This window comes from Bacillus sp. FSL E2-8887, from assembly GCF_038007205.1.
Taxonomy (GTDB): Bacteria; Bacillota; Bacilli; order Bacillales; family Bacillaceae_G; genus Bacillus_A; species Bacillus_A mycoides.
The window spans coordinates 1845486-2306858 of record NZ_JBBOWS010000001.1 but is presented as its reverse complement, the minus strand read 5'-3'; the positions used below and the strand labels follow the sequence as shown (position 1 = coordinate 2306858).

Annotated in this window: 405 protein-coding genes, 32 pseudogenes, 1 riboswitch and 6 other annotated features (1 of these 444 cut by a window edge); of the genes and pseudogenes, 112 read left to right on the top strand and 325 right to left on the bottom strand. The window is 33.5% G+C overall.

The genetic code is table 11. From position 1 onward, the window contains the following. Positions 1-185: 185 nt before the first annotated feature. Positions 186-320 (bottom strand): hypothetical protein, encoded by a 135-nt coding sequence (locus tag NSQ08_RS29910; protein ID WP_002141907.1) that lies wholly within the window; start codon positions 318-320, stop codon positions 186-188. A gap of 216 nt (positions 321-536) precedes the next feature. Between NSQ08_RS29910 and NSQ08_RS11445 the strand changes: the two genes are divergently transcribed. Next, positions 537-1202: a response regulator transcription factor gene (locus tag NSQ08_RS11445; RefSeq protein WP_000800741.1), complete on the top strand. Its 666-nt coding sequence runs from the start codon at positions 537-539 to the stop codon at positions 1200-1202. Continuing rightward, complete coding sequence (locus NSQ08_RS11440) at positions 1195-2667, top strand: sensor histidine kinase (protein WP_002189716.1); 1473 nt, start codon at positions 1195-1197, stop codon at positions 2665-2667. The genes NSQ08_RS11445 and NSQ08_RS11440 overlap by 8 nt, the downstream gene beginning before the upstream one ends. A 57-nt stretch (positions 2668-2724) precedes the next feature. Here the strand turns inward: NSQ08_RS11440 and NSQ08_RS11435 are convergent, their stop codons facing one another. Continuing rightward, complete coding sequence (locus NSQ08_RS11435; RefSeq protein ID WP_340780131.1) at positions 2725-4017, bottom strand: hypothetical protein; 1293 nt, start codon at positions 4015-4017, stop codon at positions 2725-2727. A gap of 469 nt (positions 4018-4486) precedes the next feature. Here NSQ08_RS11435 and bla (NSQ08_RS11430) point away from each other — a divergent pair, with 469 nt between their 5' ends. Next, a complete protein-coding gene (bla, locus tag NSQ08_RS11430; protein ID WP_340774793.1) occupies positions 4487-5419 on the top strand; it encodes a class A beta-lactamase in 933 nt (310 codons plus the stop codon). Between the two features lie 257 nt (positions 5420-5676). Here the strand turns inward: bla (NSQ08_RS11430) and NSQ08_RS11425 are convergent, their stop codons facing one another. Both NSQ08_RS11425 and NSQ08_RS11420 read right to left on the bottom strand, forming a co-directional pair. Then, the gene (locus tag NSQ08_RS11425; protein WP_002189713.1) at positions 5677-6354 is read right to left on the bottom strand and encodes an ABC transporter ATP-binding protein; all 678 of its coding nucleotides are present in this window, start codon (positions 6352-6354) and stop codon (positions 5677-5679) included. A gap of 11 nt (positions 6355-6365) precedes the next feature. Continuing rightward, entirely contained in the window at positions 6366-7796 is a 1431-nt protein-coding gene (locus NSQ08_RS11420; protein ID WP_340774789.1) for an ABC transporter permease, read from the bottom strand. A gap of 512 nt (positions 7797-8308) precedes the next feature. Here NSQ08_RS11420 and NSQ08_RS11415 point away from each other — a divergent pair. The 3 genes from NSQ08_RS11415 (at position 8309) to NSQ08_RS11405 (ending at position 11972) form a co-directional block, all read left to right on the top strand. Continuing rightward, positions 8309-8770 (top strand): GNAT family N-acetyltransferase, encoded by a 462-nt coding sequence (locus NSQ08_RS11415; RefSeq protein ID WP_078422562.1) that lies wholly within the window; start codon positions 8309-8311, stop codon positions 8768-8770. 394 nt (positions 8771-9164) lie between these two features. Next, complete coding sequence (locus NSQ08_RS11410) at positions 9165-10166, top strand: alpha/beta hydrolase (protein ID WP_326997813.1); 1002 nt, start codon at positions 9165-9167, stop codon at positions 10164-10166. An 849-nt stretch (positions 10167-11015) separates the two neighbouring features. Next, the gene (locus NSQ08_RS11405) at positions 11016-11972 is read left to right on the top strand and encodes an alpha/beta hydrolase (RefSeq protein ID WP_326997814.1); all 957 of its coding nucleotides are present in this window, start codon (positions 11016-11018) and stop codon (positions 11970-11972) included. Positions 11973-12060: 88 nt separating this feature from the next. Here the strand turns inward: NSQ08_RS11405 and NSQ08_RS11400 are convergent, their stop codons facing one another. The 7 genes from NSQ08_RS11400 to NSQ08_RS11370 all read right to left on the bottom strand — a co-directional run bounded on the left by NSQ08_RS11400 (position 12061) and on the right by NSQ08_RS11370 (position 30924). Next, complete coding sequence (locus NSQ08_RS11400; RefSeq protein WP_002127563.1) at positions 12061-13515, bottom strand: pyridoxal phosphate-dependent decarboxylase family protein; 1455 nt, start codon at positions 13513-13515, stop codon at positions 12061-12063. A 55-nt stretch (positions 13516-13570) separates the two neighbouring features. Next, complete coding sequence (locus NSQ08_RS11395) at positions 13571-20581, bottom strand: amino acid adenylation domain-containing protein (protein WP_340774778.1); 7011 nt, start codon at positions 20579-20581, stop codon at positions 13571-13573. Positions 20582-20613: 32 nt separating this feature from the next. Next, entirely contained in the window at positions 20614-21591 is a 978-nt protein-coding gene (locus NSQ08_RS11390; RefSeq protein ID WP_060751149.1) for a SagB/ThcOx family dehydrogenase, read from the bottom strand. 871 nt (positions 21592-22462) lie between these two features. After that, positions 22463-25033 (bottom strand): type I pullulanase, encoded by a 2571-nt coding sequence (pulA, locus tag NSQ08_RS11385; RefSeq protein ID WP_340774773.1) that lies wholly within the window; start codon positions 25031-25033, stop codon positions 22463-22465. 483 nt (positions 25034-25516) lie between these two features. Beyond that, positions 25517-27220 (bottom strand): M4 family metallopeptidase, encoded by a 1704-nt coding sequence (locus tag NSQ08_RS11380; RefSeq protein WP_033709145.1) that lies wholly within the window; start codon positions 27218-27220, stop codon positions 25517-25519. Between the two features lie 685 nt (positions 27221-27905). Next, positions 27906-29852 (bottom strand): bifunctional metallophosphatase/5'-nucleotidase, encoded by a 1947-nt coding sequence (locus NSQ08_RS11375; RefSeq protein WP_340774769.1) that lies wholly within the window; start codon positions 29850-29852, stop codon positions 27906-27908. A gap of 556 nt (positions 29853-30408) precedes the next feature. Continuing rightward, entirely contained in the window at positions 30409-30924 is a 516-nt protein-coding gene (locus NSQ08_RS11370) for a DinB family protein (RefSeq protein ID WP_001091627.1), read from the bottom strand. A gap of 535 nt (positions 30925-31459) precedes the next feature. On the opposite strand from NSQ08_RS11370, the gene secY reads away from it, so the two are divergent. Both secY and NSQ08_RS11360 read left to right on the top strand, forming a co-directional pair. Continuing rightward, a complete protein-coding gene (secY, locus tag NSQ08_RS11365; RefSeq protein WP_340774766.1) occupies positions 31460-32764 on the top strand; it encodes a preprotein translocase subunit SecY in 1305 nt (434 codons plus the stop codon). 81 nt (positions 32765-32845) lie between these two features. Then, positions 32846-33289, top strand: a complete 444-nt coding sequence (locus NSQ08_RS11360; RefSeq protein WP_000083090.1) for a carboxymuconolactone decarboxylase family protein — start codon at positions 32846-32848, stop codon at positions 33287-33289. Positions 33290-33504: 215 nt separating this feature from the next. Here NSQ08_RS11360 and NSQ08_RS11355 read toward each other — a convergent pair whose 3' ends face one another. Further along, the gene (locus NSQ08_RS11355; RefSeq protein ID WP_340774762.1) at positions 33505-34422 is read right to left on the bottom strand and encodes a DMT family transporter; all 918 of its coding nucleotides are present in this window, start codon (positions 34420-34422) and stop codon (positions 33505-33507) included. Between the two features lie 148 nt (positions 34423-34570). Between NSQ08_RS11355 and pdxR the strand changes: the two genes are divergently transcribed. Continuing rightward, entirely contained in the window at positions 34571-36010 is a 1440-nt protein-coding gene (gene pdxR / locus NSQ08_RS11350) for a MocR-like pyridoxine biosynthesis transcription factor PdxR (protein WP_340774759.1), read from the top strand. Positions 36011-36350: 340 nt separating this feature from the next. Here pdxR and NSQ08_RS11345 read toward each other — a convergent pair whose 3' ends face one another. Both NSQ08_RS11345 and NSQ08_RS11340 read right to left on the bottom strand, forming a co-directional pair. After that, positions 36351-36773, bottom strand: a complete 423-nt coding sequence (locus NSQ08_RS11345; RefSeq protein ID WP_002141886.1) for a DUF3995 domain-containing protein — start codon at positions 36771-36773, stop codon at positions 36351-36353. 167 nt (positions 36774-36940) lie between these two features. Next, positions 36941-37474: a TetR/AcrR family transcriptional regulator gene (locus NSQ08_RS11340; protein WP_242245569.1), complete on the bottom strand. Its 534-nt coding sequence runs from the start codon at positions 37472-37474 to the stop codon at positions 36941-36943. A gap of 413 nt (positions 37475-37887) precedes the next feature. On the opposite strand from NSQ08_RS11340, the gene NSQ08_RS11335 reads away from it, so the two are divergent. Further along, positions 37888-39384, top strand: a complete 1497-nt coding sequence (locus NSQ08_RS11335) for a multicopper oxidase family protein (RefSeq protein WP_340774750.1) — start codon at positions 37888-37890, stop codon at positions 39382-39384. Positions 39385-39488: 104 nt separating this feature from the next. On the opposite strand, the gene NSQ08_RS11330 is transcribed toward NSQ08_RS11335, so the two are convergent. From NSQ08_RS11330 to NSQ08_RS11320, 3 genes are all read right to left on the bottom strand, one after another. Next, a complete protein-coding gene (locus NSQ08_RS11330; protein ID WP_002085380.1) occupies positions 39489-39986 on the bottom strand; it encodes a DUF421 domain-containing protein in 498 nt (165 codons plus the stop codon). Further along, positions 39970-40236, bottom strand: a complete 267-nt coding sequence (locus tag NSQ08_RS11325; RefSeq protein WP_340774745.1) for a hypothetical protein — start codon at positions 40234-40236, stop codon at positions 39970-39972. Before NSQ08_RS11325 ends, NSQ08_RS11330 begins: the two co-directional genes overlap by 17 nt. A gap of 75 nt (positions 40237-40311) precedes the next feature. Next, the gene (locus NSQ08_RS11320) at positions 40312-40515 is read right to left on the bottom strand and encodes a hypothetical protein (protein WP_000290880.1); all 204 of its coding nucleotides are present in this window, start codon (positions 40513-40515) and stop codon (positions 40312-40314) included. A 425-nt stretch (positions 40516-40940) separates the two neighbouring features. Between NSQ08_RS11320 and NSQ08_RS11315 the strand changes: the two genes are divergently transcribed. Continuing rightward, positions 40941-41594, top strand: coding sequence for a CPBP family intramembrane glutamic endopeptidase (locus tag NSQ08_RS11315; RefSeq protein ID WP_340774741.1), 654 nt, complete (start codon positions 40941-40943; stop codon positions 41592-41594). Positions 41595-41676: 82 nt separating this feature from the next. On the opposite strand, the gene NSQ08_RS11310 is transcribed toward NSQ08_RS11315, so the two are convergent. From NSQ08_RS11310 to NSQ08_RS11300, 3 genes are all read right to left on the bottom strand, one after another. Beyond that, entirely contained in the window at positions 41677-42555 is an 879-nt protein-coding gene (locus tag NSQ08_RS11310; RefSeq protein ID WP_215589054.1) for an SDR family oxidoreductase, read from the bottom strand. 107 nt (positions 42556-42662) lie between these two features. Beyond that, positions 42663-43106, bottom strand: a complete 444-nt coding sequence (locus NSQ08_RS11305) for a VOC family protein (RefSeq protein ID WP_340774736.1) — start codon at positions 43104-43106, stop codon at positions 42663-42665. Between the two features lie 243 nt (positions 43107-43349). Further along, positions 43350-44720 carry an aminotransferase-like domain-containing protein gene (locus NSQ08_RS11300; protein ID WP_340774733.1) on the bottom strand — a complete coding sequence of 457 codons (1371 nt, stop codon included), beginning with the start codon at positions 44718-44720 and terminating at the stop codon, positions 43350-43352. A gap of 124 nt (positions 44721-44844) precedes the next feature. Between NSQ08_RS11300 and NSQ08_RS11295 the strand changes: the two genes are divergently transcribed. Together NSQ08_RS11295 and NSQ08_RS11290 are read left to right on the top strand one after the other, a co-directional pair. Beyond that, the gene (locus NSQ08_RS11295; RefSeq protein WP_340774731.1) at positions 44845-45783 is read left to right on the top strand and encodes a DMT family transporter; all 939 of its coding nucleotides are present in this window, start codon (positions 44845-44847) and stop codon (positions 45781-45783) included. Between the two features lie 17 nt (positions 45784-45800). Beyond that, entirely contained in the window at positions 45801-47492 is a 1692-nt protein-coding gene (locus NSQ08_RS11290; RefSeq protein ID WP_340774728.1) for a M3 family oligoendopeptidase, read from the top strand. Positions 47493-47562: 70 nt separating this feature from the next. Here the strand turns inward: NSQ08_RS11290 and NSQ08_RS11285 are convergent, their stop codons facing one another. Further along, positions 47563-48639, bottom strand: coding sequence for a helix-turn-helix domain-containing protein (locus NSQ08_RS11285; RefSeq protein WP_340774724.1), 1077 nt, complete (start codon positions 48637-48639; stop codon positions 47563-47565). A gap of 330 nt (positions 48640-48969) precedes the next feature. Between NSQ08_RS11285 and NSQ08_RS11280 the strand changes: the two genes are divergently transcribed. Further along, a complete protein-coding gene (locus tag NSQ08_RS11280) occupies positions 48970-49938 on the top strand; it encodes a phosphotransferase enzyme family protein (RefSeq protein WP_340774721.1) in 969 nt (322 codons plus the stop codon). Positions 49939-50022: 84 nt separating this feature from the next. Here the strand turns inward: NSQ08_RS11280 and NSQ08_RS11275 are convergent, their stop codons facing one another. The 5 genes and pseudogenes from NSQ08_RS11275 to NSQ08_RS11255 form a co-directional block, all read right to left on the bottom strand. After that, entirely contained in the window at positions 50023-50772 is a 750-nt protein-coding gene (locus NSQ08_RS11275) for an aminoglycoside phosphotransferase family protein (RefSeq protein WP_340774718.1), read from the bottom strand. 116 nt (positions 50773-50888) lie between these two features. Next, complete coding sequence (locus NSQ08_RS11270) at positions 50889-51683, bottom strand: VOC family protein (RefSeq protein ID WP_340774716.1); 795 nt, start codon at positions 51681-51683, stop codon at positions 50889-50891. A gap of 117 nt (positions 51684-51800) precedes the next feature. Next, a pseudogene (locus NSQ08_RS11265) lies at positions 51801-52634 on the bottom strand (alpha/beta hydrolase). Positions 52635-52770: 136 nt separating this feature from the next. Further along, positions 52771-53523: a class I SAM-dependent methyltransferase gene (locus NSQ08_RS11260; protein ID WP_340774713.1), complete on the bottom strand. Its 753-nt coding sequence runs from the start codon at positions 53521-53523 to the stop codon at positions 52771-52773. Positions 53524-53810: 287 nt separating this feature from the next. Beyond that, on the bottom strand, positions 53811-54158 hold the full coding sequence (locus NSQ08_RS11255; protein WP_340774709.1) for a winged helix-turn-helix transcriptional regulator: 348 nt from the start codon (positions 54156-54158) through the stop codon (positions 53811-53813). 186 nt (positions 54159-54344) lie between these two features. Here NSQ08_RS11255 and NSQ08_RS11250 point away from each other — a divergent pair, with 186 nt between their 5' ends. Next, on the top strand, positions 54345-55061 hold the full coding sequence (locus tag NSQ08_RS11250) for an SDR family oxidoreductase (protein ID WP_061690195.1): 717 nt from the start codon (positions 54345-54347) through the stop codon (positions 55059-55061). Positions 55062-55103: 42 nt separating this feature from the next. On the opposite strand, the gene NSQ08_RS11245 is transcribed toward NSQ08_RS11250, so the two are convergent. The 12 genes and pseudogenes from NSQ08_RS11245 to yqeK all read right to left on the bottom strand — a co-directional run bounded on the left by NSQ08_RS11245 (position 55104) and on the right by yqeK (position 67289). Beyond that, the gene (locus NSQ08_RS11245; RefSeq protein ID WP_340774703.1) at positions 55104-55679 is read right to left on the bottom strand and encodes an NUDIX hydrolase; all 576 of its coding nucleotides are present in this window, start codon (positions 55677-55679) and stop codon (positions 55104-55106) included. Between the two features lie 222 nt (positions 55680-55901). Next, positions 55902-57353: a serine hydrolase domain-containing protein gene (locus NSQ08_RS11240; RefSeq protein ID WP_340774700.1), complete on the bottom strand. Its 1452-nt coding sequence runs from the start codon at positions 57351-57353 to the stop codon at positions 55902-55904. A 1-nt stretch (position 57354) separates the two neighbouring features. Next, on the bottom strand, positions 57355-57870 hold the full coding sequence (locus NSQ08_RS11235) for a hypothetical protein (protein ID WP_002189686.1): 516 nt from the start codon (positions 57868-57870) through the stop codon (positions 57355-57357). Further along, positions 57867-58208 carry a PadR family transcriptional regulator gene (locus NSQ08_RS11230; RefSeq protein ID WP_002032268.1) on the bottom strand — a complete coding sequence of 114 codons (342 nt, stop codon included), beginning with the start codon at positions 58206-58208 and terminating at the stop codon, positions 57867-57869. Before NSQ08_RS11230 ends, NSQ08_RS11235 begins: the two co-directional genes overlap by 4 nt. A gap of 454 nt (positions 58209-58662) precedes the next feature. Next, a complete protein-coding gene (locus tag NSQ08_RS11225; RefSeq protein ID WP_002192888.1) occupies positions 58663-61833 on the bottom strand; it encodes an ATP-binding cassette domain-containing protein in 3171 nt (1056 codons plus the stop codon). A gap of 79 nt (positions 61834-61912) precedes the next feature. Then, complete coding sequence (locus NSQ08_RS11220; protein ID WP_078177077.1) at positions 61913-62392, bottom strand: SRPBCC family protein; 480 nt, start codon at positions 62390-62392, stop codon at positions 61913-61915. A gap of 445 nt (positions 62393-62837) precedes the next feature. After that, positions 62838-63397, bottom strand: a pseudogene (locus tag NSQ08_RS11215) (class I SAM-dependent methyltransferase). Positions 63398-63592: 195 nt separating this feature from the next. Then, a complete protein-coding gene (locus tag NSQ08_RS11210; RefSeq protein WP_078177076.1) occupies positions 63593-64441 on the bottom strand; it encodes a GNAT family N-acetyltransferase in 849 nt (282 codons plus the stop codon). Positions 64442-64468: 27 nt separating this feature from the next. Then, positions 64469-65209: a class I SAM-dependent methyltransferase gene (locus NSQ08_RS11205; protein ID WP_002192889.1), complete on the bottom strand. Its 741-nt coding sequence runs from the start codon at positions 65207-65209 to the stop codon at positions 64469-64471. Positions 65210-65257: 48 nt separating this feature from the next. Then, a complete protein-coding gene (gene mtnN, locus NSQ08_RS11200) occupies positions 65258-65968 on the bottom strand; it encodes a 5'-methylthioadenosine/S-adenosylhomocysteine nucleosidase (RefSeq protein WP_070170172.1) in 711 nt (236 codons plus the stop codon). A gap of 24 nt (positions 65969-65992) precedes the next feature. Beyond that, positions 65993-66667 carry a DUF3885 domain-containing protein gene (locus tag NSQ08_RS11195; protein WP_199662836.1) on the bottom strand — a complete coding sequence of 225 codons (675 nt, stop codon included), beginning with the start codon at positions 66665-66667 and terminating at the stop codon, positions 65993-65995. Between the two features lie 13 nt (positions 66668-66680). Continuing rightward, complete coding sequence (gene yqeK, locus NSQ08_RS11190; protein WP_002016573.1) at positions 66681-67289, bottom strand: bis(5'-nucleosyl)-tetraphosphatase (symmetrical) YqeK; 609 nt, start codon at positions 67287-67289, stop codon at positions 66681-66683. Positions 67290-67486: 197 nt separating this feature from the next. Here yqeK and NSQ08_RS11185 point away from each other — a divergent pair, with 197 nt between their 5' ends. The 3 genes from NSQ08_RS11185 to NSQ08_RS11175 all read left to right on the top strand — a co-directional run bounded on the left by NSQ08_RS11185 (position 67487) and on the right by NSQ08_RS11175 (position 70527). Continuing rightward, entirely contained in the window at positions 67487-68182 is a 696-nt protein-coding gene (locus tag NSQ08_RS11185; RefSeq protein ID WP_002016575.1) for a response regulator transcription factor, read from the top strand. Beyond that, on the top strand, positions 68172-69329 hold the full coding sequence (locus NSQ08_RS11180; protein ID WP_002085430.1) for a sensor histidine kinase: 1158 nt from the start codon (positions 68172-68174) through the stop codon (positions 69327-69329). Before NSQ08_RS11185 ends, NSQ08_RS11180 begins: the two co-directional genes overlap by 11 nt. A gap of 181 nt (positions 69330-69510) precedes the next feature. Beyond that, a complete protein-coding gene (locus tag NSQ08_RS11175) occupies positions 69511-70527 on the top strand; it encodes a D-alanyl-D-alanine carboxypeptidase family protein (RefSeq protein ID WP_340774670.1) in 1017 nt (338 codons plus the stop codon). A gap of 58 nt (positions 70528-70585) precedes the next feature. On the opposite strand, the gene NSQ08_RS11170 is transcribed toward NSQ08_RS11175, so the two are convergent. The 5 genes and pseudogenes from NSQ08_RS11170 to NSQ08_RS11150 all read right to left on the bottom strand — a co-directional run bounded on the left by NSQ08_RS11170 (position 70586) and on the right by NSQ08_RS11150 (position 73383). Further along, positions 70586-71044, bottom strand: a complete 459-nt coding sequence (locus NSQ08_RS11170; RefSeq protein ID WP_340774667.1) for a DinB family protein — start codon at positions 71042-71044, stop codon at positions 70586-70588. A gap of 2 nt (positions 71045-71046) precedes the next feature. Beyond that, a pseudogene (locus tag NSQ08_RS11165) lies at positions 71047-71787 on the bottom strand (alpha/beta fold hydrolase). Then, positions 71780-72340 (bottom strand): hypothetical protein, encoded by a 561-nt coding sequence (locus NSQ08_RS11160; RefSeq protein WP_340780129.1) that lies wholly within the window; start codon positions 72338-72340, stop codon positions 71780-71782. Before NSQ08_RS11160 ends, NSQ08_RS11165 begins: the two are co-directional and overlap by 8 nt. A 46-nt stretch (positions 72341-72386) precedes the next feature. Continuing rightward, the gene (locus NSQ08_RS11155) at positions 72387-72902 is read right to left on the bottom strand and encodes a GNAT family N-acetyltransferase (protein ID WP_002168335.1); all 516 of its coding nucleotides are present in this window, start codon (positions 72900-72902) and stop codon (positions 72387-72389) included. A 124-nt stretch (positions 72903-73026) separates the two neighbouring features. Beyond that, on the bottom strand, positions 73027-73383 hold the full coding sequence (locus NSQ08_RS11150) for a hypothetical protein (protein ID WP_002032241.1): 357 nt from the start codon (positions 73381-73383) through the stop codon (positions 73027-73029). 461 nt (positions 73384-73844) lie between these two features. Between NSQ08_RS11150 and NSQ08_RS11145 the strand changes: the two genes are divergently transcribed. Beyond that, positions 73845-74147: a hypothetical protein gene (locus NSQ08_RS11145; protein WP_340774662.1), complete on the top strand. Its 303-nt coding sequence runs from the start codon at positions 73845-73847 to the stop codon at positions 74145-74147. 107 nt (positions 74148-74254) lie between these two features. Here the strand turns inward: NSQ08_RS11145 and NSQ08_RS11140 are convergent, their stop codons facing one another. Then, the gene (locus NSQ08_RS11140) at positions 74255-74635 is read right to left on the bottom strand and encodes a hypothetical protein (RefSeq protein ID WP_340774659.1); all 381 of its coding nucleotides are present in this window, start codon (positions 74633-74635) and stop codon (positions 74255-74257) included. A 166-nt stretch (positions 74636-74801) separates the two neighbouring features. Beyond that, the gene (locus NSQ08_RS11135) at positions 74802-74966 is read right to left on the bottom strand and encodes a hypothetical protein (RefSeq protein WP_340774656.1); all 165 of its coding nucleotides are present in this window, start codon (positions 74964-74966) and stop codon (positions 74802-74804) included. A 331-nt stretch (positions 74967-75297) separates the two neighbouring features. Here NSQ08_RS11135 and NSQ08_RS11130 point away from each other — a divergent pair, with 331 nt between their 5' ends. Both NSQ08_RS11130 and NSQ08_RS11125 read left to right on the top strand, forming a co-directional pair. Beyond that, on the top strand, positions 75298-75666 hold the full coding sequence (locus NSQ08_RS11130; protein ID WP_340774653.1) for an FtsB family cell division protein: 369 nt from the start codon (positions 75298-75300) through the stop codon (positions 75664-75666). A gap of 197 nt (positions 75667-75863) precedes the next feature. Beyond that, positions 75864-75920 (top strand): annotated as a pseudogene (locus NSQ08_RS11125) (exosporium leader peptide-containing protein); the annotation flags it as partial. 17 nt (positions 75921-75937) lie between these two features. On the opposite strand, the gene NSQ08_RS11120 reads toward NSQ08_RS11125, so the two are convergent. Together NSQ08_RS11120 and NSQ08_RS11115 are read right to left on the bottom strand one after the other, a co-directional pair. Then, the gene (locus tag NSQ08_RS11120; RefSeq protein WP_340774651.1) at positions 75938-76240 is read right to left on the bottom strand and encodes a hypothetical protein; all 303 of its coding nucleotides are present in this window, start codon (positions 76238-76240) and stop codon (positions 75938-75940) included. A gap of 45 nt (positions 76241-76285) precedes the next feature. Beyond that, complete coding sequence (locus NSQ08_RS11115; protein ID WP_002085442.1) at positions 76286-76501, bottom strand: hypothetical protein; 216 nt, start codon at positions 76499-76501, stop codon at positions 76286-76288. 317 nt (positions 76502-76818) lie between these two features. On the opposite strand from NSQ08_RS11115, the gene NSQ08_RS11110 reads away from it, so the two are divergent. After that, complete coding sequence (locus NSQ08_RS11110) at positions 76819-77016, top strand: hypothetical protein (protein ID WP_002189672.1); 198 nt, start codon at positions 76819-76821, stop codon at positions 77014-77016. 443 nt (positions 77017-77459) lie between these two features. Here the strand turns inward: NSQ08_RS11110 and NSQ08_RS11105 are convergent, their stop codons facing one another. The 13 genes from NSQ08_RS11105 to NSQ08_RS11045 all read right to left on the bottom strand — a co-directional run bounded on the left by NSQ08_RS11105 (position 77460) and on the right by NSQ08_RS11045 (position 90564). Continuing rightward, on the bottom strand, positions 77460-79400 hold the full coding sequence (locus tag NSQ08_RS11105) for an AMP-binding protein (protein WP_340774641.1): 1941 nt from the start codon (positions 79398-79400) through the stop codon (positions 77460-77462). 49 nt (positions 79401-79449) lie between these two features. Beyond that, positions 79450-80991 carry an acyl-CoA carboxylase subunit beta gene (locus NSQ08_RS11100; protein ID WP_002017014.1) on the bottom strand — a complete coding sequence of 514 codons (1542 nt, stop codon included), beginning with the start codon at positions 80989-80991 and terminating at the stop codon, positions 79450-79452. A gap of 2 nt (positions 80992-80993) precedes the next feature. Beyond that, complete coding sequence (locus NSQ08_RS11095) at positions 80994-81782, bottom strand: enoyl-CoA hydratase (protein ID WP_002065524.1); 789 nt, start codon at positions 81780-81782, stop codon at positions 80994-80996. A 4-nt stretch (positions 81783-81786) separates the two neighbouring features. After that, on the bottom strand, positions 81787-82698 hold the full coding sequence (gene mvaB / locus NSQ08_RS11090; RefSeq protein ID WP_002017011.1) for a hydroxymethylglutaryl-CoA lyase: 912 nt from the start codon (positions 82696-82698) through the stop codon (positions 81787-81789). Between the two features lie 21 nt (positions 82699-82719). Then, positions 82720-82935, bottom strand: a complete 216-nt coding sequence (locus NSQ08_RS11085; RefSeq protein ID WP_001985297.1) for an acetyl-CoA carboxylase biotin carboxyl carrier protein subunit — start codon at positions 82933-82935, stop codon at positions 82720-82722. 26 nt (positions 82936-82961) lie between these two features. Then, positions 82962-84299 (bottom strand): acetyl-CoA carboxylase biotin carboxylase subunit, encoded by a 1338-nt coding sequence (locus tag NSQ08_RS11080; protein ID WP_002141843.1) that lies wholly within the window; start codon positions 84297-84299, stop codon positions 82962-82964. A 15-nt stretch (positions 84300-84314) separates the two neighbouring features. Further along, on the bottom strand, positions 84315-85460 hold the full coding sequence (locus NSQ08_RS11075) for an acyl-CoA dehydrogenase (protein WP_002032227.1): 1146 nt from the start codon (positions 85458-85460) through the stop codon (positions 84315-84317). Positions 85461-85676: 216 nt separating this feature from the next. After that, positions 85677-86645, bottom strand: coding sequence for a YbgA family protein (locus NSQ08_RS11070; RefSeq protein WP_242245539.1), 969 nt, complete (start codon positions 86643-86645; stop codon positions 85677-85679). A gap of 4 nt (positions 86646-86649) precedes the next feature. Next, positions 86650-87303: a TetR/AcrR family transcriptional regulator gene (locus NSQ08_RS11065; RefSeq protein ID WP_002065518.1), complete on the bottom strand. Its 654-nt coding sequence runs from the start codon at positions 87301-87303 to the stop codon at positions 86650-86652. Between the two features lie 24 nt (positions 87304-87327). Continuing rightward, positions 87328-88347 (bottom strand): ABC transporter permease, encoded by a 1020-nt coding sequence (locus tag NSQ08_RS11060; protein WP_002085449.1) that lies wholly within the window; start codon positions 88345-88347, stop codon positions 87328-87330. Beyond that, positions 88344-89069: an ABC transporter ATP-binding protein gene (locus NSQ08_RS11055; RefSeq protein ID WP_002032219.1), complete on the bottom strand. Its 726-nt coding sequence runs from the start codon at positions 89067-89069 to the stop codon at positions 88344-88346. Before NSQ08_RS11055 ends, NSQ08_RS11060 begins: the two co-directional genes overlap by 4 nt. 184 nt (positions 89070-89253) lie before the next feature. Next, positions 89254-89505 carry a hypothetical protein gene (locus tag NSQ08_RS11050; RefSeq protein ID WP_002017002.1) on the bottom strand — a complete coding sequence of 84 codons (252 nt, stop codon included), beginning with the start codon at positions 89503-89505 and terminating at the stop codon, positions 89254-89256. 216 nt (positions 89506-89721) lie between these two features. Then, on the bottom strand, positions 89722-90564 hold the full coding sequence (locus tag NSQ08_RS11045) for a metallophosphoesterase (RefSeq protein ID WP_340774593.1): 843 nt from the start codon (positions 90562-90564) through the stop codon (positions 89722-89724). A gap of 600 nt (positions 90565-91164) precedes the next feature. Between NSQ08_RS11045 and NSQ08_RS11040 the strand changes: the two genes are divergently transcribed. Further along, positions 91165-91734, top strand: coding sequence for a methyltransferase (locus NSQ08_RS11040; RefSeq protein ID WP_242245537.1), 570 nt, complete (start codon positions 91165-91167; stop codon positions 91732-91734). 422 nt (positions 91735-92156) lie between these two features. Beyond that, positions 92157-93572 carry a phosphatidylinositol-specific phospholipase C gene (locus NSQ08_RS11035; RefSeq protein WP_149190525.1) on the top strand — a complete coding sequence of 472 codons (1416 nt, stop codon included), beginning with the start codon at positions 92157-92159 and terminating at the stop codon, positions 93570-93572. 153 nt (positions 93573-93725) lie between these two features. On the opposite strand, the gene NSQ08_RS11030 is transcribed toward NSQ08_RS11035, so the two are convergent. After that, positions 93726-95102 (bottom strand): lytic polysaccharide monooxygenase, encoded by a 1377-nt coding sequence (locus NSQ08_RS11030; protein WP_215589039.1) that lies wholly within the window; start codon positions 95100-95102, stop codon positions 93726-93728. Between the two features lie 288 nt (positions 95103-95390). Continuing rightward, positions 95391-95966 carry a TetR/AcrR family transcriptional regulator gene (locus tag NSQ08_RS11025; RefSeq protein WP_340774581.1) on the bottom strand — a complete coding sequence of 192 codons (576 nt, stop codon included), beginning with the start codon at positions 95964-95966 and terminating at the stop codon, positions 95391-95393. 147 nt (positions 95967-96113) lie between these two features. On the opposite strand from NSQ08_RS11025, the gene NSQ08_RS11020 reads away from it, so the two are divergent. Beyond that, positions 96114-97238: an alpha/beta fold hydrolase gene (locus tag NSQ08_RS11020; protein ID WP_002016994.1), complete on the top strand. Its 1125-nt coding sequence runs from the start codon at positions 96114-96116 to the stop codon at positions 97236-97238. 182 nt (positions 97239-97420) lie between these two features. Here NSQ08_RS11020 and NSQ08_RS11015 read toward each other — a convergent pair whose 3' ends face one another. After that, positions 97421-97714: an ArsR/SmtB family transcription factor gene (locus NSQ08_RS11015; RefSeq protein WP_002141834.1), complete on the bottom strand. Its 294-nt coding sequence runs from the start codon at positions 97712-97714 to the stop codon at positions 97421-97423. A 445-nt stretch (positions 97715-98159) separates the two neighbouring features. Here NSQ08_RS11015 and NSQ08_RS11010 point away from each other — a divergent pair, with 445 nt between their 5' ends. The 5 genes from NSQ08_RS11010 to NSQ08_RS10990 all read left to right on the top strand — a co-directional run bounded on the left by NSQ08_RS11010 (position 98160) and on the right by NSQ08_RS10990 (position 105783). After that, positions 98160-98483, top strand: a complete 324-nt coding sequence (locus NSQ08_RS11010; protein ID WP_002127477.1) for a hypothetical protein — start codon at positions 98160-98162, stop codon at positions 98481-98483. A 1690-nt stretch (positions 98484-100173) separates the two neighbouring features. Then, positions 100174-101217: a Fic family protein gene (locus tag NSQ08_RS11005; protein ID WP_340774571.1), complete on the top strand. Its 1044-nt coding sequence runs from the start codon at positions 100174-100176 to the stop codon at positions 101215-101217. 843 nt (positions 101218-102060) lie between these two features. Further along, positions 102061-103569: a spore germination protein gene (locus NSQ08_RS11000; RefSeq protein ID WP_340774567.1), complete on the top strand. Its 1509-nt coding sequence runs from the start codon at positions 102061-102063 to the stop codon at positions 103567-103569. Next, on the top strand, positions 103556-104659 hold the full coding sequence (locus NSQ08_RS10995; protein ID WP_340774564.1) for a GerAB/ArcD/ProY family transporter: 1104 nt from the start codon (positions 103556-103558) through the stop codon (positions 104657-104659). The genes NSQ08_RS11000 and NSQ08_RS10995 overlap by 14 nt, the downstream gene beginning before the upstream one ends. Beyond that, on the top strand, positions 104656-105783 hold the full coding sequence (locus NSQ08_RS10990; RefSeq protein WP_033716135.1) for a Ger(x)C family spore germination protein: 1128 nt from the start codon (positions 104656-104658) through the stop codon (positions 105781-105783). Before NSQ08_RS10995 ends, NSQ08_RS10990 begins: the two co-directional genes overlap by 4 nt. Before the next feature lie 427 nt (positions 105784-106210). Here NSQ08_RS10990 and NSQ08_RS10985 read toward each other — a convergent pair whose 3' ends face one another. Next, positions 106211-107647 (bottom strand): MBL fold metallo-hydrolase, encoded by a 1437-nt coding sequence (locus tag NSQ08_RS10985; RefSeq protein WP_016101976.1) that lies wholly within the window; start codon positions 107645-107647, stop codon positions 106211-106213. A 66-nt stretch (positions 107648-107713) separates the two neighbouring features. Further along, positions 107714-108913: an NAD(P)/FAD-dependent oxidoreductase gene (locus NSQ08_RS10980; protein ID WP_016120229.1), complete on the bottom strand. Its 1200-nt coding sequence runs from the start codon at positions 108911-108913 to the stop codon at positions 107714-107716. 511 nt (positions 108914-109424) lie between these two features. Here NSQ08_RS10980 and NSQ08_RS10975 point away from each other — a divergent pair. Further along, entirely contained in the window at positions 109425-109691 is a 267-nt protein-coding gene (locus NSQ08_RS10975; protein ID WP_340780126.1) for a DUF5065 family protein, read from the top strand. A 681-nt stretch (positions 109692-110372) separates the two neighbouring features. Here NSQ08_RS10975 and NSQ08_RS10970 read toward each other — a convergent pair. The 4 genes from NSQ08_RS10970 to hblC all read right to left on the bottom strand — a co-directional run bounded on the left by NSQ08_RS10970 (position 110373) and on the right by hblC (position 116868). After that, entirely contained in the window at positions 110373-112580 is a 2208-nt protein-coding gene (locus NSQ08_RS10970) for a M60 family metallopeptidase (protein WP_340774553.1), read from the bottom strand. Between the two features lie 511 nt (positions 112581-113091). Beyond that, positions 113092-114225 carry a hemolysin BL binding component B gene (gene hblA, locus NSQ08_RS10965; protein WP_016101979.1) on the bottom strand — a complete coding sequence of 378 codons (1134 nt, stop codon included), beginning with the start codon at positions 114223-114225 and terminating at the stop codon, positions 113092-113094. Positions 114226-114256: 31 nt separating this feature from the next. Then, positions 114257-115486, bottom strand: a complete 1230-nt coding sequence (gene hblD, locus NSQ08_RS10960; protein ID WP_340780121.1) for a hemolysin BL lytic component L1 — start codon at positions 115484-115486, stop codon at positions 114257-114259. Between the two features lie 62 nt (positions 115487-115548). Further along, entirely contained in the window at positions 115549-116868 is a 1320-nt protein-coding gene (gene hblC / locus NSQ08_RS10955; protein ID WP_340774549.1) for a hemolysin BL lytic component L2, read from the bottom strand. Positions 116869-117475: 607 nt separating this feature from the next. Here hblC and NSQ08_RS29905 point away from each other — a divergent pair. Next, positions 117476-117562: pseudogene (locus tag NSQ08_RS29905) on the top strand (undecaprenyl-diphosphatase); the annotation flags it as partial. A gap of 7 nt (positions 117563-117569) precedes the next feature. Here NSQ08_RS29905 and bla (NSQ08_RS10950) read toward each other — a convergent pair. Further along, positions 117570-118496, bottom strand: a complete 927-nt coding sequence (gene bla / locus NSQ08_RS10950) for a class A beta-lactamase Bla1 (RefSeq protein WP_431179596.1) — start codon at positions 118494-118496, stop codon at positions 117570-117572. Positions 118497-118778: 282 nt separating this feature from the next. Then, entirely contained in the window at positions 118779-120914 is a 2136-nt protein-coding gene (locus NSQ08_RS10945) for a peptidoglycan D,D-transpeptidase FtsI family protein (protein WP_060751857.1), read from the bottom strand. 411 nt (positions 120915-121325) lie between these two features. Between NSQ08_RS10945 and NSQ08_RS10940 the strand changes: the two genes are divergently transcribed. Further along, positions 121326-123086 (top strand): peptidoglycan D,D-transpeptidase FtsI family protein, encoded by a 1761-nt coding sequence (locus NSQ08_RS10940; protein WP_340774546.1) that lies wholly within the window; start codon positions 121326-121328, stop codon positions 123084-123086. A gap of 11 nt (positions 123087-123097) precedes the next feature. Here the strand turns inward: NSQ08_RS10940 and NSQ08_RS10935 are convergent, their stop codons facing one another. The 20 genes and pseudogenes from NSQ08_RS10935 to NSQ08_RS10835 form a co-directional block, all read right to left on the bottom strand. Next, the gene (locus NSQ08_RS10935; protein WP_340774544.1) at positions 123098-123925 is read right to left on the bottom strand and encodes an SH3 domain-containing protein; all 828 of its coding nucleotides are present in this window, start codon (positions 123923-123925) and stop codon (positions 123098-123100) included. Next, positions 123915-124448, bottom strand: a complete 534-nt coding sequence (locus tag NSQ08_RS10930) for an RNA polymerase sigma factor (RefSeq protein ID WP_002127457.1) — start codon at positions 124446-124448, stop codon at positions 123915-123917. Before NSQ08_RS10930 ends, NSQ08_RS10935 begins: the two co-directional genes overlap by 11 nt. 204 nt (positions 124449-124652) lie before the next feature. After that, entirely contained in the window at positions 124653-125333 is a 681-nt protein-coding gene (locus NSQ08_RS10925) for a lipoprotein BA_5634 family protein (RefSeq protein WP_340774537.1), read from the bottom strand. Positions 125334-125368: 35 nt separating this feature from the next. Further along, complete coding sequence (locus NSQ08_RS10920) at positions 125369-127306, bottom strand: ABC transporter permease (protein WP_340774534.1); 1938 nt, start codon at positions 127304-127306, stop codon at positions 125369-125371. Continuing rightward, positions 127281-128051 (bottom strand): ABC transporter ATP-binding protein, encoded by a 771-nt coding sequence (locus NSQ08_RS10915; RefSeq protein ID WP_002017024.1) that lies wholly within the window; start codon positions 128049-128051, stop codon positions 127281-127283. The genes NSQ08_RS10920 and NSQ08_RS10915 overlap by 26 nt, the downstream gene beginning before the upstream one ends. Positions 128052-128179: 128 nt before the next feature. Beyond that, on the bottom strand, positions 128180-129166 hold the full coding sequence (locus tag NSQ08_RS10910) for a sensor histidine kinase (protein ID WP_340774529.1): 987 nt from the start codon (positions 129164-129166) through the stop codon (positions 128180-128182). Between the two features lie 2 nt (positions 129167-129168). After that, positions 129169-129873 (bottom strand): response regulator transcription factor, encoded by a 705-nt coding sequence (locus NSQ08_RS10905; protein ID WP_002085493.1) that lies wholly within the window; start codon positions 129871-129873, stop codon positions 129169-129171. Positions 129874-130268: 395 nt separating this feature from the next. Continuing rightward, positions 130269-132242, bottom strand: a complete 1974-nt coding sequence (locus NSQ08_RS10900) for a penicillin-binding transpeptidase domain-containing protein (RefSeq protein WP_340774525.1) — start codon at positions 132240-132242, stop codon at positions 130269-130271. A 451-nt stretch (positions 132243-132693) separates the two neighbouring features. After that, positions 132694-133287, bottom strand: a complete 594-nt coding sequence (locus tag NSQ08_RS10895) for an SGNH/GDSL hydrolase family protein (protein WP_002141809.1) — start codon at positions 133285-133287, stop codon at positions 132694-132696. A 169-nt stretch (positions 133288-133456) separates the two neighbouring features. Next, positions 133457-134488, bottom strand: a complete 1032-nt coding sequence (locus NSQ08_RS10890; RefSeq protein WP_340774520.1) for a VanZ family protein — start codon at positions 134486-134488, stop codon at positions 133457-133459. A 162-nt stretch (positions 134489-134650) separates the two neighbouring features. After that, positions 134651-134782 (bottom strand): annotated as a pseudogene (locus NSQ08_RS10885) (Fic family protein); the annotation flags it as partial. A gap of 89 nt (positions 134783-134871) precedes the next feature. Continuing rightward, entirely contained in the window at positions 134872-136029 is a 1158-nt protein-coding gene (locus NSQ08_RS10880; protein ID WP_080019327.1) for an acyltransferase family protein, read from the bottom strand. Between the two features lie 142 nt (positions 136030-136171). Further along, on the bottom strand, positions 136172-136687 hold the full coding sequence (locus NSQ08_RS10875; protein ID WP_002141806.1) for a transglycosylase SLT domain-containing protein: 516 nt from the start codon (positions 136685-136687) through the stop codon (positions 136172-136174). Between the two features lie 754 nt (positions 136688-137441). Then, positions 137442-138755 carry a D-alanyl-D-alanine carboxypeptidase family protein gene (locus NSQ08_RS10870; protein WP_340774510.1) on the bottom strand — a complete coding sequence of 438 codons (1314 nt, stop codon included), beginning with the start codon at positions 138753-138755 and terminating at the stop codon, positions 137442-137444. 524 nt (positions 138756-139279) lie between these two features. After that, the gene (locus NSQ08_RS10865) at positions 139280-140362 is read right to left on the bottom strand and encodes a sensor histidine kinase (RefSeq protein ID WP_016101995.1); all 1083 of its coding nucleotides are present in this window, start codon (positions 140360-140362) and stop codon (positions 139280-139282) included. Continuing rightward, positions 140359-141045 (bottom strand): response regulator transcription factor, encoded by a 687-nt coding sequence (locus NSQ08_RS10860; protein ID WP_002085507.1) that lies wholly within the window; start codon positions 141043-141045, stop codon positions 140359-140361. Before NSQ08_RS10860 ends, NSQ08_RS10865 begins: the two co-directional genes overlap by 4 nt. Before the next feature lie 348 nt (positions 141046-141393). After that, positions 141394-142560: a hypothetical protein gene (locus tag NSQ08_RS10855; protein ID WP_012260947.1), complete on the bottom strand. Its 1167-nt coding sequence runs from the start codon at positions 142558-142560 to the stop codon at positions 141394-141396. 350 nt (positions 142561-142910) lie between these two features. Then, positions 142911-144758: an ABC transporter permease gene (locus NSQ08_RS10850; protein ID WP_340774499.1), complete on the bottom strand. Its 1848-nt coding sequence runs from the start codon at positions 144756-144758 to the stop codon at positions 142911-142913. 16 nt (positions 144759-144774) lie between these two features. Further along, positions 144775-145536 (bottom strand): ABC transporter ATP-binding protein, encoded by a 762-nt coding sequence (locus NSQ08_RS10845; RefSeq protein WP_016101998.1) that lies wholly within the window; start codon positions 145534-145536, stop codon positions 144775-144777. Positions 145537-146254: 718 nt separating this feature from the next. After that, positions 146255-146914 (bottom strand): CatB-related O-acetyltransferase, encoded by a 660-nt coding sequence (locus NSQ08_RS10835; protein ID WP_340774495.1) that lies wholly within the window; start codon positions 146912-146914, stop codon positions 146255-146257. Between the two features lie 454 nt (positions 146915-147368). Between NSQ08_RS10835 and NSQ08_RS10830 the strand changes: the two genes are divergently transcribed. Both NSQ08_RS10830 and NSQ08_RS10825 read left to right on the top strand, forming a co-directional pair. Next, entirely contained in the window at positions 147369-147839 is a 471-nt protein-coding gene (locus NSQ08_RS10830) for a DUF5065 family protein (protein ID WP_002189624.1), read from the top strand. Positions 147840-148754: 915 nt separating this feature from the next. Continuing rightward, positions 148755-150106, top strand: a pseudogene (locus tag NSQ08_RS10825) (collagen-like triple helix repeat-containing protein). A gap of 655 nt (positions 150107-150761) precedes the next feature. Here NSQ08_RS10825 and pepD read toward each other — a convergent pair. After that, positions 150762-152231, bottom strand: coding sequence for a beta-Ala-His dipeptidase (gene pepD, locus NSQ08_RS10820; protein WP_340774490.1), 1470 nt, complete (start codon positions 152229-152231; stop codon positions 150762-150764). Positions 152232-152448: 217 nt separating this feature from the next. On the opposite strand from pepD, the gene NSQ08_RS10815 reads away from it, so the two are divergent. Continuing rightward, positions 152449-152838 carry a YxeA family protein gene (locus NSQ08_RS10815; protein ID WP_340774486.1) on the top strand — a complete coding sequence of 130 codons (390 nt, stop codon included), beginning with the start codon at positions 152449-152451 and terminating at the stop codon, positions 152836-152838. Between the two features lie 18 nt (positions 152839-152856). On the opposite strand, the gene spoIISB is transcribed toward NSQ08_RS10815, so the two are convergent. Continuing rightward, a complete protein-coding gene (gene spoIISB / locus NSQ08_RS10810) occupies positions 152857-153033 on the bottom strand; it encodes a stage II sporulation protein SB (protein ID WP_002189619.1) in 177 nt (58 codons plus the stop codon). Between the two features lie 321 nt (positions 153034-153354). On the opposite strand from spoIISB, the gene NSQ08_RS10805 reads away from it, so the two are divergent. Continuing rightward, complete coding sequence (locus NSQ08_RS10805) at positions 153355-153885, top strand: hypothetical protein (protein ID WP_002189617.1); 531 nt, start codon at positions 153355-153357, stop codon at positions 153883-153885. A 26-nt stretch (positions 153886-153911) separates the two neighbouring features. Next, positions 153912-154187: a hypothetical protein gene (locus NSQ08_RS10800; RefSeq protein ID WP_002141783.1), complete on the top strand. Its 276-nt coding sequence runs from the start codon at positions 153912-153914 to the stop codon at positions 154185-154187. Here NSQ08_RS10800 and NSQ08_RS10795 read toward each other — a convergent pair. From NSQ08_RS10795 to NSQ08_RS10775, 5 genes are all read right to left on the bottom strand, one after another. Then, positions 154148-154378, bottom strand: a complete 231-nt coding sequence (locus NSQ08_RS10795) for a stage II sporulation protein SB (protein ID WP_340774479.1) — start codon at positions 154376-154378, stop codon at positions 154148-154150. The genes NSQ08_RS10800 and NSQ08_RS10795 overlap by 40 nt on opposite strands. 75 nt (positions 154379-154453) lie before the next feature. Continuing rightward, complete coding sequence (locus NSQ08_RS10790; RefSeq protein WP_002069312.1) at positions 154454-154579, bottom strand: hypothetical protein; 126 nt, start codon at positions 154577-154579, stop codon at positions 154454-154456. Between the two features lie 112 nt (positions 154580-154691). After that, positions 154692-155432, bottom strand: coding sequence for a type II toxin-antitoxin system SpoIISA family toxin (locus NSQ08_RS10785; protein ID WP_002189615.1), 741 nt, complete (start codon positions 155430-155432; stop codon positions 154692-154694). A gap of 339 nt (positions 155433-155771) precedes the next feature. Beyond that, positions 155772-156509 carry a 2,3-diphosphoglycerate-dependent phosphoglycerate mutase gene (gpmA, locus tag NSQ08_RS10780; protein ID WP_326997715.1) on the bottom strand — a complete coding sequence of 246 codons (738 nt, stop codon included), beginning with the start codon at positions 156507-156509 and terminating at the stop codon, positions 155772-155774. Positions 156510-156662: 153 nt separating this feature from the next. Next, complete coding sequence (locus NSQ08_RS10775) at positions 156663-157139, bottom strand: MarR family winged helix-turn-helix transcriptional regulator (RefSeq protein WP_002017049.1); 477 nt, start codon at positions 157137-157139, stop codon at positions 156663-156665. Positions 157140-157411: 272 nt separating this feature from the next. Between NSQ08_RS10775 and NSQ08_RS10770 the strand changes: the two genes are divergently transcribed. After that, positions 157412-158044 carry a type 1 glutamine amidotransferase family protein gene (locus tag NSQ08_RS10770; protein WP_002017047.1) on the top strand — a complete coding sequence of 211 codons (633 nt, stop codon included), beginning with the start codon at positions 157412-157414 and terminating at the stop codon, positions 158042-158044. A 176-nt stretch (positions 158045-158220) separates the two neighbouring features. On the opposite strand, the gene NSQ08_RS10765 is transcribed toward NSQ08_RS10770, so the two are convergent. From NSQ08_RS10765 to NSQ08_RS10705, 12 genes and pseudogenes are all read right to left on the bottom strand, one after another. Next, positions 158221-158634, bottom strand: coding sequence for a VOC family protein (locus NSQ08_RS10765; protein WP_002012925.1), 414 nt, complete (start codon positions 158632-158634; stop codon positions 158221-158223). Positions 158635-158752: 118 nt separating this feature from the next. Continuing rightward, positions 158753-159463 (bottom strand): class I SAM-dependent methyltransferase, encoded by a 711-nt coding sequence (locus NSQ08_RS10760; protein ID WP_340774451.1) that lies wholly within the window; start codon positions 159461-159463, stop codon positions 158753-158755. A gap of 106 nt (positions 159464-159569) precedes the next feature. Then, complete coding sequence (locus tag NSQ08_RS10755; protein ID WP_033728066.1) at positions 159570-160331, bottom strand: ABC transporter ATP-binding protein; 762 nt, start codon at positions 160329-160331, stop codon at positions 159570-159572. Between the two features lie 12 nt (positions 160332-160343). Continuing rightward, positions 160344-162683: pseudogene (locus tag NSQ08_RS10750) on the bottom strand (ABC transporter permease). A 6-nt stretch (positions 162684-162689) separates the two neighbouring features. Next, entirely contained in the window at positions 162690-163952 is a 1263-nt protein-coding gene (locus NSQ08_RS10745; protein WP_254904890.1) for an MFS transporter, read from the bottom strand. Between the two features lie 46 nt (positions 163953-163998). Continuing rightward, positions 163999-164634, bottom strand: a complete 636-nt coding sequence (locus tag NSQ08_RS10740; protein WP_002069302.1) for a TetR/AcrR family transcriptional regulator — start codon at positions 164632-164634, stop codon at positions 163999-164001. 256 nt (positions 164635-164890) lie between these two features. Continuing rightward, positions 164891-166243, bottom strand: coding sequence for a DEAD/DEAH box helicase (locus NSQ08_RS10735; protein WP_193653830.1), 1353 nt, complete (start codon positions 166241-166243; stop codon positions 164891-164893). A 73-nt stretch (positions 166244-166316) separates the two neighbouring features. Beyond that, positions 166317-166586 (bottom strand): hypothetical protein, encoded by a 270-nt coding sequence (locus NSQ08_RS10730; protein ID WP_240379987.1) that lies wholly within the window; start codon positions 166584-166586, stop codon positions 166317-166319. Positions 166587-167009: 423 nt separating this feature from the next. Next, positions 167010-167211, bottom strand: a pseudogene (locus NSQ08_RS10720) (N-acetylmuramoyl-L-alanine amidase); the annotation flags it as partial. A 66-nt stretch (positions 167212-167277) separates the two neighbouring features. Next, positions 167278-168141, bottom strand: a complete 864-nt coding sequence (locus tag NSQ08_RS10715) for an exosporium leader peptide-containing protein (RefSeq protein WP_340780117.1) — start codon at positions 168139-168141, stop codon at positions 167278-167280. A gap of 42 nt (positions 168142-168183) precedes the next feature. Continuing rightward, a pseudogene (locus tag NSQ08_RS10710) lies at positions 168184-169192 on the bottom strand (N-acetylmuramoyl-L-alanine amidase); the annotation flags it as partial. Next, a complete protein-coding gene (locus tag NSQ08_RS10705; protein WP_080683282.1) occupies positions 169146-169400 on the bottom strand; it encodes a hypothetical protein in 255 nt (84 codons plus the stop codon). The gene NSQ08_RS10705 and the pseudogene NSQ08_RS10710, both read right to left, overlap by 47 nt. A gap of 217 nt (positions 169401-169617) precedes the next feature. Between NSQ08_RS10705 and NSQ08_RS10700 the strand changes: the two genes are divergently transcribed. Beyond that, positions 169618-169947 (top strand): YkvA family protein, encoded by a 330-nt coding sequence (locus NSQ08_RS10700; RefSeq protein ID WP_002035120.1) that lies wholly within the window; start codon positions 169618-169620, stop codon positions 169945-169947. A 247-nt stretch (positions 169948-170194) separates the two neighbouring features. Here the strand turns inward: NSQ08_RS10700 and NSQ08_RS10695 are convergent, their stop codons facing one another. Beyond that, positions 170195-170407: a hypothetical protein gene (locus tag NSQ08_RS10695; RefSeq protein ID WP_000416118.1), complete on the bottom strand. Its 213-nt coding sequence runs from the start codon at positions 170405-170407 to the stop codon at positions 170195-170197. Between the two features lie 343 nt (positions 170408-170750). Here NSQ08_RS10695 and NSQ08_RS10690 point away from each other — a divergent pair, with 343 nt between their 5' ends. After that, a complete protein-coding gene (locus NSQ08_RS10690) occupies positions 170751-170888 on the top strand; it encodes a DUF3956 domain-containing protein (protein WP_002127410.1) in 138 nt (45 codons plus the stop codon). A 127-nt stretch (positions 170889-171015) separates the two neighbouring features. Here the strand turns inward: NSQ08_RS10690 and NSQ08_RS10685 are convergent, their stop codons facing one another. The 7 genes from NSQ08_RS10685 to NSQ08_RS10655 all read right to left on the bottom strand — a co-directional run bounded on the left by NSQ08_RS10685 (position 171016) and on the right by NSQ08_RS10655 (position 177382). Continuing rightward, positions 171016-172599 carry an aminotransferase class V-fold PLP-dependent enzyme gene (locus tag NSQ08_RS10685; protein WP_340774420.1) on the bottom strand — a complete coding sequence of 528 codons (1584 nt, stop codon included), beginning with the start codon at positions 172597-172599 and terminating at the stop codon, positions 171016-171018. A 69-nt stretch (positions 172600-172668) separates the two neighbouring features. After that, positions 172669-173217: a glycerol-3-phosphate 1-O-acyltransferase PlsY gene (gene plsY, locus NSQ08_RS10680; RefSeq protein WP_002085555.1), complete on the bottom strand. Its 549-nt coding sequence runs from the start codon at positions 173215-173217 to the stop codon at positions 172669-172671. A gap of 135 nt (positions 173218-173352) precedes the next feature. Next, positions 173353-174252 carry a BadF/BadG/BcrA/BcrD ATPase family protein gene (locus NSQ08_RS10675; RefSeq protein WP_340774415.1) on the bottom strand — a complete coding sequence of 300 codons (900 nt, stop codon included), beginning with the start codon at positions 174250-174252 and terminating at the stop codon, positions 173353-173355. A gap of 18 nt (positions 174253-174270) precedes the next feature. Beyond that, positions 174271-175422 (bottom strand): anhydro-N-acetylmuramic acid kinase AnmK, encoded by a 1152-nt coding sequence (gene anmK / locus NSQ08_RS10670; RefSeq protein WP_002141765.1) that lies wholly within the window; start codon positions 175420-175422, stop codon positions 174271-174273. 32 nt (positions 175423-175454) lie between these two features. Continuing rightward, positions 175455-175703, bottom strand: coding sequence for a hypothetical protein (locus NSQ08_RS10665; RefSeq protein ID WP_445685783.1), 249 nt, complete (start codon positions 175701-175703; stop codon positions 175455-175457). A gap of 78 nt (positions 175704-175781) precedes the next feature. Next, a complete protein-coding gene (locus NSQ08_RS10660; RefSeq protein ID WP_002136305.1) occupies positions 175782-177065 on the bottom strand; it encodes a PTS sugar transporter subunit IIC in 1284 nt (427 codons plus the stop codon). Positions 177066-177076: 11 nt separating this feature from the next. Continuing rightward, positions 177077-177382, bottom strand: coding sequence for a PTS sugar transporter subunit IIB (locus NSQ08_RS10655; RefSeq protein ID WP_002189604.1), 306 nt, complete (start codon positions 177380-177382; stop codon positions 177077-177079). Positions 177383-177608: 226 nt separating this feature from the next. Between NSQ08_RS10655 and NSQ08_RS10650 the strand changes: the two genes are divergently transcribed. Then, positions 177609-179168 (top strand): glycoside hydrolase family 10 protein, encoded by a 1560-nt coding sequence (locus NSQ08_RS10650; protein WP_340774410.1) that lies wholly within the window; start codon positions 177609-177611, stop codon positions 179166-179168. A 56-nt stretch (positions 179169-179224) separates the two neighbouring features. Here NSQ08_RS10650 and NSQ08_RS10645 read toward each other — a convergent pair whose 3' ends face one another. The 3 genes from NSQ08_RS10645 to NSQ08_RS10635 all read right to left on the bottom strand — a co-directional run bounded on the left by NSQ08_RS10645 (position 179225) and on the right by NSQ08_RS10635 (position 182137). Beyond that, positions 179225-180058: a DUF3974 domain-containing protein gene (locus tag NSQ08_RS10645; protein WP_002035109.1), complete on the bottom strand. Its 834-nt coding sequence runs from the start codon at positions 180056-180058 to the stop codon at positions 179225-179227. 24 nt (positions 180059-180082) lie between these two features. Beyond that, on the bottom strand, positions 180083-181195 hold the full coding sequence (locus NSQ08_RS10640; RefSeq protein WP_002085564.1) for a toxic anion resistance protein: 1113 nt from the start codon (positions 181193-181195) through the stop codon (positions 180083-180085). Between the two features lie 348 nt (positions 181196-181543). Beyond that, positions 181544-182137 carry an O-methyltransferase gene (locus NSQ08_RS10635; protein WP_002085565.1) on the bottom strand — a complete coding sequence of 198 codons (594 nt, stop codon included), beginning with the start codon at positions 182135-182137 and terminating at the stop codon, positions 181544-181546. 305 nt (positions 182138-182442) lie between these two features. Here NSQ08_RS10635 and NSQ08_RS10630 point away from each other — a divergent pair, with 305 nt between their 5' ends. Further along, entirely contained in the window at positions 182443-182601 is a 159-nt protein-coding gene (locus NSQ08_RS10630) for a hypothetical protein (RefSeq protein ID WP_002085567.1), read from the top strand. Positions 182602-182636: 35 nt separating this feature from the next. Here NSQ08_RS10630 and NSQ08_RS10625 read toward each other — a convergent pair whose 3' ends face one another. From NSQ08_RS10625 to NSQ08_RS10615, 3 genes are all read right to left on the bottom strand, one after another. After that, positions 182637-183506, bottom strand: a complete 870-nt coding sequence (locus tag NSQ08_RS10625; RefSeq protein WP_002141760.1) for a sigma-70 family RNA polymerase sigma factor — start codon at positions 183504-183506, stop codon at positions 182637-182639. Next, positions 183484-184794, bottom strand: a complete 1311-nt coding sequence (locus NSQ08_RS10620) for a phytoene desaturase family protein (protein WP_002141759.1) — start codon at positions 184792-184794, stop codon at positions 183484-183486. Before NSQ08_RS10620 ends, NSQ08_RS10625 begins: the two co-directional genes overlap by 23 nt. A 94-nt stretch (positions 184795-184888) precedes the next feature. Then, positions 184889-185194 carry a luciferase domain-containing protein gene (locus NSQ08_RS10615; protein WP_002035104.1) on the bottom strand — a complete coding sequence of 102 codons (306 nt, stop codon included), beginning with the start codon at positions 185192-185194 and terminating at the stop codon, positions 184889-184891. A 205-nt stretch (positions 185195-185399) separates the two neighbouring features. Here NSQ08_RS10615 and NSQ08_RS10610 point away from each other — a divergent pair, with 205 nt between their 5' ends. Next, entirely contained in the window at positions 185400-186788 is a 1389-nt protein-coding gene (locus NSQ08_RS10610; RefSeq protein ID WP_002035103.1) for an HD domain-containing protein, read from the top strand. Between the two features lie 293 nt (positions 186789-187081). After that, the gene (locus NSQ08_RS10605; RefSeq protein ID WP_340774398.1) at positions 187082-187714 is read left to right on the top strand and encodes a cupin domain-containing protein; all 633 of its coding nucleotides are present in this window, start codon (positions 187082-187084) and stop codon (positions 187712-187714) included. Between the two features lie 619 nt (positions 187715-188333). Here NSQ08_RS10605 and NSQ08_RS10600 read toward each other — a convergent pair. Then, the gene (locus NSQ08_RS10600) at positions 188334-189629 is read right to left on the bottom strand and encodes an exosporium glycoprotein BclB-related protein (RefSeq protein WP_340774397.1); all 1296 of its coding nucleotides are present in this window, start codon (positions 189627-189629) and stop codon (positions 188334-188336) included. 477 nt (positions 189630-190106) lie between these two features. Here NSQ08_RS10600 and NSQ08_RS10595 point away from each other — a divergent pair, with 477 nt between their 5' ends. After that, positions 190107-190397 (top strand): DUF4183 domain-containing protein, encoded by a 291-nt coding sequence (locus tag NSQ08_RS10595; protein ID WP_002189596.1) that lies wholly within the window; start codon positions 190107-190109, stop codon positions 190395-190397. Between the two features lie 65 nt (positions 190398-190462). Here NSQ08_RS10595 and NSQ08_RS10590 read toward each other — a convergent pair whose 3' ends face one another. Further along, positions 190463-191503 (bottom strand): DUF4183 domain-containing protein, encoded by a 1041-nt coding sequence (locus tag NSQ08_RS10590; protein WP_445686599.1) that lies wholly within the window; start codon positions 191501-191503, stop codon positions 190463-190465. A 347-nt stretch (positions 191504-191850) separates the two neighbouring features. On the opposite strand from NSQ08_RS10590, the pseudogene NSQ08_RS10585 reads away from it, so the two are divergent. Next, positions 191851-192301, top strand: a pseudogene (locus tag NSQ08_RS10585) (BclA C-terminal domain-containing protein). Between the two features lie 322 nt (positions 192302-192623). Here the strand turns inward: NSQ08_RS10585 and NSQ08_RS10580 are convergent. Further along, positions 192624-193181 carry a helix-turn-helix domain-containing protein gene (locus tag NSQ08_RS10580; RefSeq protein ID WP_002031987.1) on the bottom strand — a complete coding sequence of 186 codons (558 nt, stop codon included), beginning with the start codon at positions 193179-193181 and terminating at the stop codon, positions 192624-192626. A gap of 117 nt (positions 193182-193298) precedes the next feature. Here NSQ08_RS10580 and NSQ08_RS10575 point away from each other — a divergent pair, with 117 nt between their 5' ends. Further along, positions 193299-193883, top strand: a complete 585-nt coding sequence (locus NSQ08_RS10575) for a LysE family translocator (RefSeq protein ID WP_340774389.1) — start codon at positions 193299-193301, stop codon at positions 193881-193883. Positions 193884-194057: 174 nt separating this feature from the next. Next, on the top strand, positions 194058-194918 hold the full coding sequence (locus NSQ08_RS10570; protein ID WP_340774386.1) for an exosporium protein D: 861 nt from the start codon (positions 194058-194060) through the stop codon (positions 194916-194918). Positions 194919-195627: 709 nt separating this feature from the next. Here NSQ08_RS10570 and NSQ08_RS10565 read toward each other — a convergent pair. Together NSQ08_RS10565 and NSQ08_RS10560 are read right to left on the bottom strand one after the other, a co-directional pair. Then, entirely contained in the window at positions 195628-196158 is a 531-nt protein-coding gene (locus tag NSQ08_RS10565; protein ID WP_002031980.1) for a hypothetical protein, read from the bottom strand. 272 nt (positions 196159-196430) lie between these two features. After that, positions 196431-197456, bottom strand: a complete 1026-nt coding sequence (locus NSQ08_RS10560; RefSeq protein WP_002012876.1) for a YheC/YheD family endospore coat-associated protein — start codon at positions 197454-197456, stop codon at positions 196431-196433. A 194-nt stretch (positions 197457-197650) separates the two neighbouring features. Here NSQ08_RS10560 and NSQ08_RS10555 point away from each other — a divergent pair, with 194 nt between their 5' ends. Further along, positions 197651-198871 (top strand): ATP-grasp domain-containing protein, encoded by a 1221-nt coding sequence (locus NSQ08_RS10555; protein WP_002031975.1) that lies wholly within the window; start codon positions 197651-197653, stop codon positions 198869-198871. A 262-nt stretch (positions 198872-199133) separates the two neighbouring features. Then, the gene (locus NSQ08_RS10550; RefSeq protein ID WP_206703300.1) at positions 199134-199421 is read left to right on the top strand and encodes a tyrosine-type recombinase/integrase; all 288 of its coding nucleotides are present in this window, start codon (positions 199134-199136) and stop codon (positions 199419-199421) included. A gap of 65 nt (positions 199422-199486) precedes the next feature. Here NSQ08_RS10550 and NSQ08_RS10545 read toward each other — a convergent pair whose 3' ends face one another. The 6 genes from NSQ08_RS10545 to gabT all read right to left on the bottom strand — a co-directional run bounded on the left by NSQ08_RS10545 (position 199487) and on the right by gabT (position 207099). Next, on the bottom strand, positions 199487-201283 hold the full coding sequence (locus tag NSQ08_RS10545; protein ID WP_340774374.1) for an ABC transporter ATP-binding protein: 1797 nt from the start codon (positions 201281-201283) through the stop codon (positions 199487-199489). Next, on the bottom strand, positions 201276-203030 hold the full coding sequence (locus NSQ08_RS10540) for an ABC transporter ATP-binding protein (RefSeq protein WP_016092610.1): 1755 nt from the start codon (positions 203028-203030) through the stop codon (positions 201276-201278). The genes NSQ08_RS10545 and NSQ08_RS10540 overlap by 8 nt, the downstream gene beginning before the upstream one ends. A gap of 262 nt (positions 203031-203292) precedes the next feature. Next, positions 203293-203889: a DUF1349 domain-containing protein gene (locus NSQ08_RS10535; RefSeq protein WP_340774367.1), complete on the bottom strand. Its 597-nt coding sequence runs from the start codon at positions 203887-203889 to the stop codon at positions 203293-203295. Positions 203890-203922: 33 nt separating this feature from the next. Further along, on the bottom strand, positions 203923-204807 hold the full coding sequence (locus NSQ08_RS10530) for a GNAT family N-acetyltransferase (RefSeq protein WP_340774364.1): 885 nt from the start codon (positions 204805-204807) through the stop codon (positions 203923-203925). Positions 204808-205069: 262 nt separating this feature from the next. Beyond that, positions 205070-205759, bottom strand: coding sequence for an MOSC domain-containing protein (locus NSQ08_RS10525; protein WP_002168398.1), 690 nt, complete (start codon positions 205757-205759; stop codon positions 205070-205072). Between the two features lie 14 nt (positions 205760-205773). Then, entirely contained in the window at positions 205774-207099 is a 1326-nt protein-coding gene (gene gabT / locus NSQ08_RS10520; protein ID WP_002031963.1) for a 4-aminobutyrate--2-oxoglutarate transaminase, read from the bottom strand. Positions 207100-207228: 129 nt separating this feature from the next. Here gabT and NSQ08_RS10515 point away from each other — a divergent pair, with 129 nt between their 5' ends. Further along, the gene (locus tag NSQ08_RS10515; RefSeq protein WP_085963395.1) at positions 207229-208131 is read left to right on the top strand and encodes a LysR family transcriptional regulator; all 903 of its coding nucleotides are present in this window, start codon (positions 207229-207231) and stop codon (positions 208129-208131) included. A gap of 308 nt (positions 208132-208439) precedes the next feature. On the opposite strand, the gene NSQ08_RS10510 is transcribed toward NSQ08_RS10515, so the two are convergent. Both NSQ08_RS10510 and NSQ08_RS10505 read right to left on the bottom strand, forming a co-directional pair. Further along, positions 208440-208754, bottom strand: coding sequence for a heterocycloanthracin/sonorensin family bacteriocin (locus NSQ08_RS10510; protein WP_328068366.1), 315 nt, complete (start codon positions 208752-208754; stop codon positions 208440-208442). Between the two features lie 1146 nt (positions 208755-209900). After that, the gene (locus NSQ08_RS10505) at positions 209901-210053 is read right to left on the bottom strand and encodes a hypothetical protein (RefSeq protein WP_002012858.1); all 153 of its coding nucleotides are present in this window, start codon (positions 210051-210053) and stop codon (positions 209901-209903) included. A 432-nt stretch (positions 210054-210485) separates the two neighbouring features. Between NSQ08_RS10505 and NSQ08_RS10500 the strand changes: the two are divergent. After that, positions 210486-212077 (top strand): annotated as a pseudogene (locus NSQ08_RS10500) (YVTN family beta-propeller repeat protein). Positions 212078-212439: 362 nt separating this feature from the next. Here NSQ08_RS10500 and NSQ08_RS10495 read toward each other — a convergent pair. Together NSQ08_RS10495 and NSQ08_RS10490 are read right to left on the bottom strand one after the other, a co-directional pair. Continuing rightward, entirely contained in the window at positions 212440-212700 is a 261-nt protein-coding gene (locus NSQ08_RS10495; protein WP_326996779.1) for a DUF3947 family protein, read from the bottom strand. 1152 nt (positions 212701-213852) lie between these two features. Then, the gene (locus NSQ08_RS10490) at positions 213853-214161 is read right to left on the bottom strand and encodes a hypothetical protein (RefSeq protein WP_340774342.1); all 309 of its coding nucleotides are present in this window, start codon (positions 214159-214161) and stop codon (positions 213853-213855) included. A gap of 3 nt (positions 214162-214164) precedes the next feature. On the opposite strand from NSQ08_RS10490, the pseudogene NSQ08_RS29900 reads away from it, so the two are divergent. Further along, positions 214165-214259 (top strand): annotated as a pseudogene (locus tag NSQ08_RS29900) (tyrosine-type recombinase/integrase); the annotation flags it as partial. Positions 214260-214358: 99 nt separating this feature from the next. Here NSQ08_RS29900 and NSQ08_RS10480 read toward each other — a convergent pair. Together NSQ08_RS10480 and NSQ08_RS10475 are read right to left on the bottom strand one after the other, a co-directional pair. Next, a complete protein-coding gene (locus tag NSQ08_RS10480; RefSeq protein WP_113768944.1) occupies positions 214359-214622 on the bottom strand; it encodes a hypothetical protein in 264 nt (87 codons plus the stop codon). Positions 214623-214666: 44 nt separating this feature from the next. Further along, positions 214667-215797 (bottom strand): C45 family peptidase, encoded by a 1131-nt coding sequence (locus tag NSQ08_RS10475; RefSeq protein WP_326996781.1) that lies wholly within the window; start codon positions 215795-215797, stop codon positions 214667-214669. 376 nt (positions 215798-216173) lie between these two features. Here NSQ08_RS10475 and NSQ08_RS10470 point away from each other — a divergent pair, with 376 nt between their 5' ends. Further along, a complete protein-coding gene (locus NSQ08_RS10470; RefSeq protein ID WP_002168401.1) occupies positions 216174-216467 on the top strand; it encodes a hypothetical protein in 294 nt (97 codons plus the stop codon). A gap of 246 nt (positions 216468-216713) precedes the next feature. Here NSQ08_RS10470 and NSQ08_RS10465 read toward each other — a convergent pair whose 3' ends face one another. Beyond that, positions 216714-217757, bottom strand: a complete 1044-nt coding sequence (locus tag NSQ08_RS10465) for an aspartate-semialdehyde dehydrogenase (protein WP_002168402.1) — start codon at positions 217755-217757, stop codon at positions 216714-216716. 129 nt (positions 217758-217886) lie between these two features. Here NSQ08_RS10465 and NSQ08_RS10460 point away from each other — a divergent pair. After that, positions 217887-218686 (top strand): annotated as a pseudogene (locus NSQ08_RS10460) (LysR family transcriptional regulator). A 113-nt stretch (positions 218687-218799) separates the two neighbouring features. Here the strand turns inward: NSQ08_RS10460 and NSQ08_RS10455 are convergent. The 3 genes and pseudogenes from NSQ08_RS10455 to NSQ08_RS10445 form a co-directional block, all read right to left on the bottom strand. After that, positions 218800-219405, bottom strand: coding sequence for a PRK06770 family protein (locus NSQ08_RS10455; protein ID WP_002085644.1), 606 nt, complete (start codon positions 219403-219405; stop codon positions 218800-218802). A 256-nt stretch (positions 219406-219661) separates the two neighbouring features. Then, positions 219662-220292, bottom strand: a pseudogene (locus NSQ08_RS10450) (chloramphenicol acetyltransferase). A gap of 17 nt (positions 220293-220309) precedes the next feature. Beyond that, a complete protein-coding gene (locus NSQ08_RS10445; RefSeq protein WP_340774326.1) occupies positions 220310-221206 on the bottom strand; it encodes a CPBP family intramembrane glutamic endopeptidase in 897 nt (298 codons plus the stop codon). A 382-nt stretch (positions 221207-221588) separates the two neighbouring features. On the opposite strand from NSQ08_RS10445, the gene cspD reads away from it, so the two are divergent. After that, positions 221589-221792, top strand: coding sequence for a cold-shock protein CspD (cspD, locus tag NSQ08_RS10440; RefSeq protein WP_002012849.1), 204 nt, complete (start codon positions 221589-221591; stop codon positions 221790-221792). 86 nt (positions 221793-221878) lie between these two features. After that, on the top strand, positions 221879-222064 hold the full coding sequence (locus NSQ08_RS10435; RefSeq protein WP_000286202.1) for a cold-shock protein: 186 nt from the start codon (positions 221879-221881) through the stop codon (positions 222062-222064). A gap of 43 nt (positions 222065-222107) precedes the next feature. Here the strand turns inward: NSQ08_RS10435 and NSQ08_RS10430 are convergent, their stop codons facing one another. Then, positions 222108-222659 (bottom strand): GNAT family N-acetyltransferase, encoded by a 552-nt coding sequence (locus NSQ08_RS10430; protein ID WP_002031946.1) that lies wholly within the window; start codon positions 222657-222659, stop codon positions 222108-222110. A 230-nt stretch (positions 222660-222889) separates the two neighbouring features. Between NSQ08_RS10430 and NSQ08_RS10425 the strand changes: the two genes are divergently transcribed. Next, positions 222890-223438 carry a hypothetical protein gene (locus tag NSQ08_RS10425; protein WP_340774318.1) on the top strand — a complete coding sequence of 183 codons (549 nt, stop codon included), beginning with the start codon at positions 222890-222892 and terminating at the stop codon, positions 223436-223438. Between the two features lie 65 nt (positions 223439-223503). Here the strand turns inward: NSQ08_RS10425 and NSQ08_RS10420 are convergent, their stop codons facing one another. From NSQ08_RS10420 to NSQ08_RS10400, 5 genes are all read right to left on the bottom strand, one after another. Beyond that, positions 223504-224904, bottom strand: a complete 1401-nt coding sequence (locus tag NSQ08_RS10420; RefSeq protein ID WP_002031950.1) for a protoporphyrinogen oxidase — start codon at positions 224902-224904, stop codon at positions 223504-223506. Positions 224905-224964: 60 nt separating this feature from the next. Next, positions 224965-225693, bottom strand: a complete 729-nt coding sequence (locus NSQ08_RS10415) for an alpha/beta fold hydrolase (protein ID WP_328068370.1) — start codon at positions 225691-225693, stop codon at positions 224965-224967. A 114-nt stretch (positions 225694-225807) separates the two neighbouring features. Further along, positions 225808-225957 (bottom strand): aspartyl-phosphate phosphatase Spo0E family protein, encoded by a 150-nt coding sequence (locus NSQ08_RS10410; protein ID WP_002012842.1) that lies wholly within the window; start codon positions 225955-225957, stop codon positions 225808-225810. A gap of 241 nt (positions 225958-226198) precedes the next feature. Continuing rightward, the gene (locus NSQ08_RS10405) at positions 226199-227149 is read right to left on the bottom strand and encodes a hypothetical protein (RefSeq protein WP_002031955.1); all 951 of its coding nucleotides are present in this window, start codon (positions 227147-227149) and stop codon (positions 226199-226201) included. A 486-nt stretch (positions 227150-227635) separates the two neighbouring features. After that, complete coding sequence (locus NSQ08_RS10400; protein ID WP_340780101.1) at positions 227636-228253, bottom strand: helix-turn-helix domain-containing protein; 618 nt, start codon at positions 228251-228253, stop codon at positions 227636-227638. Positions 228254-228367: 114 nt separating this feature from the next. Here NSQ08_RS10400 and NSQ08_RS10395 point away from each other — a divergent pair, with 114 nt between their 5' ends. After that, positions 228368-229258, top strand: coding sequence for a DMT family transporter (locus NSQ08_RS10395; RefSeq protein WP_002141731.1), 891 nt, complete (start codon positions 228368-228370; stop codon positions 229256-229258). 228 nt (positions 229259-229486) lie between these two features. Here the strand turns inward: NSQ08_RS10395 and NSQ08_RS10390 are convergent, their stop codons facing one another. The 7 genes and pseudogenes from NSQ08_RS10390 to NSQ08_RS10360 form a co-directional block, all read right to left on the bottom strand. Then, entirely contained in the window at positions 229487-229999 is a 513-nt protein-coding gene (locus NSQ08_RS10390) for a GNAT family N-acetyltransferase (protein ID WP_002141729.1), read from the bottom strand. 186 nt (positions 230000-230185) lie between these two features. Next, positions 230186-231082: a GNAT family N-acetyltransferase gene (locus NSQ08_RS10385; protein WP_340774304.1), complete on the bottom strand. Its 897-nt coding sequence runs from the start codon at positions 231080-231082 to the stop codon at positions 230186-230188. A 54-nt stretch (positions 231083-231136) separates the two neighbouring features. Next, positions 231137-231235 (bottom strand): annotated as a pseudogene (locus tag NSQ08_RS10380) (GNAT family N-acetyltransferase); the annotation flags it as partial. Between the two features lie 198 nt (positions 231236-231433). Then, the gene (locus tag NSQ08_RS10375; RefSeq protein ID WP_340774301.1) at positions 231434-232639 is read right to left on the bottom strand and encodes a Ger(x)C family spore germination protein; all 1206 of its coding nucleotides are present in this window, start codon (positions 232637-232639) and stop codon (positions 231434-231436) included. Then, complete coding sequence (locus tag NSQ08_RS10370) at positions 232623-233726, bottom strand: spore germination protein (protein ID WP_340774297.1); 1104 nt, start codon at positions 233724-233726, stop codon at positions 232623-232625. Before NSQ08_RS10370 ends, NSQ08_RS10375 begins: the two co-directional genes overlap by 17 nt. After that, the gene (locus NSQ08_RS10365) at positions 233723-235303 is read right to left on the bottom strand and encodes a spore germination protein (protein ID WP_340774294.1); all 1581 of its coding nucleotides are present in this window, start codon (positions 235301-235303) and stop codon (positions 233723-233725) included. The genes NSQ08_RS10370 and NSQ08_RS10365 overlap by 4 nt, the downstream gene beginning before the upstream one ends. A 431-nt stretch (positions 235304-235734) precedes the next feature. After that, entirely contained in the window at positions 235735-237969 is a 2235-nt protein-coding gene (locus NSQ08_RS10360) for an MMPL family transporter (RefSeq protein ID WP_340774290.1), read from the bottom strand. Positions 237970-238091: 122 nt separating this feature from the next. Between NSQ08_RS10360 and NSQ08_RS10355 the strand changes: the two genes are divergently transcribed. After that, a complete protein-coding gene (locus NSQ08_RS10355; protein WP_002085667.1) occupies positions 238092-238715 on the top strand; it encodes a TetR/AcrR family transcriptional regulator in 624 nt (207 codons plus the stop codon). A 126-nt stretch (positions 238716-238841) separates the two neighbouring features. On the opposite strand, the gene NSQ08_RS10350 is transcribed toward NSQ08_RS10355, so the two are convergent. Together NSQ08_RS10350 and NSQ08_RS10345 are read right to left on the bottom strand one after the other, a co-directional pair. Beyond that, positions 238842-239495: an MBL fold metallo-hydrolase gene (locus tag NSQ08_RS10350; RefSeq protein WP_002031870.1), complete on the bottom strand. Its 654-nt coding sequence runs from the start codon at positions 239493-239495 to the stop codon at positions 238842-238844. 82 nt (positions 239496-239577) lie between these two features. Beyond that, on the bottom strand, positions 239578-239985 hold the full coding sequence (locus NSQ08_RS10345; protein WP_002127326.1) for a GNAT family N-acetyltransferase: 408 nt from the start codon (positions 239983-239985) through the stop codon (positions 239578-239580). Positions 239986-240658: 673 nt separating this feature from the next. Here NSQ08_RS10345 and NSQ08_RS10340 point away from each other — a divergent pair. Both NSQ08_RS10340 and NSQ08_RS10335 read left to right on the top strand, forming a co-directional pair. Next, complete coding sequence (locus tag NSQ08_RS10340; protein WP_002127325.1) at positions 240659-241099, top strand: MarR family winged helix-turn-helix transcriptional regulator; 441 nt, start codon at positions 240659-240661, stop codon at positions 241097-241099. A 45-nt stretch (positions 241100-241144) separates the two neighbouring features. After that, positions 241145-241966, top strand: a complete 822-nt coding sequence (locus NSQ08_RS10335) for a class I SAM-dependent methyltransferase (RefSeq protein ID WP_340774274.1) — start codon at positions 241145-241147, stop codon at positions 241964-241966. 376 nt (positions 241967-242342) lie between these two features. On the opposite strand, the gene NSQ08_RS10330 is transcribed toward NSQ08_RS10335, so the two are convergent. The 6 genes from NSQ08_RS10330 to NSQ08_RS10305 all read right to left on the bottom strand — a co-directional run bounded on the left by NSQ08_RS10330 (position 242343) and on the right by NSQ08_RS10305 (position 245412). Beyond that, positions 242343-242846: a GNAT family N-acetyltransferase gene (locus tag NSQ08_RS10330; RefSeq protein ID WP_044439691.1), complete on the bottom strand. Its 504-nt coding sequence runs from the start codon at positions 242844-242846 to the stop codon at positions 242343-242345. A gap of 154 nt (positions 242847-243000) precedes the next feature. Then, entirely contained in the window at positions 243001-243471 is a 471-nt protein-coding gene (locus NSQ08_RS10325; RefSeq protein WP_012260918.1) for a DMT family transporter, read from the bottom strand. Positions 243472-243490: 19 nt separating this feature from the next. Next, complete coding sequence (locus NSQ08_RS10320; RefSeq protein ID WP_340774262.1) at positions 243491-244183, bottom strand: Crp/Fnr family transcriptional regulator; 693 nt, start codon at positions 244181-244183, stop codon at positions 243491-243493. 18 nt (positions 244184-244201) lie between these two features. Beyond that, positions 244202-244627, bottom strand: coding sequence for a DMT family transporter (locus NSQ08_RS10315; protein WP_002127319.1), 426 nt, complete (start codon positions 244625-244627; stop codon positions 244202-244204). Positions 244628-244808: 181 nt separating this feature from the next. Next, positions 244809-245258 (bottom strand): DUF2798 domain-containing protein, encoded by a 450-nt coding sequence (locus NSQ08_RS10310; RefSeq protein ID WP_229180808.1) that lies wholly within the window; start codon positions 245256-245258, stop codon positions 244809-244811. Then, positions 245176-245412 carry a hypothetical protein gene (locus tag NSQ08_RS10305; protein ID WP_229193939.1) on the bottom strand — a complete coding sequence of 79 codons (237 nt, stop codon included), beginning with the start codon at positions 245410-245412 and terminating at the stop codon, positions 245176-245178. Before NSQ08_RS10305 ends, NSQ08_RS10310 begins: the two co-directional genes overlap by 83 nt. Positions 245413-245523: 111 nt before the next feature. Between NSQ08_RS10305 and NSQ08_RS10300 the strand changes: the two genes are divergently transcribed. Both NSQ08_RS10300 and NSQ08_RS10295 read left to right on the top strand, forming a co-directional pair. After that, positions 245524-246126 carry a DUF2441 domain-containing protein gene (locus NSQ08_RS10300; protein WP_016102044.1) on the top strand — a complete coding sequence of 201 codons (603 nt, stop codon included), beginning with the start codon at positions 245524-245526 and terminating at the stop codon, positions 246124-246126. Between the two features lie 33 nt (positions 246127-246159). Then, positions 246160-247113, top strand: a complete 954-nt coding sequence (locus NSQ08_RS10295; RefSeq protein WP_340774257.1) for a nucleoside hydrolase — start codon at positions 246160-246162, stop codon at positions 247111-247113. Positions 247114-247276: 163 nt separating this feature from the next. Here NSQ08_RS10295 and NSQ08_RS10290 read toward each other — a convergent pair whose 3' ends face one another. Together NSQ08_RS10290 and NSQ08_RS10285 are read right to left on the bottom strand one after the other, a co-directional pair. Then, positions 247277-248143, bottom strand: a complete 867-nt coding sequence (locus NSQ08_RS10290) for an MBL fold metallo-hydrolase (protein WP_340774255.1) — start codon at positions 248141-248143, stop codon at positions 247277-247279. Positions 248144-248534: 391 nt separating this feature from the next. Next, positions 248535-249848, bottom strand: coding sequence for a hemolysin family protein (locus NSQ08_RS10285; RefSeq protein ID WP_033709060.1), 1314 nt, complete (start codon positions 249846-249848; stop codon positions 248535-248537). 473 nt (positions 249849-250321) lie between these two features. Between NSQ08_RS10285 and NSQ08_RS10280 the strand changes: the two are divergent. Beyond that, positions 250322-250423: pseudogene (locus NSQ08_RS10280) on the top strand (ArsR/SmtB family transcription factor); the annotation flags it as partial. A gap of 11 nt (positions 250424-250434) precedes the next feature. On the opposite strand, the gene NSQ08_RS10275 reads toward NSQ08_RS10280, so the two are convergent. Beyond that, positions 250435-251133 (bottom strand): DUF7003 family protein, encoded by a 699-nt coding sequence (locus NSQ08_RS10275; protein WP_340774250.1) that lies wholly within the window; start codon positions 251131-251133, stop codon positions 250435-250437. Positions 251134-251451: 318 nt separating this feature from the next. After that, positions 251452-252099 (bottom strand): class I SAM-dependent methyltransferase, encoded by a 648-nt coding sequence (locus NSQ08_RS10270; protein ID WP_340780098.1) that lies wholly within the window; start codon positions 252097-252099, stop codon positions 251452-251454. 246 nt (positions 252100-252345) lie between these two features. Here NSQ08_RS10270 and NSQ08_RS10265 point away from each other — a divergent pair, with 246 nt between their 5' ends. Together NSQ08_RS10265 and NSQ08_RS10260 are read left to right on the top strand one after the other, a co-directional pair. Then, complete coding sequence (locus NSQ08_RS10265) at positions 252346-253083, top strand: ZIP family metal transporter (protein ID WP_193653609.1); 738 nt, start codon at positions 252346-252348, stop codon at positions 253081-253083. A gap of 82 nt (positions 253084-253165) precedes the next feature. After that, the gene (locus tag NSQ08_RS10260) at positions 253166-254866 is read left to right on the top strand and encodes a pyruvate oxidase (RefSeq protein ID WP_002136230.1); all 1701 of its coding nucleotides are present in this window, start codon (positions 253166-253168) and stop codon (positions 254864-254866) included. Between the two features lie 44 nt (positions 254867-254910). On the opposite strand, the gene NSQ08_RS10255 is transcribed toward NSQ08_RS10260, so the two are convergent. The 5 genes from NSQ08_RS10255 to NSQ08_RS10235 all read right to left on the bottom strand — a co-directional run bounded on the left by NSQ08_RS10255 (position 254911) and on the right by NSQ08_RS10235 (position 260937). Continuing rightward, on the bottom strand, positions 254911-255915 hold the full coding sequence (locus NSQ08_RS10255) for an ABC transporter permease (protein WP_061688774.1): 1005 nt from the start codon (positions 255913-255915) through the stop codon (positions 254911-254913). 1 nt (position 255916) lies between these two features. Further along, the gene (locus tag NSQ08_RS10250) at positions 255917-256783 is read right to left on the bottom strand and encodes an ABC transporter permease subunit (RefSeq protein WP_002031892.1); all 867 of its coding nucleotides are present in this window, start codon (positions 256781-256783) and stop codon (positions 255917-255919) included. A 224-nt stretch (positions 256784-257007) separates the two neighbouring features. Continuing rightward, positions 257008-258039 (bottom strand): alpha/beta fold hydrolase, encoded by a 1032-nt coding sequence (locus tag NSQ08_RS10245; protein WP_256485154.1) that lies wholly within the window; start codon positions 258037-258039, stop codon positions 257008-257010. Positions 258040-258272: 233 nt separating this feature from the next. Beyond that, positions 258273-260156: an ABC transporter permease gene (locus NSQ08_RS10240; RefSeq protein WP_340774236.1), complete on the bottom strand. Its 1884-nt coding sequence runs from the start codon at positions 260154-260156 to the stop codon at positions 258273-258275. A gap of 13 nt (positions 260157-260169) precedes the next feature. Further along, entirely contained in the window at positions 260170-260937 is a 768-nt protein-coding gene (locus tag NSQ08_RS10235) for an ABC transporter ATP-binding protein (RefSeq protein WP_340774233.1), read from the bottom strand. Between the two features lie 388 nt (positions 260938-261325). Between NSQ08_RS10235 and NSQ08_RS10230 the strand changes: the two genes are divergently transcribed. Both NSQ08_RS10230 and NSQ08_RS10225 read left to right on the top strand, forming a co-directional pair. Then, positions 261326-261808 (top strand): DUF2975 domain-containing protein, encoded by a 483-nt coding sequence (locus NSQ08_RS10230; RefSeq protein WP_016102056.1) that lies wholly within the window; start codon positions 261326-261328, stop codon positions 261806-261808. A gap of 10 nt (positions 261809-261818) precedes the next feature. Continuing rightward, positions 261819-262037 (top strand): helix-turn-helix domain-containing protein, encoded by a 219-nt coding sequence (locus NSQ08_RS10225; protein ID WP_002141696.1) that lies wholly within the window; start codon positions 261819-261821, stop codon positions 262035-262037. A 165-nt stretch (positions 262038-262202) separates the two neighbouring features. Here NSQ08_RS10225 and thrS read toward each other — a convergent pair whose 3' ends face one another. The 6 genes from thrS to NSQ08_RS10190 all read right to left on the bottom strand — a co-directional run bounded on the left by thrS (position 262203) and on the right by NSQ08_RS10190 (position 268274). Then, on the bottom strand, positions 262203-264122 hold the full coding sequence (thrS, locus tag NSQ08_RS10220; RefSeq protein WP_340774225.1) for a threonine--tRNA ligase: 1920 nt from the start codon (positions 264120-264122) through the stop codon (positions 262203-262205). 44 nt (positions 264123-264166) lie between these two features. Next, positions 264167-264389: a binding site (T-box leader), on the bottom strand. Between the two features lie 37 nt (positions 264390-264426). Next, positions 264427-264650: a binding site (T-box leader), on the bottom strand. 120 nt (positions 264651-264770) lie between these two features. After that, complete coding sequence (locus NSQ08_RS10215; protein WP_002085707.1) at positions 264771-265478, bottom strand: pseudouridine synthase; 708 nt, start codon at positions 265476-265478, stop codon at positions 264771-264773. A 444-nt stretch (positions 265479-265922) separates the two neighbouring features. Continuing rightward, positions 265923-266288: a VOC family protein gene (locus tag NSQ08_RS10205; protein ID WP_002031902.1), complete on the bottom strand. Its 366-nt coding sequence runs from the start codon at positions 266286-266288 to the stop codon at positions 265923-265925. 99 nt (positions 266289-266387) lie between these two features. Beyond that, on the bottom strand, positions 266388-267017 hold the full coding sequence (locus NSQ08_RS10200; RefSeq protein ID WP_061674684.1) for a YdbC family protein: 630 nt from the start codon (positions 267015-267017) through the stop codon (positions 266388-266390). Between the two features lie 24 nt (positions 267018-267041). Beyond that, positions 267042-267299, bottom strand: a complete 258-nt coding sequence (locus NSQ08_RS10195) for a PhzF family phenazine biosynthesis protein (RefSeq protein ID WP_080448095.1) — start codon at positions 267297-267299, stop codon at positions 267042-267044. Positions 267300-267455: 156 nt separating this feature from the next. Then, positions 267456-268274, bottom strand: a complete 819-nt coding sequence (locus NSQ08_RS10190; RefSeq protein ID WP_002085716.1) for a hypothetical protein — start codon at positions 268272-268274, stop codon at positions 267456-267458. Between the two features lie 435 nt (positions 268275-268709). Beyond that, positions 268710-268829, top strand: a riboswitch (glycine riboswitch). Between the two features lie 107 nt (positions 268830-268936). On the opposite strand from NSQ08_RS10190, the gene NSQ08_RS10185 reads away from it, so the two are divergent. After that, positions 268937-270304, top strand: a complete 1368-nt coding sequence (locus tag NSQ08_RS10185; RefSeq protein ID WP_002012784.1) for an alanine/glycine:cation symporter family protein — start codon at positions 268937-268939, stop codon at positions 270302-270304. Between the two features lie 49 nt (positions 270305-270353). On the opposite strand, the gene NSQ08_RS10180 is transcribed toward NSQ08_RS10185, so the two are convergent. Both NSQ08_RS10180 and NSQ08_RS10175 read right to left on the bottom strand, forming a co-directional pair. After that, on the bottom strand, positions 270354-270884 hold the full coding sequence (locus NSQ08_RS10180) for a DinB family protein (RefSeq protein ID WP_340774211.1): 531 nt from the start codon (positions 270882-270884) through the stop codon (positions 270354-270356). Positions 270885-270898: 14 nt separating this feature from the next. Next, positions 270899-271666 carry a DUF3891 family protein gene (locus NSQ08_RS10175; protein ID WP_088045577.1) on the bottom strand — a complete coding sequence of 256 codons (768 nt, stop codon included), beginning with the start codon at positions 271664-271666 and terminating at the stop codon, positions 270899-270901. Positions 271667-271870: 204 nt separating this feature from the next. On the opposite strand from NSQ08_RS10175, the gene NSQ08_RS10170 reads away from it, so the two are divergent. Beyond that, positions 271871-272143 (top strand): HU family DNA-binding protein, encoded by a 273-nt coding sequence (locus NSQ08_RS10170; protein WP_002012780.1) that lies wholly within the window; start codon positions 271871-271873, stop codon positions 272141-272143. Positions 272144-272193: 50 nt separating this feature from the next. Here the strand turns inward: NSQ08_RS10170 and NSQ08_RS10165 are convergent, their stop codons facing one another. The 10 genes from NSQ08_RS10165 to NSQ08_RS10120 form a co-directional block, all read right to left on the bottom strand. Next, complete coding sequence (locus NSQ08_RS10165) at positions 272194-272736, bottom strand: cold-shock protein (RefSeq protein WP_340774201.1); 543 nt, start codon at positions 272734-272736, stop codon at positions 272194-272196. Between the two features lie 36 nt (positions 272737-272772). Then, positions 272773-273522, bottom strand: coding sequence for a 4'-phosphopantetheinyl transferase Sfp (sfp, locus tag NSQ08_RS10160; RefSeq protein WP_256485172.1), 750 nt, complete (start codon positions 273520-273522; stop codon positions 272773-272775). 64 nt (positions 273523-273586) lie between these two features. Then, positions 273587-275029: an MDR family MFS transporter gene (locus NSQ08_RS10155; protein ID WP_215560389.1), complete on the bottom strand. Its 1443-nt coding sequence runs from the start codon at positions 275027-275029 to the stop codon at positions 273587-273589. Then, positions 275029-275253: an MbtH family protein gene (locus NSQ08_RS10150; RefSeq protein ID WP_000184075.1), complete on the bottom strand. Its 225-nt coding sequence runs from the start codon at positions 275251-275253 to the stop codon at positions 275029-275031. Before NSQ08_RS10150 ends, NSQ08_RS10155 begins: the two co-directional genes overlap by 1 nt. Further along, entirely contained in the window at positions 275250-282410 is a 7161-nt protein-coding gene (locus NSQ08_RS10145) for an amino acid adenylation domain-containing protein (RefSeq protein ID WP_340774187.1), read from the bottom strand. Before NSQ08_RS10145 ends, NSQ08_RS10150 begins: the two co-directional genes overlap by 4 nt. 33 nt (positions 282411-282443) lie before the next feature. Next, positions 282444-283337 (bottom strand): isochorismatase family protein, encoded by an 894-nt coding sequence (locus NSQ08_RS10140; protein ID WP_002012770.1) that lies wholly within the window; start codon positions 283335-283337, stop codon positions 282444-282446. Between the two features lie 24 nt (positions 283338-283361). Next, on the bottom strand, positions 283362-284978 hold the full coding sequence (locus tag NSQ08_RS10135; protein WP_002192926.1) for a (2,3-dihydroxybenzoyl)adenylate synthase: 1617 nt from the start codon (positions 284976-284978) through the stop codon (positions 283362-283364). A gap of 12 nt (positions 284979-284990) precedes the next feature. Continuing rightward, positions 284991-286190: an isochorismate synthase DhbC gene (gene dhbC / locus NSQ08_RS10130; protein ID WP_088039335.1), complete on the bottom strand. Its 1200-nt coding sequence runs from the start codon at positions 286188-286190 to the stop codon at positions 284991-284993. A gap of 26 nt (positions 286191-286216) precedes the next feature. Continuing rightward, positions 286217-287002: a 2,3-dihydro-2,3-dihydroxybenzoate dehydrogenase gene (dhbA, locus tag NSQ08_RS10125; RefSeq protein WP_098168156.1), complete on the bottom strand. Its 786-nt coding sequence runs from the start codon at positions 287000-287002 to the stop codon at positions 286217-286219. Between the two features lie 629 nt (positions 287003-287631). Beyond that, complete coding sequence (locus NSQ08_RS10120; protein WP_002085734.1) at positions 287632-288834, bottom strand: L-lactate MFS transporter; 1203 nt, start codon at positions 288832-288834, stop codon at positions 287632-287634. Between the two features lie 693 nt (positions 288835-289527). Here NSQ08_RS10120 and NSQ08_RS10115 point away from each other — a divergent pair. Continuing rightward, entirely contained in the window at positions 289528-289713 is a 186-nt protein-coding gene (locus NSQ08_RS10115; protein ID WP_002012762.1) for a YkvS family protein, read from the top strand. A 63-nt stretch (positions 289714-289776) separates the two neighbouring features. On the opposite strand, the gene NSQ08_RS10110 is transcribed toward NSQ08_RS10115, so the two are convergent. Next, on the bottom strand, positions 289777-290076 hold the full coding sequence (locus tag NSQ08_RS10110) for an ArsR/SmtB family transcription factor (protein ID WP_002012759.1): 300 nt from the start codon (positions 290074-290076) through the stop codon (positions 289777-289779). Between the two features lie 336 nt (positions 290077-290412). Between NSQ08_RS10110 and NSQ08_RS10105 the strand changes: the two genes are divergently transcribed. Next, complete coding sequence (locus NSQ08_RS10105) at positions 290413-290586, top strand: hypothetical protein (protein ID WP_002157923.1); 174 nt, start codon at positions 290413-290415, stop codon at positions 290584-290586. 160 nt (positions 290587-290746) lie between these two features. On the opposite strand, the gene NSQ08_RS10100 is transcribed toward NSQ08_RS10105, so the two are convergent. The 4 genes from NSQ08_RS10100 to NSQ08_RS10085 form a co-directional block, all read right to left on the bottom strand. After that, a complete protein-coding gene (locus NSQ08_RS10100; RefSeq protein WP_340774163.1) occupies positions 290747-293836 on the bottom strand; it encodes an SMC family ATPase in 3090 nt (1029 codons plus the stop codon). After that, positions 293833-294990, bottom strand: coding sequence for an exonuclease SbcCD subunit D (locus NSQ08_RS10095; RefSeq protein WP_340774157.1), 1158 nt, complete (start codon positions 294988-294990; stop codon positions 293833-293835). The genes NSQ08_RS10100 and NSQ08_RS10095 overlap by 4 nt, the downstream gene beginning before the upstream one ends. Before the next feature lie 15 nt (positions 294991-295005). Continuing rightward, positions 295006-295245 carry a DUF2584 family protein gene (locus NSQ08_RS10090; RefSeq protein ID WP_002085739.1) on the bottom strand — a complete coding sequence of 80 codons (240 nt, stop codon included), beginning with the start codon at positions 295243-295245 and terminating at the stop codon, positions 295006-295008. A gap of 184 nt (positions 295246-295429) precedes the next feature. Further along, entirely contained in the window at positions 295430-295687 is a 258-nt protein-coding gene (locus tag NSQ08_RS10085) for a hypothetical protein (RefSeq protein ID WP_002012747.1), read from the bottom strand. A gap of 350 nt (positions 295688-296037) precedes the next feature. Here NSQ08_RS10085 and NSQ08_RS10080 point away from each other — a divergent pair, with 350 nt between their 5' ends. Beyond that, complete coding sequence (locus NSQ08_RS10080) at positions 296038-297090, top strand: enoyl-CoA hydratase/isomerase family protein (protein ID WP_002065275.1); 1053 nt, start codon at positions 296038-296040, stop codon at positions 297088-297090. Between the two features lie 160 nt (positions 297091-297250). Beyond that, on the top strand, positions 297251-297883 hold the full coding sequence (locus NSQ08_RS10075; RefSeq protein WP_340780095.1) for a LysE family translocator: 633 nt from the start codon (positions 297251-297253) through the stop codon (positions 297881-297883). A 106-nt stretch (positions 297884-297989) separates the two neighbouring features. Here the strand turns inward: NSQ08_RS10075 and NSQ08_RS10070 are convergent, their stop codons facing one another. From NSQ08_RS10070 to NSQ08_RS10035, 8 genes and pseudogenes are all read right to left on the bottom strand, one after another. Continuing rightward, entirely contained in the window at positions 297990-299450 is a 1461-nt protein-coding gene (locus tag NSQ08_RS10070) for a CoA-acylating methylmalonate-semialdehyde dehydrogenase (protein ID WP_340774147.1), read from the bottom strand. Positions 299451-299489: 39 nt separating this feature from the next. After that, positions 299490-300380 (bottom strand): NAD(P)-dependent oxidoreductase, encoded by an 891-nt coding sequence (locus NSQ08_RS10065; RefSeq protein WP_002031851.1) that lies wholly within the window; start codon positions 300378-300380, stop codon positions 299490-299492. Between the two features lie 16 nt (positions 300381-300396). Then, entirely contained in the window at positions 300397-302106 is a 1710-nt protein-coding gene (locus NSQ08_RS10060; protein WP_340774142.1) for an acyl-CoA dehydrogenase family protein, read from the bottom strand. Between the two features lie 155 nt (positions 302107-302261). Next, complete coding sequence (prpB, locus tag NSQ08_RS10055; RefSeq protein WP_002031847.1) at positions 302262-303170, bottom strand: methylisocitrate lyase; 909 nt, start codon at positions 303168-303170, stop codon at positions 302262-302264. An 18-nt stretch (positions 303171-303188) separates the two neighbouring features. Beyond that, a complete protein-coding gene (gene prpD, locus NSQ08_RS10050) occupies positions 303189-304625 on the bottom strand; it encodes a 2-methylcitrate dehydratase (protein WP_002085755.1) in 1437 nt (478 codons plus the stop codon). A gap of 98 nt (positions 304626-304723) precedes the next feature. Then, positions 304724-305845 (bottom strand): citrate synthase, encoded by a 1122-nt coding sequence (gene mmgD / locus NSQ08_RS10045; RefSeq protein WP_002127276.1) that lies wholly within the window; start codon positions 305843-305845, stop codon positions 304724-304726. 415 nt (positions 305846-306260) lie between these two features. Further along, positions 306261-306487 (bottom strand): annotated as a pseudogene (locus NSQ08_RS10040) (HesB/YadR/YfhF family protein). After that, positions 306468-307622 carry an MFS transporter gene (locus NSQ08_RS10035; protein ID WP_340774131.1) on the bottom strand — a complete coding sequence of 385 codons (1155 nt, stop codon included), beginning with the start codon at positions 307620-307622 and terminating at the stop codon, positions 306468-306470. Before NSQ08_RS10035 ends, NSQ08_RS10040 begins: the two are co-directional and overlap by 20 nt. Positions 307623-307856: 234 nt before the next feature. Here NSQ08_RS10035 and NSQ08_RS10030 point away from each other — a divergent pair, with 234 nt between their 5' ends. Continuing rightward, positions 307857-308135, top strand: coding sequence for a hypothetical protein (locus NSQ08_RS10030; protein ID WP_002085760.1), 279 nt, complete (start codon positions 307857-307859; stop codon positions 308133-308135). Between the two features lie 82 nt (positions 308136-308217). Here NSQ08_RS10030 and NSQ08_RS10025 read toward each other — a convergent pair whose 3' ends face one another. After that, positions 308218-310701, bottom strand: coding sequence for a PBP1A family penicillin-binding protein (locus tag NSQ08_RS10025; RefSeq protein WP_340774127.1), 2484 nt, complete (start codon positions 310699-310701; stop codon positions 308218-308220). A gap of 466 nt (positions 310702-311167) precedes the next feature. Here NSQ08_RS10025 and NSQ08_RS10020 point away from each other — a divergent pair, with 466 nt between their 5' ends. Beyond that, on the top strand, positions 311168-311377 hold the full coding sequence (locus tag NSQ08_RS10020) for a KTSC domain-containing protein (RefSeq protein ID WP_002085762.1): 210 nt from the start codon (positions 311168-311170) through the stop codon (positions 311375-311377). Between the two features lie 67 nt (positions 311378-311444). On the opposite strand, the gene NSQ08_RS10015 is transcribed toward NSQ08_RS10020, so the two are convergent. The 4 genes from NSQ08_RS10015 to NSQ08_RS10000 form a co-directional block, all read right to left on the bottom strand. Next, positions 311445-311657, bottom strand: a complete 213-nt coding sequence (locus NSQ08_RS10015) for a YqaE/Pmp3 family membrane protein (protein WP_002085763.1) — start codon at positions 311655-311657, stop codon at positions 311445-311447. Between the two features lie 300 nt (positions 311658-311957). After that, entirely contained in the window at positions 311958-312617 is a 660-nt protein-coding gene (locus NSQ08_RS10010) for a DUF6944 family repetitive protein (protein WP_002035373.1), read from the bottom strand. Positions 312618-312775: 158 nt separating this feature from the next. Then, positions 312776-313486, bottom strand: coding sequence for an SDR family oxidoreductase (locus NSQ08_RS10005; protein ID WP_002085764.1), 711 nt, complete (start codon positions 313484-313486; stop codon positions 312776-312778). Between the two features lie 325 nt (positions 313487-313811). Next, the gene (locus NSQ08_RS10000; protein ID WP_340774118.1) at positions 313812-314150 is read right to left on the bottom strand and encodes a hypothetical protein; all 339 of its coding nucleotides are present in this window, start codon (positions 314148-314150) and stop codon (positions 313812-313814) included. 212 nt (positions 314151-314362) lie between these two features. On the opposite strand from NSQ08_RS10000, the gene gerPF reads away from it, so the two are divergent. Further along, positions 314363-314578: a spore germination protein GerPF gene (gene gerPF, locus NSQ08_RS09995; protein WP_001141569.1), complete on the top strand. Its 216-nt coding sequence runs from the start codon at positions 314363-314365 to the stop codon at positions 314576-314578. Positions 314579-314863: 285 nt separating this feature from the next. On the opposite strand, the gene NSQ08_RS09990 is transcribed toward gerPF, so the two are convergent. The 4 genes from NSQ08_RS09990 to NSQ08_RS09975 form a co-directional block, all read right to left on the bottom strand. Beyond that, positions 314864-315199 (bottom strand): YolD-like family protein, encoded by a 336-nt coding sequence (locus NSQ08_RS09990; RefSeq protein ID WP_002085766.1) that lies wholly within the window; start codon positions 315197-315199, stop codon positions 314864-314866. Positions 315200-315906: 707 nt separating this feature from the next. Further along, positions 315907-316128: a hypothetical protein gene (locus tag NSQ08_RS09985; RefSeq protein ID WP_002012623.1), complete on the bottom strand. Its 222-nt coding sequence runs from the start codon at positions 316126-316128 to the stop codon at positions 315907-315909. A gap of 528 nt (positions 316129-316656) precedes the next feature. After that, positions 316657-317508, bottom strand: coding sequence for a peptidylprolyl isomerase PrsA (locus NSQ08_RS09980; protein WP_002031835.1), 852 nt, complete (start codon positions 317506-317508; stop codon positions 316657-316659). A 143-nt stretch (positions 317509-317651) separates the two neighbouring features. Further along, on the bottom strand, positions 317652-318647 hold the full coding sequence (locus NSQ08_RS09975) for a glycoside hydrolase family 25 protein (protein WP_340774111.1): 996 nt from the start codon (positions 318645-318647) through the stop codon (positions 317652-317654). 567 nt (positions 318648-319214) lie between these two features. Here NSQ08_RS09975 and NSQ08_RS09970 point away from each other — a divergent pair. Next, positions 319215-319409, top strand: coding sequence for a hypothetical protein (locus NSQ08_RS09970; RefSeq protein ID WP_002085768.1), 195 nt, complete (start codon positions 319215-319217; stop codon positions 319407-319409). Positions 319410-319761: 352 nt separating this feature from the next. Here NSQ08_RS09970 and NSQ08_RS09965 read toward each other — a convergent pair whose 3' ends face one another. Beyond that, positions 319762-320265, bottom strand: a complete 504-nt coding sequence (locus NSQ08_RS09965) for a MepB family protein (RefSeq protein ID WP_340774105.1) — start codon at positions 320263-320265, stop codon at positions 319762-319764. Between the two features lie 220 nt (positions 320266-320485). On the opposite strand from NSQ08_RS09965, the gene NSQ08_RS09960 reads away from it, so the two are divergent. Then, positions 320486-320698, top strand: coding sequence for a hypothetical protein (locus NSQ08_RS09960; protein ID WP_002031831.1), 213 nt, complete (start codon positions 320486-320488; stop codon positions 320696-320698). A 92-nt stretch (positions 320699-320790) separates the two neighbouring features. On the opposite strand, the gene NSQ08_RS09955 is transcribed toward NSQ08_RS09960, so the two are convergent. The 3 genes and pseudogenes from NSQ08_RS09955 to NSQ08_RS09945 form a co-directional block, all read right to left on the bottom strand. Then, positions 320791-321366: a C1q-like domain-containing protein gene (locus tag NSQ08_RS09955; protein ID WP_340774101.1), complete on the bottom strand. Its 576-nt coding sequence runs from the start codon at positions 321364-321366 to the stop codon at positions 320791-320793. Positions 321367-322186: 820 nt separating this feature from the next. Next, a pseudogene (locus NSQ08_RS09950) lies at positions 322187-322372 on the bottom strand (hypothetical protein); the annotation flags it as partial. 516 nt (positions 322373-322888) lie between these two features. Then, positions 322889-323110, bottom strand: a complete 222-nt coding sequence (locus NSQ08_RS09945; protein ID WP_040963065.1) for a hypothetical protein — start codon at positions 323108-323110, stop codon at positions 322889-322891. 76 nt (positions 323111-323186) lie between these two features. Here NSQ08_RS09945 and NSQ08_RS09940 point away from each other — a divergent pair, with 76 nt between their 5' ends. The 3 genes and pseudogenes from NSQ08_RS09940 to NSQ08_RS09930 form a co-directional block, all read left to right on the top strand. Then, entirely contained in the window at positions 323187-323795 is a 609-nt protein-coding gene (locus NSQ08_RS09940) for a hypothetical protein (RefSeq protein ID WP_002012636.1), read from the top strand. A 281-nt stretch (positions 323796-324076) separates the two neighbouring features. After that, positions 324077-324634, top strand: coding sequence for a site-specific integrase (locus NSQ08_RS09935; protein ID WP_340780094.1), 558 nt, complete (start codon positions 324077-324079; stop codon positions 324632-324634). Positions 324635-324708: 74 nt separating this feature from the next. Continuing rightward, positions 324709-324813, top strand: a pseudogene (locus NSQ08_RS09930) (thioredoxin domain-containing protein); the annotation flags it as partial. Positions 324814-325115: 302 nt separating this feature from the next. On the opposite strand, the gene NSQ08_RS09925 reads toward NSQ08_RS09930, so the two are convergent. Together NSQ08_RS09925 and NSQ08_RS09920 are read right to left on the bottom strand one after the other, a co-directional pair. Then, positions 325116-326678, bottom strand: coding sequence for a P-loop NTPase fold protein (locus NSQ08_RS09925; protein ID WP_340780092.1), 1563 nt, complete (start codon positions 326676-326678; stop codon positions 325116-325118). 84 nt (positions 326679-326762) lie between these two features. Next, a pseudogene (locus NSQ08_RS09920) lies at positions 326763-327044 on the bottom strand (MrcB family domain-containing protein); the annotation flags it as partial. Position 327045: 1 nt separating this feature from the next. Here NSQ08_RS09920 and NSQ08_RS09915 point away from each other — a divergent pair. The 4 genes and pseudogenes from NSQ08_RS09915 to NSQ08_RS09900 all read left to right on the top strand — a co-directional run. Continuing rightward, positions 327046-327795, top strand: a pseudogene (locus NSQ08_RS09915) (pre-toxin TG domain-containing protein); the annotation flags it as partial. Then, positions 327795-328226 carry an SMI1/KNR4 family protein gene (locus NSQ08_RS09910; RefSeq protein WP_340774092.1) on the top strand — a complete coding sequence of 144 codons (432 nt, stop codon included), beginning with the start codon at positions 327795-327797 and terminating at the stop codon, positions 328224-328226. The pseudogene NSQ08_RS09915 and the gene NSQ08_RS09910, both read left to right, overlap by 1 nt. A 204-nt stretch (positions 328227-328430) precedes the next feature. Then, positions 328431-328625 (top strand): hypothetical protein, encoded by a 195-nt coding sequence (locus tag NSQ08_RS09905; RefSeq protein ID WP_012260894.1) that lies wholly within the window; start codon positions 328431-328433, stop codon positions 328623-328625. 18 nt (positions 328626-328643) lie between these two features. Next, positions 328644-328901 carry a hypothetical protein gene (locus tag NSQ08_RS09900; protein ID WP_016086718.1) on the top strand — a complete coding sequence of 86 codons (258 nt, stop codon included), beginning with the start codon at positions 328644-328646 and terminating at the stop codon, positions 328899-328901. Between the two features lie 14 nt (positions 328902-328915). Here NSQ08_RS09900 and NSQ08_RS09895 read toward each other — a convergent pair. Continuing rightward, positions 328916-329335 (bottom strand): annotated as a pseudogene (locus NSQ08_RS09895) (N-acetylmuramoyl-L-alanine amidase C-terminal domain-containing protein); the annotation flags it as partial. Continuing rightward, positions 329335-329430, bottom strand: a pseudogene (locus NSQ08_RS09890) (DNA (cytosine-5-)-methyltransferase); the annotation flags it as partial. The pseudogenes NSQ08_RS09890 and NSQ08_RS09895, both read right to left, overlap by 1 nt. Positions 329431-329561: 131 nt before the next feature. Here NSQ08_RS09890 and NSQ08_RS09885 point away from each other — a divergent pair. Next, positions 329562-329765: pseudogene (locus NSQ08_RS09885) on the top strand (exosporium leader peptide-containing protein); the annotation flags it as partial. On the opposite strand, the gene NSQ08_RS09880 reads toward NSQ08_RS09885, so the two are convergent. After that, on the bottom strand, positions 329752-330147 hold the full coding sequence (locus tag NSQ08_RS09880; RefSeq protein ID WP_445686594.1) for a hypothetical protein: 396 nt from the start codon (positions 330145-330147) through the stop codon (positions 329752-329754). The pseudogene NSQ08_RS09885 and the gene NSQ08_RS09880 overlap by 14 nt on opposite strands. Positions 330148-330169: 22 nt before the next feature. Next, the gene (locus NSQ08_RS09875) at positions 330170-330304 is read right to left on the bottom strand and encodes a hypothetical protein (RefSeq protein WP_256491187.1); all 135 of its coding nucleotides are present in this window, start codon (positions 330302-330304) and stop codon (positions 330170-330172) included. A gap of 611 nt (positions 330305-330915) precedes the next feature. Between NSQ08_RS09875 and NSQ08_RS09870 the strand changes: the two are divergent. The 3 genes and pseudogenes from NSQ08_RS09870 (at position 330916) to NSQ08_RS09860 (ending at position 332901) form a co-directional block, all read left to right on the top strand. Beyond that, a pseudogene (locus NSQ08_RS09870) lies at positions 330916-331239 on the top strand (site-specific integrase). A 43-nt stretch (positions 331240-331282) separates the two neighbouring features. Then, positions 331283-331597, top strand: a complete 315-nt coding sequence (locus tag NSQ08_RS09865) for a thioredoxin family protein (protein ID WP_000658777.1) — start codon at positions 331283-331285, stop codon at positions 331595-331597. Positions 331598-332019: 422 nt separating this feature from the next. Then, positions 332020-332901 (top strand): cation diffusion facilitator family transporter, encoded by an 882-nt coding sequence (locus NSQ08_RS09860; RefSeq protein ID WP_340780091.1) that lies wholly within the window; start codon positions 332020-332022, stop codon positions 332899-332901. On the opposite strand, the gene NSQ08_RS09855 is transcribed toward NSQ08_RS09860, so the two are convergent. From NSQ08_RS09855 to NSQ08_RS09835, 5 genes are all read right to left on the bottom strand, one after another. Next, positions 332891-333526 (bottom strand): phosphatase PAP2 family protein, encoded by a 636-nt coding sequence (locus NSQ08_RS09855; RefSeq protein WP_002127255.1) that lies wholly within the window; start codon positions 333524-333526, stop codon positions 332891-332893. The two genes, NSQ08_RS09860 and NSQ08_RS09855, sit on opposite strands and share 11 nt — an antisense overlap. Positions 333527-333603: 77 nt before the next feature. Next, the gene (locus NSQ08_RS09850) at positions 333604-334359 is read right to left on the bottom strand and encodes a sporulation protein (protein ID WP_340774070.1); all 756 of its coding nucleotides are present in this window, start codon (positions 334357-334359) and stop codon (positions 333604-333606) included. Continuing rightward, positions 334341-335162: a serine/threonine protein kinase gene (locus NSQ08_RS09845; RefSeq protein ID WP_340774067.1), complete on the bottom strand. Its 822-nt coding sequence runs from the start codon at positions 335160-335162 to the stop codon at positions 334341-334343. The genes NSQ08_RS09850 and NSQ08_RS09845 overlap by 19 nt, the downstream gene beginning before the upstream one ends. Then, positions 335162-335344: a hypothetical protein gene (locus tag NSQ08_RS09840; RefSeq protein ID WP_063219597.1), complete on the bottom strand. Its 183-nt coding sequence runs from the start codon at positions 335342-335344 to the stop codon at positions 335162-335164. Before NSQ08_RS09840 ends, NSQ08_RS09845 begins: the two co-directional genes overlap by 1 nt. Positions 335345-335454: 110 nt before the next feature. Next, positions 335455-335634, bottom strand: a complete 180-nt coding sequence (locus NSQ08_RS09835) for a YozD family protein (RefSeq protein ID WP_002012644.1) — start codon at positions 335632-335634, stop codon at positions 335455-335457. 149 nt (positions 335635-335783) lie between these two features. Here NSQ08_RS09835 and NSQ08_RS09830 point away from each other — a divergent pair, with 149 nt between their 5' ends. Continuing rightward, the gene (locus NSQ08_RS09830; protein ID WP_000456534.1) at positions 335784-335951 is read left to right on the top strand and encodes a DUF3930 family protein; all 168 of its coding nucleotides are present in this window, start codon (positions 335784-335786) and stop codon (positions 335949-335951) included. Positions 335952-335955: 4 nt separating this feature from the next. On the opposite strand, the gene NSQ08_RS09825 is transcribed toward NSQ08_RS09830, so the two are convergent. The 10 genes from NSQ08_RS09825 to NSQ08_RS09780 form a co-directional block, all read right to left on the bottom strand. Next, on the bottom strand, positions 335956-336618 hold the full coding sequence (locus NSQ08_RS09825) for a hypothetical protein (RefSeq protein ID WP_002012647.1): 663 nt from the start codon (positions 336616-336618) through the stop codon (positions 335956-335958). 273 nt (positions 336619-336891) lie between these two features. Continuing rightward, positions 336892-337107, bottom strand: a complete 216-nt coding sequence (locus tag NSQ08_RS09820; RefSeq protein WP_002085796.1) for a YozE family protein — start codon at positions 337105-337107, stop codon at positions 336892-336894. A 72-nt stretch (positions 337108-337179) separates the two neighbouring features. Next, positions 337180-337452: a YokU family protein gene (locus NSQ08_RS09815; RefSeq protein ID WP_002085797.1), complete on the bottom strand. Its 273-nt coding sequence runs from the start codon at positions 337450-337452 to the stop codon at positions 337180-337182. Beyond that, positions 337449-338867 (bottom strand): lysine 2,3-aminomutase, encoded by a 1419-nt coding sequence (ablA, locus tag NSQ08_RS09810; RefSeq protein WP_002012651.1) that lies wholly within the window; start codon positions 338865-338867, stop codon positions 337449-337451. Before ablA ends, NSQ08_RS09815 begins: the two co-directional genes overlap by 4 nt. Before the next feature lie 210 nt (positions 338868-339077). Beyond that, a complete protein-coding gene (rocR, locus tag NSQ08_RS09805) occupies positions 339078-340463 on the bottom strand; it encodes an arginine utilization transcriptional regulator RocR (RefSeq protein WP_002012652.1) in 1386 nt (461 codons plus the stop codon). A 178-nt stretch (positions 340464-340641) separates the two neighbouring features. After that, positions 340642-341541, bottom strand: coding sequence for a putative beta-lysine N-acetyltransferase (gene ablB / locus NSQ08_RS09800; RefSeq protein ID WP_340774051.1), 900 nt, complete (start codon positions 341539-341541; stop codon positions 340642-340644). Next, positions 341538-342806 carry a peptidase gene (locus NSQ08_RS09795; RefSeq protein WP_002012655.1) on the bottom strand — a complete coding sequence of 423 codons (1269 nt, stop codon included), beginning with the start codon at positions 342804-342806 and terminating at the stop codon, positions 341538-341540. Before NSQ08_RS09795 ends, ablB begins: the two co-directional genes overlap by 4 nt. A 15-nt stretch (positions 342807-342821) precedes the next feature. Next, complete coding sequence (locus tag NSQ08_RS09790; RefSeq protein WP_002127246.1) at positions 342822-343484, bottom strand: CoA transferase subunit B; 663 nt, start codon at positions 343482-343484, stop codon at positions 342822-342824. Next, complete coding sequence (atoD, locus tag NSQ08_RS09785) at positions 343469-344167, bottom strand: acetate CoA-transferase subunit alpha (protein ID WP_002085805.1); 699 nt, start codon at positions 344165-344167, stop codon at positions 343469-343471. Before atoD ends, NSQ08_RS09790 begins: the two co-directional genes overlap by 16 nt. Then, positions 344164-345474 (bottom strand): aspartate aminotransferase family protein, encoded by a 1311-nt coding sequence (locus NSQ08_RS09780; protein WP_033708325.1) that lies wholly within the window; start codon positions 345472-345474, stop codon positions 344164-344166. Before NSQ08_RS09780 ends, atoD begins: the two co-directional genes overlap by 4 nt. Before the next feature lie 801 nt (positions 345475-346275). Here NSQ08_RS09780 and NSQ08_RS09775 point away from each other — a divergent pair. Continuing rightward, a complete protein-coding gene (locus tag NSQ08_RS09775; RefSeq protein WP_340774040.1) occupies positions 346276-347025 on the top strand; it encodes a DUF4397 domain-containing protein in 750 nt (249 codons plus the stop codon). Between the two features lie 33 nt (positions 347026-347058). Here the strand turns inward: NSQ08_RS09775 and NSQ08_RS09770 are convergent, their stop codons facing one another. After that, positions 347059-348192: a BA2291 family sporulation histidine kinase gene (locus tag NSQ08_RS09770; RefSeq protein ID WP_002031784.1), complete on the bottom strand. Its 1134-nt coding sequence runs from the start codon at positions 348190-348192 to the stop codon at positions 347059-347061. 240 nt (positions 348193-348432) lie between these two features. Between NSQ08_RS09770 and NSQ08_RS09765 the strand changes: the two genes are divergently transcribed. Beyond that, a complete protein-coding gene (locus tag NSQ08_RS09765) occupies positions 348433-348825 on the top strand; it encodes a YueI family protein (RefSeq protein WP_002141658.1) in 393 nt (130 codons plus the stop codon). Between the two features lie 120 nt (positions 348826-348945). Here the strand turns inward: NSQ08_RS09765 and NSQ08_RS09760 are convergent, their stop codons facing one another. Together NSQ08_RS09760 and NSQ08_RS09755 are read right to left on the bottom strand one after the other, a co-directional pair. Then, positions 348946-350370, bottom strand: a complete 1425-nt coding sequence (locus tag NSQ08_RS09760) for an aldehyde dehydrogenase family protein (RefSeq protein ID WP_002012663.1) — start codon at positions 350368-350370, stop codon at positions 348946-348948. A gap of 144 nt (positions 350371-350514) precedes the next feature. Continuing rightward, positions 350515-351870 (bottom strand): hemolysin family protein, encoded by a 1356-nt coding sequence (locus NSQ08_RS09755; RefSeq protein ID WP_002127238.1) that lies wholly within the window; start codon positions 351868-351870, stop codon positions 350515-350517. Between the two features lie 363 nt (positions 351871-352233). Between NSQ08_RS09755 and racA the strand changes: the two genes are divergently transcribed. Beyond that, positions 352234-352776: a chromosome-anchoring protein RacA gene (gene racA / locus NSQ08_RS09750; protein ID WP_002012665.1), complete on the top strand. Its 543-nt coding sequence runs from the start codon at positions 352234-352236 to the stop codon at positions 352774-352776. A gap of 101 nt (positions 352777-352877) precedes the next feature. On the opposite strand, the gene NSQ08_RS09745 is transcribed toward racA, so the two are convergent. The 14 genes from NSQ08_RS09745 to NSQ08_RS09680 all read right to left on the bottom strand — a co-directional run bounded on the left by NSQ08_RS09745 (position 352878) and on the right by NSQ08_RS09680 (position 369355). Next, on the bottom strand, positions 352878-353474 hold the full coding sequence (locus NSQ08_RS09745) for a hypothetical protein (protein ID WP_002085820.1): 597 nt from the start codon (positions 353472-353474) through the stop codon (positions 352878-352880). A 316-nt stretch (positions 353475-353790) separates the two neighbouring features. Beyond that, positions 353791-355641 (bottom strand): hypothetical protein, encoded by a 1851-nt coding sequence (locus tag NSQ08_RS09740; RefSeq protein WP_002136129.1) that lies wholly within the window; start codon positions 355639-355641, stop codon positions 353791-353793. Beyond that, positions 355631-357448, bottom strand: a complete 1818-nt coding sequence (locus NSQ08_RS09735; RefSeq protein ID WP_340774020.1) for an AAA family ATPase — start codon at positions 357446-357448, stop codon at positions 355631-355633. Before NSQ08_RS09735 ends, NSQ08_RS09740 begins: the two co-directional genes overlap by 11 nt. 107 nt (positions 357449-357555) lie before the next feature. Next, complete coding sequence (locus NSQ08_RS09730) at positions 357556-357816, bottom strand: hypothetical protein (RefSeq protein WP_002085825.1); 261 nt, start codon at positions 357814-357816, stop codon at positions 357556-357558. A gap of 76 nt (positions 357817-357892) precedes the next feature. Continuing rightward, positions 357893-359320 (bottom strand): basic amino acid/polyamine antiporter, encoded by a 1428-nt coding sequence (locus tag NSQ08_RS09725; protein ID WP_002085826.1) that lies wholly within the window; start codon positions 359318-359320, stop codon positions 357893-357895. 214 nt (positions 359321-359534) lie between these two features. After that, a complete protein-coding gene (locus NSQ08_RS09720; RefSeq protein ID WP_002085827.1) occupies positions 359535-361046 on the bottom strand; it encodes an ABC transporter permease/substrate-binding protein in 1512 nt (503 codons plus the stop codon). 3 nt (positions 361047-361049) lie between these two features. Beyond that, positions 361050-361997, bottom strand: a complete 948-nt coding sequence (locus NSQ08_RS09715) for an ABC transporter ATP-binding protein (RefSeq protein ID WP_033709046.1) — start codon at positions 361995-361997, stop codon at positions 361050-361052. 102 nt (positions 361998-362099) lie between these two features. Next, a complete protein-coding gene (locus NSQ08_RS09710; protein WP_002165881.1) occupies positions 362100-362657 on the bottom strand; it encodes a YdcF family protein in 558 nt (185 codons plus the stop codon). Positions 362658-362720: 63 nt separating this feature from the next. Beyond that, entirely contained in the window at positions 362721-363950 is a 1230-nt protein-coding gene (locus tag NSQ08_RS09705) for an MFS transporter (protein ID WP_340774001.1), read from the bottom strand. A gap of 1 nt (position 363951) precedes the next feature. Beyond that, complete coding sequence (locus tag NSQ08_RS09700; RefSeq protein WP_002031805.1) at positions 363952-364488, bottom strand: NADPH-dependent FMN reductase; 537 nt, start codon at positions 364486-364488, stop codon at positions 363952-363954. Positions 364489-364633: 145 nt separating this feature from the next. Continuing rightward, positions 364634-365530, bottom strand: a complete 897-nt coding sequence (gene gnd, locus NSQ08_RS09695; RefSeq protein WP_002085837.1) for a phosphogluconate dehydrogenase (NAD(+)-dependent, decarboxylating) — start codon at positions 365528-365530, stop codon at positions 364634-364636. Between the two features lie 18 nt (positions 365531-365548). Continuing rightward, entirely contained in the window at positions 365549-366898 is a 1350-nt protein-coding gene (locus tag NSQ08_RS09690) for a GntP family permease (protein WP_340773995.1), read from the bottom strand. A 14-nt stretch (positions 366899-366912) separates the two neighbouring features. Next, a complete protein-coding gene (gntK, locus tag NSQ08_RS09685) occupies positions 366913-368451 on the bottom strand; it encodes a gluconokinase (protein ID WP_340773992.1) in 1539 nt (512 codons plus the stop codon). Positions 368452-368893: 442 nt separating this feature from the next. Continuing rightward, positions 368894-369355 (bottom strand): hypothetical protein, encoded by a 462-nt coding sequence (locus tag NSQ08_RS09680; RefSeq protein WP_002189504.1) that lies wholly within the window; start codon positions 369353-369355, stop codon positions 368894-368896. 209 nt (positions 369356-369564) lie between these two features. Here NSQ08_RS09680 and NSQ08_RS09675 point away from each other — a divergent pair, with 209 nt between their 5' ends. Together NSQ08_RS09675 and NSQ08_RS09670 are read left to right on the top strand one after the other, a co-directional pair. Then, entirely contained in the window at positions 369565-370467 is a 903-nt protein-coding gene (locus tag NSQ08_RS09675) for an ABC transporter permease subunit (RefSeq protein ID WP_002031814.1), read from the top strand. Next, positions 370464-371483 carry an ABC transporter permease gene (locus NSQ08_RS09670; RefSeq protein WP_340773985.1) on the top strand — a complete coding sequence of 340 codons (1020 nt, stop codon included), beginning with the start codon at positions 370464-370466 and terminating at the stop codon, positions 371481-371483. Before NSQ08_RS09675 ends, NSQ08_RS09670 begins: the two co-directional genes overlap by 4 nt. Positions 371484-371635: 152 nt before the next feature. Here NSQ08_RS09670 and adhP read toward each other — a convergent pair whose 3' ends face one another. The 5 genes from adhP to NSQ08_RS09645 form a co-directional block, all read right to left on the bottom strand. Further along, entirely contained in the window at positions 371636-372673 is a 1038-nt protein-coding gene (gene adhP / locus NSQ08_RS09665) for an alcohol dehydrogenase AdhP (protein WP_002031819.1), read from the bottom strand. Positions 372674-373056: 383 nt separating this feature from the next. Beyond that, the gene (locus tag NSQ08_RS09660; protein ID WP_002031820.1) at positions 373057-373911 is read right to left on the bottom strand and encodes a MurR/RpiR family transcriptional regulator; all 855 of its coding nucleotides are present in this window, start codon (positions 373909-373911) and stop codon (positions 373057-373059) included. A gap of 286 nt (positions 373912-374197) precedes the next feature. Next, positions 374198-374833 carry a response regulator gene (locus NSQ08_RS09655; RefSeq protein ID WP_002031722.1) on the bottom strand — a complete coding sequence of 212 codons (636 nt, stop codon included), beginning with the start codon at positions 374831-374833 and terminating at the stop codon, positions 374198-374200. 14 nt (positions 374834-374847) lie between these two features. Continuing rightward, entirely contained in the window at positions 374848-375945 is a 1098-nt protein-coding gene (locus tag NSQ08_RS09650) for a GAF domain-containing sensor histidine kinase (RefSeq protein ID WP_220089392.1), read from the bottom strand. Positions 375946-376133: 188 nt separating this feature from the next. Further along, positions 376134-377027 (bottom strand): mechanosensitive ion channel family protein, encoded by an 894-nt coding sequence (locus tag NSQ08_RS09645; protein ID WP_137075882.1) that lies wholly within the window; start codon positions 377025-377027, stop codon positions 376134-376136. Between the two features lie 287 nt (positions 377028-377314). Here NSQ08_RS09645 and NSQ08_RS09640 point away from each other — a divergent pair. Then, positions 377315-377435 (top strand): annotated as a pseudogene (locus NSQ08_RS09640) (NUDIX hydrolase); the annotation flags it as partial. A gap of 35 nt (positions 377436-377470) precedes the next feature. On the opposite strand, the gene NSQ08_RS09635 reads toward NSQ08_RS09640, so the two are convergent. Together NSQ08_RS09635 and NSQ08_RS09625 are read right to left on the bottom strand one after the other, a co-directional pair. Beyond that, entirely contained in the window at positions 377471-378019 is a 549-nt protein-coding gene (locus tag NSQ08_RS09635) for a cysteine hydrolase family protein (RefSeq protein ID WP_107887470.1), read from the bottom strand. A gap of 565 nt (positions 378020-378584) precedes the next feature. Continuing rightward, positions 378585-379073 carry a hypothetical protein gene (locus tag NSQ08_RS09625; RefSeq protein WP_002031720.1) on the bottom strand — a complete coding sequence of 163 codons (489 nt, stop codon included), beginning with the start codon at positions 379071-379073 and terminating at the stop codon, positions 378585-378587. A 473-nt stretch (positions 379074-379546) separates the two neighbouring features. Here NSQ08_RS09625 and NSQ08_RS09620 point away from each other — a divergent pair. Both NSQ08_RS09620 and NSQ08_RS09615 read left to right on the top strand, forming a co-directional pair. After that, positions 379547-379684, top strand: a pseudogene (locus NSQ08_RS09620) (GNAT family N-acetyltransferase); the annotation flags it as partial. Positions 379685-379823: 139 nt separating this feature from the next. Then, the gene (locus NSQ08_RS09615; protein WP_061688421.1) at positions 379824-380165 is read left to right on the top strand and encodes a hypothetical protein; all 342 of its coding nucleotides are present in this window, start codon (positions 379824-379826) and stop codon (positions 380163-380165) included. Positions 380166-380223: 58 nt separating this feature from the next. Here NSQ08_RS09615 and NSQ08_RS09610 read toward each other — a convergent pair. From NSQ08_RS09610 to asnB, 8 genes and pseudogenes are all read right to left on the bottom strand, one after another. Then, positions 380224-381288: pseudogene (locus tag NSQ08_RS09610) on the bottom strand (N-acetylmuramoyl-L-alanine amidase). A 639-nt stretch (positions 381289-381927) separates the two neighbouring features. Next, entirely contained in the window at positions 381928-382575 is a 648-nt protein-coding gene (locus tag NSQ08_RS09605) for a nitroreductase family protein (protein WP_002141636.1), read from the bottom strand. Between the two features lie 98 nt (positions 382576-382673). Continuing rightward, complete coding sequence (dat, locus tag NSQ08_RS09600; RefSeq protein ID WP_002141635.1) at positions 382674-383549, bottom strand: D-amino-acid transaminase; 876 nt, start codon at positions 383547-383549, stop codon at positions 382674-382676. 132 nt (positions 383550-383681) lie between these two features. Continuing rightward, on the bottom strand, positions 383682-384644 hold the full coding sequence (locus NSQ08_RS09595) for an ABC transporter substrate-binding protein (RefSeq protein WP_002127211.1): 963 nt from the start codon (positions 384642-384644) through the stop codon (positions 383682-383684). A gap of 234 nt (positions 384645-384878) precedes the next feature. Then, a complete protein-coding gene (locus NSQ08_RS09590) occupies positions 384879-385880 on the bottom strand; it encodes an N-acetylmuramoyl-L-alanine amidase (RefSeq protein ID WP_340773949.1) in 1002 nt (333 codons plus the stop codon). Between the two features lie 106 nt (positions 385881-385986). Beyond that, positions 385987-386322 carry a hypothetical protein gene (locus tag NSQ08_RS09585; protein ID WP_078176649.1) on the bottom strand — a complete coding sequence of 112 codons (336 nt, stop codon included), beginning with the start codon at positions 386320-386322 and terminating at the stop codon, positions 385987-385989. A 45-nt stretch (positions 386323-386367) separates the two neighbouring features. Continuing rightward, positions 386368-386727 (bottom strand): GNAT family N-acetyltransferase, encoded by a 360-nt coding sequence (locus NSQ08_RS09580; protein WP_002031711.1) that lies wholly within the window; start codon positions 386725-386727, stop codon positions 386368-386370. 91 nt (positions 386728-386818) lie between these two features. Then, the gene (gene asnB / locus NSQ08_RS09575; RefSeq protein ID WP_002012706.1) at positions 386819-388720 is read right to left on the bottom strand and encodes an asparagine synthase (glutamine-hydrolyzing); all 1902 of its coding nucleotides are present in this window, start codon (positions 388718-388720) and stop codon (positions 386819-386821) included. Between the two features lie 217 nt (positions 388721-388937). Between asnB and NSQ08_RS09570 the strand changes: the two genes are divergently transcribed. Further along, on the top strand, positions 388938-389405 hold the full coding sequence (locus NSQ08_RS09570) for an Hsp20/alpha crystallin family protein (protein WP_002012708.1): 468 nt from the start codon (positions 388938-388940) through the stop codon (positions 389403-389405). Between the two features lie 36 nt (positions 389406-389441). Here NSQ08_RS09570 and NSQ08_RS09565 read toward each other — a convergent pair whose 3' ends face one another. Beyond that, positions 389442-390029: an SCO family protein gene (locus tag NSQ08_RS09565; RefSeq protein ID WP_002141632.1), complete on the bottom strand. Its 588-nt coding sequence runs from the start codon at positions 390027-390029 to the stop codon at positions 389442-389444. 335 nt (positions 390030-390364) lie between these two features. Between NSQ08_RS09565 and NSQ08_RS09560 the strand changes: the two genes are divergently transcribed. Next, a complete protein-coding gene (locus NSQ08_RS09560) occupies positions 390365-391339 on the top strand; it encodes an MBL fold metallo-hydrolase (RefSeq protein ID WP_340773937.1) in 975 nt (324 codons plus the stop codon). A 188-nt stretch (positions 391340-391527) separates the two neighbouring features. On the opposite strand, the gene NSQ08_RS09555 is transcribed toward NSQ08_RS09560, so the two are convergent. The 4 genes from NSQ08_RS09555 to NSQ08_RS09540 form a co-directional block, all read right to left on the bottom strand. After that, on the bottom strand, positions 391528-392370 hold the full coding sequence (locus tag NSQ08_RS09555) for a DegV family protein (protein ID WP_012260869.1): 843 nt from the start codon (positions 392368-392370) through the stop codon (positions 391528-391530). Positions 392371-392523: 153 nt separating this feature from the next. Beyond that, on the bottom strand, positions 392524-392775 hold the full coding sequence (locus NSQ08_RS09550; RefSeq protein ID WP_002012715.1) for a DUF2535 family protein: 252 nt from the start codon (positions 392773-392775) through the stop codon (positions 392524-392526). A 328-nt stretch (positions 392776-393103) separates the two neighbouring features. Then, on the bottom strand, positions 393104-393847 hold the full coding sequence (gene tatC, locus NSQ08_RS09545) for a twin-arginine translocase subunit TatC (RefSeq protein WP_012260868.1): 744 nt from the start codon (positions 393845-393847) through the stop codon (positions 393104-393106). Between the two features lie 53 nt (positions 393848-393900). After that, on the bottom strand, positions 393901-394080 hold the full coding sequence (locus tag NSQ08_RS09540; RefSeq protein ID WP_002012719.1) for a twin-arginine translocase TatA/TatE family subunit: 180 nt from the start codon (positions 394078-394080) through the stop codon (positions 393901-393903). 209 nt (positions 394081-394289) lie between these two features. Here NSQ08_RS09540 and trhA point away from each other — a divergent pair, with 209 nt between their 5' ends. Further along, positions 394290-394946: a PAQR family membrane homeostasis protein TrhA gene (trhA, locus tag NSQ08_RS09535; protein ID WP_002085872.1), complete on the top strand. Its 657-nt coding sequence runs from the start codon at positions 394290-394292 to the stop codon at positions 394944-394946. 37 nt (positions 394947-394983) lie between these two features. On the opposite strand, the gene NSQ08_RS09530 is transcribed toward trhA, so the two are convergent. The 5 genes from NSQ08_RS09530 to NSQ08_RS09510 all read right to left on the bottom strand — a co-directional run bounded on the left by NSQ08_RS09530 (position 394984) and on the right by NSQ08_RS09510 (position 400293). Beyond that, positions 394984-395703: a lysophospholipid acyltransferase family protein gene (locus tag NSQ08_RS09530; protein WP_012260866.1), complete on the bottom strand. Its 720-nt coding sequence runs from the start codon at positions 395701-395703 to the stop codon at positions 394984-394986. Between the two features lie 111 nt (positions 395704-395814). After that, the gene (locus tag NSQ08_RS09525) at positions 395815-396450 is read right to left on the bottom strand and encodes an FMN-dependent NADH-azoreductase (RefSeq protein WP_012260865.1); all 636 of its coding nucleotides are present in this window, start codon (positions 396448-396450) and stop codon (positions 395815-395817) included. Positions 396451-396688: 238 nt separating this feature from the next. Beyond that, complete coding sequence (gene pbpC, locus NSQ08_RS09520) at positions 396689-398674, bottom strand: penicillin-binding protein 3 (RefSeq protein ID WP_061673896.1); 1986 nt, start codon at positions 398672-398674, stop codon at positions 396689-396691. 154 nt (positions 398675-398828) lie between these two features. Then, on the bottom strand, positions 398829-399317 hold the full coding sequence (locus NSQ08_RS09515; protein WP_000637198.1) for a dihydrofolate reductase: 489 nt from the start codon (positions 399315-399317) through the stop codon (positions 398829-398831). 19 nt (positions 399318-399336) lie between these two features. After that, entirely contained in the window at positions 399337-400293 is a 957-nt protein-coding gene (locus tag NSQ08_RS09510) for a thymidylate synthase (RefSeq protein ID WP_012260863.1), read from the bottom strand. A 198-nt stretch (positions 400294-400491) separates the two neighbouring features. Here NSQ08_RS09510 and NSQ08_RS09505 point away from each other — a divergent pair, with 198 nt between their 5' ends. Both NSQ08_RS09505 and tnpB read left to right on the top strand, forming a co-directional pair. Further along, a complete protein-coding gene (locus NSQ08_RS09505) occupies positions 400492-401949 on the top strand; it encodes a serine hydrolase (RefSeq protein ID WP_340773919.1) in 1458 nt (485 codons plus the stop codon). Positions 401950-402215: 266 nt separating this feature from the next. Further along, positions 402216-403343, top strand: a complete 1128-nt coding sequence (gene tnpB, locus NSQ08_RS09500; protein ID WP_002085885.1) for an IS200/IS605 family element RNA-guided endonuclease TnpB — start codon at positions 402216-402218, stop codon at positions 403341-403343. 150 nt (positions 403344-403493) lie between these two features. On the opposite strand, the gene NSQ08_RS09495 is transcribed toward tnpB, so the two are convergent. From NSQ08_RS09495 to NSQ08_RS09460, 9 genes and pseudogenes are all read right to left on the bottom strand, one after another. Continuing rightward, positions 403494-403775, bottom strand: coding sequence for a phosphatase PAP2 family protein (locus NSQ08_RS09495; RefSeq protein ID WP_002085886.1), 282 nt, complete (start codon positions 403773-403775; stop codon positions 403494-403496). An 8-nt stretch (positions 403776-403783) separates the two neighbouring features. Then, complete coding sequence (locus tag NSQ08_RS09490) at positions 403784-404893, bottom strand: alpha/beta hydrolase (protein WP_340773910.1); 1110 nt, start codon at positions 404891-404893, stop codon at positions 403784-403786. 112 nt (positions 404894-405005) lie between these two features. Continuing rightward, the gene (locus NSQ08_RS09485) at positions 405006-405887 is read right to left on the bottom strand and encodes an AraC family transcriptional regulator (RefSeq protein ID WP_340773907.1); all 882 of its coding nucleotides are present in this window, start codon (positions 405885-405887) and stop codon (positions 405006-405008) included. 140 nt (positions 405888-406027) lie between these two features. Further along, a complete protein-coding gene (locus NSQ08_RS09480) occupies positions 406028-406960 on the bottom strand; it encodes an aminoglycoside phosphotransferase family protein (protein ID WP_340773904.1) in 933 nt (310 codons plus the stop codon). Between the two features lie 11 nt (positions 406961-406971). Further along, positions 406972-407120: pseudogene (locus NSQ08_RS29895) on the bottom strand (VOC family protein); the annotation flags it as partial. Positions 407121-407154: 34 nt separating this feature from the next. Continuing rightward, a complete protein-coding gene (locus tag NSQ08_RS09475; RefSeq protein ID WP_002141618.1) occupies positions 407155-407799 on the bottom strand; it encodes an HAD family hydrolase in 645 nt (214 codons plus the stop codon). Between the two features lie 105 nt (positions 407800-407904). After that, positions 407905-408492: a YpjP family protein gene (locus NSQ08_RS09470; protein WP_002031682.1), complete on the bottom strand. Its 588-nt coding sequence runs from the start codon at positions 408490-408492 to the stop codon at positions 407905-407907. Between the two features lie 282 nt (positions 408493-408774). Further along, complete coding sequence (locus NSQ08_RS09465; RefSeq protein WP_061688413.1) at positions 408775-409974, bottom strand: ABC transporter permease; 1200 nt, start codon at positions 409972-409974, stop codon at positions 408775-408777. After that, positions 409967-410677: an ABC transporter ATP-binding protein gene (locus NSQ08_RS09460; RefSeq protein WP_002141616.1), complete on the bottom strand. Its 711-nt coding sequence runs from the start codon at positions 410675-410677 to the stop codon at positions 409967-409969. The genes NSQ08_RS09465 and NSQ08_RS09460 overlap by 8 nt, the downstream gene beginning before the upstream one ends. 171 nt (positions 410678-410848) lie before the next feature. Here NSQ08_RS09460 and NSQ08_RS09455 point away from each other — a divergent pair, with 171 nt between their 5' ends. Next, entirely contained in the window at positions 410849-411376 is a 528-nt protein-coding gene (locus NSQ08_RS09455) for an HAD-IIIA family hydrolase (protein WP_016102095.1), read from the top strand. Between the two features lie 55 nt (positions 411377-411431). Here NSQ08_RS09455 and NSQ08_RS09450 read toward each other — a convergent pair whose 3' ends face one another. The 6 genes from NSQ08_RS09450 to NSQ08_RS09425 form a co-directional block, all read right to left on the bottom strand. Continuing rightward, on the bottom strand, positions 411432-411872 hold the full coding sequence (locus NSQ08_RS09450; protein ID WP_002085894.1) for a GNAT family N-acetyltransferase: 441 nt from the start codon (positions 411870-411872) through the stop codon (positions 411432-411434). Continuing rightward, the gene (locus NSQ08_RS09445; RefSeq protein ID WP_340773884.1) at positions 411869-412345 is read right to left on the bottom strand and encodes an SAM-dependent methyltransferase; all 477 of its coding nucleotides are present in this window, start codon (positions 412343-412345) and stop codon (positions 411869-411871) included. The genes NSQ08_RS09450 and NSQ08_RS09445 overlap by 4 nt, the downstream gene beginning before the upstream one ends. Before the next feature lie 88 nt (positions 412346-412433). Then, positions 412434-413132, bottom strand: coding sequence for an aspartate/glutamate racemase family protein (locus NSQ08_RS09440; RefSeq protein WP_002012596.1), 699 nt, complete (start codon positions 413130-413132; stop codon positions 412434-412436). A gap of 147 nt (positions 413133-413279) precedes the next feature. After that, entirely contained in the window at positions 413280-414482 is a 1203-nt protein-coding gene (locus tag NSQ08_RS09435) for an iron-containing alcohol dehydrogenase (protein WP_340773880.1), read from the bottom strand. 304 nt (positions 414483-414786) lie between these two features. After that, positions 414787-416226, bottom strand: coding sequence for a GntP family permease (locus tag NSQ08_RS09430; RefSeq protein WP_016102097.1), 1440 nt, complete (start codon positions 416224-416226; stop codon positions 414787-414789). A 356-nt stretch (positions 416227-416582) separates the two neighbouring features. Continuing rightward, positions 416583-417260: an HAD family hydrolase gene (locus NSQ08_RS09425; RefSeq protein WP_215588994.1), complete on the bottom strand. Its 678-nt coding sequence runs from the start codon at positions 417258-417260 to the stop codon at positions 416583-416585. Positions 417261-417451: 191 nt separating this feature from the next. Between NSQ08_RS09425 and NSQ08_RS09420 the strand changes: the two genes are divergently transcribed. Together NSQ08_RS09420 and NSQ08_RS09415 are read left to right on the top strand one after the other, a co-directional pair. Next, a complete protein-coding gene (locus NSQ08_RS09420) occupies positions 417452-418249 on the top strand; it encodes a lipid II flippase family protein (RefSeq protein ID WP_002141610.1) in 798 nt (265 codons plus the stop codon). A gap of 24 nt (positions 418250-418273) precedes the next feature. Continuing rightward, positions 418274-418849: a nucleotidyltransferase family protein gene (locus NSQ08_RS09415; RefSeq protein ID WP_002141609.1), complete on the top strand. Its 576-nt coding sequence runs from the start codon at positions 418274-418276 to the stop codon at positions 418847-418849. A gap of 39 nt (positions 418850-418888) precedes the next feature. Here the strand turns inward: NSQ08_RS09415 and NSQ08_RS09410 are convergent, their stop codons facing one another. The 17 genes and pseudogenes from NSQ08_RS09410 to NSQ08_RS09330 form a co-directional block, all read right to left on the bottom strand. After that, positions 418889-419764: an alpha/beta fold hydrolase gene (locus NSQ08_RS09410; protein ID WP_340773868.1), complete on the bottom strand. Its 876-nt coding sequence runs from the start codon at positions 419762-419764 to the stop codon at positions 418889-418891. A 76-nt stretch (positions 419765-419840) separates the two neighbouring features. Next, entirely contained in the window at positions 419841-421181 is a 1341-nt protein-coding gene (locus tag NSQ08_RS09405; RefSeq protein WP_201067134.1) for a sodium-dependent transporter, read from the bottom strand. A 117-nt stretch (positions 421182-421298) separates the two neighbouring features. After that, positions 421299-421547, bottom strand: a binding site (T-box leader). A gap of 160 nt (positions 421548-421707) precedes the next feature. Continuing rightward, positions 421708-421926: pseudogene (locus NSQ08_RS09400) on the bottom strand (DNA/RNA non-specific endonuclease); the annotation flags it as partial. Between the two features lie 74 nt (positions 421927-422000). Next, positions 422001-423236, bottom strand: coding sequence for an IS110 family transposase (locus NSQ08_RS09395; protein ID WP_340773856.1), 1236 nt, complete (start codon positions 423234-423236; stop codon positions 422001-422003). 156 nt (positions 423237-423392) lie between these two features. Further along, positions 423393-424177 (bottom strand): annotated as a pseudogene (locus NSQ08_RS09390) (recombinase family protein). A gap of 706 nt (positions 424178-424883) precedes the next feature. Then, positions 424884-425393 carry an ankyrin repeat domain-containing protein gene (locus tag NSQ08_RS09385; protein ID WP_340773854.1) on the bottom strand — a complete coding sequence of 170 codons (510 nt, stop codon included), beginning with the start codon at positions 425391-425393 and terminating at the stop codon, positions 424884-424886. A gap of 20 nt (positions 425394-425413) precedes the next feature. Next, positions 425414-426868, bottom strand: a complete 1455-nt coding sequence (locus tag NSQ08_RS09380) for a WXG100 family type VII secretion target (protein ID WP_340773852.1) — start codon at positions 426866-426868, stop codon at positions 425414-425416. Positions 426869-426924: 56 nt separating this feature from the next. After that, a complete protein-coding gene (locus NSQ08_RS09375; RefSeq protein WP_340773849.1) occupies positions 426925-427362 on the bottom strand; it encodes an SseB family protein in 438 nt (145 codons plus the stop codon). 69 nt (positions 427363-427431) lie between these two features. Then, positions 427432-430230 (bottom strand): hypothetical protein, encoded by a 2799-nt coding sequence (locus tag NSQ08_RS09370; protein WP_340773845.1) that lies wholly within the window; start codon positions 430228-430230, stop codon positions 427432-427434. 23 nt (positions 430231-430253) lie between these two features. Beyond that, on the bottom strand, positions 430254-432929 hold the full coding sequence (locus NSQ08_RS09365) for a tetratricopeptide repeat protein (RefSeq protein WP_340773842.1): 2676 nt from the start codon (positions 432927-432929) through the stop codon (positions 430254-430256). A gap of 82 nt (positions 432930-433011) precedes the next feature. Next, on the bottom strand, positions 433012-433284 hold the full coding sequence (locus NSQ08_RS09360) for a WXG100 family type VII secretion target (RefSeq protein WP_002158043.1): 273 nt from the start codon (positions 433282-433284) through the stop codon (positions 433012-433014). Positions 433285-433402: 118 nt separating this feature from the next. Continuing rightward, positions 433403-437413 carry a type VII secretion protein EssC gene (gene essC / locus NSQ08_RS09355; protein ID WP_340773833.1) on the bottom strand — a complete coding sequence of 1337 codons (4011 nt, stop codon included), beginning with the start codon at positions 437411-437413 and terminating at the stop codon, positions 433403-433405. Positions 437414-437444: 31 nt separating this feature from the next. Next, positions 437445-437807, bottom strand: coding sequence for a hypothetical protein (locus NSQ08_RS09350; protein WP_340773829.1), 363 nt, complete (start codon positions 437805-437807; stop codon positions 437445-437447). 28 nt (positions 437808-437835) lie between these two features. Further along, a complete protein-coding gene (locus tag NSQ08_RS09345; protein WP_340773826.1) occupies positions 437836-438615 on the bottom strand; it encodes a hypothetical protein in 780 nt (259 codons plus the stop codon). A 5-nt stretch (positions 438616-438620) separates the two neighbouring features. Continuing rightward, entirely contained in the window at positions 438621-439385 is a 765-nt protein-coding gene (locus NSQ08_RS09340; protein ID WP_113770808.1) for a vWA domain-containing protein, read from the bottom strand. A gap of 202 nt (positions 439386-439587) precedes the next feature. Beyond that, positions 439588-440886, bottom strand: coding sequence for an aspartate--tRNA(Asn) ligase (gene aspS / locus NSQ08_RS09335; RefSeq protein WP_340773820.1), 1299 nt, complete (start codon positions 440884-440886; stop codon positions 439588-439590). A gap of 114 nt (positions 440887-441000) precedes the next feature. Further along, positions 441001-441211 (bottom strand) — a binding site (T-box leader). Between the two features lie 67 nt (positions 441212-441278). Further along, positions 441279-442661: a UDP-N-acetylmuramoyl-tripeptide--D-alanyl-D-alanine ligase gene (locus tag NSQ08_RS09330; RefSeq protein ID WP_328034149.1), complete on the bottom strand. Its 1383-nt coding sequence runs from the start codon at positions 442659-442661 to the stop codon at positions 441279-441281. A 63-nt stretch (positions 442662-442724) separates the two neighbouring features. Between NSQ08_RS09330 and NSQ08_RS09325 the strand changes: the two genes are divergently transcribed. After that, the gene (locus NSQ08_RS09325; protein ID WP_002141587.1) at positions 442725-443204 is read left to right on the top strand and encodes a hypothetical protein; all 480 of its coding nucleotides are present in this window, start codon (positions 442725-442727) and stop codon (positions 443202-443204) included. A 107-nt stretch (positions 443205-443311) separates the two neighbouring features. On the opposite strand, the gene NSQ08_RS09320 is transcribed toward NSQ08_RS09325, so the two are convergent. Beyond that, positions 443312-444823, bottom strand: coding sequence for a M36 family metallopeptidase (locus tag NSQ08_RS09320; protein ID WP_340773816.1), 1512 nt, complete (start codon positions 444821-444823; stop codon positions 443312-443314). A 328-nt stretch (positions 444824-445151) separates the two neighbouring features. Here NSQ08_RS09320 and NSQ08_RS09315 point away from each other — a divergent pair, with 328 nt between their 5' ends. Both NSQ08_RS09315 and NSQ08_RS09310 read left to right on the top strand, forming a co-directional pair. Continuing rightward, on the top strand, positions 445152-445736 hold the full coding sequence (locus tag NSQ08_RS09315; protein ID WP_002136053.1) for a TetR/AcrR family transcriptional regulator: 585 nt from the start codon (positions 445152-445154) through the stop codon (positions 445734-445736). Between the two features lies 1 nt (position 445737). Then, the gene (locus NSQ08_RS09310; protein WP_340773811.1) at positions 445738-446823 is read left to right on the top strand and encodes a DUF418 domain-containing protein; all 1086 of its coding nucleotides are present in this window, start codon (positions 445738-445740) and stop codon (positions 446821-446823) included. Between the two features lie 52 nt (positions 446824-446875). Here the strand turns inward: NSQ08_RS09310 and ileS are convergent, their stop codons facing one another. From ileS to NSQ08_RS09260, 10 genes are all read right to left on the bottom strand, one after another. Beyond that, on the bottom strand, positions 446876-449977 hold the full coding sequence (ileS, locus tag NSQ08_RS09305) for an isoleucine--tRNA ligase (RefSeq protein ID WP_340773808.1): 3102 nt from the start codon (positions 449975-449977) through the stop codon (positions 446876-446878). A gap of 54 nt (positions 449978-450031) precedes the next feature. After that, positions 450032-450270: a binding site (T-box leader), on the bottom strand. A 98-nt stretch (positions 450271-450368) separates the two neighbouring features. Further along, positions 450369-454571 carry a tetratricopeptide repeat protein gene (locus tag NSQ08_RS09300; protein WP_340773805.1) on the bottom strand — a complete coding sequence of 1401 codons (4203 nt, stop codon included), beginning with the start codon at positions 454569-454571 and terminating at the stop codon, positions 450369-450371. A 374-nt stretch (positions 454572-454945) separates the two neighbouring features. Continuing rightward, positions 454946-455824 carry a class I SAM-dependent methyltransferase gene (locus NSQ08_RS09295; RefSeq protein WP_340780079.1) on the bottom strand — a complete coding sequence of 293 codons (879 nt, stop codon included), beginning with the start codon at positions 455822-455824 and terminating at the stop codon, positions 454946-454948. A gap of 121 nt (positions 455825-455945) precedes the next feature. Beyond that, complete coding sequence (locus NSQ08_RS09290) at positions 455946-456158, bottom strand: hypothetical protein (RefSeq protein WP_033709025.1); 213 nt, start codon at positions 456156-456158, stop codon at positions 455946-455948. A 17-nt stretch (positions 456159-456175) separates the two neighbouring features. Beyond that, the gene (locus NSQ08_RS09285; protein WP_002141578.1) at positions 456176-456517 is read right to left on the bottom strand and encodes a DUF2085 domain-containing protein; all 342 of its coding nucleotides are present in this window, start codon (positions 456515-456517) and stop codon (positions 456176-456178) included. A 245-nt stretch (positions 456518-456762) separates the two neighbouring features. Next, a complete protein-coding gene (gene argS, locus NSQ08_RS09280; RefSeq protein ID WP_340773798.1) occupies positions 456763-458451 on the bottom strand; it encodes an arginine--tRNA ligase in 1689 nt (562 codons plus the stop codon). 44 nt (positions 458452-458495) lie between these two features. After that, positions 458496-458710 (bottom strand) — a binding site (T-box leader). 40 nt (positions 458711-458750) lie between these two features. Beyond that, entirely contained in the window at positions 458751-459527 is a 777-nt protein-coding gene (locus tag NSQ08_RS09275; protein ID WP_002141576.1) for a class I SAM-dependent methyltransferase, read from the bottom strand. Positions 459528-459576: 49 nt separating this feature from the next. Then, positions 459577-460011: a BrxA/BrxB family bacilliredoxin gene (locus NSQ08_RS09270; protein ID WP_002012568.1), complete on the bottom strand. Its 435-nt coding sequence runs from the start codon at positions 460009-460011 to the stop codon at positions 459577-459579. 82 nt (positions 460012-460093) lie between these two features. Beyond that, positions 460094-460477, bottom strand: coding sequence for a thiol-disulfide oxidoreductase DCC family protein (locus tag NSQ08_RS09265; protein ID WP_305927430.1), 384 nt, complete (start codon positions 460475-460477; stop codon positions 460094-460096). A 3-nt stretch (positions 460478-460480) separates the two neighbouring features. Continuing rightward, positions 460481-461373: the 3' portion of a conserved virulence factor C family protein gene (locus NSQ08_RS09260; RefSeq protein ID WP_340773783.1), read on the bottom strand. The gene runs 235 nt beyond the window's last position; only the last 893 of its 1128 coding nucleotides appear in the window; the start codon falls outside the window, past its right edge; the stop codon is at positions 460481-460483.

Genomic DNA, 461373 nt, shown 5'->3' with positions numbered 1-461373 from the left:
CAACCTTTCTCGCAATATATAAATAATCCCTAGTTCGTACCTTGAAACTTTTGGTTTACCAAGAGAGTTGTTATTTATGTGAGAATAACGATCAAACAGAGTAAAGGATTTATTTTTACCTTCCAGGAGAATTAATTCTAGCCTTAGAATCCAGTTGTTTCTCTCCAGATCAATTAAATGCTCAACTACTTCGAATGTATTTCAAGTTCCTTCCTCTTCATTACAATGTAGCCATTCGCCTGATAAACTAGATAAAAAAACTCCAAAGTTTGTGGCACACGCTCTAGAATTACAGTAGCTTCTTTTATATTGAAATTCATTTCCTTTTCTCCTCTTGGTAAAGAAGTAAAAATATATTTTCATACAATTCAAGAAATTACACCCGATTTACATTATTATACATTAGTTTTACTTAAATATTAATGTTCATTTTATTGAACGTAGAGCTAACACAATAATCGTCTTGTGGAATCTCCTAATTTATCTCCACATAAACTACAGATAGTACGGCTATAATGACTACCAGAGGTGATATTATGAAAAACTATCATATCCTCGTGGTTGAGGACGATCAAGAAATTCAGGAATTAATTAAACAATTTTTAATGACACAACAGTATACAGTGGTAGTCGCATCAGATGGATTAGAGGGTATGACACAATTTAATAAGCAATCCTTTGATTTAATTCTTCTAGATGTAATGATGCCCAATCTTAATGGATTTGAAGTATCCAAGATGATTCGAAGTCAGTCAAACGTACCAATTATTATGCTAACTGCATTGGAAGAAGAGGAAGATCAAATGAAAGGGTTCGATCTTGGAATCGATGATTATATAACAAAACCCTTTTCGTTTCATGTTTTGATTAGACGAGTCGAAGCTGTACTTAGAAGAAGTTATGATAAAAATGTAAATAATCATTTGGTATTTAAAGAAGTGCGTATCGATGTTGATGCATATAGAGTATATGTAAATGACGTTGAAATTTTATTAACGACAAAAGAGTTTGAAATTCTACAACTACTATTTCAAAATGAGAGAAAAGTACTCACAAGAGAAAATATCGTAGAAAAAGTTTGGGGGTACGATTATTTTGGAGAAACACGAATAATTGATACACATATTAAAAACCTACGTAAAAAGTTAGCTATCCCTTATATTAAAACAATAAAGGGTATTGGTTATAAAATTGATGAATAGTATTGTGAAAATCATGAAGATGAAGCAAATTACTTATAAACTCTTTATGACTACCTCTCTCATTTTGTTATCCTTTGCAGTATTGATTTATTTAACTTTATACTTCTTTCTCCCTACGTTTTATGAGCAATACAAAACAGATCAACTTCAAACAGGGATAAAAGAAATCATTGATAAATCTAAAGATCTTACGTTTCAAGATGCGATACCACTTTTTGATGAATATGCAAAAAAAAATAATGCGATGCTTTATCTTCAAAATAATGAGGGAATAATTAAATACTCTCCTTCATTTTCTTTTACTCAAAATGGTTCGCAAACAACAGTAGTTACTAGAGCCACACGGTTCGAGAATGCAGGTACCCTTAGCAATTCATATAACGTTACGAAACCAATTCAATTCCAAGATGGTAGTTTAACGCTTATAGTCTTTGCTACATTTCAACCAATTGATGAAGCTTCACAGGTTTTAGTACGCTTTCTCCCCTATATTAGTATCATTGTACTCATAATTGGTGTAGGGAGTGCTTATTTCTATTCCAGGTTTATTACAAAACCACTTATTTATATTAATGAGGGTGCACAAAAGATGGCAAATTTAGATTTCTCCGAAAAAATTGAGGTTCGCTCTACAGATGAGTTAGGAGAACTATCTAATAGTTTGAATGACATGTCTATTAACTTACAACAAGCTATGTTTGATTTAAAAAAAGCAAATCAACAATTAAAAAATGATATTGAAAAAGAACGAGAAATAGAAACAAAACGCAGAGAGTTTTTTGCGATTGTAGCACATGAATTAAAGACCCCTCTTACTGTAATGAAAGGATACTTAGAAGGGATGATATACAATATTGGCCCTTATCAAAATCGTGATCAATATTTAAAGAAAAATCATCAAATTATTGAAAGTATGGAACAATTAGTTCGTGAAATTTTAAGCATGTCGAAATTAGAACAACACACCTTTAAACTAAAAGTAGAAGAAGTTAATCTTTCGAAGTTAATAGATACAATCACAAAAGATCTCGAATTTTTTGCTTCTCAAAAAAGCATCCAAATAATAAAAGAAATTGATTCTGATCTTTCTGTTTATACAGATCGTGTTCTTTTTGAAAAAGCATGTAAAAATATTATCCATAATGCGGTTATGTATTCACCACATAATGAAAAAGTCTATATAAAGTTAAGTGAGGATTCTAAACAAGGTCAAATCAAAATGCAAATTATGAATACAGGTGTCAATATTAAAGAAGAGGATATACAACAAATTTTCAAACCATTTTATCGAATTGAAAAATCAAGGAATCGAAATACTGGAGGAAGTGGTTTGGGGCTATATATTGTTAAACAAATTCTTGAAACGCTAGATATAAAATATTCTATAAAAAATATGGAACATAGTGTACAATTTTGCATGAACATTCCATTATCTAAACAAAAAACAAACAAACTCCCCTCTTAGTAGGACGAGTTTGTTTGTTTTTTGTAGTTTTAGTATTGATATTTTTCGAGTTACTTTTTAAGCAATATTGGGATTAGCTTTTTTACCAATCCACATACCTAAGCCCACCATGCCAAGCCAACAGCAAATTGCTAACATAAACATCAATCGTTGTACGGATAACCCTTCAATCTGCATTTGACCCTTCCCAACAATTGTTTGGAAAAGTTGCGACCATTCGACATCGTAAAACACCCCTACTCCCACAATCACAATCAATATAAAAAATTGTAAAAATATATTCCCCATATTTCTCCATGTTGTGTAAATGAGTAAAGAAAGCTCTCTATGTGTAGCATTCACCATATATACTTTCATATTATTTTGAGAAGAAATACTATTAATGGCATAGCTCCCAAATGTAACGCTAAGGACTATAAATATTGGAGAATAAAACCCGAATATCATGATTAAAGTACTTACTAAAAACAAATGGATTGGATTAACTTTCTTAGCAGCTTTGATATCTAAAAATATGGACATCAAAATCCCTAACAGGTATGGTCCAACTACAATGAAAATACAGGTTAACATGTTATAGAAAGTAAAACTATAAAAAATACCCATCAAAAATAAATATCCATTTCCTAATCCAAGTAAAAATGATTCTGCCTTTAAGCGGATTGGTAAAGAAGATGAAAGTTTATGAAAGAACTTTCCTTTCAACAAACTCCAAAACATGAAACAAATAAGCGCTATAGAAAGTAGAAAAAAATAAAAAATATATTGTTCATTATTTATGTTACGACTTGTTCGAATCAAAAGAATAAGCATTGAGACAAAAAGAAACTTTCCTACAACCGATACAATGGAGATAGGTAAAAGCCCTTTGGCTAACTCTGTTCTCGGCATTTTTTTTATAGCAAAAAGGATACTGATTAAACAAATCCCATATATGCATGTTATCAGCGGCGGCGATAAAAAACTAATCGCTAACAAAACGATTATTAGTAAAAGAAAAACGATACCAATAATAATCGCTTGTTGATTTTTATTATAAACCTTTCCCCCGCCTTCCACATGTAGAAACAATAAAGTACTCGTCATGGTAGAAATTGTACTAACTGCAAAACCAGAAAATAACGCACTTATTTCTAGCCATCTTGAACTCCATCCAAAGAAAGTAACACTAAGTAATGATACTATCAGAATAGAAACAGTCCAATATAAGGAGCGGTGAATCCCAGCCTTATTCACAATAGGTATCCAGATAAACACACCCGTCATATAAGTTGTATAAAACAGGATTGATGGCCAGTATCCCTCAAAGCCTTTCGAAATCTGTAATCCATAAACAATGTAAATAAGCATGGGTGTAAAGATAGTCGTTATTAGTAGACTAAATGTAGTTATACTTTGCACCACAAGTCTTTTTTGCTTTGTCGTATGTATCGTATAACACCTCACTTAAAATGAAATCAGTAGTTGTTATTACTTATTCTGTCCGGAACGAGGTTGTTATATATGCGCAATCCAATTGAAATTCCCATTACGAGGTAAACTCAATCTAAATCCACATTAAATTAAGTGGCGTGCAAAAAAGGTGGATTTTGTGATTCTTATAAATAAAATTAATGGATATATTCAAAACCTTAATCATAAATGGAACAAATGTGTTACTTAGATTGTCTATTACGTATAAAAAAGGTGCTTTTGGTAGTTCTCTCATTTTGTAATGCAAGAAACACAAGATGAGTGCTATCTGGTACATTTATTAATTGTATCGGTATGTAAAATACCTATACAAAATCTATAAATTCTTGAAAGAGGTTGAAAATGTATGATAGTTTCAAAGAAGTTTTTTCACATTTCGCATTATAAAAAGATGTTACCTGTAGTATTACTTTCATGTGTAACGCTTATAGGCTGTTCCAATAGTAATATTCAATCCGCACCACCGAAACAAACCAAACAAGAAAATACAGGTAATCATTCTTTTGTAAAGCTTGAAAAAGAATATGATGCTAAACTTGGTATTTATGCATTGGACACAGGTACGAATCAAACTGTTACTTATCGTTCAGATGAAAGGTTTGCATACGCATCTACCCACAAAGCCCTTGCTGTTGGAGCACTGTTACAAAAGAAATCAATAGAAGATTTAGATCAAAGAATTAAGTATACTAGCAAAGATCTTGTGAATTACAATCCAATTACTGAAAAATATGTAGATACAGGTATGACTCTGAAAGAGCTTGCGGATGCTTCCATTCGATATAGTGATAATACTGCACAAAATCTTATTCTTAAACAACTAGGTGGGCCAAGTGAATTCAAAAAATCACTGAGAGAAATAGGAGATACTGTCACAAATCCTGAACGTTTTGAACCAGAATTAAACGAAGTGCAGCCAGGAGACACTCGTGATACTAGTACCCCAAAGGCATTAGCTACTAGTCTTCAAGCATACGCGCTAGGAGATATACTTTCCATTGAGAAACGGAACTTTTTAATAGATTTGATGAAAAGAAATACTACGGGGGACAACTTAATTCGTGCTGGAGTTCCAGGAGAATGGGAAGTAGCCGATAAGACCGGCTCTGGGTCTTATGGAACAAGGAATGATATCGCAATCATTTGGCCACCAAATAAAAAGCCAATTATGCTTGCGATACTTTCTAATCATGCTAAAGAGGATGCGAAATACGATGATAAACTTATTGCAGATGCAACTAAAATAGTGTTAGACAATTTAAAAGTAACGAATAAATAATTACTCCAAAGAATGACTTAGTTAAAATTCATATTTCATTTGAAGACCGTTGATATTGAAAGAGCACAAAAAAGAACCTGTAGAATATACTACAAGTTCTTTTTCAAAAATTGTTAAAAAGGGAATAACAAACTATCTTAACATTCAATACAGGGAGACCATTTTGATTATGGCTTGGTTATATTGTATATCAAATATAAATATTTGAAGAAACTGATTTCGAAAATTATGTGAATTAAAAAACTAGGGTGTTTATATTAAATTTCGTTTACTACCAACTTCTTCTTACTTAAATAGACTGCACGGTCTGATTTTTTAGCAACTTCCTGTGAGTGCGTCACAACAATAATACATTTATTTTCTTTATGTGCAAGTTCTTGAAACAGTTCTATTATATCCATTGCCGTTTCTTCGTCGAGGTTTCCTGTCGGCTCATCCGCAATCAGTAAATCAACATTACAAGATAACGCTCGAGCGATTGCAACACGCTGCTGTTGCCCGCCACTTAGTTGCAGAACATTTCGTTTCGCTTCTACTTCTGTAAGTCCTACTTTCTCTAATAATTCTAACGCCCTTGCCGTTTTATTTTGCACTTTAACACCTGTAATTTCCATTGCTGTTAAGACATTTTGAAGAGCAGTCATATAGGTAATCAAATTATAAGATTGGAAAATTACCGATACATTTTGATTACGGTACCGATCCAAACCAATTTTCCGAATATCCTTTCCATTAAATAGTACATAACCATTTTTAGGTATATCTAGCCCACAACCTAAGCTAAGAGTAGTGGTTTTACCAGATCCGGATGGTCCTAGAATCGTGTAGAAATGTCCTTTTTGAAAAGAAAAGTTAACATTTTCTAGTATCACTACTTTTTTTCCGTTACTTTCATAATAATAATCTAAGTTTTTAAATTGTAAAATCGTCTCCATATCGAGCCTCCTTATTCATCTTTTAAAAGAATTTGTTTTGGATTCAAGCGTAGAATAGATAATGCTGGCAGAAGCGTTGCTAATATAGCAATAGCTAGTCCAATCCCCCCCATTTTCCCTACATCTTCTCCAGTTACACTTACATTAATTTTATCAATTGGATCCTCTTTTTGTTTTTGTACAGTTCCACCAGGTCCAGCTACCATTACAGTTCCATTTTGTGGGGTGTTTGTTTCTTCTCCTGCTGTAGCAATTTCACTCGAAAGTAAATTATTCCCTATGAATTGAGAAATTTTTGCTCCTGTTGTTATGGATAATCCAAATGCTAAAATAGCGATACATACTACTTCTACTACGAACTGCGCCATCAGTTTCCACTTTTTCTCTCCAATGGACAATAGAATCCCCATTTCCTTACGACGTGCTTTAATCGATAACATAATGATTAACCCTAAAATAATCGCACCTGCAATTGATACAATATAAATAATCATTTGAGAAGTAGATGAGATATTTTCGATAGGCCCAATCATTTGTTTGTACAACGAATCATGTGCATCTAATTTATAATAATTAAAATCAATATCAGATTTTTTTGCTTCTTCTTTAAATGCTTCAATGTTTTGTGGATCTTTCAAGAAATACACGACTTGAATGCTACTTATACCTTGATCTATTTCTAATTTTTTCATAGTTGAATGCGGCATATAAAGTTTATTAGCTGGATCCATTATAGGAGGGGCCTGTTGACCCATTGCTTGCTCATTCGTTTCGTAAATGCCGATAATTTCAACCTCGAGGGTTTCCTTCTTATCCCCTGATTGCACTTTAACTTTGTCTCCTACTTTCAAATTGTTTAATTCCGCTAATCGTTTTTCCATTAAAGCTACATTCTGATCTTTCATCTGTTCTGTAATTGGTTTCCCATCAATGATTTTACTTTTTCCATTCTTAAAGCTTTCTTGTAATGCAGTTTTGCGAACTCCCTCAATCATAAAAGAAGAATTCATATCTATTTCTGTACCGGAGCCTGAACCGCCTCGTACAGCCGCCATTCCCACCTTACCTTTTCCTTCTTCTTCTCCTTCTGAAGCTCCTACTAGTTTAAGTCCGTCAGAAATTCCGAGAGTGCTAGTTATGTAATTATAGTCTTTTACATACTTTGACTTCGCTAATTGATCTGCTTCTTTTGTATTAAGCTTCGGTGGATTAGGCATCTCTCCAGTTTCCCTAGCTTGTTGACCTAATTTGTCAAAATCAAGACTTAAAGTAACATCTGCACCGAGTTTTTTTCTTGCTGCATCAGCAGCTTTTTTTGATGCATTTTGGATTGTGAATCCTGCCAACACTAAATTTGTAACAATTAGGAAAACTGCCATCAAAATTAATGATGTTCCTACTCTTTTTTTCATACTGAGAATTGCTCGTTTCATAAAGTTCATTTTTTCTTACCTCCTTGATAACTTGTATTCTATATAGGTTATCTAGAGTCTATATGGAGCTAATCGGTAGTTTATCTAGAGATATAAGGAGTTTATGTGTAGTTATTCATTGACCTGGTCAAGAAAGACCAGAACACATATTCAAAAACGTAATCGTTTTGAATATTGGCAAGGAAGTTATGGCTTTAGATAGCATTGAATGAGAGCATACAAATCCATGCTTATTTCGTAATTTCTATACAACAAATAAAAACCACCCTATTTGGATGGTTATATGTGTGCTTGTTAAATATGAAACTTCATTAAAGAATATGGAGGTTTATTGAAGTTGGTCGGATTCTCTAATAATAATATTGTGTTAAAAAGCCTAACTTATAATTTTATAAGTTAGGCTTTTATGCTATCTATAAGAAAAAGTTATAGAGACTCATAATATTTTATAATTTAACCTTTTGTATTTAAACAAGTAAAATAAAAGCAACAAGTGCATACATTAAGGAGGTTTTTTGATAGTGACAGAAACTATAACATTTAGGATTGCAACGGCAGATGATTTAGATGAAATTGTAAAAATACTTGCTGATGATGTTTTAGGAAATAAAAGAGAGCGCTATGAAACACCACTCCCTGATAGTTATATAAGAGCATTTCATGCTATTGATTGTGATCCAAATAACGAGTTGATTGTAGCGTGTGATGGGACGGAGATTGTCGGTATTCAACAAATTACATTTACGCCTTACATTGTACGTCAAGGGGGTTGGAGAGCTACAATTGAGGGTGTACGGACAGCCTCATCAAAACGTGGTAAAGGTATAGGAAGTAAACTTATTAAATGGGCTATTCAACGTGCTAAATTACGGGGATGTCATTTAGTACAGTTAACAACAGATAAAGAACGACAAGAAGCTTTACACTTTTATAAGAAATTAGGTTTTAAAGATTCTCATGAAGGATTAAAACTCTTTCTCTAATGAATATAGCTATTTATATACCAAAAAGACGTATATTGTAAGGTTAATTAACTATAGGCTTCGAAAATTATGGTAACTATCACTGTATTAAATATACAAATTGACACCTTGTCTTTCATATAAATTACGTCACTTCAAAAGGTGTACTTTTTGATACGAAAATAAGCAAGTTAATGTTCTCTTTTATGAATGAGAATATTAACTTGCTTTTTAGGTTTTTGTAAAAGATATTTATAGTTTTATTTTATTGATAGCTTTATAATATAATATACAAATTCCCCACCTGTTTTATAATTCAAGCATCTACTATTAGGAAAAGAGAATATTTTACAATTAATTTACAGCATAAATTTTGTCCATCTTTTAGACGATATGTATTTTGGAGGAGGTTAATTTGATTTTTTCAAAACTCATTGATCGATACGCCTTGTATGATTTGCACAAAAAAAGAAGTGTAAAGTTTCAGTATACTTCTCTTTCTAACACCTCACTATATATAAAGGACATAGAATTTTTTTATAAAGTAAAACCATCTCATATTCATTTTAACATTAAGCATTTAAAACAAGAAAAGGAATACATGGTTGGACAATTCAAATATAAAAGCTCGGTTCAATCTGGTGATTCACGCAACGATTCTGCCACTGGAGAATTATTTTTACATAAAAATGAAGATGCACCTCATGTTATCTTTGTTCACGGTTGGAGAATGGATTCTAACGAACGTGTAAAAAAAATATTCCACGACCATATGACCAACTTGAAGTGGAATATGTATTATTTCACTTTACCATATCATTTTGACAGAAAACCGAACCAATCCCTATACAGTGGAGAGTACATGGTAAGTGCCAATGTTGAACGAACTGTAGAAGCGACTAGACAAGCGGTAGCTGATTTACGAACTTTGATCAAATGGATTAAAGAAAATAAAAATGGTCCCTTGATTTTAATAGGAATCAGTTTAGGTGGAGTTATTACTAACTTAACATCTCTTGTTGAACCAGAAATTGATATGTTAGCATCCATTTTCTACGCGAATCGACTCTCTTATTCAATTTGGAAGACAAATCCAGGTAAATTTATTAGAGAAGACTTGGAACATCATGGTGTTACGTATGATGATTTAATAGCTTATTGGAAAATCACTGAACCGAGTCAAGCATTACCAAAAGTAAAAAAAGAAAATATTTTATTAATTTCAGGCAAGCATGATCTTTATGTGCATTCTGAGGATACGGACTATTTGTGGGAATCCTGGGAAAGACCTACGCGATATATTTATACATGTGGGCATGCCGGGATTGTTCTTAAACGTAAAAAAATTGCAACTGATACTATCAATTTTATTCAGAATCGATTGAACTCCTCACACTTCCCCAAAGACATGCCTTAAAGTGAGGGATTACTAAGTATAGAATCTTATACTTGTAATCTTTCATTTTATACCAAGTTCATTTCATATGGAAAAGGGTTACTCATCATTTTCATCAGGGGCTTATTTTTATAAAAAGAAATTATTGTTGTTTACCCTTTATATGCAATATTACATATAAAAATCTTTAATTGTTCTGTTATAATTTTAAGAGTAAATTATTCATCCATTAATTTACACCATCCATATCTACAGTTATGGAAACCCTAATTACATATAAAAAAGAGAAGAACCTTGGTGAGTTCTTCTCTTTTTTATATTTTTTTAAGATTACTATCCAAAGTAATTATTGCAATTACTTTAAGCTGGCTTTTGAATTATAAATTCTCATTTTCATACTTCTTCATGAGTCTAGATAAGAAAAAAGAATCTACTCCTTTTCTAGCCAAATAAAAGGAATTTTTTTAAACAGTTATTTTAATTTGTACTGTTCTCCTATATTAATGCCTGCCCATGAGTATTTCCCTGAATTATATATTAAGGAATGAAAATGTATTAATTCTTTCCGAGTATGAATTCGAATAGGTATCACTTGCAATATGTCATTAAAATAAAAAGGATTATCACTTGGTTTAATTAGAAGACTAAGTATACATACATACAACGACATGAAAACACTTTGCTCCTAAATCCACTACTTGTATTATTGGTTGCGTGAAACTCCTTGTTGAGAAAGGCTTTAATTTCCGAATATTCTGTTGACTGTTATCGCATATCTAATTTACAATTCAATTGTGATATTTTTTCACAATTAAACTACTTAGAATACACTTCATTTATTCGAAAACAATTACAAATAGAGGTGCTAAAATGAAAACAAGAGTAAATCCAGAGTTATTACAAGGGTTAGAGATGTTTCCAAATCTCGATTTACACCCGGAAAGCTTGCAATCAATCAGAGAAGGAATAGCTCAAATGAGACCACCTACCGTTGTTGATGAATCCCTTTCGTTAACAGATGAAGTCATTGTTGGACCTGATGATAATCCGTTACCATTAAGAATTTATCGTCCAAAATCAAATAATGAACCTTTACCTGTCTTATTATGGATACATGGTGGTGGTTATATCTTAGGGTCTATAGATGATAACGATGATACTTGTATGAGGTTTGCAAAAGAAGCTGGCTGTGTGGTCGTGTCTGTAGACTACCGCTTAGCACCTGAACACCCTTACCCAGCACCAATTGAGGATTGTTATTCAGCTTTAAAATGGATTGCTGATAATGCGAAGTCATTAAACATTGATTCGAATCGAATTGGGGTTGCAGGAGTAAGCGCTGGAGGTGGACTAACAGCAGCATTATCATTATTAGCCCGAGATCGAAAATATCCTTCAATTTGTTTACAGATGCCACTCTATCCAATGATTGATGACCGAAATAATACACCTTCAGCGAATGAAATTAAAGAAGGATTTGTTTGGAATCAAAAGGCAAATGAAGCTGGTTGGAAAATGTATTTAGGAGAAATGTATGGAACAGATCAAATCCCTGTCTATGCAGCGCCTTCTCGAGCAGAGGATTATAGTGATTTACCATATACTTACACATTTGTTGGTCAATTAGATCCATTCCGCAGTGAAACATTAACCTATGTAAGCAAACTAGCGCAAGCTGGTGTTGATGTCGAGTTTCATTTATATCCAAATGCCTATCACTGGTTTGAAGGGTTAAATCCAAATGCCGATGTATCTATTTACGCTGTAAACGAAATGGTACAAGCAGTAAAGACTGGTTTCAAAAGAGTCTCTAAGGTTGAGGCTTAATCCCTTTACAAGAAAAACACTCGTAAATAGTATAATAGCCGATTCTCATTTAGAATCGGCTATTAATATGTAAAATTCACCTAATATATCAAGGTTGAGAAACAGATATAAGATGTTTAGGCGATGTGTTTATTTCCTCTGCCAACGCCTTAATGCTCATCATGATTTGAAGTATTTCTTCTAATGTTGTCCTCGGGTTGATAGAGCAAAGTCGAATTACTACTTTTTCTTTTAATTTAGTCGTACTTAGCATAGCAAATCCTCTTTGATTAATTTCTTCCACCAGTTTTTTGTTTATTTCATGAATTGTTTCTGTAGACGTTCGCTTACAAGGAATATAACGAAAAGTAACAATTCCTAATTGGGCAGGTGTTACTACTTCCCAATCTTTTTCTTTCCTTAAAAACTCTTCAACTTGTTCAGCCAACATAATGCCATGATCTATTGCCTCACGAAAAGCTGTGACTCCAAATGCTTTAAAAGAAAGCCATACCTTTAATGCCCTAAATCTACGAGAAAGTTCAATTCCACGCTCCCCAAAATTCACTTTTTCTTCTATATTAGTTTCCGTATCCTTAATATACTCTGGGATCATACGGAACGTTTTACTTAAATATTGGCTATTGCGAATGAGTACACAACCAACATCATAAGGCTGAAAAAGCCATTTATGCGGGTCTAACGTCAAAGAATCAGCACGATGAATTCCTCTTAACACCTCCCTTCCTTTTTCACTGAGAATTGCTGCAGCCCCATAAGCACCATCCGCGTGTAGCCATACATCTTCATCACCACATAGATCAGCCAATTCATCGAGGGAGTCCACCGCTCCGCAATTCGTTGTCCCTGCATTAGCAATAACACAAAATGGTTTTTTCCCTTTTAATCGATCTTCTTTTATTTGCTTTCTTAAAGTACTAACTGAAATTCTTAAATCTTCATCTGTTTCAATTCGGCAAATTTGATGATGTTTAAAACCTAATACTTTAAGTGCTCGATCTACAGAAAAATGAGTTTGGTTAGAAAAATACACAACCGCATTTTCTATGTCATTATTCAGCTTGACCTGTCTCGCTACAGTAAGTGCAGTCAAATTAGCCATGGAACCGCCACTGACAAATAGCCCTTCAGCTGAATCAGGGAATCCTAGCATTGATTTTAACCAGTTGATTGTCGTTAATTCAATTTGTTCAGCACCTGCACCTACTATCCAAGCCGTAGGAAATACATTAAACCCACTTGCTAAAAAATCTGCTATTACACCAACATAATTATTAGGACCTGGCACAAAAGCCATAAAATGAGGATGATCCACATGAGTAATTTGATTAAACACATTGTTATTAAGAAAATGAAGTAACTCTTTTGGATTGGATCCGTTTTCTGGAATCGTTTCAATTAGCTTGTCTCTAAAAATATTACTATCAATCGTTTCCGAAACTGGTTTACTTTTCAAATGATTCATATGATCAACAATCAAGTCCACCGCTTGATATCCTAACTGACGCATCTCTTCGGCTGATAACTGCAAGTTTTTTGTCATTTGGTTTACTCCTACTCTATTTAAAAAGGCGAGTTCTTGCTCGCCTTTTCATTTTTTATAATTTGTAATCACCGATTGCCTGTATTGGATTTTGAAGAATCATGTTGATTAACTGATGGATGTGATTCAATATTTCCTGTATTTTCTCCGCTTCATATACGGTTTGATCATATCCAAACTTTATTGTAAGTTTCTCTTCAGGGAAGCACATAATTCCATACTTTACATGAGGCTCATCAACAACTTCGTAATCTGTGATGGCAAAATTTCTGTTTTCATTTGAAGAAAAGATAGCTGAGTTAGTCGGATAGTTTTCAAAAACCCAAAGATGGTCAGTCAACTCAGTTTTTAATTCACTTTGTTTTTGTATATCAACAAATGAATAGTATGCATACTCATTACATTTCAATGTTTCTAGTTGTACTTTTTGCAGGAAGTCCACAAAAGATTGCGTTTCTGTCCATGCTAGTCGGATAGGCAAAACATTTGTGAACAGACCGAACATATTTTCAATCCCTTCTACTTCGGGGGGTCTGACTGATACTAGATTAGGTAATACTACTTCTCTCCTTCCGTTGTATTTGCCAAGCAATATTCCCCATACAGCTAGTAATGCCGAATTCATAGTTATATTGTTTTTAGTTACAAATGTCTGTAACTGATTAGTCAAATCCTTATCTAATGTTAAATCCATAAATGTAAAATTTAACCCTTCACTTTGAGTTGGTACTTTCTTTTTAGGAATACTAATTTTCCGATTGTATCCTGATAAATAATCCCGCCAAAAATGACGTGCTTTCTCATGATCTCGTGCTACAGTCCAATCTATGAATGTCTCAAAAGGTTTCACCATAGGTAACTCTGCCGTAGTTCCCGCATTTATTGTTTCATAGAGCTGGAATAATTCGTCTATCAAAATGCTGACGCTCCAACCATCACATAATAGATGATGGGAACTCCAAACCACCTTATGCTCGTTATTTTCTAGTTGGAATATACAGAGACGGGTCATGAGTTCATCATTTTTGAATCCTTGACTTAAATTTTCATTCATCCACTGGTCTAGGAATTCTTGCTGTTCTTGTTTCGTCATCTCAATCAAGTTTTTTATCTCTGAAATCATTTGAACATCATGTAGAACAGCTTGCCAAGGTTGTGCTTGTTCATCTTGCACAATTATCGTTCTTAAAGAATCATGACGATCAACTAATTGTTGGAAACACTGAATAAAGAGATTAATATCCAGCTCCCCCTCAAGTGCCCAAATTGTTTGTTCGAAATATGCATTTGTATCAGGTTCAGTCGCAGCATGTTCATAAATAACTTCCTGGAAAGGTGCCAATGGGTAAATACGTTCTATTTTTATTTTTGGCATTTTTTCTTGTATTTTGATAAGTGTATGTTGATTAAGTTGTTTATCTTTAACATTTAGTAATGTAACTTTATTATCGTTCATTTTGTTTACATCACTTGTTTGCGAATTTGGAAGATGATCAAGCTTTTTAACAAATTGAACCATGTCTCCTAATATAGGAAATGAAAATAAATTTTTTGGCTCCAGCTCAAATCCTTGTCTATACAGTCTGACGGAAACTTGAATCGCTTTTATCGAATCTCCACCTAAGGCAAAGAAATGATCATTTACTCCAATCCGATTTACTTTGAGTACTTCTTGCCAAACACTAGTTAATATTTTTTCCATTTCCGTTTTTGGAGCAATAAATACTTCATTTGTTTGTTTCTCCGGAGTAGGGAGCGCTTTTCTATCTAATTTCCCGTTTGGAGTCAAGGGCAATTGTTCCAAATAAACAAAATAAGAAGGAATCATGTAATCTGGCAAGTGATCTCGCAAATGCTTTCGAAGTTCTGTTGTGCTAATATTTTTCTCAGTTACCACATATGCGACTAAAAATTTTATACCATACTCATCTGTCTGATCAATCACTACTGCATGTTCGACTTGTTTGTAAGTGAGAAGACAATGGGCGATTTCTTCTAACTCTACTCGATATCCTTGAATTTTGACTTGATAATCTTGGCGGCCTAAAAATTCAATATATCCCTCAGGATGCATTTTTCCACAGTCTCCTGTCTTGTAAATAAGACCAAAATCAGGATGTGATACAAATGCTTCATTTGTTTTCTGTTCATCATTTAAATATCCTTTAGCAAGGCCCACTCCCCCGATATATAAATCTCCAATTACACCAACAGGGCACATTTTCTTTTCATAGTTCAACACATAATACGTTTGGTTTGCCAAAGGTATCCCGTATGGAATACTCTTCCAATGCGATTCCACCTGTTTGACCGGATAATAAATTGACCAAATCGATGCTTCTGTTGCTCCTCCGAGTGAAACTACTTCCGCAATCGGAAAATGTCGTTTTATTTTTTCTGGTAAAGAAAGTGGAATCCAATCTCCACTATGTAAAACTAAACGCAAGGAAGAATGTTCAAAATGAGAACCTACTTGATCTAATACCAAATCCATAATTGCAGGTACTGTATTCCAAATTGTAATTCCTCTACGTTCGACAGTACGGATTAATTCTTGCATGTCTCTTGGGTCACGAATCATTACCAACATTGCACCTGTGCTTAACGTTCCGAAAATATCGTATACAGATAAGTCAAAACACATAGAAGAAATACCAATAATACGATCATCTTCATTTACCTGATATTTTTGATTAATATCTTGAATGGTATTTGCAACCGCTTGGTGAGTAATAATTACTCCTTTCGGTTTCCCTGTACTTCCTGAAGTGTAGATAATATAGGCAAGATCTTCCGGACCAGCAATAGCAGGCATATCTTCTGTTGTGTATAATGACAAGTGGTTTTCTGCATAAAGACTAGGTTCTAATAAAAGTTTGCATGAGCTATTTTCTAAAATATATGTTTGGCGATCTGAAGGATGGTCGGGATCAATCGGAACATAAGCGGCACCTGCTTTTAAAATACCTATCATATTAGCAATTGTGTCAACTCGTCTTTGTGCTAAAAGACCAACCTTGTCACCTAGACCAATTCCTTGTTCTTTTAAAAAGTGCGCAACTTGATTGGAGCGCTTATGAAGCTCCGAGTATGTTAAGTAGTCTTGTTCAAAAACTACTGCTACTTCATCCGGTGTACGTTTTACTTGGTCTGTAAATAATTGATATAAAGTAGTCGACGGTATTTTTTCTGTTGTCTCATTGTATTGCTCAATTAAAGCGTGGTCTAACTCTTTCATCTGCAAAGATGTTACGTCACTTTGTTTCACTAATTGTTCCAATAAGTCAACAAATTGGTGAAACATCGCTTCTATCACATCAACATCAAACAATTCTTCAACATAGTTCCAGCTAATTAATAACTCTCCATTTTTTTCAATTACCACATTATCCAAATACACTTGTGGAGTCCGAGCATGAATATGGCGAAGTGAACCAAGTTGTTCCCAAGCAAAAGCCCCCGCACCTGCTAGCATCGAGGTGAAAACAATTGGCATAACTGCTTTTGGCGTCATTTGATGATATCGAGTAAAATCTCGAATGAAATTAACTCCATCGTAATGGCGATGTTCGAGACCATCTAATAAAGTAGATTGCGTTTCTTTTACTCTAGTAAAGAAAGATTGATCTGGATTCACATCAACATCCAACAAGATGAGTGAAGTGAAATCTCCCACAATTTGCTCTACTTCTTCATGAACAGGATAACGGTTAAATACAGTCAAATTAATTGCCAATCGACGTTGATTACTCCAATATGCCAATACATCACCATATATTGTACAAAGCAGAGCCGAAGGAGTTACTTCTTTCTCTTGTGTTAACTTTCGTAGCTTTGTCCATATTTCATTGTCCAGGATCTTATTAAGTGATTGAAACTTAGGAGTAGCAATCTCTGCTGGATCCTTTTTTAACAGCAAAGAAGGCGCAAACGGAAAGTCAGGAAGCTTACTTGTCCAATAATCTTTTGCTGTTTTATATTCTGTACTTTGTTCCAGTTCATCATAGATAAACATGTAATCTTGAAAATCAAAAGATAGAGGTTCTAACCTTTGCTCTGGTTTATAATAATAATGAAACAAATCCTGTCCAACGATGTTCATGCTTGCTCCGTCCATTAATAAAGCATCGTATCGAAAACATAATAAATACGTGTCTTCTTTTAAAAGAAAGGCTTTTAATTCAAACAAAGGCCATTGCCCTAAAGGAAATACATGATTAGTCATTCGAGAACGTTCTTCTTGTAAGCGAGCATTTTGATTCCTATCATCTAAATCTATGAGACTTACTATTTCAATCTCGTAATCAGGAACGCTTTGTAATATTTGCTGTTCTCCCTCTGGTAAAATTACAGCTCGTAACATCGGATGACGTTGAATTACCTTTTGAAAACTTTTTGAAAGACGATTGATATTCAATTCTGTTTCATATTCAAAATAAGTTTGAGGTGAAATACCACTTAATTCAAACTGTGAATTCCGTCCTAACATGTACGCTGTCTGAACCTCTGTTAAGGGAAATGGCTTAGACAAATCTTTAACATGGGTTGGTCTATTTTCAAAGTTTTCCGTTTTATGCTCTAACTTTACACAAGTACTAAGTTGAGCAATCGTGGGATGCTTAAAAAAATCTGTTGTACTTATTTTTAAGCAGTCTTTTCTTAATAAATTAATTACCTGAAGTGCTTTAATCGATTCTCCTTTTAAAGCAAAAAAATTATCATGAATACCGATTCCCTCAAGCTCCATAACTTTTTCCCATGCATGCACCAATTTTTGTTCAATTTCATTGCGCGGGGCAACGTATGGAATTGATACATAATCTGTTTGTGTTATATCTAATAACCTTTTCCTATCTACTTTCCCATTTGGATTCAACGGAATCTCTTCCACCTGAATCATTTTTTCAGGAATCATAAACTCAGGTAATTTATCACTTAAATATTTTCTGATTTCATCAAAAGAGACCTTATTATCCGATACATAGTACGCAGCTAATAATTTCCTATTTCCATATACTTGATCAACAACGATAGCTTGGTTTATTTCTGTATATTCCCTTAACTGGCTTTCGATCTCTCTTAATTCAATCCGATATCCCCGAATTTTTACTTGATGATCCATTCGACCTAGATATTCAAGTTCTCCATTAGGCAACCAACGAACGAGATCACCCGTATGATACATCATTTCTCCTGCCGTAAAGGGACTCGGTACAAACTTTTCATCTGTCAGTTTAGATTTCCCAAGATACCCTCGTGCTACCGCCACGCCACCAATGCAGAGTTCACCCGGAATTCCAAATGGTTTTAATTGACCATACTTATTCAATATATAGGAATGATAATTCGGGTTGGGACTTCCAATCGTAACTTCTTTGGCAGAGCTCAAATCCTTTACTGTTGCACAAATGGTTGTTTCTGTAGGACCATAAATATTTAAAATTGTCGCTTCACTGATGCATCGAATTTTTTCAACCAAATCAATGGAAAATGCTTCTCCCGCTAACAAAATAGATTTTAAATCTTTTAGAAAATTTGCCCCTTCTGGATCACTCAAAATCACTTCCATTCGCGATGGCGTTGATTCCCATAAATCCACCTTATGTTCTTTGACCAAATAAGCTAATTCTTTTGTTGCGAACTGATCCTCTGTAGCAATAACTACTTTCGAACCTTGTGTTAAAGGCAGACATATTTCTAACAAGGAGATATCAAAAGATACACTAGCAAGAAACAAGAATGACTGATTATCTTTCACTTTTTCTCTCATTACACTTAAAAAATGGACAAGAGATTTCTGTTCTACCATTACCCCTTTTGGATTCCCTGTCGATCCCGATGTGTAAATAACATAAGCTAAATCATTAGGATAACTTTCTCGAACTAAATTACTTTCCTCACCTTGGAAGAGATATTCCTCATCAAGATACAGCACTTCACCCGCAAATTGCGGCAATTCTACTTCTGTTCGCTTGCTCAGTAAACATTTCGCTTGACTATCTTGTAACATATATTCAATTCGTTCATTTGGATAGTTAGGATCGATTGGTAAATACGCTGCTCCTGCTTTTAAAATCCCCACCATGCCAATGATCATTTCCAATGACCGATCTACCATAACCCCAATAATACTTTCTTTGGAAACACCTTTACTTTGAAGAATAGAGGCCAATTGATTTGCTTTCTTATTCAATTCTCTATATGTCAAAGATTGATCATTACAAACAACAGCAATTTGATCTGGGGTTTTTAACACTTGTTCCTCAAACAAATTTTGAAATGATTGAGACAATTCTATGTCCACCTGACCTTGATTCAATTCTTCTAGCAACTCTTTCTCTTCTTCTGAAATGATACAAATATCTTTCACAGCCAAATTCGAATTTGTTGACACTTGCTTTAAAACATAAAGATATGAATTTGCAAACTGTTGCAAAGAAGAGAATGAATGAGACTTGAAAGAAATTTGAACTTCAAATTCATTATGTATTTCATTCCATTTTCTTTGTATCCAGATGGCTAAATTATTCTCTGCATATTCTTCTATCGAATTTTTATTATGTAATCCTTCCATCCCAATAACAATTTGAAAAGGAGTTAAATGGTGTTTCGCTAATAATTCAGAGAGTGGATAACTCTGATTGTCATACCCGAATAAAGTCGTTTGTTCAATCTGATTTACTACTTGTTTAAAGCTGTGATGCGGATGGATTTCACTTCCTAAAGGAATCAACTTATTAAGATTCTCGCTTTGTTCAATATTCTTTTCAATTACAGGAATACCAATAGTAATCTTTTCTTGATCTGTATAGTGTGCCAAACAAATCCTTAACGCGGCCTGTAACCAGCTAAATAATAATAAATCTTGAGACTTAATTACTTTTTGTATACTTTTACTAAACTCTACATTCATTATGACTTGAACGTGCTCGCAAGGATTTTCTTTATTTAGTTGGTAATCGCTATTAAATACAGAAAAATCGAGAACCTCGGAAGATAACTGCTCCTTCCAAAAAGCCTCTACCCCTTTATTTTCATGAATCGAACTTCGATCTTTAATGTGCATTTTTATCTTTATCCCCCTAATATTCATTTCATCTATTCGTTAATTTTCAAGCCAACTTCAAGCCCATGGAGAAATACTTGATGGTTATCCAAACATAAAAATTGCTGAATCTCTTCAAATTTCATATGACCAACTGAACAAACGCCTAAATTCAATGTCTCAGCCACCATATTTAAGGTAGCAGTGATAATACCAGACTCAATACAAGCAAATAAATATCCATCTGAACCGTATTTCGGGATGGAAGCGTTCGCATTATAAACCAAATAAACTGAAAAGGCAGACTGAGTAAATAAATCTTGGTTAATTGACTCATGATCACTTTTGATTACTTGATCAATATTATTTACAATAACAAGACAGTTTTTTGATGGGTTATAATAATAAAACCCAGCTTTCATACCTTCTATACGTTTTGGTTTTATATAAATAAAGATATCAATAGGGTAGAGTCCGCCTGCACTTGCGTAATGATAGTATATATTTTCTTTCCTAACCTGTTTTAGAGTTGATATGAATTGGGAAAATTCTAAAAAACTAATATGTTTTTTCATATCAAATTGGCGACAAGACCTACGTTCCTTGATTATAGTGGGTAACTCATTTGTTGTTTCAAGTTGAATTTCGGTTGACCGCACAGCATGGTGTGTTCGATTCAATTGTTCACTCATATACTTATCTAAATCTTCTTTAGAAAAGCGAATCTGGTTGCTATATGGATTCGGAAAAATCTTTTCTTGTGTGGAAAATACTTCTCTTGGGGGTAATATGTTACTTACTAACACACGATTTTTTATCATAAGCTCTATTGTTTTTTGTGTCTCTTCTACATTTCCTAACGAAAAGTGCTCTACTAGTTCACTAATTTTCACACCTTTTTGAGTCAAAAAATAAAACTCAGGAAACCATTCAGACAGAACGCCTGCAAATCTTGTTTCTCCTATCAAAATTTCATTATGCAACTTCTCCCAATGCTTAATAGGAGACCAGTAATAAATTTGCTCGCTCATATAACCCTCCATAAATGTTTTACTTATTTTCAAAATACAATTTTCTAATCTACAAAAATAATCTTTAGATTCTGCCCCTTGTCTCATAGTGATTATAAATACATGTACTTCAACGAAGCTTGAGAATAATAAAATAACTTTTTCTTCATTAAATTTTTTTATTTCATCATAAAAAATGATTTTTTATTAGACATTTCACATCCTTTCCCATAGTAATCCTATAAGGTATAAACCATTTAGAACATTAAGAATTTTCATGCATTTCCAATGTGAAATTATTGTAATGGATTGGAAAGCAGATGGAAATAGTTATTAAACAAAATAATATTGAGAAAGTTTTATTTGTTATAGCGATAAAATTTTCTAATGAGATTTATTACAAATAGATTAAGAAAAGAATTTGAAATTTTTCTTTAGAAGTTAGTGTAAAAATGCACATACTATTACATACAAGTGAGTTACTAACATATCGTATTTAAAATAGAGAAAAGACACCATTTAAGGTGTCTTTTCTCTATTTTAATTCCATATACTTTTGCATCTTTGCTATTTTTTAAACGATTTGTAGAAATTAATACAACTCGAACATCTAGCCCGTTAGATGTTCGAATATATAATAAAAATTATATAAATTAAGAATGTGCTTCAGATAATTTTATAAATAAATACAAAGATATCTTCTCCTCCTACTGTAACAATAGCAATAATCTCTTGTCTATTTTCGTTATTAAATTGTAATATAATTACAGTATGTGAAATTATATTACTTTAACTTTAAAAGCGAAGTGAAAACAACCTTCACTTCGCTTTTTTCATTTGCAATCCCTATTCAATTTGCTTAATTCAGTATATACTTTCACATTATTTGCTTTTATTTAATCGGTTTCTCTGTTTTTAAAACTAGTGAACTTAATGCAGGAACTTTAATTTTATTGTCATGGACAACGTAAAGTGTTTTACTTCCTGCCTGATTCTCGTTTACTAGCACTTTCCATGGACCTTTCGATGGAAGTGTTATGTCAACGGCTTCCCTATTTGCATTGTGAGCCACCATAAAGTATTCGCTTTTATTCCCACTTCCCTTTCCATCTATTGTATAAGCTACAACATTTTTGGGAACATCGATAAAAGCTACATACTTTTTAATTTGCTCTGCAGAAGTCATACGAAAAGCTGGGTATTTTTTGCGTAAATCTATTAAGCCCTTCATATACTCTAATTCATTATTAAATGCTGCACGGCGTAACCAATCCATCTGGTTAATAGAATCAGGAGATTTGTAACTATTATGATCACCATATTTTGTGCGCATAAACTCTTGTCCTGCATGTAAGAATGGAATACCTTGTGATGTTAATAAAATCGAAGAAGACAATTTGTGCATTTGTTTTCGCACTTCTTCGCTTTCACCTGGATTAGTCAACTCAAGTTTATCCCATAATGTATGATTGTCATGTGCTTCCACATAAGTTAGCACCTGCTCTGGATCTTGATAAGTAGACGAATTTGTATCATAGTCAATACCGGCTGTAATGCCTTTTTTAATACGGTCTTCCATGTTTTGCTTTCCATTTACAAAACCATTTTCTTTCTCCTCAAATACACTACCTTTCAATCCATCACGAATATTATCGTTAAAATGAGCAATCCCTTTCATTTTCTCCGCATTTTTTTGATTTGCTTTCAATTCAGCTGCAAGAGGTGTATTTAAATCCCAGCCTTCTCCATGCAGAATAATAGAAGGATCAATTTGATTAACAGCTTTACGTATCTCATTCATCGTTTCATAATCATGAATACCCATTAAATCAAAACGGAACCCATCTAAATTGTATTCTTTTGCCCAGTATGTGACGGAATCTACCATAAATTTTCTCATCATCTTTCGTTCTGAAGCGGTATCATTCCCTACTCCAGTTCCATTTGCTAATGTTCCGTCTTCATTGTAACGATAATAGTAACCTGGAACTAACTTATGAAAATTTGATTCAGCGGCATTATACATATGGTTATATACTACGTCCATCACAACACGAAGATTATTATCATGCAATGTTTGAATCATTTGCTTTAATTCAGTTATTCGAACAGTTGGCTCATAAGGATTTGTAGAATAGGAGCCCTCTGGGACGTTGAAATTTTTCGGGTCATATCCCCAGTTATATTGTGGTTCATTTAAATTCTCTTCATTTACTGAAGCATAATCAAATATCGGTAAAAACTGAACGTGAGTAACACCAAGATCTTTCATATGATCAAGTCCTGTTTTTAAACCTTCAGGCCCTTTTGTTCCTTTTTCTGTTACACCTAAATATTTTCCTTTTTGCTTAATACCACTTTCAGGTTGAATGGAAAGATCGCGTACATGCAATTCATAAATAATAGCATCTTCCGGATTTTTAAATTTCGGTTTTTTGTTTACTTTCCATTTTTTCGGATTTGTTTCTTCTAAATCAACAACTGCACCTTTATCTCCATTTACAGAAGCAGCACGCACATACGGATCAACCGCTTCAGTCCACTTATCCCCAATTTTCACCTTATACGTATAAAAGAGACCTTTTTGGTTCCCTTTAAGTTCTGCTTTCCAAGTTCCCTTTTCACCTTGTTGCATGTTTATTTCAGTACCTATTTTATCGCTCCATTTTTTATATGTAACTAACTTCGCTTCACTCGCAGTAGGAGCCCATAAACGGAACTTTGTATGTTGCGGAGTATATATATTCCCTAAATCATTACCACCATAATAAAATAAATTATCAAATTCCTCGCTACGAATAACTTTACCGATTTCAGTATTCGCATCAGCTAAGTTTGCTATTTTAACTTTGTATGTTTGTTTTAAATCAATTTTCTGTTCCGTAATTATTTTAACCTTATTAGTAATATCTCCACTATTTTTATCATAAGGACTAATTCCCTTAATTTTAACGCCTTCAATTTCAATTTTCTGTTCCTTAATATTAAACGGAATATTAGTATTTATAGTGATTTCATTAAAACTATCCATAGTAGCTTTTTGAATAGAGAGATCAGAAGAAGGCTTAGAATCATATACTTTTTCATCACCCGAAAGGATCCATACTTCAGCACGACCATCCCTTATATTTTCAACCCAGTGATCACCTCCATCTTTTTCCCATTCATTGGTACGAACTATAAATCCTACACGATTATAGTCACCATCTATTTTTATCTTAGCGTATTTTCCAAATTCATCTTCACCAGTAAATTCATAAGATTTACCATTTGCATTTTCTCCCCATACCCAAAGATTCCAGTCTTTTGTATTTCCAGATTTCTCTTTGTAATGAATGATAACTTCAGTTGTTTTCGAATTTGAAACTGCCTTCACACTCTGAAAAGAGAAAACAGATGATAACATAACGATTATGGTAAGTAATAAAAACGATTTGTTAATTAATTTTTTTGTAATTTGCACCCCATACACCCTTTCTTTATATAGTACGAGCTATTTATTATGCTCATACTAAATTACACTGCTTAAATTAATGTAGAAATCCCTTTTACTTCACCCCCATATTGACTATTTTCACGTATGTATTTCAATGATCTTTTAATACGAAAACGTTTGCATTAATGCTTAAAAAAATAGATTTTTTTCGCCTTCATATAGTTGTAAATACTAAAAGATCAAGGAAATCATTTTAAAGCAATCGTTTGTTATCGCTTTCATTTTATAGCACTTACTATTAAGAGGTCAATATATTATTAATTTTCTGTTTTTATATCCTTGAAATCTTATATATTTGTCGTAACTTATTGAAGATAGATGCCTGATTATTGCTTAGTAATTTTATTTTCACTAATACATTGCTACGTAAAAAATCAGCTAATATCCTTAAAATGACATTAGCTGATTTTCATAATGTATTAATATATGAATGGAAACTATATTTCTAACTTACTTAATTTTTGCTGCATCAAATGCTTTTTGCACTGCTTGAACTTCAGCTGTATTCGCCCCATATTTATTAGTTGCCACTCGAATACATGCTGATTTTAATTCTTTGAAATTAGATGTCATGTTTAACTCATCTGTATTTGCATAATAGAAAATATCAAACATTTTATCTTCACCAATTCCTTTAACAGTTACTCCGTTATGAGTTCCGCCTTTTGCAATGAGATACGCAACTTTATTAATAATACTTGAATTAAAATGAACGCCACCTTGATCCCATCCATTAAAATCGTTAAATTCACTGTAATCATCTGGATAAGGTACTCCAAGTGAAGATGGAACAGAAGCTGGGTTTTCCATATCACGGAAAACAGATCCAGTTTGTTCTCCCATTGTCCAGTTAAAGCTTCCATTATTTACGTATTTCTCAATAGAGGTTCCCATAATATCAGATAGCGCTTCATTAATCGCACCAGATTCACCGTAATATTCAAGATTAGATTCGCTAGAAGTAACAGCATGTGTAAATTCATGTCCAGCTACGTCATATGCCTTGACAATAGGATCACCATATACAAGCATACTTCCATTATTAGCACTTAATGCATTTTGCCAATTTTTCGGATCGTTCGTATCTTCAGAATCCCAAGCATGTACAACTGAAACTACCTTTTGTCCCTTATTATCAAAACTATTACGCTTGTATTTATCTTTATAAAAATCAAATACCTTTGTTGCTAAGTAATGAGCACTTACTGCTTTTGGATCGTTAAATGTTGTTGAAGTGCTAGTTGCTAGTGTACCAGGATAATAGCTTTCTTCTTTAGTAATATCTCTGTAATTCACATCATATGTTTCAATTCCTTGCCCTCTTGTATAATCAGCAAGTGCATATTTGCCATTACTTTGTTTAGAAATACCAAATGAACGAGATATACCTAAATCATCTTTTCCTGTTCCAGTTAATGATGTAAGACTACTTTTTTTACTTTCCTTTAAAGCTCCAACTAGTTTTTCACTTGCTTTTAAGTTAGATTCTTGTACCATATTTTTTAACATATCACCATTTTGTGCATTTACTAAATAAGTTCCGGAAACATAGTTTGGTGTTGCCGCTTCAAAGGTAACTTGGTATGCATTGCTAGCTTGTCCATTATTTTCATCAACAAAAATAACTTCCTTAACTTCTGGCTCAGAAATAAACTTGATATCGTTCCCGTACTTCGTATAAATATATTGTTTCGCTCCATCTTTTGATAGATTAATAGGCTTTTTCAATTCTTCTTGTTTTAAATTTTGCGCGCTATCGCCTGAAACACTTTTAATAACACCCTTATTATCTACGTGTGCAGTTAATTGATGGCCATATACTTCTTTTCCTTCGTATGTTTGCTGCATACGCACAAGTGTTGTTCCATCATACGAACCACGTTTTTGAAGAACTTTATAATCTACTCCTGTTTCTCCATTGACTTGATTTGGAGAAAGAGCTTGTTCAGCTTTCTCCTTAAGAGCATCTTTTACTACATTTTCTGGTGCTTTTTGTGACGGTTGTGTAAGTTCACCTGAACGGAATGAGTCCTCCTGAATTTGAACTTGAAGTTGATCTGTTTCCTCTGCATGACCTATTCCGTATGGTGCCACAGCTGTTAAAGCTAATCCTGTTGTTAATGCTACTTTAGTTAATGTCTTTGTGTTTTTCATTTTTTCACCTCGTATAATTTTTGAAATAGAAAGCTTGTACAAAGTATACTGTCTATTTATGTCGAAAAAAAGAGAAAATACAAAATTTATGTAATATTATGCAAAATTACATATATGTGGTCGATAAAATAAAAAATGAGCCCTTTTAGGTGCTCATCCAATTGGTTAGTCGCTAATTATCTATATTCATTCTAATCAAAGTACACTTATATCTTATTAACAACATAAAAAACCACTCTTTACTATTTTAAGAATTGTAGTCAAATACTTTAGTGAGGCAACGCATATACAAGTTAGATTTTTCAATGTAATTTTGTTATTTAGTCTATAGCTGCATGGATTGTAACGTTTTGAGACTGCTGAAGTCTTATATGAGTTTCAGGCTTTTTTATCTTGTCAAAAATATCTTTCAAAGATAAATTTGTCTCCCCATTTAAATATAGAAAAGGACATATCTATTGCATGTTATTAACTTAAGGTATGTTCTTTTAAAGCATATTATAAATATACATAGTGAGAAACGAAACAATAATTATTCAAATGAAAAATCCCCTAAATTTTTAAATCGATTCAGGGGATTTTTTACCGATGATTCTCTATATTTCCATACCGATCACAAACTTTTTTAGGATAATGGTATGTCCAAATTTAATAGTTTTTTGCATTAGAGCCATCTTTTTTATATTTATTTAATTATCCTACTAAGTTTTTTGTAAAATTCACCTTTTCTTTTTACATGATTAAACTGATTTGGATTAATATTAGCTTTTTGTGAGAGTGCTACAATCTCTTCTTTTGTAATTGAATCTTTAGTATTTATAGATGCTATATTTGTATATTTTCCATCTTCTGTTTTTGGGATTTCTAAAATCCCTTTATTTACAAGATCAACTACAGCCTTATGCTCTGAAGAATGTGTATCTACACCAGTAATTTTCCAATTATGCATAACTTTTGGCGTGTATACACCGTTCTTTACCTCTTTTAAATATGTAATAGCAAGGTTACGAATGGTTCCACCTGTTTCTCCGAATGCATTCTCTTGTTTAGATGACCAAGTTTGTTCAAATTTTCGTCCCTCTAAAGCTCCCCCTTTTGCCTGAAGAGCCTCCATTCTATACGCATTCATTCCTAGCGTCATAACATCGCTCATTTTGATTGGTTTATTTGTACGAATAGAGCGTAAATTTGTAATTCTACTACCATATGGTTTTGTTAAGTCAATTTCGTATTTTACGCCTCCAAAGAAATCGTTCGTACTGTATTTAGACGCACGACGATTTTTATCAAAGCTAACTGTTACATCTCCGGCACGAGATGAGTTAAAATATCCTGCTGCCCATTCCATATAGTCTTTTAAATCTTTTCCAGTTATCTTATATACTGTAATTTCTCCCAAAGCATATTGATAATTATAAGCAATATCTTTCTTCTTTATAGGACCTATATCCAAACGGGCATAATCATTATCAATTTGATGGGCTACTACATCCGCCTTACTGTAATGGAGCATGACTCCATGAAAGAAATCTGATAAAGGTGTCTCTTGAATCTGCACACTTGGAATATCCTTTATTTCATTTTGAGGAACAAGGTTTCTACCCTTTAATCGGGCGACTACAACATTTGCATCTCCTCTCGCATACTCATGAAAAGGTGTTAATGTTTCTTCAAGTGTAGAATCAGATAATACTGTAGTTCCATCAGCATTTTTTACAGGTATAGCGGTAGCTGTTTTATCTTTTAAAACAAGCTTCCCATCTTGCTTTGTAAAAGTAAGGTCAATACGTGAAATATGCGTTCCGTATTTATCTGGTTCTGTAATAATTACGCCATTTACAACTTCTTTTTTTACAAGTTTATGCATATGAGCCGCAAAAATAGCGCTTAGTTCCGGACAAGCATTCGCAATATCTTGAACACCAGTACCTGGGATTCCATTCTCATTTTCTAGTCCCATATGCATAACCCCTACCATTACATCTACTTTATCTTCTAATTCTTTAATAGCCTTTTTTGTCTCTTCTACTGGATTTTTCACTACTAAACCATCCAAATGATCTGTCCCTTTTTCAAAATCACTAATCATTGGTGTATTCATACCAATAATCCCGACTTTAATTCCACCTTTTTCAACAATCGTATATGCAGGAAGAAAACGCTCTCCATTTTCCTTATAAATATTTCCTGCTAACGTCTTTCCCTTGTATTGCTCACTAACTTTTTTCAATGTATCTAATCCAAAGTTGAATTCATGATTTCCAAATGCCCAGGCGTCATATCCCATTGTATTCATTGCTACCATCATTGGCGATTGTGGCTTATCGTTGAATAATTCTACTGAGTTTCCTTGAATTGTATCCCCGGCATCTACTAATATGGTATTTGGATTTTCTTGACGTACCTTCTTTATAACCGTATAAAGCTGCGTCAAACTTCCACTCATATTTGCTCCATCAAGCGCATAATCCCAAGGCATAAATCTACCATGAATATCTGCAGTACCTAACAATGTAATATTAACATTAGATTCCTCAGCCTTAGAAATAGCTGGTTTGACTGTTACTGCTGTTACAAGAAGCATAAGAATAATAAAATTGCATACATAGTTCTTCCATTTCATTTTTTGCATAATAACAATATTTCTCCCCTTTTTGTACTGTCATAAAGTTGCTTGAACTTTAAAAATGTAACTTATTATTCAGAGAAATTCAACTACAAAAGATAATTTTGGAGGTGGTTTTGCTGTGAAAATATAGAGAATAAAATGCATATATCCCCTAACAGAATAGTATTTTATCGTTTTCTAATAAAATACTTCTTCCTCCAACGTGTGAAGAGCGCTAAACCCACGGTAGATGTATACGTACTTTCAAAATTTTGGACATACAACTCATTTCCGGATTTTATTTCTAATTTTTTCCTTCTATATGAAAATACTGAGATCAATTCCAAAAATAATAACCCCGCTCTTCATTTAAGACGGGGTTACACTTATACAGCAAATCGGATTCAGATTTTTTTCAAATGTTCGTTTCCTCTTCAGGAGTAAAATCTGCTAGTTTCGTATTTTTTTCTGCTTATTGGTTGCTTTCAACTAAATTCATCATAATTTTAATCAGGACTTGTATTTTATCACTCGAATCCTTGATGCTATCCCAAATCGCTCAATAAATAGATAATGATTTTTACTTTTCAACTCCACAAAGCAATTTTATCTCTTTAATTTGTTCTATATGACGCTGTTCATGCAAATAGATCAGTTCTATCCACTGATCAAGAAGTAATTCTCCAAGAGCTGGATGCGTCACTGATTTTTTCGCTAATATAGATTCATCTTCTATTGTACTCAGGAAACGCATCAATTCTTTTCTAGAGTCGTTTAACAAATCAACCATTTGCTGCACTTCAAATGGTTCTATACTTGGTTCAATCATTTCTGGGGCTATAAATTTTATCGATCTATCTAATAAAATAGTGTGAATTTCTTTACGCTCATTTAAGATACTATCCATCTTTTTTAATCCCGATGAAATAACTGTTATAACTCTCTCATCTAATAAAACTAAGTGATGACAAACTTGTGCTATACTCCATTTATCCTTATCTGGTTTCCTATTAAATTGAGCATCACTTAACAAAGTAATTTCCTCAAATAATTGATTTCTAGTTTCATAAAACTTGTCATTTACAAATGTATTCATGTGAATTCTCCTTTCGCTAGAACCTACATACTTAAATTCCTACGCTAGAAATATTCTCTGTGGAAAAAGATTTTCCTTCACTATTATTCCAATCCAATCTTTTCTTTCTTTAGTAGGTTCTCTAATTCATGCTGAAATGTATGAGTTCTCTCAACATCCTTGAAGATTTCCTTGAGGTTATTATGCGCTACAGCTACATCATAATACTTTCCACGGAATCCTTTCAATATAACTACATAAAACGTTCCTAATTATCAATCTAGCATTAAATATATGTAAAAAATCACTCTATTCATTCATTTTTAATGCTTATGTATGTACATTTGTTAATTTATTAGTTATATTATGGGTATTGAATGATTACGAAAAGTTAATAAATCGCTTGTATAACACCTTATATTTTTATATCCGTGAAAACTACAAAATGTATAAAATTCCATTTGTCAAATGAATTTAATGCGGAAGGAGGTTTGTGGTTACTTCATCGGGATATAATAATCAGTTTTGAACTGATAAAAATATAGGAGGCGACATAATGTTTCGTACGATTTCAAATTTCATGAGAGTAGCTGAGATAAGAAACAAAATTCTTTTTACACTAACGATGCTAATTGTTTTTCGAATTGGCACGTTTATTCCAGTTCCTCATACTAACGCAGAGGTATTAAAAGTACAAGATCAAGCCAACGTTTTAGGTATGCTAAACGTATTTGGCGGAGGAGCACTGCAACACTTCTCAATCTTTGCTGTAGGTATCACACCATATATTACAGCTTCTATCATTGTACAATTACTACAAATGGACGTTGTACCTAAATTTACAGAATGGGCAAAGCAAGGAGAAATGGGCCGTAAGAAATCAGCTCAATTTACTCGATACTTTACAATCATTCTCGCATTCATACAATCCATTGGGATGTCTTATGGTTTTAATAATATAGCAGGTGGACAATTAATTACAGATCAAAGCTGGACTACATACTTATTTATTGCGACAGTTTTAACTGCTGGTACTGCATTTTTACTTTGGTTAGGTGAACAAATTACCGCTAATGGCGTTGGTAATGGAATCTCAATGATTATCTTCGCAGGACTTGTTGCGGCGATTCCAAATGTCGCTAATCAAATTTATTTGCAACAATTCCAAAACGCAGGCGATCAGTTATTTATGCACATAATAAAAATGGTTTTAATTGGACTCGTAATTTTAGCGATAGTTGTTGGTGTTATTTACATTCAACAAGCTGTTCGAAAAATACCGATTCAATATGCAAAAGCTGTTTCAGGAAACAATCAATATCAAGGAGCAAAAAATACTCATTTACCTCTTAAAGTAAATAGTGCAGGTGTAATTCCTGTTATCTTTGCTTCAGCCTTTTTAATGACGCCGCGTACAATTGCGCAGCTCTTCCCTGACTCGAGCGTATCTAAATGGCTAATTGCGAATCTTGATTTTGCACATCCGTTTGGAATGGCGCTTTATGTTGGTCTTATCGTTGCTTTCACATACTTCTATGCATTTATTCAAGTAAATCCTGAACAAATGGCTGAGAATTTGAAAAAGCAAAACGGATATGTCCCGGGTATTCGCCCAGGTAAATCTACAGAACAGTATGTAACAAAAATTTTATACCGTTTAACATTTATCGGTGCGATTTTCTTAGGAGCAATTTCAATATTACCACTTGTATTTACAAAAATCGCTACATTACCACCATCTGCTCAAATCGGTGGTACAAGTTTACTAATCATCGTAGGTGTTGCATTAGAAACGATGAAGACGTTAGAAAGTCAACTTGTGAAGCGTCATTATAAAGGTTTTATAAAAAAAGTGAATTAATTACAAAAACACACTAGAAGTCACAATAGCGACCTAGTGTGTTTTTATTATAAAAACTTATAATAACGGAGGTTGTGTCTTATGAGTCAAAGAATGTCTTATTATGATATTTCGCCTGATGGTATGAAAATTATGATGGATATGGAGAAATACACGAAGAAATCTTCAATTAATCGAGCTGTTAGAGAGCTTATAAAAATTAGAGTCTCTCAAATTAACGGCTGTGCTTATTGTATCGATATGCATACTTCTGACGCCCGAAAATTGGGTGAAACCGAGCAAAGAATTTATTGCTTAAATGCTTGGGATGATTGCGATTTTTATACTCCTGAAGAAAAAGTTGCTTTGGAACTATCGGAGCATATTACTCTCATTCCTACTAAAAGAGTTCCTGAAAATCTATACAACCGTGTACGTGAATACTTTGACGAAAAACAATATGTTGATCTTGTGTTAATCATTAATCAAATAAATAGTTGGAATCGAATTTCTATTGCGATGGGTAATACCGTAATAAAAAAATAACACTTATCCACCAAACAATATGCGACCGATTTAGTTAAGTGTAAAATTAAATACACCCTATATAAAAACACAGTTGGTTATTTCTCCAACTGTGTTTTTGATTCTACTCTCCCTAATCTATATTCTAATGTGTTAATCACTTTCTCTAAATTAACTATTTTTCCTTCTAAAGTTTGAATACGTTTTTCGCTGTTTTCTACATCATTAAACTTTAACTACATCTCTTTTTTTAACAACCTTCCTTGCTTAAAATAAACTCCAAGTGTAGAACGATTCGCTAAAAATACACCAATCAAGATTAAACAAGCTCCAATTCCCATTGCAGGATTTAATGGTTCTCCTAATACAAAATAACCTACAATAACAGCGATTAATGGGGATACATACAACCATGTTGATGGAAATATTGGATTTGTTTTTGATAAGAGCCAATAATATAAACCGTGCCCACCGATTGATCCTACAAATATGAGATATAAAATTGGCCATTGTACATTCCAAGATGTTAAGACTGTTAGATTAGGCTGTTCCATTACAATAGATACAATTAATAACAAGATTCCTCCATAAAACATTTGAATACCGTTAATTAGAAAAGGTGATACGTCAGGCGAATTTGAAAGTATTTCTTTTGAATAAATAGAACCTATTCCGTAAAATAGTTGCCCAACTATTATGACAAGGCATGCAATACTCCATATGAAAGTAAGTTCTTGATGCATGCCAGGTAAAGATATAAATAAAACTCCTGTAAGTGCTATGAATAAAGCCAAAAACTGTTCTCGTTGTAATTTTGTTTTATTTCTCTTTGATTGTAGCAATACAATCATCATTGGGGCTGTTGCAGAAAGCACGGCTGCTAATCCAGAAGAAATATGCTGTTCTGCCCAATATAACGTTGCGAATGTCATAAATGTTAAACAAAAGCCAGCGCCCATAATACGCTTTGATAATAAATAAGGCATAACACGCTTTTTCTTTAACTTAAAAATAGTAATGAGAATAAGACCGGCCAAAAAGAAGCGAATTCCAGCTGAAAATAACGGCGGTGCACCTGCCTCAATTCCGATTTTTATCGTTAAAAATGTTGTTCCAAAGATGATACATACTAAAATATAATTTAAAATGACCATTTTCCTTCCTCCTTTTTACTCTTGAAATGAGTATAGAGGATATGGTGTATAACAGTGTATCCGAGCATATAACAGTTGAATGAAAATATAGTTGATTGTCAGACTATTTTTCGCTTTAATTAAATTAAAAAGAAAAACAGGTGATTCTATGAAGATAATACTACGTAAAGAATCCAACATACCATATTACCAACAAATATATATGCAAATTGTTGAGAGAATTCAAAGCGGGATGCTTTCGCATGGCGATTACCTCCCTTCTTTACGTGCTATGGCCGATGATTTGCAAATTAGTTTATTAACTGTTCGTAAAGCTTATAAACAGTTAGAAACGAAAGGTTATATACGAATTGAACAAGGAAAAGGTGCCTATATACATAAACGTGTGAACAAAGATTTCAAACCAATTCCATATCAATGGCAACAAACGAAATCCATTAATGTTATGCGTTCTCAATATGTAATGAACCAACATCGTAAATATTTTGATTTTTCACAGGCTGTCCTTTATCCACGTTTATTACCAAATCCGTTTCTTTCAGATGAAATGCACAAATTACTTAATAAGGATCAAATGATACTGGCAACATACGGACCTGTTCAAGGTGACAAAGAACTTAGAGTGGAAATAACAAACTACTTAAAAGAACACCAACAAGTAGTTACAGATCCATCTCAATTATTAATTACAAGTGGTGCCCAGCAAGGAATTGATTTAATCGCCCAAACATTATTAAAACCTGGAGACATAGTGTTAGTAGAAAGTCCGTGTTACGGAGCGGCGCTTGATGTATTTGTTAATAAAGGAGTTCAAATTATCCCTGTTAGTCTTGATAACAACGGCATTCGCTCAGATTTAATCGATGATATTTGTCAAAGAAAGAATCCTGTTTTGTTATATGTGAATCCTACTTTTCAGAATCCAACGGGCACAGTAATGAGTAAAGAAAGAAGAATGGAACTTGTAGAACTAGCAGAGCTTTATCAATTTTTCATTTTAGAGGATGATTCTTTCGGAGAGATATATTTTGAGGATTTTAAAATTCCCCCTCCAATAAAAAGCTTTGATACAAATGGTCATGTTATATATTTAAAAGGATTTAGTAAAACGTTAGCACCAGGTCTTCGCATCGCGGCACTTGCAGCTGAAGGTCCTATCTTTGAATGGTTATACGCCGTTAAGGCTTCGATGGATATTGGTAGTCCCTTATTGACACAAAAAGCACTACTTCCTTTTTTACGAGCGGAACGAATGAAAAATCATTTAGAAAAATTACGGACTGCTTTACAAATTAGACGCGATTTAACAATTGATATATTATCTCCATTAAAAGAATTAGAATTTGAAATACCTAATGGAGGATTTAACTTATGGGTTACACTCCCTCAGTCAATCGATCCTTTTACATTATTACAAAAAGCGAATGCAGTAGATGTTTCTTTTTTACCCGGCACAGCTTGTCTGATAAACCATGAAAATCAATATAATCATTTGCGAATTAGTTATTCAATGTTAAATGAAAAAGATATGTTGATTGGATTAGAAAGATTACATGATACAATTGCCAAGTTTAAATCATTCATTTAAACTCCAAAACAACAACTAACCTCTTATTCACACAATAAAAAACCAACACTTTAAAATTTTATTAAAAGTCAAGATATAAGCTGAACCTATTATTAATAGTGAATTCTTATCTAATGTCATACATTATATGTATAAAAATTAAAAGGATAGAAGAGCTTGAATAAATTCGCCCTATCTATCCTCTTTTTAAACACAAATGACTAATCATAGCGGACTTCGCTGTCAACAGAACCTGTATTGCTCTATTGCTATGTTCAAACTTCTTTTTATTACTACTTGTTCAATAAGAGGTGTTTTCTTCCTGCATAAAATTTATTTTATAGGGAATTCATTATACTTATTAAAACAACAACATGATATAGACAAAACCAAAGAATAAACATAATGGACTATAGAACCGAGTGTCATATCTAGCAAACTGAGAATGTTGAATTTTTTTGAAAAATCCAACAAACTTAAAATCACCAATTGCCCTAACAATGAAAACTAAAGCACAGACAATACTTCCGATTTTAGATAAACTATTTGCTTCGAACCCCTGCAAATAACCTACTTGAACAACAATAATGACACTAGCTAATAGAATAAGAATGGCTACGAATAATGTTCCCCATATTCTCGGAGTAAAAGCAGGCTTATGTTCTCCCTCTTTTACTGGGATAACAGCAGCAGAACCCCATCGACCTCCAAAAGCCCAATAAATATGCAAAAAACTGATAAACCACAGAAGCCCCACAGCTACTACTATTAATAGTAATTTCATTTATTCGCCCCCAATTTCGTAACTTCAAAGATAACATACACTACCGTATGTTATAGTGAAAATTTTGTCCCTTCAGGTTCTATAACCATATTAGGGACATTTATTATCGAATAATCAATTATGCCTCAGCATAATTCTGTGACATCCGCCGGAGGCTTTCACTTCTTTCAGTGGATGTTTGGACACCCGCTGAAAGAAGTGAAAAGCTCAACCATTTTATCAATATCAAAATTAGGATTTGCTTCAAACCTTGTCATCCATCCTACATACGTTAAATAGGCAAGTCTCGCTCGATCAATTGATTCAGTTTCGTCTACGCCCATTTTTTGATACAATTTTGCAACACAAGAAATTCTTTGTTCTTCTATATCTACTAAACGTGTTGCCACAACAGGATCATATTTAGCCCAAGCATAAATACCATTCTCAATTTTTTTATCTCGATTAAAACTAATCTGTAATAGCTGTTCTAAAGAGGCATCCTGTTGCTCCATACTTTGAACAATCAGCCTTGTTGCATGTACTTCCCAAAAGTCAAGCATAGAATCTAAAAGCTCTTGATGGTCACGAAAATAGTGATAGAAGCTTCCTTTGCTTATTTTTAGCAATCGAGCAAGTGCTTCAATGCGAACTTTATGTATACCTTCATTAGCTAATTGTTGTAATCCTACTTTTATCCAGTCTTCCCTCGTTAATTGCATATCATCTCTCCAATAAAGTACGGTAGCGTATGTTTTAAGTTAGATTACTACTATTCTCATTTTTTGTCAATTATTCATTCTGTTTATTTTTATGAACTTTAATGTTGTTGTTAATCGTAATATTGATCGTTATCACCCTTGATAAAATACAAGCACATACTAAATCAAATAGATTTTCTGTTTTGCCCATTAAAATATCTTCCCCTGTAAATTTCAAGAAGATTTGGATGGTCTACAGCCTAAAAACCCTTGAATACGCATTTAGACCACAAAATTTTTCTGTATATTATTTTAAGTCATATTAGCTTCACATGTATAAGGGATATATCAATGATTTTGTTGGTCAAGTATACAAACAATATAACATTCACGTAATAGAATATACTATATTACACGAAAGGAGATAGCGATATTTGGAATTAAAAAAATTTATTGATCCCCTTCCGATTCCCTCTGCAATAAAACCTATAGGAACATATAAAGGTAAGCCATTTTATGATGTACGTATGGTTGAAACGCTACACAAGTTTCATAGTGATTTACCAAAGACGAAAGTATGGGGTTATAATGGGATGGTACCTGGTCCAACGTTTGAGGTAAAAAAAGAGCATCCTGTATATGTGAGATGGTCAAACGATTTACCTGAAAAACACTTCTTACCTGTTGATACAACCGTTCACGGGGCGCATGATAACCCAGAAGTACGAACTGTTGTACATTTACATGGAAGCCCCAGTGAACCAGATAGCGATGGTCATCCTGAAGCATGGTTTACGAAAAACTTTCAACAAACAGGACCTAGTTTCGTAAAAGAGATTTATCATTATTCGAATCGAGAACGAGCAACCACCCTTTGGTATCATGATCATGCACTTGGGATTACTCGTTTAAATGTATATGCGGGTCTTGCAGGACTTTACTTGATTCGTGATAAAGAAGAAAAATCACTACCTCTTCCTAAGGGGAAATACGAAATACCTCTTATCGTTCAAGATAAATCCTTTAATCCGGATGGTTCCCTATTTTATCCTGCTCAACCAGAAGACCCACCACCAGGTTTACCATACCCTTCTATTGTTCCTCTATTTTTAGGAAATACAATTGCAGTTAACGGGAAAGTATGGCCATTTTTAAAAGTTGAGCCCCGCAAATATAGATTTCGTTTATTAAACTCTTCTAATACTCGCACATACAAGTTCCAATTAAGTGACCTTAGCTCATTCTTTTTAATAGGGACTGATGGAGGCCTTCTTAAACGGCCGATTAAAGTACAAAGTTTAGATGTTTCACCAGCAGAGCGTATTGACATTATTATTGATTTTTCAAGGTTTGAAGGAAAAAAAGTAGTTTTACAAAATGGAATTGATTTAGATAATCCAACTGGTGAGATAATGGAGTTCCAAGTAACGAAACCATTATCCTGCCCAGATAAAAGTAAAATCCCATGCAAATTAAGTAACATTGACTTTATTCCCGTAGAAAAAGTAAAGAAAGTAAGACGATTAACATTAAATGACTCAGAGGATGAATTTGGACGTCTCATGCTTTTATTAGATAATAAAGAATGGGACGATCCAGTGACAGAAACACCTTTATTAAATTCTGTTGAAATATGGGAGTTAGTAAATTTGACCGTTGGGATTCATCCTATTCATATACACCTAGTTAATTTTCAAGTTCTTGATCGTCATGATTTGAATGGAAACTTATTAAATCCTCTCCCAGCTGATTTCGGATTAAAAGATACCGTTCTAGTAGCAGGTGAACAAACCGTCCGAATCATAATGAAGTTTGAGCCCTATTCTGGAGATTATGTATGGCACTGTCATCGTTTAGAGCATGAAGACCATGATATGATGAGACCGTTAAAAATCATACCTTCCAATCTTAATAGACACAAATTAAATTGATAGATACATTAAATAACACGAAAGTCCCTTCAGGATTACTGAAGGGACTTTTACACGTTTGCGAAAAGTGCCTTTATGTACAAGAAGCGCTTTTCAGTCTAAAACTATTTTTTCAGATTGCATTGCTCTAGAAGCTTTTCTAGCATTTCCAAAGTAACTGGTTGTGCCTTAGTAGTTAGTTGATACCCAATCCGTCCATTCGTTTCTACAGTTGCTTGTTGTAAATTCTTGATTTCATGTATACCTTTTTCTCTCAGATGCATAAATAATTGTTGTTCTGACATTTTCGCGCGTAATAAATTCTTTTTTAAGATTTCTCCGTTTTCTATAACAATAATGCTATTTCCATTTAGAAACTTTTCTACTTTTCGTGATTTCAATTCAAAAAAATGAATAATAAGTAAAACACCCGCAAAAATAAACGCAGCAAAAATAGATGGGCCTACTTTCCTACTTAATATAGGTTCTACAATAATACGTCCTATAGAAACCACAATAATAATTTCAGCTCTCGTCATTTGGCTAACAGATTTACTACCTGTCAATTTTAAAACAATAATTCCAGTGAGGATTAAAATAATGCTTTCAAAAAGTATATTCATTACAGCCCAATCCTTTAATAGTGAATTTTACTAGTATTCCCATTAAAGGGTTTTTATGATATTTTAAAGTATCCATTCTCTTTACGTGCCTTATTCTTTGAAGCACCTCACTCCCAGCTAGTAATGGTAAAGCATCAACTTTCTTCATTGCTTCTACTTGTGATTCGTTACGAATCATTGCATACACAGTATGACCTTCTGAAAACATTCCAAAGTCATTACAAGAAGACATTAAGAGCGATGTCGTCATTGACTTAGATACGGACTATATTTATATCCCTAATAGATAACAATAACCCAGTAAACTAAAATGGTTTAATGTAACTTACGATTCAGACAAGAATTTAATAAAATAAGTAATTGCCCAAATGGAAGTCGCGAATTGAGTGACAAAATACATTGTCCATTCAAAAGAAGTCAGTTTTCTCTCTCGTTTAATTTTCTTTAAGTATCTGTAAAATATTAATGTACTCAAAAACATAAGTAATAAAGAGAATTGTTGTAAATCATCGACTATACGTACCGCCATAGACTCCATCACCCTCCTATACAAAATATAGACTATACTTTTAAGGATATCATTTTTTTGGTAATGATTCCCTATATATTTAATGAAGTTAAAAAATGTTTTATGCGATATATGTGTAAAGATAATAAAGTTGTTTAATTTTGTTCTTAGAAATACATTAATTGCCTACTCATAAATTTGATGGGCGATTATTATTTTTGTTTAATAATTGCTTTATTTCACACCATTTGCAATATTCTTTATTTTAATCACGACATTAATAATAGGTTTTGGTCTAAATGATTCTTGCAAGGAATCTCCTAATCTTGGACTTACTGATTTGGAAAAATAAAATTATTATGATCGTCTCAATTACCATTATTTTGGAGAACAATGTGCTATTATATATTCGTAATCAATGAAATAATAAGAAAGAAGGGGTTGTTGTGGAAACAAAGATTATAGAAACAGAGAAGAAAATTGATTCAAAATCCCTTTTGGCTTTGGGATTATTAATTATTTCTGGGATTGTATATCAACTTTTCGCAGTGTTAGGAGATAATATACCTGAAGTATTGGGAATGATTCTTGAAGCTTTATGGAATCTTGTATTATGTGGAATTATAGGATACTATTTTTTAGGGAAAATATCATTAGAGCAATTTAAACATTTTAATATTAAGACATTACTTTGGGGTTTGCCTTTAACAATTATCGTAGGGATGGCTTCCAACTTAATATTCAGTTACATTTTTGAACCTGCAACTAAAAATTCCGTTGCTGAAGTAATAAGTATTTCTATGATTTTATTCCGTGTACCCTTTATGTTAATGGGTGAAGAGTTGATTTGCACTAATATAATTATCGCATTACAAAAATTAGGATTAAAATTTGGCACGGCATCATTAATATGTAGTTTGTTGTTCGCTTTGTGGCATATTCCAGCTTATGGTTTTGTGCCAATGCAGTTATTAATAACTATAATCCCAATTAGATTAGCACTAAATTATATATGGAAAAATTCGAAAAGTATTTGGATAAGTTGGATTTGTCACTTTATTTTTGACTGTATTTCATTTGTACCAATGCTTTTTAAATAACCATTTTATTTTTAAAAGGACTTTATTATTTGCGTATTGTATAAAGAACAAGAGCACTCAGCTATTGAGTGCTCTAAAAACATTAATTTTGATTCAAAACATTCTCCTCAAAATATCCCCCCCAATCTGGGCGTCTTCCATCCATATCTGTAAATCCATACTCTCTTCCTAATTCCCATGAACTTAACGCTCGTCCCGTTTTTTCATGAACATTTGGATCACTTGCTAAAGCTGCTACTGCTCTTCCAACGAAGAAAGGAGTTTCTGATGCGATAAAATGAGGGTCTTGTTTAGCTCCTTCTCGCCAATTCTCCTCTGTTACACCAAATATATCTAACATCGCTTCTGAACGAAGGAATCCTGGACTAACTGCGACAGCTGTAATATTGTGTTGTTCTAAATCTTTCGCCATAGCTTCTGCTAAATGAATTGTTGAGACTTTTGCTAAACTATAGTACAAATTACCTCGATATTGATAATCGACACCATCTGTAATTTCAATAACAAGTCCCATTTTATTTTTCACCATTAATGGTACACCGTAATGGCTTGTCATTATATGAGAATGAACAGCTCTTTGTTGCATAAGTAGTCCGTTATGTAGGTTGTGTTCCCAGAAAGGTTTCTCCCATTCCGTTAAAGGATCGCCGCCCCAAACATCGTTTACTAAAATATCAAGCTGTCCATTTTGTTCGTCTTGAATCTTTGTAAATAATGCTTTAATATCTTCTTCTACTGTATGATCAACACGAACTGCAATTCCTTTTCCGCCTTGTTTTGTAACAAGCTCTGCCGTTTCTTCAATCGTTTCAGTTCTTCCCATACAGGATAAATTCCCTTTTGTACTTCTTCCTGTTACATATACAGTTGCACCGGCTTCACCAAGCATCATCGCAATACCTCTTCCGGCGCCTCGTGTTGCTCCGGCCACAACTGCTACTTTACCTTGTAATGGTTTCATGTGATTCTCCTTACTCTTTATAATCAAGTATAATTATTTTCGGTACCCCGTTCTGATTTTAAGAAGGGGTTAAAATAATATTAATTAAATTTGATTAGCATTGCACCCTATGCTTCGTTGTGCAGCAGCGAAGTTCGTGCTTTTTTGTTCGAAATCAGCACATCTAAATAGTGCTGATTGTACATAACGCCTAATATGTTTCCGAAGGGATCAACTACGAAAGCCGTGATGAATCCCACGCCGCGCTCTGTAGGTGCCTCATACTCTTTTGCTCCCATAGACAGTAGCTTATTGAAAGTTGCTGTTACATCATCAACATGCCAGTACACTATAGAGCCAGATGGGCCGGTCACTGAATCAGCTGGCGCATAACGGCTATCGATTAAACCTAGCTCGTGTTGGTAGTCGCCAATGCGAAATTCGGCATATCCTGGACGTTCAAAGTATGGTTCACTTCCTAATAGGTCAGCGTACCATTTCTTTGCGGCTGCTAGATTATCTGTCCAAAAACTAACTGTGGTTAGCCCTCGTAATGTCTGTGTATTGCTCATAATCGATCTCCTCCATAATGTTGAGTAATATTTCCACATACTAAAACGAAATAACACCTTCTGAATTACCTTTAATTCACATATAAATAACCCATTCTCTTATCCATATTCAAGAAAATGCCCTTTTAATGGCAGATCATGAACGTAACGATTTTTTTGTAATTAAACAATAATATTGTGAATCAATAAGAGCAATACATACAAACAAGGCTATTCTATTCAAAACACGCCCCCTCATAATTTTTATTCTTTTTTAAACTGAAAATCCACACGGTTCGTTCGTTTTATTTCCCCAATTACTTTGCCAATCCCTTCTTCAATCTTTTCTTCTTTTACATTAGATACATTTAACTTTAACAATCTCTCTTTATGAAAGTTACTTAAATAATTTTTATCAATAGAATCTATGCTTATTTGACTCTTGCTTAAATTTTTAATAAATGTGTCCGTGACTATATTTTTTTTCAACTGTAAACAAGTGTGTATTCCAATTGGATCTACTGTTCTAGAAGTAAACAAATGTGGATTTTCATTTTGAACACCTTCTACTACTGCCGCTAGTTTTTTTGACCTATTGTAGTAAGATGCTTTTATTTTATGTTTATGCCGATCAAACATTCCGCTCTTTATGTAAATTTCTAAAGCAGCTTGCGAAATCATAGGACTATCGATATCTAAAATCTTTTTATACTTATAAAAGGCATCTGCAATGGATTGCGGGATGACTGCAACACCGACTCGCAAACCAGGAAAGATGATTTTCGAATAACTTTTTAAATATATAACATGATTACAATTTTCTTGGCTGTAAAACGGATCTACTTTTGAACCAGTTTCTAAATCTGCTAAATAGTCGTCTTCTACTATAAATACATTATATTTCTTCGCAAGTTTAATAATCTTTTCTCTCTCTTTTTTAGAATACGAAGTTCCAAGTGGATGATGAAATCTTGGAGTTGTATAAAAGAATTTAATTTTTTCTGTGCTGAATATCCGCTCTAGTTCATTTAAATCTATCCCCTCATGCGTACGCTTAATTCCGATTACAGGAATGTTATTTGTTTCTACATATTCAATATATAAATGGTAACTTGGCTGTTCAATTAGAATCATATTATGTTCATTCGGAAATGGTATAGAAGTTAGTATTGCAAGTGCTTGCTGCACACCTGACGTTATAAATATATTATCTTCCTTCGTGAAAACTTGATAGTTTGCTAACTGTTTTTGCACAACCGAAATTAAAGATGGTAACCCTTTCGGTGTTCCGTATATAAACAAATCATTCTTATAGGTATCAATCGCTTTATTAATGCAATGCTGAAAATCTAAGTATGGAAAAACATCTGGATCTGGGGCCGAAGAAGCGAAATCAATAATCTCGTTACTTTCTACGTAACTTCCAGATTTCTTAACAACGTAGTATCCACTTTGAGGTACAGAATAAATAATATGACGCTTTTCCAATTCATGCAGCGCTCGTATTACAGTCGCTTTATTACATTCATATTGTGTAACAAGCGACCGTATAGACGGTAATTTCTTTCCTTCTTTTATCTCACCATTTTGAATCATACTTTCTAAGTCGTTCAAAACATGTAAATATTTATACATCATTACACCTCCTATTTTTTTGTACCGGTACAGTTTGTATTTGTTCACATTGTAGCACTAGATCAGAAGGATTACTATGTACTTATACTGGCCAGTAAGAAATCAACTACTATGAGGTGGAATTATGAAAAATACAACAAAAGCATATATATCAGCATTACTCTATTCATTTATTATTGGGTTTTCATTTATGTTTGTGAAACTAGCACTAACCATTACGAGTCCTCTTGATACTCTGGCTCACCGTTTTACAGTTGCCTTCATAGCAGCAACCATTCCGGTTATTTTCGGTTTTGTAAAGTTAAATATATCATTTAAAAACATACTTACACTTTTACCACTCGCAATATTTTATCCAGCATTGTTCTTTGCTTTCCAAGCATTTGGCTTAGTATATACAAGTTCATCTGAGGCTGGAATTATACAAGCAACGATCCCTATATTTACGATGATACTAGCTTCCTATTTTTTAAAAGAATATACGAATACATGGCAAAAAACATCAGTATGTATTTCTGTCATAGGTGTCATTTATATATTTGTTATGAATGGTATAGGGGCTCATGAAACGAGCTTTATCGGTGTTATTCTCATTTTATTATCGGCATTATCATCTGCTTGCTACAATGTATTAGCTCGAAAAATGACAAAGAAATTCAAGCTGATGGATTTAACATACACAATGACAGCAATCGGTTTTATTAGTTTTAATTTCATCGCAATCATTGACCATATGAACAAAGGTACAATAACTGTATACTTTAAGCCATTTACGAATGGAACATTCCTTATCTCAATTTTATATTTAGGATTACTATCTTCCTTACTGACAGCATTATTATTAAACTATTCATTATCTTATATTGAAGCAGCCAAAATAAGTGTTTTTAGCAACTTATCTACACTTATTACCATTATCGCAGGCGTTGTATTCTTACACGAGCAAATTGCCTACTATCATATTGTCGGTACACTTATGATTGTTCTTGGAGTAATAGGCACAAATTTTCTAGAAAAAAAAGGAATCATAGCGAAAAAGAAGAATACCTCCTTGAGTAAATAAAAAGTGAGGGGTAAATAATGCAGAACTCTAATACGATCGATATCCGTAATATACATGAGCTAGAGAACGAATTATCTACTTTATTAAGTAAACCCATTTCTTCAGGAGAAGATTTAGAAAATTGGCTGAAAATACAGTCGAAATTAATATGGGAAATCGAAGAACAATTGCGATCACACTATATTGACTTTCAATGTAATACAGATAACAAAGAAATAAAAGATACGTTTGAATATGATCAACAATATGTAAGGCCTCTTTTGAAACGTTATCAAAATTCCTTTGATAATAAATATTTAGAGTCACCATTTCGAATGCAACTTGATCCAAAAACTTATAGCTTACTAGATAAAAAAATAAAAAATGCGCAAACATTATTTTGTGAAAAGAACATTGATTTAGAAGTAAAAGAAGACAAATTAGTAACCGAGTACTTCGAAATTACAGGCAGTTTGACTGCACTATGGGATGGCGAAGAAAAAACAATTACTGAACTACAGTCTTACTTACAAAATCCGAATCGTGATATACGAAAAAAAGCAAAAACGCTCATTTCTGAAAAATTTTTATCTGTTGAAAATAATTTACAACATATTTTAAATGAATTAATTGCAATCCGTCACCAAAAGGCAAAAAACATTCAATTAGATAATTATCGTGATTATATGTTTAAAAAACATGAACGTTTTGATTATACGGCTGATGATTGCTATGAACTTGCAGAATCCGTTCGTAAATACGTTGTGCCACTTATTGATAATATATTTAATGAGAAAAAAGCTGAACTTCAAGTAGATACACTTCGTCCGTGGGATTTAAAAGCAGCCGCACCAAATCAAAAAGTATTAAAACCCATTGAAGACGAGAGTGATTTAATCGAAAAAAGTTCTCATATTTTACAAAAACTAGACCCAGAATTTTCTGCATTATTGAGCCGTATGCATAAAAATGATTGCTTAGATTTAGAAAGTCGTAAAGGAAAAGCACCTGGAGGATTTTGCGAACACTTACCTGCTTCTCAATTATCTTTTATTTTTATGAATCTCAATCATACACATTATGATGTTACTACTTTCCTCCATGAAATGGGCCATAGTATTCATAATGAATGTATGAAGCAGCTAAAGCTACAAAAATATTTAGAAATCCCTTCAGAATCAGCTGAGCTAGCCAGCATGACAATGGAATTGTTTTCGATGGAGTATTGGGATACATTTTATGAGAATACAGAAGAATTTATAAAAGCAAAATTAGATTTCTTTAAAGATATTGTTAAGTATTTACCACAAATGCTTATCGTTGATCAATTCCAACATTGGATGTATGAAAATCCAAATCAAACTGCTAAAGAAAGAAATGAAAAATATTTAGAATTACATAACACTTACCAATCGAATGTGGTAAATATTGAAGGTTATGAAAACTGGATAGCAACTGGCTGGTTACCTGTACTACACATATTCGAAATACCATTCTATTATATCGAATATGCAATCGCGCAACTTGGTGCATTGCAAATGTATAAACAATATAAAGAGAATCCTAAACAAGCACTACAAAATTACAAAAAAGCATTATCTCTAGGTAGCTCTGAATCCTTACCAGAGGTATATGAAGCAGCTGGAATTCGTTTTGATTTTTCTAGTGAGACAATAAAAGAATTAATGGCATTTGTAGAAGAGGAATTAAATTTACTTGAACAAATATAAGTAAAAAAGATGCACCTATACTTTTAGGTGCATCTTTTTTACTGTATTCTCTTCTAATTAGTTTCAATTTTCATCTCGCTTTATTAATAAGCTCTATATATTGTAGGTCCCCATATCCTATTGTTGGAAAAAGATTAAACAACCTTTTTAGTAACTCTTGTGTTGGTAAATCTTTATTTTTGGAGATATACTTTACTACTACATTATTTTTTTTTAGCATCTCTAAATATAAATCTATCGCCTGATACATTACAGGTAGTATCTCATGAGATGGCTTTTTATGATTTACTAGAACTTCATTGTAAACAGAAAAATAGTTCCCTAATTCAAGTTCAATTTGACTTACTTTAAATTCATCCTCTCTGAAGCTATTTAAGTATACTTTTCCCTTATAATCAGACTGTTCAAGGTAAGAAAGTACGGTAAGTAGATTCATTTGGCAAAACATATCCTCACCAAACCATAAAACGATACATTTATACTCTTTCTTAAAAAGATTCTCTAAAGGATGAATAACCTTTTTCATATAATTTTCTACAGTACCTTGATGTCCTTCTGCCCTTGTTTTAATAAACTCATCATCAAAAATCTGTGCAGTAGTCGCATTTACACACATAGCTTCATTAAATGGAGCGTAATCAGACTCCCCCATTAGTCTTTCACTTTTAAATTCTTCATACATAAATTGACCATTTAATATGTTTAGTACATCTTTATCAAACAGCTCACTCTTCGCATTTCGTAACTGATTAACTTCAATTTTTCTAGAAAAATTCATTCTATCCCACTCCTTGCCATCATTGATTGAGAGTTTAATAAATGATTGAACCGGTATTTTGTTAAGTTGGAATTTTCCTGGGGTTATACCAAAAACAGTTTTAAATGCTCTACTATAAGCCTCTTGCGAAGAGTAATCGTAATCAAATGCGATATCAATTATCTTTCTATCATTCGTCAAATCTTCCGTTGATAAATACAATCTTCTAAGAAGAATATATCGTCTAATACTTATCCCTGTTACTTGATGAAATTTAAACGAACAGAAGTAAGGAGAATACCCCATATAATCAGATAATTTATCTAATGAAAACTCCTTTTTTAAATTGCCCTCAATCCATTCAATCATTAGCTGTATATGTTCATTCATTTATCTCCCTCCTCACTAAATATTATAAGAAGTATCCACTTCTTTCTTTTGATATTTCTTGTGGTTTATAACATTAACCACCCTCTAGAACCTTTAAATATCATATGTAATTACTAATTTCATATTTTTTCAGCTATCTTATTTTGTCATACATTTACTTAACTTTCCAATAAAGTGAAACTTTAATCAGTGGGGAGTTTGTTCCTCCCCACTGATTATTATCCCATACTAATCGGACTTTTATGGGATAAATCTTTTTTAAAGGATTCTACCAAATAAAACACGAAATTTGTAAGTTAATGAACTAGTAGTTTTGTGAGTGGAAAATTTATGTTTGGAAAGGAAGTTAAAATGAATAATATAGAAAAAGAGATACTTAAACTAATTAATAAACTATATCCATTGGATTTTATTGAAATGAAACCAATAACAAATGAAATGTATCAATGTCTCACAGCACAAGGTACTTACTTCGTTAGAATTACAAACTATAAAACATATGAAGAGCAATTAGAAGAAGTTACATATACGAACTTTTTATATCAAAAGGGCTTAGGAGTCCCTGCCATAATACCTTCTTTAAAGGGGAATTTAGTAGAGAAAATAACATTAGACAAAGAAGTTTTTGCTGTATTATATAAAGCTGCTCCTGGTATACATTTACCAAGAAACGACTGGAATTCTAATGTATTTAAAAAGCTTGGTCAACAAATTGGAAAATTACATCGTATATCTAAAAACTTTGAAAGAATTCAACCGGTAAATCATATAAACGACTGGTATGAAAATGAAGAATATAATTTTCTTAACTATATCCCTAAAGAAGAAACTACTATAAGAGAAATTGCATCTGACGTTTTAGCTTCTATAAAGGAACTGCCAAAGAATCCTTCAAATTATGGCTTAATACACGGAGATTTATGGTTAGAAAACATATTAGTCGAAAATAATTCAAATTTAACAATGATTGATTTTCAAGACTGTGAGAAACATTTTTATATATTTGATTTAGCAGTCCCAATTTATAGTGCGATAGAGTATTCATTCGTTGGGAATGGTAACATAGTTGACTATGAGAGTTCTATTACAAAAGCAATAGTTGAAGGATACAAAGAGGAAAATGATTTACCTAAAGAGATGCTAGACCAGCTACCATTGTTTACTAAATTAAAAGAGATATTCGAATATAGCTTAATGCATATGTATTGGGATAAAGAAGAATTAACTGAGGAAGAAGTACGGATAATGAATCTTTATAGAATGAAGATAGAAAATAAGTATACCTATATCAATATTTAAAAATGCTGTTGTTTAACTAAAGTTTCCTTGTAGTTAAACAACAGCATTTATTAATTAGCTACTAGATAACCTTTGTTTCATTACTTATAAATACTGATTCAATAATCTTTTCAAATACACTTCATTTTGCGGAGATATTTCCTCAGAAAATCTAGCTGCAATAATAATAGGAGCCCATTGAAAGATCTCATCTCTTGTTAGATCAGTATTACTGCAATATATATGTAAATACATTTCAGCTAATTCCACTGAATTCTGTGAATACAATAAGTATGTCCGAAACACATCTGCACGAATATCACCTGAACTAGCATCAACCCAATCTATAATATTCACATCACCATTACTCATAATTAAATTAAACGGATGAAAATCACCATGACATACTCTAGGTTCAAATGTGATTGAATCTAACTTTTTTAATATATTTCCCTTTTGTTTTTCATCCAGATCATGCACGGAGTTAATTTGACGATAAAGCCTTTCTTCCATCGGTTCTATTTCATTAGAGTTCACAGATATAGCATGAATTTTTTGTTGTACACTAACACATATACTTATGTAATGCTCCGCTTTACTCAATTTATTAAGCAAAAGCTCACCAACACTTTCCCTTTCTACATATTCCATAATAATAGCTTGTCTACCTTGTATCTCTGTAACTTCAAATACTTTAGGAACGTGTAAACCACATGAATATGCATACTTTTGTTTTCGTGCTTCGTATAGAGATTCTGTATTAGGGAGGTATTCTTTAAACAATTTCACAACTTTATTATCACAAAGATAAATTTCAGCCGTATTTCCTTTGGCTATCGGATTTCCTAGATTCAATTCATTTCTCTCCTTACAGTAAATTAGAATAACGCCTTATAGTCCTCTATAAATTCAGTGTAATTATACTGAAACCCTTCTTCATGAAAATGAAAAAAACTTACCCCTCCCTATAATTATATAGAAAGTGGTAAGTTTAATTTTCTAGGAATATCGGAATGAAACTCCGGTGTATGTAAAACAGAAAATGAATACCCTTGTTGAATAAACAATACTTCAGTATGTTTACTTTCAAATGGAACACCATTTTTCTTAAAGTTATTTTGGATTTGTTGTAAAAACGCATGATCCGGTGTTCCGAATGAAACATGTACTTTCGGTGGTAAAGCTTTCATCGCGATTGGAATCCACGGTCGCTGCCACCAGGTTGCAACGATATATGCAGTGCCAACTATAACAAAGTTGAAAATATCCCCATCTTCCTTCGTTTTCATGTCTAGATTTGATTTCAACCATTCCGTAAATACAGGTACACTTTTAACCGGAAGACCAATTTCCCTTACGTATAAAATGTTTAACGGTGAATGCGGGACTAATACCTCTTCTTTAATATAACTATGTGCGATAATTTCGAGAAGATTTCCATCACCATCTTTAAAGTATAAATTGAATAGACCGCTCTCCTCACCAATTGTATGACCATCTTTCCATTTCACAATGAGTAATCCAGACTCTTTAAGCCATTTTGCCGTTTCATGAAATTTTGAATATGGGATCTCAAAAGCGAAATGCGCAGGTGCAATTGGTTCATATACTTCTTGAAAACTAATTGTTGTATACGGTGTTACTTCAAATTGAATATATGATGCGGTTTCTTTTTTTATTGGAAAAGATAATATGTCTTTATAAACTTGTTTTACCCCTTCTATAGAAACCGTTTGTAATTTTATATCTGATATATGTGTAATCACTTTACATTCCCCCTTGTTTCTTATTATCTATTCTTATTGTATTACACTTATAAATAGATAAAATCAAACCGAAGGGTGGATTTTTTATATAAAAACTACAACTTTAGTATGAATATGTTAGCTCCAATTACTTTTTATTTCCTCTATAACAACTTCTGGTTTATCCCAGTGTAACAAATGTGTAGTATCAGAGATTAATTTTACTTTCGCACCAGTTTTTAATTTGAAAATTTTTACTGTCTTTTCTCTATAATCATCCCATATCTGCGGTAGTGTAGCTCGAAGTAATACAATATTAGATGGTAACTTCTCATATATACCTATCGTTTCATCCTTATGCATACCTCTTACTATATTACCAGCTGTTGTACCTCTCGCATGCCAACATACTTTATTATCCATTTCAATCCCTAGATCTTTTACAGCAACTTCTAATAATGGAGATCACCTAGTATATGCTTCTTTTTCACTTTTGAAAAATCCATCCCAATTATTAAAAATATATTCTTCAAAATCCTTTTCGTAATACGCGATTTCCTCTTCAAGCGTTTCTTCTTGAAGCCTTTTTGTTTGATATCCTCCATCAATAAGAATGCTTCCTAGTACTTTTTCTGGATTATTTAATAAATAAAATAGTGCTACAAAACTTCCCCACGAATGTGATAAAAAATAGAAATGTTCAATTCTCAGTTCATTTATTATTTCATTTAACCAGTTTGCTAAATTCAGCATCTCACAATCTTCCGTTCTTTCAAAGGGCGGTGTTTTACCATGCTCAGGTGCATCAATGGAGATAAATCTATACTCTTCCTTTAATTCCTCTGCAATTTCTATAAAACTTAAACTCGTACTACCTACCCCATGTAAACAAAAGATAACGGGCTTTTCATTATTTCCCCACTCAGTAATATGCGCGTTTATTTTTTCGTTGTTAATATAGTAACGTTTCAAAATAATTATCCCCTATATTTCAATTTTCAAATTACCACTTTACCTATTTCTATGATTTTTAAGTTTCCCCTGCATTCTTTTCCACAAAAAAAGCTGATTTTCTTTTAAAGAAAATCAGCTTTTACGTTAAAATACACTATGATTTAACAGCAATAATCATAAACCTTTTTGAATTCGTACGAATATCTTTTTCGGAACTATTAGCGTCAATGAACTTTTGTAAAATATTAAAGTCCTCTTCTTTTTCTCCAAATCTAGGAATAATAGGCGTATGTTTTAATAAGAAAATAAGATCCTCAGGAGTACTGTAATAATCAGTAACATCATATTCACGTACTTGTACGAGTTCAAATCCTGCACTAATAAGTTCACCCATATAATTATCTTTTAACGTACCATCTCTTTCACCTAAACATTGCCCTCTACCAAATGCTTCTTTAAGATTTAATTTATCATGTTCGCTAACTTGTTGTGTTAAGAAAAAAGCACCTTTTTTCATTACTTTTGCCAATTCAGGTGCTACAAACGGCGCATGACAACTTGAAGTAATATCAAAATGAGCATGCGGAAACGTTAAAAATTCCGAATCCATTTGAAGAAATTCAACATTTTGTACACCTGCTTTATTCAAATTGGAATGTGCTGTTTTGATCATTCCTTTAGAATTATCTATTCCAATCAGTAATGCAGCTGAAGATGCTATTTTTAATATATTCTCTCCTCCACCTGTGCCAACATCAAGTAGAATATCTGATGGTTTACATCTTTCTTGCACTTCGCCATAAAAGTCCCAAGTGTCACCTACAGTTTCACACTTTAGCTTACTAAAGTCCCACCCATTTAATCGTCCCACTTTATCATAAAAACTTTTATACTCTAATTCATTCATGTTATTATTTCCCCTTTGTAAAAATGCATTAACTGTTTAGATGATTCTCGAAATAGACTCATAGTTGATATTATCGTGAAAGGGCCTACGTCTTCTTTTATATCTGCTACGCATTTTTTCAGCCCCGAACAACTAGTTACTTCGAACGATACAGCATTTCATCTATATCACTTCATCTGGAAGACTGCATATATAATAACCTATAACACTATTTAATTATATATTATAAAATACAAATTACTAAAACGATATGTTTCGACAAACCCCATTTAGTTTACATAATAATATTATATTTTATTTTTATCGATATATTCTAAATGTCCTCTTCCCCAACCACACATACTATCCAAAACAATACTGACTGTTTTTCCATGCTCAGTTAAGCTATATTCCACTTTAGGTGGTATTTCTTGATAAATTTCGCGTTTTATTAGTTGATCGTGCTCTAATTCACGAAGCTGCTTCGCTAATGTTCCTTGAGAAATGCCTGGCATTAATCGCTTTAATTCACCAAACCGTTTCGTTCCATCTGTTAATAATATAAATAAAATGAGTGGCTTCCATTTCCCACCGATTATTTGTAATGTCGCTATTACCCCTTTTAATTTCGGTTCCTCTAAATTCACTTTCCTCACCACTCCCCTCAAATCATAAATTATAATGAGTAATTTTTTATATTATGTATCCATATAACAAGCGATTAGTACGAAATTTGCGACTATGTACATATAAAGTGCGTACTTTTCACTTGCAATCTTTTAGCGAATAATAAAAGCATAGCAGTTTTATTTTAAAGTTTTTATTAAAGGAGGGGCTAAAATATGTCTATTACTACATTAAAAGATACTCGTATCGTTATCATTGGTGGAAGCTCTGGTATTGGATTAGTAACAGCAAAACAAGCAATCGAACAAGGCGCACATGTTATTATTGCAGGACGCTCGGAAGAAAAATTAAAAATTTCTCGAGAATTAATAAATAACAACCATCTTCAAACTTATGTATTGGATAATCAAAATAAAGAGCAATTACAAGATTTTTTCAAGACAGTTGGGAATTTTGATCATTTATTCACACCGGGAGCCTCTTACACACTTGGACCAATAACCGCTACAGAGGAAATTGCTGAAAGCAGCTTTATCGGAAAGTTTTGGCCACAATATTACGCCGTAAAATATGCGATTCCTTTTCTTTCAAACTCTGGATCTATCGTGTTAATGTCCGGTGCATTTAGTCAAAGACCACTTAAAGGTGCACCTGCTTATGGCGCTTGTAATGGTGCTATTGAAAGCTTAGGGAAAGCTTTAGCTGTTGAATTAGCTCCTATTAGAGTTAATGTTGTTTCTCCTGGAACGATACGAAGAGAGAATGAACAAAATGAGAAAAGACTAGCTGCTTATGAAGATTATAAATCTCTTTCTCTTGTACAGAGACCTGGGTATAATGATGAAATTGCACATACTGTCCTGTATTTAATGCAAAATGGTTTTACTACAGGCAATGTATTGTTTCCTGATGGAGGATACACATACCATTAAATTATTTAAAACAAAAGCCCCTTATTAAGGTGGCTTTTGTTGCTAATTTAGAAACTGCTGAAGTAATACAGGATCCTTTTTTAAAAGTTCTGCTAAAAACAAAAGTTGAGGAAAAGGTTGTAAGATTAACTCCTTATCCACTTTTTCTTTCAATATAGCCATTCCACCTTGCTTAATATAATCGTTTAGTGTTATTTCCTTACTACAAATTAGCCTAATATCACTTACTGAAAGTAATAATAGTCCGTTTGTTTCAGAAGATGGATTTGGTTCATTTTCTGAATGTGCAATATACATAATAGATAAAGTTTCATATGGACTATCAATAATTAATATTGGAGCGACTTCATTTTCTACTTTTATTTTCTTTGATTGTGCATTCCAATTCTCTTTGTAGTATGTACTTGGTGAACTCAATATAGTAATATCAATAGCAGCTTCTTCTTTCACTTCTCTTTTAGCGGTTTCTACTGCTGTCTCATTGTTTTCTTTATGGCCTCCCAGCCTTACTACACCTAATGTATCGCCTTTTCTTGTTGGACCAACTTGAAAAATAAATAGATTATTATAAAGAACATACGCGCCAGATGTTCTTACGTCTCTATTAATATCTATCAAAATTCCCCCTCCAAATCATTAAAACATTATGAAACACTACTATTTAGATTTGCATGTCTACTAAGTTTAATTTATGGTCTGTTGCAACCTTTAAAAGGAATGCAATTTTTAGATTTTGGGATTTACATCTACTTCGAAACTCAACTTTATCTTAAATATTGACATTGTGTGAGAGTCAACTATTTTTAACAACTTAAATTATATTTCTTCAATTATTTACCCTTATACTTTCTTGCTCCTCAGGGCTATAAATATTGATATTAGTCCGTTCACAGCTAATAATATTACTGTAATACTAGCGAGTAAAGCTACATCTGCTGCAAACAATTTAATCGTATGCCACGGTGAATTTGTGCAATAAATAAGAAGTGGGATCAAAATACTAGATAATAGTAGAAATATACTCCCAACGAACAGCCAAGTTTGTTTTTTACAAGTTTTCTTACGTTTATACTTTTTCATTAACATAATTGATGTAATAATGAGTGAGAGTGTGACTATCGACATAACAATTTGTGTGAATGGTATGTTTTTAGGGATATCACCAGGTTTTTCCCCATTCAAAATACTAATAATCCCCTTTTTCAATACCGTTAGTGCTGTTTCTTCTAATACATGATTTTTATTCGTTAAAATCACACCAGCCCAGCCATTTTTATTTAAAGTAAACATTTCTGCACGAGCATCAGGCGTTGATCCTGAATGCCAAACCATCGTTTCGCTTACATTTATATTTGTTGTTCTTAATCCAAACCCATAACTTTTTTCTGAATTTATTTTATAAAGCGGTGATAGATAAAGATCCATGCTTTCTTTCTTTAAAAATTGAGTGTGGTCTTGGTGATTCAAAAACATTATAAATTGAATCATATCTTCCAAATTCGCGGTAATATAACCATACGGTGCTCCAGCATTATCATAAGACACTACACTTTTTCTTGGTATACCAAACAACGACTGATAACCTGTTAAATAGCCTTTTTCATATGCACTTTCTTTATTTGCCGCTGCGCCATTCATTTTTAAAGGCTGAAAAACATGCTTTTCTATATATGAAGAATATGTTTCATTTGTGACTGCCTCAATAGGGGCACCAAGTATCATATAATTTGCATTACTATATTGATATTCTTCCCCTGGTGGGGCATTTAATTTTACTTTTGAAAGTTTCATTACATTTTCCTTTAATGCTTTAGAACTCTTCAATTGTTTATCTGATAATGCTAAGCCTTCATATGTGTTTATTCCACTTGTATGAGTTAGTAGATGTTGGATTGTTATATTTGAAGTTGATTGTGTGTCTTTTAGTTTAAACGAAGGAAGATGTTGTTGAACTGAATCCTCTAATTTTATTTTTTTATCTTCTATTAACTTGACTATAGCTAAAGCTGTTAAAGATTTACTTATTGAGCCAATCGCAAATGGGGTTTTACTAGTTACCTTTTTTTCAGACTCCCCAGTAATCCCCCATGTTTTTGTAAAGAATACATCTTTATGATGTACAATTGCAACGGAAGCTCCAGGAATGTTCTGTTCCTTTATAAATTTTTCAATATACTTATCTAATGTAACTTTAATATTTTGCTGAGCATAAACTTTTGGATGTGCAATACATAACATTAATACATTACAAACTATACAAATTAGAAACAATTTATATTTCGATATCTTCATCTTAATGTACTTCGGATAACTTTCTTTTTTTATAAATTACTAAAATTATAGATATTAATAAAGAAACCATTAAACTAATCATTATTAATATAGAGTTCCACCATTGATTTTCTGCTATTCGATATAAAAGATTAAAATTAAAGTTATTTTCACTGTTGGTTGGATTAAGGGATTCAGTTAAAAATATTGAAAGTGTAGTTTGTGAAATGAGGTATGTAATAAATGCGACGAATATGCCAATTATGATTAATGTATTAGATTTTTTATTTATATTTTGAAGTTGTTTCATTTTCACTCGCAGATCAATTTCATTTATCTCCAAAAAGTCTTGAACAAATAATTGAGGCGTTCCTAGGTCATTTATACTTTCCTCACCATGTTCACGACATTCTTGAATATGCTCTAATATTTGTTGCTTAATATTTTCCCTTTCTTCTAAGCTGATATCGTATTGCTTTAATTCCTTAAGTACATCAGTTAAAAATTGATTTTCTTTACCGTTTAATTCATTCCTCATTTCAGAAGGTCTCCTTTCAAACCACTTTTTAATAATGTTTGAATATCAGATTGCAATTCTAACCACTCATTAATTTTCTTCTCAAGACGTATTTTCCCGTTTTCATTAATTTCATAATAGATTCTAACTTTACCACTGTCTGTTACTTCTTGATAAGTATTTACCCACTCTTGATTTTTTAACTTAGTTAAAATAGGGTAAATACTTCCTACTCCTTTCAATTTTAAATTGTGTACTTCAAGTTCTTTCATAATTTCATAACCATAACTTTTCTTTTTCGACAAAATAGATAACACACACATTTCTAAATGACCTTTAATTAAACTTGTTTTGTCCATAGGATAAATTTAACAGAAATATATACTTCATTCAAGTATATATTTCTGTTAAATTTAAAAATTCTAATAATTATACAATCACTAAAAAAGTAGCATATTCCTTTTGCTATTATCCAAATAACCTAAATTATTATCCCGAAAAAACATTTTTATACGTCAATAATTATATAATAAATGATTATAATTAACGATTTAAAACTAACTCTCGCAGATAAATGTATTTACATCTTAGAAAGACTAACAAAACTTAAACATAAATGCCAACCTGTAATACCTTTCAGTTTAAAATTTAAGAATAATTTATATTGGTATTACAAATAGATTTTTCTTGCTCTATTATCTATCTACCTTAACACGTTTAAAGAAACTCTTCTTCAACATAAAAACTCATTTGCAGATTATTGCAAATGAGTTTTTAATCCCTAACTGACCACTATTTTTTATTCTTCTTAATTTAATTATTTTTCTCAAGACATTCATAAACTGCCATCATTTCTCGCTTATTCAACTCACGAATTCGATTAAATATTAGAATGTCTGCAACATCCTCAGTTCGTAAGCTTTCATCCACAACATCACTAACTTTTCCGGTTAACCATGTTTGCACATCTATTCCATCAACGATTTCTTTAAGCCCTTCATCATTAATACCACTTGCATTACAAGTTATACATGGAATTGTTAATTTAAACACGCCATCATGTAGATTATCTTCGGTTATAACTTTCTTACCGTTACAGAATGGACACTGGTTGCTTTTTTTAATTTTATTAATTTGGGTAACTAATTTTTTGTAACCAAATGCTTCGTATACATATGTTAGTTTTTTATATTTACCATTTGTGAAATACTTATCTATAATGGTTTCTCTTGTTTCATAAACATTAGGAAAATCACAAATAGTTACTTGATTGTTGAAGCAAATGGATTCTATATTTCCTTTTATTTCATCCCAGAATGGTAAAACATTTTGTAACACCATTTCATAATTTGAAAAGCTTGCTTGTTCTAATTCAAACATTTTCAGTGCGACTTGTATATTTCTAGGTAATAAAGAAACATCTTCTGTCATAATCATATCGTCACCTACGATAGATTTCAATTTGACGAGTACAGGCAAATCTCCTACAATTTTTAATACTTCGTTAAGCGGCTGATTAATAATTTCACGAATATCTGTATCTCCAAAATTAAGTGGTTTGTGGTGATTTAATAAAGTCCCCTTACAAATTGGACATTTCATCATTTCTTTAGAAGTCTTAATATCTTCTTTAATAGCTGCTTTTGAAATAACAATATACCCGCCAATAATCGTATTAAATCCTACCCATGTTCTACGTGTCTTTCCTTTCTTATCATAAAAGGACTTATCAAAATAGCCGTACCAAAATGTATGTTTTTCTTCCTCAGACATATCATTATAGCTCTTTGACAAATCATGACCAAGCTCATTTTTAATTTCTTCAAATAGAAATTCTATTTTTTCATATTGATAAAATTTTAATACTTTCATGATTTCCGGATCGAATAGACCATCCCAAAATGGAACATTTTTATCTTGAATTGTAATTTCTTTATCAAAAACTTCAATTTGAAGACGTCCCGAACATGATGGGCAATGATTATCCTGAGAATAGAAATCGAAGCTTCTCGTATCTTTATTAGTCGGATGAGCAGCTACAATATGATTGATCAATCCACCAATTTCATATAAGAAACTATATTGACTATACAAATGTCTTTCGAGATCAATAGCAACAACAGCTGCCATTGTATCAGATTCATATTCACCATAAATTAATCGTGCCATTGATGATAAGCTTTTTAAAATACCACCCTTATAAACGTTTTCAGCATTTTTAAAATAGTTAATATGATTTTCTTTTAAATAGTGAACTCCTTCTTTACGCTTAAGCGTTGAAGAAATGTGTATTTGTTCAGCATTATTCACACTTCTTTTTTGACGATAATAATCCTCATGACTTACTACATCAAGATGCTCTATAGATTCAAGCTGTCTTTTTCCAAAATCGACAATATAATCAGAACTTTCTAGCATGTAACTGTTATGCTCAATCATTATGATAGAGACTGATTCATCTTGTAATATCCCTCTAACACTATCTATAAATTGATTTAAAATATTTTGCGATAAACCTTTTGAAGGCTCATCAAAAATAAACAATGTATGTGGATTTCTTGTTTTTGCAAATAACTCAGAAACTAAATGAACACATTGAAACTCACCCGTTGATAATGTTTGTGTTTTTCGTTCTAATGTTAAATAGCCCAGTCCTAATTTGATTAGTAGGCTCAAGCGTTTATACGCAATATCTTCGTTTGGAATTTCATCAATAATATCCTCAATTGAGCGCTCAAAAATATCATCAATTTCTTCACTATACTTTGTCAGTTTCTTTTTAATATCTAAGAAAGTTGCTACAGTTGATCGACTTGTAATCGATTGGTTTCGATCTTGCCCTACCATAACTAGTTTATCTTTTGGATATCGTTTCAAGAAATCTGTAGCTAAACACTCATTGACAAGTGTAGATTTCCCGCATCCAGACTCTCCTGTAACAGTTACAAGTCTATTTTTAGGAATCTGAAACTCAGTCATTTGGATATTTCGGCAATATAATTCATGGAATGTATAATATTCTGTTGGCATTTTGTAATTTCGTTCCGATAGTATTGGCTTTGGCCTTGGTGATTCTTTCACGATTTGTCCACCATATTTTCCGCTACCAGGTCCGAAGAACAATTGCTCATCTGTTGTATCCAGTACTGTATCTGAATGATCAATGAGCCAGATTTGATTTTTACACCCTAATTGCTTGATCTCTTCTAATATTTGTAACAATGTTTCATTATCAAGCCCCACGGAAATCTCATCAATAATAATTACAGCATTTTCACTTACTGCCATGAATTCAGCTAAGTAAAGTCGTGTTAATTCTCCACCTGACAACGTACCCATAATTCGATTTAATGTTAAATAACCAATGTTCATATTGATAATATTTTGCAGTATATGTTGTTTTGCTTCACTAATATTTAATTCTTCTGCTAGTGAAAGAATAGATTCAACACTTAAATCGTTAATATCCGAAATTGTATGTGATTCAGCAAATAACTCAATAGTACGTTGTTCAACTTCTTCACTATAACGTTTCCCCTTACATTTTTTACACTCAATATTTTTAGTAGTACCACGCCCTTTACAGCCAGCACACCAACCTAATTGATTATTAAATGAAAAGACTTCAGGAGAAAGATTAAATTCTTCCGCTAATTTTTCACGAATCTCTTTAAAAACACCTGTATGAGTACCAATCGTCGAACGCGGATTGGAAGAAATTGATGATTTCCCTAAAAAAAGTACTAAAGGCATTTCTTCCATTTTAATTGCACTAAAATTAGTTTCCATAATATTAGGAAATAAATATTGATATTCAGCCTTTGGCAATAAGGAAACTAGACGCTTCTTTGATTCTTCACCAATTGTTTGACAAAGAGTTGTTTTTCCAGATCCAGATAAACCAGCAATACCAAGTGATTTATTAAACGGAATAACAGTATCAAGTTTATTTATGTTATTAGCAATTAATTGATTTACTTTCATATTAACCTCTATTCTTATTGTTTTTAAAAATCATTTTTATAAGATAATAATTACATAATAAATACCATGAATTTAATCCCTAATCTTTCAACTCATCAACCTTAACCTTATAATTATCAAACCAATATTCCCACTCATCTTTTGAAAACACCTTCTCTTCTCCTTCTAAAACGGAAGAAAAAAGATCTAAACAAATATGCCAACCAGCTATATCTTTTGGTGTATGATCAGTTAATTCATGAATGTACTCTTTAAGTAGTAAAAGAGCACCATTTTTCTCTTTATGTATTTCAAATCGGACACGATCTTTATCCCATGTGAATTCAAGTACTGAATTTAGTTGGCACTCTAAAATATCAATATTTAAAAATGAACCATCCATCATGTCGAACTTTATAATTCCACCTGTTTTAAGGTTTTCAATCTGTAAATTAGACATCCATTTTTTAAGCTTGCTGTTTTCAGTTAAAACAGACCAAACTTCCTCTATTGTATTGGGAAATTGGCGTTCAAATTTTATAATATAGCCATCAATTTGTTTCTCTATTTCAGCCAACATATTTATTTCCTCCTACTCTTGTACAGAATGTATGTTCCTGTTTTATTTTACACGAACTTATGTATAAAAGAAATCTCTATGGCAATGAAATATTAATTTAATGTGTGAATGGTATCTTGAACATTGATTGATTTATTATATATTCTCTCCATGTGTTTATTACAATAGGCGTACCTCAACATTTCCGCAAAAAAATTCAACATGAGAAAACGTTGATTTATTTACTTTATATGATATTTCCATTAAATATTTAAAAGCAATTTTCTTTAAGATAAATGGTGTTAATAAGAGCTAATATAGTATTCAAATCAAGTTATGTAATGTTCAAAATCACTTATTATGTATGTCTAATTCCTTGCTAAACGTAGGTTTACAAAGCAAATAAAAAAAGCCGCATTTGCGACTCATGAACTGATAGAACTAACACCTATTTTAGGTGAATGACTTACCTTTTAATCGCGTCAACAATTAGCGATGGAAAACCAAGTTTATCGCCTCTATTTCTAGAATCATACCTTTTCGAACGGAAAATAACGCCGTCATTCGCATCCCATTCTGTGTAATAAAATTGACCATTTTCATCACAATATTAAGTAAAACTACCTCAAATCCAGCAATTTCAAACATTTTCGTTAATGTTTTATAATTATGTACGATTTTATGGCTTGCAGCTGGGTGGTCTTTCGGGCCAGGGCCGCCTATTTGAACTATATTTTGGTAGGTTTCATCTCGGAAAAATGCATCAGGCACTCCGCACCGAATATGACCTGATGGCTTTAAAAATTTATAGCAAATTTCAGCTGCTTTTACACCTTCTTCAAAAGTAAGATGTTCCCATACATGCTCTGCTAAAATAGCTGAAATGGAATTGTATTCAAATCTTTCTTCCCAAGTGGTATTGTCTAGTAAATTAAGTTCATCTTCTTGCGTTTGAACCCAACCTGGATTATTATTAAATACTCCAGCTCCGACTACTACTTTAATTTCGTCTTGCTTAATTGCCATCACTTTCACCTCATAAATCTTTTAATGTATTAATATATTCTATGTTTACTATACATTTTCCTTTTTCAACTAAAGTGCCAGTTAGCTCAATAAGATAGGTAACAAAACTTCTGTTGTTTTTACTTATCCTCCCACATACAGCAAAAACGTTTATAGTGCAAAATAAAAAGCGAAAAGAATAATTCCCTCCGCTTTTTATAGCAATAAATACATTTCATATTGTGCTAAAGAATTCTTTTCAAATCCAGATTTCTTTAAAAACCCTTCCAGTAAATTGTTGTTTGGGAACCCAATTGATAAACTTGATAACTTTAATTCTTCACTTGCTACCTGTAATAATTTCGTCCCAACACCAATATTTCTATAATCTTTGTCTATGAAAATAAAACTAATTTTTCCTTGTTCATTTACACATACAGAACCTTTTATATCACTATCAACATATGCACCGTAAAATGTATGATTTGTTTTTTCGATATAATCAATATCATTTTGCCAATTTATATGGAAGCTTAGCCATTTCTGAATTTCAACTTTAAATGTTGGAAATTCTAATTGTTTTACTTCAATATTTTTATTACCTTTATTCATTATTTTAGTTAAATCATTTAAATTATAATAAGAAAGATCATATACTTTTTCATAACCTAATTTGTTATAAAAATGAATCGCCCGATCGTTTCCTACAATAACTTCAAGAAAAAGCTGCTTACATTTATTTTGTGTCGCTTCTTCTTTATGTAACTCAAATAACTTTTGACTTACACCAATGCCTCGAAATTCTGGATGAACAGCTAATGTTCCGCAGCGCATTGTTTTTATACTTTCATATACCTTAATACCACCAAGTATTACACCAACAGATTTGTCACCGTCTAAAGCAAGAAAGGAGTGTTCTAGCGAATTCCCTTCTGGCCCAAAAAATCTTTTTATAAAATCTTCTTTTGAAACTTCCAGTTTAATGATGTAATCTGAAAATCCATCCTTAAAAGCTTTATACACTAAATCTATACTTACTTCACTACATCTTTTGTATTGAATCATATAAGTATAATCCCCCGCTTTGACTTGTTATAAACTGCATTCAAATACATGAAATGAATTACCTTCACCATATCCATCTTTTATTTCATGAACAACAATTTGACTAAACCCATTAGTAATAAGTATATTTTCAAATTCTTTTAAATTATATAGTCTTATAGGAAAATCCATAATCTCAGTTTCTTTTATTTTCTCATCATGAATGATTTCATATTTCAGTATAATATTTAGAAGTTTTTGCGCCTTATCATATGAAACTTTTCTATACTCAACAATTAATTCATTGTTAATTTCTTTTCTATTTGTCTCTATCCAATCTAAAATTTGTTCTGTCTCACTTCCACCTTGTACAATTGTCAGAAGTAATTTGCCATTTTCCTTTAAGTTGTTTTTCATATTTTGAAGACTATTGTCTACTAAATTATTTGGTAAAAGTGAAAATGAACCGATAGGAATCATAATAAGATCGTATTTTTTATCACTATGATATTCTTCTATTCTTCCTTGTGACACAACCGGTTTTAAGTTTAATTTTTCTGCTTTATCTTTACAAACTTTAAGCATATCTTTCGAAATATCGAACCCTTCTATATTCACACCATTTTGCATAAAGGGAATTAACATTCTACCATTTCCGCACATTGGTTCTAACACATGTATATTTTTATCTTTTGCAAAAGAAAGATAAAAATCCAATTCTTTTCCGGCTGCAATTGATTTATCACTTTCATATATCTTTGTACAAAGTTCTCCATAATACGTATGCAATTATAATTCACCTCTTAATTTGAAATGAGCGGGATATTCCCCCTCTTGTTATCTATTGTTAACTACAGTAATCTCATAAACACGTAAAAAAGTAATTAAATGCTCACACGCTCGTTCACATGCTAACATTTTAAAAACCTTTTGTTCTTCTTTCGTTTTGTCATTCGCTTGATCTGAGGCAGCTTTTAAACATAGAAATGGTTTTTTATTTATATGACATACATAAGCAAATGCTGCCACTTCTTGATCAACGGCTAAAGCACCGTATACAGTATGCAGTAAATACCTCATTTCTGAACTTCGAATACGCTGATCTCCAGATAGAAATGTACCAAAATGGACCGGGTCATACGAACGCAATTTCTTCATTCGCTTTACGAGTGATTTAGTTGTTTCAATAGGTGCTGTTCTACCATCATATAGATTAAAACTATCTTCTCCTGAACCAGCCGCTGTAACATCATGCTGCAAAGTATTAAGAGCTACAACGATGTGTCCATTTTTCACCTTATCTGATAAACTCCCGCAAATCCCTGTCATAAATAACTGGTCTGGCTGGAATTCACTTATTAATAGTTGTACACAACTAGCACAACTTACTTTACCGACACCAGTTACAACTGAAATAACTTCTAATTCATTAATAGAATGAAAATGAAATTCCCAAGCTGCTATTTTTTCTACACGCTCACTTGGATAATGTTGATGCAAATACGTAAGCTCTGGTTCCCATGCAGATACAATTGCGATCCTTTTCATTACACACTTCACTTCCTCCTATTTTCATGTAAATAAGTCATCTATACTCTCTCGTTCATATTCTGGTATCCACTCTTTATACTTCTCATATAAATCCCGTATCTTTTCTTTATTCTTCGCAATTACTTCACATCCTCTATCACCATAAATAAACATGATAATATCCTTTGTTACATTTATAAAAAATACATCTGGATATGAAATTTCTTTTTTTCGCCCTAGACGTGGACGTAGGTCAGGGAAATCTTCATGATTAGCTGCTTGAATAAGCGGTTCATATTTAATATCTTCAGCAAGACATTTTAAAGAAAATTGATATGTACAATATAAGTCAGCTTCTTCATCTTCAAATAGAAAAGGTAATGTTTCTTGTCTAATATGAAACTTTAAACCGCTCTTTTTAATAAATCTATTGTATACATTTATTTTCTGCAGATTTTTTATATTTTCCTGTTTAAATCGATAAACATTTGTGATTAAAAAGACGGTATCTTCTTTTGAAAATATATCTTTAAATAGATTTTTATTATACCTATATAGTTGTGTGAAATATTCCATATTATACGTGTTACCATCTTCTTTGAATTGATATTTATCTTTCCCAAAATCAAAATGAAGATGATTTTCCCACTGAGAGTATATGTACGGTACTAACGTAACTCCTGGAAATGTTTGATTCATATATTCTTTAAATTGCATTTTTATACCCTTTCTACTCTACAATTTCTTTTAAATGCCAATATGCTTCTTCTAGCCACGGATGTATGACTTTTAATGTATCTTTTCTTTCCCACAAATATGAAATATATACAAAAGCAGCATGTTCCAAAGATTTTTCCAATCCTTTTTTTACCTCAATTAAATATGACGGTGTCCCTATTTGATCCCATTCTAATTTATCAGCAATAAATAATACTAAATCCATCTTCGTTGCATGTTTATGCAACGTAGTGTGGCAACAGATAGCATTTAAAACTTCTTTATCTTCTACTTTAAATACCTCTTTTGCAATTACTCTCGATAATTTTTGGTGAATAATCATTGGAAATTCTCGTTCTTCTTGTAATATTTCTATGCCAAATTCTTCAGCAACTGCAATCCGCTCCTCATTCGGAAAGATTGCACTAATATCATGTAAACACCCTGCAATCGCTGCTTTTTCTTCATCTTCATAAAATATTTTCGCAATTTTTCTCGCCTCATTTGCCACACGAATTGAATGTTTATATGTAAATTCTTTATTGTATTTTAATAGAAAAGCTTTAATATCATTTTCTATTTTTCCAGTTGGAGTAAATGAATATATATCATTATATAACATAGCAAGTCCCCCTTATAACTATCTTTCAGTATAATGTGGAGTTTAAATATCCTTCTTATTTTATATTCGTTATGAATGTTTTAATTCCTTTTTAATACGATACATGAAATTTTATGTAGAAACATTACTACAAAATACATAAATGTTTGATATTATAGTAATGTTGATTAATTGTAAGGAAAGGAACTAACTATAAAATGAATAAAAACATATTAATTATTGATGATGATAAAGATATTGTAGAATTACTGGCTGTTTATTTACGAAATGAAGGCTATAACATTTATAAAGCTTATGATGGTGATGAAGCATTACAAATGATATGTACATATGAAGTTGACCTTATGCTTTTAGATATTATGATGCCAAAACGAAACGGATTGGAAGTTTGTCAAGAAGTGCGTGAAAATAATACTGTACCTATCCTTATGCTTAGTGCAAAGGCTGAAGATATGGATAAAATTTTAGGACTTATGACCGGCGCAGATGATTATATGATTAAACCGTTTAATCCACTAGAATTAGTGGCTAGAGTGAAAGCTTTATTACGAAGATCCTCTTTCCAAAATGCTACTTCCCAAAAGAATGAAGATGGTATTATTCGTATTCGTTCTGTTGAAATACATAAACATAATCATACTGTTAAAGTAAATGGAGAATATATTAAACTCACCTCTATCGAATTTGATATTTTATATTTACTAGCGAGTAATACTGGAAGAGTATTTAGCTCTGAAGAGATATTCGAACGAGTTTGGAATGAAGACGGTTATGGTTCTAATAAAACGGTAATGGTCCATATTAGTAATTTACGCGATAAACTTGAAACCGTAATGAATGGTGAAAAACTAATTCATACGGTTTGGGGAGTAGGATATAAAATTGAGAAATGAAGCATTTGATATATTAAAAGATATACCAAAGTGGAAGCTTATTTTTTGGCTTTTATTAGCTATCACTCTTACACCAATTACCGAATTAATTATATTTCGCCTCGTAACGAGTGTAATTGAGAGTTCACTTACTCTAAGCGAACTAGGAAAAGAATTCATTAGAATTTTTGGCCATGAAAAATATATTGGATTAAAAGAGTCTTTATGGATGATGATTGTATCTTATTTGTTTTTATTTTCTATTTTCTCATCCTATTTATACATTTTTTATCGTCATGAAAGAAAGGTTTACTATGAAACTTGTATAAAAAAAATGATTGAAGAGATTCGGTATATTGCAAGTGGAAACTTTAATCATAAAGTTTCCATCGTACACCATAATTATTTAGAAGAACTGGCAACTGGGGTCAATCAAATTATTGAGCAATTAAAAGTATCAATTGATGAAGAAAGACAGGCAGAACAAGCAAAAAGCGAACTTATTACAAATGTATCACATGATTTACGAACCCCTCTTACATCTATAGTTGGATACGTAAATTTAATCCATCATGATAATTATAGAGATGAAGTAGAATTACGATACTATATTCAAGTCATTTACGATAAAGTAACCCGTCTTAATGCATTAATGAATGACTTGTTTGAATATACACGCGTTCAAAATAAAGAGTTAAGTTTATATTCTGCTCCCATTGATATTGTAGAATTGCTTGGACAATTAACTGTCCAATTTCGGATACAGCTTCAAGAAGCTAATATTGAATGTCGCCCTTCTTTCCCATCTCAAAAGCTAATGGTACTAGCTGATGGGGATAAATTAGTACGTGTGTTTGAAAATCTAATCATAAACGCTATTACTTATGGAAATGATGGAGATCATATTGATATTACCGCTTACGAAAGCAATAACATGATTACAATTGATATAACAAATTACGGACAACCTATCCCTAGTACTGATTTACCTCATATTTTTGAACGTTTTTATCGTGTTGAAAAATCACGTTCAACAAACACTGGTGGATCTGGGCTCGGATTAGCAATTGCAAAAAGTATTGTTGAATTGCATAAAGGAACAATTGAAGTATATAGCGATGATAAAAAAACAACTTTCACTGTAAAATTACTCCCTTATAAAGCTTAATACCACATATTTATAGGTTCAATTTTTTATCATATAAGAAATTGAACCTTTTATATTCCATTAATATCCAAAATTTAATAATCCTTTATAATTCTTTAGAAATTCTTTACCTTTTCTTTCTTCCTAATTAAGCATTCCTTTTTACAATAATATTATTGATGTAATATTAGGAGGATCGCTAATGCAATTCTTGAAAAAAATAACAGTTTTATTATTATCTTTTCTTATTACTGCACTTATCGTTTTATATTTTTATCTTTATGTAAATGGTCCAATTATTCAAGCTAAATCAGCTATTTTAATAGATACTAATTCTGGTGAGATTGTTTATAAAAAAAATGAAGAAACTCCTATACAATCAGCTACTTTATCTAAATTAATGACAGAGTATATCGCACTGGAACAACTGAATGAAGGGAAAATACAGTTAGATGAATTAGTAAAAATAAGTAGCGAAGTTTTCCGAGCAGAAACGAGTCCTATACAAGTAACTTCGAAAGATAAAACGACGGTTCGTGATTTACTTCATGCATTGTTTTTGACAGGGAATAATCGTTCCGCACTTGCCCTTGCAGAACACATTGCTGGAAACGAAGATAACTTTACACTTTTAATGAATGACAAAGCAAAACAACTAAAGTTATCACAACCATCCCCGTTTCTAAATGCTACTGGAATTAATAACGATACGAATAAACAATCAACTACAACATCGATAGACGTCGCTAAACTAGCAACACAATTAGTAAAAGACTTTCCAGATGTATTGAATGTTACGAAACTAACCTCTTACCAATTTACCTTCAAAGATTCAAAAGTTTTCAATACAAATAAAATGATATATTCCCTTAATAAAAACATTAAACTCCAAGGTGTTGACGGCTTACAAACTAGTTTTTCAACTAATGGTAATTATAGTTTTGTCAGTACAGCCACACGAGGAGATACTAGACTTATTTCAGTAATATTAGACGCCGGTGATGAAAACAGTACTTTTATTGAAACAAAAAAGTTACTTCAGTACGGTTTTGATCCTTCCTCGTACTCTGCACTCCAAGCTTTTAAAGATGCTGTTACATCTTGGACAATATTGTTTCAGTTTAAAAATTTAATCATACAAACGATTATGATCTTTTTCATCATTACAATCTTAATGTTTTTATATATACGTCAAAAAAAAGCCGAGGATTTTAATTAAGAAATCTTCTTATATATAAAAACCGACTTGCGTTTACACTGCAAGTCGGTTTCTAAATCTACAATCCTCTTCCAATTAAATTCGCTGAAACGGGCTGAAGATTTAATTCTCTTGCCCATATAGATATCTGACCAATATGATGAATTTCATGTACAATTACATGCCTTAAAACTTCACCGTATTTATATGTTTTATCTGTCCACGAAGCTTTTACTATCTTATATTCTAGGTCACCAGACCATATTTGCAAAAACTCTTCTAATTCTCGTCGATATGAATCAGATAGCGCTTTCACTTTTTTGATTGATTGATAATCTTTAAACTGTGGTTCGTTATCCTCTTTTTCTTGAAGTGCACTAATCCAGCTATACTCAACATCTACAATATGGAAAAGTGTTTCTAAAATACTCCCAACACCTCCAACACGTTTGCGAAGTAATTCTTCCTCTGTAAGTTGTTCACACCATTTAAACCAATCATCTCTTACTTGCCAATTGTGTTGAAATAAAGTGTACATATTTATCTCTCCCCTACCCCAAGGATCCACTTAACAGCATCTATTACATAATGTGGTTCATCTTTTTGAATATAGTGACCACTATTTTCTGCAATTATAAATTTATTATTGGCTGATAATTGTAATAATTCTTCTTGCAATTGTAACCATTTCAGTTGTGCATCTGCTGAATAAAAGGCTTTTTTTCCAGCAGCTAACACGACAAGTGGAATATCACTCATTGATTTACAATGTCGATCTGCTTCACCTAGACTAAACATAAATTATTCATATGAACTTTCATATACAAATTGCTTATAGTAAGCTTCTTGAAATTCTGGAGGCATTATTGGTAAAAAATCTTCTTTATAATTTTCTGGTGTTGAATCAACCAAAACGATTCCCAACATACCATCAGGATAAAAAGTCGTAAATAAACGTGCATTAATACCACCAAATGAATGACCTACAAATATATATGGTGGGCTTAAATGAAGTTGCTTTAAACAATCTCTTAAATCTTTTACCATTTCAGAACTAATGCGTAGCTTAGAGCTATTCTCACTTTTTCCTAATCCAGCTCGATCATATGTGAGTACCGTCCCATATTCTGTCAGCCCTTCCGCAATACGATCCCATGCCTTTGAATAATCACCATAACCTGCTTCCAATATTATAACTGGTCGCTTCTTCTTTCCTTGGAATATTTTCGTATATATTTTAAAGTTATCAACTGGTACATATTCCTCAATACATTTAACCATTGACAATCACTTCTCTTCGACTAAGTTCCTCTACAACATGATTAATTATTTCACTTACAGATAAAGATCCATCCAATACAATATCCGAATTCGGCTTAACAGTATGAATTGCCTCTAAATAAGCTTTTCTCGCATGTGTCATGTAATGTTTCAAATTATTATGTATTTCACTCATTGTATCTTCTTTAAAATCTCTCAAAATTCTTCTAGCCATCGCAATATCTAAAGGTGTATCGATAAATATAGTTACATCAATGAATTGTCCCACTTCTCTATTTAAGTATGCAAAAGGATAATCTACAATAATATAATCTAAACTACTATCTTGTATAGAACGCTGAATATCATTCATTAGCGGTGTAAGTACCCATTCATCGTAATTAGCTCCATCATCAATCCATTTGCAAAGATCAACCGGACAGTTATCAAATTTATATCTATCAAAATATAGAGCCTTTGAGTTTTTCAACTCATGAGCTAAACTTTCTGTAATGGTAGTTTTACCGCCCCCTGAAACAGCTGCAATTGAAATTATTTTTGTTTTTTTATTCACGATTCCCACCAAACCCCTTTTGTTAACATAATATAATTATAAAACACTATTTTTTATTGTTCCATTCATATTCTAACATACTCATTTCCCATAAATTCCAATACGTTTCTCCTACTCTTTTTGACTCTCTTAATAAACCTTCTTTTACAAAACCTATTTTTTCGTAACAAGAAATAGCTGACTTATTAAAGTCATAAACACCAAGAGTTACTCTATGTAGTTTTAATTCATCAAAAGCAATACAAAGTACGGCTTTCATCATATGTTTCCCTATAGAACGCCCTCTCATTTTCGTATTACCAACTAGCACTTTTCCAATTCTAGCAGACTTATTTATATTATCTATTTGTCCAAGAGAAATATGACCAATAACTGCTTTAGTCTCTTCATCCATTATTTTGAATGCCAGTGTGTTTGCACATTCTGTATATTTCTCTAATTGCTGTTCATTTAAAGGATATGTGAATGCATTTCCCGACCATTGTATTAGAAATTCTTCGGAATTAATCCAATTTATTAATTGTTTGAAATCAGTTCTTGTAAATTGTTTCAGCTTGATCACTCTCATTCTCCTTTCACACAACCTTTTATACACCTTCAAATTTATTTCTATATGAAAAATATATTCCCTTTTAAACAAAATAAAAAGCCATTCATAAGAATGGCTTAGCATCAATAAAGCATAATTAATCTTTATTTGCTACGTCAACACCGTTAAAATCAAACTCATCAGTAACAGTTGTAGCAGGTGGTAAAATTGCTTCAATTTTACAAAGAGATATAATTGCTGCAACTGAACCAGGAATAGCAGCTAGCTTAACAACATCGCAAGTTACCGAAGAAACAGTACCTATATAAGTACGTCCTTCAGTGTTAATTCGCACTGTTTTATTAATTAATTTTTTAAGCTCATCTCTAATTCCTTGTACACAAGAGCTGTCACATTTCTCATTCTTTTCCTTTTTACACTCTTCAAAAATGTCCCAACAATCATCATGCTTACACGTACATTTCTTTCTACAATTATTAAATCGAGAACCCAAAACCTCACCCCCTAATCCTTTCTACTAGTAAAGTATGTCCAATAGCTTAAAAGTGTACGAGACAAAAGCATAGAAACAAAAAAACAAACACTTGTACTAAACCTTCTTATTTATACTTTTAATAAGCCGGCTCCTTGAATAGGGACCACCTTTTCCTATTACTTCACATATACATAGGCTTTGTTCGCAGTGATATGGTGTATTTTTCCTTTACCATTGTGAAATATACATTCAGAAAAGCGTACTCCAAAATAAGATATTATTTAAAATCTTAACGTTTCCTTCAACAAGTGTTTGTTGATTAATATCATAACCAGTAGTTCTCTCAACTATCTCTTGAAAATTAGCATAGTTTGTATGAATTCTATATCTAGTAGAAAGCACTCTATCATATAAAGGTAAAATAATAGGTTAATAAACAAGCCATTCTTTTACTAAAACATAGAATAGTATGAATCCTATTGAAGGGAGGTATAAAAGAATGTCCTGGAAAAATGATTGCTGGAGTTCTAAGAAAAAGCATTGTTGTGATGACTGGTGGAAATCTAAAGAAAAGAATCATTGTGATGATGATTGGAGTTCTAAGGAAAAGCATTGTAATGATGATTGGTGGAAATCTAAAGAAAAGGATCATTGTGATAATGATTGGAGTTCTAAACGAAATAAGTGTTGTTGTAAATGTTTCTTTATTTGTTGTCATTGTAAAAGAAAAAATTGGTAATATTTTCGATATCGACTTAAAAGAGAGAACATGTCTTTTGTGACCGATAAATACTAGAATGTAATATACAAAAAGCTGACTAAGTATAGTCAGCTTTTTGTCAATGAACACGTAGAGATTTATTTTAATATAGTTCTTATTAGAAAAGGATTATTTTATATAGATTACTATAAGCATCCATAAAGCCAAGGCGCCAATGATAGCGAGCCCTATACGTGTAGATAGTACCCTTAATTCAAAGTCTGTTTTCTTGGAGGGTTCAGGATATGCAATTATGTAGATTCCCTTTAATAATGCAAGCCATGCAATAACCGTTAGGAACCCCTGCCAGTTGAATACCCATACATTATGTAGGATTACACTACCTAACCCTAGGAAAATCGATAGAAAACCATACATAATACCAAATCCTCTGTCTTCAACCACTAATTTTTTCAATTCACGTAGTACCGATGGACGTACGAAAAGTATTCCCGATACGATAACCGTTATCCATCCCCAAAACAATCCTAAAAAAGTACTAGTTTCCATTATTAGCTCACTCCCTTCAATTATTTATATTTCAGATATTCCCCCCTTTAGAACAATTCCAAAATCTTTATATATAGGCTAAATTCTGCTCTTTTTTAATACAAACATGGCATATTCTATGCCCATCCTTAATCACCTCATTTCTCTACAAAATGAAATTTTTATATCATTCATCATCTATCCGAATCAACCGAAGTCGCTTTGTACTATTACCGCACACTTTTTCATAGCTTGGAGCTAACATGCACCAAAGCCAATATAATGATTTATTCGCCTTTTCACTAACCTCTAAAATTGTCCCCTCTGTAATAAAATGATCACCTTGATACAATGTATACTCGCTTGTCCCATAGAATCATCATTATTCCCCTCCCTATTAAAATAGCGTTTTTGTTTCAAATAATGCTCTCATTAATTTGGACGCATTTACCAGTATATTTACCAAAAAATTCATGATATCGTTAACTAGTCGAGTATACGTCATTACTTGACGATTACCCTTAGGAGCCCCGCAGACAATCGGGGTTCCTTTTATTTAAATAAGGATTTTGTTTAAACTTTACAAAACTCACCTATATTAAACTATCTTCTAAAATTCCCATTGAACATTTATAATACTTTTAAACGGTTTAAATTCTACAATCAGTAATGGAGGCATTTTAATGGGAAACATCCCAAAAATATCATCACAACAATCAAATCCTAAGATACCCTCACAGCAAGTGAACGCTAACACCAAACAAGGTAATAATAAAAAAACAAGACGCCGTATTATAACTACTTTAGCTTTTATATTACCTGTAATTTTTGTCCTTCAATATTCTCTTAATAACCAGCAAGAAATGATTAAAGAGAAACAAATCACGGTTAATACGGAGCAACAAAAATTATCTACTTTAAAGAAGGATGGTCATACCCTTAAAAATGATGTTAAAGTTTTAACAGGTAGTGAAGAAGAAGTTTTAAAATTCGCAAGGAAGCTGTATGGATTTTCCAAACCGAATGAAACTATATTTCAAATAACTGAATAAAATTACACTGTATTATCCAAAAGGCGATATGAAGATAATCGCCTTTTTATATTTAATTTCTAAAGTAATCATACTAATCTCTCTTTCTATCAAATAACTATTTTGTTTAATTTATTAAAATACAACCGCTTGTCCATTTCCCTTTGCTCTATCATTACATTTACTATTAGTAATACGATTTTTAGAGGTGATATATAATGGACGAGTTTTTATCTTTTGCTGCACTTAATCCGGGTTCTATTGGACCTACACTTCCACCTGCTCCACCCTTTCAATTCCCTACCGGTCCTACTGGTTCTACTGGATCAACCGGATCAACTGGTTCTACCGGATCAACCGGACCAACCGGACCAACTGGACCAACCGGACCAACTGGACCAACCGGACCAACCGGACCAACTGGACCAACCGGACCAACTGGACCAACCGGACCAACTGGACCAACCGGACCAACTGGACCAACCGGACCAACCGGACCAACTGGTTCTACCGGATCAACCGGACCAACCGGACCAACCGGATTTAATCTTCCTGCTGGGCCTGCATCTATTACCTTGACTTCTAACGAAACCACAGCATGTGTATCCACTCAAGGAAATAATACTTTATTTTTTTCGGGTCAAGTATTAGTAAACGGTAGTCCTACTCCAGGAGTAGTGGTCAGTTTTTCATTTAGTAACCCTTCTCTTGCTTTCATGGTTCCTCTTGCGGTCATTACCAATGCTTCAGGTAACTTTACCGCTGTATTTCTAGCCGCTAATGGGCCTGGAACAGTAACCGTTACTGCTTCACTTCTTGATTCTCCTGGAACAATGGCTAGCGTCACTATTACCATTGTGAATTGTCCGTAACGGTTTTATTTTTAAGGACTAAGCAATATCTAATAAGATGAGCACTGATTTACAGTGCTCTTTTTTATCATTGGGATGTTCCTTTCAAATGAAATTTCGTAACACCCTACTAAAATAACGCTTTTATTAAGAACTAATGATCTTTATATTTCTTAAGCTTGTCAGCACAAGTAATTTTTATAATTAGTTAAATTCTCAATATAGTTTGTGTATATAATTCCATTCAAAGATACATAATACCCACGTAACTATTTAAAAATACTTTGTTTTTATATCTAAGTTCAAAAAGGAGCTACATAACATGGATAAAAAAGATTTATTAAGTCAACAACTTGATTCTGTGTCATTAGATGCGCTGAATACCCCTAGTAAGGCCCAAGAACAACTGCAAGAAACCTCTCAGGAGGCACATAATTCAAACAAAAAGGACAGTACTCAAGCTTTACATGGCGAAGATTTACCAATTTCAGATGTATATAGAACAACGAACAAACAGTAAACTTAAAAGGGAAAAAATCTTAAGAACGAGTGAACTTAATTCTTTTCCCTTTTCCTATTTAAATAACACTTTTATATGAAACCCGTACACATTTTTGACACATCCACTATCACAATCTCCTGAAAATTCGTGATAATATTAATTTGTCGGATACGCCAAATTTCGACATTGAACGACAATAATATCTCCCTTATTGAATCCCTGTCCCCCAGGGATTTCTCCTTTTATTCATTACTTTTTTCTTCACTAAATTTTCATTCTTAACAAAATTCAATCACTCCATTGAATAGACAGCTATAGTATCCTATTTTGATAAAAACTAAAAACAAACAGATATACTTAACACTAATAGTAGATTTTTTAACTTCAAATTTACTTTTTCTCTCTTATCTTTTTGTAAACATTAAAAATGAGCTCTATTTACATAGAGCTCATTCGTAATTTTATAGTTTGCTAGACTGTAACCCCTGAATAAACGGAACTACTTCAGGATTTACAAGTGACGATAAATCTCCTAACTCTTTTCCTAAGTAAGCTGCTTTAATAACACGTCGCATTACTTTAGAATTTCGTGTTTTTGGTAAATCTTCTACAACGTGGATGTCTTTTGGACATAAAGCTTTACCAATATGAGAGTTTACTAAACTCATTAATTCTTTCTTTAATTCTCCTGAGAATGTTACACCATCTCGTAATACAACAAAACAATGACAAACTTCTCCTTTTACATCATCCGGTACACCAACTGCCGCTGCTTCTATTACATCATTATGCTTCACAAGAATAGATTCATATTCAGCAGGCCCAATACGTTTCCCTGCAATATTTAGCGTATCGTCTGAACGTCCTGTGATGATGTATTGCTCACCGTCATAAATGACCCAGTCCCCATGAACCCATTTATTTTCAAAGCGTGACCAATATGTGTTTACATAACGTTCATCATCTTCCCAGAAACTTTTCGTCATACCTACCCAAGGTTTTTCTAAACATAATTCTCCGACTTCATCTCGAATTGGTTTACCTTGATCATCAAGTACAACCGCTGCCATTCCTGGTAAAGATGCGTTAAAACTAATCGGTGCGATCGGCTTAATTAGGACATTCCCGAAAATCCCACCTGAAATTTCAGTTCCACCTGAATAGTTACAAATTGGTACTTTACCTTTACCAACTGTATTAAATAACCACATCCATGGGTCTGGATTCCAAGGTTCTCCTGTTGATGCGAATACTTCTAAACTCTTTAACGAGTGTTTATTTACATATTCATCACCTTTTGCCATTAATGCACGGATTAACGTTGGTGAAATACCGAGATGAGTAATTTCATATTTATCGACTGTCTCCCATAAGCGGTCTGCTTCTGGAAAGTCTGGGACACCTTCATACATAACCATTGTTGCGCCATTAATTAAAGAGCCGAATAGTAAAAATGGTCCCATCATCCAGCCCATATCAGTTACCCATAATACTCGGTCGCCTTGTTTTATATTCATTCCAAACCCTGCATCAAATGCAGATTTTAGCGGGAAACCAGCATGTATGTGTACTGTCCCCTTCGGCTTACCAGTCGTTCCAGATGTATATATAAGCATTAATGGATCATCACTGTTCATTTCTTCAGCATGTATAAATGGTTTTTCTTTTTCTAACGTACTCCATGAAAAATCATAATTATGCGGTGTAAAATCATTTCCTGCATGACGAACAATTACCACCTTTTCAACAGTTGGACAATGTTCACAAGCTTTATCTACTTCATCTTTTAATGAAACAATTTTCCCACGGCGTGAAAAGCCATCTGCGGTAATAACCATTTTTGAACCAGCCGCTTGTACACGTGTCATTACTGCATCAGCAGCAAAACCTGAGAATATTGGTGAAATAATCGCTCCAATTTTCATTACCGCTAACATAGCAACAACTGTTTCAGGAATCATTGGCATGTAAATTGTTACACGATCACCTTTTTCAATACCAGCATGTTTCAAACCGTTGGCAACACGGCTTACCCAGCTGTCAAGCTCTTCATATGTAAATGATTTCGAAGTTCCGTTTTCCCCTTCATACATAAGTGCTGCTTGTGTTTTCGTTTTATCGTCTGCAAGCCAGCGAGATAAAGCAGATTCTACAACGTTACAAGTTCCCTCAGTATACCACTGTGCAAACGGTGTACCATTTTCTAAATCTAACACTTCTGTATATGTTTTCATCCACTGATAGCCAACTGCTCTCTCAGCTTCTCCCCAAAACCATGCTGTTTCTTCAATTGACTTATTATAAAAAGCTTCGTAATCTTCATAGCCTAATGATTTCATCCAACCAAATAAACGCGTTTTTTCTTTATATTCTTCTGTTGGAAACCAAACTGCTTGTTTCAATGTTTTCCCCTCCTTGACTTTTTGAGCAAGAAAGCCCTAAATAGGGCTTTTAAACTGGATATACAGGATGTTTACGATCCGTGAATACTTGATATTTGCTCATATACATTTCGAATCGTCCTTTTAACTCTTCACGTAAATTATTTGGATGAACAATACCATCAATCACCATCTCTGATGCTAAACGGTAAATATCAATATCTTTCTTATACTCTTCTCGTTTTTCAGCAATAAAGCTTGCACGCTCTTCTTCTGGTAAAGCTGCAATCTTATTTGCATATACAGCATTAACCGCTGCTTCTGGACCCATTACTGCAATAGAAGCTGTTGGTAATGCTAAGCAGCAATCTGGTTCAAACGCTGGACCTGCCATTGCATATAAGCCAGCTCCATATGCTTTTCGAACGACGATAGAAATTTTCGGTACAGTTGCTTCACTCATTGCAGAGATCATTTTTGCACCGTGACGAATAATTCCGGCACGTTCTACTTTTGTACCAATCATAAATCCAGGTACATCTGCAAGGAATAATAATGGGATATGGTATGCATCGCATAAATTTATAAACTTCGCTGCTTTATCAGCTGAATCGTGGAATAATACGCCGCCCTTCATACGCGGCTGATTTGCAATAATGCCAATTGGCTTACCATCAATACGTGCTAAACCTGTAATTAGTTCTTGAGCAAATAATTTTTTCACTTCAAAGAAAGATCCTTCATCAATAATTCTGTTAATGAGATCTTTCATATTGAAAGGAGCATTTTGATTTTCTGGAATGATTTCTTCTAACGTTTTATCGAACTGTTTCGGTTCTTGAGGTGTAATCAAAGGAGTCTTTTCTAAATAGTTACTTGGAAAATAAGAAATATATTGTCTTGCTTGCGTAATTGCATCTTCTTCTGTTTTACATAAAACATCTCCGCATCCTGATACTGAGCAATGCATACGTGCTCCGCCCATTTCTTCTAAAGTTACCTTCTCACCGATAACCATTTCAGCCATACGCGGAGACCCTAAATACATAGAAGCATTTCCTTCAACCATCATAACAACGTCACAAAATGCTGGAATATACGCACCACCAGCCGCCGAAGGTCCAAATAATAAACAAATTTGTGGCACTTTACCAGATAATTTCACTTGGTTATAAAAGATTCTTCCTGCACCGCGGCGTCCAGGGAACATTTCAACTTGATCTGTAATACGCGCTCCAGCAGAATCAACTAAATAAAATAACGGTACACGTAATTTTTCTGCTGTTTCTTGAATTCGTAGAATTTTTTCAACTGTACGTGCTCCCCATGATCCAGCTTTTACAGTCGAATCATTTGCCATTACGCACGCAGTACGACCATGTATTTTACCAGTCGCAGTTACAACACCATCAGCTGGTAATCCAGTTTGTTCACAATTTGCAAATAATGCATCTTCCACATATTCACCATTATCGAATAAAAGAGCTAAACGATCTCGAACAAAAAGTTTCCCTTTTGCTTTGTTTTGTTCATGATATTTCGGTGCCCCGCCTTGCTTAATTGTTTCAACTCGTTCTTCAAATGAATTAGATTGTTGTTTTTGATCTAACATATTTACTCCCCCTTATACATTGGTTTGCGTTTTTCCTTGAATGCCTGTAATCCTTCTAATCTATCTTTCGTATGGATTACGCCCTCATACGCCTGTTTTTCCATTTGTAAGCCGGTATGTAAATCTACTTGAATTCCATTTGAAATTGCTTCTTTTGCTAATCGAACAGCAATTGGACCATTATTAGCAATTCGATCTGCAATTTCAATTGCTTTCTCTTCTAGTAAATCAGCTGGTACTACGAATTCTACTAAACCATATTCTTTCGCTTCTTGCGCCGAAATACGTCTTCCTGTATAAATTAATTCTTTTGCTCTACCGACTCCAATTAATCTCGGTAAACGCTGCGTACCACCTGCTCCAGGTATAATTGCAAGAGAAGTTTCAGTGAGACCTAGACTTGCAGTGTCAGAAGCAATTCTAAAATCACAAGCTAAGCTTAATTCAGTACCTCCACCAAGTGCGATTCCATTAATAGCAGCAATAACTGGTTGTGGTAATTGTTCCACCATCTCCATAGTAGAACGAATCATACCCACAGCATGGCGAACTTGTTCTTCACTCATGTTGGCACGCTCTTTTAGATCAGCACCAGCGCAAAATGCTTTTTCGCCATCCCCTGTTAAAATAACAACGCGCGTATTTGATTCTTCGTTTATTTGAGTTAATATAGTTTGTAATTCTTCTAATAATGCCAAAGATAATGAGTTTGCTTGTCTTTCACGATTTAACGAAATCTTTACAACGTGCGGTGTAACATAGTCAACTGAAATGTTTTGTAATTGTAGCATCTTCTCACCTACTTATCGTTTTATGTTGAAGCGCTCTATACACATGACTCGGTAATTGGATATTTAACTTACTTTGAATAAACTGACTAGCTCTCAATAACTTTTCTTCATCAATATTAGTTTGGACTCCCAGCTTATGGAGCATATGCACTAAGTCATCAGTAGCAACATTACCCGATGCTCCTGGTGCATAAGGACATCCTCCGAGTCCACCACAAGAACTATCAAACGTTGTAATACCATATTCTAAAGACTTAACTACATTCGCCAGAGCCATTCCATACGTATTATGAAAATGCATTGCAAACTGCGAAGCATCATACTTCTTTAATAGATGTTCTAATACTTGTTCTACTTGTAATGGATTCGCTACACCAATCGTGTCACCGAGAGAAACTTCATAAATGCCGTATGAAAATAGTTGATTACATATTTCGTCAACTGCTGTGGCACTTATATCCCCTTCATAAGGACATCCAAATACAGTAGAAACATAGCCTCGTACCTTTTTACCTTCGAACGTTGCCTGTTTTGTTATATCTTCAATTACAGCTAATGCTTCTTTAATAGATTTATTAATATTACTTTTATTGTGAGATTCACTTGCTGATAAAAAAACATTCACCTCATCTACATTTTGCAAAAAAGCTCGTTCCAAACCATTTTGATTTGGAACAAGCGCTGCATATGTAACATTTGGATCCCTTTTTAGCTCAGAAAATACATCACTTGCATCTGCTAATGCAGGAACCCATTTAGGGTGAACGAATGAGGAAACTTCAACGTACGACAATCCCGCTTCTGTAAGTAGTTGAATCCATTTTACTTTATCTTTTGTGCCAACAATCTTTTTTTCATTCTGTAAGCCATCACGTGGCCCGACTTCTTTAATGACAGCAAAATTAGGTAGTTTCAATTCGCTTCCCCCTATATCTCCCTATTCAATTTCTAGTAATACATCTCCTTCATTTACAAAATCGCCTTCTTGTACGTTAATTTTCATAACAGTTCCGGCTTCTTCTGAAACGATTGGAATTTCCATTTTCATAGATTCCAAAATGACGACATCCTGCTCTTCCTCTACTGTATCTCCTACTCCTACAACAATCTTCCAAACATTTCCTGCCATCGATGCATATACTTTCGTCATCATTTTTTCCCCCTTAATATTCATAAATCTTACTTTTTAACAAGTTGTTTCGTTACAAAACCCGTTGTATAAATACCACTTTTGAACACATCGTCTCCGAGTACTTGCAGTAACATTGGTGTGTTTGTTTTAATACCTTCTACTTTTAACTCTTCTAGAGCAATTTTTAATTTTGAAATCGCTTCTTCACGAGTTTCACCATGTGCGATTACTTTCGCAATCATTGGATCATAGAAAGGTGTAATCGTTACTTGATTCTCCAAAAAGTGATCAATACGTATATTTGTCGGTAACGTTAAATCTGTAATTTTCCCAGGTGATGGGAAGAATGTTTTCGGATCTTCTGCATAAATACGAGCCTCAATGGCATGACCACTACGTTTTACATCATCCTGTGTAAATGATAGCTTCTCACCATATGCGATAAGTAATTGTTGTTCAACTAAGTCTAACCCAGTAATTTCTTCTGTAACTGGATGTTCTACTTGTAATCTCGTATTCATTTCTAAGAAATAAAAGTTCTTTTGATCATCTACAAGAAACTCAACTGTACCTGCATTTGTATAACCAAGTGCTTTAGCAGCTTGTACAGCAACTTCTCCCATAGCCTTTCGTGTACCCTCATCTAAAAATGGTGAAGGTGCTTCTTCAATTACTTTTTGATTTCGGCGCTGCACTGAACATTCGCGTTCCCATAAATACACTGTATTACCATGTGTATCTGCTAAAAGCTGAATTTCAATATGATGTGCATCTGCTATATAGCGTTCTAAGTACATTTCTCCGTTACCAAAGAAATTTTGCGCTCTTGTTTTATTACTTTCAAATGCTTTGGTGAGCGTTTGCTCAGTTTCCATCAACTGCATTCCAATGCCTCCGCCGCCCGCGGATGCCTTAAGCATTAATGGATAACCAATTTGTTTTGCAATTTCAATTGCTTCTTCAGCAGTTTCTATATTTGTAGTAATGCCTGGAACTACTGGTACATCTGCTGCTTGCATCGCTATACGTGACTCAATTTTACTTCCCATCTTAGTAATGATTTCTTCTGAAGGACCGATAAATACGATTCCTTCTTCTTTACAGCGAATCGGAAAAGATGGATTCTCTGATAATAATCCGTACCCCGGATGGATTGCTTCAACATTTGTCTTCTTAGCTATTTCAATAATTTTTTCAAGGTTTAAATAGCTTTCTTGGACACGTGGACCGCCTACTAAGTAAGCTTCATTTGCCAATTTTACATGAAGGGCATTTTCATCAGCCTCAGAATAAATAGCAACGGTACGAATGCCAAGTTTTTGACAAGTTTTCATAATGCGAACTGCGATTTCCCCGCGATTAGCAATTAATATTTTTTGAAACATAGTGACTCCTCCTTTTTATCTACATCCTAAATGTCTTGCAATTACGAGACGTTGAATTTCAGAAGTTCCTTCACCAATTTCTAAAAGTTTTGCATCACGAATATATCGTTCAACTTCATATTCACGCATATAGCCATATCCACCATGAATTTGTACTGCATGATTTGCTATACGACTTGCAGCTTCAGATGCAAACAACTTTGCCATAGCCGCTTCTTTACCGAAAGGTTTATCGTTATCTTTTAACCAAGCTGCCTTATGTACTAAATTACGCGCTAATTCTACTTCAGTCGCCATATCAGCCAATTTAAATTGAATCGCTTGGAAATTAGAAATCGGTTTTCCAAATTGTTGACGTTCTTTCGCATATTGCAATGCACGCTCAAATGCAGATTGTGCAATACCTACTGCTAATGCTGCAATTGAAATACGTCCTCCATCAAGTGTATATAAGAATTGTTTAAATCCTTTATTTACATCACCAAGAATATTTTCTTTCGGTACACGTACACCATCAAGTACGATTTCACAAGTATTAGAAGCACGAACACCCATCTTATCGTAAGGGCTTGAAATCGTTAATCCTTCACTAGTAGTCGGTACGATAAATGCAGAAATACGTTTTTTACCATTGTCTTCAAAACCGTTGATAGCGGTTACAATAATTGTATTTGCATACTCTGCGTTTGTAATCCAGCACTTTTCACCACTAATAACATATTCATCGCCATCTAAAATTGCTTTCGTTTGTGTGCCCCCTGCATCAGATCCAGCATTTGGCTCCGTTAATCCGAAAGCACCTAACGTTTTACCTGACGCCATTGGAACTAAAAATTTCTGTTTTTGTTCTTCTGTACCGAAATAATAAATTGGAGAAGCACCTAATGAAATTGTTGCAGCATAGCTTAAACCTGTTCCACCACAAGCACGACCAATTTCTTCAACAGCTAACGCGTACGATAACGTATCGCCACCTGAACCTCCATACTCTTCCGGGAATGGGATACCTAATAATCCTAGTTCGCCCATTTTTTGAAATGTTTCATATGGAAATTCCGCAGTTTTGTCATAATATACAGCTTTCGGTGCGATTTCCTTTTCAGCAAAGTCACGTACCATTTCTTTAATCATTTGTTTTTCGCGAGTTAGAGTAAATTCCATTCCGCTACACACCCCTTATCGAATATTGAGTTTCGACAGCGTGCGAGTTTCTACTACAAACATTACTTCTTAAAAGACACGAATATTAGTTAGACAATTGCTATAATTCTGTCATAACTTAATTTTAAAACAGATTCTGTACCAATGCACAAAAAAATTCCTACATTGTTCTACAACAACATAGGAGGTTTTGTGTCGAATTATGTAATTTATTGTTTAATAATCTCTACCTTTTCCCGAATCAGAAATTTCTACTAACCCTTCAGGGTATGGCTCAAAATATGTTTGTCTTAATAAATACTTTTCATCAAATCGAATGGCCCATGATTTTAAAATTGTAAGCAAACTACTAAGTGGTATTTTCTTTTCTGCATATTTTTGTATCAGTTCTAGAAAATGATCTTTTTCTTGTTTTTTTAGCTTTGTTTTAAAATATCCGAAAATGTGCTCACATACATTTACATTCGATGTATAGCGAGGCGCGCGCATAAATAATTCATATAAAGTCTTCTCATAGTTATCAAATACGACTTCCATTGTTTCATTTTTTTGATTTGCAATAATACGCCCTAATTCTTTTTGTTTCACCTGATTATATGCCATAAATAAATACTTATAATCTGATTGAAACGCTACGAGTTCTTTTATGTTTTTAGTATGTTTAATCATTTTGTAATGCGCGATTGTAAACAATCTTGTAAAGAAATGCTCTCTAATAATAAAATTCGACAATCTACCTTCTTCTTCAATTGGAAGATGCGAAAATTTTTTTATTACTGCTCCGCCAAATAATCCAGTTCCTTTTCCTTTTACTGGCCCTTTTTCAAAACCAGAATAGATTTTCACATCACGAGTTCCGCAACTTGGCGAACGATTCTTCAAAATAAAACCGTCAACTTCAGGTAATGTTTGTAAAAATGTATTTGAAAATTCATTCATTTTTTCAGTTACATCTTCTCGTATTGACGGCTGTACAAGCCTATTCGCTCCATTTTTTTCTACAATACGTATCGTTTCACGAGGAGTCCCTAAACCAATTTCTACTTCAGGACATACAGGTATAAATGTAACAAATGGCTGCAAGTTTCGAATTGTTAAATCTGGAACCATCTCTCCATTATAACGACAGGCATCAAATTCTAAACATTTACTTACAACAATTATCGGTTTAGCAAATTGTCGCATCACATTACCTCCGTGGCGTTAGTCCATACAATATAAATTGAATCGTATTTTCAATTTCCACTTCATCGTCCCATTTCTCTTCCGGCAATAATAAAAACCTAGTTAAGAGCAACCCTAATACAGCTGATAAAGTAAGACGTAATACGGAAGATGGCGGAAGTTCAATAATTTCCCCTTCTTCTTGAAACTTTGCAATCAGCTTTTTAAAATGTACAAGCAGTTCTGTTTCTATTAATTGTTGTATTTCACTTTTTAGTTCCGGCTGAAATGGTACTTCTTGAATTAATATTTTTATCATTGGAAAGTGCTTTTTAGCAAATTCAAATCTATTTTGAATTATTACTCTTAAAAGCACTTCATACGATTCATACTCTGTTTTAAATATTTCTTTTGCAAAGGCTTGTACGAAAAATGGTGCAGCAAACTTTGTTAAGGTCGGCATCACGACTGCAAACAATAAATCTTTTTTCGTTTTATAGTAGCGGAAGATTGTTCCTTCCGCTACACCAGCTCGCTTTGCAATTTCACTCGTTGAAGTTGAGGCGTACCCTTTTTCTCCAAACATATCAACAGCTGCCTCTAATATACGCATTTGACGTTCATTACGTTTATCAGTATTCGTTGCGGCAACTAATTCTTCCAGCCAATCCTTCTTCATTTATTGTGCTCCTTTTTATCATCATTATATTTTGCGATGTTTCTTTAATGCAAATACATTTCCTACTGCAAATAATAGTGAAAAAAGTAGTAATACAGTAAGATCTAATGCAATCTCTGTAAACCCTTGATTCCGAATCATTACTTGTCTCATAGCGTCAGCACCATATGTGAGTGGAAATAATTTACCTAACATTTGTAACCATGTATTCATGGATTCCATTGGAAACAACCCAGAAAAGAAGACTTGTGGCACGATAACAAGCGGTATAAATTGAATCATTTGAAATTCATTATTTGCGTATGCCGATAAAAATGTGCCTAATGTTAGTGCAGTTAAAGAAAGCATACATGTTATAAGTAGCGTTAGCCATATTGAGCCAGCTACATATAAATCTAAAATATAAACTGAAAAACTTACAATTATAATAGATTGTATAAATGCAAAGATTCCAAAACCAATAATATATCCTAAAACTATTTCCCATCTTCTCACTGGTGTGGACAATAATCTCTCTAATGTACCACTTAAACGTTCTCTTACAAAAGATACTCCGGACAATATAAATACAAAGAAAAATGTAAAGAAACCAATTAATACGGGACCAAGCCCATCGAACATCGTAATGTCTTTAGAGCCATGTAAATAATCCACTTCAGGCTTCATCATTGATACATCATTCTTCTCTGTACTCTTTTGCAATACTTGAAGTACCGCACGGTTTTTTGATGAATCACTGCCTTCTAATAGAAGATTCATTTTTCCATTTTCTAAATGAATTACTGCATCTACCTTTTGCTTTTCTAATTCCGAAATTGCTTTGTCTTTACTATATTCATAAATTGATGCTTCTTGATTTTTCATTACTTTTACTATAGGAGCAGGTACATCGACTACAGCAATATGCGGTATATAGTCTTTTTGTGTAAATACTAGCGACAATAACCAAAGTAATAACATTGGTGCCCCAAACATCATTGCTAAAGAACGCTTATCTCGAAAAAATTGACGAATGATACGGATGACTACACCATTAACTCTCATGATTCAATCACTCCTTCTAACATAAAGACATCTTCAATTCGTCCAGAAGATGTTTGTTTTTTCAATTCCTCCGGTGTGCCAATCGCAACTAAATTCCCTTCTCTAATTAGCCCTAGACGTTCGCAAAACTCAGCTTCATCCATAATGTGCGTTGTTACAATAATAGTTGTTCCTTTCTTTTTAAGGTCATAAAACTTCTCCCAAATCGATTTTCGAAGTAGAGGATCTATCCCAACTGTTGGCTCATCTAAAATTAATATTTCTGGTTCATGAAGGAGTGCTATCGCTAATGATAAACGTTTTTTCATTCCACCTGAAAAATGCTGTACTTGCTTTTTCATATGCTCTGATAATTGCACAAGTTCAAAAACTTCTACGATTCTCTCTTTCTTACGCTTACCTTTTAACCCATACATCGTTGCAATAAAATCTGCATTTTCATATGCCGATAGTTCTTCGTATAATGCATCAGCCTGAGCCATATAACCAATTCTTTTCATTTCATTTAGATTAGGCATGTTTGTATTAAAAACAATTACATCCCCTGTAGTTGACTCATTAATACCTGCAATCATTTTAATGAGTGTTGTTTTCCCTGATCCGGAAGGTCCAACCAAGCCAAAAATTTCTGCTTTTTCTACTTGCAGCGAAAGGTTATGCAAAACTTCTTTTTTCCCAAAACTTTTTGATACATCTCGTAAAATAATTGAAGGTTGCTGCACTAAAAATCCCCCTTTTCTTTAAAATGAGTGAGTACTCACTTTTATTTTACTCTCGAATTATTATATGTCAAACTTTTCAAACATATATTTTTTCTGTTATTTACTAAATCAATGAAACAGAGTCGACATTAGAATATCTTTTCTTAAAGTCGACTCTGTTTCATTGTGAATTATTCGATTTTTGTTATGTTTTTAAATTTAAATACCTTCTAATTCTAGCAACATCTAATGAATATTCGATAACTATTTGCTGTATTGGTAATATAACCGTTTCCGGATATAAATGTGCATATTGTAACGTTTCTGCATACTTTTCCAACCGTTTTTCTAAATACTTTACAATTTGCTCAGGATGACTTACTAATAAAGACGTACTATAATAATGAATTTGCTCCTCAATCGCCGTATATTCTTCAATTTCAAATTCTTTATGCATTTGTACACCCCTTTATATTTTTAATATTGCTTAATAATAACTATTTTAACTCGACTAATTTTTAAGTTTTTTGATTATTTACACTATAACAAACTCAATAGGTCAAATTTTGTTACTTTATGTAACGTTGAAAAATTTTAACAAAATTGTAATGGAAACTTGTACTCAAGAAAAACTACCTTTAAATTATTCTCCTGAACAAAAAAGCCGTACAGATTAATTTAACTGCACGACTACAATCTCAGGTCTATTAAAAACTCTTTGCGGAATGATACTATTGCCTAATCCTCTACTAACTATCATAGACGTATTTTGTTGTTCATATAAACCCGCTGTATATTTGGGCAGTATTCCTTGATTAGGAGCAACTAATCCCCCGATAAAAGGTAACCGAACTTGTCCCCCATGTGCATGACCCGATAACACTAAATCTACTTGCTCATCAGCATATGCTTCTAAAAATTCAGGCCTATGGGATAATAATACATTATACCTATCTGGCTGCGTTTCAATTTTTGCTTTTACAATTGCATCTTTTACAATACTTCCTTCATCAATATCTCCAGTATTAAATTCGGGATCATCAATTCCTAACAAGTTTATTTCGTGTCCTCCCTTTTGTATTATTACATGTTCATTTCTTAAAACAGTGACATGCTGTTTCTTTAATTTTTTTTCTAAACTGTTATATTTTCCTGACCATTTTTCATGATTTCCTGTCACAAAATATACCGGATATTCCTTTACAAGTTCTCGTATTACTTGCATACTAATTTCTGCATCGTACGATTTACTGTCTATTAAATCACCCGTAATAGCAATAATATCTGGATTTATGCTTTTTACTTTTTGAATTAAAACGTCTTGTTTATCACCAAATTTTTTATTATGTAAATCTGAAATTTGTAGTATTTTATATCCTTTAAAAGAAGAGGGAATTTTACTAGAGGTTATTTTAACCTCAGTTATACTTATTAAATTGTTTTGTAAATATAAAAAGATACTAATGCCTACTAATATACCAATAATTAATATGATTCTTTTAGTCTTCTTGTTCATATTTCCTCCTAAAATCTTGATCAGTACTACAGTTCACAATAAATATTACGTGCCCTTCGCATTCAGAATAACTGAAATTTTTTAATTGATTTGTAGTATTTGTTATAGTTTTATACGCCACTTATAAAATTTTTCAATCGCATGCGTGTATGATGTCATGCTCATTTTTCAGTAATTTTATAGCAGATCACTGGAATCTCTTCATAATATTAACATTTATCTTACTTAGTTTGATAACTATATCATGATAATTCCTATAGTTTTTTATAAAAATATTGTGTACTTTTCTCGAAGTATATACGACATTTGATTACAAATATATTATTACCACTACGATTTTAATTTGTTTAAAACGTAAAAAGAGAGAATTGAAACACTAAATTGCCTTATGAAAAGGTATTACTGTATTATTTGTTAGAAAATTGAAAAAACATGTGTAGATAGCTATCATTGTAAGTGCATATATAATTAACTTTAATTTCCTGACATAATTTCACATAATTCTTAACCTATTTTTTTGCGTGCATTATGAAATAAAATATTGCCCCATGTCAGTCTTTAAAAAATTATATATCATAACTTTAAGGGAGGAAGAAAACTATGAAGATGAAAAGAAAAATCATGATGACGACAGCACTTGCAGCTACATTGGCTACAGGTGCACTACCAAGTACATCGGTGTTTGCTGCTGAAAAAGAGGCTCCTATCCAACAAGAAGAGACACAGATGAGTATTCAACCATTTGCACAAAATAATTTGGAAACAGCAGTTAAAGCTGCCTTAGATGGTCCAGAAGTTAAAAAAATTAAAGTATTTGAGCATGAATTTAATGTGAAACCAATTGAAGTAGTAAATTTAGGTGGCGGTAAAACATATGTTAAGGGACAAATTTCTCATCATTTAAGTTTTCGTCCAGATGATCAATTTTATTATGAGTTTACAGTGCAAGATGGAAAGGTAATAGATAAGCCTGTATTTAATATTGATAGAGGTGGTTGGACACCTTTTGCCGCTCCACTTTTATCAATTCTTGCTGCGTATAATGGGATTCCAGTTAATCCAAATGATTTAAATGCACTTGGTCAACAGATTGGAAAAGTGATAGATGGAAGCTGGGAACATGCAGCCCAATCTATCGCAACTGTAGTTAGTTTAAGTTTTAATGAGTAGAATTTCTTAATTTTTGTTAGCCTAACAGAGTCCCATTTTTCATAAGTAACCTTGTTATAAAAAATTCTGAAACAGCTATAAATAGATTTTTACCACTCAAGTCACATTATCTTGATTTGTTAACCACCTTATCATTCATTATATGTCACAAAATAGAAGTCTTTTTTAAGACTTCTGTTTTGTTTGTATACAGTACAGCGGAAAGTTTGTTTTTTACCTATCTATGCTTCAATTCTTTAAGAATCCGTTTGACTATTAGATACAATTTATTACAACAAACTATTAAAATCTCAAATAACTTCCTACCCTATTTTGATTTTTTCAAACACAAAAATTCATTACTTTAAGAATGAAAACAATAGATGTAGTAAAAAATCATCTTGTTTTATTATATCTATTGTTTAAAAGTCAGGAGAGATAAAATGAACAAAATAAAAATGAGGAATTTTTTTAAAATTAGTATCCTTACTTGTTTCACACTAGCAAGTTTAAGTACACCATCTACTATTTTTGCTGATAGTCATCCAGGTTATTCCTATGAATCCAATATAGGCTATCAAAACCCAGCATGGATGTCGAAAGTAGCAGATTCAACAAAATTGAGTGAAATATCTATTCCAGGGACTCACGGTACAATGGCTTTACATGGAGCAAGTTTTCTTGATGAAAATTTGACAAGAAATCAAACTATGAGTCTACCACAACAATTAAATTCCGGAATTCGATATGTAGATATGCGTGTTAAACGTGTAAAAGATTCTTTTGCAATGTACCATGGGATTGTAAATCAAAAAGCAATGTTTGAAGATGTATTAAAAGAGGCAATTCAATTTTTAAAAGATCATCCTACAGAAACAATTTTAATGCGCTTAAAAGAAGAAACTACTCCTGAAAGTGGCTCACTATCATTCGAGGAAATACTTAATAAATACAAAGACCTTAATTCTTCCTATTTTTGGGATCCAAGTTCTGTACCAACTTCAAAAAGAAATAACCCTACTCTAGGAGACATCCGAGGGAAAATTGTAATCTTACAAAACTTTACAGCCTCTCAGCAATATGGTATTAATTACGATAGCTTAAATATACAAGATACATTTGAAATTGAAAACGGACCAGACGGAATGTATGAAAAATGGAATGCGGTGAGAACCCACCTTCAAAATGCAAATAATAATTTTAACAATGATAAAATCTATCTTAACCATTTTAGTGGCACAGGTGGTGCTGCTGCATTATTAAATAATGTTTATCCTTGGTTTGTTGCAAGTGGTAAAGAGAGCAGAAATACTGATAGTAACCCCAAGATGATTCAAAAAGCTACAACTAATGCGTGGGAAGATTTCCCTCGTGATATAAATGGTCAAGTATTTTATGGTGGAATGAATACACTTGGGACCGAACTCTTGCAACAAGGTGGAATTAAACATTCTGGTATTATCGCAGCTGATTTTCCTGGTCCAGGTTTAATTGATAGTATCATTAAATTAAATGGTATACATTCGAATGAAAAAGAAATATTAATTTCGCAAATTTCATCCGAATCTAGCCCTTTAACCGGACAACAAAATCGATCCAGTCAAAACTTTAAAATTGATAGTTTACCTGTAGGTACTAAGGAATTAAAATGGATTATTGAGCCTTCAGAAAAAGATCATCCTTCTTCTATCTCTTTCAATGTAATGATTGACGTTTCCCTAGGTACAGATTCTACTCGTTGGAAAAATATTTCACATGGATCTAGGACTGAAGCTTATACGAATGCTAAATATTATATTGCAAGCCCACTTGGTGCCACTAACAAATTTACAGTGAAAATATACGCTATTACAAATTAAAAAATAAAGAATCCCAATGGAATTCCTTTTTGATGGAATACCATTGGGGTTCTTTAATAATTTCATTTCGTATATATTGGGATGAAGAGTAAAAATTGCACCCCTGTTCCGGTATTGCACATAGAATAAGTGATAACTACCCTTTTCCACTTATCATTTATTTAAAACTGGCTTCCAAAGCGATAGTGCAAAAATCCAATTTGGATCGCCGTTCCCTTGATAACTTTGAATCGCTTCATACACTTTTCCCTCATGTACTACTTTATCACCTTTATTGTATGCTTTTCTTGCATCCCATTTTTCATAAGTAGAGTCCTCTAGTTTTGTTGCTACAGTTAAAACATCACTTCTACTAGACTCATTTCCAGCTAAATCAACCGCCGTCACTACATATTTATACGATGTATTAGTTTTTAAATCTTTATCCATAAAGGATGTATTATCCGCTGTCCCAATTTTATTCATAACCCCAGTGCTTTCTCTATATACAACATAATGATCAACACCTACATTATCTTCAGACGCACTCCACATCAAATCAACAGTTGTCGCTGTTGTACCCATACTATGTAATCCTTTTGGTTGAGTCGGAGCCTCTTTATCTGGAGTTTCATTTGTTGTCTTAACCTTTAGTTTTTCACTTTCTTTTGATATGTTTCCAGCAGCGTCTAATGCCTTTATTGTATAGGTATATTCCGTATTTGCTTTTAGTTTTTTATCAGTAAAAGTTGTACCTGGTACCGTACCAATTACTTCTCCATTACGTAACACTTGATATTCTTTTACGCCTATATTATCATTTGAGGCCTTCCATGTTAGTTCAACACTATTGGCAGAAACTTTAGACGCATTTAATCCAGTTGGTTGACTTGGAGCTACTGTATCGGGAGCTTCATTATTTACTAGATTTACATCAATTACATTATAAAACGCATTTGACGTATCTGCTACATCCCATACAGCTAAAATAACATGATAACCATTGCGATCAGTTGGTACATTAATTGTATGTGTTAAATTATTTGATGCTGCCGAACCGTCATGTTTCACAGTTCCAATTGGTTCTAATTCAGCACGTGTTAATGGTTTATTAGGATCCCATCCCTTTTTGGTAATGTAATAATGCCATTTACTTGTAGAATGTGCCGCTGTGTATTTCCATGTAAATGTATTTGCTCCCCCCTTTATTGTGTTTTTGAACCAGCGATTTGATGTTTGTTGGTCAAGAATCCCTCCAAACAGTCCTCCTGCCGAAGCGATTTTCCCATCAATCGGTCCACCATCTGGGAATCCTTTAGGTGCTTCTAGACTTTGAGGTTCGTACATTACATTTCCACAATTTAAATTTAATGCTCCATAATTCTGACTACATAAAGCAGCACGACTACTCGGCTTTTCAACAAACCCATGTGCATATGCACTTTGAGGAATCATTGTAATTGCCGTTACCCCTACAGCTAAAACACAAGCACCAATTCCTTTTTTAGTTTTTCTTAATCTTTCTAACTTAGATGTTAATTTCAAATTCATACTTGTCCCCCCAATATATTGTTTATGCTAATATAATAGCAATATAGGGATAAACGAACAAATCACCTACTAATATATTAATAGTTCAATAACATAAACACATTTAGTTTATTTATTAACCTGATATGGGGCTAAATTAAGCAAATTAATTCTATTTTGTAACATTATGTAGTAAAGAGTTTATAAAAAACCAATAAAGATTCACAAAAAATCCAAATATCGATTACTTAATTTTTTACAACCACACCCCACACGATAACTACATTATTAAGCAGGTTTCATGATTTATTACATTCTCTCGCCACCTGACAAAATCAGATCAAAAACATATCCCTGCATATTATCGATTAGTTCAAACACATCTGGATTTTTATCGTTGCTCAGCGACCAATTGATTGACACCATTGCGTTTGCTGTATACAACTGAGCTACAAAGTCAATCGGCACACTTACTTCAACCTGCTGCTCTTTCAAATAGGAATAGCAGGCATTATATAAAATGGATTCTAATTCTAAACGTAAATCCGCTGAGGGAACACGTACATGGAGTAAAGTTGCAATCTCTTTTTTTCGCGCTGAGATCTTATCGGTTATCATATTAATAGCTTGAGCCACATTTCCATTCTCTATTAATGCGAAACGAAATTCAATTTCTTCCTTGAACCAGCAGACATAATTTTGCACTAATTTTTCCAAAAGATCATATTTATCTGCAAAATGGCTGTAAAATGTGGACTTACTCACCATAGCATGTATGCAAATATCTTTAGTTGTAATTCGCCCAAACTCTTTTTCGTTCAAGAGGGTAATAAGTGTATTAGAAATATTTTTCTTCGTTTTATAAACGCGAACATCCTCTCCCATTAATAATCAATCTCCTTCCCAAAGTTGATTATCAAACCATTTATATCCTTATGGTTCGATTTCGTACTTCTTACCCTTTCCTGCTTGTTGTTTCTTTAATATACTTCTCTTATCCTTACCTTGTAGTCAAATATAAGGAGGGATTTTATGTTTAAACAGTATGTAAACAACGAACAGTTCAATTTGCAAATTAACCGTTTTTTCAACGATTTCTATCAAGACGATGAGCGGGCAAATCAGGATTTGCAAGCCATCATCCCAAGACTTACAGACACGGACAGCTGGTATAACACTTGGATAGAATATGCAGCAATGCGGGAGCATCAGAAAGACTTCGATCTGGCTTCGGTTTATTATCAGGCTGCCGAGTTTTATATGGAATCATCCGATCCAAAAAAAGAAAAAGTGTACCAAAAATACCGTGAAACTTTTTATAAGGGCTTTCATGACTTTGAGTATGAAACCTATCAAATTCCTTATGAAGATTCCTATCTTCCTGCTATCAAATTCATGACACCAGGCGCATGTAATACACTACTTTTCTTTGGAGGCTACGATTCCTACATGGAGGAAATGATGAAGATGATGAACTACCTCATAGGAATCAATTATAATATTATAGTTTTTGATGGACCTGGACAAGGAACAGCACTGAAAAACGGCTTAAAATTCATCCACAACTGGGAGAAGCCCGTTTCCACAGTCATTGACTATTTCAAACTTGACCGTGTTAGTATTCTCGGAGCTTCTTGGGGCGGCTACTTGGCAATGCGTGCCGCCGCTTTTGAAAAACGAATCGACAAAGTCATCGCCTTTAATATTTTTTATAGTGGCCTTGATGCACTCAAGATGCGCATGCCGGATAATATCTGGAATAAATTGACCACGCTTCTGGCTACTAATGAAGCTGACAAAATTAATACCATGTTTAAACAAATGATGGCCACCAGCATCGACCTGAACTGGAAAGTTAAAAAAGGTATGGAAAATACAGGTGAAAAAACGCCATTTAACTTACTTAAAAACTTTGAAAAACATACGATGGCAGGAATCGGTCAGTTCATAAATCAAGAAGTATTGCTCCTGGCTGGTGAAGACGATCAGTACGTTCCAATTAGCCGATTACCGCAAATCGAATCGGAGCTATGTAATGCAGCCTCCATCACTTCTGTAGTTTTCACTAAGAAAACTGGTGGTGAACAACATTGTCAGGCTGGTCATCGTCACTTAGCTTTTGATGAAATTAAAAGATTTTTGCGACATAACTTCTAGTGAATGATATCAAGCATTTTAGCACTTTCAAAATTTTTCATATACTAGCACATTAGAACATGGTGACTATCGTGACACTCCTCAAAAAAACTGATATTTTGTCATAAAAGAAATCCCCCACTTATTTGTGGGGGGATTATTCTGTGCTTTACTTATAATGATATGTGTGAAGTTTTGTTTATTTACAAACCTAAAATCCCTACAATCTGACTCGCCTTTAAATTAGTAATATAATTGTACATCTCTAAGCCTTTTCTTTCAGCCTTTAGCACCTTGCCTCTCATTTTCGATAAATGTTGGGAAACAGTAGATTGTGGAATTTTTAAAAGCTCCGTCAATTGTGTAACATTACATTTTTTATACTGAATTAACTCGTTTATAATTTGCAATCGAATTGGATGTGCCATTATTTTTAACATATCTACATCCTCTTCAGTTATTACACTCTTTTTCATTTCACTTTTATACATTGTCATAAGAAATTCTCCTTTATTATCCGTGCATTTCCGCACGTCTTTTAATTAGAAGTATATTCTAAAATTATTACGGTTTAATATTCTTACTTTTTGGTATATTGAAGTTTATATTTTCAAAATAATATAATTCCAGAAACGCCTTACACACATATTGTGAAATTCCAATATGCGATTCATATGAACTTAATATACGGTTTAAATGAATCTCACTTCACTATGGAGACACTGTTGAAACTTTACTTCAATAACTCTGTAGGAAACTTATAAACAACTAAAAAAGGACACACCTATAGCATATGTATGCGTAGGTGTGTCCTTTTCTAAGATAAATTTTAGAGTATTAACTTCTTTTTATCACATCGTATAAGATAACTATTTAAATTTCAAAATATATAGTATAGAATAGGAACATTCGCTATATTTATGTATGAAAGGATTTTCGGAAATGGACTTGTTGCAAATCAAGAAAATGGAAAATTTAATTTGGACTATTGAACATAGTAGTGACCTCTCAAAAAGGTTTTACATAATAAAATTTTTTGATAGAGAAAATACAATTAAGCCAATTGAAACATTAGAATTTGGAAATAGAAATATCGACAAATTTGAATGGGTGTTTATTAATATATTTCCAAGGGTAGTAACAACTTATGTCCCTTCCACTGGAAGGAAACCTGATGAATCATTAATAGATACAACTAGAGAAAACAGTAAAGAATCACTTATTTTACAAGGAATACGAACCTACACCAAGTTTTGGTCATGTTAACCCCCACCCTTCTATAGCAGCAAATATAATTTTGCATAAAATGTGTTTTTTTGAGTTAAGGTGAATTCTATATGTAAATTCTTCTGAGAGTTTCATTCACATTGTATTGTTCGTTATTTGAAGAACAAGGAGTTTTTTATAATATACGATATATCAATTTTTAAAATGTATGCTTATACTTATTTTTTTAGGCATTTTATTCTCTTAAGAGCATCCACGCAAATACATGCTCTTAAGAAAATAAAAGTAGTACGCATGAGATTGAATGAATATTAAATAAAACACTTTGGATCTGGAACTTACCTTACACTTTGTTTTATATACATAAAAGAAGAGTAGAATATCCTTTTTTATTTTTAGATTTGCCTACTAACACTTCAAACAATCTATCAGGACGTTAAGTAGTGAATAGTTCAATTTAAGGGGATTGTTTTAGTCTCTACTAATTTAGCAGAAAATTCAGTTCCACATTTAACCTTTTTAAATTCTAGATGATTAAATCCTTGATTAGCGCCTCATCGGTTGAATCAAAAAGGGTATGCACTTTAATACACCTAGTCCAACAAACGTAAATATTACTCCTACCAAATCAAACAAAAAAATTTGAGTAGCCCCCTATTTATTGCACTAATTATAACTAGAGCTAGCCCTTTCCTTTTCTTTAAATTCCTACTTTAACTAGAACATACGGACGTTAAGTGATATGAATTCATTTTATAATGGGGGAATTTTTCACCTTTTCTAAACAACTTATTATATTATTTTTATCTAATAAGGCACAGAAACAAATTAAAAAACTTTAGTGCTCCTGAAAATCTCTCTTGAGGAAAAACGTTTTTAGGGTGAAACGTTTTTCAGGGTACTTTTATACTGACTCTTTTCCTTAAAATGTTTCTGTACCTAATATTTAAATTAACTTATGTCAAAATATTTCGCAATACAAGTGCTAAATGCTACATGGATATATAGAAAATGACACTTTTTATGAGCATACCCCATCAAATACTTATATTAAATATAGAAAAGTTACCTTACTATTATTAAATTTGTTAAATTAAATAATGAAAATGGAGAATACTAACTTTATAATTGTCACAATTTAATTTATATATCTACTCTTTTATTACTCGTAAAAATCATTTGATAATTCCTTCAATATTAATTTATGAAATGCAGAGACCATCTAAAGCAACAATTTTCTTACATTAGATTGTTTTTCTACTTAATTTATTTTGTCGAAAAAAGTCGATATTTTCATATTTTTTTCATTTAATTATTGTACATTTGCACATTTAATGTTAGGATTATGCCTATTCAAATTAGATCCTATTGATTCCTCTTTAAGATTTCTTTATTTTATTTGTGAAAATTAGTTACTTTCTAGTAAATTCCCAGCAATAATACAGCAAACTACACTAATAATAATTCTAAAATTATATTTTCATCTCGTAAATTCATAAAAAGGAATTTAAGTCAAACTATATTTTCTATCTGTGTATATTCATTTTTTATTCAAACATGATTAATCATAAGTTCTAACTCGTTAATCAAATTTAAATAACAATTTTGATTCTAAAATAAGTTCAAAATCAAAATAAATATATTGTTATTTCAAAATAATGTTGTAAACTATCTTTAGAATGGAAAGATTTATGTAACAGCATGTTAAGGGGTTACAGGGGGAATAAAAATGAGAAATTTTTTCGATGACAAGTATAAAAATATTGAATTAAAAAGGAGACTATTAAATATAATCAGTGAAATTAGTGAATTAAAAGGAAAATTAGCTGCTTATCAGGAACAAAATCCTGATATATTTACTAGCTTAGAAAAAAACATACCACTTCATTACATAAAAAACTTTACTACTACCTATGAAGATATAAAAGTCCCAAATAAAAGATTAAAAGAACTTATTTTAGATGATATAGTACCTCAAAATATTTCGGAAGATGCTATCTTTTGTTTTTATCAAACACTTACTTTTGTACATAAGAATTCCTGTGATTTATTAATCAATCCAGAGACTATACAGGAATTACATTTTCAATTAATACATTACATTACCTCTGACAGTGCCAAATGGCGCGAAAAACCGTTTACTATTCCAGGTATTCCTGAAAATGGAATGCACTTAAATAGTTACCGCATTCTTCCACATGAGCTTATTCCACAAGTAATGGAACAATTATGTGATCAATATAACTCATTAAATTCTAGTAAGGGCCATCATTCACTTTTATTAATAGCTCGTTTTATATTTAATTTTTATTGCATAGTCCCTTTTAATCAGGGTAACGGCAGATTGGCACTTATGTTAATGCAATTGCTATTAATTAAGAGTGGAAATACATTTGTAAAATATGTATGTCTGGATAAATACATTAAGAAAAATGAATCTGAATATTACAATTCGATTTATAAATCTTCGGTAAATTGGTACTGCGAGGAACATAATAGTAGCTTTTGGTTAAAAACGTTTTTAACTATTATATTAGAGGCGTACAAAGATCTTCATAATACAGTTCTAGATTCTATATGTAAGCATACTAAAGTGGAGAGAATTCAGGATTTTATCCTTAAACAAAAACAACCCTTTACTAAGGAGTGTATTCGTAACACATATCCAGACATAGCAGAGAGTACAATCAGTAAGGCTTTAAATTCCTTGCAATTGTTTGGCCATATTAAGCTAGTGACAAAAGGAAGAAATGCTAGTTGGATTAAAGTTTAACTATACTTGTAAAACACTTACAGTTCAAAAAAGAAAATTATAACTTTATCATTTAAATTCATGCCTTTGGACTCTTATTCATTGAATTTCACTTTAATATATTAAGCTATTATTACTAATTTAGTTATTTCTAATTCCTACAAAACGTTTTATAGAAATTTTTGTCGAAAAAAGTCGCATTTTAATATTTTTTCTTTATTTTCTGGTTGTAAACGTTTCATTTTCATGTTACCATCTTAATCAAACAATAGATGGTAATAAAAATGAAAATATTTCTTTCCCTTAGAAACATATAAACGTACGGTCATATCAAGAAAATAAGGCCAAAGAAATATTTGATACCTATCCAAATTACCAATAGGAATTTTGCCGCATTAACTTTCTGTTATTTCAGAATAAAACTTCACATTTTGTCCCTAAACAAAATTTGTTAGCGTGCAAAATTCAAATACACTAAAACACCCAAATAAATGAAATGTCCTTTTTTATTGAGCATTGAGGTATGAAAAAATAATTCTTCCTACAAAATTCAGCTGAGTAACATAAAGACATCTAAATTACTACCTTTATCGCCATCTATTGTTGACAACATATTTACCAACTATTAAAAAGAACCTATCAAGGGTTCTTTTTTATTATAATCATTCAAATTTCACTTCTATCTTGATACTTAGGTTTCTACACAAATTACATCTACTTTTTTACTCTCAATTATTGAATTTATAATATAGTACTTCAATTTTAGTTATTCTTGATCTCAATCCGTTTAAATTAGTGAATAAAATTCAAACATATAAAAATAATAACTACAACTAATCGTTATATATTAAAGAGGTGTCAATTTTGTCCTTAAATGAAAAGACCCTAGAAACAAAGACAGATAAAACCATTGAAAAAATCCAAACAAGTAACTTAAAAGAACTTAAAAATACATTAGATAACATCTTTGATATTAGTGCAGATTTGATTGAACATCCTTTGCAATTAAAAACAAACACGAATATTTTACTATATTATTTTGAAGGCCTTACAGATGGTGTTGCATTAAAAGGAAATGTTGTTACACCATTATTACAAGAAGTGAATGAAGACAGACAAATATTTAATTCTAATATTATTGCTACTCATACCAAAATAGTATATACGTGGAATGAAATTAAAGAAGGATTACTTGAGGGACAATGTGTACTGTTTATGGAAGGAGAAAAGAGGTCCCTTCTAATAAATACAAAAGGCTGGGCAGAAAGAGCGATTCAAGAACCCATTTCAGAAGTTACTATTAAAGGCTCACATGATGGATTTATTGAGAATGCCACAAAAAACATAGGCTTAATTCGTCGATATATTCCTTCTACTGAATTGAAAATTAAAAAAATGACAATTGGAGAACGCGCCACTTCTTTAGTCTATTTAATTTACTTAGGGGATGTAGCAAACGAAGATGTGGTCCAAGAAATAGAAACTAGAATCTGTAAAATTAAAACGGATGCGGTATTGAGCATTGGAGAACTATCTAATTTTACAAAGGATCAAAATTGGACTCCTTTTCCACAGGCTTATTTAAGTGAACGCCCAGATGCCATTTCTAATCATATACTTGATGGAAAAGTAGCAGTGTTAATTGATAGATCTCCTGGTGCAATGATTGTCCCAATGAATTTAATTGGATTTTTTCAGACTCCAGATGATTATAATATACATTGGCTCATTGCATCATTTTTTCGCTTATTACGATTTGCAGGATTTATTATAGCTATTTTTTTACCCGCAATTTATATTGCTATAGTCTCTTTTCACTTTGAAATCATTCCTTTAGATCTATACACTTCTATTGCAACGTCAAGAGTTAAAGTCCCTTTCTCTCCTTTATTGGAAGCTTTTATAATGGAAATCACACTAGAAATGCTACGTGAAGCTGGTATTCGCTTACCACAACCAATTGGACAAACAATTGGAATTGTTGGAGGGATTGTAATTGGGCAGGCGGCTGTTCAAGCTGGTCTTGTGAGTAACGTTATGGTTATTATCGTATCTATTACCGCCATTGCATCATTTATTGTTTCTAATTATGATTTATCAAGTTGTATTCGGCTTATTCGTTTTCCAATGATGTTATTAGCCTATTTTTATGGGATTGTAGGTATTGTTAGTGGATTAATGCTCTTATTTGCTCATTTTGTTTCATTAACTTCCTATGGTTCACCATATGGATTGCCAATTGCACCATTTCGTCTCCAAGAGTTAAAAGATTCTTTTGTAAGATTTCCTATTTCCATGATCACCACCCGCTCGAGTACAGGACAGCCGGAACAAAAAAAGAAAAAAGAAGGTGGTTCGCATGGGGAATCTTAAATTTCAAAACATAACTTTATTTGAATTTATTGTTTTCATCCATTCACTGCAACTTGCATCAGGTATGTTAATTATGCCAAGCCCACTTGCTACTACCGCTGGCACAGATGGCTGGATTTCTATCATTCTGGGATGGATGGTTACTTCTATAATTGGCGTATTTATTGTATTAATGTTACAAAAAAGTCCTAGCAAAAATTTCTCACAGATTTTAAAAACATACTTTGGTAAATGGCTAGGAACAATTTTTCTTCTTTTATATGCCTTTTATCTATTTTTTGCTGGTTTTAATACTTTATTAAAGGCAACTGACATTATAAAAGTGTGGATATTCCCTTCCACTCCTTCTTATCAAATCGCCATATTATTACTATTGCCTTTTATTATTTTATCATTGAGTGGGATAAGGGCTCTTACTAGTTATTCTATGCTTGTTTTCTTCTTCACTGCTTGGATGCCACTATTTCTTCTGTTTTCATTAAAGAGTAACTACAATCCTTTACACCTACTACCTATTTTTAAAGATGGCATATCCCCTATTGTAAAGGCAACAAAAGAAACAATTACCCCTTATGCTGGCTTAGAAATTGCATATTTTATTTATCCGTTCTTACAAAAAAAACAAAAAGCCATAAAAGGAATACTAATAGCGAATACTGGAACCATGTTTTTCTATCTATATGTGACTATTCTTTCTTATATATACTTTAGTCCGGAGGGGATAAAAGACGTAATTTGGCCAGTATTTCATTTGTTAAAAGGGGTTCGTTTTTCATTCATAGAACGATTAGAAATTATATATATCGCTTACTATTTGATTGTATTTTCCACTACAATATATCCGTATTTATTTTTCAGTTTTGAATCTGTGACCATTTTACTTCAAAAAAATGCTCGCAATTGGGTGCTCGTTAGTTTTATGTTTTTAATAGTCGGCTTATTTATTTTTCTAAATCCCGACGTGGATCAATATTTGTTTATATATTCTCTTATGGATATCTTAAATATCATTTTTTTTATTCTATTACCAATCTTTTTTTTCGCATACAGCATTCTTTTCACTTGGTTAACTAGGAGGAAACAACTTTGATTCGAAAATGGATATGGATTGTAACTTGTTGTGTATGTTTAATCGGTTGTAGTCAAAGAATCCCTCTTGAACAGGTTTCATTAATCCTGTTAATCGCCTTAGATAGAACTTCTAATGGAGACATAAAAGTGGGCACAAGCATACCACTCTTTCATCATAAACAGCAAAGAAGTACTATAGAGCAATGGACGCGGGCATCCACTGTATATAATGGATTCAGTAAAATAGATACGAAGTTAACGGGCTATATGACAGCCTCAAAAGCTGAAATCATTTTAATTGGGAAAAAATTGGCCCAAGAAGCAAATTGGATGCAGGAGCTTGATTCTTCTTACCGTGATCCTTACGCTACCATTAATGCTAAAGTAGTACTTGTTGATGGACCTGTAGAAGAAATTTTCACAATTAATAAGCCCGATAAACCATCACTACCATCTTACATAAGTAGTGTAATCGAATCCTCCATTCAAAATAATCAATCCGTTTCTTCCACGATTCAACAATTAATGAGAGAAAAAAATGAAGAAGGAATGACACAAGCTGTTCCAGTTATAAAAAAAACAAAGAATGAAATCGACACGGTAGGAATTGCACTTTTAGATCGACAAGGTAAATATTTAAGCCGTATCCCTAAAAAAAATGTTAAGTTCTTCAATCTTTTAAATAAGCCCAAAAATAAAGGCCGGATGATACTACACCTTGTGCTTCCACCTAAAAAATCCAGCCAAAAACCAAACACTTCTATATTAATACAGAATGCGACTAGGAAAATAGATGTTAATTTTCAAAAAGGAAAGTTTGTATTTAATTTCGATATAAACGCTAATGTAGCTATAATAGAAAAAACTAACGCACATTTAATTAAGGAGCATTATGATAATAAAAAAAACATACATAATTTAGAAAATGAGGTTCAAAAAGAAATTAATAAGAAATTACAAAATATGTTGTATGAATTACAAAAGAATAAAATTGATCCTATCGGATTATCGTTATATGCTAGAGCTTTTCAATATAACGAGTGGAAAAAACTAAAAGGAGATTGGTTGCAAGCGTTAGCAGAGGCTAAAATAACTGTAAAAACACACGTCAAAATAAAAGATACTGGGACCATTAGAAATTAGATTAGCCTATTCTTTTATTTGACAGCATTTCTCAGTCGAATTTCCCTTCCTCAATAATTATGATATAAAAGACGCTAATTCAAAGAAAAATCTTTCGGTTAAATGCTAACCAATAGATTTTTCTTTTTTCTCTAGCCAGTTCTTTTAAAAGGGCAACAATTTAACTACGGTAATCAAGTACAAGTTTCTAATTTAAGGGGGTTCGGCTTTTTGAGTTCGTTCGAATATCTTAGTTTTAGTTTTATGTACTTTGATAGAATAGATACACATCAGCATATTTGTGCTTAATTTTATCGTTTAATGCGGCTTTAATAAATCATTTTTAGTTTATATATCCCATACTGATAGCAATTGAATTTTATTATTTATCCCCTTAGATTATTTCAAATGATTCTATTTTCTTTCCATTTGACTCTTTTGATATATTTCAAATTTCTTGATTACATGTTGTATAGGGGAGCCCTTCTTTTTTCCACGTAAGAAATCCTCCCTTTAAATTAACCACTTTCTTTATATCAGCTTTTTGTAAAATGCTAGCTGCTATAGCGGAACGTAACCCCGTTCGACATTGTAAAACTATTGGACAATTTTTCGGTACATCATCTAGCCGTTCAAGTAGATTACCTAAAGTGATATGTATTGCATCATGAAGATGTCCTTCATCCCACTCTTTTTTACTACGCACATCGATAACCTTTACACTTCCATCTTTTATTAACGGATATAATTCATTTGATGTTTTTTCCTTATAAATCTCTAAACTATGGAATCTTTGAATTACCTTTGAAGGTGCAAAAGCAATAATATTATCTAAGCCAATGGACTCAAAGTCTCTAATAACTTCCTCCACTTTAACATTTTCCGCATCTAAAATTATTAAAGTTTCTTTTTTATAATCTAATATCCCCCCACACCAAGTTGTGAAAGAATTGTTATAAGGTATGTTAATTGACTTCTCGATGTGGCCAGCAGCAAAACACTCTACATCCCTTATATCAACTATTTGCTGAACACCCCTCATCACTTCTTGAAGTTCTTCTATTATATAAATAGCAGTAATCTCTCTCTTCTTACGAGTTGGTGGACCATACTTATTTAAATGCTTCATTAATGGAAAATACTTTGGAGGCTCTGGCTGTCCCGTCAATAAATTCGATATAAAATTATCTTCATCATTACATTGAAACGCCCAATTAAACATCTTTTCATAACCTAATGTGGAAGTTGGAATTGCTCCTAATGCTTTTCCACATGCACTTCCTGCACCATGTGATGGCCATATTTGCAAATAATCAGGGAGTATTTTTATTTTTTGTATAGAATCAAATAATTGTTTCGCTCCTATTTTTGCGGTATCTTTAATACCAACAGCAATTTCTAATAAATCGGGTCTACCTATATCTCCTACAAATATAAAATCACCTGTGAATATTCCTATCGGTTTATCATTCATATAATTATTTTGACTTGTATCGGTTACTAAAAAGGAAATACTTTCAGGCGTATGCCCTGGGGTATGAATGACATTGAATTTTATATGACCAACCTTAAACTCTGTTCCCTCTCTAACCAAATTGTATCGGCCCTCGTTAAGATTTTGATATTTCCAATCACTATCTCCTTCATCTGATACATATAAATTTGCATTAAAAAGAAGGGAAAGTTCTCTAGACCCAGATAGAAAATCTGCATGAATATGAGTCTCAGCCGCAGCAATTACTTCCATTCCCTCTTTCTTAGCAAATTCTATATATTGTTCTATATAGCGGCTGGGATCAATAACAATTGCTACGCCTTCCTTCTGACAACCAACTAAATAGGAAGCATGAGCTAATTTTTCATCATAAAAATATTTTAAAAGCATAGCTATTCCCTCCAAATGCTTATTTCAAATTACTTCTCGGTTGTTACAACAACTCCCTATCTTTCCTTATAGAATCCCTTTCAACATTAAATTCCAATACATATAGGGCAACATATACCTTTTAAGTAAAAACATACTATACCGTTCTTTCGCTTGATTAAACGGAAACGTTTCTTGAGGCTCATGTTCATAGTTAAATTCAGCGAGTATAAGACTTTTATATCCTGTAACAATCGGACAGGATGTATACCCATCATAATTAGCCTGCAAGTCTCTTCCATTAAGTACGTCCAAAATATTTTGTTTTAAGACAGGTATTTGTTTTCGAATTGCCGCTCCAGTTTTAGATGTAGGTAAATTGGTACAATCTCCAAGTCCAAAAATATTCTTATATTTTACATGCTGCAAAGTATAAGGACTTATATCTACCCACCCCTGATGATCACTTATCTCACTTTCTTTAATAAAGTTAGGTGGCCCCATTGGTGGAACAACATGTATCATACTATATGGTACTGTTTCTCGTTTCAGTGTTTGCGTATCTTCAAAAATTGCTTCTCTCTTTTCAGCGATAATTTCTACTAAGTTTTTATTATAGTTCGTTATAATTTGCTTTCTTTCTAGTACTTGTTCTAATGTTTCAGCATAACGCGGTACCTGAAATATGTTAGCGTTCGCAGAATAAAACATTACTTCACTTCTGTTTTTCAAACCGCCATTACAAAAATACTCTTCTGCTAAATACATAATTTTTTGTGGGGCTCCACCACATTTAATAGGAGTATTGGGGTGGGTAAAAATCGCATTTCCTCCTTTGAATTTTTCAATTTCTCTCCAAGTAGAATCAACATATTTATAAGAATAATTGCTACAAACCCCATTAGTCCCAATAGACTCCTTTAAGCCTTTAATACCACCCCAATTTATTTGTATACCGGCTGCTACAATAAGAATCTCATATTCAAGTAGCATTCCATCATCTAAAAGTATCTTATTTTGATCTGGAAACAACTTAACAACACTTTTAGGAATCCACGTTGCTCCTTTTGGAATAAGTGATTCTTGATCACGCATCGTACATTCCTTTGAAACAATTCCTCCCCCAACTAAACTCCATAGTGGTTGGAAGTAATGTTTTTTAGATGAATCGATAATAGCTATACTTTCTTTCAATAGGGATACATTTCGTAACAAATGTGCAGTAGAAGATAGTCCTGCAGTCCCAGCGCCAATCACAATAATTTTATAATTATCTCTGGTCTTCATTATCCTCTTCCTATCTGAATTTAATTTTTAAGTTAACTAATTATTAGCCTTATTTCATCGTAGTAACAATATTATAAGATAAAAATACTATTATTTTATCTTATTAAAACGAATATTCCGTTAACTTTATCCATCGGCATTACTATATGCGTAAATCCCTTATGTTACTTCTTTAATTTGTTTCAAACTCTACAAACTTTACATTTCTCAATATTAGCCTGTATCCTATCTCACTTTAATGACATTACACTTCTATAGATAATGAAATGCAAGTTTCTTTGGTATGGTTTGTCCATCCTCCTTTTCAGGAGATAGACAAAAACAATCTTATTCCAATAGCTATATTACCTATTCTTTTTTGAATCTTTGTTATAAATATCTATACATGCATTTGAGAACGTCTTTGTTGTTTTTCCAGTCCCTCAATAATGTGAGAATTGCTATTACCATATTTCCCGTAGCCTTTGATTTATAGGGAGCTGAAAATAGTACATACCAACCCGACTGGAATATTGAACACCTCATAACAGGAGATACTTTCTACTTAACTCAACGTTTTGGCAGAGCGCATTTTGGTGCCAAAATGAAGATTTTCAAGGTTCACCCTGACGGTACTTTACAACGCTTTATTACAATTGAACCAGAATTTATTACTACGTCTAAAGGGTTAGAAATTTGGAGAACACCAATTACAAATGTATATACTAAAGGGACATATATTGCAGTAATTAAGTATAACGGAGAATTTACCTACTCAAATCATTTTCAAATTAATTAACTCTTTCCTACTCAGTAGCTAGAATTGATTAATTAGGTAGCTATGAAGAATTAAGATCTTAACCAGCTTCAATTGGATTTTAACTTTTTTAATATAAACACATTTTACTTTTAATAGAAGTAAGTTAACTATTATATCCACCTACTCTTCGTATGCAATATTGCATACGAAGGGCCTTAAATATTTTGGTATACTATGCATGTGGATTTTTCATCCAAAATTCCACTCAAACGCATATTTATGTATATGCCGACCCTAATTGCTAAAAGTGAGAAGAATGTTATTCATTCTTCTCACTTTTTTTATTTAAAATGTGTGCTTGTACTTAGGTCTTTAGATATTTTACATTTTGAATCTTAATACTAATCCACGTATGTGAATTTCCTTATAAAAATAAACTCCAAAATAGAATTAATCTTCCAAATTCCACCTATGGAGTCAGTTGTTTTCTAAAAAACATTCCAGCGTTCTTATCAATTGATTTTAGAATAGTTAAATAATAATACCATATACAAGCTCTGCATAAATTATTCATTTTCTTTTATATAATACCTACCTTTTTACTTCTAATAAATCATTAAACATTGGATTATATTTCACTTTTATATAAATAAAAGCCAAATAGCCGTTCATAATGAACGACTATTTAGCATCTTACTAATAATTTGAATGTTCTTCATGTTAATCTATTTTGTGTAAACCTGTTGAAGTAACTTGATAGGTTCTTTTCTTACCTATATATTCCTGTTTACTATTCTCAAGGTTAATAAGTGTAGCCCGTGTCTTTTCCTTTACTGCTTCCCCTTCTATATGGGTAAACTCGATATAATCTCCCACTTTGACTGGCACAGTTTGTCTTTCAGCAGTTTGCTGTCTATTTCCCACTATTTCCTTATTGTACACAACAATACCGGATGAATTCTGTACTTTGATACTTGCATACGTATTATTAAAATAAGAATGTGGTACGCCTGCTTCTAAATTCACCTGCATTTTCTCTGTTACCCTATTATAATCTACTTTTGCGATTTCTCTATCACTATATCCCTTTAAAGACCAACCAAATTGATTTCCGTCTAAAACCGTTGCTTCTGGCATTTTTTCTACTTTCTTCAAGCCTTCTTTTGTGACTTCATACATTGCTTTTTTTCCAAAGCTTTCTTGTTTACTGTTGTCTACATTTGTGAAAGTAGCTCTATGCACACCTTCTAAATGTGTTAACTCAATATAATCGCCTACTTTAACTGGAACTTTTTGCAATTCAACATTTTGTTGTTTGTTTCCATAAATGTCTTTCTTGTATACTACTTTCCCTGATGCATTTTGTACTTTAATACTCGCATATGTTTCATTAAAATAATGATGCGGTACGCCTGTTTTTAAGTCAACTTGCATTTCTTCTGTCGACTTATTGAAATTGATTTTAGCAAACTCGAAATCACTAATTCCTTTTAATGACCATGCAAACTTGTTTCCTTCTAAAATATTATTTACATTAGGTATATCTGGTTTAATTGGATTAGAATCCGTCCCCTTCCAAATCTCTGCTGTTAAAGTTGGATACCCTAATACAGCCACTTTTTGAATGGTATCGTTATTTGGACGTAATCCCCACTTCTCAAAGAAAGGTATCAAATTTTGTTTGGCTACTTTTGATGCCGAAATCATAAATAATTGTTTTTTATTTTCATCAGTTTGTGGAAGTTCACTTGAAGACATGTCTCTATACAATTGATGCAATTTAGGATAGAAGTCCTCTCCATATGCTAACTGTAGTTGCCAAAGCATAACAAGCTTAACAAAAACATCACTAACTTCGTCATAATTTTTATTAGGTTGTTCTAAGTATTGAAATGCCTTAGTATAAGCGCCCTCCTGTTGCAATCTAAAAGATTGATTAGATGTAAATGCTTTTTCTACAGAAAGGCTGTAAATATTATTTTGTACTTCTGTCATATTATAAAACTTCCAAGGTGATTGCTGTCTCAAATGCCCTGCCTCATGCCAAGGACCCCAGCCATCTTTTATAAATTTATTAATATCTAACACGTATTGGATTGCATCTCCTACATATGCGGTTCGATAAGAAGTTGCATACATATAATAATCGGGAGAATGATTTTCTTCTACGTAATGAATATAATGTTTATCTACTTGTTCCTCGGATAAACCAGCTACTTTGTCTTGAATTCGAGTAGCTTCATCCATCTTTTTTAAGAGTTGTACAGGATCTGTATTAGAACCTAACAAATATTTCTTAACACGTGCAGGGCTGGCCGTAATTAATACACGTTCTCCTTTTAACTCCACTGCATGTGCATTGGGATATTGGTCCAGCATGTTTATTAAATCTTGTTTCGTATGCTTTCCTAGTTCAAAAAAAGGAGTAGTCGTTCCACCTGTTGTGACTGTTGTTCGAATGGTACCACCTTGTTGTTTATTATAAAAATAAATCATCCCCCCATTTGGAGATTGGATTGTGTTTATACCAGGTTTTAATGTAAATGATTTTATTTTAGAATCTTCTCTCCAAGAAGCATCATACGAATACGTTCCAATGTATGCTTGAATATTTTGATTTCCTTCTACATTAATCGTTATTTGTTCATTTGGCTTTGCATATAAACCAGTGGGTTCATATGGACTAAATGCCATACTTTTTCTTTCCTGTTGTTTCAGTACCTCAACATCCCCTTTTCCTTTGACTGTATATATTCTGTTTTCTGATTTAACTGACTTTTCCTCTTGCAGTGATGTCGATATTTTTTTTTGCTGCTTTGTTTCCTCTGCAAAGACATCTGATGAAGAAACCATTCCAGTCATAAGCATAGTTACTGTAGCGGTAGCTGCAAGTATTTTTCTAGTTTTATATTTTGAGTTATTCCCCATATTATCTCCCTCATTTTCCCTTAGTACATTTAAGGATTATTATTTTATTTATTACGTTTTTACACCAAAAATTTTTTACGCTATTTATGTTGTATCTAATACTCTATTTTTTCTCATAATAGTCTCCTTTTCTTTATTTCTAATTGTTTATAAATGTTATTTGATGACACATAAAATAACAACTTTACGATAAACTCATCAATAACAACCTATTATGTTTTGATTTAGTATTCTTAACTTCCATCTAATTGTATAAAAGTATTCAATTAGGAAAATAAGAATATAAAGTTCACTAATCATAGATTAGGTTTTATGGAAAAATTCATAAAAATCATTCACCTTAAAAAATCAAACTTGTATAACTACTTTCTACATATAGGATGGAATTATAAAAATATTTCAATAAAATAAAAGACAGAGGCCTGATGATACCTTCGTTTTTTCAATTTATAAAGAACAAAAAATCATTTTATAACTGTATAAATGCCCTTGCGACAAATACTGTATTCCGCTATTTTTTTGAAGAAACAGGATCCATTTTTAATGTTTTTATCCCTTCTTTTAATGTAAACGCATCCGCTCTCAATGTTTTCCAACTATCTTTCGCTGCATTCAAATTAGGTTTTAGGAATTTGAATTTATTTTGATCCGCTTTTTGGGATGCTTTATCAATATGACTAAGCACTCCCGAATATTGAGAATCTAAATCATGCCATTGTGCAGACATATAGGTAAGTGCATTAATAGCCGATCCAATCGCATTGTGCATTTCATTAATATTATTATACGCAACACCAACTACACGATTTAATGTTACTTTATAATCTATAGTCTGACGTAATTGTGCTAACAACGGCTCTAACGTACCTAAATTATTTCTTGCTACCCCTATCATTACACCACCAGCAATCCACGTAGGAATTGAGGGAATTGATACAGTTATTATTCCATCTGATTCTACTTGTTTAAAATGTCTTACTTGCTCTAAAACTTCATTTAAGCGCTTTTCATCTTCATCAATTCCAGATGCTTGGTTTTTCAGAATCGAATGCAAAATATCTTTATGACCTCCAAATGCCCGGACATCTTCTCCAATACTATCTCTTAACTTAGCTAGTTCTTGTATTAAATTCTGTGTATATGCTTGATTTTGTTTAATCTCACCTTGTAAATCTGTAATGCCTTCTTTTAATGTGTCTGCATCCCCTTCATTAATTGCTTCTACTAATGTGTCATAATAATTGTCGAATTTAGTATCATACTCTACAATCCCCGTCAGTGTATCTAAAAGTTGTTTTTTTATGTGTGAATCCCATTTCGTAGCATGCTCTCTTGCATTCTTTTGATCTTGTAGAATTTGACTAGGTAGATTTGTATATCCTTTAATGTCAATGCCTTCAAAGTTAACATCTGGGTTTTTAATTAACAAATAAGAGTAATCATTCATGGATTTTGCAAATACCCCAGCATCTTGCAAAGCTTTTTTCATCTTTTCGCTGTTTACCGAAAGAGATATATCTTCGGTACTAGTTTGTTCCATTTTACTTTCACTTGCGAATGCTGCCACTGGAGAAACTACAGTAGTTGTTGTCAGAGTTAAAAACGTCGATACAGCAAGTAGTTTATAAGGAAAGTTTTTATTAATTTTAATTCCTCCTATACATATATATTGATTTTTAATTTGTTTTTTCTTGTTTAAAAGCAATGTCTTTTGAAATGAATTCTGCATCTTTATGAATATCATTCCAACTTTGTTTTGCGGCCTTTAAATCATCAGGTATTAAAGAAAGTTTATGTTCTTGCATTTGGTCGATATTATCATATAGATCTTTATAATTCGCTCCCATCGTATTCCATTGTTGCTGAATACTTGTTAGAGACATAATTGCTTGATCAACTGTTTGATACAAATATGTTAAAGTGTCTTTTGTATTAGTAAGTGAAATAACTGCTTGGTTAGCTAAATCAGCTTTCATACTTAATTCTCCAATTTTATTCGAAATTTCATTATAGGAGTTCATATGATTAGATGCCTCAACACCAGCTGCTGTCCCTAAACCGATACCAGCTGCCCCTAGAGCTGTTAGACCACCAACAACAGCTGGTGTCGCTGTGCCACCGGTCACAACAATTACTACCGCTCCTGCAATCGTTCCAATAACTAAAATAGCTGCTCCTAATCCACCACCAATTGACCAGGCTAATACATTATCAAAATGTGCTTTCTGCGTAGAACGTAAATTCTCAATTTCGGCCTGAAGTTGTGGGAATAGTGCTTGTTTTCCCGCTAATATAGCCGTTAATCCCCCTTGTCCATCTGGACCTCCAACATTATTTTTAAAATCTACAGTATTTGTATACAACTTTGTTTTGAAAGCTTCTAACATCTTAATAATTTCCGTAACTTCATTTGAATTTGTATGAATTGTACCGATTAAATCCCCTATTCCTTCTTTGAGGCCCGCCTTATCTTTCTTTTTTACAGTATCTACTAGTGTGTCGTAATAATTTTGAAATTGTTCATCATAATTTACAATATTACGTGCTGTCTTTTGAATGTTTGGCTTCGCTGTATCTAGCCAGTAATTTGCATTGATTCGTGACAGTTCCTGATTCAGGTGAATGTTTTTGATTAATTCTCCCCCTCCTGAACCTAAATCAATGTTGGATAAATTTACATTCGGTTGCTTAATCATTGTTTTTGCGTACAAATCCATTACAAGAATATGAGAGCCTGTTTCAGCCAACACTTTCTTTAACCCTTCAGGTCCTAACGCATAATTTTCTATTTTCTGTTCTTGTGCTGTCTGTTCTTGTGCAAGTGCGTGAATAGTACTACTATTCGTAGCAGTTATAACCGTTGCTAAAGTGGCCAAAGTTATGACCTTAAATGGAAATTTCATTATTTGATTCTCCTCCTTATTTTCAATTGAGTTATTATCTTTTTATTAAACTTAAATTCTTAATATTAAAATTTATAAACTTGTTCTTCGAGTTGATTTGTTACATTTTTTAGTCGTCTTAATGTATCTTTTTGAGACTGAGTGTTACTAGTATCAACTTCAGTCAATAATTTTGTAATACTATTATTTATTAGATTCAAATCCTCTTTATAACGTTTCATTAGCTCAATTTCTCCATCTACTTGATTAGCAAATGTATGCAAATCATTTTGCATGAAAAGAATCATTGATTTTTGTAAATCTGCTACTGTTAATTTAGTTGTTAAGTCATATAATTTCTGATTTTGTTTCTCTAAATCATTTAAATATACTCTTTGCTCTGCTGTTAGTTTATTAATTTCGGCAAAGGTACTATATGTTTTTTTAATTTTTTCAGGATCAATCACTTTCATAAGATCATACTCTTTCGTTTTTGTAACTGCAGCTGCAGCAATTTCACCTTTTTTACTTTTCTCTATCGCTTCACGTGCTTCTTTTTTGGCAGCTTCAATTTCTATAGCTGATTTTCCCTTTTCTGTTGCTTCCTGCTCTGCTTTCTTCTCTGCTTCTACAATAGTATTATTTATTTCTTTTCCTTTGTTATACGCTACTACCGCTGTTTGAGCAGCCGGTTCAATGATATCTTTTGATAGGCTATAAATCTCTTGGAATACCTTTAGCCCTTGTTCATTTAAAGCTCCTGGTAATAATGCTATTTGCTCTAAATCATTTTGAATTGATTTTTTTGTATTTAGCATTTCATTTTTTAACTTGTCTATTTTTCCTGTTCCCTCTGAACTAAGTACACTCTGTGCTTTTACCACATCTGTATCAAGATTTTTCAGTTTCTTATCTACCTGTAGTTTAAGATCTGTTAACTCATTAATCTGACGTTGCACGTTTTCTTTGTTTGTTATAGTCATATCTTGAAGAACTTCCAGTCTATCTATAAACCCTTCTTTATCTTCCTTATTATCTACAAATCCTTTTAATGTTGGATAATAGCTATTAAATTTGGCTGCAAATCCTTTACTTTTTGAATTTAGTAGAATTAATTTTGGATATAGTTCTGATGACCACTCTTTCATATCTTGTTTAATTAGAAATTGAGTTGTATTTAAAGATGGAACTTCTTCAAGTTGCACATTCGGACTCGCTAAGGCTCCATCTATAAAGGTTTGTGTTAATTTGGAGTGTGCACCTATTTTTCGTAATGCTGAGGAAATATCTATATTATCTTGTTTCGTTTCTGCCTGAACGATTGGCATTGCGAGAGTATTGATAGGAATAGTCGCCCCAGTAACGATTGATGTTATTAAAAATCCTGTCATAATTTTATTCTTCATTCCGTACACCTCTTCACTATTGTTTTTTACAGTTTTAATCGTAAATTTTGTACAACCTAACGTTAGGATTTCATCACACACACTTGAGGATAGAAATTTTTTCGATAGAGTAATCGTATCTCGTTTTTTATTTATTTTTGATAGAATATAAGGACCTTACTTCCCCCTCATTTTAAACACTATGTTTTTCATAAGTAAACCTGAAAATCACATTGATTAAATTTAATTTTTCAGATATTTATTATTCAAATTTTAAAATATTATATTTAAAAAAGTTAAATACAAATTTCATTTCATAAAGTGAAATAATTATACTATGATAATTAAACATAAAAATTCTTTGATTCCCTTAAATCTATATGAATCCCTTACTTAAAAATGATTTCAATATAATTTAATAGTGATTAACACATATGTGTCTTTTATATGGATATGTAAAATTACATATCCATATAGGAGTATCTAGCTTAACTACTCCAAAATATTATTATCGTATACATAATAATCATATTGCTACGAACACCACAGGAGAAAATTTCCCTCATGCACTTTAGGGGATAAATTGTCCATGAAATAATAATTTTCGCTTATATACTTACTACTCATTATAGGAATACAAAAAAGCGATTCTTTTCACAGTAAAAAGAATCGCTTTCTAGGTTCCTATTTTCAATTACATTACATAAAGAATTGAGAAATTATCATTTAAGAGCCTTAACTATAACTTCAGCTGCATCTGCAATTAATTTATTATCATAGGTAGCTTCTTTCTCATCTTTACTAGATAAGATCGCAATGATAATAGGTGCCCTGTTCGGTGGCCAAACGATAGCAATATCATTTCGTGTCCCATAACTTCCAGCTCCTGATTTATCTCCAACTACCCAATCAGTTGGTACGCCTGCACGAATAAGTTTGTCTCCTGTAGCATTTCCTTTCATCCACTCTGTAAGAATTTTACGTTTATCAGCTGGAAGTGCATTTCCGACCGTAAAAGCCTTAAGATTGGTAGCAATGGCTTTCGCTGTACTAGTGTCACGAATGTCTCCTGGAGTAGCTTCGTTTAACTCTGGCTCAAAGCGATCAGCCATAGTAACCCGATCACCCATCTGTCTAAGTGCTTTTTCATATCCTTTAGGTCCGCCTATTTTATTAAATAAAATGTTCCCGGCGGTATTATCACTGGAACGAACAGCCGCCTCTGCAATTTCCCCAAGTTTCATGCCTGTATCTACATGTTTCTCTGTAATGGGTGAATATTCCACCAAGTCGTCTTTCGTATAAGTGATAACTTCATTTAATTTCTCAGTTGAGTTTTGCTGTAGCAATACTCCTGCCGCTAATGCCTTGTAGGTTGATGCAAAGGCAAATCTTTCGTTAGGTCGATAAGCAATTGTTCGATTTGTACCAGTATCAATAGCATACACACCTAATCGAGCATCAAATTTTTTCTCAAGTTGAGAGAATTCTTTATACGTCGCATGATTTTTATGTTTAACTGGTCCGGTCTTTTCTTTCGCTTCAACTTGCAATGCCCCTCCTGTAAAAACTTCTAGGCTTGTAAGACTTAAACCTAATATACCAACACATAAACCTATTTTTAACATCCTCTTGTTTTTCAAAATCATCATTCCTTTCAAATTTTCAATACTGAAAACAAGTAGTAAATTCAATACACTGTATCCTATTTGAAAACCTGTTTTTATACGTACACATAATAGACCATCTAAGAAACAAGTTTGTTCCATAAATTTAAAACCTTTTTAACTAGTAGCCAAGATATTAACAAAAGTAAGAGATAGCAACTATGATAGCCGCTATCTCTTATTTCAAATCTTCCTTTTTCTTTAACTTATAAAGGCTTTTATATAAACAGGGTCTCTTCCCCTGAGAAAAGTGCACAAATTTTACTAATTTTGATTCGAACTATCTATACTAGCAGCTTCACCATGTATACGTTGCTTTTTTAAATCAAAGTATACATCTAAAATTTCCTTTCCAATTATAGAATTAATTCCATTTTTATCATCATGAAGCCATGGGACTACTACAGAAAATGCTACTTCTGGATTATCATATGGAGCATATCCAACTAATGTTAAGTTATAACATTCCATACGTTCTCCTTTTGCATTTCTACCAATTGGATCATCTCCACCATATACAGTTTGAGCTGTCCCTGTCTTTCCTGCTGGTTTATATGGCGCATTTTTGAAATACTTCACGCCAGTTCCATCACCTTCTTGGAATACCCATCTAAAGCCTTCTTTTATCCGATCAATATGTTCTTTCTTCATATCAACTCGATTTAATACGACAGGCTCTATAGAGCGTATAACTTTACCGACCTCTTCTTCTTTTATTGATTGCTCTCGTATTTCTTGTACAATTTGGGGTTGCATTCTATATCCACCATTTGCAATAGTTGAAATATATTGTGCCAATTGCAATGGCGTATACGTATCATACTGACCGATAGAAAAATCTAGTAAAAACCCAGGTTGACTATCTACTTTTCTCGTTTGCCCAATTATTTCATTCGGTAAATCAATACCTGTTGGTACCCCTAAACCAAATTGTTTAAAATAATAACGCATTTTATCAAATGCTTCTTGTTTAATATCCAATGAACCATTTGGTACGTAATTAACTCCCGCAATTTTTAAAGCTGTCTGGAACATGTATACATTCGAAGATACTTGTAAAGCTCGTAAATCATTAATATTACCAAATCCGGATACATTCCATGATTTCTTGGCTTGTGTACCTTTAAATTTCATCGGTGCATCATAAAATTGATCTCCTGGCTGTATTGCCCCTGTCTCATATCCAGTTAATAACGTTGCGCCTTTTACAGCTGACCCTAGCTCATACGAAGTTGTCATGTTACCTAATGCCAAATCCTCAATCTCTATTTTCCCTTCTTTTTCTACAATCTTTTTGCCTGCCATAGATAAAATCTGTCCGTTATTTGGATTTGTCATGACGACAAACGCTCGGTCCAACAGTGGCTCTGAACTCTTAAAAGCTCTCAAATTTTTCTCTATACTTTCTTCCACTTTCTTTTGTAATTCCATATCAATCGTTAATGTTAAACTATTACCACTTTTTCCTTTAGAGATTATTTCTGTGTTTATAATGTTTCCTGATTTATCAGTAATGTTTTTCACTTCTTCTTTTGTGCCGTGTAATACATCTTCATATCGTTGTTCAATATAACTTTTCCCTACACGGTCATTACGGTTATATCCACGTACCAAATAAGAATCTAAGTTTTCTTTCGGTAATCCTTCTTCACTACTTGTAATATTACCTAACACGGAACGAAATAAATTACCATTTACATAATTACGTTCCCAATCAACTGTTGTATCTACTCCTGGAAACTCCGCAAGTTTTTCACTTATCCGCGCATATTCTTGATCTGTCACATCTTTTTTTATAATTTGTGGTGTCAGTTGATAACCTGAACTCATTTTACTTTTAATAGCTAACACCTTTAAATCTTGTGCTGTTAATTCTGCCAATTCTACTTCTGTAACGCGACTTCGTCTTAAGTCTTGAATTTTTTTGTCTAGTTCTTTTCCCTCTATTCCCTTTTCTTTAAACTTTCCTATGTCGTTTTTAGTAATCTTTGATTCCGCACGTTTCGTATTCAATTGCATCCAAAAATCTTTTTTATCGATATCGGTTAATTTATTTATATCTTGCTCAGGCATTTCAAGTACCTTCGCCAAGTCTTTTGCTGTTTTTAAAATATCTTCACTCGTAATCCCCTTTACCCTTGTATACGTAATTGTGCGAAGAGATTTATTATTAACGACCGTTTTCCCTTCTCGATCTAGAATCTGTCCACGTGGAACTGGTATACTAGTTGTTTCATTTTGACTGTTTTCCACTTGGTTCTTATAAGCCTCTCCCTCAACGATTTGTACTTTTCCTAGCTGCATAATAATAGCTGAGAATAGTACAAATATGCAAAGGAACATTATATTCAATCGAATAGATATATATGTCTTCTGTTTCTTTACTTTTTGTTCTTTCATAAATCCTCCATATAATTCTTCAGGAAATCCTCACTAATACTTAGTAAATAAATATACTAAAAGCGTTCCCTATATATTAGAAACCACTATTCAGTTATAATAGTGTCTTATCTTTTTTGTTAAATCCTTGTAAGCATCCATTCCTTTTGGTTTAGCCGCGTAATTGATGAATCTCCCTTCCTATTTTTTTTCTCTATTTTTTTGTCGCCTGCATTAGAAATGCTAAACTGTATAATGACTCATATTAAACTTACACATAGACTTACTATTAACATGTACTTTTTTTCATACTGATTGTTCCTTTCTTCATGCTGTAATACTTAATAGACAACCTAAGTAATAAAGTTGTTCCACATTTACAAAAAAAAAAATTAACTATAAGATGGAATAGGCTACATAAGGGAGGGTTATATGTTACATACGAAAAGATGGAGATTTTTTGCGGTTCTTTCTATTGTAAGTGTGATTTTACTAATTTTATTAAAAATCAACTTCATTTCAATTACTATCGCAACTTCTTCAGCTGAAAGAGGAAAAATTCTTGATCAAAATGGTGTAATACTAGCTACAAATAAGAAAGTTAAGTCTCTATATTGCACTTCTAATGATGAAAAACTATCGAATAAAGATACATCAAACACATTAGCTTTTTTCAATCAATTTTCAAACGAGTTTCAACATGACATTTCTACAGAGGACATAAAATCTCAATTACAACAATCCTGTAATAAGCAGACTATGAATGAAATATCCTTATACTCTGATATAAATAAAAATGAAATTTCATTCATAAACAAGAATAAACCTAAAAATGTAGTGATCAAAGACGAATTCATTCGATATTATCCAAAGAACGAAATTGCTTCACAAGTAATTGGGTATGTAGAAAATGACCTTAATTCTAAAAATGTACCTGTTGGTAAAAGTGGGATTGAGTTTCAATATGAAAATGATTTAAAAAGAAAACCCGGAAAAACTCTGATTTTTAAAATGAATAATAAAAAGTTCTTATGGAACATTCAAAAAGTACAAAAAGGAAAAGATGTCCGGCTAGCTTTAGACTCTAAATTGCAGCAAAAAACAGAGGAAGCACTAAGATCTCAAATTAAGAAAGTACCTGATGCTAATGCTGGTTATGCAGTAGTAACCGATGTAAAAACTGGCGCAATATTAACTATGGCCAATTCGGCAGTTTTTGATCCAAATATATTAAATACACATGTATCATCTAAAAAAGAAAACATTAAATCCCTTTCGCAAAATAAAGCAATTCAAAAATTAAAGTATGGTGAATCTTATGTAAATATGGCCTCTACTATAAAGCCACTTACTATTTTAATCGGATTAAACGAAAAGCTTTTTCAACCTGAGGATACATATTTGGATAATGGTAGTTTTCAGTATGATAATCAAAATAACATCACTAATGCTCCTGGAACACCAACAGGTGAAATTACACCGAGTCAAGCTATCATTAATTCATCAAATACATTTATGACGGCAAAAGTAGCTCTCCCCTTATTCAACCGAAATAATGGGAATATAGAAAAAGTAGCAAATATATGGACAGATTATTTAAAGCAATTTGGCCTCCGCTCTAAAACTGGTATTGATTTACCCTTTGAAGAAGACGGAGAATATGAATTTCATCCATCTAATAAGTTTGAAAATGGAATCTCTGCTTTATTAAATGCATCTTGGGGAGGAAATGAAGTACACACCCCTCTACAACTTGCTCAATATGCAGCAACTTTGGCAAGTAAAGGTGATAAATATAAACCTCAAATCGTAAGTGCTATTATTGGTCAAGACGATAAGGAAACAAAAAAGTTTAAACCACTCTTAGAAAGTTCAAATCGTTATCCTATGAAATTTTGGAGTGTCGTGCAAGGTGGGATGAGTCAAAATATAGAGGAGATTAAAAACTTGCCCTTTCATGTCGCGGGTAAAACAGGGATAACTGGCTCTCCGAACGAGCAAGAAAGAATGATAAATCATTCTCTTTTCATTGCATATGCTCCTACCGAAGATCCAAAAATTTCTATTTCTGTCGTTATTCCTGGTAGTAATTCGGAAAAAAATATTGCTGCTCTCGTTACATCAGAAATTTTAGAGTGCTGGAATTCACTTCAAAAAGAGGATAAAGATAAAGAGGAAGGTTCATTAAAGTGAACCTTCCTCTTTTACCATATAGAATCTATATTCGTTATTCCCCATATACCTTCATCATTCTTTTCAAATATGAAAGAATATTTAATATCAGTTAAAACATACTCTTTTTGTACATATCCAGTATGACCGTTAATTGTCGATACTTTTATAAATCCATCATTCCGTACTTTTTCTGGAATCAAAGCTTTTACCATTTCATTAGATACTTCATATAAAACTTGTGATTCTCGTTTTGGTTCAGCTAAAATTTTCGTTTTATTTCCAGTAACAGTTGCATATATAAAATGCGATTGCTTTGGTTGGTTACTTTCTGTCAATCCACTTGGTACTTTGTATGCTTTCTTTGTATCATTTGCAAATTCTCCCCCCATTGTAAGAGCGACTTGCAACTCATGAAAAATATCCTCATCAAACTTCAATTCATCCTTCTGATAACTTTTCCCCTTAAATAGAACTTCATCATTTAACGCTCTATACAGGTCATTTTCATTTTTCGAATTTGTACTTCGATATAACTCATTCATAAATTGTTTTAATGATGGATCTTGAGCAGACTCATCTTTTGTTTTAGGCTTAATTTGAGTACTACTTTGTACCGGTGATTTATTATCATCAAGCCAAGGTTGTTGAACAATAAAAAATAACATTGTACAAACCAAAACAACTACAATAGGCAATGCTTTTTTACGAAATGGTCTCTTGTATGGTACAGAGTCTACTTCACTATTTTGGTATATCGATTGCTTTATTTTATAAATAAATGCTTCTTCATCTTTACGACGCTCCATTGGTCCATTTTTTAATTTGCTATACCAGTCAGGATTTTTTTTACTGTTCATCACTTCTACCCTCCCCTATTAATTTTGAAACTTTACTTCTTGCTCTGCTTAACCTAGATTTGACTGTTCCAATGGATACACCTAATGTTTCAGCCATTTCTTCATAAGATAATTCATATTTCGCGTCCAATATTAGTATTTCGCGGTGTTTTTTAGGTAGTTTTAATACAACATCCCACACATCATTCATTTCCTCTTGATTAAAAAATTCTTGTTCTGCCGATGGAGATTGCTTATCGTCACTAAAAAACCCCACTAAAGATATCCTTTTAAAATAAGAGGATTTCAAATAGTTTATTGCCGTATTTCTTGTAATTTTTAATATCCACGTTTTAATAGATGACTCCTTTCGAAACGAATTCCAATGTTTAAAAACCTTAATAAATACATCTTGTGTGATGTCATCTGATAAGTGTGGATCTTTCGTAATAATAAATGAATAATTCCATACATCTTGCCAATAGTCTTTTATAACATAGTCAAGCTCATCATGATTACATTTTTCAATAAACTTCTGTTCCATTTCCACACCTCAAACTTATTTGAATAAACATAAAGCTGCCCTCACTTTTAATATGGTTTCAATATATAGACATGATACAAGTTTCATTTGTTCCATTGTTTATCTTTTTTTTCGACAGATGATATTTCTTAAAAAAATGTAATAAAAAAGACCAGGATAAATTCTTAAAATCATCCTGGTTTTTCTGTATTAAATATATTTTCATTATTTTTTTATAATAGAAACCGCATCTAATACATCCACTTGACTCCCCATAGTTTTAGTGAGTTTTTTCCATTCAGTTTCTGCTTGTACAGCCGTAACATCATCTGTGTTATATGGTCTATCTTCACCATACGATTTATTGAAATGAAGGATTTCCATTGATGTTTCATTTACAGGGATTTGATTGAAAGTTGCATTATCAACAATTACAATCAATTCCTCGTAATTTGGATTACGATAGTGACCAAACCAAGTATCACTAGCATACTGGACATCTATTTTCTTTTCATTAATTGTTAATTCCTTGATTTTTTTATTTTTCTTACTAGCTAGTAAGACAGCTTTATCTTTTGGAACTGAAGGTACTGACTTAATTGGGTCTGAACTCCATACTTCATCATCATTATCTGACTCTCTTAATACACCTAACCCAACCATTTTTTTCGCTGTTTTTTGATCCATCATTAATACTTGTTTACCATCAATTTCTGCTTGCTTCACTTTATACAAAGTGTTGGTCTTAATTTCACTTTTATGTTGATTTACTATTCCTTTTAATGATTGTTCTCCTTCAATTAATAAAGCGGCATTCCTTGGTTCTTCTTTCTTCCCAAAAGAACAAGCTCCTAACATAGAAATAGATACAATCCCTGCCACGCACACTTTCATTACTTTTTTCATTGCTTTTTCTCCTCTTTGCTTGTTTTATCAATACGCTACATAATTTTTTTATATAACCGTTGTAAATAACGCCAACGGACAGTGAAAAAGTACACACTTTGAATGGATATAAAGGCTAGTATAATTAAAATCGAAATCTTTAAAACTGAGTAGTCAATTAGCTGTTGCAAGGCTATAAAAGCGACCCCGCTATGAATAATCGCTATAATGATAGGCAAGAAGAACATTAGTATAAGCTGTCGTGTTACGATTTTCTTTAGTTCTTTTCTACTTAGACCGACCTTCGCAATCATTTCGTATTGTTGTTGTTCTCTTTCTAAATCTGCATATAGCCTGAAATATAATAGGCTGGCTGCAAACGTAAAGAATACGATCCCTACTAATACACTGACAATAAGTAAAATACCGTTCTCTTGTTTCGAAGAAATCCATTCAGAATACAACGCTTTAAAATAATGATGTGCTTGCCCCGAATTATGATTACCCATTGTTTCTTCTAATTTTTTTGTAACCACTCTTGATTTCTCCCAATTTTCCACGACAAAACCATATTGACTTTTCATTACGTAAGAATCATCTTCCGTCTTTCTGTTAGGGATTTTATCGTACAGAGAATCCGAAACAACAATAATGGCTCCAATTGAATTTGGGAGAACTATATGTGGGACCGCCTTCTTGACCCGGAGGGACATTTCTAAGTTTTCCTGTACTACATCTATTTTCTCGGGTATATCTTTTCCTCTTGCATACTTTTCTTTTTGCGAAATGATTGAGGGTACTATAATCGCTTCTTGATCGTTATCCATCTTTTCCATTTCATATCCGAAAATTTTTGCAAACTTGTTATACTCTGATACTTTGATTAGCACTAAATTATTTTCCGTGAATTTAGGATTCGTAACCGCTACCTGATAAGAGAAATTTGAGCGAGTAAGTTGTTTTTTCATTTCTGTAATGTGCTCTTCTTCTTGTGCATTTTCTCCTAACGAAGTATAGGTAAATGCAAATGGATTGGTCATTTCGGTTAATCCCTTATTTCCCATTGCTAGGCATGTACCAATCCCTGTGAAGGCCACAGCGGAAACAATCGCTAGCATAAAGAACATAGTTGCATTATCCTTCATACGATAGGCCAATTCAGATATAGTAAGAAGGTTTGTTTTATTAAAAAACAAAGTGTCTTTTTTCTTTAAGACACGTATTACATACACGCTCAACTGTGAAAATAGAAAATATGTCCCTATCACTACAAAGACTACCCCTCCAAGTAAGTAAGGCATAATGAAGTTTCTTTCTAGTACGAAATAGAACACACATCCATACCCTAATCCAATGAAGAATACGGAAAGAAATGCTAATGCTTTTGATGCCTTTGGCTCTGGCTTTGGTTTTTCCTCTGATTTCATCAAATCAATCAACTTGTTTCCTTTTACCATCTTAGAAGTAAACAACGAAATAACTAGAAACAGAATCAAAAATGCGCTAGTTGTCATAAAGACAGCTTTTATAGGAACATAAAAAGAAAGTCCCTTATCAATCGCTAATATATTTTCACTTGCTAACAAATTGAGCTTTGCAAATATCAATCCAATTAAGATACCAAACATAATAGATCCGATTCCAATTAACATATTTTCTAAAAAAATTAATTTGTTTAACTGCGCCGGTGTCATACCATGCATGATTAAAATTCCAAATTCTTTTTTTCTTGTTTTTAAAAAAGAACTCACCGAATATAAAAGAAAGAAGAATGAAAATACAAAAATGAGATATTGAGAGATTTGCATCCCCATTGTTCCTAAAAGGCTCATTGTTTTACTTGTGGAGGCTAGTTCTCCTTGTAAATCAGGATGAAAAAGTAAGAGTGAATATGTGAAAAAAACCATAACTGAAAATGAGCTACTTAGAAAGTGTGCAGCATAAGTCCGCTTACTTCGAATGATATTATTAAAAGCGAATCTTTGAAAAGTCATGCTTACGACCTCCTAGTAATGCAAGTACATCTATAATTTTTTGATAAAACATTTGTTGGTTTTCTCCGTTATAAATTTCGTTATATAATTTTCCATCTTTAATAAATACAACGCGATCACAAAAACTTGCAGCCACTGGATCGTGCGTAACAAGCATCATTGTTGCATCTTGTTCTTTATTTAATCGTTTTAATAACTCCATTACATCATTAGCCGCTTTTGAATCTAAGTTTCCCGTCGGTTCATCTGCTAGTAATAATTTAGGTTTATGAATTAGAGCACGTGCAATTGCTGTCCTTTGTGCTTGTCCGCCTGATATTTCATATGTTCGTTTATTTAATATATCTTGAATGCCTAATTTTTCTGCAATACCTTCTACACGCTGATTCATATCCTCAACTTTAGTACCATCTAACGTCAGAGGAAGAACAATATTTTCTTTTACAGTTAATGTTGTAAGAAGATTGAATGCTTGAAACACAAAACCTAATTCACGTCTTCGAAATAATGCCAGTTCATTTTGAGATAATTGATATGGATTTTCTCCATTAATCAATATTTCTCCTGATGTGGGAGAATCAATAGTAGAAACCATGTTCAACAAAGTAGTTTTCCCACTTCCTGATGGTCCCATTATTCCTACAAACTCCCCTTTTTTCACACTCAAATTAATGTCGGCGAGCGCTTCATAAGATACCTTTCCTGTATAGATTTTACTCAGTTCACAGACCTTTAATATTTCCATATCGTTTTGCTCCTTTTTATCTTTTAATAACCTAAGTTTATCTAAGCGTCCCTTCTTCTCATATCGATTAACCTTTCATATATCTAACAGGTCTGTAATATTTCTGAAAAGTCAAACTAAATACCGTTCTAACGATTTGCATAAGGGAAAATAATACAGATTGTTGTTCCTTTTCCTACTTCCGACTTTATTTCAATATCATGTTCCAATCTTTTTATAATATTTTTCACAAGATATAATCCCATCCCAGTAGATTCCTTAAATTTCCGACCGTTTATTCCCGTATAAAATGGGCGGAATACTCTCGGGAGGTCTTCTTTTGGAATTCCCACACCATGATCGTGTATTTCAAGGATTACTGAGCGCTCTTCTTCTAATGTAGTAATAGTAACGTTTTTTCTACTTCCTGCTGAATACTTAATGGCATTGGATATCACTTGATGAATAACAAACCGAAGCCACTTTCTATCGGTTTCTACCATAATAGTTTGTTTTACTTTTACTTCTGGATAAACATAGCTACGGATAAACAGACGTTTATTTTCACGGATTACTTCTTGAACGATTTCCTGTAACGAAACTCTTTCCACATAAAAATCTTGCTCAAACGTTTGTAATCGCGCCATATATAAGACCATTTCTAATCCGTACTGCATTTGATCTACTTCTTCCACAATACTTTCAAAAACCTCCCCATTCTCTTCTTGTGTGATCAGTTCAATAACTGATAGAGGCGTTTTCATCTGATGCACCCATTGATTAATAAATGTAAGGTGCTCTTTTTGTTTATATTCCCAAGTCTTTAACTGTTGATGATATTGACTGTATTGTGTCTTTAACACACGCTGAAGTGCTGCTGATAATGGAGTGGAATCGAGTTCTTCTAAGGAGTCCTCTAATTTTTCAGAAGGGTTGGATAATTTGTTATAAAATCTACGATGGCTAAAGTAGCGATAAAGTAAAAACGCAATTAAAAAGCATCCTCCTAAAAACACACTATATAACGCAGTAGATAAGTGGTTATATCCATCCAGCCAATAAACAGTTAGAACGACAAATAGCTGAATGATTGAGAAACAGATGAAAGGGATATGTTCATGTAAAAATAAATTCATTATTATACCTCATCATTCTTCCAAGTTATTTTCAAACGATATCCAGCACCACGAACTGTTTCTAATGCATTTTTTATTCCGATTTCCTCTAATTTTTTTCGGACACGTGTAACATTTACACTTAACGTATTATCATCTACATACGTATAGTCATCCCAAAGTTTTTCTAAAATTTTCTCTCGACTAACAATACTAGGAGATTGTCGTAAGAGAGTTTCTAGTAAAACAGTTTCTTTTTTTGACAGTATACACATGCTATCATTTAGCTTTAATTCCATTTTTTCTGGATAAAGTATTAAACCGGATTGCTGAACAACTCTTTCTTCCGCTTTCGGTGCGTATTCTCCGTAAATTCTTCGAAGATGACTTCGGATTTTTGCCATTACAACTTCATAATGAAACGGTTTAGTGATATAATCGTCTGCACCATGTTCAAGTGCCATAACTTGCTCCATCTCTCCACTACGTGCTGATATAAATATAATGGGACAAGTAGAGACCGTTCTAATTTGTCGGCACCAGTAGAAACCATCAAAACTCGGTAAATTTACATCTAATAAAACTAAATCAGGTTGAATTTTTTCAAAGTTAGCCAAAATATTTTCAAAATCCTCTGTAATATTCCCTTCATACCCGTACTTATTAATATGGGATTGAAGTAGTTTAGAAATTTTTTGGTCATCTTCTACAATCATGATTTTATACATATATTTAGCTCCTTTTATTTATGTATCTATTTATTATCTAGAAATATCTAATTAATACTTTTATCTTTTAGTATAAAGAAATTCCCCTCTTACTTATATTGAATAACCTTACTTCAAACTAACAGTTTTGTAATATTTCTGAAAATAAAGTTAAGTATAATAGCTCTTATTTTTTAAATTTCAATTATCTAATTTAATATTTTAAAATTTGTTGTTTTATAATTTTTAAATAAAAAATAATCGTATTTAATTGTGTAAAAAACACGTAATTAAATACGATTATTAAAATCATAAAATCTGCGTTTAGACATAAATTAACCGATTCCTAATATAATCTTGGATCGGTAAGGTTTGTATATTTACTAAAGAAGTAAATTTCACCTTCTAATTAAGTATTATTTCTGAAAAACATGTTTTATTTTTTCACCTGGAACGTTGCTCCCTCCTCTTCCTTTTACATCTTCAATCATCATGGTAACAATCATGTTTGGCGCACTTGCATCGAAAGCTGCAAACCATCCAAGTTCTTTACCCTCTGCTTCTTTCGATTCTTTCAGTTCTGCTGTACCTGTCTTACCAGCGAGAGTTACACCATCAACTTTAGCAATTCTCCCAGCACCATCAGGATCATTAATAACCTTTATTAACGCACTTTTTAATATCTCTTGATTCTTGGTAGAAATCACATTTTCTTTCCAATTTCCCGCTTCTTTTGTTTTTTTTATAAGATGCGGTGACGGAATGTTACCCTCATTGACAATCGGTGCATAAGTCAATGCTAAATGAAGAGGTGTCATTAATACTTGTCCTTGTCCGTACCCCGTGTCTGCTAGTTGAATATCATTTTTTATCCCATCTTTTGCAATGATTGAAATAGGGAATTCGTATTCAATTGGTAATTTTTCATGAAATCCGTATTTCTTAAATTCATTTACATACCGATTTTTTCCTATTTTCAAAGCTTGTTGAGCAAAATAAATATTATCAGAGTACTTCATTGCCTTATCAAAATCAACTGGACTAGCATCCTTCACACGTGTTACATAATAATTTCCCCAAGATGAATCTTTTGTCCACTTTAATCCTTGAATTTTAAATTCTTCCTTAGGATTTATTGTGTTTGTTTCCAAACCAATTGCACCTGTTATCGTTTTAAATACGGAACCTGGTACAAATGCTTGTGTGAAGCGATTCATCATTGGCAGTTTCGAGTCATTATTCCATGCTTCCCGTTGAGCTTTTGATGCTCCTCTAACTATTGTATTTGGATTATAAGCAGGGCTACTTACAAGTGCGATTGTTTCACCCGTTTTAGGATTGACCGCTGCACTAGATCCTGCTTCATTTTTCATCTCATTAAAGATTTTTTCTTGAATTGCAGCATCAATAGTTAACGTAACATTTTCCCCTTTTTTTGCTTCTTGTTTTGCTACATTTTTGATCTCTTTCCCGTTCTCATCTTCCATAAATACGCGTCCACCCTTTTCACCACGCAATTTATTCTCTAATACTTTCTCTAAACCTGTCTTACCCACTAAATCATCTGCTTGATAACCTTTTTTTTGAAGCGATTTTAACTCCTCTGCATTTACCTTTCCTATATATCCCGTTAAGTGTGCCGCTGCTTCTCCTAATGGATACGTACGAATATTTACTGGGCGAGATGAAACTCCTTCTAATTCAATATAATCATTCTGTCTGGTTCCCTCTTTTAAAATACCAATTGGTACAAGGGAATCTGGTTTTATCCATTTCGCTGCGAGCTTTTGATCGACCTCTTCTATAGACATATCAAGTAATTGTGCTACTATTTCTTTCGTTTGCGCTGCCGTTTCACCTAGTTTCTCTGGAATAATTCCAACCTCAGTCGCTTTTCCATTCGTTGCAAGCCCTTTTCCATTTCGATCATATATTTCTCCGCGTTTTCCTTGCTCTGTTTGCATACGTACTTTGTAATCTTTTTTCATACCTGGGAAAATAAAGTCTGGTGTCCAATCTATTTTCCAAGATTCCTTATCTTTATCTTTCACGAGTTTTGCTTCATGGATGAATGAAACTGTTCCTCCATCCGTATCCATATTAACTTCAAAAAGAAAAAGTTCTTTATCTTTAGTATTCTCTCCTTTCGTTTTAATTTTTAAATTCTTAACTCCAATACCCTCATAAATTTTTTGATATTTCTCTGTGAACTCCTTTTTAGAAATCGTTTTTTTTGCATGTTCTGATAAATAATCATACATATTTGTAAATTTTTTATCATTCCATAAATTGATATATTCTTCAAATGCTTGTTTTGGCGGCTCATCTTTATTGCATCCTACCAACATAACTCCAAAACAAAAGAAAAGCAGCATCCATATTTTTTTCAATTCAATCTTCTCCCTTAATTAAAAATGATTATTCCTTTCTAAATATGTTAAATAAAAAATGTTTTAACGCTTAATAGACAGTGTAAGTAATGAAATAGTTCCACATTTACAAAAAAATTAAATTTATGGTTAAGCTGCATTCAAAAAGGAAAGATTTTAAGATTCTTACAAACGACGAATATATTTAGCGAACGTTATCATTATTAGTGTTGTTTTAACAATTCATTTAAAATACCTTTTAGTTCATTTTCGCCAATTTCATCTTTTTTCTTTATAGATTATTGATACAAAAAAAGAATCCTTATAATAAGGATTCTGCAACAGAAAATAACAAAGATATAAACAATAAAAAGAATTACTTAAAGTATAATTTATAGGCACTCTATATCCTTCTTTTTCGCACCAAAAACCCCTGTACAGCATGCGACAGGAGTTTAGGTCATTCTACAGCTTATTTAAAAGAGTCGTGTACAGGCAAACTACTAAAAATCAATTCAGCAACTTTTACATATCCTTTTGAGTTTGGATGAATTAAATCCGTAGACCAAAGCGTATTGTCATTAACTAAATGATGATTCCAAAAGTCAACATGATGAAGCTTATACTCTCTACTTAGTGAAAGTATAACTTCATTTGCCTCTAATAATTGTTCTTTTAATACTTGTTTTTTTTCAGAAGGAAATGGAAGCCTAACAGTAAAATCTGGAAGGTTTGCTATAATAATATCAGCATCTGTTTTACTTAATGTATCTATCATAAATTCCATATCGTTCTTATATGCATGATGATTCCAACGTCCTTTTAAAACATCGTTTGCACCTGCAATTAGACTAACCAAATCTGGATTAAAAGTTAATGCCTGTTCCAATTGCTGTGAGCGAATTTCTTTAGTTACTAACCCACGTTTTGCAAAATTAGCATATTTTAAATCATCTACACACAGTTGAACAAAATGATCTACCCAGCTTTTTAATGCTATTCCCTCAACTTCATCCCCTATCCCCTCTGTAAAACTATCACCAATCGCTACAAATCGCTTCCACATATATAGTCCCCCTTTTTTGTTATTCATATCTACACTATACAATAGCCCACAGCGTAATTGTTCTTCTTAAATGTTTTTCAATTTCAATTAAATTCCATAGGAGATTTTTCAAATGAGCAAGACAACTCGATTAAACTATTTCACATGAACAAAAACATGAAAATCTACGTTATCTTCTCGCAGAAATAGGTTGAGACCAACTATCTTTCCCATTATCATTTAAGCGTACTTGAAAAACATATATAGGTTGAGAAAAGCCTTTTGTATCAGCGTAGTAATCTATATTATAATCTGTAATGACTAATGTATCACCTGCTTTGAAAGATATTATAGGATCAAAGTCTCCTTGTTTTAGTTTTTGAAATACTTCTTTGGGAGACAGAATTTCGACATCTCGAATATGTGATTTTTTTGTAACTGGCTCATTGTCATTAGGCATTTTTGTAATTTCCTCTTTGTAAACAGGCATTTTATTACCTTCGTCTTTTAACTTTATTGATGTTTTTATAGTGACATCAGTCATGTCTGTTTTTGTAATGGGATCTAAAGGCATATTCCCAAATTCCTTCATTTGATACGAAATCATTATTCCAAGTGCAACAAAACTTACTGTAATCGGAAGAAATAAATATTTGGTCATTTGTATATCTGTTTCTTTTTTCTTCAACAATATAAGAACTATATTTAACATAGAATATCCTAGCATCATTCCTAAAGTATTATGAAGTAAATCGGCTAGTTCCATACTTCCACGTTGCATTGTAAATTCAAGGATTTCAATCAATAAACTTGCTATAATTGAGCTGATTAACATCCATTTTGTTTTTTGAAAAACATTACTAAATAAAGGTAATAAAATTCCTAACGGAAAAAGCATACCTATATTCACAATGATATGGAAAAAAGAAGAAAATGAAAAGGTATTCCATGCTTTTTTATAAACACTAAGTACATCAAAGTCAATTGTTCTTGCAAAAGTTATATCATCTGGACGACCAAATGAAGTAGCTGATAATACAAGGGAATAATATCCTATTATCAATATAAACAATATAACTTGTTGTACGGTAAATTCCCCCCCTCCTTTACATACCTTTTTGTATACTACAAAGTAGCTAAAAACAAAAATGAGTAGTAACAAGAATGTGAGTTGTATTGTAGGAATTGCAAAGGTAACAAGTAGTTCGGAAATAAAATTCATTTTACACCTCTGTTTTTACGAATAAAATATTCAATAGTTTTATATAACATTTTAGATATAGATAGCGATATGTTGTTACCCCTAATAATTATTAATACAGAATTAAACCTGTATACATTGAGCATTTCTTCCTCTTGAAACCAGCTTTATTTGACCAAGCAGCTACAAGGAAACTAGCGTTTTACTAATTGTACTTTCGGCTATGTCTGGAAAAACGTTACGAAGATTCTCTTTAGTAAGAGGATTTTTGGAGTTAAGTATAAAATTAAAAATTTGTTCAATTTTAGTATATTTATATAGAATCCGTAATTGACCGATTCCTAATATACTTAGGAATCGGTCATATTCGTATATTTACTAAAGAAATAAAATTCCTTCAAGCATTACACTTTTTTTCGAAAATTTGTTGTTCTTTGTTTTGCCCAGTTGATACATTTCTTTTCAATTAAATGATACGAAACTATAGAAAAAAGTATTGTCATTGAAATACACAAAGCAAGAAGGAAAAAGATAGGTATCTTTGTATACAAAAGTTTAAATAGTACCATCATGATTGGAAAATGACACAAATAGATACTGTATGAAATTTCTCCTAAGTATACAAATACACTCTTATTTAAAAATGCTTTCACTTTTAGGTTACTCATGGCCATTATTATAAATATACTAACACCGATTACGACACCCCAATCTTTTAATAAGAAAGTAGTATCATTACGGGAAAAACCATAAATTAAAATGGAATATAAATATAGAATAATCCCTAATGCAATAAGAAATCCTTTATTAAATTTTTTCATATTCCTATATAAGTAGATAAGCTTTTCCTGATGCTTAAAAAGTAACATTCCAACCATAAACATCGATGTGAAATGCAGTGTATCGGCATAACCATTATAAAATCCCTCTGCTTTCCCTATATGCAACATATTAAGGAAAACACTAATTAAAGAAAAGCTCAAAGCAAATAGTATCGTTTTCTTCCAACTCAGTTTATAAAAAAGAAGGAATAACAACGGAAACACAATAGATATACGCATTTCTTGAGCCAATGACCAGATAACTGGATTATAATTTTCCGTAAAAAAGTTATTAAGAAGCACAAAATGGTTTATAATATCTATTTTTGTTATAGACCCTTGCCACCTATCATAGAACCAATCCCGTAGTCCAGCCACTTCATACGGCGAGAACAAAATAAATAAAGCAAAGGTACTGATTATCCAAAAATAATAAGGAATATAGATTCGTACAAATCGCTTAATTAAATATCCCCAATAATTTGTTTTTGAATGATAAAGTGCCATAGATAACACAAAACCACTGAGTACATAAAAAACGATTACAGCTTCCCCGCCAGCCCATAAAAACCTAAGCGGAGAAAATTTAATAGAATTAGGCAACGATGGTAGCATTAAACAAAAATGTCCAAATACCACTGTCAGTGCCGCTAACCCTCGTATGGAATCTAATTCTTTTATTCTCTTACTCATAAAATGTTCTCCTTGTAAATTGTAGATTTTGCTGTTAATAAAGGCCACTATACTATTGTAGTGGGAGAATTATACATATTGTTTCTTTAAATTCCTAATATAAGCAGTACAAAGTCAATCTATGTATCTGTTTTAGGAAACTTTCGTATTTAGGTATAAGTTATATAATAATAGAAAGAAAAAAGAAATTTCATTCTATAAAATCATATTGTCGTTTAGAAAACATTTTAAAACTGTTTTCTAAACCCTCGTTATAGTCTGTCTGCTTATTTGTCCATTGAACACCCTTATTCCCAGGCCACCCTGAGGTATTAGCAACATATTTTAATAGCTCTGGTCCTTTTAAATTTTGCTGTAAACCACGGTTATATGCATTTATCATATTAGATATTGCAATTCGAGTATTGGTTTCTGCATTTTTCAAATCTTCGTTCGTTAAATCTTTAGGTGCTAGTCCACCTCGATGAAGCTGAAACAGTCCAAATGATGTGCCCTGATCTCCAATTGCGTTTCGATCAAACTTACTTTCATGGAATGCAATAGATAAAGGAATCCATGGCGGTATACCATGCTCTATTGATATTTGTTGAATCGTGTCTCTTACTTTAACTCGGTTAGTATGATGGTCATATGCGTATTTTGTAAGATATAGCCCTCCTGTTAAAACTAAAATAAATACTCCACTTTTTATTAATGTCCCTCTCATCGACGTCACCTCACTTGTCAGTATCAAAGATTGTCACTAGTAATCCTATCTTTTGGGGATATTAACTCGTAATCATGTATCATTTTGTTATTGTTTGTTTCATTAATTACCGATTTTTAGGTGAATTTATTAGGGAGTTCCCTCCATATAACATTCGCTTTTATCACTTTCGGTACAATTTACTTTTGTATGGGAGAGCGTTTTCTCTGTATGGTACCGTACTTTTTTCTCGAATACCTTGCTTTTTTATTCGATTGAAATTAAAGAATAACTATATACATAGGGATAAACACTATAAAAAGATACTTAAATTTCTTTAAAAAATTCATTTTTCGGCCTCCATTTCTTTATATAATTAATTTAAAACAAAATATTTAATAAGAAGAAAAGATTTTATTAAATTTTTATAAAATTTAATAACAGGAATAAGTACCAGGTATTTATTTTTATTGTCACTTGATGGAATAATGAATGTATTTTCATCATGTAACTTTATTAAACTAGCCTTGCACCAGAACCCTTTGAATCGAACAATTCATAATAAACGCCATCCTTTCTGTATATTTCTACAAAAAGAATAGCGTTTTTTGATTATATGGATACAAATTTATCTTAGCTTGATTGCAATACCGAAAGTTCCGAAGAACCAGATTTGAGAATTAATGCAATCTTCCATTCCAAGCCATCCACATAAGAATCTATAATACTTTGAAACCTTTTATTTCAGGCTAATATTTAGTTTTATCCTACAAAGTTAGCCTTTTACTATATCAACCGCACTATTCCACATACCGCTAAAGAAAGATCCTATTTCGCGCATTAAACGTGTAAACCAATTTGCTTGTTCTACTTCAGATTTTGTTACAAGGTCTACTTGTAATGATTTACCTGATAAAAATCCAGGATCTGTACTATCTTTAGGCGATATAATCATTTGACTAATTGTTACACCTTTTTTAATAGGCGCTTCTTGTTCTTTATTCGATACTTTAAATTCTTTTTTATAAACGTCTTTGTTGCCCTTTGGCATTGGAAGTGAAACAGCTTGCTTCGTTTGAACAACTACATCTTTGTCCTTTGCATTTGCTACTCGCACTGTTTCATGACCTTTTACTACTGAATCTTTTTCATAGACCTTCTTCACTTCAAAATTCGCAAATCCATAATCATATAATTTCTTTGTTTCATCAAAACGTGCTGTATGAGAGTTTGCTTTTATAACTACAGAGATTAGACGCATACCGTTTCTTTCTACTGTACCAGTAAAACAATCTCCGGCTTCTGGAGTAGTTCCTGTTTTTAACCCATCTACACCTTCGTATTGCTTAATTAAGCCTTTTAACATCCAGTTAAAGTTCGTCATATCAATCGGATACTTGCCACCTTTTTGGAATGTTTTTTTAGGGATTTTTGCTGTATCTAATATTTTCGGGAAATCTTGAATAAGACGTTGTGCTAAAATCGCACAATCTCTTGCGGACATTTTATTTTTCTCGTCTGGAGTTGTCCCTTCTGGGTGATATCCTTTTAAATCATGGTTTGTTAAACCTGTAGAGTTTACAAATTTATAATTTTTCATTCCAAACTCTTTTGATTTATCGTTCATCATTTTCACGAAATTGACTTCTTTTCCAGCAATCTCTTCAGCTAAAGCAATTGTTGCACCGTTTGCAGAGTAGATTACCATTGCCTCATATAACTCTTTGACCGTATAAGAGCCACCATTTTCTAATGGAACGTTTGATAATGAGCGATCTTGCGAAATCTTATATGCATATTCAGAAATTTTAACTTTTTGATCCCATTTAAGTTTTCCTTTATCCACCGCTTCATGAACTAAGTATTCACTCATCATTTTTGTCATACTAGCAATTGCTAATGATTCATCTGCATTTTTTTGATATAAAATTTTCCCGGAATTTGCTTCTACTAAAATTGCTGATCCTGCTTCTACGTCTATAGCAGGAACTGTTTCCGCTGATGCTCTTCCAAATGGAACGGCCATGCTACAAAATAGTGTAAGCACTGTTACTATTGTAATAAATCTCTTGCAAAACATACTTTTCACTTCTGTTACCTCCAATATCTTTGTACTCAAAAAAACGTTATTTTAACATAATCCTCCAAAAAATAGACAGCGTTATCAAATTCTATATACATATAAGACATTAGAACCACTTTCATATAGACCATCTCATCCCACCCTTTTAGGCACACTGACACTTAGTGTTCCCACACATATCCCTCTTTTTAATACCCTTGTATTTTTCGAAATGATCTGTACTTTCATATCTTTTAGGATTACACTTAATAGACAATCTAAGTAATACATTTGTTCCACATTTATAAAAAAATAAAACCAGTGTGCCCCGGTTGAATACCAAAACACACTGGTTGCTAAATTTACTATCGTCTCTTACATTATTCATATCAATGAACTTCCCCTTTATTCGATTAATCACTTTATAATAATAAATCAAATTAACTTATCAGTATCATGTCTACTATGAATGGCCTACTTGAATTATTAACTTAAGAAGTTTCTTAAGTTTTAAAAAAAAGCTTATGGAGCCTTTCATTCCATAAGCCATTCTATTTAATTGGATGTTCAACAATAAAGGACATCCAGCCTACTTTATATTCTGCATGTATATTACCATTATGAAGTTCAACAATTCTTTTTGAAATAGCGAGTCCCAGTCCATTTCCTTGATCATCTTTTCTGGCCTTATCACCCCTGAAAAACCTTTCAAATAATTTATTAGGATCGCTAACAGGCGGCTTCTCGACTTTATTTGATACTTTCAAAATTGCTTTGTTACCTATTAGTTCAAGACATATTGATAATTCGGATGGTTTCATGCTGTACTTTATCGCATTCATAAACAGATTTTCATAAACACGTACCATTTTTTCTACATCCATGAAAATAGGTATTGTTTCTTCCGTTATTGATTTTTGAACACTTAAACCTGCCTTTTCAAATATAGGAATATATTCTCCAACTATTTGCTCCAACAAGCCTGATAAATCAACTTCGTTAATGTTTAACTTAGCATCGATGTCTGATAAACGGGTGTACTCAAATAGTTCATCAATTAGATATTTCAATCTCTGTGATTTTAAATAAGTGGTTTCGAGATACTCCTGTAATTGTGCTTTACTGTCGTATTGCCCTCTTTTTAATAAATCTACATAGCCGATAATAGATGTCAACGGTGTGCGTAAGTCATGAGATACGTTGGTTATGAGTTCATTTTTTGTACGTTCCAATTGTCTTTCTTGTTCAAATGTATTCTCCAATTCCTTGGACATATAATTAATATTTTGAGCAAGATGAGTCAATTCATCCTTTCCCTCAATCCCAATTGTCAAACCCAGCTTTCCATTGGCAATATCATTAACACTATCAGAAATGAGCTTTAAATATATTATTTTCTTTCGAACCAATATCAAAAAAATGATTATAAAAGTAAAGATTGCTAACGCGAATATAAGAAATGTAAGCATATTATTTTCAAATGTACTAAGATCATCAAGATAGTGATTTAGATTTAATGGTATTATGACATATAGAAAAGTGAGGATTGTTAAACCAAACGAAACAAAAAAACTAACTGCAACAGCACCAAGAAGTTTTATAATTATCTTATTTCTAAAACTAACCTTCTTCATATTTTGTACCCAATTCCCCAAACAGTTTTAATATAAATTGGATGTTTAGAATCCTCTTCAATTTTGTCTCTTATTTTTGTAATATGCACCATGACAGTATTATCCGATTTATAAAAAGCATCTTTCCAAACTGCTTCATATATTTTTGCAACACTGAGAACAATTCCTTTGTTACGAGCAAGTAGTTTGAGTATATCGAACTCTTTTGGAGTTAGCCTTACTTCCGTTCCTCTTACCCATACTTGACGTGTATCTGTATTCACGGTTAAATCACCAATTTCTAAGATGCTTTTATTATTATCTGTATGCGTATTGTATTTTTTAAACCTTCTTAATTGGGATTTTACTCTAGCGATTAACTCCAACGGGTTAAACGGTTTTGATAAATAATCATCGGCACCAGACGCTAGCCCCTGAATTTTGTCTATATCCTCTGATTTTGCAGATAGCATGATAATAGGCATATTTCGTTCTTCCCTAATTTTCATACATGCTTCAATACCATCCATATTAGGCATCATAATATCCAAAATAATAAGATCGAACTTCTTTTCTTCTAACAATTTTAAAGCTTCAATAGCATCTTCTGCCTTTTGAGTTTTCAGACCTTCATTTTCCAAATAAACAGAGATAAGATTTCTAATCTCTTTATCATCATCAACAATAAGAATTTTTGACTCCATCATATTCCTCCACATTTTTTCTCGTATTGAACAACTAAAGGCAAAAGCAGGTGGTACATTTCTATCCTCTCTTTAGTATATACTTGCAATTAAAAGCGCCAAAATAACATAATCGGTATAAAAGATAATGTCTTAAATATTGTTCGAAATTTTCTTTAGATCCATTTACAATTAATAAGTTTTCTTCTTCATTAAATTTAGCTTTTAATAAAAAATAATTATTTTGAGATTCCTTCTTTTAATTAAACTTTTTTGATTACACCTGTAGTTTATATAACTTATAAAATGAAAAAAGAATCCTCTTCAATACGCTCATTAAAGGAAATTCTTTTTCAAATCTTATTTTCTTTACTCGTTACTTATTTTAACCAGTTTTTCTCCTTGTTCTAAAAGTGTTTCATAGTCATTGTTCTCTTTAATTTCTTTGATTTTATTTTCAATTGTGGGCGTATTATTTATATTAAAGTACGTATTTAATACTTCATATGGTGTCTTTCCTTGTTTGGTTGCACTATCTTCAATAGCTTCTTTCCATGGAATATTTGCTTTGTCCATGCTTAATTCAAGGGCTGAACCAGTCTCATATCTCATATTCCGCTCTAAAAACTTTGGAGATTCTGCCTGTCCATTAGCAACGAAGTTGAACGCCTCCATAAAAGTAACATGATATGGCTTCTGTTTCTTTGCAAGTACCATAAGATTTCCACCAGTTAACTTACTATAACGATACTCTAAGTATCGTGCTGAACCTTCTATTGCTTCAGTTTTTGTTTCTCCAATTAATTGAGGCCATTTTTTATAGCGATAGTTACGTACAATTGTCCAATCATATAATGCCTGATTAATACTTTCTGGGCTTGTATCAATCATTGCTTTATCTAATAGCTTAAATTCTAATCCCATTAGCGCGTAATTTTCTTTATTAATCGGATATTCGTGAATAAACTCTCCACCATTTGCATCATATGTCCAATCTTTTTGTTTATAAGCATGAAAACCTTCATGTAATAAGAAAGATGAAAAATCAAAATATAAATCTGGATTACTAAACATTTTAGGATGATATTTTAAATAAAATACATCCATATCATTAATATTTATTGTCCCAAAGTTCCAAGGAAACCAGGTAGAAATAGTTCTAAAATCAAAACGAGTTAAGCGATAGACTTTAGGTAGATGCAGAGAATTTGAGACTTTTATTTCCTTTGCAAAAATACTATTTTCTAATCCCGTTACATTAACTGCATAAGCTTCTTGTCTAAAGAATCCCCCGTCTTTATTACTACGTATCAGAACCAATGGCATTTTTTCGAAGCGATAATCTTCATTCCAAAGTTTATCACTCGATTCTTCAAAGCTCTTATAAATAGTAGCTAATTCTTTTAACATCTTTTGATCCGTGTTATCTAAAGACTTAAACTCTGTATGATATGTTTTATTTAAAATTATGCTTCCCAACATAATTCCTATAAATATTACTAATAAGATTAAAATTACCTTTAAAAATTTTTTCAACACACACTCCTTTTCTAAAACGATAATCCTTATGATGAATAAGGTTTACAAGTTTTATGTTTATTTACACTCTTTTGGTGCAGACCCAATTTTAAATAATAGCTATAATAGACACAATTTATACAAGATATTATTTTGATAATTGTTCCATCCTGTCAAAATTCCGGTTATAGTTAACAATTAATATGGGATGATTATTCAATTTTATTGTAAGGGGATAGTGCAAGAGTTCCTACAAATAAGGTTAAAGTAGTACTCAATGTAGGAACGATACTATTTTCCCACTTCCTTTCCCTTCATCATAACGGGGGCCAATTATGATGATACTTAGTATACATAACATTATTACATTAACCTTCTTTCGGAAGTACAATTCTTTTATACAATTGAACTGTAATCCAGTAGTAAATCGAGTAAATCACTATGAAAATAACAATTGGTAACCAAATTCGAAAATACGGATCGATTAAAAGAGGGCCAAACATATTCATACCAACTAATATGTGAACAATACCGATAATTGCTGGGACTAAGAATACGAAGGATAACTCCTTATAAATCGATTGTGTTAATAATTCCCGGCGAACACCAATTTTACGAAGCATTTGATAACGTATACTATCTTTAGATGCGCCAGATAGAATTTTAAACATTAAGCAACTTGCCATCATTGCTAAAAACGCAATTCCAACGAAGAACCCCATAAACATTAGTCCGCTGGAAAAACTTTGATTCGCCTTATATGTTTGATACTTACTATCCAGTTCTTCCACTTTCACATTTTTATATTTAACTACCTGCAATTCATCAATTTTTTTCCATTCTTTTACGTATGCTCCAAAAACATCTGTTTTCCCAATAAACACCGTATTTTCTGTATCTTTCATACTATCGTATATGTTTTGATCTACAATTTTCATTTTACGATCAGGATGTATATAATTTGGCTGAATTGTTTCGAAAGCTTCTCTCCATTGTTTTGATTCCGCATCCTCTTTACCCCATTGTCTTGACAATGCAAATGCATCCATGGGAATCTCTTCTGAAACTTTCATTATCTTCTCATTTTTTCTATCTTTTACTAAAGGACGATTGTTCTCTAGCTCTTCTTTTATATAATAAACATACTTATCATCTACTTTGTAACGATATTCAAGTTTCTCTTGAAATAAAATACTACTCAAAATGTTCTTTTCTTCTGCTGTTGGATTATGAACTACCGAATCGTAAATTGTTCCTTTATCAGTCTGCTTTAAAACGTCATTTTTAAATGCCATACCACACGCAATTCCACCTGCTCCAAGGGCTACTAAGATCGCTACCGTCGCAAGCACATTTGTTAGGCCATTAATGCGGAAGTTTAATTGAGCAAAGGTAAAAGCATTAAGCCTTTTTTCACTACGCTTTTTATTACTTTTTAATTTTTTAATCATAACTGGGAGAAGTGATCCAAACAACATGTAAGTACTAACAGTTGCTGCGATTAATCCAAGAGCCATTAATGTAGGAACGGTTCCTAGATTTTTTGCCTGTGGTATATAGAGCAGTGATGCATAACCAATACCTAACAAAATCAGACCAAGGAATGCAACTACAACTGTCATTTTTCCTTTTACCGCGACACGCTCTGTTTGTGCATCTGCATGTACAAGTTGTAATACAGAAATACGTGATAATTTAATACTATTCATACTTGCTGATAGTACAAATAATGCAAAGAAGAAGATGCAAGTAGCAACCATAGATGGAATGTACAAAGCTTTGTAACCTTCTCCAGTTAACTCCAATTGTTTCATTAATAACTGTCCGATACCTTCTGCAAGTCCTACACCAATTGTGATCCCAATTACAAGTGATGCCGCACCTAATACAATTGTTTCAAGGAACATCAGTAATGTAACTTTATACTTTTTTGCTCCTAACATCATATACATACCAAACTCTTTTTGGCGAAGAGATAATAAGAAAGAGTTTGCATACATAATGTAAAAAAATGTTACAATCGCTAATAAAAAGGAACCTATTTGGAATATTAATACAATAGGACCAACGTTTGCATTAGATTCAAGGAACGTTTTATTTAGTGATAGCGTTTGAAACATATAGAAAGTTGAAATAGATACAATTAGACCAATAAGTAATACAATATAATCTTGTAACTTACTTTTTAGCCCTGACATGGAAAGTTTAAATAACATGCCCAAACCTCCTTTCTTATGCTTTTTGTGTGCCTAAGTCTGCAAGCACGTCTAAAATTTCTTTGTAAAACTCTTCACGTGTACCATTACGGTGAATTTCTTTATATAACTCACCATCTTGAATGAATAAAATACGCTGACAGTAACTTGCACTGTATGGATCATGTGTAACCATCATAATAGATACACCTTGTTCTTTATTTAAGTTTGTCATTGCATCAAGTAAACTTGTTGCATTTTTAGAATCAAGAGCTCCTGTTGGCTCGTCCCCTAAAATAATTGCCGGCTCATGCACAAGTGCACGTGCTGCTGCTGAACGCTGTTTCTGTCCACCAGATACTTCAGATGGATACTTTTGAAGTATTGCTGAAATTCCTAACATATCAGCTACCCTTTCTACTTTCGGCCCAATATTTCGTGATGGAACACCTTGAAGGGAAAGTGGAAGTGCAATGTTTTCATAAATAGATAAGTTCTCTAATAAGTTAAAATCTTGGAAAATGAACCCTAATTTTTGTGAACGGAAATCTGAAAGCTCACCTTGTTTCATTTTCGTAATATCCGTTCCTGCAATTTCAATAACACCACCTGTCGCTTTATCAAGTGTCGAAATTACATTTAATAATGTTGTTTTGCCAGAACCAGATGGCCCCATAATACCGACAAACTCCCCCTCTTGAATCGAGAATGAAACACCTTTTAATGCGTGTGATTGATTCTCAGCTTTTTTACCGTACACTTTTTGAACGTTTTTCACGTCTACAACTGGTTTCGTCATATATATCCTCCTACGTTTATATGATTGATAAGCTACTGTTTGAGTTATGTCTTTTTCGTTTCCACTTGCAATGCTTCATCTGTAAAAGTATTAAACTTGTCCACCACCAATACACATCCTTTTATTTTTCAAAATAATAAGTCCTTTCATACTTTTGTAATACATAAAAATAGGTATCAAACGGGATTTATTGTATTTAATTTGAATATCCATTTTTAGTAATACACGTAATAGACAATCTAAGTAATAAATATGTTCCCCTTTAAGATAAGAAAGCACTAGGTGTTTTGTTAAGAAAACACAATGAATTGCACATAAAAAATCCCTTTTCGCCATCTCACAAAAAAGAATCATTGCTGCAGCCTTTATAAACTTTATAATGGCTGGCTCATGCACAAGTATACATGTTGCTGCCCACTAGATACTTCAGGTGGATGCTTTTGGAGTATCGCTGAAACTTCTAACATATAAGCTACCTTTTCTACCTCCGGGCGAGTAATTCGTGATGGAACACCTTGAAGGGAAAATGAAGAAACAATTTTGTGTAATCATTTGAATTATAAATAAAACATATTAAGAACTACTGGTTATATTTCTTAATTTTTCTTAAGATAATTTATAAAAACTAAACCATAATGGGGAGATTATTTCATAATTGTTTCTAGTACAAATAATAAAAAAACTACATCCTATATTGAATGTAGTTTTTCTAGCTGATTTATTTATTTTTTACTTCATTTTTATAAAAAGCAAATAATGGTTCAATGGCTGGACTAGATAAAAGAGGAATTGCCTTCTCAATCAACTCTCTATCCCAATCATACCAACGCATTTCCATTAGCATATTCATTTCTGTATCAATGAACCGTTTCTTTATTTCCTTAGCAGGATTACCGCCCACTATCGTATATGGCGGAACATCTTTACTTACGACAGATCCTGCTGCAACGATAGCACCTTCACCGATTGTAACGCCTGGCATTATAATAGCATTCATTCCAATCCAGGCATCACTTTTAATGATTGTATCGCCCTTCGGTTCATATGAATGTGCTATTTGCTCAGCGAATGGATACACTGTAATCCATTCTGAGTGATGATTATGATTACCACCCATTAAAATGATAACGCCACTTGCAATACAAACATAATTTCCAATAATAAGTTTATCAAGATGCCAACCCATCTGTTCAATTGGATTGAAAAGTGCTTGGGACTTAGCATCGCCCCATAAATACCTTACACAACCATCTTCAAAATTTTGATTTCCATAATACCCTGAATAATAGGAGTACTCTCCTACTTCAATGAGTGGATTTGTTACTATATCTTTTAAATACTTTGTTTCAGACCAATGATTAAATAATGGATGCTTCATAACTATATTCCTCGCTTCTAAGTATTGTAGATTTTTGCAATTTACTTAGAAGCTTAATACGACAGCTACATTTTTTAGCTTTCTCAAACGACGAATCATTATATTCAAGCCCTTCTTTTATAATAAAAAAATCATAACGTGATAAATTATATAAGTCAAATTGTAAAATTATGTGTTCAAACTTAACGCGTGCATTGAAATTTCAGTTTTAAAATAATCATGTTTTCAAATAATAAATCGCAATTACATATAATAAAGATTTATTAGCTATATCTCTAACTTCTTTCTTATATTAGCCTTCACTCCCTCGATATAATTTTATTATTTATTAATTTGTCTGATAAATCAATAAATGTTAATATGATTATAGAAGATATTATCATCCATTAGATTTCACAGCTAGTTTTTCACAAATACGATTTCTGAATCCTTAAGTAAATAGGAGGTTTAGAACATGAAACTTTTAAGGCAATCAACAATTATTGGCGCATTGACTGTTGGAGGATTTTTATTTTCGAATACAATTGGTACACTCCCACCCGTGTCTGCTGAATCGCAACTTACACAAAAAGAATCACAACTTTTAGATAATTGGCGGTGGCAAAACTATTTTTTATTACATCATAATGCAGATTTTTTAGAAGAGTTAGCAGTTGGTGACTTAAAGCATGGAGATACATTCGATGTTAATATATATACTGGTGGTAAGGATACTGGTATTGTAAAAATATATCAATTGAGTGGAAATGAAAATGATGAAATAAACTTGCATAGATATAAAACCATTTACGACTCAGGTATAACACATAATTATGGTAGATTTGTAACACCTATTACTAAGGTTTATAATCCAGGAACATATGTAGCTGTTATGAAACTTGGAGAAAATTATTATTATGGGGGCAGCTTTAAAATCTCAAAATAATTAACGTAAATTCGCCATTAATTAAATGTTAAATACTATTGTTATTAGACAAAGACCATTTTAAAAGCCCCCTTATATAAGGGGGGGATTTTTTGATTGTTTCCCCTTTTTAGGGCTAGAAGAAATCCTTACTTTCTTTATAAATTAGCATTTTTATTCACTAACCGTTTTCACTTCTTTATGTTCTACAATCCGATATGCAATATTGCATATTCTATATGTTCACTCTTTAAATATTTGATAATTTATTTATACAAAAGTTTAAAATTAATATTGAAAGGAGAATATTAAATGTCTTTCTTTTCTTGGTCTCCTCTTATTTTCTTAATAGGTGTTGCAATTATCATTTCTATTCAAAGGGCTAAGAAACAATAATTTATTATTTGGAGGTGTAATAATGTCATTTGCAGCATGGAGTGCAATTTTTATGACTTTAATTGGAGCAATATCCGGAGCAATCTTTGGTACAATTCCCTCTAGAAATAAGAGAAAAAATACTAACTAAAAAAAACTAATAATAAAAATTAATATCTATTTTAGTGACAGCTAATACGCCCCAAACATTTCAGCTGTCACTTTCTATTCAAATATCTTCCTCTTCAAAACTCCATCCACCATCAATATAATTTGCTGACCATTCTTTTCACTCTTGCTCGAAGAAAGCTCCCAACTCTTTCTGGATTTTTGGGTCGTATTCTAATTGTTATAAAGTAAGTTCATCTTTATGATTAGACCGTGATATCCAATTCCTAATATAAAATGCCCTTTTATTTTTTGATCCATCTTCATTCTCCTTTTCTTTCAAATAACGCTTTTATGAAAATTCCATTGTCTAATTCTTCACTTGTCCATTTCGCTTTTCTCTACTTCTGCATTTATTATTAGTAATACTAATTTTTCAGAGGTGAAATTATTATGGACGAGTTTTTATCTTTTTCTTCAGTAAATCCTAATTTAGTCGGACCTACTTTACCACCTATTCCACCATTCACACTTCCTACTGGGCCTACTGGCAACACCGGACCTACCGGGCCCACTGGACCTACTGGCAACACTGGAGCTACCAGTGTGGGCCTACTGGTAACACTGGACCTACTGGACCTACTGGGCCACCTGATGGACCTACCGGGAGCACTGGACCTACTGGACCTACCGGGCCCACTGGATCTACTGGGGACACTGGACCTACCGGACCCACTGGATCTACTGGGCCCACTGGATCTACTGGGCCCACTGGATCTACTGGGCCCACTGGATCTACTGGGCCCACTGGACCTGGATGTATAGAGCCACTACCAATATTCACTCAAATAGTCTATGTAAACAAAGCTGGTAATGACGTTACCGCTGATGGTTCTGAATGTGCACCGTTTTTAACAGTTACTGCAGCAATGGCATCAATAACGGATGCAATAGCGCCATTTCCGGATCCTTTAAATATAACTAAACGTTATGCTATCAAAATTGGACCCGGTACCTATATTGAACCATTAATTCATTTAAAAGCTAACATTCAATTGATTGGGACTAGTACTTTATTAACTAGATTACAAATTCCTTTTGATATAAATGATCCGACTTGGTTTGATTTGAATTTTTCGCAAGATCCTAGATCTGGGTTTGTCAATCTGTCATTAATAAGTGGGCCACTTGATTTTAACTTTCAAACAGCGCAAAGTATTTCAGGTAAATTATTCTTTGTTAGCGTTAATATAACCCCTACTCCTATATTCACAGCTTTATCTACTTCTGTGAATCAAGTTAATATCCGTGACTCAATGTTATCCGCTGGTTATACTCAAAATGGCATTAACATGGTGATGTTTGCTTCATTCGTTTCTAATGGTAATATTACTATTAATTCACAAGCGACCACAGATACTCAAGTCAATTTAGTTGGTGGAGGAATAAATGGTAATGTCATTATTAATGTACAATCTGGTCATATTCCAATTGACCCTTTAAATTTAACCAGTTTTGCTATTACAGAAAACATTTTTAATCCCAGTCCTAATTCAGGTAATTTAAATGTCAATGGCGTTAATAACATTATTACAAGAGTCAGAGCGACAGTTGATTCATTACCTATTCGTTCCCGAATAACTCTTATAGGAACAAATACTTCTTTAATTAGAGTTGATGACGCTTTCGATTTAGCTTATGCACCTATCAATCCAATAAATTGGGCTGCTCCTCCTCCTACAACAGTACAGGAAGCTTTAGATAGAATTGCTTCATTGCTCGCAGGAACTATCGGTACTCCATAAATACCTTAGAAAGAACTTAAACCCTGTTTCTATACAAGCTAAGTTGTTATGGTATATGAGAGAAAGTCTCTTCAAATCTTATTGGAGAGACTTTTTTCGTTTCTAAGTAAATCCAATATTCAAAAATGAATCTATATGATAAACAAAGTAATTATTTCTTAACAAAATTCAAATTCCATTGAACTTCCTTCCCATTATTCTTTCTCTCCGTCAGTGGCTCCATTTCCTTTTTTACAAATACATCTATCATTTTTCTTTGTATATCTTCTTTTTGTTCTTCCTCGGATCTAAAACCAAAATAAAGTAATGCACTTGTAATAACCAGTCCTACAATGTATCCTAAAATACATCCTAACCAAAATATAATGTACCATCTCCCTATGCATTAATTCGGATATATATTAATACATTAAAATGTAACATATGACGATTTTGCTATAACACAAATAAAATAAAATATAAAATATAAAATAAACAGAAGTATATATACAATAAAGTATATTTTCCCCTTCATAAGTACTAAAAAAACAGCAATTAATCATTATTAACTGTAAAACTTAATATTACATACTGATGAAAAATGAATTTCTAATAAAATTCTATACAAAAAAAGTAGCCTATAAAGTTTTATAGGCTACTTTTCATTTCATCATTATTACTTAACTAATTCTTTCGTTCCCTTCATTACATCAACGAAGAATCCCCAGTTATTCACAACAGAAGAAATACTAATATGCTCATCTGGAGTGTGAACGTTGAATATATCTGGACCGAATGAAATTGCATCTAATTCAGGCATCTTTTGAACGAATACACTACATTCGATCCCTGCATGCACAGCAAAGATTTCAACATCTTTATTGTATTTTTCTTGATGCACTTTTTCAAACAAATTACGAATCTGTGAATTCGGATTGTATGGCCATTCTGGATACTCTGACTCTATTTCAAATGTTGCACCAACTAATTCGGCAATACATTTAATTTCATCTGCAATATGTTGTTTTAAACTACTGACAGAACTTCTCACTTCGTTACGTAATTTAATTTCATTTTGCAACGTTTCAATAACGCCTAAATTTGTTGAACTTTCTACTAGACCTTTAATATCCATGCTCATACTTTGAATGCCATTCGGAATTAAGAATAATGATGAAATAAGTTGCTTTTGTGTCTCTTTAGCAAATACTTTTTCTACTTTCTCATCCAATTTTGTAAGAGTTACATGAACATCTGGATCAACAGCACGCATTTCTTCTTGTAATACTCTTGTCCATGATTCTAGTTTTTCTTCTACTTTCTCTATATCTTCCGTACGCAATACAATTGTAGCCACACTTTCACGCGGAATTGCATTTGTTTTTAATCCGCCGTGAACCTCACTTACATCAAATTGGATATTTGCTGATAAATCACGTAATACTCGTCCTAATACTTTGTTCGCATTACCGCGTTGTTTATCAATTTCCATACCAGAATGTCCGCCTTTTAGACCACCAACATATAGACGGAATGCATCCATATTCACTGGCGCTTCATCCCATATTACTGGAATTGTTTCTACAGCTTTCGCACCACCTGCACTACTTACAAGTAATTTATGATCTTCTTCAGAATCAATATTTATAAAAATCTTTCCTTCAAAGTGATTTGCATCAACAGCGAAAGCCCCGCCCATTGTTGTTTCTTCTTCAGTAGTAATAACTACTTCAAGTGCTGGATGCGAAATGTCTGATGCATCTAATAAAGCCATTGCATACGCAACTGCGATACCATTATCCGCTCCTAAAGTCGTTTGATTTGCATATAACATGTCCCCAATAATTCGTAATTCAATTGGATCTTTTTCAAAATCATGTACGGTTGCTTGATTTTTTTCACATACCATATCCATATGACCTTGAATGATAATAGCTGGTACATTTTCATAGCCAGCAGTTGCTTCTTTTTTAATAATGACATTCAATGCTTCATCTTGAATCACTTCTAAATTACGCTCTTTTGCAAAGCTCACTAAATAATCACTAATTTCCTTTTCATTACCTGATCCTCTAGGAATCTTTGAAATTTCTGCAAAATGATAAAATACAGGGTGCTTTGTTAATTGTTCTAAAGTAGAATACATTTTTCAAGCTCCTCTCAAAATGACAAAATAATATGTAAGTCTTTAATCATTATACCATGATTCATTATTTTACCTTTCTTTTAACTTTTTAATATATTATTCATTTTATGTACAACACTCTTACAATATTGTAAGGGTGTTGTAAGCTATATCGATTTTCCTCATTTCATAATAGCCGTATACTGTGTAAAGAAACAAATTTAAGGAGATAAACAAAATGAAAAAGTTTTTATCAATTATTACACTATGTTTATTATTTTCTAGTATTACTATTGGGTGTGAGCGAGCATCACTAAATCGAATTGGTAAAGATGTGTATTATGTGCAGATAAAAGGCGAAGGGACTATCGAAAAAGTAGAAGGTAAAAACTTACGAAACTACACGTTGCCCGCCTATGACGAAGACGGAGTAAAAAAACAAATTACATTTAGAAGTAAGAAAGCATCAAACGAACATAAATTAAATGAAAAGACATTTTTATGTCTTTATGTAGATCAAGATGATAAGAGCAAAAATGAAATATCATCAATTGAAGTGAAGTCATATGAAGAGGTTCAGGAAGCTGAGTTACCTGCAAAAGTAAAAGAAAAGTTAAATGCTAAATAAAAAACAAAAGAAAATGCACTATGCATTTTCTTTTGTTTTTTTCACTCGTATATATTTCGAACTGTTTCTATTCATAAGTTTTTCTAAACGATTTATATTTTCTGTTAGTGCACCTTTCACAAGAGAGAAATCTGTATTCGATTCTTCCTTTTTTTCTTTAAAAAACGAAGATTTTTGTACATTTATTTCTGCCATCTCTTCTCCCCCTTTTATAAAAAAATACAACCTTTTATTTATATTATATAGCAAATGCAAACAGAGTGTACATGTATCATTTTCTTTTTAATTCTTCTACTTGCTGCATAGTATCTCCTTTTATTAAAGAGAAATCTCTTGTATCTTCAACTTCTACCTGGCATTCTATCTTTTGTATTTTTGTTAATTATCATAAAATTACCAATATTAATCTACTATTTAATAATAATATTTGATATTATATAAAAGTAGATTTTAATGGGATTATCACCTAATATATTTTTGATTAAAATAATTTCTCATATAAGAAGGTTAACCATATTGAATATTATCGTGACTCCAGAATTATTAGAAGCTACTGCTAACATATATATTGATAACACTTCAAACGTTACATATCAGAGCTTAGATGGTATTGCACATAAAATTGAAGCAATTTCAGACGATAGTTTATTTTTAGAATCTAAAAATTTATTGCAGATAGTATTTCAAGAAGGGGAAAAAGAAAGCAAAATTGTAGGAACTCTCCCAAACCGTCTGGTACAAAATATCGAAGAATTATTCCCACTGTCTATTCAAGAAGGGAAAACAATGTTAATAGAGAATGGCTTTAATTCCTTATATGCTGAGAATTTTATAAAGGATTTAAAAACAACGCAGTCTATCTATACTATTATGCGTCTAGATACAACAGAAAAGGATGAAGTTATTTCTGATAATGGATTCTTTGTTATTGAATCACCAAACACTCAATGGCTATTAACTCGAAATAGAATAAATGATTCCTTTGATATAACTTATTTAACCAAAAATCTTTTCGAAAATGAAATAGAAAAACTAATAAAACATTAATCCTTTAAGACGGGAGTATATTTATATTGAATAAACAACAGAATTCTAATAAAAAAAAGGAAAGCCTTTTTGAAAATAGGATATTACCTATCATCACTGTTCTTTCAGGTGTAATTCTACTAGTGTACAAAGGATTAGAATTTATTTCAAAGTATATACTACTTTTAATATTATTTGCCCTAATTATTGCTTCGTTATACTTATTGTTTATGAAAGAAGTAGTTGGTGCTACTGTCGGATTTATTTTTGCAGCTCTTGGGTATTATATGTATAAAATCATTTTTAAACAAAAAAAGAAATAGTGCATAAACAAATCATAAAAAGATAATTTAAAAGAGAATGCTTTTATATACTTATATGGGGTGTCCTCCATAAATTTTTCTAATCGATTCACATCTTGAGTCAATGCACCCTTCACAAGAGAGAAATCTGTATTTGCTTCTTCTTTTTTTTCTTTAAAAAACGAAGAATTTTGTACATTTATTTCAGCCATCTCTTCTCCCCCTTTTCAAAAAGATACAACCTTTTATTTATATTATATAGCAAATGCAGACAGAGTGTACACGTATCATTTTCTTTTTAATTCTTCTTCTAACTCTTCTACTTGCTGCAAAGTATCTCCTTTTATTAAAGAGAAATCTGTTGTATCTTCATTATTTTCTTTAAAAAAATCATTGTCATAATCTTTTATCACTACAATCACCTCTACGTGCTAGTGTAGGAATGATTGTCCAATTTTATACAAGCTTGTCTGAATTTGTTCTCCCTTTATGTATAGGTGAAAAGGACAGAAAAAGATTCTGTCCTTATTTACTAAAATAACTATGATGAATTGTTAAATTATATACATTTTCAAAATCTCGATCTTGAAGGTTATTTTTCTTCCCATCAATAACAATGAAAACATCACTAACTATTTTTGCTGGTATAATTCCGACATTTTCTACTTGCACCGCTTTCTGCTCATTCAATTGCTCGATGTGTTCTAATGGAACAATAATACTAAATTGAGAGCGGATACCACGAAAGTTTGTATTTAATTCCTTCACCGCTTCAAATACAACAATTTTCGCTCCAATTTTTTCCCCATATGAATCTAAAAATGCGTTTAAGCTTTTTGTATATTCCTCTTCCGTATGCCATTCCATCGTCCCAAATGCTGCTGGATTAATATTTTGGATAATGTTCGTATATATTTCTCCTCTTGCTTTTGAGGCGATTAATGACCGCTTTATGGATTGAACAGTTTTACCGATATCGCTAAATTTCGCTCCCCATATTTCAGAAATGTTAGGTGTTAAAATAAATGCAATATCAACGAAAATGACCATCGCAGTAAACATTAATAAGTTTTTCCAGAGGGTTAAATCGATTCCTTTTATCATGAAATAAACTGTGACTGATGTTATGAATAATCCATACCAAGTTTTTCGAATTCGCTGCTTTTTCTCTTCGTATAACTCTTCATTTCTCCAATAAAAGAAAACAAGAACTACAAAAATGATCGCTAAAATAAATAAGCCGATTCGAATGTTAGAGATTACCAATCATATCACCCTCCATTCAAAAACTACTCACGATATCATTACATGCACAAGCAGCTCTCTTTATGACAAAAGACGTGGACAAGCTTCTAAATTTAGCTACATCGCATATACATTAGAAGGAGGCCGCGTCTTTTATCCCGCATTAACGGGCAGTAAGACCCCCCCACCTCAAAATTCAGCGAAAGCAAAGACGTTAGGTGAGGGATCAACTGCCCATAAAAGCCCGATTGGTGAAGGCTAATAATCAGTGCGGGATGAACACCCTCCACTGATTAAAGTTTCACTTTATCATGAATCTACATTGTATATGTAGACAAGCATGCGTTTCAAATTTTCATGTTAAAAAGAAATATGTTTCGGAATTTCCCCTTCAGGTACTTCTCCATCCATACTTAAGTAATAATGACGAATCGGACGTAATTTTTCATCTAACTCATAAACAAGCGGAATGCTAGTTGGAATATTTAATGAAGCCACACCATCACTTGAAAGGTTGTCTAAGTATTTCACTAGCGAACGAATTGTATTACCGTGCGATGAAATAATTACTTTCTCACCACTTTTTAATGACGGTGCAATTTCTGAATGCCAATAATCAACTACTCTTTTCTCCGTATCCTCTAAACATTCAGTCAATGGGAATTCATCTTTTTTTAACGTTTTATATCTTGGATTGTTCGCCTCATATCGAGGATCATCTTCAGTAAGTGCAGGCGGTCTCACATCTATACTTCTTCTCCAAATATGAACTTGTTCATCTCCATATTTTTTTGCAGTTTCGTCTTTATTCAATCCTTGTAGTGCACCATAATGGCGTTCATTCAACTTCCATGAGTTATGTATAGGGACCCAAGTGAGATCCATTTCATGCAGTACAATCCATAATGTACGAATTGCTCGTTTTAGTACCGAGGTATACGCAACATCAAATGTATATCCATTCTTTTTTAATATTGTTCCTGCTTCTCTCGCTTCACTTAATCCATTCTTTGATAAATCCACATCTGTCCATCCTGTAAATCGATTTTCAAGATTCCACAAACTTTGTCCGTGACGAATGAGTACAAGTTTTATCATTATAATTCCCCTCTCGGAAATATGAATTTTAAAATTTCAATACGTACACATATAAAGTTTTTGGCAATGTGAATTTTTTATCCATAGTTGCCAAATATACAGATAAAAATTTATGATTTTTCAAACTACAAAACAAGATACTGTTTCTATCTTTTATTCTACTGGTATTTCACGCTTAGACGTCCATGCATCAAATCCTGAACGGCTATTTGCCATTTCATTCATAACTTGATGCCAATTTTCTTCACATGATTCGCCAAACTGTGAGAAAATAGCTCCCATTTGTTCTCTTTGAACATCGCTCAGTTTTTTCTCTAAGTCTGTTCCTTCTTCTGTTAAAGACAGCTGTTTCACACGACGATCATGTGCAGCTTCATTACTCTCAATAAGTCCTTTATCTAACAGTTGGCGCAACGGTCCGTGAAGAGCTTGTTTACTTATTTCTAAAAGTGATAGCAGTTCATTTACACTAAGCCCTGGAAAACGAGCGATAAAAAACAGAATTCTATGATGTACACGCTGTATACTATACTCTTTTATTATTTCATCTGGTTTTTCTGTAAAAGTTTTATATGCAAAGTAAAATAATGCTAATGCCTCATTCATTTGCTCTTCTTTATGTTGTGTCATCTACTTTCCCCCTGTATGTAAATTATACCACAACTCAATTATGAATAATTAAGTTGGTATATTGAGCCTAATTTCTTCATTCTAAAACCAACAAATTTCAACTATTATATTTTTTGAAGGTTGTTTAATTCGTAAATCATACCTTCAAATAAAGTATCCAAATTATTTTTTAAAGAATTCTTAAGGAAATAGGTTAAATTCAAATGATAAATATTGTAAAATTTATTTATTAATATTTTTTAAAAACTCAATTGTGATTGGAGTGTTATTGTATGCAAACAAAAAAAGTTTATCTTTATGTATTTAATACGATGTCAGACTGGGAATATGGACATTTAATTGCAGAACTAAACTCAGGAAGATATTTCAAAAAAGAGTTAGCCCCTTTAAAGGTAGTTACAGTAGGAGCTAATAATGAAATTATTACTACGATGGGAGGACTGAGCATAAAGCCAGATATTTCCCTGGATGAATGTACTCTTGAGAGTAACGATCTTTTAGTTTTACCTGGAGGGACTACTTGGGGGGAAAGCATTCATCACCCTATCTTAAAAAAAATTGGTGAAGCGTTAAAACTCGGCACTATTGTTGCTGCCATTTGTGGTGCAACTGAGGGGTTAGCGAATTTTGGATACCTAGATTCTAGAAAACATACAAGCAATGATTTAGAATATATTAAAATGGTTTGTCCTAATTATAAAGGAGAACAACTTTATAAGATGGAACCTGCAGTATGTGATGAAAATTTGATTACTGCATCAGGAGTAGCTCCTCTGGAATTTGCAATGGAAGTATTGAAAAAAATTGATGTATTTGCACCAGATACGTTACATTCATGGTATAACCTAAATAAGACTTATAAGCCTGAATACTTCTTCCAGTTAATGAATTCAATTACTAGATAAGCTGAAAAATTAAATTAGCAGTTTTATATTATATAAAAAACTTAAAAAGCACCCCTAAAGTCGCTATAAATACAACCGATGACGGTTGTAAAACAAAAAATAAAAGGGATGATACATATTTATCTTGTATCATCCCTTTTATTTTTTATAACATTAATATCACCATATTATTTTAATTATTCATCTCCAGCAAGAGTTAACTGCCAAGACACACCATACTTATCATTTAACCAGCCAAACTTTTTACTAAACGGATATGAACCTAAAGGCATAAGAACTTTTCCATCTTGTGCTAGTTTATTAAAAACTGTTTCGATTTCCTCTTCCGTATCACAAGTTACATAAAGAGACATAGCTGGAGTGAATGTAAAATCATGCTTTACATAACTATCAATACACATGAACTCTTGTCCATTTAGCGTAAAAGTTGCATGAATTACAGTTCCCTCTTTACCTGGTCCATTCTCATCATAACGAGAGATACTTACAATTTCTGATTGATTAAATAGCGATGTGTAAAAATTCATCGCTTCCTCAGCTTTGCCCTCAAACATTAAAAACGTAGTGATTTTTTGATTTGTGTTACCCATTTAGAGACATCCCCTTGTTATGTATTTATGCAAAACATACATCGGACAATAAAACCGAACGTATATTCTCATAAGTGTATTGTCTATAAAAACGATGAGTTTGTCAATTATCTATGTTTTATTTCTTCTTAAATAATGCTGTCCAAAGAAATGATTCTCCAAACATATTATTTGGTTGTTCAATTTGCTTCATCTTTCTAATTTCAACCACTTCAAACTCATTAAATATCTCTCTTAATTTTTCTTCTGAATAAGCAAGACCACCTTGCAGACTCCAGCTTCTATATACATCCCAATCTGTTATTTCTGATCCATTTCGCTCATCTAAATCGCCTGCTGCAAAACATGTTAATCCGAAATAACCACCCGATTTTAATGAGTTTTTAACTAAATCAACATAATTCATTCTTCTATGTGGTGGAATGTGATGCAAGCAACCGGAATCATATACAAATTCATATTCATCTTGAAAATCCAAATTAAAAATCGATTCACAAACAAATTGTATGTCTATTCCGTTTTCTAACGCCCTCTCTTTGGCCCAATTAATCCCTTCTATAGACAAATCGACTGCTGTTACATCAAGTCCTTGTTTCGCTAAATAAATTGCATTTCTTCCTGGACCACATCCAAGCTCTAACACTTCTCCTTTTGAAATCCATTCTTTTTGTATATATGAAACTAAATTCTCATCTGGAATATTTGCAAAAAAAGGAACATCCTTTTCTCTATTTGTGTAAAATTCATTCCAAAATGGTACTGCGGGTCTTAATAATAAATCAAGCATTTTTAATATATCTTCTTGAGTGTGTAACGTTTCACTTTTCATTTATACCCCTCCATAATCAATAGTCAGAAAATTATTATATCTCTTTTTAAACTTTCAAACAAAGAAAAAACTCCTATATTCAATAGGAGTCAAAAATATTATCTCTTTAAAATCCAAGTACAGTTAACCATTTTAACAACTGCTCTTCTCGCACCTTCAAATCATCGTTTCTATACTTACCCATCTGTATTTCGCTAACAATTTCTCCGTCCACCATAAAAAGAACTCTTTCTGTTTTAGCTGCTACCTTTACGTCATGAGTAACTAGCAAAATTGTAGTTCCCATGCGGTTTATATTTGCTAAAATATCCATTACTTCTTCTGTCGCTTTTAAATTCAAAGCACCCGTTGGTTCGTCAGCAAAAATAATATTAGGTTTATTTATGAGTGCTCTACAAATAGATACCCTTTGTAATTCTCCTCCTGATGCTTCAGTTATATTATTAGTTGCAATTTGACTAATCCCCATTTTTTTCATCAATTCAAGTGCACGTTTATTTATTATTTTCCTGCTCTCAAATTTTGCTAAATACGCAGGTAAAACTATATTATCAAAAAGATTCAAATTTCTAAGAAGATTGCTCTGTTGAAAAATAAATCCCATTTCGCTGAGTCGTAATTTTGCTAACACCTCTTCTTTCATACATGTTATTTCTTTACTATCAACTTTCACACTTCCTGATGACATTTGATCCATTCCGCTAATATTATATAGTAACGTCGATTTCCCTGAACCAGAAGGTCCCATGACCGATATAAACTCTCCCTCATAAATCTCTAAATTTATATTTTTTAACATATGGTAAGTTTTATTTCCATCCATTGCGTATTCTTTATTTAATTGTTTTACTTCTAAATTTTTTTTCAAATTACACATCTCCTACTCCCCATTTAGCTTTAAATCATTTGTTTGTTTCACTGTAAAACTACTGAAAAGTGTTGCTACGGTCACAGATATAAATAAAATAGCTGGACATATTACATAAGAAATGATCGGATTAACAACAAACTTTATGTGAGCTGCTCCCATAAATGAACCTAACCAGCTTATTAGTGTTTCTCCAAACGTAGCAGCTATAAATGTCCCTGTTAAAATACCTACTAATACTATAGAAATAGAACGAGTAACATATTGTATACGAATATCTTTGTAGGAAAAGCCGATACTTTTCATAATTAATATTTGCGAAGAATCTTTTACCAATAACATTTTAAAAAACATCGCAGTTATTAAAACCGATATCAATATAGCAATCAAAATTGCCACTTGTGTCACGAGTCTTAATTGTTTAATTGTCTCTCCTAAAGTTTGAGATAAATAATTATCCGTATCTGTTATTTTTGCAAAATTAAAATTTTGTTTATACTCCTTCACTTTTTCTTGTAGATTCACTTTGGGTTTCATATCTACATTTACTACGTACCATAATATATTTTCTTTATTATAAGAAAAACTCGCTTTAGCTGTTTTTCCTCCATTCGTTACATCTTGATATATACCACTAATAGTTAGCATTTTCTCTTTTCCTTCTACAAATAAAACGATTTCATCCCCTATATTCTTTTTTAATTCATTTGCGTTCATATAAGAGAGAGCGATCTCATTTTCATTTTTTGGTGCCATACCTTTAACATATTCTATTGGAAATTGGGCGAAATCTCCCACTTCTACATTTAAGTTTTCATGTGTACCATCAGCTTTCACCATTTTAAATGTACTCGTTACAAATGCTGCATATCTTTCTACCTCTTCATCGTTTCCGACATACGATATAACGTCATTAAACCGTTTTTCTATATTTTCAGATTGCTGTAAATCTATTCGTATATCACTCTTTCCTGTTCCCATATAATTAACAAATTACGGTGACTGAATCGTGTACAAAAAGTTAACTGGTACAACAATCATGAACACTGCAATAATTAAAACGATACTTAATACTCGATATAACTTAAATCGTTTCACTACATCTTGTATACCAATAAATATATTTACATTTGTAATTTTAGTTTGATAGAGAGAAAAAAATCTTCTAATCTTTCTTTTTCCTAGTTTATCTCTTGATCGTAAAGCGTCTATTGCTGTAATTCTCCTGAAATTCCGCAAAATGATGCGGCAAAAAAGGATAACGGCTAGAAATAACAATGTTGTGACTATCAATGGCACAACATAATATAAAATACTTTTATTAGCTGTCCCCATATAAAGTGCGATGTTAGAGGTAAATATTTTTGTAACAAATAACGAAAGGATATATCCACATATACATCCGATAGCGGAAATAACAACATATTTTGTTACATATAGTTTTTGAATATCTTTACTTTGAATGCCGATAGCTTTCATAACACCAATTTCCCGATAATCTTCTTCCATTGAAGTCATAATCGTAAATCTAATACATAAAATCGCGATTAGCATTAATAATGCACTTATTATGATAAGTACTGCAGCTATTATTCCATCTGTTAATGAATTGAGTGTTTTAAAGAGTGAATACGTAATAGAGGGACCTTTTTGAGGTAAGTTTGATGACTGGTATAAAGTTTCAAATTCATTTATTTTAGTTAAATCTGTTAGCTGGAATTCAATAAGATATTCACTTTCTCCAAAATTCCCCTTTATTCTTTCGAAGTCTTCATCGCTTATTACAAATCGTTTTGAACTAACAAGTGATGGGTTCATTTGAACATCACGAACAAATGCCGAAATAGTAAATTCTAGCTCATTATTATTTTTAACAACCCAAATTTTATCTCCAATACGCAAATTATATTTTTGCATATAATAAATTGGTACACCTATTTCCCCTTTCCTAACATCGATCAATTCATTATTTAAATCTAATAAAAAGTCAAAAATAGTATTTTGCTTAACGAAGCTAATGTCCATTACACTATTATGTTCCGCTTGATTTTTCTTCTTTATAAAAATGTTAGATCCGCCTATTTGAACCATCTCTGCTGTTTGTTGTTTTTTTACAAAAGGAGTTTGCGCTACAAATGAATCGATTGACTTTTGGTTTATTTCTCCGGCATGCATTTGTACGAAGTGCGGTGCGTTTGATACTTTAAACAATTGATCCGTTGAGTTCAATAGATTTATAACGTTACTTGAAGCACTTGCGATTAAAAGACTTGATAACATGATAAACATAAATAGAATAGTAATTATCATTTTATTTTGAGAGAAATCTCTTTTTAACATTCTCCTAATCATATGGAGCTAGTTCCCTTCATTCCATAATATTTTCTTCGTCACTATCGCTATTATTATCATTATGAAACTAATAACTAATATAGGTAAATAAATTTTCATACTGAATCCTTCAAACATAAAACCATAAATGACTTGCCCAATTGGTGCCATACATTGAGATACCGCTGTTATAATTGCCATTACTTTTCCTAGGTTTTCATTTGGTGTTTTCTTTTGGACTACAGTAATCACATAGATGGATACAATTGTCACGATCATTGCAATTAGAATAGAAGAAAGTATAAAGAGGATAAATGGTGGATAGTATCCTAAATTAAGAATAACTGGCGTAACTGATAGTGCCATTGGTAGTACTAATAAAGCTATTAAAAGCATCCAGTAATACAATGTTTTCATCTGTAGCTTTTTCGCAAAAAAACCTATCGATAATGCACCTAAAATAGTAGCAAAATCGATCAATCCCATTCCAATTCCGTATAACGTGTCGCTACTTTCCATTGTTACTCGTATAATAATTGGAGCGCCAACAACAAATAGCGGTGTAAGTATTAAATTTAGTAATGCAGCTAAAAGCATAGATTTCAAAATAAATGGTTGTTTTAAAACATATATAAATCCTTCTTTCATATCCTTTACAATTGTCGGTATTATATGGCTTTCTCGTGCTCTTTTTATAAAAGGTATTTTAATAAACATTTCTAAAATCGCAGATAAAAAGAAAGCAAGGCAACTTATTATTACGAGCATTTTCAAACCAATTATGCCGTACAATATTCCTCCAAATACAGGAGCAACTATATTTGACAATGCTTGCACACCATTTACGATACCGTTTGCTTGCTCTAACTTATTCTCTGGAACTAATTGCGGAATACTCGCCATTACAACAGGTGAATACATTGCACTAACGACTGCTAGTAAAAACATAATTGTTCCAATCAATATAATAGATACAGGTCCAGTAAATAACAAAACTATAAAGCTTAATACAATCGCAGCGTTGATGAAGTCAAAAATAACCATTAAATCACGGCGATTGAAACGATCTGCTATCGCTCCGCCGAGAGGAGCTAGTAAAAACGGAATACTCGTTACCGCATATAATCCTGCGAATATATCAGCACGCCCTGTTATATCTAGCACATATAATGACAGGGCAAAACGTAAAAGTGTTGAACCTAAAATAGTAATAATTTGTCCACTCACCATTAAGTGAAAATCTTTCATCGAAGACCTTATACTAGCTGACATCCTTATCACACCTTTCATTCGATTCAGACCGACTGTCGGTCGATAATATCCAAACAGAAAATTACTATTTCTGTTTGATTAAAACCTCCACCATGTAATCAAAGGCTCCCTCTTTCGCTCCAACAGATGCTTCCATCATTTTGATATAAGCTTTAGCCCTCCTCATCATTTCTTCCGGCTTCCACTGGAATAAACCCTCATCAAATATGACTTGTGCTGAAGAGAGTAATAATTCAATCGTTTCTTGTGGGTATGGAGTAGAAAATATGCCTTCAGCGATTCCTTGTTCTAAAATCTCTGCTAAAACAGGAGATAAATGAATAATTGATTGTACTATACTTTTTTGATGCATTTCCGCATTATTTGGCTGATGAAATTGTTCAATCATTTTATCTTTTACATCTCCTGATTTTGGTGATTGTTCCATTAAAACTCGAAATAACTTATCCAAAACTGGGATATTAGGGTTAGAGACAATTGCTTTCGCTTTAGCAACATCCGCTTTAATAATCCTCATAATAATTTCATCCATTACTTCTTCTTTCGACTTAAAATAATGATAAAACGTCCCCTTTGCTATACCAATCTCTTTTAAAATGTCATTTACTGTAGTTTTCGTATACCCTTTTGTAACAAACAAACGTTCAGCAGTTTCTAAAATTTCATTTCTACGTTCCCCATATTCTTTTACGATCCTCATTCATGTACTCCTTCCTACGGACCGACTGTCGGTTTATTTAAAGTATATGTTTAGTATGTGAAAAGTTTCCTGTTATCGTACATATACAACAACCTACTTTATATTTCCTTTATGAATTTTAAAATTTATTTTTAATACGGTGAATGAAATTTTAAAGGTTGTTTCTATGCAATCAACCTTGTACTTATATCGACTTCGTTGTATAAAAACAAAAAAGAGCCGCAACACTTTGCGACTCTTTTTGAATAATAACTATTTAACGGCCACGTCTTTGCTGACCTTGTTTTGTACTACTTTTCTTATTACTTGGCTTATTAAATGATCGATTGTTATCATTTCTAGAACTATTTCTTGAATCGTTTCTTGGACCACCTTTTGAACCACTTCTTGAACCTTCACGGCTATCTCTTTGACGATATTGACCTGATTTCTTTGGAGCCGGCTTTTGTACCGGTTTTCCATTTTCATCTACATTTTTTATCATCGGTTGTTCGATTATTTGTCTTTGTATTGGTGCACCAAGCGTTTTTTCAATTTCTTCTAAATGTTTTTCATCTTTCGCTGCAACGAACGTAATTGCAAGACCTGATCCACCTGCACGTCCTGTTCGGCCAATGCGGTGAATATAACTTTCTACATCTTCAGGGATATCAAAGTTAAATACGTGCGTTACACCATCTACATCAAGTCCACGAGCTGCTACATCCGTTGCGATTAAGTACTGAATTTTAGCTTCGCGGAAACTCTTCATAACTCTTTCACGTTTCGCTTGAGGTATATCACCATGAAGTTCAGCACAATTATAACCAAGTCCCTTTAAATCATCATAAAGCTTACTTGCTCTAACCTTTGTACGACAGAAAATAACTGCTAAAAATGGCTGATCACGATCCATAACAAAACGAAGTGCATCTGGCTTTGCACGATCTGTCGTCTCAATGACACGCTGCTCAATTGTATCTACCGTTACTTCTTCACTTTGTACTTGAATCATTTGCGGCTCTTCCATATAACGTTTCGCCAATTTTTTAATATCTTTTGGCATCGTTGCTGAGAATAACATCGTTTGTTTACTATCAGGTGTCTCATCTAAAATATCTTCAATATCATATAAGAATCCGAAATAAAGCATTTGATCTGCTTCATCTAGTACAATCGTTGAAAGATTACTTAAATCAATTGTTTCACGTCGTATATGATCTAATAATCGTCCTGGTGTCGCTACAACAATATGTGTATTACCTTTTAATTTTCTCAATTGTTGTGCTACATCTTGTCCGCCATATATCGCTAGTACATTAATATCTTCTCTTTGAACAAGCATTTTTTTAATTTCAGTTGTAATTTGCAGTGCTAGTTCCCTTGTTGGTGCAACAATTAAAGCCTGAACATCACTAGACTCTGGATCGATTTTTTCTAAAATCGGTAACACGAATGCTAACGTTTTACCCGTTCCTGTTTTCGCCTGCCCAATAACATCTTTACCTGACATAATAACAGGAATTGCCTTCTCCTGAATCGGTGTTGCTTCTGTAATTCCATTTTCACGTAATGTATGATTAAAAGTTTCACTAATTCCTAATTCTAAAAAGTTTTTCAAATAGACCACTTCTTTTCCTTATTTTTCACATTAGCTTTCATTGTACCATTTGTTTCGCCAAATATGAAAAATAAAAAAATTCTTATCTTCTTTTTTTATATTCATCCTGTACTAGATGAACAAATTCTTTTTGTTTTTTCTCGGATTTTATTAATGCTTCCATATTTGCAGAAGTCAAAATATACTTTTTAATTTTTCTATTACTCCAAATTAAACTTGTATATTTCGGATCTTCGTGTAACCTTCGAAACCACTCAAATTCGCTTAATTTGGCAATATGGTGTTTTAATTTCATGTCATTTCGAGGATAAAATAAAATAACATTTGCTATTACATCAAATAATGAGTCCAAGTTATTCCCTCCTATAACTTCTTTAATGAAGATATTAAAGGAATTTTTAAAATTATTGTTTCACCAATTCAAAATAAATTACACCAATATGTACATCAAGGAACTATGTTCTACAATTTAATATGTAATACGAAAGCATTATATAACCTTCATTTTGATTTAGCATATGAGCTTATCTTTCAGAAAGATGGTTTGCAATATAAAATGGAAAAATCCTAATAGTGCATTAGAGATATTTATTATTTTTCATTATAATTTTTATAGCCTTACCATATCAATTTGGGAATTTTGTGCGTTTAGAAAACCAATTAGATACATTTAGCCATATATTGTACGCCAATAATATAGTAGTAAGAAATTTACAAATGAAGGATATAGAAAGATTAAGGGGGCATGGTTAATTACTCATGAAGGTATAGTGCGTTAGATGAATAAATAGGCTTCATTTGCAGTAACATAGTATGTTTTTCCTTTACTGCTGTGTGCTTTGTACTGTGGCGAACCATTGGCACTCACTTTTGCATCAATCATAAATCCCTGCATCTACAGAATCAGCTCCATCTTTATATTTCCAAGATGGAGCATCCTAGAAACGTAGATTGTCCACTTTGAAAACAATACGTTTTCAAGGTGGACAAATAAACTGTGCTTCTCTTATCGAGTAGCAACAGATACTTCTGAAAGAAATAGACTACATCGTAATAGGGGTTATATTCACAGCTGTAATTTTACAAGTTGAAATTGCAAACCTAACGGTTGTAGTTGGATTTATAGGTAATGTCCCTAGTACTATCCCAAGTCCTGTTTGTTCCACGCTAAAATCTGCTGCAATAGAACCATTACTTGCTAAAAGACTTACTGTAGATCCGATAAACGCATCCAGTAATTGTCTAATTGGTCGTTCACGACATTCACACTCGCATCCTACATCGGTAGGTGGAAGTAATGTAATAGGTGGTCCTGGTGGTAAAAAACCTACCCCTGTTACATCAGATATATTGACCACAAAGGTTGTGGTGCCATCTGTAACTGTAACTAAAAAATCATTCACGGAAGTGATAGTAAATAGAAAGAAAAGCGGGGGCGTGTTGGGTGTGTCTGCAATAGTGCCAAGAATAACAGTTTCTCCAATAAGTTGTTGTAAAACGCTTTGCATAGGTAAAACACAGCAATCACAAAGACAACCTTCAGTTCCTCCTGTTGGACCCGTTATTCCCGTTGGACCCGTTACTCCCGTTGGACCCGTTACTCCTGTTGGACCCGTTACTCCTGTTGGACCCGTTACCCCCGTTGGACCCGTTACTCCCGTTGGACCCGTTACTCCTGTTGGACCCGTTACTCCTGTTGGACCCGTTACTCCTGTTGGACCCGTTACCCCCGTTGGACCCGTTACTCCTGTTGGACCCGTTACTCCCGTTGGGCCTGTCCCTCCTGTTGGACCTGTGGGTAAAGTAAATGGTGGGATTGGGGGAAGTGTAGGGCCAATTAAATTTGGATTTAATGCATTAGCTTGAAGTATCCCATTTACCTTTTGTATTTCATTTTTATCAAACACATAACTACCTCCTATGAGTGTACTATACTGTAGTAATACAGTTACATATACATAAACTTCATTGATCGTAATATAATATGTTTTCCCTATACTATTGTGCGCCTTAAATTGTACTGAACCTTCCATATTTAACTTCCTAAAAATTGTAAATACCTCACCTACATCTACAAAACCATCCACGTCTCTATCCTACCAAGGTCGAGCATCATAGAAACGTAGAATGTTAACTTTAGAAACAACACGCTTTCCTACAATAGAAGAATCTACTGTACTTTTCTTACTAAACTTCACATAGGATGGAGTGTTCTTAATCCATTGCTCTCCACCAAGGTTTAACCAACCAGGCTTTTCGCCCCATTCAACATAAGCTTCTGATTTATTTAGTTGACGAATCTTAGAATAGCTTGTGTCTGGTCCTTTACGTAAATTAACGTTGTAGCCTTCAATATAAGCTATACCATCGGTTACAGCTGTTGGTACTTCTGTTGGTTTAGGTGGCTTTCATGTACAGAAACATCCACACTAGAATTATTGTATGCCCGTTGTACATCAGCACGGGATTGAGCTCCTGATCCCCCATGAGATTTTAAATAATCAAGTTGATCTTCATGATCTGTACTGCCAAGATATTTAATCACATCGTAGTGAATCCACAATCCTTTTCCTACAGATAACTTGTTATCTTTTAAGATTTCCGCTAAAAGTTTTACGTATTTTTCATATGAACGCTCGAGCTTTGTATGGTCTGCTGTTTCACATAACTCTACATGTACAAATCGTTTATTAGCAGCAGGTCCACCGCCATATGCAATGTATTTTATATTAGCGATTTGGATTGTTTCATCTCAATCAACAGCATATTGAACAAATACGTTTCTTCATGTACGAGATTCATACTTTTGAATATTTCAGAAGTCGCTGTACTATGAGCTACTACGCCCTCATAAATACCTACGCCAAAACGATATGGTTGTTTTGGGAAATTAGGGATAAAAAACTTTCTATCAGCAAAAACACTTGTAGCAAATGAACCAGCAAGTACTAGAATCATAAGGAACGAGGTAATTAGCTATATTAAAACCAGCTAAAATTGGAATGAATGTAAGTGATTGATTATTTATATCCTTAATTCCTTTCAATATTATTGTTGTATTCGGATTCATATACGCTATAAACAATCTAATAATTATTGTCAAGATAGCTGGTATTAAGAAATCAAAAGTTTTTTCTGCCTTCGTTGCAGAACGCAAATAATTCATTGAAACCTCTATCGGAAACTTATTTGCTTTCCAAAACAGATTTTCTCTTCATCCATCTCCATAATCGTATCCGCTTAACAAGCATTGTTTTATTTTGAACAGGTATTCGCTTATAAATATCGAAATATACAATAAGAAAAAACAATAAAATTGATTATTCTTTCGCTTCTTTGTCCATCCTTTTAAAAAATCTATTTTTTGGAAAAGGAGTGTTTATATGGAGAAACAGACACTTTGGAAAAAATTCAAAAAAAGCTCAGTAAACCTCGGGAAATCAAGCGTATATGAAAGTATTATTTTATTTTACACAATGAAAAAGAAAGAGTTACCTACTAAAGCGAAACTCATTATATTAGCCGCTTTATCCTATTACGTATTAACAATCGATTTCATTCCAGATATAGCTGCTATTATTGGGATTGGCTTATTAGATGATGTTTTAGCAATCGCTGTGGCGCATAAATATGTTATGCGACATGCTGATGCTGAAATTAGAGAAAAGAGTAAAATAAAAATGGAATCATTATTTACTTCAGCACACATTTAACGAAGAAAGATAGGCTCTTACTTGTCTTTGCTCACTGCCTAACCATCATCTATAGCTTTTAAACAAATGATTTGAACAGTGTTAATACAGAAAAAAGAACTAAAATAATCTTTTAGTTCTTTTTTGTCAACTCAATTTATTTTTGAACAATAGTTAAAAGAGCCTATTTTAATTTACCAACTAAAACAGGCTCTTTACTAATTTAAATTTACAAGATCATCATCATTTTACGCTATACTTTGCTACTTCAACAACATTTCTCTTTCATCGCTTTCATCATAGACATAGTAGTCTTCATCATTTCATCACATTCATTCATTTTCACCATCATTGCCTTATCCATTTCTACATCCATTTGCATCATGTTATTCATCATCATTTTCATACACTTCATTTCACACATCATTTTTTCCATAGACATCATCATGTTTGTTGTTTCTACCATCATAGTTTTTTCCATATTAACATCCCCCTAGAATTTTTATGTTACAAGTATAAAAATTCCTTTTCGTTTTTCTAAAACCTTCTTAGTTTACCTCATACAAATATTTATCAATATATTTCCCTCTCAATTCGTCATTGATTAACTTTATTTATTGTCACGCTGAAACGTAAATATAATAAAAAGCATCTTATTATAGATGCTTCCTTGTCTAACAATTAAATTATTAACACTATGAAACTCCATTTGTTTCGTAAACATAGGGTAAATCTATTATTTTTATAAAATTCATAAATCCAACTATAACGTATTACAGTTTCATTCATATACTGTAGTAGATCACTAGAAAGGAGGCGTATATATGGAAAGTTGTATTGTGTTCGTAAACGGCCAACCTTTTTTAGTACTCACAGTTGCTGGCATCGAAATTGCTAGATTGGAAATTACTCTTCAAGTAGCACTAGCTTTGAGAGTTCTCGGTATTCCAATCTGTGGGTAATTCATTTAAGTAAGTTTAAAAGAGAGCTTTCGCTCTCTTTTAAACTCTTGTCAAAAAATGCACTTCTATACACTTAGCAAGTGTGACTCATAGCCTTGTAGAAATTATATAATAAATATACAAGCATTTACGTTAAAAGAACTTTCTTTAACACACACATCTGCAAACAATTTAACATCCTCTTCATATCACGTTCTTTATAGTGATTCAGACATGCTATTTGAATCCAGTTATTCTTTTGTAAATATGCTGATTCATAATGAACCATATATCCTTGTAACGCTAACGCATCACCTACTGCCTTAGAACACTGCCCTTCGTTTAATTGAATGGTAAGAACAATTTGAGCGGCATGATCTTTAGGTGAAACAAGCTTTAAATCCATAGTATTAATAGCTTGTTCAATATAAGCATACGCCTCTTTTATTTTTTCAAATGCCATTTCATCTTCAAATATTTTTAATGCTTCTTGCAATGCATAAATTAAATTCCATGAATGGGAGTATGGGATACTTTCATTTTCTTCGTACATACCAATGTCCATATAAGCAGGTACTGCCTCGTTTACTTTTACAATGTGGTTATGAAAAACGAAAGATAATCCTGTATATGATTTAATCGCTTTTCCGCTAACACCACTTGCAAAATATACATCCTTCAAATTTATTGGTATTGCTCCAATTGAGCTTATACAATCTACACATAGTTTCATTTGATATTTTTTACAAAGAATGTTTAGTTCTTCTAAATTATTTAACATTCCAGTTGATGTTTCATGGTGAACAAACCAAAGCCATTCATAATTTCCAGTTGCCATTATTTTTTCTAATTCTGTATAAATAAACGGCTCTGCCATTTCTTTTTTATACGTATCAAAATTTAAATGTGCACGTTTTGCCTGCTCAATTAATCTATTACCGAACTCCCCGTTCGCTAAAACTAGTCCTTTACCTTTTAATGAACGTAACTGTAAAGCAATTGCATCATTCGCTAACGTTCCTGTTCCTAACATAAGTTGTACACGTTTTGCTTTCGTTATTTGAAGTAATCGTTTTTTTACATTTTCCATCGTCACTTGAAATGACTTAGAACGATGCGAAATAGGCTTAGTAGAAAATGCCTTTCGAACATTTTCTTCAATATCCACTGGACCAGGTAAAAACGTATATTCTTTCGTCATAATACCTCCAACACTCGACTCTTCAAACATAGCTGGGGTAACATACATTGGCTGGAAGGCTGCTTCTTCAGTACCAACTAACGTATGGAAAGATTTGAATCCCATTTGCTCATATAAAAGTAGTTCACGTGTTGTAGCAGAAATGAGTGCCAATTCATATCCATTTAGAAGCAAATAACGATGTAAAAAGCGAATTAAACCTAATAATGCTCTTCCATTTCGATATTCACGTTCTACTGAAAGTAAACGAATTTCATATACATTTTCTCCATGTTCTTGCAAATAAAAATCTAGATTTGGAATTTTATAATCTAACGAGAATGGTCGTTTTCCTCGCAATGCAACCATACCTACTAACTTATCGTCATCTAAACAAATTAAATATGTATTTTCTTCATGGAAACGATCTATACGAACACGATCTTTCGTTTCTTCATGTTGCGGAATTTCTTCTACAAATGTTTTATAATTCAATTTATGTATACTTTCAAATTCCCAAGCTTGATCAGCAACTTTATAAATTAACCCCATGTTGTATCTCCTTTATGTATTTAATAAAAATTATAAGTGGAGATTAACTCCACTTATAAAAAGTTCATTTCATTCTCGATTTACATATAAAATAAGTACAATGATAAGTGCACTTAAAATAGTCGTAACAATAGAGTAAGAATACAAAATCATGCAAACTGGTAAACAAGCGATTGTAATTAGTCCGGGCTTAGTAAATCCTTTAAAGATTAAATAAAATATAATGAAAACAGCAATAAGAGTAAGCGCTATCAAATAATCAAATGCAATTAACCCTCCAATAAATGTTGAAATGCCTTTTCCGCCCTTGCCTTTAAATAAAATTGGGTAAATATGTCCAAGTATAACAGCCAGTAAAGCTAACATTACAAATGTAGAATCTTCGAAAAGGTATTTTGCAATAGAAACTACGATTGCCCCTTTGATCGCATCACCTAAAAATGTAGCGACGAAATACCCTTTTCCATATACGCGCCCCATATTTCTTGCGCCAGGATTACCACTTCCTTCTTCACGAATATCAACATTATGTTTCCATTTCGTTACTATATAAGCGGTCAATATGTTTCCAAATAAATAAGAAGCCACCAAATACAAAAATTGCATACTATTAATCATGTAATCATTCACTTTCTACATGGGAGTACTTATACAATATTCAATGACTATGTATATTGTACTTTTTCTTGCTTTACATCCCTTTGTATATTTTAACATCATATTTTTACAAATCATACAAAAATTCTCATACTTCTATTTTATAAAATATACACCCTTCATTAAATGATATGTTCCTTTCACTGCCATTTCTGATGGTGATACGAATATAACTTCTCCCATACTTTTCTCACAGCATTTCTTAAATTCAGCATATATCTCAGGAACGAAACGCAATATACTGCCACTTACTGCAATTAAAGGTGATAAATCAAACTGCATCTTGTTGTAAATATTCACCGTAATTATCGTTAATTCCTTAGCCGCTTGCAGAATAATTTTATGTGCATCATCATTCCCATTCCTCGCTTCCTCTATAATTAATGGTGCAATTGCTGCAACTTTATCTTTTGAAGAACTATATACTAGTCTTTTTATATGAGATGATGTTAAAAGTCGAAACTCGTCTTGAATCCTTAAGCTTAATGGACAAAGTCTAACTCCTTGATCAAATTGATTTGCCATTCTCTTTAAACCTTGTAACGCAATCCAATAACCGCTTCCCTCATCCCCTAAAATATGTCCCCATCCACCGCTATACTCGTACACTTCGTCTTTCTTTCCTATACAAATTGCACCTGTACCACCTATAGTTAATATTCCATTCTTACCTTTTAAAGCAGCTGCATGTGCAATCATTGCGTCATTTAAAACTTCAATTTGTGTTTGGTACTTCTTTTTTAGACGTACTGTTAATTCATTTGTATTTGCTCCACTTACACCCGCTAACCCTAAACAAATACAAACGCAGTGCCCATCTATTAAAGCTTTCTTGCATTGATCGATCGCCTCCATAATATGCGAAACTGCTTTTTCATAATCTATTAATATATTTCCAAACCCACTCGTACCTCTTACAACTTCGTTTCCGTCTTGATCAAATGCAATTGCTTCTGTCTTCGTGCCCCCACCATCTACTCCAATCATATACTTCATATGTTCGCCTCATTTTCATCATCTTATTGGAGGGAATGTTATATTCCCTAAAACTACAGATTGCTTTGCACCTGTTGCGCTTGGCACATTACTCGGATTACGATGATGCGTTTCGTTTGCTAATATCGCAAAGGCAATTGCTTCTTTCGCCTCTGAAGAATAGCCTATATCTTCTTGAATGAATATCGCGCACTTTTCTTCCTTCAATCCATTTCGTATCATTTCAACAAGTGTACGATTATAACTGCCCCCACCACCTAAAATTACTTCATCGATTTCATAATACGGCAGAATAAACTCCTTATAATGATGAACAATTGAACTTGCTGTAAACATCGTGACAGTCGTCAAAAGATTTTCTTTACCATGCTTTTCAAACCGCTTCAATAATTCACTTACAAACTCTTCTCCAAACTGTTCTCTACCAGTTGATTTCGGTGGATTCATTTTCAAAAATGGATGGTTCATACAATATGTCAAAATTTCATCTACAACTACTCCTTGTTTTGCAATCCTACCATTTTGATCATATGGCAACTGAAATAATCTTTGACATACATCATCGATTACCATATTTCCTGGGCCAGTATCAAAAGCAATAACACTCTTATCACTTAGATGACTTGGTACTACTGTAACATTACCGATTCCGCCAATATTTTGTAGTAATCTATTTTTAGTTTGATGACGATACAAAATGACCTCTGAATATGGCACAAGTGGTGCACCTTGTCCCCCTGCTGCCATATCCATCGTTCGAAAATTAGAGATAACCGTAGTGTTCGTTTCATATGCTATAACTGCTGGTTCTCCAATTTGCAATGTCGAAGAAATACTATTGCCTTCTTGCTTTGGCTGATGATAAATCGTTTGTCCGTGAGAACCTATTAAATCTAATTGTTCCAATGACAAATCAGCCTTTTTACAAACTTCCTCCACAGCATTGGCAAAACATAAACCAAGCTTAAAGTTCAAACTGCATATCAATTGAACATTAGATGTATCAATTGATAAAGCCTGCAGTATCTCATTTTTTATATCCTTACAAAATGGAACAGTAGTAAAATGAATGAGTTCGACTTTAGAATCTACACCGTTTCCTTCTACATGAACGAGCGCTACATCTATTCCGTCTAACGATGTACCGGACATTATCCCTGCAATATACATAATATGCATGCCCCCTATTCACTAAAAAACAATTATGTAAGTAAACAACGTACAGAAAACAATATAAATCTAAAAAACAACTGTGCTTTCGATGCAAACGATCCATCAATGAAAGAAACAACTACCGTAAGCAAAATACTTGCCGCAAAGCTTGTAACGAGCCGTATACTATGCATTTGTGATAGATTTAGCATTCTGAATAAAGGTACGAAAAGTAAATTTGCACATATCACTCCAAATAACAATAAAAATACACCTTTATAGCTAAATTTTATATTCATTCTATTTCACCCTCTCTGGACTTAATGTGAAAGAAGTGATAGACAAAATGCCTATCACTCAAAAATAAAATATAAAACTTACGGATTAACAGCTTCCCCATCACCATTTTTCTCAATTTCAAGCATGTTTTTGTCGTACATTTTAAAGAATGGTAGGTAAATAAGGAATGATATTGCTATATTTATAAAAACTAATACCACTGCACGCCAATCTCCACCTGTGGCTAAATACGCGCCAATTGGAGCTGGTAATGTCCACGGCGGCATAATATGTGTTGGCGTTACAAATCCCATCGCAGTTGCTGAATATGCAACAGTTGCTGTTACGAGTGGTGTAATGATAAACGGGATAATTAAAATTGGATTTAGTACAATCGGTAATCCGAAAATAACAGGTTCATTAATATTAAAAATACCAGGAACAATACAAGTTCTTGATAATGCTTTCGAATATTTTGATCGACCAAATACAATCATAGCTAATACAAGCCCTAACGTCGCACCAGAACCACCAATCCATATAAACCATTGGTATAACGGCTCTGGTGATATGAATGGCAACTGATCTGCTCCACTAGCAACTGCTTCACCATTTTTCCCTAAATATACTTCCCATAATGGCCGGGCAACAGTTCCAACAACCGACACACCATGGATTCCGAATGACCAAAAAAATGTAATTAAAAATACTGGAATGATTACACCGAAGTAACTATCACCAGCTTTTACTAACGGTGCCGCTAATTTATCAACTACATGATGTAAATCAATACTAAAAACGACAGTTACTAAACTCATTAAAATAATTACGAATGCAGCAGGTATAAGTGCTTCAAACGAACGTGAAACAGACGGCGGTACTTGTTCTGGCATTTTAATCATTACATTTTTCGTCTTACAAAATCTTAAAATCTCTACTGATAAAATAGATACGATCATCGTTACGAATAATCCATGCCCCCCGAGATTTGTCATCGGAAGCATAAATCCTTTTTTATCGATTAATTCGGGCGTCAATGTTAAAAGTAGTGAGCATACTGCTAACTGTGCCCCTGATAAAGCATCTAACTTATAACTTTTCGCTAAATTGTATCCTATACCAAATGCTATATATAAAGACATAATAAACATCGTTAAACGATATGGTATTAATATACTTGTTTGATTTTTCAATGCCCAAACTGATATGAAACTATCTTTCGGTAATGGTGGAAATGCTACTATTAAAAAGAAACTCCCTACGATAATAAATGGTAACGCCGAAATAACTCCATCACGGATTGCTTGTAAATGCCTCTGTTCAGAAAGCCTTGCCATCGGTCCAGATAAGTTTTTATCAAGAAACGTGACAAACTTATTCATAACGCTTCCCCCTAACTAATTAATTCATTTACAGTTTTTAATAAAGCCGGTCCACCAAGCGGCGTGTATGCTTGCGGCGGAATAATACCGCACGGAATAGATTCTTGTTCTGTAAGTTTTTTTACAGCGTCAAATCGATGTCTAACTTGAGGTGCAACCATTACAACATCCCAACCATTCTTTACTTCTTCCTCCACCTCACTTGTTCCAATAGCATGCACTTCCATGTTCATACCTTTTTTCTCTGCTTCTTTTTTTAAAGCGTTTACAACAATTGCGCTGGACATTCCTCCAGAACAAACGAATAAAACTTTCATTATTGAATCCTCCTATACTTATAAATTGTTTCTTTCAAATGAAAGAAAGTTTCACTTTACTAACAAGCATATGAAGAAATGAAACGATTTAGTTATACTGAAAGTAAATTTCACTAAAAATATTTTTCCTATTAAATTAATGTTTCAATGTTTATTTTTCTCAATTGCAGGGCCAACCTAACATCATATATTATTTTAAATAATCGTATAATAGGGAGGCGTATAAATGATTATGAAACGTTTAGTAATGATGTGCTGTATCGTCATATTGTTTACTCCTTTCTCTTTCATTTCCCCTCACTCTACTTATGCTGAAGTAAATACTACTAACAAAAAACATGAATTACGCGCTGTATGGCTAGCATCTGTTCTCAATATTGATTGGCCTTCAAAAACTGGCTTACCTATTGAAAAGCAGAAACAAGAATTTATAAGACTATTAGACGATGTAAAAAACACTGGTATGAATGCAGTCGTTGTACAAATTAAACCGACTGCTGATGCTTTCTATCCTTCAAATTACGGTCCTTGGTCTGAATACATTACGGGTACACAAGGAAAAGACCCTGGATACGATCCGCTCGCATTTATGATTGAAGAAGCACATAAAAGAAATATAGAATTCCACGCATGGATTAATCCATACCGAATAACGATGAATCACACTGATATAAATCGATTATCAAATAATCACCCTGCAAGACAACATCCCGATTGGGTTGTACCTTACGGCGGGAAGCTATATTACAACCCTGGTATTCCAGATGTGAAAAACTTTATAACGGAAGGCGCTTTAGAAATCGTAAAAAATTATGATGTTGATGCAATTCATATGGACGATTATTTTTACCCTTATAAAGTAGTTGGCGAAGAATTTCCTGATCAAAAAACATTTGAATCATATAATAATGAGAATTTTTCAACTATCGAAGATTGGCGTCGCAATAATGTAAATGAACTCGTAAAAGGTTTAAATACTGCTATAAAACAAGAAAAATCATACGTGAAATTTGGCATTAGTCCATTTGGCGTATGGCGAAATATAGCTGACGATCCAACTGGCTCTAATACAACCGCAGGTCAAAGAAACTACGATGACCTTTATGCTGACACACGTGAGTGGATACAAAAAGGGTACATTGACTACATTACACCTCAAATATATTGGAATATAGGTTTCACACCTGCTGCATATGATATATTAGTAGATTGGTGGGTAAAAGAAACAAATAACAAACCGATTCACCTATACATCGGTCAAGCGGCTTATAAAATAAATAACAACTCTGTGCCTGCTTGGTCTGAGCCAGAAGAATATCCAAAGCAAATCGCTTTAAACCATCAATATCCACAAATAAAAGGTAGTATGCATTTCAGTTTAAAAGATATAAATAACAATCCACTTGGAATTAAAGATAGACTCTCAAAAGACATATATAAACACCCTGCATTAATTCCACCTATGCCTTGGCTTGATCATGATCCGCCAAAACAACCTACTTTAAAAGGTGCCATTCCAAGAGATGAAGGTATTGCCGTAGGAATAATTGACAATAGAGATAATGACTCTTCTTATTACGCCATTTACCGTGTGAATGGAAAAAATGAAGTGGATATACAAAACCCAAAACATTTACTTACTACTGTAAGAAAAACAAAACTTGGAGAAATTTACGTAGATAAAACGGCTATTTCTGGAGAAACGTATACGTATGTGGTAACTGCAGTTGATCGATTGCATAATGAAAGCATTCCTTCTAGTTTTACTACCGTTAAGGCAAAATAAAATCTCAAAAAAAACGCCTTAAAGCTGAGAAATACTTAGCTTTTAAGGCGCCTTTTTTATTTATTCTTAAACTTCTCAGTCGCTGCTCTCATCTTCACATTCAAATCATGATCAATGGAGTCGCGAATATCACGCTCTACTACTTCCATTTCTTTTTGGAAATTTTGCAAGTATATTTTTAGTTCTTCTTCTTTTTCAGGACGTTGTGATGGTGGTAATTGTACCACTAATGATAACATCGCTGTTAAATCTTTCATTAAGAACGTTTCAAGTTTATGTTGTTGTTCAAACATGCGTTGTTCTTGATAGTACGGCAATGCATTTAATACTGAAATTGTAATGTCATCAACTGTTCTTTGTAGTGAAGGATTAATCGAGCGTTTATATGCTTGAATTGTATTTAATGCATCTGGATATCGATCATAGAAATACAATTTATAAAACGATAAGTCTGTCGGTTTTACAGTTTGCTGCGTTTCTTGTCTTAAGAAATCTTTCACTTTCATCGCGGCCACATCGATATCTTCATTTGTAAGCTTTTTCGTTGTTTTTGCCATTACATGCACTTTTTTCTGTTTTTCTTTCGGTAACATTGAAAATACTTGTTCTCTCGTACGTTGACCTGATGTACAGAAAAGAGTATTCAATGTATGTTGTTCTTTCTTTCCTTCCGTACGAATCCAGCGATAAAAGAGTGGATGTTGCGTAAACTCTTGTAAAAACGGTGTCGATTTGTTTGATAATTTCTCAATGGAATCTTGTGCTCTCTTATATGGTTTCGTCCATGAAAAATAAAGTTTACGTCCGAAGTATACAACTAAAACAACGACAGTAAATGCGATTAAAAGTAATGATCCTAATAGTAATAATACTCCTTGAATGAAACTCATTTTTTCACCTCCTCTAAAAGTCTGTTATTTCCTTGGACGCTGAATGAGTTTCTGCTTCATCTCATCATTAAATGTATCTAGTTCAATTACAAATTTCTTACTAGACTCAATAATACGTTCTGACGATTTCTCAGATGCTTCAATAGCGGCAAATACATTTTGGAATGATTCACGCAATTTATCCATGCTAATTGCAGGATTTTCTAGGAGTTTTGTTGTTTCTTCTGTATTTTGTTTTAATGCTTGTGAATTGCTTAATACCATTGATTCAATCGCTTCATTTGTTGCATTAACAGCATCAATTGTTTTACGTTGATTTGTTAATGCGAGCTGAATTGCAGCTGAAACCGTTATAACGTTTTGCGTCATCGTAATTGCATTACGAATTGCCTCTGATAGCTTTTCATTATTTTTCTTAATGATGTCTACAGATGCGATAGATTGTAATAATACACTTTTTGCTTGTTGCATATTACGAGTACGCACAAGTATCTTTTCTAATGCATCATTTATTAACGGAATATCCCTTTGACGTTCTGGATTTTGTTTCTCAGCTTCAAGCATACCAGCAAGTTTTCTTCCTAAGTATACTTGTTTATCAAGAGCGTGAATTTTATCGTGTGATTGCTCTTTTAACATTTCAAGACCAACCGTATCCTCTTGCAAGTTATCACGGCCAATGAGAAGTGATCTTATAATCTCCTCGATTTGCTTATCTATAGATTGATATTTATGCACGTAATTTTCAAGCGGATTTTTCTTAAACACTTTAAACATAAGTTTCTTCATACCAGTTGCTTTTAATGAGTTTGGATCAAGTTCTGATACCACTTTTCGTAATTCTAACAATGTATTTGGAATTTCTTCATTCTTTCCATTCATCATCGCTGTCACAGGACGTTTTAAAGCTGATAGCGTTTGTCCTGCCGCTTGCTGCTCTTTATCCCCTAAGTCTCCAAGCTGCGACAATACTTTTGATAAATCTGTATTTTGCTCGCTATTTAACTTTTGTACATAAAGATCTGCTTCTTTATTCAGTTCTTCAAGTTCTGCATCTTTTATTACTGTATCCACTACTACTTCTACATTATTATCTTTCACAATCGATACAGGTTCTTTTTTCTCGAGTTCAGTCAACAAAATCGCTCCTTTATTTATATGTGCGAATTTATGTGCACTATATTTCATCTAATATATCGTATTTCATATACATTTTTGCTTGCTTGAAATCGATTTTTCAAGAAATACCTGCTTATGCAGTCATTCCCTGTTTCATAGTATAAGTATACCTGTTCTCGTCATTATTTTCCTCAGACTTAAGACCTAGAGAACAACATACTGAAGACGGATTCTTCATAGCTTACCTTACTTATCACCACTGACTATTAATTTGAAATTCCATTTAGTTACCTTCTTAAATTCATACAATGCTCTATCTTTTGACATATACTATCTTTCAATGTGATAATTATTTTAGGTCCACTTCTAATTATTCTTCCGCGCAACAAATGCTCCCTTTTGAAAAGCTAATAACACGGTTTCAAACGTAACGTCTTCTTCAATCATCTTTATAAATCCAGCTAATTCCCCCGCATGAGAAGTTGCATTATCAATTACAAGAAAACCTTTTGGCTCTAAAATACGTTTTATATGTTCCCACCACCACATGTATTGCGTGCGCTCTGAATCTAGGAAAATAAAATCAAATGAACGATCTACTTGCGAATCTAAAAATGCCCCAGCCTCTTGATTATGAATATCGATTCTCTGTGTAAGATTTGCCCTTTCAAAATTTCCAAGTGCCTCTCCAACCCGTTCTGAAGAAAGTTCTACAGTTATAACATTTCCATTTGTTTCTTCTACCGCATTTGCTAGCCACAATGTAGAATAGCCATTTGAAGTTCCAATTTCTAAAATTTTTTTTGCATTGCAGCCCTTTACTAATACTGATAAAAACTGCCCCATTTCACGAGAAATATTTCTTAATTTTTCTTCTCTTTTTTCTTTATGTCGATCATGCTCTTCTCCATATTGTTCAAGTTGCAATAATAATGAATCTAGAGTATTCATTTTCTCCATCGCCTTTCCAAGCAATATGATGAAAAAGTACATGATGCCCGTCTACTTTTCATTATATGCGAAATGCACACCTTTTTCCTGTTATACGACAAAGAATTAAAATTTTTTATAGCATATTGTTTCGTTTTTTGGTAAAGTTAATTTCTACGTGCAATTATTTAATTCACATTATTTTACAATCAGTTTTCAATTATAAGATAATCTAAACCCCATTTAAATGAATCGGTATTTCTAATTCAACTAAGCGCCCTTTTCGGACGCATTTTCTTTTGTTTATATATTTCTGTAAGAAAGGATGCTTACACATGAACGTGATTAACTTAGATGCTGCTAGAAGACGTAAACAGCATAAAAAACTAATGATAACTATACCGATTATTAAACGCATTTATGAAGAAGACGGGGAAATTAAATTCGAGGTAGCCGGCGAAAAAGATGTACCTCTTGAAATGTTAGAAAAATAAAAAAAAAGACGCACTTCTAAAGAAATGCGTCTTTTTTATACTATTACATTTAAGTGCATAAGTTTTTCTGGATTAACCATCATATAAATGTTTGAAATTTTCTCATCCTCAAATATGAATGAAAGTACATACGTCACTTTATTATTTATTGTAACTATAACGCCTGGTGCACCATTTACTATTTTGAAATCAACACTATACTTTTCTGGCAATCGTTTTGCAATTCCAAAGAACAAACGTATAATTTTATCTGCAGAATAAATCGGATTAATTGCAGTTGTAACTTTACCACCACCATCTGCTTTAAATATCGCATCTGTTTTTAAAACTTCTAACATGCCTTGCGTATCCCCACACTGCAATGATGATACAAATTTCTCCACGTAAGCAGCCATCTTCTTCGTACTTAATGTTGACTGCTTCGGCTTATCTAAAATACTTTTTCGTGCACGTTGAAAGATTTTTCGGCAATTCACACTACTCTTTTCTACAATCGAAGCGATTTCTTCGTAGTCATAACTAAAAACCTCTCTTAATATGAAAACAACCCTCTCTACCTCAGTCAGTTGTTGTAAAAGTAATAAATATGCCGTAGAAATTGATTCTTTCATTACAAATGACTCTGATGGATCATCAATCTCTTCCACAAATGGCTCTGGCAACCACATTCCGACATATACGTTACGTTTATGTGCTGCCGAACGTAATTTGTCAATTGAGCGATTTGTTACCATTTTACATAAATAGGCTCTCATATTTTCTATAGATTGAACGTCCTCCATATTATTAAACGATATAAATACGTCATGGACGATATCTTCAGCATCCATAACACTCCCAAGGATTCTATATGCTAACGAAAATAATAATGGTTGATACGCTTCATATAACTGCTCCGTTTCCATGATGAACTGCCTCACTTTCAAATTTCTTTAAAATGTGTAACGCTGCACGTTTCCCGCTTGCTACCGCAGCATCAGCTAATATTTCATCATGCCCAGCCCAATCTCCTGCAACGTAAACACCTGGCATTTCAGGTATACTAGGGCCTGGTTTTTCAACACGGTCAATACGAGGAAAATCATGTACTACCGTAATTTTCGGTAAATATTGCTGTGCAACAACTTCTCTTTTCCAATTCGGATGTAACAATTCCATCATATTTTCTAACTGTTCTTTCTCTTCTTGAATATGATTCAGTTCTAGTACAGGGTTATGGTATTTAATTAGACTCACTACAATTGATCCATCTTCACTCAATTTAGCTGCTCTCGATTGATTCGTGAAAAATATAGGTTGATCCAATCCCAATGCAAAATGATGCAAAGGATTCGGTAATTGTTTTAAACCAATATCTAACGCTGCCACGGTCACTTGTGTAGATTGTTCACTCCATTTTTGCAAACTTGTTCCTTCTGTACCTTTTATAATTTTACATGCCTCTTTCGGTGGAGTTGTTACAATAACTGCCCCAGCTTCAAATACTTCATCGTCAAAACAATGTATTCTTTGTTTTCCTTCACAATGCTCTATTTTTAAAACATGCTTTTTAGCCAGAAATTGTACACCACTAGTATTCGCTATTCCTCTTAAATTTGTTATTATCGTCTCCCAACCACCATCTACATAAAGTACTCCTTCTTTCATAGAAAGCTGTATTTGCTTTAGTACGGAAGATGCTAATTGTATTGTAGGAGCATACGTATATGTTGTTGTTCGGCATAATGCATAAAATATATTTCGAACCATTGGATCTTTAATTTCATTTTCTGCCCATGTAGTTAGGCTTATTTTCGGAACTTTTTCTAAATCTAAGTTTCCTAAATGAATCATAAGACGAGCGAACTGTACTTTTGCAGACCATGAAAGTAACGGTGTTGATAAAATAGAGCGAAAATCTGTTGGAATGGTATAAATATCCCCTTTCCATATTCCATGTGCTTTTGTAGATGGGATTCCACCTGGAAGATTTACTCCTAGCTCATTAAAAGTTATAAACGCTTCTCCACCTCTATATAAAGCATGTGCACCAAGATTCATACAAATGCCGTTTTTATTTATAGTCATCCCTCGACCACCGAAGTGACTGGACTTTTCTAATACAATAACTTTCCTTCCAGCTTTCGCTAAATATATAGATGCTGTTAATCCAGCAAGCCCACCACCAACAATTGCTACATCAAAATGTTTCATAATAAAATCCCTCCTTATCCGTTCTACATACAAGACGAACGATTAAGGAGGGATGTGACATGAAAATATATTTTTCCTTATCTATTTTAGTTCATTATTTTTTTATTCTGTCATATTGCATACGAAATAACTCAATTGCAAATGGAATATCCTCTTCACTCTTTATATAATAACTTATCCATCCTGATTCAGGTAATACGTGATGTGGTTTCACCAATCCTTGGCTCACTAATTCATCCCGCTTTACCTTTGGAAATGGTAAATCAACTAACTTATCGCCATGCAAATGACCAAGTTCTTTCTTACCATAATTTATTTCAATACCACCAAATCGATGCGGTTTTTCAGAAACACCTGCCCAGCCAAGTACTTCATTTCTAATCATTTCACTAAATGACATGAACCTTCACCCCTTTTTAATGATTGATGTAATATTAAATTAACATGTTCATTACTTTTTTCCATCAATCCAAAGTATGAATGGATATACGAATATAGTTTAATCTCAATATCTTTATTTTTTTACACACTTAAAACAATTTCAAAGGGTATTTATTCTATTATATAGAATTATTATTAAAAATAAATTTAAGGGATGGATATATATGAGCAAGGTATTATTACAAAAGGCAAATTATCTACGATCTGATGAATTAAAGCTTTTGAAAAAAGCTATACATTTTGCAGAGCAAGCACATGATGGACAATACCGTCAAACTGGAGAACCATATATTATTCACCCTTTCGCGATTACAGAAATACTGCTAAATTATAAAGCTGACATTACAACATTGATTGCTGCTTTATTACACGATGTTGTAGAAGATACCGAATACTCTCTAGAAGAAATTGAATCACATTTTGGTGCGACTATTCAATATATTGTAAATGGATTAACAAAAGGAAAAAAACTACAAGATCAAAACAAAGTATTATACGAAGCAATTAATTTCAAAAAATTACTAGTATCCTCTCAACAAGATATACGTGTTGGCATTATTAAAGTTATAGATCGCCTTCACAATATAAAAACATTGAGTGTTAAAAAACCCGCAAAACAAGTAGCTTATGCGAATGAAACATTAACACTATTTGCGCCACTTGCAAAGCGATTAGGGTTATATACAATCCAGCATGAATTAGAAAATCTTGCTTTTCAATATCTACATAAAGAAAGATATACTGAAGTACATAAATTTTTAACCGAATATGTGCCACACCTTCAAAAAAATATAACTCATTTAAGAAAAGGAATACATTCTTTTTCTAATACAAACCTTTCATTTGAAATAAACTATGAGTTTCCCCCAGTATATACTGCATATTCACAATTACAAGAAATACAAAATGTATCAGGTATTTCACAAATTTGTATTACAACTACAAGTGTACTAGATTGCTATAAAATTCTTGGAATAATACATCAATTATATAAACCAACTATAAACTATTTCGAGGATAATATAGCACTTGAAAATAGCCATTTTAATAACAACTTAAAAACTAAAGTCAATATGAATGATGCTGAACAAACAATTATCATTCAAACACAAATAGCAAAAACGTTGAAAGATAACGGTATTTTTTCTTTATTGAATGATAGAACTGCAAATATTCAAGCAATATCTTATAAAATAATGGATGATACAATTGTGAATAACAATTTATTAACTACAGATCCAATCACTTTCCGTAGTTTAGTATCGTATGAACTATTTGAAAATACTATTACAGCTTATACTACAGATTTACAACCAGTTTATTTACCTGATGGTGCTACAATCATTGATTTTTCTTTCTCTGCATTTCCAAAAATTGCACATAGCATGAAAAAAGTAAAAGTAAATGGGATGCCTGTTCCACTTAAAACAAAGATATCTCATTTAGACGTAATTGAAATCCATTTTGATTTAAAACAAAACTTGGCAATAGAATGGCTAAATTACGCCAATACTGCTAAAGCACAATTAATGATTCATCAAAAACTATCTTAAATAAAAGGCCAATTCCTTTCTATAAGGCATTGGTCTTTTCATATAACGTAACCATTAAAATATACGAAATAAATTTCAATATTTTTACTCCTAACCTAACATCAATAATTCCGACTTTCATTAGTTCGCTCTAATTTTTATCCGTATTTACATTATGAGAAATAAGAAGCACAACCTATATTCTTTATAAAACAGGTGAATTTATTATGATACAGACAAATGCACATAACTAACGCTAGGCACATATCCTAAAGTTGTATCCATACTTACCTATAGAAAGGCAGGTAATACGATTGACTTCTACTATTGACTACACCTCTCCTTCAACGAACTTCACTCATGATTTAAGTAAAAGTAATTTTTTTAAGAAAGATGCCCAAAATTATATAAATGTACTTGGCATAAAACAATTAAACACTTTAGAAAATACTTCTTTATTAAATATTTATTTAAGTACAGGCAACGTTGTAGAACCACATATTCATCAAAATGCAGCTGAACTTGTCTACTGTATTTCAGGATCTGCTGTTGTTTCTTTACTTAATCCATTTACGAATCAAATATTAAACTTACCGATAAAACCAGGGCAAGTTGCCAACATTCCACAAGCGTGGTGGCATTATGAAATTGCTTCAGCAGATAATACTCATTTATTAGCTATATTCGACGCCCCAACCCCAGAAGTTATTTTTGGTTCTGATATTTTAAGATTAACTCCCGCTAATATGATGGCTCATACTTATTGCCTCAATGAACAACAATGGAAACAAGCAGTATCCCCAATTCAATCCACTACGGTAATTGGTCCTCCCGGAAACTGTAATCAAAACCGCGACATGATAAATCAGTCAACTCAGCCCCCTACTCAACAACAAAATCTATATTACCAAGATTCTTATTACTTCCCTCTATACTGGGGGTATTAATTAGTATCATTTTAATAGAACCACCATTTATCTCCTCGGAAAATATCGAGGAGATTTTTTATCGTAACAATTAATAGAGTACATACATATAATATTTATATATTTAATTGGAGGTGATAGTACTATGAGTAATTATAACTATCGAAAAAACTACTCTAATAATAAAAATAGTAGCTCTTCAGCATCCTCTCAATCTTCGAACTCTCAATCTTCCGATTCCCAGTCACAAAGAGATTTAGCCGAGCAAGGCTATGTAAAGAAAAAAGGATGTAACTGTAATAAAAATAAATAGTTTATTACTAATTTGAGCAATGACATTTCACCGCTCATGATTAACAATTTAACCCACTAGTATATAGTTTATTTAATGGATGAATTCTGTTTTTAATAGAATTCATCTTTTTTGTTTATATGTAATTTTTCAAACCATATAACTTATTCCATAAACAATAAAGTGTAAATCATAAATTTTGATTTTTCTTATATACCAACTTAACAAAGAGTAACTTTTCAATTGATTTATTTCTAATTTCCCACAAAAAATATAGCCCCACCTAATAAAATTAGGTGGGGCTATATACAAATGCCTGTTTAAATTTCAAACAAACATTGTAACAAGTTAGACGATATTAATACCTGCACTTACAAATCCAGCAACTGCAGCTATTGGACTAGCAGCTGTTAATGAAACATATAATAATACTTTATCCCCAGCGGCTACCGGAATTGCTTCAGGTATGATACCTGATGCTGTAGCACCAATCGCTATTGCGGCAAATGCTGGTGTTAATAAAAGAGGTGCGCCTTGTACTGTAAACGTATTACTTGCTGCTGGTGCAGTTAATATTTGTATCTGCACTTGAACAGGTGTTAATGGAGCTAATGCAGCTGTTGCACTAAAGAAACCTGCTAATGACGTAATAACCCCTGCGCGTGGTGCTACAAATGCATAATCACCTATCCCTAACGCTAATGTGATACTTGTTCCACCCGTTAAAGCAACTCCAGGCTGACTAAATCCAAATCCAAGAAGAGTTCCTGTATTAGCTACTATCGCGTTAACTAACGCAGATGGTGTTGTACCTGAAGCAAACGGAATAATAGCTCCGCCACCAGTTGCTCCTGTTGCTCCTGTCGCTCCTGTTGCTCCTGTCGCTCCTGTCGCTCCTGTCGCTCCTGTTGCTCCTGTTGCTCCTGTTGCTCCTGTTGCTCCTGTCGCTCCTGTTGCTCCTGTTGCTCCTGTTGCTCCTGTTGCTCCTGTTGCTCCTGTTGCTCCTGTTGCTCCTGTTGCTCCTGTTGCTCCTGTTGCTCCTGTTGCTCCTGTTGCTCCTGTTGCTCCTGTTGCTCCTGTTGCTCCTGTTGCTCCTGTTGCTCCTGTTGCTCCTGTCGCTCCGCCTCCTGTTGGACCTGTTGGACCTGTTGGACCTGTTGGACCTGTCGCCCCTGGAGTAGCATTGATTAATTGAATTAATAAATTAAAAAGAAGTTGTAAAGTTGCAGAATCAACATTTGAGTTGCAGGATATAGGGATAAGATCTAAAGCGAAGAAGAATTGTGCAAGGGCGCTATAAAATTGTTGCAATAATGTTGACAATTGTCCTAAATTAGGTGCTGGAGATTGTAATAAAACTATAATACTTTGAGTTAATTGTTTCAAAAAATTAACTTCTGGAGAAGGTAATAAGGAATTTAAGAAAATTAAAAATTGATTAAATAAATCGAGTAACGCTAATCTGTTTGCATTACTTGGATTTGCAAAAAATGCTGAAATAGCTGATACTAATGAGTTTAGTAAAGTAATTAATTGACTTAATTGTTCCCTAGTAATAGGAACTGACTGTGGATTTTTACAACAATCTGCTGAAAAAACAATCGGATTGCAGTTATTATGACCAAAACAATTATTATTTGACATTTATTTCCTCCTTACTTTTCTTATAGTTGAGTGTTTTCCTATTCTAAGAACTATAAAAGATGCGATTGTAAAAAGTAGTTGAGTTATATGTTTCTCTTAAAATAGGAAACATGAATTAGAATCAAACTTGAAAACGTAATTTAATTATGTTCATGACTCACATATTAATTATATGTTTTTAATAATTGACTGCTTAGATTAAACACCTAAACTTAAGAGTTTATTTTATTTTTCCACGTTTATCTATTAGGTCCAAAAGCACATTTTCATTTAAAAATTAAAACATAAATAAATCATTAGCATATATTCTACAAGTAACAACATCATTCTTTCAACTAATTAAAAATGATACCTTTACTAATATTGTGTTCCTTCTATAATCATGAAGCCGTTTCTATTATAAAAAACTTTCATACAATATAGTGGACAAGTTATTCTATACTTCGTTCAAAAAATAATTAAAGGAGTGAAATTTAATTGCCAATTATTCAACCATTTATCGCTTCTAGAAGATTTACATCTACACTAGGAGCTGGAACAGGAACAGGTGCAGCTTTTGCAATTACTGCAACAGCTTGTTTAAACGATGCCGGTACTACTGCAACTGCCTTTCCGACTTTTACGTATTACAACCTCTATGTAAACGGGATAATTCAACCTAGCGTGAACTCCAGTGTCACCACAGGTCCTACTGGTGCTATTACAATTCCTGGCGGAGATGTATTAGACGGTGGAATCCCAATAACAATTGAATTTATCGTCACTTAATTTTAACTAATGTAATTTAGAACAAAAAAAGACAGATTCCTTTTTCCATTAAGAATCTGTCTTTTTTAATTAATAATAATAAATTGTAGGATAATTGAAGATCCTTGTGAGGGTGGTTCATCATCTAATAAAGTTAACTGACCAGCTGTAACTTCATAAAAAGGTTGTGGTTGAAGAATTCCATTTATAAATAGATTAATATAAGAAACTTCACTTGGTGATAAGATTTGTGTTGTACCGTATTGTGCTATACCATCTGCATTAGTATATATAAGTTTTTCCCCATCTGAAAAAGTAAAATATAATAGGTTTGTTGTTGGGATTATTCCCGGTATTCCCGTTGGGCCGGTTATTCCTGTTGCCCCTGTTGGGCCGGTTATTCCTGTTTCTCCTGCTGCCCCTGTTTCTCCGGTTACTCCCGTTATTCCTGTTGCTCCGGTTGCCCCTGTTTCTCCTGTTAGGCCGGTTACTCCTGTTTCTCCCGTTTCTCCGGTTGCTCCTATTGCTCCTGTTGCTCCGGTTGGGCCTGTTTCTCCTGCTGCCCCTGTTTCTCCGGTTGCTCCTGCTACTCCCGTTATTCCTGTTTCTCCTGCTGCCCCTGTTTCTCCGGTTGCTCCTGCTACTCCCGTTATTCCTGTTTCTCCTGTTATTCCTGTTTCTCCGGTTGCCCCTGTTTCTCCGGTTGCTCCTGTTTCTCCTGTTGCCCCTGTTTCTCCGGTTTCTCCTGTTGCCCCTGTTTCTCCGGTTTCTCCGGTTTCTCCGGTTTCTCCGGTTGCTCCTGTTTCTCCGGTTTCTCCGGTTTCTCCGGTTTCTCCGGTTTCTCCGGTTGCTCCGGTTGCTCCGGTTTCTCCGGTTGCCCCTGTTTCTCCGGTTTCTCCGGTTTCTCCGGTTTCTCCGGTTTCTCCGGTTTCTCCGGTTGCTCCGGTTTCTCCGGTTGCTCCGGTTGCCCCTGTTTCTCCGGTTTCTCCGGTTGCTCCGGTTGCTCCGGTTGCTCCGGTTGCTCCGGTTTCTCCTGTCGCTCCGGTTGCTCCGGTTGGAAAATTAATAGACGGAAGAGGTGGAAATGTAGGACCAATATTTTTAGAATCCATAACTTCCTTAGACATTGGTAATTTGTCATATCGATTCAAATTTGCATCTCCCTTCTATAGTATTTATTAAATGTTAGATGTTCCGAAATGTTAAAAGAATTATCTAAAAAAATACTATTAATCTCTCGATTAAAATCTTTGTACAAAATCAAATTTAATGTAATTTACTAAAAATGAATGTATTTTAAACAGCATGCCGTTACTATAAAAAATATTATTAATAGAATATATGAAAAGTATCTCCTTTATCATAAAAATGAGGTGATTTTAATTAAAAATAAAGATAGAGAAAATCCCCAAAACAATGACATACAATTATCCTTCCTTATAGACTAACTAGTCCTACTGGTAGTACTGGACCCATGAGTAATACCGGACCCACGGGTAGTACCGGCATAAACGTTACAACAAATTCTATGTTTGCAAATAATACAGTGGATGGAACAGTTTCAGTTGTACTAGGGTGGTACTAACATACTACTCTCAAACAATCAAAGCCTTGATAGCTTTGCAGTCAATAGTGCAAATGATTTATTTACAGTCCCTGTAACGGGACGTTATTATCTTTCTTATCAAATTAATACTACAATTGCACTTCTTGCGGGTTCAAGACTACTTTTAAACGGATCTACATCACTTCTGAGCTCAATTCTATCTCCTGCCCTATCTACTTCAAGTTATAATAATAATTTAATTACAATATTAAATGCAGGTAATACTATTTCTCTTCAATTATTCGGTCTCTTATCAATTGTCAATTTAATCGGTGGTGGATCAACTGGCGCCTCTCTAACAATTATACGAGTTGATTAATAAATGATTCATTTTTTCTTCTTAGCTTTAAATGCCATTCCCCTATATAGATAGTAGAAACTATCTATACTAAATATTCCGGATAAACATTATCAATTTACTCTATACGCTATCAATGTTAAGTTATTTATGAAGACAGTTTCTCCTTTACGAACCATCTCAATACGTATTTGAGAAATATTCTCCAATCCTATACGCGAGAGCAATACTGTGTTGACACTCAAATGAGTGTCTTTTTTTTAAAATTGTAATAAATAAAACCATCTCTTATAGATGGTTTTATCAAAACATATCTCTTTATATTCTAAATAAAATAGCAAGTTTATGAAGCTGGATAATAAATGGTCATACTTAACCGAGTTAGCGTTCGTCCGGAATTATGATAAGAGTGCGGTCTATCCGCCTTAAAGCGAATTGAATCTCCGCTATTTAATGTATATTGACAATTATTTATTTCAATTGTCAATTCTCCCTCAAACACCGTTATAAATTCTTCGGTCCCTTCTTTATGGCCTTCCGAACTTAATTTTCCTTCCGTTTCAATTTCAACCGTATAGATTTCAAAGTTCCTATCATCTTGAAAAGGAAAAGAAGGATACACTTTATATCTCCCATTGTCTTCTGATAATACTTGAACATCGTTTCGTAAAACCACTTTCGTATCAGGCTGTGGATTATTAATTAAAGACGTAAAAGACACTTTTAAACCATTCGCTATCTTCCATATTGTTGTTAGTGTCGGGCTTGAATCTCCTCTTTCAATTTGTCCAATCATCGTTTTACTCACACCTGTTAATTGGGAAACCTTTTCTAAACTTAATTTTTCTTTCTCACGTATTGCCTTTATATTTTTCGCCAAAATAAGTTGAATTTCTTCCATAAAAAAACACTCCTACACTATATACAATATAACGACCGTTATGTATAATAAAAAGCACACGTTATATTGTTCTTTTCGGTCATTATAACACACGAAAAATACTTAGGGGGTTTTGAAATGCCTTTATTTTCTTTTTTATTATTTGTTTTTATTAGTAGCTTCACACCCGGTCCTAACAATTTTTTAGCTATGACATACGCAAATCAACTTGGTTTGAAAAGGAGCATGCAATTTTGCTTTGGAGTAGCTTTCGGTTTTTTCCTCCTCACTTCTTTATGTAGTTTCTTTAATATAGTACTAATTAATATTTTACCTAAAATCGAATTACCTTTAAAAATTTCAGGAGTAGCATACATGTTATATTTAGCTTTTAAAATACTCACTAGTAAAGGCAGTACGGATCCCGATGAAAAAGATAATAAAAACTTATTTACAGTGGGGATTTTTCTTCAGTTTGTTAACCCTAAAGGGATATTATTCGGACTGACTGTAGTTTCTACTTTTATTCTCCCTTACTACAATTCATATTCAAGTTTTCTACTTTTTTCATTATTTCTAGGTGTAGTCGGTTTAATGAGTACATTTAGTTGGAGCCTGTTTGGTTCAATGTTCCAAAAACTATTATTAAAACATACTCAATTATTTAACATCATTATGGCTGTTTTATTGGTTTTCAGTGCTATATCAATCGTTATAAGCTAGCTCTATACTCATTCTAATTCTTATATTTTGTTTAACTGAACCAAACGCTACAGTACGTATATCTTAAGCTTTTTCTCTTATTCTCCTAAATAAAACTTTTTTCTACCTTGTACAAACAGTTTTTATCCTCATTAAATACAATATATAGACAAATAAAAGATAGGAGATTAAAGAATGGCTGATTTTTTTTATAAACATGGTAAAAAGTACTATAAAAACTATTCATATTCTCACAATAAAAAAGAGAACTGTTTCACTAAAACGCATACGATTGCTGGCTCAAATATACCGTTAGATATTATTGTACCAGCTAACACTTCAAGAATAGTTTTTGAAGATGCTACTAATAATCACAATAAAACATTACTGCAGTTTCATGTTCCTGGTACTTCTGCACCAATTGTTGTAACTATTCGTACAAGAAATTCTCGTAGACCGATTACCGCTACAATAGCTTCAGGTGAAACAAGAATTCTTCAAGTAGAAAATTTTGAAAGCCTCACTCTCACAAATAATAATAATACAAGTAGCGACATTGGTATTTTTATTCAAAAAACGTTTTGCATCTGCTGTGATGACCAAAATGATTACTATGCAGAACAATCACATTCTCTTAACCAAAAGAGTAACTGTTTTATTGAGACTCATACCATAGCCGGTTCGGGAACTTCCTCAACTGGAAATGTACCTCTAGATATTATCGTACCCCCTAACTCTTCAAGAGTGGTTTTTGAAGATCTTACTATTAATCACAACAAAACATTACTTCAAATATCTGTTCCTAACGATTCCGGTCCCATTGAAGTAACTATTCGAACAAGGATTTCTAACACACCAATTATCGCTACGATAGTTCCTAATGAAACAAGGATTTTTCAAGTAGAAGATTTCCAAGAACTTACCCTCACAAATAATTCCGCTTCCTTTGATTTTATTGATATATTTATCAATAAAACGTTTTGTATTTGCTGTGATGACCAGAACAACCCTTGCGATGAATGTAACCATGAATACGACAATGATTATGATTGTTAATTTTAATGAAAAAGAAACCTTTTTATAAAGGTTTCTTTTTCATTAAAACAACTAACATCCGATAATATACGTACTTACTTATCTACCGTTTCTCGTTTCTTAATAAAATAGCATTTTTGTTTATAAATTTTACACATTTAAAGTAGACAAGCATATGTTATTATATGGAGATTTCCTCCACTCATAAGTTTCTTATCTTTCTAAGAGTACGTTTATAGGCGTGCTCTTTTGATTTTTTATCCAATAACGATTTTTATATCCACACGCTTCTTACTAAGCTTCATTGCTAAATAAGGTTGGATATATTTTTTCTATTTTTGAATGTATAATCCAAAACTTATTACTAGAAACTGTACAAATACTAATAGCTCTTCAAAAAAAGAAGCACATGCTTCTGTGGCAAAAGACAATTCGAGTTGACGAATTTGATTTTTCGCATCATCAAAATCAGAAGCTACAACTTTTTATTAAATACAACTTCAGCCTTATGACCTTGCAGTATATATTGACAATACTTTAGCTAGTCATGGAAAACCTTATAGATCAATCGCAGTATATAAAAATCCAAATACTTCTCAACGGATAGGATTATGGACAGTATATGATCCATCAAGATATTTAATATATTCCTAATTTGGTTGGGTAAGTAATAGACCAATTAATCCATAATAAGAAAAAGAGGCTGCGAAATAATTACAGCCTCTTTTCTTTAATCGCATTTTTCTATTTGGTCGCCTTCTTCACCTGCATTTTCTGCCGAACTATCCGTTCCGCCTCCTACTGCATGTTGCTGTTTAGTATTAGAGCTTTCGATGGCAGCGTTGGTTCCCGCTGCACTGTCTTCTCCACCACCACTTGCCACTTGAGTAGCACCAGCCTGTTCCTTACGGGTTTTATTAATTTGATTATTGATGATAAGTACAAATTCTGCCTCTTCATCCGAAGTTTCTTTTTTCATTTTATGCGGCTCAATCTGGTCCCCACTAATTCCTTTATTTATGGCTTCGCCTCCAGCGCCCACCGTTTCTTGCTGTCGGGTATTCGATGAATCGATTGCCGCATTACTTCCTGCTGCACTATTTTGTCCGGCTCCACTGGCAATTTGTGTTGTATTCGGTGCAAATGTAATCTGATTATTAATGACAATGACAATTTTTCGTTTATCAGCAAGATTTCCCAAATTAATTTCTTCTCCATCTTTTTTTACAAATCGAAACGTGATTTTTTCATTGTTTTCCATATTCTCCCCCCTTTGTAGTATTAAATGACTGGAGAATGATAATGGATTGGACAAGCGTATTTTTTTTATAAATATGTGACCCCGCCCACAATGAAGGATGTATTACCAGGTTCCGGTATTTACCTCGTATTAGGTCCGTTGGCTTGGCGACATTCCCGCATCCGCCGAATTTCGGAATGCATGGAGAAAAACCTTATAGGAGATATAGAAAGAGAGATTAGTAGAAACATTGGTATATAAAGGTTTCTAGGTTTCATTATATTTTCCTTTTCTTATTTATATTTATCAGCCAAATATCTAGCATAGTGAACTAAATTTCTAGCTACATCTAATTCAAGATTAAATATATTAGGTACCCCTGGTCTCCAATTCACCTCAAATAACCACAATTTTTGATCCTTATCAATCCCTACATCAATTCCTAACTCATCAAATAGTATATCCTTATATAAAGAATTAAAATGGTTAGAAAAAGTTACTGCAAATCGTTCTAAATACCTTTTAATATTATACCAATCGTTATCAAACTCCGCTTTTAAAAAAACATCTAAATAAGTACTATAACCACCCTTAGCCATATTTGATACAATACTTCCTAATGGACCTATTCTCGGGAATATAGAAGTAACAACCCACCTGCCTTCCCCATTTCTTTGAACATGCAATCGAAAATCATAAACATGACCAGATTTCATTTGACATGAAATAAACTGTTGAATTATGTAACCTTGCTCTTGAATCTTATCAGATATAAAGCTCCGTAATTGTTTTTTATTAATAGATGAAATTTGTTCTGACTCATTCATACTGTAATTCATCCCATTTTTTTCAATGAAAATAATACCACTACCTTGATGTCCAGAAATTGGTTTAATAATAAGTTTTTCATAACGATTAATCATGTCAAAAAACTTATTAACATCATTTAATTCATAAAAAGGAATAAGATATTGCTTAAATTTTTTCGCTCTATTTATTCTGTTATATACACTTAATTTATTTCCAATTGAATGACTTGTAAAAGGAACTTTTTCATGTAGATAATCATAGATTTGCTGATTTTTATCACTAACATGAACACTTGCATTGTAAATAACATCTGGAAAAGAAAATTCTTGTTCAATCCACTTACCATTTTCATAAGTTTTACCTAAAATCTTCTTCGTTTCTATATTTACTTTTCCTAAAGTAAAATAAAAAAATTCCACACCTTCAGCTTTAGCTACAGCAGCATAAGTATATGCTTTCTTTACGTCATTCGGATCTTTCCGATGATGAAGCATACCAATTATAGTCATGTTAGTTCTTCTTCCCTTCTTTCTAAAGATTTTTTCAAAACAAATATCAAATTCATTATATATATATTCATGTTCTTCCTCATTCAACCATTTTTCGAAAAATCCAGAACAAGCTTAACCTCATTTTAATATTCTACCTATAGAAATAATAAACCTGAGATTTTATAAAATGATAAAGGTTAAGGTGACATAAAATGGATACTATCGTTTTCATTGAAACAAATAAATCTGGATCAAGTAGGGAAGCAATCAAAGCAGCTGAAAAACTTAATTTCTTTACTGTTTTATTAACTAAAAAAACAAAATTTATTAATGAACGCACTATATTCCCTGATGTACATCAGATGATTTTCACTGATATAAATGATTATGATAATATAATTACAACAATTGAAAAATTAAATAAATCAGGAAAAAACATAAAAGGGATCTTTAGTTTTATTGACCCTTTTGTTTATGTGGCTGCACGTTTATCAGAAAGATTTTGCTCAAATATTGTATCTACTAAAGCTATCCATCATATGGAAAACAAAATATTAACTCGTAATGTACTTAAAGAATTACCAATCTCACTCAACTATTTAATTTACAAACCAACAGAATCATTATCATCTTTTCTTGAAAAAACTAAAGAGATAAATTTCCCTCTTATTGTAAAATCCCCTAAATCAACAGGATCCAAAGATGTATTATTAGTAAAAAATAAAGATCAATTAATCTTATCTATACAAAGTCTTTTAAAAAAACTACCTAATGAAGAAATTCTACTTGAAGAATATATAGATGGACCTCAGTACTTAGTTGAAATTTTAGTTCAAGATGGAAAAGTCCATATTATAGCAGTAATTGAACAAGAAATTACACTTTTTGAACGTTTTATTGTTACTGGTTATTCTTTACTAGGACAGGTAGACAAAAGACTATATAATAGTCTTTTCAATGCAGTTAATTCTGTTATTCAGGCCTTTAATATGAAAAATGGAGCGTGTCATCTAGAACTCCGGAGAATAAAAGATGTTTGGAAATTAATTGAGATAAATCCCAGAATATCAGGTGGAGCAATGAATGACATAATTGAAATTGGACATGGAATCAACTTAGTGCAAGAGACTATTCAGTTAATGTTAGGAAATAAACCTTCACTAAATAAAAAACATTATAAATATGTGTACGCTCATTACCTAACAGTTAAATCTAAAGGAAAACTAATTCGAGTTACAGGGAAAAACCGTAGTTCTAAATATCCTGGTGTAGAGAAAGTTTATATAAAACCTAAAAAAGGAACTATCTTAAAACCACCTACATCAATGGGACATCGATGTGGATACGTTTTAGCTGCAGCCTATTTTAAAACAGAAGCTAAAAAAATAGCTTTAGAAGCAGCTAAAGAAATTTCATTTGAAATCCAAAAATAATAAATACGACATATATACACCAACTGATGAAAATATACTAAAAATCATATTTCTTATAATTTTAATTTCTTTACTAAATAGACGACTCCAAAATGTTTTAATTTATATATGATAAAATATATCCATCGCCGATATGTCCAAACATGTAATTTTCATAGCAGCAAAATTACAAATATACTTTTACAACATGATTCAAAAATCAATGAAGGAATGTTTTAAGTGAAAGGACATATTCGAAAAAGAGGAACAAAGTGGTGTATTATTGTCGATATCGGAGCTGATTCAGAGACAGGAAAAAGAAGACAAAAGTGGTTTTCGTGATACATTTAAAGCCTATTTGAAAAAATCCGAATTAAAAAACATTAGATTTCATGATTTACGCCATACTCATGCAACGCTTCTTTTAAAACAAGGAGTACATCCAAAGATTGTAAGCGAACGATTGGATCATAAGGACGTTTTCATAACCTTAAATCGCTATTCACATTTTTCACCTAGTCTGCAAAAGGACGCTGTTAAAACATTTAGTGAAAGACTATTCGGATGGTAATGTTTGCAAATATAAAAAATGAGGTTTCTCTTTTCTAGAGAAACCTCACCACATCAATGTTTTTGTTAAATTTTAAACTGACTCGTATACAAATCAAAGTAAAACCCACCATCTTCCATGAGGGTTTCATGATTTCCTCTCTCTAAAATACTTCCATCTTTTATTACAAGTATTTGATCTGCTTTTTCAATCGTTTTCAGCCGATGAGCGATTACAAAACTTGTTCGCCCTCTCATTAAATTATTTAATCCAGATTGAATTTGTAATTCTGTTCTCGTATCAATATTAGATGTTGCTTCGTCGAGAATTAATATATCTGCATCTGCTAAAATCGCTCGTGCAATCGCAAGGAGTTGTTTTTGTCCTTGACTTAAATTCGAACCTTCTGAAGCAATTTCCGTTTCATATTGATTCGGTAGATGTTTTATAAAAGAATGTGCTGATGCTGCTTTTGCTGCTGCAACTACTTCTTCATCACTTGCATCTAAACGTCCATATCGAATATTTTCCATAATCGTTCCTGCAAATAAATACGTATCCTGTAAAACAACCCCTATTTTACTCCGCAAAGAATTAATATCATAATCCTTTATATCTTTTTCATCAATGCTAATTTGCCCTTTTTGAATGTCATAAAAGCGAGTTAACAAATTAATAATTGTTGTTTTTCCTGATCCAGTTGGACCGACTAAAGCGATTGTCTCCCCAGGATTCGCCTCGAGACTCACATCTTTTAAAATCATGTTGTCCTGTGCGTATCCAAATGAAACTTCCTCAAGCCTAACATGTCCTTGTAAATTTTGTACAAGTACTGCATCTTTTTTATTTTGAATTTCTGGTACTTCATCCATAATTTCAAAGACACGTTCTCCTCCAGCAACTGCCGCTTGAATCGTATTCATTAAAGTTGCAAATTGACTAAGTGGTCTTGAAAATTGTCGAGAATAATTAATAAAAGCTGCAATGACACCTACTGTTGTCATTCCGTTTAATACCATTACCGATCCAGTTCCAATTACAAGCCCCATTCCTAAGTTATTAATAAAGTTCATACTTGGAAAAATAAATGCTGAAAACGTTTCAGCCTTCGTTGCTGAAATTCTTAGCTGTTCGTTAATTTCATTAAAGTTATGTACGGTTTCTTTTTCTTTTCCGTATAACGTAGTTACGTCTGCGCCTGTAATAGCTTCCTCAATAAATCCATTTAATTCTCCTAAATCCTTTTGACGCTTCGCAAAGTTTTTCCCACTATAAGCAACTAGTTTTTTCGTAACGAAAAACATAATAGGTACTGTAATTAAAGTTACAATCGCTAAAATCCAATCTAATGAAAACATCGCAATTGTTACACCTATAAACGTTAACGCTGATGAAATGATTTGCACAACACTTTGTGTCAAAGCTTGATTTAAGTTATCAATATCATTTGTCACACGGCTCATTAAATCACCTTGAGAACGTACATCAAAGAATCGTAGAGAAAGTGTTTGAATTTTTTCAAAAATATCTTGTCGTATTTTTTGTATAGTCTTTAATGCAACATTAATCATTACAAATGTTTGTAACCATGTTAATAATACGGTTATCCCATATATCGCAATGAGTAGCATGCACATTCTGGCTGTCCCGCTTAAATCCTTCGGTACAATGTATTCATCAATGATGACCCCCATATAATATGGCCCAAGTAAACCTAGTAATGTCGTGATAAATACAAGAATAATAACGAACATAAGAGATGCTTTTTGATACCCCATATAGTTCCATACTCGCATTATAGTTCCTTTAGTATTCTTAGTTTTTCCCGTTTTCGGATTATTACGTCCACCTTTATTTCCAAATTGTCCTTGAAAATTACGCACGCTCTTCCCCTCCTTCTTGCTGCAGGCTACCACCTTGGGAAAGATAAATTTCCTGATACACTTCACAAGTTGCCAATAAATCCTCATGCGTACCATTTCCAACTAATTCACCGTTATTCAAAACGAGGATTTTATCAGCATCTATAATAGAAGATATTTTTGATGCAATTAAAAATGTCGTTGTGCCACTATATCTTGTCCTTAATGCTTCCTGTATTACAGCTTCTGACTTCGCATCAACTGCCGATGTAGAATCGTCTAATACAAGAATAGATGGCTTTCTCACTAGGGCTCTTGCAATAGATATACGTTGTTTTTGACCACCAGATAGATTGGTTGCACCTTGTGTTAAGTTATATTCATAAGAGTCTTCCAGCTTATTGATAAACTCAGTCGCACAAGCAGATGAAGATGCTAATTCCAATTCATCATAAGTTGCATCTTCTTTGCCATAACGTAAATTCTCTTCTATACTGCCTGAAAAAAGAAGTGCCTTTTGTGGAACGAAGCCAATGGAAGCACGAAGTTTTTGCAAATCGTATGCTTTCACATTAACATCATCTATACATATTTCACCTTGATCAACATCGTAAAGTCGTGGCAATAGTTTCGCCAATGTAGATTTACCACTTCCGGTCGATCCAATAATCCCTATTTTTTCACCTTTACGTACAGTAAAGGAAATATCTTTTAAAACATATTCATTATTTTTCGTATAACTATAGCTAACATTTTTAAACTCTACATTACCACCCACTTGTTTTGGTTCATATACGTCGCCTTCAGTTGTAATATCAACTTCAGTATGTAAGACTTGTTGTACACGATCAGCTGATGGAAAAGCACGGGCAATTTGAATAAATACCATACTAATAGACATAAGTGACATTAAAATGATATTTAAATAGTTAATAAAAGCTAAAATGGCCCCTACTTGGAGTGTACCGTTAAAAACTTTCTCGCCACCAATCCATAAAGTTGCTACAATTCCGCTATTTACAACTAGCATAATAATTGGCATCATCAATGAAATAATTTGTATTGCACGAATATTTATTTCAGTTAAACTTGTATTAACTTTCTCAAACTGTGCGATTTCATATTTTTGTCTTACATATGCTTTTATAACACGTACACCGGATAAATTTTCTTGTAGCTTTGTGTTTACTTTATCTAATGCTTCTTGTACTCGCTTAAATGAACCGCTCGATTGACCTGCAATCAATACAATTGCAACTAATAATACGGGTACCACAACAAGTAAAATTGGAAATAGGTCTCTCGCTGTTACAAAGACTATAATGATACTTCCAATAAATAATAACGGTCCACGGACAAGTACACGTAACGTCATCGTCATCGCCGATTGAATAGATGTAATATCATTTGTCACAATTGTTAATAATTTACCTGTTCCAAATGAATCACGATTTTTGCTAGAAAATGTTTCTATTTTCGCAAACACATCTTTTCGTATGTCTGTAGCGAAATTAACAGCAGCTTTTGTAGAATACATCATACAACCAAGTCCTCCAACTAAACCGATTGCTGCTGCTCCTATCATAAGAAGCCCCATTTTTATTACATAATTCAAATCCCGGTTTGCAATTCCAACATCAATAATATGTTGCATTATTGTCGGTTGAATTAAGTCCATCGCAACCTCAAGTACCATAAATAGCGGTCCAATAATAGCGAAGAACATGTATGGTTTTAAATACTGTAACAACTTGCGAAATGATTTCATACACAATCTCCTTTTTTCATGAAATTACCATCGAATAATTTATAGTCCTCCTTATTTGAGCGATATAGTCTGTAATTTCTCCATTAGTCCTATTATATTAGGCAAATTAATATTTAACATTATTAAATGATAAGTTTTAAATCATTTTTAGTCAATAAAATGGAACTTTAATCTACCAGGCATTTTCACTGCCAGTTGATGTGAATACTCTTTAACTTAATAAAAACCGCATTCTCATTTAGTAAGAATGCGGTTTTCCCATCTATATTTGTTCAATTTTAAAATCAAAAACCTCGGTCTCGAATCCATTATTTTCAGAAGGACTACACGTATAAAAACCAATTTTAACAGGCTCATTACCTATGTCCTCCATCAAATGAGCGATTCTTATTTGTTCCCATCGCTGACTCGTTTTCACATATATTGTATAATCGCCAAGTTTTCGAATAATTCGAAAACGTAATTGTTGCTTAGCAAACTCATTTGGATAGTCTTGCGTTGACCAATCAGAATAGCCATTATTCGTTACGACAGCACCTAAATGTGATGGGCCCTCAGGAATATATTCTAAAGATGTTTTTAACCAACACTTCTCAGAAATCATAACAAATAAACCCGCTTGATCGTATGTCGCATTTGGATTCATGAGCAATTGAACCTCAGCCTGAAAATCTGTCATTATCTCATCATAAAATACATGGCCATTCATTACTTCAAAACCAAAATGGGTTTTCAGCCAAAAATCTGTTTCTTCTTTCGAATGGACAATGAATGTATCATTGTCTTCAAGTTTGTAAAATTTAGGTGCGTTCATTACAGTAAGTTGCTCAATATGATTTGGTATATATGATGTTTTCATAATTCCTCCATAAAAAAGCATTTAAATTAATATTTAAAACTCAGTTAATACCGGGAATTTATAACCTTTAAAATCTAATTCTTTATTACTTCGAACCATTAAATACTTACTAGTCTGTAATTCTGTATATTGTACATCATCAATTCCTAATTGATCTGGGTAGAAATAAAATTCAATCTCCGTAAATTCCCCAGAGATTTCCTCACATAATTCATCTAAAATCGGAATTACCGGCGCAAATACTCCAAATAATTTTAGTTTTTGATTTTCTACTGTAAAAACAATCAGCGCATCTAATTTCTCTGAATAATAAAGGTTTTCATTCCATGTTGAATCATACATATTTAAATAAAACGAAGAGCGGTAATTTAACGTTGAAAATTTATTAGAAAGCCTTTGGCCATTTTCAATAATCTCATGTATTAATTGTCTATCCTCTTCATTATAAAAATCTAACTTTTTAAGTTGAGAATCTTTGTAGCCTTTATTTTCGTATGATACTGTCATCAAATATTCTTGCACAATTTGAAAACCAAATGGTTTATATAGTTCCGGATTTTCAGTAAACAAGACCGCATACTCGCATTGCTCATCAATTTCCTCTATCATCTTACTAAACAATTGCTTCATTAATCCTCGTCTACGATAATTCGGATGTGTCATTACTGATTGAATACCCGTTGCATTTATTTTTTCACCATTAATTAAAAGCGGAAGTGAAAATGCCGCAACATTTGCAATCGCATTATCATCTTGTAAAAATGATAATGCTTTATATGTATAATCCCAATACCCTTTCTCTGAAAAATCCTGCAATGTTTGGCTCGTAATCCCAAACACTTCTTCAAATAAAGGAAATAACTGTTCTCTTCTCGGTTCTTCTAATAGAAAGTTTGCCATTTTTTCAACATTGCCCATGTTGTCCCTCCATACGTCGATTCCATTAATTTAGATATACTTATATGACCTACTCTCAAAAAATAGGCCTTTCAAATCAATATAGTATCATAAAACTTTTAAAAATGGTTTAATTTATTTTATGTTTTGATTATTAAAAAACAAGTCGAATAAACTAGTATTAAGATTTTTGAATAATATCATGTTTATTATATAACAAATGGTGCTTCCTACTTATCTTTCCGATAATAGAAATACACCATTTTATGCAAATATAATTCACCTATTCTTTGGTTCCCTCAAGTCGCTCCTTCGTACTAATTTCTTCTCCCTTCACTCGCTTTTCAAACGTCTTTCTCCAACTAGTAGACAGTGCATTTACTTCTAAAATCCTTTTTAATCCTTCAGAGTTTTGTTTTTCTTTATGCATTATGCGATTCGCAAACAAAATTGACACACCTTTTGGATCAAGCTTCAACAATTTTAAAGTATCTACCGGTAATATCCACCCTTCTTTTAATACTCGAAAATAAAAACCTGTGTATCCTGTATCTTGAAAATATAATGGCAACTTTGGAATATTATATTTCTTGGCTAATTTAAAACAAGGTTGTCTTGGCTGCGTTACTTGTACAATAGCTTCTCCGAGTTGAAACGTGTCACCAATACAAACATCTTCTTCACGCATTCCGCTTACTGTTATATTTTCACCGAAAGCCCCATATACAAGTTCCTGATTCAACTCTTTTTCCCAGTAAGGATAGTGGTCACCAGTATAAACACAAACCGCTTTATCTACCCCTCCATGATGAACTAAATCCGCCTGTCCATCTCCATTAAACTTTAAAAATGATAAAAAAACAGGTTCCTTTACTTGCTTTTTATTTATCCCTGTTTGAATTAACTTCCCACCATACATAACCTCTTTTGGCAATCCTAGATTTAAAGATAGGATTTCATATACTTTAGTCATTCAAATCCCTCCTCTTACTTGCGGCACAACTTTTCAAAAGACTCATTTATTATTTCAAATCCTCTATCTATTTCTTCGTTTGAGATAACTAGAGGTGGTAAAAAGCGTAGTACATTATCAAATATCCCCGCTCCAATACTTATAAGCCCATTCTTCCAAAAATCTTCAATTAGCTTTACTGTTAGTTCTTTTGCAGGTTCTTTCGTTATGCGATTCGTTACAAGTTCCATTGCAACCATCGCACCGATTCCACGAACATCACCAATCATTTCGTACTTTAATTGCATTTGATGTAGATGTGACATTATTCTATTTCCAATTTGCTGAGCCCTTTCAACTAGATTTTCTTCTTCCATTATTTCAAATACAGCAAGACCGGCTGCACATGATAACGGACTCCCGGCAAAAGTTCCACCAATTTGTCCTCTCCCAGGAATGTCCATCAACTCCGCACGACCGACAATAGCACTTAATGGTAAACCGCCAGCAATTGATTTTGACAAAGTCATTATGTCAGGTTCTATATGAAAATGTTCCGTTGCAAACCATTTCCCTGTTCGGCCAAATCCAGTTTGCACTTCATCCATTATCATTAAAATACCGTATTGATTACAAATTTCTCGTAATCGTTTTACAAATGAAATGGAAGGAACAATAAACCCACCCTCTCCTTGTACTGGTTCCATTACGATCGCTGCTACTTTTTCAGGTGATACTTCTTCTAAAAACTTTTCAAACTGATAGATGACTTGAGAATCCACTTCTTCAGGAGAAACTCCTTCTTCAGCTCTGTAATAGTACGGATACGGCAATATATGCATGTCTGAAACGAACGGACCAAATCCTGCTTTATATGGAGTTTCTTTGGTCGATAGAGACATTGTCATTAATGTTCTCCCATGAAATCCTCGTTCAAACGAAATTACTTTACTCCTCCCTGTTACTTTACGTGCGATCTTTACAGCATTTTCAATCGCTTCCGCACCACTATTGGCAAACATCGTTTTTTTCTTACTTGTACCTGGCACTTTCTCATTAATTTTCTCCGCTAAAGTAATATAATTTTCATATGGAGTTACATGAAAACAAGGATGTATAAATGATTCTGCTTGTTTTTGTACCGCTCTTACAACTTTCGGATGACAATGTCCAACATTTTGCATACCAATTCCACCAGCAAAATCAATAAACTGATTTCCATCTACATCTGTTATTATCGCTCCCCTTGCTTCTTTTACATATAAAGGCGTTAAATGATATATTCCTGTCGGTACAGCCTCCTCATACCTTTTTTGAAGTACTTGTGAATAACTGCCCGGTAATACACTAGATTTCAACAATTCTTCTTCACCTCATCCAATTTTTTAATCAATCCATTTCTGATAAAGTGATTATATATCCCACAAAACCATTGTTCAATTCAATTATTTATATAATAATGATAGGTATATCCTATGATTAAACTTGAGGTGATTTCAATCGAATTACGACAATTAGAATACTTTTTAGCTGTTTCGAAAGAATTACATTTCACAAAAGCAGCCGAGAAATTAAATATTTCACAACCTTCACTAAGCCAACAAATACGTGCATTAGAACATGAAGTAGGCATGCCACTTTTCGATCGAATTGGTAAAAAAATATCTTTAACTGAAGCAGGAAGAGTTTTATTATCGCACAGTAAAACAATCTTTCACGAAGTCGAACAAGCTCGTTCTGCCATTCAAGATTTAAATGGATTACATCACGGTTCCTTAACAATAGGATCTTTGTTAACCGTAGTAAATTATTTACTACCACCAGCTATATTAGATTTCAATAAGCAATATCCAAATATCGAACTCTCTGTGTTGGGGCTTCGTACAGGAGAAATTCGTGAAAAATTATTACAAAATGAATTAGATATTGGTATTACATTTCTCCCGGTGCAAGATAAAGAGATTGTTTCTATCCCACTATATAAAAGTGAACTTACATTAGTTGTGCCAACCAGCCATTCTTTAACTGAACGTAAGTATGTATCTATTGAAGAATTACAGGACTATCCTTTAATTCTTCTACCTAAAAATTTCTATTTAACAGAACTAATTACATCTCATTGCCAAAACTTTAACTTTAAACCAAAGCCAATTTTAGAAATTAGTACAATGGAATCTTTAATTCAAATGGTCGCACAAGGTATGGGGATTACCGTGTTACCAAAACCGTATATAGACTTTTTGCAAAATGAGCACATACAAGCTATTAAAATTGAAAACCCCACTCCAACAATAGATATAGGACTTATTTATAGAAGAGATAAATATATGTGCGCTGCTACCCGGAAATTTATTGAGCAACTCAAAATAACAGTACATTCTTTACAAAAATAAGCATAAAAAGAGATTATCCTATGCAGCCGTTACACAACGACCTATTAGAATAATCTCTTTTTATAATGATATAAAACATTACATTTTATGGTTTCTTTTCTAATAACCTATTATTCATTATAAGTGCTAAATTATTATCGTATTATTAAGCTACACATCAGCGATACTTTATGTCTATTTCGTATAGGTGTTAGCAAGTCCGTTTGCAAACTTGTTAGCTCATTTTTATAAAAATTATATAATGCTTCACAAAGTAGGAATCCGTTTCGATCAATCTTTTTTCAAAATGGATTCCTTTTTGTCTCTTATCAATATTCAAATGTTACAGTAGTACCATTAAAACCATCAAAACAATTAGAGCAATTAGAGCAATTAGAGCAACCACCACAACCAAAACAACTAAAGCAACCGAAGCAACCAAAACAACGGAATCCACCACAACGACCACCGCCACAACGACCACCACCACCACCACAACGACCACCACCACAGCCGCCACAGCGACGAGCATCATCTGTAATATAGTAATATGGATATTGGTTTTGCTGGTCCCAATACACAATATTTCCAGGCTGATAATCATTAAGGCTTAACGCTTGTAGTTCTTGTTGAAAATTATTCATCTTCATGACCTCCGTTTATAAACTAAAACCCCATCGATACTTTCCTATATTTCTGTTCGTTAAATCTAAGTAGAAATAGCGCTATAAAGTGAAACTTTAATCAGTAGGGGTTTTGTTCATCCCCCACTGATTATTAGCCCGCACCAATCGGGCGTTTACGGGCAGCAGGGCTCCCACCTAACTTCTTTGCTCCAGTTGAATTTTGAGGTGGGAGTTTTACTGCCCACAAATAGCGGGATAAACTAAGTTCAATACGTACACCAACAAAATATGACCTATCACTAGATGATGCACCTTGTTCATATGCCTATTTTTAGGTTATTTTTACTATGGGCTCATTTTTATAAAGTGAAACTTTAATCAGAGGGGGGTTACGGGCAGTTAATGCGGGCTAAATGGACATTATAAAATATGAATTCAAACAATAATATTTAGATTTATGTCATCATTTTCTAGTTCTATAGTCGTATATTCCATAATTTTGTTTGGTCATCTTCGTATTTCCAATATGCACTCCCATCTTTATTTTTCTTCGCTTCAATATCTGCTATATCAGAGCTAATTTTATAAGTATTTATAATTAGTGATTTCTGCTAAGAAAAGTCTATTTTTATGAATGGCAAATCAGCGATGTTTTATGTCTATTCCGCATACGTGTTAGCACTTTCTTATATTTCTTCTATTGCATACACCTTCATAATTTCAATATATTTTCCCTTACCACATGGACATGGTTGCTCTCTTCTATATGATTCTTCCCAGCTCATTTAAACACACCTCTTTAACTACTTAATTTATATTATTATATAAAAAAGCCCTGCCACAAGGCAGAGCGAGTAAGATGGATTACACGTATCATATAACAATTTATATCAGTAACACAAAAGATCATAATTTCATCTTCACTAAAATAAAACCACGTTCATATAATCCCTAAAGCAGTAGCTATCAAACGGATAGCTATTTTTTTATTCTCATAAAAACTATCACGCCTCATCATCAATTCATTATAAACATAGGAATCTTTGACTTTCTTACTCCCAAAATACTTCAATTCAATTATCTGACGTTGATCATTATCAAGAGCATATTTCAATGTCCGTTCAATTTGTTTAAAACGTATCTCATGATTCTTATCGTCACCTTTCATTTTAGGAAAAAGAACGATGCCCCCGCTTGAGCCTGTTCTTCTTGATTTTTCATCCGAACGCACAATGCTTTGTAGTTTTTCAGCTCCTTCACCACAAGTCTTCGCATCTCTTTTTCATCGATGTCTTCAGAAAATGACAATTGATTCATACGATACGGTTCCCCTCCGTTCGACCTACTTACTTATAAAAGGATTATTTTATTAAGTTTTATTTCCACTAAACAATCCAGTCTCTTAAATGTATTAAGATACTGGAAAAAATTCAAATCAGATGCCCGTTATATGGAATGCGAGTCATATTAATAAAATCATATGTCATAATATCTTCTATTCCTATGATTACAACATCCTATTAGTAACTAAGTATTGATTATATGTACTATAAAAATATCTTCATTTTATTTATATATATGATTACATGTAAAACAAGATCATCTTCACTTTATTGACATATACTTTGAAGGAAGAAAATTTTCTGAACATTTCATATTAAACATATACCCATAAATACTTTAAACTCAGTTGCTAATATAAATTATCAAGACATATCTAACATTTAAAATTTTTTAGAGGAGTTATTTATGAGACATAATAATAAGTCAAATTCACCAAATTCGTGTGATAAGTTTCAGCTCCCCTGCTTTATTTCTGTATCCCCTTGTAATCAAAGTAATTGTTGTACACCTGTTTTTTTCTCAAATTCTCAACAACAAGAATTATTGCAAATAATAAACCAATTAAACCAAGCTATCCTTTCTTTCTTCACAACACCAAATCCTACAACTAGACAAATACTCCAACTAGACAAATACTCCAAACAGCATTACAGGCATTAAATGATTTATTAATAGCAGTACAACCAAATACACCAAATAGAAATTTAGTTTTACGAACTATAAACCAATTAATCAATTCTTTACCTACTGCAACTCTCACTCAAATTTCAGCATTATTCCAATTTCTATTCCAAAACTTGTCTTCACTTATTAGTTGTTCAAATATATCGGACCCCTTGTTACAGCAGACATTTAGCTTAATTTTACAAGGAGTCTTGAATAGTTCACTATTAAACATTACTGGAACGACGGGGCCTGAAGGACCTCAAGGCGTGCAAGGCATTCAAGGAACTGAAGGGCCTGCAGGACCTACTGGACCTCAAGGCGTGCAAGGTATTCAAGGGCCTGAAGGACCACCGGGACCTACTGGGCCATCGGGAGATTGTGATTGCCCACCGGGGCCTACTGGGCCGACGGGACCTGGATGTAATTTCCTTGTTTATGCTACAAACGCAGGAGCCATTGATGATCCTGCAGATGATACAGTATCTGTAATTAACACCGGAACAAATACAGTAGTCGATACAATCACTGTAGATAATGCACCTCTTGAAGTAACAGTTTCACCAAATGGGACTCGTGCTTATGTTACTAATATTTTTTCTAATACCGTTTCCGTTATTGATACTGCCACTAATACAGTTATCGCTACCATCCCTGTTGGAAATAATCCAATTGGTGTAGCTGTTTCTCCAAATAACACAACTGTTTATGTTGGAAATCATGGTAATAATACAGTTTCTGTTATTAACGCTGCTACCAACACAGTTGTTGGTACCATTAATGTTGGAATCGCTCCGCAAGGAATTACTGTTTCACCAAATGGGGCCCTTGCGTATGTTGCAAACGAATTAAGTAATACAATTTCTGTTATCGCTACTGCTACCAACACAGTTGTCGGTACCATTAATGTCGGTATTCGACCTAGGATAATCGTCTTCACACTAGATGGGACTCGTGCTTATGTCACAAATCAAAACAGCAATACTGTTTCTGTTATTAACACCGCTACAAATTCCGTTATTGATACAATTAACGTAGGTACCGAACCTGTTGGTATAGCTATTACACCGGATGGAGCTCGTGTTTACGTTGTAAATAAAGTAAGTAATAATGTATCTGTAATAGGTACGTTGACAAACACCGTCATCGATACCATTCCGGTTGCACTATCACCAGACCAAGTGACTATCATACCAGATGGCACTCGTGCCTATGTTACAAACCAAGCTAGTAATACTGTTTCTGTCATCAATACTGCTACAAATACGGTTATTGATACGGTCCCAGTAGGTGTTGCTCCAACTGGTATAGCAACCGGATTTATTTGCGAATAATATAAAAAACAGAGAGACACTAATCATATTCCTCTGTTCTTCCATTAATCCCCATCATATCCGAGCAGTTAGCTTTTGCTAGCTGCTTTTTTTACAAATAATAATTAATTTACCCAAGAGCATTTCAAAATATTTTCGTATGATATGGTGTATTCCTTTCTTTTGAGTGAATGATCTCGTCATGAGAGCACTTTATTAAGTGCTCTTTTCGTGTTTCAAATACATACAAAATAAAATTTTTATATTAATCTTAATTACACATTTAATTGAATATTAATTCATCAGATACGAATCATTTCTTATAAGGGCGCTCTGTACTTGCGCCCTTATATAAATACTCAAATTTATTCCCCCGCATATTTTTATAAATTGTATACAGTTCCATATGGAATTGTTGAAACAGAAATTCCGTATGGTGTAATATGATGCATTGGATAATAATACTCCATAGATAAATAGTACGGTTGTATGCCTTGCTGTATTTGTTGCATTTGTTGCATCTGCTGCTGTGCTTGTAACGCTTGTTGAACAGCTTGAATTGTACTTTGTGCTCCGCTATACGTAATACCCGCGGTACCATACGGACGCATTCTATCTCGGGTATCAAAATATGAATAAAACATTAGTATTCAACTCACTTCCATATAAGTTATTACAAAGTATATTATGAGTATTAATTTCAGTGAGTGTTAAAAACTAGTCAACTAGCTTTTATTCAAATAACGTTTTTGTTCAACTGCCTTTTTTTAATCTCCACGCCTTATCAAAATATAATCTTATATTTCTTTCAACTTATTATGATGCAAGTGTCTACACTAAATTGTTAGACAAGCATAAAATAAATTAAGTCTAATAATAAAGGAAAAATAAATATGCAAAACCGTTACATGCTTACAGTCAAACTCACCTCATTTAACGGGACAACGCTGACTGGTATTACTATAGAAGGTATCACGCTGACAGCGAACGTCACGTTAAGAACAACCTATCATCAAGCAATTCTCAATCGATTTCCCCCTCAGGAACCCAGTTCGTCCCCTAGTCGTGAACTATAACGTAGCCGTCAAATCTGGCAGAAGATCTGCTATCTTGAATGCCGTGACGCAGCTCGCGAGTGCTGGGGTAAGCGCGCAGGTCCGTCTGGATTCCTGTAACAATACCGTGGCATCCTTCCGTCCCGTTCCCTCAATAATATAAGTCAGATACCCGTCACAATAGGATAACGACTGTGACGGGTACGAAGCTGTTCGAGTGAATAGCCCTCAAATTTGTCCCCATCCCATTTCCCTTCACTCCTTGAATATTTTTTCAAAACCAATACATACTATTTTCAAGCCGCCGTATCCACGGCTAATACTTCTTTCTTTTGTTACAGCAGAAGCAGGTAGATTCGTCACTTATCTGCTTTCTCTGTATATTTTTTAAAATATCGAAAAGACTACCTACAAGCTGTTTGAACTAGCAGCTTCACTCTTCTTGTAATGGGAAAGCGATTTATCACAATTAGCTAACTCATTCGACTCACTGGCAGACAACCAAAATTGTTGTCTGCTTTTTGTATGGAATTTTTCATTTTGCATATACTACTTTTGAGCCTGTTTACCAATGCAAGCCATTTTGGTGTTTTGAATTCCGACTAAGCTTTTTTGTTGCATAAATTATTACATCTTTGACAACACTGGTTAAAAGTGCGTTTTCTGGTTATTCGTAGTTCTAGTCCAGAATAATTTTTCTCCTATAAAGGACAGTAGGTACGACTGCTCGTCCTTTTTTACTTATATCGCATACTCTCCCTTTTGACAGCTATGAACCACATTGCCCTCTTCATCGAAGTAAGCAATTTCCCAATAAGAGTGGCAGTTGTACGCTTCTATTTCCCCATCGAACAAAACGAACAAATTAGTTTTCCAGTTTCCAACGATTGTACCCCACTTGCCAGCTACATTTACTCGCATACCCATGTAAGCAAAATGTAGATTTCGGTGGTTCTGCACTTTCTTGAAAGCTTTTTCCGCGTTGTACATCTGCTTGATGTCAAAAACATCTTCGTTCTCGCACTTTACAAACTTCATGAATTCTGTCATTGGCATTTGATATCTCTTTAACTTTAAGGGTATATTCTCATGTCTTACCCAATATGCAAGAAGATGCAGTGAAAACATTCGCGAAGAGTATATTTTGATATGTGTTTGCAAACACATATCAAAATGCTCAAAAGCATTGATTTAAAGGCATCTATAGCACATTGAAATAAAACATTACATATTAAACTCATATAATTTTAGTGCACCTTTTTTGAGATTGGAATATATTTTGTAAAATATGCTCCAACTAGCAATAATACGATTGAAAATAACCAAGTAAAAATACCACCAAAATGAAACCAATATGCAAACAAATTTAAGATTGCAATTAAAAAGCAACAACTAGAAGTTAATGCACTTTTTAATCCTTTTATCCCTGATTTTTTTCTTTTTTGATAAGTTATATACATCGAAACGACTAAAAATAAGATAAGAACAAATGGTAACATGGCTTGTAGCAATATCAACCCCTCCTGTCTATTTCCGACCCCTCCATTTTACCACATTATTCCTTTTGTTCTTTAGGAATCAACTCACTTTTCTCTTCTCTCCAAAAATCAGTATATTCACTATTTTCAAAGTTCACATTCACTTGAGAAAACGGAAGGCTTTCTCCAACTTTCAATGAGTGCCACTCGTTGAAAAGTGGCGATCCGAAGCAAATATTCAATGTACGATCCTGTAAATCAAATAATACAGAATGCAAAGTCCCAAACCATTCTTCATAATTATGCACCGTCACCCCTGCAGGATATTCTTCTTCTACCAATCCTTTTAAAGATTCCATACTCACCTGTTCATTTCGGTTTAAATGCTCATGTAAAATGTGATATCTCTTCGTAGATTGCTCTAGTCTCCTGTTATTTAATTTTTGAATGGATGAACTAACCGCATGATTAGTTGATACGATAAAGCCTTGACTGTCTTCTTTAGTTGTTGTTGATTTAAAACCATCAAAAATCCCTATATGTGCCGCTTTTAAAGGATCAGCTACAATTATATTAATGTTACTTGCAATTGGCATTTCTTCTATTAATATCTTAGCCTCCTGCACATTTTGACATTTCTCCAATAATACCCGAATTACCGCAAAACATTGCAAACCATTTACCATCGGCTTTCTTAAACCATCAATATTCCCTACAGGTTGACCACATGCCGAAAATGTAACAGATAACCCATGCTCGTTAATTCCTTCTGTTCGTCCAAAATATTGAGTAGAAAAGCCACTATGTGCATATGCACCTTCAACATGCGTCGAGCAAAAACGCATATCATCTATTCTCGGTGATAAATCATAATTTCTTAATACATATGTATGCTCTGAATCAGTTTTTCTAGGTAATACTGCACAATGACTACAACCTGCTTTTAATAGTGTTTGATAATAATACATCATATTTCTAGAAGGGATTTTCAATACTTCGCAAAACCCTTCAATTTCTTCATTAATTCCTGGACAATATTGTTTTAGTACTTTTCTAGATTCTGTCCAATGGCTATCTGATATTAAATTTTCTTGCTGCATAAATTGTGGAATGAGATACGGATGATTTTTCACAAACTCCCCTTGCTGTTTTCCAACTTCATAATGACTTCCTTTTAGCGATGAAAAGTACCCCTTTACTTGATACACCATAATCTCCCCCTCACATTGAATATATTCCATATCATACCAAAACACTTTTGTTCATTCTTGATGTTTTTTGCTATTTCCCCCATCACAACCACGGTTTTCCTTTTCAAAAGGCATTATTTACTGTCTAGTTAAAACCTTGTTAAGATTACCGTAAGAATAGACTTTTAATAGGTTGTAAAAATAAGTTCAACATTACAAAACTAGATTTAATAATATCAAATGGATAATACTCTACATTGAAACTTCTTATTTGCGATCAACTATTTATTGAAACGAGCAAACTTGTATTTATAGGATTGCAAATAGCCACATTTTACAATTAATGAATAAATTTTTTACTCATCCATTTTCAGGGCAAAAGGAGTATATATTAATGTGTAATAGCAAACCAATTGATGAATTAACTATTGAGGACCTGAAACAAAACCCAATATGGGAATGGGCAATAGATGAAGCGGAAAATGAAGAGTGCGATGAAACGTGGGTAAAACCAGTGGAAACAATAAATTTTACAGAAGAATTAAACGGTTCAATAGTACTTGGCGAATTAATAATACATAATGATGAGAAATTCCCTATGATGTGTAGTATTGATATTGAAAATAATGAGGTATTAATTAGTTCCATTGTTTTTATAACGAAAAAGAAGATGAGTATATTGCTATAGAAGATGTAATGAAAAAGGTTGAAATGCCTTTATCACTTAATATTAATCTCACAATTAACGGAGAGCCTAGATTTTTAAAATTCTCTGCAGATAAAGTTGATATTTATAAAAACACTATAAAAACTAACTTAAATTAAATTTTAATTGAAGTAAGAGGAAAATACTCATTAAGTAAAAAACAGGAAACCATTATAATTAACGGTTTCCCAAATATCCTTCTATTTTCAATATTTATATAAATCCATACTAAATAATCCCATTTTCCACCAATGTCTCTGCGATTTGAACTGAGTTCCAAGCAGCACCTTTTAATAAATTATCAGAAACGATCCAAAGATGGAATCCTTTTGATGTATCAGGATCTTTACGTATTCTACCTACAAATGTATCTCTTTTACCCTCTGCATATAATGGCGTTGGATAAATTTGTTCACTAGGATTATCTTGTAAAATAACACCTGGTGCATTCAGTAGTACTTCTTTAATTTCTGCAACGGTCGCTTCTTTTTCAAGTTCAATATAAACTGATTCAGAATGCCCCGATACAACTGGAACTCTGACGCAAGTAGCTGCCATTTTCAGATTTGGATCTTCTAAAATTTTCTTCGTCTCTTGAATCATCTTTACTTCTTCGAATGTGAAATCATTGTCTGTAAATATATCCACTTGCGGCAATACATTAAATGCAATTGGATAATGTTTTTTATCTTTTTTCACTGGTAATATAGTGCTCTTCACTTCTTCACCTGTAAGCATTGACTTAGCTTGTTCTTTCAATTCATGAATCGCATGAATTCCTGAGCCTGATACGGCTTGATACGTTGAAACAATAATTCGTTCTAAACCAAATGATTTTCGAATTGGCTGAAGAGCTGTTACCATCTGTAGTGCTGAGCAATTCGGAACTGCAATGATCCTTTTATGTTCCCTTAAAGTATGTGCATTTACTTCTGGAACGACGAGTGGTACATCGTGTGCCATTCGGTATTCACTTGTGTTGTCAATTACGATTGCACCACTAGAAACTGCATGATTTACATATTGTCTAGAAACTTCTCCCCCAGCGCTAAAAAAGGCAATGTCTACACCTTCAAAACTAGTTGATTTTGCCTCTTGTATTTTAATCTCTCGTCCTTTAAATTGTACTATCTTACCAGCAGATCGTTTTGACGAGAGTAATGTAATTTCTTCTATATTAAATTTCGTTACTCTCTCTAACAATGCAATGATTTTTTGCCCTACTGCGCCTGTAGCTCCAACTACAGCTACATGATAGCTCTTTTCACTCATTTTTTCTCCTCCATTTTCAATTGAATGAATTTCTCCACAACTTAATTTTAAAAGAAATTTAATGATTTGAAAAATTGAAATACATGATATAATCATTCACAAATCATGATAATAAAGGAGGTATCACTTATGGAAATGAGACATGTTAAAACATTTTGTGCCATTGTTAAATATGGCAACTTTTCTAAAGCTGCTCATGCATTAGGTTATGTGCAATCTACTGTAACAGCCCATATTAAATCATTAGAGAGCGATTTAAACATTCCTCTATTCGATCGATTAGGAAAAAAAATACTTCTTACAAAAGCAGGTCATCAATTTCATCCGTACGCATTAGAATTACTTACTATTTATGATAAAGCGCAAGAAATCCCTCAAAACAGTGACCATTTAGAAGGAACATTAACTATTACATCTAATGAATCATTGGCAGTGTATCGATTACCACAATTATTAAGTACTTACAAACAGGAGAAACCGATGTTATCTTCATAATTGGAGAAAGTATAGAGCATAATGATTTTATTACGTGTAATTTATGTAATGAAACATTTGGATGGATTTTCCCTGCTCATTTCCCTTCAAACACTGATCCACTCCTTTTATTACAAAATACTCAATTTATATTTACTGAACAAAGCTGCGGCTATAGACCGATGGTAGATCGTTTTTTACGTCAAAGCGGGAATATTCCCGCTAAAACATTCGAAACTTCCAATGTTGAAGTCATTAAACAATCTGTGATGTGTGAGTTAGGAATTTCAATTCTCCCTTACATCGTTGTACAAGAAAGTTGTCAAAAAGAGCAACTCTGTTTTCAGCCCATCGAAACTCCAGCAGTCATTCAAAGCCACGTAATCTATCATAAATCTAGATGGATATCACCAGTTTTACAATCGTTTCTTACATTATTAGAGAGAATAGAATAGAAAAGTAAGCGAGTAATAACAAAAATGAGTAACTGCTCTAAAAAGCAATTACTCATTTTTATTAAAACATTTGTGTTCATAACAATACAGGTGTTTCAAAATCAATATGTATATTATTTATTAGCTTGTACCTCACCTGCAATTAATTTACTACCTGAATATGTACCTTTTTGTATAAAAACTTGATTAATTAATTCTTTTTGCTCCTTTTCTGACATTACTCCTTTCCCTTCTCCTAAATTCCCACTTTGTAATTTCCAAATCTTGTTGTGGTCTACATCAACCTTTTCATATTTTCCTTGTTTCCATCGTTCTAAAATATCCACATATGTACTTTTTTGTGCAACATCATTACTATTTATAATTTCGAGTAAACTTTCAATACGTTCTTGTGTAATAAAAATATAGCCCCATTTTTGATCAGCTTTCGTTTTTTGATGTGCCATTTCATGTAGTGCTGTCTGTATGTTCTCATCTGTCCACTTAAAATTTTTATTAAAACCACTATTCGGTAATGAATGATTGCCATTTTCTAAAAGCTTTGCATCTTCAGCTTTTACATTACTATCAGCTAGCACTTCTACTGCCGGAGCGGCTGGTGATGCCTTTTTCGCAGCTGGTTTACTATTATTCAGATAATACAGCATACCATACGTTACACCTACCCCGATTACCGCCATACCAGCTATAATTCCTATGATTTTAAATAATGTTTTCATCTTGCTTGTTTCCTCCCAAATATCTCTGTTCTTACTACCTCATTATTTCTTATATAAAACAGTTCCTTCATTCAAAATAGTTCATCCCATCCCCTATCATATTATTTATATATATTTCCTTATATTGTATTTCTTTTTTCGTGAAATTGAAAGATTATTCTGTTAAAAAATAAAGATATTCTACAAAATTTCCCTTTATATTTATATGGAAACAAAAAAACAACGAGCGCCTTCTAAAACACTCGTTGTTTTTACTTTATGCACGATTTTCTTTTAACCACTTCGTAATACCATCTAACCTCGAAACATCAAAACGTCTTTCTTCACATACTTTTAAGCTGTTTAAACTTTTCACAATTTCTAATTCATTCGACTTTATACTTTTTGCTTCAATCAATTTACAGTACCCGTCTGTGACGGTATTGAGATTTTCATAATAACGCTGAAATGCTTTAGATATATGTAAATGTTTTTCAAAGTTTCTTCTTTTTTTCGTCCCATCAGACTCTTTCCGTTTTCTAAGCTCTTCATCACTTGTATATAAATAAAAATATTGATCTGGAAAACCAATTTCTCTATTTATCATCTTTTCTTTATAAAAGTTTTCTATTAAAGATAACGGCTGATTAAATATATCAAAATGAAAACACCAATTATAACTAAGTGGCTGATATATATCTCCATCGAGTATTACTAATTCATATTGCTGCGACTTCTGCACTGCTATATTCCAGCGCTCTACTTGTTTTTCAAAATACCATGTTCTATGTTCATTTTTTGGTCTTTCAAATAAAAAATTCACTTCATGCTCCATAATTGTTTTCTAATTCACGGCATGTGCTACTCTTACCAACAGCACTCGCTCCCTCAAACGCTATAATCCCCATAGTTTCTCCCACTTTCATTAACTAAAATCTCGTTGTTTCGCTCTTCTCCCCCATAACTGTCTCCATAAAACGATTGAAGCGATAGAAAGCATTATTGTTGTAATGATACTACCTTCAATACCAAATGAGCCTCCATGAAGGACTTCATTGCCATTTGTTACAGGTTTAAATAGTGGTGTTGAATATATCGTCATGCCACTAACTGCAAAACCATAGACATTATATTGTGCCCAATTCCAAATGGAATGCCATGCACAAATCCCCCAAAGACTACTGTCCTTTAATACGTAAAAAGCTGCAAATACACCAACTAATATTATATTCGATATTGAAAGGATTGTAATACCAGGATTAAGTAAATGCAGAAAACCAAATAAAAAGGACGTCACTATAATCCCAACCCATATACGACTTCTAACAGAAATAACTGGAAATAACCAGCCTCGTACAATAATTTCTTCCGTTGCACCTTGTATTAAAAAAGCAATTAAAGATCCTACAATACCAAATATGGCGGTTGCCGTAATTTGTTGCATTTGTAGTTTTACAATCCCTGTTAATATAAGCACAATTACTGGTATTGAAATGAAGACAAATCCTATTAACGCACCTCTCAAATACTTTCTCATCCATTGCACTTTCCAAAAACCAATGAATGAAAATGACCTTTTCTCTACAAACCTAATCCATAAAAAAATAAAAAATATAGCCCCACCAAACGTTAATATCATCTCAATATTATTATAAATTGCCTTTACAAATGATGTATCCGCTTTCGGTAAAAACAGCATAAACAACATGAAAAATTCACCTAAAGTTAAAAATACAATTGCAAGTATAACAGCGAAAATAGGATGAACTTTTCTTCTTCCTTCTTTTGCTGCTTCAATTATTTTAAATTGTTTATTTAGCAATATTCTATCCTCCTTATTATTGTAATCATCTGTATTCTTAAAATATATATCGTTTCCATTAAACATATTTTTTAAAATAAATGATTTCTGTTTGGAATAAATTCAGATTAGGAATAATATATAAATAAAAGAGATGTCTTCGTGCCTTTTACCAGTATCACCCAATTCATTCACTGATATTACCAGCACTTGCTATTTCCCACCATTTGTTGTAGGATAGTAATTAAGGTCAATTTAGCACTATCTTTTCTTTGCATATTATCAAGTATCAATCAGGAATGTTTTGTACTCCTTATGGATTTTTGATAATATGTGAACTTTTATTTTCAATCGAATAAGGCCGATCATATTGTAATCTTTTTAAATTTTAGGAGGCATTACCATGACATTAACAGGTAAAGTAAAATGGTTTAACAGCGAAAAAGGTTTCGGTTTCATCGAAGTTGCAGACGGTAGCGACGTATTCGTTCACTTCTCAGCTATCACTGGCGACGGCTTCAAATCTCTTGACGAAGGTCAAGAAGTTAGCTTCGAAGTTGAAGACGGTAACCGTGGACCTCAAGCTAAAAACGTTGTAAAGCTATAATTCAATCAATAAAAAGGTTGTTACCAGCTCGGTTAACAACCTTTTTAATATATAACTAAAAATTTTTACATAAAAGGAGTGGTTACATGTATCGCAATCGAAAGAACGATGTAGCAGAAGTACCACCAGAACAAACCCCTGTTTGGGAATGTGAATCAGAGGATTGTTTAGGATGGATGAGAAAGAACTTTTCATTTGAAGAAGAGCCTAAATGCCCTTTATGTAAAAGTAGTATGAAAAGCGGAGAACGTTTATTACCTAAAATAGGTTGATTTTTACAAGCCCCTCTTATTTTAAATAAGAGGGGCTTTTTTATTAATAATGAATATCCTCTACATCTGTTCGTACAATAGAATACATTAATGCATCGTGTTGTTTATTTCCTTGATGAATGTATCCACGTAACAGCCCTTCTTGTTGAAAACCTAATTTAGATAACATATTACACGAAGTTATATTTTCAGGATATGTAATAGCTCCAATTCTAAATAAACCTAAATCTCGAAATCCATAAGTAATAATTTCTCGAGCAGCTTCAGAAGCATAACCATTCCCCCAATAACGAGGATGCAAATCATATCCAATCTCTGAGCGTTTACTCCAAAGTTGTAAATTATTTAATCCAATTGTTCCTACTAAATTATTTGTGTCTTTTAATACAATCCCCCAACGCATTGCCTTTTTCTCAAAGTAATTTTTTGAAAAAGATTCAATCATACGTGAAGCTTGTCCAAACTCAGTAAAAGAATTCATACCGTAATAACACGTTACCTCATCTAATGAGAATATTTCATATATTTTTTGACAATAAGATTGTTCTATTTCAACTAAGCGCAAGCGTTCTGTTTCTAACATAGGAAATACCATAGGATCACTCCTTTCTCTCTACTCATTTATTATAGCAGAAAAAGTATTTATAATTAGGAAAGTCCTTAATGTCCCACAAATCAAATATTTCTAGCGATGTTTATCCTATTAATAATATATAACTTCGTTGTATTTATTAATTCCCCTCTAAAAACCACCCCTAATTTATACCTTCTCATGTTAAAATATAGAAAAACAGTAAATGTTTCTTACGGAGGTGCTTAAACTTTATGTATATTTTCATTGGCTTATCCCTCTTGCTCATTTTACTCATTTTTTTATTCGCAAAAAAATTCACACCAAACTCATTTATGATGACAAGTTTTAAAGGAAATAGCTTTAAGATATTTTCAGTTGGTATATTAATCGCTGCCACACTCTCTCTTTCATACGGAATGTATCACGCAGCAACATATCAACCTAGATATTTAGATATTAAATTGCAAAATCAAAATTTCACTGTTTTTGGTAATGTTGGTGAGTTTGGTTATTTCTCAGAAGAATTACTAAAAAAAGATGCAGAAGTTGAACTGTATTTTGTCTCTTGGGAAACAATACAATTAAATAATCCAGAAATAATAGTAGACTACCCTTCAGGCAAACAGGAAACATGGAAGCCTAATATAACCTTACTTCCTACAAATAAATTAAAAGAAAAACATAGTATTAAAGAACTTTATCGGCTCTCACCGTATTCCTTTGAAGAATCTGGAAAAATAACATTAACTATTAAAGAGAATAAAGCCAATCATAAAAAGATTGTAATTAATGTTAAATAATTACAAATAAAATGTCCCTCCATTATGTTGGAGGGACATTTTATTTACATATGTATTCAATATTATTATTTTGACTGTTCATTCAATGTCGTAATTATTTCATTGGCAGTATTCTTTCCGTTTCCAATACAAGCACCAATTCCTACACCGTAATATGAAGCACCAGCTAAGTATACATTAGGATAAAGCACGGCCAATTTTTCTTGTAATGATTGAACAGCTTGATTATGTTCTAAATGATATTTCGGCATTAAATCTTTCCAATTTGTAACTTCAATTACTTCCGGTTCACCTTTAATTCCGAGGCTCTTTTCAATATCATATAAAGCAACTCGTACTAATTCTTCTTCACTATAACTTTTGATCGTTTCATATACTGGATTAGTGCTCTTATAAAACATTCTTACTAATAGCTTTTGTTTACCAGATGTATGTTTCCACTTCCTGCTTGTCCATGTGCAAGCATCACAATGTAAATCACTGTTTTCCGTTACGATAAAACCTGTGCCGTCAGCCGGTAGTTGTTCATCTAGTATGTCAAAACCTAAGTAAATACTTATAAGCGATGAATTTTTAAATTTATTAAAATGCTCATTTAACTCATTAGACTGTAATAACGTTTGTGCGATATCATGTGGAGCTGCTAAAACGACATAATCAGCTTGTATTGTCTCATGATTTGCAAAAGAAACCTCATACCGATCCCCTTTTTTACTTATCACTGTTGTTACAGCACCTTTATTAATGACAGTCTCCGTCAGCACTTCTTCTAAGCGATTAATAATCGTAGATAGTCCACTTTTAAATGATACAAACTTTTTATTTCCTGCTGACTGAAATTGTTTTTTATTCTCTTCAAAACCTTTAATAATACTTCCATATTTATTTTTATACTCAAGTAAATATGGTAACGTAGATGCCATTGTAAGCTCATTCAATTTACCAGAATATACACCTGACAGCACAGGTGCAATTTGTCTTTCCACTAATTCTTTCCCTAAAAAGCTTTCTAAAAATACAGCAAGTGATGTATCCTTTGTAAACTCCTTATTTTTCGTAATAAAATCTTTTAAAGCAACGATTTTCCCTTTTTTTGAGACTAGCGTACTGCTAAATAATGATTCAACACTCATAGGAATCCCAAATATAGTGTCAGCAGGAATTGGATGTAATATGTTATCAGAGTATATGTAAGAAATACCTGTTTCGTTATATACCATTTCATTTTCTAAATTTAAATCTTTTACAAGCGGCAAAACATGTTCATTACGAGCTACAATAGAATCTGCTCCAGATTCCATAATAAAATCATTTTCTTCCACACTGTGGATTTTACCACCTAAATACTCTTCTTTCTCAATAAGGATTAAATTTAAATCTATATTATAATCCTTCTTTAATTTTTCTAAATAAAACATAGTAGAAAGTCCAGTAATACCTCCACCGATGACAACGACTGTTTTCATATTTGCTGCGCCCCTAACCGATACAATTAATAATTCCTTTATTATTATAACCAAAAATTATCATAGTCGACTAGCAGCTTGCGCATTCTGTAAGAAATTAGACAATATATATGAATATATTTTAGGCTGATCATTATGCACTAAATGACCTGCAAACGGAATAACAGCAATATGTATATTGTTGTTTAATTGTTTAAACGTTGTAGCGGCTGTAACTTCATCTGCTGAATCTCCCCCAACAATACACAGTGTAGGTACTTGAAGATTAGCTACATCACCTGTTTCATGAAATGGGTACCACTCCTTAACTTGCCACGATTTCAGCAACCCTTTCCAATCACTTTTTACATGAATTTGATTCATATAAGTTACAACTTCTTCATTTTCCATCAACTGTTGATGACACTTTACTTCATACTCCTGAGACTCTTCCCAATTATCTCGCTCAATAGGAAAGATACCTGAAAAAGTTAATGTCCTCACTTTATCTGGATATTTTTTTGCAAATAATAAAGCGGCTATCCCCCCTAGTGAAACACCCGCTATATGACAACGATTAATTTGCAAATGTTCTAGTGTATCATTCAAATCATCAGCAGAGCAAAGAAAATAATTATCTAATGTACCTCCTGATTCTCCATGTCCCCTCAAATCAGGACGAATTACTTTATATTGTTTTTCTGTAAAAAATTCTACCTGTTCTTCAAACTCTACTAAACCTGTCATACCACCAGAATGTAAAAGCACAATTGGTTCCCCTTCACCTGAAATATGCGTATGTAGTATCATTTATCCCCCTCCTTTGAAACTGAATATTCTATTTATTGATAGTATATCGAATATATTTCTAAATTACCAAATAAAAAAGAACTATAACATATTCAACTCACGTCATAGTTCTTTCTATTTTAAAAACATAAACCAGTTTATTAATTTGTCAATTTCTTGGCTGAGTGCTATTACTTTTTCATGTTGAAGTCCATAATTTGAGACTAGATTCAATAATTCTTCTTTTTTCAATTCAATTATTTTTTCTAATTTCACTAATTCCATGTCGTCTTTATTCGCTCCAATTTCAAAATATATGTATTTTAGTATAGCCTACTTACATAATAAGTAAAAGTCTCATGCTAATGTAAAATCTTACATATTTGAAAAAACAATATACTACTAACAAAAAAAGAGACTTAAACTAAGCCTATTATTACAGGTCATTATAATTTTCTACCATTTTTTATAAATATGTTAGTTTATGAATGTGTACCATTTACTATTAATTTAAAGTTAGACACTTTTACTCATTAATAATACAACAGAATTTCTCAAATGTTTTATCTTTATATTCTGGAACCCTTGTTAAGTGATCAAAATAACTATATGAAAATTTAAATATGTGTCCAAAATCCCAATTAAATTCGCTGTAGTCTTTAAGCCAGAATGCATTATCTAGCGGAAGTGTATCAACTTTTTTTGCTTTTGTAAGAGGTAAACGATCTACAGGAGAATTCAATATTATTTGGGCATTCGGCATTAAATTGCGACTTTTTCTAAGTACATAAACTAGCTTTAATAGTGGTTTTATTCCTCGTTGAAATAATTCTATATGCCCTAAGTCATATAATATATTAATCGCATGTGAGAAGGTAAGCATATGACCAATTAAATCGTGATGTGATTCTGCCTTATATATAACGTTAAATTCAGATAATTCACTTAAAATAAAATCAGATAATTGCTTCGGGTTTTTAATTTCGCTTTGAATCTCCTCATTATTTATAATTAGTTGCTTTACTTCTTTAGTTGTAAAACCAATCCAAGATCTACCGGGAATTGTTTTTTGAAACGATAATATAAGGTTTGCTATATTATTAATATCTTGCTCACTCCCCCAATGACTTAACTCCTTAATGGCTAGTAAACTTAAAGAAGCGTAAATTACATTATGACCAACCCAATGGAGTTCATCAATCGTTTGTTCCAAAGATTTAATTATCGTTTCTTCAGCACTTTGATAATCGACACCTTGTTTATTATCAATTGTTTCGCCTAACCTTTGCTTATGGAGCATCATTTTCGCTTGAGAATAAATGTTACAGGCAGTTTTTTCATCAATGTTATTGTTTTTCGTAAAAAAATAACTAGCAATGGCAGCTGCTCCGAAATGTGCATGCCAAATATCATTTGTTTCTTTTTTACATTGAGATATAATTGAAAGCCCATCTTTTAATACACTTATATTTTCCATCTCTCTTATCCCCTCTAAACCCTAATAAAAATGGTTTTTTAGCATCTACAAAGTCGGCAAAAAGCCAGGTGAAAACTCTTGAAAAGTTTCCTCCTTTACAGTTATAAATTAAAATTGTCCCTGTCGCTCAACAAGAATTAAATTTGCTTCTAATAATATTTTGAGATGATACTTATTCATCCCTAATGCAGTCTCAATCTTCCACAATTGTGTTTGTTTTGATTATGAAATAAATAACGAACAATCTCTCGTTTTACTCCTGCCAAATCCTTGAAAATTTTCACTCTTTTTTTATCTGAATTATTTGGTTTGATAGTCATGGAACTATCTTATTTTTTTGTCAAATCTCTCATCTTCTTAAACATACAATGTGAAAATCAAATGTGTATGTATTTATAGATAGTTGTTTTATTATACACGCGAATCTTTATGTAATTGATACTTTCTATTATGTTACCACTTAGTATGTATCCTTAAGCTACTTCCTTAGCTTAACGAAGGTGTTAATACAAATAAGATGTGATTCATTTCATCACTCTTATTCAAAAATCTATGTTTCACGTTCGGTGGAATACGCACAACATCTCCTTCTTCTAAAAAATATTCATTCCCTTCCAATTCCACATACACTTCCCCTTTCATTACAACTGCAATTTCTTCCTTATCTTCGTGGGAATAATGACTTTCTGTTGTATTTGCATATCCTTTTAAATCCATCATTAACATTTCAATGCGAGCTTTCATAAAATCTGGTGTTAACACATCATAAACAATATGATCATTATTTTCTCGATATACTTTTTTCCGATCTTTCTTCTTAGAAATAAGTGAGTCTGTATCAATATCATTAATAAAAAGAGTAAACAGCGGTACATTTAATGCTTTCGCTATTAATTCCAATACATTTAAAGAAGGATTGGCATGTCCTCTTTCAATTTGACTAATAAGTGAAGTACTGATTCCTGCATAATCAGCAAATTCACGAATTGTCATATTATTTTTCTTACGATAACTTAAAACAGTTTGACCTAGCCGATAATGAATCATTGTTACAACTTCCTTTCGTCCATCATAATACATCTTTTGTCCCTTTTGTGCTGACATACTAAACAGTGGCAATTAATCCTTCCTTATTTCATCTTAGGCTTATATACTAACTTTTGTACATTATATTATATACAGTTTATTATAATAAACAACCAATCGGAGGGACAAACTTTGAAATCACCTATTCTTTCATATTTCATCTTATTTTTCGGCGTGTTCGCCTTATCTACTTCAGCTATCTTCGTAAAAATAGCCGATGCCCCTGCAGCAATCACTGCTTTTTATCGATTATTGTTTGCTACGGTAATTCTTTTACCGTTTCTAATATTTAATACAAACAATCGAAGCGAACTTCGCTCATTATCAAAAAAGCAATGGGGATTTGGACTCTTATCTGGATTATTTCTAGCAGCTCATTATGTACTATGGTTTGAATCATTACAGTATACTTCCATAGCAAGTTCTACAGTTATCGTAACGTTGCAACCTTTATTTTCAATGGTCGGTGGTTATTTTTTATTTAAGGAACGGTTTACGAAAGGTGCGATTATAGGCTGCCTTATTGCAATTTCAGGAAGTATCGTGATTGGGTGGCAAGATTTTCAAATTAGTGGTGAGGCTTTATACGGCGATATTTTAGCTTTTATTGCTGCTGGCGTCATAACAGCTTACTTTTTCATCAGTCAATATGTTCGTAAAGACCTATCCCTAATACCGTACTCGGTAATTAGTTATGGCAGTAGTTCACTCTTTCTCGGTATATTTGCTTACACACAGCAGTCATCTTTCTTCAATTACACTGCACAAACATGGTGGTCCTTTATAGGTCTTGCATTCATTGCAACGATTTTAGGACAAACAATTTTCAATTGGTTATTAAAATGGATGAGCGCTACTGTTATCTCGATGAGTATTTTAGGAGAGACAATTGGAACTTGTATTTTAGCCTATTTCATTTTAGATGAAACAATTTCTTTACAGCAAGGACTAGGAATTCTACTTATTTTCATTGGATTAGCAATATTTTTATTACAACCGAAACAATTGAATCACAATTTATAAAGTGAAGGCTAATAATCAGTGGGGATTTTATTCATCCCCCACTGATTATTAGCCTTCACCAATCGGGCGTTTACGGGCAGCCCGACTCCCACATAACTTCTTTGCTCCAGCCAAATTTTGAGGTGGGAGTTTTACTGCCCACAAATAGCGGGATAAACAAGAAAAGCATGACATTAGTTTGCCATACTTTTTTCAAAACAAATCGATATTTCTGTTCAATTTACACACCTATTTATTATGTACAATCAAACCATTTGGTCTAAAACGACTCATCATGATTTCGTTAACAAATTTCCCATGAGCCTTCAAATTCCCAACCTTTACACCCTCTTCGATAAATCCAAATTTTTCATATAATACTTTAGCTCTAGGATTCGTTTCTAATACACCAAGTTCCACTCGTTCTAACATTAGCCAATTATCAGCTAAATCAAGCATTTTTGTAAGAAGTGCTTTTCCAATTCCTTTATTGTGATACTCACTATCTACTCCGATGAATAAATCACCCGAGTGAGATCTTCGCCCTGGACTTTGGGTTAAACCGACAAATCCAACAACTTCCCCATCATATTCTGCAACAAATTCAAATTGATTCTGTGCTAAATTTCGAATTCTATTCTCCATTGCATCTACACGCATACTAGGTAAGAAAACCATATAAGGTAAAACATCATCTTGTATGCATATACGATGAATTGCTCTAGCATCTTGTGTTTCTACTGCTCTAACGTTAATCTCCATCTTTTTCCCCTCCATTCAAATATTCATATTCTAATATCCCATATTAAAATCCTGCCAACCCTTATTTCTTTGTGTTATTTTTATATAATTATTTCGATATAATATTCGCTTTTTGAACATCATCTCTTATATTCCCTCTCGTTCAAAATGAAAAAATCACTTAGAATATGCTAAGTGATTTTTTATTTAATTTTTTACCCTATTATACAACTCAAGCAGTTCTTCTACTGAAATACCATTTATTTTCATACCAGTAATATCACAATTTTCTATTTCAATATTTTTCAGATTACTACTACGTATTGTAGTACTTTCCAAATCACATCTATCAAATGAAATAGGATCTTTATCCTCTCCAAGGCTTGTATCTCTAAATTGAACTCCACCTAAAGTCACAAAATTAAATTTACTGCCAGAAATATTTAAATCTGCATATGAGGAATTTCTAAAATTAATATTTCTAAAGGTTGATTGACTTACATTACTGCTAACATATGAACTATTTTTTAAATTTACTTGATAATACTCTGTATTTGCCAAATTACAGTTTTCGTATTGACCATTTTTCATATCTTTATTTTTAACTAAGTTTTCTTCGCTTAAAGCTATCTTTATTTTTTTCACATAACAATACTCATCTTCCGTTTCAAAAATTGTTTCATAGCCCATTTTTTTATAAAAATGATGATTATTAATCTGTCTACTAGACGTCTCAAGATCCCAAATTCTTACGCTTGGAAACTCTTCTTCTATAAAATCAATTACCTGTGCTCCAATTCCTATTCCTTGATGTTTAGGTTCTACAAATATACGATCAATTCTACCGTAAGACTTACCAGAAATCGTAACTATAATTCCCCCGATAATTTCTTTATTCATTATCACTTTGAAAGATTCCAGTTCTTCAATCGAATATTTCATCATTTCAACTGATGAATATCCTGGTGGTTGAATGTTATAATCAATTACACCATCTTGATCAGACAACCATTGTTTTGCTTCTTCATTGAATGTTCTTTTCATTATTTCTGTCAACTTTTCAGCATCTAAAATTGTAGCTTTTTCAATAGATATTATCGTCATTTTGTTTTCCCCTTAAATGTTACAAACCAATAATTTATATGTACAACAAAGTTATTAATTCACTTTTGTTTTTAATACTTTTCCCATTATTACATAAGGAACATCATCTTTACTTGGATGAAACGGTTCCAATACATTTACCCAATCTAATTTTCCATTCATCACTCCTATTTTTAGCGATTATATTTACTAGCATTTATAAATAATTACAAAATAAGGAATATTAAAACGAAATATTTATCTTCTCATTCATTTGCTAAATACAATAAACCTGCACAATAAAAAGCTCTGGAGCATTTTTATAAAAAATTCATGCTTCAGAGCTTTTGTATATTTTTAATTATTTCTTCGTTATGCGCCTTCCGTACCATAGTCTTCAATGGTTAGCTTAACATTATATTTAATTGGCGCCTTACTAAACACTTTATCCCAATCCTTTTCAACTTTCTTCCATACTTTTGGATACTTGATTTTCAAACGAGTATTAAAGCCAGCAACATCAGTTTTATATTCCTTTTGAATTTTTTGTAATGTATGTTTCACTAATCGCTTCACTTCTTGCTCCGCAGATTGCTCCGTCCTTTTGAGAAATGTATTTTTAAAAGCTTCCTCTGACTCAGACCAGTTTTCGGATAACCGGCCCACAGACTGCACATTGACATCGAATGAGATTTTATCCCCTTTAACATGGGGCGTAATTTTACTTTTCATAGATTTCACTTCATACATAACTAATTTTTTTGTCTTTTTATCATAACTTTTCACCAAGCCACTTTTCCCTTTTGCAGTTATCCACATTAAGCCTTCTAATTCATTCTCGTTTAAAAAACCACGAAGTTTTTTTGTACGCCCCTTAATTACAGCAGCACCTACATATTTCACTTCTCCGTTTATAGAAATCACATTTGGTAAAAGAAAACTCGCCCCAGATTTCACCTTTCCTGGTAGTTTAGCAAGCGGCATCGGTGGTAAAATTCGTGAGGATCTATATTGATTATCCTCGATATCAATCAAGCGAAATGCTGGAATTTCCCCTGGTTCTTTTGATTGTAACGCATCACTAGCTAGCCCTTTACTAACCATAATAAAACAACTAGGTCTCATCTCATTATCACGAACGTAGATGTCCAATAACTGCGTTAAATTATATGTTTGGGCGATACTTTCACTAACAACTATTACTTTCGTATGATGAAAAATGATAGGCCTTTGCCTTCTTAATGCAACTTCACGTATTGATTGATGAAGAGAATCTCCTGTTTCTGCAACATTCATATAAGCTTTTTGTTGTGATACTCCACCTTTGCCTCCGTCTGATGATGATTGTGCTTTAACAAATTGGTAGGTGGTTGTTATTAAATTCTTCTTTTTATATCCGCCGCCCTTTTCTTCAATTTCTTTCTCAATCTTTGTTTCTTTTTCTTTATCTACTGCTATACCTACGGCGAAACCTAACTCCTCAATTTCATGACTACTCCAGCATCCTGTAAGTAATAAGAGAAAAACGATTGATGTTATTCTTATAATAATTTTTCTACCTTTAACATTTTGGTTCATGCTTTTTTTTCCTCCCCTTCGAAATCATTAGGAGAAGAATCGGAAGAATACCAAATAATATTATCGCTGCGTTACTAATCAAATTTCCAAATTCAAATAACTCATTTATGTTTTTCGGAATTGCGGAAACGATATAAATTACTGGGAGTAATCCATACAAAAAGGAATGAATATTTTTATTAAAGAGCTGTGCTAACCCTAAAGCAGCTGCATAATAACAGATTGTATATGTTGCAAAGATTTGCATAATCCATATCACTAATAGCAAAGATTCGAACCGTTCAAAAATTAAACCTTGAATTTCAAAACTTCTCATAAGATCAATTGTAGGCCATGTTCTCATCAATACCCCATCGATAGAAAATGCACCAATAACCATTACAACTGTGATGACATAAAAAAGTAAAGGAATCATAGTGCCAATTATTACAACCCTTACACCTTGAGATGGCTTCTTCATAAAGGCTAAAAGTAACAACATAATTTCAGCACCCGAATATGCCATAGTTGTTGTTTTTAGGCCTTTTAATGCCGGAACAATCCCTAATCCTAATACAGGACGAAGATTATCGAGTTCAAATATTCCTATACTCATAAAAGATGTCACTAAGAAAATAAAAACTGTAATTGGAAAAATAATTTCAAATAAACGTGCTATCGCATTTATTCCGCCTAAATTTAAATATAGACTTATCCACATGAATGGCATAATAATAGCCCAGTCAGGCGTACCTTCTAGTAGAAAGAAACTTGTTATACCTTCCAACGTTCTAAGTTCAAATGACGAAAGTGTAAAAAAGTAACTGATAATCAATAAACTAATTAACACCCCAAACCATTTCCCTACAAGTTCTTGGCTATATTGATAAAATGTTTTTTCAGGAAATTGTTGACTTAACTTCACGATAATTATACCCGCAACCATCGCAATTAATCCACCTAAAATAACAGTTATCCAAACATCAGGTGTATTCACTTTCTCAGCCGCGGTTCTAGGTAAAGTGAGAATTCCGATAGCAAGTATATAATTGATAAGAATAACAGCTGCTTGTGAAGTAGGAATTTTATCCTTTGAGTTAGTAATCATTCCTCTTCACTTCCTTTCCGTACATAGTCTTTTAAATTCAACATTTTTGGACGTCGCTTCATCATCTGAATTGGCATACGAACAATAAAATCCTTCCAATCGGTAAATTGATATAAGACAGCCGGGCTAGCATAAGGTACACCAAAACTTTTAAGCCTTGAAATATGACTGCATATAAATAAGAAAAATAGAATAACTCCATATAATCCGAATATAGCAGCGAAAAACATAGCTACAAAGCGAAGAATACGTAATGGAATTGCTGTACTATAATGAGAAAGTGCAAAAGAAGAAATAGCTGTGGCCGCCACAACAATTACCATTATTGGACTCACAATTCCAGCTGATACAGCTGATTGCCCAATGATTAATCCTCCTACAATTCCCATCGCTGAACCAATAGGCTTAGGTAGTCGTAGCCCTGCTTCTCGTAAAATTTCAATTGCAATTTCCATAAATAATCCTTCTATAATTGCAGGAAACGGGACGCCTTCTCGCCCTCCTATAATTGAAATGGCTAACTTAGTTGGAATCAATCCAGGATGGAATGAAATAAATGAAATGTACAGAGCGGGAGCAAATAGAGAAATAATAGCCGTTCCAAAGCGCAATAACCGAATCAGCGTACCTGGTATCCAGCGTTCATAATAATCTTCGGGTGATTGCATCATCATACTAAATGTAACCGGAACAATTAATACAAAAGGTGTTCCATCTAATAAAATTGCAACCCTTCCTTCCATTAATGCAGCGATAACTTTATCAGGACGTTCCGTACTCTGTACTTGCGGGAAAGGACTAAGATAATTATCTTCAATAAGTTGTTCTATATAACCTGATTCTGGCACATTATCAATATTAATTTTCTCAATTCTCTTCTTAACTTCTTCTACTAATTCTGGATCAGCAATCTCTTTCATAAAGGCAACAACCAAGTCTTTCTTAGCCCGTTCTCCTACATGAAATTTCACTAATGATAATCCTTCATTTTCACCGTGTAACCGTAACAAAGCAGTATTGTCCGATAAAACTTCTGTGAAACCTACCCGTGGACCCCTAACCGATCCCTCTGATATTGGCTCTTCAATATTACGTGTTTTTCCTTTTTTTGTATTAAGTATTAATACATCTGATAATCCATCAATTAATAATGCCGTTGAACCCATTAACACCTTTGACATCATTTTTTGCACAGATTGTACTTCTTCCACTCCACTAATAGGAAGAACTCGGTTTTTAATAAACTCTTTTGAAACACTATCTTTCATATTAGATGATTCATCTTTATACTCATCAGGAAAATTACACATTAATGATTTCATAATGTGCATATCAATAAGATCTTTATCTGACAGCCCTTCTACAAAAACAAGAACTGCGCGGATGCTAGTCCCGCCGATATTAAACTCTCGACAATAAACGTCCGAATTATCAAGAGCCTCTTTTTTTATAACCTCTAAATCTAAATTGAAATTACCTGTAAAATAGGATTCAGGAACTTTAGTGGGCTCATCTTCATATGTATTACTTTGATCTTTTCTTTGATTAACCATTGAATCTTGAGCTTTCACCTTCATCACTCTTTCTCCAAAAAAGCTTCTTATACCATTCTTCTTTACATATCAATATTTGTTTTCACTTGAATGTAGTTCGTTATATTATTCTTTTTCTAATGTGCGAATCCAACTAAAAAATCTTGAAATTATATATGGAATGAATAGTACGATAAAGGCTTGTATAAAAACTTTCCACTCAGGTACATACAAAACAATCATGTCCCACATTTTAATCATCCTATAACGATAAATAATTTTAGAAATTCCTCACTCAATTGGAATTTCTTACGAATTATTATGTCTGATAAGAAAAATTTTAATGCACTTAAAACTTCATTTTACATTTCATCTATATTTTTCATTGTATATTCAAAATGATCATTCTATATCAGACCAACAAAAAAGAAGGTGGCCTAAAAATCAGTTTTACTGACTTTATCGGCAACCTTCTTTTATAAAGTATCTTCTTTTTGTAATTGCTTTTCTTCTTTCCAAAGCTTTCCTGGCCAAAAAGCGAAGCGTCCTAAAACGACTGTAATCGTAGGTACAAGCAGTGGTCTTACAATAAATGTATCTAGCAATACACCGATTGCTGTCACAATACCGAATTGAACTAAAACTTGAATTGGCAATGTACCTAATACTGCAAATGTTCCTGCTAAAATTAAACCCGCGGATGTAATTACACTACCTGTTTGTATAACACCATTTTTAACTGATTCTAAATGATTTTGTTTCTTTTTATTCTTCCATATTTCAGAAACCATAAAGATATTATAATCCTCTCCTAAAGCAACTAAAAATACGAATGCATATAACGGTATCGCACCTTGTATCGCGGGAGCTCCCATACCGAAATGCAGTAAAATCCAGCCTGCTCCTAATGCAGAGAAGAAAGATAAAACGACAGTTACAATTAAGTAAATCATCGCAACGATTGAACGTAAATACACGAGTAAAAGTAAAGCGATGATACTAATCATAACCGGAATAATAACCGCTTCATCCCGTTCAGTAATTTGCTTTGTATCATATAAGGAAGCTGTTTCTCCGCCAATCCATAAATGATTCTCAGCTTGACTAATTCCTTCATCTTTTAATACCTTTTCTACACTACTTTTCAATTTAGGGATTTGATCTAATGATTCAATGGAGTAAGGATTTTCCACTAAAGAAACTTCATACATTTGCAATTGATTATTTTCTTTTCCCTTCATTGGCTCTTTCACTTTATTAACAAAAGATAATTTCTCTATTTCTTGTTTAATAGGTAAATCTTTTCCCTTTGAATCAACTACAATCTTTACTGGCGCTAATTCTCCAGCTGAAAAATGATCCGTAATTAATGTAAATCCTTCGCGTGATGGCATATCTTTCGGGAATGATTCTAATAAGTCGTACGTGTATTGAATACGCGGTACAAATGAAGCCAAGCCTCCTAATAAAAATACGGTTAGCATAATAATTGTCCACGGTTTACTTACAACAATATCCCCAAGTTTTTTACTAAAGAACCCTTTAGTATTTTTTACTTTTACTACTTTCTTTTTCTTTCTTGCAAACTCTTCATTCATTTCAGCTGTTCTCGGTATGAACGGGAAAAATGCAACTCTACCGAAAATTAATAATAATGCTGGAAGAATCGTTAAAGCAGCGATTCCCATAATGAAAACAGCCACACTAAATGGAACTGCGAATCGATGAAAAGCTCCATAATGAGCAAGTAATAACGTTCCTAACCCTAATACTACAGTAAGTGCACTCATTATAATTGCTCCACCTGATGCTTTTATCGCAAGTTGCAATGCTTTATACTTACTTTCTTCTTCTAGCAAGTACTCTTTATATCTTGAAATAAGAAATAAACAATAGTCCGTTCCTGCTCCAAACAGTAAGACAGTCATAATCGATATAGCCTGTGCATCTACTTTAATCCATCCATTGTCTGCTAAAAAGCCCAGTGTCGGACTGATAATTCCATATGCAAAACCAACAACGAGTAAAGGTAAAATTGCTAAAATTGGTGAACGGTACAGTAAAATTAATAAAACCAATACTAGTAGTACAGTAGCAACTAATAATTTCACATCAGCTTGACTAAATAAACTTACCGCATCCGTTTGAATACCTACAGGCCCAGATAATCGAACATGTAAACCAGAGTCGGTAATTTTTTGTTTGAACGGATCTTCATCCACTTTACTATTCACTATTTTTCGTAACTCTTCTAAATTACCTTTTAATATATCCGTTCCAGCAGATTTATTAAAAAATATTGGTGTGACAAATGATGTACCATCTTTTGATGCACTTTTTGATAATACTTGCTCTGGAATTGTATCAAATGGTGGTAACAATGATTGTTCTTTTAAAGGGTCCGTTTTTAACTCTTTATAAACGTCCTGTATTAATTTGTAGTCTTTTGACTCTAATCCACCATCCCGATGCCATACAACTAACAACGGGTTTCCTGCATTATTAGGAAATTCTTTTTTCATAAGTGCTTCAGCTTGCTGTGACATAGCTGTTTCAGGTAAATTTTTCGGATTCGGTTCTTTCGTACTGTTTACTTGTGGTAACGTAAATGAAAGTACTAATGTAATAAGAATCCATACCGATAAAGTTATCCATTGCGTATTCTTCCCTGCTACAAGCCTCCCTAACATATGTAACGGGTGCTTTTTCATAAAACCCCACCTTCCTTTTTTCCTCCAATATTAATTATATATACTGGTCGGTTAATTAATCAAGAATGATTAAAAAATTATGTTATAATTATCTCAATAATAAATGTCAGGAGCGAATGTATTTGGATCAAAAACAACGTCCTCTCGGAAGGCCTCGTCAAAATAAAAATACAAAGTCTACAAAAGAAATCATTTTAGAAGTTGCAACTAGGTTATTTCTCACTCAAAATTATCAAGTTGTTTCAATGGATGAGGTCGCGAAAGAATGTGGAGTTACAAAAGCAACTGTCTACTATTACTATTCAACAAAAGCTGATCTATTTACCGCTACTATGATTCAAATGATGGTGCGCATAAGAGAAAATATGGATCAAATACTCTCTACGAATAAAACTTTGGAAGAAAGATTATTGAACTTTGCTACAGTATACTTACACGCAACGATGGATATTGATATGAATAATTTTATGAAAGATGCAAAACTTTCTTTATCTGAAGAGCAATTAAAGGAATTAAAAAATGCCGAGGATAACATGTATGAAGTGTTGGAAAAAGCGCTAGATAACGCAATTCTCCTTGGAGAAATTCCTAAAGGAAATCCTAAATTTGCTGCCCATGCTTTCGTCGCTTTATTATCAATCGGGAATTTTAAAGATGAGAATCACAATCCTACTCTTGCAAATATAGATGAATTAGCAAAAGAAATCGTTTCGTTTTATTGGAATGGATTAAGTCATCAAAATTAAATTGATTATATTTAATAAAGAGCACATTTGAAATTCCTTCAAACATGCTCTTTATTAATTTAAGGGTTTTATTTATATACTAGCAATTAAATTATACTTTAGCACCGATTAACAAAAAATTCTTATCTATAGCTCTTGAATTTGTGCATTTATATTCCCCTTACTTAATCCACCATGGTAACAAACTACAGAATCAATTTCTAGATTTAAATACTTCTTCAAAGAATTTTGCGCTTCTTTTATATCCAAAGTAGTTGGGGCATGAATTCCCCCTAAAATTCCGTTTACACTATACATTGAATCCCCAGCGATAAGAGTTTTACTTTGTCTCAAATATAAACTAATATGACCAGGAGTGTGCCCTGGGGTATGAATAATAAGAATACCACCGCAATATGGAAGTTCTTGGCCTTCAACCAAAGTATCATCCACTTTTCCTTTTGGTGGATTCTGTACTTGTGCATCCTTCAACAAAGGTAACTCCCCCTCGATATATGGCTTATCTAGATCGTGAGCATAGACTTTTATATTACTTCCACAGTTTTGTAATAGTTCAGGAAGACTACCTATATGATCTATATCTTGATGCGTCAAAATCACGGCTTTTAGTTTATCAAACGATACTCCAACCTTACCCATTTCTATTCGTATATCTTCAATTTGTCCAGGAAATCCAGTATCTATTAAAACTGCCATTTCATCATCCCATAAAAGAATTGGGTGAATAATATACTCTTGAAACTCAAGATGTAACATCTCTACCCCTTTAGCAATCTCCATAACATTATTCTCCTTTATAACGAAATTTTTGAAATCTAAAAATTGGCCTGATAAACAAGTAATTCTAAATTACAAAGCCCCGCTATCGTTTAATATGTTTCGTCATACCAATCGAAAATCCCTCAAATCCAATTGATTCATAGTAAGATTTTAAATCTTCAACACACATAAGTTGTGGAATAACTCGTTTTTGTTCACAGTGCCGGATTAATCGTTCCACTATTTCCTTTCCAACGCCCATGGACTGATACTCTGGCATTACACATACACCGCAAATAATGCCCGTTATTACACCATCTGATATTACTCGTCCCATCCCAATTAATTGTTGCTCTTTAAAAGCATATATCACATACCAACTTTGTTTACACATTTGCTCTAACTCATTAACCGATAATTCAAGAGAATTCCATCCTAAAGATTCATACATAGTTAATAATTCATTGAAATCTTTAGGGGGTTCAATCGTGTAATTTAAAATAGTTTTCATGTAAATACTCCTTATCATCCTTTTTGTTTTTATTCCATAAAATTTTTGACCGTCGTTAAACTGACTAGAACAATACTTCAATAAAAAAAAATGAAACTCCTTCTCTTTAAAAACATAAGGAACTTAATAAGATTGGTACCATATATATTTCTCTATTTAATATTTGTTTAATATATCAACTAATGGTGAGTATAAAATATATACATTTCAACCATCACCAAATACTGAATCTAAATTACAATTATACGAAAAAGAAGGTATCTCATCTTTGTGAGATACCTTCTTTTATATCAATCCATCATTATATTATCAACCAAAAATCATACAGCTACATACGATAAGAACAAACAAAACTAATAAACTATTTGAGAAATAACCCATAGAATACTACCCCTTTATTTCATTATGTAAAAGATTTTACCATAAAATTATTAATAGTATAATGACTGAAAAAGACATTGGCTTCATTAGTTTTTTATGTATAAAGTAATATTTTATAATCTTTCTACTCACCGCTCATAAAAAACTTTAACTTTTCCTCTACTGCATCTCTCACGATTTAAATAACATTGATATTAGTAAATAAACAATTACTAATATCAATGTTATTATTTGATTTTAAGTAAAAATAGTAATAAAATAATTACTAAATTGATAAAGGACACGAAAAATAATGACTAATAAAGAATTAATAAACGAATACATGAATTTATTATTAAATATGTCAGGTACTTTCAAATTATTATCAGAGAAATCCACTGAATTTACACATTTAGAGCAACACATAGTTGAGTATATTGCCCAGCAAAAAGTCGCTGTAAATTTAAAAATGATTGCTAGTTATTTAAACATACCTAAACAACAATTAAGTGTAACCGTTCGTAATTTAGAGCAAAACGGATACATTGTAAAAAAACAAGATACAGTAGATAAACGAGCTGTTTTAATTTCCTTAACAGATAAAGCTGAAAAAGTACATTATGAAAGATGGAAACAAATTTATAATAATTTCACTAGTAATCTTGAAAAACTCAGTGAAGAAGATCAACGTGATTTAACTTACGGACTGTATAAAACAAATAAAATGCTATCAAAAATGCTAAATAACGACTAATCATATATATATGATATTTTTTTATTATTAAATGGAGGACGTTTCATGGTTAAAGAAATAGATTTACAATCAGTTCAAGGTACTATGCTTATTCCACTATGGGGACGAGCATATGGTAGTGAGAAAAACAAGGATATTTTAGATGATACGGAAGCTATTCGGATTATTAAAGAATGCGACTTTGATTTCTCTAAAATAGCAGATACATTTGGCGAATATGGATGTATCACTTACATTACCCGTGCAAGAAAAATAGATGATACTATTAAACAATTTATTAGAAAACATCCGAATGCTACTATAGTAAATATCGGTTCTGGACTAGACACTACTTTTTCAAGAATTGATAACGGTACTATACAGTGGTATAACCTTGATTTGCCTGATGCGATCGCTTTCCGCAAAACATTAATTGAAGATACACCACGAAATATAAGCATTGCCAAATCATTTTTTGACACTTCTTGGTTCAACGATATAAAATATGATCCAAAAGACGGTATTCTTTTTATATCAGCAGGTGTGTTTTATTACTTTAAAGAAGAAGAACTGAAGGAGATATTTGTCGCTATGGCAAAACGTTTTACTGGAGGAGAGTTATATTTTGATGCCGAATCAAAGTTCGCACTGACACTTTCGAATGCTACTGTAAAAAAATCTGGTAATAACGGCGCTATGATGTATTTTTACGTAAATAATCCAAAGACAATAGAAAAGTGGTCTTCTAACATAAAAATATTAAGCTGCTCCCCTTTCTTTAAACATATACCTACAAATAAAGATTGGGATGGAAGTACACGAATTATGATGCGGATTGTAAATTTAATAAAGATGTTGAAGTTCGTTCATATACGGTTTGAAAAATGATAAATCTATAGCTTATATATTAATCATATATAAAAGAAGACCTCGATTTTATTAAATTCATATAATAATCTATAGGATAGTTAGTCCATTATGAGGGCTAACTATCCTTTTTTATTTACATAATGAATGAAATAAGTAAACAATAAATATTTAGTTTAATCAGTATAATAAAGATATATAACTTGAAACGTTCGATTGGTTTTGGGAGGAGGACATAGCCTCGGTGCGAAGGCAACACTCCGCTTTCGAGGACATGCTTCAGTTATAGTTTGTCACTATTTGAATTATAAATCAGTTATTTTATCTTTATCTGGATTCTTGCCCAAACTAATGACCTCTTCTCCTTTTCAATAGTTTCGAGTTAGGTCCGGGATTTCTAAAGGTCGCGTACGTTCCAAACAATCTCACCGCGCTCGTCCCACGTACTGTGATGCCTCTTAAATCCTATCTTTTCTAACACCCGGAAGGACGCAACATTCCAAGCGCCTACAGTCGACCAAAGTCTGTGGCGCCCCGTAGCAATCGCAGCGTCCAGCACAACAGATGCTGCCTCAGTCGCATAGCCTTTGCCATGAGCACTGCGGAACAACTCGTATGCGATCTCCGGCTCTTCCAGTGTGGAACGACCGATAATCAAGCCACAGTATCCGATGAAATCACCTTCGTCTCGTCGGCGAATAGTGAGAAGGGAAATGCCATTTTCGCCTGCTCTCTTACGCATCTCGATAAGCTTGCTACGAACGGCGTCAAGGGTTGGCATATCCACACCACGTTCGCCAATTAATTTTCTCATCCAGACTGAATCGGATTCCTCCCACATACTCAGATCAAGTCGTTCAGTTTTCAGCTGGAACTCCATAGCTTTAAATAAAGCTGTCATAGTGGAAACCTCCTAGTTATGTCACTGCACTCATAATATAATGTACACCATCTTCCAACATGTACTGAATCACTTATTTTCTCTCCTTATCGCTCATTTACTACCACCTAAATGTATATGTTCTAATTATTAACACCTTTTTCCTTTAAATTCTTTAGACCCTATCCTCATTTATAGTAATAGCTTTCTTATTCGAAAAAAGATTTTTAAAAATTCCTACCCCTACAATTAATAGACCTATACCAATTAATTTATTTATTTGTATAGGTACTCTCTCCATTCCAAACAATCCAAATGTATCAACACATAATGCAACAACTAATTGAGTAATAAGGCTAATGAGCACCGTATAAGCTGGACCTAAACTCTTTATTGCACCCATTATACAAATAATTAATCCGATACCAAACAATCCACTTATATAAAATAAATAATTTGCAGTATAAAAGTTAACGCTTATACTTTTCTCTGTAATGATATGAAATAAAACAGAACTTATGAGACCTATTCCAAGAACACATGCAGTTGTTAACCACTGTCCTACAATTTCATTCACTTTCGTATTAAAAACAGATTGTAAGCTAATTAATATTCCAGCTAATATAGCTAAACTAAATCCAATCATAACCCTTCTCTCCCTTTCATTACTCATATATATTATCTTTAGCAACTTCCTTCATTCTAGAAAAATCTTTAATTACAATAACTCCATTATTCTTTTTAATTAATTTTTCACTATAAAATTTTTGTAAAACTCGAATTACATGCCTATAACTTACACCTATAAAATCTGCAATACTTGATACAGAAGTTGAATCTAAATCCTCTTTATACATATTCCCATTACTATCCGTTGAAATCGAAAGTAAATAACTAGCTACACGTACTTCTACCGGATAAAGTAAATTTAGAGCTGTAAAACGAGTTGATATTTTTAACGTGTTCGCAATGTTTTCAAGCAAGAACTTCATAAATATAGGATCATGTAATAACTTATTTCTAATAACTGTATTAGAAATGGAGATTGCTACAACATCTGAACAAGCTTCAACAACATTATGTGCTTTGCTATTTTGTATTAATTCAATATCACCAACAATTGCTAATGGATTGATAAAGCGAAGGATTAGTTTCTTTCCTTCTGGTGTAATCGTGTAAACTTTTACTTTTCCTTTAATAACAAAATATAAACGATGAATTTCATCATCTTTATCGCAAATAAGCTTGCCTTTTTCAAAATGATTTACTTGAAAATTGTCAGTACTTATTCCTGAAAAAATTTCAAGTATATTATAAGCTTTCAAATATTGAATAATTAAGTCTGATTTATTATCCACTTACAGTCCCTTCTTTCCTTACATATTAAACACAAAAATACCTAAAATCATTACTATTGTCCCCACAATATGGTATCTCTCCATTTGTATCTTTTTTATATGAAATAATCCTTTCATTTCAATAACAGTAGCTGTTAATAATTGAGCAACCATAAGTGTTCCAGCTGTTAATGTAACTCCCATTGAATATATCGCCATTGTTTCCGCACAAATAATCAACCCACCAAGTGCGCCAGCTGCTAAATATACTTTTTTTACACCCTTTAAATCCGTTACTTTCTCTTCTTTCTTTAACAAAAATATAGTTGTTGCAATAAGAAACCCAATTAAATGCGTCATAATACTCGTCGACCATATACCGATATCTGAACTAAGTTTCGCATTAAACGTACCTTGAAGTGTAATGAATACTCCTCCAAAAACTGAAAGTAAAATACCTTTCAAAAAAATCATCTCCTAATCTTCTATCTATGATTTAATTAAAAGCTACAATACTACAACGACAAAAGGACAAATGTCACATCGATATGAAAATAATTAGTAATGTACACGAAAAAACACATCTCAAAATATGTGAGATGTGTTTAAAATATTTAATCCGTATATAATATTTTAGTAATTAAAACTACGCTACATTAACAGCTTTATTCTTCAAAACAAACTTTCCAAATAAGAAACGTACAAGAGGTCCCATTATTATTAATTGAAGTGGGTACGCCATAATGAAATTTTTAATGAAAATCGAGAAATAAATTGAAGCGAATGAGTCACCATGTAACCCATTATGTAAATACATCATAGCCATTCCGTAAAATGACATAAAGAATACCATTCCGATTACCATTGTTGTTGCCATCGCAATAATCATGTTTACTTTTTTTGATTTATCAAATGGTAATGCAAATACAATCTTTTTCGCACACGGTCCAACGATACATATTTCAATTAATAGCGCAATAATAAATCCAATTATTAGTTCTAATGCGATTTCCTTAATATGAATTGGTCCTCCTGCTCCATTCATTAATAAATTGTAAAACGTCATAACGATAACCATCCCGAGGCACATCATCATACCAAATTGGAGGTTTTCCTTTCTTGTTGTTGGCAATTTTCATCATCCCTTCTCTTTGAGTCTTTGTCATTATATCGATATTGGAAACTCCTTCGTAAGTGAACATTTTGTGAACATTTTTAAAGCGTTTACGTGCATTTCTTCCACTCTTCACTCCAATCCTCCCACTTTATAACTTTTTACTTACAAAGGTTTTATATATTTTGATGTTGAATTATTAAATTTAATATTGAGTTATATGATAATTACTACTAGGAGGATAACCATGAATAAAGCAGAATTTTACGCATATCACATCGTTACAAGGAAAACAATGAGTATCGGAAAAATCATTCACTTTGACAAAAATCAAACTAATACCCTCTATCACTTCTTTTTTGAAAGAGAACAATTAAATTCTAATGATGAAGACTCCATTCAAATTTTAAAAAGGCATTATATCAATGAGGAATTACATATAAATAATGAAAATGCTAAAGTAGTTCTGAATTATATAGATCAAACAATTAGAGCGGTTAGAGAAACGATTGTAGAAATGGTTAGACTGCAAGAATTTCCTGAATATCCCTCAAGGTTGTCTTGCTTATATGCTTCCAAAAGCTATGAGGATGCTTTGAAATGGAAAGCGCTATTTGATTCTTATAATCGAGAAGTTTTGCAGATTGTTAAACTACGAGTAATCGGAAGTTCTTTTGAAGGTGATGGAAACCTTTTGCCGAAAGAAGATGGTATTCCTTTCGCTCAAAAAATGGAACAAGCTAGAGAGTATTGGAAAGGAAACGTTAGAAATGAACTTCCTGAGTTACTGATTAATGGGAGAATTGAAGTGGTGGAAATTATTGATGATTTTTCATCAATTAAAATTTAATTCCTGGTTAAATATTAAAGAATGGAGATTAAAATGATGAAAAAAGTGTACTTCAATCATGATGGTGGTGTAGATGATTTAATATCACTATTTTTACTACTCCAGATGGAAAATGTAGAACTTACAGGTGTTTCAGTTATTCCTGCAGATTGTTATTTAGAACCAGCAATGTCTGCCAGTCGTAAAATTATAGATCGCTTCGGCAAAAATAATATTGAGGTAGCAGCGTCCAACTCTCGTGGGAAAAACCCATTTCCAAAAGAATGGCGGATGCATGCATTTTATGTAGATGCTTTACCAATTTTAAATGAGTTTGGGAAAGTTGTTACACCTGCATCAAAAAAACCTGCACATCATCATATAATAGAGACTCTTCTACAAACTGATGGAAAAATAACTTTATTATTTACAGGGCCCCTGACTGACCTTGCTCGTGCACTATATGAATCTCCAATAATCGAAGATAAAATTGAACGTCTCGTTTGGATGGGCGGTACATTTCGTACTGCAGGCAATGTACATGAGCCAGAACATGACGGAACAGCCGAGTGGAATTCATTTTGGGATCCCGAAGCAGTAGCTCGTGTTTGGAATGCTAATATAATCATTGATTTAGTAACTCTAGAAAGTACAAACCAGGTTCCGCTAACTATAGACATACGTGAACAGTGGGCAAAAGAGCGTAAGTATATTGGTGTTGATTTCCTTGGTCAATGCTATGCAATGGTCCCCCCTCTCGTTCACTTTTCAACTAACTCTACCTACTATTTGTGGGATGTATTAACTGCTGCGTTTGTTGGGAAAGCTGATCTTGCAAAAACAAAAACGATTACTAGTATCGTTCATACATACGGACCCAGCCAAGGACGTACAGTGGAAACTGCTAACGGAAGACCAGTAAATGTCATTTATGATGTAAAACGTGATGCATTCTTTGAATATATTACTGAATTAGCTAAAAAAGCTGCTAATCACAACCAGTGTTGAAATCCGTATAAACCCAGTTGATGAGCCAGCAAAAAGATTTAGAAATTGGTTGGGGCTGGATATTTAATTATTAAAAAGAGTATTGAATTAATTTTCAATACTCTTTTTGTGCAGTTACATTGCATTTGGTCAGAACAAGCATCAATTGATTTAGAGCTAGGTTTTACAGATTAACCATTTCATAACCATTTACAAAGTACGTTATTGTTTCTAGCTCATCTTCATTTAATTCTCTATCTAGTTCTTGTTTATATGCTGCCTTTATCTTCTCTTCATCGCCTTTATGAGTTTCCGTATAAGTTCCTACTGTTTTTAATAAACGAATCTCTCGCAAAAATTCATTTCGATCTATAGCTTCCCCATGTGAAAGAATATAGGTCTCGGCATCAAATTTCTCTAATTCTTGTATCAGTTTAAACGTTCGTTTCGTCGTATAGTTCCACTTAGAAGAAAAAATATTTGCATAAATACAATCTCCTAAAAACAATATCTTTTCTTCTTTAATATAAATGACAACAGAGTCATGTGAATGGTCTCCGCCCACATGCTCTAACACACATGTCACATCACCAAGGTCTAATTCAAGTTGCTTCTGAAAGGTTAAGGTCGGCGGAATAATTTGAATATTTCTTGGTTGTTCACTGAACTCTTTTTTTATACAGTCCGCACAAAATTCAATTTCTGTGCCTTCTTTTACTCGTGTGTCCAACGCGTCATCTGTCCATTTATAAGAAACTAGTTTCTGCATCTCTCTTTTCGTTTCAGAATGCGCAATAGATAATGCACCTTGTAGTACAGGTAATCCCAAAATATGATCCCAGTGCCAATGCGTTAATGCTACAAAATCAGGATTTGAGATATTTTGCTCTTTTAGCATTTCTAAAAACAATTGTGTATGTGCTTCTGAATTACCTGCATCTATCATCAAAGTCTTTTCTTTTCCAACTACCATTCCTAAGATAGGTCTATCGGTCTCGGAAAAAGGTGTCATATACCAAAATGAGTTTCCTATTTTTTTAATTTGCTGCATAACTATTGCCTCCATTTTATGAATGTGTAACAATTTCCAGCCGAGAAAATTCTTTATTTTGTATTTTGATTACTATTAAATAACAATGTCAGAAATGAAATCATTCTACATTTTTTATTATCTAGTGAAATACAAATACTAATTTCAACAAGGGAATCCTTTCTCAACATTTGTTACTTTTAATCTATTTTACGCTACGAATTTACATGTAAATTATATTACAATTTGTATAAATGAGATACATTTTACAATATCGAAGGGGTGTTGAACCTGGAATGCAAAGGAAACAATCATTCCCTATTTCGGTAATGTGTTAACAGGTAAAGAGTTGATCAATCAATGAATTTAATGAGGATGGCTACCATGTTATCAACTGAATAAAAAGCAGCAACTATACAGTTGCTGCTTCCAACATTTCTTTTTGTATTTCAACACGTTTGATTTGGTGAGGGTCTTTAGAAAGAATTTTAAATGCATATCCTTCGCTATTTACTGTTTGCCCTTCCTGGATATCATAATTCTGCATCAGAATCCAACCACCAATCGTGTCAACATCACTATCATTCATATGTAATCCTAGTAAATCATTTAATTCGCTAATTAATACTTTACCTTCTACGACAACATGACCTTCATTCATTTGCTGGATGGGCGGACGCTCATCTTCATCGTATTCATCACGTATTTCTCCTACAATCTCTTCCAGTATATCCTCAATGGTTACAATACCAGCCGTACCGCCGTATTCATCATATAACACAGCCAACGGAATACGTTTCTTTTGCATTTGTAGTAAAAGATTATGTATTGGTATGGTCTCAATTACTTCAATTACTGGACGCGTATACGATTGAATAGAATTGAATTCTTTTATTTCCTTATTCATATAACGAATAAAGAAGTCTTTCACATTCACCATGCCAATGATTTCATCTTTATCTTCCCCAAATACTGGGTAACGTGTATACTTTTCATCACGGATTATTTTCATATGGTCTGCTAAAGAATTATCTACATGTAACCCTATAATTTCTGTACGGGGGACCATGATTTCTTTCGCAATACGATTATCAAATTCAAAAATATTATTTACATATTTGTATTCAGCTTGATTAATTTCTCCACGTTCATAACTTTCAGAAAGAATCAATCGTAATTCTTCTTCTGTATGTGCTACATCATGCTCTGATGCAGGTTTTAAGCCGAACATTCCTGTTATCATCCTTGCAGAGCCATTTAACAAGCGAATAAACGGATACATGATTTTGTAGAACCAGATAAGCGGAGCCGAAAGTAATAAAGTAACCTTCTCAGCCTTTTGAATCGCGAATGTTTTTGGTGCTAATTCACCAACTACAACATGTAAGTACGTCATAATAGTAAAAGCAATTCCTAAAGATAATACACCTGCAATGGAAGGATTGATGTTCCACTTATCAAATAAAGGATGTAAAAGTCTCTCAATCGTTGGTTCACCTAGTGCCCCGAGTCCCATTGCTGTAACTGTAATCCCTAATTGACAAGCTGACAAATACTCATCCAAGTTTGATGTCACTTTCTTAGCTGCCAGCGCACCCTTCTTTCCTTCTAATACAAATTGATCAATCTTTGATCCTCTTACTTTTACAATAGCAAACTCAATTGCTACGAAAAATGCAGTACATGCGATTAAAACCACTACCATGATTAAATTAAATATGTCCAACTAATTCCCTTAGCTTCCTTGAAACTAAAGGATTCACCTCCTGATATATTTTCTCTTTCCAGACCTACTTCATACACATTGACATGAGATTGTATAAAATCTACATTCTCAAAATGATGAGGGGTACTCTGAGAAAATCGAGGTCATTTAGCCACCTATCCGAGTCAACATCTGAGTCCAATACATTTCCACCGCCTTGATTAAATTATCTATATGTTAGCATGAGAAATAAATCCCAGTCAACGTTTACATTTTGTATACCCTGAAATTCAAACAAAAAGCTTCTCTTTCCTGTGACATAAAACCGCTTAATGTGTGCATCAACCACTATAACATTTCCTTCGCTGCCACTAACTATATTATTTTTTTGTTCATTATTTACATTCCTTCTCACATTAAAAATAAAGCGAAGAAACATTTATCAATCTTTTTTTAAAATATTTTGACACACATATTAATAATAACTAATACGATTGTTCAACTCAAATGATTTAGATGTGAAAGCGAAGTTCATACATGGCTTTACCGATAAAATAATGTTACAAATGCTTCAATGTATCATAGGTGGGGAAAAACAGTTTCTTATTTAAATGTCATCCTCTTCTTGTTTTTCAAAATCACTCCATGTCCAATTGGTCCAATCATTATTTACTTTCCCTACAGTTATCAAATTCACATTATTTAATTCAATCGCTTTAGCTAAACTTTGAAAGAATATGCTCTCACTCGGTTTTTGATCATCACTTATATCAGGATGTTCCCATTCTTCTGTTTGATAAAATAGATTTGGTTTAAATTCTGCATTGGCTTCATCTAATATGTCCGAGGGATTTACCCAGAATTTCTCCTTATATTTAGAAGTTAAAAAACGAATAAGTTTGGTAGGATGAAATGAATCAGTTTCAATTCCTAAACGCTTATACTCTTCTACAGTTGGTGTTAAAGTGATACGTTCTCCTTTCAAAAGTAACTCCATATGAAAAGGATCTACAAGGAAATGATCTTCATCATCGTACCAATATTCTTCATTTACAAGCGTTAAGATTTCATCGAAACATGAAAAGAATCCTTGCTGTCTCATGCTATTACTATACACATAGAAGTTATTCGATATCTTAAGGTTTGCATCAACGCCCACAACCTCAAATACAATGAGCCACTTGTCTTCCTCTCGAAAAACAGATATTCTGGATTGTGCTAAGTCAAAATTATAGTTATCAAGTACTGGAAAATCAAACTCCTCCGCGTACCTATCTAGTGTTTCAAGTGTTTTTTCTGCTTTCATAACATTACTCTCCATAAAGTTAGTATAGTAAATTTTTATTACATTCGTTTTTCTTTATTTAACTCATAAACATTATCTAAATACCAGGACATTTTTTTATGTCCCTCTAAACTGGCAAACATCCAGTTTTGTTTATTTGTATATTATATAAAACTCTAATGGCTCAGTAAACAACATTTGATTATGACCTTACCCTTCATTTTCTTTATACACAGTCCCCACCATAGCACTCCACTGCAGCTCCTCTTATTCTTCCTTACAATTAAAACAAAGACACATAGTCTATTGTTAATGTGAAATACAGTTTGATCATTTTTTCTAATAACTTACTATATAACAATCCTCCTGCAACTCATTCCCCTCCCAATCATTGTATATCTGTAACAATTCAAACCCATTCGCTACAAGTAATCTTTCTAATTCTTGCGGATACGTATACCGAAGATCTATTGTTGTTTTCAGTTCCTCTACTAGCGCATTATCCTCATAAAACCTTCTTGTTGTTATGTAGTGCTGTATTTGTTGAATTGAATCATAATTCATCTCAGTATATAAATCACATCTTCTTCCCTTTTCATCTGTAATAGTTGTCCAATATTCTTCTGTAGGTGGTTGTATTAATTCTTCCTTTGACGGAAAACGTGTATCAAATATGAATATACCATTATCAGTTATTACATTATGAATCGATGCTAATAATTGATTTTGATGTGTATTAGTAAGAAAATGTTGGAATCCATGTCCTACCATAAATGCTAACGGAATTGCTTCTTCGACGCTCAATTGCAAGCAGTCTTGCTGTAACCACTTTATATTCTTTAAACTCGCAGATTTACTCTTCGCTTCAGCAAGCATTCCTTCATGTATATCTATACCAATCATTTGATACCCTTTTTCGATAAAAGGAATAGTGACTCTCCCTGTTCCACATGCAATATCTAAAATCCATTCATTTTGTATATTTATTTTTTACGCCCATGATAGTAAAAACGGAAAATCTGAAAAACTTTTATTTTCTATATCATATCGTTTTGGATTTTCATATTCAGATAAGTTCCATTTTGTTTGCACTTACATTCCCCATTTCATTTTAATATATAATTTATAATGAATTTACAGTTTTTTCTCTATAATTAGTCATAATAATTTGGACTAATCTCCCTCCCCCATTAGTAAGCTGAAAACAAGGGGATAGAATTGGAGTGTGATGATATGGAACGTTTATGGATTCCTATAATCGTTACGTTTTTTTCGTTCGGTGGATTACTATTAGGAGGTGCTGTTGGAGTAGCAACACGCCAACTAATTGAAGAAAAGATGCATCGCTTATACGCATTATGTGGTGGGATTTTGCTTGGGCTTTTATCACTTGAAATTATTCCTGAAACATTTTCAAGCTATGAAATAATTGGGCCTATGCTCGGTATAGCTATCGGTATTTTAGTTATGAGCCTATTAGATAACTATTGTCATCATCCGATTATACATAAGAAAGATCAACAAGCATGGCAAACCTTCCTTTTTCTTTCTTTTGCTATATTCATTCATAATATGCCGAGTGGGTTTGCGTTAGGTACAGCTTTTATAAATCATAATGACTCTGCCATTCCTTTCTTACTTGCGATTGTCATTCACCATATTCCAGAAGGGTTAGCTTTAATTATTCCATTTCTTTTTACAAAACATAAATATATTTCATTTTTATTAACAACTTTATTACTTTCTCTTATCCTAGGTACCGGTACTGTTTTTGGCATTATGATGGACGGGAAAGCGCTCCATTTACAAGGACTTATTATGGGAAGCGCAATTGGTTCTCTTGGCTATGTCACAATTCACGAAATGCTTTGGAAAGCAAAAAAACAGCTATCTCTCCTTCCGTTTCTATCGTGGTCTATTAGTGGATTTTTATTAATAATAGCCTTCACTCTTTTCACTGGACATCATTAAAACAAATAAGTTATATCATTTGTATATTTTCCCTTTTTCTCCAAAACATAATAGTATCTACCTATTATAAGGAGGAACGATTATGTTTGGAAAAACAGCCGGTGAAGCATTAGTGGATCTTTTAATTGACTGGGGTGTAGAACACATATATGGTATGCCTGGAGATTCCATCAATTCTATAATTGAAGCTTTAAGGAAAAAACAAGATAAAATTAAATTTATTCAAGTTCGCCATGAAGAAGCTGGCGCATTAGCAGCGGCAGCCTATGCGAAATTAACAGGAAAACTTGGTGTTTGTATGGCTATTGCAGGACCTGGAGCGATTCATTTATTAAATGGTTTATACGATGCAAAACTCGATCAAGCTCCTGTACTAGCAATTTCAGGACAAGTAGAAAGCGATTTACTCGGAACAGATTTTTTCCAAGAAGTAAACTTAGAAAGAATGTTTGATGATGTTGCGGTTTATAACCAACGAATAATGTCAGCTGAACAGTTACCTGCTGTAGTGAATCAAGCGATTCGAATGGCATATACAAAAAAAGGTGTCTCTGTTCTTACAATTCCAGATGATGTTCCAAAATTTGAAGTAAAAAATGGTGCGCGCATTACAAACTCTTCCTTTACATTACCAGAAATATTTCCGCAAGAAGAAGATTTAGCTGTAGCGAAACTCGCACTTAATGAAGCGAAAAAACCTGTTATTTTAGCCGGAAAAGGAGCTAAACATGCGAGAGAGTCTTTACTTGCATTTGCAGAACATATCGGTGCTCCAATCGTACTTACATTACCAGCTAAAGGGATTGTTCCTGATGAACACCCTCTTTGTATCGGTGGATTAGGATTAATCGGGACGAAACCTTCTTATGAAGCAATGAAGCATGCAGATACTTTAATTATGGTTGGTACTTCTTATCCGTTCACTGGTTTCTTACCCGAAAAAGCAAAAACACTTCATATTGATACAGACCCTGCACAAATCGGGAAACGTTATACGACAGATATCGGCTTAGCTGGTGATGCTGATAAAACATTAAAATGGTTAATTGAAAATGTAGAAAAACACGAGGATCATTCCTTCTTAGAGCATCATCAAGAAATGATGAAAAAGTGGGAAGAAAAATTACACACTCAAGAAGAAGATTCTTCTACTCCAATTAAACCACAACGAGTTATGCATGCACTGCAGAAAGTAGCAGAAGATGACGCAATTCTTTCAGTCGATGTCGGAAATGTAACAGTATGGACTGCAAGGCACTTCCGTATGACAAACCAGAAATTTATCATTTCTAGTTGGCTTGCAACACTTGGCTGCGGTTTACCTGGTGCACTTGCTGGACAAATTGCTTTCCCGGATAAACAAGTGTTTGCAGTTTGTGGTGACGGCGGATTCGGAATGACAATGAACGATTTCGTAACAGCTGTTAAATATAAACTACCAATCGTTGTCATTGTATTAAACAATAATAAAATTGCTATGATTAAATTTGAACAAGAAGTTATGGGAAATATCGAATTCGGTACAGACTTAACGAATCCTGATTTCGCAAAATACGCAGAGGCGTGCGGTGGTATTGGATACCGCGTCGAACAGTTAGATGACTTACTTCCTGCCTTTGAAAATGCGGTAAAACAAAGTAAACCATGCATTATTGATGTAGTTGTAGATGTAAATGAAGCACCAATGCCAGCAAAAATCACATTTGGTCAAGCAGCTGGTTATACGAAACATATGATAAAGGAATTATTTGAAGAAGGTAAGATTGATTTACCACCACTTTAAACAAAAAAGATAGCTGAAAACAATTTGTCTTCAGCTATCTTTCTTTATTTTTGTACCTCTCTATGAAATGAAAAATCATTCACGGTAGGCTGTATTTGTTTCTCTACTTTCACCTCTTCCTTCTTCTGTTTCGCTCTTCTAACATTTCCTAGTTTAATCGCATCTTGCATACTATTACTAATCAGATTTCCTGACAAAATTGTCATACTATAGAAAGCGATTGGTATAAGTACAATCCATGTATGAGTAGTTAAGTGACGGAAGTTTTGACCAATTAACCCTGTCCACTCTTTTGTTACACTATCTGCATCTATACCGCCAAAAATTATTGTTCCGCCAAAAAATAATCGCAACAAACCAAGATGCAAGAGGAGTAATAAAGTACTTACAAATTGCTGGGCTACTAATAAAAGAAATGATGGTAACATATGCGGCCATACATGGCGTCTCAACCTCTGCCACTTACTTCCGCCTAGCACAGTGGCCGCCAACATAAATTCTTCATTCTTAATACGTTTTACTTCTTGCGCCACGTACAACATAACAGTCGGTACAGCAAGGCACGCAAGAACTATAATTTGAAACGCAACCCGTAAATGAAACGGAGCAGCAGCCTCTCCACTTTCGAACATTAAAACTGCATTTAACATAAAATAGGAAATCATAATCATTGGTACAATACTAAACGGATCAAAAAAAGATGAGATTACTGGAAATGAGCGTTTACTGTACATACCAAGTAATAAACCAATAGCTCCTCCAATTACTACACGTAAAACTGCGATAACGACACTTGCACCAACTGTCCATTTCGCTCCTTCTATTATTAACTGGAACAGGTCACGGCCTTTCTCATCAGTTCCAAACCAAAATTTACTCGACGGTGAAAACGGAGCAGCCTCTAATTCTCCTTTTTCGTTATACATCATCGTTAGTTCACGAATATTCCCATCGAAAAACAGCGTATTTCCAATACTAACAATCATTAGTACACTCAAAAAAGTAACACCTAGCCAAAATCTCACATCTCTTTTTACAACTTGCCACATGTTACACACGCTCCTTTATAACATTTTGTAAAAGCGTATGTAATAAACGAAATAGTATAAAAAGCGGTACGTATAATAAAACTAAACTCACTGTAAATATTTCTAATTTTGAATTTTCTTTCACGAAAACGAACATACCGTACGTATTAAACAGCCATTCAATAATATATAAGTTTGATAACATAAATAAAATATTCGTTTTTGCATAATAGACTGTTGTTAACAGGACATTTCTTGAAATATGGTGCGTCAAAATATGTCTTAAACTTAGCCCTTTACTCTTAGCAAATATACTATAATCTTTCTCTAATTCTTCTCTGAAACGTAATAGTAGTAACTTAATAAATAATAATGTTGTAGGTAAAGTAAGACATATTATTGGTAACAGGCGAGCCCTTTCCTCTCCAAGTCCTGCAAATTTCACTGGCATAAAACCTGTCTTTTGAAAGATTATTACTACTAGAAGTTGAGATAATAAAATTAATAAAATGTCCGGAATACTTTCAAGTGCGACGAAAATCCCATTCCACATACGTTGCTTTGATTGAGAGCGCTGTAATACCCACACAACGATAAGATACGCAATGAGTAAAGATAGTATAAATGCCGAAATAAATACAAACATTGTCTCTACATAATGAATCCATATTTGTGGAAATAACTTTCTTGAATTCCGAAATCCATACGTAATTTCACCTGGTTGAAGTAACTTCTCTCCAAGAAACACAACTGTGTTCCAAAAACCGATTAAATCAATTTGTAATCCCTTAAATAAACGCGGTAGTGCCCCTAAAAATAGAATACAAATAAGCGCCGCAAATAATTGTAAACATGTAACCCCACACCACTTACCAATTCGAATGAACATAACTATTACCCCTTCTGTTTAAATGAATATTCAGAAATTAAAACTATGTATAGTACCTATACCTTTTAATAAAATAACTCCTCTCTCGACAAAACATATCGATTCTCGTCATTTCTCTGAAGTTGTATTATATCTTTCGACTATTATCCAACATTTTCCTTCTCGCTCGATTATATACTATAAAAAAGCACTTATTTTTAAAATAAGTGCTTTTTTATTTAATTTCATTTTACGAATGTATCACACAACCACTCATAAAACTTTTCCTTCTCTTCAAATTGAGGGTAATGTGCTGAGTTTTCAAAAGCTATAAATTCTTTTTGATTCGCCTCAATTCTATCAAAATACTGTTTTGCTGCATGAAATGAAGTATTATAGTCATATTTACCCATAAGAAAATAAAGCGGTAGATTCAGCTTAGTTACTTTAGTAGATAATGGATTCTTTAAATCTTTTTCTAATAAGACAGTTTGAGAATGTGATAATCCAACGTTATAACGAATTACGTCTAACAAGTTATATTCATTACTAAATAGCATCCTCATGTTATCACCATCTGGATTTTCAATGAGTCTTGATGTTCCACCATATTTCGCAACATAATTTCGCGGAGTGTATGTATCGCCATTTTTAATTTTTTCGGTTAACCCTTTTAAATAGGAAACCTCATCTGTATTCCCCGCATTTTGTGCCTGTTCAATAACATAGTTTAAGCTATCCATTTCACTTTCTACTGTATCGCTCATCTGTCCAATGCCAATATATGCTTCATATTTTTCAGGAGCTTTGTTGGCAGCCTGTATTCCAATATATGTACCATAAGAATGGCCTATTAAAATTACTTTTTCTTTGCCTAGACGTTTTGAAACGTAATCCGTCATAGCTAATAAATCCTCCACGAGTAGATCTGATGAAAGGTTAGAATAGTCTTCAAAGAAATGATACGATTTTCCACTTGCTCTTTGATCGTAATTGACAACCGTGAATTTCTCTTCCAATAAGTCTTGGTATTTTTGACCATATGGTATTTCCGAAGAACCTGGTCCACCATGAACAAAGATAATAACTGGATTACTCTTATCTTTGCCTCGTATCATAATTTCATGACCAGTTCCATTTATCTCTACTTGTTCTAATGTACTTATACTGTTTTTGACCTTTATTTGTGAGGTCCATGTAGGAAATACCAACGCTATGATTAGTAATAGTATAGTAATGACTCCGATAAGTTTTATTAATTTTTTTATCTTCCTCATACAACGTTTCCTTTCCTGTAAATTTATAAAAATATCAATTCCATCTAAATTTGTTTGTACATTATTAGTCTCCCATACACTTCTTAACTTTCCACTACATAAACCCTTAACATTTCCTTAATTTTCTATATATTCATTGCAGAAAGACTTGAAAACATCTCGCATACACGTATTTATGTATCACAAGCACAGAAAAAAGCCCTTGTTTTCATAACAAGGGCTTTTTCGTTAAACTATTTCACAACTTCTTCTTTCGGCATTACCATACCTTTATAAAGTTGGACAGTAATCCAATAATAAATGAAATAAATTACTATGAAGATTCCTATTGGCATCCACACTTTTACAAATGGGTCAACTAATATGAAACTGAATAAGTTAAGCCCTACTAAAACGTGGGAGATTCCAATAATTGCTGGGAATATAAATAAATATGAGATTTCTTTATATATACTTTTTGTTAACATACTACGTCTCACACCGATTTTTCGTAGCATTTCATAACGGCGTACATCACGAGAAGCGCCTGTTAATATTTTGAACATAAGAGAACTCGCCATCATTGCTAAAAACGCAATTCCAAGGAAAAATCCCATAAACATTGTTCCGCTCATGAAACTGTTCACGAACTGATAAGTTGTCATTTTCGTATATAATTCTACTTTTGTACCTGTTGTTTTTTCAATTTGTTCTTTTTGCCTCTTATCAATTTCTGTCAATAACGGTTTATATTTTTTCATATCATCTACTTTTGCTAATGTTACAGTATGCTCTGTTCCTTGAATTCCTTTGTAATGCTCTTCATCTGCAATTCTTACCGGTTTTCCGTTAAACTGATTATGTGTAATTTGTATCTCTCTTACAACCGCATCTTCCCAATCTTTTGGCATACGAGGAAGCTTATTCGCTACTTCAGGAGCTTCCAAAGCAGAATAGACAGGTTCAGTTAAAGGTGTAGCCACACGTTTACGAGCAGGTTCTTTTAAAGTCTTTGTATCAAAATGATCTGAAATAAGTGGGGGTTTTTCAGTTAAGTCGTTACGTAAATAATAAACCGCTTCTCCATCTACTTTATACTTATACTTGCTTTCTTCAACAATTTCCATTTCTTTTAATGCCGCTTTATCTTGTTCATTTGGATCATGAATTACGACATCATATACACGTGAGAAGTCTGTCATAATGCCTACATTCTTTTGAAACGCCATACCTGCTGTCATTGCACCTGCACCTAATGCAATTAACATCGCTACAGTGCCTAGTACCCTCGATAAACTAGTTACTCGAAAACGTAACTGTGCATAAGTAAAACTATTTAATCCCGTTTCATTTCGTTTTTTATTTCCTTTAATTTTCATTACAAAAAGTGGGAGCAACGAGCTAAAAATGAAATACGTTCCTACTGTCGTAACAATTGTCGCTATTATAAATCCTAGTTCAGCAAACATTTTTATATTCACCATAAAATAATATCCTGTACTTACTAGCAATACACCTAGTACTGTCATAATAACAGTGCGAGTCTTACTTTTCTTCACCTCATCTTGCGTTTCATCTTCACGTATTAACTCTAATTCTGTTTTACGTAATAATCGGAAACTATTCATTAAACCAGTAATGAAAAATAATATTAAGAAGAAAATAGATGTAACTAATATAGCTGGTGTGTACACAGATGCGTAATTACCTTTTGCTGAAATCTCCATTCCATTCATTAAAAAATTTCCTGCTACACTAGCAAGTACTATTCCTACTAAAATACCGATAATAATACTGACAATCCCCATACCAAAAGTCTCAATAAATAATAATTGCGCTACTTTTTTCTTTTTCGCTCCAAGCATCATGTACATACCGAGTTCTTTTCTTCTTAATGTAAGTAAAAAAGAATTGGCATATATGATGTAAAAAACTGTAATGAAAGAAAGCAATATTGCACCAACCCAAAAGACGAGCCTAATACTACTAATGAGACTATTATCTTTTGTAAATTCACTATTCATAGCCATCGTTTGGAACATGTAGAAAATGCTAATACTAATAACGAGACCAATAAGTAAAACCATATAATCCTTTAACATTTTTTTCATACTATGACGTGATAATTTGAATAACATAGTCTCGCCCCCCTTACATCGACTCAGTTGCTGAGCCCATTTGGGCAAGCACACCTAAAATATCTTGATAGAAATTTTCTCGTGTTCCTTGACGTTTTAACTCTTTATAAAGAAGTCCATCCTGTATAAATAGAATACGTTCACAATAGCTCGCACTAAATGCATCGTGTGTTACCATCAAAATACTTACATTGTGATTTTCATGTAAATCTTGCATCGCTTCTAATAAACTTTTTGCATTTTTACTATCAAGTGCTCCTGTCGGTTCATCTGCTAATACGATTGCCGGATTATGTACTAAAGCTCGTGCTGCCGCTGTTCTTTGTTTTTGTCCACCAGAAACAGCAGTCGGATATTTTGTTAAAATTTCAGTGATCCCTAATTTCGTCGCAACCCCATTTACTTTTCCAGTAATCTCACTTGACGGTACGCCTTGCAAGGAAAGTGGTAAAGCGATATTTTCATAAATTGATAAATTTTCTAGTAGATTAAAATCTTGAAAAATAAATCCTAATTTTTGAGAACGAAAATCTGATAATGCATTCCCTTTCATAGAAGTAATATTTGTGCCAGCTATTGTTACACTACCACCTGTCGCTTGATCAAGTGTACTGATCACATTTAGTAATGTCGTTTTACCGGATCCAGATGGACCCATAATCCCTACAAACTCTCCTTCTTTAATACTTAATGAAACATCCCTTAATGCTTTTGACTGATTCTCATTTCTTTTTCCATACGTTTTTTCTACACTTTCTACAGTAACTACATTTGTTGACATCTCTTTCACTCCATCCCTTTTGTATAGTATAAATTTCCCATATATTTCTTATATTTTTCTCATAAAAATTCTTAAGAATTTTTAAATTTTCCAAATGCAGATTGAGATACATAAGAAATACAAACGATTTCTCTGCTTAATATTCTCACTTTTCTAAAATCCTTTCATTCGATTTCCCTTACATTTACCTTACATTTTTGTAAGGTTAAAAAAACAAACCACTTCATAAGAGCATTTCTTTGGAATGAGAAATGCTTTTTATTGTTATCAAAATTCAAAAGATATTTCAATAACAATAATAATGAAATAAAAAACAATATATTTTTATTGCGAAACGATAAACAACATGGTAAAATCATGTTGTTATTACATAAGTGAGGTGCTTTTTATGAAACAAGTTACGACACTCTTTTTAAAGCTAGCTATTACTTTTATAGGATTCCCAGTTCTTGCATTGTGTATATTTTTGGTGCCTAAGATTGGGAATTTTGCTGGAGAATTGTATCCAGATATTGCTTATATGAAATCTCTCGTTTTAATCGATATGTACGCGGCAGTGATACCTTTTTACTTTGCTCTGTATCAAGCTTTTAAACTTTTAAGCTATATTGATAAGAACCAAGCGTTCTCGGAATTATCGGTAAAGGCTTTAAAGAATATAAAATACTGTGCCATCACGATCAGTACCTTGTACTTGCTAGGTATGCCACTCTACTATCTCATGGCAAAAAAAATTGATCCTCCAAGTTTCATACCAATCGGATTGACCATCATTTTCGCCTCTATGGTAATCGCCGTTTTTGCTGCTGTTCTCCAAAGGCTTTTACAAGAAGCTATTAATATAAAATCAGAAAATGATTTAACGGTCTGAGGTGGAGAATATGGCAATTATTATTAATATTGATGTGATGTTAGCAAAACGAAAAATGAGCGTAACGGAGCTTTCGGAGAGGGTTGGGATTACGATGGCGAATCTTTCCATTCTGAAAAATGGGAAAGCAAAAGCGGTTCGTTTTTCAACATTAGAAGCGATATGTAAGACTTTAGATTGTCAACCAGGTGATATTTTGGAGTACAAAAGCGACGAATTCACTCAATAAATACAGACAACAACTTTCTTCAACCAATGGGATTAAATAGTGAAATTAAAATGAAGGGATAGCAATTAAGCTATCCCTTCTCTGCGTTTGTTATTGTTATTTAATATATCTTTAATTACTTTAAATTCAGTATTACATATTAATGGTGTGTTTTATTATCAATCTCTATTTCCTATTTTTAATTTCCTCTTTCATACTTTCCACAAACGCATCTAGTTCAACAACTTCTGACTTCTCTTCACCATATTTCCGTACATTTACAGCTTCGCTTTCCATTTCCTTATCCCCAATAACAAGAACATACGGAACTTTTTGCATTTGCGCTTCTCTAATTTTATATCCTAACTTTTCATCTCGTATATCTCGTTCGACACGAATTCCGGCTTGTGCTAATTTATCTGCAATCCTATTTGCATATTTTTCATGCACTGCATTTGAAACTGGAATTACTTTCACTTGAACCGGTGCCACCCACGCTGGGAACGCGCCTCCAAAGTGTTCAATTAATATCGCTAAAAAGCGATCTAAAGATCCTAATACAGCGCGGTGGATTACAACCGGTCTTCTTTTTTCATTATTTTCATCTATATAATTTAAATCAAATTTTTCTGGCATTTGGAAATCAAGTTGGACTGTTCCGCACTGATGACTTCTATTTAAAGCATCTTTAATATGGAAATCAATTTTCGGACCGTAAAATGCACCGTCACCTTCATTTAATCTATATTTATAATTTAATGACTGTAATACATTTTCTAATGCCAATTCTGCTTGCTCCCATAATTTATCATCACCCATTGAATCTTCTGGACGAGTAGAAAGCTCTACTTCATACTCGAAACCAAAAGTTTTATACACATAGTCAATTTGCGCCAACACTGATTTGATTTCATCTTCAATTTGTTCTGGTGTTACAAATAAATGAGCATCATCTTGGCAGAAAGTACGAACTCTTAATAATCCGTTTAAAGCGCCACTAAATTCATGTCGATGCACTTGACCGAACTCACACATACGAATCGGTAATTCACGATAAGAATGTAATTTATTTTTAAACATAAGCATATGGCCTGGGCAATTCATCGGTTTTAACGCAAAACTTTTATGATCTACTTCTGAGAAATACATATTGTCTTTGTAATGTCCCCAGTGTCCTGACTTCTCCCATAATTCTTGATTCATCATAAATGGAGTACGCACTTCTTGATAATTGTACTCATTTTGAATTTCTCTTAAAAATGCTTCTAATTCATTGCGAATAATCTGTCCTTTTGGCAAGTAAAAGGGCATTCCCGGAGCCTCTTCCGAAAACATAAACAATTCAAGTTCACTACCTAATTTCCGATGATTTCTCTTTGCGGCCTCCTCAACAAAATGTAAATATTCTTCTAATTTTTGTTGAGAAGAGAAAGCAACACCATATATACGCTGAAGCACTTGATTGTTACTATCGCCTCGCCAATATGCACCAGAAACATGAGTTAATTGAAAAGCTTTCAAATAACCAGTAGATGGCAAATGTGGTCCTCTACATAAATCTACAAATTCACCTTGTTTATACAGTGTTACACTTTCCCCATTAGGAATTGCTTCTAAAAGCTCTAATTTCAAACTATCTTTCATTTCTTGAAACAATTCTTTTGCTTCTTCTCGAGAAACCTCAACTCGCTCTATCTTTACATTTTCATTTATAATATTTTTCATTTCTTTTTCTATTTTCGGTAAATCTTCTACGTTTACACTACTTGGAAGATCCATGTCATAATAAAATCCATTTTCAATGACTGGCCCTACACCAAGGTTTACATCACCATAAATTCTTTTTACAGCTTGCGCTAATATATGTGCCGCAGAGTGTCTTGCAATTTTTACCCCTTCATCTGAATCCATAGTAATGATTTCAACTTTCGCACTTTCTTCAATGTTTCGTCGTAAATCAAAAGACTGATCATTAACTTTTCCTGCGACTGCTTTCTTTTTCAAGCTACTACTAATTGCCCCAGCAATTTCTTCTAAAGTAATGCCTTTCACAAATTCTTTAACGCTACCATCTGGAAATTTAATTTCGATCATCTGTTCTTTCATTTTTCATCTCTCCATTTCATAATAAAAAGCACACTCATCCCTAAAATAGGGACGAGTGTGCTTTTACCCGTGGTTCCACCCAGATTCCCATCGCAAATATACAATGGCTTCTTTTACGGTAACGTCGTTTACACGGCACTAGATACTTGATTTCCCCAGTGCAGCTCTAAGGTGGTAAGTTATTTTACTGCGTTAGGAAGTTCTCAGCTTTTCTTCCTTCTCTGTATAACCGTTTAAAATAACTCGTGTCCTTTTCTTCGCTTATTATGAAATAAAATATAAAAAAGCATATTCATCCCTAGTAAATAGGGACGAATATGCTTATATTCGTGGTTCCACCCAGATTCCCATCACAAAAAACATAATGGCTTCTTTTGCGATAACGTCGCTTACACGGCACTAGATACTTGATTTCCCCAGTGCAGCTCTAAGGTGGTAAGTTATTTTACTGCGTTAGGAAGTTCTCAGCTTTCCTTCCTTCTCTGTATAACCGTTTAAAATAACTCGTGTCCTTTTCTTTGCTTTTGTAACAATTACATTTATTGTTATTTAATATATCCTATTCATTTTATTTTTACAAGTGTTAAAAATATATTTTTTATTCAAAAAAAGAAACCAAAAACATTTTTTGGTCTCTCCTTCTCTTTTTTACCAATCTTGTGGTTCGTAATTTAAGTCTGAAAATAGGCGTTTTTTCTCTTTTTTCGATAAATCTCTCCACTGTCCGACTGGTAAATTATTCAACTCAATATTCATAATTCTCGTACGTTTTAACGTGTATACTTGATAACCCAAAGCTTCACACATACGGCGAATTTGACGATTTAGCCCCTGTGTTAAAATAATTTGGAACTCATATTTTGATAACTGTGTTACTTCACAAGGAAGTGTTTTTGTATCTAAAATTTTAACACCTGCTGCCATTTTCTCTAAAAACTCCGGTGTAATCGGCTTATCTACTGAAACAATATATTCTTTCTCATGTTTGTTTTCAGCACGTAAAATCTCATTAACGATATCGCCATCATTCGTTAACAAAATTAAACCGTCTGAGTCTTTGTCGAGACGTCCGATGTGATTAATCCGTAAAGGATGATTCACTAAATCGATAATGTTACCTTTTACGGCTTTTTCACTTGTACATGTAATACCTACTGGTTTATTTAAAGCGATATACACATGGTCTCGAGCAATACGAAGTTGCTCTCCATTTACTCGTACGTCATCACCTGGATTTACTTGGTCACCAATTTTTGCAACCTTACCGTTAATAATTACTTTTCTCTCGTTAATTAACTTATCTGCTCCACGTCGAGACGCTTTTCCAGCTTCACTAATAAATTTATTGATACGCAAGTTAGGCACATCCTTTTCATAAAAAATTTCAAGCTCACACTGCTTCTACCGTACAATACAAAAGGGTAAGCCTCCTATTATAACTTAAATATATTAACATGAAAGGGTATATGACGTCTTCACTTAATTACATGTTTACACGAAAATAATTGGTCCTCTTTTCCTTTTCACCTCAAACTGTTTAGCAGTCAATAGATTAACCCTTGAATATAACATCATTTATTTACTTTTTTCATAGATAATATACCGATATAAGTTTGATTAATCATGCCTAAATAACTCACAATATGTGAAAAATAAAAAAGAACCCTTTTGAAAATAATCAAAATGGATCCTTCTTCAACTAAACGAATACTAGTTTTTATACAAAGGTGTTCAATAATTATAATCTTTGATAGAAAACATCGTTCAACAAACAAAATAATCTCGAACTCCCCTAATTTTTTACGCTTCACTATTTTCTTCACATACTCCAAAAAGAAGCCCTTGATTATCTATACAATAAGCAAAGTAACCCATATTAGGAATAGCAGTTTTAGGTACAACTACTTGTCCACCATTTTCAATAACTTTATTTATGTACTCATCAACTGAAGGTACTTCAATCGAATTAGTTGTCCTAGTAGCACCATCAGGTGATTTCATTAATCCACCATCGATACCAGGTCTATCACTCTCACCTGTAATTATGAACCAATAGTCATGTGGCCCAGGCATTTTTTCAAACTTCCATCCAAAACTATTTGTATAAAATTGAATAGCTTCTTCAGGGTTTGGGACTTGCAATTCAAATCTTAAAACTCTACTCATTTAAATATCTCCCCTCTTATTCTTGTACAAAGTAATTATACAAGAACTAATGTTCTGTATCGAATTTTTCGAAACTAGCTACTTTAATAAGTTCTAACTTTATTTAGAAGCGGCAACAGACCATTCTTCCTTCCGAATAACTCTCTTCCCATTTATATTTTCAACATACTCATTTACATTTGCTAACTGATATAACTCTGGGAAAATTTCTTTCATATAGAGTTCATGTGCTATTTCATCTTGCCAATACGTTAATACTATGTAACGATTTTCAGTCTTTAAAGACTTCCCAACAACTCCACCTAACATTCCTTTTGCATTTTCCATTCCTTTATTCCAAATTGTTTCTTGCGTATGTAAAAAATACTTTTCTTTTCCTTCTTTCACATCGCAAATTGCAACTCTTACAAATGACCCTTGTGCAGTTACGTCTTTCAAAGGAGTTTCTGTTATATCATACAACGTTTGAAACATTTCAATATTACAGGAAATATATGTGCCTTCTTGATTACTATTTAAAAAAATTGTATCATGAGCATCATTCATGAATGATTGATATGCATTTCTATCTTCCCATAAAGTATATACACACGCTTCCCCTTCATTCCACCCACCAAATTGTCCATAGAATCCGTCTAAATACTGTAAATCACGCCATTTTTCTTGCGCATCAGAAAACAATTCCCTTTTCTCTTCTTCCACCTTGCAAAATATTGTTTTTAATAGCATTTCTAATCCCCCTTATGATACGGTTCATTTCCCACTTGCAATACTTTCTATTTTTCCACCAACGCAAACATTAATTTTACTCTCAATCACCTCTGCTTCTATATGTATTAGAGAATGGCGATTTATCTCATCCCCTTGTCCAACATGCATATTTATCTTTTCCGTTCCAAGATAACGATATTTTATAAGATACGCCGCTAAACATCCATTTGAGCTTCCTGTTGCCACATCCTCTGTGATTCCATAATAATCTGCAAAATCACGGACATTAAGATCATTGATCTCCTAACTAGAAAATTCCTAATTTTCCACAAATAACACAAGTTGATTACCTGAATACTTGCCTTGCGAGAATACATCCACAATGTAAAAATCCCAATATCTCTCCTCTCTTCTATTCTTCAATACAATCTGTTTACATAATGAAATTATAGTTTATTAAATTTGTATATTTTTCAAAGAATCCTCTGCTTTTTCTATCAACCAATCACCAAACGTATCTAAAAATGATAAGATTTCTTCTATATCTTTTATCGGTTCAATTACATATTGTAGTGCTTTCCTCATATTTTTTTCTTGTTCGGGAAAATGCTTACTAAATAACTCATATGCTGGATATAAGTCCCTGGAATACAGCCCTTCTCTATCAATTGTTAATGCTAGACCTGCCCTGACTACAATCTTCATGATCCAACGACAACAATCCTCTATATCATCTACGTCCTTATTATGAATTAACTCTTCGTGTGTTTGTTCAATTTGTTTCCGCAAATGAATGAGATGTTCATACACTATCTCCTGACTTACTTTATATTTAGGTAAATATAATTTTACGTCTTCACCTAATATACATACACTATGTGTCTGAATCATAAATCCTATAAAAGAAAAATCCTCTGAGTTTATTACTTCTTTTTCACTATAAAAACTTAACTCCACTCCTGATATACAATTAAACTGCTGTGTAATTTGGACTTCTAGCTCCTTTCTCCAGCTTAAGTCAATTACTTGAGGATTCTTTCGAACTAATATAATCATATCTACATCTGCAACCCCTTCTATCCCAATCCCTCTTGGAATAGAACCCCTTATATAAACACTGTGCAAATCATCCCGCAAAAATTGACAACAAGTATCCTTTATTTCTTGTATTACCTCCAAAAACACAGGCTGAATTTTATTAAAATGTGCATCGTTTATAATAAATCCTTCATCATCCACAGGACAAAAACGCCCTATTTTTTTTATTCTTGGCAATTTATCAACTCATTTCCCTATAAAATATTGGTTTATTCCACACATACAACAATTATAATTCAAATAATTCAGAATTGAAAATTTGAAAGTAAGACATAAATAATCCTACATTGTTACGTCCTATCTCTTTTATCACCATTCATTTTTCGAATATATAATAAGTAATCTCTCCTGAGATCATAAAATAGAAGATAAATTAGGAATACTAAAAAAATAAGTTTATTTACTATTTCAAAATAAAAAATGATTGCATTTCACTAATTGTATATCTATAATATTTTTATTGATTCTATACACAATCAATGCGTTTAAGTTTTTAATTTTATAATTCGGATGAACCATTCAGGAGAAGGTCTATTGATCTACCGACGGGGCAAAAAGTTGCTGAACCAACTTTGAAACTCTCAGGTCTTGTTTACAAGTAGAACTGCATGGGGACGAATCTCTGGAGAGACTCCCTCTCGCTTAATATAGCGCGGAGGAAAACGAGCACCGAAGGAGCAAATCCGCTAATCTAGCGGATAATCTCTCAGGTAAAAGGACAGAGACAAGCGAAAGAAAATGCCGATTTGTATCGGTTTATTTTTCTATCCCTTGTTTCTCCAGAGACCATTTCATTTCCTTGAAGTGGTTTTTATTTTTTCTAAAAAAGGAGAATACAGATGGAGACAGTAAGTAAAGTATTAGAACAAATTAATCAGTATGTGTGGGGGTTACCAACTTTGTTGCTACTCGTTGGAACTGGTATCATTCTCACAGTGCGCTTAAAAGGTTTACAGTTTAGTAAACTAATATACGCTCACAAGCTAGCTTTTAAAAAATCAGAGGATACATCATCTTCTGGAGATATTAGTCACTTCCAAGCACTGATGACAGCTATGGCTGCAACGATTGGTATGGGAAATATAGCAGGTGTCGCAACTGCTGTGACAATCGGTGGACCCGGCGCAATCTTTTGGATGTGGATTACTGCTTTATTTGGAATGGCAACAAAGTATGCCGAAGCAATCCTTGCGGTGAAATACCGTGTTAGTAATGAAAATGGTGAATACTCCGGTGGACCAATGTATTATTTAGAACGTGGTTTAGGGAAAAAATGGCTGGCTGTTTTATTCGCTATATTCGGCACAGCTGCTTCTTTCGGTATCGGTAATATGGTTCAATCTAATTCAGTTGCAGAGGCAATGCGAATCAATTTTTCTTTCCCTCCTGCATTAACTGGTATACTCATGTCATTCTTAATCGCTATCGTTATTTTGGGCGGTGTAAAAAAGATTGGTAGAGTTACTGGATATATCGTTCCTATTAAAGCATTCTTTTATATAATCGCTGGCCTTATTATTATTTTCTATCACTTTGATCAAATTCCAGAAGCATTTTCACTTATTTTTTCTGGTGCATTTCAAGGTACTGCAGCTGCTGGTGGTTTTATCGGAGCAACAGTTGCATCTGCAATTCAAATAGGAATGGCACGTGGTGTATTTGCTAACGAGGCTGGTTTAGGAAGTGCTCCTATTGCTGCGGCTGCTGCCAAAACAGATTCACCTGCAAAACAAGCTTTAGTTTCTATGACTGGTACTTTTCTAGATACATTTATTGTATGTACAATTACGGGGCTAGTATTAATTACTACAGGCGCATGGAAATCAGGTAAAACTGGTGTTGAAGCTACAACATTAGCATTCCAATCCGTATTCGGTACTGCTGGTAGTATGATTCTCGGTATCGCCATTATATTATTCGCCTACTCTACTATTTTAGGTTGGTCGTATTACGGAGAGAAGTGTGTAGCTTATTTATTCGGACAAGGTGCTGTACGATATTATAAAGCAATCTTTATCGTTATGATTGCAATAGGTGCTAATTTAAAGCTAGGTGTCGTATGGACATTTGCCGATATTGCAAATGGACTTATGGCGATTCCAAACTTAATTGGTCTAATCGGATTAAGTGGTATTGTTGTCGCTGAAACGAATCGCTTTTTACAAGCAGAGAAATTGAAAGAAAGTCATAAAAAACAGGCAAGTTAATCACTAAAAAAAGGAATGGCTCATTTATAATAAGCCATTCCTTTTTTCTCTATTTCAATTCCTTTCCCTCCTGAACCATATGTAAATAAAGTACAAAATCCATCATTGTAGATGAATAACCAAGTTGACGGATCATTGCTGTTATATTCCCTCTATGATATGTACCATGATTTACGACGTGTTGCACTAACTCTAAAATGGAAGTGTCTAATGCACCTGCATATGGGTTCTCAATAACAAATACAGTATTTACGTCTTGTATTCTACTTAAAAATTCTTTATATTGATTTGCCATGTTTTCAAACATTTTTTCTAATTCATGTAACGATTTAGTTTCGATTTGTTTTCGTAATTTTTCTCGGTTTTGTATTACTTCACTCATACTTTTACCATGCAATATGTGTAACCACACTTGATCTGTAATATAAATATGTACAAAAGTATCCTTAATTGATGGGAATACACTCTGTATCTGTTCATTAAAAATTGTCTCATAGTTTGGTAACTCTTTTAGTCGGTTGAATAATCGTGTATTAGCCCAAGCATGGTAATCAAACTGTTTTAACATGTAATCTTTCAATCTAAATCTCCTCCTTATTGTATGAAACGAATGTTTTGCTTCTTCATTTCCGCTTCTCTATCAGCTTTTACAATCCCTTTTTCTTTAACTTCATGTTTATTTATAGTTTTATATTTTACATATGTATAAAATTCCGTTTTAAATGGAAACGATGTAATTTGAATTGTTTCTTCATCCACCCATTCAGCTTGAATAGGCTTCTCCCCCTTACTATTAAACATTTCTGTTCCTTCAAAACCCTCTTTAAATAAATCAATTTCATCTTTCTTTTTTACACCAGGTTTATTCATACATACATATAAAGAAAGTTCATCACAAAACTTTAATAATCTATAATGTTTATCAAACATCGCATATTGTTCTTTTGTTAACGTTTTCAAAATTCTTTTTTGTCGTTCCAATTCATTTTTATAAAAAGACATCATCTCTTCATCTTCCTCATTTAATGAAAATGATAAAAAGTGCTTACTACAAAGTAGCGCCCCGTATGGATTTGACTCTTCAACTGCATTCAAACCAATCGTATAAAAAACAAAGCGTAATGAACTTGGACAATCCATAAATGTATATGGAATATTTTTAGTATCATTCAAAATTGGTACTTTATCAAGCTCTATCCATCCTCTATCATGCTCATATATAGCATCAATTGTCTCTTTTAAGTATATTTTATCTTCAAAAAAATCTTCTATTATATGTCTTGCAATTTCACCAGCTAAAAAACCATGATCATGTTGACGAATTAATATACTTTCTTTCTCATTCTTTTCACGAAAAATCATCCGTATATTCCCCCTCATCCTCATATTACAGCTTGTTGTATGCATCAATTCTTAATTAATCCCTAAATATTAGCAGGGATTCAGTTTCTTTCAACGAAATTAACATAAATATACAGCATTCTTTCTAATCACAAAGTTAGCTTTATCTTTACTAACCATTATACTAAAACATTCATTCTAAAAAAATTTTTATGAGGTGAAAACATGAACAAAACAGAATTAGTTAAAAATGTAGCACAATCAGCTGATATTTCTCAAAAAGATGCTTCTGCAGCTGTACAATCCGTATTTGACACAATTGCTAATGCATTACAATCTGGCGATAAAGTGCAACTAATCGGCTTTGGAACTTTTGAAGTGCGTGAAAGATCTGCTCGTACAGGGCGTAATCCGCAAACTGGAGAAGAAATTCAGATTGCTGCTGGTAAAGTTCCAGCATTTAAAGCAGGAAAAGAATTAAAAGAAGCTGTTAAATAAACAAGAAACCAGCCATTTTATAGGCTGGTTTCTTGTTTATTGTTTAGTTCTTATTTAAGCAGTTCCTTTATATTCTCTGCATGATACACTTCACAAATATAAAATACACATTTGCAGTTACTTACAATTTGATATTTTCTAGTTGGATAAACATTCGCCGCAACAGAACATCCATCAAACAATTCGATAATATTTCCAGATGGCTGATATCCTTCATATAATACATTTCTTCTTACTTCCATCTTTTCTATAAGGTTTTCAACAGGAATATTTCCACTCTCTAATTCACTCTTTATTGTATCCGGTAAAAACGAAGTGTCTGCAAAAATTAGATTTTCAGATAACACCTTACCTTTATAACTAACATTAGATACGCGATAAAAAAATGTTCCGTTTTTATCAAAGAAATTCTTTGCTTCTTTCGGAATGTATTGTCTATCGAGCGCTTCCTGTTCAAGTACATCAAACTGAACTGTATCTTTTACAAGTTTTTCTAAAGCTAGAATAGATGACGTATTTCTAGAAAACAACATATCTTTAATTGCCTGTACATTATAAGTTAATTCAGTTTTTCTATTTTCCGCTACTAACATGAGGAACACCTCTTCTATAAGAAATTTTATTAAAAATTAACGATGATTTAATAGCAATCCCGCGTCTAACTGCGTAATTTCAGTTACTTCTTTACTAAATATTGCAATAGAAGCCATATAATCTAAACTAGGTCTTACATCTTCCATCATTGTATGTTCTGCTAACTCTTGTCTATCTTTAAAAATCAACAATTTTGGAGGGTCATTTGGAGCTGATACTGTAATTTCTACTGGTGGGATCAATAGTCCTTCACCTGTCGCTTTCAGCACTGCTTCTTTTCGAGTCCAATATGTTAAAAACCCTTCTAGTCGCTGCTCATCAGGCAACTTCATAACTTGTGCTATTTCAATGTCTGTTAATACGCCCTCTGCCATTTTCATAACATCTACATTTGGATTCATTTGCTCAACATCAACACCCACAGGTGCAGATTTAGTAAATGCAACAACAACCCACTCACCCGAATGTGAGACTGATATTTGCGGCATACCTTCTGGTAACTGTGGTCTGCCATGTTGTAATTTACATACTGGGCACATTCGATCAATTGGCACTTGGACTGGCGACATAGAAAGTACCTTTCCAAGTACTAATCTACTAATTACACAACCTATTATAAAACGCGCACGGTCTGCCGAATGATGATATGAATTTGCTTTCTCTCGCTCTACATCATTTAGTAAATTGTAATGCCATGATTGTAAATCTGAAATTCTTGCCCACCATATTTGACAACTATTCTCATTAAGAGTTGGTACAGAATCTACAACTTTACTCTCTATCATGTAAACTCTCTCCTTTTAAATGCCAATATTACTTTATTTCAAAAGAGTATTAGCATGCTGCAACTCATTCATTTACAACTTCTTTCTCTTTTTGTAATACAGATAACGGCTTTTTATTCTTCTTTGACATTACCTCTTTATCAGAAATACGTAAAGAAAATAGTAATGCTATGAGTAAAAATATTGCTGATCCAATTAATGCTGCTTGATATGGTAAAAAATCTGACTGTACATTATTCTGTACGTTATTACTTCCAAAACCAGATAGTATACTAGCTAAAACAGCAACTCCTATTGCAGATCCTAATCGGTTTTGCACATTGAATATAGTAGTTGCTCTCCCCATAGAAGGTGGTGCAATATTGTTAAAAGCAGAAAATTGAACCGCACCGACAGATTGACCTAAGAAAATACCAATGCCAAACAATAGTGCCCGAATTTGCCATGGATTCGTATCATGATTTACAAAACTTAATAAAATAAAGATAACCGCCGTACTTACTAATCCAATAGAGATTACCTTTCGAGCTCCTAATTTCTTATATGACCATGGTACAATCTGCGAAGAAATCATTAATCCAATCGCCTCTGGGAATGTAGTAAGACCCGATTCCAGCGCGGAAACTCCTATTACATTTTGATACATAAGCGGAAAAATAAATAACATTCCTAGTAAACCAGCTGATGAAAACAACGAAATAAGACTCATTTTTCTAAAGACCGGTTCTTTTAATAAGCGTAAATCTAACATCGGTTGCTTTACTTTAAGTTCTACAATAATAAACAATGTAAGTAATACAATCCCAGCTATCCCAATACTAATTATTTCTGGAGAAACCCAACCTTTTGACGGGCCTTGACTGAGTGCATAGATGAGCATCGCAAAACCTGGTGCTGAAAGAACAAAACCGAGAGAATCAAAACGACCAGCCGATTTTTCAATATGCTCTGCTAAAAATAGAAGTCCAAATAGCAACGCAATGATGCCAAACGGCAGATTAATATAAAATGCCCAGCGCCAAGACATTTGATCTACAAAGAAACCACCAATAATTGGTCCGATCGCTGGTGCTACAGCAATTGGAAGTACAATAAATCGAGAAATTTTTGGTCTTTCCTCTGGTGAAAATGTTCGGAATAACATCGCCATCCCGACTGGTGTTAAAAGTCCGCCACCAGCACCTTGAATGATACGAAAAATGTTTAATGAAGTAATATCATTAGCAATTCCACATAGTGCAGATGCAATTGTAAAAACGAAAAGGGCAGTTAAAAATACTTTTTTCGTACCAAAGCGATCTCCTAACCAACCAGAAATCGGAAGGAAAATAGCTAAGCTAACTAAATACCCAACATTTACAGTCCCCATTGCAGATGGGGGCACTTGCAGTTCTTTGCTTATCGTTTGCAGTGCTACATTCACAATCGTTGCATCCATCGCAGCCATAAACATCGCTGTTATATAAACGATGCTTACAACTACTTTTGGATTAATTTTTACTTTCATTATTGTTTTCCTACTAATATTTTTTCGCTAATTTGATTTTTTTTCGGCTCTAAATCATTCCAGTTAACTTCAACGTATTCTAAGCAAACTTGTCTGCTAGCTTCTTCATGTACGACATTCCATCCAATTGGTACATCGAGAAAGGCAGGCCAGAGAGAATACTGGCCCTCCTCATTCATTAATACTTTATATGTGTAATTATCATTTTCAAATGGATTCGTCATACTTTACTTACCCCTTTCTTATTCTGCAAATATTTCGCTAGCACTTGTCCAATTTCTGTAAGTGGACCTGGCTGACATAAATCTTTATGTCTACAATCAATGTCATGCTGCACGATTTCCCCGTCTAAATAATTTAGCCACGTATTTGGAGAAATAGGATCAAACCAGTCTGGTATAACAGTAGATCTAAAGAATAAAATATCCCCGTTATAAACTTTTGGCACGTATTTCCCTAACAACCCTACTGAATTTACATATGTTTCTTTCAAGTTTAAAATAGTCTCTTCCTCAAGACTTGCTAATGCACTTCCATCTTTGCGAAGTATTGCAACCGCACTTTCCATAGTAAGTGGTTTACCATCCATGTTATCTGGATCATATCCACCTAAAGCAAGTAATGCGATTAACGCTTCTTCTTCAGTAGGTGCTTCCGTATTCGGTAAGAAGTGACCTGGATACGAATCAAGCATAACGAGTAATTCTACTTCTTCCCCTTCATTTTGAAGTTGCGCCGCCATTGCATGAACAACATTTCCTCCAAGCGACCATCCGAGTAAACGATATGGTCCGTGAGGCTGTATTTCACGAACGTGTTTTAAATAATCCGCCGCCATCTCCTCTAAGCTTTTTGGAAGTTCTTCATTTTCAGCGATACCACGTGCTTGTACACCATAGATTGGATAATCTGTTCCTAAAGATTTCATAAGTCCTGCATAGCACCAACTTAATCCACCTGCTGGATGTACGCAAAATAATGGTAATTGATCTCCGCTTGCTCGTAATGGAAGCAACACATCAAGTGCACTTTGACCATTCCCCATTTCAAGTCTTTCAGCAAGCCCTGCAACAGTAGGTGCTGCAAATAAAGTTCCGATATTTAGTTCAACTCCAAGTGCCTCTTTAATGCGACTCATCAGCTGCACTGCAAGAAGTGAATGACCACCAAGATCAAAGAATCCATCATCAATTCCAATTTGAGACACACTTAAAACTTCTGTAAACAAGTCACATAACATTTCTTCTTGCGGTGTTCTCGGTCCGCGGCTAGAAGATGATGCAATAAATTCTGGAGCTGGCAATGCCTTTCTATCTAATTTACCGTTTGGAGTTAAAGGTAACTCATTTACTACTACAAAAGCGTATGGAACCATATAATCTGGCAAACTACCTCCAGCATACTGACGCATTTCATTCGTATCGATCGTTTCATTATTTGATGCGACGATATAAGAAACTAATCGTTTATCCCCTGGTTGATCTTCCCGTACAATAACAGCTACTTGTTCAACTTTAGGATGTTTCATTATTACCGCTTCTATTTCCCCTAATTCAATTCGGAATCCACGAATTTTAATTTGATGATCTGCACGTCCTATATAGTCTAACGTCCCATCTTGACGCCAGCGCGCTAGGTCTCCTGTACGATACATTCTTGTACCTGGCTTACCAAATGGATCTGCGATAAAACGTTCAGCAGTTAATCCTGCTCTTCCTAAATATCCACGAGCGAGCCCTGCACCTGCAACATATATTTCTCCAACTACTCCAGGTGGCATCGGTTGTAAATAGTTATCTAATACGTATACTTTAAGATCCGGTATACTGCACCCGATTAAACTATTTGCTCGTAAAGATACGATACTTTCATCTAATTCAATATAACTAACATGTACCGTCGTCTCCGTTATTCCGTACATATTAATAAGCTTCGGTGCGTTATAAGGATGACGACTATACCAATCTTCTAATCGACTTAGTTCAAGTGCTTCTCCGCCAAAAACAACATATCGTAAAGATAATTTTTGACCAACCTCTTCATTTTCACGATCTGCTTGCATCAATTGATAGAACGCTGATGGAGTTTGGTTTAAAACAGTAACCTTTTCCTTAACAAGAAGCTGTAAAAATTCTTTCGGCGAGCGACTTACAGTATGTGGTACTACAACTAAACGCCCTCCATATAATAAAGGTCCCCAAATTTCCCAAACCGAGAAATCAAAAGCGTATGAATGGAACATCGTCCACACATCGTCTGCGTCAAATTGGAACCAATGATCAGTTGCTCCTAAAAGTCTTACTACATTTTGATGAGGTATCATAACGCCTTTCGGTCTACCTGTTGATCCTGACGTATAAATAACGTAAGCAATATGTGAAGGAGATAACGGCTTCATGCGCTCCATTTCATCTATATTGTCTTCACTATATTTCTCAATTTCTTCTATTACGTTCACATCATCAACTAAAATCTTTAGTGCCTCATCACATTCAATTTCCACATCTGAATTTGTTAAAACACATGATGGTTTCGCATCGTCTAGCATAAATGAGATACGATCTGACGGATAATCCGGATCTAACGGAAGGTATCCCGCACCAGCTTTAAGAACAGCAAGTAAGCTTACAACCATATTTAAAGATCTCGGCATCGCTAAAGCAACAAGTTGATCAGGACCGATTCCTTTCGCTATTAACAAACGAGCTATTTTATTCGCTTTTCTATTTAACTCTTCATAAGTTAGCTTTTCATCTTCAAAGACAACAGCAATAGAATTTTGATTTACATGAGCCTGCTTTTCAAATAATTGTGGCAATGTCATTTCAGGTACAATTTGAAAACCACCATTCCACTTTTCTAAAACTGTATTTCGCTCTGCTAAAGTTAATATTTCTAATCTACCAATTGATTGATCCGGATGTTTCTCTGCATCATCTAATAATAGAATGAATCGTTCTATTAGTTTTTGAACCGTTTCACGTTTATATAAATCGGTACTAAACTCTAACAATCCGTGTAAGCCGTTTGGAGTACCATCAACTCTGTTACTCTCGCTAATTTCAAATGTTAAATCAAATTTTGCAGAACCAACACTTTGAATTTCAAGGCTCGCTTCTAAATCCGGTACATTAAACGTTGCTTCTGGCGTATTTTGGAAAGCTAACATAACTTGAAACAGCGGATGACTATTTCGAGTTCGTACTGGGTTTAACACTTCAACAAGTCGTTCAAATGGAACATCTTGATTTTCATAAGCTGCAAGGTTTACCTGTTTCACTCTATTTAATAATTCTTTAAAACTTGGATCTCCTGATGTATTTGTGCGTAACACTAATGTATTTACAAATAAACCAACTATATCCGTGAGTACATCGTCGTTTCTTCCAGCAATCGGACTACCTAATGGTATATCAGTTCCAGCACCTAATCTTGTAAATAAGGCACTTAGTCCTGCTTGCAACACCATAAACAAACTAACTCCATTTTTACGAGCGAGCTCCACTAACCTACTATGCATACCTTCATCTAAATGAAAATGAATTGTTTCCCCGCGATAACTAGTTTCAATTGGGCGCTGGTAATCTGTAGGTAACTCCATTTGATCTGGTAAACCTTTTAACTCTTCTTTCCAAAAATCTAATTGTGTTGAAATAATACTGTCTGGTTTTGTTTCATCACCTAATAGCTGTTGTTGCCATAGTGAATAATCTGCGTATTGAACTGGAAGGGTTTCTAGTTGAACACTATCACCTTGACATCGTGCTTTATAAGCCGCTGTAAAGTCTCTCGTTAACGCTTGTAATGACCATCCATCTCCTACAATATGATGCAAAAGAATTAGTAAAACATGTTCGTTTTCACTCACTTTAAAAAGTTGCAAACGAATTGCTGGTTCGATATCAAGATTAAAGCTATATCTTACAGCTTCAGACAGTGTACTTTCTAATTCATCCTTACATGTATTTGTTATAATCATTTTTAAATTCAATTTATCCATTTCTAGAATTCTTTGATATGAACTGCCAAGTGAATTCGGGAAAATCGTTCTAAGTGTTTCATGTTTCTCAACTACATCATAAAAGGCACCTTGCAGTGCTTCCTCATTCAGTTTTCCAGACATACGAATGACTAACGGAATATTATAAGTAGGACTTGGACCTTCTAAACAATTTAAGAACCATAACCTGCGTTGTGCAAATGAAAGTGGAACTTCATTTGGCCTACTTACTTTCTTAATAGCTGGCCTTGCGCTTTTTGCACGATCCAACTGGTTCGCTAATTCAGCAACAGTTGGTGATTCAAATAGCTTTCCGATTCCTAATTCTACACTTAACGTTTCACGAATTCTTGCCATTAAACGAGATGCAAGAAGCGAATGGCCACCCATTTCAAAGAAATTATCATCTATACTAATTCGCGAAACACCAAGTACTTCAGCAAATAAATCACATAATATTTCTTCTTTCGGATTTCTAGCAACTCTCTCATTGTTCATTCCATTAAAATCAGGAGCAGGTAATTTCTTTCTATCAACCTTACTATTTGGTGTTAATGGTAATTCTTCTAGCACAACAAATGCCGATGGCACCATATAATTCGCTAAACTTTCTGAAACATAAGAACGAATTTCCGAAAGATTAATTGGTTCCTTCTCTTCGGCAACGATATACGCAATGATTCGTTTATCATTTGGACGATCTTCTCGTACCATTACCACTGCTTGTTGTATATTTTCATGTCGTTGTAATACCGTTTCAATTTCAGCTAATTCAATTCGGAAACCGCGAATTTTAATTTGATGATCTGCGCGACTAATGTACTCTAACACACCATCGTTACGCCATTTCACAAGATCACCTGTGCGGTACATACGTGCTCCATCTTTTCCATAAGGGTTTGCAACAAACCGTTCAGCCGTTAACGCTGGTTTTCCTAAATATCCGTTCGCAAGTCCTTCTCCTGCAATATATAATTCACCGATAACTCCAGGTGGAACAGGCTGTAACCCTGCATCCAAAACGTACACTTCTGTATTCCAAATTGGTCTTCCAATAGGAGGGATACCATTTTCACTGTCATCAATGTTCATGAAAGTAGACCAAATAGTCGTTTCAGTTGGTCCATATAAGTTAGTTATAGAGCAACCTAATTCTTTTAATTTATTTGCTAAATGTGCCGGAAGAGCTTCACCGCCAACGAGTACGTTTAGCCTTTGTAACCTCTCTGGATATTCAGTTATTAACGCCTGCCAGAGCGTCGGTGTAGCTTGCATAATTGTCGCTCTTTCTTCTTGTAACAATGTCGTTAACGCAGAAGGCTCTTGGATTACCTCTTTTTGTGCAATTGTTAAACTTGCACCACTAATAAGAGGTAAATAAATTTCTAGAGCAGAAATATCAAACGCAAACGTTGTAACTGCTAATAAATGATCGTTTTCATTTAATGAAAACATATCTTTCATAGCTAATAAGAAGTTACTTAAACCTTTCATAGTAACAATTACACCTTTTGGATTTCCGGTTGATCCTGAAGTGTAAATTGTATAAGCTTGGTTTAAAAGTGATTCATCATTTTTAAATGGTAGATTCATATGAGAATATGTTTTTAACGCTATTTTCGTTTCTTCGCTATCTAATATGATTTTTTTAATATCATTTTCTATAACTAAAGTAGATGAAACAGATGAATGTGTTATGATACAAACTGGATTTGCATCATTTACTATATAATGAATTCGCTCGGCTGGGTATTCTGGATCTATCGGTAAATACGCTGCACCAGCCTTTAGAACTGCTAGCATACTAACTACCATTTCTATTGATTTTGGAAATGCTAAGGCAACAAACTGATTTGGTCGTATTCCTTCTTCTAATAAATAGTGTGCTAGTTCATTCGCTCGTTCATTTAGCCCTTTATACGTAAGTTTTATCCCGTTACAAGTAACTGCTATTTTATTTGGATTTTTTTGTACTTGTTTTTCAAATAATATAGATAGATTAATTAGCTCTTCAGCTTTCTTAGTTTCATTCCATTCCAATAAAACTTTATGATTTTCTTCAGGAAGAGTAATGTTTATTTTTCCAATCGGCTCGTCTTTGTGATAATTATTTATCACTAATTCTAATAGATTCATAAATCTTTCTTTATGCAATGCTAGTTCCGTATCGCTATATACTTCCGGATTCGCATCAAAATGAATCATTAACTCATTTTCATCGAAGCGCTTATATACATTAATCGATAAGTCATCGACAGGTCCTGCTGATAAATTATGTGTAATACCACGATTTCCAGCAAAGATAAGCCCGTAATCAAAAGGCATAACATTCACTAACGGCCCAAACAACCTTTGATTTTCACCTAGTAACTTTAAGTCTCTTCTTAATTCCTCATGACGATATTTATGATGACGACGTACGTCTCGAATTTCTTTAGAAACTTGCTGTATTAATTCTGCAAAAGTTATATTTGGAGTTAACTTTAGACGAAGTGGAACTAAATTCATTACCATGCTAGGTGTATGAATAGATACAGAACCAAGACGCCCCATCATCGGTAAACCTAAAACAATATCATTTGCACCTGTTAATTTATGCATATAAATACTTGTTACAGCTACAACAAATTCGGGCCAACTCGTTAACGAAATATTAATATCTTCTAGTAAAGTTTTCGTACTAGCATTTGATAGATAAGCAGTTTCTCGTAAAAATCCATTTGATGTTCTCGGCGCTCGTTCTGCTAAACTTATAACTTCCGGTTCATCTGCAAACTTTTCTAGCCAAAAAGTACGATCTTCCTGAATTTGTTTAGATTCACGATACTCATTATCTTCTTGTACAATTTTTGCAAGAGAACCAAATGGCTTTTCATTCTTATTTGTTTCTTCTATAAGTGATGTATACTCATTCGCTATCTTTTGGCTAAGAAGTGAAAATCCATAGCCATCCATCACAATGTGATGGATGCGCTGATACCAAAAGAAACGATTATTTTCAACTTGAATAAGTGCTTCAGTAAATAATTTATCTTCTTTTAAATCTATCGGTACAGATAAATCATTTTTCATCCATACTTTAGCAGCTTCTTCAGGATTTTCTTCTTTACGAACGTCAATAAAATGCATATGAAACGTTGACGATTCCTCAATAACTTGCCATGGGCCAATTTCATCCTCTTCGAAACGAACATGAAGTGCTTCTGCTTCTGTTATAACTTTACATACAGCTAACTCGAAAATTTCTTGATTAATATTTCCGTTTATTTCTATATATTCCCCAGTATTATAAATCGGATTAAGCGGATCTAATTGTTGCGCAAACCACATACCAGACTGCGCAGATGATAACGAATGACGAATCTTTTGACTATTAGGCATTCTTTACTACCCCTTTATTATGTAGTCTATTTGTTACAGCACTTGTGCTGCTTGTGAAGATAGTAAACGGTACCAATCATCAACAGTTGGACGTTCTGCTAAATCTGCAAAAGTGATTTCTTTCCCTTCGCGGCGCCACTTCTCTACTAAACTCATAATTCTGACCGAATCAAGTCCTCTATTTAATAAGTCTTCATCAACTTCAATACTCTCTACTGGCTCACGGAGTAGTTGTGCAACTAGTTCATGTACTTTCTGTAAAGTGATTCCTTCACTCTCATCGCTTTTTACACTTTGTAAATCTTTTAATAGTAAGTTTGTTGATGTCGTTACTGCACATCTATTTGATGCATACTGCAATGCTTGTTTATGATGCTCTAGTGAAAAATCAGCAACTGCATCTGCTACAAAAAATGGCTCTATACCATCCATAAATGCTTCACAAGCTGTTAAAAGGCAGCCAATATGCGCATAAATACCGCAAATAATAAGTTGATCTCTTCCCTGCTCATTTAAAATTTCTAATAGATTCGTCTTTTTAAATGCACTATATCTCCATTTGGTTAGGAATATATCATCCTCATCTGGAGTAAGCTCATCGACAATTTTCTTTTTATCTGGTCCAGCAGGAATACCGTCACCCCAAAAGTCTTGTAATAACCCTCGTTGTTCTAACGTTTGTCCACCAGGTTGTGCTGTATAAACAACTGGTATACCAAGTTCCTTGCATCTTTCTCTTATCACCTTAATATTTGAAATTAGTTCTACTTTTGGCGATTCTTTATCGCTATATGCATCAAGAAAATATTCTTGCATGTCATGGATTAGAAGAACCGCACGTTTCGGATCTGGCGTCCAATTCACTTTATTTTTTGGTAGTTCTGATTCAATTGGCATTTTATATACTGAAATAGATGGGATAGCCATCTAATCACTTCCTTCCGATTTTTATTATTGTTTTACTGTAATAAGTTTTTCAGCAATGACTTTACGTAATTCTTTTTTGCTTACTTTTCCAACACCTGTTTGTGGGAATGATTCAATAAATTCAATTCGATCTGGAATCTTATAAGCTGCTATACCACGTTCTCTTAAGAACATTTTTAATTCGTTTGCAGTTAGGACTTGTCCACGAGCGATAACAAAAGCGCAAGTGCGTTCTCCTAAATAATCGTCAGGCATAGATACAATTGCTACATCATGTACTGCATCATGTGCTAATAGATGATTTTCAACCTCTTCCGCAGCAACCTTCTCACCGCCACGATTAATTTGATCTTTATCTCTTCCTTCTACAATGATGTAACCTTGTTCATTTACTTTCACAAGATCTCCTGTACGATAAAATCCATCCTTTGTAAATGATCGTGCATTATGCTCTTCCGCTTTATAATAACCACGAATTGTATATGGCCCTCTTGTTAATAAACTTCCTACTTCACCGGGTTTTACATCGTTATCATTTTCATCAACAACCCTTACTTCATCGAATGTAGACATCGGTCTACCTTGCGTATGAATAATGATTTCTTCAGGATCATTTAATCTTGTGTAATTTACTAACCCTTCTGCCATACCGAACACTTGCTGTAACGTACATCCAAATGTAGGGCGAATACGCTTCGCAACTTCGGCACTAAATTTCGCACCTCCTACTTGAATAACTTGCAGGCTCGATAAATCGTCGTTACGGGAAGATGCTGCATCAAGCCAAATCATTGCTAATGGTGGAACGAGCGCTGTAATCGTAACTTTTTCTTTTTCTATAAGAGCAAATGCCTCATCTGGACTACCTCCAGTTGCCAATACTACTTTTCCACCCGCATAAAAAGTTCCAAATGTCCCTGGAGAACTCATCGGGTAATTGTGTGCTACTGGAAGAACTGCCATATAGACACTTTCTGCATTTAAATTACAAATGTCAGCGCTAACACGTAAACTATAAATATAGTCATCATGTGTTCTAGGAATTAATTTAGAAAGTCCTGTCGTCCCTCCTGATAATTGGAGAAACGCAACATCACTTGGCTGAACTTCTGGTAACGGAATCGGATCCATATAAAGATCAGTTATGTTCACGAATTCTTCTTCTTCCCCCACTACGATTACATGTTGTAAAGCGGGAACTTTCTCTTTCACTTCTCTTGCTAGTTTTCGGTAATCAAAGCCGAGAGCCTTATCTGAAATAATGTAAGCACTCGCCTCACCGAACTCGCAAAAATAACTAATTTCACTACTGCGATGAGAAGGTAGTGCAAAAACAGGAAGTGCTCCAATGCGAAATAGCGCAAAGCATATTTCGAAAAACTCTATAATATTAGGCAACTGGATTACAACTCGGTCCTCTTTCTTTATTCCTAAATTCAGTAAACCTGAAGCTAAGCGATCTACCTTTTTATCAAGTTCACTATACGTTATATGCGTATTACTACTTACAACCGCAATTTGATCCCCATATTTTTCAGCGCGTTCTTTTAACATCGAACCAAATGTTTCTCCAAGCCAACACCCTTCTTCTCGATAGCGATTGGCAAATTCTTTTGGCCATTCCGTATAACCTATTAACATTCTTTCTTCCCCCTATTTTTCATTCAGCGAATTATCTCTTAACCCTAAAGCCTTCAACATTGTTTGGAACTTAGCTGATGTTTCTGCTAACTCATCTTCTGGCTTTGATTCAGCAACAACTCCAGCACCTGCATATAAGCGAAGTGTATTCTCTTGCACTTCAGCACAACGAATTGTAACAATCCATTCGCCATCTCCATTTAAATCGCTCCACCCTAACATTCCTGTAAAGAATTCACGGTCAAATGGCTCAATTTTTTGAATAGCCTCTCTCGCTTCTTCCATTGGAGTTCCGCAAACTGCTGGCGTAGGATGAAGAGCAATTGCTAATTCTAAAGAAGACGTATTTGGGTCCTTTAGTTCACCTTTCACTTCCGTAGACAAATGCCACATTGCTTCACTATGAATAACTGAGGGTTTTTCTGGAACATGTAATATATGACAGTAAGGGCGAAGCGCAGCGGCAACCGCTTCAACTACTACCGCATGTTCATGTAAATCTTTTGGAGAAGAAAGTAATTCTTCTGCCCTTCTTTTATCTTCTACTGGATCCTCACTTCGTGGTCTTGAGCCAGCCAACGGATTAGAAATTACTTGCATACCATGACGTGAAACAAGTAATTCAGGACTTGCTCCAATTAACGTCTTACTGTACTCGTTTTCATCTTTCGGCAAATTAACAGCAAATGTGTAGCCGTGCTTATTATGTTCCGCTAATTCACGAAGTAGTTTTTGTTGATCAATTTTCTCGGAAGACTTAACATCCAACGATCTAGATAGAACGATTTTCTTTAAATCTCCGTCCTGAATTTTTGCTATTCCTTGCTTCACACCATCCATATAAACTTCAGGAGCTGGAACCGGTGTCATTTCAAATGTCAGTTTCTCATTTCGTTTTATCTCATTTGTTGTCTCTAACTGTAAACGCTCAGTAATTCTACTATGTTCTGGTACGATAAGTTGAACTTCTTTTCTACGATCAAAAGGCAAAGCACCAACAACGATAGGATTCGGATTTCCGGCTTGTTTTGCATTACTTAATACAGCTTGTACAAGTTCTGGAAAGCTTTCAATTTCACGATGTTTTACTGTAGTAAACTCTCCTTCTGCTAATATTGTTCGAGTTGGTGAAGCGAAAAAGAATGAAGATTCTGTCTTGTAATCTTCTAAAAGTTTTTCTGACAGTTCCTTTACGGCTGTAAGTTCATTCATAGTATAATAACCTCCTGAATTTTTTATTAAGCTCCTAATGTAGCTCCGCCATCGACACATAAATTGTGCATTGTAATATGACTCGCTTTATCAGAAGCTAAAAACAATACTGCTTCAGCAATTTCTGAAGGTTGTGCAATTTTTTGTAACGGAATACCGAGTCTATATGTATTTTGAGAACCAGCAATTATATTTTCAGCTCCATTCTCATCAGCCCATAGTAATCTTTGCATTTCAGTTTCAGTAGAACCAGGAGAAACTAAGTTGCAGCGAATATTGTATGCTGCAAGCTCTAATCCTAAACACTTCATAAACATTGTCGTTGCGGCTTTTGATGCAGCGTACGCAGCCATTTCCATTCTCGGAGTATTTGCCGCATTTGAACCAACTGTAACAATTGCCCCTGACCTTCTTTGCATCATATGTTTACTTACTGCTCGAGACATATAGAAAACTCCTGTAGAATTTACAGAGAAGGTTTTATTCCAATCTTCATCACTTAAAGAGTGAATTGGTCCCATACGTAATACCCCTGCAACATTTATTAATATATCTATTGGTGCTATATCATTTTCAATACCGTTTACCATATCTTCAACAGCGGTACTATCACTCACATCTAAATGAAATGTTTTCATACGTGTTTCATTTAATTCATTTTCATTTAAGAGTACATTTAACCCCTCTTCATTTTGATCAACCGCAATAACTGTAGCTCCTCTTTCTAAAAACATTTTGGCAACAACACTGCCTATACCTTGAGCTGCACCTGTTACTAAAACCGTTTTTCCATCAAATTCCCCTAAGTTCATTTCCTCTATCCTTTCATTTGAAAATTAATCTAATTAAACAAATAGCAATAATGATAACGATTATCACTATCAATGTAAAAAATAATACACTTACTAAACTAATTGGTCAAGTGTACTTTTCATCAAAATATTATTCATTGATAATGTTTTTCATTTAATATTCTTACATCGAAATGATAATCTTTCTCAATAAACTTGTCAACCTATTTTTATTTTTCAGATAAAATATTTTAGTACTTCTCAATACAATTACATCTAAAAGCATTAATAAGTACTTACATTAAAAAATTTAATTCGTACTCCTCTTTTTAAAACTGAAGAAGATAAACTGTAGATACCTTCATTTACAAAGCCTTACCAAAAACTCAAGTATATATTTTCTCAACATTTTTCTGAAAATATCGAGAAAGTATATCTTGCAATTACCGATGCATGTCGTGTTTATAATTTAAGATTTAATAAGTATTTCGCATATAATATATCAATTTATTATATTCCAATATAATCCAAACGGATACTTTACTCATTTTTTTGCCTCTAGAAAATTCCACATGTTGTAATTCATAAAAAAGCACCCTATTAAATAGGGTGCTTTTTAGTAAACATAGTGTTAAAGAAGATTTATATACTTACGCTACACTGCGATACTCTTCTTCTTTTTCTTTTTTCTGCTTAGGCACTTGGATTAAAAGTGCGATAATAAATGATACGACACATAATACGCCGATCACCATGAAAGTTGGTTTGAATCCACCTAGAACTGCACCGATAAAGGAACCAGCGAGCGCTCCAAATCCAAATCCTTGATACACAATTCCGTAGTTCTTACTATGGTTTTTCATACCGTAGAAATCACCAACGATAGCTGGGAAAATAGTGATATTTCCACCAAAGCAAAACGCTACACTTGCTACACATACGAAGTAGATACCATAATTTAAATCTACGAAACTTAAAACCAAGACTGAAGCTGCCATAACAACAAATGTACCAGTAACGATTTTTAAACGACCGATTTTATCTGATAACGGTCCTAAAATAATACGACCTAATGTATTGAAGATTGCAACCATAGCCACCGCATTAGCTGCTGTCGCTGCGCTAAGCCCTACAAGTTGAACACCAATGTCTTTTACCATACCAATTAAGTATAAGCCACTCATACATGATGTAAATAACATAATAAATAATAAGTATACTTGTTTTGTGCCTAACATTTCTTTCGTTGTATATTCCTGAGTTTTTGTTTCATGAACTGCTCCTTGATCTGCAGCTTGATGGATTAAACAAGCGCCAAGGACAATCATAGCTGTAACAATTAAACCCCAGTATATAAACGCTTGTGATACACCAACTGATTCAATTAACTGTGCGTTAATATATTTAAAAATTAAGCTACCTGAACCATATGCAGAGACAGAAATACCAGCAATTAAACCTTTACGCTTTGGAAACCACTTTATTAAATTGGATAATGAAGTGATATATGCTGTACCATCTGCATAACCTACAACAACCCCTGCTAGTACATAAAGCAATATTAATGAGGAAGCTTGTGAACTAAGTATTAATCCAATTCCTAATGCTAGTCCAGCTATCATAATAAGTTTACGAAGTCCCCATTTTTCTTGCAATTTACTCGCAAACAAAGTTGAAAACGCTAAAGACAGGCTAGTAATTGAGAAAGTTATAGCAACAGCGTTAAGACTCCAACCGTATTTACTCACTAAGGGCTGATTGAATAAACTCCATGTATATATCGTACCAAGCCCCATTTGTACTATGACTGTTCCAAGGACAACAAGCCATGGATTAACCGATGATTTTTTCATACCATCTCTCCTCCTCTTTCTATTTCAATGCTATTCGCTAAATATGCTTTTTTTATTTTTATTTTCGCCACCTCATTCGACTTAACAACTTCATTGTATAGGATGTTTTCGCTTATGTAAGCACTTACAAGATGGAGCGTCAAAAATATGGAATCAGTTACAGAAAACGAAGGGTGAAATACAAAAAACTACTTGTTAAATACGTAGTAGTTTTTATAATGTTTTACATCAATACGACTTATGTGTGTTTTCATATCCTCTTTTATACAAAGTTATGCGCCCTGTTACACCATGGCTGGACTTCAAAATTTTGATTATCCTATATAAACAAAAAAACACCATATTCTTTTTAACTCCCCAGCTTTATAACATGTTGCGTCTATATTTCTTAATACAAATCATTTAATAGTCTTGTAATCTGGCTTCTCGTTACAATGCTTGTAATCAAAAATCCCACCATTTCCACTTCCGTATATCTTGTTTTTCTAACGAAACATACAAAAGTACAACGTTTTTTACAATTTTCTACATAAAAACAGAAAATATATAATTCATTTACATAATTTTGCACTTTAATTTTTATTAAACAACAAATATTTTATTGATAAATAAAACTAAACATTCACTAATATATCTATACGTGGTTTAATATATATAATAAACAAACATTTCTGACTTTTATAAGGAGGTACTATGAAAGCAAACGTAGGCGATACTATACTATTTCAACGAAATAACTTAAAGATCACAGCATCTGTACTAAAACTATACACTGAATCGGTCTTAGTTGAAGTCACAGATGTAAGCGGTGGTACTTTTGAATTTGACCGAACAATTGTAAATCATAAAAACTATAAAATTTTAAATGCAAATAAATAAAACAATACAATACAAAATAGCCCCTGCTTAACAGCGGAGGCTATTTTGTATAATAACAATTCATTAATTTACATATCCTAAAACACTAACAATCTTGCTTGCTTTTAAATTATTAATATAATAATAAATTTCTAACCCTCTTCTCTCAGCTCTTAGCACTTTACCTTTCATTTTTGATAAATGCTGCGAAACAGTCGATTGAGGAATATTTAATATTTCTGTTAATTGTGTTACATTACAAGTTTTGCGTGCACTTAATTCATTTACAATTTGTAATCGTATTGGATGCGCCATTATTTTTAAAATATCCACATCTTCTTCAGTTACTAAACTTTTTTTTATCTCGCTCGTATATGTTGTCATAAGACATTCCCCTTTTATTTGAATTCCTTTTTATTAAAATCTGCTTCTAAATAAAATATTATCTCTAAATATACAATTAAGACCCTTATATAGAAATAATAGGATTTTGATTATTTAAAAACAGCAATACTATACAATTTCATCTATTTGGTACATATACATAATACAATTTCAATTTGTGCTCTATGTGAAGTTAGCATAAATTTATAATGAAGATTTTTCAAACAATTCACATCTAACTATATACTTCCTCATAATACTATCCAGTGATTTTAACATATTTTAGGCATTTGTATATACTATTGCAAAACACATTAATATTGAGGGGGACTTTATATGCCAACACCGTCACAAGAACAAGTTGAAGAAGCTCGTGAAACATATGTCAGTCGTATTATTTTAGTTGGTGGTTCAGCTTTATTTTTAACAGGTGGTGTTATATCTGCAATTTCAGCCTTTAAAAGTTATAATCGTTTGGCAAATACGCCACCTTCTTCAAATGATTCATAATTGCATCATTCATTCCTTTAAATAATAAAGATGCCGCCTCTACTATAGAGACGGCTTTATATAAAAACATTATTAAATTCATTTGAACTTAATTGAAAAAACGTTATAACAATTTGGTACAATGTTCAAAGTAAGGATAGATACTTTCAATTTGACAAGCTTATTTCACCACAAACCTCGTCTGACTACACCCATCCTTCTGCTTCGTTACTTCTAATACAGCTGGCATTGCATTTTTCAGTTCTTGAACGTGTGAAATTACACCGATAAAGCGACCTGATTTTTGCAAGTCGATTAGGGCGTCAACTGCTTTCGTTAATGACTCTTCATCTAATGAGCCGAATCCTTCATCGATAAACATCGTTTCGATGGAAATACCACCCTCATACGCTTGAATTACATCTGCCATTCCAAGTGCTAAACAAAGTGATGCGTTAAATTTCTCACCCCCAGATAATGTTTTTACATCTCGGGTTTGACCTGTATATGCATCATATACATCTAATCCTAATCCACTTTGTCGATTCCTCTTTTCAACTCGTTCGCTTCGTTTTAAATAAAATTGTCCATTTGATAATTTACGTAGTCGTTCGTTCGCAATTTGAACAATTTGTTCTAAATACTCAATTAAGATGTAACGTTCAAAGGATATACGACTATCGTTATCCCCTTTCATTACTTCATATAAATCAACAAGTTCTTGGAATGCTTTTTCTTCCTCATGAATTTGTTCATCAATTCGTTTAATATTTTCATGTAAATCCGTAATATATGATACGGCATTTTGAGCACGTTGTCGTTTTTCTTTAATAATATCAAGGCTAATTTCCAATTCTTTCACTTGCTCATCTAATGAAGAAATGTCCATATACTCTTTATCTTTTAAGTCTGCTTTTAATTCTTCAATTTGTTTTGTAAGTACTTCTAGAGATGAGTAATAACTTTGGATTTCTTGTTGTAACTTATCCATCTCAGCATTATTTAATTTGGATTCTTTATATGTTAATTGATCTGTAAATCCGCTTTGTTCTAGCTCTTTCATAAAGCGTGTGAACGTCTCTTCTTTCTTCTCTTTTGCACTATTAAATTGATTAGAAGCATTATCATGTTCTGCTTTAATACGTATATTTTCATTTTGCCAATGTTGATACGCCTCTTGTACTTTCTCCCATTCATCTTCCATTAACCTAAGTTCTTGCAGAGCTTGGTCAAACTGTACTTTCCAAGCTTGTACCGTTTGCAAGCTTTCCGGAATATTTTGCTTATCATGTTCATATGACGTACGAAGCTGCATACACTCCATTTCAGTACGGTGCTGCACAGTTTCTACTTCACGCTTTTGTTTCTGGAGTTCTTCTACTTTTTCTTCTACGCTTTTTATATTCACAGCAATTTGCTTACGCGTTTCTTCACTTGCTTTTAACGCATTAACTTCTGCTGCTAATTGCTTTCCTTTTTGAACGAGCGCACTATATGTTTCTACTAATTCTTCTGAGCGATAGCCTCGCTTTAGCACTTCTTCTATCACTTGTTCATATTGAACTCGATAGAAATTCCACTTTTCTTCTAATTGAACATGTAATTTTTCCGCAATAGTTTTCTTTTCTCTTAGCTCATTTAACTCTTTTTCATCAATTGCATTACTTTGCTCTGTAGCTTTTTTCGGGTGGTCCATACTACCACATACTGGACAAGATTCACCATCATGTAAATGAAGAGCTAATATACCAGCTTGTTCACTTAACCAGCGGCGTTCCATATTTTCATATGTACTAACTGCCTGTTGCATCTTATGAAACGCACTTTCTTTTTCTAGCTCGTATTTTTGTTTTTCTTGCCATACATCATATGCCTGCTTTAATACTTTTGCATCTTCTCGCATATTCGTTAGTTCTTCTACTTTAGCTACATATTGTTCAAGCGCTGCTTCTAATTGCTGTAATTCGCCAGACATTCTATGTTTTTCATTTTTATGCGCTTCTAGTTGTTCATCTAACTTTTGCATACCTTCTTTTAATTTTCCTATGTGAATTTCAGCATTTTGCAAATTTAACTTTTTCTCAGCTAATGATGCAATAATTGGCTGTAACTCTTCTAGTCTTTGAACTTGTTTTTTAGCATTTTCTCGCTCGGATGCCTTATTCTTTAATGCTTCATATTTCTCCTGAGCAAGTGCAAAACTGTTCATTATATGCTCTTTTTTTGCGATTATCTGTTTTAACAAACTTTCAGACTGCTGTTCATATTGCATCGCTTCCTCATGCCATTGCTCAAATGGTAATAATCGCTTCGCCTGTTCCGCATGTTTAAAAGATTTTTCTTTCATTTCGATTACGGCACGGTTTTCTTGTAAAATACTGTACTTCTCATTCTTTTGTTCTAAATCTTTGAATTTCTCATTTACAGCTTTTGCTGCATGAAACCGTGCCTCTGCTTCTTTTAATTGTTTCGTTTTGTCATTTTGTTCTAAGTGTAATTGCTCAACCTCTGCATTGTACCAAATTGTTTCTTGTTCTAATGCCTCTACTACTTGATGTGTATTTACATGCTCTTGCTCCACTAATGTCTCTAATAATGCCCCATCACGTATTGGTAATTTAAATACATTACGGAAATATAGCTCACGTTCTTTTTGTTTTTCTTGTAAGACGTCTTTCCATTGTTTACGCTTTTGATCTAATATCTCACGCATTAATTTATAACGATCTGTTTTAAAAATGCGGCGTAGTATTTCTTCTTTATTTTCCGTTTCAGATGTTAATAATTTTCGGAACTCTCCTTGCGGTAACATGACAATTTGGCTAAATTGATGTTTACTTAATCCAATTAAATCTTCAACTTTTTTATTTACATCCGTTACATGAAAACGATCGACACATGGAACTTTCTCCTCATCAATTACTTCATATAATTCGACTGCATGTCCTGTAATTGTTTTATTTCCTTGTTTTTTATGGCCCAGTTGTCGTTTAATTTCATAACTTTTTCCTTTTAATTGAAAAGTTAATTCCACACTTGTATAAACATCATCATCAGCAAATTGGCTACGAAGCATGTTAGTATCACTGCGCTCTTCTCCACTAGCTTCTCCATATAATACATAACAAATTGCATCAAAAATCGTTGTCTTTCCAGCTCCTGTATTTCCAGAAATAGCGAAAATACGATGCTCACCAAGATCTTTAAAATCGATTACTTCTTTCTGTTTATATGGACCAAACGCGGTCATTATAAGCTGAATCGGTCTCATCCTCGCTCACCTTCCCGTTCTTGCACTGTTTGCAAAACATCTAAAAATAAACGTTCTTTCTCTTCTGATAGATCTAGCCCTTTCATTTCTTTATAAAATGCTTTTAAAAGAGATAAATCATCCGTTTTATGTCTTGAAACAGTTACTTCATTTTCATCTGTGAACTCTCGTCTTTGAATAGATCTTTCAACATGCATTGCATTTGGGTATACAGAACGTATTTTTCCCATTGGCTGCAAGACAGGATTTTCATCTAATAATTTCACAAATACATAATCTTCACTCACTGGATGAAGCAATAAATCGTCTATTTTCGCTTCTACTGTACGCATTTTACGACGTGGTGTAAGTAAACGTTTTTCAATTGTTGTTTCACCTTTTTCATCCAGTTCCACAATATAATATCCTTTTTTATGCTTTTCTTCAGAAATAGAATATGCAAGTGGTGAACCTGAATAACGAATTGTCTCATTACGTACAAAATGCGCTTGATGTAAATGGCCAAGCGCCGTGTAATGAAATTTATCAAAATAATGGCTATTTACATATTCAGCACCACCAATTGAAAGTGGTCGTTCCGCATCACTCGTATTTTCCTCTGCCTCTCCTGAAGAAGTTACAAATGCATGTCCTACAAATATGTGTCTCGCTTCTTTATCCATCGTTTCAGAGAGTTCGTTCATAAAAATACGCATCGCATCATCATGAGAACGAACATCTTCATTTTTCAATATATGTCTAACAATACTTGGATCTGCATACGGAACGAGATGGAAATGAACCTCTCCGTATTCATCATTTAAAACAACGGGATTGTATGGAAACTGGAATTGTCCAACAATATGTAATCCTTGTTTTTTCATTAAATTACTACCAAAATGTATGCGGTCCGGACTATCGTGGTTTCCTGCAACTGCAATTATTGGTGTTTGTAAATCAATAACTATCTTTTGTAATACATCATTTAATAAGTCTACTGCTTCTGTAGGTGGAATTGCTCGGTCATATAAATCTCCTGCAATAATTACAGCATCCGGTTTTTCCTCTTCAACAGCTTGTACAAACTGATCTAACACAATTTTTTGATCTTCAGTCATATATACACCATGAACAAGCTTACCTAAATGCCAATCCGCTGTATGAAAAAACTTCATATTACCCTTCTCCTTTTAGTTTACTGATTGTAGTGAAACAAGCTGATAGTTTAGTGTAGTTTTTCCGTTCTCCCATTCTAACTTTTGGACAATTGCACTACCGATTCTTTCTTCGTTTGATTTATATAAAGGCAATATTTCTTGAATAGTAAATAGATGATAACCATCTAAAATTAATTGAAATAAATTATCTTCTATATGTAATCTTACTTCTTTTTCATTTGAAATAATTTTTGTATGCATCTCAAATTTCATGCTAGATACAACCCCTTTTTTCTAATCTCTACATTTTAATAGTATAGTGGTCATGCAAGATTGACAAGTAAATACACCGCGATGTACATACTTTTTTAATTATAAATATTTTATGTTTTTTTATATGAAATACGGTATGTGAAATTATTAATCTACAAAAATAAAAATGCCCTTTCAGGCATCCTTATTTTTGTAAGTACTCTTTCATAACGTAGTACAATACAGTTATTAAGACAATCGCTACAAAAAACGCAAATACGGCCACAACATACCCATCTTTATTTAATAAAAAGCATATGGAAATAGATATTATAAAAATCGGAAACACGAGACGTACCTTAGCCTTCACTTCTTCTGTCGTATCTGTATGATGAAAATACTGTGTAATTCCTACCATAAGAGATGACAAAATAATAACCGACAATAGTAAAGGTCCTGGCATTCCGATCTCTCCTTTCTCTATTTCTAATTATATACAAACCCCGCGCTCTTTAAAAGTTAGATAATTCAGCCTTTTAACTTTTTCTACATCCACTCTTTAATTTACGCCACGTATACTAACTCAATATAAGTTATACATATAATAGCGCCTTCAACACGACATTTTCAAATAATAGCACTTACAGTAATGTTGTAATATTCCTCTTCATTCTCTGAAATCCTGCAAATATAACTCGTCAAAATATGCGATAAATACTAACACTAAGCACCTAATTTAGACAAAAATTATAGAGGACATTTCAGCATGTATCAAGAAATAAGAATAGAAAGATAAGTAAGGGAGGATTTATAATGACTGAACACGTTTTATTTTCTGTTAGCGAAAACGGCGTTGCATCTATTACTTTAAACCGTCCAAAAGCACTTAATTCTTTATCCTATGACATGTTACAACCAATTGGGCAAAAACTTAAAGAATGGGAGCAAGATGAGCGTATTGAACTCATCGTTTTAAAAGGAGCTGGGACGAAAGGTTTTTGTGCAGGTGGTGATATTAAAACGCTATACGAAGCACGTTCTAACGAAGTTGCATTACAACATGCAGAGCAGTTTTTTGAAGAAGAATATGAAATTGATACATTTATTTATCAATACAAAAAACCAATTATCGCTTGTTTAGATGGAATTGTAATGGGCGGTGGTGTCGGTCTGACAAATGGAGCGACGTATCGAATTGTAACAGAGCGTACGAAGTGGGCAATGCCTGAAATGAACATCGGTTTCTTCCCGGATGTCGGTGCTGCTTATTTCTTAAATAAAGCGCCTGGATATACTGGTCGATATGTTGCTTTAACGGCATCTATTTTAAAAGCTCCTGATGTATTATATATTAACGCTGCTGATTACTTTATGACATCAGATTCATTACCAAATTTCCTTACCGCACTTGAAAATGTAAATTGGAAAAAAGAAGATGTACATACTCATTTAAAAGAAGTTATTCGTACATTTGCAACTGCTCCAAACTTAGATGGCAATCTTTCTTCCTCAGTAGAAGAAATTAATTCGCATTTTGCATTCGATACAATTGAGGGAATCATTCAATCGTTAGAGAAAGATCAAAGTCCATTTGCCCAAACAACGAAAGAAAAGCTATTATCCAAATCCCCTGTTTCATTAAAGGTAACATTAAAACAGTTTATTGATGGCCAAGAAAAGTCAGTTGAAGAATGTTTCGCGACAGATCTTATACTCGCTAAAAACTTCATGCGACATGAAGATTTCTTTGAAGGAGTACGCTCCGTTGTAGTTGATAAAGACCAAAATCCAAATTATAAATATAAACAATTAAGTGATGTTTCAGAAGAAGATGTAAATCGATTCTTTAACTTACTTAACGCTTAAACAAAGAGGCCATATATTGTAGCACACTCTCAGCTACTCTATATGGCCTCTTCTTTTTAGTTAAATAATTTTAAATATAATTTAATTTTATTTAACTAAAATGTATGTTAAACTAACGTTAATCGAATTTTCTAAAAACAAAAAAAGGAAGGCGGATAACATTATGGAAAATTTTTTTCTGTTTATTATTATGTCTATATGTCTTATTATTCTACCCGGTCCTGATACAGCAATGGCTACGAAAAACACATTGATTGCCGGCAAAATCGGCGGCGTAAAAACTGTTTTTGGTACTTGTGTTGCGCTTTTAATTCACACTTTAGCTGCTGTAATTGGTCTTTCAGCACTTATTGTAAAGTCTGCACTTTTATTTTCTATTTTTAAATATGTTGGTGCTGTATATTTAGTCTATATTGGTATTAAAGCCCTTTTAGCAGTAAGAAAAACAGAAGACTTAAATACAGATGACATTCCAATAAATAATGATAATAAACATACTTCTTGCTTTCGCCAAGGGTTTCTTACAAATTTACTAAACCCTAAGGTTGCAGTCTTCTTTTTAACTTTTTTACCACAGTTTTTAAATCCAAATCATAATACATTTATACAACTTCTCGTTATGGGACTTACTTATCTCATTTTAACAGTCATTTGGTTTGCTTTTTATATATTTTTAATTGATAAAATTAGTGCTTTTATGAAAAAACCGAAGACACAGCGTTATATTCAAGGGATTACAGGAATCGTCTTAATTGGGTTTGGTATTAAATTAGCCTTTGAAAGAAATAGTTAACACAATACAAACGAAAATACACTACTCCATTATGAGTAGTGTATTTTCGTTTGTATTATTTTTATAATGAGTGGGAATGCACCCCACTCATTATCATTTCACTTTATTAAAACCAGCGCTCAGTTACAACTTTTTTACGTGTATAAAATTGAACGCCATCCGTACCATTTGTACCAAGATCTCCAAAGAATGAAGCTTTGTTTCCTGCAAATGCGAAGAATGCCATTGGTGCTGGAACATTAACGTTTACACCAATCATACCAGCATCAATATTGTCTCGGAATGTTTGTGCATGTTTTCCATTTGATGTATAAATAACAGCACCATTCGCAAATTTCGATTGATTTGTCAGCTTAATACCTTCTTCTAAATCTTTTACTCTTACAATACTTAATACCGGAGCGAAAATTTCATCTTGCCAAATTTTCATTTCTTGATTTACACCATCAAAGATTGTTGCACCAACAAAGTAACCTTCTCCAACTTCTTCATTGATTTTACGGCCATCTACTAGTAAAGTTGCTCCATCTGCTACACCACTATTAATATAGCCTAAAACACGTTCTTTATGAGATTCACGGATTAATGGTCCAACATAATTATCTTCGTTGAAACCGTCACCTACTTTTAACTTCTTCGTTTCCGCTACTAATACATCAATGAATTCATCAGCAATTTCATCAACTACTGCTACTACTGAACATGCCATGCAGCGCTCTCCACTACTTGCGAACGCAGACCCAATTACACCTTGTACTGTTTTCTCAAGGTTGCAATCTGGCATAACAACCGCATGGTTTTTCGCACCTGCTAACGCTTGTACACGTTTACCATTTTTTGTACCAGTTTCATATACGTAGCGTGCCACTGGCTCAGAGCCAACAAACGAAACTGCTTGAATATCTTTATTTTCTAAAATACTATTTACAACATCTTTTCCGCCTTGTACTAAATTTAATACCCCTTTTGGAAAACCAGCTTCATAGAATAACTCTACAAGTCGCTCAGCTAAAAGTGGCGTTCTTTCAGATGTTTTTAATACGAATGTATTACCGCAAGCAATTGCAAGTGGGAACATCCATAATGGAATCATCATCGGGAAGTTAAACGGTGTAATACCAGCAACAACTCCGATTGGATAGCGCCAAATCGATCCATCAATTCCATTAGCAATATTCGGAAGGGCTTGTCCCATCATTAAATTTGGTGCTGATGTTGCAAGTTCTACCGCTTCAATACCACGCTGTACTTCACCAGTTGCATCCGTTAGCGTTTTACCGTTTTCTAGCGTAATGATTTTTGCAAGCTCTTCTTTATTTTCTTGTAACAGTTGTAGATATTTGTATAGTTGTCTTGAACGATTTGGAACTGGCACTTTAGACCATGTTTTGTATGCCGCTTTTGCCGCTTCAACAGCTTTTTCAACATCTTCTTTTGGAGAAAGTGGAACGTAAGCGATGATTTTTCCGGTTGCCGGATTCGGAACCGCTTCTACTTCCGTACCAGTAGATTCTACCCATTCGCCATTAATATGATTTTTCACTCGTTTAATTTCAGTTGTAATCATTATATTCTCTCCTTTTTTATCATGGTTTTTATAAGTGCACTATTTTTGATTAGAAATTAATTGTTCGCTAACTTTCTTATATAAAGCAGCCATATCGTTTTCACCATATCCTGCCTCACTCGCTTCTTCATATACGTTTAATAGCATCTCACTTACTGGTAAGTGAAGTTCACTTTCTTTAGCTAAATCTACCGCAAATCCTAAATCTTTCTTTAATAAATTTACAGTAAAGCCAGGCTCATAATTTTCTGATGCAATGAAACTTTTATAATTACGCTCATAAATTCTACTTTGACCGTAACTTACATTTAAAATATCAAACATTTTATCTAAATCCATATTGTTCTTTTTCGCTAATGTTAAAGCTTCACTCACACCAGCTGTATAAAAACCAATTAATAGATTGTTAATTAATTTAACAGTTGTACCACTATCAATCTGCTCACTAACATGGAAAACATTCGCTCCAAGCACTTCCATGACAGATTCAGTTTTCTCATATACTTCTTTCGATCCACCAACCATAAACGTTAATGTACGGTTTTCTGCACCAATTACCCCACCGCTAACAGGTGCTGCTAAAAAGTCTACTTTCTTTTCCTTCGCCGATTCCTCTAATTGTTTGTTTAATTGTGGAGATACTGTACTTGTATCAATTAAAGCTACATTCGAGTGGCTATTTTCAAATAATCCTTCTTCCCCAAAATATACCGCTTCAACAGCACGAGGTGATGGTAAGCTTGTAAAAATCACATCGCATGTCTCTGCTAGTTTTGAGATTGATAGGCCGATAATTCCTCCTTCTTTTTCAAAGGAAGCTTCCGCCTCTTTATTCAAGTCCACTCCATATACTGTGTAGCTAGATTTAACTAAATTTTTAGACATTGGAAGACCCATGTTACCTAAACCGATAAAACCAATCTTTTTCATATCGCTTTCCTCCTATTTACACAATATATTTCCCGCGATTTATAATAACTTTCGCAATATCTCTCTTTTTCGTAAATAAGTTTGAGTATAAAGGCACTAATAATTGACGGATTTCAGCTAATATTTCTTGTCTATTTTGTTCTTCTGTGACAGCTGCTGAAAGAATGGAAATCGCGGCTTCTTCTACTTTACGATATCCTTCTTCACAAATAACATCTGTTATCATTTGTTTCGTACGCTCTTTTTCCTCACCATTTTTACTAACTGCTTTCCTCGTACGTAAAAATGCTGATTCCATGACGTACACGTCCGTCAACATATTTGATAATACGCGTGAATATTCTTGCTCTTGCTCAATTTTTAAACCTGGAGTTTTAGAGAGCGTTTTCAAAGATTGTTTCAACAATTTTTTCGCTAATAAAATGTAACGATGGTTTCTTTCTACATTTGCCACATCAATTTCTACTTCAGCATCTTCTATTTGCTCGATTTGCTTCATTAACATTTTTGCAACTGTTAATCTATTAATTTCATTCGTTCCTTCAAAAATACGACTAATCCTAGCATCACGATATAATCGTTCTACTTCGTATTCTTGCATATAACCGTAACCACCATGAATTTGTACAGCTTCATCTACGATATAAGCAAGTGTTTCAGAAGCGTTTACTTTATTCAGTGCACATTCAATTGCAAATTGGGACATTTTTTTCATAAGATCTTCATCACTCTCATGAATTGCTTCATCAATTACACCCGCTGTACGGTAAGCTGCACTTTCTGCTCCATATGTAGAAATAATCATATTGGCAATTTTCTCTTGAATCATCGTAAAATCTACTAATTCCGTTTGGAACTGTTTTCGCTCTTTTCCATATTGAACTGACAAACCGATTGCTTGTTTTGCTGTTCCAATATTTCCAAAAGCAAGTTTTAGTCTAGCGAAGTTAAGAATATTAAGAGCTACGTGATGCCCTTTCCCAACTTCCCCTAAAATATTTTCAGCGGGGATGACAACATCTTCTAAAATAAGCGTCGCTGTTGAAGATCCTTTAATCCCCATCTTCTTTTCTTCTAATCCTATTGATACACCTTCACATGTTCTTTCGACAATAAACGCTGTCATTCCTTTATTTGTCTTCGCAAAAACAACGTATACATCTGCCATATGAGCATTTGTAATCCACTGCTTCTCACCATTTAACTTCCAAGCAGTAGCATCTTCATTCAATACTGCACTCGTTTTTGCACTTAATGCATCAGAACCAGCATTTGGCTCAGTTAAAGCATAAGCCCCAATCCATTCTCCAGACGCAATTTTCGGCAAATATTTTTCTTTCTGTTCTTTCGTTCCATAATATATGTAAGGCAACGTACCTACACCGGCGTGTATATTAAAAGAAACGCTAAATGCACCAGCGTAACCCATTTTTTCTGCTACAAGACCTGAGACAGCCTTTCCTAACTCGAATCCGCCATAATCTTCTGGTACCTCAATGCCTAATAATCCAAGTTCCCCAGCTTTCTCAAATAATTGACGAGAAACTTTATAGTTATGTTGTTCAATATTCTCAATTTGCGGGACAATTTCTTGTTTAACGAATTGTTCTGTCGTTTTTGCAATTAAATCTTCATCCCCTGAAAAATCTTCTGGTGTAAAGAAAGTATTATTCACATCTTTATTGAGTGAAAAAAATTCATCCCATGGTAACTTCGTTTTCTCCATCTGAATCCCCCTATCATTTCGGCCTTCGTTGATCTTTGCATATGCTCGTCTACGATGAGTGGAATATCTTATTATTGAAAACAGAAGGCGATGATTTTTCACATCAAGCAGTTCGTTTTGCCAAAGATGTATTTTCATCGCCTAAATCCTTCTACCTATTGATCTTCAGATAATACTGTTTTTGCAATTCCAGTATCTAACTCTTCAAAGTCATGATATGAAATTGTTTCATATAATTCACTTCTCGTTTGCATATTAGAAAGTGCATCTTTTTGAGAACCCGTTTCCTTAATTAGCGTAAACACATTCTCATATGCTTTTGCAGCAACACGAAGTGAAGTTACAGGATAAATTACCATTTGGAAGCCCATATTCGCAAATTCCTCTGCACTATAATATGGTGTTTTTCCGAACTCAGTCATATTTGCTAGTAAAGGTGCATTCACTTTGCTAGTAAATAAACGGAATTCTTCTTCCGATTGAAGCGCTTCTGGGAATATTGCATCTGCCCCTGCTTTTACATATGCATTCGCTCTTTCAATCGCTGCATCTAATCCTTCCACGCCGCGAGCATCTGTGCGTGCTACAATATATAAACTTGGCGCAACTTCTTTAATCGCTTTAATTTTTTGAACTAATTCTTCTGTAGTAACAAGTTTCTTACCATTTAAATGTCCACATTTCTTTGGTAATTGTTGATCTTCAATCTGAACAGCCGCAACTTTCGCTTCCACCATTTCTACAGCTGTCCTCGCTACGTTTAGTACTCCACCAAATCCTGTATCAATATCAACAAGAACTGGTAAATCTGTAGCTCTAACTAGATCCCTTGCTCTCTCTGCTACTTCAGTAGACGTCACGATTCCTAAATCTGGTAGTCCTTTACTTGCAGTGTAAGCAGCTCCTGATAAATATAGAGCTGAAAAACCTGTATTTTTCGCAACAAGAGCCGCCATTGCATCATGAGCACCTGGAATTTGCAAAATTTCATTTGCTTCTACTAAAGCTCGGAAGCGATTCGCAAGCTCCTCTTGTGTTGACTGTTTATTCACAACCCAAGCCATTCTAAATTCCCCCTATTATTAAATTAAGAATAGATCTACAAATTCGTTTACATTCATATTTTCTAGTTTTTCTTCATTTAGACAAGCTTCATGGATTTTTTCTTGTTGCTTACTAGAATAATGACCTGCCATATTTGCAGTGAATTTCCGAACAACTTTTGGAATTGCTTCGTCTCTACGGAAACGGTGGCCAAGTGGGTATTCACATTCCACATTTTCTGTTACAGTACCATCTTTAAAATGAACTTGAACAGCGTTGGCGATTGAGCGCTTGTTCGGGTCAAGGTAATCTAAACTGTACTGTTTGTTTTCAACAACAACCATCTTATTACGTAATTCATCTACACGTGGATCATTCGCTACTACATCCTCATAATCATCCGCAACGATATCTCCTTTTAATAAACCTATTGCCGTAATGTATTGTAAGCAATGATCACGATCAGCTGGGTTATTTAATGGACCTTCTTTATCGATAATACGAATTGCTGACTCATGAGTTGTGATTGTAATACGATCAATTTCATCTAATCTTTCTTTAAGTTCCGGATGTAATTTCACTGCACATTCTGCAGCTGTTTGTGCATGGAATTCTGCTGGGAATGACACTTTGAATAATACATTTTCCATTACATAAGATTCTAGCGGTCTTGCTAATTTTAATTCTTGCTTGTTAAATAACACATCTTGGAATCCCCATCCTGGTGCAGATAATGCCGTTGGGTAACCCATTTCACCTTTTAATGCAGTCATTGCAAGATGAACACCGCGGCTCGTCGCATCACCTGCTGCCCATGATTTACGTGAACCTGTATTTGGAGCATGACGATATGTACGAAGACTAGAATTATCAATCCACGCATGTGATAATGCATTAAAGATTTCCTCACGCGTTCCGCCAAGCATTTTTGCAACTACTGCAGTCGTCGCTACTTTTACGTATAATACGTGATCAAGACCAACACGGTTTAAACTGTTTTCTAAAGCAAGTACACCTTGAATTTCATGTGCTTTAATCATCATTTCTAGTACTTCACGTACTTTTAATGGTTCTTTTCCTTCTGAAATACGAACGCGGCTAATATAATCTGCAACTGCTAAAATTCCGCCTAAGTTATCAGATGGATGTCCCCACTCTGCTGCAAGCCAAGTATCGTTATAGTCTAACCAACGGATCATACATCCGATATTAAATGCGCCTTTTACTGGATCTAGCACATAAGATGTTCCTGGTACACGTGTACCATTTGGCACGATTGTTCCTGGTACAACTGGTCCTAATAATTTTGTACACTCTGGGTATTGTAGTGCTAAAATTCCACATCCAAGTGTATCAAGTAATACGTAGCGAGCCGTACTGAATGCCTCTGCACTTGTAACCTCTTTATTTAATACATAGTCCGTAATTTCTTCTAATAATGCATCTTTTTGTTTAATTTCATTTGTTTTAATCATGCTATTCTTCCCTTTCTGTCGAAAATTCGTTATTATTAATGATGGGTGTCGGTCAAACACCCATCTGGCGGGCGGCGCTAACAACTCCCCAGTTGTTTTTATTTACTAAATGCATGTCGCTCGCCAATATAATTTACACGTGGACGGAACAAACGATTGTTCGCATGTTGCTCAATTACGTGTGCACATAGCCCTACTGTTCTAGAACTAAAGAAGATTGGTGTGTAAAGTTGAATTGGAATACCAAGCATCCAATATACTGGAGCAGCATAATAATCAAGATTCGGATAAATTCCTTTTTCCTTCTCCATAATTTTTTCTCCAGCTTCACACATTTCATATAGTGTATAATCGCCTTTCACATCACATAACTGCTTTAATGCTTCCTTCATCATAAGTGCTCTTGGATCCATCTTTTTCATATAAACACGGTGTCCAAAGCCCATAATTTTTTCTTTGTTATATAGTTTCTTCTGTAATAACTCTTCAAATTTCTCAACATTACCAGCTTCTAAAAGCATGTACATAACCGCTTCATTCGCACCGCCATGAAGACTTCCTTTTAAGGATGCAACTGCTCCTGTTAAAGCGCCGTATAAGTCGGATTGCGTTGATGCAATAACGCGTGCTGTAAATGTAGAGTTTGGCATTTCATGTTCACTATATAAAACAAGGGAACGATCAAAGATTTTCTCTTCAAGTTCAGTTGGTTTCTTTCCAGTTAACATATAGAAGAAATTCGCACTATATGACAATTCTTGAAGAGGCTCAATTGGTTCCTCATTATTTAAAATATGGTAGCTATTCGCTACAATATTTGGCACTTTACTTAAAAGCTTGTATCCTCGACTTTTATTCACTTCTAACGAGCGGTTTTCGATATCACTATCGTAACCAGCTAATGCAGACACACCTGTACGTAGCCCATCCATAGGATGCGTTTCCTTAGGCAATGCCTTTAGAACATTGAATACACCTTCTGGCACTGCATATTCTTCTTTTAATTTCTTTTCAATTGTTGCTTTCTCATCCTCATTCGGTAAACGTTCTTCTAATAAAAGGTGCACAATGTCTAAATACTCTTTTGTTTTTGAGAGTTCGATTAAATCATACCCTTGAATTACAATTTCACCTTTTACTGTGTCAAGAAACGAAATTTTCGTTTCCGCTGCTACTACACCATCTAATCCCGGGGAAAATTTTTCTTCAGCTTTCATCATTATTTCCTCCAATCCTAATAGATCTTCGTGCACATAACTGTAAGCCTTTACAATAATATGAAACTACATTTCTATTTCAATGTATCAGAGTTTTTAGAAGATTTCAATTTATTTTATAATGATAAGTTTCCTATACTTTTACCGATGTAATAATACAATTTTTCAAAAATAACTTTCATCTTTTATAAAGAAAGGACAGACATCCTTTTACAATTTTTTAAAACGAAATATAACAATTATCCATATAATCCCACTAAATATACCTTTAATCCCTTTTTCTTCAACAAACATAAAAAACCGAGCTGCACTCATGCACAGCTCGGTTTTTTATAATATTTATTTCATATTCCCATAAATATAATTCTTATATAAAATTTATTTATTTTTAATAAAATTATTATTTTACATAATTAAATTAAATTTCTTCCGTTTCTTTACGATAGCTTACAACTAATTCATAGTTTTGAAAGTACGAAAGATCATCAAAATCTATAAAAATAAACTACCGTCTTTCTCAACTGACGCTATTTCCCGAACTGATTTCTCAGAAACAATCCCTAAAGAATATCCGGGCTGAATTGAGCTATTTCCTCCGTACCTTACAATACATCAAATAGATTCATCATGCTTTATACGCAAAATCTTTTTTGCCTAATCGTTGTTTTACAAAAATGACAAATATAATTAAAGCTATTAATCCTGAAATTGCACTACCTGCGAATAAAATACGGTAACCAAACATTTGTGAAACAACTCCAAGTAAAATCGCACCTAATCCAATCCCTAAATCAAAAGCGGTAAAGAATGAAGCGTTAGCAACTCCTCTTTTACTAGGATCAACAATTGTCAGCATCGCTGCTTGTAAAGCGGGCTGTGCTGAACCGAATCCAACACCATATAATGCCGCTGCAATCATTACACCTATCAAACCATTTGAAATCGTTAGTACAACTATCGCTAAAATAGTAATACATAGTGCCGGAAGTATGATAAAAACTTCTCCATACTTATCTAATAGTTTTCCTGAAATAGGTCGTACAATTGTTAAAGCAATTGCATATACAAGAAAGAATGTCCCAGGATTCACATCAATTGATGACGCGAATAACGGTAAAAATGTTGTTATTCCTCCATATGCAAATGATAAAAAGAAAACAACAACCGTTATTGATAAAACGGATTTTTCAAACAGCTGAATTTTCCCTTTTTCTTTTTGTGGCGTGAATGGCATTTTCGTTATTAACGATAATACGACTGCCATAAAGGATAAAAGAGTTGCTAACAAGAATAGACCATGAAATGAATAATTTTGTACAACCCATAATCCAATCATCGGGCCAATTGCCATCGCGATTGTCATCGCCATGCCATACCAGCCCATCCCTTCACCACGACGTGAATCTGGAATAATATCAGTTATCGCTGTTCCAACTGCTGTTGTAGAAACAGCCCACGTCACTCCGTGAATAACGCGTAAAACAGCTAAAAGGACAATAGTCGATGCTAAATCATACGAATACATCGTTATCCCAAAAAATATGAGTCCGAAAATAATAAAAGATCTTCTACCATATTGATCTAACATACCTCCAATAATCGGTCGTATTACAACTGCCGCTATTGTAAACATTCCCATCATCAGTCCAACTTGCGATTCATTTCCACCAATCTCTTTAATAAAGAGCGGGAGCGTTGGAACAAGTAAATAAAACCCCGTAAATAAAAATAACATCGCGATAGTCATTTGTATAAATGATTTCGTCCATAATCGTTCCATTAAAATCCCTCCATAAACACGTAAAATATACAATCAACACATCAATTGTATATTTTTCATGTTCCCTTGCCCTCCGCTAATAGACGTATCTTTTCATAATAAATGGTCTACCATCAATTTAAGTTGGTCTTACGACTTTATGCCTATGTTTTAAGCAAAAAACCTATATATGTACCTTTATATGTTTTAGAAGAATATACTATTTTATTATTAAACTTAGGAGTGATCGTTTTCATGTGGGTATCACCAAGAATAACCGCCGTTGTCCCATCAGCTCCCTCAATACATGTTCCTGTCGTTCATACAGCTAGTTCTGATGTTGGTATCGAACTTCCTGCCGCTTGGCAACAATATCAATCGACTGACCAAGTCACCCCTTCATTTTGGCATCATGGTACACACCCGAGTAGTACTACTTTTTATGGCCCTAGTTATCCAATACCGCCAACTCAAATTTTTTATCATTTCCCATCAATTTACTTTCAAAATTTCTATGGTACTTTTAATATTTAAAAATAATATTACTCTTTATAATACAAAAAGCACCAAAGAAACCGTTTTTCCCGGTACCTTCGGTGCTTTTAAAATGCATTATTTATTGTCCATTATTGGAAGGAGCCTCTCCTGTGTTCCCGCCAGTAGTTGGTGGGGTTGGAGTTTCTTGGCCACCTCCAGTGGTTGGTGGATTTGGAGTTCCTTGACCACCTCCAGTGGTTGGTGGATTTGGAGTTCCTTGGCCACCTCCAGTGGTTGGCGGATTTGGAGTTCCTTGACCACCTCCAGTGGTTGGTGGATTTGGAGTTCCTTGGTCACCTCCATTAGTTGGTGGATTTGGAGTTCCTTGACCATTTCCATTGTTTTGTTCATTTTGCTTATTCTGTTCATCTTGTTTCTTTTGCTCTTCTTGCTTCTTAAGCTCTTCTTGCTTCTTAAGTTCATCTTGTTTCTTTTGCTCTTCTTGTTTCTTAAGTTCTTCCTGTTTCTTTAATTCCTCTTGATTTTTCTCTTCTTCAGTTTTTTGCTGTTGATCTTGTTTTGGTTGTTCCGTTGTATCCGGTACGCTAGTATTTGGAGATGAATCACGTTTTTCACCTTTTATACGCAATTCACTACCTTCTTGAATAACACTACTTGGCATTTTAAAGCGTGATTTATCTGTAGCCATCTCACTCATCATTTCTTTAAAGATCAACTGTGCAATTTTCGTATTTTTACTACTAATATACTCGTCTTTACCATCTTTCGTATATCCAGTCCATACTGCCATCGTATATTGCGGTGTATATCCTGCAAACCAACTATCACGAGTTGCACTTTCTGGAATTCCATATTGTGCTAGTTGTTTTGAAGAATAGTTAGTTGTACCTGTTTTACCAGCTACATCTAAAGAGGCCACATTTGCCGATGTACCAGTACCTGATGTAACTACAGAACGTAGCATATCAGTAATCATATATGCTGTAGAATCCGCCATAACTGATTTTGGTTTTTGTCCAAAACTTTGTGACTTGCCGTCTGGATAAACTACTTTCTTAACAAAATGCGGCTTCGTATACTTACCGTCATTCCCAAATGCCGCATAAGCACCTGCAATTTCAGTTGGTGACGCTTCATTTGTACCGATTGCTGTTGATTCTGTCGGTGCTACATTAAATGTAATACCTAATTTCTCAGAGAACTCTTTCGATTTACTAATACCTACCTCTTTAGCTGTTTTAATAGCTGGGATATTACGTGACTTTGTTAGTGCTTCACGCATTGAGATTGGCCCTAAATGACTTCTATCTGCATTTCTAACTTCTTGGCCAGTTGAATACTTAAATGGAGAGTCATCAATTTGATGATAAGTAGCCCATTTTAAATATTCAATTGCAGGAGCGTAATCAAAAATTGGTTTCATCGTTGAACCAGCTGCACGATCTAATTCAATCGCCATATTATGCCCTTTAAATACTGCTTTATTTTCACCGCGCCCACTACCTATAGCGCGAACTTCTCCAGTTTTCGTATCCATAAATGTGAAAGCACCTTGGAATTTATCATTTGGATAATTAATAATATTTGTATTCAAAATATTATCAGCTAATTTCTGTGCTTTTGGATCCAATGTTGTATAAATTTCTAAACCATCAGATCCAATATTAACATCTGGTATTTCCTTTTCTACTTCTTTAACTACTGCATCCATAAATGCAGTATATGGCATCGCTTGTAGTTCAGCTGCACTCTTAATATTTTTATCCACTGGTACTTTCGATGCTTCTTCCATTTCTGCCTTTGTAATATAACCATGTCTATTCATTAAGTTTAGTACAGTATTTCTTCTTTCTGTTGCCCTTTGAACATTTTCTTTTTTCGTTGGGTCATAGTTATTCGGTGCTTTTGGTAAGCCAGCTAGCATCGCAACTTCTGGTAATGTTAAATCTTTCAATTCTTTACCGTAGTAGTTTTGTGCTGCTGTTGCGATTCCATATGAACGGTTTCCTAAATTAATTTTATTTAAATACATCTCTAATATTTCATGTTTTGAATATTGTTGTTCTAGCTTATACGCTAAATATATTTCCTGAACCTTACGTTTTGACGTTTTTTCCATCGATAAGAAGTAGTTTTTAATAACTTGCTGCGTTATCGTACTACCACCTTGAGAGCCATAATCTCCCTTAAGACTAACTAAAACTGCACGAGCAGTACCTTTAAAATCTACTCCGCTATGCTCATAAAAACGCGAATCTTCTGTTGCTAAAAATGCATTTTCTACTAATTTTGGGATTTGATCATACGTAACATTCGTCCGCTTTTCTTTCCCATATTCATATACCAAATTCCCGTCTTTATCATAAATTTTTGAGGATAACGGATTAACAAGTTTTGCTTTCTCAAGTTTTGGTGCATCCTTAATCATTACGAAAAAGGTAGCAACCCCTGCCACTAAACCTACAATACCCAGTAGTAAACAACTGATTAAAAATTTACGAAAAAACGATGTTTTACCTTTTGGTTTTGTTTTTTTAGAAGCTGGCTGTTTTTTCTTTTGAACTTGTCGTCGCTCCTCTCGAGAACGATAATTTTCTGACATGTTACTTTCTCCTGCCTTTCAATTCTCCCGTTGATTTACTTGAAAATATTGAGGTCACTTTCCCAAATACATTTAATCAAGAAAGTATATTGACCTGGAGCATTCAATATTTTCCCAATTCACAGATTATACATTTTAGAATACTTCTTATACAAACTATTTTCACTTCTATTTTTTCTAATAATACTGCCCCTTAAAGCATAGAATGTAAGAAGTGAATTTTTAATACCTCGTATAAATAATATACCTTTTTTTCAAATGGTCAATATTTTCTTATTTATAAATCAAAGGTGAAATAAAAATAGCACAACGATATGTACTTCGTGTGAACTTCCTTATAATTACGTATAACAAACATTTAATATATTGCATATAAGTATAATACTCCTTTAATTATTAGGATTTCAACACGACAATCCCCTTCTCTACAAGAAACCATCTAAAATGAAAAATAAGGAGTTGCGTAATGATGAAGCTATCTCCCGTTATTTCAAAAAAATTAGTTGCTGTTGGCTATAATCCTTTTTCTATGATTTTACGTATTCAACTAAAGAATGGTATGTATGATTTCTTTAATGTGCCAGAAAGCATTTACACCGGTTTATTAAACGCACACTCTAAAAGTTATTATCATAATACTTATATTAAAAATTCTTACCGCTATACTAAAATTTAAACTTGATTGGCATACAAAAAAGAAAGGCGAATCAAATCCCCTTTCTTTTTTGTATGTCAATCGCAATTTACCTTCTATTTCTTTTATTAATTTCATCATACGCTTGAACTTGTTTTTTAAGTCGCCTGTCGGCTTTTTTATCATGTACGACAAGAACTGCGTGTATCGCTCCTGGAACCCAAAAAATTAAGGTTAAAATGAAATTAATAATCGCTTGAAACGGCTTTCCGCAAAATAAAACAGCTACCGGCGGAAGTAAAATTGCTAATAAGTACATCATGTCTGAAAAACTCCTTAATGTTTATTTTTCGCTTCTTCCCCATCCATCTCCTACACTATCAAACCTATGAAATCATGTTATTTCTAAAAGCGTATATAAGAACTCATCATTACAAAAATCACATATAATAGTATAACTAAATGAGAAGCCTCTCACTAACGTTAACAAGTTATTTTCACCTGTTCGTTTATATGTATATTCTACGCCTATATGAAAAAGCCTACAAAAACAATTAACACATCCATCTTGTCCTACTTCTAAAATTGAAATACTCCAAACTTCATTGAAATGAGTATTTCATCACCTTTTCTTAGATTCCAATCGTTGTTCCTCTACTATTTCGGTTAATCCAATTGCTGAAATTACAGTACCTATTGCCTGTATCCAAATACCTATTAGCCCTATTATACGTTGATCTTCTTTATCTATATTACTGTCTTCTTTTCCCTTTTCTTCTTTTGGTATATTTTTAATACCTTCATATGCTTGTAATCCCGCACCTAAACTTTGCATTGAATTCCCTAATACGATAATCCACTGTATTCCATTTATCTCATTCAATGCTACTTCTACTCCTAAAAAAGCGCCAATTGATTGCAAACTATTTCCAGTAATTATAAGGAAATCATTTTCTTTCATTTGTTCATTGAGATTAAAATACGTTCCTATTACATTTGAAATATTACCTAAAGCTAATAACTCAATCCCCGTTTTCGCTAGCGCTTTATTTTTATTATCTATAGTTACCTCTTGCTTCTCACATTTATCTTCATCTTTCGCATCATTAGTTGCTATAATTTGTAATATATATCCGAGAGCTTGTAATGAACTCCCTACAATAACGAGATCCGACTCAATCTTTTCTTCCCCTGCAAACCCTCTAGTTGTTCCAATTGCTGCTATAAGATTTCCTCCTACTTGAAACCAGGCACCTGTCAATTCTAAATCGCGTAGGTTCATTTCCCATCACCTATATTTAAATTTTCTAGTACATTCAAAACAAACAAATATCACCTTTAATTCATTATTCTATTTTTCATATGTAATTTTGTGCATCACATAATGTACTAATAATACAAAAGAGCACCTTTCAGGCGCTCTTTTTGACAAGGAGTTTCTCAATGAATGTATGCCGGACATGTCAATGACTCACCGTTTTTATCTATTGATATATTTAATATATAATGAATTGCTTTATGTGACCACATTTCAGGTGTAGGAGATTCTTTTACATATTGAGGTGCACATAAGTGAAGCATTGGAGTGCTAATACTGCCACCTGGATCTAAAGCAACTACTGCCATACCATTTGGCAGTTCCATTGCCATTGACTGCGTGATACCTTCAACAGCAAACTTCGAGGCACAATATGGCGCAAGTTCAGCCTCGCCTTCTCTTCCCCAACTAGAGCTCATGTTAATAATAATTCCTTCTTTCCTAGCTATCATCGCCGGGACGAACGCCCTAATGACATTTACTACCCCGTTCACATTTACACTCATTACACTTTCAAATTCTTGTGCGGTAACTTTCCATAGAGGTGCATTTTGATTAACAATCGATGCATTATTTATTAACATATCGGGAGCCCTATACTTATTAAGAATACGACTTGCCCATTTACTAACTTGGTGATGATTTGAAACATCAATTATTTGAAAATCATGTGAAGCACCGTAATATTTATTAAGTTCTTCAATTTTATTTTTTGAGCGTCCACACCCTGCTATGTTCCACCCCAATTCATGAAACCTATCAACCATTGCACGTCCTAACCCTTGCGTTACTCCAGTAATAATTACAAGTTTCCCAATGTCGTTTCGCTCCAACTTCATCTCCTCCTTTCCATTAATATTACTCTTTTTATTCTTATTCAACTTCTCACTTAAGTATCAATTCATTTCATACTTTAGAAGTATTTTTGATATTACATATTACAAACAAAAAGAGTAACCATCATAGTTACTCTTTTTGTTTGTATCGTTATTATTTTTAAATTGTATCTTCTATTCCCTACATTTCTCACATCGATAAATATAGGTTACACCTTAATGAAAGTATATTTATGTTTACGGTTCGATTTATCCAAATACTTTTCAATCCACTTTTTCAACTTAACAGAGCCCACCTCTATCAATAAATTTCCACCTAGTCTTATAACATACTTTTATTTAAATTCTCAATCTCATTTTGCAACTTTTTAAATTGCTCAAAATGCATTGTTATAGATTGAATACTATTCCTTTCAACATTTTGCTTTACTAATAAAACGCCTGTATCGTGAAAAATTGCTCCAAGTTCTTTCCTTATAGATACTTTCGTAATATATGCGGTTTTAATTGCCGATAAAATTGCTATTTCATTAAACTTTAATTTTATTTCATTAGGACAAAATGCTTTTTCGATCAATGTGACATCATTACTATAAATATAAGCAATAAGTTTACTTGATTCTGCATCTGTTAAATCCACTGTTTTTATAACATTATCCATTACATTTTGCCTCCTTTAATTCCATATATATTAATTATTCAAATTTATTCTTTTTAAAATTCAGCTCTTCATTAATTTTAACATACTTTTTGCTCGATTGATTAAACAAAGCTTCAAACATTTTTCTATTCCGGAATATTTGTCAAATGAACCAATTAGACTATACCTTCATATAGTAATGCAAACAATTACTTATAAAGCAGGTGAAAATTATGCCCTCAGTTGTTGGGAATTTAGTTGTACAAAATAGTAACGGATCTTTCAACTTAGGTGATTTCTACAATGTTTCTCCAAAAGAGAATACGAAAGCTTATAACGGCTCTGGCGCATCTAACGTTGGTTTCGTAGTGAACACTTTTAGTGGGGTTAGCGCGACTAATACATTTGATTCTGATCTAGCAGATCAAAACCAAGTTGGTACGGCCTAACCAGATCTGTAATCATTTTTGTATAACATTTTAAAATTTGTCTATACTATACTCAGGCTGATACACAGCTATCATTGATTTTTTGAGTGCCAATCTTTTTCTCCCTTTCCCTGGGACTAAGCAGCTAGCTTGCAGCTAGCTGTTTTTTCATTTAGTTCTTCACCTCTTCAAAAAATTAAGTTTTTACAGGTAGCCTGACTCACAGCCGAATTTTGAGGTGTGAATCTGCCTGTCCGTAAATAGCTAGATAAATTAAAGAAGCTAAACTTCAAAATTCAGCTTCTTTTAGGTTACATCAATTATGTCCATTGCAGAAAATATATATGTTTTATAAAATGCATCTGTACATTTTACAATTTGTTGAATTGGATTTATATGAACCACTGTCATATAACTCGTAAGTATGTATCCTTCTTCAAAATATGTCACTAACATCTCTTCTTCAGACAATAATGAAGTTAATAATTTGTCTGAAATGCTGTCTTTCGCTTCATTTGTTATTAGCGGTCTTTGGACTTTTAATTTCTCTCCAATAATTTTTTTCATACTTAATAATTGTTCCGACATTACTGTAAACGGAACCCACTCTCTTCCTTTTTCCTGTATCTTTACATAATTCATTTTCTTTACTCCTCAATTTTCTATATCTATCCATTCTTGAACTACCCCACTTTCACTTCGTTTAGAAGTGGGGGATTCCTAAGTAAAGAGTTCTATCGAACTCTAATTTATTAGGCTATCTCCGCAGCCCTTGCGGTTAGAAGCCTTATCGCTTCATTCTTTATCCATCTCTTATTTATACGTAGCGTAGCTTTCCAATTCAAAACTATTTATGAATTTGTAGACATCTCCACTTCGAAAGAACATTCGTTCTAATTATACACGAACGAACGTTCTTACGGAAGTGCAACATGTAAATTTTTCAAACAAAATGCAACTTTAATATATGAAGTTTATTCATACTCATTTATTACTCCCTTTTATTAATCAAATTTCTTTGCACTTCCTATCGCATCATAGAATACGTGTAGCAACAATAAAAGCGACTCCACCTAATGTGAAGTCGCTTTTATTGAACTAATTATATTTCTAATTTTACTTTTCTATCCTAACTAACGTTCTTTCTGGAATACAAATTTCAGCTATATCTCATTAACCATCCTTCAACAAAAGCATACACTTTTATTATGAACGAACTCACAAAGCTTTAGAAACTTATGATGTAAAACAATTCATTCCTCATAAGTTTCATACATATCGACAATTACTACCATTTATCCTGCTATTTGCAGGCAGTAAGATTCACACTCATCAATTTTTCACTTTCTTTATTGAATATGCTTGGGTTGCATTATAATATGTAATTCTCTCTCTGTTTCTGTTTTTTTCGGATTCCGATAATATTCCAGTTTATATTCTAATACTTCATACTCAACCATCCCAATCTTTATCCCTTTTGTTTCTTTTAATACAGCTAATAGAACGCTTATATTTTCATTAGATGATTCAAAAATTTTCCCTCCGCCTTCTCTCTTAAAAATAACTTTCATATATTCTCCCCCAAATTATTTTATAATCTAGTAAATATAAAAATATTCATCCTATTTTAATAAAGTGAAGGCTAATAATCAGTGGGGGTTTTACGAGCAGTAAGACTCCCACAAATAGCGGGATAAATAATTCTTATCATTAAGAACATCTTTTTGTACTAAATGTTCAACATGTCACTTCCTATAAAGTTAATTTATACTCCAATAAATATGATATGTACCATTCTTTAAATTATGTCCTCAATTCACTCTCCAAGAAAATATATTTAGTTTATATTTAACAAAATTAATTAACTAAAACATTATCATTTCAACATTTTGCGAATTTAATTGCTTATTCCTTTTATCTACATCCAAATTTCCCTATTGTAATTCTTAATATTTAAATGTAATATTGTATTGTCTTACTATCTATTTATAACTCACACACTAACGCGAAAAGGGAACTCTATATGAGTTCCCTTTTCTATTGAAAACAAAAAAACAGAAATATAGCATTATGCTAAATCTCTGTTTTTCTTCTAAACCTTATTTCTCATCTAAGAATTTAAATGTATCTTTAAATTCTTTATCTGTTACTTTAATATCTGCTTCTTTCAATAGATCATTGATTACTTGTTGTTTCCATTTACCTGTCGCATCTTGCAGTCTTTGTTGTTCTAAATCTTTTCGAATCGTATCTTTTACTTCATCAAATGGTTTCAATTCTTTTTTATCCGTCACTTTTATTATATGATAACCATAAGATGTTTTTATTGGCTCACTTACTTGTCCTGCATCTAATTTATATGCAGCTTCCTCAAACTCTTTCACAGTTTGACCAGGAGCAAAACCAGCGATTTCTCCTCCCTGTTCCTTTGAACCAGTATCTTCCGAATACTGTTTCGCTAAAGCAGTAAAATCTTCACCATTATTTATTTTCTCTTTTACTTCTTTCGCAGTTTTTTCATCTTTCACTAAAATGTGACTTACCTTCATTTCAGGTTTATGGTTATCTTTCACATCTTTATCTGTGACAGTCGCTCTAATCGCTTTCTCAAGTGCAATTTCTGGCTTCATTCTCTCTTTTAATTCATCTTCATTCTTTAATCCTACTTGCTCTAAAGCCACTTTAAACTTGTCACCCATTTGTTCCTTCGCTGCTTCTACTTGTTTTTTAGCTTCTTCATCTGAAACTTTATATTTATCTAGCAATGCCTTATTTAACATCATTTGAGATAAAGTACTTTTTCCATATGTTTGCCTTAATTCTTTACTTAACTCTTTCTCTGTCACGTTTCCTACTTTTGATGTTGCAACATTTTCTGAGGAACCACACGCAGACAATGTTAGCGCCACACATGCAATAATAGTTCCCATAAATAGCTTTTTCTTTTTCAATTCAAATACCTCACTTTGATAAATGTATATTAGGAACTATACAGCGCTATTGTGAAATCAATGTGTTTTCTGCAAGTATTTCTCTTCATGCCAGCGACAAGCTTTATTAAATAAAAAAGCCGGCATAAATCCGACTTTTCACATCATTTAATCTGCACATGTTCTTCTTTGATCCATTTGTTCCCACCTATATCTGTATATCCATCTTGACGATTCCAAATACGATAAGGGACCTTCCCATCGACCGCACCTGTATCATTCCCGTTTGGCCCATCGTACGTTCTAATTTCATATCCAGGTGTGTACTTTGAATATGCATAAAACCATTGTACATTAAAATGTTCTAACTTAGCCCACTGTTGTTCACCACCTAAACAAATCATATCTTTTTCGCCACCTCCCCAATAACCTTTATAGATTAAATATGGGATTTTTTTCGTAAGTCTTCCTATAAATTGCGGATTCGCAGGATTTTCATATAAATTAATGCCGTATCCATCATCATATTTTGAAACTGCAATACCAATTCCACTTGGTTGCTTACTGTCTCCAATACTAGATTGATTTGTTTGATTTGAACCTATAAACCAAGAAAGATTTTTATTCCCAATTAATTGATTCAAATCACATTTTCCAATACCAGGAACATTTCCTGAATCAGTATATTGCCAAATATCACAAGGATATGCTGGTTTATTCCCTCCATAACGAGGAATCCAAATAAAATCAGCATCAATATTGCGAGCTCCAAATGATACATACGTGTGATGTCCTACATATAAACCAATTTTTTTTGCACCTAATCGGCGTAATTCATCAATAAATGCTTGAGTCCCACCTTGCATATCTACCATTGTTTGAACTTCTACATCTGCCACCCAAAATTTAGCGTTTTTATCGCCACGATTCCAAAAATCTTGCGCTTCTTTTTTTGCATCTGAAATAGATATAAAACGGCAAAATGCATAATTCCCAAATGGGATACTACGTTTCTTCATTTCTTTCACATAACCTTGATACATAAAATCGATCGTATTCGAACCATCTTGAACTCTAGCAATAACTAAATCTAGCTGAGACGCTGCAATATCCCAATTAATATTTCCATTCCATTTCGAAATATCTACAATATAACCCATTACTAATCAACTCCTTTTTATTATCTTATTCAAAGCTTGTTTTATTGCTAGACCCATACGCCTAATAGCAAGCTTCTATAAGACAAATAAATATATTTTCATCATTTTTTAAAACTAAATAATTTCTTTTTATCCATAATAAATAAGTCCTTCTTTTTTTGCATTTGTAAACGATAAACTTGCGTTTATTTCATACTAAATATTGGGATAAAACTATAAATAATGTACATACTACATATAAGCAATTTTTGCTTATACTCATGAATGACCTCCAAGATTTTTCAATCTCCCTGTAAAAAGGCAGCTAAAAAAAGCTGCCTTTTTACAATTTATTATATAGAGACAAGTTAATTAACGCTTATTCCCTCATATTAGTCTGATTTTAAGCTTTTTATAAACATGATATATATTTTTTCACAACACTATTTTGATACGTAATAGAAATTACATCAACTCATACAGTATATGTAATAATCAACTACAATAAAAATTACATATTATATTAATATGTCTTCCTAATTAAAAGGAAATAAACATATAACCTCTGTTATGTAAGGAGTTTATTTAATGAAAAAAATCCCTATCGTATTCAAAGTTCCCCCGAATTCAAAGCTAAAAGTTACATTCTATGGTCCTTGTAACGAAGTAATTACAAATGTATCTTTAATTAATCAACTACTCACCCCTACCTGTCAAACTGTATCTCAATATCCAGACTTCAAGAAATATATAACTGAAGTCCGATCATTATCAAATTGTTAATCGTATAATTTTATGATTTATCATTTCGAACAGTACGATAACAAAATAATAAAAAGAGCCGCATCTTTCAAAAGAAACGGCTCTTTTTCATTTCACAAAACATGACTTCATTAAAAAACTAAAATAACTCATTAATTGATATTCTGTTGATATTTTATTGATATTTTACACATATTAATGAAATGCGCATATATTATCGTATGGAGATTCTCCACTCATAAAACCTATCTTTTTTTGAGCATACTTTATTTGTATGCTCCTTTTTTATTCTTTACTTAACGGCTTACCCTGTTAATATTTCCAAATATCATCTGAACGAACATTGAATATTTCAATTTTTTCTTATTATGTGCTATGAATATAAGTTTAATAATTTATCTGTAGCTACATTTTCAGTATCACTTAAATCGACAAAATAATGAAGTTGCCACAATTGACTCTTCTTAGCTTGATTACTAATAGGTTTATCCCAAATAGGGTAAACCCTCATAGCCATTTTCCCTTTTTGATTTTGAGTTTTTAATATTTTTTCTTTTAGAAGAATCTCTTTTGGAAAAATAAATTGTCCTAGGTTATTATCCGCTATACAAGTGATAACTAAAAGGTTAGGAGCTGAATCATAAGAAAATGCCTGATTGCTCATGGAGGCATTCTTCTCCCAAAAAGAAACAAATTGTCCAATCTTATTAGGCGTAATTTTTGATACCCTAAATCGGATGCTTCTATTATTTAGCTGGAATACCCCTCCTGCATATTCTGAATTTTGCTTTTCTTCTTTTCGTTTAGTAATTAATAGATTATTAGGTTTGTAAATCATTTCATCTAGTTTTTCAATTATATTACCAAAATTTGTCATGTAAACGCACCTTTTTTATTTTCCAGTATACCAAGAACATTCGTTCTTGTATATTAAACTTAAACAAATGTTGGCTTTGAATAGTCTTTCAAAGATTATTTTATCTACTCCATCCATAACTTCAAATTTACTTTTATAGTATTTATTACATTACTCTTCCAATTCCTTATATTCTTCATTATTTCATTAATATATTAATAAAAAACGAGGTACATATTACATGAATCCATCCAAAATTGACTTCGGCTCCATAGAGCAACCTTTATTCCTATTAATTTTATATCTTATCGCAATTCTTTTAACACTCGGCATTACATTTAGTATATGTCATTCCCTTTTACTAAATTTAAATGCACCGAGATGGGTAGCAAAACTGTTAGCTATCATATTAACTCTAGGTGTTGCTTATCAAGTGTTTATGAACTTATTTTAATATATTACCAATTTAACACCTTTAACTAAAAGGCCCTACCATAAGGTAGGGCCTTTTTTAAAAAAATAGTCCATAAATCACAAACATGTCTTTTATTTTATTGGAGATGGGAATCTTGCAGCTTCAAAATGAGAACCGTCTTCTGTACTACTAATAACCCCATCTATACTACTTTGTGCAAAAATCTCGACAATATCACCTGCATGTAATTGAAGTATTGTTGAAACACTTACGACATTACCGAAATTTATCGGACCAAAAAAGTCGTTATCTATAGCAATTGCCGCATTTCCATTCACTCGAACTTCTACACGCGCTCTATAATTTAAATTTGTATCGTTCGGAAAGAAACCAATCGTCCCAATTACGGAATAAACTCCTCTAGTCTTCGGAGTAAAATCTGATGTTGCTGGGTTATATTCGTTCGCTAAATCAAATTGTTCATTTTGAAATAATACTTTAACAAAAGTATTAGCTGGAAGGTTTTGATTAACTGTATTTACAGCTCTAAAAGCAGATGTTCTTACAAGGTTATTCTCCTTATGATCGCAAGAACAGTCATCACATCTTTTACCGCACTTATTATAATAATCACTTCTTTTTTTACAGCAATCATGATTTTTCTTTTGGTAACTCTCACAATTCTTACAGTAGTAATAACAAGACATATATAGTGCTCCTTTCTAATCTACTACTGCATAATATGTATGCTAGACTTGAAAAGTTTGGACAGGTTATTGCGATTACAAAAATAAAAATGCTCCACCATAAGGCAGAGCGAAGAGAAAGTATAACTTTTAAAAACAAAGCACTCATGTAATATTCTGGTTAAATCAGTAATACAAATTATCTAGTTTCATCAACTCGGATTTTCAGAAAAAACTCCTCTGTACGATTTTATTATTATTGAATAGATTATATTGTTAAGTGAGATATGCAATATTTCATATTTTATTATTTCAATATTCCTTTATTATCGTTGAGTTGTAAACATTCTCTTTAAAACACTTTAAAATCAACACTTACTCTATAACAAATACTTTTTCATCCTTTAGAATTACCTGTAAGCATTATATTCAAATATTATTATTGTAAATTATTGACCTGTACAAACGTATAATTTTTGTGTATTCTATGGAAAAGGAGTAAGGTAAGAGTTACTCTTTGCCATTTTAGGAAAGGCCCTGTTGGAGACAACAGGGCCTTTTTTCATAAACTAAATCGGTAAGATCCCCTAACTAGTAAGCTTTCTTTACCTAAACATCATGCATTTCTTTTTGCATACACCGCTACTCTTCTTCGACTGTTTCGTTTACAATCATCAGACACTATTTAACAGTACATAGTTCATTTATCCAGCACTTTCAAAACAGCTTGTACACCGTTAAAATACTTCATGCACTACAAATAAATTATCCGTTCTTGTACAGGATGAGTATAAATTTTGGAATGTCCTGATATTAAATTACTTACAAGGTTTCATACCACTTATACTTTTGGAGACGGGAATCTTGCAGCTTCAAAATGCGTACTATCTTCTACATTACTAATAACTCCAGCTACGCTACTTTGTGCAAAAATCTCGACTAAATCCCCTGCACTCAATTGAATTATGGATGAAACAGCTACAACATTAGCAAAGTTTATTGGACCAAAAAAATCATTATCTATTTCATAGACACCATTTATCAAACACTCCATGTTTCTTCACCTCTTGAATATTTTTTAAATAAAAATACATACTATTTTCAAGTCGTCGTGTCCACGGCTAGTACTTCTTTCTTTTGTTACAGTAGTAAGCAGGCAGGTTCTTCACCTATCTGCTTTCTCTGTATATTTTTTTAGATATCGAAAACACTACCTACAAGCTGTTTGAACTAGCAGCTTCACTCTTCTTGTAATGGGAAAGCAATTTATCACAATTAGCTAACTCATTCAACTCACAGGCAGACAACCAAAATTGTTGTCTGCTTTTTGTATGGAATTTTTCATTTTGCATATACTACTTTTGAGCCTGTTTACCAACGCAAGCCATTTTGGTGTTTTGAATTCCGACTAAGCTTTTATGTTGCACAGATTATTACATCTTTGACAACACTGGTTAAAAGCGCGTTTTCTGGTTATTCGTAGTTCTAGTCCAGAATAATTTTCCTCCTATAAAGGACAGCAGGTACGACTGCTCGTCCTTTTTTATTGCCCCAAATACTTTTGTAACAATTCCAACGCTTCATTAATGCTCCCATTTAAATCATCAAGTTCAGCATCTTCTGGACACTCCTGCAAAATCACTACCGCTCGACTTATGACATCTTGTAACTTTTCGATATCGATAGAAGTTGTAATAATTCCCTCTTGTTCTTGCGAATCAGCTTTACCATAGCCATTGTGCATGGACATCGGGTTTTCTAGCATCTAGCTCACCCCCTTAAAAAATGCAGGATTTTCCTTTCCATTATCGAATTAGTAATGTTTGAAAAGGGGGTGTAATATGGCAGAAATTAAAGTAGGACTTACACAATTTTTAGACTTCACACTGAAAAGTAGTGCAGCTAAAACAAACTTTGTGAAAAATCTAAAATCTCAACCGGAATACCAACCAGCTTTTGATTACTGGAAACAATTACGAGACACTGTTATTAAATTTCATCAAAACGAACTACCTTTTGAATGTTTCGAAACATTAGTGCAAACGGTTGATCAGAAGAAAAAGCAAAACTACATTGATGTCATAAAACAGTACAAAAAATTTATTAAAAACAAAGACGTCTCTTGGTTCGATCCAGGTAAATCACATTGGATATCAGATGATTTAATCGTCCGCTCATCACCTGAACTCGGTTTGCTCATTAATGATGAGCCGCATCTTATCAAACTGTTTTTCAAAGGAAAAAAAGAGCGAATTGATAAATACAACATCAACTCAACGCTGACATTATTAAACGAATCGACATTTTCAAATGAACATAACGATGTGAATTATACGGTTCTTAACATCCAAAAGAACAGAATGTATACGAATAACTCTATTAATAATGATCATTTAATAGCGCTTGAATCAGAAGCTAACCAGCTTTGTTATATATGGAATAAGATGTAAAGAGTACTATTCATCTCTTTCAATACCTTTTCCATGTATAATTTGGGCACAATTTTCACAGATCCTATCAGTTTAGCCCACCCTGCATTGTTCCTCACGAACAATGCAGGGTGGGCGTTTTTTCGAAAATAGTTTCTTTAACCATTTCCGTATCCTAACTCACCTCCTCTGAAAGAGTGATATAATGAGCTCTTTCCACTAAATCAGCGTTATCCCCCTGATTTTTAATTGATGAAGAAGTTCTTCGTTTTTTAGAACATGCAAAAAAAAAACGTTATTATATCGCTTATCTTCTTGCTATTACATGTGGAATGCGTAAAGGTGAAATCTTAGGTCTACCAAGGAAAGAGATTGATTTTGAGAGACGAACGTTATCTGTTAATCGATCCCTCTCTCATATTACAAAGGAATTCCATGAACCAAAAACATCTTCTGGAAAGAGATTGCTTGTTTTACCTGACATTACATTAATGGCACTTCAGGAACATCTTCAAAAAATCTCAGAGGAAAAAGAGAGATATGGTGAAGGTTATAATGACTACGATTTAGTGTGCCCAACGTATAACGGTAACCCATGTGATTTCAGAAGTTTGACACAGCTCTGGAAAAAGCTGATAAAGAAAAGTGAGGTTCCTGATATTCGGTTCCATGATCTGAGACATACTCGTGTAACAATTATGTTAAAACAAAGTATACATCCAAAGATTGTAAGTGAACGATTAGGACATAAAAGAGTAGGCATCACATTGGAAACCTACTCACATGTTGTACCAGGACTTCAGGAAACTGCGGTGGATCAATTTGCAAACGAATTATTCGGAAAGAAAAACTTTTGTTAGAAGTTTTCGTTTCTAGGCAAAAACACCGCCTAAATAACCCCAAATATTATAAGTGAAAAAGGAGCAACAAAAACATGAGAGAAATCAAGTCTGACAAGGAATTCAAAGACATCATCGCAAGCGAGGAGCCAGTAGTTGTTAAGTTCTTTACTACATGGTGCCCAGATTGCGTGCGGGTGAAGTAGTACGTTTTATGCATGATTATGCAACGTTAATAATCGTTAATATATAAGGGTCTAGGGGACATATCAGCGACCATTTCCCTCTTACCATTACTAAGAAGTATTCGTTTAGTTTGCATTTTCGTTTGCAATCTCGTTTGCAAACTTGTTAGCACTTTTTTATATTTCTTCTATTACATAAACCTTCACAAACACATTATATTTACTTACTAATTGCTCCGATTAATTTTTATTATAAAAAAAGAGCTTAGCTAAGTAGCCAAGCTCTTTTTGAAGCATTATTTAGAGAATTTTCTTTCCTAATCTTTATTATGTATAAAATAATTCGTGTATTTTAAATATTTATTATCTGACGATTCTTCGACAGTTGCTGCTATCTCAACATTTTTATTTTTATCACTAATATCAATTTCAAGGAAGTCGATAATAAATTTTTGTAATTCTTTCTTTTTTTCTATATCCATTACATCTTCCTTTTCTTTGTTTAATTTTTTTAATAATAGTAAAGCATACTTCAATCTTATAATTTTCCGGGGCTCTACATCTGAAGCGCACTTACATATTGTATCTTTAATGACCTGACGTTCTGTCAATGTAAATGACGGAACATCCCTCTCTTCGGGTACCTCTAACTCTACTGGATATTCGGACTGTTCTTTTGTTGCTATGTCTTCCAACCCTTCTTGATCCCCGAATCGTTGCATTAGTTCTTCACTCTCTAATTCATCATGCCCTTCAAATAATCGTGCCGATTCCTTATTTGTACCCTCATTATCACCTTCTATATCATTTCCATCAAATAAATGATCCACCAAATTTCTATAATCAATACTATCTTCAAGATAAAGAGACAAATCTAGATACTTATCCATGTATTCTTTTCCTAATTTATAATAATTTACATAAACATCTTTATCTTTTCCTTCAACAAATCCATTATAATTCTTATAACTTTGAATAAATAATTGCTTATCTTCTAAAGATATATTTCGTCCTATAATAGGAAACAGCACATCATGGTTAAATGAAAATACACACGAGATGGTGGATTTATTATTCGTCTCGTTATTATTATTTTTTTGTTTTTCTAGTAATCTTTCTTCATTTAAGGATTTGAATAATTGAATGCATTCAATTATATCTGGTAATAAATCTTTATGAATTCGATCTAATTCATCTAATATTAATAATATCTTAATATCCTTTTTTTTCGGAACACCATTTAGCAAATTTAACAAAAGTTTATATTCATTAACACTTCTCGAATATGTATTATCTATACTTCTATTATCCGTTAAAAACACATTTTCTTTAAATATTGATGATATGCTTTTCACTAAAGTATAACAAGCGGTAACTATCGTGATGAGAAAAGTAATCTCTCTTAGATTCTGACTTTCTCCCATTAATAAAGGCATAAATTTGTAAATAATAAAACCAAAGATACTACCAATCCCTAAAATACTTATCCATCTATTTTTACCTTTTAACCATTCCCAAAAATTACGAGCAAAAAACCTAGTTTTAAAAGAAATAAACTTCCATTTATAGTTGAACCTATCTTCTTTGTCTTTATCTTTGTTTTTATCTTTGCCTTTAGAAATTTCATCTATCAATTGATTAAGTATGCTAACCCATAGTTGATCTTTCTTATCGAATACAGAACAATCTACTTTACAAACCAAATATTCATTTTCATCCGACTTTCTTTCCTTTATAGCATTAGAAAGCATTTGAACAATGGAGCTTTTCCCCATCCCCCATCTAGCGAATATCCCCAGATAAAATGACGAATGGTTATTGTCAGTATATTCCGTATAAAAATTACTTAATTCCTTGACTAGAACATCTCTTCCTAACAAATCCTTTTCAGTTATTTTATCACTTTGTGCATCTTTCCCCTGAGGATTTGAGTCCTGTGTTTCGGGGCTGTTTAAATTAACCCGACTAATATATTGCTCGTAATATTGAATCATCTCTTGTAGGTCTTCAACTAGCTCTTCCTCACCTGGCATTTCTTGAACACTGTAGGAAATATAAGCAGCAGTTGAATTTTCATGTCCTCTTGCTTTTGGGCTTGTACCAAGAAAGATGTCATCATCCTTTTTAAACTTTTCTGACATCGTGATAACTTCACGAATCTCGCGTTTAATCCTTTCCCTCCCTTCTTTTGTAGTTTCGGTCACCCCCTGTGTTAATGTTAAATAAAGCCGCTGCATATCTTCACTTAATCAAGATGTTACAATGGAAGAAGGTGCAATGTGTGGTAAACCTTCTTCGGAGGAACAAGGATTTGATGGTAAAAAACTTGCTAGGGATATAGCGGGTGAAATAAGTGGTGAATATGATGTTCGTCGTGTTTGGGATGGTATTGATCCATCTACTGGCGAAAAACTTTCGGGGTGGGATCGTGCTGGGGCAGGTGTCATGGCTGTAGCCGGCCTTACACCCTTTGGAAAGATAGCTAAAGTAGGAAAAGGAGTTAAAATGACTGCTAAGGCTACTGAGGCTGCAAATACAGCTAAAAAAGTCACTGCTGGGACAAACAGCGGAGCTAAGGGTACGGGTGAAATTAATTATGTTCATTTTAATAAAACACATAAAGATTCCTTACCTAAGCCAAAAGGAGATGGGCCAAATGGTGGGCGATTACAATCTCATCATGGATTACAACAAGAATGGGCAAAAAATAATTTCAGTCAGTATGGGTATGATTCGAAACTTGCTCCAACAATAACTGTCGAGACTGGAAAAGGACTACCACATACAATCATTACTAATGCTCAAACTGCGAGACGAAATGAACGGGTGGCTTCAGGGGTAGGGAAATGGAGTACTACTTTACAAGAAGAAATGCAATTCATGGTGGGTGATTTAACTAAAGCTGGTTTTTCACGTGATACTACTAGCCAAGTTCTTGAACAACAATACAAGATGCTAGATAAACTAGGAGTTAAATATGAAAGGATTGATTATTAATGAACAGATTAGATAATATCAGTAGTGTGTATAGAATTGATGCCAAAAAATCTCCTTCGAAAGAAGAAAAAATTAAAGCGCTTCAGGATTTTTCAACAATAGATGTACCTACAGAATATATAGAAATAATTCAGCTAGCTTCAGACATTGAAATTAATGTTAACGACCAAATTTATATTCGAATTTGGGGAGCTTCGGGGTGCATTGAAATGAATGAAGCTTATGAAGTGCAGAAATATCTCCCGAATTCACTCGCAATTGGTGATGATGAAGGAGGCGGTGCATTAATCTATCTACAGGGTAAAGATGGTTTTGGAATATACTATAACAGATTCACAGATTTGGATATTGAGGAGGCAGTGAAAATTGCACCATCGCTAACCGAATTATTAGAAAATAATGTAGGTGTGAATACTTTATTAGACATTTAAAAAAATTTAGAGACCTTGATTGGCTTGCCTTTCAAGGTTTTTTATTGGTAACGATATAGGTTTTGTAACAACTATGCTATTTTTTACAAATGTTTTAGATTCCAGTGTATGGGGGTAGTGACAGAGTTGTTGTCATAGACCGCAAAGTATGATTCGATAAAATTATAAAAAGTGCACCGTACACTTTTTGAAAAAGGTTTACCGATGAAATATGATGAAATAAATGAGTACTATAGAAAACAGGCGGAACAAAACGCCATAGAGAAAACTAAGGAGACTCCAGAAGATGGAGAACGTAAGAAGCAAGAAGATCATCAAAAGCTAATGGAAAATATCTATGGAGAAGAAATGATAAAAAACGGTGAATTAAATATGAATAAAGAAACATTTGGAGAATAAATAAGGAGGCCTTTATATATGGCAATATGTTTATTAATGACTAAAGAATTTGAAGATGAAGAAATTGTTGTTTATCAATACTATCCTTCTGAATCACCCGATAAAATAGGAAAAATGTATTATAATAAAAAAGAACGAATGTTTTATGACTTAGAGCAGGCTCTAGTAGATTCAGAAACAATGAGAGAACATTATTTTAATTGTGCATGTACTAGGATTGTGCGATGTCTTAAAAGAAACGAAGACTTTCCTGACAGCATGGCATATGAAGCATAAGAAAGTGAACAAATATATTCGTAACCCCATTTACCCTCAGGTCTCGTATCCATCCACCAAGTAATTTTATCTAATTCAGTATTAGGTAAAACCTCAGTTTGGATGTAACATAATCCTGTTAGTGGATTGGTGACAACAGTACCTTTTGTTCCTCGCTCATTCATCGCTTGAAGTGCTTCGTTTAAATAATTTGTACCGAACTCATAAGACTTAACGTATTGATAACCCTTGTTTGAAGCATCATTTCCAATAGATTGTTCCGTTCCATTTGTAAACCAAGATAAAGATTTGCTTCCAACTAAATAATTCAAATCACATATATCGATACCAGGTACATTTCCCGTTTCGGTATATTGCCAAATATCACAAGGATACGCTGGTTTATTACCGCCATAACGTGGAATCCATACAAAGTCATATTTCACGTTTGCCATTCTACATAATCAATTGCTTTATGATCTATCCCTAAATTAACAAGTGCCTTTCTTGGCGCTCCGATTCCTCCGAATAATTCAAGTATTTTAATCAAAGCCACCCCTCCCTTCTTGCTATTAAAATAGCGTTTTTATTAAATTTCCTAAATACAACCGCTTGTCCATTACACTTTGCTCTATCATTGCATTTACTATTAGTAATACGAACTTTTAGAGGTGAATTATATTGGACGAGTTTTTATCTTCTACTGCATTAAATCCGTGTTCGATTGGGCCGACACTTTCACCTATGCAACCCTTTCAATTCCCTACAGGTCCCACTGGTTCAACAGGTACTACTGGACCGACCGGATCAATCGGGCCAACTGGGAATACGGGATTGACAGGGAACACCGGACCTACTGTTATTACTGGACCTACTGGCGACACCCGTTGATTTCCCGCATTATTGTTGGTCCTCTCCATATACCAGCTTGCTTCCATTCCTTTTTCATTTTCCCGACATAAGAAGGACTACGATCATACATAATGCTAATATCTTTATCTGGAATGCCTTGTTGATTCAATTCGCGCACACGCTCCGGAGTAAGTCCGATGGGTTTGTCTTTTCGTTTTCCACCGTGCTCTTTCGGTTGTGTATCAAAATATCTACCCAACTGACGTAATTCTTGACCAGTCGGGCAGTTTTTACAAACACTAATACTAAAACAAGCATTATCTGAACGATTGTAATAACAACGTCTGCATTTCTGCTCTATGATATCGCCAATTTCGTATGTGATTTGGATGCGTTCTACTTTCGTTTCACTCATTAACCGAATTATTTCACATACACTATTCACTATCGATGCCATTCTTCTCTTCCCCCTTGAATAATTTTTCCAAATCAATACATACTATTTTCAAGCCGTCATATTCACGGCTAATACTTCTTTCTTTTGTTACAACAGAAGCAGGTAGATTCGTCACTTATCTGCTTTCTCTGTATATTTTTTTAAATATCTAAAAGACTACCTACAAGCTGTTTGAACTAGCAGCTTCACTCTTCTTGTAATGGGAAAGCAATTTATCACAATTGACTAGCTCATTCGACTCGCTGGCAGACAACCAAAATTGTTGTCTGCTTTTTGTATGAGATTTTTCATTATACATATACTACTCTTGGGCCTGTTTACCAATGCAAGCCATTTTGGTATTTTGAATTCCGACTAAGCTTTTTTATTGCATAGATTATTACATCTTTGACAACACTGGTTAAAAGCGCGTTTTCTGGTTATTCGTAGTTCTAGTCCAGAATAATTTTCCTCCTATAAAGGACAGCAGGTACGACTGCTCGTCCTTTTTTACTTATACTGCGTACTTTCCTTTTGGGTAGCCTTGAACAACATTGCTCACGCTGCTCCCCTTTTCCCATTCTGCAAACCTTTGTAACCAAGCTCCCCAACGTTCTTGTATGGAAGGATATTGATTTTGACAGACGTACCTTATCTGTTAATCATTCCCTCTCGCATATTACCAAAGAGTTTCATGAGCCTAAAACATCTTCAGGAAAGAGATTAATTGTTTTACCTGAAATTACTCTGCTGGCTCTTCAAGGACATCTTCAAAAAATCAATGAAGAAAAAGAACGGTATGGCGATGGAAATAATAATTATGATTTAGTTTGCCCAACCTATAATGGTAACCCATGCAATTTCAGAAGTTTGACACAGCTCCTGAAAAAGCTTATAAAGAAAAGTGAGGTTCCTAATATTCGTTTGCAGGATATAAGGCGTAAATCCGAAAATCGTAAGTAAACGATTAGGACATAAAAGAGTAGGGATCACATTAGACACCTACTCATATGTATACCAGACCTACAAGAAAAAGCAGTCGAAGATTTTGCAGTTACGGATTTTGCATAAAAAATACTAGCTTATCCGTGTGACATTGAGAGGAGTCAAAAACATGAAAGAAATCAAATCTGAACAAGAATTCAAAGACATCATCGCAAGCGAGGAGCCAGTAGTTGTTAAGTTCTTTACAACATGGTGCCCGGATTGCGTGCGTATGGACAACTTTATCGGAGATGTAATGGAAGAATTCAATAAGTTTGAATGGTATTCTATTAATAAAGATGAATTCCCAAGTATCGCGGAAGAGTATCAAGTAATGGGTATTCCAAGCCTGCTTGTTTATCAAAATGGCGAGAAGCTTGGCCACTTACATAGTGCTAACGCAAAAACTGAAGAGCAAGTTACTGAGTTTTTAGAAGCATACTAAGAAACGAAAAACCTCTGAAAATATTTTCAGAGGTTTTTCGTTTTTAAAATGCTATTTGTATTTTTCTCTTTATAGAAAATGAACATTTTTATATTATTCTCCTCTTCTTATCCACTAATTTTTTATCATTTCTTATATATTACTCCCACGAGGAATTACGAAGAGTTATTTTGTGAAATATATATATGAATGGAATTATGCGAATCATTATTCACGCCACCTTCTCCTATACCATAATCATCGTTAATGGTTTAAACAATTTTCCGCTTTGTACTTTTCAACATTTTTTTCCTTAACGAAACTTTGTTATCCCCTTCTTAAAAAGCTATAAAACGTCAACAATGTTTGTATAGACCCACACGAGTTTCGTTTGATACTCTATGTATAGAAAGAAATTCCTTGTAGAAAGGCGAGTGATTAAAATGGATTCTCTTTCTCATAAAGAAGCTGATAAAGGTGCTATTGTCAGCATTATAGCCTACATATTTTTATCCTCTATGAAAATCATCATCAGTTATATTACCCTCTCTAGCGCATTACGTGCTGACGGTTTGAATAACTTAACGGATATTGGTGCTTCTTTAGCAATATTAATTGGCCTGAAAATTTCTCGTAAGCCTCGTGACCCAGATCATCCATATGGGCATTCGCGTGCAGAACAAATCGCATCACTTGTTGCTTCCTTTATTATGGCAACGGTCGGATTAGAAGTTGTTATTAGTGCAATTCAATCGTTTTTCAATCCGAAACAAGCAGCACCTAATGTACTTGCTGCATGGGTAGCTTTATTTTCTGCCGTCGTAATGTATTTCGTATATAAATATACGAAAAAGATTGCGATTCAAACAAAGAGTAAGTCGTTAGAAGCCGCTGCAAAAGATAATTTATCAGATGCACTCGTAAGTATTGGTACAGTAATAGGTATAGTCGGATCACAGTTCAAAATGCCTATTTTAGACCCTATTGCCGCTTTAATTGTCGGTCTTATTATTTGTAAAACCGCATGGGAAATTTTTGTAGAAGCTTCTCATATGCTAACAGATGGAATTGACCCTGAAAAAATGGATGAATATGCTGATGCTATCGGGCATATTTCAGGTGTAGAACATATTGTAGATATTCGCGCTCGTATGTATGGAAATCAAACGTATGTAGATATTACAATTGAGGTTGATGCTCGAATGGATGTACGCGAAAGCCATTGTATCACTGACAATATTGAGGAAATGCTTCGAAAAAAATTCGGAATTTACCATGCTCATATTCATGTGGAGCCCATGCAAAAAGAACCTATTATGACATAGGTTCTTTTTTAATGAACGCCTTATGAAATATAATACATAAAACGAGCCAGCTACCGCCCGCTGCCCATCCGGCTAATATGTCAGATGGATAGTGCACGCCAAGATAAATTCGGCTAACTGAAATAGATAATACAACGAAGCTTGCTATAAAAATAATCAGCAACTTTTTATGCAATGAAATACGATCTTCTGTAATTGTGACGTATGCAATAAATCCTAAAAAAGCAGTAGCATTCATCGTATGACCGCTCGGAAAGCTATATCCAGTTGCTGTAACAAGCTGCGTCACATCAGGTCGTGCTCGTTCATACCATAGTTTGAGCATACTGTTCAAATAACGTGATCCGTAATAATTAATTGTTAGAAGTAATGCACTTAATATTTTTTTTCTAAGAAGAAAATACATTACAAGTATAATGAGTAACGGGAAATATATTCTTTTTGAACCGATAAAGGACACCCAAGTAAAATAGGTTGTCAAATACTCGTTTCGGAAACTTTGAATAAAGTGTGCGACTACATTATCAAATTTTTCAATACAAGCGGTATGATACGAAAGTGATAGTGCGACAAAACAAATGAGTAGTGTACAACTTAACAAGTATAAATGTCGGTATCGTTTCACATACATAACCTCACTATGCAAAAAAATGGAGCGGTTGTTTTAGTTTTCCTCTCCATTTCTTTTTTATGCATAGTTTATTAAAAAATATTATTGTTAATTTTTTGCTGCATCGTTGGAATATCTTCGCTTGTTACTGTAAAGCGAATAACCTTCTCATCAAGATCAAGCGCTTCTGCGAATAAACCAGCCAATCCACGTGATTTTCTATCTACTTCCATAATAATTTCTAATCGATCGTGGGCACTTGGCAAAATTAATAATTCTAATTCATCTAATTTCCCATAATACTCTCCGGAGACTGGAATAAACTCAAATTCTTGCGCGAATGGAACTTGCTTACGTAATCGATACGGTAATTCTTCGCATTCTACATGACGCGCTTTAAAACCTAATTGATTTACACTATTTAATACACTGTTCAATAGTGCATTCGGCAATACTTGAATATAATCACGGTCACTTGGATCAATACTACGTTTAATATCAAGACCTGTATGAACCCAAACCGTTTTCATTCCAAGTGTTAGCGGTGCTTCAATTGGCATTAAAAATGAAAATGGAATTTCCACTTTTTCATTTGGCTCTACAGAAAATGGATCTGTTAAACGAACTCGCTCCAAATCATACGTTGCAGTTACTTTTTTATCATCCACTTCTCTTACATATGACGTCGACAACGTTAAGTAAATGCTTTCAATTTCTTGGCTAACTGAACCTCCAGTTATATGAACCTTCCCTACTATCTCTTCTCCAACTGTATACTCATCTCTTTCAAGAACAGTATCTACTTTTGCACTTCCAATTCCAACGCTTGCTAAAAACTTTTGAAACATGGGTTCTCCATCCTTTCTAAAGCGTAAGCTACATCTTTTTTCAAATCTTGTACATTTTCATAGTATGGCGCTTTCATTTGTAACATTCGCATCAGCATGTCGCGATTATATTCTTCCAGCGCTAACTCTTCATACCAAGGTTTTTCCTTTTTTTCAGTCGCTTCATAACTAGCATACAATAAAAATAATACGAAATGACCGAGCGCATAAAAGTCGCTACGAAAGTGAACTTCTCGCATCAAAGCTTGTTCACCTTCATAAGTTATAGCTCGCTCATCACCCTCACCTTTCAATTTAGCCAATCCAAAATCAATAATACTAATCTGATTTTCTTTCATTAATATGTTTGGAATACGTAAATCTCGGTGAATGATACCTTTACTATGAAAATACGAAACAATTCCTAGTACTTCATATAAAATTTCAAAAACTTCACGTTCATCATATACTTGCCCATCTAAGAAAATATGATCTTCGAAATTTCCCCCCGGCATATACTCCATCACAAAAAAGTTCTTTTTCTCCCATATGAAATGATCATGTAGATTAGGAATTGACGCATGATTTAATGTTTGTAAAATCACTTTCTCTTGCTCAAATGATTTTCTACCAGACTCATATCTTTGTTTACTTTGCCTTAATTGTTTTAAGACTTTATATTTATTTATTTGTAAATCATTAACGACATATGTAACCCCATAACTGCCCATTCCAATTACTGATTCAATCTTATAACGCTCTGCAACGATTGTATTTTTTCGCAGTGGTCTATCAAATAAAGCTAGTATACGACGCCATTTCATCAGCTACTTGAAAAGAAACTACGGCTTTTACGTTTTCTTTTATAATGCTGATGCCCATAACCAGATGAACGTCGTTTATAGTCACTACTTGAATAAGAGCGCCCTCTATGACGATGATCACTACTTGAATACGAACGATGTTTTTTCTTTCCTAATAAAGAATCAATAATTTTTTTGAACATCCCTTCACCTCTTGTATAAAATTTTCTTTTAATTATACCAACAATTCTTGTCTATATTTGTGACAAGTTTGTAAAGAGTAAAAAACGACGAGTTAAGCCCGCCGTTACTTTCAATCTTCCTCTTCATCAAAAACTTCATCAATCATGCATTTCTCTAATAAATACTCAAATGTAATATCCGCCAGGTCCTCAATTTCTTCTCTTTTTGGAACGTACCCTCTTTCAATTAGTCGCTCATAAAAAAACTCCGCAATCTCTTCCGTGTCAATTACGACTTCAATTTCCTTCATGAGCATCACTCCTTTATTTCTGTTTTATGAAAAAATCTCAAAATTATGTATATGAGATTAGAAAAATAGTTTTTCTTTTTTTATAAGTCATATCATGTAGGTAAAGGGCATACGATGTTAGTACAAGCTATCCAAAGGGGGAAATAATAATGGAATACCAATATGAAGTAGATCAAGAAGTAGGGCAAACAAAAGAAGAGTTCATGCATGAAGATCAATGGGCAGACTCTCTTATTAAATGGCTTTTTATTTTTTTAATAATTGTAGGCATACCTTATACTGCATATGTTGTTGTTCAATTTATTCTCTCTTTCTAGTTAACTATTTTTTCTCTGTCAATTTAACTAAATAATTTTGAACAACATCCATAACAATTTTATATTCTTCATCTTTAAATGTATCGAATAATAAATGATAATCATTATAAATATCTAATAACCCATCAATAATTTCTTGGCGATTCGTCTTTACACTTACTTTTTTCGAATTGTTAATCGACTTCAATTTTCCTAAATCCAATTTATTCATACCAGCTTTATCTTGTTTCATTTTCTTCAAAATTGCATTTGCCGTTTGTGCATTGGCAAGTAATGTTAAATCTGATTCATCAGCTTCTAACCATTCACCATCAGTAATTCGTGACAATTCATATATAGTATCTTCCCATGCATCATTTTTATATCTCCATACTTCTGTACGAAAACCAACAATACGAAAAACATCTTTATCATATCCAGTTACTTGCACGAGATCACCAAAAGTAAAGTTATAATTTAATTCAATCCACTCTGTGTCGCCCTTTTTCATTTCCTGCTCTGTTACATGCTGTAAAGTTTGCTCAACGTAAAACCCATCGTGATTATTTACTTCGTATACGTAAACTCCATCTAAAACTTTCATATTTGTAACTTTCCCAACGGTTCCATATAGCGTAATCACGACTATGTCCCCTACGTTATATTTAGGTTGTTTTTTCCTTGCCATCAATATCTCTCCTTTTTTAAACGTCGTGATTTTGATAACAGTATATGCAACCTACATAAAAACGCTTATCACAGAAGCTTATATTCATAAATTTTTTCAATAAAAAAGTAGAATTTGTATATAACTTAAAAAAGCTAGTATTTAAACTAGCTTTCACTTTTCATTTATGTTCTAACAACAAGACGTATTGTAAATAAAAAAGCATAATGAATACTTCACTTCTTTCAAAGTAATGTATTCATTATGCTTTCATTTCCCTAAAACTTCATATCGTTATCTCTCTTGTATATATAAATCCCATGCATCATCAAATATAGACATACTTTCTAGCATTCCACTTAACTCTAAGTATGAACTAATTACATCATAGTCTTCAGATTGCTTCGGAAAACTTAAATCATCATACATCGCCTCTGCTAAATCTGATATTTCATTTTTAAATAAAGCTGCACGGTGCTTCATCATATAATGGTAAAATGTCTTTTTCAAAAATATTCCCTACCTTTCTAACTTGGGTACATTATACAAGGCAAAAAAGAAAAAAACCAGCATAAAAGCTGGTTAAAAGTCGAAATAATTCCTTTTTAATAAACGTGGTCTTCCCATCAACTCTTCGTATGTTAGTTGTTTTGGCAAATCTTTCGTATAAATTAAAAACAACTGATCTTCAATTTCTTTTACAGTATGGTCTGCTTGATAGTCCATTCCACATGAGGAACAAGTAATACATGGTGTCTCTTGGATTTCAATGGCTTTCGTACCATCTGGTAATTCCCAATATACAGTATTCAAGCTTTCTTTCGCTTCTGTACTGTCACACCACATACAATTCATACTACGTCACCCTCATTTTTTTTGTCATCATCTAACTTTGCTATTTGTGCTTGATATTTTTTATCTTTTAATTGATCACGCTTATCACGTTTATCTTTTAAAGAAGCATGCGTTTCATTGACTTCATAATCTTTGCGGCGATTCATACGTTGTAAATCATCTGGAACAAGATTAAATTTCTTATCACTCATCAATCCTGCAACGCCGATATCAGAACGTTTCTCTTCATAAGTCGGATAAATTTCTTTAAAGTAGCCTTCTGCTCTTCCTGGGATATAGTTTTCTGGTTCTGGATACGTTGTAATAACCCCTTCAAAGTTACGAAGAACAACTTTATCCGCACTTTGTGAAATTAAATAGTTTGGCTGAAGCGCAATTTTTCCGCCTCCACCCGGTGCATCGACAACGAAAGTTGGTACTGCATAACCAGACGTATGTCCACGTAAGCCTTCAATAATTTCAAGACCTTTCGAAACTGGTGCACGGAAATGACCGATACCTTCTGATAAATCACATTGATAAATGTAATATGGACGAACACGAATTTTCACTAAATCATGCATAAGTTTTTTCATAATTGGAACGCTGTCATTAATTCCAGCTAAAATTACAGCTTGGTTTCCAATTGGAACACCTGCATTTGCAAGCATTTCACATGCTAGTTTCGATTCTTCTGTAATCTCAATAGAAGTGTTAAAATGAGTATTTAACCATACTGGATGGTATTTTTTAATTATGTTACACAGGTTTTCTGTAATACGCTGTGGGAATACAACTGGTGCTCTCGTTCCGATACGAATAATCTCAACATGCGGGATTGCTCGTAAATTCTTTAATACATATTCTAAAATTTTATCATTAATTAGAAGTCCATCACCGCCAGAAATTAAAACGTCACGTACTTGTGGTGTTTCACTAATATAAGCAATCGCATCATCTAATTGCTTTTTCGGTACGCCCATTCCAATTTGTCCACTAAAACGACGACGTGTACAGTAACGACAATACATAGAACATTGATTCGTTACTAAAAATAGTACACGGTCTGGATAACGATGAGTTAATCCTGGAACTGGTGAATCTTCATCTTCATGAAGAGGATCTTCTAAATCATATTTTGTTTTATATAACTCTTCCGAAATCGGTACTGATTGCATCCGAATCGGACAGCGTGGGTCATCAGGATTCATTAGCCAAGCATAGTACGGTGTAATGTTTAACGGGATCGTTTTCGTTGAAATCTTAACGCCTTCTTCTTCGTCAGGTGTTAAGTTAATTACTTTCTTTAAATCATCTAAAGTTTTGATCGTATTCGTTAATTGCCAAACCCAATCATTCCATTGTTCTTCTGTAACATCTTTCCATAATTCAATATCCTTCCAGTGACGATTTGGTTTGTATACATCATGTAACATTGCTATTCCCCCTTTTTATACGCTCATCCTTTATATAAGCAATAATTATGCCAACTTCATATTCTTGATAAGTAAATGCGAGAAATACCCTATTATATAAGAGAATAAATATTTTTAAGTGCTGTACTAAAACGATATTTACTATCATATTCATTACTTGTTATATATGTAAACGCTCTTTTATTGGTGCAAACACACAAAAACCGCCGGTTATTCGGCGGTTTTGTCATACTTGCTCAGTTTATATTGAAGCGTTTGACGCGGAATACCTAACATTTTTGCTGCTTGCAAAATATTCCCTTCCGTTTCAATTAACGCTTGATCTATTAATTCCTTTTCCATTTGATGAAGAGCTTCCCTAAGCGGTAATATACTTTTCTTCTTCGGAAGTTTCTCTTTCCGAAATGTTCGTGGCAAGCAATTTGCTGTTAACGAATTCCCTTCTGTAATAATGACAGCATGTTCAATCGTATGCTTTAACTCACGAACATTTCCAGGCCATTGATAAGCTTGTAATCTTTCTTTCGCTTCCTTATCAATTTGAAGTACACCTTTTTTATAACTTTTATTATATTCTTTCAAAAAGTAAGACGCTAATAACAGTACATCCTCAGTTCTTTCGCGAAGCGGCGGGATATATAATGAAAACACATTTAATCGATAGTATAAATCAGTGCGAATTTTATTTTCTCTTAAACATACTTCTGGAGGCTGATTCATTGCAGTAATAACGCGAACATCTACTTTTCTCGTCTTATTATCACCAATGCGACGAATAACTCCATCTTCTAATACACGTAGCATTTTTGCTTGTAAATCGAGCGGCATTGAATTCAGTTCATCTAAAAATAATGTCCCTCCATCTACAAGTTCAAATAATCCTGCTCGTTCGATTGCCCCTGTATAACTACCTTTTGTCGTGCCAAACAGCAAACTTTCTAATAGCGACTCTGGCAAAGCTGCACAGTTTTGTGCAATAAACGGCTTATTTTTTCGTTTAGAAGCTTCATGAATCGCTTGCACAAATAGCTCTTTCCCCGTTCCAGTTTCACCATATATTAAAACATTCGCATCGGTTGGCGCTACTTTTTGTGCTAACTCTTTCGTCTGTTTAAAGCGGGAATCATCAGTTACAATTGTCTCGAATGCAACATGCTTTTTCACCGTTTTTTTGCTAGTCGATCGTTTTATTTTCGATTGTAGATCTACAATCGTATCAGTAAGCTTTTGAATAGTAGAATAATCTTTCGCAATTTCTACAGCACCAGCAATATTTCCATCTATTAAAATAGGTAACGTTGTATTGACCGTACAAACGTCTTCCCCATTTAAATTTTGGTAATGTTGAACTTGGTGTACGATTGGTTTTTTTGTATCTAATACTTTCATCAACGTACTTGTTTCTCTGGATAATGACGGGAATGCTTCTAATAAATGCTTTCCTAGCACATTTTCAATTTTAGATCCATCATGTTTTGCAGCAACTGTATTATAAAATATTGTAATCCCATTTTCATCTACTGCATGTATGGCCTCATCTATACTGCCCAAAATCGCTTCAATGACTTCCTGTGTCGAAACTGCTAGCAATGTCATCCCCCCTTTTGCCGAAAATCCAGCAAATTCAACGCCGAATTTCCGGCACCCTCTGTGCGATTATAAGCATGACGATTCCGTTCTATTATTTTGATGAAATGTATATATATTTTTATTGCTTATTTATGGTTAAGTGAAACTTTAATCAGTGGGGCTTTATTATTAACCCGACTCCCACTTAACTTCTTTGCTTTACAGCCGAATTTTGAGGCGGGAGTCTTACTGCTTTCGAATAGCTTGATAAATCTTTCACCCATATATTCATATCTTCCAACTTATCAAAAATGTAGCAATTATTCGCAAGCCTTCCCGTATATGTATAGCCTAATTGATGAAAGGCTGCATTCATACCGAAAGATAGCGAGCGAGCAATTGTATAAGAACAAAAAATAGATTTTTCTTGGAGCTCTTCCTCCAATTTAATTAACAGACTTTTCATGAAACCATGTTTTCGATATTCAGGTAATGTAGCACAATTCGTTAATTCTGCATTACCTTCTTTCACGTTCATTTCAGCAGATGCTGTACTAATAATTTTCCCCTCGAATTCATAAACATAGTAAATTGTATCGTCTTCCTTCATCGTCTGCTTTACATAATTCCCATCATTTAAAGGTGTCGGATACACTTCAAATACTTTTCCAAAGACAATTGCTAATTCTTCCGCATCCTCTTCTGTCGCTTTTCTTAACACAAATTCCTCTGGGACTATTTTTTCTTTCACTTCTTTTTCTTTTACACCACTTAAAATAGTATCTTCCTCAGTCCAATGAATACTATTTCGTCTTTCATCATTATGATATTTCACGAAGAAGTGCGCATCGTGCCCTTGAAAATAATGAGGTATCGTTGCTTCCAGTAAGAAACCGAAAGAGAGCCATGTTGAAACATGCTCTCCCTTTCCTTTAATAATACATTTAGTGAAAGAATGTTTCTTTGCTAATTCATCGATTGTTTGTATGATGCTTTCAACATTTCCTGTATAGTGATCAACTCTAATACGTTTATTAAAATAATCTAAAACCCCTTCTACTTTATAATGCTTTGTCTGTTCACTAAAAGATTCATAGTATTTCATTTTTTCACCTCACACCAATCTAGTAATGTACATGCAATTATTTTTGCGGCAGCAATCATTTTATCAACTTCTATATATTCGTTTGGATAGTGTGCTACTTTCGTCTCTCCTGGACCAAATACTATCGTGGGTACGTTAGCTATTTGTGTGAACAAACCTCCATCTGTTCCCCATGGCGAAGCTTCTATAATCGGCTCGTTCCCTTCGATTTCAACAAAGTTATGTTGAAGCGTTGTAATAAGTGGATGATTTTCTTCTAGTTCACCAGGAACCCATCTAGCCCCAAACCATTCTACTTCTACAGGATTTTTTACAAACCAACTATCCACATCTTTTAATTCACCAATCCAGCCCTCAAACTCTTCTTTTGCTGCCTCTATAGTCTCATTCGGCGCAATACCACATCTTCCTTCTAAAATTAATGAATCGGGAACAGAACTTGGCCAGCTTCCCCCTTCAATTTTCCCAACGTTAATTGGAATTGGAATCGGAATCCCCTTAAATAACGGATCTGTAATTCGACCATTTCTCTTCTCTTCTAATTTTCTCAAATGCTCTACAACAAACATACTTTTTTCAATTGCACTTACTCCTTCATAACGTGTACCACCGTGTGCTGCTTTTCCTTTTATATGTAGACGAAACCACATTGATCCTTGTTGTTTCGGAAAAAACTTCATATTCGTCGGCTCAGGAATAATAACGCCATCTGCCTTATATCCTCGTAAAATAGCAGCTAATGTTCCTGCCCCACCGCTCTCTTCTTCTATTACACTTTGAAAATGTATATCACCTTTTAGTTCAATACCAGATTCAATAATCGCTTCCATCGCAAGCATAAGTGAAACATTGCCGCCTTTCATATCTGTTGTTCCACGTCCATATATGCGGTTTCCTATTTTCTCTCCACTATATGGATGATGGTCCCACTGATTTACATCCCCTTCTGGCACGACATCAATATGCCCGTTTAAAATCATAGATTTCCCTTCGCCACTTCCTTTTAAAGTCGCTACAATATTCGGGCTATCTGTAAAACTTGTACGAGGTGATACGAAATAAGGGTGATCTTTCATTTCATTAAAAGCAGGCTCCCAAATATCAAGATCTAGACCTAACTCACGCAACTTTTCAATAACAATTGCCTGCGCACCACTTTCATCACCAGATACGCTCTTTTCTTGAATTAATCGTGTTAAAAATTTTACACTCTCTTCTTCATGACCCTCAATATAATCACAAACTTGTTTTTTTAATTGCTCCATATATTACAACTCCCCTCATTCAATTACTAGTAAATTTGAGCTTATATGAAAATCAGCTGTCGTATGTCGTTTTACATCTTCTACAGTATATGGACTCATTAATTCTTGTAAGACAAGTCCTCTTTGGGTCACTTCCATGACAGCCATGTCTGTAATAATTAAATCTACACATTTTTTCGAAGTTAATGGCAATGTACATTCCGAAACAATCTTTGCATTTCCGTATTTATCAACATGATTCATCACAACAACGACCCGCTTCGCTTTTTGCGCTAAATCCATCGCTCCTCCAATACCTGGAACGCGTTTTCCTGGTACAATCCAGTTCGCTAAATCACCATTTTCACTTACTTGTAACGAACCAAGTATCGTAACATCAAGTAATCCTTTTCGAATCATGCCAAACGCCATGCAACTATCAAAATAACTTGCTCCTGTAATAAGAGATGTTGGTAAACCAGCTGCGTTACATAAATTCTCATCTTCATTCCCTTTACTTGGCGTTGGTCCCATACCAACAATACCGTTTTCCGCATGAAACATAACATTCATATCTTCTGGCAAATGATTCGGTACAAGCGATGGAATTCCAATACCTAAATTTACAAGCATACCATTCTGAATTTCTTTCGCTGCACGTCTTGCAATCTTATCTCTTACTTCTACGCCCATACCCATTTCCAATTCACTCCTTCCGATGGCACGATATAATTTACAAATACACCTGGGACGACAATTTCTTCTGGATCTAAACTTCCAAGTGGAACAATTTCTTCTGCTTCTACAATCGTTATGTCACCAGCCATAGCTACGTGTGGATTCATATTACGAGCACTTTTATCAAATACAAGATTGCCAAACGGATCCGCTTTTTTCGCATATACAATTGCGACTTCAGCCGTTAAAGCTGTTTCAACTAAATATGTCTTTCCATTCATTTCAACTGTACGCTTTCCTTCTTCTACAATCGTATCAACACCAACGTCAACTAAAATACCACCAAGCCCTACACCACCAGCGCGAATACGCTCTGCGAGTGTTCCTTGCGGAGAGAATTCAATTTGCAATCTTCCTTCATTTAATTGTCTTCCCGCATTTGGATTTGACCCAATATGAGAAGTAACTAAAGATTTAACCCTTTCATTCGTAACAAGACGACCGATTCCTACATCAGGAAATCCAGTATCATTTCCTATTAAATTTAAATTTGTAATGCCTTTATCTAAAACAGCTTGAATTAAAGATGGAGGGGATCCGATTCCTCCAAATCCCCCAAACATTAATGTCATATCATCATGGAACAAAGAAATTACTTCCTCTATTTCTTTTAATTTACCGAATGTATTTGTAATAGTTGTCATGCGATACTATGCCCTCCTTTTTGCATCATCTCTTCCACGCTCTTTACAAAAATTGAAAGTAATTCATCTAACTCGGAATATGTAGTTGTCATTGGTGGTGCAACAAGCAGTGCACTATCCTCTTTTCCTGCTTGCCCTGAAACAGCTTGGTATAAGAGCAGTCCATTTTTAGCAGCAACTGAAATAAGCTCCGACGCTTTTGTAAACGGTTGCAATTCTATTCCAATTAGCAATCCTTTTCCACGAACATCGGCAATGATTGTCGATTGTTGCTGAACTTTCTGCAAACCTTTTAATAAATACTCTCCCTTTTCTGCTGTTTTTTCAGGTAAATTATGTTTCTCCATATATTCAATAACAGCTAAAGCCGTTGCTGCAGACAATGGATTTGCACTAAGCGTATGCCCGCTCATTACAGAACGTGATCCACGTAAAATTGGCTCCATAACACGGTCACTTACAACTGTTGCTGCCATTGGTGTATAACCTGCTCCTAGCCCCTTACCAAGGGTCATAATATCCGGTTCTACACCCCAGTGCTCCATCGCAAACCATGCACCAGTACGACCAAGTCCAGTCATTACTTCATCCGCAATAAATAATATATCGTAATGACTACAAATATCTTTAATTACTTTATAGTATTCTTTCGGTGGGACAACCGCTCCTCCAGCAGCTCCGATAATCGGTTCAGCAATAAAAGCTGCAATATGTTCTGCACCAATTCGATCAATCGCTCTTTCTAGTTCAGTCGCACAAGAAAGTTGACATGTTGGATATACCTTTTGTACAGGACATCTAAAACAGTATGGAGCTGGAATAGTCGGATAATCTTCCAAAATAGAAACGAAACGTTGTCTGCGCAGTGGATGCCCAGACATAGATAAAGCTCCCATTGTAATCCCGTGATAGCTCATCCACCGTGACAAAATTTTATGTTTCCCTTGAATGCCACGCTCCTGAAAATGCTGAATTGCGATTTTCATAGCTGTTTCATTTGCTTCCGTACCACTATTCACAAAAAAGCTCCAGTTCAAATCTCCTACACATAAATCACTTAACTTCTTCGCTAATTTTTCAGCTGGTTCACTCGTAAACTGTGATCTATAAACGAAAGCGATCTCCTCTGCCTGTTTTTTTATAACTTCTGCTATCTCTGCTACGCCATGTCCAATACCTGCCGTAATCGCTCCAGACGAACCATCAAAATATTTATTTCCGTTTTGATCATACAAATACACACCTTTTCCATGTGAAATCATCGGATACGGCTGACCAACAAGTGGTTTAATTAAGTAATCGCGCATAGCGCTCCCCCATTTCTCCAATTTGTATATGTATATGAAGAAAATTGACGTTTCTTTCATAAAAAAGAATCCTCTGCAAAAGCAGTGAATTTATCAAAAAACTATTATAAAATATACAAATGACTGCTAAATATTATTTTAAAAACAGAAAATTCAGAACTAAAAATGAAGACCAACCCTACCTGTACGCTTAAATACCCCTTCCTGATTTAAGATAACAGCAAATTGAATATTTTTTTAATATAATATCAACTTTCCTCAATTGCTGACATTGTGTAAACTTCGACGAAACTCCCGTTATTCTCCTTCCTATTATCCTACTTTATATTGCATATTTTCAAACAAAATTCGACATTTTACTTCGCCTCATTTATCATAACTATTTCTTAACAAATAGTACCACCTGTTTAGAACAATAAAAAAAGAACCGATTAACCACATTAATCAGTTCGGCACGACGCTCTTTTATCAGTATTACCTTATCCAACGCATCACTAAAATTAATAGAAATACTCATAATACAAATCCATAATTCGTCCCACAGCCTATAGCACCAAATCCTCCATAACTTCATTCCCAATAACTATGGGGATATCCCCATCCCAATGGTTCCACTCCTTCCATCAAAGTCAAACTACCTTTCCTTTATAATTTATGTAGGACAATTATCGATTTGTATGTGTGTTTGCCTATAAATAAAAAAATCCCCATTTAAACTTTTCCTTCTAGAAAGGCAAGTTTTTTGCATAACCTCTTTCTAGCTTCGCATATATTTGTAATGATGATAAAGGAGGAATGTTCATGACTCAATCCGAAATTGAAAAATACAGCCAAGAAGCTGCACGTTACGAACAGCTCGCTCGTTACTATCAATATAGCAATCCTAAAAGATATGTAGAACTCTATATGAAATACTATGATGCAATTACAAAACTTGTACAAGCATATGAAAAGAGAGATTCACAAGAAGCGACTTTACCGTCACATATGAGAATCTTCCACACAGCTCCCCATACACCAGCAGTTGATATTATAATAAACGGACAAAAGGTTATTAAAAATATTTCTTTTAAACAATTCAGTCCGTATTTATCATTAGTGCAAGGTAAATACCGTATTGATATTGTCCCTGTCGGAAACGAAACTCCAATATTTTCAGCATTAGTACCAATAATGGGGAATCACACTTATACCCTTGCAGCGATCAATAGCGATAATCATCTCCAATTACAACCCATTCTTGATAATACTCATTTACCATCTGGTCAAGCAAAAATACGATTTGCACATTTTTCACCAGACACTCCAGTTGTAAATGTAAATTTAAAAGATGGGGATCATTTATTTGAAAATGTACTCTTTAAGCAAATAACAGATTTTTTACAAGTTAGCCCTGGTACAGCAGATATTGAAGTTTCACTTGCTGATACAAAAAAAGTACTATTAACCATTCAAAAATTCAACGTTGAACCAAATACAATTTACACAATTTCAATAGTTGGTTATTCAACTGAGGATCCAAAATTAGAAACCGTTATACTTACAAATTAAAACAGTCTACACCATTCGCATGGTGTAGACTGTTTACTTTTGAAACGTAATTTGAAATTCTGTCCAATCGTTATCCGAACGACACAATATGGATCCTTTATGTTTTTCTACAATTTGTTTACATACAAATAGTCCAATACCAGTTCCTAGCTTTTTAGTAGTTACAAATGGCTCAAAAATGGTCTCTACATTGTCTGCTGGAATCATAGGTCCATTATTTTTTATAACAATGCGAACAGCCTGATCCTCTTCAAATACATCAATGATAATTTTCCGCTCTTCTTTCACCGATTCAAGAGCATCAATCGAATTCATTAAAATATTTAAAACTACTTGCTTCACTTCACTCCGGTAACCAACGAGTGGAATAGGATACGGCAAATTCTTTTCAATCAAAACATTTGCATTAACTAAACTTGGATATAAGAATTGTATAATATCTTGAAATAAGTCATTTACCAAAAAACGTTCAGATTCATTCCACATTTCTTTTTTCGATACAAGTAAAAATTGCGAAATCCTAAAATTTAATTGATCTAATTCATGTGAAATAATATCTAAATACGATAGATTAGGGTGATCTGTCTTCAATAACTTTACAAATCCCATAATCGAAGTTAGCGGATTACGAAATTCATGTACAAAACTAGCCGACATTTGCCCTAGAATCGTAAGCCTTTCTTTATGTGTTTCATTTATATATTGCTGTTTTTCTTCTAAATTCCTCGATATAATTTCTGAGTATTTTAAAACGGTATAATAAATTAATTTGTCAAAACAAGTATGTATTTTGGCCATAATCGGTTTCAGTTCTCGAGCGCTTACATCCAATTCGCACATCGCTTCAAAAAGTTCATTTCTTCCCACATTTGCATTGTAAACAAAATCTCCAATATTCGCATCTGCCCCTGCACGCTCAATGGCAATTTTCTCACATAATGGCTGAAGATAATTAATGTCTTTATCTTCCATAATAAGTTCGATAATTAACTCTAATAAATTCGCTCCATTTTGAACTACCTCTTGTTTAAATGGATCTTTTTCGGAAATTATCATTTTGTTTTTCCAGTTCTCTACGAATTGGTGCCTGTTGTTTTTCAAGTGCGAACAAAATACTTCTTTAATATCCTTATCGATTGGAAAAACCTCCATTCCCTCCATTTCCATACGACGAATACCCTTTATATTTTGAATATTAACACAAAAAATACATTTCGTTAATAGATTTTTGTCACATTTTGTTAATTTCTGTTGATAAAATTTATTTTTCCCTTCTTATATAAATAAGTTTTATTCATATATCCCTTTTCTCTTCTCATTTTTTTAATTATTTTCCTGTTCAAAACTACTTTTTTTTGCATCCTTTTTAATTCTTGCGTACAATAAGAAGTGAAAGGTGTGAAAAATATGGTAAATAAAAATGTGGAAGACTATCTCCAAGAAGGCATATATGGCCAAAAGCAAAACAAACCAGAAGAACGTAATATGTACTTAACTACATTACGTGAGCGTGTAGAAATCGCTTTAACAATCGGTCAAGTAATGCAAAGTAATGTGTATACAGAAGTAACGGGTAACATACGTTCTTCTCAATCATTACAACTATTCCTAAATGGAAGCATTGCTTACCCACATTTATCAAAATACATTAAATTAGCAACTGAAAAAAATATTCATTTTACAATTGTTCAAAATAAAGGTACTGAAACACCAATAGGTTTAGTACTCTCTCATAGCACTGCTGTAGATAAAGAACATATTTATGTCGAAGATGATATTTTCAAACAAGAAATGAAGTAAAAGGTACACTTGATTAAATGTAATCGTTCCGAGAAACGTAAAACAAACAATAAAAAACGAGTATGGAATCGTAAACATTTCCTGCTCGTTTTTTATTGCGGTGTTTAAGCTCGATCTACTTTATTTTTTAATACACACTAATTTCATTTCTGTCATTTCTTCTATTGCATATTTAATCCCTTCACGGCCTGTTCCACTCTCTTTCACACCGCCATAAGGCATATGATCTACTCTGAACGTTGGAATATCATTAATCATGACACCACCGACTTCTAATTCATCAATTGCACGCATTGCCTTACATAGATTGTTTGTAAATACACCTGCTTGTAATCCATAACGTGAATTATTTACTTGTTCTAAAGCCTCATCAAATTCTTTAAATGTATTTACAGTCATAAGTGGACCAAATACTTCTTGGCACTGAACAGATACATAATCTGGAACATTTGTTAATACAGTTGGTTCAAAAATCCTTGCATCACGTTTGTTACCACCGTATACAACATTAGCTCCTTCCTTAACTGCCTCTTCCACCCATGAATTTATACGTTCTACATCTTTTTTTGAAATAAGTGCTGATACATCTGTTTCTTCATGAAGCGGATCTCCTACTACAACGTTTTCCATTGCTTTCGTTAATTTTGTAATAAACTCTTCCATTTTGCGTTCATGCACAAAAACACGTTGTACTGAAATACAAACTTGTCCATTATTCACAAACGCGCCCCATTTTACACGTTCAATTATTTCGTCTGTCAATTCAACATCTTCATCAATAATTACTGCAGCGTTCGATCCTAATTCTAACGTCACTCGTTTCAACCCGGCTTTTGCCTTAATTCCAATACCTACTTTCGGACTTCCTGTAAAAGTAATACTAGCAACGTTCTCATCTTTTACTAATGCCTCACCTACAACAGATCCAGGTCCAGAAATTATATTGAAAGCTCCCTTTGGTAAACCAGCTTCTTCAAATAATTCTACCAATGCATACGAAGAAAGTGGCGTTTGGTCGGCAGGCTTTAGCACAATAGTATTTCCAGCCGCAATTGCTGGGCCTACCTTATGTGCTACTAAATTAAGTGGAAAATTAAATGGTGTAATAGCACCAATAACCCCGATTGGTTGTCGAATTGTATACGCTATACGGCCACCTGCTCCTGGTGCAGCATCTAATGGTAACGTCTCACCATATATTCGCTTCGCTTCTTCAGCTGCAAACTTATATGTTTGAACAGTGCGATCTACTTCTCCACGTGCAGCACGAATTGGTTTTGCAGCTTCTTTTGCGATAATCTCTGCAAACTCTTCTCTTCTCTCATCCATTTTTTGTGCAACCTTTTCTAAAATAGTTGCACGGTCGTATGCGGATAATTTTTTCATTTCTTTCATTGCATTTTTGGCCGAAACTATTGCTTCCTTAACGTCATCTTCTGTACCTTGCGCAATCTCCGCTAATGTTTCTTCAGAATATGGTGCATACAATGGTTTATACGTCTCTACTGATTTCCATACCCCATTTATATATAAATGTTTTTTCATAGTGGTTCTCCTTCCGAATATATGTATACAATAATACATTTCATTTATTTCACCTAGTGAAAGGTCTGACTTGTGTAATTGTATCATAGCCCTAATACATCAAAAAAACATTTTGCTCAAAAAAACTCTGCTACAAAGCAGAGTTTACGAACTAATTTGTTCTTGGAGCGAAATCTTTTTTTCATCTCCTACAATAACAATCGATTCTGAAGGTTTCGTTACTTCTAATCTCTTAATATAGTGTCCATCTAATTTTTTTACGCAAAATTTATAATTTTCAATCTCAATGGTATCACCCTCGGAAATCTCAATATTTTTTGTTAGGATCCAACCGCCAATCGTATCGACATCATCGTCGTCAATAGTCAAACCTAATAATGCGTTCACTTCACTAACAAGTACTTTTCCCTCTAAAATCGTTTTCGTCTCACTAACTTGTTGGATTTCCGGTTGTTCATCAGTATCGAACTCATCTTGAATATCCCCTACAATTTCTTCTAAAATATCTTCAACGGTTACAAGACCTGATGTACCACCATATTCATCAATTAATATAGCGATATGTGTTCTTTCTCTTTGCATTTTTAAAAATAGATCATGAATCGGGATAGATTCAATAACTAAAATAATTGGCCTAATATATTGCTCCACTGTCTTTTCACTAACAACTCGGTGCTTCACAAAATCTGTAAATATATCTTTAAAATTCACAAAGCCTATTACATGGTCCTTATCACCATCAACAACCGGATACCTCGTATATTTTTCATGAGACATTTTTTGTAAAGCCTCTTCAGCAGGCATTTCTTTATTTAAAATATTCATCTCTGTTCGTGGTACCATTATTTCTTTCGCAATACGATCATCAAATTCAAATATTTTATTCACATACTTATATTCAGATTGATTAATCTCACCATTTTTATAACTTTCTGAAACTAACAACCGCAATTCTTCTTCTGAATGCACTTCATCATGCCCTTTTGGTGGTTTCAACCCAAGAAACTTTGTAATTAACCGAGCTGATCCATTTAAAATCCAAATGAATGGGAATGCAATACGATAAAACAAAATGAGTGGCTTAGCAACAAAGAAACTCACTTGTTCTGCTTTTTGAATCGCAAATGTTTTTGGAGCTAACTCTCCTACTACCACATGGAAAAATGTGATAAATAAAAATACTAAAATTATAGCTAAAATGTCTGCGAGTTGAGTAGGGACGTTCCAATTTGCAAACAACACATCAAACATGTGCTTTAGCGCAGGTTTACCAGACCACCCAATCCCAAGAGCTGTAACAGTTATTCCTAATTGACAAGCTGATAAATATTCGTCTAAGTTTGTAATGATTGTTTTGACAGATATTGCACGATTATTTCCTTTTGCAATTAAATAGTCAATTCGTGAACTCCTCACTTTAACAATTGCAAATTCTGCTGCAACGAAAAATGCCGTTAAGGCAATTAAAACAATCACTATACTTATACTATATATGTCCAAATACTTTTCCTTACTTACAGTGTAAGCAAGGAAGCCACCTCCTACTTAAATTTATTCAAGTGAAGTAAGCATTCTTATACTCTAATAAAATTCTACATTAGTAACCACCTTTTTATATATTATATGCATACATAAAAAAGATATTTATAATTATGATAATCTAATTAGCTTATTATCGTCAAACTATAATAAGCCCAATTTTCCGATAACTAAAAATGATTTATATAAATAGTATGTGCTAAACAGCTGAACTTCGTGAAAAAACACTTTCTTTGCCGATTCCACACTTCTTTTGTCACACCTGAAGGGAACTTGCTACATAACTAGAAATCATTCAACAGGATATATATAGGAGGGATTATTTTGGAATATAAAACACCATTTATCGCAAAGAAATTAGGTGTTAGCCCAAAGGCTGTTGTCCGGATTGCACAACAATTAAATCTTACGATTAAAAAAAATAAATATGGTCATTTTATTTTCACACAAGGTGATTTAGATCTAATGTTAGAATACCATCGCTCTCAAATGGACCAGCCTCAAAACTCTCAAACTACTCAAAAACCTTCTTCAAATGATGTAGAAAAATTAAAAACTCAAGTAAACACAATTGTTCAAAACACATCATCGAATGATTTTGAGCAATTAACAGCTCAATTTACCACAATTACGAGAAGACTAGATCGAATGGAAGAACAAATGCAAGATAAAGCAAATGATGTCGTTACATACCAACTTTTACAACATCGCCGCGAAATAGAGGAAATGTTAGAACGAATTCAAAAACTAGAAGCTGCCCTAAAAAAAGAAGAACCAATATACATTACTCCTGATGCAAAACCAACATATGAAAGAGAAAAGAAACCGAAGCGTCGTAAAATGATTTTTAGTATATTTGGACTATAATATTTTAGACCCTTATTCTGAGAATAAGGGTCTACTTTTTGTATGAAAACAGATGCCTGTAATAAGTAACTCTTCTTCATACTATACATATTCATATATTTTCATTTTGTTAACATAATATTTTTACTGTATTCTGCAATAAGTGCCTGCGCATGAGCATTCCCTTGAATAATATCACGGAATTCTTTCAAAGAATACAGATGTGTAGCCCCTTTTCGAGCATGAATTCGCACTGGTACACCTTGTAAAGTATCATGAAACTGGAATGGACTATCTATCGGTTCGATTGGAAAACCGAGTGTAAGTAAATACATATACATTCTTTTTGTAACTGCTGCAATATACCATTCCGCTTTCGTCTCTAACGCATGCATAAATAAAATAGCTGCTAGCCTTTTGAAATGTCCTCTCCCCCGAGACGTTTTCGCAATACTTAACTTTCCTATTTCATACACATTTTTCAAATCTTTCACTAAATCATTTTTAGAAAACGGATAGAAAAACTCAGAATTTGATTGTTCAGGTACTGTAAACTTAATACATTCTACTGTACCAATATGATGTTCATCTTCTATTAATAAAAATCGTGATGGATTTAAATTACGTTCTACAAACATTAAGTTTCTTTCTTCACAAAAATCTCCCCACAGTTGCTCGAACCAAAAATGCTCTTCCTTTGTTTGAACACGCTGGAACATATTTAACCGCCTTTCCCATCGCCGCTCTGTTTTTGATAACGCTTTCACTTACTATCATATAAGAACAAATCTTCGTATGCAACTAAAAATATTTATGTCTTATTATATTCTGCAAAATGAATTAAATTCCTATTTATTAGTCATTCATACACATGTAAAAACTCTTAATTCCCCATACTGTTACAAACATAAAAAGATCCAATTACTCTAATAAAAAATGATAATCACTATCAAGTTCGAACCGTATAATGTGTCTTTCCGTACTGCATATAATTCTTCTTAACCTAAAGAAATCCTTCATTAAAAAGGATTTCTTTTACATTTTATTACTTTTTAACCATTTCTCAAAAATTTGAATCATCCCATGCTTCCCAGCCAACTTCTCTTCTCCTTGTTTCGTTTTATATGGATATAGTTGTAAAAACACTCCACATCCAGATTCAATTTTTTTACTATGCATATGGCTACCTGGATATACACAAATCACTTCATAAATCGCTCTTCGCTTAAAAATTCTTTTGCCATTCTGTTCTTCTACATACTTAATAGACCAGTATTTATACATTTGCTCAGTTGCTTTCGTATTACCTACAGGCTGAAAAATATTGTACATAGGACTATATTTCACTTCGATAATAATAGAAGATTTATATACATACTTCTCTTCTTCCTTTACATAACAATCTAAACGAATATCCGGCTTCTTTGTGTCCTCTCCGTTATAAAAATTACTTCCTTTGCTTAGTGCAATAAGAGGGTGTGTTTCAATTAAATCATTAAACGCGACGTGCACTTTTATATCATCTCGATGTAAAATCACTGTCGTTCCATCTTGTAATCCGTCTAAATAAAAATGTTCTTGTATTTGTTCACGGATAGGATTCTTATCTTCAAATCCGATTTGTTCTAATATAGAAATAACGATAAAAAAAGCGTAATACTCATACACTAAAAACGTTGGTTTATATACGAATAATAAAGATGGAGGTTGCTCCGTATGTTGCGGTAACAATTCTAAATGGTGGATTAATTGTTGATGCGGTATAGATAAAGTGTTCGAATTAATGGTAGCTGTTTCAGAAACTTCCCTCCAAAATGGAGAATACAATAAATTTCGAAAGTATTGCACACTTTCATATACGATATGAGCTAATATTTTATATTCTTGTATTTTCACAGAACTTTTCCGTAAATCTGCTTCTTTCAGTAAATGTAGATTTCTATATTTTTGTTTTTCCCTATCCGTCACGGATCCATTTCGTTCAATCGTTTTCATAATTGTTTTAACAGCTTGAAATTCATCTGACTTTTTCTTCTTTTCTCCTTCTAGTATTTCAATAGTTTTACGTACAAAAATTTCTGCTTCAAGTAAATAATAATAGAATTGCATCGTTTTAAATTTAAGAAATGCATTTTCAATACTATTTTTTTGCTCCTTAAATTTACGGTTGTAATATTTCGCATAAAGCTTTCTTTCTGTCATAATGGCAGTTTTTCTCGTTGCCTTCCGCGCTTTCGTTTCCCATTCATATTCGTGTACAAATTCCGCATTCGATTCTACTTTCTTAAAAATTTGTTTTATTCTTTTCATTTTTTGTGGCAACTTTCTTAACAATACCAAATAAGAAGAATCTTCAATATCGCTAAGTGCTGAGAAAGTTTTCTTGTAATAACCTCTATCTAAAATTAACTCGTTTAAAATTGACTTCACATAATCTTGAATCATTTCAAATTGGTCATCAAAAAAGTTTTTAGGAACAACTTGAAACGCACCATAATAAGTTTTATCTTCTATACGCACTTCAAAATGGTATAAGCCACAGCGCCACGGATAAAAAAATTCAGTTTTTCCATGTTCATACACTAATACTCTTTGTTTTTTTTCATTTAATTCATATTGTGACTCTTTTATATTCTTTTGTCCCTCATATACTTTATTCCATATGAATGTAATATCCATTGGATTTTGATAATGGAAATGTAATTTCAGTGGTTTTAATTCCTGTACTTTATAAATACATTGAACTAATGCTGTAGTAGACGTACAAAGCCGGTTTAAAAGGATAAAATCGCCTTTCCCCTCAGTACCAATAATTAGCTTCAATACAAACGGGAGCGTTTCTTTCGTATCGACGATTGCTGTTTCATAACGCTCCTCATTTTGCATAGCCATACAGCTCCAGTTCTCTACGCTTTTGTCTTATATAAGCTAAAGAATGTTCAAATGTAGATACACGATTTGCAAGCGGAGACTGTAAAAGTGGTATCAATGTCGCTCCCCTTTTTGCTTCTTCAGAAAGTAGAGGGCCCACTGTCATTTCTGTCCCCCTTAATTTCGTTAATACACGCTGCTTTATTTGCAAATCAAAACCTTCTTCCCTGCTAATCATATAGGACTGATTATTTTGGAACGGTATATTTTGCAAATACGTAGCGATTGCGCTTGCACATCGGAAAGAAATTCCTTTTGATATATCGTGTGATGATAATACATCATGTAACTTATCCAATAACTCTAATTCCTCTTCAGTATACACTTCGATCATCTCTTTATTCCTAAACCAATTGAGTCGAAATTCTCCCGTTGTTACTTTCAGCGGGGGTTGCTGAACAACTTTCTCATGTTCTATACTCATCTCGCAAAACGGAATTTTTTGTAATGTAATCAAATTTGTTCGATCTAATAATCGATCGGAAAGCTCTTTCGTCGTTTCATCAAAATTTACAGTGCCTACGAAAATAATATTCTCACCAATTTCCACTGAAGGTGGAATTTGATTTTCTATTTCTTGTACTTTCTCATACAAACTCAAAATACGATTTTTCTTTTCAAGTTGAAGAACGGATAGAAACGGAGTAAACCAATGCTCAATATGTGACATGTTCATTTCATCGAACACAATTATATACAATTGATTTGGATTTTCTTTAGCCTTTAACAATGTCCGAACTAACTTCGTTTCACTTTCAATAAAATTACCATTCGGATGAAGGTAACCGAGAATATCATGTGGTTCTTGATACGATGGTGAAATCGGAATCCAAATTAATTCTTCCCCATAACGTAACCCAAGTGATTCTGCATAAGCTTGCACAAAGCGTGATTTCCCAACACCTGGTATACCACCAACAATTGTTAACATATTGGTTTTAATACTAATGTGAAAATTATATATATCTGTATCATCCAAATATAACCCTTTATTACGAACCATACTTTGTACATACTGCAAAAAAGAGGATTCACGCTCATCCCATTCCCAGTCATCCTTTTGCATTTTAATATCTTCTACTTCAACTAACTTACCTTCTTCAGCAATTCGTTTATTTAGTTGGTCATACACATTTTCACTTACAAAATATAAATGATCATCTACTGCTATTTCTACATGTTTCATCCAATCGTTTATTTCAATATATTTGCATTCTTTTCTTTGCTCAAAATATGAAATTGAACTTATTGATGATTTTAACGATAAATTTCCATATAGCCTTCTCTCATGCCACAATAATTCTGGAGGCTCAAAGTCTTTTGGTAATTTAGGCATAAGAAATGATAAATAACCGTTGCTTAACTTCCGTTCCAATGACGCTCTCTTTTTATAATTTGAGACCTTTGGTGAAGGAATCACTTTATATGAAGATGCTATTTCCCGAGGCTCTTCTGTGCATATTAATTCCAGAAATAAATTTCCACGATCATAATAAAGACGAAACATAACCAGTTGCTTTTCTAATTTATGCTTCTTTAAATCAGTAAAGATTTTTTCATTCTTTTTATTACTGCATAATCCTTCAAACAAATATTTTCCAGTCGGAAATAACTCTTGTAAAGTTAAAGGTATTGAAGAAAGACATTGTACAAAGAAATTTTCTCCATTCTTCTCTCCCTCAGCTTTTGCAAACTTCCCAATAAACCTCATATAATACATTCGCTTTATAAAACTTGGATGAAGAGCTTTATGTAATTTCAACGTAGTCACCTTCTTTTTTTCATACTATCCTTATTGTATGAACTACAATCTAAAACTAGAAATAAAAAACCTGACGTCATCCGTCAGGTTCAAAATTAAAACGTATATTAATGAGAAGGAAATGCTTTTTTTTCTTGTAAAATGGCATTATGAGCGATTTTCATTTTAGCAAGTACGTACCGTAATCGATCTTCGGCATTTTCATCTTTATTTTGCTGCAAACTCGCCAAATTCTCTACAGAACTCGCTAAATTTTCAATCACGCCTCGAAGTTCAGGATGATGATTAAAAAAAGATTCTTGTACTAATACTTTCCTTAAATCACTAGCTAAATCCATAATTCTAGACAACTGTTCTTTTTCTTCCATTTTCATCCCTCCTGAATATCTTATGTATTAAATATTCTCTAGACAAGGAAAAAAGCCCTTTAAATTAAAAGGACTTTTACATTTTTATAGTTCCTGTCAGTAACATATAAAGTGATGTAATAGCTGCAATAACAATTGCCCACATCACATATCGCTCTTTGCCTGCAAAACAACGATTCCCTTTTTCTTTTCTTGCAAACATATACACGAGAATCCCAATACCATATACGATTGAAACAAGCAATAAATTCTTTAAACCAGCTGCATAAATTAACCATACAGAGTATAGGGAAGCAATTAATGCTAACAATCCATTTTTTACTCTCGCAACTTTCAGCTCTTTCGTGATGACTAATTTCAATTGAAATAGCGCTGATAATAAGTACGGCAGTAATATAGATGTTGACGCAATAAAATACATAATTTGATATGTCGATTGTGAAAACAGAACGATTATAAATATAGTTTGGGCAACGATATTTGAAATCCACAATGCCATATGCGGCGTTTGTTTCTTATTTGTTTTCGTAAAGACTTTCGGAAACACGCCGTCTTTTCCTGCTACGTGAGAAATTTCAGAAACAAGTAAAAACCAGCCAATTAATGTACCTACAAGTGACGCAACTAATCCAATATTAATTGCCATTGCACCCCATGGCCCAACAACATGTTCTAATACATGTCCCATTGAAGGAGTCTCTAATACTGAAAGTTCTTTTCTTGTCATGGCTCCCATTGACAGAACAGAAATTAAAATATAAATAGACATTACTAAAATAAGTCCAAGTACTGTCGCTTTTCCAACGTCTCTACTATTTTTAGCTCTTCCTGATAATACAACTGCTCCTTCAACCCCAATGAACACCCAAAGGGTTACAAGCATTGTATTTTTCACTTGACCTAGTACAGAGGAAACTGAGATAGTTCCTTCGCCCCAAAAGTCATGTGTAAATGTATCCCAGCGAAACGCTGTTACCATCACGACAATAAATAATAAGATCGGAACTAATTTCCCAATCGTTGCGATAACATTCATAATGGAGGCTTCACGAATTCCAAATAAAATTAGAAAATGCAATGTCCATAATAAAAGTGATGCACCTACGATTGACGCAACATTATTTCCGCCTTTAAAAATTGGGAAGAAGTAACCTAATGTACTAAACAGTAACATAATTGTTGCAACATTTCCTAAAATCCCTGCTAGCCAGTATCCCCAAGCACTGTTAAAACCAATATATTCACCGAATCCAGCTCGTGCATAACTATAGATTCCGCCCTCAAGCTCCGGTTTTTGTCTTGCTAACGTTTGATATACGAGCGCAAGTGGAATCATTCCCATTGCTGTAATACACCAACCAATTATCGTTGCACCACTATTTGCTCCTACTGCTAAATCATGCGGTAAACTAAAAACACCGCCACCAACCATCGTTCCAACTACTAATGCGATTAACGGAAAAAATCCTAACTTCTTTTCTATTTGTACCACCCCATCTGTCATTCTAGGTGTTATGTTCGTTCAACTATTAAAGTCACCTTTTTCTCTAATAGACGTTTCTCTTATATTTTTTCAGGAAAACATTACTTATTCTAAAAGAAAATGAAGAAAAATGGAATACTTTTTTGAAAAAATGTATAAGTATGCACAAAAAAAACCGTTCATTTTGTAATGAACGGTCATTTCATACATATAAAATTGTATATTTATTGTAAAATTAACGAAGTAACTTCTCTTTTTGTAAAAATTGTTTTGCGACTTCTTCGCTACTTTTCCCATTCACATTTACTTCATAATTCATTTTTCTCATTTCTTCATCTGTAATCTTTCCAGATAATTTATTTAATACTTTTTCGAGTTCAGGATATTTCTGTAACGTCTCTTTTCTTAATAATGGTGCTCCTTGATAAGGCGGGAATAGTCCTTTATCATCTTTTAGCACTTTAAGCCCATATTGCTCCAATTCACTATCTGTTGAATATGCATCGATTACGTTAACATCTCCCGATTGTATTGCACTATAGCGCAGTTTCGGTTCCATCGTTTTAACATTTGAAAACTTATAGTTATATAATTTTTGCATTCCTTTATAACCATCTTCACGATCAGCAAATTCTAATGTAAATCCTACTTTAGCTTCCTGTGCAATTTTTCCTAAATCAGAAATTGTATTTATGTTATTTTGATCTGCTATTTTTTTCGGCATGGCTAGTGCGTATGTATTGTTATACTCCATTGGCTTTAACATAACCATATTATATTTCTTTTCCATTCCAATACGAGCTTGTTCATATACTTCATCACGATTTGTACTTTTCGGTTCTTCTTTCACGAAAGTAGATAAAGCTGTACCTGAAAATTCTGGGTATATATCTACTTCACCTGATTTTAACGCTTCGAATACAAATGCTGTTTTTCCAAGGCCTGGCTTTAATTCCACTTGTAAATCTGTATCCTGTTCAATAAGTTGCTTGTACATTTGAATTAATATTTCTGGTTCAGATCCAAGTTTACCAGCAATAACTATGTCTTTCTTTTCGGTATTCCAAAGAAATGGAGCAGCTATCATTACTACAACTATACATATCGTCAATATAACGCGCTTAGAAGAGCGTTTCGGGCTCTCAAGTATGCGAAGTACTATATCAAAGAATAAAGCGAGTAACGCAGCTGGTACGGCCCCTAAAATGATAAGCGCATGGTCATTTCGATCTATGCCTAATAATATGAGCTTACCGAGCCCACCAGCGCCTATTAAAGCAGCTAATGTAGCCGTTCCAACAATTAATACCATCGCTGTACGAATACCAGCCATAATAATTGGCAATGCGAGTGGAAGCTCTACCTTCCATAATCTTTTCCAGCTATTCATCCCCATAGCTCTCGCCGCTTCTATAAGTGATTCATCTAATTCCCGTATTCCTGTATATGTATTTCGTAAAATAGGTAATAGTGCATACACAACTAATGCGATTATAGCTGGCAGTTTTCCAATTCCTACTAACGGAATTAATAGTCCAAGTAAAGCAAGTGAGGGCACTGTCTGCATAACAGCAGAAGTCCCTATAATAAATTCAGCCATTCGTTCTTTTCTCGTTAATATAATGCCGAGCGGCACTGCAATAATTACTGCAAAAAATAGTGAAATAAGCGATATTTGTAAATGCTCACTTAATGCACTTAGCAATTCTACTTTTCGTTCTTGGAACGTTTGAATAAAATCAGTCACTGTTTAGCCTCTTTCCTTCATTTGTTCAACAATGTAATTGACAATATGACGACTTGTTAACGCTCCAACATATTGACCATGCTCTTCAACCGGCACTGACTCTTCAGTTTGTAAGCGGACTAGTGCTTCTTGTAATGACGAATGTAAAGATAAAGCATTCCCTTCAACTCGTATACCCTCGTCTAGCGGCAATACCTCTTCTATACTCTTCCCCTCATACCAAGGTCGTCCACGATTTCCAATGAACTCCTCTACAAACTCATTTTTCGGGTTATGTATAATTCCTTCTGGTGTATCTAATTGAACAACTTTTCCTTCTTTCATTACACAAATACGATCACCAAGTGATAAAGCCTCTTGCATATCGTGCGTTACGAACACGATTGTTTTTTGAATCTTTTTTTGCAATTGTACGATATCCTTCTGAAGCTGCTCCCTACTTAACGGATCTAACGCACTAAATGGCTCGTCCATAAGTACAATTTTCGGGTTTGCGGCTAATGCCCGTACGACACCAACACGTTGTTTCTGCCCTCCTGACAATTCATCTGGCATGCGATCACGATATACATCTGGATCGAGCCCAACCATCTGTAGCAAGTCATCGACACGTGCTTTTATTTCCTTTTTGGTCCATTTTCTCATTTCAGGGACAACTGCAATATTTTCAGCAATTGTCATATGTGGAAACAGCGCAATCTGCTGCAACACGTACCCTATATTCCAACGTAGTTCGTTTATGTTATATTGTTGAATATCTTTTCCATCGATTAAAATTGATCCTTCCGTCGTTTCAATTAAACGGTTAATCATCTTCATTGTCGTTGTTTTCCCGCAACCACTCGGACCAATGAGAACAAAAAATTCTCCTTTTTTAATTTCTAAATGTAATGAATCCACTGCTTTTGTGCCATCTTCATACGCTTTTGACACATGATTAAATTGAATCACAGACACAACTCCTTTCATGTTGTTTCCTTTATTTTGATGGAATATAGCATTCATTTCAAATGATACGCTTTATTATACAAAAAAAGAGCTCTCATTTGAGCTCTAACGGTCGAACAATATTGTTTTCATAATTGCAGCATATTCACGCACATACGCTTTTTTCTTAGAGCGTCTCGGTGTTTCAGCAGCCAAAGCTTCCATCTTTATCCCTAAACGCTTTGCAATTATTTTCGTTCGATATAAATGATACGTATTACTTACAACTACCGCATGCTTTACATCATATAAATCCATACTAAACTTTAAATTTTCATACGTATTTGTAGAGCAGTCTTCAATTAAAATACGATTCTCATCTATACCATGTACCATTAAATAGTTTCTCATACTGTGAGCTTCCGGTATATCTTCATCTTCCCCTTGACCACCTGAAACAATTACTTTCACCTCAGGGTGAGCATGTAAATATTCCAACGCTATATCCAAACGATTTTGAAGAGATAAAGACGGTCTATCTCCAAATAACTTTGCACCTAATATAAGAACGTATGGAGAGTGATTACTCAATGTTTCACGAGCAACTTTATTCATTCGAAACGTCATATAAATGATGTATAGCGGAGGTAGTAATAAGATTATAAGCAATATCCATTTGTTCATAAATAAGTTAACACTCCCTTTCTTTTTATTATATAGAAAAAGAAAAGGAGGCAGAAGTATTTTTTAAACAATTGATTTATTAGACACATTCGCTTCCGTTTTACGTTTTGAAATTACATAATAAAAAGCAATCCCTAATGATAGGATCAATATACAGCTCAGTACGTAAAACGGGATCATTACCCCTGCTTTAGATACGCCTGCCGTAAACAACATTAATAATACAATTCGAATTCCTGTGCCAATTAATCGAAATAAGCTGTCCACACGTCCCATTACTTCGTTTGGGATTTCTTCCATCATCAATACATTTCTCGCCACTCGTGTTCCAGCATTTCCAATCGCATGGAAAATCGCTAGTCCATATAATAACATAATGGAAGGCTCAATAATCATTGCGGTAATTGAAATTACATAAATAACCATCGTCATAACGATTGAAATTTCTATTTTGACATATTTCATCATGATTGGAATACTTATTCCTGCAAGAACCGCTCCGACACCGTACATCATACCTTCAATTGCGTATACAGAGGCACTAGCTTTGAGTATATCTGAAATATATACTGGGATTAAATAATTTGCCATCATGACACCGATAAACGGCATATAAGTCGCTAGTAAAAACCAAAATAACTTAGGGCGCTTTTTCATAAAGTGAATTCCTTCGAACAATTGCTTCTTAAATGTTGCTTTCCGTTTTACTTCTTTTTTCTTTACATACGGTATACATAAGAAAAGAAAAAATGCTCCTGCAAAAGTTAACATATCCACTAACAAGATCCATTTCAAAGAAATAATCTCAATTAAAAAGCTAGCAGCTGCGCCTGAAATAACTTGCGTTAATTGTCCTTGTATTTCCATTGTGCCACTTAAACTTTTATAATGCTCTGATTGAAATATTTCTTGGTTAAATGCAAATATTGTGGGATAGAATAATAGATAATAGAAAGAACCTGCTATATAAATAATAATGTAATGAATAGAATTGTATGATTGCCCAGCAAATCCCCAAATGGTCATCATTCCTATAATGGCTATCCCGATACCTTCGTTACATAACAATAAAGATTTTCTTGAAAAACGATCTATGCTTTGCCCAATGAATGGTGTTAGTAAAAACATGATGAGAGTTGCAACGATAGAAACATAACCAAATGTTGTCTCTCCTCCACTTTCCTTAATTAACAACCACGGAATCGTTATCATAACAATCCCGGAACCAATAGCGGATAAACTATTGGCTCCTAGAATGTAATACAAGCGAGAATCATGATAAAGAGAGGACATATCACTCAACTCCTAATTGTTTTTTCACCTCTTTATATACGCTCATATATGCTTTTAATTCTTTAACTAAATCATGAATTAATGGTTTTGCATCTTCTCCAAGTTCACTATCTTGCACATGTAATCCATCAAGCACGACTTGTTTTGGAATTGCGTTTGCGTAAACGCCTCTAGCGACAGTGCGCATACTATTTAATGCGTTTATTCCCCCTTTACCTCCTCCAGCAACTGCTAGTAATGCGACAGGCTTATGGATGAATTCACTGCTACTTAAGTAATCTAACGAATTTTTCAACGCTCCGCTCATCGCATTATGATATTCTGGTGTACATAGTACTACTCCATCCGCAGCTTTCACTAAAGCTTTTAATTTTTTTACTGCCTCTAATTCACGTTGTGATTCTTCTCCATTATATAAAGGCAATTCCGCTACTGCTAAATCGTATAACTCCCCTTCAAATTGCTCTGCAATATATTTTGCCACAACGCGAGTTCTTCCAAATTTTCTTGGTGTACCATTAATTACGACTAGTTTCATAACCATTTCTCCCCTTTGTTTTAAAATTCTACCTTTATATTATCAGAAATTTCTATACAAAATACAGTAAAAAGAGGTAAAAGCTTTCATAAAATAGTATGAGAAATAAAAAAAGAACTCATACTTTCGTATGAGTTTCACAAAACTAATTTTTCACAACCTCATGTCCACCGAATTGATTACGAAGAGCTGAGACAACTTTCCCATGGAATGTATCATCTTCTTGTGAACGGTAGCGCATAAATAATGACATAGCGATAACTGGTGCCGCTGCTTGTAATTCAAGCGCTGTTTCAACAGTCCATTTCCCTTCTCCTGAAGAGTTCATAACACCTTTAATGCCATCAAGTTTCGGATCTTCTGCAAATGCTTTTTCAGTTAAGTCCATTAACCAACCACGGATAACCGATCCGTTTGCCCATACTTTTGCAACATCTTCATAATTGAAATCAAAATCACTTTTATCTAGTACTTCAAATCCTTCAGCGATTGCTTGCATCATTCCGTATTCAATACCGTTATGAACCATTTTTAAGAAATGCCCACTACCGACGCGGCCTGCATATGAATAACCATTTTCTACTGCTAAATCTTTAAATAAAGGTTCTAGTTGATCATAAATTTCTTTTTCTCCACCAACCATTAAGCAAGCGCCGTATCTAGCTCCTTCTACACCGCCTGATGTACCGATATCTACATAATGTAAGCCAAAGCTTTTCGCTTCTTCAGCACGGCGTAACGTATCCTTATAGAATGAATTTCCACCTTCAATAACGATATCGCCTTCCTCTAATAATGGATATACATCTTTTAGTACTGACTCAACAACTTCTCCTGCAGGTACCATTACCCAAATTGTACGAGGTGCTTCTAATTCAGAGATCATTTCTTTTAATGTATGACGAGCAGTAATCCCTAATTCCCCTGCCTTTTCAACAAGCTCATTATTTACATCGTATACAACTACTTCATGCTTGTCTTCATGTAAGTGTTCAGCTAATGGGAATCCCATTTTTCCTAATCCAATTAAACCTAGTTTCATATTAATCAATCTCCCATTCTATACAAATATATTTAATAACGAAATTAATCCAAGTGCTACAACAGATAATATTGTCTCCATTGCGGTCCATGTTAATAATGTTTCTTTCACAGTCATTCCGAAATACTCTTTAATCATCCAAAATCCAGAATCATTTACATGCGATAATATTAATGACCCTGCTCCTGTTGCAAGTGCCAGTAACTCTACATTTACTCCTGGTGTACTTGCTGCAATCGGTGCTACAATTCCAGCTGCTGTCATCATGGAAACAGTAGCAGAGCCAGTCGCGATTCGAATAAGTGCAGCAATTCCCCAACCTAATAATATCGGTGAAATATGTGATTCTTTCGCCATCTCCGCAATTGTAGTTCCAATTCCAGAATCTAATAACACTTTATTAAAGGCACCACCTGCACCGATAACTAACAGTATGTTTGCAATTGGGCCTAAACAATCATTTGTAACTTGTAAGACTTTGTCTTTAGAAAACCCTTTTGCATAGCCAAGACTAAAGAAAGAATATATCGTTGCAATTAATAATGCGACTATTGGATCTCCAATAAAATGCAATACTTGTGCAAGTTGGCTTGTTTTATTTAATGCTACTTCCGCTATCGATGCACCTAGCATAAGAAATACTGGAAGTAAAATAGTAAACAATGTATTTCCGAAGCTAGGAAGTTCCTTCTTCTTATCTCTTTCAATAAATTGCTCCGCTATATCTAACGGTACTTCTTTATGTATACGAGCACCAATCCATTTCCCGTAAAGCGGACCTGCAATTATTGCGGTTGGAAGTCCGACAATTAATGCATATAAAATTGTCTTCCCTACATCTGCTTTAAATATACCTACCGCTGCCATTGCTGCTGGATGCGGTGGAACAAGTCCGTGTACAACCGAAAGACCTGCTACTAGCGGAATACCGATTGTAATAAGTGATACCCCTGTTTCTAACGCAATTGTAAATACTAACGGAATTAATAGTACAAATCCAACTTGGAAAAATACCGGAATCCCTACTATAAATGCAACGAACATCATTGCCCAGTGAACACGCTTTTTCCCAAAACGTCCAATTAATGTGTTAGCAATTCGTTCAGCACCGCCAGACTCAGCCATCATTTTTCCAAGCATTGTTCCTAAAGCTAAAACAATCGCTAAAAACCCTAACGTATTACCGAGACCTAATTTAATAGAATCGATAATCCCCGGATGTTGTGGTGAAGTTCCACTTAAGGGCATCCCCATTGCTAGCCCAACTCCGATTGCTGTTAAAATTAACGCGACAAATGGATGCCATTTTACTACCGTAATTAGTAAAAGTAATATAACAACAGCCGCTAGTACGATCCCAACTACCATTTCTCCCAATCCCCCTATTGTTTACGTTGGAAAGCAGCTATACAATCAAATTCTTCTTTCAAACGATTGTAAAGTCGTTCATACATATAAAACATCTCTAAATATAAAGCCGTATTTTCTTTATTCGGTACATGGTGATGGACAATATCAATCCAATCCTTCACCTCTTCAAGAGAATCAATTTTCCCAATTGCATACAAAGCAAGTGCTGCTGCCCCAAGCGCAGATGCTTCATGACTTTCTGGAACAAGCAATTCTTTCCCCATCATGTCAGATAACATTTGTCTCCAAAATGCAGATTTCGCAAAGCCTCCTGAAACACGTATTTCAGTAAGTGGCCCTGTACAATCTCGAATGGCAAGTGCTACTGAATACACACTCATACAAACACCTTCCATAACTGCTCGTATGAAATGTTCACGTTTATGCTGAAGGTTTATCCCGAAGAATGTACCTCGAGCATTTGCATTCCAGTAGGGTGCACGTTCTCCAGATAGAAACGGTAAAAATAGTAATCCATCTGCTCCAGCTGGTACACTTTCTGCATACTTAATTAATAAATCATAAGGATCAATTCCAAGCTTTCTTGCTACCTCTTGCTCTGGGCTACCAAATTCATCACGTAACCATCTAAGTAATATTCCACCGTTATTCGTTGGTCCGCCGATCACCCAGTGCTCATCTGTTAATGCGTAACAAAAAGTTCTTCCTTTTTCATCTGTATTAACACTCGATGAAATTGTTCGAACCGCACCACTTGTCCCGATCGTAATTGCAGCTGAGCCAGGTGTTATTGCACCGACACCTACATTTGCAAGAACACCATCACTTGCACCAATAACAACCGGAGTATCCTCACTAATACCCATCTTTTGTGCTAATTCCGGCTTCATTCCCGATAAAATATATGTAGTTGGTACAGGTGTTGATAATTGTTCTGGTGACATATTTAACATAGTTAAAACATCTTCATCCCAGTTTAATGTTTTTAAATTAAATAACCCTGTAGCAGATGCGATAGAATAATCAACTACATAGCGTGAAAATAATTGATAAATGACATACTCTTTAATGGAAATAAATTTATGAGCAGTTCTGAATAACTCCGTTTCTTCTTCTTTCATCCACAATAATTTAGAAAGTGGTGACATCGGATGAATCGGTGTACCAGTTCTTCTATAAATGTCATGACCATTCATTTGTTGTAATAGTTTTTCTGATTGCTTTGTGCTTCGATTATCTGCCCAAATGATAGAACGCGTTAACGGCGCACCGTTTTCATCTACTGCAATTAAGGCATGCATCGCTGTACTAATACCGATTGAAGAAATATCCTCTGCTGACACATTACCCTTTCCAATGGCAACGCTTACAGTTTTATATACGGCAGCACATATTACATCAGGATCTTGCTCAGCCCATCCGACGTTCGGTTGAATAATTGGATAATCAATTGCATGTGAAGCAACGACTTTTCCTTTTTCAGTGAATACAACCGTTTTCGTACTTGTGGTACCGATGTCAATCCCGATTACTCTCCCCCTTGTTTCCATGCGAACCTTCCCTTCGTTTCTAGCAAAATACGATCTAGTAAACCGTTTACATGAATTAGTATATAAAATATTTTTTCATAAATCAAGTTACAAGAAGAAAATTTTTTTCAAATCAAAATTTTTGTTTAGTATTTGCTGGTTCGTTGCACGAAACCAACATCTCTCGTAAGATATTTGGAAATAAAAAGCTTTGAATTTCTCAAGCAAATAATTGTAATTCATTGGATACAGAAATAGACATACAAAAACGCCATCCTTTCCTGTGATTTTACAGAATGAATAGCGTATTTTGTAACGGGAACATAAAGTTTGATAAATTAATATAGATAAACTTAATAAATGAACAAAAAGAAAGAGCGTTTTAACAAAGGATTAATTATTATTTGTATTTCTTGTTCAACTACATAACTCGTTAATTAAACGAGAGACTAGTATACATTAATTATTCAATTAATGTTTGTAAAGCTGTTTCAATGTCTGTTTCTAAATTATTTCTTGATGTATCATATAAAGTCCCAGTACCTTTAAAATAACCACCATAGTAATACCATAACTGTATGAAATCTGCATATTCATCATCTTCAACAGTAACATCATTAAAATCTATTATTATTTCAGAACGATATTCTTTTTCTAGACATTTCTCAGAATTTAAGTCTTCTATTTCATCTCCGTCAATATCCCTATTAACCCATATTTTTAGGTTTCGTTTTCCTTTTCTCTCAAATTCATTTATATATTTTTTTTGAAGAACTTTACTATATTCTGATCCTAACCTTTCTAATTCAACTATCTTTCTTTTTAATTCTTCATTTATCTCACTTTCAGAAATCAAAATATACCTCTCATCTTCTAAATCATTCTCTTTATCTTTTTTAAATAACCTTTTTAATTTATCAAACATTCTTTCCCCTCCACCTAAAGATAATAATATATAAGTTCTCGTTTTCTTAGCTTGATGGACATAGGGCGTGGCTGCTTACTATCACTTTTTTACCTTGTAAATATATGTTCCATACTATAAAATCTAATAGTATTTATATTTTTCTGAAAAATCAAAACAAAATATGAACTTTATTGTATAATGTTGTAAAAAGATGTCGGAGGGATTTAATGTTATATAAAATATCTCAATTCACAATAAAACTTTCATCAATTCTTTTATCACTCTTACTATTACTAAATTTACCTTATTTATTTATCACTCAACAGGGATTCACTTTTCAACCAATTCATTTTTTTAATCAGATCGTTACTATGTTAAAACAGGTTTTCTCCCCTGAATCATTAGTAGTTATGGGATCAGACCCGAAATTTGGTCATTTCAAAAAGACACCATTATTTCCAACTGTTTTAGAACCTTACCTATATTCATTTACTGTATTATTTATAGCCTTTTTGCTTGCACTCTTTCTATCATCTAGTATGGCATTTTTTTATTTTTTAGCAAAAGATTATATAAAAAAATGGATAAACCGAATTGTGTTCATATTAGAAGCTGTCCCTGATATGATGATGATGATTTGTTTGCAAATATTTTTCATATGGGTACTTCAGAAATTAGGGGAATCTCCTGTCACCATTATTTCTTTTAATGAAAATCGAGCTTATTTACTCCCTATTTTATCTTTAGCAGTCTTACCTACATTACAAATGTTTCGGATGATGGTGTTATACATAAAAGAAGAACATGAAAAACATTACGTAGAGGTTGCATATGGAAAAGGACTTTCATCAAGTTATATACTATGCATTCATTTATTCAAAAATATATCTATCCACTTCTTTCATCATTTAAAAACGATTTTTGTTTTCTTACTTTCTAACTTATTCATTTTAGAATTTGTTTTTAATATGGAAGGCATTATTCAATTTTTATTTAAGAAGGCGTTTATTTCACCTCCAGCTGCATTTATCATACTTGTTATGATTATTTTACCGTTTTATGCCATTTTTCAAATAATCTCATTCATGATGAATAGATGGAAAAAGCAATTGAAAGGAGCAGCATTATGAAATCTATTTGGAAATCAAAACGATTTTTAATCGGCTTTACTTATCTATTCATACTTGTTTCAGCTAGTTTTATTTATAGTTGGTTCTTTAAAGATAACATCCCAAAACCTCCTCAGTTACTTTACAATGACAATAACGAATTACTTGGAAAGGCCCCCTTTTCGCCATCGTTAATGCCGCCTTTTGGATCTGATCGTTTTGGAGAGTCTGTTTTCTTACAAATTGTAGAAGGAGCAAAATTCACTATCTTATTAGCTGTGGCAATTAGCTTCTTTCGAATTTTATGCGGAACATGTATAGGAATCCTCTTAAGTTTATACGCTCCAAGATTCAAGAGATTTTTCCAGGCATGCTCAGAAGTTTTTTACTATATTCCTACTTTATTTATCGCATTTATACTCATCACGCCCGTTAATATTGTAATCATATCAAATGCTGATAGATTAGATCCAAATATTTCATTTGCGTTTTATCAAGTTCTCGTACTTATTTTCGTCGCTCTACCTACACTTTCTTTATATATCTCCTCAGAGGTTGATGAATTTATGAAACGAGATTACATTTTAAGTTCACAATTACTGGGTGCTAGCCGTTTTCATATTATCAAAAAACACTTACGAGTCTTATTACTTGATCGCTTATTTGTGTTATTTATGGAACATATCGTCCAAACACTCATACTCGTTATCCATTTAGCGTTGCTTGATATTGTAATTGGTGGGATACAAATGCGTGAACTCTATGACGGAGTACTCAAACCTGTTTCTCTATCGAATGATTGGGCAGGCCTTATTGGATTAAATCGTTATGAAATGAATATTTCAAGGTGGATTATTTTGTATACTCTCGTTTCATTCTTTATTACGATTCTATTTATTAAGCTTATGACAATCGGGATTCAAGATGCACTGAAAGCAAGAGATTCGCAAGTTGTAGCAATTCAAACCGTTCCAAATCATAAAAAATTTGTTAAAAGTAAAGATTCTTTTTCGTTTGTAGATAAAGTGAACCTTTAATCATGTCTCATCAATCAAGTATTAATTGGCATTGATATTAGTAGAATATAAAAAAGATGATCTCTATTGAATACGAGGGATCATCTTTTTTATGCCGTCTAACTTTTTTAAATGTCCTTTGCTAGACTCATGCTTTTTATATTTAAAATGAATTATTTACACTCACAATTATGCTGTTTAAAATCGATTACCATACGCCCTTGAATTCTACCTTGTTCCATTTCTTCGAATACATTTTGTACTTTATCTAGAGAACACGTTTGAACAACCGGCACTACTTTTCCTTCTGCGCCGAACATAAATGCCTCCTCCAGATCCTTACGAGTACCAACTAGAGAACCAACTACTTCAATTCCGTCTAATACAAGTCGTGGAATGTTTAAATCCATAGTTTCTACTGGTAAACCTACCGCAACTACTTTACCGCAAGCACGTACTGCATCAACTGCTGAGTTGAATGCTACTTTAGAAACTGCTGTTACTACAGCAGCATAAGCACCATCAAACTCCTCTTGAACAATTTTATCAGCAGGACCTTGAGAAATCGGATTGATAGTCATATCAGCACCAACTTCTTTTGCTAAGGCTAATTTGTCGTCATTGATATCTACTGCAATTACCTTTGCACCAAATACGTTTTTAGCATATTGAATAGCTAGGTTACCTAATCCACCACAACCATAGATTACGATAGGTTGACCAGGTTTAATGTCTGATACTTTTATAGCTTTATATGTAGTTACGCCCGCACATGTAATTGATGATGCTTGAGCAGGATCTAATCCTTCTGGTACCTTCACCGCATAATCAGCTGTAACAATACATTGTTCAGCCATACCACCATCTACTGAATAACCAGCATTTTTCACTTCACGGCAGAATGTTTCTCTCCCCGTTACGCAATATTCACACCGTCCACAAGATTGGAACATCCATGCAATACTTACACGGTCACCTATCTTTAGTGAAGTAACATCATCAGCAATTTTAGTAACAATACCTACACCCTCATGACCAAGGATGCGGCCATCGGTGTTTCCAAAATCATGATTCGCAACGTGTAAATCAGTGTGGCAAACTCCACAATACTCTACATCTACTAGCGCTTCACCCGAGTGTAACGGACGTAATTCTTTTTCAATAACTTCAATATTTGCTTTGCTGTTTTTATTAACTACTACTGCTTTCATATGTGATCTCCCCTTTAGTGTTTTAGAGTTTTAATGAGTTTATCTCACAACTACTGTCCTCACTATTTTGGCTAATTATTGTACCAAATTTAAGTGTTCAATCATCATTACAGGTTCATCTTAACATGGAATTTCATAAGCTTATTGTAAAATATTGAACAATATTTGAATTATTACCCAATACGTATTTTGATGTATCAAGCTACTTGTTAAATTTCATATGCAAAATATCGAGGTTTAAAAAATGAAGGGTATAAAAGATGAGAGATTATTATTATTATAGGTAATTGGCATATTTCTATAGACACTTAGAACAAGTAGATTTAGAGGGTATATCAACAGACTACTCGCCAATATAAAAAGCTCTTCATTTGAAGAGCTTTTTATATTCGCTTCATCGAAATAGTTTCACGTATACTTTGTAAATTTTGTAGTGTTTCCTCTTGTCGCTGCAATGACAATCCCACATACAAAGTATCTAATAAACTAAGCTGCGCTAATCGTGACGAACTTGCTTCTGTACGAAATTCCGTCTCACGCGTCGAAGTATATAATGTTATATGAGCAAGTTGGCTTAATGCCGATTTTTGATAGCTCGTAATCGCAATAATTTTGGCCCCTCTTGCTTTCGCTACTTCTAACGCTTCAAGTAAACCTTTATTACTGCCCGAATGAGAAATTGCAATGACCACTGCTTTTTTTGTCAGCAAGCCCGCTCCCATAATTTGAAAATGTGAATCCGTATGAGCAATACAAGAAATACCCGTTCTCATAAACTTATGATAAGCATCCATCGCAATAATACCTGAACCACCATTTCCATAAAACTCAATTCGTTTCGCTTCATTCAGCGCACTTACTGCCTGTTCCAACGCGTTATCGTTTAACAAATGTAATGTATCTTGCAGTCCTGTAATATGTGAATGAAAAACTTTTTTAGCAACAGTGACAATATTATCTTCTACCGATACTTCCTCATGAATATTTTGCATCGGGGTATGTACAATCTCACGAGCTAATGTAATTTTCAAGTCTTGGAACCCTTGAAAACCTAAGTGTTTGCATAAGCGGAATATCGTTGCTTCGGAACTATTCGTAACTTCCGCTAATTCCGTAATCGATTTATGTACAACATCTTGTGGATGTTTCAAAATATGTTCGGCAATACTTCGTAATTTCGGTGATAAACCATTTAACGAAGCCTGAATCTTTCCAATCCCACTTTTTGTACCAGGCATAGCGTATCTTCCCCTTCCATAGTAGCTTTATCCCGTATTAACGGGCAGTAAGACTCCCACCTCAAAATTCGATGAATGCAAGGGAGTTAGGTGGGAGATCAACTGCCCGTAAAAACCCGATTGGTTCAACTAATAATCAGTGGGGATGGCCCCCCCACTGATTAAAGTTTCACTTTATTGTACCTAATTATTGAAAGAAGAAAAACCTTTATTCGGCATCTCTATACATTTTAATTTCTCATATGTATTCTTCCGTAGCATATGACACAATTATTCATACTTATTTCTAGTTTTCCCCATGCTTTACTGCGTATAAGGCAGCTTGTGTACGATCATCTACTTCCAATTTAGCCAATACGTTAGAAACGTGTGTTTTCACAGTTTGTTCTGTAATATGAAGTTCTGCTGCAATCTCCTTATTGCTTCTTCCCTTCGCAATTTCACGAAGTACTTCTTGCTCCCTTTTTGTTAACATAGAAAAAGGATTCTCTTTTTCTTTCTTGACTGCTGATCGTCCTAATAGTGCTGGTGTTACTTTCGGGTGAAAATTTGCATTTCCTTGATATACCGCAACGATTGACGCAACGAGTTGATCTGGCTGCACTTCTTTTAATTGATAACCATCTGCCCCAGCTTCTAATGCTGGTAAAACGTAATCTTGTTCTGAAAAACTACTGAGCATAAGAATTTTTATTGTCTCATCGTATTGTTTTATACGTTTTGTCGCTTCAATACCATCCATTTTCGGCATTGATAAATCCATTAATACTACATCTGGCCTTTCTGTTTGGACGAATGTTAATGCTTCTTCACCATTTGCTGCTTCCCCAATAATTTCAAATTCTTCTCTCGTCTTCAAAAAGAATACGAGTCCCCTTCGAACGATATGATGATCTTCTACAAGTAATAATTTAATTTTCACTGACGTTCTCCCTCTCAAACCGGTAATTGAATTTCTATCTTTGTCCCCTTTTCCGGTTCTGCTTTTATTCGAAAAATTCCCCTCATTAATTCAATTCGTTCTTTCATACTTTTCAAACCAAGTGCTGACTCTCTTACTTGATCCTGTATAAATCCTATTCCGTTATCTTCTATGTAAAAATGCAACTTATTATTTTCTATCCTTAAATGAACACATACTTTTTCACATGAGGCATGTTTTTTACAATTATGTAATGCCTCTTGGCTTATACGCCATAAAACTTCTTCTATTTCATCTTCAATTAAAACCATTCCATCAATTCGAACTTCCACTTGAATCCCTAACAGTTTTCCGTAATTTTGAATCGCTTCTGCTAAACCTTTCTCTAATCCTTCAGGCCTTAATTGCCAAATCAAAAGTGTCATCTCTTGTAATGCTTCCTGTGATAATTCTCCAATATAACTTAACATCTCTTGCAAGTCTCTATCCTTCGTCATATTTAGAGTCCCTTTCGCTGTTAGCATAATTGAAAATAACAATTGTTTAACAGAATCATGTAAATCACGAGCCAATCGATTTCTTTCAGCTACAACTACATATTTTCGTTCTTTCTCAACTAATTGAATACGTTGTATTGTCGTTCCAATTTGAAATGCAATCGCTTCTAATAACGCTAACTCCTCCTCAGAAAAATGTGTTTTATGAGGCGAGGCTACATTTAATAGACCAAATTTCTCTGATCCAGATCTTAGCGGGATTGTCGCATGATGTGTAACATCTTCTGTCTCGCCCCAATTACATTCAATCGCATCCTCTATTCGTTTACATTCAATAATATTTGTCGCTTTTTCCAATCTTCCATTCACAAAACGTTCTACACACCAACAATCTCCTTCACACATCGGCTTCTTTTCCTGCCACGTAAGAGCTGGGGGTAAGTTTTGGTCTACAAGCATACGATGCTTTCCACTTTCATCAATAAAGAATATCCACCCTGTTTGTAAATTCATAACTTGTAACAATGTATGTAACACTTTCCCTAACATTTCCTGTAAGTTTGTTGCTTCATTTAGTAACTCAGCAATTTCTTTTAATGCCTCTAAACGATGCATCTCTTTTTCATCTATGTTCATTCTCATCACCAACTACCATTATAACATTAAGAAATTTCAAAATACTACAAACAAAAAAGAACCGAATTCCTTCAGCTCTTTTTTCGGAGATATCCCATACAGTTCATTCAAATCTACTGATTTACAAATCTAAATTTTAAGCCAAAACAGAAATTAGCTAGTTTTCATTAACTGTCTGATAAAGATTGTCCCACATGGATATTTTGTAAACTTTCAGTAGTAACGAACATATTCGCTGCTGGCATTTGTACTTGATTTTTATGGAACATAGACATTAATTCAAATCTTACTTGCCTTGAAATTTCAAAATAATCTTCTGGCCTAACCAAACCTGTAATACAAAATTCATATCCAACATATTTAAGGTTAGGATTTAAGTCTGTAACACCAATATATTTAAATGGTTCAACAACCTCATCCTCTACTCTATAAAGACTTTGATCCAATTTTTCATTACACATAACACAGACCTCTTCTAACAATTCCTTAACTCTTGTAGGATCTTCTTGATAACTTACCGTGATGCGTTCAATAACTCGCATCCATCCTTTATTAAAATTTTGTATCGTTCTAATCTCTCCGTGTGGTATGGTAAGGAGTTTTCCTGACCATTCACGAATTTGCATAAAACGAATACTAATTTCCTCAATGGTTCCTGAATTTGTTCCGTTAAAAGTAACAAAATCGCCAACACGAAACTCTTTGTCCGCTAATCTTGCAAAGCCTAATATGACATCTTTTAGCATCTGTTGTGCAGCAAAACCGATGACAACTCCCGCTATCCCTGCACCTGCAATAATACTTTTTATATCTACAAATTGACTAATTAAATATATGATCAGACTGATGATAATGATATACCTAAAAATAGATCGAATTACACTTTGAATCGTCTGCTCTACCTCTTCATCAAAAAAGCTTGATTTCCTAAAAAACCAATCAATAATGCGATTTATAACAAAAGAAATAATGATAAGAACTAAAGCAAATAGTAAAAACCTTAAAAGTAAAAACTCCCTTACATAATTAAAAAACTCTTCAGTATACGTTAATAAACTCATCCATCCACTTCCTTACTAATAAAAATTTCATACAAAGCTACTATATTTTAAATACGCATTTATCATCTCAACACTTGTTTTCGAAACATCTTTTATCCTGATCTTAAATCGTACTTTCTTAACTATGTATTTGTATTCATTTTTCATCTTCAACAATATAACCCTTTAATCAATCTTTCAACTTCAGATGTTCTTTTCTATTTACTATAATCCTTTTTAATCCTCTAAAGGGATATTACAATAGAATTTTTTATAAACGACTTTCTTTTAAGTCCGCAATACTCACCTCGTTAAAAGCAGACGAAGCTGAATCATTACATTGTACAATTTTTTGATTTAAATGGGCTACCAGAAAAGATTAGACCGTTCATTAAAAAGTTAATTCAACAGCAAGTCGTCTCTATTTAAATGTGAAAAAGAGACCTTTTGAAGGCCTCTTTTTTTCACTTCACTTCTGCATTTAAACAAGATTTAAAATGTCCAAGTGCATATTCATGCCCTTGCGCATTAAAAGATGCTACTGCTTTTTCATAAACCACAATTTGAAACCCTTTGTTATAAGCATCTACTGCTGTATGAAGGACGCAAATATCTGTACATACACCTACAAGATGCACTTCCCCTATTCCTCTTTCTCTTAGCTTCATTTCTAGATCCGTTCCTGCAAAAGCACTGTAACGTGTTTTGTCCATATAGTATACATTCTCTGCATTTTTATATTTCTCGCATACATCTTGTAATTCACCAAATAAGTCTCTTCCATTTGTACCTGCTATATTATGAGGTGGAAATAATTTCGCTTCTGGATGATATACATCATTGTCTTCATGTTTATCGATCGCAAATACTACGTAATCACCTTTTTCAATAAATTGTTTCGTTACACTTACAAGTTCCTTCTCAATTTCTTGACCTGGTTTCCCACATGTTAAAGCACCTTTTTCAGCTACAAAATCATATGTATAATCAATATTTATAAGAGCTCTTTTCATAACTACAATCTCTCCTTCTTCTGTTTCACAGTAAACAATAGAAAATTTGTTATTACGACATCGTATGTACTATTCGACATTTCAAATGAAATCCCTACATTTCCAACTCAATACTTACCTTAATCCGAGTTTATCATAAAGCGAAACTTTAATCATAGGGGGTATTATCCTTCACCAATCGGGCTTTTACGGGCAAGTTGATCTCCCACCTAACTTCCTCGCATGTGCCAAATTTTCAAGTGGGGTTCTTATTGTCCGTTAAGGCGGGATAAAACCGATACACAATGACAAAACATACAGCTCCAATTAACAAGTCATGAATGTGATAATTGAGCGTAACTTCAACCGCCTCTTGTAAAGTAAACCAAATGACCGAAAACATTATAATAAATAAGAAAATACGAATAACTCGTTTCAAACTTTCAATTCCTTCCTCTTACATGATAGTAAAGAATAAGTTCTTTCTATTCATTCGTACTAGAAAGTGAAACAAATTATTCTCAATTACATAATTCAATCCAAACTAAAAAGTACACTACTTTTGAGTAATGTACTTTTTTCCATATTAAGACGCAGGCTTCGTTTCAAACTGAGCTTGATTCAAGCTAATGACTTTTCCTTTTGGATCATTGTTTTCAAACTGAGCTGCGGTAATCGTATGACTACCTGTCTCAAGCGTCTTTTCTTTTAATTGTACTGTTGTCTGTGTTGTACTAGTTACTTGATGTTTATCTGCAAATATTTGATCTACAAATACAAATGTTTCTTTATCGTTTTGAAAATTGGAAAGTTCTAATTCGACTTGCTGAATTAAAGTATCCTTTTTTATGAATACAGTTGGTATATTGCCATTTTCAGAAGTACCATCTGGAGTAGTTACTTTTACTTTCCCTTCTCCGATTGGCACTGCTCCTTCAGGAAATACGACCATATTCTCATCACTTGCATTTACAACTTGTTCTTCCTGGTTTGACTGTGCATCCTCTTTTTCCTTTGGAGTACCACAGCCTACTAATAACAATACAGACAATCCAGCGATTATGAATTTCTTCAAAATTCATTCCCCCTGTTATTTCATTATAATTTATTATACAAAAATAACTTCTTGATTTTAAAACTAGTTTTTAACACTTTCATGAACAAATATTAGCTTGCTCACGATTACTGTACCATACTTTTATTTTAAGAACATTAATTTTTTTTAAGAAATAAATAGTAATTCCACTCTATTCATCATTTTAGCCCAATTCACTAAAGAAATATCCATTCAAAATAAAAAGACATTGTTTAAATTATATTTAGGTAATGTACCTCAAAGACAATAAAACCAAAGGTGTGGACATATTATACATGTACAATATGTCCACACCTTTTTTATTGGGATAGCACCAACATAACGCGGATTCTGTACGTTAAGATAAATATTGTAAATATTAAATGTGATATAATCGGAGAAAAAAATGTGGGGGATCCGTAGTGAAGATAAGAAAATATAATTCTGATGACATCAAACAATTTACAGATTTAATGCCAGATTTAGGTTACCCTAGTTCATTAGATGAAATGAAAGTAAGAATGAAACGTATCGAATCCAATCCAAATTATTACACCTTTGTTGCAATAAATGATAATAACTTAGTAGGGATGAACAGCAATAAAATTCACATGGGTGGTAATACTAATATCTATGATGGAGTAGGGATAGACGGCCTACCCATTCGTTTGTTTTTAGATGGTAATGGTAAAATTATTTCTGCATTTCCAAGACAAGGTCGATAATTTAATTTTTAAGGGAGAAAATAATATGGATTACAAATTTGAGTTACTTAGTACAGGAAGTTTAGTTATTAGACTGCCAAAGGAATTCGATATTTTAGAAGCTTTTTTAAATGTAGAGGTATCTGAATTCGGTGATTGGATAGCAGAAACTGTAGATAAAGTTTTAAATGAAAAAAGTGATTATGAAAAAATAAGTGCGAATATTTTTGGGGCAGATGTTCGAAGAGATAAAACTGTTATATTTAATAAGTATGATGAGGATGAAATCGAAATCCCTCTTGAAATAGAAACTATTACATTAAGAAATCTAATAGATATTTGGTTAAATGAACACACAAAATTGAAAACCGAAAAATATAACAATTAAATGATGTTACATACAGCACGAAAAAGGCCGCCTATAATAGGTGGCCCTTTTCGTTAAATTAACGCACATTCACATACGTATCAATAGCCGTAATATAGAAAACTTGCCCATGACTATTATGCACTTTATATTGATACGAATCATTTACACTTATCTTCGCATCAATTATAAATCCTAATCCTGCATCTACAGAACCAGCAACATATTTATCATACCAAGATGAAGCATGATAGAATCGTAGGTCATTAACTTTAGAAACAACGCGCTTACCTACAATAGAAGAATCTACTGTGCTTTTCTTGCTAAATTTCACATAAGATGGATCGTTCTTAATCCATTGCCCTCAACCAAGATTTAACCAATCATCCTTTTCACCCCATACAACATACGATTCTGGTTTATTTAGCTGACGAATCTTAGAATAGCTTGTACTAGGGCCTTTACGTAAGTTCACGTTGTAGCCTTCAATATAAGCAATACCATCTGTTACAGCGGTCGGAACTTCCGCTGTAACAGATGGATTCTCAGGCACAGAAACATCCACACTAGAATTATTGTATGCTCGTTTTACATCTGATCTAAACTGAGCTTCTGACACACCATGAGATTTTAAGTAATCAATCGGGTCTTCATGATCTGTACCGCCAAGATGATGCGTTACATCGCTATGCGTCCACAATCCTTTTTCTACAGATAAACCACGATCACGTAAAATTTTAGACAGTAATTTAACATATTTATCATAGCTGTGTTTGAATTTTGTGTAATCTGCAGTTTCACATAATTCAACATGAACAAATCGTTTATTAGCAGTAGTGCCACCGCCCGTAAGCAATATACTTTGCATCCTCAATCTGAATCGTCCCATTCCAATCCACTGCAAAGTGAACGAATGTGCTTCGCCATGTACGAGTTTCATATTTTTGAATATTAATGACCGGAGCTTCAGGAGTCGCAGTACTATGTGCCACAACGCCCTCATATGCTCCTACGCCATAACAGTATGGCACCTTAGGTAAATCATTAATAATAAGGTTCTATCAGCAAAAGCTCCTGTTGTAAAGCTTAGCAGAAGTAATAGAGTCATAAATACAGAGGAAGCCATTTTAAAAGTTTTTTTCATTTTGGCAATGGGGTAGCACCACATGCTCGTCAAACTAAGATTTTAAAGTACCCCCATAACGAAATTTTTATCTCTCTACAGTTATTTATGTGAATTCAGCTCGTTTTTTTCGTTTTGGGGGATAATTAGTTTTTTAACTTGATGGCGATGGGGTACCGCCACATACCCCTCAACCTAACAAGAACGAGTTACCCCAAAACGATAAAAATAAACTTGGTTACCATAAAAAACATCACGTTTTCATTCTGAAAGCATTATAGAAGTTTAACCTAATGATTATATAGCTGATACTGATTATTAAAAAAATATAATCAGATTAATCGCTACATCAATAAAGATAATTTAAATAAAAAAACACTCCGCCTATACCATTTATAGTAAGACCCTTCATGGTAATTGCTTCTCCAGAAAGTAAATATGTTAATAAAGTAAATACAATGAAGAAAATAAATCCCGAGAATATCGAATTACGAACTAACATTTTATGATTTGATGTATAACGTATATATTTTTTTTGATTCTCATCATTACAACGCTATAAACGGAAATACAAAAGGATAATCAGCCTACATAATAGACTAACTATCCTATAACTCATTACCTAATTTTAATCATTTCAATGTCTTTTCTACATAACATTTAGAAAATAAATGTTGTAATCTCATCTACTTCTTTTCTTGGAAGTTTCTTCGGTTTATCTTTCGGATAACCGAGTGAAATTACCATATTAATTTGTTTTTGAGGCTCAATTTGTAAATATTGTCGCAGTTCATCTTGAGCTAATAATACAGGTCCTGTCATTGGACAAGTACCCAGCCCTCTCGCATGTGCAGCCAGCATTAAGTTTTGTGCCGCTAAACAGCTACTCTTAATTCCTTCCTCTTCCCATACTGAATCAGGAACGAAGGCAATTGGATCAAATATCTTTTCACGAAACTTTGATTCATATGGTGTTGCCAAACATACGATTAATACTGGCGCCTCAGAGAAAGCTGTCGCATATGGACCGAAAGAACGTGTAAGTAATTTCCCTGCTTTCTCTTCTCCATTTTCTGCTGCTTTTGCTGCAAGTTTATGTAATGCATCCCATGTCATTTGTTCAATTTCTTTAATTTTCTCTCGGTTCATAATGACCAAGAACTCCCACGTTTGTGAGTTCGTATCACTCGGTGCATAACGAGCACAATCAATAATTTCTTTTATATCACTAGTGGATACTTCTTGTTCTGTAAACTTTCTAACACTTCGTCTACCGTGAATTACTTCTTTAAAATCTTCATAATTCATATATTAAATCCCCTTTTTACAGCGTTTTCAAAACTTGTCCTATGGTTGAATTATATCATGAAAAAAAGCTGGGGGAATACCAGCTTTTTCCCTCATTATTAATTTGTCACTTTAAACAAACTAATACTTTCTTCATATGCAGCTTGTAGTTTTTTCGTAATTGGTCCTCTTTCGCCGCTTCCAAACTTCTCATCACCAATTTGAACAACAGGGAACATTTCAAGTGGTGTCGCTGTAAAGAAACATTCGTCAGCCTCGTATACTTCTTGCAATGAGAATTCACGCTCTTCTACTTCAATATGTAAAGCTTTCGCTAATGTAATAACGTAGTGACGAGTAATGCCGTGTAGAATGAAATTATCGGCCGGATGTGTAATTAATTTATTATTTTTCACCATAAAGAAATTCGAATGACACCCTTCTGTTACAACTCCATCTCGTACTAATATCGCTTCTTGATACCCTTGCTCGTTTATTTTATTTTTAATCATGATATTAGGTAGAAGGTTTAAAGATTTTATATGACAGAACTTCCAGCGTATATCCTCTTCTACAGTAACCTTTATTCCTTGTTCCATAGTAGTAGTAGGTCTTGGAAACGAAACAATATTCGCAAAATATGTTGGTTGTAAATCTTTTTCATACACATGATTTCGAGCTTGAGCACCACGTGATATTTGAAGATACACATTCCCATCTTCTTGAAATTGATTTTTTTCAATCATTTGATGTAACTCTTCCACTAACTCTTCTTTAGTAAACGATGGAATTAGTTTTATTTCTTCCATAGAATTAAAAAATCGTTCCAAATGTAAATCCAATAAATGTGGCTTCCCATCATATAACCTAAACACCTCATATATACCATCACCAAATTGAAAGCCCCTCTCCTCTAATGGGACCATCGGCTGTTCTTCCTTCGTATTCACAATTCTTCCGTTAAACAAAATCCAATCTTTATGAGTAGCTTTCATTCCTTTCCACTCCTTTATTCCATGATTGGTTTTATTGTACAACTTATCCACACTCAAAAGAAGGAATTTTCTGTATTTAACTAAACAAAAAAAGTACATCACCTATTTAAAGTGATGCACTCAACCATTCATTTATTTCAGAAAATATTTTTCAATATCATCTAACATTAAATTTGCTGCTTTAATACCGCCTGCTGTATTCCAAATTACTTCATCCACTTGGAATACTTTATTGTCTTTAGAAGCCTGCAGCTGCTTAAAGAGTGGGTCTTCTGTCCATTCTTTTGCTAACGTGGTTCCTTCGTTATTCTTATCTGCATCTTTATCAGATGTGAAGTAGAATATGTAGTCCCCATCCATATTCGGAATTTGCTCTTTTGTAATTCCTTTTATCGCAAACTCATCTTTATCTTGTAGTGGTGGTCGCTTAAATCCAATATCATTTAAAACAGCACCTGAGAATGAGTTTTTCTGATAAATACGAACGTCACCTGGTACGAAGCGAATAATAGAAACTTTAGAATTCAATTTATCTCCTAACTTCTCTTTCATTCCTTCAATACGTTTTTTATAATCTTCAAGAGCCTTTTGCCCTTCTTTTTCTTTATTTACAGCTTTTGTATAGAGTGTAAAGTTTTCTTTCCAATCCCCACGCAATGTTTCAGCGTACACAGTTGGCGCTATTTCGTTCAATTGCTCATATATTTTTTCATGACGCATTTTATTCCCGATAATTAAATCTGGCTTAAGCTTCATAACTGCCTCTAAATTAATATCACGCTCAGTACCTACAACTTTCGTATCTTTTAAATCTTTCGCTAAATGAGGATACCATTCATCACCAGCACGTGGTTTTGTAGTTCCAACTGGTGTTACTCCGACAGCTAAAAGCGCCTCCGCACCCTCATTTGTTAAAACAACTACTTTTTTAGGTGTACCATTTACTGTTGTTTCACCCATTGCATGCTTTACAGTATACGAATCTTTTGCTTTAGCCGATGTATCATTTTCTTTTTTCTCTTCTTTGCTACACCCTGCGATTATTACCATAAGTATCATAATGCAGAACATAAATATTTTTTTGCTATGTACCATATGTCCTCCCTAGATGAAATCGATTATCATTAACAATTAAAGATTAATGTATATTACATACATTGTCAATGTATATCAGAAAACTTTTTCAATATATACATTTTAGATTCTATCCGCTATTCAAATGTTTATTTTTAAAATAAAGTGTATAAGTATGAAAATAATAAACGTTCTTAAAATGCGTATCTACGTTATACATAAATACGCATTCATATTACATTATAAACTCATTTCCTAATATTGATTATATTTAATATATGATGGATCATTATACACCCATTGATTTCCACCAAGGTTCAACCAACCGTTTTGATTAATATATACTAAATAAGATTCTGGATTATTTAATTTACGAATAACTGAAGAAGATGTTGATGGACCACTTCTTAAATTCACATTCGTTCCTTGTATATATGCGACACCAATTGCACTTCCATCGCTATTGCTCGTCTTTACAAAATTAATGTACGAAGGGTCATTATACACCCATTGTCCATTTCCTAAGTCTAACCATCCGTTACTTTCCTGATATACGACATACGATTCTGGGGAGTTTAGTTGACGAATAACCGAAGAAGACGTTGATGGACCACTTCTTAAATTCACATTTTTCCCAAGGATATAAGCAATCCCCTTCGTTTGTGGTGTTGGCTGAGGATTTGGAGGTTGTGGATTTGGAGGATTCGGATTTGGAGCTACTCCAAAAATAGCTGCTATTCCGTTTGCATATGCTTGACTTAGATCTTCGATAAATTGTGGATTTTTCAATAAATTAGCATCAAATGTTGTATCAATAAAAGCAGTCTCAGTTAAAATTGCATCCATTGCAGTCTCCCTTAGTACCGCATAATTTGCTTTTTTTGCCCCTCGATCACGAAGACCATATTTTGTTAATACAGGATTGACTGCTGCATGCATTTTTTGTTGCTTTTCATATGCGGAACTACTATTAGATAGCGCATTGTAAATATAACTTTCAAATCCAGTGCCACCGCCACTATTAATGTGAAATGAGATAAAATAATCTGCACCAAATGAATTAGCAATATTAGCACGTTCTGATAAAGAGATAAATACATCACTATCACGTGTCATTTTAATACTGATTGGGTAATTTGCAGATAAAATATCTCCCACACGTCTAGCAATTTGAAGTGTTAACTCTTTTTCCACTAACCCATTACCAACAGCACCAGAATCATATCCACCATGCCCTGCGTCTATAACAAGTTTCATATATCTTTTTCATTCCTTTCTTTATTGTAATAAGCTTTCATTTCTACTCGTCCTATTTTATGTTAATTGTACAAGTTCCGTTACAAGTACAAATAAAAAAACCCCCTTATGTAAGGCGGTTTCTATCGCTTTGCTTTAGCCAATTTAAAATGAATATATACGATTGATAATGGATGTAACGTATGCAAAATAAAAGAAATAAAAGAAATATCCCACCGCCGCTATATAGCAACCCAAACTTCAAAAAGATGTTCAAAAGAGGTGGGAAATACGTTATGTTTTGCAATACAAATAGCATACAAAACAAAATTACAAACACGGGTATATATTGTAATTCATATGGTCTTCTCTTCTTATACATTCTTTTCCGAATAAAAGTCTGGCATAGTTCTGCTACTATAAAACAACCTCCAACTAATACAAGACCAGAAGTTATCGTCATACGTCCACCTACCTTATATTCATATCATCACCTAATCAATATTCACTATATTTTCTTTACATATATTCCATTTTCCTCAATAAAACCAGATCCCTCTATGAAAGATTTAGCTTGTTCCGTAAACATCTCTTGCAATACTTTTATTTCTTTCATATTTCTCTGTTTCATCATTTCTTCAAATGTAAAATACGTATTTGTCCCGTATCCATAACCTTGATAATCAAAATGAATAATTAACTGTGACAAAATAGCACTCTCTTCTTGAACGCTATAATCTATTACACCAATATATGTATCATCAGCCTTTACACAATACTGAACCTTTTTCTCATCTAAGCTGTGTGAGTGAAACATTTCTTTTACAGCGCTTTCATTTTCTGTATTTACTTTCTCAAACGTAATCATATGTTGTCCATCCTTTTACTATTATTGTATCAATAATAAATGCAATTTATGAAAAAAACCTTAAGATCGAATGCGACCTTAAGGTTTTTTATTAAACTAAGCTATACGCACGCTTTGTTTCTTCGTGGAACTTATTCGTATCGTATTTATGCTCAACATAAATTTGATGCCATACCATAAACGCAAGTACAGTCCAAATTTTACGGCTATAATCGCCTTTATCTGCACAATGTGCTTCCAGTAAGTTTAATACATACTGTTTTTCGATTAAATGCTCAGTTTTGCTTTCTTTAATAATATTTACAGCCCAATCGTGCATTTCATCTTTTAACCAGTGACGAATTGGTACTGGGAATCCAAGCTTTTTACGATCTAACACGTGATCCGGAACAATTCCACGAGCAGCTTCACGTAATATAGCTTTCGTTGTTCCGTTTGCAATTTTAAATTCTGTCGGAATTTTAGATGCAACGTCAAATACTTCTTTATCTAAGAACGGTACACGAAGTTCTAATGAATTTGCCATCGTCATTTTATCAGCTTTTAATAAAATATCGCCGCGTAACCATGTGAACATATCAATGTACTGCATTTTACTTACATCATCATAATCTTTAATTTCGTTATACAATGGTTTCGTGATATCCATATAGTTAACACTTTCATCGTAATACTTCATTAATTCAGCTTTCTCTTCTTCACGGAAGATTTTCGCATTTCCATAGTAACGCTCTTCGATTGGCGTACATCCACGCTCTAAGAAGCTTTTTCCTTTAAACCCTTCTTTAAGAGCACCACTTAATGCCTTTAGAACACTCTTTCCTGGGCTAGGAATGTAAGAGAACATTTTTAACGAGTTTGGCTCACGATAAATGTTATATCCACCAAATAGCTCGTCTGCACCTTCACCAGAAAGAACAACCGTTACATGTTTACGCGCTTCTTTCGCAACGAAATACAATGGTACAGCTGCTGGATCCGCTAAAGGATCATCCATATGCCAAATGATTTTTGGGAACTCATCCATAAATTCTTGCGCTGTAATGAATACGTTATGGTTTTTAACTCCTAATTTCTCAGCAGTTTCTTTCGCAACATCAACTTCACTGAAACCGCGTTGTTCGAAACCAATAGAGAATGTTAATAGATTTGGATTCATTTCTCTTGCGATAGAAGCAATAATAGATGAATCGATACCACCAGATAAGAAAGAACCTACTGGTACATCACTACGCATATGTACTTTTACAGAATCGTATAATACATCACGAATTGCTTGGATATGCTCCTCTTTCGTTGCGCTTGAAGCGTTGAAATAAGGATTCCAGTAGCGATGGATTTCCATCTCTTTACCGATTTCTTTTACGAAGTAATGACCAGGCTCAATTTTGTTAACATCAATTGTTAATGTTTCTGGCTCTGGACCATATTGGTACGTAAAGTAGTGTTGTAGTGACTTTGGGTTTACCCCTTTGTCTTCCATTACATGCATAATACTTTTCTTCTCAGATGCGAAGAATGTAGTATCACCTTGTTGTGCGATGTATAAAGGCTTAATACCGAAGTGGTCACGTGCACCGAAAAGTGTCTTTTCTTCACGATCCCAAATCATAAATGCGAACATACCACGAAGGTAGTCTACACATTTTTCTTTCATATGTGCATACAATGCAATGATAACTTCTGTATCAGATTGTGTAGCAAACGTTGCACCTTTTTCAAGTAACATTTCACGTAGTTCTACATAATTGTAAATTTCACCATTAAAAATAATTACATATCGATCATTTTCATAAGTTAACGGCTGATGTCCTGCCTCTAAGTCAATGATACTTAAACGGCGGAAGCCAAATTGTACATGTTCATCACGAAAATATCCTTCGTCATCTGGACCGCGGTGGAAAATCATCGTGTTCATATTTTCAAATTGATGTTTTTCTGTTTCTGAAAACTCTCTAGGGTTTTCACATAAACATCCTACAAAACCACACATACTTCTTACCCTCTTTCAGTTTTCATTCTGTCTCAATACTACTATATCAACCCTATTTATACTAGCATAATCAACTGAATATGGCGACCAAAAACTATAAAAAACTCACTCCATTTCACATTTTTAACATTTTTTTATGAAAACATGAAAACTAGGCACTCACCTTTCTCCGCTTTTGTCATATGATATTGCAAATTGATTTCTAGGAGGTAATACCATGAGTGAAGAAAAAAAAGATTCTTCTCGCCCACCAGTTCGTAATTATTTAAAACAAATTGATGATTTTTTCGAACAAACGCCTCTTCGTGGCGTAATTGCTGATTTAAATCATTTTTTCCAAAAAGGAAACCGTTTATTAACATTCCCAGTAGATTTATACGAAGTTGGTGACGAACTCGTCGTTACAGCCGAACTACCAGGTATACAAAAAGAACAAATTCAAATTGAAATACAAAGCGAATACTTAAAAGTCTCTGTAAAAGAAGATATACTTGAAGAGACGGAAGAAGAACAAACATCTCATAACTATTATCGCCGAGAACGTTCCATTTCAGAAGCGTCAAGAATTATTAAGTTACCATATTTAATTAATAAAAAAGCAACGAAAGCTTCTTATCAAAACGGTGTATTAGAAATTCGCGCACCGAAATTACCACAACAGCATGACATATTATCCATAGACTGAATACTAATAAAAGAAGGGTGCTAAGCACCCTTCTTTTTAATCAGCTAATCGCTTCATATCACGTATAATATCTTCGTATGGCGTATTGCTAATGCCGCTATATTTTTTCATTACTTTTCCATTTTGATCGACTAAGAAAAATGATGTACCGTGTATTACTTGCCCATTCTCTGGTTTATCTACAAGCGACTGGAAGTTATCTTTTGAAAACTTTGTAATATCCTCCAGTGAATAACCAGTTAACAAGTTCCAGTTACTTGTATCCTCTGTAAACTTTTGAATGAATGCTTTCAAATTTTCTGGTTTATCAAGTTCAGGGTCTACACTAAACGAAACAAACTGAACGTCTAATTTCTCTTCCTTAGCCATTTTCTGTAATTTCGCCATATTAGCAGTCATTGGCGGACAAACTGTTTGACAGTTTGTAAACATGAAATCAGCTACCCAAACTTTCCCTTTTAAATCTTTTGTACCAAACGGCTTTCCTTCTTGATTTGTAAATTGGAAAGTTTCTAAATCCCAGTTTAACGGTTTACGGAGTTTTGCCCCTGAACTACTACAACCTGCAAGTACAAAGAGACAAAATACAACCATAAGACCAATTAACTTTTGATAACGCTTCATTATTAAACCTCTTTTCTCTATCCTTAATTTATGTAAGTTATGTATATCATAACAAAAGTAAACACTATGAGAAAATTGTTTACATCATTTGTTCACGAAATCGTACGAATTTACGTATGTTACTTCTTTATTTCAAGCGAATTACTAGACAAAATATATTTTACTACTATTATTTCTCTAACCATTATTTGCGAAACGAAGTTCATTGTTAAATTTGTAAATAAATCCCCCTATTTTTTTACAATTACTTAAACATTAATCCATGTTAAACACTGTATTCCTTAACAACATTTCGGTACAATACAACTACAACGATTTTAAATGAGGTGATGTTCATGGCAAAGCGCTATGAAAATATGGATAATGCAAGTACAAAAAAATCAATTCGCTCCTTCTTACGTTGGCGTAAAGAGAGAAAGCAAAACAAAAAAGACTTTTCTTTTCTAGTAGAACAATCACCTGTTAAACAAAGTAAATTTCTACTAAATAACTTTGAAAAAACGACTGTCACATGGATTGGTCATTCAACTTTTCTCATTCAAACGAACGGCTTAAATATTTTAACAGATCCAGTATGGGCTAATAAATTAAAGTTAGTTCCACGACTTACTGAGCCAGGGCTCACTATAAAAGAACTACCTAAAATCGATATCGTTCTTATTTCACACGGTCATTACGATCATTTAGACTTTTCATCTCTTCGTCAACTAAATGATGATACCTTATACCTTGTTCCTATTGGGCTAAAAAAATTATTTACTCGTAAAAAATTCACCAATGTAGAAGAATACAACTGGTGGGAAAGTACAACAATTGATGACGTCTCTTTTCACTTCGTACCTGCCCAGCACTGGACGAGAAGAACATTATTTGATATGAACACCTCTCACTGGGGAGGCTGGATCATTGATAATATGACTTCTTCAGAAACCATTTATTTTTGTGGTGATAGTGGTTATTTCCAAGGATTTAAAGAGATCGGCAAACGTTTTTCAATCGATATTGCACTTATGCCAATTGGTGCCTATGAACCAGAATGGTTTATGAAAGTGTCTCACGTTTCACCAGAAGAAGCTGTGCAAGCGTATCTAGATATAAAAGCTACACATTTCATTCCCATGCACTACGGTACTTTTGCTTTAGCAGATGAAACACCAAGGGAAGCAGTAACACGACTACGAAATAACTGGAATTTACGAATGCTACCGTGGGAACAACTACATGTTCTCTTTTTAGGTCAAACTTTCACTTATAGCCCTATTGTCCCAGTTAAAAAACCAGTAAAAATCACAGAAACTTCTCATGTATAATAGTACTAATTTTTGCGAGTAATTTATCATATACTTTAAAAAATTGAAAAGGGTGTTTTTCATGAAAGATTATTTACAGACTCGCTATATAATTAGCGGTAGCGCCTGTATTGCCCTTCTCATTTCTTATTTTCTGTCCTGAAATAATAAAAAAGCTACTTGAAAATTCATTTCAAGTAGTTTTTTTATTACTCTGCTAAATACATAAAACCAATTGCTCCTGGTCCTGTATGAGTACTGATAACTGGTGTTGTATAGAAAATCTCTGATTGAGTGAATCCATTCACTTTTTCAACAGCAGCTTTTACACTTTCTGCTAAAGGAATTGCTTTAGCATGTGGAATCGCAACAGCTTTCACCACTTTTCCAGCAGTATCTTCCTCGAATAGTTTAGCCAACGTTTTTACAATCTGCCCTTGGCTACGTACTTTCGTTACCGGATTATATACGCCGCCTTCTAAACTTGCAATAGGTTTAATATTAAGTAATGAACCGATAAAAGCCTTCCCTTTACCGATACGTCCACCCTTCACTAAGTTCTCTAATGTATCTACGACAACATATAAACGAGTATTCTTTCTTACTTCATCAATACGTTTTAAAATATCTTCTAGTGAGCATTCTTCTTTTGCCATTTTTGCAGCTTCAATTACTTGATATGCTAAAGCATGTGTAATAAATTGAGAATCAACAACTGTTACTTTTGTATCTGTCATTGATGCAGCACTATTCGCTGTTGCGACAGTACCGCTCATTCCACCTGTCATATGAATAGAAAGCACTTGGCTTCCGTCTTCGCCTAGCTTGTCATACATTTCTACAAATGTACCCATAGCCGGTTGTGATGTTTTTGGTAATTCTTCTGATTTAATCATTTCTTCAATAAATTCATCCGGTTGTAAATCTACACGATCTAAGTATGTTTGTCCATTTACAGAAATAGATAATGGTAAAACATGAATATCATACTTCTCAAGTATATCTTTTGATAAATCTGCCGTTGAATCTGTTACAATTTTAATTTTTTGCATATTATATTCTTCCCTTTCCAATACGCTCTCCCTGTTATTATACTAGCATTCCCGAGGCTTTCAACAATTTCGAATGAATTTCACCAAATTAATTATATTTTTATACCTAAAATGAAAAAGACAGAGCCTACCTAACTCTGTCCCTGCTGTGTATTATGCATTCTTTTCAAGAGTATTTGTCTTATATACATTTGAATAATCATTCCACTTCAAACAACTTTGTAAATATTCACGGAAAGAGTACGAGAATCTTGGGTTTTTATGTTTTTGAATTTTTGCAATAAATAATTGAAGACGAGACTGAATTAGAAACGCTAATGGATGCTGTGTTTGTAGGACAGGGATTTCAAATATTTTAATACAATTCCCTGTTGCATGAGTGAAATAAAAACTTTTCGTAATCACAATATCAATCCTCTTTTTCGTTGGATTTTTGAACTTCCTCCACCTTATTCTTTAACACGTTTTTTAGTGTAGGTTTCCTATGAATACTAAAATATCCTTAAGCTGCCCCATTTAGAAGTTAATACTTCATTTATATCCACCTAATTCGAACCCTGTCCTATATATCCTTTGAGACGGGAGTCTTATTACCCATATATAGCTTGATAACTTCAGTATAAACTTATAAAAATGAAAAGTTTGTCTAAATTTTGGAGATTCTATAATTTTTTCCTTCTATATATTGTATACAATTATAGCTAGAGTATAACAAATAAATTAAAAAGTGCCTTTATAACGAGGCACTTTTCGACTGTATTTCTTCTTCTCTTTTCTGTTTTCGTTTACTAACTATCTTTGATAAAGCGATACTAATTTCATAAATACAAATAAGCGGTACCGCTACTAAACTATGTGATAAAAAATCTGGCGGCGATATACATGATGCAATTATAATCAACACGACATAAGCATATCTTCTTATTTTCTGAAGAAATTCTGCCGTTAGAAGACCTATACTCGTTAAAAACATAACAACTACAGGTAATTCAAATATAACAGCAAACGGAACTGTTAAATTTAATACGAAATGAAAATATTTTTCCGTTGTAAACATCGTATTAAACATCTCATTACCAATTGTAGTTAGGAAATGAAATAAAAATGGCATGACGATAAAATAACCGAAAGATAGGCCTGCTATAAATAATATAGACAATACCGGTATATACATTAATGTCATTTTTTGTTCATTGGGATGTAAACCTGGTTTTACAAATAACCAAATTTGTATCGCAGCAAAAGGAATTGTACAAACGATAGCAAATACTGTAGCAATCGAGAAAAAAATCCACAACACATCACTTGGACCGAGAACAGTTAATTTCATTGGTAAATCTTTTACAAGCCAAAAATAAATATCCTTCGTAAAAGTAAATCCAATAATTAAAAATAATACAAAGGATAATACTGTATATATTACTCGTTTGCGAAGCTCAACAATATGTTCTACTACGCTCATTTCCCGATCTTCCATCTCGTTCACCACACTTTATTTATCCATTCCGAGAAAAACTTCAGCATATTCTTTTATTTATTTTTTTCTTTCTCTTGAAATGCCTCATCAGTCAATTCTTTTGTTGATTTTTTAAATTCTTTTAACGTTTCCCCTAAAGCTTTCCCAATTTCCGGTAACTTTTTTGGGCCAAATAAAATTAACACTGCTACTAAAATTAAAATTAACCCTGGAAAGCCGATATTTGAAAACATTTCCCCATCCCCTTCATAAGTAGATTCCTTGTCCTACTATTCCATAAGTTCATTTTGTCAAAAAATTTCGTAAACGTCAATGTATCCGTTGTCTTTTGTCAAAAAAATTCAAAAATATAATCAATTGAATATCATTTTCTATTCCTTTTGTATATGATATGGTTAAGGAAAATATAACTTATCTCAATACAGTGAAAGGGATTAACATTATGACGCAAAAAATTAAAAGAATGACCCAATTTGTAAAAGAAGAAATTGCGAATGCAATTACCCATGGTATCGGTGCCATTTTAAGCATCCCTGCCTTAATCATATTAATTATTCATGCTTCCAAACATGGCACAGCATCTGCTGTTGTTGGCTTTACCGTTTATGGCGTAAGCATGTTCTTGCTATACTTATTTTCTACACTGCTACATAGCATCCATCATCCAAAAGTAGAAAAGTTATTTACCATTTTAGATCACTCCGCCATATATTTATTAATTGCCGGGACGTATACACCATTTCTACTCATTACACTGCGTGGCCCGCTCGGTTGGACTTTACTCGCAATTATTTGGACCCTTGCGATTGGTGGAATTATTTTCAAAATCTTCTTTGTTCGTCGCTTTATTAAAACATCAACATTATGTTATATCATTATGGGTTGGCTCATCATCGTTGCCATTAAACCCCTTTATGAAAATTTAACCGGTCACGGCTTCTCACTACTATTAATAGGCGGCATTTTGTATTCTGTCGGAGCTATATTCTTCCTTTGGGAAAAGCTTCCGTTCAATCATGCCATTTGGCATCTCTTCGTACTAGGCGGTAGTACAATGATGTTTTTCTGCGTACTGTTTTATGTCTTACCCGCAGCATAAAAAAAGTTTCAGCTTGTTTAAGCTGAAACTTTTTTTATTACTTATGTAATTGAGATGCAATAATATCTTTTGTATGCTGGGTTAACTCTTTAGCATCCATACTTGCATATTCTTCAGGTGTAATTGGCTTAGAAATTGTTAATGTTGCATGAGCTGGTTTCATACGATTTCCATTAGCCTCAAACATCTTATATGTACCATCTAAAGTTACTGGTAATATAGATACGCCAGATTTTACAGCAAGGTGAAAACTCCCTGCTTTAAAATCACCGATTTCGCCACCCTTACTTCTCGTTCCCTCTGGAAAAATCACGATAGAATGCCCGCTCTTTAACAGTTCAATTCCATCTTTAATTGCCTTAAGAGATTGACGACGATCACTGCGGTCCATAAACACACAATTCATTAGTTCCATCCATGTTGGCACAACCGGAAACTTTTTAATTTCCGCTTTTGAAACGAATCCAATTGGCTTATTTAAGTAACCTAGTAACACAGGAATATCCATATTACTTTGATGATTACTTACAACTAGCACTGGCTTGTCTTTCGGAACATTTTCAAGTCCCTTTACTTCTACAGTCGATCCAGTTACACGCACCATTTTCTTACCAAACCAGTTTGTTGTTTTATACACAACACTATCTTTTTCTTGCGGTGACATCGCATTTGCTTTTCTTTTTATACGCCACAACCTTGGTGTAATCGCAATTACGATTAAAATTAAATAAAAGATTTTAAAAAACGTTTGAATCATACAGAACCCCCACCTATTATCATTCCGACCTTCATTATACTAGACAAACGAAGGAAAAAGAAGAAAAAATGTCCAAACAACAAGTGTTTGGACATTTTGAAGTTTTCTATATTAGAAACGTTTTGCTAATTCGCGTGCACTTGCAATTGCTGCTTCTTTAATGTCTTGTGCTTTTTCAGGATTTGCATTCATTCCTTCAACTGCAATATATTCAGTGTCTGATACACCCATGAATCCTAATACTGCATTTAAATGATTGCGACCGAAGTCCATAGATGCGTATGCTCCTTCAGAGTAAACGCCGCCTGTAGCTTGAATATGAAGTGCTTTTTTTCCTTCTAGTAAGCCAACTGGACCATTTTCAGTATATTTAAATGTTTTACCTGCGATTGATAAGTTATCTAAGTATGCTTTCACTACTGCTGGGTAGCTGAAGTTCCACATTGGAGTCACGAATACATAACGATCTGCATGCATAAATGTTTCTAAGTTATTGTTCATTGCTGCAACTTTTTGTTGCTGATTTTCACTTAAAGCTTCGAATCCTTCACCTGCTGCAAATTTACCCCAAGCAGCGAATACGTCTGCATCGATTGCTGGTACAGTTGTATTGAATAAATCAATTGTTACAACTTCGTCTTGTGGATGTTCGTTTTTATATGCTTCGATGAAAGCTTCCCCTACTGCCATACCGAAAGAACCTTCTGCTGAATTTGGATTTGCTGTAATAAATAGTACTTTTGTCATTGTATTATCTCCCTTTTTCTAATTTATCTTTAATTCGAGATTTATTATTTTATAGTAAATAACTTACCTTATGTAAGTATAATACAAAAAGTTTTAATGGATGTCAATAAAAATAGCTACTTTTTTTTCGTAAGTTAATAAGTTATATTATTTCAGTTAGTTTTTGTATATAAATATTAAGGTTTTAATCAAATAAAAAACTATCTCCATATTTCATGGAGATAGTCTTCTTCAATTACTACTTTTGAAAAACATGTTTCACTTTTTCAGCTGGAATATTACTTCCACCTCTACCTTTTACATCTTCAATCATCATTGTAATAACCATATCAGGTGAATTTAAATCAAACGCAGCGAACCAACCTAGTTCTTTTCCTTCTGCCTCTTTTGATACTTTTAATTCTGCTGTTCCTGTTTTACCAGCAAGGGTCATACCATCAATTTTCGCAATTTTCCCCGTACCATCTGGATCGTTAATTACTTTCGTTAAAGCCGTTTTCAATATATCTTGATTTTCTTTAGAAATCACGTTCTCTTTCCAAGCTTTTGGTTGTTTATCTGTTTTAATAAGATATGGCGATGGAATCGTTCCATCATTTACAATCGGTGCATACGTTAAAGCTAAATGAAGAGGAGTCATTAAGACTTGTCCTTGTCCATATCCTGTATCTGCCATTTGAATATCATTTTTTATGCCATCATTTGCGATTTTAGAAGCTGGGAATCCGTATTCAATTGGTAATTTCTCATCAAATCCGAATTTTTTCGCCCCAGCCATAAATTTATCTTTTCCAATTTTCAAAGCTTCTTGTGCGAAATAAATATTATCCGAGTATTTCATTGCCTTATCAAAATCAATCGGATTTGCATCTTTTACACGTGTTACGTAATAATTGCCCCAAGAAGAATCTTTCGTCCATTTCAGTCCTTCAATTTTCAATTCTTCTTTTGGATCGATTGTTTTTGTTTCAAGACCAATTGCACCTGTAATTGGCTTAAATACAGAACCTGGTACCGATAATTGTGTAAATCGATTCGTCATCGGTTTTTTCGGGTCATTATTCCAAGCCTCGCGCTGTGCTTTTGATGTTCCTCGTGCAATTAAATTAGGATTATAAGCTGGACTACTTACAAGAGCAATTGTTTCTCCACTTTTCGGATTAATTGCCGCACTTGAACCAGCTTCTCCTTTCATTTCATTATACGTTTTTTCTTGAACAACACTATCGATAGTTAAAGTTACATTTTCTCCATCAACAGCATCTGTTTTCGCTAAATTTTTAATTTCTTTTCCTTGTGCATCCTCCATGAAGACACGGCCACCTTTTTTCCCGCGTAGCTGTTCTTCCAATACTTGCTCTAATCCAGCTTTACCAACTGGATCATCGGCTTGATAGCCTTTCTTTTGAAGCGTTTTTAAATCTTCTGCATTTACTTTTCCGATATAACCAGTAAGATGCGCTGCTGCTTCCCCTAACGGATATGTACGAACATTTACAGGTTTTGCTGCAACACCAGGTAAATCGATGTACGTATTTTGCGTTGCTCCCTCAGGCAAAATTCCAATTGGTACGAGATACCCTGGTTTTACCCATTTCGCAGCTAGTTTTTGATCAATCTCTTCTACAGACATATTTAACAACTTCGCTACTGCTTCTTTCGTTTGCGGAGCAGTTTCATCTAATTTTTCTGGAATAATTCCAATCTCAGAAGCTTTCCCATTCGTCGCAAGACCTTTTCCATTACGATCGTAAACTTCACCACGTTTTGGTTGTGTTGCCTGCATACGCACTTTACTATCTTTTGTCATGCCAGGGAAAATGAAATCAGGAGTCCAATCTATTTTCCAAGATTCTTTATCTCCATCTTTTTCTTTCACCATTTTTGCTTCATGGCCAAAAGAGATATTACCACCAACTGTATCCATACTTACTTTAAAAGGAACAGGACCTTCATCTTTTTTATCTTCTTTTACTTCTCCTGCTTCTACTTTTAAGTTTTTCACTTCAATGCCAGAATAAATTTTTTCATATTTCTCAGTGAACTCTTTCTTTGAAATATCTTTTTTTGCCTTTTCTGATAATTGATCATACATTTCTGCAAATTTTTGTTTATTCCATGCTTTTGTATATGTATCAAACGCTTCTTGTGGTTTTTCTTCTTTACCGCATCCAACTAACATGAACGTTAAGCAAAGAAAAAGAATCCCCCATATCTTTTTCAATCGATTCTCCTCCTCTTTCTATATGAATACTTTTGAAAATTTTAGCATTTTTACATGCTAGATTTCATTATAGCACTATTGAATATCATCTATAAACTTATATTAACGAATACAAATAAAAAGATTGATGTGAATTTCACATCAATCCTTCTTATTATTGTTGCTTCTCATATACATGATAATAGTACGTATACGGATTCTTTTCATCCGTTAAACCTTTTTCAACAAAAACTTCTTTCCAATTTGTCATATCCATTTCTGGGAAGAATGTATCTCCTTCAAATGCATGATGGATTTTTGTTATATATAACTTGTCTACGTAAGGTAAAAAGAGATCATAAATTTGTGCTCCGCCGAAAATAAAGATTTCCTCTTCATTTTTGCATAGTTCAAACACTTCTTCTACAGAATGTGCTACTTCACAACCTTCAACATGATACCCTTCATTACGTGTTACAATAATATTACGTCTTCCAGGCAATGGTCTACCAATTGCTTCATAGTTCTTTCTCCCCATAATAAGTGGGTGACCCATCGTCGTTTTCTTTACATACTGTAATTCACTCGGTAAACGCCAAGGTAAGTTATTATCTTTACCAATTACTCTATTCTCGTCCATTGCGACCATAAATGAAACAATCATCTTGTCATCTCCTCTACAATTACACTGCAACCGGTGCTTTAATCGCTGGGTGTGGATCATATCCTTCAATCGTTAAATCTTCCATCTCAAAATCAAACACAGATTTCACATCTGGATTTAATGTAAGTTTAGGGAACGGGCGTGGTTCACGTGCCAATTGCTTTTCTACTTGTTCAAAATGATTTGTATAAATGTGTGCATCTCCAATTGTATGAACAAACTCTCCTACTTCAAGACCACATTCATGTGCAATTAAATGTGTTAAAAGTGAATAGCTTGCAATGTTAAATGGAATGCCAAGGAATATGTCACCGCTTCTTTGATATAACTGACAAGAAAGCTTTCCATCTGCTACATAAAACTGGAATAGCGTATGACAAGGCGGTAAAGCCATACTTGGTACATCTTCAGGATTCCAAGCAGACACAATTAGACGGCGTGAATCTGGTGTTTTCTTAATCATTTCAATTACATCTTTTAATTGATCAAGTGTCTCACCAGCTGTCGTTTTCCAAGCACGCCACTGCTTTCCGTATACGTCTCCTAAATATCCAAATTTCGTTGAGAATTCATCGTCTTCTAAAACGTTCTTTTTAAACAATTCCATTTGCTCATCGTACTGCACTTTAAATTCCTCATCTTGTTGTGAGCGAAGACCGAAATCTGTCATATCAGGGCCAGTATACTCATCGCTTTCTACCCAGCTCTTAAACGCCCATTCATTCCAAATATTATTATTATGTTGCAATAAATAACGAATGTTTGTATCACCTTTCATAAACCAAAGCAGTTCACTTGCTACTAGGCGAAATGGGACTCTCTTTGTCGTTAATAAAGGAAATCCTTTACTTAGATCGAAACGCATTTGATATCCAAATACAGATACAGTACCTGTCCCTGTACGATCTTCTTTCTTCGTACCGTGCTCCATTACATGACGGCATAAATTTAAGTATTCATATTCAGCATGTTTCATATGTAGGAAAACCTTCTTTCAATCTTATATGAGATTTATCATAACATGAAAAACAGCGAATTTAATAATCCAAATTAATAAAAATTCTTTCAATATTTCTTACAAAATTATTAACTTTCAATATTAAAAAAGGTTTTCACTTTTCTATTACAGAAAGTATAGTGCGGAACATAAAAATTATATTTGGAGGTTGGAAGCATGTCTAAAATCAAAACTCCTGTTTTAAGTACGTTACAACATAATGTTGAGAAGATGATGAAGGATTTACACGTTCCTGGAGCGGCTATAGCTGTTATAAAAGATGGTGAAGTAATTATTTCAGAAGGTTTCGGCTATCGTAACATAGAGAAAAAAGAGGCTGTTGCTCCGCAGACACGATTCGCAATCGGTTCTGCGACGAAAGCATTCGGTACGCTTTCATTAAGCTTATTAGCACAGCAAAAAAAGTTTAATTGGGATACTCCTGTCCAAACTTACGTACCTAACTTCTCTCTATCCGATATGCTCGCTAACTCGCAAGTTACAGGACGAGATTTAGCTTCTCATCGTACTGGGGTAAGTCGTCACGATGCTCTTTGGTACAGTTCTTCCTTAACTCGAAAAGATCTTGTTGAAAAAATAAAACATTTATCACTTGATGCACCGTTCCGCACAGCATTTCTTTATAACAACTTAATGTATGCGACAATTAGTTATATTGTAGAAAACATTACGAATCAAGCGTGGGAGCAATACGTTACAGAACATATTTTAGAACCTTTAAATATGAGGCATACAAACTTCTCTGTTACAGACTCACAAAATACAGATAATTATGCATTACCTTACACTGAAGATAATGGTGAAATGAAAGAAATTCCATTCCGAAATATTGATACAGTTGGAGCGGCTGGATGTATTAACTCTACCATTGAAGATATGGCAAAATGGGTTTTGCTTCATTTAAACGAAGGAAAAACAGAAAATCATGATTTGATTTCTACTGAACTACTCCAAGAAATGTATACACCACACACTCCAATCCCGGATCAGCCAATGTTATCAACAAGTGAATCACCATTAAATAGCTATGGACTAGGTTGGTTTATTAGTGCTTACCGCGGTTATAAACTTATTCACCATGGTGGTAATATTGATGGATTTTCTGCACTTGTGTCATTTATGCCCCACGAAAATATCGGTGTTATCGTATTAACAAATTCAGGGCAAACTGTACTCCCTACTTATATTACAAAACATATTTACGACGAACTTCTCGGACTAGAATATATTGACTGGCATGAACGCGCTGTAGAAGATAGTGAAAAAATGAAAGAAATGATGAAAGAGGCAACTACATCACTTCCCGAACCAATAAAAGGGACTACCCCTTCTCATGCATTAGATGACTACACTGGAACTTTTGAGCATCCCGCTTATGGAACACTGAAAGTATACAAACAAGATGATTTCCTACATGTACAATTTATGGATATGGAATTTCAGCTAAAACATCATCATTACAACATCTTCTCAGCATCAATTAGTTTGTTCCAAATGAAAATGGGGCTTTTATTCGCTTATGATATGAATGTAAATGGTGAATTCCCGACTCTTCAATTACACGTACCTGCAACTTTAAGTACTCAGCCTCTTACATTTACGAAAATTAAATAACAAATTAAATAGAGGGAAGATTACTCTTCCCTCTATTATTTCGGAATTAGAAATTCACCTTGCAACCAATCCTATTATTGAATTTAATAAATGAAATGAGGATAACCCAAATGCTAAATTATTTATCGTTTTCTGACAGAAGACTCCTTCCTCAAAAATGTGAAGGTGTGAAACACCAATTTTAGGTGGGAGATGAATGTCAGTAGGCGTAAGCCTACGTTTTTTTGTATACTGTAGATATACGATGAAAAAGTGAGGTGCAACCTATGTTAGTAAATAAAGCATATAAATTTCGTATCTACCCGAATAAGAAACAAGAAATATTAATTGCTAAAACAATCGGTTGCAGTCGCTTTGTATTTAACTATTTCCTTGCTCTTTGGAATGATACGTATAAAGAAGCAAGAAAAGGGTTAACCTACTTTTCTTGCTCTGCCAAGCTTACTCAATTAAAGAAGCAACAGGATACGATTTGGTTAAAAGAAGTAGATAGTATCGCTCTTCAATCCACATTAAAAAACCTCGCAGATGCTTTTTCACGTTTTTTCAAGAAACAGAATGATATGCCTCGATTCAAGTCTAAAAAGAATACAGTTCAATCCTACACAACTAAGCAAACAAACGGAAATATTGGAATTGTAGGCAACACAATAAAATTACCGAAACTTGGCCTTGTTCGCTTTGCTAAAAGTCGTGAAGTAGAAGGGCGTATCTTGCATGCAACGATTCGTCGTAACCCAAGTGGTAAATACTTTGTATCTATCTTTGTTCAAACAAGCGTACAAGAAATGCCTAAAACTGATTCCACTTGTGGAATTGATGTTGGATTAAAAGATTTTGCCATTCTTTCTGATGGCACAACATACAAGAACCCTAAATTCTTCCGTACATTAGAAGAGAAGTTAGCGAAAGCACAACGTATCCTTTCTAGAAGAACAAAAGGTTCTTCGAACTGGAATAAACAACGTGTGAACGTTGCACGAATCCATGAACATATTGCAAATGCAAGAGCTGATTACTTACATAAACTTTCTACTGAAATCATCAAAAACCACGATGTTATCGGTATGGAAGACTTACAAGTCAGTAACATGCTCAAAAATAGAAAGCTTGCAAAAGCGATTAGTGAAGTATCTTGGTCACAATTTCGGACTATGTTGGAATATAAAGCAAAATGGTATGGCAAACAAGTTGTTATAGTATCTAAAACATTTGCTTCTAGTCAATTATGCTCCAATTGTGAATACAAAAACAAAGACGTTAAAAATCTAACCATTCGTGAGTGGGATTGCCCTTCTTGTGGCGCACATCACGATAGAGATCGAAATGCAGCACTCAATCTTAGAAATGAAGCAATTCGTCTCTTAACCGTAGGAACTACGGGGATAGCCTAATGAATTAGAAACCGTTAGGTTTCTGTACTTAGGAAACTCCCACTTCAAACAGTCCGTGAGAATGTTAAGTGGTGAGTAGTTCAACAAAACAGCTTAATGAACAAGCCATGCATTAATTATTATATTCCCTCAAAGGAAAAGACTTTCTTATTACCGATTCAATGAATGTGGAAGAACATCATTATTATTTGTGCGTTTATTTTTCTTATCTTTCCATATAAATTTTTTCAAACACATAAAAACAGTAACTGAAATAGCGACTCCAACTGTAACATCTGAAGCAAAATGGGCTCCTACCACAATACGACTCATTGGTACTAGTATCTTATTAGTTGGTTCATATAAACTATTGGATATTTGTAAGTCTGTAAATGCAAAGATACATAGTAAAATAGCGAAGCTGGAAATTAATATCACTTTTCTATTTCCCATCATTTCTCCTACTTTCCACTATGCTTTAATATAAAATTCCCCATCTCAATTGCTAAATCTTCACTTTGAGGATAAACCCCTACATTATCTCCATAAGCGTGCCCTAAACCACGATAAAGGACCGTTTCAGTATCCACTCCTTTTTTAGTCAATTTAGCTGCATACGCTAAACATTCTATCATTAAAAAATCATGCTCTCCTACCGTAATAAATGTACTTGGATAGTCTGGGGATACATCAACATATGGACTTAAATACTTCGAATGAATTTCTTTCGTACCAAGTACTTCTGACATACCTCCAACCATTGAATGCATTATATTAAGCATTTTTTCTAATCCTTTTTTATACTTAGGAGCAATTTCATATTTATCTATACTCCAAGAATAAAATTCATCTTCATAATCACACATATTAATTGTAGGATACAGAAGCAACTGTCCCTTCACGTACTTCCTACCATCTTCCATATCTTTAGTTGTACAATACTGTGTTAAGTTCCCTCCTGCACTATCACCAGCAACAAAGATATTATTCTTATCACCGCCTAGTATTTCAGCATTTTCATAAATCCACTTTAAAGTAGTGTAGCAATCTGTATGCCCAGTTGGAAAAGGATTTTCCGGAGCTAATCGATAATCCACAGAAACGGCTAGTATATCCGTTTTTTCTACTATCAATTTCACAAGTTCTTCTACTACATCTGGTGATCCTGCCATAAATCCACCACCATGAATAAAGTATAAAACTGGCGCATTCTCTTGTTTAGAAACACTGTTATAAATTCTTATCGGAATATCATATCCATCTTCCGCTTTCACTGTTTTATGCGTAATATTAACGTCTTTAGTGACAATTGGAACACTCTTAATTCCATTAAATTGTTTTCGCATATTCCTTACTGATTTTTCAGAAGCGTCCATTTTCATCATATTTTTAGGCATAAACCTCATTACATTCATTTGAACCTTCGTGTCCTTGTAAAGACGTGGATCCATCGCTCCTTTTTCATCACAATCTGGTATGTTTTTTACTAAAACTTTCGCCCCCTGTACATTGATGGTTTCTTGTTTTTCTTGCATTTTTTCTAATAAGTCTAAGTCATATTTTCTAGTCATCTAATATTTCTCCCCTCTAAATTCAAACGCTTTCATTATTCAGGATTATATAACTTCCCGTTTACTAAATAAAAATACGTTCCATGTACAAAATGTACCATGGAACGTATTTTTATTGTTGTTCATATTTGATTCGATTATTGTCATTTTTTGATATGATATTTTTCCTATACTGTAATGGTGTATATCCGTATTTTTCTTTAAACTGTGAAATAAATAATTTTACATTTGGAAATCCGTGTTTTACTGCTATATCTTGTATAGAATTTGTACTATTAATAATATCTTCATACGCTTTATAGAGCCTGTATCTCGTTAAAAAAGTGGTAAAATTTGATCCGAACGATTTTTTGAACATACGGGAAAAATGTTCTTCACTTACAAAAAAATGTTTAGCTACATCTTTCAGTTTAAGTTCTTCATCATAATGTTTATAAATATACGTAATCATTTCTTTCTGTTTATTTCCAAGTTGATAATTATTGTCTATACTCTCTCCTTCTTTGCAATATCGCAATAGAATATAAACAATTTCATAAATTAAACTATTAATTTTTATGTAACTTAAATCATCAGAATTTGTGACTAACTCCTTTAATTCATAAAATATTTGCTGGAGGTTAGTTTTCTGAACAACTGATTCTTTTATATTAAATCTATATTTATCAAAATCTCCATTTACCTCTTTAAGAAATTCATAAGAAATAATTAACATCATTACTGCACAACTTGTATTTTTAACTTTTGCGAATTCATGAACATCGCCACTATTCACAAAAATAAATTCGCCAGCGAATACTTTCTTTTTTTGCCCATTCACATACAAGAAAACCTCTCCATATACGACTAGGCTAATTTCAATACTTCTATGCCAGTGAGGAGGAATATAATAGTGAAAACCAGTAGGTAACATTGTGTCCTCTATATATTCAATCATTCCTGGAATTCTATCGCGTACTTTTATTTCTTCATATTTGCCTTGCCTGATTTTCAATTTCCCACCCCCTTTTTATATTATAAAGTAGACGTCAAGGTTTTCATTCCTTCATAAAAAAACTACATACATAGTATGTAAAGAGACCGTCTCATGAGTTATTTACAAATAGCAGGTGTGAGATTTCCCACCTGCTATCCTTATTTTTTATTCATCATTTCACTATCAAACCAGATTGGCTTTGATAATTCAAAGTTTTTATGATCCTCTAAAACTATAGTAAGACGTTCTAACATATCATCTAACATATGCGGTGCTGCTCGTAAACTCCAGACAACTGAAGAAAAAACCGTCATGCCAACGTAAACCGCATATAATTTCCAAAACTCCTCTGGTATTCTCCCATTAAAGTATCCTTCTATTTGTCCGATTGAATACGGGATACTAATGTCTCTTGCAAATAATGCAATTTTTACGAAATCATGAAGTGGATCGCCCCAATCATAGCCGTTAAAATCAACAACACCTACATATTTTTTATCCCGTATGATTATATTTTCTAAATGAAAATCATCGTGTTGAAATCGATTTGGACGATTCTTTAAATATTTTTCATTTTCATCTATAAACTTAATGATTCTATCATCATTTTCAATTTTAATTCCGCATGTTTTATACGCATCTACATATTTTCGATGTTTTTTCATTGCTCTTTCATACCATGGGAGTATATCCTTAGGAGCTTCATGTGTATGCATTGTTGCTAAGTCTTTTCCTGCTGCTATACCAATATCATATTGTTCTCTTGGCGTATATGTAGGCAATAGCTTCTTAGCATCTTCTCCTTCTAAATATGAAAAAATACTATAACATAAATCTTCTTCCTCCAATATACCGAGTTCAATTGGTCTTTGAGCCTGCACGTTACGTTTTACCATTTCATTTAAAATTTGAAACTCTATTTTTTTCCTATCATACTCTTTTATATCACCTGTCCGTAATAAATATTTTTCATCATCAGTAGTCGTAATAATATATTTTTTATCAGGAGAGAAACCTTTAGAGATTTCTTCAATATTTGCAGCATCTTTTACTATTTGTATATTGTTTTTCCACGTTGTAATTATCTTCATGTCTATTCTCCTTACATTTCTGTATTCGCTGTATACGCAACCTCTACAATAAAGCCCTTCGGGTCATAAAAGTCTATTGTATAGTAACATCCGAATAATGATTCATTTCAATTGGACCACGTATAACCTTCACCTTATTGCCAGTAAGAAACTTTGCTACCCAAAATTCAATATGATAAATAACTGCTCGAAGTTTATTTATATTGAGAATGTGCCGCCTGTACTACTTGCACAATTTCCCCTGGCGTATTAACCATATAATCTGGCGCGTCTCCTTTTACTGTCTCAATTACGTCATACCCCCAAGAAACCCAAATGACATTCACACCAGCTTTTTTACAAGCTGTAATATCACGTTGTTCATCACCGACATACAACAAATCTTGTTCTGTTAGCTTTTTCGACTTTAAAAATCTTTTAATCATTTTATCTTTACCAAACAAATTTTTAGAACAATACACTTCTTGAATATTTTCTATGCCATTACTATGTAAAAATGCCCTAATATGCTCTTCTGAGTTCGAAGATATAATCGCAATCCCGTAGTCTTTTTTATGTAATTCATCTAATACATCTTTCATCCCATGGAATAAAACGAGATCTTTTATAGCAGGTTGATATAATTTATAAAACTCTAACGCCAATATAGGAAGTTTATAAAGTGGTACATCGAGTTTTTTACATCTTTCAGAAATAGTCAATTTTCGTAAAGGCTCAATTTCTTCCTCACTAACTGTCTTATATCCATGCTTTTCAGCAAGTTGATTATAAATTGGTACAAATATATTTTGTGAATCTACTAATGTGCCATCAAAGTCAAAAACGATATATTTTTGCATCCCCATACTCCCTTTTCTTTTTTCCTAAACCTATGTTATTCAACAACATAAATGTCTTACCCTTTCATACACATAAAAAAAGAACAAGATTTTCTCTCGTTCTTTTTAAGACAACCATTTCGGCGGTACATTCGTATTCCAATAAATATTTCCTAACTCATGGTGTCCTGAATATCCATCATCAAAACGATGATAGTGGAAATTAAAATAATATCCATCTTGCGGTGGATGATCTCTCCTCACATGAAATCGCAGTAAGTCATTTCCTGATTTCGTGTCATAAACATGAAAAATCTTTTCATTATTTCCACCAGCCGGTCTTTGAGAAATCGCTAATGATTGCAAAGATTCTTCTGGCACATCATTTGCAAGTTCCGCAATTGCCTCTTCAATTTTAGGTAATACAACATCTTTAAATTCATCTTCAATTACAGGCCCAATTTTAGAGCCGAATTTTTGCATAGATTGCTTTTCTGCTTCTTGCATCGCATAGTTAACAAAAGTATCGGTGGTTAACCTATCATTTGTTTCTTCATATGTATAGGACGTACTCTCCAAATTTTGTTGCCCAGCTGTGCTCGTAGGCTTGTCCGCAGCTTTGGCATTATCAAGTAATATGGAAGGAGGCGTCACTAAACCAAACGTAAATACGGTAATTAATGCGACTAAGGTTTTTCTAAACCAATTTGGCATTTATGTTCCCTCCCCTTTCACTCATTATATTTTATATAACGGTTGTTTCTTCTATTATACAAAATGATTGTAATTTTTGCACTTTACAATTTTGTTAACGTTCACATATTTTTCACTTGAATATGAAATTGTAAGATTTCATACACTATAAATACAACAACAATGAGGGGGCAATCAGATGACTTTAGATGTCGTGTACTCCGCCGCAAGCATATTCCTTTTAATATATTTTATTTACCAGTGTGTTACAGACTAGAAAAAGAGCCGCTTCCGGCTCTTTTTCTATGGTAAAAATACAATCCAACCAATGAATACTATAAAAATAACTCCAATAATTACTGCTGGTAATAAATAAAACTGAGAAAGGATGACCGTCCCGTATATGAATACGACTGGAAGTAGCAAATAACGATCCGCCTTCCACCTTAATAATAGTAATTCTCCTTCATCACAATATAAATGTAGGAACATTTTCTTCGTAAATTCATTCCAATAATCACGAGCATAGCGAGAAATAGCAACTATAGCAAATACAAGAATAATAGCTGTTATCCACTGCGGAGTCACGATAATACTTACAGTACTTATACATACAATTTGAACATAAAATATTAAAGCACTACTTGTACGCAAAAATTCTTTTAAAAAAGCTTCTACAATACGCGAATCAGAATTTTTTCCTAATATCTTTTTAGAACGAGGGAACATCCACGGTTTTTTATTCGAACTACTTGGTTTAGCTGCATGACCACCAACTTGCATAATCCCTACAGTCCAGCGCATACTTTCTTCTTTTTCTTTCTCAACTTCTTTAAAAAAGAAATTTTTATAATTCATCTTTTCTTTTACTAAGACTACAGTAAGTACAGCTACTAGGCCGGTAAATAATATGAAATACAATGGATTTTTAAAAATAAAAAATACACTGATTCCAAAATAGACTAAACTTAAAGAAAATATAACATCTTTTATAATCAATAAAACCCATCGTTTCCCCACACGTACATTTATGAATCTCGTCAACAACGATAGCATAAATCGAAAAACAGTAAAGAACATCCAGAACAGTACGATTTGTATAATTGTCGCTCCCATACTTTTCATCAATATAGGCAGCATAATGAATACTACAATTGCGTTCGTTATTGCAATCCGAATTAACGTATATATAATGCCAAGCTTCATTAATTTTCGCATATGATTTGGGTACGAAATTAAAAATAAACTATCTGCTTGTTCAAAAAATGAGCGAACTCCTCTTGAAAATGTGACAAAATAAAACGCAAGTAAACCTAACCCAAAATAAATGTTCTCTTCCATCGATAATTCTTTCATCCATAGTGAACGATAATAGATCCCCGCAAATATAAGTGCTGGAATAATAATATATAATGCTACTGTCCAATCTGTTACAGAACGAATCGCTTTCCATTTTCTTTGCAATTCATGACGTAACCGTTTATTAAACTGTTGTTTAATCATTTTGTTCCCGCCTTACAATTGCATCGAAACAATCTAACAGTGTACGTCCTGGCATTTCTGCTAACGATTGGATCGCCTCTAAATGCCCATCTGCTACTAATGTACCTTGCGAAATGAGTAAAAATCTTTCACAAATTCTTTCAGCTGTATCCAGCACGTGCGTACAAAGTAATATACCTGCTCCTCGCTCTTTTTCTTTATATAAATAATTCAAAAAGTCTTTCGTGGCTACTGGATCTAAACCGATAAAAGGCTCATCAATAATATAGAAATCTGGCTCTGTTAAAAATGCTAATATTAGCATCGATTTTTGTTTCATACCTTTTGAAAATTTTGATATGTATTCGTGTATATGTTTTTCCATTCGAAACGTATGTAATAATTCCTTTGCTTTGTCCTCCCAATGTCCCTCTTCATTTCCACGGGCAGCCATTAACAATTCAATATGCTCCCATAAAGTTAAATAATCATAATAAGTGGGATGCTCCGGTACATATGCATATGGATTTTTCTTTTCACCAAACGAGATTTCACCATCCATATTGACAAGCAAACCGAGTATCGACTTAATTGTCGTACTCTTTCCTACGCCATTTGCACCAATAAGAGCCACTAACTCTCCTTTTTCAATTGCAAATGCAATATCATGAACTGTCTTTTCACCAATTTCATATCCGGCTGAGCGGATATTCACCTCTAACATAATACTTACCTTCTTTCCATTTACATTACAATCAAGGAAAATGATAACATATCCCTCTTAATATAGTATTATATCAATTCTGATATATTTATTTCTGTAGCAGGAAAAAGCATATTTCAAGAGAATACTTAATGTTTATAGATTTTAATTTAAATTGAAAGGACTATAACTATGACAAACATTGAAGCAATATTCATTGATCGTGACGGAACAATTGGCGGTGATACTACAATACATTATCCAGGTTCTTTCACATTATTTCCTTTTACAAAGGAATCTTTACAAAAGTTAAAAGCCCAAAATATTAAACTATTCTCTTTTACGAATCAACCAGGTATCGCGGATGGAAAAGCAACTGCGAATGATTTTACGAAAGAATTAAAAGAGTTTGGTTTTGATGATATTTATCTATGTCCTCATAAACATGGTGATGGATGTGAATGCCGCAAACCGAGCGCAGGTATGCTCCTGCAAGCAGCGGAAAAACATGGGCTTGATTTAACAAAATGCGCTGTAATCGGTGATCGCTGGACGGATATTGTTGCTGGGGCAAAAGTAAATGCAACGACTATATTGGTTCAAACTGGCGCTGGATATGATGCTTTACATACATTCCGAGATAAATGGGCACATATTGAACCAAACTACATCGCAGAAAACTTTGAAGATGCTACAAATTGGATTTTAAATCATCAATAAAAAAATTAAATGAGACGTCTTCACATTGAAAACGTCTCATTTAACTATATATATTTCAAAAAGTTAATTCATAATGGAAATAACGATTATCTCTCAAGTATCCATTTTCAGCGTATAATCGCTGAGCTGATAAATTATCAATCTCTGTTTGTAATTTCACACCTTTTGCGCCATTTTCTAAGGCAAATTCTTTTGCAGCTTCTAACAATTTTTTACCTGTTCCGGCTCCGCGCTTCGCCTTTTGTACAAACAGATCATTTAAAATCCATAACTCTTTCATCGAAATAGAAGAAAATGATGGATATAGTTGCGTGAATCCGATATATTCTCCATCTTCAACTGCCACGAAAATAATGGATTCTTTTCTCTCGATTCGATTTCGTAAAAACACTTTTGCTCCTTCAATATCGGAATCTTGTCGATAAAATACGCGATAGTTATTAAAAACAGATGCTAGTCCATCTAAATCTGCAATTGTTGCCTCATATATTCTCATTTTGTTTTATTCCCCTTCCAATATTGTTTCATAATATCCGTTACCCATTTAGGCTGTAGAATTTCTTCTTTCGGCATAAACTCTTTCATTATCGGCTTTATATCCAATATAGGGGTGCCATCAATAGCATCTAACCCCTCAACAATAATTGATTTACCTTCTCTTTTGATCACCTTTACAATTGTAGCTCCTATGCGATTCGGACGATTTTTCCCGCGCTGTGCAAAAATGCCTACTTTAGGATAATCATCATTATTATTTCTAGGATGTCTAGCAAAATATTGAATTTGTTCATCAGTTACTTTATGAAAATAAAAGACAACTTCAATATGAGAAAAATCTTCAATCCCTTGTATACTTTCCTCTGTATACATATCAGTTAAAGTAATATAGGATCTTACTTCTCCCCACTCATCATCTTTTATTTCCTTTCTTTCATTATGTACAAATGCGATTGGCTGAACTGAAAACATCCGCATTCCCCCTTAAATGTAACCACTTACATTATAAAATATTTTCTGAATGTTTTCCAGACAAATGAGTTGAGTTTACATAATATAATTACAATCTATTATCTAAAGCGAAATTGACTGCTTCAATCGCATGTATATGCGTTGTATCAAATATCGGAACTGATATGTCTTCCTGCTTTATTAATAACCCTATTTCTGTACACCCTAATATTATTCCTTGCGCCCCTTTTTGCACTAACTCTTCTATAACTCTTTTATAATACTCTCTAGATTGAGATGTTATCTTTCCTAAACATAATTCTTTGTATATTACTTCATTTATTTTTTCTCTATCTTTTCCTAATGGTACTATTACTTTTATATCATTCTCTTCTATACGTGATTTATAGAAATCTTGCTCCATCGTATATTTTGTTCCAAGCAGACCAACCGATTGAATACCTTTTCTATTTATTTCTTTTGCAGTTGCATCCGCAATATGTAATACTGGAATGTTAATATTCTCCTTTATTTTCTCAACTACTTTATGCATTGTATTTGTGCAAATGATTATAAAGTCTGCTCCTCCTTTCTGCAATGAATACGCCGTATTCCCTAATACTTCTCCTGCTCCCTCCCAATCTCCGCTAGACTGGAATCGTTCAATCTCTTCAAAATTCACACTATTAATCAGACATTTTGCTGAATGTAATCCACCTAATCTACTTTTTATTTCTTCATTTAAAATTCGATAGTATTCAGAAGTTGATTCCCAACTCATACCACCTATAAGACCTATCGTTTTCATAGTAAAACACCTACCTAAACTATTTTTATAAAACCAATAACAATATTTTATTATGTATATTATACACAATAAAACAAGACTTTAAATTTATAATATAAAGTCTTGTTTTAACTATTTCCAAGGAAATTTTATTATAATATTCTGAAATTAAAGCCCTGATGTTTTTATAGCATCTTCATATTGATAATTAAAACACTCTCGATACAACTGTTTGATTTCATCATAAGAAGGAACTCGTGGATTATTTCCTGGGCTACCACTTGCAATTGCATCTTTCGCCATTTTAGAAATATCATTTTCAAATTCAACTTCGTCAATTCCGTATTCTCTTAAATTAGGAATACGAAGATCAAAACAAAGTTTCTTAATTTCAGCAATCGTGTAGTTCGCTACTTCTTCATCAGAATGAGAATACAAATCTTTGTTTAAGCTACGTCCTACTTCTGCTAACCTTTTTATTGCACTCATTTTTGTAAACTCTAAAACTGTAGGTAATAGTATTGCATTCGATATTCCATGTGGTACATGGAATAATGCTCCCACTGGACGGGACATACCATGCACTAATGTAACAGATGCATTTGAAAAAGCAATCCCAGCTTGTAATGAAGCAATCATCATTGCTTCCCTTGCTTCCATATTATCTCCATCTTCATATGCGATACGTAAATATTTCATAATGCTTTCAATAGCTGAAAGAGCAAGAACATCTGTAAGAGGTTGTGAAACTTTAGAAATATAAGCTTCAATTGCATGGCATAATGCATCTACTCCCGTTGCTGCAGTAATATGAGGTGGTACCGAACTTGTAAAAATCGGGTCTATTATAGCAACATGAGGGATAAAGCTTGGATGTTTTATCATCATTTTCACATCTGTTTTTTTATTTGTAATTACTGCTACACTTGTTACTTCCGATCCAGTACCAGAAGTCGTAGGGATTGCGATTAGCGGTAGTGGATTGTATTCTATTTCTATATCCTTTTGGACGTAATCTTCAATTTCTCCACCATTTGTATATAACACTGCTACTGCTTTCGCAGCATCAATACAGCTTCCTCCTCCAATACCTATGATAAAATCGCATTTTCCTTCTTTACAAATAGATAACGCTTCCAATACGTGTAAATTTGTAGGCTCAGTGTTTACTTCATTGTACGTAATAACAATAATCCCTTTCGCATTTAAGTGATCCACACATCTTTCAACATAACCGAAACTCTCCATAATTGTATCACTGACAATAAAAGCCCTTTTCCCTAACTTTCTTGATTGATCCCCTAGTTTTTCAAACGAATTTCTTCCATATAATACAGACTTCGGCATACGAAACTCAGCAACTTCTTGCAAGTACTCCACCCCTTCTATTTATAATAAATATTTGCAACTACTCAGCCATGCATTTCATTCAGAAGTTTGATAAAGTCTATTATTCCAGTTAAAATAAGCCCCCTTATTAACTATACTTTGTTTTAAAACTTTGTGCGTGGCAGGAAAGGCCCTGACCGCTCCTATAAATAGCCAGGTCCTCTCTCGACCAACTTAAAAAACTTTTCTGCCGATTTTTCATAGAGTGACTGAGTAGTTACAATAAATATTTTATTATGTAAAATATCAATCTAATAAATATTTTCTTTTCGTATATTAACTAGTATTAATAGATCCCTGTTAAAGTATAGAATGCGATGACTGCAAATACAGCAATCGTTTTCAAAATTGTAATAGCAAATATATCTTTATATGACTGTTTATGTGTTAATCCTGTTACCGTTAGAATAGTAATAATTGCACCATTATGTGGTAATGTATCCATTCCGCCTGATGCCATTGATACAATGCGGTGCATAACTTCTAATGGAATATCATATTGATTGGCCGCTGCAATAAATTTATCCCCCATCGCACTTAACACAATTCCCATTCCGCCTGATGCTGAACCTGTAATTCCAGCTAAAATATTCGTCGTTACTGCCCCATTTACTAATGGATTCGTGAAAGTTGCAGAGATGCTATCTCTCATAATTGCAAAGCCTGGAAGTGCTGCAATAACACCACCAAATCCAAACTCCGCGCCTGTATTCATTGTTGCAAGTAGCGCTCCACCAATACTTGTATTCAATCCAGCTTGAAATCCAGTTACTACTCGTTTCCAATATAATAAAAGCGTTGATAAAATCCCTATAATAAGTGCCAATTCTACAGACCAAATCCCAACTACCGCACTTAATTCAACTTTTCCAAATGATTTCATACCAATAGCTGAGAAATCAAAACCATCTGGATACCACTTTGGTATCATGATTGTGAAAACTTTATTCATTACACCTACTAAAATAAGTGGTACAAACGCAATTACTTGCTGTACTCTTGTAATTTCAATACTGCTTAATATCGGCATATCTTTTTGTTCTAATTGCAAAGATGCTGCCATTTCAGAATTTCCATCGTTAAAACCAAAATACCCTTCTCCTGCGGCTTTTGCCTTCTTACGTCTACTCTCTAAATATAGTAAACCTAACGTTAAAACAAAAATTGCGCCTAAAATACCAAGTATCGGTGCTGCATAAATATCAGTTTTAAAAAAAGTTGTAGGTATTACATTTTGAATTTGTGGTGATCCAGGAAGCGCATCCATTGTAAATGTTACTGCTCCAAGAACGATTGTGCCGGGGATTAAACGCTTTGGAATATCCGCTTGTCGAAACAACTTAGCCGCAAACGGAAATATAGCGAACACCACTACATACACACTAACACCGCTATACGTTAAAATAGCTCCCATTAAAACAATCGCTAAAATTGTACGTTTTTCTCCAACTAACTCTACAATCGTCTTTGCGATGGAATCAGCGATTCCTGACATTTCTACTACTTTCCCAAATATTGCTCCAAGTAAAAACACAGGGAAATATAATTTAATAAATCCTACCATTTTCTCCATAAAAATATTTGAAAAGAAAGGTAATACAAAACTAGGCTCTGTCAAAAATACCGCAAATAATGCAAAAATCGGTGCGAATAATATTACAGAAAATCCTTTATATGCTACAAACATGAGTAAACTAAGTGCTAATAAAATAATAACTAGCTCCAATTATAACCCTCCTTTTAAACTGAAAATTCAATCTTTTAACGACGAACTTTTACTCGTATTTCGAACCCTTTTATTTCATGACATTCCTCCTCTTTTTATCCCGCTATTTGCGGGCAGTAAGACTCCCACCTTAAAATTCAGCAAATGTGCAGAAGCTAGGCGGGATTTCAACTGCTCGTAACAGCCCGATTGGTGGGGCTGATAATCAGTGCCGGATGGACAAAACTTCCACTAATTAAAGTTTTACTTTATTACAAATTTTTCATGCTAAAATTGTCTAATTATAGTATTCGATTACATATGTAAAATCCCTTTAAACAAAAACGATTTCATCGTCATATGTTATAAAGGGATTTCTAGGTTCTATTTCTATAGTTTATCGTACTATTCTCTATACAAAATCTTTGTAACTCTTCGACATCTTTCACTATATGAATCGCCCCAGCATCGCTCAATTCATTCTCATTACCATATCCATACAATACACCTATTGAAGCAATTCCGTTACTGTTCGCACCGATTACGTCATGCTTTCTATCACCAATCATCACCATTTCTTCTTTTTGAAGTTCTTCATTTGTTTGTAAAATATGAGCAATTATTTCTTCCTTTTTTATTCTTGTCCCATCTAAATTACTCCCAACAATCTCTTCAAAAAAAGATGTTAACTGAAAGTGCTCTATTACTTGTTTCGCAAATACGGTAGGCTTTGAAGTTGCTACAAACAAACGATTGCCAGCATCCTTTAATTCGTGCAATAGGGCTCCAATTCCATCGTATACTTTATTCTCTAATAAACCACTTTGCTTTAAATATTCCCGAAAGTAAAACACCGCTCGTTCTACTTCTATTTCATTCATATTATATCTATCTGCAAAAGATTGTTGCATTGGTGGACCGATAAATGAATCTAACTCACTTATATTCACTTCTTCAATCCCCATTTTTTCTAACACGTATAGAACAGCATTGATTATCCCTTCTTTCGGATCAGTTAATGTTCCATCTAAATCAAATAGAAATGTTGTATACATATTTAATTCCCCCACTGATTTTATATGTACCCCATTAAGGCCATTCTCCTCCTTATCCCTTTACTATACTATCACCATCTAACTTTTCAGAAAATTACTTTTTCTAACCCTTATACTTTCAGTTACAAAATCACAAAAGATATGATAAAGTGAAAAAGTTATACTTAATTTAATAGAAACTGGTGAATCACATGTCAATTACGTTAATTTTTATAATGGCTTTCACAATTGTCATCCACGCAGTCGAAACTAGTTCTTATAGTATTCGATTAGCTGGTGTTCGTTTAAAAAAGATTGTCGTTGCCTTATCTGTCGTAGGAATGGTATTACTTATTTCAAGAACGTCAAATTTACTACAAGCCTTTTTAATTGGCGGGATTGTCGATGACGCAAAACGAGATGCTTCTATTAATTTAGAGCATACTATACGACTTGTACTATTATCTGCTTCCATCGGTACATTACTTGCGATTATTCTTTATCCAACTTTGACAAAACTATTTGGATATGTCATTCAAAACTTTGAAACAGATGGTTCTTTCATTCGAATGATGAAAACAAATAACATTCAAAAATTAAAGTACACAAAAAAATATGTGCGCTTTCCAAGATTTGAAATGATTCATAGATTGCGTATCGGTGGTATCCCAAAGCGTATTATGCTTATTAACATGTTTGCTACTGCAATTTATACAGCAGGTGTTCTTTCTGCCCTTTATGCTTCTTTTCTAAATCCAGATTACGCAACAAATGCAAGTACAGCTTCTGGCCTTGTGAATGGTTTTGCTACAATTTTATTAACAGTGTTACTCGATCCACGTATAGCACTTTTGACAGAACGTGCTTTACAATCAGAAAATGGCGCTGAATCTATGAGTAAAATGTATGGTTGGCTAATGATTTCTAGACTTCTCGGCACCTTATTAGCACAACTTTTATTTGTACCAGGTGCTCACTGGATTTTATGGATTATTGAGCTGATGCATTAATCTACTAGGAAGGTGTATTTATCGATGAATATAAAAACAGAGCAAGATTTAATTCACTTAATAGAAAACGACGAATGGATGATGAATGTATTACAATTGGCAAAATCACTAGAGCTACCTGATTGGTGGATTTGCGCTGGGTTTGTCCGTTCTAAAATTTGGGATACTTTACATAACTACGAAGTAAGAACGGCTACGCCAGATGTCGATGTCATTTATTATGATCCATTACATAAAGATGAGGTGTACGAACAATCATTAGAACAGAAACTAATGAATATGGATGCTACTATCCCTTGGTCAGTAAAAAATCAAACTCGCATGCATGTAGTGAATGGAATGCCGCCATACTCTTCTTCTGTTGATGCTATTTCTAAATTTCCTGAAACAGCAACCGCTCTTGGTGTTTCTTTGGACGAACAAAACAAAGTCATATTAACATCCCCATGCGGAATAGAAGATGTACTTTCATTACAAGTGAAACCTACACCTCATTTTCTTGAAACGAAAGAACGAATACATATGTACAACAAAAGAGTTAATCAAAAGAAATGGCAAAGCAAATGGCCTAATATTACAATTACTTATCCAGAAATTTAAAATAGAGCGCTTCGCATTATACGAAGCGCTCTTTCTTTTTTAGTTCAAAAAATGAATGACTGTTTCAGCAAATCGATCAGCTTCCTCATAATGTGGTGTATGGCCACTTTCTTCGAATATGATATACTTTCCATTTAGAGCATCTCGATTGAATATTTCAATTTGCTTTTCACACGTTACTACATCATGTTTTCCTACAATTAATAACATTGGATTTTGTATATCTTTTATTTTAGATAATAATGACGTATGACATGCTCCCTCTGATTTTAATCTATCAAAATGGATTTTGGAACGATTTGAAAATACTTCCCACACTTCATCACTATATAAACTATCGTCTGTCTCATCTTCCTTATAATTGTAAATCTCCATTCTTTTTTCTTCTAATTCAGCGCTTACTCTTATATAAGCTTCTAACAACTCTTCTGAACTAGCATTATTAGATAAATAAGCAAAGCAGTCTTCTGCCACTAATTCTTTTCCATACTTTTTTAATAAAGTTCCTGTCTTTTGTAGTAAGACCCTACTTGTTAATGCAAAATCGAAAGTCGGACCTTCAAATATTATTTTCTCTATTGAATTTGGATACATAGACGCATATAACAACGCTAAATATCCACCGAAAGAATGTCCAATTACAGACCATTTCTCAATTTGTAATACTTTTCTTAGTTCTTCACAGTCTTCAATTAAATCACATAGTCCAAAAGTTTCTTCTTCGGTAATTCCTTCTGATCGACAAACGCCTCTTTGATCTATCATAATTACATATAAGGAATCTTTTAATCGCTCTACTTGATGAAATGAAAAACCATAACAACTTTCACCTGGACCACCGTGTAAAAATAATACTGGTTTATTTTTAGGACTTCCATGTGTTTCAACGTATAGCTTTTTCCCTCTAATGATCATATATTTCCCAACTTCAATCAAATTCTTCTTTATGATTATCACCTTATTTTTTTACTGAATATTATAACATTTAAACTTAAATAATCCCTATTACATTTAAAAATACGATAACTATCGCAAGTGGTGCTACAAATCGAAGTAAAAATGCCCAGATAGTAAATACTATCTTTCCGTAATTTCCACCTACAAAAAATTCAGCTTCTAGCACTTTCTTTTCCATCTTGAATGATACGAAAATACTAATAAATAATGCTCCCAGCGGCATTAATATATTACTAGATAAGAAGTCTACTGCATCAAAAATATTCTTCCCAAAAATCGTAATATCACTCCATACTCCAAATGATAAGGCAGATGGTATACCTGCTAGGAAAATGCAGAACCCGATGATCCATGATAGTTTAGCTCTTCTTTCTTGTTCACCATTTGCTAATGCTGAAACTACCGTCTCTAGTAGAGAAAATGCCGATGTTAATGTCGCAAATGTAAATAGCGCAAGAAATACAGTCAAGAACAATCCTCCGAATGGAATTTGACTAAATACAGATGGCAATACGATAAATAGTAAGCCTGGCCCTTCTGTCGGCTCCATGCCTAACGAAAATACTGCTGGAAAAATGGCAAGACCTGCAAATAAAGAGACGAATAAATTCAATCCAACAATCGTAACTGCTGATTTTGGTAAACTTTCTTTTTTATTTAAATACGAGCTATACGTAACCATAATCGAAATCCCTATACTAATCGCAAAGAATGATTGGCCCATTGCGAATAAAATACTTTCTGAAGTAATCTTCGAGAAATCTGGTTGTAAGAAAAACTTCACGCCTTGCATCGCATTATCCAGTGTTAATGAACGAATAATAAGAGCGACAAATAAAACGAACAATGCTGGTAGCATATATTTACTTGCTTTTTCAATTCCGTTTTGTACACCTTTTGATACAACCCATATCGTAATGAACATAAAAGCGAAATGTCCAGTGATAGCCCAAACCGGATTTCCAATTGTTTCAGTAAATAACGAACCGTAATTTTGTCCCGGAGTAATAAGTTGTCCAGTTACTCCTCTGAATAAATAAATTAATACCCATCCACCTACAACGCTATAAAACGAAAGTAATATAAAGCAAGTTCCAACACCAAGGCGTCCAATCCAGTGCCATCCTGTATTTGGTGCGATACTTTTAAATGCCCCAACTGCTTGTTTTTGTGTACTACGTCCAATCATAAATTCAGCTATAAGTAGCGGTAATCCAATTAATACAGTAAATAATATAAAGATTAAAAAGAAGGCTCCTCCCCCGCTCTTTCCAGCAATATAAGGAAATTTCCATATTGCGCCAAGTCCAATTGCTGATCCTGCTGCTGCCATTATAAAACCTAATTTCGAAGTCCATTGCTCCGTCTGTTTCATCTTATTTTCCTCCTAATTAAATCCTTTTATATAAATAAACAAATTTTATATACCTATCCGAATAAACCCTCCATTTCTTTTTCTATAAAATAAAAAATGGCCCAGCATCTCTTTATATAAAGAGACGCTAAGCCATTCACTTAACGCGGTACCACCCTTATTGATTCCATTATGAATCCACCTTAGTAGTAATCGTTTGATTACAAACCTAATATCGAAGGTTAACCGTTAAGATTTACTAAGAATGTAATTCCGTTCCACCTTACTGCTCCTAGGCGAGTTCAGGATGTCATTTGACTATGTCGCACCAACCCATAGCTCTCTGTACAAATACATGACCTTACTACTCCTATTCAATGCATTTTAATATTTAGAATATATTTTCTTTTGAAATTAATATGAAGTATATCGGTTATATTTATAACTGTCAAGGGCTATGTTAATTTTTTGTCGAAAAGGATTTTCATAAACCTATATAGAAAATATTCACAAATAAAATATAAGGAGAAAAATATGTTATGTCACTTCTATCTTCACGGCCTGCTGCCACTTGCATTCCTTTGTTTCGTTTTCCTTTTTGAAGTATTAATTCTCCTGCCTCAACATCTACTATTCTACCAAGCTCATCTGTTGTATATTTATAACCATCCTCGGTAATATAACGCACGTTTGGTGCCAGTTCTTTTCTTCCATTTTTCCCTTTAATAATGTGCTTCCCAAGGTCCCCCTCTTGTATTTCCGTTATCTTAGGAGGATTACCCGTACCCTATGTTGTAATCTTAAACCCTCACAATAAAAAAACAAACCACGTAAACCTTATTAAACTTCTTCTTTTTCTTCCACTACCGGCAACTCATAAGCTGTTTTATATTTCATCATGCCATATACAATGTTTACAAGCCTTCTCATAATACATACCAATGCTTGTCCTTTTGTTTTTCCCTCTTTAAGTTTCTTTTGATAATATGCATGAAACACTGGGTTTCTAGGTAACTTACTTCCTTTCGCTACTTGCACTTGCTGTACAGCTAAATTATAAAATAAAGCGTGTAACGCCCTGTTTCCTTGTTTGCTTTTATGTGTCTTACCTTTCCCACCAGAACCAAAGTAAACAGGCGCAATCCCCGCAAATCGTGCTAATTTATTGGCATTTGGAAATCGCCTTGCATCTCCTATCTCAGCTATTAATGCTGATGCCGTCACAAGTTCTATTCCCGGCATCGTCTCTAATTGATAATCTAGTAGATTTACTAGCTGTTTTAATTCTCTTTCGATGTATTTCATTTCCTTCTTTTTAAACTCAATCTCCCGTACAATACTTCTTACTAAAAAGTTTCGCATTTCTTGATACTCTTTCATTGTTTGTCCATCTTCTTTCACAAGCCTTAATATTTCACTTGCTTTCCTTACTGAACATGTATTGTTACTAACATCTAATAAAAAAGCTGTTAATCGCTTTATATTCATCCCCTCTAAACAAGAGGGTGACGGATATTGCTCCCAAAATGCTAATGCTGTTTTTCCATCTAACTCTGAGAAAAACTTTTTATAGCTTGGATAATGATGGTTTAATTGAATATGTAGTTGGTTCTTTAATGCACTTTGTGCTTTTACTAATGCATTCCTTCTTGAAACCAATTGTTGTATCGACCAAAATAAATCGTTTGGATTTACATTTGGTAGTTGCTCAAATTTGTTTACCAATATACGTGCCACACATTCCGCATCCCAACTATCATTTTTTTGTATCATCACTTGGCTCTTTCGTTCTAAAAATGATAAAGCTGGATTTACTTCTTTTACTACCTGTTCGTGATCTACTAAATATTTCGCTAACGCTCTTCCATAACCACCAACATCTTCTAAACCAAATACAACAGCTATCCCATCACACACATATGTCTCTACTTCTAATAAGAACTTCGAAAATGCAGATGGTTTATTCTCAAATTGTATTTCTCCTAGTTTCTCTTGCCAACAATTAATAATAACAGCCGTATGCTGCTCTTTATGTAAATCTACTCCTACATACAAATAGTTCTGCCTATGATGCATAACTCATCCCTCTATTCAATTATTTAGTCATATATAAAAATGTCGGCAACCTTAGTTCGAGCGTTCATCTTCCGATGCGCATAGGTACGCAAGCCTATCCATTTTTCATAACTCTAGTAGTATGTATAGTAAAATGAGCTAATTTTTTAAGTGAGTTTATAAAATAATTGCTGGATGTTTCCCAATTGTTTGTATTTGCCCGTATGTATATATCCCTCGATAAAAGTTCTCTCGGTCTAACATACGTTTCACTTGCACTTTCGTAAACAACTTTCCTTTCTCAGTACAATACCCTTCCCTATTTAGTCGTTCTGCCAATTGAGTTAGCGACCAATGTTTAAAAAAGTGTCTTAATTCAAATAGTCTACGTACAACTATCGCTTTCTCCGCATCTACCTCTAACACTTTTTGTCCTTTCTTTACTCTATAACCAAACATCACACCGCCCCCCCATATCCACCTTGTTCTGCTTTTTTCTTTCTGCCTCTACTTAGCTTTAATGCAATCTCAAGACGTTGATATTGATCTAATAGCTCTAACATACCATTTACTAAAAAGTCATTTGGGTCATGCGTGTATATACTATAATTTGGTTGTTCAATTGCTTTCACATCTACCTTGTGTTTCTTTAGCTCTCGTTGTATTAACACTTTTGCCATATCAGAGCGCCATAACCGAGATGTATTTAGTACAATAACTTTGCGCACTTGATGATATGCCATATCCGACAATAGCTCTTGTAGACCTTCACGTTCAACTGTTAATCCATCTTCATCTACTGTCGCTCCGCTGATTCCTTTATCTTCGTATATGTGAAGCAGTTGTAGTTTATTTTCGATGCAGTACCGTTCAATTTCTTCTACTTGATACGTTAGGCTATACCCTTCACGCACTTGTCCTTCCGTTGAAACTCGTACATAACCAACTACTTTCTCTCCCATATTGAGCCCCTTCCCGTTACAGCAATTAAAGTCCCTGTAACGTTTACCCGTTTTTTGCGGATAACGTATGCATAACGTCCATCCGTTAAAACGTACTTTACGATGACTTCAAAAAATAACACAACCCTTTATTTTTTCCTCTACTATCGTCGTACACTGTACATAGCCACTACAGTCTATAAAACAACAATAAAAATTTAACACTTAATGCACTTATAAAATTATAGTGCTCTTTTAAATTTCTACGCTAAAACGTAAAAAAGCACTTGTTGCCTTTAATTGACAATCAAGTGCTTTAAGTTCATATGTTTTTAAGTAGCATAAATTTGTAAGTTTTGTAGTAACAGTATGACACCTTTTATATGTCATGACAACTACTACGTTAAAACTTACGAGTTTGTACGAGCTCGTTAGTTTAATATACATTCCATGTGTTTATATTCATCGCCATGTAAAATGTCATCTCGCCTAAGCTCGTACCTCGTTTTCTTATTCTATCATTGCACATAGTACTCTATGATGGTACAACCATCATAGAGTACATACTTTCAAAAACTACATATTTTTTCTTCACTTTTCTTATAAGTCTATATATTTCACTTTAACATGGAATGTTAAGTTTTGTTATATTACTTATAAAGTTATTATAACCACTTTTATTGTGTTATCTCTCTAGAAAATACTATTAAATAAAAAAATTGTTTTTTTATACTTTTTCATCCATCTTCTGCTTTAAATATTCAGCAATTTCTGTTTGCCCTCTTTCAATAGCAAATTCATAAGCTCCCATATCTTTCATAGTATCCCCTGTATACTTAACAGTAATATCAATGCCATTCTGAACAAGATACTTTACAACATCAAGATGCCCACCATAAATCGCTGAGAATAAAGGATTCCTATTCGGGTCACCAACATCTAATATTGCACCCTTATCAAATAAGTACTCTACAATACTAATTTCACCTTCACTAGCCGCATGTGCAATAGGCGCTGACTTTGGTACACCTTCGTTTATGTTAATATCCATACCAGATTCAACTAGAGATTTTATCATATCCAGTTTACCAGCTCTAGTCGCAACATGTAGCCACGTTCCAAAAGGTGTTACAAAATCAAGTAAACTTTTATCAGTAATAATTATCTCTTTCGCTTGTTCTATATCACCATTCTTAATTAAATCATAGATTTTTATTGCTTTCTCCTTATTATCCATAGAATCCTCCTAAAATATCTTTATTTCATTGATGCTGCTTCTTCACCTAGTAGTTTAAGCATTTCAACCATTTTTTCACGAGTACCACCAAAACTATCTACTGCTTTCAACTTATCAATAATATGTTGAAGACGTTCTATACCGTGTTGTCCTGCAATTCTATTTGGTGCCCAAACAAGATTTTCTTCACCAATTATCGGTTCTATTCCATACCTTTTTAATATTTCTTGACCTTCTTGAACAAGTTCTTTTTGCTTCTGGCCAAGACCTTTTTTAAATAGAATATGATGTGCATGTGGATCTATCATTGCAGCAGGTGGGTCACCTATAAGTCCTCTAAGATACTTACCAAAATCAAGTTTAATTAATGCTTCATTATATTCTTTATTAATGCCTAAATCAGACATCTTTTTACTAATCTCAGACAACTCATCTACACTAAAAGTATTATTTTGAATAGCATTTTTAAGCTTATTCATCTTTGTGGCATTGACACTACCAGCCTCGACTATATCATCAAGATAATTGCTTACAGTGTTACCCGTACCCTTAACACCCTTCTCTCCAACACTTTTCATATACTGATAAGCATCTTTCAGAGAATGCTGTCCCATCTCTCGGACCATTCCTACTCCAGGCATGACGTAGGCTTTTCCTAAACCTGGGATCCATTTGTACTCCAGTAATGTTTTTACTGCGTACTGAATCTTTTCATTCCCCTGCAAGAAAGTTGTTTTTACGGTTGTGGCACCTTTGTTCCATAAGCTTCCGATTTTGTCGGCAAAGCCTTTTGCTGTGGAGGCTACAAAGTTTACACCCTCTTTTACTTTGTGGGTGGCTGTTTTTATTCCATCGACCGCTGCTTTTCCAGCTTTTCCAGCCACCATCGTTATGCCTTCGCCTAGTCCTTTTCCTGCTTTTACAATTGTCTTCCCGAAGCTAGAAGCGACATACTTTATTCCTTTTCCAGCAAGACTCGCGACTTTTCCGATAGGAACAAAGTTTAGGAGTGTCCATCCTGCAGCGATGAGTCTTTCTTTTGTTGATAATTCTTTTCCTGTAATAGGGTCTTTACCGGTAACTGCACGAATTGCATCATTAACTCCGATGAATTCAGCTGCTCCTTCTATTCCTTTTTCCCACCACGATTTTTCATGTTTCTTTTCTTTTTTATGGGTTTCTTTCAATTTTTCAGTTTGTTTCTTTTGATATTCTTCATCTGCTTGACGAAACTTTTGAGCGATACGCCGTAATTCTTTTTCTGTAACCTGTAAGTTACGTATGTAAGATTCCATGAGTCTCATTGATCTCATATATTCCCCATAAAAATGCTGACTCGTCGCTCCTTGCCATTGCATTTGAATACTAAACATGGATTGATTGAGATTTTGTTGTATATTCTGGCTGTGTGTTTGCATCTCTGATATATTTTTGGCAATTTGTTCGAGTTGTTCAGGTTTGACTTTAATCTCCAAACCTTCTCCCACCTTCCTCTATTTTATACCAAAAAGAAATAGAACTGCATCAATTTTTACTTATTCTCTTTAGAGAAAACATCAAAAATACTGTTATCACAAATCGCTTCAATTTCTTCCTTTACAAATAATTTTTGAAATTTTGTTCCTGGGTTCAATATGACATTTGCCTCTAAATCTATCGTTTTCAATAATTCAACTGCATTCATAGAGACATACGGACATTCTTCTGGAATAACCATTTCTAGATGCTTTAAATCAGAATACAGTGGTAACATTAATCCTGCTTCCATTTCAAAATAATGAATTTGTAATTGTGTATTATTAGTAGAAATCAAATTTCCTTCTTCATCTACACTTGTATCCCCTTTGACAGAAGCAACAACAAATAAATTTGATTTCTGTAATATCTCATAAAAATAGCCTCTTTTTTCTTCGTTTTGTAACGCTTCCACTAACGCCTCATCTAATGGACTAATTTCTAGTAAACTCATTAACTTTCACTCCTTATTTGGAATAAATTTCGCCATCTTACCTAGGGTAAGATGGCGAAATTTATTACTTTATTTTTTAGTAGCATTTTTTATCGCTTGTAGTCCATCATTTGCTTGGCTACGAACATCCTGCGGAACATGTTTATAATCTGCACGGCTTACAAATTCAAAATACTGATATGCAGTATTTAAATCATTTCCCTTTAATTTATTTTGCCCCACTTTAACCATTTCCTCTGCAATTTGTCTTATTTTCGCTTTACTTTGTTCATTTGCATATCCATTTTCAATAGCTGTATTTGCATAAGCTAATGCTGTTGCAATATCTTTCACATTTAAGCTATTACCATATTTCGCGAACGATTGACTTGCTACATTGAAATCATTCAAGTAATCAATAGAATTTCTAATTACGTCTTGGAAGCCAAGTCCTTGCGCACCAGGCGTTGTATACATTAATCGGTATAAATTCATAGCTCTTGCAGGATCAGACACTTCAAATCCACGTGCTTTATTTAATAACTTATTAAAAATGTTACTCATATCTCCTGCGTCAGCTATACCACGTTCATAAGCTTGTCCATAATAATATAATGCATTCAATTGACTAGCTTCATCACTCTTACTATTTTCATAACTTGCTAAATTCAACAACTGAATACCTTCTAATTTCTTCGTTGCTTCCTTTATTTTCTCATTGAATCTTGTATCATCCACTATAGCTGGTGAAATATCTTTTAAATATACAATTAATTCAAGGGATGGTTGAACAGATTTTTTAACTTCACTTTGCCATCCAGAATTACCCTTTAAATTATTCCATTGCTCCATAGTTTGATTCCAAAGGAAGTTTGTATTTGTTTGTAATTTTTCAAATGCATGAGCATGTTTATTTTTATTACGAATAGAGTTCGCCATATATAATACAGCGTTATAATAATCTTTCTCTGCTAATGCCTGATCTGCCTTTACTTCTAACATTACAGGTAAAGATAACGATTTTGCCTCTTCTCTCTGCTCAGCAACTACATTTTTAACATTTACGATAAAGTGATAATTTTGTAATGCCATTTCTGCAGATGTCTCTTCTGCTTTTGATTGTGTTAATAAGTTCTCAACTGCATTTTTCAATTGATCCTTCAATGTGTTTTGTTCTTCACCTTTTGTCTGATCAATGTATTGATCTGCTAGTACAATTGCTTCTTTCCACTTCGCTTCGTTCATATACGCTGTTACCTGTTCAATCGCCCATTGTCCAGGTGTTTTTACTTCATCTTGCTTTTTACCATCTTTATTATCTTTTTGTTCCTCATTCTTTTTATCTTCTTTATTATTTTGTACTTCTTCTTGTTTTGCATTTTCTTTATTCGTTTGGATTTCTTCTTGTTTTACATCTTCTTTATTTGTTTTTGATTCTTCTGGCTTCGAATTTTCTTTATTCTCTTGTTTTTCTTCACCTTTTGAATTTTTAACTTCATTTTCAGTCGTTGGTTTTCCTGCTACATTTTTATCTTTTTCTTTTCCTTGATTTAAAACTGGCACAGTTGGAACTTCAACTTTTCCTTGTACCATTTGTTCCAATTCATTTTCAAGCATTTGATTAAAAATAGCTTGCACTCGATCGTAAGCCTGCTTTTGCAAGTCTTCATCTACGCCTTGTAATACGGAAGTTAATAAATAATATTTACTTAAAGCTGCATTTACATCTCGTTTTTCTTCATTAAGCGCGGCTTTAAAAATGTCTTTAGATAACTTTTCTATAACAGATTTCTTATTTTCTTTAAAGTATTCAAATTCTTGGTCATTAAAAGCAGGCTCTTGATATAAAGTTAATTGATTTCGAATATAAAATAGTTGCTCATATTTTGAACTAGCTACTTTTTCAAATTGAGCGGAATCTTGTGCTGCTAACAATAATGCTGCTTTATTTGCTTCTGTTGGTGAAGAACTAACTTGAGAAATAAGCTGTAAATCATTACGATTCTCTATATTTTTCATACCATCAATTAGTTTCAAATGATTTTGTGCCTTATAAAACTCCCCAAAAAATACTGCACTAGATTTCTCTCCATTTGCTGTATACCATTCTACAAGAATATCCCCTGTTTTTGGCGATACTGTAATTGTTGGACGTATTGGATCCACTGGTGGTTTTGGGTCTACCGGTGGTTTTGGGTCCACTGGTGGTTTTGGGTCTACCGGTGGTTTTGGGTCCACTGGTGGTTTTGGGTCTACCGGTGGTTTTGGGTCCACTGGTGGTTTTGGATCCACTGGTGTGTTCGGATCTACAGGTGGCTTGGGATCCACTGGTGTGTTCGGATCTACAGGTGGCTTGGGATCCACTGGTGTGTTCGGATCTACAGGTGACTTTGGATTCACTGGCATACTTGGATCTACAGGTAACTTTGGATCCACTGGTGTATTTGAATCTGCTGGTAGCTTTGGATTATCTACTACCGGCCCACCCATATTTGTTGGCAGTTCCGGCTTTTGTGGCATTGGTGCGTCTGACAATTTAATCTGTGGATCTTTCTTTTCCACCAACACATCATCTGGCTTATACGTCATTGGTGTAATTGGTGATTTATTATTTCCGATTAGGTCTGCTAAATTAACAGTTGGTTTTTCGCCAGGTTTTTCATCTTTTTTTGCAGGATCACCAACTAAATTTGGGAACATAGACTGTAAGTTGCTTCCTGTAATACGATCATCTTTTTTCTCTTCTGTATTACTTGCTAGTTTTACAGTTTCTCTTCCCGCTGTGCTAAAGCCTTTGTCATACACAAGATATCCTGACGTTCCAAATAAAGCTACCGACATTACTGATATAGCAACTTTTTTCCCTAGGTTATTATTGTTTTCCTCCATGCCTTTTTCCCCTTTTCCTATCTTTATTGAATCCAGCCGTTTGTTTTCATTTCTGCTAGTTTTTCTTGTGCTGCTCTTACTTCAGCTTCATTTTCATTTGCTTGTACTGTTTTTCTTAAGAAGCGGCTCGCTTCTTCATATTTTTTCTGTTTAATTTTGAACATTCCAAATGCAAAGTTCACATGTGGATCTTCATCATTTTGTGAGTATGCTTCTGTAAAAAATTTCTCTGCTTCATTTCCTTGTCCCACTTTATCGTATAAAATCCCTATATTTACAAGCGTATTTATGTCGCGAGTCCCACTGTTGACAACTCTATTGTAAGCGTCCAATGCTTGTTGATACGCAGCATTACTCTTTGCACCATCTCGCGTTTCGTAAAATTGACCAGCTTCATAATACACAATTCCAAGTTGATTTAATAATTCTATATTTTTCATATCTTTTTGAATCGCAGCCTGTAATACTTGAGATGCCTGTTGATAATTCATTTCTTTTTTCGCACTATCAATTAGGTTTGTTTTATTCCAAAGCACATATAAATTTGAAAGTTCAATTGTATATATGGCATTCTTTGAATCTTGTATAATAGCTTCTTTAAAGAAAGACTCCGCTTTGTCTAACTGCACAGTTGCTGTTGATAGTTGCCCTTTTAAATACGAAACAATTGCCTTATCCTCATTTGTCTTCGTACTCATTTTGACAATAACATCTTCTGCTTTTTCAAATTCTTTCATCTTCATATGACTTACAGCTAAATCTCGCATAGCATCTTTTTTATACGGTTCAATTCCTTTTGCATTATTCGCTAATGCTTGTTCAAAATTCAACACTGCTTCTTGATATTTTCCGATGCGGAAATTTGCTGAAGCTAATAAATAGGCAGCTTCATTATTTTCTTTATCAATTTCTCTATCCTTTATTAATTTGGTAATATAATCGATTGCAATTTTATTCTTTCCTTCAGCAACGTAAATTGTTGCTAATTGAAGATGCGCTTCGTCTCTTCCTTTCACTGTAATTGCATGACCAACAGCCTCTTCTGCTTTTGTATATTTTTTATCATGATAAGCTTGTCGTGCTTGTTCCATATATTTTTGATATTTAGCGTTTGTTGTATAGAAATAAAATAACGTTGAACCACCTATAACAACTACTACTATTGAGCCAATAATCAAAATCCGTTTTTTATTCTTTTTCCACCATTTAGAAAAAGCAGACGGTTCACTTTGTTCATGCGCTACTGTAAGTGGTTGATTCGATGCTTTTGCATTTAAAATTTCATCATCTATATCATATTCAACTTGTTTTTTTGTTTGTTTCCGACTCTGTAAAATGCTATTAGGAACTGTAATTGTGGCTGCTATTTCTTGCTGCGGCTGTGTTCCTTGTTCTTCTTTTATCTCTTCAATAATGCTTTCAATTTCCTTTTTTAACGCATGATCAATGTTTGGAAATTGTACGATTCGTGAATAGACGAAACAAGCAAATTCTGCATTGTTTTCTCGTTCCAATTCAGTAGCTAGTTCCAAATAAATTTGTAGTACCTTTTTTTGATTTATTTCAGGCTCTTGACTCTCCATAGTTTGAATGATATATGCGAGTTCTTGTTTTAGAGCTGTTGATGGATTAAGTGAATTGAAAATTTTTTTATATTCATATAATGCCGCTTGTTTAAGTCCTCTCTCTTCAAACAATCTTGCAATTTCCAAACATTTCGATACAAAAAGAGAATGTTCTTGTGCTGACTGCCTTTCCGCATCAATTTTTATTATTTCTCTTGCGCTATTAAATGCATCGTACCACTGTGCAAAGCTTGGACATTCTGCGAAAGAGTTACTATTCCATGCCTGCTTAAACAGCCTAGCAATTTCCCCATTCCATTGATTATGTAATACTTGCTGAAGTAACGTATATCTTTCACATTCGGTCTGCATTTCTTCCGTTTTAAAGTAACTTGCATCCGTCCATTTTGTATTTCGAACTTCTTCACTACACCAGCTTAATATTTCTCCTAATAAAATAGCACCAGCAAATCGATCGGCTTCTTTTTGCCATACCCCGCTTTTTAAATACATTGGCGCATAACCCGCTGAACCTGCTGGCAATAACGAAGGTCTTTTACTTTTTGGCCCATACATTTGCTCAACATCAACAAGCTCAATACGGTGTTGACCTTCAATAGGATTTTCACTTAAAAAAGGTATTAGTATGTTACTAGATGACAAGTCATTATGAGCAATCTCATTTTCTTCCATTGTTTTAAGTGTTGTTAGAAATGCTTCTGCAATAAAAAAACATTGCTGTTTTGATAGCATTCGTTGCTCTTGTAAAATATCAGCCCAAGTTGGCCCTTCAATCCAAGGCATCACAATACTATTCGCAAGATCTTCTGACTTTTCAATTACAGATGTATGTTCTTCTTTTGTAACAATGTAACGTGAACATACTTTAAGACCCGCTATAGAAGAAAGTGGTTTTAAAAATACTAATTGATGTTTTTCATCACGATAGCGTTCCTTAAAAACTTTTAATGCGATTCGATCTACACTATTTTCATGTTGTAGCTGATATACCGTTCCTTGTCTACCTTCTTGCCCATATGGCATATCAATCCCAATAACTGCTGGATGCTTTGCAAAATGATAAGCATCTTTATTAAAAACAATTTTTTCTCCCACTTCTGGTCTGAATCCCATTTTATCCCCTTACTCTCATATGACAATTTTTAAAGAAAAGGCCAGGAACAATAGCTCCTGGCCTTTTGCAATTGTTCTGCTATTAATATGAGTTATCTGCGTTACGGAAGTTAGTAGCAATGTTTTTCAAATCGGCAGAAATGTGTTCTAGAATCGGAATGTATTTTAGCATTTCTTGTCTAGCATCACTAAAGTTCGCTCTGAACTTATCTTGTGTTGCCCCAGACCATTGCCCATTTAAACTTTCAATGTCATTTCCAAGGTTATTGATTTGTTGTTGAGCTTCAGCTGCTGCGTTTGTAAAGCGTCCAGCAATTTGATCAAGTTGTTCAGGTGTAATTTTAATTTGTGTCATCCTGTATTTCCCCTTTCAATCTACTAATATTATAACAATTAGATTATAAACTATATTCACACTATTTTTAAAGGGGTAATTCACAAAAAAATAGTATTTTTTTGTAAATTACCTAATTTTATACTCTTTTTTTAGATTCTAACCATTTCCTAGCAACCTTTTTTGTTAAATCATGTAGTAAATGTAGCGGTGTAAAAGCACATTTTACTTTCATAGGTTGTCTGCGTATAAAATATCCTTCCCCGCTTTGGAATTCTTGATCCATTTCTGTATGCTTAAGCTTTATATTAAAGAAATACACATCATTATTTTGTGTGGTGCCTAATAAATAACTAAAGCTTCGTTTTCTGATTTCCGCAAACCATTTTTCATGTGAATAATTAGTTACACTTGAAGTTGTAGCAGCTGCAACAAAATGGATCCCTTTATTTCTTCCATTTTGAACAATTTGCTCTATTTTATTTTTCGCATCAAAATCAGTAGATAATAACGCCAGCATTTGATCAATATCATCAATAACAATAATAATCCTCGAATATGGAAACTTCATTTTTTCATTTGGATTTAAAGACGGCATGACTACTTCTCTGTTATTTATTACTTCTAGCAACTCATCTAACATTTCTTTTAATTGTATTCCATCTGTAATTCGCTTTTTAACATGAGGTAATTCTCCAAGAGCTAAAATACCAGTTGTTTTTTCGCTTAAATCAATCATGAGTAATTCAATTTCTTCAGGTGCATGTTGATAGGTAAGAGAAAAAATCAGTGTTTGTAATAAAGATGTCTTACCACCTTCAATTCTTCCGCCAATGAAAATATTTGTCATTTCTTCCAATGAAAAGTTTTGCAAGCGAATATCTTCTGTTTCGATACCTACACAAATTCGCGATGATTCTGATTGTTCTAGCATATCTTCAGCAAACAACTGTTTTGGAACCATTGGAATTGATTTCGCTTTCTCTCCAGTCCATGCCCCATTCATTTTTTGAATAATTGTTTTTAATTGCTGAGAATATTCCAATTCATTTTCTCCGATAAAAGGCAATGCTGCTTGGAATAGTTCTGGGGGCTGCCCTTTCACTAAACCACGTCCAGATGGTACATCAATTAATGGGAATTTTGGTCTTCCAAGTAAACTATAGTATTCTGTTCTATCTTGCAATTCAAACGAAATCGCCATCGGAATATTGTTACGAACACGGTCAAACATATCATTTGTTTGGTTGAGTGAAAAATGAAAATGAATACCGTACGTACTTGACTCACGTAATAATAGCTCTAAAATTTCATTTTCCTTCTCATACTCACTTCGGAACCTAATATAACCATCTATCATTACGACAATAACTGGAATCTTTCTTTCTACCATTCGGTTATACATCGCGAAAGATTTTGCTCCCACATCAGAAAAACATTCTTTCCGATATGTGACTTCCTTTTTCAAAGAGCTAAACAATCGTTTCATTTTTTCAATTTCGTCTTCTTGTACAATTCCACCCATATGTGGTAAATCTTTAAAGTCTAAAAACATGCGACCAAAATCAACCACATAAAAGTTTACTTCCTCTGGCGTATGAGACAGTGCCAGAGACATAATAATTGTTTGTAAGAAAGTCGTTTTCCCTGTACCTGGCATACCGTAAATATTTAAATGCCCCTCTTGTACATCTAATTTCAAAGGATACTGCGCTTGATTTGCCACATCGTCGATTAATCCTACCGTTAACTGCAATTCATCTTCTCTTTGCTTCCATACATCCGCATTCCAATTCTCTATTTCATAGAATTGATTTAATAATAGTTTCTCTGGTAAAGGTGCTAACCAAGGTCCTGGTAATGCTTTAATATTTTCTTTTTCTGATACGCTCTGTACATATTGAATAAAAGCTTGTAATTGCTTTGGACTATTTGTCATTGGTTTTGGACGCTTTTTCACTTTTATTCTTTCACCTGAAAGCTTAACTTCTGTAAAGTCAACAACATCAAGAACTTTCTCTTCATCTGGATTATAAGGTGCTCCGCTCCATGCAGATTGAAATAACTCCAATACTTCATTGCTGCCAACTTGTAGATATCCTCGTCCCGGTACATTGATTTTAGATGCATCTGGAATCTTTAGCATTTCACGACTATCCGCATCATCTTGTACACGTAAACAAATTCGAAAACGCGAGTTACTCCAAATCTTGTCATTTACAACCCCAGAAGGTTTTTGAGTTGCTAATAATAAGTGAACTCCTAATGTCCTTCCTATTGCAGCGACACTAATTAGCTCGTCCATAAATTCAGGTTGTTCCTTTTTCATTTGAGCAAACTCATCAATGACAATAAATAAATGTGGTAAAGGTTCTTTTTCACGCCAACGTGTTTCATAATATTCATCTAGATGTTGGACATTTCCAGCCTGAATGAATAATTTTTGTCTCCGCTCTAATTCTGCCTTTAATGAAATTCTAGCACGCTCAATTAAGTTTGGATCTTCTAAGTTCGTAATAGATGCAATAATATGCGGTAATCCCGCAAATGTGTTTGACATTCCGCCACCCTTATAATCAATAAGCATAAATGCCATCTCATGAGGATGATAGGTTGCTGCTAACGCTGCTATTATAGACTGAATAACTTCACTTTTTCCTGATCCTGTTGTACCAGCCATTAGACCATGTGGACCATGCCCTTTTTTCTCTATTTTATCGTGAATATTTAGAAAAACAGGCTTACTTCCTTCTCTTACACCAATTGGAACCGGTAATGAAGTCGGATATCGATTTTCTTTCCATCTCTCTAGCACTTGTAACTCTTCCATTTTCTTAGCTTGAAACAAGTCTAAAAATGTTAATACTTTCGGAATGTTGGCTGCTGTAGAACTTTTCATCCGAATCGGAGCAATGCTTCGCGCTCCTAATTCACATCGTTCGAATGAAAGTCGATCTACTTTAAAACTAACACGTGTTGTCCCACTATTTTCAGCTGAACTTGAAAACGTTTCTACTAACTCACCATTTTCTCCATTTAAGCTTATAACAAGATCACATTCCATCGGCAATCTTTCTCTTTGTTCTGCAAATATAAACGTAGATGCTCCGACACTTTCCCCTTCTCTAAGTAACATTGGGATTAGAGGATCATCTTCTAAAAATTCTCGCGCGGATAAGAAAAAGACATACATTGGGATTAAAGGTATTTTCGCATCTGCCTGTGCAGAGGAATTATAAATTCTACGCATATTAAGTGGTGTGAACAACGCTTCAGCTAATTTCTGAGCGTCTTGTTGATTTGCAGATAGAAAACGCATACTTCTCTGCTCATCCCATACGTGAGGAAGCCATCTCATCCAATCCCACTGTTTTTTCTCCTTCTCATGATAAAAAGCTGCTATTTTCACTTCATTTGGCGCATGATGTGTCATAATTTGCGTCGTTACAATTCGAATAAAGTTCAACCTATCTTCTTTATTTCCAACTACACCAATTACATCGTTTTTTTTCAAAGAAATTGAAATATGTCCATTAGGTATCGTATTAAAATCCCTTTTCACATTTTGTGCTTCTGTAACTAATGGATTTTCTTCATAACCTTTCTGCTCAGGCACCTTCAACTCTACAAGAAATGGTCTCTCACCTGTTCCAATACGAATATCTAAAAAGTCCGGACTTTCAGGTGTTCGCTCCCATAAATTACTTTCTCGGTTTTCAATTCTTTGCACACTTTTTAAAGGGCTTGGATTTTGTGTAATTAAATATTTTGCTTGTTCAACCTTTAACGTATCTAATTCCACTCGGTGCTTTTGAATTTGCTCTAAGTATCTTGTTTGCAATTGTTCAACCAATTGACGGTGTTCTTTCTTTCTACGTAAATGCCCCATCGATGTAAATATATATGACCCTAACATAGGAATACTAGAAACCATCATTAGCGGCATATAGCTTGAATTCATTTTCATAACCTTCATCATCACAAAGTATAATACTAGAGTCAAAATTGTCATCGCCGCTGGCAATATCATCGTTTCAATTGAAAATTTCGGCTCCTCCGGTATATTCGGCGGATCATGAATAATAACATCCCCTGTGGGTATATCTACTTTCACACGCGGAGAGCGTTGAAAATATGGTGATTTTTGCACAAAACATTTCTCCTTCCCCATTCAAAAACTATTACTCAATGATTTTCCATACATAATCTTCTTCACTAGAAGATATATCTGGTTTAACAGGTTCATTATAAACTTCTTCTGCCGATAACATTTCAAAAGAAGGAATAATAGCCCCCTTTTTATATAGCATTACATATTGTCCATCCCAAACATCATTATCTCGCAAAGTTTCATCATTCCGAATAGAATGCCACTCTTCATTATCTTTTGCCACTTTAATTTCATAGATACTGCTTAATGCTTCATCTATTTTTTCATGATGTAAAATCGCTTCAATAATTTGCACTACTTTTATATCATTAGGAATCGCAATATCTATTTCTTCATTTGATTGTTTTATGTACGTCACAATAATCTCTTCCACGTTTTATTCACCTTTTTCCATCGTGTTGTTACCAAGAAATATCTAAAAATGAAATATCATCGCTTGTCGGCGAGCACTGCGCCCTCTCGATTTCTGCTAAGACTTCCTCAAAATTATACTGCATAAGCGACATAAGCCCGTCTGAATGAATAACCATCCGATTAGCTTCTTCTCTGGATAATGTCTTTGAAAAAACCTCCAATTCGCCACCAATAATGCCACGATGTGTAGACCATCTTTTCTCTATATTTCTCTCAAACTTCATTACATTCAAACAATTCTTCTGCTTTTGAAACAATTGTACAAATGAATCACCATGTGTAACTATTGTTACATATACTTTATCTTCATTTGGAATGAGTTCTATTCTCCCGCCAATAAACATAGCTTCACTACCCTGTTTTCTCTTTTCTTCCAATACATCGCGAAGTAGCCACGGTGTTTCTTCCGGCAATTGAAATGCCCTCACTTCCTCTAATCCTTCTTCTTTCCACTTTTCCAGCTCTTCATTTAATAGGGCTGAAATATCCTGTTCTTTTCCCTGAAATGTTTCAAATAAATGTAATAATTTCATACCAAGAAAGTTCGCAGCGATTTCGCCATGAAAAGACATTCCTACTCCATCACATAATACGAACATGAAACGAGTTCCATTATCTTGAAATGCGAGGAAGTCTTGTCCACTTTCATTTAAGTCCTGTGTTTCTTTAGCTCTTACATAACTATATCGATATGTAAAATGTTCACTTTTCTTCTCCTGTAATACCGTTTCTTTTTCTTGTGACAGGATATAATTCACTTTATTCATCTCCCCTATCGAACAGGCGTCGCAGCGGACATTTGAAATCCAAGTGACACTAAATCCGCATTTGTACCAGGAAACATCATCACTGCACCATCCCCAATATGAAAACCATACTCAGTCATCATCTCACGGTAGCTTTGAGGGATAGGTGATGAAAGTCGTTGCAACTTTGCTCCGTACTCATCCGTAATTTCTGTATTTGGCATAATACCTTGCCACTTCTTTATATTAGTAATTTGGTCTTGCATAATTTCATCTGAAATAAAAATATTTTCAATTAACACATTTCCATCAGGTACAGACATATCCATAATTCTTCGCACAATTAATTCTGGATCTTCACCAGTTGAAGCACCGTCTGTCATATGACAGACCACAGGAGCTGGCCCATCTTGTAAATTTGGTAATTCCATTTGCAATAACTTCTCCACTACAGAGAAAGCTTTTGCTGTATCAGTTAAGCGATGCGTTTGGATTTTTTCTAGTGGGCGCAGTCTTGCTACTTCGTCTATTGTTTTCACCCCACCCAATAGATCAAAAACATGATCGCTATAGGCTAAAATAGATAACTTATACCTTGGAAGCAGGCGACTACCTTTTGTTGAACGAAATACCATTTGGCGAATCGCTAAAGAAAGAGCATCCGTTACAATATCAATTCTTCTTTTTTCTTCTCCGCCTGCATCCATCATTTGATTCATTGATGCGCTTACATCCAGAAGATAGATTATATAAGCTGGTGTTTGTTGTGTTGCTTGAGTTTGATATAACATGTTTCATACCCTTCCATACATTATTATGTGAACTATTTTTATATTCATATTTTATTATAACTTATGAATTTTCTATTTCTCAATTCATTATCAAATTTTCTTGATATAATTTACATATTTTCACACGAAAAAACCATTATCATTCCCTTTAACATATGTTGAAATGCACAAAACCCTTCTATATTATAGAAGGGTTTTAATGTTATGGTATAAGACGTGTACAATCCCTCGGAAAAGCACTCGCTTCTCTTACATTCAATAATTCTAATAGCTTATACACAACTCGTTCTAATCCAATTCCAAAACCACCATGTGGCGGACAACCGTATCGGAATGTATTTACATAAGATTGAAATTTATCTGGATGTAATCCTTTTTCTTTAAAAGATGCGAGCAACATTTCATGATTATGAATTCGCTGTGCACCTGACGTTATTTCTAATCCTTTATATAATAGATCAAATGAATCCGTTATGGCTTCGTTCTCCTTATTCGGCATTGTATACATCGGTCGCGATTCTTTCGGATAATGTGTAATAAAGACAAATTCACTATTATATGTTTCCTTCACATATTTCCCTAATAACTTTTCACCTTCTGTATCTAAATCCCCAATCGGCGATTCTTTCCGGTATTTATTTTTCAAAATATCTTGTGCTTCTAACAATGTGATTTTAGGAATTTCAGTAATGACAGGTACTTCTATTTGTAATAGTTGTAGTTCTTTCTCGCATGTTTCTCCTACTTGTTGAAACATATATCGTAAAACATCCGTTTCTAATTGCATCACTTCATAAAAATCATTTATAAATCCAAGCTCTACATCTAACGATATATATTCATTTAAATGTCGTGAAGAGTTATGATGTTCCGCCCGGTACACAGGAGCAATTTCAAAAACACGTTCAAGTCCTCCCGCTACCATCATTTGTTTATAAAATTGTGGTGATTGAGCTAAATACGCTTCTTTTTGGAAATATGAAAGCTTAAAAACATTTGCTCCTCCTTCTGCCCCTTGCGAGACAATTTTCGGAGTAAATACACGTGTGAAATCGTTCTCTATTAGAAATTCACTAAAGCTTTGAACGAGTGTAGATTTCACTTTAAAAATCGCAGCGATTCGCTCATGTCTTAATGATAATACCCGCTCATTCAATAGTTGATCTAAGCCAACCTGTAACTTCTTCTTATTTATTTCAAATGGAAGTTGTTCTGCACCATTTAATACTTTCACTTCATGAGCAAGTACTTCAACCCCTAATTCTGTTTTCGTTGTCGTTACTATTTCACCAATTACTTGGACGACACTTTCAACATCAACTTTATATCCAGCTAACTCGTTTTCTAATACACATTGAACAACTCCGGTACGATCCCTTAATAATAAAAAACTAACATTGCCTAGATGACGAATCTTTTTTACCCATCCTTGTAGTAATACAACCTTTCCGCTATGCTCCGTACATTCTCGTGTGAGTGAACGCTTCATTATTTGATCCATTATATTTCCCTCCATTAATTTTATTTTTATTTACGTTATTGTTATTGTTGTTGTCGTCGTCATCATCCACGTTCACTCACCTCCTTTCAAAGAATACAAAAATCCGCCCCTATAAATAGGGACGGATTTTTCCGCGGTACCACCCAAATTGTCATAATGACCATCTTAGTCCTGATAACGGTAGGTACCGTTTGCTTTTACTAATAATCACGTTCAAAGCAACACTCACAGGTGTCTTTCCATCATGCGGTATCGCAATCTTCCCAGCAACCGATTGCTCTCTGTAGACCCTGCATCATGTACTTTTCCTAATCATCACTTTTTATATTTACAGAGTATTCTATCTCTTTATTTTATAAAACGCAAGCTTTTTTAAAATATATTCTGATTTTTCATATCCAATTTTGCACAATCTCCTCTAAAGCCATTCCACGAGAGCCTTTCAATAATACGACATCCTTTTTCGTTATAATTTTCAATACTTCCTCTGCTATCTTAGCTTTATTATTATATGACTGCACTTGTCCTGTAGCATATGTCTTCATCGCTTCTTCCGCCACTATTTCTGCCATCTCTCCATAAGTAAACACATATGAAATATTCTCTTGATTTAACATTTTACCAATTTCTCTATGATAAGTTTCAGCTGCCTTCCCTAACTCCAACATATCCCCAATGACAATGATTTTTTTCTTATAGGCATTTAATTTCTGTAACGTTTCAATTGCAGCCTTCATTGACGAGGGACTGGCATTCCATGCATCATTAATAATCGTAAAACCTGTTTTAGCAGTTAAAAATTGAAAGCGCATATGAGTAATATTTATTTGCCTCAATGCATCCTGTATTTTTTCTGTAGGGACATTGTAAAATTGACCTACAGCGATTCCAACAATCGTATTTAAAATATTATGTTTTCCATGTAAGGGGACATCATACTGTATTTTTGAATCATTTAATTTAAAATGAACACCATATTCATCTAATTGCACGTTTGTTGGAAACAAATCATTTGTATCCTTTTCACCAAATGACTTACATTCTAGAACTAGTACATTATTTTTTCGAGAAAGTAATGTCTCATCACCATTATATAAGAGCAATCCTTCCTCTTTTAATCCGTCTATAATTTCTAATTTGGCCTTCGAAATCTCTTCTCTTGATCCAAGTGTTTCTAAGTGAGACTGTCCAATCATTGTAATTATCGCTACATCTGGCTGTGCTATTTGTGATAAATTTCGAATTTGTCCTTTCTCACTCATTCCCATTTCAAGTATTAAAAACTCTGTATCTCGTTTCATTTCTAAAATTGTTAACGGCAAACCGATTTGACTATTAAAATTGCCCTTTGTTTTATGCACACGATGAGTTGTACTTAAAATCGTGCTTATTATATCTTTTACCGTTGTCTTGCCATTACTACCAGTAATTCCGATTACTTTTACATCTAGCCCTTTTCGATAAAATTGCGCCAATTGTTGCAAAGCAAACAAAGTGTCATCTACAAATATAATTGGTATCCCTTTTGGCGGAGTACCGTAAGACTTTTTCCATAATGAAGCGACAGCTCCATTATCCATTGCTTCTTTCACATAACCATGTCCATCCTTCACCCTAATGATTGGAACGAATAAATTTCCTTCTTTAATGTTTTTGGAATCTATGCAGACACCATGTATTTCTATATGATGAAACGATTCTTGTAATCCTTCTCCATCTACTACCTCTTCAAGTTTTTTCAAATTCATTTGAATCAAAGTATCACCTTCTTCCATTTTATTACATAAAATCCGTTTCATTTACGCATATTAATAAAAATTTTGTAGCGAGGTGTTTATATGAAAAAAACAATTAGTTTCTTTCTCCTATTATTATGCTTAGTTGTAGTTAATGAAACATACGCCTATTCACCAAAATCTTTACCAATCTCTCAAAACTCTGATCAATGGCAAGTGAATATTGATGAACCGAAAAAAACAAGTGAAAATATGCTTCAAGCTAAAAAAGATAAATTTCAAACATATCAATTTTCGGTAAAGAATGTTGGAGAAAACGAAGTATATAACGTACAAGTTGAAGTCTTCCGCAATGAACCAAATATGAAAACAAAATACGAACTCTTTTCCCTAAAAGAAGGTCGTCTAGCAAGTGGAAAAACTGGATTTAGACATGCTAACTTCCCTGTTTCTACAAAATCAGATGAGGTTGACGTTATAATCACTTGGCAAGAACACCCTTTCCGCTCGATGCGAAACGGTCAAAAAGTCGAGTCTAGAAAATTTAAAGAGCATTTTGTTTTTAAAGACGCAAAAAAATAAATGGAATGCGTATAAATTCACACTATCATTGATATAGCTTAATTTACTAGTACCAGTTCTTAAGCAAATAAAAAAGTCGTGGCTTTTAAACGCCACGACTTTTTATATTAATTCGTACTAATTCCTCTCGCTGTCCAAATTCGATCGATTTCCGCGGCATGTTGTCCGCCGTATAAAAGAGCATCTGCTTGCTTAATCGCTTTCGCTCCATCACGGAATTTCGCATTTGGCGTTAATGACCAATGTGATTGTAAAATAATTTTTGTTGCTACATCACGTCCAAAAGATTGCGCCATTTCGTATTGACCTTGAGCCCAAATTTCCCCATCATTATGCACTTCATTCGTTATATCTTTCGGGTATACTTTATTCGTATCTAATCGGCGTAAGCACGTCGGATCTGAACTAGAATAAGCAGCCGCATCCCATTCTCCAATACATGCTTTTCCGTAACCTGTTGTGGATACTGCATCTTCATAAGTAGCACCTAAGAAGTCTCCAAATCCTTCTCCCATCGCTCCACCTTCTGGTGAACTTCCGAAGCCTGGTACTTGATTATCTTGAATAGAATGTCCATATTCATGCGCGATAATGCCCGCATCTTCTGCATCATCTACTCCGCCAGTACCGAAAGTTAAAGCTTTCGTTGATGGTGAATAAAATGAGTTATCATCAGTTGTACCATTTACATTCACTTTAATAGAACGATTATTAATATTGTTAATGCCTAATCCTTGAATGTAACGCTGTAATGTATCAATATGATAATATGACATAACATCTTCAAAACTATCATTTGCACGTGTAAAATTAAATTGTAAGTTTGTAGATTTCGTCTTCGCTTTTGAAGAAATTGTTACATACTCACCAATTAAAAATCCTGTACCATCTAAACCTTTTAACGTAACAGTTTTCAATTGATTCGTTAATGCTGTTGAATCTGCGTCATTATTGTCTTTTAATCCTGTTTTACTACCACTAGATACGACAGGATTAGGTAAAAATACTTTCCCTGTTCCTTCTGCTTTTCGGTTTATATCAACCTTTTTAATTAACTTTCCATTTTCCGCGTCAATAAATGTTTCCCATGCTCCGAAAGGTTTATTCGAATGGACTAAAACTTTGTATACTGGGATAGCTACTCCATCCTCAATAATATATCCAAATTCTTTCTCTGTAGGAGCCCATAGATTTTGCTCACTTTCTCCTCCAACATACGCCATTGATTTTTGTTCAGCATCTTTTTCACTAATCTTATTTGCTATTTCTTTCACACTTTGAACTGCCTGGTAATCAGACACAGCAAGTATTCCTTGTCCCTGTCCATTAAGAGTAACTGTAATTTGTTTTGAAAATACAGGAGCACCATTAACTACTTGTTGGAACCTAACATATGAAGCTACTGATGTTTCTGTTGTAGAAATATATTGTAAGTCTGAAAGGTCCGCCTTCAATCCATATTCCGTAGCATGTCCTTTTAAATATTCAATTGCTTTTTTCTGTGGTGAATAAGCTTCTAGCTTTACTTGCTGTTGTTTTTCCAATGCTGAAACTGTGGAAATTGTCCCCATTACTAATGGTACAGTCATTGCCATTGCCACCATTTTTTTGTTTAACATAAAACCACTCCCCCTAATAAATTGAACCCTTTACCCCATTCCTATAAGGCTATTACTGTCCACAAGTAACGAAATAAAGTGAATCTACGAGTAATTCTATACAAACAATTCTATTACCTTTACATTTTGGGTAAGTGAAATTTTCTCAATATTTATGTGTAAAACGAGAAAAATACTGTAGAAATATATTTCTTTTGTAAATTTCTTTACCTTATGCTTTTTAAAGTAATGTGTAAAAAAATAAGTTATTTTTTACCTAACGGTAGGTTGAAAATAATATTAATGAATGATACGATTTATGTAACCTTTTTTATTAGGAGGACTTATCATGAGCAAAAGTGAAGAAACGCTCTCTTCCATAGTCGAAGCAAGTTATCGACTATTTGCCGGTCACGGCATTGCCAAAACGACCTATACAATGATTGCTGAAGAAGTTGGTATTGCCAAGCCATCTATTTATTATTACTTTAAATCTAAAGATGCATTAATTGAAAGTATTTTTAATGAATTATGTGCAGCGATGCAGTTCTCCTCATTCTTTCATACAGAAGAATTTACGAAAGAGAATTTCATTGAGAAATGTGTTGAAATTGGCTTTAAAATGATAGACGAACAACAGAAAGATCCTTATTTTAATCGTGTATTACAAGAATATGTATTACTATCTTCAAGAAACGATATGTACAAAGATCGATTACTAACTGTACAAACAGAATATTTAAACGGATTTGAATCACTCCTAACAAAAGCAAATGAACTTCAACTCATTCAAAATAAAAATCTAGTTTCAAAAGCTCATATGTTAGCATTAGTTCTTGATAATATTGGGAATTTTATGATGTTACATTTAGATATGGATTATAAACAAATATGGATTGAAGCTGTAAATAGCATTTTTGAAAGCAGGGATTGAAGTGAATACAAAAAAGCGCATTATCGGCTTAGATTTTGCTAGAGCGTGGGCAATGTTTGGAATGTTACTAGTTAATTTCATGGTGATAACAGGGGCGGAAGGAAATGGACCTCCTCTGTTAAAAACCTTTATAACACTTTTTGAAGGTAGAGCTTCTGCCTTGTTTGTTATACTTGCTGGGATTGGCATAACTTTAATGACTAAATCATCTGTTGCTAGCCAAGAGAAAATAAAAATCAATACCAGCCGAATATTGATTTGGAAACGATCACTATTCTTATTTATTTTAGGATTATTATTGTATGTAATGGAATGGACGGGTGATATTTTACACTACTACGGCGTTTACCTTTTCATCGCTGCATTACTAATTACTGTACGAAGAACTATACTAATATGGCTTTCTATCATTATTTTACTTGCTGCACAATATCTCCAACTTACTTTCAACGCCTTCGAAGGATGGGGAGGCACAATCCCATTTATAAACTATATAGACTTTTGGACCTTAACAGGTTTTCTTCGCAACTTATTTTTTAATGGCTATCACCCTATTTTCCCATGGTTTTCTTTCTTCTTAATTGGTATGATAATTGGCAGATTAGATCTTCATAATAAAAATATTAGAGAAAGATTACTCTTACTCAGTATTACAATCACAATACTGACAGAACTTTTATCAAAAGGACTTACACACTTCTTTATTCCATACATCGGCAAAGAGGCAGCTACATTTTTGTTTAACACAGGACCCATTTTGCCCAATATATTATACGTCGCATCCGCTACAGGATCTGCTATTGCTATATTAATAATTTGCCTCTACATTGCTGAAAAACATGAAAATAATTGGTTTGTTACTTCCATTATACAAACAGGACAATTAACATTAACGCATTATGTAAGTCATGTATTTATCGGTATTGGCGCATTGATTGTATTAAATCGTATGGAACATCAAACACTACTTTTCGTTTTATTATTTGCTACTGCATTTTTCATTTTCAGTATTTTATTTAGCGTATTATGGCGAAGGAACTTTTCTAGAGGACCTATCGAATGGATTATGCGGAAAATAACTGATTAATTTATCTTCATACAAAAAAGGAAGTTGGAATGATTCCATCTTCCTTTTTTCTTTAATTAGCCGCGTTTAATTTAATTCGGATCTTTGTCTCACCTAAAGAAAGTTCATCGTCCTCATTCGTTAAGTGACCAAATGTAAATTGCTTGACGAGTAAATTTTCTTCTAATAACTCTTTATGGTTCGTTAATGTATGCTGCAATTCATCTTCTACATCAAGAGTAACATCAACCCGTAAGTTAACTGGTAAATTCAACTGCTTACGATATTCTTGAACTGCACGAATAAATTCACGTGCTACTCCTTCTTGTAACAATTCTTCCGTTACATTCGTATCTAACATTACCGTATATTGACCGTTAGTCGTATTTGAAAATCCTGATTTCGCAACTTTCTCTACTAATACATCTTCAGCTGTTACAACTACTTCTTCTCCTGGTACTACTTCGTAAACTGCTCTTTCTGTAGATACAAAGTGTTGTACTTCTTCTTTTGATAATTGTTTTAGCCAGCCATTTACTGCATTCACACTTTTACCAAACTTCGGCCCAGCCGTTTTAAAATTCAGCTTTAATTGATAGGACGTGTATTTCGTTTCATCGAGTTCAACATGGAATGCTTTCACATTTAGCTCATCCATTACGATATCACGATAAGATTCCCAATCGATATCATTTTCGTTATGCTCAAGTAATACAAGCTCTGCTAACGGCTGTTTTACTTTTAATGAATGTTGATTACGATTACTTCTTCCAAGTTCAACAACTTGTAAAACAGCATCCATTTCCGCTTCTAACTGGGGCTGAATAAGTGATTCGTTTACAACCGGATAATCTGCTAAATGAACGCTTCTTCCTTCTAAATTCAGATGAATATCCTCAGCTACAAACGGTGTAAATGGTGCGATTAATTTACTAATTGTTACAAGCACTTCATGAAGCGTTTCATACGCAGCTGCTTTTTCAGGATTCATACCAGATTCCCAGAAACGATTACGTGATCGTCTTACGTACCAGTTACTGACTTCATCTACAAGCGCCGCGATTTCACGAGCTGCATTCGTAAATTGATAATCATCAAGTGCTGTTCTCACTTTTTTCGTTGTGCTATGCAATCTTGATAATACCCATTCATCTAATTTCGTACGTTTAACTTCATACTTTTCTTTCGGATTATACTCATCTAAATTTGCATATAAAACGTAGAAGCTATATACATTGACTAACGTATCTACAAATTTAGATTTTGCTTCCAGTACTGTTCTTTCAGAAAAACGCTTTGCATTCCACGGAGCACTGTCAACAAGTAGAGCCCATCTTAAAGCATCTGCACCAAACTGATTTACTAAATCAACTGGATCTAGTGCATTTCCTTTACTTTTAGACATTTTCTGTCCTTCCTCGTCTAGAACATGCCCTAGTGATAACACTCGTTTATAAGGTGCTTTTCCTGTATATAGTGCGGATACTGCTAATAAACTATAAAACCAGCCGCGTGTTTGATCAATTCCCTCTGCAATTACATCTGCTGGAAACTGTTCTTCAAACAACTCTTTATTTTCAAATGGATAATGATATTGCGCAAACGGCATGGAACCACTATCAAACCAAACATCGATTACTTCTGGTGTACGATTCATTGTACTTCCGCATTTTTCACAGCACACTTTTACTTCATCTACATACGGCTTATGCAATTCTAAATCTTCAGGCGTTTCTTTCGTACTATGCTTTCTTAATTCGGCAATGCTTTTCGGTGAGAATTGATGATCGCAGCTTTCACATTCCCATACGTTTAACGGTGTTCCCCAATATCTATTCCGGCTAATATTCCAGTCCACCATGTTTTCTAAAAACTTACCAAACCGTCCATGCTTCATATGGTCTGGATACCACTTAACAGAATCATTATTTCGTAAAAATGTTTCTTTAATCTCAGTTGTTCGGATTAACCAGCTTTCTCCTGCATAATAAAGTAATGGTGAATCACAGCGCCAACAGTGCGGATAGCTATGCTCATATTTTTCTTTATGATATAGTAACCCTTCTTTCGCTAAATAACGAACGATATCAACGTCACATTCTTTTACAAACTTTCCTTTTAAGAACGGTACTGCTTCTGTATACTCACCTTTCTCATCTACAACATGTAAAAATGATAATCCTTCACTTTGAACGACTTTATAATCGTCCTCCCCATATGCTGGAGCGATATGAACGAGTCCTGTACCACTATCTGCTGTTACAAAATCTGCTGCAATTACGTGGTATCCATTTGTAACTTCCTTCATCGGAAACGGTGCTGTATAAGATGTGTTTACTAATTCTTCGCCTTTATGAACAGATAATACTTCATAGTTTTCTTTTAATACTTCTTGTACACGTTCTTTCGCAACAATGTATACATATCCTTCTTGTTTCGCTTTAACGTATTCCATATTTGGATGTACGGCAAGTGCAACATTCGCTGGAAGTGTCCACGGCGTTGTCGTCCATCCAAGGAAATATTCATTTTCACTATCTTTTACTTTAAACTTAACCGTTGCGCTTAAATCTTTCACTGTTTTATATCCTTGTGCAACTTCATGTGAACTAAGCGATGTTTGACAGCTTGGACAGTATGGAGAAACTCTATGTCCTTTATATAACAAACCTTTTTCATGAATCGTCCCTAAAATATTCCATACACTTTCGATATATGGATTCTCTAGAGTAACGTATGGATCATCCATATCTACCCAATATCCAATGCTCTCCGTAAATTCACGCCACTGCTTCTCATACGTGAATACACTCTCTTTACACTTTTGAATAAATGGCTCAATGCCGTACTCTTCAATCTCATGCTTACCTGAAATACCAAGTTGTTTTTCGACGCCTAATTCTACAGGTAATCCATGTGTATCCCAGCCAGCTTTTCTTAACACTTTATATCCAGCCATCGTTTTATATCTCGCTACTAAATCTTTAATTGCCCGACCAAGTGCATGGCCGACGTGTGGTAAACCGTTCGCCGTTGGTGGTCCTTCATAAAACACAAACGATTGTGCGCCTTCTCTATTCTGAATTGATTGTTCAAAAATGCCCTGTTCGTTCCACTGCTTACGAATACGTGTTTCTCTCCCTACAGCCGACTCTTTTACATCTACTTTCTTCATCTACAATCACTCCTTTGAATGTTTTAAAAGCACACAAAAAACCCGCCCCTATGAAGTAGGGACGGGTTTACCCGCGTTACCACCCTAATTCTATTAGCTTTTCACTAATAGCACTTAGCAACGTACTAACATACGCGTTCTTTGTAACGGTAGACATCCGTCCGAGCTTACTTTATTCAGCCACGGCTCCTCGGAGATGATTTTCAAATAACGTCTGCACACCGACTTTCAGCAATACACCGGCTCTCTGGAGAACAGCTCACTATTCTACTCTTTCTCGTCTTCAGATTTGTATACTTTATTAAAAGTTATTTTATGCCATTAAACAATTAATTGTCAACTAATTCGAAATATATTTTTATTTATACCCTTTTTCTCTATTCTTATACAATTACTTTTCAAATTCTCGCAATCCTGCTAAATCTTCATCTTCCTCTGCAAGTTCAGCGAAAAATCCTGTTTCATCTTCACGAAGCACAATTTCAAGTTCATCTCTTGCCTCTTCATTTCTGTTTAATGATGTTAAATAACAAGCATGATCGTATCTTGCTAGCAAGTCAGTAGCATCAATTGCTAATATTTCACTTGTTATTTTTTCTGCCTTTGTCGTTTGCCCAGCTCTATGATACGAAGATGCTAAAGCAAGAAGAATTGCTGTTTCATTTGGATGATGTACAGAAGCGTCTTCTAATAACTGAATCGAGTCCTCAATTCTCTCTTGACTTTGATATATTTCTGCTAAAGCAAGGAATCCTCTACTTACAAATGGTGTTTTCTCAATTAATTGCAAGTAAATTTTTTCGGCTTTTCTTTCTTCGCCTAGCTTACATAATACATTCGCTTGTAAAAGAAGTGTATCATAATCATCCGGTAGCTCGCGAACCATTTGTTTCGTTAATTCAAAAGCATCTCGTAACATATCTTCTTCTTCACACTCAATGAAAAGATTTACAAGTTGCTTCGCTACATCATAATCCCACTTATTTTCTAACGATGTTTGTAAAACCTCTATAGCTTCTTTATTCATCGCCGCATTCTCATAAAATATTGCGAAACGCTGCGCTGCCATACTATTTTTCGGATTTAACTTTAAGGAGATTTCAAATAAATCGATAACAACTGTAATCATTGAAATTTCCTTCGCACGATTTTTCATGCGATAAAATGCTCTTGTAAATATAGATTTTTTCGGTTGCTCATTTTGCTGTCTTTCTACTAATCTTTCGGCAACCGCAGTAGCTGCATACATAAACGCTGTACTTCTTTCTGCTTTTTTCACCTTTAACGTATGAAGTACGTCTCTTATTTGGGATAATTTTTTATGTTGCTCCATTGCTTTTACGTACACACCAAAAATACGTTCACTTTCCAAATCTTTATGCATTACTTTCAGCGCAACTTCGATTGCTTCTGCACTCTGCTTTTTAACTAGCAATTTCGCATAATGATATAGTACTTCCACATGCGCTTCATCTATTTTCATTGCGCATTCGATATATTCTTTTTCTTTATCTATGTCATTCGTCGCGCCAAACACGTATGCAATCGCATCTAAACGCCATGTTTCAGGAACTTCTTCCTCCAATTTTTCTAGTTCAACTAGCAATTCTTCCTGAAGATTCATTTCTACTGAAAGCTGCGCTAAATATTCCATATTTATATGCATTGGTTCTTCTTTCATCGCCTGGACCATATGCTTTTGTTCTTTGGAACGATTCTCTTCTTTTTCGTATATTTCAGCAAGCTGCAAATGTACACCTAAGAAGTTCTTATCCATTTCTAAACATGTTTCATACGCATGCTTTGCTTCTTGAAATTGCCCTAACGCCATGAATGTTTCACCGATTCGAAAATACGGCAATGAATCTTGTTTTTTCTTAAGTGCATCATTATACCGTTTTATCGCCTGATCATACTGTCCAATAGATTCATATAAAACACCAGCGTAACAACCGTATTCAATTACTTCCGTTTTCTCTTTTTCTAACGTTCTTAAAAACGCTATACCTCGTTGCACAAAAGCTGTGTCTTTTATTCGATTTACATACTCATCCAACACGCTCGCTATATTAGCGTATACGCTTCGTATACCGTTCTCTAATTTAGAAAGTGCAAGTTTTAACTCTTTTTCATCCTCGCCTAATGCCATTTCAGCATCCCATAGCACCATACCAGCATTCATAAGGAAATCTTGATTGTCTTCAAATTGCTTATTAATACTGACAATATAGTTTTTTGCATCCTTATATTGTTCCTTTGCCATATAAACTTGAATTAAACCGAAATGAGAATATACATCTTCATTATTTTCTTCTAAAGAACGCTTATATATAGTTTCCGCTTCTTCAAGTTCATCATTTTGAAAATAAAAATCTCCTAAACGAACATATAAAGACGCCTGATCTTCACAATTTTGAATTCCTTGTAATAGAATTTCCTTCGTATTTTTCTCATCATCCAAATCCGATTCATAGATTTCCGAAAGCTTTGTATATAAATAGGCTGCTGTTTTATCTAATTGAATCGCCACTTTAAGTCCTTTTACCGCCAAATACACTTTCCCTAAATACTGAGCACATCTTGCACGTTCATACCATATGTGCGCTTCATATTTATATTCTTTTAATAAATCATTAAAGAATCCATATGCTTCTTCATATCGTTCTAAATCTATTAAAATTAAACCGTGATTTACAAGTGTAAACCTTTCTGGACTACGTTCTATAGCTGTTAGAGAATACTCTAGCCCCTTTTCGGATTGATCCATATACATGTATGATAATGCTAAGAAACTCCACGCAACTGGTTGATCTGCATCCAATTGTAATGATGAACGAAAACTAGCAATCGATTCTGCATAATTATCTTGCTCAAAAGAATAACGTCCATTTATAAAATGATACAACGCTTGATTGCTTTTCTTCTCCACACTTTGAAGCATCTGTCCTGCTTTTTCCATATCCTGCAGACGAATAAAACACTGTGCACTATGCAATTTCACAAAGTCAGAGCTCGGAAACTTTTTCATTAATTTTTCTATACAAAACTGAATAAAATCTTTATCTACTTCAGCATCTAAATGTTTAATCGTATATAACCAAGTGTTTGGATTTTCACTTGTTTCTTTTAAAAATAGTACTAACTTTTCAATTCCCTCTTTATCTTGCTCACCTAAATGATCTGTAAGAGAAAAGATTGTTTTATAATAAGTGTGTTCTTCCTCATTTAAAAATGAAAGTTGTTCCATTCTATCTTTTGGTATAAACGTAATAGCTAAACAATCTGTATAACGATATTTTTCTTGCAACTTATCATATTCCACAAGAATCGGTTCCAAGAAATTCGGATCTTGAATATAAAAAGCTTGCAGTACATCGTCATAACCAGAAAGCACTTGTACATGGGAAGCGTGCTCAATATCTATACTTAATAAAACGGGAATACCTTGATTGAGTAATCTCTTATAATTTTCCTCATTCCCTTGAAAATAACGATATTCGTAACCTTGCTCTTCTATATATGTAACTGTATCTGAAAACTTAGAACCTGTTACATCAAAAATATGTTGTGCAATTTCATCTTGCGTACGTTTTTCTCCCCATACCCCTAACATCATTTCCAAACTTGTCGGAACGCAATAGTTATCCTTTTGTACAACCGGAACTATCGGTAAACGAACCTTTTTTCCATCAGGATTTTTTTCTATATGATGATATAGAGAATTTTTCAAACTCTTTTCACTTTTCAATAGTGCTTGCAAATCGTGAATATTATTCATTTTATAAAATGCTTCTGCACGTAAATGTATAAAATAAGTTGTATATGCATGATGCGGAAGCATATGATTGATTTTATCTATTACCGCTAACATTTCTTCATAGCGCTCTAAATCTAATAAATATTTTACTTTTTCAAAATAGAAATATGGTACTTGAGGGAACTTTGCAATCGCATCATTAATGAGTTGTAACGCTCGCTGCTGTTCACCTTTATATGCATATAATTGCGCCAATAAGTACGTAGCTAACTCTTCACAATCTTTATGCTGCTGACCGAATAAAAGTTGTTCCTCTGCCTTCTCCCACTCACCAGTCTGTATATATAAGTAACCCCATTTATCAAAAACTGCACGCGTACTATATTTTTCCGCCTTTTGCATATAGGCATAGGCCTCTTCATTTCGCTTCATATCTAGCAAACATCTAACTAACGTAAAGTATGCTTTCGTTAAAACATCCGCATCAGTTTCCTCTTCATTTACCTTTTCCAAAGAAGCTTTTAACAATTGTTCAGCATCAAGGATTTTACGCTCATCAATTAATTCATCACAATATAAAGAGAGCGTTCTCATATTTGGGAATTTTTTATAAGTATAACGAATTAAAAAGGAGCTATATTGATGCATCAAACCTTCATCAGCAAGACGAATTAATGTATCAAACTCCTTAGGTGACGAGACGTTAGAAAGCCAGTTCTTCACGTATGATAACTTATTCGTTTCTTTTATATGCGCAATTTCATTATTTATCTCATGTAATCCATCTAGGAATCTCTTTTCTTTCAAACAAATCTCTAATTGCTTAAAATCTAGCATGCATTCACCTCAAATTATTATTTATACTGCCATTTGCAAGCAGTATTCTAACCTACTTGCTTAGATTTTACACATCATATAGTATGCATTCAACTAAAACCTCATATAATGAACGATATTATTTAATATTATTCAAGTTTATAACTAAATATCTTAAAAACGATACTTTTTCTCGTTATTTTGTTTAATTTGATGAAATAACATATATTATTCGAAGATGGGTTTTATCTTCTTTTTTGAGGCTTCATTCAGTGGATGAAATTATATTAACGATTTGATAAGATATATCGATTTACCGAAAAATCTTGATAATAATGATAACCTTATTAGAAATATAGCAATTCTCCTTCTCTCTTACTTTTCTAATATGATATTTACTTCTTTATTTCACCAAATGTAATTTTCATATTCGGAGCATATACTAAAGATGAATGCATATGAAATGCTTTAAAAAACCGTAGTTCCGCTTCATAGTGAGCTAACGCTTCTTCATATGTTAATCCTCTGGCCATTAAAAGTTCTATAAATTGCTGTTTATCACCTGGACTGCCCGCAATTCCCTCTTCTTTTAATGAATGATACAAACTATATTTATCATTATGATGCATATTAGAGTCTAAAAAGTTCACCTTATCACTTACTCTACATTCGATATTTCCCACACCCAATTCACTTAAATACATAGGTATTTTGATACCGACATTTCCATCTTTATCGTTTCTCTGTGTGTCCCTTTCAAATAATTTCTGCAAAATACCTATCTGGATAATTTCCGATTGATTCTCTCCATCTAATACGTATGAAGACATATTTGACATCCAATGTGGTTCAAAACAGATTATTTTACCACCTTGTTTAATTGAATGTATCATCTTCTCTAGCATCGTTTTTGGGGAACTCATATGTAATAAGAAAGCCTGACAGATTGCTATATCATATTTATTTTCCAATTCAATTTCTGTGGCATCTCCTTCAATAAATTCTGATTCATATGGAAGCGAACGAAACAACTCTCTCGCTTCAGCTATTAATGCTTCCCCGCTATCAATACCTGTATACTTTGATCCATTTGGAAGTAACGGCAACAAAATTAAACCTAAATAACCATATCCACAACCATAATCAACAATATGCACTGGCTCAGTAATCTTCCAAACTGTATTCACTAAAAAACTTAAATAATCATCGTTATAATATAAATCTCTCGTATTTCTTAAATACGCTAGCTTACTATTCCAATCATACTCTTTCAGGTCCAACACCTCCTTTTATATACAAAACTAAAGTTCTCCATTTAATAGTCACATTCCTACACTTCTAATAAAAAAAGCTAGTATACCTTAAATGATACACTAACTTTTCCACTCGCATAATTTAACAATTACAATCAGTATAATCGGTACAAGCTAATGTACTGCAATCACAGTTTCTATGTTCGTCATTTCTTTTTAGGTGAAAATAGAGTAACACAATAAATATTGTACAAATAACAAAAGCAATTATTGCTTCTATATTTCTTTCATAAATGAGAAAACTAATCCCGCTTCCTCCTGAAATAAGAATTAAAACTAAGTAGATCCAAAACATGTAAAGTTCTCCTTCCGTTAATATATGCTTTTAGATGTTATCCATATAATGCTAGAGGCAATAAATAGCCCCATACCATTACCGCTTAATAAACCAGTCGTTACTCTTAGTAAATTTGTGCTGCTTCTCCATTTCCATTTTTGGGTGAATCCATCAATAAGTAACGGAATTTGAGCGGAAAATGATAGTATTATTGCAGGCAGAAACGAAGGTGTCATATAAAAATAAATTGGAAACATTAAAATACCGATAAACATGCCTGTACAACGCGCACATAAAGGTATGTATTTTTGTAGTTTAAGAAAACTTCTTTCCGGTAGTCTATGACAAGGAATATGTAAAATGAAAGCTCGAATCAATACGGACCATCCTCTCTACAAATATTTTAATTGATTTCGCAACATAATTATAGAGTTCTTACACTTCGCAGCGTATAACTCTTTATAGATAAGAGTTTATTTAAGAAAATACAAAAAGACAAGACAGGCTAATAATCGCCTGTTTTGTCTTTTTGTTACTCTATATTACGCTTTAATTTGATCTGTAGTTTATTAGTAAAGTAATGTGAATATTTCTCTCGGCGCATAAGCACAAAATTTTTATTTTACATCTCCTCAGGTGCCCCTACCCCAAGTAAACGTAATCCCTCTTTTAATACAACCGTCACAGCATAAGCTAATGCGAGTCTACTCTCTTTCTCTTCGCTCTCTTCTAATATACGAACATTTCCATAATATTTATTGAACGCTTGCGCTACATCTAATACGTATTTTGAAATAATAGATGGCTCATTTTTGTTGAAGGCCGCTTCAATTGCTTGCGGGAATTTATTGAGTAATTTTACTACACTCCAGCTGTAATCGTCTTTTAATTCAAAAGTACACGTTTCAAATTCTACACTTTCTTTTCTTAAAATAGAGCAGGCACGCGCATGTGTGTACTGCACATATGGTCCTGTTTCTCCTTCAAATTTCAACATATTTTCTAATGAGAATTCGATATTATGCATACGCTCATTTTTTAAATCGTGGAAGATAACTGCTCCAATACCGACTTGTTTTGCCACTTCTTCTTTTTGTTTTAAATTCGGATTTTTCTCTTCAATATTTTGTTCCGCAAGCGCAACAGCTTCTTCTAACACTTCTTCCAATAAAATAATTCTGCCCTTACGTGTCGACATTTTCTTACCATCTTTTAATATGAACCCGAACGGTACATGTTCCATACCATCGACCCAGTCATAACCAAGCTTTTTTAATACAGTGAAAAATTGATTGAAATGTAAGCTTTGTTCTGGGCCTACAACATATAACGCTTTATCAAATTCGTATGTGTTTTGACGATACAATGCCGCTGTTAAATCACGTGTTGCGTAAATGGTAGCACCATCTGATTTTCTAATTAAACATGGCGGCATACCTTCTTCTTCTAAATTAACGACTAATGCCCCTTCTGATTCTTCCAGTAAGTCGTACTTTTCTAAAATCCCAATAAAGTCTTCCATTTTATCGTTATAGAAAGCTTCTCCTTGAAAGTTTGTAAATTCCACACCGAGAAGTTCATAAATACGAGAAAATTCTTTTAAAGACTCATGACGGAACCAATTCCAAAGTTCGACTGCTTCTTCATTTCCTTCTTCTAGTTTTTTAAACCATGAGCGTCCTTCTTCTTCTAGTTCTTTGTTCTCTTTTGCTTCTTCATGAAACTGAACATATAACTTAAATAACTCACGAATTGGATCCTCTTTAACAACTTCTTCATTTCCCCATTTTTTATATGCGGTAATTAACTTTCCAAACTGCGTGCCCCAATCGCCAATATAATTGATTCCGACAACTTCATACCCACATTTTTCGGCGATATGTTTCAGCGAATTACCAATCATTGTAGAACGTAAATGCCCCATTGAAAAAGGTTTCGCGATATTAGGAGAGGAATAATCGATAACTACCGTTTTTTCACATCCAAAGTGATTTTGACCGTACTCTTCTTTCTCCGCTAAAATCGTTTTTAATACTTTATCACTTACTGTTTCACGATTAAAAAATACATTTACATAAGGACCCACAGCCTCTACTTTCGTAAAGAACGGATCATTTAATTTCTCCGCCAATTCCTTCGCTATAATAGCTGGTGATTTTTTATATTGCTTCGCTAGTGAAAAGCATGGGAACGCTGCATCTCCGAATTCATCTTGTTTTGGTGTTTCGATTAAATCTAAAATTTGATTTTTTGTTAATTCATTCGTAAAAATATTCGATAAACTTTTCGCAAACTGCGTTTTATAATTCATACTATACCTCCTTATTTTTTAAAACACAAAAAACTCGTCTCTAAAAAAGAGACGAGTTTTAACCCGTGGTACCACCCTTGTTGTTCATTTCGAACCACTTTCCCGTTTATAACGAGGACAGGGGGCCTCGGCTTACTCTACTATTCGTTCAAGAAGCGTCTCCGAAGTGCGCTTCATCTTTTTCTTCTGCACTAGGCTCACACCATCCCTAGCTCGCTTTCCTTCTGAAAAAGATTACTCTCTTCATCACAGACAGTATATTTAATTAATTATTGCTTATTATACATCTTTTCAAACAATTAGCAAGGGTCAATTACACCAAAGTGAAACTTAGCACTTTTTCTTTTGTATACGTGAAAATTATGTTTTTCAAATCTAGAACTACGAAAATGATCTTTCAGAACGACACGCTTTCTCGCCACACGCTTCGCTTCCGCAATTGTTTCGTCAGTAATATCATGATACAAAGCGAAGTGTTTTAATCCTTTAATTCCATCTGATTCTATGACAGTTTCTTCAAACATTGGATCAAGGTAAACAACGTCATAACTATTATCTTCACATTGTTTTAAAAATGCAAAATGCTCTGTTTGCTTTACATCGATTCTTTGCATTGCTTCATCGATTTCAGAAACGGATGAAGACCATGTTTGCAAGCCTTTTCCCATGATGTAAGACATATATTCGTTTCCTTCAAGCCCTGTTACTTTTCCACTTTCACCAACAACATAACTAGCTACAATACTATCTGATGCCATACCGAGCGTACAATCTAATACTGTCATTCCGCTCTCTAATTTAGCAGCTTGTATAAATGGATCATGTTCTCCGCGCATTAACCTTTTCACACGAAACATCGCCGAGTTTGGATGAAAGAAAAACGACTCTTCCGTACCTTTTGGATAAATGGCTAATCGATTTTTCCCTACGACAAGTACATCTTGTTCATACTGCTCATGCAGTTTATGTACTGGTATGTCATTACGTTTAACGAAAGAAAGATTTAATTCTGCTGCTACCTTGTTTGCATAATCTTTCATTTCTTTATTTGTTCTTCCTGCTGTTGTTACTATCATTTTTTCACCTCTATATAAAGAAAAGAGGGAGATTCACTCTCCCCCTACTTTAGCAATTCTTTTCGAAAGCTTGTTCTAAGTTTGTAATAATTTCGTCCATTGTTGCGCCTTCAATTTCATGACGGTGAATGAAGTGAACAACTTCTTTTCCTTTTAGTAATGCCATAGATGGTGAAGATGGAGGAATTTCTCCGAAGTATTCACGCATTTTTACAGTAGCATCTTTATCTTGACCTGCAAATACAGTTACAAGATGATCAGGTTGTTTTTCAGCACGTACAACCGCTTGACCTGCTGATGGGCGTGCTAAACCAGCTGCACAACCACAAACAGAGTTTACAACTACTAAAGTTGTACCTGATGCATTCTCCATAAATTCTGTTACAGCTTCTTCTGTAGTTAACTCTTCAAATCCAGAACGCACTAACTCTTGGCGCATTGGAATTACCATTTGACGCATGTATTCTTCATATGCATTTGACATCTTGTATCTCTCCTTCAACTTTCATTCCAAATTTATCATATCACGCTCTATTAATAGGTGCAAAAGAAAGATAACGATGATTTCATTTTTTTGAAGGGATTTCACAAACCCCTTCACGACAGTGTCCAACTGGGACAAGTTTTCTATTGTTGGCAATATAATCGTATACTTTACTTCCAAATCCAAGTACGATAGATAGTTTTATAAAAGGTACTGCAAACCAATAAGATGGAACGGCCTTTGCTAATACGTTAATGCTATGAATTCCGTCATACCACTTATTATTTTTTAAAATATACAATCTTTGTTCCATCTTACTTTGTAATTCTTGAGAAAGTTCATACTTCTCAACTACATCTTCATCTCGAAATGAAACAAATTTCATCTTACCCTTTTTATCTAATCTTTTCGTACGTTCTGCAACCGCCGTACACATCGGGCACCAACTATCATAGAAAACAATCATAAACTATTCCCCTTTACGAGACTCCGTCATTTGCTTCCATACTGATCCTTTTGCTTCTTCGCCGCCTTCAATACGTTCTAAAGCTAAACGTGCTTGCATCGCCACTTCAAACTCCGGATCATCTTCTGCTGCTTTTAGTGCCGGAATTGCACTTTCATCACCAAGTTCAAATAAGAACATTGCTGCACGCCAGCGTACTAATTTACTTGAATCTTTCAGAGATTTAATCATAACGAACATCGCTGCTGGATCACCTACGTCTGATAAGCAATCTCCTGCTGTACGACGAACACTTACTGAACGATCTAATAACGCTTTATATAATAACGGCAATACTCCTTCACCTTTTACCATACCTAAATAAGCTGTTGCTAAACGGCGGATAGATACTTTCTCATCATCTAATGCCATTTTCAATACCATCATATCTTCTTCCGTTGGATCCATTTGTTCTAAAGCTGCAAAACGGTTTTTCCAGTCAGAATCTTTCATCATCTCTTCTGTTACTTTATATGGCTCACGCTTTTGAATCGTTACTTCAACAGCACCTGCCTGGTTTAATAATTCTTTAACCGTTTCATTTACACGTTCTTCTGAATAAGCAGCAATAATTTCTTCTACTACTTCTTTCCCGATTTCTTCAAAATTACCGTAACGTGTACTTTGCTCTACCCACTTACGCTCTTTCACAACGTTAGGTGCAGACATTTGCACTTTCATAATTGATTCTTTAAAACGATTTGGTAAGCCAACACGCTCTTCTGTGGTTCCATCTGTTAACTTCACTTGCATCGGAATTGTAAAGAACATTTGAACAAACACTTTCACTTCTCCAAAATGAGAAAGTTGTTGTTCTTCACTTTCTTCTACTACCTCTTCGCCGAAAACAGCACGAA

What these genes read in the sequence shown, in the direction of transcription:
- NSQ08_RS11300 (WP_340774733.1), bottom strand. Translation starts at nt 44,720, where the DNA reads ATGTATAAATATTTACATGTTTTGAACGACTTAGAAAGTATGATTCAA.
- NSQ08_RS10335 (WP_340774274.1), top strand. Translation starts at nt 241,145, where the DNA reads ATGGTTAAAGAAATAGATTTACAATCAGTTCAAGGTACTATGCTTATT.
- spoIISB (WP_002189619.1), bottom strand. Translation starts at nt 153,033, where the DNA reads ATGGCAGAAATAAATGTACAAAAATCTTCGTTTTTTAAAGAAAAAAAG.
- NSQ08_RS10665 (WP_445685783.1), bottom strand. Translation starts at nt 175,703, where the DNA reads ATGAATATAAAATTTAGCTATAAAGGTGTATTTTTATTGTTATTTGGA.
- NSQ08_RS09660 (WP_002031820.1), bottom strand. Translation starts at nt 373,911, where the DNA reads ATGCCTGGTACAAAAAGTGGGATTGGAAAGATTCAGGCTTCGTTAAAT.
- NSQ08_RS09985 (WP_002012623.1), bottom strand. Translation starts at nt 316,128, where the DNA reads ATGAAAGTTATTTTTAAGAGAGAAGGCGGAGGGAAAATTTTTGAATCA.
- NSQ08_RS11230 (WP_002032268.1), bottom strand. Translation starts at nt 58,208, where the DNA reads ATGGACAAAACAAGTTTAATTAAAGGTCATTTAGAAATGTGTGTGTTA.
- NSQ08_RS11260 (WP_340774713.1), bottom strand. Translation starts at nt 53,523, where the DNA reads ATGAATGAATTAGAGTATAAAAGTTTTTATGATAAAGTGGGACGATTA.
- NSQ08_RS09300 (WP_340773805.1), bottom strand. Translation starts at nt 454,571, where the DNA reads ATGCTAGATTTTAAGCAATTAGAGATTTGTTTGAAAGAAAAGAGATTC.
- NSQ08_RS11295 (WP_340774731.1), top strand. Translation starts at nt 44,845, where the DNA reads ATGAAAAATACAACAAAAGCATATATATCAGCATTACTCTATTCATTT.
- NSQ08_RS09345 (WP_340773826.1), bottom strand. Translation starts at nt 438,615, where the DNA reads ATGAATAAAGTGAATTATATCCTGTCACAAGAAAAAGAAACGGTATTA.
- NSQ08_RS11080 (WP_002141843.1), bottom strand. Translation starts at nt 84,299, where the DNA reads ATGTTTCAAAAAATATTAATTGCTAATCGCGGGGAAATCGCAGTTCGC.
- NSQ08_RS11325 (WP_340774745.1), bottom strand. Translation starts at nt 40,236, where the DNA reads ATGACGACATCGCTCTTAATGTCTTCTTGTAATGACTTTGGAATGTTT.
- tnpB (WP_002085885.1), top strand. Translation starts at nt 402,216, where the DNA reads ATGTTAGTAAATAAAGCATATAAATTTCGTATCTACCCGAATAAGAAA.
- NSQ08_RS10830 (WP_002189624.1), top strand. Translation starts at nt 147,369, where the DNA reads ATGAAACTTTTAAGGCAATCAACAATTATTGGCGCATTGACTGTTGGA.
- NSQ08_RS10535 (WP_340774367.1), bottom strand. Translation starts at nt 203,889, where the DNA reads ATGAAAACATCATATATACCAAATCATATTGAGCAACTTACTGTAATG.
- aspS (WP_340773820.1), bottom strand. Translation starts at nt 440,886, where the DNA reads ATGGATCAAATAATGAAGCGTTCACTCACACGAGAATGTACGGAGCAT.
- NSQ08_RS11320 (WP_000290880.1), bottom strand. Translation starts at nt 40,515, where the DNA reads ATGGCGGTACGTATAGTCGATGATTTACAACAATTCTCTTTATTACTT.
- NSQ08_RS11170 (WP_340774667.1), bottom strand. Translation starts at nt 71,044, where the DNA reads ATGTACACTTTATTTCAACACAATTGGCAAGTAAGAGATGATTGGTTT.
- NSQ08_RS09315 (WP_002136053.1), top strand. Translation starts at nt 445,152, where the DNA reads ATGAGCAAAAGTGAAGAAACGCTCTCTTCCATAGTCGAAGCAAGTTAT.
- NSQ08_RS11355 (WP_340774762.1), bottom strand. Translation starts at nt 34,422, where the DNA reads ATGGTCATTTTAAATTATATTTTAGTATGTATCATCTTTGGAACAACA.
- NSQ08_RS11280 (WP_340774721.1), top strand. Translation starts at nt 48,970, where the DNA reads ATGTTTGGAAAGGAAGTTAAAATGAATAATATAGAAAAAGAGATACTT.
- NSQ08_RS09795 (WP_002012655.1), bottom strand. Translation starts at nt 342,806, where the DNA reads ATGGAGCAATTAAAAAAACAAGTTTGTGATTATATTGAGGGTCATGAA.
- NSQ08_RS09560 (WP_340773937.1), top strand. Translation starts at nt 390,365, where the DNA reads ATGGCAAAGCGCTATGAAAATATGGATAATGCAAGTACAAAAAAATCA.
- NSQ08_RS09365 (WP_340773842.1), bottom strand. Translation starts at nt 432,929, where the DNA reads ATGGGATTCAGACCAGAAGTGGGAGAAAAAATTGTTTTTAATAAAGAT.
- NSQ08_RS10795 (WP_340774479.1), bottom strand. Translation starts at nt 154,378, where the DNA reads ATGGCTGAAATAAATGTACAAAATTCTTCGTTTTTTAAAGAAAAAAAA.
- NSQ08_RS09405 (WP_201067134.1), bottom strand. Translation starts at nt 421,181, where the DNA reads ATGAAACAGACGGAGCAATGGACTTCGAAATTAGGTTTTATAATGGCA.
- NSQ08_RS09825 (WP_002012647.1), bottom strand. Translation starts at nt 336,618, where the DNA reads ATGGCAAGGAAAAAACAACCTAAATATAACGTAGGGGACATAGTCGTG.
- NSQ08_RS10590 (WP_445686599.1), bottom strand. Translation starts at nt 191,503, where the DNA reads ATGTCTAAGGAAGTTATGGATTCTAAAAATATTGGTCCTACATTTCCA.
- NSQ08_RS09765 (WP_002141658.1), top strand. Translation starts at nt 348,433, where the DNA reads ATGGTAAATAAAAATGTGGAAGACTATCTCCAAGAAGGCATATATGGC.
- NSQ08_RS09645 (WP_137075882.1), bottom strand. Translation starts at nt 377,027, where the DNA reads ATGAGTTTATTAACGTATACTGAAGAGTTTTTTAATTATGTAAGGGAG.
- NSQ08_RS10070 (WP_340774147.1), bottom strand. Translation starts at nt 299,450, where the DNA reads ATGATTACAACTGAAATTAAACGAGTGAAAAATCATATTAATGGCGAA.
- pdxR (WP_340774759.1), top strand. Translation starts at nt 34,571, where the DNA reads ATGAAGATAATACTACGTAAAGAATCCAACATACCATATTACCAACAA.
- NSQ08_RS10495 (WP_326996779.1), bottom strand. Translation starts at nt 212,700, where the DNA reads ATGTTTTATTCATATTTTGATACCCGAGATAGAATGCGTCCGTATGGT.
- NSQ08_RS10490 (WP_340774342.1), bottom strand. Translation starts at nt 214,161, where the DNA reads ATGACAGAATTCATGAAGTTTGTAAAGTGCGAGAACGAAGATGTTTTT.
- NSQ08_RS10255 (WP_061688774.1), bottom strand. Translation starts at nt 255,915, where the DNA reads ATGTGGCAAGTTGTAAAAAGAGATGTGAGATTTTGGCTAGGTGTTACT.
- NSQ08_RS10685 (WP_340774420.1), bottom strand. Translation starts at nt 172,599, where the DNA reads ATGGGGTTAATTTATAAAGTTGCTGATCAAGCTTGGGAATTTGAAAGT.
- NSQ08_RS10375 (WP_340774301.1), bottom strand. Translation starts at nt 232,639, where the DNA reads ATGAACCAAAATGTTAAAGGTAGAAAAATTATTATAAGAATAACATCA.
- NSQ08_RS10165 (WP_340774201.1), bottom strand. Translation starts at nt 272,736, where the DNA reads ATGTTAGTAGCGGAAAATAGAAAAACTGAATTAACTTATAATGTACAG.
- NSQ08_RS10080 (WP_002065275.1), top strand. Translation starts at nt 296,038, where the DNA reads ATGACTGAACACGTTTTATTTTCTGTTAGCGAAAACGGCGTTGCATCT.
- NSQ08_RS11445 (WP_000800741.1), top strand. Translation starts at nt 537, where the DNA reads ATGAAAAACTATCATATCCTCGTGGTTGAGGACGATCAAGAAATTCAG.
- NSQ08_RS09370 (WP_340773845.1), bottom strand. Translation starts at nt 430,230, where the DNA reads ATGGAGGAAAACAATAATAACCTAGGGAAAAAAGTTGCTATATCAGTA.
- NSQ08_RS10135 (WP_002192926.1), bottom strand. Translation starts at nt 284,978, where the DNA reads ATGTTAATAGGTTATACGGAATGGCCAAAAGAATTTGCCAATCGCTAT.
- yqeK (WP_002016573.1), bottom strand. Translation starts at nt 67,289, where the DNA reads ATGTTATATAATGATATATATTCATTTACTCCAACTGGAAAAATAGAA.
- NSQ08_RS09850 (WP_340774070.1), bottom strand. Translation starts at nt 334,359, where the DNA reads ATGTTTCAAAAGTTTTTAGCAAGCGTTGGAATTGGAAGTGCAAAAGTA.
- gpmA (WP_326997715.1), bottom strand. Translation starts at nt 156,509, where the DNA reads ATGATAAAACTTGTACTCATTCGTCACGGACAAAGTTTGTGGAATCTT.
- NSQ08_RS09940 (WP_002012636.1), top strand. Translation starts at nt 323,187, where the DNA reads ATGGCAGAAATTAAAGTAGGACTTACACAATTTTTAGACTTCACACTG.
- NSQ08_RS11235 (WP_002189686.1), bottom strand. Translation starts at nt 57,870, where the DNA reads ATGAGGAATGAATTAAACGGTAAAGAAAATCAATTTTTAACTGATGTA.
- NSQ08_RS10655 (WP_002189604.1), bottom strand. Translation starts at nt 177,382, where the DNA reads ATGAAAGTTTTATTCGTTTGTTCTGGAGGAATGTCCAGCGCAATTGTT.
- NSQ08_RS10650 (WP_340774410.1), top strand. Translation starts at nt 177,609, where the DNA reads ATGATTATGAAACGTTTAGTAATGATGTGCTGTATCGTCATATTGTTT.
- ablA (WP_002012651.1), bottom strand. Translation starts at nt 338,867, where the DNA reads ATGTTACATGATGTATACAAACCAAATCGTCACTGGAAGGATATTGAA.
- NSQ08_RS09375 (WP_340773849.1), bottom strand. Translation starts at nt 427,362, where the DNA reads ATGAGTTTACTAGAAATTAGTCCATTAGATGAGGCGTTAGTGGAAGCG.
- NSQ08_RS10470 (WP_002168401.1), top strand. Translation starts at nt 216,174, where the DNA reads ATGTGTAATAGCAAACCAATTGATGAATTAACTATTGAGGACCTGAAA.
- NSQ08_RS11100 (WP_002017014.1), bottom strand. Translation starts at nt 80,991, where the DNA reads ATGTTAGATCAAAAACAACAATCTAATTCATTTGAAGAACGAGTTGAA.
- NSQ08_RS09725 (WP_002085826.1), bottom strand. Translation starts at nt 359,320, where the DNA reads ATGACAGATGGGGTGGTACAAATAGAAAAGAAGTTAGGATTTTTTCCG.
- NSQ08_RS11375 (WP_340774769.1), bottom strand. Translation starts at nt 29,852, where the DNA reads ATGCAAAAAATGAAATGGAAGAACTATGTATGCAATTTTATTATTCTT.
- NSQ08_RS09475 (WP_002141618.1), bottom strand. Translation starts at nt 407,799, where the DNA reads ATGCAAAAATATATCGTTTTTGACTTTGATGGCACATTAGTAGATTCA.
- NSQ08_RS11140 (WP_340774659.1), bottom strand. Translation starts at nt 74,635, where the DNA reads ATGGAAACTAGTACTTTTTTAGGATTGTTTTGGGGATGGATAACGGTT.
- NSQ08_RS10400 (WP_340780101.1), bottom strand. Translation starts at nt 228,253, where the DNA reads ATGTCAGCACAAAAGGGACAAAAGATGTATTATGATGGACGAAAGGAA.
- NSQ08_RS09860 (WP_340780091.1), top strand. Translation starts at nt 332,020, where the DNA reads ATGGATTCTCTTTCTCATAAAGAAGCTGATAAAGGTGCTATTGTCAGC.
- NSQ08_RS09570 (WP_002012708.1), top strand. Translation starts at nt 388,938, where the DNA reads ATGAGTGAAGAAAAAAAAGATTCTTCTCGCCCACCAGTTCGTAATTAT.
- NSQ08_RS10765 (WP_002012925.1), bottom strand. Translation starts at nt 158,634, where the DNA reads ATGGGTAACACAAATCAAAAAATCACTACGTTTTTAATGTTTGAGGGC.
- NSQ08_RS09700 (WP_002031805.1), bottom strand. Translation starts at nt 364,488, where the DNA reads ATGAAACTAGTCGTAATTAATGGTACACCAAGAAAATTTGGAAGAACT.
- NSQ08_RS10610 (WP_002035103.1), top strand. Translation starts at nt 185,400, where the DNA reads ATGAGCAAGGTATTATTACAAAAGGCAAATTATCTACGATCTGATGAA.
- thrS (WP_340774225.1), bottom strand. Translation starts at nt 264,122, where the DNA reads ATGAAAGAACAGATGATCGAAATTAAATTTCCAGATGGTAGCGTTAAA.
- NSQ08_RS09615 (WP_061688421.1), top strand. Translation starts at nt 379,824, where the DNA reads ATGGATTACAAATTTGAGTTACTTAGTACAGGAAGTTTAGTTATTAGA.
- NSQ08_RS11040 (WP_242245537.1), top strand. Translation starts at nt 91,165, where the DNA reads ATGAAGATGAAAAGAAAAATCATGATGACGACAGCACTTGCAGCTACA.
- NSQ08_RS09420 (WP_002141610.1), top strand. Translation starts at nt 417,452, where the DNA reads ATGTCAATTACGTTAATTTTTATAATGGCTTTCACAATTGTCATCCAC.
- NSQ08_RS10940 (WP_340774546.1), top strand. Translation starts at nt 121,326, where the DNA reads ATGTTACATACGAAAAGATGGAGATTTTTTGCGGTTCTTTCTATTGTA.
- NSQ08_RS10660 (WP_002136305.1), bottom strand. Translation starts at nt 177,065, where the DNA reads ATGAATAAGTTTGTCACGTTTCTTGATAAAAACTTATCTGGACCGATG.
- NSQ08_RS10100 (WP_340774163.1), bottom strand. Translation starts at nt 293,836, where the DNA reads ATGAGACCGATTCAGCTTATAATGACCGCGTTTGGTCCATATAAACAG.
- NSQ08_RS11285 (WP_340774724.1), bottom strand. Translation starts at nt 48,639, where the DNA reads ATGAATGAACATATACAGCTAATGATTGAATGGATTGAGGGCAATTTA.
- NSQ08_RS11075 (WP_002032227.1), bottom strand. Translation starts at nt 85,460, where the DNA reads ATGGAATTTACTCTAACTCGCGAAAAACAAATGATTAAAGAAATGGTA.
- NSQ08_RS10420 (WP_002031950.1), bottom strand. Translation starts at nt 224,904, where the DNA reads ATGAAAACAGTCGTTGTCATCGGTGGAGGTATTACTGGACTTTCTACT.
- NSQ08_RS11310 (WP_215589054.1), bottom strand. Translation starts at nt 42,555, where the DNA reads ATGAAACCATTACAAGGTAAAGTAGCAGTTGTGGCCGGAGCAACACGA.
- NSQ08_RS11085 (WP_001985297.1), bottom strand. Translation starts at nt 82,935, where the DNA reads ATGATGACGAAAGTATATGCATCGATGGCAGGAAATGTTTGGAAGATT.
- NSQ08_RS10875 (WP_002141806.1), bottom strand. Translation starts at nt 136,687, where the DNA reads ATGAGAGGGACATTAATAAAAAGTGGAGTATTTATTTTAGTTTTAACA.
- NSQ08_RS10705 (WP_080683282.1), bottom strand. Translation starts at nt 169,400, where the DNA reads ATGAATTATTTGCGTTCTGCAACGAAGGCAGAAAAAACTTTTGATTTC.
- NSQ08_RS10845 (WP_016101998.1), bottom strand. Translation starts at nt 145,536, where the DNA reads ATGACGAAACCAGTTGTAGACGTGAAAAACGTTCAAAAAGTGTACGGT.
- NSQ08_RS09840 (WP_063219597.1), bottom strand. Translation starts at nt 335,344, where the DNA reads ATGTTCAAAAAAATTATTGATTCTTTATTAGGAAAGAAAAAACATCGT.
- NSQ08_RS09905 (WP_012260894.1), top strand. Translation starts at nt 328,431, where the DNA reads ATGAAATATGATGAAATAAATGAGTACTATAGAAAACAGGCGGAACAA.
- NSQ08_RS10760 (WP_340774451.1), bottom strand. Translation starts at nt 159,463, where the DNA reads ATGAAAAGTGAAACGTTACACACTCAAGAAGATATATTAAAAATGCTT.
- NSQ08_RS10775 (WP_002017049.1), bottom strand. Translation starts at nt 157,139, where the DNA reads ATGACACAACATAAAGAAGAGCAAATGAATGAGGCATTAGCATTATTT.
- NSQ08_RS09670 (WP_340773985.1), top strand. Translation starts at nt 370,464, where the DNA reads ATGAAATCTATTTGGAAATCAAAACGATTTTTAATCGGCTTTACTTAT.
- NSQ08_RS09440 (WP_002012596.1), bottom strand. Translation starts at nt 413,132, where the DNA reads ATGAAAACGATAGGTCTTATAGGTGGTATGAGTTGGGAATCAACTTCT.
- NSQ08_RS10625 (WP_002141760.1), bottom strand. Translation starts at nt 183,506, where the DNA reads ATGGAAACGGAGCAGTTATATGAAGCGTATCAACCATTATTATTTTCG.
- NSQ08_RS11225 (WP_002192888.1), bottom strand. Translation starts at nt 61,833, where the DNA reads ATGAAAGTAAATCAATTAATTGCTAATAACATAAATAAACTTGATACT.
- NSQ08_RS09775 (WP_340774040.1), top strand. Translation starts at nt 346,276, where the DNA reads ATGACTCAATCCGAAATTGAAAAATACAGCCAAGAAGCTGCACGTTAC.
- NSQ08_RS09960 (WP_002031831.1), top strand. Translation starts at nt 320,486, where the DNA reads ATGAATCCATCCAAAATTGACTTCGGCTCCATAGAGCAACCTTTATTC.
- NSQ08_RS09265 (WP_305927430.1), bottom strand. Translation starts at nt 460,477, where the DNA reads ATGATTGTTTTCTATGATAGTTGGTGCCCGATGTGTACGGCGGTTGCA.
- NSQ08_RS09865 (WP_000658777.1), top strand. Translation starts at nt 331,283, where the DNA reads ATGAAAGAAATCAAATCTGAACAAGAATTCAAAGACATCATCGCAAGC.
- NSQ08_RS11420 (WP_340774789.1), bottom strand. Translation starts at nt 7,796, where the DNA reads ATGAACTTTATGAAACGAGCAATTCTCAGTATGAAAAAAAGAGTAGGA.
- NSQ08_RS11035 (WP_149190525.1), top strand. Translation starts at nt 92,157, where the DNA reads ATGAACAAAATAAAAATGAGGAATTTTTTTAAAATTAGTATCCTTACT.
- NSQ08_RS09565 (WP_002141632.1), bottom strand. Translation starts at nt 390,029, where the DNA reads ATGAAGCGTTATCAAAAGTTAATTGGTCTTATGGTTGTATTTTGTCTC.
- NSQ08_RS10230 (WP_016102056.1), top strand. Translation starts at nt 261,326, where the DNA reads ATGAAACAAGTTACGACACTCTTTTTAAAGCTAGCTATTACTTTTATA.
- NSQ08_RS09450 (WP_002085894.1), bottom strand. Translation starts at nt 411,872, where the DNA reads ATGAGAATATATGAGGCAACAATTGCAGATTTAGATGGACTAGCATCT.
- NSQ08_RS10120 (WP_002085734.1), bottom strand. Translation starts at nt 288,834, where the DNA reads ATGAAAAAATCATCGGTTAATCCATGGCTTGTTGTCCTTGGAACAGTC.
- NSQ08_RS10085 (WP_002012747.1), bottom strand. Translation starts at nt 295,687, where the DNA reads ATGCCAGGACCTTTACTATTGTCGGTTATTATTTTGTCATCTCTTATG.
- NSQ08_RS09395 (WP_340773856.1), bottom strand. Translation starts at nt 423,236, where the DNA reads ATGCATCATAGGCAGAACTATTTGTATGTAGGAGTAGATTTACATAAA.
- NSQ08_RS10455 (WP_002085644.1), bottom strand. Translation starts at nt 219,405, where the DNA reads ATGAAAACATTATTTAAAATCATAGGAATTATAGCTGGTATGGCGGTA.
- NSQ08_RS09445 (WP_340773884.1), bottom strand. Translation starts at nt 412,345, where the DNA reads ATGTTTTCAGTTCAGCCAATCGCATTTGTACATAATGAAAGAAAGGAA.
- mmgD (WP_002127276.1), bottom strand. Translation starts at nt 305,845, where the DNA reads ATGATGAAAGCTGAAGAAAAATTTTCCCCGGGATTAGATGGTGTAGTA.
- NSQ08_RS10235 (WP_340774233.1), bottom strand. Translation starts at nt 260,937, where the DNA reads ATGTCAACAAATGTAGTTACTGTAGAAAGTGTAGAAAAAACGTATGGA.
- NSQ08_RS10620 (WP_002141759.1), bottom strand. Translation starts at nt 184,794, where the DNA reads ATGAAACATTTTGATGTAGCAATTGTTGGTGGTGGGCTTGCTGGATTA.
- NSQ08_RS10170 (WP_002012780.1), top strand. Translation starts at nt 271,871, where the DNA reads ATGAACAAAACAGAATTAGTTAAAAATGTAGCACAATCAGCTGATATT.
- NSQ08_RS09650 (WP_220089392.1), bottom strand. Translation starts at nt 375,945, where the DNA reads ATGCATCGTTTAGAGGCATTAAAAGAAATTGCTGAGTTACTAAATGAA.
- NSQ08_RS09410 (WP_340773868.1), bottom strand. Translation starts at nt 419,764, where the DNA reads ATGATCATTAGAGGGAAAAAGCTATACGTTGAAACACATGGAAGTCCT.
- NSQ08_RS09970 (WP_002085768.1), top strand. Translation starts at nt 319,215, where the DNA reads ATGAAAAAAATCCCTATCGTATTCAAAGTTCCCCCGAATTCAAAGCTA.
- NSQ08_RS10385 (WP_340774304.1), bottom strand. Translation starts at nt 231,082, where the DNA reads ATGACGATAATATCTATTGAAAAAGCTACAATTTTAGATGCTGAAAAG.
- NSQ08_RS09590 (WP_340773949.1), bottom strand. Translation starts at nt 385,880, where the DNA reads ATGAAACTTGTTATAGACGCAGGGCATGGTGGATATGATTCTGGTGCT.
- NSQ08_RS11250 (WP_061690195.1), top strand. Translation starts at nt 54,345, where the DNA reads ATGTCTATTACTACATTAAAAGATACTCGTATCGTTATCATTGGTGGA.
- NSQ08_RS09505 (WP_340773919.1), top strand. Translation starts at nt 400,492, where the DNA reads ATGTCTAAAATCAAAACTCCTGTTTTAAGTACGTTACAACATAATGTT.
- NSQ08_RS10240 (WP_340774236.1), bottom strand. Translation starts at nt 260,156, where the DNA reads ATGTTATTCAAATTATCACGTCATAGTATGAAAAAAATGTTAAAGGAT.
- gntK (WP_340773992.1), bottom strand. Translation starts at nt 368,451, where the DNA reads ATGGAAACAAGGGGGAGAGTAATCGGGATTGACATCGGTACCACAAGT.
- NSQ08_RS10110 (WP_002012759.1), bottom strand. Translation starts at nt 290,076, where the DNA reads ATGACAACATATACGAGCGAGATAAAAAAAAGTTTAGTAACTGAAGAA.
- NSQ08_RS10140 (WP_002012770.1), bottom strand. Translation starts at nt 283,337, where the DNA reads ATGGCTATCCCATCTATTTCAGTATATAAAATGCCAATTGAATCAGAA.
- NSQ08_RS11115 (WP_002085442.1), bottom strand. Translation starts at nt 76,501, where the DNA reads ATGGTAATAGTGACGCTAGCCATTGTTCCAGGAGAATCAAGAAGTGAA.
- NSQ08_RS09270 (WP_002012568.1), bottom strand. Translation starts at nt 460,011, where the DNA reads ATGTCAAATGCATATGAAGAATACATGCGTCAAATGGTAATTCCAATG.
- NSQ08_RS09330 (WP_328034149.1), bottom strand. Translation starts at nt 442,661, where the DNA reads ATGGAAGAAGGTGATACTTTGATTCAAATGAATTTGAAAAAACTTGAA.
- NSQ08_RS10865 (WP_016101995.1), bottom strand. Translation starts at nt 140,362, where the DNA reads ATGAAGAAGGTTAGTTTTAGAAATAAGATAATTATAAAACTTCTTGGT.
- NSQ08_RS11110 (WP_002189672.1), top strand. Translation starts at nt 76,819, where the DNA reads ATGGATAAAAAAGATTTATTAAGTCAACAACTTGATTCTGTGTCATTA.
- NSQ08_RS10615 (WP_002035104.1), bottom strand. Translation starts at nt 185,194, where the DNA reads ATGTCATTTAGTGAAATGATTAGAAATGAAGTACTTGGCTGGGCAGGT.
- NSQ08_RS11130 (WP_340774653.1), top strand. Translation starts at nt 75,298, where the DNA reads ATGGGAAACATCCCAAAAATATCATCACAACAATCAAATCCTAAGATA.
- mtnN (WP_070170172.1), bottom strand. Translation starts at nt 65,968, where the DNA reads ATGAAAAGGATCGCAATTGTATCTGCATGGGAACCAGAGCTTACGTAT.
- NSQ08_RS09740 (WP_002136129.1), bottom strand. Translation starts at nt 355,641, where the DNA reads ATGCAAAATGAGGAGCGTTATGAAACAGCAATCGTCGATACGAAAGAA.
- NSQ08_RS10430 (WP_002031946.1), bottom strand. Translation starts at nt 222,659, where the DNA reads ATGGTATTTCCTATGTTAGAAACAGAACGCTTGCGCTTAGTTGAAATA.
- NSQ08_RS11065 (WP_002065518.1), bottom strand. Translation starts at nt 87,303, where the DNA reads ATGAAGAAGGATTGGCTGGAAGAATTAGTTGCCGCAACGAATACTGAT.
- NSQ08_RS10155 (WP_215560389.1), bottom strand. Translation starts at nt 275,029, where the DNA reads ATGAAAGTAAAAATTAATCCAAAAGTAGTTGTAAGCATCGTTTATATA.
- NSQ08_RS10815 (WP_340774486.1), top strand. Translation starts at nt 152,449, where the DNA reads ATGAAAAAGTTTTTATCAATTATTACACTATGTTTATTATTTTCTAGT.
- NSQ08_RS10010 (WP_002035373.1), bottom strand. Translation starts at nt 312,617, where the DNA reads ATGAACCTACGCGATTTAGAATTGACAGGTGCCTGGTTTCAAGTAGGA.
- NSQ08_RS09730 (WP_002085825.1), bottom strand. Translation starts at nt 357,816, where the DNA reads ATGGAAGAAAAAGAACAGTTGTCTAGAATTATGGATTTAGCTAGTGAT.
- NSQ08_RS10310 (WP_229180808.1), bottom strand. Translation starts at nt 245,258, where the DNA reads ATGATGATGTGCCTCGGGATGGTTATCGTTATGACGTTTTACAATTTA.
- NSQ08_RS10935 (WP_340774544.1), bottom strand. Translation starts at nt 123,925, where the DNA reads ATGAACAGTAAAAAAAATCCTGACTGGTATAGCAAATTAAAAAATGGA.
- prpB (WP_002031847.1), bottom strand. Translation starts at nt 303,170, where the DNA reads ATGGCTTGGGTTGTGAATAAACAGTCAACACAAGAGGAGCTTGCGAAT.
- ablB (WP_340774051.1), bottom strand. Translation starts at nt 341,541, where the DNA reads ATGAAATACTATGAATCTTTTAGTGAACAGACAAAGCATTATAAAGTA.
- gerPF (WP_001141569.1), top strand. Translation starts at nt 314,363, where the DNA reads ATGCCCTCAGTTGTTGGGAATTTAGTTGTACAAAATAGTAACGGATCT.
- adhP (WP_002031819.1), bottom strand. Translation starts at nt 372,673, where the DNA reads ATGAAAGCAGTAGTAGTTAATAAAAACAGCAAAGCAAATATTGAAGTT.
- NSQ08_RS11330 (WP_002085380.1), bottom strand. Translation starts at nt 39,986, where the DNA reads ATGAATATACTTTTTGAAAGCATTATTTTAATCCTCACTGGAATTATT.
- NSQ08_RS09540 (WP_002012719.1), bottom strand. Translation starts at nt 394,080, where the DNA reads ATGTTTTCAAATATCGGCTTTCCAGGGTTAATTTTAATTTTAGTAGCA.
- NSQ08_RS10740 (WP_002069302.1), bottom strand. Translation starts at nt 164,634, where the DNA reads ATGAGGATCGTAAAAGAATATGGGGAACGTAGAAATGAAATTTTAGAA.
- NSQ08_RS09965 (WP_340774105.1), bottom strand. Translation starts at nt 320,265, where the DNA reads ATGACAAATTTTGGTAATATAATTGAAAAACTAGATGAAATGATTTAC.
- NSQ08_RS10225 (WP_002141696.1), top strand. Translation starts at nt 261,819, where the DNA reads ATGGCAATTATTATTAATATTGATGTGATGTTAGCAAAACGAAAAATG.
- NSQ08_RS10565 (WP_002031980.1), bottom strand. Translation starts at nt 196,158, where the DNA reads ATGGAAAACAATGAAAAAATCACGTTTCGATTTGTAAAAAAAGATGGA.
- NSQ08_RS09710 (WP_002165881.1), bottom strand. Translation starts at nt 362,657, where the DNA reads ATGAACAAATGGATATTGCTTATAATCTTATTACTACCTCCGCTATAC.
- NSQ08_RS10000 (WP_340774118.1), bottom strand. Translation starts at nt 314,150, where the DNA reads ATGGATAATGTTATAAAAACAGTGGATTTAACAGATGCAGAATCAAGT.
- rocR (WP_002012652.1), bottom strand. Translation starts at nt 340,463, where the DNA reads ATGACATTGCTAGCAGTTTCGACACAGGAAGTCATTGAAGCGATTTTG.
- NSQ08_RS09320 (WP_340773816.1), bottom strand. Translation starts at nt 444,823, where the DNA reads ATGTTAAACAAAAAAATGGTGGCAATGGCAATGACTGTACCATTAGTA.
- NSQ08_RS10185 (WP_002012784.1), top strand. Translation starts at nt 268,937, where the DNA reads ATGGAGACAGTAAGTAAAGTATTAGAACAAATTAATCAGTATGTGTGG.
- NSQ08_RS10505 (WP_002012858.1), bottom strand. Translation starts at nt 210,053, where the DNA reads ATGAATCAATTGTCATTTTCTGAAGACATCGATGAAAAAGAGATGCGA.
- NSQ08_RS10145 (WP_340774187.1), bottom strand. Translation starts at nt 282,410, where the DNA reads ATGCCTAATAGTCAAAAGATTCGTCATTCGTTATCATCTGCGCAGTCT.
- hblC (WP_340774549.1), bottom strand. Translation starts at nt 116,868, where the DNA reads ATGAAGAATAAAATTATGACAGGATTTTTAATAACATCAATCGTTACT.
- NSQ08_RS11010 (WP_002127477.1), top strand. Translation starts at nt 98,160, where the DNA reads ATGGACTTGTTGCAAATCAAGAAAATGGAAAATTTAATTTGGACTATT.
- NSQ08_RS09425 (WP_215588994.1), bottom strand. Translation starts at nt 417,260, where the DNA reads ATGTATACAACATTTCTATTTGATTTAGATGGAACATTAACTGATCCG.
- NSQ08_RS10275 (WP_340774250.1), bottom strand. Translation starts at nt 251,133, where the DNA reads ATGAAAGCAGAAAAAACACTTGAAACACTAGATAGGTACGCGGAGGAG.
- NSQ08_RS11390 (WP_060751149.1), bottom strand. Translation starts at nt 21,591, where the DNA reads ATGAGCGAGCAAATTTATTACTGGTCTCCTATTAAGCATTGGGAGAAG.
- NSQ08_RS11425 (WP_002189713.1), bottom strand. Translation starts at nt 6,354, where the DNA reads ATGGAGACGATTTTACAATTTAAAAACTTAGATTATTATTATGAAAGT.
- NSQ08_RS09760 (WP_002012663.1), bottom strand. Translation starts at nt 350,370, where the DNA reads ATGAAAAAACATTTATATATAAATGGGGTATGGAAATCAGTAGAGACG.
- NSQ08_RS10350 (WP_002031870.1), bottom strand. Translation starts at nt 239,495, where the DNA reads ATGGAGATTGCTAAAGGGGTAGAGATGTTACATCTTGAGTTTCAAGAG.
- NSQ08_RS10635 (WP_002085565.1), bottom strand. Translation starts at nt 182,137, where the DNA reads ATGGAGAAAATGAATACTCTAGATTCATTATTATTGCAACTTGAACAA.
- NSQ08_RS09945 (WP_040963065.1), bottom strand. Translation starts at nt 323,110, where the DNA reads ATGCTAGAAAACCCGATGTCCATGCACAATGGCTATGGTAAAGCTGAT.
- NSQ08_RS09530 (WP_012260866.1), bottom strand. Translation starts at nt 395,703, where the DNA reads ATGATTCAAACGTTTTTTAAAATCTTTTATTTAATTTTAATCGTAATT.
- NSQ08_RS11060 (WP_002085449.1), bottom strand. Translation starts at nt 88,347, where the DNA reads ATGAGAGTTAATGGTGTAGTCATCCGTATCATTCGTCAATTTTTTCGA.
- NSQ08_RS10930 (WP_002127457.1), bottom strand. Translation starts at nt 124,448, where the DNA reads ATGGAACAGAAGTTTATTGAAAAATGTAATCATGATGAGCTTGACTAT.
- NSQ08_RS10465 (WP_002168402.1), bottom strand. Translation starts at nt 217,757, where the DNA reads ATGAGTGAAAAGAGCTATCATGTAGCTGTAGTTGGAGCTACAGGCGCA.
- NSQ08_RS10015 (WP_002085763.1), bottom strand. Translation starts at nt 311,657, where the DNA reads ATGATGTACTTATTAGCAATTTTACTTCCGCCGGTAGCTGTTTTATTT.
- NSQ08_RS10555 (WP_002031975.1), top strand. Translation starts at nt 197,651, where the DNA reads ATGGATACTATCGTTTTCATTGAAACAAATAAATCTGGATCAAGTAGG.
- NSQ08_RS10540 (WP_016092610.1), bottom strand. Translation starts at nt 203,030, where the DNA reads ATGAAATCATTTCGCAAGTTGTTACAGTATTTAAAACCATACATGTTC.
- NSQ08_RS09340 (WP_113770808.1), bottom strand. Translation starts at nt 439,385, where the DNA reads ATGTTATATCAAACTCAAGCAACACAACAAACACCAGCTTATATAATC.
- NSQ08_RS10915 (WP_002017024.1), bottom strand. Translation starts at nt 128,051, where the DNA reads ATGGAAATATTAAAGGTCTGTGAACTGAGTAAAATCTATACAGGAAAG.
- NSQ08_RS10035 (WP_340774131.1), bottom strand. Translation starts at nt 307,622, where the DNA reads ATGGAACGATTATGGACGAAATCATTTATACAAATGACTATCGCGATG.
- dhbC (WP_088039335.1), bottom strand. Translation starts at nt 286,190, where the DNA reads ATGAATGAACTTACAGCCGTAAAGGAACTGTCAGAAAAACTTTTAGAA.
- pepD (WP_340774490.1), bottom strand. Translation starts at nt 152,231, where the DNA reads ATGTATTCTACTTTAGAACAATTAACAAAGCACCCTGTATTTTATCAT.
- NSQ08_RS09480 (WP_340773904.1), bottom strand. Translation starts at nt 406,960, where the DNA reads ATGAAGATAATTACAACGTGGAAAAACAATATACAAATAGTAAAAGAT.
- NSQ08_RS10920 (WP_340774534.1), bottom strand. Translation starts at nt 127,306, where the DNA reads ATGACTTTTCAAAGATTCGCTTTTAATAATATCATTCGAAGTAAGCGG.
- NSQ08_RS09495 (WP_002085886.1), bottom strand. Translation starts at nt 403,775, where the DNA reads ATGGGAAATAGAAAAGTGATATTAATTTCCAGCTTCGCTATTTTACTA.
- NSQ08_RS10905 (WP_002085493.1), bottom strand. Translation starts at nt 129,873, where the DNA reads ATGTATAAAATCATGATTGTAGAAGATGACCAAAAAATTTCTAAACTA.
- NSQ08_RS10510 (WP_328068366.1), bottom strand. Translation starts at nt 208,754, where the DNA reads ATGAATAATTTTCAACAAGAACTACAAGCGTTAAGCCTTAATGATTAT.
- NSQ08_RS09465 (WP_061688413.1), bottom strand. Translation starts at nt 409,974, where the DNA reads ATGATTAAACAACAGTTTAATAAACGGTTACGTCATGAATTGCAAAGA.
- NSQ08_RS10835 (WP_340774495.1), bottom strand. Translation starts at nt 146,914, where the DNA reads ATGAAGCATCCATTATTTAATCATTGGTCTGAAACAAAGTATTTAAAA.
- NSQ08_RS09605 (WP_002141636.1), bottom strand. Translation starts at nt 382,575, where the DNA reads ATGAATTATGAAGATTTTAAAGAAGTAATTCACGGTAGACGAAGTGTT.
- NSQ08_RS09975 (WP_340774111.1), bottom strand. Translation starts at nt 318,647, where the DNA reads ATGGGTTATATTGTAGATATTTCGAAATGGAATGGAAATATTAATTGG.
- NSQ08_RS09990 (WP_002085766.1), bottom strand. Translation starts at nt 315,199, where the DNA reads ATGAATTATGTAAAGATACAGGAAAAAGGAAGAGAGTGGGTTCCGTTT.
- NSQ08_RS10675 (WP_340774415.1), bottom strand. Translation starts at nt 174,252, where the DNA reads ATGAAGTATATGATTGGAGTAGATGGTGGGGGCACGAAGACAGAAGCA.
- NSQ08_RS10910 (WP_340774529.1), bottom strand. Translation starts at nt 129,166, where the DNA reads ATGAATTTATTTTTACATGAACATATCCCTTTCATCTGTTTCTCAATC.
- NSQ08_RS10980 (WP_016120229.1), bottom strand. Translation starts at nt 108,913, where the DNA reads ATGAAGACCAGAGATAATTATAAAATTATTGTGATTGGCGCTGGGACT.
- NSQ08_RS11380 (WP_033709145.1), bottom strand. Translation starts at nt 27,220, where the DNA reads ATGAAAAACACAAAGACATTAACTAAAGTAGCATTAACAACAGGATTA.
- NSQ08_RS10390 (WP_002141729.1), bottom strand. Translation starts at nt 229,999, where the DNA reads ATGGAGATTAACGTTAGAGCAGTAGAAACACAAGATGCTAGAGCAATT.
- NSQ08_RS11005 (WP_340774571.1), top strand. Translation starts at nt 100,174, where the DNA reads ATGAGAAATTTTTTCGATGACAAGTATAAAAATATTGAATTAAAAAGG.
- NSQ08_RS09845 (WP_340774067.1), bottom strand. Translation starts at nt 335,162, where the DNA reads ATGAAATGGCGTCGTATACTAGCTTTATTTGATAGACCACTGCGAAAA.
- NSQ08_RS11045 (WP_340774593.1), bottom strand. Translation starts at nt 90,564, where the DNA reads ATGAACAAGAAGACTAAAAGAATCATATTAATTATTGGTATATTAGTA.
- NSQ08_RS10295 (WP_340774257.1), top strand. Translation starts at nt 246,160, where the DNA reads ATGATGAAAAAAGTGTACTTCAATCATGATGGTGGTGTAGATGATTTA.
- NSQ08_RS10205 (WP_002031902.1), bottom strand. Translation starts at nt 266,288, where the DNA reads ATGAGTAGAGTTTTAAGATTTGAATTGCAAGTCCCAAACCCTGAAGAA.
- NSQ08_RS09455 (WP_016102095.1), top strand. Translation starts at nt 410,849, where the DNA reads ATGACAAACATTGAAGCAATATTCATTGATCGTGACGGAACAATTGGC.
- NSQ08_RS10345 (WP_002127326.1), bottom strand. Translation starts at nt 239,985, where the DNA reads ATGAAAACTATTTTAAATTACACGATTGAACCCCCTAAAGATTTCAAT.
- NSQ08_RS09290 (WP_033709025.1), bottom strand. Translation starts at nt 456,158, where the DNA reads ATGTTTTGGATCTACTTAGTTTTAATTCTTATTTCAGGAGGAAGCGGG.
- NSQ08_RS09585 (WP_078176649.1), bottom strand. Translation starts at nt 386,322, where the DNA reads ATGACGATAACTTCTGGTCTTGTATTAGTTGGAGGTTGTTTTATAGTA.
- NSQ08_RS10630 (WP_002085567.1), top strand. Translation starts at nt 182,443, where the DNA reads ATGAACGTGATTAACTTAGATGCTGCTAGAAGACGTAAACAGCATAAA.
- cspD (WP_002012849.1), top strand. Translation starts at nt 221,589, where the DNA reads ATGACATTAACAGGTAAAGTAAAATGGTTTAACAGCGAAAAAGGTTTC.
- NSQ08_RS10525 (WP_002168398.1), bottom strand. Translation starts at nt 205,759, where the DNA reads ATGACTAAAGTATATGAAATCCTATCTTTAAATCTAGGATTGCCAAAA.
- NSQ08_RS10415 (WP_328068370.1), bottom strand. Translation starts at nt 225,693, where the DNA reads ATGATACTACATACGCATATTTCAGGTGAAGGGGAACCAATTGTGCTT.
- NSQ08_RS10860 (WP_002085507.1), bottom strand. Translation starts at nt 141,045, where the DNA reads ATGGAGTCAAAAATTCTTATTGTTGATGATGATAAAGAGATTAGAAAT.
- prpD (WP_002085755.1), bottom strand. Translation starts at nt 304,625, where the DNA reads ATGATTAAAACAAATGAAATTAAACAAAAAGATGCATTATTAGAAGAA.
- asnB (WP_002012706.1), bottom strand. Translation starts at nt 388,720, where the DNA reads ATGTGTGGTTTTGTAGGATGTTTATGTGAAAACCCTAGAGAGTTTTCA.
- NSQ08_RS10360 (WP_340774290.1), bottom strand. Translation starts at nt 237,969, where the DNA reads ATGAAAAAGCACCCGTTACATATGTTAGGGAGGCTTGTAGCAGGGAAG.
- NSQ08_RS09680 (WP_002189504.1), bottom strand. Translation starts at nt 369,355, where the DNA reads ATGTTTGATAAATTAAAAAGGTTATTTAAAAAAGATAAAGAGAATGAT.
- NSQ08_RS09955 (WP_340774101.1), bottom strand. Translation starts at nt 321,366, where the DNA reads ATGTCTTGTTATTACTACTGTAAGAATTGTGAGAGTTACCAAAAGAAA.
- NSQ08_RS11050 (WP_002017002.1), bottom strand. Translation starts at nt 89,505, where the DNA reads ATGCATAAAGAATTTGAAATTGAAGAATATACGGCGATTGAGGAGCAA.
- NSQ08_RS10250 (WP_002031892.1), bottom strand. Translation starts at nt 256,783, where the DNA reads ATGTTCATTCGAATTGGTAAGTGGTGTGGGGTTACATGTTTACAATTA.
- NSQ08_RS09635 (WP_107887470.1), bottom strand. Translation starts at nt 378,019, where the DNA reads ATGAAAAGAGCTCTTATAAATATTGATTATACATATGATTTTGTAGCT.
- NSQ08_RS10115 (WP_002012762.1), top strand. Translation starts at nt 289,528, where the DNA reads ATGAAAGCAAACGTAGGCGATACTATACTATTTCAACGAAATAACTTA.
- NSQ08_RS10025 (WP_340774127.1), bottom strand. Translation starts at nt 310,701, where the DNA reads ATGTCAGAAAATTATCGTTCTCGAGAGGAGCGACGACAAGTTCAAAAG.
- NSQ08_RS11360 (WP_000083090.1), top strand. Translation starts at nt 32,846, where the DNA reads ATGAGTCAAAGAATGTCTTATTATGATATTTCGCCTGATGGTATGAAA.
- NSQ08_RS09770 (WP_002031784.1), bottom strand. Translation starts at nt 348,192, where the DNA reads ATGGAAATGGAGGGAATGGAGGTTTTTCCAATCGATAAGGATATTAAA.
- NSQ08_RS10065 (WP_002031851.1), bottom strand. Translation starts at nt 300,380, where the DNA reads ATGAAAAAGATTGGTTTTATCGGTTTAGGTAACATGGGTCTTCCAATG.
- NSQ08_RS09510 (WP_012260863.1), bottom strand. Translation starts at nt 400,293, where the DNA reads ATGAAACATGCTGAATATGAATACTTAAATTTATGCCGTCATGTAATG.
- NSQ08_RS10530 (WP_340774364.1), bottom strand. Translation starts at nt 204,807, where the DNA reads ATGGGCAATGTTGAAAAAATGGCAAACTTTCTATTAGAAGAACCGAGA.
- bla (WP_431179596.1), bottom strand. Translation starts at nt 118,496, where the DNA reads ATGATTTTGAAAAACAAGAGGATGTTAAAAATAGGTTTATGTGTTGGT.
- NSQ08_RS10435 (WP_000286202.1), top strand. Translation starts at nt 221,879, where the DNA reads ATGTATCGCAATCGAAAGAACGATGTAGCAGAAGTACCACCAGAACAA.
- NSQ08_RS10265 (WP_193653609.1), top strand. Translation starts at nt 252,346, where the DNA reads ATGGAACGTTTATGGATTCCTATAATCGTTACGTTTTTTTCGTTCGGT.
- NSQ08_RS10700 (WP_002035120.1), top strand. Translation starts at nt 169,618, where the DNA reads ATGGAGAAACAGACACTTTGGAAAAAATTCAAAAAAAGCTCAGTAAAC.
- NSQ08_RS09555 (WP_012260869.1), bottom strand. Translation starts at nt 392,370, where the DNA reads ATGCAAAAAATTAAAATTGTAACAGATTCAACGGCAGATTTATCAAAA.
- NSQ08_RS09525 (WP_012260865.1), bottom strand. Translation starts at nt 396,450, where the DNA reads ATGACAAAAGTACTATTTATTACAGCAAATCCAAATTCAGCAGAAGGT.
- NSQ08_RS10570 (WP_340774386.1), top strand. Translation starts at nt 194,058, where the DNA reads ATGGCTGATTTTTTTTATAAACATGGTAAAAAGTACTATAAAAACTAT.
- NSQ08_RS10150 (WP_000184075.1), bottom strand. Translation starts at nt 275,253, where the DNA reads ATGACGAATCCATTTGAAAATGATAATTACACATATAAAGTATTAATG.
- NSQ08_RS11015 (WP_002141834.1), bottom strand. Translation starts at nt 97,714, where the DNA reads ATGACAATGTATAAAAGTGAAATGAAAAAGAGTGTAATAACTGAAGAG.
- NSQ08_RS10365 (WP_340774294.1), bottom strand. Translation starts at nt 235,303, where the DNA reads ATGAAGGTGAAAGCTCAAGATTCAATGGTTAATCAAAGAAAAGATCAA.
- NSQ08_RS10060 (WP_340774142.1), bottom strand. Translation starts at nt 302,106, where the DNA reads ATGGAGAAAACGAAGTTACCATGGGATGAATTTTTTTCACTCAATAAA.
- NSQ08_RS09830 (WP_000456534.1), top strand. Translation starts at nt 335,784, where the DNA reads ATGGAATACCAATATGAAGTAGATCAAGAAGTAGGGCAAACAAAAGAA.
- NSQ08_RS09780 (WP_033708325.1), bottom strand. Translation starts at nt 345,474, where the DNA reads ATGCGCGATTACTTAATTAAACCACTTGTTGGTCAGCCGTATCCGATG.
- NSQ08_RS11370 (WP_001091627.1), bottom strand. Translation starts at nt 30,924, where the DNA reads ATGAATACATTTGTAAATGACAAGTTTTATGAAACTAGAAATCAATTA.
- NSQ08_RS10425 (WP_340774318.1), top strand. Translation starts at nt 222,890, where the DNA reads ATGTATATTTTCATTGGCTTATCCCTCTTGCTCATTTTACTCATTTTT.
- NSQ08_RS10560 (WP_002012876.1), bottom strand. Translation starts at nt 197,456, where the DNA reads ATGACTATAATTGGTATGCTTCATCATCGGAAAGATCCGAATGACGTA.
- NSQ08_RS10985 (WP_016101976.1), bottom strand. Translation starts at nt 107,647, where the DNA reads ATGCTTTTAAAATATTTTTATGATGAAAAATTAGCTCATGCTTCCTAT.
- gnd (WP_002085837.1), bottom strand. Translation starts at nt 365,530, where the DNA reads ATGAAACTAGGTTTAATTGGATTAGGAAAAATGGGATTCCCATTAGCT.
- NSQ08_RS11020 (WP_002016994.1), top strand. Translation starts at nt 96,114, where the DNA reads ATGTTTAAACAGTATGTAAACAACGAACAGTTCAATTTGCAAATTAAC.
- NSQ08_RS09470 (WP_002031682.1), bottom strand. Translation starts at nt 408,492, where the DNA reads ATGCCAAATTGGTTTAGAAAAACCTTAGTCGCATTAATTACCGTATTT.
- trhA (WP_002085872.1), top strand. Translation starts at nt 394,290, where the DNA reads ATGACGCAAAAAATTAAAAGAATGACCCAATTTGTAAAAGAAGAAATT.
- NSQ08_RS11395 (WP_340774778.1), bottom strand. Translation starts at nt 20,581, where the DNA reads ATGCACATTAAAGATCGAAGTTCGATTCATGAAAATAAAGGGGTAGAG.
- NSQ08_RS09490 (WP_340773910.1), bottom strand. Translation starts at nt 404,893, where the DNA reads ATGACTAGAAAATATGACTTAGACTTATTAGAAAAAATGCAAGAAAAA.
- NSQ08_RS10030 (WP_002085760.1), top strand. Translation starts at nt 307,857, where the DNA reads ATGTGGGTATCACCAAGAATAACCGCCGTTGTCCCATCAGCTCCCTCA.
- NSQ08_RS10690 (WP_002127410.1), top strand. Translation starts at nt 170,751, where the DNA reads ATGGAAAGTTGTATTGTGTTCGTAAACGGCCAACCTTTTTTAGTACTC.
- NSQ08_RS10175 (WP_088045577.1), bottom strand. Translation starts at nt 271,666, where the DNA reads ATGATTTTTCGTGAAAAGAATGAGAAAGAAAGTATATTAATTCGTCAA.
- NSQ08_RS09880 (WP_445686594.1), bottom strand. Translation starts at nt 330,147, where the DNA reads ATGAGTGAAACGAAAGTAGAACGCATCCAAATCACATACGAAATTGGC.
- NSQ08_RS11440 (WP_002189716.1), top strand. Translation starts at nt 1,195, where the DNA reads ATGAATAGTATTGTGAAAATCATGAAGATGAAGCAAATTACTTATAAA.
- NSQ08_RS09325 (WP_002141587.1), top strand. Translation starts at nt 442,725, where the DNA reads ATGAAAAAAACAATTAGTTTCTTTCTCCTATTATTATGCTTAGTTGTA.
- NSQ08_RS29910 (WP_002141907.1), bottom strand. Translation starts at nt 320, where the DNA reads ATGAATTTCAATATAAAAGAAGCTACTGTAATTCTAGAGCGTGTGCCA.
- NSQ08_RS09790 (WP_002127246.1), bottom strand. Translation starts at nt 343,484, where the DNA reads ATGGGTATGGGCGTAGAAGTAAGAGATAAGATTGCAAGACGTGCAGCG.
- NSQ08_RS10370 (WP_340774297.1), bottom strand. Translation starts at nt 233,726, where the DNA reads ATGATTACTAACTCAAAGGATAAAATTCCTACTTCACAAGCAGCTGTT.
- NSQ08_RS11025 (WP_340774581.1), bottom strand. Translation starts at nt 95,966, where the DNA reads ATGGGAGAGGATGTTCGCGTTTATAAAACGAAGAAAAATATTTCTAAT.
- NSQ08_RS11305 (WP_340774736.1), bottom strand. Translation starts at nt 43,106, where the DNA reads ATGAGCAATACACAGACATTACGAGGGCTAACCACAGTTAGTTTTTGG.
- NSQ08_RS11095 (WP_002065524.1), bottom strand. Translation starts at nt 81,782, where the DNA reads ATGCTACAATTACAAAACATTTCAGTTGACTATGTTACACCGCACGTT.
- NSQ08_RS11220 (WP_078177077.1), bottom strand. Translation starts at nt 62,392, where the DNA reads ATGTTGGCTGAAATAGAGAAACAAATTGATGGCTATATTATAAAATTT.
- NSQ08_RS11435 (WP_340780131.1), bottom strand. Translation starts at nt 4,017, where the DNA reads ATGCTTATTTACATTGTTTATGGATTACAGATTTCGAAAGGCTTTGAG.
- NSQ08_RS11290 (WP_340774728.1), top strand. Translation starts at nt 45,801, where the DNA reads ATGCAGAACTCTAATACGATCGATATCCGTAATATACATGAGCTAGAG.
- NSQ08_RS11175 (WP_340774670.1), top strand. Translation starts at nt 69,511, where the DNA reads ATGCAATTCTTGAAAAAAATAACAGTTTTATTATTATCTTTTCTTATT.
- NSQ08_RS09515 (WP_000637198.1), bottom strand. Translation starts at nt 399,317, where the DNA reads ATGATTGTTTCATTTATGGTCGCAATGGACGAGAATAGAGTAATTGGT.
- NSQ08_RS10600 (WP_340774397.1), bottom strand. Translation starts at nt 189,629, where the DNA reads ATGTCAAATAATAATTGTTTTGGTCATAATAACTGCAATCCGATTGTT.
- ileS (WP_340773808.1), bottom strand. Translation starts at nt 449,977, where the DNA reads ATGAAGAAAGTAGATGTAAAAGAGTCGGCTGTAGGGAGAGAAACACGT.
- NSQ08_RS11345 (WP_002141886.1), bottom strand. Translation starts at nt 36,773, where the DNA reads ATGAAATTACTATTAATAGTAGTAGCTGTGGGGCTTCTGTGGTTTATC.
- NSQ08_RS10095 (WP_340774157.1), bottom strand. Translation starts at nt 294,990, where the DNA reads ATGAAGTTTTTTCATACAGCGGATTGGCATTTAGGTAAGCTTGTTCAT.
- NSQ08_RS09745 (WP_002085820.1), bottom strand. Translation starts at nt 353,474, where the DNA reads ATGTTCCAGCGTGTTCAAACAAAGGAAGAGCATTTTTGGTTCGAGCAA.
- NSQ08_RS10850 (WP_340774499.1), bottom strand. Translation starts at nt 144,758, where the DNA reads ATGTTATTTAAACTTTCCATGTCAGGGCTAAAAAGTAAGTTACAAGAT.
- NSQ08_RS09360 (WP_002158043.1), bottom strand. Translation starts at nt 433,284, where the DNA reads ATGACACAAATTAAAATTACACCTGAACAACTTGATCAAATTGCTGGA.
- NSQ08_RS10105 (WP_002157923.1), top strand. Translation starts at nt 290,413, where the DNA reads ATGCCAACACCGTCACAAGAACAAGTTGAAGAAGCTCGTGAAACATAT.
- NSQ08_RS11030 (WP_215589039.1), bottom strand. Translation starts at nt 95,102, where the DNA reads ATGAATTTGAAATTAACATCTAAGTTAGAAAGATTAAGAAAAACTAAA.
- NSQ08_RS09275 (WP_002141576.1), bottom strand. Translation starts at nt 459,527, where the DNA reads ATGATAGTAACAACAGCAGGAAGAACAAATAAAGAAATGAAAGATTAT.
- argS (WP_340773798.1), bottom strand. Translation starts at nt 458,451, where the DNA reads ATGAATTATAAAACGCAGTTTGCGAAAAGTTTATCGAATATTTTTACG.
- NSQ08_RS10645 (WP_002035109.1), bottom strand. Translation starts at nt 180,058, where the DNA reads ATGAGTTTCATTCAAGGAGTATTATTACTATTAGGATCATTACTTTTA.
- NSQ08_RS09580 (WP_002031711.1), bottom strand. Translation starts at nt 386,727, where the DNA reads ATGATTACGTTTGAGAAAGTAAATACAGAAAATGAAAGCGCTGTAAAA.
- NSQ08_RS10745 (WP_254904890.1), bottom strand. Translation starts at nt 163,952, where the DNA reads ATGAAAGGTGTGATAAGGATGTCAGCTAGTATAAGGTCTTCGATGAAA.
- NSQ08_RS09910 (WP_340774092.1), top strand. Translation starts at nt 327,795, where the DNA reads ATGAACAGATTAGATAATATCAGTAGTGTGTATAGAATTGATGCCAAA.
- dhbA (WP_098168156.1), bottom strand. Translation starts at nt 287,002, where the DNA reads ATGAACTTAGGGGAATTTGATGGAAAAACGGTTTTAGTAACAGGTGCA.
- NSQ08_RS10020 (WP_002085762.1), top strand. Translation starts at nt 311,168, where the DNA reads ATGATGAAGCTATCTCCCGTTATTTCAAAAAAATTAGTTGCTGTTGGC.
- plsY (WP_002085555.1), bottom strand. Translation starts at nt 173,217, where the DNA reads ATGATTAATAGTATGCAATTTTTGTATTTGGTGGCTTCTTATTTATTT.
- NSQ08_RS11070 (WP_242245539.1), bottom strand. Translation starts at nt 86,645, where the DNA reads ATGCGACAATTTGCTAAACCGATAATTGTTGTAAGTAAATGTTTAGAA.
- NSQ08_RS10895 (WP_002141809.1), bottom strand. Translation starts at nt 133,287, where the DNA reads ATGTGGAAGCGATTTGTAGCGATTGGTGATAGTTTTACAGAGGGGATA.
- NSQ08_RS09705 (WP_340774001.1), bottom strand. Translation starts at nt 363,950, where the DNA reads ATGTCCTCTCTTTATCATGATTCTCGCTTGTATTACATTCTAGGAGCC.
- NSQ08_RS11340 (WP_242245569.1), bottom strand. Translation starts at nt 37,474, where the DNA reads ATGCAATTAACGAGGGAAGACTGGATAAAAGTAGGATTACAACAATTA.
- NSQ08_RS10405 (WP_002031955.1), bottom strand. Translation starts at nt 227,149, where the DNA reads ATGGAAAATATAAGTGTATTAAAAGATGGGCTTTCAATTATATCTCAA.
- NSQ08_RS10770 (WP_002017047.1), top strand. Translation starts at nt 157,412, where the DNA reads ATGCAAACAAAAAAAGTTTATCTTTATGTATTTAATACGATGTCAGAC.
- NSQ08_RS09690 (WP_340773995.1), bottom strand. Translation starts at nt 366,898, where the DNA reads ATGGTAGTTGGGATCGTACTAGCGGCTGTTGTTATATTACTTTTACTA.
- NSQ08_RS10200 (WP_061674684.1), bottom strand. Translation starts at nt 267,017, where the DNA reads ATGCTATTAAAAACAATATTTTGCAAGGTGGAAGAAGAGAAAAGGGAA.
- dat (WP_002141635.1), bottom strand. Translation starts at nt 383,549, where the DNA reads ATGAAAGCTACTCATAAAGATTGGATTTTGTTTAACGGAAGAATTGTG.
- NSQ08_RS09460 (WP_002141616.1), bottom strand. Translation starts at nt 410,677, where the DNA reads ATGTTAGAGGTGAATATCCGCTCAGCCGGATATGAAATTGGTGAAAAG.
- bla (WP_340774793.1), top strand. Translation starts at nt 4,487, where the DNA reads ATGATAGTTTCAAAGAAGTTTTTTCACATTTCGCATTATAAAAAGATG.
- NSQ08_RS10995 (WP_340774564.1), top strand. Translation starts at nt 103,556, where the DNA reads ATGGGGAATCTTAAATTTCAAAACATAACTTTATTTGAATTTATTGTT.
- NSQ08_RS10410 (WP_002012842.1), bottom strand. Translation starts at nt 225,957, where the DNA reads ATGGAATTAGTGAAATTAGAAAAAATAATTGAATTGAAAAAAGAAGAA.
- NSQ08_RS10325 (WP_012260918.1), bottom strand. Translation starts at nt 243,471, where the DNA reads ATGATTGGATTTAGTTTAGCTATATTAGCTGGAATATTAATTAGCTTA.
- NSQ08_RS09595 (WP_002127211.1), bottom strand. Translation starts at nt 384,644, where the DNA reads ATGGTACATAGCAAAAAAATATTTATGTTCTGCATTATGATACTTATG.
- NSQ08_RS11405 (WP_326997814.1), top strand. Translation starts at nt 11,016, where the DNA reads ATGAAAACAAGAGTAAATCCAGAGTTATTACAAGGGTTAGAGATGTTT.
- NSQ08_RS10970 (WP_340774553.1), bottom strand. Translation starts at nt 112,580, where the DNA reads ATGGGGAATAACTCAAAATATAAAACTAGAAAAATACTTGCAGCTACC.
- NSQ08_RS10925 (WP_340774537.1), bottom strand. Translation starts at nt 125,333, where the DNA reads ATGAAAAAAGTAATGAAAGTGTGCGTGGCAGGGATTGTATCTATTTCT.
- NSQ08_RS10290 (WP_340774255.1), bottom strand. Translation starts at nt 248,143, where the DNA reads ATGCAGCAAATTAAAAAAATAGGAAACTCATTTTGGTATATGACACCT.
- anmK (WP_002141765.1), bottom strand. Translation starts at nt 175,422, where the DNA reads ATGTATATTGCAGGGATAATGTCCGGTACATCGTTAGACGGAATAGAT.
- NSQ08_RS11240 (WP_340774700.1), bottom strand. Translation starts at nt 57,353, where the DNA reads ATGAAGATATCGAAATATAAATTGTTTCTAATTTGTATAGTTTGTAAT.
- NSQ08_RS09415 (WP_002141609.1), top strand. Translation starts at nt 418,274, where the DNA reads ATGAATATAAAAACAGAGCAAGATTTAATTCACTTAATAGAAAACGAC.
- NSQ08_RS11185 (WP_002016575.1), top strand. Translation starts at nt 67,487, where the DNA reads ATGAATAAAAACATATTAATTATTGATGATGATAAAGATATTGTAGAA.
- NSQ08_RS10580 (WP_002031987.1), bottom strand. Translation starts at nt 193,181, where the DNA reads ATGGAAGAAATTCAACTTATTTTGGCGAAAAATATAAAGGCAATACGT.
- NSQ08_RS11400 (WP_002127563.1), bottom strand. Translation starts at nt 13,515, where the DNA reads ATGACAAAAAACTTGCAGTTATCAGCCGAAGAGATGCGTCAGTTAGGA.
- NSQ08_RS10945 (WP_060751857.1), bottom strand. Translation starts at nt 120,914, where the DNA reads ATGAAAGAACAAAAAGTAAAGAAACAGAAGACATATATATCTATTCGA.
- NSQ08_RS11195 (WP_199662836.1), bottom strand. Translation starts at nt 66,667, where the DNA reads ATGCAATTTAAAGAATATATGAATCAAACATTTCCAGGAGTTACGTTA.
- NSQ08_RS09900 (WP_016086718.1), top strand. Translation starts at nt 328,644, where the DNA reads ATGGCAATATGTTTATTAATGACTAAAGAATTTGAAGATGAAGAAATT.
- NSQ08_RS09675 (WP_002031814.1), top strand. Translation starts at nt 369,565, where the DNA reads ATGTTATATAAAATATCTCAATTCACAATAAAACTTTCATCAATTCTT.
- tatC (WP_012260868.1), bottom strand. Translation starts at nt 393,847, where the DNA reads ATGGAAGATCGGGAAATGAGCGTAGTAGAACATATTGTTGAGCTTCGC.
- NSQ08_RS10575 (WP_340774389.1), top strand. Translation starts at nt 193,299, where the DNA reads ATGCCTTTATTTTCTTTTTTATTATTTGTTTTTATTAGTAGCTTCACA.
- NSQ08_RS10695 (WP_000416118.1), bottom strand. Translation starts at nt 170,407, where the DNA reads ATGGAAAAAACTATGATGGTAGAAACAACAAACATGATGATGTCTATG.
- NSQ08_RS09815 (WP_002085797.1), bottom strand. Translation starts at nt 337,452, where the DNA reads ATGAATTGTATGTGGTGTGACAGTACAGAAGCGAAAGAAAGCTTGAAT.
- NSQ08_RS10890 (WP_340774520.1), bottom strand. Translation starts at nt 134,488, where the DNA reads ATGAATTTTATTTCCGAACTACTTGTTACCTTTGCAATTCCTACAATA.
- NSQ08_RS10090 (WP_002085739.1), bottom strand. Translation starts at nt 295,245, where the DNA reads ATGAAATTTGAGATGCATACAAAAATTATTTCAAATGAAAAAGAAGTA.
- atoD (WP_002085805.1), bottom strand. Translation starts at nt 344,167, where the DNA reads ATGACAACTATTACAAATACATTCGGTAAATTAAAAGAAATAGAGGAA.
- NSQ08_RS10330 (WP_044439691.1), bottom strand. Translation starts at nt 242,846, where the DNA reads ATGACAGCTTTATTTAAAGCTATGGAGTTCCAGCTGAAAACTGAACGA.
- NSQ08_RS10260 (WP_002136230.1), top strand. Translation starts at nt 253,166, where the DNA reads ATGTTTGGAAAAACAGCCGGTGAAGCATTAGTGGATCTTTTAATTGAC.
- NSQ08_RS11210 (WP_078177076.1), bottom strand. Translation starts at nt 64,441, where the DNA reads ATGATTCAATACAAAAGATGTAGTGAAGTAAGTATAGATTTAGTGTAT.
- NSQ08_RS09835 (WP_002012644.1), bottom strand. Translation starts at nt 335,634, where the DNA reads ATGAAGGAAATTGAAGTCGTAATTGACACGGAAGAGATTGCGGAGTTT.
- sfp (WP_256485172.1), bottom strand. Translation starts at nt 273,522, where the DNA reads ATGATAGAGAGTAAAGTTGTAGATTCTGTACCAACTCTTAATGAGAAT.
- NSQ08_RS09385 (WP_340773854.1), bottom strand. Translation starts at nt 425,393, where the DNA reads ATGGATAATAAGGAGAAAGCAATAAAAATCTATGATTTAATTAAGAAT.
- secY (WP_340774766.1), top strand. Translation starts at nt 31,460, where the DNA reads ATGTTTCGTACGATTTCAAATTTCATGAGAGTAGCTGAGATAAGAAAC.
- NSQ08_RS10340 (WP_002127325.1), top strand. Translation starts at nt 240,659, where the DNA reads ATGACTAATAAAGAATTAATAAACGAATACATGAATTTATTATTAAAT.
- NSQ08_RS10300 (WP_016102044.1), top strand. Translation starts at nt 245,524, where the DNA reads ATGAATAAAGCAGAATTTTACGCATATCACATCGTTACAAGGAAAACA.
- NSQ08_RS10245 (WP_256485154.1), bottom strand. Translation starts at nt 258,039, where the DNA reads ATGAGGAAGATAAAAAAATTAATAAAACTTATCGGAGTCATTACTATA.